Annotated in this window: 421 protein-coding genes, 4 tRNA genes and 15 pseudogenes (2 of these 440 only partly in view); 203 read left to right on the top strand and 237 right to left on the bottom strand. The window is 41.4% G+C overall.

Going from position 1 to position 461,373, the window contains the following annotated elements; genetic code table 11:
- Both D1367_RS26250 and D1367_RS26245 read left to right on the top strand, forming a co-directional pair.
- On the top strand, positions 1 to 266 hold the 3' portion of the coding sequence (locus D1367_RS26250; RefSeq protein WP_118169518.1) for a DUF6883 domain-containing protein. 82 nt of this gene lie to the left of the window's left edge; only the last 266 of its 348 coding nucleotides appear in the window; its start codon lies beyond the left edge, outside the window; the stop codon is at positions 264 to 266.
- Positions 263 to 487 (top strand): DUF4926 domain-containing protein, encoded by a 225-nt coding sequence (locus tag D1367_RS26245; protein WP_118169516.1) that lies wholly within the window; start codon positions 263 to 265, stop codon positions 485 to 487. The genes D1367_RS26250 and D1367_RS26245 overlap by 4 nt, the downstream gene beginning before the upstream one ends.
- Before the next feature lie 84 nt (positions 488 to 571).
- Here D1367_RS26245 and D1367_RS26240 read toward each other — a convergent pair whose 3' ends face one another.
- The 6 genes from D1367_RS26240 to D1367_RS26215 form a co-directional block, all read right to left on the bottom strand.
- Entirely contained in the window at positions 572 to 808 is a 237-nt protein-coding gene (locus tag D1367_RS26240) for a hypothetical protein (protein WP_118169514.1), read from the bottom strand.
- Positions 809 to 844: 36 nt separating this feature from the next.
- Positions 845 to 1,396 (bottom strand): hypothetical protein, encoded by a 552-nt coding sequence (locus D1367_RS26235; protein WP_118169512.1) that lies wholly within the window; start codon positions 1,394 to 1,396, stop codon positions 845 to 847.
- Positions 1,393 to 1,944 carry a restriction endonuclease gene (locus D1367_RS26230; RefSeq protein WP_118169511.1) on the bottom strand — a complete coding sequence of 184 codons (552 nt, stop codon included), beginning with the start codon at positions 1,942 to 1,944 and terminating at the stop codon, positions 1,393 to 1,395. Before D1367_RS26230 ends, D1367_RS26235 begins: the two co-directional genes overlap by 4 nt.
- Positions 1,945 to 2,059: 115 nt before the next feature.
- Positions 2,060 to 3,388, bottom strand: a complete 1,329-nt coding sequence (locus D1367_RS26225) for a GIY-YIG nuclease family protein (protein WP_228674738.1) — start codon at positions 3,386 to 3,388, stop codon at positions 2,060 to 2,062.
- A 149-nt stretch (positions 3,389 to 3,537) separates the two neighbouring features.
- The gene (locus D1367_RS26220; RefSeq protein WP_118169507.1) at positions 3,538 to 3,852 is read right to left on the bottom strand and encodes a hypothetical protein; all 315 of its coding nucleotides are present in this window, start codon (positions 3,850 to 3,852) and stop codon (positions 3,538 to 3,540) included.
- 264 nt (positions 3,853 to 4,116) lie between these two features.
- Complete coding sequence (locus D1367_RS26215; protein WP_118169505.1) at positions 4,117 to 6,330, bottom strand: phosphoketolase family protein; 2,214 nt, start codon at positions 6,328 to 6,330, stop codon at positions 4,117 to 4,119.
- A gap of 483 nt (positions 6,331 to 6,813) precedes the next feature.
- On the opposite strand from D1367_RS26215, the gene D1367_RS26210 reads away from it, so the two are divergent.
- The 11 genes from D1367_RS26210 to D1367_RS32445 all read left to right on the top strand — a co-directional run bounded on the left by D1367_RS26210 (position 6,814) and on the right by D1367_RS32445 (position 20,606).
- Positions 6,814 to 8,196, top strand: coding sequence for a cytochrome P450 (locus tag D1367_RS26210; RefSeq protein ID WP_118169503.1), 1,383 nt, complete (start codon positions 6,814 to 6,816; stop codon positions 8,194 to 8,196).
- A gap of 451 nt (positions 8,197 to 8,647) precedes the next feature.
- A complete protein-coding gene (locus D1367_RS26205; protein ID WP_118169501.1) occupies positions 8,648 to 9,403 on the top strand; it encodes an LmeA family phospholipid-binding protein in 756 nt (251 codons plus the stop codon).
- A gap of 104 nt (positions 9,404 to 9,507) precedes the next feature.
- Positions 9,508 to 11,202, top strand: a complete 1,695-nt coding sequence (crtO, locus tag D1367_RS26200) for a beta-carotene ketolase CrtO (protein ID WP_118169499.1) — start codon at positions 9,508 to 9,510, stop codon at positions 11,200 to 11,202.
- A gap of 438 nt (positions 11,203 to 11,640) precedes the next feature.
- Positions 11,641 to 12,522, top strand: a complete 882-nt coding sequence (locus tag D1367_RS26195) for an EboA family metabolite traffic protein (protein ID WP_118169498.1) — start codon at positions 11,641 to 11,643, stop codon at positions 12,520 to 12,522.
- Between the two features lie 194 nt (positions 12,523 to 12,716).
- Positions 12,717 to 13,625: a TatD family hydrolase gene (locus D1367_RS26190; RefSeq protein ID WP_118171661.1), complete on the top strand. Its 909-nt coding sequence runs from the start codon at positions 12,717 to 12,719 to the stop codon at positions 13,623 to 13,625.
- 117 nt (positions 13,626 to 13,742) lie between these two features.
- The gene (eboC, locus tag D1367_RS26185; RefSeq protein ID WP_323808663.1) at positions 13,743 to 14,675 is read left to right on the top strand and encodes a UbiA-like protein EboC; all 933 of its coding nucleotides are present in this window, start codon (positions 13,743 to 13,745) and stop codon (positions 14,673 to 14,675) included.
- A gap of 349 nt (positions 14,676 to 15,024) precedes the next feature.
- Positions 15,025 to 16,251, top strand: a complete 1,227-nt coding sequence (gene eboE, locus D1367_RS26180) for a metabolite traffic protein EboE (protein WP_118169496.1) — start codon at positions 15,025 to 15,027, stop codon at positions 16,249 to 16,251.
- Between the two features lie 14 nt (positions 16,252 to 16,265).
- Positions 16,266 to 17,651 (top strand): alkaline phosphatase family protein, encoded by a 1,386-nt coding sequence (locus D1367_RS26175; protein ID WP_118169494.1) that lies wholly within the window; start codon positions 16,266 to 16,268, stop codon positions 17,649 to 17,651.
- A gap of 346 nt (positions 17,652 to 17,997) precedes the next feature.
- Positions 17,998 to 19,491: a catalase gene (locus D1367_RS26170; RefSeq protein WP_118169492.1), complete on the top strand. Its 1,494-nt coding sequence runs from the start codon at positions 17,998 to 18,000 to the stop codon at positions 19,489 to 19,491.
- Positions 19,492 to 19,793: 302 nt separating this feature from the next.
- Entirely contained in the window at positions 19,794 to 20,006 is a 213-nt protein-coding gene (locus D1367_RS26165) for a hypothetical protein (RefSeq protein ID WP_118169490.1), read from the top strand.
- A gap of 207 nt (positions 20,007 to 20,213) precedes the next feature.
- Complete coding sequence (locus D1367_RS32445; RefSeq protein WP_118169488.1) at positions 20,214 to 20,606, top strand: hypothetical protein; 393 nt, start codon at positions 20,214 to 20,216, stop codon at positions 20,604 to 20,606.
- 701 nt (positions 20,607 to 21,307) lie between these two features.
- Here D1367_RS32445 and D1367_RS26155 read toward each other — a convergent pair.
- A complete protein-coding gene (locus D1367_RS26155) occupies positions 21,308 to 21,742 on the bottom strand; it encodes a hypothetical protein (RefSeq protein WP_118169486.1) in 435 nt (144 codons plus the stop codon).
- Positions 21,743 to 22,102: 360 nt separating this feature from the next.
- Here D1367_RS26155 and psbQ point away from each other — a divergent pair, with 360 nt between their 5' ends.
- From psbQ to hemJ, 5 genes are all read left to right on the top strand, one after another.
- Positions 22,103 to 22,558, top strand: a complete 456-nt coding sequence (psbQ, locus tag D1367_RS26150; protein WP_118169484.1) for a photosystem II protein PsbQ — start codon at positions 22,103 to 22,105, stop codon at positions 22,556 to 22,558.
- A gap of 232 nt (positions 22,559 to 22,790) precedes the next feature.
- Positions 22,791 to 23,900, top strand: a complete 1,110-nt coding sequence (locus D1367_RS26145) for an NAD(P)/FAD-dependent oxidoreductase (RefSeq protein WP_118169482.1) — start codon at positions 22,791 to 22,793, stop codon at positions 23,898 to 23,900.
- A 160-nt stretch (positions 23,901 to 24,060) separates the two neighbouring features.
- A complete protein-coding gene (locus tag D1367_RS26140; protein ID WP_118169480.1) occupies positions 24,061 to 24,912 on the top strand; it encodes an alpha/beta fold hydrolase in 852 nt (283 codons plus the stop codon).
- A 10-nt stretch (positions 24,913 to 24,922) separates the two neighbouring features.
- Positions 24,923 to 25,120, top strand: coding sequence for a hypothetical protein (locus tag D1367_RS31315; RefSeq protein WP_181984965.1), 198 nt, complete (start codon positions 24,923 to 24,925; stop codon positions 25,118 to 25,120).
- The gene (gene hemJ / locus D1367_RS26130; protein ID WP_118169476.1) at positions 25,101 to 25,682 is read left to right on the top strand and encodes a protoporphyrinogen oxidase HemJ; all 582 of its coding nucleotides are present in this window, start codon (positions 25,101 to 25,103) and stop codon (positions 25,680 to 25,682) included. Before D1367_RS31315 ends, hemJ begins: the two co-directional genes overlap by 20 nt.
- Before the next feature lie 579 nt (positions 25,683 to 26,261).
- On the opposite strand, the gene D1367_RS26125 is transcribed toward hemJ, so the two are convergent.
- The gene (locus D1367_RS26125; RefSeq protein WP_118169474.1) at positions 26,262 to 27,170 is read right to left on the bottom strand and encodes a peptidoglycan-binding protein; all 909 of its coding nucleotides are present in this window, start codon (positions 27,168 to 27,170) and stop codon (positions 26,262 to 26,264) included.
- A gap of 426 nt (positions 27,171 to 27,596) precedes the next feature.
- Between D1367_RS26125 and D1367_RS26120 the strand changes: the two genes are divergently transcribed.
- Positions 27,597 to 28,205: a hypothetical protein gene (locus tag D1367_RS26120; protein ID WP_118169472.1), complete on the top strand. Its 609-nt coding sequence runs from the start codon at positions 27,597 to 27,599 to the stop codon at positions 28,203 to 28,205.
- A gap of 91 nt (positions 28,206 to 28,296) precedes the next feature.
- Here D1367_RS26120 and D1367_RS32950 read toward each other — a convergent pair whose 3' ends face one another.
- The 7 genes from D1367_RS32950 to D1367_RS26090 all read right to left on the bottom strand — a co-directional run bounded on the left by D1367_RS32950 (position 28,297) and on the right by D1367_RS26090 (position 34,841).
- Entirely contained in the window at positions 28,297 to 28,419 is a 123-nt protein-coding gene (locus D1367_RS32950) for a hypothetical protein (protein ID WP_267255605.1), read from the bottom strand.
- A 182-nt stretch (positions 28,420 to 28,601) separates the two neighbouring features.
- On the bottom strand, positions 28,602 to 29,513 hold the full coding sequence (locus tag D1367_RS26115) for an MBL fold metallo-hydrolase (RefSeq protein WP_118169470.1): 912 nt from the start codon (positions 29,511 to 29,513) through the stop codon (positions 28,602 to 28,604).
- 11 nt (positions 29,514 to 29,524) lie between these two features.
- Entirely contained in the window at positions 29,525 to 29,908 is a 384-nt protein-coding gene (gene panD, locus D1367_RS26110; RefSeq protein ID WP_118169468.1) for an aspartate 1-decarboxylase, read from the bottom strand.
- A 161-nt stretch (positions 29,909 to 30,069) separates the two neighbouring features.
- Entirely contained in the window at positions 30,070 to 30,582 is a 513-nt protein-coding gene (locus tag D1367_RS26105) for an inorganic diphosphatase (protein WP_118169466.1), read from the bottom strand.
- A gap of 480 nt (positions 30,583 to 31,062) precedes the next feature.
- Entirely contained in the window at positions 31,063 to 31,248 is a 186-nt protein-coding gene (locus D1367_RS26100) for a TLTLP motif-containing protein (protein ID WP_118169464.1), read from the bottom strand.
- Between the two features lie 1,465 nt (positions 31,249 to 32,713).
- Positions 32,714 to 33,685 carry an Npun_F2552 family protein gene (locus D1367_RS26095; protein WP_118169462.1) on the bottom strand — a complete coding sequence of 324 codons (972 nt, stop codon included), beginning with the start codon at positions 33,683 to 33,685 and terminating at the stop codon, positions 32,714 to 32,716.
- 73 nt (positions 33,686 to 33,758) lie between these two features.
- Positions 33,759 to 34,841: a DNA polymerase III subunit delta gene (locus D1367_RS26090; RefSeq protein WP_118169460.1), complete on the bottom strand. Its 1,083-nt coding sequence runs from the start codon at positions 34,839 to 34,841 to the stop codon at positions 33,759 to 33,761.
- A gap of 191 nt (positions 34,842 to 35,032) precedes the next feature.
- Between D1367_RS26090 and D1367_RS26085 the strand changes: the two genes are divergently transcribed.
- Complete coding sequence (locus D1367_RS26085) at positions 35,033 to 37,780, top strand: cation-translocating P-type ATPase (RefSeq protein WP_118169458.1); 2,748 nt, start codon at positions 35,033 to 35,035, stop codon at positions 37,778 to 37,780.
- A gap of 289 nt (positions 37,781 to 38,069) precedes the next feature.
- Here D1367_RS26085 and D1367_RS26080 read toward each other — a convergent pair whose 3' ends face one another.
- Positions 38,070 to 39,506, bottom strand: coding sequence for an aspartate ammonia-lyase (locus tag D1367_RS26080; RefSeq protein ID WP_118169456.1), 1,437 nt, complete (start codon positions 39,504 to 39,506; stop codon positions 38,070 to 38,072).
- A 192-nt stretch (positions 39,507 to 39,698) separates the two neighbouring features.
- Between D1367_RS26080 and pgsA the strand changes: the two genes are divergently transcribed.
- Positions 39,699 to 40,241 (top strand): CDP-diacylglycerol--glycerol-3-phosphate 3-phosphatidyltransferase, encoded by a 543-nt coding sequence (gene pgsA, locus D1367_RS26075; RefSeq protein ID WP_118169454.1) that lies wholly within the window; start codon positions 39,699 to 39,701, stop codon positions 40,239 to 40,241.
- On the opposite strand, the gene D1367_RS30210 is transcribed toward pgsA, so the two are convergent.
- Positions 40,238 to 40,471, bottom strand: coding sequence for a hypothetical protein (locus D1367_RS30210; protein ID WP_147337397.1), 234 nt, complete (start codon positions 40,469 to 40,471; stop codon positions 40,238 to 40,240). The genes pgsA and D1367_RS30210 overlap by 4 nt on opposite strands.
- An 86-nt stretch (positions 40,472 to 40,557) precedes the next feature.
- On the opposite strand from D1367_RS30210, the gene D1367_RS26070 reads away from it, so the two are divergent.
- A complete protein-coding gene (locus D1367_RS26070) occupies positions 40,558 to 41,472 on the top strand; it encodes a S66 peptidase family protein (RefSeq protein ID WP_118169452.1) in 915 nt (304 codons plus the stop codon).
- 46 nt (positions 41,473 to 41,518) lie between these two features.
- Here D1367_RS26070 and D1367_RS26065 read toward each other — a convergent pair whose 3' ends face one another.
- Both D1367_RS26065 and D1367_RS26060 read right to left on the bottom strand, forming a co-directional pair.
- A complete protein-coding gene (locus tag D1367_RS26065) occupies positions 41,519 to 42,229 on the bottom strand; it encodes a class I SAM-dependent methyltransferase (RefSeq protein WP_118169450.1) in 711 nt (236 codons plus the stop codon).
- Positions 42,230 to 42,282: 53 nt separating this feature from the next.
- Entirely contained in the window at positions 42,283 to 43,350 is a 1,068-nt protein-coding gene (locus tag D1367_RS26060) for a glycosyltransferase family 4 protein (RefSeq protein ID WP_118169448.1), read from the bottom strand.
- A gap of 169 nt (positions 43,351 to 43,519) precedes the next feature.
- Here D1367_RS26060 and D1367_RS26055 point away from each other — a divergent pair, with 169 nt between their 5' ends.
- The 3 genes from D1367_RS26055 to D1367_RS26045 all read left to right on the top strand — a co-directional run bounded on the left by D1367_RS26055 (position 43,520) and on the right by D1367_RS26045 (position 47,592).
- Positions 43,520 to 44,488 carry a glycosyltransferase gene (locus tag D1367_RS26055; protein WP_118169447.1) on the top strand — a complete coding sequence of 323 codons (969 nt, stop codon included), beginning with the start codon at positions 43,520 to 43,522 and terminating at the stop codon, positions 44,486 to 44,488.
- 72 nt (positions 44,489 to 44,560) lie between these two features.
- Positions 44,561 to 46,024, top strand: coding sequence for a class I SAM-dependent methyltransferase (locus D1367_RS26050; RefSeq protein WP_118169445.1), 1,464 nt, complete (start codon positions 44,561 to 44,563; stop codon positions 46,022 to 46,024).
- A gap of 248 nt (positions 46,025 to 46,272) precedes the next feature.
- On the top strand, positions 46,273 to 47,592 hold the full coding sequence (locus D1367_RS26045; RefSeq protein ID WP_118169443.1) for an ABC transporter substrate-binding protein: 1,320 nt from the start codon (positions 46,273 to 46,275) through the stop codon (positions 47,590 to 47,592).
- 87 nt (positions 47,593 to 47,679) lie between these two features.
- Here the strand turns inward: D1367_RS26045 and D1367_RS26040 are convergent, their stop codons facing one another.
- The gene (locus tag D1367_RS26040; protein WP_118169441.1) at positions 47,680 to 48,426 is read right to left on the bottom strand and encodes a hypothetical protein; all 747 of its coding nucleotides are present in this window, start codon (positions 48,424 to 48,426) and stop codon (positions 47,680 to 47,682) included.
- A 700-nt stretch (positions 48,427 to 49,126) separates the two neighbouring features.
- Here D1367_RS26040 and hemE point away from each other — a divergent pair.
- Both hemE and D1367_RS26030 read left to right on the top strand, forming a co-directional pair.
- Positions 49,127 to 50,188 (top strand): uroporphyrinogen decarboxylase, encoded by a 1,062-nt coding sequence (hemE, locus tag D1367_RS26035; RefSeq protein WP_118169439.1) that lies wholly within the window; start codon positions 49,127 to 49,129, stop codon positions 50,186 to 50,188.
- A gap of 234 nt (positions 50,189 to 50,422) precedes the next feature.
- Complete coding sequence (locus D1367_RS26030; protein ID WP_118169437.1) at positions 50,423 to 51,400, top strand: NAD-dependent epimerase/dehydratase family protein; 978 nt, start codon at positions 50,423 to 50,425, stop codon at positions 51,398 to 51,400.
- A gap of 59 nt (positions 51,401 to 51,459) precedes the next feature.
- On the opposite strand, the gene D1367_RS26025 is transcribed toward D1367_RS26030, so the two are convergent.
- On the bottom strand, positions 51,460 to 51,705 hold the full coding sequence (locus D1367_RS26025) for a helix-turn-helix domain-containing protein (RefSeq protein WP_118169435.1): 246 nt from the start codon (positions 51,703 to 51,705) through the stop codon (positions 51,460 to 51,462).
- Between the two features lie 81 nt (positions 51,706 to 51,786).
- Here D1367_RS26025 and D1367_RS26020 point away from each other — a divergent pair, with 81 nt between their 5' ends.
- Positions 51,787 to 52,566, top strand: coding sequence for a DNA methyltransferase (locus tag D1367_RS26020; RefSeq protein WP_118169433.1), 780 nt, complete (start codon positions 51,787 to 51,789; stop codon positions 52,564 to 52,566).
- Here the strand turns inward: D1367_RS26020 and D1367_RS26015 are convergent.
- Positions 52,550 to 53,206: a restriction endonuclease gene (locus D1367_RS26015; RefSeq protein ID WP_118169431.1), complete on the bottom strand. Its 657-nt coding sequence runs from the start codon at positions 53,204 to 53,206 to the stop codon at positions 52,550 to 52,552. The two genes, D1367_RS26020 and D1367_RS26015, sit on opposite strands and share 17 nt — an antisense overlap.
- A 121-nt stretch (positions 53,207 to 53,327) precedes the next feature.
- On the opposite strand from D1367_RS26015, the gene D1367_RS26010 reads away from it, so the two are divergent.
- Positions 53,328 to 54,926, top strand: coding sequence for a B12-binding domain-containing radical SAM protein (locus D1367_RS26010; protein ID WP_118169428.1), 1,599 nt, complete (start codon positions 53,328 to 53,330; stop codon positions 54,924 to 54,926).
- Between the two features lie 208 nt (positions 54,927 to 55,134).
- Here D1367_RS26010 and D1367_RS26005 read toward each other — a convergent pair whose 3' ends face one another.
- Together D1367_RS26005 and D1367_RS25995 are read right to left on the bottom strand one after the other, a co-directional pair.
- A complete protein-coding gene (locus D1367_RS26005) occupies positions 55,135 to 56,403 on the bottom strand; it encodes a tetratricopeptide repeat protein (RefSeq protein WP_118169426.1) in 1,269 nt (422 codons plus the stop codon).
- Between the two features lie 617 nt (positions 56,404 to 57,020).
- Positions 57,021 to 57,689 (bottom strand): 2OG-Fe dioxygenase family protein, encoded by a 669-nt coding sequence (locus D1367_RS25995; protein WP_118169424.1) that lies wholly within the window; start codon positions 57,687 to 57,689, stop codon positions 57,021 to 57,023.
- A 242-nt stretch (positions 57,690 to 57,931) separates the two neighbouring features.
- Here D1367_RS25995 and sfsA point away from each other — a divergent pair, with 242 nt between their 5' ends.
- Positions 57,932 to 58,657 carry a DNA/RNA nuclease SfsA gene (sfsA, locus tag D1367_RS25990; protein ID WP_118169422.1) on the top strand — a complete coding sequence of 242 codons (726 nt, stop codon included), beginning with the start codon at positions 57,932 to 57,934 and terminating at the stop codon, positions 58,655 to 58,657.
- A 310-nt stretch (positions 58,658 to 58,967) separates the two neighbouring features.
- Here sfsA and D1367_RS25985 read toward each other — a convergent pair whose 3' ends face one another.
- On the bottom strand, positions 58,968 to 59,369 hold the full coding sequence (locus D1367_RS25985) for a fasciclin domain-containing protein (RefSeq protein WP_118169420.1): 402 nt from the start codon (positions 59,367 to 59,369) through the stop codon (positions 58,968 to 58,970).
- A gap of 606 nt (positions 59,370 to 59,975) precedes the next feature.
- On the opposite strand from D1367_RS25985, the gene D1367_RS25975 reads away from it, so the two are divergent.
- Complete coding sequence (locus tag D1367_RS25975; protein WP_118169417.1) at positions 59,976 to 60,386, top strand: 2TM domain-containing protein; 411 nt, start codon at positions 59,976 to 59,978, stop codon at positions 60,384 to 60,386.
- Positions 60,387 to 60,914: 528 nt separating this feature from the next.
- Here the strand turns inward: D1367_RS25975 and D1367_RS25970 are convergent.
- On the bottom strand, positions 60,915 to 61,223 hold the full coding sequence (locus D1367_RS25970) for a TIGR03792 family protein (RefSeq protein ID WP_118169415.1): 309 nt from the start codon (positions 61,221 to 61,223) through the stop codon (positions 60,915 to 60,917).
- A gap of 136 nt (positions 61,224 to 61,359) precedes the next feature.
- Between D1367_RS25970 and D1367_RS25965 the strand changes: the two genes are divergently transcribed.
- Both D1367_RS25965 and D1367_RS25960 read left to right on the top strand, forming a co-directional pair.
- The gene (locus D1367_RS25965; RefSeq protein ID WP_109011445.1) at positions 61,360 to 61,683 is read left to right on the top strand and encodes a phasin family protein; all 324 of its coding nucleotides are present in this window, start codon (positions 61,360 to 61,362) and stop codon (positions 61,681 to 61,683) included.
- Between the two features lie 78 nt (positions 61,684 to 61,761).
- Entirely contained in the window at positions 61,762 to 62,283 is a 522-nt protein-coding gene (locus D1367_RS25960; protein ID WP_181984964.1) for an FKBP-type peptidyl-prolyl cis-trans isomerase, read from the top strand.
- Positions 62,284 to 62,489: 206 nt separating this feature from the next.
- Here D1367_RS25960 and dnaB read toward each other — a convergent pair.
- The 3 genes and pseudogenes from dnaB to gloB form a co-directional block, all read right to left on the bottom strand.
- Positions 62,490 to 63,867 (bottom strand): annotated as a pseudogene (dnaB, locus tag D1367_RS25955) (replicative DNA helicase).
- 160 nt (positions 63,868 to 64,027) lie between these two features.
- On the bottom strand, positions 64,028 to 64,486 hold the full coding sequence (gene rplI / locus D1367_RS25950) for a 50S ribosomal protein L9 (protein ID WP_118169411.1): 459 nt from the start codon (positions 64,484 to 64,486) through the stop codon (positions 64,028 to 64,030).
- 220 nt (positions 64,487 to 64,706) lie between these two features.
- Positions 64,707 to 65,480 (bottom strand): hydroxyacylglutathione hydrolase, encoded by a 774-nt coding sequence (gene gloB / locus D1367_RS25945; protein WP_118169409.1) that lies wholly within the window; start codon positions 65,478 to 65,480, stop codon positions 64,707 to 64,709.
- 402 nt (positions 65,481 to 65,882) lie between these two features.
- On the opposite strand from gloB, the gene D1367_RS25940 reads away from it, so the two are divergent.
- The 8 genes from D1367_RS25940 (at position 65,883) to D1367_RS25905 (ending at position 75,642) form a co-directional block, all read left to right on the top strand.
- Positions 65,883 to 66,725 (top strand): hypothetical protein, encoded by an 843-nt coding sequence (locus tag D1367_RS25940; protein ID WP_118169407.1) that lies wholly within the window; start codon positions 65,883 to 65,885, stop codon positions 66,723 to 66,725.
- Positions 66,726 to 66,742: 17 nt separating this feature from the next.
- The gene (locus D1367_RS25935) at positions 66,743 to 67,906 is read left to right on the top strand and encodes a glycosyltransferase family 4 protein (RefSeq protein WP_181984963.1); all 1,164 of its coding nucleotides are present in this window, start codon (positions 66,743 to 66,745) and stop codon (positions 67,904 to 67,906) included.
- A gap of 230 nt (positions 67,907 to 68,136) precedes the next feature.
- Entirely contained in the window at positions 68,137 to 70,458 is a 2,322-nt protein-coding gene (locus D1367_RS25930) for an ABC transporter ATP-binding protein (RefSeq protein WP_118169403.1), read from the top strand.
- A gap of 4 nt (positions 70,459 to 70,462) precedes the next feature.
- A complete protein-coding gene (locus D1367_RS25925) occupies positions 70,463 to 71,674 on the top strand; it encodes a glycosyltransferase family 4 protein (RefSeq protein WP_118171659.1) in 1,212 nt (403 codons plus the stop codon).
- 76 nt (positions 71,675 to 71,750) lie between these two features.
- The gene (locus D1367_RS25920; protein WP_118169401.1) at positions 71,751 to 72,710 is read left to right on the top strand and encodes a glycosyltransferase family 10 domain-containing protein; all 960 of its coding nucleotides are present in this window, start codon (positions 71,751 to 71,753) and stop codon (positions 72,708 to 72,710) included.
- A 3-nt stretch (positions 72,711 to 72,713) separates the two neighbouring features.
- Entirely contained in the window at positions 72,714 to 73,694 is a 981-nt protein-coding gene (locus D1367_RS25915; RefSeq protein WP_118169399.1) for an Npun_R2821/Npun_R2822 family protein, read from the top strand.
- Positions 73,695 to 73,697: 3 nt separating this feature from the next.
- Positions 73,698 to 74,588, top strand: coding sequence for an Npun_R2821/Npun_R2822 family protein (locus D1367_RS25910; protein ID WP_118169397.1), 891 nt, complete (start codon positions 73,698 to 73,700; stop codon positions 74,586 to 74,588).
- Positions 74,589 to 74,604: 16 nt separating this feature from the next.
- Positions 74,605 to 75,642, top strand: coding sequence for an Npun_R2821/Npun_R2822 family protein (locus D1367_RS25905; protein WP_118169395.1), 1,038 nt, complete (start codon positions 74,605 to 74,607; stop codon positions 75,640 to 75,642).
- Positions 75,643 to 75,660: 18 nt separating this feature from the next.
- Here D1367_RS25905 and D1367_RS25900 read toward each other — a convergent pair whose 3' ends face one another.
- The 5 genes from D1367_RS25900 to D1367_RS25880 form a co-directional block, all read right to left on the bottom strand.
- A complete protein-coding gene (locus tag D1367_RS25900; protein WP_118169393.1) occupies positions 75,661 to 76,341 on the bottom strand; it encodes a DUF1919 domain-containing protein in 681 nt (226 codons plus the stop codon).
- Positions 76,342 to 76,507: 166 nt separating this feature from the next.
- Entirely contained in the window at positions 76,508 to 77,392 is an 885-nt protein-coding gene (locus D1367_RS25895; RefSeq protein WP_118169391.1) for a hypothetical protein, read from the bottom strand.
- A 619-nt stretch (positions 77,393 to 78,011) separates the two neighbouring features.
- The gene (locus D1367_RS25890) at positions 78,012 to 78,386 is read right to left on the bottom strand and encodes a hypothetical protein (protein ID WP_118169389.1); all 375 of its coding nucleotides are present in this window, start codon (positions 78,384 to 78,386) and stop codon (positions 78,012 to 78,014) included.
- A gap of 29 nt (positions 78,387 to 78,415) precedes the next feature.
- Positions 78,416 to 80,140, bottom strand: coding sequence for an ABC1 kinase family protein (locus D1367_RS25885; protein WP_118169386.1), 1,725 nt, complete (start codon positions 80,138 to 80,140; stop codon positions 78,416 to 78,418).
- Positions 80,141 to 81,374: 1,234 nt separating this feature from the next.
- Positions 81,375 to 84,038 (bottom strand): M1 family metallopeptidase, encoded by a 2,664-nt coding sequence (locus D1367_RS25880; protein WP_118169384.1) that lies wholly within the window; start codon positions 84,036 to 84,038, stop codon positions 81,375 to 81,377.
- Between the two features lie 663 nt (positions 84,039 to 84,701).
- Here D1367_RS25880 and D1367_RS25875 point away from each other — a divergent pair.
- The 4 genes from D1367_RS25875 to D1367_RS25860 all read left to right on the top strand — a co-directional run bounded on the left by D1367_RS25875 (position 84,702) and on the right by D1367_RS25860 (position 89,020).
- A complete protein-coding gene (locus tag D1367_RS25875; RefSeq protein ID WP_118169382.1) occupies positions 84,702 to 86,369 on the top strand; it encodes a DUF3352 domain-containing protein in 1,668 nt (555 codons plus the stop codon).
- A gap of 148 nt (positions 86,370 to 86,517) precedes the next feature.
- Entirely contained in the window at positions 86,518 to 87,441 is a 924-nt protein-coding gene (locus D1367_RS25870; protein WP_118169380.1) for a class I SAM-dependent methyltransferase, read from the top strand.
- A complete protein-coding gene (locus D1367_RS25865) occupies positions 87,434 to 88,429 on the top strand; it encodes a PrsW family intramembrane metalloprotease (RefSeq protein ID WP_118169378.1) in 996 nt (331 codons plus the stop codon). The genes D1367_RS25870 and D1367_RS25865 overlap by 8 nt, the downstream gene beginning before the upstream one ends.
- A gap of 33 nt (positions 88,430 to 88,462) precedes the next feature.
- Positions 88,463 to 89,020, top strand: a complete 558-nt coding sequence (locus D1367_RS25860) for a Uma2 family endonuclease (protein WP_118169376.1) — start codon at positions 88,463 to 88,465, stop codon at positions 89,018 to 89,020.
- Positions 89,021 to 89,174: 154 nt separating this feature from the next.
- On the opposite strand, the gene D1367_RS25855 is transcribed toward D1367_RS25860, so the two are convergent.
- From D1367_RS25855 to psbD, 6 genes are all read right to left on the bottom strand, one after another.
- The gene (locus D1367_RS25855; protein WP_118169374.1) at positions 89,175 to 90,047 is read right to left on the bottom strand and encodes a 6-carboxytetrahydropterin synthase; all 873 of its coding nucleotides are present in this window, start codon (positions 90,045 to 90,047) and stop codon (positions 89,175 to 89,177) included.
- Between the two features lie 142 nt (positions 90,048 to 90,189).
- Positions 90,190 to 90,891, bottom strand: coding sequence for a J domain-containing protein (locus D1367_RS25850; RefSeq protein WP_118169372.1), 702 nt, complete (start codon positions 90,889 to 90,891; stop codon positions 90,190 to 90,192).
- 15 nt (positions 90,892 to 90,906) lie between these two features.
- Positions 90,907 to 91,869: a cysteine synthase A gene (cysK, locus tag D1367_RS25845; RefSeq protein WP_118169370.1), complete on the bottom strand. Its 963-nt coding sequence runs from the start codon at positions 91,867 to 91,869 to the stop codon at positions 90,907 to 90,909.
- Between the two features lie 675 nt (positions 91,870 to 92,544).
- Positions 92,545 to 94,299 (bottom strand): iron uptake porin, encoded by a 1,755-nt coding sequence (locus D1367_RS25840; protein ID WP_118169369.1) that lies wholly within the window; start codon positions 94,297 to 94,299, stop codon positions 92,545 to 92,547.
- A 761-nt stretch (positions 94,300 to 95,060) separates the two neighbouring features.
- Positions 95,061 to 95,342 (bottom strand): 4a-hydroxytetrahydrobiopterin dehydratase, encoded by a 282-nt coding sequence (locus D1367_RS25835; protein ID WP_118169367.1) that lies wholly within the window; start codon positions 95,340 to 95,342, stop codon positions 95,061 to 95,063.
- A gap of 698 nt (positions 95,343 to 96,040) precedes the next feature.
- Positions 96,041 to 97,096: a photosystem II D2 protein (photosystem q(a) protein) gene (psbD, locus tag D1367_RS25830; RefSeq protein ID WP_118167756.1), complete on the bottom strand. Its 1,056-nt coding sequence runs from the start codon at positions 97,094 to 97,096 to the stop codon at positions 96,041 to 96,043.
- A 379-nt stretch (positions 97,097 to 97,475) separates the two neighbouring features.
- Between psbD and D1367_RS25825 the strand changes: the two genes are divergently transcribed.
- From D1367_RS25825 to D1367_RS25800, 6 genes are all read left to right on the top strand, one after another.
- Positions 97,476 to 97,748 carry a UPF0367 protein family gene (locus D1367_RS25825; protein WP_012410874.1) on the top strand — a complete coding sequence of 91 codons (273 nt, stop codon included), beginning with the start codon at positions 97,476 to 97,478 and terminating at the stop codon, positions 97,746 to 97,748.
- 13 nt (positions 97,749 to 97,761) lie between these two features.
- Positions 97,762 to 98,439 carry an energy-coupling factor ABC transporter ATP-binding protein gene (locus tag D1367_RS25820; protein ID WP_118169366.1) on the top strand — a complete coding sequence of 226 codons (678 nt, stop codon included), beginning with the start codon at positions 97,762 to 97,764 and terminating at the stop codon, positions 98,437 to 98,439.
- A gap of 324 nt (positions 98,440 to 98,763) precedes the next feature.
- Complete coding sequence (locus D1367_RS25815) at positions 98,764 to 99,315, top strand: NYN domain-containing protein (protein WP_118169364.1); 552 nt, start codon at positions 98,764 to 98,766, stop codon at positions 99,313 to 99,315.
- 143 nt (positions 99,316 to 99,458) lie between these two features.
- Positions 99,459 to 99,530 (top strand) — tRNA-Asn (locus tag D1367_RS25810).
- Between the two features lie 24 nt (positions 99,531 to 99,554).
- Positions 99,555 to 100,730, top strand: a complete 1,176-nt coding sequence (locus D1367_RS25805; protein WP_220450982.1) for an aminotransferase class V-fold PLP-dependent enzyme — start codon at positions 99,555 to 99,557, stop codon at positions 100,728 to 100,730.
- A gap of 86 nt (positions 100,731 to 100,816) precedes the next feature.
- Positions 100,817 to 100,999 carry a hypothetical protein gene (locus D1367_RS25800; protein ID WP_118169360.1) on the top strand — a complete coding sequence of 61 codons (183 nt, stop codon included), beginning with the start codon at positions 100,817 to 100,819 and terminating at the stop codon, positions 100,997 to 100,999.
- A gap of 367 nt (positions 101,000 to 101,366) precedes the next feature.
- Here D1367_RS25800 and D1367_RS25795 read toward each other — a convergent pair whose 3' ends face one another.
- Together D1367_RS25795 and D1367_RS25790 are read right to left on the bottom strand one after the other, a co-directional pair.
- A complete protein-coding gene (locus D1367_RS25795; RefSeq protein WP_118169359.1) occupies positions 101,367 to 102,206 on the bottom strand; it encodes a M56 family metallopeptidase in 840 nt (279 codons plus the stop codon).
- Positions 102,206 to 102,625, bottom strand: coding sequence for a BlaI/MecI/CopY family transcriptional regulator (locus D1367_RS25790; protein WP_118169357.1), 420 nt, complete (start codon positions 102,623 to 102,625; stop codon positions 102,206 to 102,208). Before D1367_RS25790 ends, D1367_RS25795 begins: the two co-directional genes overlap by 1 nt.
- Before the next feature lie 779 nt (positions 102,626 to 103,404).
- Between D1367_RS25790 and D1367_RS25785 the strand changes: the two genes are divergently transcribed.
- Positions 103,405 to 104,139 carry a 2-phosphosulfolactate phosphatase family protein gene (locus D1367_RS25785; RefSeq protein ID WP_118169355.1) on the top strand — a complete coding sequence of 245 codons (735 nt, stop codon included), beginning with the start codon at positions 103,405 to 103,407 and terminating at the stop codon, positions 104,137 to 104,139.
- Between the two features lie 31 nt (positions 104,140 to 104,170).
- Here D1367_RS25785 and rfbD read toward each other — a convergent pair whose 3' ends face one another.
- The 21 genes from rfbD to D1367_RS25675 form a co-directional block, all read right to left on the bottom strand.
- The gene (gene rfbD, locus D1367_RS25780) at positions 104,171 to 105,091 is read right to left on the bottom strand and encodes a dTDP-4-dehydrorhamnose reductase (protein WP_118169353.1); all 921 of its coding nucleotides are present in this window, start codon (positions 105,089 to 105,091) and stop codon (positions 104,171 to 104,173) included.
- Positions 105,092 to 105,241: 150 nt separating this feature from the next.
- On the bottom strand, positions 105,242 to 105,787 hold the full coding sequence (rfbC, locus tag D1367_RS25775; RefSeq protein WP_118169351.1) for a dTDP-4-dehydrorhamnose 3,5-epimerase: 546 nt from the start codon (positions 105,785 to 105,787) through the stop codon (positions 105,242 to 105,244).
- A 116-nt stretch (positions 105,788 to 105,903) separates the two neighbouring features.
- Positions 105,904 to 106,980 (bottom strand): glucose-1-phosphate thymidylyltransferase, encoded by a 1,077-nt coding sequence (locus D1367_RS25770; RefSeq protein ID WP_118169349.1) that lies wholly within the window; start codon positions 106,978 to 106,980, stop codon positions 105,904 to 105,906.
- 98 nt (positions 106,981 to 107,078) lie between these two features.
- Entirely contained in the window at positions 107,079 to 108,152 is a 1,074-nt protein-coding gene (locus D1367_RS25765) for a glycosyltransferase family 4 protein (protein ID WP_118169347.1), read from the bottom strand.
- A gap of 162 nt (positions 108,153 to 108,314) precedes the next feature.
- The gene (asnB, locus tag D1367_RS25760) at positions 108,315 to 110,249 is read right to left on the bottom strand and encodes an asparagine synthase (glutamine-hydrolyzing) (protein ID WP_118169345.1); all 1,935 of its coding nucleotides are present in this window, start codon (positions 110,247 to 110,249) and stop codon (positions 108,315 to 108,317) included.
- 73 nt (positions 110,250 to 110,322) lie between these two features.
- Positions 110,323 to 111,510, bottom strand: a complete 1,188-nt coding sequence (locus tag D1367_RS25755; RefSeq protein ID WP_118169343.1) for a glycosyltransferase — start codon at positions 111,508 to 111,510, stop codon at positions 110,323 to 110,325.
- Between the two features lie 195 nt (positions 111,511 to 111,705).
- Entirely contained in the window at positions 111,706 to 112,575 is an 870-nt protein-coding gene (locus tag D1367_RS25750) for a class I SAM-dependent methyltransferase (protein ID WP_118169341.1), read from the bottom strand.
- Between the two features lie 210 nt (positions 112,576 to 112,785).
- Positions 112,786 to 113,907, bottom strand: a complete 1,122-nt coding sequence (gene wecB / locus D1367_RS25745) for a non-hydrolyzing UDP-N-acetylglucosamine 2-epimerase (RefSeq protein ID WP_244944964.1) — start codon at positions 113,905 to 113,907, stop codon at positions 112,786 to 112,788.
- A gap of 4 nt (positions 113,908 to 113,911) precedes the next feature.
- Complete coding sequence (locus D1367_RS25740; protein WP_118169337.1) at positions 113,912 to 114,922, bottom strand: polysaccharide biosynthesis protein; 1,011 nt, start codon at positions 114,920 to 114,922, stop codon at positions 113,912 to 113,914.
- A gap of 18 nt (positions 114,923 to 114,940) precedes the next feature.
- A complete protein-coding gene (locus D1367_RS25735; protein WP_118169335.1) occupies positions 114,941 to 115,798 on the bottom strand; it encodes a dTDP-4-dehydrorhamnose reductase family protein in 858 nt (285 codons plus the stop codon).
- A gap of 55 nt (positions 115,799 to 115,853) precedes the next feature.
- Positions 115,854 to 117,449 carry a class I SAM-dependent methyltransferase gene (locus D1367_RS25730; RefSeq protein WP_118169333.1) on the bottom strand — a complete coding sequence of 532 codons (1,596 nt, stop codon included), beginning with the start codon at positions 117,447 to 117,449 and terminating at the stop codon, positions 115,854 to 115,856.
- Between the two features lie 73 nt (positions 117,450 to 117,522).
- Positions 117,523 to 118,842 (bottom strand): ABC transporter ATP-binding protein, encoded by a 1,320-nt coding sequence (locus D1367_RS25725; RefSeq protein WP_118169331.1) that lies wholly within the window; start codon positions 118,840 to 118,842, stop codon positions 117,523 to 117,525.
- Between the two features lie 3 nt (positions 118,843 to 118,845).
- Entirely contained in the window at positions 118,846 to 119,631 is a 786-nt protein-coding gene (locus D1367_RS25720) for an ABC transporter permease (protein ID WP_118169329.1), read from the bottom strand.
- A gap of 20 nt (positions 119,632 to 119,651) precedes the next feature.
- Complete coding sequence (locus D1367_RS25715; protein WP_181984962.1) at positions 119,652 to 121,073, bottom strand: glycosyltransferase family 4 protein; 1,422 nt, start codon at positions 121,071 to 121,073, stop codon at positions 119,652 to 119,654.
- Between the two features lie 7 nt (positions 121,074 to 121,080).
- Positions 121,081 to 122,328, bottom strand: a complete 1,248-nt coding sequence (locus D1367_RS25710; protein WP_118169325.1) for a glycosyltransferase — start codon at positions 122,326 to 122,328, stop codon at positions 121,081 to 121,083.
- Positions 122,329 to 122,334: 6 nt separating this feature from the next.
- Complete coding sequence (locus tag D1367_RS25705) at positions 122,335 to 124,053, bottom strand: glycosyltransferase (protein ID WP_118169323.1); 1,719 nt, start codon at positions 124,051 to 124,053, stop codon at positions 122,335 to 122,337.
- Between the two features lie 481 nt (positions 124,054 to 124,534).
- The gene (locus D1367_RS25695; protein WP_118164787.1) at positions 124,535 to 125,773 is read right to left on the bottom strand and encodes an RNA-guided endonuclease InsQ/TnpB family protein; all 1,239 of its coding nucleotides are present in this window, start codon (positions 125,771 to 125,773) and stop codon (positions 124,535 to 124,537) included.
- An 80-nt stretch (positions 125,774 to 125,853) separates the two neighbouring features.
- A complete protein-coding gene (locus D1367_RS25690; protein WP_118169319.1) occupies positions 125,854 to 126,936 on the bottom strand; it encodes a DegT/DnrJ/EryC1/StrS family aminotransferase in 1,083 nt (360 codons plus the stop codon).
- Positions 126,933 to 127,514 (bottom strand): acyltransferase, encoded by a 582-nt coding sequence (locus D1367_RS25685; protein WP_118169317.1) that lies wholly within the window; start codon positions 127,512 to 127,514, stop codon positions 126,933 to 126,935. Before D1367_RS25685 ends, D1367_RS25690 begins: the two co-directional genes overlap by 4 nt.
- Positions 127,507 to 128,466, bottom strand: a complete 960-nt coding sequence (locus tag D1367_RS25680; RefSeq protein ID WP_228674744.1) for a Gfo/Idh/MocA family protein — start codon at positions 128,464 to 128,466, stop codon at positions 127,507 to 127,509. The genes D1367_RS25685 and D1367_RS25680 overlap by 8 nt, the downstream gene beginning before the upstream one ends.
- A 16-nt stretch (positions 128,467 to 128,482) precedes the next feature.
- Positions 128,483 to 129,811 carry a nucleotide sugar dehydrogenase gene (locus D1367_RS25675; RefSeq protein WP_118169312.1) on the bottom strand — a complete coding sequence of 443 codons (1,329 nt, stop codon included), beginning with the start codon at positions 129,809 to 129,811 and terminating at the stop codon, positions 128,483 to 128,485.
- 312 nt (positions 129,812 to 130,123) lie between these two features.
- On the opposite strand from D1367_RS25675, the gene D1367_RS25670 reads away from it, so the two are divergent.
- Positions 130,124 to 131,239 carry a GumK N-terminal domain-containing glycosyltransferase gene (locus D1367_RS25670; RefSeq protein WP_118169310.1) on the top strand — a complete coding sequence of 372 codons (1,116 nt, stop codon included), beginning with the start codon at positions 130,124 to 130,126 and terminating at the stop codon, positions 131,237 to 131,239.
- Between the two features lie 29 nt (positions 131,240 to 131,268).
- Here the strand turns inward: D1367_RS25670 and D1367_RS25665 are convergent, their stop codons facing one another.
- The 3 genes from D1367_RS25665 to D1367_RS25655 are packed head-to-tail and all read right to left on the bottom strand — an operon-like array spanning position 131,269 to position 133,521.
- Complete coding sequence (locus D1367_RS25665; protein WP_118169308.1) at positions 131,269 to 131,943, bottom strand: Uma2 family endonuclease; 675 nt, start codon at positions 131,941 to 131,943, stop codon at positions 131,269 to 131,271.
- Positions 131,944 to 131,955: 12 nt separating this feature from the next.
- The gene (locus D1367_RS25660; RefSeq protein WP_118169305.1) at positions 131,956 to 132,774 is read right to left on the bottom strand and encodes a Uma2 family endonuclease; all 819 of its coding nucleotides are present in this window, start codon (positions 132,772 to 132,774) and stop codon (positions 131,956 to 131,958) included.
- A gap of 18 nt (positions 132,775 to 132,792) precedes the next feature.
- Positions 132,793 to 133,521, bottom strand: a complete 729-nt coding sequence (locus tag D1367_RS25655; RefSeq protein WP_118169303.1) for a Uma2 family endonuclease — start codon at positions 133,519 to 133,521, stop codon at positions 132,793 to 132,795.
- Between the two features lie 414 nt (positions 133,522 to 133,935).
- On the opposite strand from D1367_RS25655, the gene petP reads away from it, so the two are divergent.
- From petP to D1367_RS25635, 4 genes are all read left to right on the top strand, one after another.
- The gene (petP, locus tag D1367_RS25650; RefSeq protein WP_118169301.1) at positions 133,936 to 134,127 is read left to right on the top strand and encodes a cytochrome b6f subunit PetP; all 192 of its coding nucleotides are present in this window, start codon (positions 133,936 to 133,938) and stop codon (positions 134,125 to 134,127) included.
- Between the two features lie 120 nt (positions 134,128 to 134,247).
- Complete coding sequence (locus D1367_RS25645) at positions 134,248 to 135,348, top strand: Get3/ArsA fold putative tail anchor-mediating ATPase NosAFP (RefSeq protein ID WP_118169299.1); 1,101 nt, start codon at positions 134,248 to 134,250, stop codon at positions 135,346 to 135,348.
- Positions 135,349 to 135,487: 139 nt separating this feature from the next.
- Positions 135,488 to 136,558, top strand: a complete 1,071-nt coding sequence (gene chlG / locus D1367_RS25640; protein WP_118169297.1) for a chlorophyll synthase ChlG — start codon at positions 135,488 to 135,490, stop codon at positions 136,556 to 136,558.
- 83 nt (positions 136,559 to 136,641) lie between these two features.
- A complete protein-coding gene (locus tag D1367_RS25635; RefSeq protein WP_118169295.1) occupies positions 136,642 to 136,929 on the top strand; it encodes a hypothetical protein in 288 nt (95 codons plus the stop codon).
- A gap of 67 nt (positions 136,930 to 136,996) precedes the next feature.
- Here the strand turns inward: D1367_RS25635 and D1367_RS25630 are convergent, their stop codons facing one another.
- The 5 genes from D1367_RS25630 to D1367_RS25615 all read right to left on the bottom strand — a co-directional run bounded on the left by D1367_RS25630 (position 136,997) and on the right by D1367_RS25615 (position 141,319).
- Positions 136,997 to 137,953: an MDR/zinc-dependent alcohol dehydrogenase-like family protein gene (locus D1367_RS25630; protein WP_118169293.1), complete on the bottom strand. Its 957-nt coding sequence runs from the start codon at positions 137,951 to 137,953 to the stop codon at positions 136,997 to 136,999.
- A gap of 106 nt (positions 137,954 to 138,059) precedes the next feature.
- Positions 138,060 to 138,635: a hypothetical protein gene (locus D1367_RS25625; RefSeq protein WP_118169291.1), complete on the bottom strand. Its 576-nt coding sequence runs from the start codon at positions 138,633 to 138,635 to the stop codon at positions 138,060 to 138,062.
- 210 nt (positions 138,636 to 138,845) lie between these two features.
- Positions 138,846 to 139,652 (bottom strand): inositol monophosphatase family protein, encoded by an 807-nt coding sequence (locus tag D1367_RS25620; RefSeq protein ID WP_118169289.1) that lies wholly within the window; start codon positions 139,650 to 139,652, stop codon positions 138,846 to 138,848.
- Between the two features lie 30 nt (positions 139,653 to 139,682).
- Positions 139,683 to 139,844: a hypothetical protein gene (locus tag D1367_RS31310; RefSeq protein ID WP_181984961.1), complete on the bottom strand. Its 162-nt coding sequence runs from the start codon at positions 139,842 to 139,844 to the stop codon at positions 139,683 to 139,685.
- A 41-nt stretch (positions 139,845 to 139,885) separates the two neighbouring features.
- Positions 139,886 to 141,319, bottom strand: coding sequence for a BCD family MFS transporter (locus tag D1367_RS25615; RefSeq protein WP_118169287.1), 1,434 nt, complete (start codon positions 141,317 to 141,319; stop codon positions 139,886 to 139,888).
- 166 nt (positions 141,320 to 141,485) lie between these two features.
- On the opposite strand from D1367_RS25615, the pseudogene D1367_RS25610 reads away from it, so the two are divergent.
- The 3 genes and pseudogenes from D1367_RS25610 to D1367_RS25600 form a co-directional block, all read left to right on the top strand.
- Positions 141,486 to 142,337, top strand: a pseudogene (locus D1367_RS25610) (RNA-guided endonuclease InsQ/TnpB family protein); the annotation flags it as partial.
- Positions 142,252 to 143,064, top strand: coding sequence for an Rpn family recombination-promoting nuclease/putative transposase (locus tag D1367_RS25605; RefSeq protein WP_228674745.1), 813 nt, complete (start codon positions 142,252 to 142,254; stop codon positions 143,062 to 143,064). The pseudogene D1367_RS25610 and the gene D1367_RS25605, both read left to right, overlap by 86 nt.
- An 18-nt stretch (positions 143,065 to 143,082) precedes the next feature.
- Positions 143,083 to 143,319 (top strand): hypothetical protein, encoded by a 237-nt coding sequence (locus D1367_RS25600; RefSeq protein WP_118169285.1) that lies wholly within the window; start codon positions 143,083 to 143,085, stop codon positions 143,317 to 143,319.
- A 128-nt stretch (positions 143,320 to 143,447) separates the two neighbouring features.
- Here D1367_RS25600 and D1367_RS25595 read toward each other — a convergent pair whose 3' ends face one another.
- Positions 143,448 to 144,059 (bottom strand): hypothetical protein, encoded by a 612-nt coding sequence (locus tag D1367_RS25595; protein WP_118169283.1) that lies wholly within the window; start codon positions 144,057 to 144,059, stop codon positions 143,448 to 143,450.
- A 775-nt stretch (positions 144,060 to 144,834) separates the two neighbouring features.
- Between D1367_RS25595 and D1367_RS25590 the strand changes: the two genes are divergently transcribed.
- Positions 144,835 to 145,059, top strand: a complete 225-nt coding sequence (locus D1367_RS25590) for a hypothetical protein (protein ID WP_100901136.1) — start codon at positions 144,835 to 144,837, stop codon at positions 145,057 to 145,059.
- Positions 145,060 to 145,401: 342 nt separating this feature from the next.
- Positions 145,402 to 146,350 (top strand): annotated as a pseudogene (locus D1367_RS25585) (aldo/keto reductase).
- A 10-nt stretch (positions 146,351 to 146,360) separates the two neighbouring features.
- Here D1367_RS25585 and D1367_RS25580 read toward each other — a convergent pair.
- The 3 genes from D1367_RS25580 to rimO form a co-directional block, all read right to left on the bottom strand.
- Positions 146,361 to 146,939: a Uma2 family endonuclease gene (locus tag D1367_RS25580; protein WP_118169282.1), complete on the bottom strand. Its 579-nt coding sequence runs from the start codon at positions 146,937 to 146,939 to the stop codon at positions 146,361 to 146,363.
- 327 nt (positions 146,940 to 147,266) lie between these two features.
- The gene (locus D1367_RS25575; RefSeq protein WP_118169280.1) at positions 147,267 to 148,799 is read right to left on the bottom strand and encodes a DEAD/DEAH box helicase; all 1,533 of its coding nucleotides are present in this window, start codon (positions 148,797 to 148,799) and stop codon (positions 147,267 to 147,269) included.
- A 263-nt stretch (positions 148,800 to 149,062) separates the two neighbouring features.
- Complete coding sequence (gene rimO, locus D1367_RS25570; RefSeq protein WP_118169277.1) at positions 149,063 to 150,382, bottom strand: 30S ribosomal protein S12 methylthiotransferase RimO; 1,320 nt, start codon at positions 150,380 to 150,382, stop codon at positions 149,063 to 149,065.
- Positions 150,383 to 151,053: 671 nt separating this feature from the next.
- On the opposite strand from rimO, the gene btpA reads away from it, so the two are divergent.
- From btpA to D1367_RS31305, 4 genes are all read left to right on the top strand, one after another.
- Positions 151,054 to 151,902: a photosystem I biogenesis protein BtpA gene (btpA, locus tag D1367_RS25565; RefSeq protein WP_118169275.1), complete on the top strand. Its 849-nt coding sequence runs from the start codon at positions 151,054 to 151,056 to the stop codon at positions 151,900 to 151,902.
- Positions 151,903 to 152,067: 165 nt separating this feature from the next.
- Entirely contained in the window at positions 152,068 to 153,051 is a 984-nt protein-coding gene (locus D1367_RS25560; protein WP_118169273.1) for a vitamin K epoxide reductase family protein, read from the top strand.
- A gap of 562 nt (positions 153,052 to 153,613) precedes the next feature.
- Positions 153,614 to 155,812, top strand: coding sequence for a CHASE2 domain-containing protein (locus D1367_RS25555; RefSeq protein WP_118169271.1), 2,199 nt, complete (start codon positions 153,614 to 153,616; stop codon positions 155,810 to 155,812).
- A gap of 1,033 nt (positions 155,813 to 156,845) precedes the next feature.
- Positions 156,846 to 157,082 (top strand): hypothetical protein, encoded by a 237-nt coding sequence (locus D1367_RS31305; protein ID WP_152589043.1) that lies wholly within the window; start codon positions 156,846 to 156,848, stop codon positions 157,080 to 157,082.
- Between the two features lie 167 nt (positions 157,083 to 157,249).
- Here D1367_RS31305 and nadB read toward each other — a convergent pair whose 3' ends face one another.
- From nadB to D1367_RS25540, 3 genes are all read right to left on the bottom strand, one after another.
- The gene (gene nadB, locus D1367_RS25550) at positions 157,250 to 158,926 is read right to left on the bottom strand and encodes an L-aspartate oxidase (RefSeq protein WP_118169269.1); all 1,677 of its coding nucleotides are present in this window, start codon (positions 158,924 to 158,926) and stop codon (positions 157,250 to 157,252) included.
- Between the two features lie 307 nt (positions 158,927 to 159,233).
- A complete protein-coding gene (gene psbU, locus D1367_RS25545) occupies positions 159,234 to 159,662 on the bottom strand; it encodes a photosystem II complex extrinsic protein PsbU (RefSeq protein ID WP_118169267.1) in 429 nt (142 codons plus the stop codon).
- 559 nt (positions 159,663 to 160,221) lie between these two features.
- Positions 160,222 to 161,001, bottom strand: coding sequence for a DUF3120 domain-containing protein (locus D1367_RS25540; protein WP_181984960.1), 780 nt, complete (start codon positions 160,999 to 161,001; stop codon positions 160,222 to 160,224).
- Between the two features lie 196 nt (positions 161,002 to 161,197).
- Here D1367_RS25540 and D1367_RS25535 point away from each other — a divergent pair, with 196 nt between their 5' ends.
- The 3 genes from D1367_RS25535 (at position 161,198) to D1367_RS25525 (ending at position 166,541) form a co-directional block, all read left to right on the top strand.
- Positions 161,198 to 162,160, top strand: coding sequence for an undecaprenyl-diphosphate phosphatase (locus D1367_RS25535; protein WP_118169266.1), 963 nt, complete (start codon positions 161,198 to 161,200; stop codon positions 162,158 to 162,160).
- 111 nt (positions 162,161 to 162,271) lie between these two features.
- Positions 162,272 to 163,612: a TIGR03279 family radical SAM protein gene (locus tag D1367_RS25530; RefSeq protein WP_118171657.1), complete on the top strand. Its 1,341-nt coding sequence runs from the start codon at positions 162,272 to 162,274 to the stop codon at positions 163,610 to 163,612.
- Positions 163,613 to 163,709: 97 nt separating this feature from the next.
- Positions 163,710 to 166,541, top strand: coding sequence for a family 10 glycosylhydrolase (locus D1367_RS25525; RefSeq protein ID WP_118169264.1), 2,832 nt, complete (start codon positions 163,710 to 163,712; stop codon positions 166,539 to 166,541).
- A 30-nt stretch (positions 166,542 to 166,571) separates the two neighbouring features.
- Here D1367_RS25525 and D1367_RS25520 read toward each other — a convergent pair whose 3' ends face one another.
- A complete protein-coding gene (locus D1367_RS25520) occupies positions 166,572 to 168,101 on the bottom strand; it encodes an RNA-guided endonuclease InsQ/TnpB family protein (protein WP_118169262.1) in 1,530 nt (509 codons plus the stop codon).
- A 74-nt stretch (positions 168,102 to 168,175) separates the two neighbouring features.
- Here D1367_RS25520 and tnpA (D1367_RS25515) point away from each other — a divergent pair, with 74 nt between their 5' ends.
- Positions 168,176 to 168,580, top strand: a complete 405-nt coding sequence (gene tnpA / locus D1367_RS25515) for an IS200/IS605 family transposase (RefSeq protein WP_118167711.1) — start codon at positions 168,176 to 168,178, stop codon at positions 168,578 to 168,580.
- A gap of 628 nt (positions 168,581 to 169,208) precedes the next feature.
- A complete protein-coding gene (locus D1367_RS25510; protein WP_118169260.1) occupies positions 169,209 to 170,405 on the top strand; it encodes an EAL domain-containing response regulator in 1,197 nt (398 codons plus the stop codon).
- A gap of 244 nt (positions 170,406 to 170,649) precedes the next feature.
- Here the strand turns inward: D1367_RS25510 and D1367_RS25505 are convergent.
- Positions 170,650 to 171,411, bottom strand: a pseudogene (locus D1367_RS25505) (RNA-guided endonuclease InsQ/TnpB family protein); the annotation flags it as partial.
- A 229-nt stretch (positions 171,412 to 171,640) separates the two neighbouring features.
- Between D1367_RS25505 and D1367_RS25500 the strand changes: the two are divergent.
- The 3 genes from D1367_RS25500 to D1367_RS32945 all read left to right on the top strand — a co-directional run bounded on the left by D1367_RS25500 (position 171,641) and on the right by D1367_RS32945 (position 173,852).
- Entirely contained in the window at positions 171,641 to 172,987 is a 1,347-nt protein-coding gene (locus tag D1367_RS25500) for a PQQ-dependent sugar dehydrogenase (protein ID WP_118169258.1), read from the top strand.
- A gap of 227 nt (positions 172,988 to 173,214) precedes the next feature.
- On the top strand, positions 173,215 to 173,607 hold the full coding sequence (locus D1367_RS25495) for a phosphomannose isomerase type II C-terminal cupin domain (protein ID WP_118171656.1): 393 nt from the start codon (positions 173,215 to 173,217) through the stop codon (positions 173,605 to 173,607).
- 119 nt (positions 173,608 to 173,726) lie between these two features.
- Entirely contained in the window at positions 173,727 to 173,852 is a 126-nt protein-coding gene (locus D1367_RS32945; protein WP_267255609.1) for a hypothetical protein, read from the top strand.
- Between the two features lie 164 nt (positions 173,853 to 174,016).
- On the opposite strand, the gene D1367_RS25490 is transcribed toward D1367_RS32945, so the two are convergent.
- The 5 genes from D1367_RS25490 to D1367_RS25470 form a co-directional block, all read right to left on the bottom strand.
- Positions 174,017 to 174,775: a HEAT repeat domain-containing protein gene (locus tag D1367_RS25490; protein ID WP_118169256.1), complete on the bottom strand. Its 759-nt coding sequence runs from the start codon at positions 174,773 to 174,775 to the stop codon at positions 174,017 to 174,019.
- 271 nt (positions 174,776 to 175,046) lie between these two features.
- Positions 175,047 to 175,598, bottom strand: a complete 552-nt coding sequence (locus D1367_RS25485; protein WP_225892414.1) for a GNAT family N-acetyltransferase — start codon at positions 175,596 to 175,598, stop codon at positions 175,047 to 175,049.
- 21 nt (positions 175,599 to 175,619) lie between these two features.
- Positions 175,620 to 175,808: a hypothetical protein gene (locus tag D1367_RS25480; protein WP_118169254.1), complete on the bottom strand. Its 189-nt coding sequence runs from the start codon at positions 175,806 to 175,808 to the stop codon at positions 175,620 to 175,622.
- Between the two features lie 164 nt (positions 175,809 to 175,972).
- Positions 175,973 to 176,380, bottom strand: coding sequence for an ABC transporter permease (locus D1367_RS25475; protein WP_118169251.1), 408 nt, complete (start codon positions 176,378 to 176,380; stop codon positions 175,973 to 175,975).
- The gene (locus D1367_RS25470) at positions 176,365 to 177,879 is read right to left on the bottom strand and encodes an AmpG family muropeptide MFS transporter (RefSeq protein WP_118169249.1); all 1,515 of its coding nucleotides are present in this window, start codon (positions 177,877 to 177,879) and stop codon (positions 176,365 to 176,367) included. The genes D1367_RS25475 and D1367_RS25470 overlap by 16 nt, the downstream gene beginning before the upstream one ends.
- A 387-nt stretch (positions 177,880 to 178,266) precedes the next feature.
- Between D1367_RS25470 and D1367_RS31905 the strand changes: the two genes are divergently transcribed.
- Positions 178,267 to 178,434: a hypothetical protein gene (locus D1367_RS31905; protein ID WP_220450981.1), complete on the top strand. Its 168-nt coding sequence runs from the start codon at positions 178,267 to 178,269 to the stop codon at positions 178,432 to 178,434.
- Here D1367_RS31905 and D1367_RS25465 read toward each other — a convergent pair.
- The 6 genes from D1367_RS25465 to dndC form a co-directional block, all read right to left on the bottom strand.
- Positions 178,431 to 179,888, bottom strand: coding sequence for a DNA phosphorothioation-associated putative methyltransferase (locus D1367_RS25465; protein ID WP_118169247.1), 1,458 nt, complete (start codon positions 179,886 to 179,888; stop codon positions 178,431 to 178,433). The genes D1367_RS31905 and D1367_RS25465 overlap by 4 nt on opposite strands.
- Before the next feature lie 51 nt (positions 179,889 to 179,939).
- Positions 179,940 to 180,326, bottom strand: coding sequence for a DNA sulfur modification protein DndE (dndE, locus tag D1367_RS25460; protein WP_094345020.1), 387 nt, complete (start codon positions 180,324 to 180,326; stop codon positions 179,940 to 179,942).
- Between the two features lie 147 nt (positions 180,327 to 180,473).
- Complete coding sequence (locus D1367_RS25455; RefSeq protein ID WP_225892415.1) at positions 180,474 to 180,704, bottom strand: type II toxin-antitoxin system PemK/MazF family toxin; 231 nt, start codon at positions 180,702 to 180,704, stop codon at positions 180,474 to 180,476.
- Between the two features lie 132 nt (positions 180,705 to 180,836).
- On the bottom strand, positions 180,837 to 182,825 hold the full coding sequence (gene dndD / locus D1367_RS25450; protein ID WP_118169245.1) for a DNA sulfur modification protein DndD: 1,989 nt from the start codon (positions 182,823 to 182,825) through the stop codon (positions 180,837 to 180,839).
- Positions 182,826 to 183,018: 193 nt separating this feature from the next.
- Complete coding sequence (locus D1367_RS25445; RefSeq protein ID WP_118169243.1) at positions 183,019 to 183,639, bottom strand: Uma2 family endonuclease; 621 nt, start codon at positions 183,637 to 183,639, stop codon at positions 183,019 to 183,021.
- Between the two features lie 74 nt (positions 183,640 to 183,713).
- The gene (dndC, locus tag D1367_RS25440) at positions 183,714 to 185,363 is read right to left on the bottom strand and encodes a DNA phosphorothioation system sulfurtransferase DndC (RefSeq protein WP_118169241.1); all 1,650 of its coding nucleotides are present in this window, start codon (positions 185,361 to 185,363) and stop codon (positions 183,714 to 183,716) included.
- Positions 185,364 to 185,544: 181 nt separating this feature from the next.
- Here dndC and D1367_RS25435 point away from each other — a divergent pair, with 181 nt between their 5' ends.
- The gene (locus D1367_RS25435; RefSeq protein WP_118169239.1) at positions 185,545 to 187,143 is read left to right on the top strand and encodes a DGQHR domain-containing protein; all 1,599 of its coding nucleotides are present in this window, start codon (positions 185,545 to 185,547) and stop codon (positions 187,141 to 187,143) included.
- Here D1367_RS25435 and D1367_RS25430 read toward each other — a convergent pair whose 3' ends face one another.
- From D1367_RS25430 to argF, 9 genes are all read right to left on the bottom strand, one after another.
- Positions 187,144 to 188,085 carry an HNH endonuclease gene (locus D1367_RS25430; RefSeq protein ID WP_118171654.1) on the bottom strand — a complete coding sequence of 314 codons (942 nt, stop codon included), beginning with the start codon at positions 188,083 to 188,085 and terminating at the stop codon, positions 187,144 to 187,146.
- A 40-nt stretch (positions 188,086 to 188,125) separates the two neighbouring features.
- Positions 188,126 to 188,596 (bottom strand): DNA phosphorothioation-associated protein 4, encoded by a 471-nt coding sequence (locus D1367_RS25425; RefSeq protein WP_118169238.1) that lies wholly within the window; start codon positions 188,594 to 188,596, stop codon positions 188,126 to 188,128.
- A 93-nt stretch (positions 188,597 to 188,689) separates the two neighbouring features.
- A complete protein-coding gene (locus D1367_RS25420) occupies positions 188,690 to 189,241 on the bottom strand; it encodes a Uma2 family endonuclease (protein WP_118169236.1) in 552 nt (183 codons plus the stop codon).
- 35 nt (positions 189,242 to 189,276) lie between these two features.
- Entirely contained in the window at positions 189,277 to 189,846 is a 570-nt protein-coding gene (locus tag D1367_RS25415) for a Uma2 family endonuclease (RefSeq protein WP_118169234.1), read from the bottom strand.
- A 73-nt stretch (positions 189,847 to 189,919) separates the two neighbouring features.
- Positions 189,920 to 191,992: an AAA family ATPase gene (locus D1367_RS25410; RefSeq protein WP_118169232.1), complete on the bottom strand. Its 2,073-nt coding sequence runs from the start codon at positions 191,990 to 191,992 to the stop codon at positions 189,920 to 189,922.
- Positions 191,989 to 192,162, bottom strand: a complete 174-nt coding sequence (locus D1367_RS31300; protein WP_181984959.1) for a hypothetical protein — start codon at positions 192,160 to 192,162, stop codon at positions 191,989 to 191,991. Before D1367_RS31300 ends, D1367_RS25410 begins: the two co-directional genes overlap by 4 nt.
- A gap of 286 nt (positions 192,163 to 192,448) precedes the next feature.
- Positions 192,449 to 193,930 carry a DNA phosphorothioation system restriction enzyme gene (locus D1367_RS25405; protein WP_118169230.1) on the bottom strand — a complete coding sequence of 494 codons (1,482 nt, stop codon included), beginning with the start codon at positions 193,928 to 193,930 and terminating at the stop codon, positions 192,449 to 192,451.
- 85 nt (positions 193,931 to 194,015) lie between these two features.
- The gene (gene lexA / locus D1367_RS25400; protein ID WP_118169228.1) at positions 194,016 to 194,621 is read right to left on the bottom strand and encodes a transcriptional repressor LexA; all 606 of its coding nucleotides are present in this window, start codon (positions 194,619 to 194,621) and stop codon (positions 194,016 to 194,018) included.
- Positions 194,622 to 194,873: 252 nt separating this feature from the next.
- Positions 194,874 to 195,794: an ornithine carbamoyltransferase gene (gene argF / locus D1367_RS25395; protein WP_118169226.1), complete on the bottom strand. Its 921-nt coding sequence runs from the start codon at positions 195,792 to 195,794 to the stop codon at positions 194,874 to 194,876.
- Positions 195,795 to 195,844: 50 nt separating this feature from the next.
- Between argF and D1367_RS31295 the strand changes: the two genes are divergently transcribed.
- On the top strand, positions 195,845 to 196,033 hold the full coding sequence (locus tag D1367_RS31295) for a hypothetical protein (protein WP_118169224.1): 189 nt from the start codon (positions 195,845 to 195,847) through the stop codon (positions 196,031 to 196,033).
- 130 nt (positions 196,034 to 196,163) lie between these two features.
- Positions 196,164 to 196,235: transfer RNA gene (locus tag D1367_RS25385), tRNA-Thr, on the top strand.
- Positions 196,236 to 196,439: 204 nt separating this feature from the next.
- Here the strand turns inward: D1367_RS25385 and D1367_RS25375 are convergent.
- On the bottom strand, positions 196,440 to 197,336 hold the full coding sequence (locus D1367_RS25375; RefSeq protein ID WP_118169222.1) for a DUF4351 domain-containing protein: 897 nt from the start codon (positions 197,334 to 197,336) through the stop codon (positions 196,440 to 196,442).
- Between the two features lie 38 nt (positions 197,337 to 197,374).
- Between D1367_RS25375 and D1367_RS25370 the strand changes: the two genes are divergently transcribed.
- Positions 197,375 to 197,548: a hypothetical protein gene (locus tag D1367_RS25370; protein ID WP_228674746.1), complete on the top strand. Its 174-nt coding sequence runs from the start codon at positions 197,375 to 197,377 to the stop codon at positions 197,546 to 197,548.
- Between the two features lie 79 nt (positions 197,549 to 197,627).
- On the opposite strand, the gene pyrE is transcribed toward D1367_RS25370, so the two are convergent.
- A complete protein-coding gene (pyrE, locus tag D1367_RS25365) occupies positions 197,628 to 198,251 on the bottom strand; it encodes an orotate phosphoribosyltransferase (protein ID WP_118169220.1) in 624 nt (207 codons plus the stop codon).
- 100 nt (positions 198,252 to 198,351) lie between these two features.
- Between pyrE and D1367_RS25360 the strand changes: the two genes are divergently transcribed.
- A complete protein-coding gene (locus D1367_RS25360) occupies positions 198,352 to 198,786 on the top strand; it encodes a hypothetical protein (protein ID WP_118169218.1) in 435 nt (144 codons plus the stop codon).
- Positions 198,787 to 198,889: 103 nt separating this feature from the next.
- Here the strand turns inward: D1367_RS25360 and D1367_RS25355 are convergent.
- Positions 198,890 to 198,962, bottom strand: a tRNA-Ile gene (locus tag D1367_RS25355).
- Between the two features lie 294 nt (positions 198,963 to 199,256).
- Between D1367_RS25355 and D1367_RS25350 the strand changes: the two genes are divergently transcribed.
- Together D1367_RS25350 and D1367_RS25345 are read left to right on the top strand one after the other, a co-directional pair.
- Positions 199,257 to 199,958, top strand: a complete 702-nt coding sequence (locus D1367_RS25350; protein WP_118169216.1) for a hypothetical protein — start codon at positions 199,257 to 199,259, stop codon at positions 199,956 to 199,958.
- Between the two features lie 94 nt (positions 199,959 to 200,052).
- A complete protein-coding gene (locus tag D1367_RS25345) occupies positions 200,053 to 201,447 on the top strand; it encodes a hemolysin family protein (RefSeq protein WP_181984958.1) in 1,395 nt (464 codons plus the stop codon).
- Between the two features lie 215 nt (positions 201,448 to 201,662).
- On the opposite strand, the gene queC is transcribed toward D1367_RS25345, so the two are convergent.
- Positions 201,663 to 202,340, bottom strand: coding sequence for a 7-cyano-7-deazaguanine synthase QueC (gene queC, locus D1367_RS25340; RefSeq protein ID WP_118169215.1), 678 nt, complete (start codon positions 202,338 to 202,340; stop codon positions 201,663 to 201,665).
- Between the two features lie 705 nt (positions 202,341 to 203,045).
- Between queC and D1367_RS25335 the strand changes: the two genes are divergently transcribed.
- The 7 genes and pseudogenes from D1367_RS25335 to D1367_RS25305 all read left to right on the top strand — a co-directional run bounded on the left by D1367_RS25335 (position 203,046) and on the right by D1367_RS25305 (position 209,023).
- Positions 203,046 to 204,128 carry a Gfo/Idh/MocA family protein gene (locus D1367_RS25335; protein WP_118169213.1) on the top strand — a complete coding sequence of 361 codons (1,083 nt, stop codon included), beginning with the start codon at positions 203,046 to 203,048 and terminating at the stop codon, positions 204,126 to 204,128.
- A 469-nt stretch (positions 204,129 to 204,597) separates the two neighbouring features.
- The gene (locus D1367_RS25330) at positions 204,598 to 205,221 is read left to right on the top strand and encodes a DedA family protein (protein ID WP_118169211.1); all 624 of its coding nucleotides are present in this window, start codon (positions 204,598 to 204,600) and stop codon (positions 205,219 to 205,221) included.
- A gap of 239 nt (positions 205,222 to 205,460) precedes the next feature.
- Positions 205,461 to 206,615, top strand: a complete 1,155-nt coding sequence (fcmB, locus tag D1367_RS25325) for a filament morphology actin-like protein FcmB (protein WP_118169209.1) — start codon at positions 205,461 to 205,463, stop codon at positions 206,613 to 206,615.
- 5 nt (positions 206,616 to 206,620) lie between these two features.
- Positions 206,621 to 207,101: pseudogene (gene fcmC, locus D1367_RS25320) on the top strand (filament morphology membrane protein FcmC).
- 183 nt (positions 207,102 to 207,284) lie between these two features.
- Positions 207,285 to 207,923 (top strand): Uma2 family endonuclease, encoded by a 639-nt coding sequence (locus D1367_RS25315; protein WP_118169207.1) that lies wholly within the window; start codon positions 207,285 to 207,287, stop codon positions 207,921 to 207,923.
- 86 nt (positions 207,924 to 208,009) lie between these two features.
- Positions 208,010 to 208,777 carry a Uma2 family endonuclease gene (locus D1367_RS25310; RefSeq protein WP_118169205.1) on the top strand — a complete coding sequence of 256 codons (768 nt, stop codon included), beginning with the start codon at positions 208,010 to 208,012 and terminating at the stop codon, positions 208,775 to 208,777.
- A 57-nt stretch (positions 208,778 to 208,834) separates the two neighbouring features.
- Positions 208,835 to 209,023: a type II toxin-antitoxin system HicB family antitoxin gene (locus D1367_RS25305; RefSeq protein WP_118169203.1), complete on the top strand. Its 189-nt coding sequence runs from the start codon at positions 208,835 to 208,837 to the stop codon at positions 209,021 to 209,023.
- A 147-nt stretch (positions 209,024 to 209,170) separates the two neighbouring features.
- On the opposite strand, the gene D1367_RS25300 is transcribed toward D1367_RS25305, so the two are convergent.
- The 9 genes from D1367_RS25300 to D1367_RS25255 all read right to left on the bottom strand — a co-directional run bounded on the left by D1367_RS25300 (position 209,171) and on the right by D1367_RS25255 (position 225,414).
- On the bottom strand, positions 209,171 to 211,678 hold the full coding sequence (locus D1367_RS25300) for a caspase, EACC1-associated type (RefSeq protein WP_118169201.1): 2,508 nt from the start codon (positions 211,676 to 211,678) through the stop codon (positions 209,171 to 209,173).
- Positions 211,679 to 211,708: 30 nt separating this feature from the next.
- Positions 211,709 to 212,086, bottom strand: a complete 378-nt coding sequence (locus D1367_RS25295) for a hypothetical protein (protein WP_118169199.1) — start codon at positions 212,084 to 212,086, stop codon at positions 211,709 to 211,711.
- 214 nt (positions 212,087 to 212,300) lie between these two features.
- Positions 212,301 to 213,986 carry a dihydroxy-acid dehydratase gene (gene ilvD / locus D1367_RS25290; RefSeq protein ID WP_118169197.1) on the bottom strand — a complete coding sequence of 562 codons (1,686 nt, stop codon included), beginning with the start codon at positions 213,984 to 213,986 and terminating at the stop codon, positions 212,301 to 212,303.
- 507 nt (positions 213,987 to 214,493) lie between these two features.
- Positions 214,494 to 215,186 (bottom strand): calcium-binding protein, encoded by a 693-nt coding sequence (locus tag D1367_RS32940; RefSeq protein ID WP_118169193.1) that lies wholly within the window; start codon positions 215,184 to 215,186, stop codon positions 214,494 to 214,496.
- Positions 215,187 to 216,107: 921 nt separating this feature from the next.
- Positions 216,108 to 217,901 (bottom strand): calcium-binding protein, encoded by a 1,794-nt coding sequence (locus D1367_RS25270; RefSeq protein ID WP_118169189.1) that lies wholly within the window; start codon positions 217,899 to 217,901, stop codon positions 216,108 to 216,110.
- Positions 217,902 to 218,822: 921 nt separating this feature from the next.
- Positions 218,823 to 219,494, bottom strand: coding sequence for a calcium-binding protein (locus tag D1367_RS25265; RefSeq protein ID WP_118169187.1), 672 nt, complete (start codon positions 219,492 to 219,494; stop codon positions 218,823 to 218,825).
- A gap of 1,280 nt (positions 219,495 to 220,774) precedes the next feature.
- A complete protein-coding gene (locus D1367_RS25260; RefSeq protein WP_118169185.1) occupies positions 220,775 to 221,641 on the bottom strand; it encodes a calcium-binding protein in 867 nt (288 codons plus the stop codon).
- A 149-nt stretch (positions 221,642 to 221,790) separates the two neighbouring features.
- Positions 221,791 to 221,952 (bottom strand): hypothetical protein, encoded by a 162-nt coding sequence (locus D1367_RS31290; protein WP_181984957.1) that lies wholly within the window; start codon positions 221,950 to 221,952, stop codon positions 221,791 to 221,793.
- A 342-nt stretch (positions 221,953 to 222,294) separates the two neighbouring features.
- Positions 222,295 to 225,414, bottom strand: coding sequence for an MFS transporter (locus tag D1367_RS25255; RefSeq protein ID WP_118169183.1), 3,120 nt, complete (start codon positions 225,412 to 225,414; stop codon positions 222,295 to 222,297).
- A 719-nt stretch (positions 225,415 to 226,133) separates the two neighbouring features.
- On the opposite strand from D1367_RS25255, the gene D1367_RS25250 reads away from it, so the two are divergent.
- The 4 genes from D1367_RS25250 to D1367_RS25235 all read left to right on the top strand — a co-directional run bounded on the left by D1367_RS25250 (position 226,134) and on the right by D1367_RS25235 (position 229,528).
- Positions 226,134 to 227,414 carry a histidine kinase gene (locus D1367_RS25250; RefSeq protein ID WP_118169180.1) on the top strand — a complete coding sequence of 427 codons (1,281 nt, stop codon included), beginning with the start codon at positions 226,134 to 226,136 and terminating at the stop codon, positions 227,412 to 227,414.
- 152 nt (positions 227,415 to 227,566) lie between these two features.
- Positions 227,567 to 228,025 carry a BON domain-containing protein gene (locus tag D1367_RS25245; RefSeq protein WP_118169178.1) on the top strand — a complete coding sequence of 153 codons (459 nt, stop codon included), beginning with the start codon at positions 227,567 to 227,569 and terminating at the stop codon, positions 228,023 to 228,025.
- Positions 228,026 to 228,209: 184 nt separating this feature from the next.
- Positions 228,210 to 228,647 (top strand): CAAD domain-containing protein, encoded by a 438-nt coding sequence (locus D1367_RS25240; protein WP_118169175.1) that lies wholly within the window; start codon positions 228,210 to 228,212, stop codon positions 228,645 to 228,647.
- 470 nt (positions 228,648 to 229,117) lie between these two features.
- Complete coding sequence (locus D1367_RS25235; protein ID WP_118169173.1) at positions 229,118 to 229,528, top strand: hypothetical protein; 411 nt, start codon at positions 229,118 to 229,120, stop codon at positions 229,526 to 229,528.
- A 316-nt stretch (positions 229,529 to 229,844) separates the two neighbouring features.
- Here the strand turns inward: D1367_RS25235 and D1367_RS25230 are convergent.
- Both D1367_RS25230 and D1367_RS25225 read right to left on the bottom strand, forming a co-directional pair.
- Positions 229,845 to 231,396, bottom strand: a pseudogene (locus D1367_RS25230) (metallophosphoesterase family protein).
- A gap of 89 nt (positions 231,397 to 231,485) precedes the next feature.
- Positions 231,486 to 232,457, bottom strand: coding sequence for a YegS/Rv2252/BmrU family lipid kinase (locus tag D1367_RS25225; protein WP_118169171.1), 972 nt, complete (start codon positions 232,455 to 232,457; stop codon positions 231,486 to 231,488).
- Positions 232,458 to 232,639: 182 nt separating this feature from the next.
- On the opposite strand from D1367_RS25225, the gene D1367_RS25220 reads away from it, so the two are divergent.
- Complete coding sequence (locus D1367_RS25220) at positions 232,640 to 233,062, top strand: lysozyme inhibitor LprI family protein (protein WP_118169169.1); 423 nt, start codon at positions 232,640 to 232,642, stop codon at positions 233,060 to 233,062.
- A gap of 161 nt (positions 233,063 to 233,223) precedes the next feature.
- Here the strand turns inward: D1367_RS25220 and D1367_RS25215 are convergent, their stop codons facing one another.
- Together D1367_RS25215 and D1367_RS25210 are read right to left on the bottom strand one after the other, a co-directional pair.
- Positions 233,224 to 233,457 carry a Uma2 family endonuclease gene (locus tag D1367_RS25215; RefSeq protein WP_118169167.1) on the bottom strand — a complete coding sequence of 78 codons (234 nt, stop codon included), beginning with the start codon at positions 233,455 to 233,457 and terminating at the stop codon, positions 233,224 to 233,226.
- 93 nt (positions 233,458 to 233,550) lie between these two features.
- Positions 233,551 to 234,954: an IS200/IS605 family accessory protein TnpB-related protein gene (locus D1367_RS25210; RefSeq protein WP_118169165.1), complete on the bottom strand. Its 1,404-nt coding sequence runs from the start codon at positions 234,952 to 234,954 to the stop codon at positions 233,551 to 233,553.
- Between the two features lie 78 nt (positions 234,955 to 235,032).
- Here D1367_RS25210 and tnpA (D1367_RS25205) point away from each other — a divergent pair, with 78 nt between their 5' ends.
- From tnpA (D1367_RS25205) to D1367_RS25175, 8 genes are all read left to right on the top strand, one after another.
- Positions 235,033 to 235,458 carry an IS200/IS605 family transposase gene (gene tnpA, locus D1367_RS25205; protein WP_118169163.1) on the top strand — a complete coding sequence of 142 codons (426 nt, stop codon included), beginning with the start codon at positions 235,033 to 235,035 and terminating at the stop codon, positions 235,456 to 235,458.
- A 319-nt stretch (positions 235,459 to 235,777) separates the two neighbouring features.
- Positions 235,778 to 236,749: a hydroxymethylbilane synthase gene (hemC, locus tag D1367_RS25200; RefSeq protein WP_118169161.1), complete on the top strand. Its 972-nt coding sequence runs from the start codon at positions 235,778 to 235,780 to the stop codon at positions 236,747 to 236,749.
- Positions 236,750 to 236,863: 114 nt separating this feature from the next.
- Entirely contained in the window at positions 236,864 to 238,303 is a 1,440-nt protein-coding gene (glgA, locus tag D1367_RS25195; protein WP_118169159.1) for a glycogen synthase GlgA, read from the top strand.
- A gap of 686 nt (positions 238,304 to 238,989) precedes the next feature.
- Positions 238,990 to 240,189: an acyltransferase family protein gene (locus D1367_RS25190; RefSeq protein WP_118169157.1), complete on the top strand. Its 1,200-nt coding sequence runs from the start codon at positions 238,990 to 238,992 to the stop codon at positions 240,187 to 240,189.
- Positions 240,190 to 240,420: 231 nt separating this feature from the next.
- Complete coding sequence (locus D1367_RS31285) at positions 240,421 to 240,567, top strand: hypothetical protein (RefSeq protein WP_181984956.1); 147 nt, start codon at positions 240,421 to 240,423, stop codon at positions 240,565 to 240,567.
- A 99-nt stretch (positions 240,568 to 240,666) separates the two neighbouring features.
- Entirely contained in the window at positions 240,667 to 241,281 is a 615-nt protein-coding gene (locus D1367_RS25185; RefSeq protein ID WP_118171652.1) for a phycobiliprotein lyase, read from the top strand.
- On the top strand, positions 241,282 to 241,836 hold the full coding sequence (locus D1367_RS25180) for a hypothetical protein (RefSeq protein WP_118169155.1): 555 nt from the start codon (positions 241,282 to 241,284) through the stop codon (positions 241,834 to 241,836).
- Between the two features lie 437 nt (positions 241,837 to 242,273).
- The gene (locus tag D1367_RS25175; RefSeq protein WP_118169153.1) at positions 242,274 to 243,041 is read left to right on the top strand and encodes a phycobilisome rod-core linker polypeptide; all 768 of its coding nucleotides are present in this window, start codon (positions 242,274 to 242,276) and stop codon (positions 243,039 to 243,041) included.
- A gap of 152 nt (positions 243,042 to 243,193) precedes the next feature.
- On the opposite strand, the gene D1367_RS25170 is transcribed toward D1367_RS25175, so the two are convergent.
- Complete coding sequence (locus D1367_RS25170) at positions 243,194 to 244,114, bottom strand: RluA family pseudouridine synthase (RefSeq protein ID WP_118171651.1); 921 nt, start codon at positions 244,112 to 244,114, stop codon at positions 243,194 to 243,196.
- Positions 244,115 to 244,360: 246 nt separating this feature from the next.
- Positions 244,361 to 245,011 carry a Uma2 family endonuclease gene (locus D1367_RS25165; RefSeq protein WP_118169151.1) on the bottom strand — a complete coding sequence of 217 codons (651 nt, stop codon included), beginning with the start codon at positions 245,009 to 245,011 and terminating at the stop codon, positions 244,361 to 244,363.
- 302 nt (positions 245,012 to 245,313) lie between these two features.
- Between D1367_RS25165 and D1367_RS25160 the strand changes: the two genes are divergently transcribed.
- Entirely contained in the window at positions 245,314 to 245,736 is a 423-nt protein-coding gene (locus tag D1367_RS25160; protein ID WP_118169149.1) for a helix-turn-helix domain-containing protein, read from the top strand.
- A pseudogene (locus tag D1367_RS25155) lies at positions 245,733 to 246,263 on the top strand (IS630 family transposase); the annotation flags it as partial. The gene D1367_RS25160 and the pseudogene D1367_RS25155, both read left to right, overlap by 4 nt.
- A gap of 60 nt (positions 246,264 to 246,323) precedes the next feature.
- Here D1367_RS25155 and D1367_RS25150 read toward each other — a convergent pair.
- Together D1367_RS25150 and D1367_RS25145 are read right to left on the bottom strand one after the other, a co-directional pair.
- A pseudogene (locus D1367_RS25150) lies at positions 246,324 to 246,674 on the bottom strand (DUF952 domain-containing protein).
- Entirely contained in the window at positions 246,671 to 247,033 is a 363-nt protein-coding gene (locus D1367_RS25145) for a KGK domain-containing protein (protein ID WP_118169145.1), read from the bottom strand. The pseudogene D1367_RS25150 and the gene D1367_RS25145 overlap by 4 nt, the downstream one beginning before the upstream one ends.
- A gap of 335 nt (positions 247,034 to 247,368) precedes the next feature.
- On the opposite strand from D1367_RS25145, the gene D1367_RS25140 reads away from it, so the two are divergent.
- Positions 247,369 to 247,902, top strand: coding sequence for a DUF4352 domain-containing protein (locus D1367_RS25140; RefSeq protein WP_118169144.1), 534 nt, complete (start codon positions 247,369 to 247,371; stop codon positions 247,900 to 247,902).
- Positions 247,903 to 247,991: 89 nt separating this feature from the next.
- Here the strand turns inward: D1367_RS25140 and D1367_RS25135 are convergent, their stop codons facing one another.
- On the bottom strand, positions 247,992 to 249,506 hold the full coding sequence (locus D1367_RS25135; protein ID WP_118169142.1) for a thioredoxin-like domain-containing protein: 1,515 nt from the start codon (positions 249,504 to 249,506) through the stop codon (positions 247,992 to 247,994).
- Positions 249,507 to 250,040: 534 nt separating this feature from the next.
- Here D1367_RS25135 and D1367_RS25130 point away from each other — a divergent pair.
- On the top strand, positions 250,041 to 250,229 hold the full coding sequence (locus D1367_RS25130; RefSeq protein WP_118169140.1) for a hypothetical protein: 189 nt from the start codon (positions 250,041 to 250,043) through the stop codon (positions 250,227 to 250,229).
- Positions 250,230 to 250,328: 99 nt separating this feature from the next.
- Here D1367_RS25130 and D1367_RS25125 read toward each other — a convergent pair whose 3' ends face one another.
- Complete coding sequence (locus tag D1367_RS25125) at positions 250,329 to 250,916, bottom strand: RICIN domain-containing protein (protein ID WP_118169138.1); 588 nt, start codon at positions 250,914 to 250,916, stop codon at positions 250,329 to 250,331.
- Between the two features lie 498 nt (positions 250,917 to 251,414).
- Here D1367_RS25125 and glsA point away from each other — a divergent pair, with 498 nt between their 5' ends.
- Complete coding sequence (gene glsA / locus D1367_RS25120; protein WP_118169136.1) at positions 251,415 to 252,329, top strand: glutaminase A; 915 nt, start codon at positions 251,415 to 251,417, stop codon at positions 252,327 to 252,329.
- Here glsA and D1367_RS25115 read toward each other — a convergent pair.
- The gene (locus D1367_RS25115; RefSeq protein WP_244944963.1) at positions 252,306 to 253,295 is read right to left on the bottom strand and encodes an ATP-binding protein; all 990 of its coding nucleotides are present in this window, start codon (positions 253,293 to 253,295) and stop codon (positions 252,306 to 252,308) included. The two genes, glsA and D1367_RS25115, sit on opposite strands and share 24 nt — an antisense overlap.
- 147 nt (positions 253,296 to 253,442) lie before the next feature.
- Positions 253,443 to 255,071, bottom strand: a complete 1,629-nt coding sequence (locus tag D1367_RS25110; RefSeq protein WP_118169134.1) for a hypothetical protein — start codon at positions 255,069 to 255,071, stop codon at positions 253,443 to 253,445.
- A gap of 543 nt (positions 255,072 to 255,614) precedes the next feature.
- Between D1367_RS25110 and psaA the strand changes: the two genes are divergently transcribed.
- Positions 255,615 to 257,873, top strand: coding sequence for a photosystem I core protein PsaA (gene psaA / locus D1367_RS25105; protein WP_118169132.1), 2,259 nt, complete (start codon positions 255,615 to 255,617; stop codon positions 257,871 to 257,873).
- Between the two features lie 145 nt (positions 257,874 to 258,018).
- Positions 258,019 to 260,244 carry a photosystem I core protein PsaB gene (psaB, locus tag D1367_RS25100; protein ID WP_118169130.1) on the top strand — a complete coding sequence of 742 codons (2,226 nt, stop codon included), beginning with the start codon at positions 258,019 to 258,021 and terminating at the stop codon, positions 260,242 to 260,244.
- Between the two features lie 115 nt (positions 260,245 to 260,359).
- Here psaB and D1367_RS25095 read toward each other — a convergent pair whose 3' ends face one another.
- Positions 260,360 to 261,892 (bottom strand): hypothetical protein, encoded by a 1,533-nt coding sequence (locus tag D1367_RS25095; protein ID WP_118169128.1) that lies wholly within the window; start codon positions 261,890 to 261,892, stop codon positions 260,360 to 260,362.
- 207 nt (positions 261,893 to 262,099) lie between these two features.
- Here D1367_RS25095 and D1367_RS25090 point away from each other — a divergent pair, with 207 nt between their 5' ends.
- From D1367_RS25090 to D1367_RS25065, 6 genes and pseudogenes are all read left to right on the top strand, one after another.
- Positions 262,100 to 262,411, top strand: a complete 312-nt coding sequence (locus D1367_RS25090; protein ID WP_118169126.1) for a hypothetical protein — start codon at positions 262,100 to 262,102, stop codon at positions 262,409 to 262,411.
- Positions 262,405 to 262,878, top strand: a complete 474-nt coding sequence (locus tag D1367_RS25085; RefSeq protein ID WP_118169124.1) for a DUF7689 domain-containing protein — start codon at positions 262,405 to 262,407, stop codon at positions 262,876 to 262,878. The genes D1367_RS25090 and D1367_RS25085 overlap by 7 nt, the downstream gene beginning before the upstream one ends.
- Positions 262,879 to 263,114: 236 nt before the next feature.
- Positions 263,115 to 263,321 carry a hypothetical protein gene (locus D1367_RS31900; RefSeq protein WP_118169122.1) on the top strand — a complete coding sequence of 69 codons (207 nt, stop codon included), beginning with the start codon at positions 263,115 to 263,117 and terminating at the stop codon, positions 263,319 to 263,321.
- Positions 263,322 to 263,391: 70 nt separating this feature from the next.
- Positions 263,392 to 263,622, top strand: a complete 231-nt coding sequence (locus tag D1367_RS25075) for a DUF433 domain-containing protein (protein ID WP_118169120.1) — start codon at positions 263,392 to 263,394, stop codon at positions 263,620 to 263,622.
- 5 nt (positions 263,623 to 263,627) lie between these two features.
- Positions 263,628 to 263,987: a DUF5615 family PIN-like protein gene (locus D1367_RS25070; RefSeq protein ID WP_181984955.1), complete on the top strand. Its 360-nt coding sequence runs from the start codon at positions 263,628 to 263,630 to the stop codon at positions 263,985 to 263,987.
- A gap of 76 nt (positions 263,988 to 264,063) precedes the next feature.
- Positions 264,064 to 264,414, top strand: a pseudogene (locus D1367_RS25065) (DNA methyltransferase); the annotation flags it as partial.
- A 68-nt stretch (positions 264,415 to 264,482) separates the two neighbouring features.
- Here the strand turns inward: D1367_RS25065 and D1367_RS25060 are convergent.
- Positions 264,483 to 264,695 (bottom strand): hypothetical protein, encoded by a 213-nt coding sequence (locus D1367_RS25060; protein WP_100899890.1) that lies wholly within the window; start codon positions 264,693 to 264,695, stop codon positions 264,483 to 264,485.
- Positions 264,696 to 265,286: 591 nt separating this feature from the next.
- Here D1367_RS25060 and D1367_RS25055 point away from each other — a divergent pair.
- Positions 265,287 to 266,342, top strand: coding sequence for an SGNH/GDSL hydrolase family protein (locus D1367_RS25055; protein ID WP_118169116.1), 1,056 nt, complete (start codon positions 265,287 to 265,289; stop codon positions 266,340 to 266,342).
- Between the two features lie 59 nt (positions 266,343 to 266,401).
- On the opposite strand, the gene larE is transcribed toward D1367_RS25055, so the two are convergent.
- Positions 266,402 to 267,226, bottom strand: coding sequence for an ATP-dependent sacrificial sulfur transferase LarE (larE, locus tag D1367_RS25050; protein WP_118169114.1), 825 nt, complete (start codon positions 267,224 to 267,226; stop codon positions 266,402 to 266,404).
- Between the two features lie 137 nt (positions 267,227 to 267,363).
- Entirely contained in the window at positions 267,364 to 269,181 is a 1,818-nt protein-coding gene (gene hrmK / locus D1367_RS25045; RefSeq protein WP_118169112.1) for a hybrid histidine kinase/response regulator HrmK, read from the bottom strand.
- Between the two features lie 205 nt (positions 269,182 to 269,386).
- On the opposite strand from hrmK, the gene D1367_RS25040 reads away from it, so the two are divergent.
- Positions 269,387 to 270,253, top strand: coding sequence for a branched-chain amino acid ABC transporter permease (locus tag D1367_RS25040; RefSeq protein ID WP_118169110.1), 867 nt, complete (start codon positions 269,387 to 269,389; stop codon positions 270,251 to 270,253).
- A gap of 20 nt (positions 270,254 to 270,273) precedes the next feature.
- On the opposite strand, the gene psaX is transcribed toward D1367_RS25040, so the two are convergent.
- Positions 270,274 to 270,411: a photosystem I protein PsaX gene (psaX, locus tag D1367_RS25035; protein ID WP_118169108.1), complete on the bottom strand. Its 138-nt coding sequence runs from the start codon at positions 270,409 to 270,411 to the stop codon at positions 270,274 to 270,276.
- 183 nt (positions 270,412 to 270,594) lie between these two features.
- Positions 270,595 to 271,531: pseudogene (gene lipA / locus D1367_RS25030) on the bottom strand (lipoyl synthase).
- 105 nt (positions 271,532 to 271,636) lie between these two features.
- Here lipA and D1367_RS31280 point away from each other — a divergent pair.
- The 7 genes from D1367_RS31280 to D1367_RS24995 all read left to right on the top strand — a co-directional run bounded on the left by D1367_RS31280 (position 271,637) and on the right by D1367_RS24995 (position 279,330).
- The gene (locus D1367_RS31280; RefSeq protein ID WP_181984954.1) at positions 271,637 to 271,840 is read left to right on the top strand and encodes a hypothetical protein; all 204 of its coding nucleotides are present in this window, start codon (positions 271,637 to 271,639) and stop codon (positions 271,838 to 271,840) included.
- 186 nt (positions 271,841 to 272,026) lie between these two features.
- Entirely contained in the window at positions 272,027 to 272,680 is a 654-nt protein-coding gene (locus tag D1367_RS25025; RefSeq protein WP_118171650.1) for a response regulator, read from the top strand.
- 965 nt (positions 272,681 to 273,645) lie between these two features.
- Positions 273,646 to 274,965: a hybrid sensor histidine kinase/response regulator gene (locus tag D1367_RS25015; protein WP_118169105.1), complete on the top strand. Its 1,320-nt coding sequence runs from the start codon at positions 273,646 to 273,648 to the stop codon at positions 274,963 to 274,965.
- Between the two features lie 38 nt (positions 274,966 to 275,003).
- The gene (locus tag D1367_RS25010; RefSeq protein WP_118169102.1) at positions 275,004 to 276,155 is read left to right on the top strand and encodes an FIST signal transduction protein; all 1,152 of its coding nucleotides are present in this window, start codon (positions 275,004 to 275,006) and stop codon (positions 276,153 to 276,155) included.
- A 6-nt stretch (positions 276,156 to 276,161) separates the two neighbouring features.
- Positions 276,162 to 277,205: a sensor histidine kinase gene (locus tag D1367_RS25005; RefSeq protein ID WP_118169100.1), complete on the top strand. Its 1,044-nt coding sequence runs from the start codon at positions 276,162 to 276,164 to the stop codon at positions 277,203 to 277,205.
- Between the two features lie 121 nt (positions 277,206 to 277,326).
- The gene (locus D1367_RS25000) at positions 277,327 to 277,869 is read left to right on the top strand and encodes a methanogen output domain 1-containing protein (RefSeq protein WP_118169098.1); all 543 of its coding nucleotides are present in this window, start codon (positions 277,327 to 277,329) and stop codon (positions 277,867 to 277,869) included.
- 84 nt (positions 277,870 to 277,953) lie between these two features.
- Positions 277,954 to 279,330 carry an ATP-binding protein gene (locus D1367_RS24995; RefSeq protein ID WP_118169096.1) on the top strand — a complete coding sequence of 459 codons (1,377 nt, stop codon included), beginning with the start codon at positions 277,954 to 277,956 and terminating at the stop codon, positions 279,328 to 279,330.
- Positions 279,331 to 279,929: 599 nt separating this feature from the next.
- On the opposite strand, the gene D1367_RS24990 is transcribed toward D1367_RS24995, so the two are convergent.
- From D1367_RS24990 to D1367_RS24975, 5 genes are all read right to left on the bottom strand, one after another.
- Positions 279,930 to 281,534 carry an NAD(P)H-quinone oxidoreductase subunit N gene (locus D1367_RS24990; protein WP_118169094.1) on the bottom strand — a complete coding sequence of 535 codons (1,605 nt, stop codon included), beginning with the start codon at positions 281,532 to 281,534 and terminating at the stop codon, positions 279,930 to 279,932.
- A gap of 447 nt (positions 281,535 to 281,981) precedes the next feature.
- A complete protein-coding gene (locus D1367_RS24985) occupies positions 281,982 to 282,254 on the bottom strand; it encodes a hypothetical protein (protein WP_118169092.1) in 273 nt (90 codons plus the stop codon).
- Positions 282,251 to 282,409: a hypothetical protein gene (locus D1367_RS31895; protein ID WP_220450979.1), complete on the bottom strand. Its 159-nt coding sequence runs from the start codon at positions 282,407 to 282,409 to the stop codon at positions 282,251 to 282,253. Before D1367_RS31895 ends, D1367_RS24985 begins: the two co-directional genes overlap by 4 nt.
- A gap of 61 nt (positions 282,410 to 282,470) precedes the next feature.
- Positions 282,471 to 283,532, bottom strand: coding sequence for a WD40 repeat domain-containing protein (locus D1367_RS24980; RefSeq protein ID WP_118169090.1), 1,062 nt, complete (start codon positions 283,530 to 283,532; stop codon positions 282,471 to 282,473).
- Between the two features lie 93 nt (positions 283,533 to 283,625).
- Positions 283,626 to 284,597 carry a CobW family GTP-binding protein gene (locus D1367_RS24975; RefSeq protein WP_118169088.1) on the bottom strand — a complete coding sequence of 324 codons (972 nt, stop codon included), beginning with the start codon at positions 284,595 to 284,597 and terminating at the stop codon, positions 283,626 to 283,628.
- Between the two features lie 249 nt (positions 284,598 to 284,846).
- On the opposite strand from D1367_RS24975, the gene D1367_RS32935 reads away from it, so the two are divergent.
- Complete coding sequence (locus tag D1367_RS32935; RefSeq protein ID WP_267255611.1) at positions 284,847 to 284,981, top strand: hypothetical protein; 135 nt, start codon at positions 284,847 to 284,849, stop codon at positions 284,979 to 284,981.
- Between the two features lie 54 nt (positions 284,982 to 285,035).
- Positions 285,036 to 285,977 (top strand): all3515 family Zur-repressed PEP-CTERM protein, encoded by a 942-nt coding sequence (locus tag D1367_RS24970; RefSeq protein ID WP_118169085.1) that lies wholly within the window; start codon positions 285,036 to 285,038, stop codon positions 285,975 to 285,977.
- A 1-nt stretch (position 285,978) separates the two neighbouring features.
- Here D1367_RS24970 and D1367_RS24965 read toward each other — a convergent pair whose 3' ends face one another.
- The 3 genes from D1367_RS24965 to D1367_RS24955 all read right to left on the bottom strand — a co-directional run bounded on the left by D1367_RS24965 (position 285,979) and on the right by D1367_RS24955 (position 289,071).
- Positions 285,979 to 287,196 (bottom strand): RNA-guided endonuclease InsQ/TnpB family protein, encoded by a 1,218-nt coding sequence (locus D1367_RS24965; RefSeq protein ID WP_118169083.1) that lies wholly within the window; start codon positions 287,194 to 287,196, stop codon positions 285,979 to 285,981.
- A gap of 382 nt (positions 287,197 to 287,578) precedes the next feature.
- Positions 287,579 to 288,541, bottom strand: a complete 963-nt coding sequence (locus D1367_RS24960) for an alpha/beta fold hydrolase (RefSeq protein WP_118171649.1) — start codon at positions 288,539 to 288,541, stop codon at positions 287,579 to 287,581.
- A 95-nt stretch (positions 288,542 to 288,636) separates the two neighbouring features.
- On the bottom strand, positions 288,637 to 289,071 hold the full coding sequence (locus tag D1367_RS24955) for a SufE family protein (RefSeq protein ID WP_118169080.1): 435 nt from the start codon (positions 289,069 to 289,071) through the stop codon (positions 288,637 to 288,639).
- Positions 289,072 to 289,842: 771 nt separating this feature from the next.
- On the opposite strand from D1367_RS24955, the gene D1367_RS31275 reads away from it, so the two are divergent.
- Positions 289,843 to 290,010, top strand: coding sequence for a hypothetical protein (locus D1367_RS31275; protein WP_181984953.1), 168 nt, complete (start codon positions 289,843 to 289,845; stop codon positions 290,008 to 290,010).
- Positions 290,011 to 290,166: 156 nt separating this feature from the next.
- On the opposite strand, the gene D1367_RS24950 is transcribed toward D1367_RS31275, so the two are convergent.
- The 3 genes from D1367_RS24950 to prfC all read right to left on the bottom strand — a co-directional run bounded on the left by D1367_RS24950 (position 290,167) and on the right by prfC (position 295,378).
- Positions 290,167 to 290,673 carry an RNA recognition motif domain-containing protein gene (locus D1367_RS24950; protein WP_118169077.1) on the bottom strand — a complete coding sequence of 169 codons (507 nt, stop codon included), beginning with the start codon at positions 290,671 to 290,673 and terminating at the stop codon, positions 290,167 to 290,169.
- Between the two features lie 691 nt (positions 290,674 to 291,364).
- Positions 291,365 to 293,641, bottom strand: a complete 2,277-nt coding sequence (locus D1367_RS24945; RefSeq protein ID WP_118169074.1) for a M48 family metalloprotease — start codon at positions 293,639 to 293,641, stop codon at positions 291,365 to 291,367.
- 108 nt (positions 293,642 to 293,749) lie between these two features.
- On the bottom strand, positions 293,750 to 295,378 hold the full coding sequence (gene prfC, locus D1367_RS24940; RefSeq protein WP_118169072.1) for a peptide chain release factor 3: 1,629 nt from the start codon (positions 295,376 to 295,378) through the stop codon (positions 293,750 to 293,752).
- 121 nt (positions 295,379 to 295,499) lie between these two features.
- Here prfC and D1367_RS24935 point away from each other — a divergent pair, with 121 nt between their 5' ends.
- The gene (locus D1367_RS24935) at positions 295,500 to 295,859 is read left to right on the top strand and encodes a DUF4870 domain-containing protein (RefSeq protein ID WP_118169069.1); all 360 of its coding nucleotides are present in this window, start codon (positions 295,500 to 295,502) and stop codon (positions 295,857 to 295,859) included.
- A gap of 376 nt (positions 295,860 to 296,235) precedes the next feature.
- A complete protein-coding gene (hemB, locus tag D1367_RS24930; RefSeq protein ID WP_118169067.1) occupies positions 296,236 to 297,216 on the top strand; it encodes a porphobilinogen synthase in 981 nt (326 codons plus the stop codon).
- A gap of 206 nt (positions 297,217 to 297,422) precedes the next feature.
- On the opposite strand, the gene D1367_RS24925 is transcribed toward hemB, so the two are convergent.
- The 8 genes and pseudogenes from D1367_RS24925 to D1367_RS24885 all read right to left on the bottom strand — a co-directional run bounded on the left by D1367_RS24925 (position 297,423) and on the right by D1367_RS24885 (position 300,519).
- Positions 297,423 to 297,623 (bottom strand): type II toxin-antitoxin system HicA family toxin, encoded by a 201-nt coding sequence (locus D1367_RS24925; protein WP_244944962.1) that lies wholly within the window; start codon positions 297,621 to 297,623, stop codon positions 297,423 to 297,425.
- A 173-nt stretch (positions 297,624 to 297,796) separates the two neighbouring features.
- Entirely contained in the window at positions 297,797 to 298,024 is a 228-nt protein-coding gene (locus tag D1367_RS24920; RefSeq protein WP_118169063.1) for a type II toxin-antitoxin system HicB family antitoxin, read from the bottom strand.
- Positions 298,025 to 298,165: 141 nt separating this feature from the next.
- Positions 298,166 to 298,762 (bottom strand): hypothetical protein, encoded by a 597-nt coding sequence (locus D1367_RS24915; RefSeq protein ID WP_118169061.1) that lies wholly within the window; start codon positions 298,760 to 298,762, stop codon positions 298,166 to 298,168.
- Between the two features lie 31 nt (positions 298,763 to 298,793).
- A pseudogene (locus tag D1367_RS32420) lies at positions 298,794 to 299,213 on the bottom strand (putative toxin-antitoxin system toxin component, PIN family).
- A complete protein-coding gene (locus D1367_RS24900; RefSeq protein ID WP_118169057.1) occupies positions 299,210 to 299,479 on the bottom strand; it encodes a hypothetical protein in 270 nt (89 codons plus the stop codon). Before D1367_RS24900 ends, D1367_RS32420 begins: the two are co-directional and overlap by 4 nt.
- A 236-nt stretch (positions 299,480 to 299,715) precedes the next feature.
- Positions 299,716 to 299,811: a type II toxin-antitoxin system RelE family toxin gene (locus D1367_RS33385; protein WP_410477561.1), complete on the bottom strand. Its 96-nt coding sequence runs from the start codon at positions 299,809 to 299,811 to the stop codon at positions 299,716 to 299,718.
- On the bottom strand, positions 299,808 to 300,026 hold the full coding sequence (locus tag D1367_RS24890) for a hypothetical protein (RefSeq protein WP_118169055.1): 219 nt from the start codon (positions 300,024 to 300,026) through the stop codon (positions 299,808 to 299,810). The genes D1367_RS33385 and D1367_RS24890 overlap by 4 nt, the downstream gene beginning before the upstream one ends.
- Positions 300,027 to 300,342: 316 nt before the next feature.
- Positions 300,343 to 300,519 carry a type II toxin-antitoxin system HicB family antitoxin gene (locus D1367_RS24885; protein WP_228674749.1) on the bottom strand — a complete coding sequence of 59 codons (177 nt, stop codon included), beginning with the start codon at positions 300,517 to 300,519 and terminating at the stop codon, positions 300,343 to 300,345.
- 113 nt (positions 300,520 to 300,632) lie between these two features.
- Here D1367_RS24885 and D1367_RS31890 point away from each other — a divergent pair, with 113 nt between their 5' ends.
- The 5 genes from D1367_RS31890 (at position 300,633) to D1367_RS24870 (ending at position 306,500) form a co-directional block, all read left to right on the top strand.
- Positions 300,633 to 300,812, top strand: a complete 180-nt coding sequence (locus D1367_RS31890; protein ID WP_220450978.1) for a hypothetical protein — start codon at positions 300,633 to 300,635, stop codon at positions 300,810 to 300,812.
- Between the two features lie 95 nt (positions 300,813 to 300,907).
- Positions 300,908 to 301,207, top strand: coding sequence for a hypothetical protein (locus D1367_RS24880; RefSeq protein WP_118169053.1), 300 nt, complete (start codon positions 300,908 to 300,910; stop codon positions 301,205 to 301,207).
- Positions 301,208 to 301,648: 441 nt separating this feature from the next.
- Positions 301,649 to 303,610, top strand: coding sequence for a tetratricopeptide repeat protein (locus D1367_RS33135; protein WP_338042136.1), 1,962 nt, complete (start codon positions 301,649 to 301,651; stop codon positions 303,608 to 303,610).
- A gap of 100 nt (positions 303,611 to 303,710) precedes the next feature.
- On the top strand, positions 303,711 to 305,339 hold the full coding sequence (locus D1367_RS33130; protein ID WP_181984952.1) for a CHAT domain-containing protein: 1,629 nt from the start codon (positions 303,711 to 303,713) through the stop codon (positions 305,337 to 305,339).
- 177 nt (positions 305,340 to 305,516) lie between these two features.
- Positions 305,517 to 306,500: a trypsin-like serine peptidase gene (locus D1367_RS24870; RefSeq protein WP_118169051.1), complete on the top strand. Its 984-nt coding sequence runs from the start codon at positions 305,517 to 305,519 to the stop codon at positions 306,498 to 306,500.
- A gap of 365 nt (positions 306,501 to 306,865) precedes the next feature.
- Here D1367_RS24870 and D1367_RS24860 read toward each other — a convergent pair whose 3' ends face one another.
- Both D1367_RS24860 and D1367_RS33380 read right to left on the bottom strand, forming a co-directional pair.
- Positions 306,866 to 307,078, bottom strand: a complete 213-nt coding sequence (locus D1367_RS24860) for a DUF6887 family protein (protein ID WP_118169047.1) — start codon at positions 307,076 to 307,078, stop codon at positions 306,866 to 306,868.
- A complete protein-coding gene (locus tag D1367_RS33380) occupies positions 307,075 to 307,191 on the bottom strand; it encodes a DUF6888 family protein (protein WP_410477562.1) in 117 nt (38 codons plus the stop codon). The genes D1367_RS24860 and D1367_RS33380 overlap by 4 nt, the downstream gene beginning before the upstream one ends.
- A gap of 229 nt (positions 307,192 to 307,420) precedes the next feature.
- On the opposite strand from D1367_RS33380, the gene D1367_RS24855 reads away from it, so the two are divergent.
- The 5 genes from D1367_RS24855 to D1367_RS24835 all read left to right on the top strand — a co-directional run bounded on the left by D1367_RS24855 (position 307,421) and on the right by D1367_RS24835 (position 312,081).
- On the top strand, positions 307,421 to 308,404 hold the full coding sequence (locus tag D1367_RS24855; protein WP_100899866.1) for an alpha-ketoacid dehydrogenase subunit beta: 984 nt from the start codon (positions 307,421 to 307,423) through the stop codon (positions 308,402 to 308,404).
- 203 nt (positions 308,405 to 308,607) lie between these two features.
- The gene (gene secD, locus D1367_RS24850) at positions 308,608 to 310,017 is read left to right on the top strand and encodes a protein translocase subunit SecD (protein WP_118169045.1); all 1,410 of its coding nucleotides are present in this window, start codon (positions 308,608 to 308,610) and stop codon (positions 310,015 to 310,017) included.
- Positions 310,014 to 310,997 carry a protein translocase subunit SecF gene (secF, locus tag D1367_RS24845; RefSeq protein WP_118169043.1) on the top strand — a complete coding sequence of 328 codons (984 nt, stop codon included), beginning with the start codon at positions 310,014 to 310,016 and terminating at the stop codon, positions 310,995 to 310,997. The genes secD and secF overlap by 4 nt, the downstream gene beginning before the upstream one ends.
- Positions 310,998 to 311,139: 142 nt before the next feature.
- The gene (locus D1367_RS24840) at positions 311,140 to 311,532 is read left to right on the top strand and encodes a hypothetical protein (protein WP_118169041.1); all 393 of its coding nucleotides are present in this window, start codon (positions 311,140 to 311,142) and stop codon (positions 311,530 to 311,532) included.
- A 78-nt stretch (positions 311,533 to 311,610) separates the two neighbouring features.
- A complete protein-coding gene (locus D1367_RS24835) occupies positions 311,611 to 312,081 on the top strand; it encodes a GNAT family N-acetyltransferase (protein ID WP_118169039.1) in 471 nt (156 codons plus the stop codon).
- Here D1367_RS24835 and D1367_RS24830 read toward each other — a convergent pair.
- From D1367_RS24830 to D1367_RS24805, 6 genes are all read right to left on the bottom strand, one after another.
- Complete coding sequence (locus tag D1367_RS24830) at positions 312,044 to 312,982, bottom strand: sensor histidine kinase (RefSeq protein WP_118169038.1); 939 nt, start codon at positions 312,980 to 312,982, stop codon at positions 312,044 to 312,046. The genes D1367_RS24835 and D1367_RS24830 overlap by 38 nt on opposite strands.
- A 104-nt stretch (positions 312,983 to 313,086) precedes the next feature.
- Positions 313,087 to 313,680, bottom strand: a complete 594-nt coding sequence (locus tag D1367_RS24825; RefSeq protein ID WP_118169035.1) for an L-threonylcarbamoyladenylate synthase — start codon at positions 313,678 to 313,680, stop codon at positions 313,087 to 313,089.
- Positions 313,681 to 313,842: 162 nt separating this feature from the next.
- Positions 313,843 to 314,730, bottom strand: coding sequence for a peptide chain release factor N(5)-glutamine methyltransferase (prmC, locus tag D1367_RS24820; protein ID WP_118169033.1), 888 nt, complete (start codon positions 314,728 to 314,730; stop codon positions 313,843 to 313,845).
- Positions 314,731 to 314,755: 25 nt separating this feature from the next.
- On the bottom strand, positions 314,756 to 315,577 hold the full coding sequence (locus tag D1367_RS24815) for a Tic22 family protein (protein WP_181984951.1): 822 nt from the start codon (positions 315,575 to 315,577) through the stop codon (positions 314,756 to 314,758).
- 600 nt (positions 315,578 to 316,177) lie between these two features.
- Positions 316,178 to 316,251, bottom strand: a tRNA-Pro gene (locus tag D1367_RS24810).
- Between the two features lie 296 nt (positions 316,252 to 316,547).
- Complete coding sequence (locus tag D1367_RS24805) at positions 316,548 to 317,099, bottom strand: GNAT family N-acetyltransferase (protein ID WP_118169029.1); 552 nt, start codon at positions 317,097 to 317,099, stop codon at positions 316,548 to 316,550.
- Between the two features lie 570 nt (positions 317,100 to 317,669).
- On the opposite strand from D1367_RS24805, the gene D1367_RS24800 reads away from it, so the two are divergent.
- A complete protein-coding gene (locus tag D1367_RS24800; RefSeq protein ID WP_100899857.1) occupies positions 317,670 to 318,389 on the top strand; it encodes a hypothetical protein in 720 nt (239 codons plus the stop codon).
- A 264-nt stretch (positions 318,390 to 318,653) separates the two neighbouring features.
- The gene (locus D1367_RS24795) at positions 318,654 to 319,562 is read left to right on the top strand and encodes an alpha/beta fold hydrolase (RefSeq protein WP_118169026.1); all 909 of its coding nucleotides are present in this window, start codon (positions 318,654 to 318,656) and stop codon (positions 319,560 to 319,562) included.
- A gap of 223 nt (positions 319,563 to 319,785) precedes the next feature.
- Here D1367_RS24795 and tsaD read toward each other — a convergent pair whose 3' ends face one another.
- Positions 319,786 to 320,835: a tRNA (adenosine(37)-N6)-threonylcarbamoyltransferase complex transferase subunit TsaD gene (tsaD, locus tag D1367_RS24790; RefSeq protein ID WP_118169024.1), complete on the bottom strand. Its 1,050-nt coding sequence runs from the start codon at positions 320,833 to 320,835 to the stop codon at positions 319,786 to 319,788.
- A 335-nt stretch (positions 320,836 to 321,170) separates the two neighbouring features.
- Here tsaD and D1367_RS24785 point away from each other — a divergent pair, with 335 nt between their 5' ends.
- The 3 genes from D1367_RS24785 to D1367_RS24775 all read left to right on the top strand — a co-directional run bounded on the left by D1367_RS24785 (position 321,171) and on the right by D1367_RS24775 (position 322,644).
- Entirely contained in the window at positions 321,171 to 321,665 is a 495-nt protein-coding gene (locus tag D1367_RS24785; RefSeq protein ID WP_118169022.1) for a Photosystem I reaction center subunit III, read from the top strand.
- Positions 321,666 to 321,699: 34 nt separating this feature from the next.
- A complete protein-coding gene (gene psaJ / locus D1367_RS24780) occupies positions 321,700 to 321,849 on the top strand; it encodes a photosystem I reaction center subunit IX (RefSeq protein ID WP_118169020.1) in 150 nt (49 codons plus the stop codon).
- Between the two features lie 273 nt (positions 321,850 to 322,122).
- Positions 322,123 to 322,644, top strand: a complete 522-nt coding sequence (locus D1367_RS24775; protein WP_118169018.1) for a photosystem I reaction center protein subunit XI — start codon at positions 322,123 to 322,125, stop codon at positions 322,642 to 322,644.
- A gap of 114 nt (positions 322,645 to 322,758) precedes the next feature.
- Here D1367_RS24775 and gmk read toward each other — a convergent pair whose 3' ends face one another.
- The 6 genes from gmk to tyrS form a co-directional block, all read right to left on the bottom strand.
- Complete coding sequence (gene gmk, locus D1367_RS24770; protein WP_118169016.1) at positions 322,759 to 323,358, bottom strand: guanylate kinase; 600 nt, start codon at positions 323,356 to 323,358, stop codon at positions 322,759 to 322,761.
- 169 nt (positions 323,359 to 323,527) lie between these two features.
- Positions 323,528 to 323,794: an extracellular matrix/biofilm regulator RemA gene (gene remA, locus D1367_RS24760; RefSeq protein ID WP_012410221.1), complete on the bottom strand. Its 267-nt coding sequence runs from the start codon at positions 323,792 to 323,794 to the stop codon at positions 323,528 to 323,530.
- Between the two features lie 722 nt (positions 323,795 to 324,516).
- A complete protein-coding gene (locus D1367_RS24755; protein WP_225892422.1) occupies positions 324,517 to 324,966 on the bottom strand; it encodes a DUF29 domain-containing protein in 450 nt (149 codons plus the stop codon).
- A gap of 307 nt (positions 324,967 to 325,273) precedes the next feature.
- Positions 325,274 to 325,948: a hypothetical protein gene (locus D1367_RS24750; protein ID WP_118169013.1), complete on the bottom strand. Its 675-nt coding sequence runs from the start codon at positions 325,946 to 325,948 to the stop codon at positions 325,274 to 325,276.
- Complete coding sequence (gene pyrF, locus D1367_RS24745) at positions 325,945 to 326,676, bottom strand: orotidine-5'-phosphate decarboxylase (RefSeq protein ID WP_118169011.1); 732 nt, start codon at positions 326,674 to 326,676, stop codon at positions 325,945 to 325,947. Before pyrF ends, D1367_RS24750 begins: the two co-directional genes overlap by 4 nt.
- Positions 326,677 to 326,697: 21 nt before the next feature.
- Positions 326,698 to 327,885 carry a tyrosine--tRNA ligase gene (gene tyrS / locus D1367_RS24740; protein WP_181985215.1) on the bottom strand — a complete coding sequence of 396 codons (1,188 nt, stop codon included), beginning with the start codon at positions 327,883 to 327,885 and terminating at the stop codon, positions 326,698 to 326,700.
- Positions 327,886 to 328,058: 173 nt separating this feature from the next.
- Between tyrS and D1367_RS24735 the strand changes: the two genes are divergently transcribed.
- Positions 328,059 to 329,984: a transglycosylase domain-containing protein gene (locus D1367_RS24735; RefSeq protein ID WP_118169009.1), complete on the top strand. Its 1,926-nt coding sequence runs from the start codon at positions 328,059 to 328,061 to the stop codon at positions 329,982 to 329,984.
- A gap of 131 nt (positions 329,985 to 330,115) precedes the next feature.
- Here the strand turns inward: D1367_RS24735 and D1367_RS24730 are convergent, their stop codons facing one another.
- Both D1367_RS24730 and D1367_RS24725 read right to left on the bottom strand, forming a co-directional pair.
- Positions 330,116 to 330,439 (bottom strand): DUF1825 family protein, encoded by a 324-nt coding sequence (locus tag D1367_RS24730; protein WP_118169007.1) that lies wholly within the window; start codon positions 330,437 to 330,439, stop codon positions 330,116 to 330,118.
- Positions 330,440 to 330,576: 137 nt separating this feature from the next.
- Positions 330,577 to 331,497, bottom strand: a complete 921-nt coding sequence (locus D1367_RS24725; RefSeq protein WP_118169005.1) for a J domain-containing protein — start codon at positions 331,495 to 331,497, stop codon at positions 330,577 to 330,579.
- Positions 331,498 to 331,686: 189 nt separating this feature from the next.
- On the opposite strand from D1367_RS24725, the gene D1367_RS24720 reads away from it, so the two are divergent.
- Together D1367_RS24720 and D1367_RS24715 are read left to right on the top strand one after the other, a co-directional pair.
- Positions 331,687 to 332,061, top strand: a complete 375-nt coding sequence (locus D1367_RS24720) for an NINE protein (RefSeq protein WP_118169004.1) — start codon at positions 331,687 to 331,689, stop codon at positions 332,059 to 332,061.
- 13 nt (positions 332,062 to 332,074) lie between these two features.
- Complete coding sequence (locus D1367_RS24715) at positions 332,075 to 332,608, top strand: ComEA family DNA-binding protein (RefSeq protein WP_118169002.1); 534 nt, start codon at positions 332,075 to 332,077, stop codon at positions 332,606 to 332,608.
- A gap of 109 nt (positions 332,609 to 332,717) precedes the next feature.
- Here the strand turns inward: D1367_RS24715 and D1367_RS32930 are convergent, their stop codons facing one another.
- Both D1367_RS32930 and lepB read right to left on the bottom strand, forming a co-directional pair.
- Positions 332,718 to 332,840 (bottom strand): hypothetical protein, encoded by a 123-nt coding sequence (locus tag D1367_RS32930; protein ID WP_267255612.1) that lies wholly within the window; start codon positions 332,838 to 332,840, stop codon positions 332,718 to 332,720.
- Positions 332,841 to 333,019: 179 nt separating this feature from the next.
- Positions 333,020 to 333,592, bottom strand: coding sequence for a signal peptidase I (lepB, locus tag D1367_RS24710; protein ID WP_118169000.1), 573 nt, complete (start codon positions 333,590 to 333,592; stop codon positions 333,020 to 333,022).
- Positions 333,593 to 335,104: 1,512 nt separating this feature from the next.
- On the opposite strand from lepB, the gene D1367_RS24705 reads away from it, so the two are divergent.
- Positions 335,105 to 336,019, top strand: coding sequence for a polysaccharide deacetylase family protein (locus D1367_RS24705; RefSeq protein ID WP_118168998.1), 915 nt, complete (start codon positions 335,105 to 335,107; stop codon positions 336,017 to 336,019).
- Between the two features lie 117 nt (positions 336,020 to 336,136).
- Here D1367_RS24705 and D1367_RS24700 read toward each other — a convergent pair whose 3' ends face one another.
- On the bottom strand, positions 336,137 to 336,880 hold the full coding sequence (locus tag D1367_RS24700; RefSeq protein ID WP_220450977.1) for a class I SAM-dependent methyltransferase: 744 nt from the start codon (positions 336,878 to 336,880) through the stop codon (positions 336,137 to 336,139).
- A gap of 565 nt (positions 336,881 to 337,445) precedes the next feature.
- Positions 337,446 to 342,140, bottom strand: a complete 4,695-nt coding sequence (locus D1367_RS24695) for a glutamate synthase-related protein (protein ID WP_118168996.1) — start codon at positions 342,138 to 342,140, stop codon at positions 337,446 to 337,448.
- A gap of 991 nt (positions 342,141 to 343,131) precedes the next feature.
- Here D1367_RS24695 and D1367_RS24690 point away from each other — a divergent pair.
- The 9 genes from D1367_RS24690 (at position 343,132) to D1367_RS24645 (ending at position 353,197) form a co-directional block, all read left to right on the top strand.
- Positions 343,132 to 345,174, top strand: a complete 2,043-nt coding sequence (locus D1367_RS24690) for a phosphodiester glycosidase family protein (protein ID WP_118171644.1) — start codon at positions 343,132 to 343,134, stop codon at positions 345,172 to 345,174.
- Between the two features lie 420 nt (positions 345,175 to 345,594).
- A complete protein-coding gene (locus D1367_RS24685; RefSeq protein ID WP_118168994.1) occupies positions 345,595 to 346,014 on the top strand; it encodes a cupin domain-containing protein in 420 nt (139 codons plus the stop codon).
- A 419-nt stretch (positions 346,015 to 346,433) separates the two neighbouring features.
- Positions 346,434 to 346,763 carry a HesB/IscA family protein gene (locus tag D1367_RS24675; protein ID WP_118168990.1) on the top strand — a complete coding sequence of 110 codons (330 nt, stop codon included), beginning with the start codon at positions 346,434 to 346,436 and terminating at the stop codon, positions 346,761 to 346,763.
- 148 nt (positions 346,764 to 346,911) lie between these two features.
- Entirely contained in the window at positions 346,912 to 347,295 is a 384-nt protein-coding gene (gene rpsL / locus D1367_RS24670) for a 30S ribosomal protein S12 (protein WP_045868172.1), read from the top strand.
- A 552-nt stretch (positions 347,296 to 347,847) separates the two neighbouring features.
- On the top strand, positions 347,848 to 348,318 hold the full coding sequence (rpsG, locus tag D1367_RS24665; RefSeq protein ID WP_069070112.1) for a 30S ribosomal protein S7: 471 nt from the start codon (positions 347,848 to 347,850) through the stop codon (positions 348,316 to 348,318).
- A gap of 137 nt (positions 348,319 to 348,455) precedes the next feature.
- Positions 348,456 to 350,534 carry an elongation factor G gene (gene fusA / locus D1367_RS24660; protein ID WP_118168988.1) on the top strand — a complete coding sequence of 693 codons (2,079 nt, stop codon included), beginning with the start codon at positions 348,456 to 348,458 and terminating at the stop codon, positions 350,532 to 350,534.
- Positions 350,535 to 350,557: 23 nt separating this feature from the next.
- Positions 350,558 to 351,787 carry an elongation factor Tu gene (tuf, locus tag D1367_RS24655; protein ID WP_118168986.1) on the top strand — a complete coding sequence of 410 codons (1,230 nt, stop codon included), beginning with the start codon at positions 350,558 to 350,560 and terminating at the stop codon, positions 351,785 to 351,787.
- Positions 351,788 to 352,026: 239 nt separating this feature from the next.
- On the top strand, positions 352,027 to 352,344 hold the full coding sequence (gene rpsJ, locus D1367_RS24650; RefSeq protein ID WP_017320518.1) for a 30S ribosomal protein S10: 318 nt from the start codon (positions 352,027 to 352,029) through the stop codon (positions 352,342 to 352,344).
- 205 nt (positions 352,345 to 352,549) lie between these two features.
- Complete coding sequence (locus D1367_RS24645; RefSeq protein ID WP_118168985.1) at positions 352,550 to 353,197, top strand: LON peptidase substrate-binding domain-containing protein; 648 nt, start codon at positions 352,550 to 352,552, stop codon at positions 353,195 to 353,197.
- 174 nt (positions 353,198 to 353,371) lie between these two features.
- On the opposite strand, the gene D1367_RS32415 is transcribed toward D1367_RS24645, so the two are convergent.
- Together D1367_RS32415 and D1367_RS32410 are read right to left on the bottom strand one after the other, a co-directional pair.
- Positions 353,372 to 353,623 carry an ACT domain-containing protein gene (locus tag D1367_RS32415; RefSeq protein WP_244945032.1) on the bottom strand — a complete coding sequence of 84 codons (252 nt, stop codon included), beginning with the start codon at positions 353,621 to 353,623 and terminating at the stop codon, positions 353,372 to 353,374.
- 123 nt (positions 353,624 to 353,746) lie between these two features.
- Positions 353,747 to 354,251, bottom strand: a pseudogene (locus D1367_RS32410) (prephenate dehydratase domain-containing protein); the annotation flags it as partial.
- A 524-nt stretch (positions 354,252 to 354,775) separates the two neighbouring features.
- On the opposite strand from D1367_RS32410, the gene D1367_RS24635 reads away from it, so the two are divergent.
- Positions 354,776 to 355,363, top strand: a complete 588-nt coding sequence (locus D1367_RS24635) for a DUF1997 domain-containing protein (protein WP_118168982.1) — start codon at positions 354,776 to 354,778, stop codon at positions 355,361 to 355,363.
- 8 nt (positions 355,364 to 355,371) lie between these two features.
- On the opposite strand, the gene D1367_RS24630 is transcribed toward D1367_RS24635, so the two are convergent.
- The 4 genes from D1367_RS24630 to D1367_RS24615 form a co-directional block, all read right to left on the bottom strand.
- Positions 355,372 to 356,028 (bottom strand): ribonuclease HII, encoded by a 657-nt coding sequence (locus D1367_RS24630; RefSeq protein ID WP_118168980.1) that lies wholly within the window; start codon positions 356,026 to 356,028, stop codon positions 355,372 to 355,374.
- 8 nt (positions 356,029 to 356,036) lie between these two features.
- Positions 356,037 to 358,193, bottom strand: coding sequence for a ribonuclease E (gene rne / locus D1367_RS24625; protein WP_118168978.1), 2,157 nt, complete (start codon positions 358,191 to 358,193; stop codon positions 356,037 to 356,039).
- 855 nt (positions 358,194 to 359,048) lie between these two features.
- Positions 359,049 to 361,778: a TIGR03936 family radical SAM-associated protein gene (locus tag D1367_RS24620; protein ID WP_118168976.1), complete on the bottom strand. Its 2,730-nt coding sequence runs from the start codon at positions 361,776 to 361,778 to the stop codon at positions 359,049 to 359,051.
- Positions 361,779 to 361,926: 148 nt separating this feature from the next.
- Positions 361,927 to 362,256 (bottom strand): STAS domain-containing protein, encoded by a 330-nt coding sequence (locus tag D1367_RS24615; protein ID WP_118168974.1) that lies wholly within the window; start codon positions 362,254 to 362,256, stop codon positions 361,927 to 361,929.
- A gap of 459 nt (positions 362,257 to 362,715) precedes the next feature.
- Between D1367_RS24615 and D1367_RS24610 the strand changes: the two genes are divergently transcribed.
- Positions 362,716 to 362,916: a hypothetical protein gene (locus tag D1367_RS24610; protein ID WP_118168972.1), complete on the top strand. Its 201-nt coding sequence runs from the start codon at positions 362,716 to 362,718 to the stop codon at positions 362,914 to 362,916.
- 428 nt (positions 362,917 to 363,344) lie between these two features.
- Here D1367_RS24610 and D1367_RS24605 read toward each other — a convergent pair whose 3' ends face one another.
- A complete protein-coding gene (locus D1367_RS24605) occupies positions 363,345 to 363,689 on the bottom strand; it encodes a hypothetical protein (protein WP_181985214.1) in 345 nt (114 codons plus the stop codon).
- Between the two features lie 300 nt (positions 363,690 to 363,989).
- On the opposite strand from D1367_RS24605, the gene clpS reads away from it, so the two are divergent.
- The 3 genes from clpS to D1367_RS24590 all read left to right on the top strand — a co-directional run bounded on the left by clpS (position 363,990) and on the right by D1367_RS24590 (position 365,831).
- Entirely contained in the window at positions 363,990 to 364,271 is a 282-nt protein-coding gene (clpS, locus tag D1367_RS24600; RefSeq protein ID WP_100899825.1) for an ATP-dependent Clp protease adapter ClpS, read from the top strand.
- 96 nt (positions 364,272 to 364,367) lie between these two features.
- A complete protein-coding gene (locus D1367_RS24595) occupies positions 364,368 to 365,201 on the top strand; it encodes a CPBP family intramembrane glutamic endopeptidase (RefSeq protein ID WP_118168970.1) in 834 nt (277 codons plus the stop codon).
- A gap of 336 nt (positions 365,202 to 365,537) precedes the next feature.
- A complete protein-coding gene (locus D1367_RS24590; protein ID WP_118168968.1) occupies positions 365,538 to 365,831 on the top strand; it encodes a hypothetical protein in 294 nt (97 codons plus the stop codon).
- A gap of 210 nt (positions 365,832 to 366,041) precedes the next feature.
- Here D1367_RS24590 and D1367_RS24580 read toward each other — a convergent pair whose 3' ends face one another.
- The 6 genes from D1367_RS24580 to D1367_RS24550 form a co-directional block, all read right to left on the bottom strand.
- A complete protein-coding gene (locus tag D1367_RS24580; RefSeq protein WP_118168965.1) occupies positions 366,042 to 366,470 on the bottom strand; it encodes a type II toxin-antitoxin system VapC family toxin in 429 nt (142 codons plus the stop codon).
- The gene (locus D1367_RS24575) at positions 366,470 to 366,703 is read right to left on the bottom strand and encodes a hypothetical protein (protein ID WP_118168963.1); all 234 of its coding nucleotides are present in this window, start codon (positions 366,701 to 366,703) and stop codon (positions 366,470 to 366,472) included. Before D1367_RS24575 ends, D1367_RS24580 begins: the two co-directional genes overlap by 1 nt.
- A gap of 123 nt (positions 366,704 to 366,826) precedes the next feature.
- Positions 366,827 to 367,024, bottom strand: a complete 198-nt coding sequence (locus tag D1367_RS24570; protein ID WP_118168960.1) for a hypothetical protein — start codon at positions 367,022 to 367,024, stop codon at positions 366,827 to 366,829.
- A gap of 181 nt (positions 367,025 to 367,205) precedes the next feature.
- Positions 367,206 to 367,844: a pentapeptide repeat-containing protein gene (locus tag D1367_RS24560; protein WP_118168958.1), complete on the bottom strand. Its 639-nt coding sequence runs from the start codon at positions 367,842 to 367,844 to the stop codon at positions 367,206 to 367,208.
- Positions 367,841 to 369,226, bottom strand: a complete 1,386-nt coding sequence (locus tag D1367_RS24555; protein WP_118168956.1) for a DICT sensory domain-containing protein — start codon at positions 369,224 to 369,226, stop codon at positions 367,841 to 367,843. The genes D1367_RS24560 and D1367_RS24555 overlap by 4 nt, the downstream gene beginning before the upstream one ends.
- Before the next feature lie 222 nt (positions 369,227 to 369,448).
- A complete protein-coding gene (locus tag D1367_RS24550) occupies positions 369,449 to 371,041 on the bottom strand; it encodes a photosystem II high light acclimation radical SAM protein (protein ID WP_118168954.1) in 1,593 nt (530 codons plus the stop codon).
- A 573-nt stretch (positions 371,042 to 371,614) separates the two neighbouring features.
- Between D1367_RS24550 and D1367_RS24545 the strand changes: the two genes are divergently transcribed.
- The 4 genes from D1367_RS24545 (at position 371,615) to D1367_RS24530 (ending at position 374,257) form a co-directional block, all read left to right on the top strand.
- Positions 371,615 to 371,995: a DUF1830 domain-containing protein gene (locus tag D1367_RS24545; RefSeq protein WP_118168952.1), complete on the top strand. Its 381-nt coding sequence runs from the start codon at positions 371,615 to 371,617 to the stop codon at positions 371,993 to 371,995.
- Between the two features lie 168 nt (positions 371,996 to 372,163).
- Positions 372,164 to 372,625, top strand: coding sequence for a DUF4079 domain-containing protein (locus D1367_RS24540; protein WP_118168950.1), 462 nt, complete (start codon positions 372,164 to 372,166; stop codon positions 372,623 to 372,625).
- Between the two features lie 223 nt (positions 372,626 to 372,848).
- Positions 372,849 to 373,415, top strand: a complete 567-nt coding sequence (locus D1367_RS24535; protein WP_118168948.1) for a hypothetical protein — start codon at positions 372,849 to 372,851, stop codon at positions 373,413 to 373,415.
- A 68-nt stretch (positions 373,416 to 373,483) separates the two neighbouring features.
- Positions 373,484 to 374,257 (top strand): ABC transporter ATP-binding protein, encoded by a 774-nt coding sequence (locus tag D1367_RS24530; RefSeq protein WP_118171642.1) that lies wholly within the window; start codon positions 373,484 to 373,486, stop codon positions 374,255 to 374,257.
- A gap of 154 nt (positions 374,258 to 374,411) precedes the next feature.
- On the opposite strand, the gene D1367_RS24525 is transcribed toward D1367_RS24530, so the two are convergent.
- On the bottom strand, positions 374,412 to 375,179 hold the full coding sequence (locus D1367_RS24525; RefSeq protein ID WP_118168946.1) for a response regulator transcription factor: 768 nt from the start codon (positions 375,177 to 375,179) through the stop codon (positions 374,412 to 374,414).
- Positions 375,180 to 375,768: 589 nt separating this feature from the next.
- Here D1367_RS24525 and D1367_RS24520 point away from each other — a divergent pair.
- Positions 375,769 to 376,017 (top strand): DUF6761 family protein, encoded by a 249-nt coding sequence (locus tag D1367_RS24520; protein WP_118168945.1) that lies wholly within the window; start codon positions 375,769 to 375,771, stop codon positions 376,015 to 376,017.
- Positions 376,018 to 376,518: 501 nt separating this feature from the next.
- On the opposite strand, the gene grxD is transcribed toward D1367_RS24520, so the two are convergent.
- The 3 genes from grxD to D1367_RS24505 all read right to left on the bottom strand — a co-directional run bounded on the left by grxD (position 376,519) and on the right by D1367_RS24505 (position 378,003).
- Positions 376,519 to 376,842, bottom strand: coding sequence for a Grx4 family monothiol glutaredoxin (gene grxD, locus D1367_RS24515; protein WP_118168943.1), 324 nt, complete (start codon positions 376,840 to 376,842; stop codon positions 376,519 to 376,521).
- Between the two features lie 89 nt (positions 376,843 to 376,931).
- The gene (locus D1367_RS24510) at positions 376,932 to 377,189 is read right to left on the bottom strand and encodes a BolA family protein (RefSeq protein WP_100899811.1); all 258 of its coding nucleotides are present in this window, start codon (positions 377,187 to 377,189) and stop codon (positions 376,932 to 376,934) included.
- A 211-nt stretch (positions 377,190 to 377,400) separates the two neighbouring features.
- Entirely contained in the window at positions 377,401 to 378,003 is a 603-nt protein-coding gene (locus tag D1367_RS24505; RefSeq protein WP_118168941.1) for a hypothetical protein, read from the bottom strand.
- 413 nt (positions 378,004 to 378,416) lie between these two features.
- Between D1367_RS24505 and D1367_RS24500 the strand changes: the two genes are divergently transcribed.
- The gene (locus D1367_RS24500) at positions 378,417 to 379,139 is read left to right on the top strand and encodes a tail fiber domain-containing protein (protein WP_118168938.1); all 723 of its coding nucleotides are present in this window, start codon (positions 378,417 to 378,419) and stop codon (positions 379,137 to 379,139) included.
- A 32-nt stretch (positions 379,140 to 379,171) separates the two neighbouring features.
- On the opposite strand, the gene D1367_RS24495 is transcribed toward D1367_RS24500, so the two are convergent.
- From D1367_RS24495 to D1367_RS24480, 4 genes are all read right to left on the bottom strand, one after another.
- Positions 379,172 to 379,930, bottom strand: a complete 759-nt coding sequence (locus D1367_RS24495; protein ID WP_181984950.1) for a lysophospholipid acyltransferase family protein — start codon at positions 379,928 to 379,930, stop codon at positions 379,172 to 379,174.
- 113 nt (positions 379,931 to 380,043) lie between these two features.
- A complete protein-coding gene (gene tadA / locus D1367_RS24490) occupies positions 380,044 to 380,529 on the bottom strand; it encodes a tRNA adenosine(34) deaminase TadA (RefSeq protein WP_118168934.1) in 486 nt (161 codons plus the stop codon).
- A gap of 675 nt (positions 380,530 to 381,204) precedes the next feature.
- The gene (gene grxC / locus D1367_RS24485) at positions 381,205 to 381,519 is read right to left on the bottom strand and encodes a glutaredoxin 3 (RefSeq protein ID WP_099102680.1); all 315 of its coding nucleotides are present in this window, start codon (positions 381,517 to 381,519) and stop codon (positions 381,205 to 381,207) included.
- A 56-nt stretch (positions 381,520 to 381,575) separates the two neighbouring features.
- Positions 381,576 to 382,148 (bottom strand): DUF981 family protein, encoded by a 573-nt coding sequence (locus D1367_RS24480; protein ID WP_118168932.1) that lies wholly within the window; start codon positions 382,146 to 382,148, stop codon positions 381,576 to 381,578.
- A 412-nt stretch (positions 382,149 to 382,560) separates the two neighbouring features.
- On the opposite strand from D1367_RS24480, the gene D1367_RS31260 reads away from it, so the two are divergent.
- Complete coding sequence (locus D1367_RS31260; protein WP_181984949.1) at positions 382,561 to 382,857, top strand: hypothetical protein; 297 nt, start codon at positions 382,561 to 382,563, stop codon at positions 382,855 to 382,857.
- Between the two features lie 215 nt (positions 382,858 to 383,072).
- Here the strand turns inward: D1367_RS31260 and D1367_RS24465 are convergent, their stop codons facing one another.
- On the bottom strand, positions 383,073 to 383,324 hold the full coding sequence (locus D1367_RS24465) for a DUF981 family protein (RefSeq protein ID WP_118168929.1): 252 nt from the start codon (positions 383,322 to 383,324) through the stop codon (positions 383,073 to 383,075).
- Positions 383,325 to 383,790: 466 nt separating this feature from the next.
- On the opposite strand from D1367_RS24465, the gene glpX reads away from it, so the two are divergent.
- Complete coding sequence (gene glpX, locus D1367_RS24460; protein WP_118168927.1) at positions 383,791 to 384,828, top strand: class II fructose-bisphosphatase; 1,038 nt, start codon at positions 383,791 to 383,793, stop codon at positions 384,826 to 384,828.
- Positions 384,829 to 385,236: 408 nt separating this feature from the next.
- A complete protein-coding gene (locus D1367_RS24455; RefSeq protein ID WP_118168925.1) occupies positions 385,237 to 386,523 on the top strand; it encodes a glutamyl-tRNA reductase in 1,287 nt (428 codons plus the stop codon).
- Between the two features lie 466 nt (positions 386,524 to 386,989).
- Here D1367_RS24455 and D1367_RS24450 read toward each other — a convergent pair whose 3' ends face one another.
- Positions 386,990 to 387,703 (bottom strand): Uma2 family endonuclease, encoded by a 714-nt coding sequence (locus tag D1367_RS24450; RefSeq protein ID WP_118168923.1) that lies wholly within the window; start codon positions 387,701 to 387,703, stop codon positions 386,990 to 386,992.
- 155 nt (positions 387,704 to 387,858) lie between these two features.
- On the opposite strand from D1367_RS24450, the gene D1367_RS24445 reads away from it, so the two are divergent.
- A complete protein-coding gene (locus D1367_RS24445) occupies positions 387,859 to 388,449 on the top strand; it encodes a Uma2 family endonuclease (protein WP_118168921.1) in 591 nt (196 codons plus the stop codon).
- Between the two features lie 36 nt (positions 388,450 to 388,485).
- On the opposite strand, the gene D1367_RS24440 is transcribed toward D1367_RS24445, so the two are convergent.
- The 8 genes and pseudogenes from D1367_RS24440 to D1367_RS24405 all read right to left on the bottom strand — a co-directional run bounded on the left by D1367_RS24440 (position 388,486) and on the right by D1367_RS24405 (position 395,303).
- A complete protein-coding gene (locus tag D1367_RS24440; RefSeq protein WP_118168919.1) occupies positions 388,486 to 390,471 on the bottom strand; it encodes a sensor histidine kinase in 1,986 nt (661 codons plus the stop codon).
- Between the two features lie 358 nt (positions 390,472 to 390,829).
- The gene (locus D1367_RS24435; RefSeq protein WP_118168917.1) at positions 390,830 to 391,699 is read right to left on the bottom strand and encodes a substrate-binding domain-containing protein; all 870 of its coding nucleotides are present in this window, start codon (positions 391,697 to 391,699) and stop codon (positions 390,830 to 390,832) included.
- Positions 391,700 to 392,171: 472 nt separating this feature from the next.
- Positions 392,172 to 392,747: a Uma2 family endonuclease gene (locus D1367_RS24430; protein WP_118168915.1), complete on the bottom strand. Its 576-nt coding sequence runs from the start codon at positions 392,745 to 392,747 to the stop codon at positions 392,172 to 392,174.
- A 53-nt stretch (positions 392,748 to 392,800) separates the two neighbouring features.
- Positions 392,801 to 392,939, bottom strand: a pseudogene (locus tag D1367_RS24425) (ABC transporter ATP-binding protein C-terminal domain-containing protein); the annotation flags it as partial.
- Complete coding sequence (locus tag D1367_RS24420) at positions 392,935 to 393,159, bottom strand: type II toxin-antitoxin system HicB family antitoxin (protein WP_118168913.1); 225 nt, start codon at positions 393,157 to 393,159, stop codon at positions 392,935 to 392,937. The pseudogene D1367_RS24425 and the gene D1367_RS24420, both read right to left, overlap by 5 nt.
- The gene (locus D1367_RS24415; protein WP_118168911.1) at positions 393,156 to 393,386 is read right to left on the bottom strand and encodes a type II toxin-antitoxin system HicA family toxin; all 231 of its coding nucleotides are present in this window, start codon (positions 393,384 to 393,386) and stop codon (positions 393,156 to 393,158) included. The genes D1367_RS24420 and D1367_RS24415 overlap by 4 nt, the downstream gene beginning before the upstream one ends.
- Before the next feature lie 11 nt (positions 393,387 to 393,397).
- Positions 393,398 to 394,180 (bottom strand): ABC transporter ATP-binding protein, encoded by a 783-nt coding sequence (locus tag D1367_RS24410; RefSeq protein ID WP_118168909.1) that lies wholly within the window; start codon positions 394,178 to 394,180, stop codon positions 393,398 to 393,400.
- Positions 394,170 to 395,303, bottom strand: a complete 1,134-nt coding sequence (locus tag D1367_RS24405; protein WP_118168907.1) for a branched-chain amino acid ABC transporter permease — start codon at positions 395,301 to 395,303, stop codon at positions 394,170 to 394,172. The genes D1367_RS24410 and D1367_RS24405 overlap by 11 nt, the downstream gene beginning before the upstream one ends.
- 807 nt (positions 395,304 to 396,110) lie before the next feature.
- Here D1367_RS24405 and D1367_RS24400 point away from each other — a divergent pair.
- The 3 genes from D1367_RS24400 to D1367_RS24390 all read left to right on the top strand — a co-directional run bounded on the left by D1367_RS24400 (position 396,111) and on the right by D1367_RS24390 (position 398,316).
- Positions 396,111 to 396,308 carry a hypothetical protein gene (locus D1367_RS24400; RefSeq protein WP_118168905.1) on the top strand — a complete coding sequence of 66 codons (198 nt, stop codon included), beginning with the start codon at positions 396,111 to 396,113 and terminating at the stop codon, positions 396,306 to 396,308.
- Between the two features lie 52 nt (positions 396,309 to 396,360).
- Positions 396,361 to 396,618 (top strand): cytotoxic translational repressor of toxin-antitoxin stability system, encoded by a 258-nt coding sequence (locus D1367_RS24395; RefSeq protein WP_118168903.1) that lies wholly within the window; start codon positions 396,361 to 396,363, stop codon positions 396,616 to 396,618.
- Positions 396,619 to 396,729: 111 nt separating this feature from the next.
- Complete coding sequence (locus D1367_RS24390) at positions 396,730 to 398,316, top strand: glucose-6-phosphate isomerase (protein ID WP_118168901.1); 1,587 nt, start codon at positions 396,730 to 396,732, stop codon at positions 398,314 to 398,316.
- Positions 398,317 to 399,121: 805 nt separating this feature from the next.
- Here the strand turns inward: D1367_RS24390 and D1367_RS24385 are convergent.
- Entirely contained in the window at positions 399,122 to 399,784 is a 663-nt protein-coding gene (locus tag D1367_RS24385) for a Nif11-like leader peptide family natural product precursor (protein WP_118168899.1), read from the bottom strand.
- 481 nt (positions 399,785 to 400,265) lie between these two features.
- On the opposite strand from D1367_RS24385, the gene D1367_RS24380 reads away from it, so the two are divergent.
- From D1367_RS24380 to D1367_RS24370, 3 genes are all read left to right on the top strand, one after another.
- A complete protein-coding gene (locus tag D1367_RS24380) occupies positions 400,266 to 400,583 on the top strand; it encodes a hypothetical protein (protein WP_118168897.1) in 318 nt (105 codons plus the stop codon).
- Positions 400,580 to 400,942, top strand: coding sequence for an aspartyl protease (locus tag D1367_RS24375; protein WP_118168895.1), 363 nt, complete (start codon positions 400,580 to 400,582; stop codon positions 400,940 to 400,942). The genes D1367_RS24380 and D1367_RS24375 overlap by 4 nt, the downstream gene beginning before the upstream one ends.
- Positions 400,943 to 401,448: 506 nt before the next feature.
- Positions 401,449 to 401,706, top strand: a complete 258-nt coding sequence (locus D1367_RS24370; RefSeq protein WP_118168893.1) for a ribbon-helix-helix domain-containing protein — start codon at positions 401,449 to 401,451, stop codon at positions 401,704 to 401,706.
- Here the strand turns inward: D1367_RS24370 and D1367_RS24365 are convergent.
- Genes D1367_RS24365 through D1367_RS24355 form a run of 3 tightly spaced genes read right to left on the bottom strand, consistent with a single transcriptional unit; the run spans position 401,692 to position 405,931 of the window.
- Entirely contained in the window at positions 401,692 to 403,248 is a 1,557-nt protein-coding gene (locus tag D1367_RS24365; protein ID WP_118168891.1) for a DUF1802 family protein, read from the bottom strand. The two genes, D1367_RS24370 and D1367_RS24365, sit on opposite strands and share 15 nt — an antisense overlap.
- Positions 403,241 to 405,208, bottom strand: coding sequence for an ATP-binding protein (locus D1367_RS24360; protein ID WP_118168889.1), 1,968 nt, complete (start codon positions 405,206 to 405,208; stop codon positions 403,241 to 403,243). Before D1367_RS24360 ends, D1367_RS24365 begins: the two co-directional genes overlap by 8 nt.
- A gap of 48 nt (positions 405,209 to 405,256) precedes the next feature.
- Positions 405,257 to 405,931 carry a hypothetical protein gene (locus D1367_RS24355; RefSeq protein WP_118168887.1) on the bottom strand — a complete coding sequence of 225 codons (675 nt, stop codon included), beginning with the start codon at positions 405,929 to 405,931 and terminating at the stop codon, positions 405,257 to 405,259.
- Positions 405,932 to 406,269: 338 nt separating this feature from the next.
- Here D1367_RS24355 and D1367_RS24350 point away from each other — a divergent pair, with 338 nt between their 5' ends.
- Both D1367_RS24350 and D1367_RS24345 read left to right on the top strand, forming a co-directional pair.
- Positions 406,270 to 406,749, top strand: coding sequence for a hypothetical protein (locus tag D1367_RS24350; protein ID WP_118168885.1), 480 nt, complete (start codon positions 406,270 to 406,272; stop codon positions 406,747 to 406,749).
- 94 nt (positions 406,750 to 406,843) lie between these two features.
- On the top strand, positions 406,844 to 407,173 hold the full coding sequence (locus D1367_RS24345; RefSeq protein WP_118168884.1) for a translation initiation factor: 330 nt from the start codon (positions 406,844 to 406,846) through the stop codon (positions 407,171 to 407,173).
- A 221-nt stretch (positions 407,174 to 407,394) separates the two neighbouring features.
- Here the strand turns inward: D1367_RS24345 and mdh are convergent, their stop codons facing one another.
- The 5 genes from mdh to D1367_RS24320 form a co-directional block, all read right to left on the bottom strand.
- On the bottom strand, positions 407,395 to 408,372 hold the full coding sequence (mdh, locus tag D1367_RS24340; protein ID WP_118171641.1) for a malate dehydrogenase: 978 nt from the start codon (positions 408,370 to 408,372) through the stop codon (positions 407,395 to 407,397).
- A 111-nt stretch (positions 408,373 to 408,483) separates the two neighbouring features.
- Positions 408,484 to 408,699 carry an NAD(P)H-quinone oxidoreductase subunit O gene (gene ndhO / locus D1367_RS24335; RefSeq protein ID WP_118168882.1) on the bottom strand — a complete coding sequence of 72 codons (216 nt, stop codon included), beginning with the start codon at positions 408,697 to 408,699 and terminating at the stop codon, positions 408,484 to 408,486.
- A gap of 199 nt (positions 408,700 to 408,898) precedes the next feature.
- Positions 408,899 to 409,804 (bottom strand): DNA-formamidopyrimidine glycosylase, encoded by a 906-nt coding sequence (locus tag D1367_RS24330; protein ID WP_118168880.1) that lies wholly within the window; start codon positions 409,802 to 409,804, stop codon positions 408,899 to 408,901.
- Between the two features lie 250 nt (positions 409,805 to 410,054).
- Positions 410,055 to 410,270, bottom strand: coding sequence for a photosystem I reaction center subunit IV (locus D1367_RS24325; RefSeq protein ID WP_094349537.1), 216 nt, complete (start codon positions 410,268 to 410,270; stop codon positions 410,055 to 410,057).
- 314 nt (positions 410,271 to 410,584) lie between these two features.
- Positions 410,585 to 411,169, bottom strand: coding sequence for a PAP/fibrillin family protein (locus tag D1367_RS24320; protein WP_118168878.1), 585 nt, complete (start codon positions 411,167 to 411,169; stop codon positions 410,585 to 410,587).
- Positions 411,170 to 411,411: 242 nt separating this feature from the next.
- On the opposite strand from D1367_RS24320, the gene D1367_RS24315 reads away from it, so the two are divergent.
- Positions 411,412 to 411,648, top strand: a complete 237-nt coding sequence (locus D1367_RS24315) for a DUF3134 domain-containing protein (protein ID WP_118168876.1) — start codon at positions 411,412 to 411,414, stop codon at positions 411,646 to 411,648.
- 216 nt (positions 411,649 to 411,864) lie between these two features.
- Positions 411,865 to 412,968: a phospho-N-acetylmuramoyl-pentapeptide-transferase gene (gene mraY / locus D1367_RS24310; RefSeq protein WP_118168874.1), complete on the top strand. Its 1,104-nt coding sequence runs from the start codon at positions 411,865 to 411,867 to the stop codon at positions 412,966 to 412,968.
- Positions 412,969 to 413,315: 347 nt separating this feature from the next.
- Here the strand turns inward: mraY and D1367_RS24305 are convergent, their stop codons facing one another.
- The 3 genes from D1367_RS24305 to psb28 form a co-directional block, all read right to left on the bottom strand.
- Positions 413,316 to 415,067, bottom strand: coding sequence for a diguanylate cyclase domain-containing protein (locus tag D1367_RS24305; RefSeq protein WP_118168872.1), 1,752 nt, complete (start codon positions 415,065 to 415,067; stop codon positions 413,316 to 413,318).
- A gap of 273 nt (positions 415,068 to 415,340) precedes the next feature.
- A complete protein-coding gene (locus D1367_RS24300; protein WP_118168870.1) occupies positions 415,341 to 415,844 on the bottom strand; it encodes a MogA/MoaB family molybdenum cofactor biosynthesis protein in 504 nt (167 codons plus the stop codon).
- Positions 415,845 to 415,921: 77 nt separating this feature from the next.
- Complete coding sequence (gene psb28, locus D1367_RS24295) at positions 415,922 to 416,263, bottom strand: photosystem II reaction center protein Psb28 (protein WP_118168868.1); 342 nt, start codon at positions 416,261 to 416,263, stop codon at positions 415,922 to 415,924.
- A gap of 229 nt (positions 416,264 to 416,492) precedes the next feature.
- On the opposite strand from psb28, the pseudogene D1367_RS32405 reads away from it, so the two are divergent.
- Both D1367_RS32405 and D1367_RS24280 read left to right on the top strand, forming a co-directional pair.
- A pseudogene (locus tag D1367_RS32405) lies at positions 416,493 to 416,576 on the top strand (Rpn family recombination-promoting nuclease/putative transposase); the annotation flags it as partial.
- Positions 416,577 to 416,716: 140 nt separating this feature from the next.
- Complete coding sequence (locus D1367_RS24280) at positions 416,717 to 416,911, top strand: hypothetical protein (RefSeq protein WP_118168866.1); 195 nt, start codon at positions 416,717 to 416,719, stop codon at positions 416,909 to 416,911.
- Between the two features lie 214 nt (positions 416,912 to 417,125).
- Here the strand turns inward: D1367_RS24280 and D1367_RS24275 are convergent, their stop codons facing one another.
- Positions 417,126 to 418,238 (bottom strand): CobW family GTP-binding protein, encoded by a 1,113-nt coding sequence (locus D1367_RS24275; RefSeq protein WP_118168865.1) that lies wholly within the window; start codon positions 418,236 to 418,238, stop codon positions 417,126 to 417,128.
- A 270-nt stretch (positions 418,239 to 418,508) separates the two neighbouring features.
- Here D1367_RS24275 and cysS point away from each other — a divergent pair, with 270 nt between their 5' ends.
- From cysS to D1367_RS24260, 3 genes are all read left to right on the top strand, one after another.
- On the top strand, positions 418,509 to 419,975 hold the full coding sequence (gene cysS / locus D1367_RS24270; RefSeq protein WP_118168862.1) for a cysteine--tRNA ligase: 1,467 nt from the start codon (positions 418,509 to 418,511) through the stop codon (positions 419,973 to 419,975).
- A gap of 116 nt (positions 419,976 to 420,091) precedes the next feature.
- Positions 420,092 to 421,531, top strand: coding sequence for a TldD/PmbA family protein (locus D1367_RS24265; protein ID WP_118168860.1), 1,440 nt, complete (start codon positions 420,092 to 420,094; stop codon positions 421,529 to 421,531).
- Between the two features lie 169 nt (positions 421,532 to 421,700).
- Positions 421,701 to 423,047 (top strand): TldD/PmbA family protein, encoded by a 1,347-nt coding sequence (locus D1367_RS24260; protein ID WP_118168858.1) that lies wholly within the window; start codon positions 421,701 to 421,703, stop codon positions 423,045 to 423,047.
- Positions 423,048 to 423,307: 260 nt separating this feature from the next.
- Here the strand turns inward: D1367_RS24260 and D1367_RS24255 are convergent, their stop codons facing one another.
- From D1367_RS24255 to D1367_RS32925, 3 genes are all read right to left on the bottom strand, one after another.
- Positions 423,308 to 423,976 (bottom strand): DivIVA domain-containing protein, encoded by a 669-nt coding sequence (locus D1367_RS24255; RefSeq protein WP_118168856.1) that lies wholly within the window; start codon positions 423,974 to 423,976, stop codon positions 423,308 to 423,310.
- Entirely contained in the window at positions 423,886 to 424,437 is a 552-nt protein-coding gene (gene coaD, locus D1367_RS24250) for a pantetheine-phosphate adenylyltransferase (protein ID WP_118168854.1), read from the bottom strand. The genes D1367_RS24255 and coaD overlap by 91 nt, the downstream gene beginning before the upstream one ends.
- A 192-nt stretch (positions 424,438 to 424,629) precedes the next feature.
- Positions 424,630 to 424,758 carry a hypothetical protein gene (locus D1367_RS32925; protein ID WP_267255614.1) on the bottom strand — a complete coding sequence of 43 codons (129 nt, stop codon included), beginning with the start codon at positions 424,756 to 424,758 and terminating at the stop codon, positions 424,630 to 424,632.
- A 271-nt stretch (positions 424,759 to 425,029) separates the two neighbouring features.
- Here D1367_RS32925 and lgt point away from each other — a divergent pair, with 271 nt between their 5' ends.
- The 5 genes from lgt (at position 425,030) to D1367_RS24225 (ending at position 430,075) form a co-directional block, all read left to right on the top strand.
- On the top strand, positions 425,030 to 425,905 hold the full coding sequence (gene lgt / locus D1367_RS24245) for a prolipoprotein diacylglyceryl transferase (protein ID WP_118168852.1): 876 nt from the start codon (positions 425,030 to 425,032) through the stop codon (positions 425,903 to 425,905).
- Positions 425,906 to 426,582: 677 nt separating this feature from the next.
- A complete protein-coding gene (gene cobM / locus D1367_RS24240) occupies positions 426,583 to 427,374 on the top strand; it encodes a precorrin-4 C(11)-methyltransferase (protein ID WP_118168850.1) in 792 nt (263 codons plus the stop codon).
- Positions 427,375 to 427,583: 209 nt separating this feature from the next.
- Complete coding sequence (locus tag D1367_RS24235) at positions 427,584 to 427,937, top strand: phenylpyruvate tautomerase MIF-related protein (protein WP_118168848.1); 354 nt, start codon at positions 427,584 to 427,586, stop codon at positions 427,935 to 427,937.
- A gap of 78 nt (positions 427,938 to 428,015) precedes the next feature.
- Positions 428,016 to 429,110 carry a dual-specificity RNA methyltransferase RlmN gene (rlmN, locus tag D1367_RS24230; RefSeq protein WP_118168846.1) on the top strand — a complete coding sequence of 365 codons (1,095 nt, stop codon included), beginning with the start codon at positions 428,016 to 428,018 and terminating at the stop codon, positions 429,108 to 429,110.
- A 494-nt stretch (positions 429,111 to 429,604) separates the two neighbouring features.
- Positions 429,605 to 430,075: a hypothetical protein gene (locus D1367_RS24225; RefSeq protein WP_118168844.1), complete on the top strand. Its 471-nt coding sequence runs from the start codon at positions 429,605 to 429,607 to the stop codon at positions 430,073 to 430,075.
- A 77-nt stretch (positions 430,076 to 430,152) separates the two neighbouring features.
- On the opposite strand, the gene D1367_RS24220 is transcribed toward D1367_RS24225, so the two are convergent.
- The 5 genes from D1367_RS24220 to D1367_RS24200 form a co-directional block, all read right to left on the bottom strand.
- On the bottom strand, positions 430,153 to 430,332 hold the full coding sequence (locus tag D1367_RS24220) for a replication restart DNA helicase PriA (protein ID WP_118168842.1): 180 nt from the start codon (positions 430,330 to 430,332) through the stop codon (positions 430,153 to 430,155).
- 666 nt (positions 430,333 to 430,998) lie between these two features.
- Positions 430,999 to 431,454 carry a hypothetical protein gene (locus tag D1367_RS24215; RefSeq protein WP_118168840.1) on the bottom strand — a complete coding sequence of 152 codons (456 nt, stop codon included), beginning with the start codon at positions 431,452 to 431,454 and terminating at the stop codon, positions 430,999 to 431,001.
- 165 nt (positions 431,455 to 431,619) lie between these two features.
- Entirely contained in the window at positions 431,620 to 432,000 is a 381-nt protein-coding gene (locus tag D1367_RS24210) for a hypothetical protein (RefSeq protein WP_118168838.1), read from the bottom strand.
- A 129-nt stretch (positions 432,001 to 432,129) separates the two neighbouring features.
- Positions 432,130 to 432,510 carry a hypothetical protein gene (locus D1367_RS24205; RefSeq protein ID WP_118168836.1) on the bottom strand — a complete coding sequence of 127 codons (381 nt, stop codon included), beginning with the start codon at positions 432,508 to 432,510 and terminating at the stop codon, positions 432,130 to 432,132.
- A 20-nt stretch (positions 432,511 to 432,530) separates the two neighbouring features.
- Entirely contained in the window at positions 432,531 to 433,148 is a 618-nt protein-coding gene (locus tag D1367_RS24200; protein WP_118168834.1) for a hypothetical protein, read from the bottom strand.
- Positions 433,149 to 433,854: 706 nt separating this feature from the next.
- Here D1367_RS24200 and D1367_RS24190 point away from each other — a divergent pair.
- The gene (locus tag D1367_RS24190; RefSeq protein ID WP_228674753.1) at positions 433,855 to 434,253 is read left to right on the top strand and encodes a helix-turn-helix domain-containing protein; all 399 of its coding nucleotides are present in this window, start codon (positions 433,855 to 433,857) and stop codon (positions 434,251 to 434,253) included.
- A gap of 599 nt (positions 434,254 to 434,852) precedes the next feature.
- Here the strand turns inward: D1367_RS24190 and uvrC are convergent.
- Together uvrC and D1367_RS24175 are read right to left on the bottom strand one after the other, a co-directional pair.
- Complete coding sequence (gene uvrC, locus D1367_RS24185) at positions 434,853 to 436,730, bottom strand: excinuclease ABC subunit UvrC (RefSeq protein WP_118171640.1); 1,878 nt, start codon at positions 436,728 to 436,730, stop codon at positions 434,853 to 434,855.
- A 340-nt stretch (positions 436,731 to 437,070) separates the two neighbouring features.
- Positions 437,071 to 438,400 (bottom strand): annotated as a pseudogene (locus tag D1367_RS24175) (RNA-guided endonuclease InsQ/TnpB family protein).
- 85 nt (positions 438,401 to 438,485) lie between these two features.
- On the opposite strand from D1367_RS24175, the gene tnpA (D1367_RS24170) reads away from it, so the two are divergent.
- Complete coding sequence (tnpA, locus tag D1367_RS24170) at positions 438,486 to 438,893, top strand: IS200/IS605 family transposase (protein WP_118168828.1); 408 nt, start codon at positions 438,486 to 438,488, stop codon at positions 438,891 to 438,893.
- Positions 438,894 to 438,985: 92 nt separating this feature from the next.
- On the opposite strand, the gene D1367_RS24165 is transcribed toward tnpA (D1367_RS24170), so the two are convergent.
- From D1367_RS24165 to D1367_RS24135, 6 genes are all read right to left on the bottom strand, one after another.
- Complete coding sequence (locus D1367_RS24165; RefSeq protein ID WP_228674754.1) at positions 438,986 to 439,906, bottom strand: NF038130 family PEP-CTERM protein; 921 nt, start codon at positions 439,904 to 439,906, stop codon at positions 438,986 to 438,988.
- A gap of 482 nt (positions 439,907 to 440,388) precedes the next feature.
- The gene (locus D1367_RS24160) at positions 440,389 to 441,690 is read right to left on the bottom strand and encodes an LL-diaminopimelate aminotransferase (RefSeq protein ID WP_118171639.1); all 1,302 of its coding nucleotides are present in this window, start codon (positions 441,688 to 441,690) and stop codon (positions 440,389 to 440,391) included.
- Between the two features lie 179 nt (positions 441,691 to 441,869).
- Positions 441,870 to 442,205 carry a thioredoxin family protein gene (locus tag D1367_RS24150; RefSeq protein ID WP_118168824.1) on the bottom strand — a complete coding sequence of 112 codons (336 nt, stop codon included), beginning with the start codon at positions 442,203 to 442,205 and terminating at the stop codon, positions 441,870 to 441,872.
- Between the two features lie 174 nt (positions 442,206 to 442,379).
- Entirely contained in the window at positions 442,380 to 443,162 is a 783-nt protein-coding gene (locus D1367_RS24145; protein ID WP_118168822.1) for a PspA/IM30 family protein, read from the bottom strand.
- Between the two features lie 161 nt (positions 443,163 to 443,323).
- On the bottom strand, positions 443,324 to 444,073 hold the full coding sequence (locus tag D1367_RS24140; protein ID WP_118168820.1) for a PspA/IM30 family protein: 750 nt from the start codon (positions 444,071 to 444,073) through the stop codon (positions 443,324 to 443,326).
- 57 nt (positions 444,074 to 444,130) lie between these two features.
- Positions 444,131 to 445,468, bottom strand: coding sequence for a hypothetical protein (locus D1367_RS24135; RefSeq protein WP_118168818.1), 1,338 nt, complete (start codon positions 445,466 to 445,468; stop codon positions 444,131 to 444,133).
- A gap of 244 nt (positions 445,469 to 445,712) precedes the next feature.
- Between D1367_RS24135 and D1367_RS24130 the strand changes: the two genes are divergently transcribed.
- Positions 445,713 to 446,252: a DciA family protein gene (locus D1367_RS24130; RefSeq protein ID WP_118168816.1), complete on the top strand. Its 540-nt coding sequence runs from the start codon at positions 445,713 to 445,715 to the stop codon at positions 446,250 to 446,252.
- Positions 446,253 to 446,700: 448 nt separating this feature from the next.
- Complete coding sequence (locus tag D1367_RS24125; protein WP_118168814.1) at positions 446,701 to 447,012, top strand: hypothetical protein; 312 nt, start codon at positions 446,701 to 446,703, stop codon at positions 447,010 to 447,012.
- Positions 447,013 to 447,142: 130 nt separating this feature from the next.
- On the opposite strand, the gene menB is transcribed toward D1367_RS24125, so the two are convergent.
- Entirely contained in the window at positions 447,143 to 447,976 is an 834-nt protein-coding gene (gene menB, locus D1367_RS24120) for a 1,4-dihydroxy-2-naphthoyl-CoA synthase (protein WP_109011247.1), read from the bottom strand.
- 140 nt (positions 447,977 to 448,116) lie between these two features.
- Between menB and D1367_RS24115 the strand changes: the two genes are divergently transcribed.
- From D1367_RS24115 to D1367_RS24105, 3 genes are all read left to right on the top strand, one after another.
- Positions 448,117 to 448,941, top strand: a complete 825-nt coding sequence (locus D1367_RS24115; protein ID WP_118168812.1) for a DUF2887 domain-containing protein — start codon at positions 448,117 to 448,119, stop codon at positions 448,939 to 448,941.
- A 39-nt stretch (positions 448,942 to 448,980) separates the two neighbouring features.
- Entirely contained in the window at positions 448,981 to 449,064 is an 84-nt protein-coding gene (locus tag D1367_RS33375; protein WP_118171638.1) for a DUF4351 domain-containing protein, read from the top strand.
- Between the two features lie 145 nt (positions 449,065 to 449,209).
- Positions 449,210 to 450,895, top strand: a complete 1,686-nt coding sequence (locus D1367_RS24105) for an RNA-directed DNA polymerase (RefSeq protein WP_118168810.1) — start codon at positions 449,210 to 449,212, stop codon at positions 450,893 to 450,895.
- Between the two features lie 209 nt (positions 450,896 to 451,104).
- On the opposite strand, the gene menD is transcribed toward D1367_RS24105, so the two are convergent.
- Complete coding sequence (gene menD, locus D1367_RS24100) at positions 451,105 to 452,883, bottom strand: 2-succinyl-5-enolpyruvyl-6-hydroxy-3-cyclohexene-1-carboxylic-acid synthase (RefSeq protein ID WP_118168808.1); 1,779 nt, start codon at positions 452,881 to 452,883, stop codon at positions 451,105 to 451,107.
- 175 nt (positions 452,884 to 453,058) lie between these two features.
- On the opposite strand from menD, the gene folB reads away from it, so the two are divergent.
- From folB to D1367_RS24085, 3 genes are all read left to right on the top strand, one after another.
- Positions 453,059 to 453,427, top strand: a complete 369-nt coding sequence (gene folB / locus D1367_RS24095) for a dihydroneopterin aldolase (RefSeq protein ID WP_118168806.1) — start codon at positions 453,059 to 453,061, stop codon at positions 453,425 to 453,427.
- 1,231 nt (positions 453,428 to 454,658) lie between these two features.
- Positions 454,659 to 455,942: a GGDEF domain-containing response regulator gene (locus D1367_RS24090; protein WP_118168804.1), complete on the top strand. Its 1,284-nt coding sequence runs from the start codon at positions 454,659 to 454,661 to the stop codon at positions 455,940 to 455,942.
- Between the two features lie 270 nt (positions 455,943 to 456,212).
- On the top strand, positions 456,213 to 456,773 hold the full coding sequence (locus D1367_RS24085; RefSeq protein WP_118168802.1) for a sugar O-acetyltransferase: 561 nt from the start codon (positions 456,213 to 456,215) through the stop codon (positions 456,771 to 456,773).
- Positions 456,774 to 456,776: 3 nt separating this feature from the next.
- Here the strand turns inward: D1367_RS24085 and D1367_RS24080 are convergent, their stop codons facing one another.
- From D1367_RS24080 to D1367_RS24075, 3 genes are all read right to left on the bottom strand, one after another.
- Complete coding sequence (locus tag D1367_RS24080) at positions 456,777 to 457,157, bottom strand: calcium-binding protein (protein WP_118168800.1); 381 nt, start codon at positions 457,155 to 457,157, stop codon at positions 456,777 to 456,779.
- A 426-nt stretch (positions 457,158 to 457,583) separates the two neighbouring features.
- Complete coding sequence (locus D1367_RS31255) at positions 457,584 to 457,751, bottom strand: hypothetical protein (RefSeq protein ID WP_181984948.1); 168 nt, start codon at positions 457,749 to 457,751, stop codon at positions 457,584 to 457,586.
- A 106-nt stretch (positions 457,752 to 457,857) separates the two neighbouring features.
- Positions 457,858 to 458,841, bottom strand: a complete 984-nt coding sequence (locus D1367_RS24075; RefSeq protein WP_118168798.1) for a DUF1517 domain-containing protein — start codon at positions 458,839 to 458,841, stop codon at positions 457,858 to 457,860.
- Positions 458,842 to 459,679: 838 nt separating this feature from the next.
- Here D1367_RS24075 and D1367_RS24070 point away from each other — a divergent pair.
- Positions 459,680 to 460,897: a glycosyltransferase family 4 protein gene (locus D1367_RS24070; protein ID WP_118168796.1), complete on the top strand. Its 1,218-nt coding sequence runs from the start codon at positions 459,680 to 459,682 to the stop codon at positions 460,895 to 460,897.
- Between the two features lie 421 nt (positions 460,898 to 461,318).
- Here D1367_RS24070 and D1367_RS24065 read toward each other — a convergent pair whose 3' ends face one another.
- Positions 461,319 to 461,373: the end of a hypothetical protein gene (locus D1367_RS24065; RefSeq protein WP_118168794.1), read on the bottom strand. 341 nt of this gene lie beyond the right edge of the window; the window shows 55 of its 396 coding nt (coding positions 342-396); the start codon falls outside the window, past its right edge; its stop codon occupies positions 461,319 to 461,321.

Genomic DNA, 461,373 nt, shown 5'->3' with positions numbered 1-461,373 from the left:
GACGCAGCAAGGAAAAGTTTTTCACTGCGTTTGGTTTTTCAGTAGAGGATTGGGAAACTTTTGCTAAAGCATTACTAAATCATGTTGCTAATAACGATGTTACAAAGATTGAAGATTCACCATTTGGAACTCGATATGCTGTAGAAGGTACACTGCTTTCACCGGATGGTAGAAACCCCGTGATTCGTTCGGCTTGGTTTATTGAAACAGGGGAAACTATTCCTAAATTTGTTACTTCATACCCACTGAAACGGAGAGAAGAATGATTCAAGAACTTGATAGGGTTATTCTGACTAGTGATATACCAGAATATAGTTTAGAAGAGGGTGATATAGGTACAGTTGTTTTAGTACATCAGGGTGGCAAAGGATATGAGGTTGAATTTGTCACATTAGATGGGGAAACTGTGGCAATTGTTTCACTCTACAGCATACAAGTACGTCCAATCGGTAAAAGAGAAATTGCGCGATCGCGGCTGATAATCTAATTTATAATGGCATACAGCCAAATAATATTTTAAAATTTATTAGTTAATACCAGAGGCTAGAAAAAATGAGCATTGAGGAAAATATTATTGCTCATATATTTCTTCTCGATTAAATTGGTAATCTGGAGGAAGTCGGAAAGAGTAGTTATTAACTTTTTCTAAAAATTGATAGATTTTGGATTCTCCATCATTAATTATTTGAGTAGATTGAGTTGGTTCCAAAATCACAATTTGTATGGTTTTACCTTCTAATTCGGGGCTAAGTTTTTCACTCAGAACTAGTTCGCCATTAGTGCAGGTTGCTTGGATAATTTTGAGCATAAAATTACTGAAGATGAGAATTGACTATATTGATGGCTAATTAATTGCTACAGAAGACGTAATTAACGATGATAAGAAAGTAATTATTTCTTGGATTAATGGATGTTGTTGTAGTATTCTAATTTCTTCATCATTTATATTGCTAAATATCCTAGCGTTTATTTGTTGATTATTACCAAATACTGTCTCTAAAAACTCTTTAGGTTTACTTTGAGATAACTGCCATTCTAAATCATTAAAATGGCGTTGTGCTATTTTCTCAATTAATGATTTATTTTGGAGAAATACAATTTCTAATTGGGGAACTCCCAGAAATACTTGAAAGGGAATTCCAGATGATACTTGCCTTAAGACATAATTAATTAAATCACGTTTTTCAAATATTTGAGATTCGTTATCTGTGTCTGCATCTAAGACAAGAGCAACAGGTGTTTTACGAGTAGCAAGAAGTGAAGTACCTAAAGAACGCGCTCTGTAAGAACTTTCACCTGCGATAAATTTGATATCTTCACTCAGATGTTTTGGCAGTAATTTCTGTAAAATTTCTACATCTTTATTACTTTCTGTGATCATGTATGCTAATGTCATGAAAAAATCTCCGTTGTAATGTCGTGATTAGGGATACCTTTATGAACACAAACACGATATTTTTTAACTAGGAATTTACATATACATTTATTTGCTAGTGAATACTCAATTTCTTCTCCTCCCCACAAGAGAATAGTTTGAGGAGCAACAAACCCAGTTAAAATTACGGCGGCTTCTGTAAATCCAGTGCGACTAAATACGCTACCAATTGCTGTTGCTGGTCTTCGTAGTAGTTGATTTCGTAGCTTTGCTATGGGTTCAATATTAACTTCTTCAGTTGTATCTTTACATTCTATCAGGCAGGCTAGGCTGTCTGTATATACCACTCCGTCAATTTGTTGTACTATTTTATCTTGAATTTTTACAGTATTAGGCCAAGCTACCTCCGCACCATCAAGCTGGAATGCGCGTAAAATTACATATTCTAATGCTTTACCTGCATCCCAAAAATTTGAAGTATTTCTTGCTTTAATTTCTGACCATAAAATTATTAAATTATCCCAGTCATAACTAATAATTCTTGCTTGATATTCTGCATCTGTGGTCATGATTTCATTTTGGAAGATTTAACAGGTCATTGCTTGCTGTAATTAATCGCCTAAAAAATCAATCTTAGAAGTAGGGGATATGAATCATTATATTGTTGGGTTCTCTCAACTAAACCTACTGATTATTATTGGTTTGAAGCAGCGAAGATATAGAATTAGATTGTAGCCATACAAATAGTTTTATACTTCCTCTATCATAATCAGTTGATTTATACTCACCCTTTAAAATTTGTTCTAGAACTTGACTATTAAACCTTGATTTGTTTTTCATTAGGTATTCAAACATAGCTAGTGGAAATAGCACACTCTCAACTTCTACATCATCTTCACTAAACCTAATCATCTCAAATCTAAATTTATAACCAGACCATCTGATAGTAGGCAGTCTATCAACTGAATTTTTGGTATTTTCTATTATACAATCGTACTGACGACTAGGATTTTTATGATTGTGCATTATCCACCAGTAAACATTGTGTCTAACAAAGTGCTTTCCATTGTCGTTAGTACATACTTCTATTTCTATATCATCCACATACACAAACTGACGAGTCATTACTCTAACTTCACCTTCAGCCATTTGTTCTAATTCCTCCCAAGGTTCAACTTCAACTGTATTTTTATAATTACTATTTAAAGGTTGATTTCTATAAATATTTTCTACTGGAATAGGATCATCTTCTAATGCTTCTAAACCTGATGTATTCTCATCATTTTCTTCTTTTTTATCTAAAATTAATTCTAGCTGTTCCCTACTAAATGCCATAAGTTCTATTCCAGCTAGAGTCCGACGGGTTGAATGTTCCATGAAGTAAACTAAACTATCAAATGGAGATAAATTTATTCTTAACCCGTTGTATTCAGTCTCCCAGAAACCGAATTTACCGGAAGATTTAGAATAAGTTTTGTATTCTTTCCACTTTAGCGAGCTAGCCTTTTTGTTAATGTTTTTTAATGCAGTTCTAATACTTCCAGAGAATCCTTTCATACCATAAACAGGATATACTAAATATATTGTTGGTGGTTCTCGATCTGATATTGGATCAAAGCCAACTATCATAACATTGAACTTGCCTAGCTGCTGAAGACTTTGCTGTAAAGCAGTTTCGGATGGAGTTATTTTTCTAATTGGTACTACTACTTTAGACCAATTAAGGGGTGGTTTGTATAACTTGATAAACTCATTTTCGAGATTTGATAGATTTTCTATATCACTACTACAAGTCAACCAACTAATACTAAGAGTATTTTTACGATTAAATCTTTTTAGTTGATTAAATCTATGATGTGCTTTCCATCTTTCAACTAAATTAATAGTTCTACCTATATAAATAATCTGACCTTTACTGTCAAATACAAAGTAGATAGCTACACAATTAGGAAGACGGTCTTTGTCAACTAAATAAACTGATGGTAATTCAGATATTTTGATGTTTTCTAGCAAAATTAGACACCCATAGATAAAAGATATATATTTTGAATTAATTATACTTTATATAAACATCAAAACCTATCTAATAAAAACCGCAAATCTACGCAATCAAACGCCAAATTATCCACATTTCACTGCGTACATCTGCGGTTTGAAAATCCTTAATCAACTAACCCGATCGCACTTTTCCTCAAGTCTCCAAATTCCCCACGCTTCCAGATAAAAATATCACCCTTCGTCCTACCTACAAAAATCAAGTTTTGCGACTTGTAAACTAGGTTTCTGACTCGTAAAGTAACTTTTGCGACTTGAAAACCAGCTTTTGCGACTTGAAAACCAGCTTTTGCGACTTGAAAACCAGCTTTTGTGACTTGAAAAGCAGCTTTTGCGACTTGAAAACCAGCTTTTGTGACTTGAAAAGCAGCTTTTGCGACTTGAAAACCAGCTTTTGCAACTTCAAAACCAGCTTTTGTCAAAGGATTTCAGCAAATCTACTCCTATTTTTCCTGTCTGCTAGGTTCTCTTCAATAAAAAAACGCAAATATACGCATTCCGACGCAATTTTCAGCGTTTATATACGTATAAATGCGATAAAAGTGGAAACAATTTTAGCTTTAGGGACTTCCAAATAAAAAAATACTCAACTACTTCTTGTGGGGCGGGCATCTTGCCCGCCCGCATAGAAAGGCGGGCAAGATGCCCGCCCCACAATATTGGGTAATTTATTTGTTGGAAGTCCCTTAATGCACTAACGCGATCGCCCTCTTTGTCAACGCTTCAGCAGTCAATCCATTAAACGCCATCAACTCGCCAGCACTGGCTGTAGTTTCGCCACGTTTCCAAGCAAAGGTATCGCGCTTGGCTGTACTCCGTAACAGAATTGGTTCCAGCATCCCCGCAGCACCACCAGTAACAGCAATTAACGCATCACCATCAAATAATTCGGCAAATTTCGCATCATCCAAGAAACCGCCTTCAGGTTCAGAACAAGTATCCCATGCGGTATCATGGCTACGGTACAATTGCCGAGGATTGATCACAGAAACTATCTTTGCACCAATACCTTCAGTTTCCAAAAAAGCTGCTGCTTCAAATACTGGCATTAATGTCATATCACCAATCACAGCAAATACAACTTGCTTATCACCAGCAACTTCATGCAATAGCACAGCACCATCGCGCAACCCTTGACGAGTTTGTTCTAAAGTTGTGCGAATTGGTAACGGCGATTTACTAGCTGTAATCACAATTCCTTTATTCTTAGTTTTCAATGCCCACTCATAACAGGCTTGAATACTATTAGCATCAGGCGGAAATAATGGGAAAACATTTCCATTTCGCATCAACGAAGCAAAGTAAGCTTCAATTTCTGGACGTTGGTGAGTCCAACCGTTACGCCCTTGCTCTAATGCCCCGGCTGTGAATAAAGTAATAGTCGAGGGAGTTTTACGGCGCAATTCTGCCATTGATTGGGTTACAGTTTGCCAAATTGGTAATCCGTTGATGGCAAAAGATTCGTAAGAACACCACAAAGTTCTCGCACCCATTAACGCCAAACCCGCAGCTAAACCGGCACAAGCATCTTCACTCAATGGTTCATAAACTTGTCCATTTGGTGCTTGGTTATATAAATCGTCGGTTGTGGGGTGAATAATCTTTAATGCTTGATTGATGTTGGCAATTCCTGATGCTTCGTTACCATCAGCGTTGGTGACGAGGAAATTATGATCTTTATTTCCAACTATTCCTACCAATCGTCCCATCGCAGTTGTGGAAACTTTTGGTTCACCACCAACTGCATATTCTTCTAAAGGTAATTCGCCTAATTCTGGTAATGGAAATTCAAATTCTGTCACCACAGTTTTTGCTGCTGGGCCACCACCGGCGCGTTCTGCATTTGTTCTAACTAATTGCCAAGCTTCCGCAGATAAAGCACGGGTTTGCAATGCACTAACAATATGGGTTGCATCCAGCGTATCTTTAGGATACAGGTTGTGAGATTTTGCACCCCGCGCGTGAACTCCTGCACCTTTGAGTTGTTTAATAATGAAGACGGTAAGTTTACCACCCAATGCAAAACGCGCTGCTTTATCTACACCCGAAAGTACTGCTTGCGTAAATTCTAGGCGTTTCTCAAAGGAAAAGGCGGTACTATCAACGTAATCCCCTGACTGGTTTTTATCGTCGAAATCCTTAGCATCCACTAACACCACTTCATCAAAACCGTTACCTTGCCAATATGCTTGCATCTGTTCATTGGTTTTTAAAGAAACCATGCTGTGATGTTCTTGGCTGTAACCGTTCCACACCAACACCGGTAAGAAGTTGGTGACAGCAGGATAAGCTGTATGGAAATGTGCGATCGCACTTACAATATAAGGCTCACCCAATCCACCATCCCCAACTGTAAAGGGGAACAACTTATCTTTGTGCAACAGTGCAGCTGCCATTGCAAAGTGTTGCCCTTGTCCCAAAGGCCCCGCAGGTGCGAGAATACCAGGGATGTAACCAGAAAGGTGTCCTAAAAGTCCGTGCTTTTCTCGGAAGCGATCGCGCAATTGTTGAACTGTAAATATTCCCATATCCTCTAGCGATCGATCCAAGAACATGGCACTATAAAATCCGGGGGCGTGGTGTCCGACTTCGGTAATAATGTTCTTGTATCCCAGCATGACAAGAGAGGCGTAAGCTTCTGCTTGGCTGGCGAATCCACCGGGATGCCCAGAAGCTTTACTAGCGGTAACTTGTAAAGTTAGATAGCGTAAGGCATCAGCAGCAAGTAAAGTTTGATATACAGCATTCGGTTCTGTGGGAGATGCGATCGCTATTTTGCCCGATTCTATAGCAGGTGTTGCACCATAAGTTTCAAAATCTGGTAAAGCTTCACCAAAATATTGAATTCCTTCAGAAAAATCGGGAAGCGCTGAAGATGCCTTTGGGGAAATTGCAGTCATGCTGAGTACCTTGTGACGATTAGATGAAACTGTCTGACTTTTCACGGTATCTGGGGAACCTCACTTCTATTTCTCTCATCCTTTAAGGAGAGAGACTTTGAATTTTTCCCCTTAGAGCGACGAGTTGGGGGTTAGGGGGTTAGGTTTTTCGTCGGCTTTTCCAGATGACATGAAAATTCAGGTGAAACTGTAGATGCTTGTTGAATTTAACAAAAATTTTACATCTTCGAGGTTGTAACAGTTTATTGCTTTTTTGCAACGTTAGAATAAGTAATTTAAATGGTCACGCAACCAAAATTTCACTTAGGGACTTCCAAGTAAAAAAATATTCCATTGCTATTGTTCACTGTTGACCGTTGACGGTTCACGAGTTTTCAGTCAACAGTCAACAGTCAACAGTCAACGACTTGAATGTGGAATAATTTATTTTTTGGAGTTCCCTTAGTTTAAGTAGCAAAAAAATATTAAGCAGTAAAAAAACTTATGAAGTTACCAAATGGCCCGCAAATCCCAGCAGTTTTACAGATGGTACGCTGGATTACCAATCCCATGTCATTTATGGAAGCTTGCGCCAAAAGGTATGGGGAGACTTTTACTATGAGGTTAGAAAAAAATTCTCCTCCTTTGGTAATTGTCAGCAACCCTGAAGCGCTACAACAAATTTTGACAAATGATACCAAAGAATTTGAAGCGCCTGGTGATCTGAATGGGGTGTTTGAATCTTTGCTGGGTAAGCATTCTGTCATTACCATTAGTGGCGCAGAACACCAGCGCCAACGCCAGTTGTTAATGCCTCCTTTTCACGGCGAAAGAATGCGAAACTATAGCCAGGTAATTAACGATGTTACCCAAAAAGTTATCAGCCAATACCAAATAGGCAAACCCTTTAATATTCGGTCTGCTACTCAAGCTATTACGCTGCGGGTGATTATGCAAGCTGTGTTTGGGCTACATGAAGGGACTCGCGCCGAAAAACTACAGCAATTTTTGGGTGAGGTTTTAGAAAAAGGCAGTTCTCGCTTACTTGTGGCTTTGCTTTATTTTCCAGTTTTGCAAAGAGATTTTGGCCCAATTAACTTTTGGGGAAAACAGATGCGCCGTCAACAAGAATCTGACGAACTCATCTATGAAGAAATTCGGGAACGTCGAGAACAAGCAGATTCATCACGCACGGATATTCTCAGTTTACTCATGGCTGCTACGGATGAAGCAGGGGAACCTATGACTGATGAAGAATTGCGCGATGAATTGATGACTCTATTAGTCGCCGGACACGAAACCACGGCTACAGCTTTAGCATGGGCATTATACTGGATTCATAAATTACCATCAGTGCGCCAAAAGCTACTAGAAGAATTAGATAGTTTGGGCGATAATCCAGACCCCAGTATCATTTTCAAGTTACCCTATCTCAATGCTGTTTGCTCTGAGACTTTACGCATTTATCCAGTAGGTATAATCACCTTTCCTAGAGTAGTAAGAACGCCTTTATCCTTGTCCGGTTATGAACTAGAACCGGGTACAGTAGTACTTGGTTCTATTTATTTAACCCACCACCGAGAAGATATTTATCCAGAACCTAAGCAGTTTAAGCCAGAACGCTTTTTAGAAAGACAATTTTCAGCTTATGAATATTTGCCCTTTGGTGGTGGCGCAAGGCGTTGTATTGGTTTAGCATTTGCCCAGTTGGAAATGAAGCTAGCGATCGCTAAAATCCTGTCTAGCCTCGAATTACAACTAGTTGATAATGGTGAAGTGCGACCTAAACGCCGTGGTTTGGTCACAGGGCCAGATCGTCCTATTGAGATGGTTGTCACGAGTCAACGTCAGGTGAAGTCTCCCATTTTACAGACAACCACTGTTTGATGCTGAGGAGTTTGATGGTTGCGTTCAGCAAATTTTCAAAAGACTTAACCCCGAACCTCTTTGCTAACTGACTTTTCACGGTATCTGGAAAACCTCACTTCTATTTCTCTCATCCTTTAAGGAGAGAGACTTTGAATTTTCCCCCTTCCCGCTACGTGTTGGGGGTTAGGGGGTTAAGTCAATCGTTAGCTTTTCCACATCTTTTAGAAGATAGGTTTAGAGAGAGGTCAAAATATATTGCATAAAAAGGAGCGATCGCTATATATATTTAGATATATTTTAAACCTAATGGATAATTAACTAAAAGCCTTTGCATTTGGTACTTAACGATCGCAGTCCTGTTTACAAATTACTTTAATCTACAACTTATCATATACCTCAATATAGATTTATTCTTTAGAACTAGCCTTTACAGTGAAGAGTAAGAGGACATTGAGGAGATTATTAATTCATGCCTGATGATCATCGATTTGAAGAAAAATTTATATCCCAGGAAGCTGAAAGAAGAATATCTGAAAAGCTAGATGACGCAGAAAAAATTGAAATAGATGTACAAACCGATCTATTGAAAATAGTTCAGGGACAGGTGGATGGAGTTTCGGTTGCTGGTCTTGGATTAGTGATCCAAGAAGGCATTCGGGTACAGGAAATCAAACTGCAAACAGATACTATTGACATCAATCCCTTAAGCGCTCTTTTTGGTCAAATAGAACTCAATCAGCCAGTAAATGCCATAGGTCGCATTGTAGTTACAGAAGTAGATATTAACCACGCCTTGACCTCAAACTTTGTTCGCAGCTGGATGCAAAAGTTTGAGTTGAATGTAGATGGCGAGATTGTAAGTTTTGAACCACAAAAAATTCAAGTATTTTTACCTGGTGAAGGCAAAATAGAATGTAGAGGAAAAGTGCTGTTAAAGGAAATGGGAAATACTCGTCCTTTTGCTTACACTGCGCTGCTTCGTCCACGGACTAGTTCACAACCCGCAATGCTGGAGAGTTTTAACTGCACTGAGGGAGAGGGTATTTCAATAGAATTAGTTACAGCTTTAATGCAGAAAGCCAAAGAACTGATGAATCTACCCTATTTAAAATGGGAGGATATGGCGTTTTCTATTAAAGATATAAAAGTAGAAACTGGTAGCTTAGTGCTTCTGGTAGAAACTCAAATGAAGCAAATACCATCATTAGAAATATTATCTCCTTAGCAGTATTGGCAGTAGTTAAAGATAATTTTTGCTACTGAAGGATGATGTAAAAGTAGTAAAATGTTTCTAGAATTTGGAAAGCTACTTATTTCTAAATTTCAACTATGCAAGAGTATGATGTTGTGCTAATCGGTGCTGGACACAATGGGTTAGTTTGTGCAGCTTATTTGCTGAAAGCTGGTTATAGCGTCCTGTTACTAGAAAAGCGTTCTGTTCCAGGTGGTGCAGCAACAACTGAAGAATGTTTACCACAAGAGGCTCCTGGATTTAAATTTAACTTGTGTGCTATTGACCATGAATTTATTCACTTGGGCCCAGTAGTTGAAGAATTAGAACTAGAAAAATACGGCTTGCATTATTTGGAATGCGATCCAGTTGTTTTCTGTCCTCATCCTGATGGGAAGTATTTCTTAGCACATAAATCGCTAGAAAAAACTTGTGCAGAAATCGCTCGTTATAGTGAACGTGATGCTAAAAAATACGCAGAATTTGTAGATTATTGGCAACGTGCGATCGGTGCAATGGTTCCGATGTTTAATGCACCGCCCAAGTCAATTATAGATATCGTGGGCAACTACGATATCAAAAAATTAAAAGATTTATTTTCGATGATTGGTTCCCCAAACAAAACGCTGGACTTTATTCGCACCATGTTAACCAGCGCTGAGGATTTACTTAACGAGTGGTTTGATGAGGAATTTCTGAAAGCGCCATTAGCAAGACTAGCAGCAGAACTTGGTGCGCCGCCATCGCAAAAAACCCTTGCCATTGGTGCAATTATGATGGCAATGCGTCACAACCCTGGAATGGCCAGACCACGCGGCGGAACTGGCGCACTTGTGAAAGCTTTAGTGAATTTAGTCACTAGTAAAGGTGGCGTTATTCTCACAGATCAGCACGTAGAAAAAGTTTTAATTGATGATGGAAAAGCTGTTGGTGTGCGAGTAGCTGGTGGCAAAGAATATCGCGCTAAATACGGGGTTATTTCTAATATTGATGCCAAGCGGTTATTTTTACAAATGACTGATAAAAGTGATATCGATGGAGCCGATCCTGAGTTATGGGAAAGATTAGAACGCCGCATCGTTAACAATAACGAAACTATCCTCAAGATAGACTTAGCTTTAGACGAACCACTGCGCTTTCCATACCACGCCCACAAAGACGAATATCTCGTTGGTTCTATCTTAATTGCCGATTCTGTGGCTCATGTAGAACAGGCTCATAGTAAATGCACCTTGGGAGAGATTCCTGATGCTGATCCATCAATGTATGTGGTGATGCCTAGTTATTTAGACCCCACATTAGCACCCCCAGGTAAGCATACTGTATGGATTGAATTTTTTGCCCCTTATCAAATAGCCGGTGCAGAAGGCACTGGTTTAAAAGGTACTGGTTGGACAGATGAATTGAAAAACAAAGTTGCAGATAGGGTGATTGATAAATTGGCAGACTATGCACCCAATGTCAAGAATGCAACGATCGCCCGTCGTGTAGAAAGTCCAGCAGAACTAGGAGAAAGATTAGGTGCATACAAAGGGAATTATTACCATATTGACATGACTTTAGATCAGATGATATTTTTCCGTCCCTTGCCAGAAATAGCAAACTACAAAACGCCAATTGAGAATCTATTTTTGACTGGTGCAGGAACTCACCCAGGTGGTTCGATTTCGGGAATGCCGGGACGCAATTGTGCGCGTGTATTTTTGCAGGCAAAGCATCCCATTAGTCAAACTTTGAAGGATGCGCGGGATTCGATTAAGTCAACTGTCGAGTCGGTGTTTGGAATTAATTAAGCGTTAGACATAGGAGAATCTAGAGACGTAGCATTGCTACGTCTTTACAAAGGTTCTAGATAAGGCATATTTAATTTCACTCCTATGTCTGTTGCACAGATAAAGTATATTATCACCAAAGCATACATCTGTTTTTGACTTTTGCAAAAACAGATGTATGCCTTCAGGCGATATTTATATCATGTCCGCTTGATTGCTTATTAAACATGCATTTAAAGGAAAATTAATGCAAACCGTCAGAAAATTTGAGGCTTTATCTAATCGAAATAGTATCTTTACAATATCTTGTTTAAAGTCGGGAGATTTTTATAGATTCAGTGAAGTTATGATCTTGGTACTATATTATCTAGCTGCTTGAATCACAAAGCATCAAGTTTAGTGCTAGATTTTATACTTGGTTGTCACAAAAAAGTTGGGCAACTTTTCCTGAAATTCATCATGAATAAAGTAAACAAGTTACTGCATCACTGGCTGTTAAAGTCTGTTTCAGAGAAAGCTTTTGCTTGGCTGGAACAGAAACAGGCACAGATTGCTAGCGGCGCTGCTGAGAGAGTGTTTTTTACGGCTTTTAGTGCTGTGCCGCGTTATCTAGGTAAACAGGATTTGCAGCTAACATTCGATGACTTGGAAGCAGCACAGGATGTGATTCCCGGTTGGTATCCCGATCATTGGAGTGTAGATCAAGCAGGTCGTACACTCTTGCTTCTAGCTTTGCCCTATGATGATGCTGAGGGCTATGTGCGATCGCTTGATAAATTCTTCTCCACTGCCGATATGGGGGAGTTAGTAGTCCTTTATCAAAGTTTGCCGTTATTACCACATCCAGAGTTACATCGCCATCGCGCTGCTGAGGGAATTCGCAGCAATATGAGTAATGTATTCCAAGCGATCGCACTACGAAACCCTTATCCAGCAGATTATTTAGATAATGCTGCTTGGAATCAGATGGTGCTGAAGGCTGTGTTTGTCGGCAGTCCGTTGCATCTAATTTGGGGACTCGATCGGCGTGCTAATCCAGAATTAGCGAGGATGTTGGCAGACTATGCTCATGAACGTTGGGCAGCTAAACGCTCAGTTACGCCAGAACTTTGGCGGACTGTAGGGCGGTTTGCGGATAGTGCAATCATCACAGATTTAGAAAAAGTACTGGCTAATGGGGATATACACGAGCAAGAAGCAGCAGCGTTAGCTTGTGCTGAGTCTCCTTTACCCCAAGCACAAGCATTACTTTCTCGCTACCCAGATTTACAGTCATCCATTCAAAAAGGTAATCTGACTTGGAATAGTTTTAGCCGCGATGGCCTTTTTGTTTACAAATAAAAGGGAGTGGGGATGAGGGAGATGAGAGAGATGAGGGGGAACAAGGAAAATAACCAATTCCCAATTACCACTTGCCCTGAACGAAGCCGTTCGCGTAGCGTCTCCCAGAGAAGGGATGCCCACTTGCCCTGAGCGAAGCCGTTCGCGTAGCGTCTCCCAGAGAAGGGATGCCCACTTGCCCAATCATTACAACTATGATGTTTATCGATCCTCACATTCACATGTGTTCGCGCACTACTTACGATTACTTAGTAATGCGGGAATATGGCATTGTTGCCGTTATTGAACCAGCTTTTTGGTTAGGACAACCGCGAACGAACGCTGGCACATTTAAAGACTATTTCAGTAGTCTTGTGGGCTGGGAACGGTTTCGTGCTAGTCAGTTTGGCATCCAACATTACTGCACTATTGGCCTAAATCCGAAAGAAGCTAACAATGAGGCACTAGCAGAAGAAGTTATAGAACTGCTACCACTTTATGCTTGTAAAGAGGGAGTTGTTGCCATTGGTGAAATTGGCTACGACGACATGACAGAAGCAGAAGATAAGTACTTTTGTCAACAGTTAGCATTAGCCAAAGAACTCGATATGTTGGTGCTAATTCATACGCCTCATCGCAATAAAAAGGCGGGTGCTAGTCGGAGTATGGATCGCTGTATTGAATACGGCTTAGATCCTTCACAAGTAATTATTGACCACAACAACGAGGAAACCGTTGAGGAAGTATTAGCACGGGGTTTTTGGGCAGCTTTTACAATTTATCCACAGACGAAGATGGGTAACGCTAGGATGGTTGAAGTTGTCCGTAAGTATGGACGCGATCGCATCATTGTAGATAGCAGCGCTGATTGGGGTATTAGCGATCCTTTGGCAGTCCCAAAAACGGCTCAGTTGATGTTAGACAGGGGTATTCCTGAAGAACATGTGCGAGCAGTTTGTTATGAAAACGCCCTAGCTGCTTACAGTCAAACTGGGCAGATGCAAGCATCAGACTGGCTTAATCCACAATCTGTTGATCAACGTCAGTTGTTCAATGGCAATTCTGTGTTGCGGGGACAAGAACCAGGAATCAAATCAGTTTCAGATTATGTGTTGATTGAGTAGAAAATTGCTAGAGACGCGATTAATCGCGTCTGTATTGGAGAGTGGGGAGCATAAATATCTGATTCATCTATAATATGCGGTTTGTTTTGAGAAATTATTAGGCACGGAGGCAGATAAGTGAATGTTGCAAGCTTAAATTTTCAAAGCTGGCGGGGTTATCTAGAATTGATGCGTCCGGCTAATATTGTTACTGCTTGGGCGGATATTCTTGTTGGTTTTGCCGCTTCTGGCTCTGGAATTATTTTTGCTCAATTAATCAATGGAGAAGCAAGTTTTACCATACTAATTCCATTAGCTTGGTTGTTATTAGCTACAACTGGTTTATACGGCGGCGGTATAGTTTTTAATGATGTTTTTGATGCTGAATTAGATGCAAAAGAGCGACCAAATAGAGCAATTCCCAGTGGTCGCGTATCTCGTCAAAATGCTACTTTATTGGGGAGTATACTGTTTACGATCGGGATTATCGCTGCTTTTCAAGTATCGTTGTTGAGTGGTGCGATCGCTATTTTTATTACTCTTTCATGCCTTTTATATGACTCACTCGCCAAACATCATCCTTTTTTTGGCCCTTTAAATATGGGTTTATGTCGTGGCAGTAACTTATTATTAGGCGTAAGTGCTGTACCTACAATAGTAGAAGAACGTTGGTATTTAGCCCTGATTCCTATTTTTTACATTGCTGCTATCACCGCAATTAGTCAGGGTGAAGTTCACGGAGGTAAGAAGATTACAGGAGTCCTTGCATTACTGCTGATTGCAATAGTTTTGACGGCAGTTTTAGCTTTAGGATTATTAGGAGAGTATAAAGCGATCGCAGCACTACCATTTGGTATTTTGTTAGCTATCAGAGTCTTGCCTAATTTTATCAAAGCTGCGCGTGAACCAATAGCCGAAAATATCCGAAATGCCGTGAAAATAGGCGTGTTATCTCTAATAGTTTTAGATGCAACAGTTGCATCTGGATTTGCTGGTTTGTATTACGGTTTATTCGTTTTAATTTTGCTACCATTCTCGATGAAGTTAGCAAAAGCATTTGCTGTTACTTAAAATTGAATCTATACACCAAGTAATCCTATAAATCGGTTGTAGGGGCGCATAGATGTGCATAGGTGTCAACTTAACGAGAAAGCCAGTCTAAAACAAGCTTTTACATTCTCTCGTTCCCAGTCTCCGACTGGGAATGCCATCTTAGAGGCTCCGCCTCTCTCACTTGCGGTAGAGCCGCTATGATGAACATTTCCAGCCAGAGGCTGGAAACGAGATTTGAAAGGAGTTTTACCTTAAGTTGACACAAATGATAGATGTGCGCCCTTACCCATGAGTATGCGGCAGGTATTTTGTGAAATAGTATAAGCCAAAGAAAATGGATTACATATACAAGGGATAAAGCTAGAAAATGAAAATTACAAAAGACAGCAACTTTCACTTAACTTATTGCAGCAATATTCACCCTGGCGAAAGTTGGCTAGAGGTTTTCGCCAATTTGGAAAAATATGTTCTCAATCTCAAATCACGTTTATCGCCAAAAGAAGCTTTTGGTATTGGTTTAAGATTAGCAGATGCAGCTGCTAAAGAACTGTTACAAAATAATAACTTGGCTCAATTCCAAGCGTGGCTTACTCAAGAAGATTTATATGTTTTTACTTTAAATGGATTCCCTTATGGCGGATTCCATCGACAGGTGGTAAAAGATCAAGTTTATGCACCAGATTGGTCTACACAAGAACGGGTAAATTATACATTAAACTTGGTGCAAATTTTAGCTACTTTGTTACCAGAAGGATTGGATGGCGGAATTTCTACGTTGCCATTATCTTATAAACCTTGGTGGCAAAAAGATCAAGCAACTTTCGAGACAGTTTTAAAAGAGAGTTGTTTAAACATAGCGTCAGTAGTTGTAGAAATGATTCGCATCTGCGAAGAAACAGGAAAAATATTACATATTGATTTAGAACCTGAGCCTGATGGTTTAATTGAAAATACCTCAGAATTAATTGATTTTTATCAAAATTTGTTGTTGCCAATTGGCGGTAATTACTTATCAGAAAAGTTAAATATTGAGCAGAGTTTAGCAGAAAACAAATTGCTAGAACACGTTCGGATTTGCTATGATACCTGTCATTTTTCTGTTGAATATGAGGAACCACAATCTGTATTTGGGCGTTTGCACTCAGCAGGGATTAAAATTGGCAAAATTCAAATCAGCGCCGCGATTAAAGTAAAAATCCCTGCTGATGTTGAAAAACGTAGCTTGATAGTTGAACGCTTACGTCCATTTGCTGAATCTACTTATCTTCACCAAGTAATAGAACGTCGCAGTGATGGTACACTCCATCATTATCCTGACTTAATAACTGCATTACCACATTTAGAACAATCTCTAGCCCAAGAGTGGCGTACTCACTTCCATGTCCCAATTTTTATTCATGATTATCAAATTTTGCAGTCTACCCAAGATGACATTGCTACCGTTTTACATTTACTCAAAACAAACAATGCTTGCTCACATTTAGAAATTGAGACTTACACTTGGGATGTATTACCAGCAGCAATGAAGATAGATTTGCTGACTTCTATTCAACGAGAATATGAGTGGGTATTAAAAGAATTTACGGCAAATTAAAAGGATATTAATTTATGCAGAAAACGGTTGTTCTAAATGTTGTCGGATTAACGCCCAGTTTAATAGGAGAAAACACACCATTTTTATCTTCTTGGGTTGCCAAAGGGCAAGTAGTCCCGATCGCAACAGTTTTACCTGCTGTAACTTGTTCTGTTCAAGCTACTTATTTAACAGGAAAATTGCCTGATGAACATGGAATTGTCGCTAATGGTTGGTACTTCCGCGATGAATGTGAAGTGAAATTTTGGCGACAATCTAATAAACTAGTGCAATCTCCTAAACTTTGGGAAATAGCTAAATCAATTGATCCAAACTTCACTTGTGCCAACCTTTTTTGGTGGTACAACATGTATTCTTCAGTAGATTATGCCATTACGCCGCGCCCGATGTATCCCGCAGATGGGAGAAAGTTACCTGATATTTATACCCATCCTAGTGATGTGCGATCGCAAATTCAATCTGATTTAGGAAACTTCCCTCTGTTCGATTTTTGGGGGCCAAAAACTACCATTAGTTCTAGTCAATGGATTGCCAATTCAGCAAAATGGATTGAGGAACGTTACAGCCCTACATTATCACTAGTTTATTTACCACATTTAGATTACTGTCTGCAAAAATTTGGTTATGATGCAAAACACATCCAAGCTGATTTGCGAGAAATTGATGCTGTTTGTGGCGATTTAATTGAATATTTTCAAGCACGTAATACTCAGGTAATTATTCTTTCTGAGTATGGCATTACCCCAGTTTCCAAAGCTGTAGATATCAATCGTGTATTACGGGAAAACGGTTTGATTGCTGTGCGGGAAGAATTAGGGCGAGAACTGCTAGATTTTGGTGCTAGCATTGCTTTTGCTGTTGCCGATCATCAAATTGCTCATGTCTATGTGAACGATCCGGCGTACATCCCGAAAGTGCGATCGCTTTTAGAAGCGACTGAAGGCGTAGCACAGGTATTGGATGACGAAGATAAACAAGCCTACCACCTTAATCATCCTAGATCGGGAGAGTTAGTTGCGATCGCCGCGCCTGACGCTTGGTTTACCTATTATTATTGGCTCGATGACGCAAAAGCGCCTGATTTTGCTAGAACTGTAGATATCCACCGCAAACCTGGTTACGATCCTGTAGAACTTTTCCTTGATCCGCAGATTAGATTTCCTCAAGGAAAAATTGCTCTCAAGTTACTTAAGAAACAACTGGGTTTTCGCTACTTAATGGACGTAATTCCTTTGGATGCTTCTCTAGTACGTGGCTCTCACGGTAATATCACCACTTCTGTTGCTGAAGGGCCTCTATTTATCACTCATCAAACCCATCTAGTTAATGAACATCAAATTGAGGCGACAGATGTTTGCTCGTTGATTCTCAAACACTTACAGCAGATTGCAAGTTGGTGAGGTACAGATAATTGTAGGGGCATGGCACTGCCATGCCCCTACGGATGTACCTCATTTACCTGAAATACGCTATCTAGCTTGCATATTCAAAATTAATATAACTATTGTGGGGTGGGCAACATGAGCGCCCTAATTATGGAAGGTTAAATGTGGAACAGCTTATGAACACTTAACATCCTAAAAATACAAAATAATTTTGTTGAAATTCATAGTCATATCGAGTATGCTTTATATGTAAACTCATTATGACTATGAATTAATTGGCTCTATCAGTGGGCAAGCATCTATCTACCAACAAAAATTTACCTTTTCAGTTCCAGTAACTTCACAGAGAGCTTCTTTACCCATGACTGAACCCCAAAACTTGACAACTGCTGACGGTATTCCAGTTAGCGATAACCAGAACTCACTTACAGCTGGATCGCGTGGGCCTGTATTAATTCAAGATTTCCACCTCTTAGAAAAGCTGGCTCATTTCAACAGAGAACGTATTCCTGAAAGAGTTGTTCACGCTAAAGGTGCGGCGGCTCATGGTACTTTCACGGTTACCAATGACATCACCCGCTACAGTAAGGCCAAACTTTTTTCTGAAATTGGCAAAAAAACAGAAGTTCTCCTGCGCTTTTCGACAGTCGGAGGAGAAAAGGGTTCAGCAGATGCCGAGCGTGACCCTAGAGGTTTTGCCATCAAATTCTACACTGAAGAGGGCAACTGGGATATTGTAGGCAACAATACGCCTATTTTCTTCATCCGCGACCCTTTGAAGTTTCCTGATTTTATCCATACCCAAAAGCGCAATCCCCAAACCAATTGCAAAGACCAGAATGCAAAGTGGGATTTTTGGTCACTCAGTCCAGAATCGCTTCACCAGGTGACGATCCTGTTTTCAGACAGGGGAATACCCAAAACCTATCGAAACATGGACGGCTTTGGTAGCCATACTTTCAGTTTAATTAATGCTGAAGGCGATCGCGTTTGGTGTAAATTTCACTTTAAGACTCTGCAAGGGCATCAAACCTTGACGGAGGAAGAATCGGCTAAGATTAAGGGCGAAGATCCCGATCATGCGACTCACGATCTGTTTGAAGCGATCGCTAAAAAAGACTATCCTAAGTGGCGGATGTGTATTCAGGTGATGACTGAGGAGCAAGCGGCAAAACATCCAGATAATCCTTTTGACTTGACCAAAGTTTGGAAGCACTCAGAATATCCTTTAATTGAAGTCGGGATATTAGAGCTAAATCGGAACCCTGAGAATTATTTTGCCGAAGTAGAGCAAGCTGCTTTTAGCCCTAGTGCTGTGGTTCCGGGCGTTAGTTTCTCTCCAGATAAAATGCTGCAAGCTCGGATATTTTCTTACCCAGATGCTCAACGTTATCGCTTGGGTGGTAACTATCAGCAACTACCCGTTAACCAGCCCAAATGTCCAGTGATGCATTATCAGCGAGATGGCTTTATGGCATCGGGGAACAACGGCGGTAGCGTTCCTAACTATGAACCGAATAGTGCTGAGGGTACGCCCAAAGAAAATCCAGCTTATGCAGAACCACCTAGTCATTTGGGCGATGTCACAGTAGATCGTTACAGTCATCGTGAAGGAAACGACGATTACACCCAAGCTGGTGATCTGTATCGGTTAATGACTCCTGAACAGCAAGAGCGGCTGGCTAAAAATATTGTCGGTAGTCTAAGTCAAGCAAGAGAAGACATCCAAATGCGTCAACTTTGCCACTTCTTCCGGGCAGATGTTTCTTATGGTAGTCGTGTAGCTGAAGGGTTAGGCATTTCAATTGATCCCTCAATATTTTCTCATAATGCTCAACCTGTAGGTAACTGGTAGCCTTATCCAATTTTGTGGGGTGGGCATCTTGCCATTGGTGTCAACTTAAGCTAAAAAGCTTATTCCACAGGCGTTTTACCCCCCTTAATCCCCCCTTGGAAAGGGGGGAGACCGAAAATCCAGTTCCCTCCCCTTTCCAAGGGGAGGGTTAGGGTGGGGTAACGCAGATCGTGATGGGAAGCCAGAGAACTGAATATGACGTTTTGACAAGGGTTTCACGTTAAGTTGACACCAATGACATCTTGTCTGCCCTAAAGCAAATTCATTTGATTAACTTACAAAATAAATCGAGGTAATTACAGATGAAATTAACAGCAACAGAAAAAGGCTTATTAATCCCTAAAGAACTATTAGGAGAAAACCAAGAGTTTGAGATTATTCAAGAAAATGGAAAAATTATTATTACTAGCATCAAACAAACATCTTCTATTTGGGATTTAGGTTCAAATCCTGTGGAATGTGATGTAAAAGATGGTGCTATTAACCGCGATCGCTATCTCTATAATCTTAGATAATCATTTTTATCAAGCTAGATTTCAAATTTAACTATCATAAATTAAGTATAAATAACTAAAGATATATTTACTATTTTATTCTGAATTTAATAATGTCTGACAAAGTAGAGTCAAAACTACTTGCAGTTAGATCCCTAATTTTTCAAATAAATCGAGGATCTGGAATTGCTGTAGCTGAATAATGGAAAGGAGTTCAAAGACTCATTAATGGAGCTAAAAGACTCTTTAATGGAGTTCAGAGGCTCTTTAATGGAGCTAAAAGGCTCATTAATGGAGCTAAAAGACTCTTTAATGGAGTTCAAAGACTCATTAATGGAGCTAAAAGACTCTTTAATGGAGTTCAAAGGCTCATTAATGGAGCTAAAAGACTCTTTAATGGAGTTCAGAGGCTCTTTAATGGAGTTCAAAGACTCATTAATGGAGTTCAGAGGCTCATTAAGTAGAGAAACAAAAATATTTACAGTTATTGCGATCGCACCCTTCGCAAAGCATACAGCGCTTCCGGCTATTATGCAATACAGCTTTTCTCCTTGCCCTCTCCTATCAAAGCTTTCAGATTTGAGGATGTACCTCATAGCTGCCGGAAGTGCTGTATCGTAGAGAAGTAGTTATAAGGGTTGCGATCGCTTCATTTTGCTTACCTGCATTTGAAATGACATTGTGTAATTAATTATCTTGTCTACTTATTAGACTGGGATTTGAATCCCAGGCTGGTAATGCAGCCGGTGCAGATTACCTAAATTACTGAAACCAACGCCAGACAAAAGCAACCATTCTCCTGAATCAAGGCTGACGATTCCGCCGCAAGTCTTCCAGATTTTTACGAATGGTTATTGTATTGGGATGATTTGCCCCCAACTCCCTTAAAAAGGGGGCTTTTATCATTCCCCCCTTTTTAAGGGGGGTTAGGGGGCAATACTGCTCGGTTAAGCCTCTTTTGGGCATTATAGACAACGATAGTTCAAGGGTTTCAGCCCACTTTCTTTCCTTAACCGAGCAGTATTGGGTTAGGGGGGATCCATTCGTGACAGGTTAAGACAAAATTCGTTTTGTCAATAGTAGTTACGCTAAAAATTGAAACTGTAGTTAGGTATCAAATCTCATCTTCTACGGACTTTATCGGGTAAGAATGAGTGATGCTTTTTAAGACGACGCGTAGGCGCAGCCCGCCGTAGGCATCGCTAGCCCAAAAATTGTGTTTTTCTACCCTGTTTTTGGCAATATTTTAAGTATTATTACTCATTGACAAATTTTTGATGACCTTAACCTGTCAAGAATGGGGGGATCTAGGTTTCAGGTTTTCAATGCGTAAGTCCTGGTTTATTAAAAACTTCTAAAATGTGTCGGCAAATCTGTTTGAGCTTATCCTCGATTTCGCCAGAAGGCGAAGATGCGCCGACAACACTCCAGTTTTCTACCGTAGAAAGTCGCCACGCTTCACCGCGATGATCGAAGCCAGCTACTTCCACGCCGATCGCCCGCCGGGAATTATTGATGGGATCTTGATAAAATCGGATTTGAATTAAAATACTCCGACTTCGCCAAGATTTGCTGATACCAGGAAAGTGAAAGCCAATATCTATAGAATCTGGATCGACTAACTCCCTGGTTTCCGGGTCATTCTTCCAGGGTTTGAGATCAGATTTGGCATCAGGAAACTCGAATTTGAACAAATTAACCACCGTAGCAATGTTGCTGGCGAGTTCAAGGTTCGTTGCCTGTTCAGCTGCATTCACTAAAAAACACTCCTATATCGCGTCGGCATCTTCGGGGATGTGAAGACAGAAAAACCGCTAAAAGGCTTATCTTATCGGTGTTTCAGCTTATCAAGACCTTTGAGATTTAGCAACTCTAAATCATATTTCCCTAACAATCCTGGTTACTAGACAGATACCAAAAATAGGTTCTTGTTGGGACTGGCTAACACCTATTAAGTAATTGTACTTAAAAAATCCTGAAAAGCAGATGAAACTCTGCCGTTTGGAAAAAATATCAAGATTTTCTGCAAAATCCCTGGCAGATAAGAACGATAAATTACGCTAGCGATCTAAAATGACACTGTTAATCGGCAAAAAAACAGTAATCAAGTTCAATGTATGGTGCGTCAACGCTCGATTTTTTCATTTTTCCTAGTATTATTGGCCACATTCCTAATTAGTTGTGGCGGCCCTGGTGTTGCGGTAGCACCTCCGACTTATACAGCAACGCAACTTGAAAGAATTCAGGCTTATGTTCCTGAAATTCAGGCTGTGCGCGATCGCTCAGAAGAATTGACAACCCTGATTAAAAAAGGTGATTGGATTAATGTGCGTAATTTTATACATGGCCCGATAACGGAAGCAAAGCTGAATCTGACTTATGTAACTCCCAACCTTCTACCCAAAGACCAACCCACAGCACGTCAAATAACGCAAGATTTTTTTAAAGACCTGGTTAAACTTGATAAAGCTACTAGTGCTGGCAAACCTCAACCTGCCTTGACTAGCTCTGAAGCTGCTTTTGCAGATATTGACAAATTCCTCAATCTGCTTCCTAAGAAAGAAGAGGGTTAAAAGTAGAGACGCGATTAATCGCGTCTGTACAGTAGAGACGCGATTAATCGCGTCTCTACAAGAGGTAAGAGTTAGGAGTTAGGAGTTAGGAGTTAAGAGTTAGCAGTTAAGAGTTAAGAGTTAAGAATTTAAAATTTTTAACTTCTCACTTCTAACTCCTAATTTCTCAAATTTTTAACTGCTAACTCCTAACTTCTAACTTCCTCCTAACTTCTCATTTAAAGCACAAGTCATGAATGTAGTTATTATCGGTTGTGGTGTGGTTGGGGCTGCGATCGCATACCAACTGAGTCTAGTAAAAGGGCTAAAAATCACAGTTTGCGATCGGCAAGCACCAGCCCAAGCTTCTACGGGCGCTGCACTTGGCGTTTTAATGGGCGCAATCAGCCAAAAAATTAAGGGCAAAGCTTGGCAGATGCGGGAAACTAGCATCCAACGCTATGAAACTTTGATTCCTGAACTAGAAGCTGTAACAGGTCGCAAAATCCCCTTTAATCGCCAGGGAATTCTCAGTCTTGGTTTGGAAGAGGAGAATTTAGCAGCATGGGAAAAACTTGTAGAAGTTCGCCACTCTCAAGGCTGGCATTTAGAAATATGGGATACGGCTAAACTCAAAAATATCTGTCCTCAAGTTGATTGCGAAACAATAACTGGCGCTGTCTATTCTCCTCAAGATCGTCAACTTGATCCAACTGCTCTCACATTAGCTTTAGTTGAGGCTGCCCAACAAAACGGTGTAACCTTCAAATTTGGTGTCGCTGTTTTGGATGCCCAAACCTCACCACCTGATTCTTCCCCCCAATTTTGCGTTCAACTTGAGACTACAGAAGGAAAAATAGCCGCAGATTGGTTTGTAGTCGCAGCAGGGTTAGGTTCAACACCACTGACAGCAAAATTAAATCAAATAATTGATATCCGCCCCGTGCTAGGGCAAGCATTGCAAATGCATGTAGGGCATCCGTTGGGTAATCCAGACTTCCAGCCAGCGATAACGGGTAACGATGTGCATATTGTTCCTGTGGGTGGTGGAGATTATTGGGTGGGTGCAACAGTGGAATTTCCCAACAATGGCCATGAGATACCGCCAAATCAAGAACTGCTGGAATCAGTTAGAAAACAAGCGATCGCATTTTGTCCAGAATTAGCCACAGCAACCATTCGCCGCACCTGGTCGGGTTTACGTCCCCGTCCTGAAGGTCGTCCAGCCCCAGTTATTGGTAAGTTACCAGGGTTTAGTAATGTCCTCCTAGCTACCGGACACTATCGCAACGGCGTTTTACTAGCACCCGCTACAGCTTATGCGATTCGTGAGATGATTATTTCTCAAGGAATAGGGGGATGAGGGAGCAGGGGGAGCAGGGGGAGCAGGGGAGGCAGGGGGAGCAGGGGAGGCAGGGGGAGCAGGGGAGGCAGGGGGAGAAAGAATAACTAATGACGAATGACCAATGACCAATGACAAATGACAAATGACAAATGACAAATGCCCAATATAGGAAAATAGCGTGTCAATAACAGAACATAAAATCAATGTAGATTCACTGGAATGGTTTTATCGGGAATCTTTACCAATCGGCAGAAGTGACTTAGCGCCTGTGTTGTTGCTACACGGCTTAGTTTCACAAAGTTATAGCTGGCGTAATATTATACCTGCTTTGGCGAATCAGGGGACAAGAGCGATCGCTCCAGATTGGATTGGTTACGGCAATTCTTTAAAACCAGAAAAACGAGATTTTGCTTACACTCCTGATGCTTTTATTACAGCTTTAGAAGGATTTGTTAAAGCGCTAGAACTTGAACACTTTTCTCTAGTTGTCCAAGGATTTTTAGGTTCTGTAGGATTACAATATGCCTTGCGTCATCCAGAACAAATTGCCAATTTAGTTATTTTAAATACACCAATTTCAACTGCTGCCAGATTACCCTGGAAAATTAAACAAATGGGTTTACCTTTGGCAGGTGAGGTCATGACCCAAGACCCGCTTTTGGTTGACCGAACGCTAGAAGGTGGAAGCCGTTATCGCATAGGGGATAAGGAATTAGATATTTATCGAAAACCATTCTTGAAAAGTTCTTCATCTGGGCGGAGTCTCTTATCAAGTATTCGCAATTTACAGCTTGATTCAGCAATGAAAGAAATTGAATCTGGCTTTAAAGAATGGCAACAGCCAATTCTGATTCAATGGGGTATGATTGACCCTTGGTTACCCGTAGACATTGCCGAAAACTTTGCCAATTCCGTACCAAATACCGAATTAATAAAACTTAACAATGTCGGGCATTATCCTCAAGAACACTACCACGAAGCGATTTTAGAAGACCTTTTACCCTTTGTGCGTCGTAAAGATGCTCATTGACAATATACTTTTGGCAAAAATCGATATTATAAAAATGAAACCACAGATAAATACCGATGATTTATCTGTGGGAAAGAAATTAATTCTGGATTTTTGCCAGACTTATAATGTTATTTCAGCCTGCATTTGTGAACTTTTTATTACCATTAAAAATGGCTCACAACCACAAGTAAAGGAGATTAGTATTCATGGCTTATTCATGGTTTAAAGCCTTTCATATTGTCGGATTTGTAGTTTGGTTCGCTGGTTTGTTCTACTTAGTTCGTCTTTTTATCTATCACGTTGAAGCCAACCTTGAACCCGAACCAGCGCAAACGATACTGAAAAATCAGTATCAAATTATGGAAAAGCGTCTCTACTATATCATCACTAACCCAGGAATGTACGTGACGATCGCAATGGCTATCGGTTTATTAACCACTGAACCGGACGTTTTAAAAGAGGGTTGGTTGCATATAAAACTGCTGTTTGTGGCTATTTTAATTGGTTATCATCATTACTGCGCTCGGCTGATGAAAAAGTTAGCAGTAGATGAGTGTGGCTGGAGTGGTCAGCAATTACGTGCTCTAAATGAAGCACCCACAGTTATGTTAGTAGCGATCGTGTTGCTGGCTGTGTTTAAGAATAATCTACCTACAGATATCGCTGCTTGGGCTATTTTTGGCATGATTATTTTGATGGCAGTCACTATTCAACTTTACGCCAAAAAACGCAGGCAGGATAAAGAGAAGTTAACTGCACAAATAGGACAACCACAAGAACAAAGTTAGACAAAGTAGGGTAGCACAGATGTCAAACTAATTCATAATTGATAATTTATAATTCATAATTGAAAGACGCTCGCGGACTCGCTATCAGTGGGAGCAAGAAATGCTCCACGCTCTTTAAGACCACGCTCATTAAAAATGAGCGTGGGTGGCTCTGTCCCATTTTAAAATTTATGAACTTGTACTGAGCGTCTTGCCCTGAGCGACTTGTGCCGAGCGACTTGTGCCGAGCGACTTGTGCCGAGCGACTTGTGCCGAGCGAAGCCGAGGTAAGCCGAGGTAAGCCGAGGTAAGCCGAGGTAAGCCGAGGTAAGCCGAAGGGAGCCGAAGTATTATGAATTATGAATTAATAATTATTTGGTCATTGGTGTCAAATTAACGTAAAAACCAGTCCAGACAGAGCTTTAAAAGATTGCCTCGTCAAGAGTCTCCGACTGGGAATGCCTACTAAGAGGCTCCGCCTCAAGACTTGCGGTAGAGCCGCAATTGAAGAGCATTTCCAGCCTCTGGCTGGAAACGAGGTTTTAAAGGAGTTTTAGCTGAAGTTGACACCAATGCACAGATGTACGTCCCTACTATTACTCATCCTGGAAAAGTTTTCAGTAAATCATCCCCAGGAATCACGGCAGTGTAAAAAGTATATTTGCGATTAGCGACATAACGGCGGTCTTGTTTAATAATCGCCATAAACTCTCTATGTCCCTCACGAGTCCGTCCCACTAAACAACCCGCGCTAGCAAGGCGAATATCATTCCGGGAATAATCAAAGCCGTAGTGTTGATTCACATAAAAATCATCACCTGTATCAAGTTTGTCGCCAGTCCGTTTAAAATCTTGGTTGAAATCTCTACAAACAGTTATATCTCCAACTTGCACTAATGCTTCGTGAGGCTCTGCTGTGCCGTGAGTACCAACAGCCCAAGCTTTGTATTGTCCAAACTGAATCCTAGCTGCTCCTTTGCGATTCATCGGATTATAAGTGTAGTACTTCCCTGGTTCTGTAGTAGCTTCCCAGTGATCTACGATTTTGGGAACGCCGTTTACTACTTCAATGACAATGCGGCGATCGTTAAATTGATTGGGTGTATCACTGTTGAGAGTCCAGTCTGCATCTATACCCTCTACATAAACAATGTTGTATTCTTTTGGATTGCTAAATACCTGATAATCTTTGGATTGCATATATTTTACAATCTTACTAGCGATGTCATTGCCTAGTTTTAAGGGGGGTTTAGGAAGATCATCTATTTTGGTTTCAATTAGTTTTTTGGCTGTGACTGCTCCTAAAAAGCCATTCTCTTCAAGCTTTGTTAATTCTTGAAATTTTTTGAGAGATATCACAGAAACAGGGCCAAATTTACCATCGGCTGGAGGTTCCAGCAAACCTAAGCCGATTAACAGTATCTGAATCTGACGAGCCAAGTCTGCATCCTCAGCGATCGCCTCAAATCCCCATTTCTCATCTTTTCCCAAGAAATCTTGTAGTTTCATGATGCACCTACCTTAATTTACTTACTTCTAAGTATAAACATCATTTTCAACATTGATGTTGTTATGAACAATACTCTAAAACAAAATTTATTGTGATAATTTTTACTATTAATTTATGATTAAGCACCCCAAATATTCATGATTTATACTGGAATAAGAATGTATTTATTTGCAATGCTAAATACATTGCTAAGTAATAATACGTATAATACCTCAAAAGTATAAATCCAGAACAAGCTTGTTTATAGAGCAATACGCTTGGGTTAATACCGATGATTTGTGAGGTTGCCTAGTTAGAACAAATTGTCTTAATCTGATATATATTGAATAAATTAACTTTTGTATAAAAACTTTCCAAAAATAGAAAGGTGAGCTAGTTTCGTCATAACTAGAAAAATCAAGGTTATTCTTAGGTGTTTAATAAAAATGGCAAATAAAATACTACTCAGCCTTCAAGATTTAAAACCAGAATATCAAAAGCTTTGGAATAGTTGCCAAATTAGACCAGATAAACTGAGCAGTACTCAAAATATAGTTGCGAAAATCAGTGCAAATCGCCCTCGTTACGAAGCATTAGTGCAAAAAATTAATGTGCCTTGGTACTTTGTTGCAGTCATCCATAATATGGAATGTTCCCTTAACTTCAGCAAACATTTGCACAACGGCGACTCGCTAAAAAAACGTACTGTCAACGAACCATCTGGTAGACCACTAGCTGACCCTATCAACGGCTGGGAGGTAGGATACACTTGGGAAGAAAGCGCGATTGATGCTTTGACAATCAAAGAATTCAACCGAGTAAAAGATTGGAGTTTGCCAGCACAACTTTGGCAGCTAGAGAGATACAACGGCGTTGGTTATAGACAGTACCATCCAGAAGTTCTCACGCCTTACCTGTGGTCAGGGACTAACAACTACAACAAAGGCAAGTATGTAGCAGATGGCAAATGGGATGCTAATGCTGTTTCTGCCCAAATTGGTGCGGCAGCTTTGTTAAAAGTTTTGATAAAGGAAGCAAATCTGAATATTCAATAAAACGTGGCGAACAACACATGATCGCACACCGTTGAGATGAATAAGACTGAGAATATCTTAGACATATTCTGTAACTTCCCAGGTAGGAAAGTCAGGGATATTCCCATGAGGGAAGAAAGAAGAAAGAGATATATAAGGGAACTCCAAAAAATAAATTATTCCACATTAAAGTCGTTGACTGTTGACTGTTGACTGAAAACTCGTGAACCGTCAACGGTCAACAGTCAACAATAGCAATGGAATATTTTTTTACTTGGAAGTCCCTAATTTTCACAAATGATTTAGGACTGCTAAGTAGAGCAGCGTGAATAATTCAAGGTTTGTAATGAGGACTTTAGTCCTTTTATGAGGGCTGAAGCCCTCACTACGAAGTAATCTTTTGTATCAAAATGCGATCTACTTAGTCATATCACCAACGGCTAATACTAGACCTTCGTGGGCTATTATGGCTTGAGGAAAGGCAGATTTAACATCGACTTGAACCTGGTCAAGAAAATCATCATGGTCATCTGGGTGATGATGAGAAATGGCTAGCCGTTTAACGCCAGCATTCAGAGCCGCATTCACCGCAGCTTGCCAGAGTAAATCAGCTGAATCATGGTTGTGAGATGTAGGCGGAGTGTAAGTAGCATTGGCAATCAGCAAGTCAACGCCTTGAATGAACTGTAAAATCCGCTCTCGCTCCACTTGATCGGCATTCTGGTGCAAATCCGTGATGTAAGCAACACTATATTCTTGCCAAGTGACTCGGTAGCCAACTGACCTCTGAGTTTGATTAATTAATGCAGTTGTAATGGTGACATCATCTAGCTTCACGTCACTTTCTGGAGTCAAATTGTAAAACTGCAATTCCGACTGCATTACCTGTAAAGGGTAAGGAAAGTGTGGCTGGAGCATCTGATCGTACAGACATTGTTTGATTGAGGCTCCATTTGATGCAGCTGTGCCGTAAATATGGAAGCAATTTTCCCCAATAAATGCTGGAGCAAAAAAGGGAAACCCTTGAATTCTGTTTGATTGGCAGTTGGAAAAAAATAAATGGGCTTCTAATGGCTGTTGCAGTTCTTGCCAAGTTTTACCCAGTACACGTAAGCCAGTACCGCCATCAAAAATCAAGCGTTTCCCAGCTACATGCATTTCTACACAAGCGGTATTACCACCATAACGATTGGTATTGCTACTTGGAGTGGGAATCAAACCTCTTACACCCCAAAATTGCACGATAAATTCACCTGCTGGGCTACTTGGCAGGGTAGATGATTTTTCTCTTATGTAGCTCTGGGAATCCGACAACTCAAAATTTGACATTTTCCTTGAAATTAGACCTTACTGAGCAGGTCATCGTAGCGCCGCACTTCCAACAGCCTGTTTTTTTCGTCCACAATGACTACCGTAGGAGAGTAACTTTTTAACTCTTCTAGAGTGAACTGCCCGTAAGTCATTATAATCAAGCGATCGCCAATAATGCCTAGACGTGCCGCACCCCCATTTAGCTCAATTATTCCTGAATGGGCTGGAGCGGGGATCGCATAAGTAATAAAGCGCTGACCATTAGCATTATTAACTACTTGCACCTGCTCATAAGGTAAGATGCCAGCTTTTTCCAAAAGCATCTCATCGATGCTGATACTACCCACGTAGTTGATATTCGCCCCCGTGAGGGTGCAGTTATGAATTTTTGCCAAAAGGAGAGTGCGCTGCATTTGAGTTTGGGTTGGTGGCAGATTTTATAATCTGTAACAAGGAAAAGTTATTAAAGTGAGGAGTGAGGAGTTAGGAGTGAGAAGTGAGGAATAAAAATTTATAACTCTTAACTCTTAACTCTTAACTCCTAACTCCTAACTCTTAACTCCTAACTCTTTTATTATCCTCTATAAGCTTTGACGGATTTTTCTACTATTGCTGCAACCTTGTCCACATCTTGCCAACCGAGAATTTCAGTCACCTTTTTTTCCAAATTTTTATAACTACGGAAAAATTCAGCAATTTCATCTAAGCGGTGTGGTGCTAAGTCATTCAGGGATTTGACCTGAGTGTAGCGCGGATCTTTGTCAGGAACACAAAGGATTTTCTCATCGCGATCGCCACCGTCAATCATCTCCAAGAAGCCAATGGGTCGTGCGGCAATCACACAGCCTGGAAAGGTTGGCTCGTCAATTATGACCATACCATCCAGGGGATCGCCATCATCAGCCAAAGTATTGGGTACAAAGCCGTAGTCATAAGGATATTGTACCGAGGAATAAAGTACTCGGTCTAGAGCAAAAGCTTCTAGTTCCTTATCATATTCATATTTATTTTTACTTCCGCCAGTAATTTCAATCAGAACGTTGATTAAACCAGGTTTCGGTTGGGCAGGAATACGAGATAAGTCCACAAAAAACTCCTCTGATAACAATGAATCATGGGGGCACTCAGTCAGTTTCGCTCCCCGTGTAGAATTTTAGGGCAATATGGATCTCTTCCCAAGAGATTGGGCATTGAAAAGAGTCAGAGGGGCGGGGTGCTGCTTTTGCTGAGGTGAAAGAGCTAATTTTTTTCTCCCCCTTGCCTCCCCTGCCTCCCCTGCTCCCTCATCCTCCTCATCTCTGCCACTCTTATTGAAATGGAAAAAGCGTTACGAAGTTACTTCGCAACGCTTTTTCCAAGACGGTATTATTCTTTCCCGCCCTTGATTGCTGTTGGAGGGATTTATTTGTGCCCGTACTCTATCAAGACAACTGAAATCTGGAGTCACACAATACAGATTTCAGCTTATTCCTGATGAACTACATCCAAATCTAGAGAGATTTTCTCAAAATCAGTTTTCTCCTTTTTTGTAGCTTTAGTACTGGTTAAATGCTACTAGAAAGCTTTATCAATCTTGACTTCCTTTGAAATTTTGAACCAAGGGTTGCTGGTTGATTTGAACATTAGTTGAAGAATAGTGGGCGATGACAAACACGGGTAGGGTGAGAGTCAATAGAGCGATCGCAGTTCCCACAATGTCTGCCAAACGTTGGGAATATGTGTCGGTATTGGCAGACTGGCTATTTGAATTCATACAAAATTGAAGTTCTTCGTAATGCTGTGTAGGTCTACTGTCTTATCGAGAGTCTTAATGCTATGTTAGCTATTTTTCAACTGTAGAATGTGTATAATCATACAATTTAAACCAGTTCTATAACTGTCATAATAGCCTTTTTATACATGGAGTTCTTAATACAAAGTTACAAGAAAACAAATCATGTTTTATTTTGTAATTAATATTTTCAGATGTTTCCCTGTAGGGTGTAATGGTTCGCATACGCAAAGCCAACTTTGACAGCATCATAAATTACATTTTTTCGCTGTTTCAAGATTAATTAGCAAAACATATTTGTCCGATACTTCATGAGTATAACATCTTAAAATCCCTTTGATAAGGTCATTTTACTGGAATTGCTAATTTGTGATACAGAATACAAAACAGCAATTGCACTGAGAAATATTCAGTACTTTTGATTGTTATACAGTAGTTATACACAAAAATATTTGATGCTAGACAAGAAATGGATAGGAATAATTTTTATAACTAAGGATAGCTACCGAATAAATACACATGCATCAACTGCGTGTGCAGCATGGATTCAGTGATACTACTAAACAAATATTTTATAATTAAAATTTTAAAACATAGGTAATATCACAGCAATTTTGTCAATCTATATATAGGTAGATTAAAAAATATTTTAGAAGGTGGCGTAGAGGTGTAGGAGTTATCGCCAAACTTTGCTCATATCTGAACAAAATACCCAATCCCAATTTATCGGCGGATTTAGGGGGATCTAGAACTTTTGATACCGACAAGAGGGCTTTTCAAACAACTTCTAAACTCCCCATTCCCAAAACCTTGGTTTGGCGTTGCTTTCCCGCCCTGCAATAAATTGATTGCTCATAGCTAAAGTGCGTTGAAACGCACTGAAATTAAAGAAATCAAAATGGATTTGGACTGATGGTTTAGACTCCCTATTAATTTGCCAACAGTCTCATTCCATTCGCCAAGGCAGGCGTGTTTTTGCACTCATTGAGATGCTCCCTTTTCTCCCCTTGTCTCCCTCATTTCTCTCGTACAGTGGGCGCGGAAATAAATATACCATTTTCTTATGGCGCAAAAGCTTGGAATATAATCCTTTTGACTTTTGACTTCCTCGTAGAGGTTGACCAAATAATTATTAATTCATAATTCATAATTCATAAATTTTGAAATGGGTACAGAGCCAATACTGCTCGGTTAAGAAAATTTGTAGGTTGGATTGAACTTTAGTGTTACCCAACAAAGCCTCGATAATGTTGGGTTTCGTTCCTCAACCCAACCTACATTGGAGTTATTTTTTAGGCTTAACCGAACAGTATTGGGTACAGCAGCCCCCACGCTCATTTTTAAATCAGTGGTCAAAAAGACAGTGGAGAGTTCAGAGCTAACACTGATTTAAATTATGAATTATTAATTATCAATTATGAATTAGTTTGACTTCCGGCCTGCGGTACTACTCCCTTCCATAAACACTCATTGGTTCCTTGATAAATCGGGTGTAAAGATGCTTAAAGGTAGATTTAATTACGCGGGGCATACCAAAATCGATGGGCATTAACTTGTCGGGTAGCCGCCAATCTTGTATTTTTAATAAGTCAGGATTTAAATGCGGAAACTCTATGGCAGCTAGTTCTGGACAAACTCCTAGCCTTTGGGAAGCTGCAACTGTGGGCACTTGTTCGGGAGGAACATTCAGGATTTCTATCATTGCCCGATCTAAGGCAAATATATCTGATGCGGCTGCTAAAATTCCCAATTGGCGAGGTTCACCATTACTGGGGCCATTTCCTTCATGACCGATGATGCCATCTAATATGGTTAAGTTAGGGTTAATTGCCCTGGCAGTTTCTACTAACATTTCACCAAATCTGTTCGCATCTTTTCCTGCTTCCATGTGCCACCAAGCTTTCATTTTGCCGGGGACGCAACCAAATAAGTTTTTTACGCCCAGTGTTAATGTCAACTGCATGTGTGATTTCACTTTAGGTAGGTTAATCACTACGTCTGCTTCCATTGCTTCTTTAGACAGTCGCAGATGGTTAAAATTGTCACTGATGGTTTGGTAACGCTGACCATGAAAATCGATGATGGGAAGATTGAGTTCTTCTAAAATCGGCAGATAGCCGTTTGCTATTGCTACGCCCTTGGCACTACCAAAAGCAGGACTATCACCCAAAAATGGCTTACCACCAACCTCAATTACCATCTGGGCGACTTGATAAACTAGTTCGGCACGGGTGATACACTCTTTACCAGGACGCGACCCTGTAAGTAGATTTGGTTTAAGTAAAACGCGATCGCCTTTTTTCACAAAGGCTGCCATTCCTCCAAAAGGTTCCAGCAGCGTAACTAAGGATTCCCGTAAAGCCTCTCGTTCGTAGGATGTAGCCCGAATAAGACTGACAGATGATTTTTGAGTCTGCATGGATAATAAATTACCAGTAATGAAGATATTTTTCTATCTTCCTATTTATACCAATTCTCTAAAATCTCGCGTACTAGCTTAACCTCTGCCGTAACCACAAAGCCAATAAAGGTAACGCTATTTGATAACCCTGTTCAGCACTATAAATTAAACCTTTGTTCTGTAATCCAGTCAGCGATCCCTGAAGGCTACCACCTCTTGAAAGACCATGTTTTTGAATATATTCTTTACTTTGTGGTTTATCTGTAGGATCTAAAGCCAAAGATTCTAAAAGATGCACCTGATTGGCTGGCAATAACATGAGTAAAGATTCAAAAACTAAAGACAAGTCTTTGAGCAATCCTTCTATTGCCTGCTGCACTGCTGCTTCACTAATTAACCCATCAGGATAAGAAAAAGTTTGCAGGCGGCGAATTATTGCCATTGCGTCGCCAATATGTCCTTGAACAGCCTCTAAAAATAATTGCAGTGCTTGGGAGCGAGAATCAAATTTCATTCCTTGTATATTCAATATCTCCCTAGCCCACAATGCCAAAACATCATTAGCTAAGGGGGCTAACTGTATAGTTTCTAGCGGATAGTTTGTCTCATCTGGATGATGGCTGATCTGGGCTATGGTTGCTACTAAAACGTAGCTGACATGAGTTTGTACATTGATTTCTCGTCTGAATGTGGCTTCCCACAAACCATTACGATCCCAAGAGCGAATGTGCGGAAAACTCTGCAAAATCAGCACTACCCGCTTATTTAAACCAATAGCCATAATTTGGAGCAAATTGAGCAAAATTTCAAATGCTTGCCATAACTGCTTTTGGTTTAGGGAACGCAATGACTTAAGTTTGCCTTCTGGATGAAAGACAAAAAACTCATTACCAAAGTTGCTTACCCAGTCTTGAATTTGTGCTGCTTCCCAGTTTTGGCTAATTGTCTCTGTTAGCAGGAGGATAAATCGCTCTCCATCTGTAGCGCGGATACAATCTATCTCCAAGACGATCGCACCAACTTCTTGAGCAGCCCCTCGCACTAAAGTTCGTCGCCCACTACCAGGTACGCCAGTAATTAGCAAATCTCCATCTTGGGCTAGTACTTCGACAATTCGCTGAAATTCTAGCGATCGCCCAACCAATTGTAAAGGAGTAGACAAATCCAAATTCACCTAGTTTTTGCCCTTGGTTTTTTGCCCTTGGTTTTAATCCCCACTTAACGGCAAGCATACTCACTTCCATGACTACTGAGCAAGCATTGAAAGTAATTATGATAATAGTTAATTCTTATTAGTGCTTATTTTAATTTGACACTTATTTTTAGTGCTAAAACTTATTTAGCACTAAATCAGAGGAAGTAAGTATGGTACAGGCAGAATCTCCTATTGCATCCCAAGAAAAGCAATTCACCGTTTGGCATACTTTGGAAATTTCTGAAACGATCGCCCGCTTGGATAGTGATGCTGAGAATGGTTTGAGTAGTGCAGTAGCCAAACACTTATTGTCTGAAGTGGGAGCAAACGAACTCACAGGCAAGAAAAGCAAACCTTGGTGGTTAAAATTTTTACTGCAATTTAACCAACCACTGCTGATTATTTTGTTGTGTGCGGGTTTAGTAAAGGCGCTAAGTGGCAGCTTGGTGAATGCTGGTGTTATTTGGGGAGTGACTACAACCAACGCCATCATTGGATTTATTCAAGAATCGAAAGCCGAAAGTGCGATCGCTGCTCTCGCCAAAGCAATTACCACAGAAGCAACCGTCATCCGTGATGGTCAAAAATTACGCATTGCTTCTGGTGAGTTAGTGCCTGGAGATATTGTTCTGTTAACTTCTGGTGATAAAGTCCCAGCAGATTTACGGTTAATTAATGTTAAAAACTTACAAGTAGATGAATCTGCCCTGACTGGTGAATCTCTAGCAGTAGAGAAAAATACGCAAATTATTAAGCCAGATGCTGCTTTAGCCGAACGTCAAAACATGGCTTATGCAGGTGGCTTTGTTACCTTTGGGCAAGGTACTGGTGTTGTAGTTGCCACAGGAAATACTACAGAAACAGGGCGTATTTCCCAGTTAATGGAGCAACACACCGATATTTCGACACCATTAACTAGAAAATTCGATAAATTTAGCCAAAATTGGCTGTATATGGTGTTAGGATTAGCAGCCCTCTGCTTCGTGGTGGGATTAAGCTTTCGAGGTTTTCAAGAAGCTTTAGAAGCAGCAGTCGCTTTAACAGTTAGCGCGATTCCTGAAGGATTACCAGCAGTAGTGACAGTTACCTTAGCCATAGGTGTTTCCCGGATGGCGCGACGCAACGCCATTATCCGCAAATTACCAGCCGTTGAAACCTTGGGAAGTGCAACTGTTATTTGCTCTGATAAAACTGGGACTTTGACAGAAAACCAGATGACAGTACAGGCAATTTATGCCGGGGGATATCAATATACTCTCACTGGTATCGGTTACACACCAGAAGGCGAAATCCTGATAGATGACAAACCCGTGAACCTCAACAGCCATAAAGGTTTACAAGAATGTTTAATCGCAGGCTTGTTGTGTAACGATTCCCATTTAGAAAAGAAGAATGGCAGGTGGGTAGTAATGGGAGATCCCACAGAAGGGGCATTAATTGCATCAGCAAATAAAGCAGGTTTTAGTCAGTCTACCCTACTTAAGCAAATGCTAAAGGTAGATGCGATTCCCTTTGAATCAGACTTTCAATACATGGCGACTTTGCACGCCACACCCCAAGGCAAGACTATTTATGTCAAGGGTTCAGTTGAGGCAATTATTCAGCGTTGCACTCTGATGTTGAACACTGATGGACAATCCCGCCCCTTAGATTGTGTAGAAACATTACGGCAAAGCAGCATCGAGCGGGAAGTCAATATTATGGCACGGCAAGGCTTGCGGGTATTAGCTTTAGCGAAAAAAGTAGTACCCGATGGGCAAAATACACTAGATCATCCAGATATTGATACCGGGTTAATTTTCATCGGCTTGCAGGGAATGATCGATCCGCCGCGTGAGAGTGCCATTAAAGCAGTCCAAGCCTGTCAGGAAGCGGGAATTGAGGTCAAAATGATCACTGGGGATCATGCTATCACAGCCCAGGCGATCGCTTATCGTATGGGCATCAACAAAAATGGCTCAGTTCTGGCTTTCACAGGTGCAGAACTAGCAAAAATGGATAAAACAGAACTTGCCGAAGTTGCCCAAGAAGGTGTAGTCTTTGCCCGTGTCGCCCCAGAACAAAAGCTACGTTTAGTCGAAGCTTTGCAATCAAAAGGTGAAATCGTTGCCATGACAGGAGATGGTGTCAACGATGCACCAGCCTTGAAACAAGCAGATATTGGGATTGCGATGGGTGGTGCTGGTACAGAAGTTGCCAAAGAAGCCGCAGATATGCTGCTTACCGATGATAATTTTGCCTCCATTGAAGCTGCTATAGAAGAGGGACGGGCAGTTTATAAAAATCTGCTCAAAGCAATTTGCTTTATTTTGCCTGTCAATGGTGGTGAATCAATGACAATTTTAATTAGCACATTGCTAGCCAGAGATTTACCAATTTTATCTTTACAAGTTCTGTGGCTAAATATGCTCAATTCCATTACTATGACAGTGCCTTTAGCCTTTGAGCCAAAAGCGCAAAACGTCATGCAGCAAGCGCCTCGTCATCCTAATGAACCGTTAATTTCAGGAAGTCGGTTACAACGAATTTTAGCAATTTCTCTATTTAATTGGATTGTCATATTCGGAGTATTTGAATATATCCGCCAAACTACAGGTAATATCGATTTAGCGAGAACAATGGCGATTAACGCTCTCATTGCGGGACGGATATTCTATTTATTGAGTATTAGTCAATTAATCCCGAATTTGATTGCCAAGATGGACGGCACAATTAAAGAGAACGTTGATATTCCTGCTATTGGCTTTGGGATTTTAGGAGCAATTATTTTGCAAATTATTTTTGCTCATGTGCCATTAATTAATGAAGTTTTTGAAACAGCACCATTAAGCTTGCAGCAGTGGTTATTTTGTTTAGCAGTTGGTTCACCAATGATTTTGTGGGCTACAGTAGTAAATCGTTTTGATCCGCCAAATTAGGCAATTTCCGTTAATAAATCTACCGCCGCAGTTGGTTTCGACTTCGCTCAACCAACCTAACAGATCGAGAGTTGAGCGTTCGCGTAGCGTCTCGCAGAGAAGTCGAAACTCGTCAACCTGGGTATATTCCAATACGGTTCAGTTAAGGCTAAAACTCTGTTACCAAAGTAATTTTTTTAACGAACCGCCAAGGCGCAGAGAACGCAGAGTCATGAGAGATTTTTTGCTCAGTTACTTATTTTTCTCTCTGTGTACTCTGCGCCTCTGTGGTTTGTTAAAAAAATTGACACTAATCAATCTGCTTTGATTCTCGACTCAGAGGTAAGATAGCACTCATCTGTTCTAGATTTAACACTGTGGCTAATTCTGCCTCATTCATCAATCCGCGTTCTAAAACAATCTGCCGTAAAGATTTACCAGTTTCTAAAGATTCTCTGGCGACAGCTGCGGCATTTAAATAACCGATGTGGGTATTTAGTGCGGTTACTAAAGCTAAACTACCTTCGGCATAAGCTAAACAACGTTCCTGGTTTGCTGTGATTCCTTCAATGCAACGTTCTGTAAGGACAGCGATGGTATTGCCGAGAATTTCGATACTGTGAATCAAGTTATAAGCAATCAACGGCATCATCACATTTAATTCTAATTGTCCGGCTTGTGCGGCTAATGCGATCGCACTATCGTAACCCATCACCTGAAAACACACCATTGATGTCATCTCTGCCATCACGGGGTTATATTTCCCTGGCATAATCGAGGAACCGGGTTGCACTGGGGGAAGTTGAATTTCTTTCAAACCAGTTTTTGGCCCCGAATCCATCAGCCGCAAATCATGAGATATTTTGACTAAATCCTGCGCTAAGTTGCGTAAAGCACCAGAAACATTTACAAATGGGGCCATACTTTGCATGGCTGCCATCAGATGGGGCGCAGGTTCTAAAGGAGTATCAATCAATTCTGAAAGAACTTCTACCACACGGGCGCGATACAAAGGATGAGTATTTAAACCCGTTCCGGCTGCACTACCTCCCAAACCCAGCACCATCAAATCACCAGAGGCGGTATAAATCCGGTTTTGATGTTCTGTGAAGATTTGCGCCCAAGCCCGAAAATTCTCACCCAAGCGCACGGGTACAGCGTCTTGTAAGTGCGTTCTACCAGATTTGACGATATCTTGAAATTCTACAGCTTTGTTTTCTAAGGATGCGATCGCCTTCTCTAAAGCTGGGTGTAATGTCTTGGATAATGCCAATAATCCACCAATCCGAATTGCGGTAGGAATCACATCATTGGTAGACTGCCCATAATTAACGTGATCGTTAGGACTAACACGTTTATAATTGCCCTTTTCTTCACCAAGAATTTCTAAGGCGCGATTTGCCAAAACTTCGTTGATATTCATGTGGTGGGATGTTCCAGCACCCGCCTGATAAACATCGACGACAAATTGATCCCGGAACTTTCCAGCCAGGATTTCATCAGTTGCTTGCACAATCGCCTGACTAATATCTTGGGGAATGCAATTTAGTTCCCCATTGACAATTGCTGTAGCTTTTTTAATAATTAATCCAGCATCTACGTAAGTAGCTAAAGGCTTTATGCCGCTAATGGGGAAGTTTTCGATAGCCCGAAGCGTTTGAATGCCGTAATAAAAGCTACCAGCAATTTGGCGATCGCCCATCGAATCGCGTTCGATGCGGAATTGAGAGTCTGTGTGTTCAGTCATAGTATTCTTTTAAGAGAGCTACAGAAAACAGATTTTCCCATGCAGCTACACCCAGATACACTAATCTGCATAGATTTTGCATATTTGCTTGACTGCTTGTTGCTTTACACTCGTTAATTTTGAAGTTTGATTTATGAATTACGAATTACGAATTACGTTAGCGAAGCGGGGCGAAGCCCATTACGAATTATTATGACCATACCCAACTGGATTACCTTCTCTCGCCTATTGGGGATACCATTTCTGCTTTACGGCTTATATAATCCCACACCTCAAGCTCAGTGGATATGTTTGGCGATCTTTCTCGTTGCTGCATTGACTGATTGGCTAGACGGCTATTTGGCGCGGAAACTCAACCAAATTAGTGAATTGGGTAAGTTTCTTGATCCCTTGGTGGATAAACTTCTGGTACTTGCGGCGTTGCTGGTTTTTATTGAACTAGGAAAAGTGCCAGCTTGGGGAGTGTTTTTGATTTTAGCGCGGGAATTAGCGATCGCTGGTTGGCGGGTGAATCAAACGACGATTACGGGGGCGAATATTTGGGGTAAACTCAAAACTGTTAGTCAAATAGTTGCGATCGCACTTTTGATTGCGCCTCTGGGTGAAGCGTGGCAAACTCCGTCTGTGATTGCCTTTTGGGTTTCTGTGGCCCTAACTTTAATCTCTGGGGGTATTTATCTCTTGCCGCAAAATCCAACTAAAGAAAATCCACAATTAGATACAAAGCGAACCTAAAATAAAACCACTGTGGCGATCGCTTTCAAAAATGATTCAATAAAATTTGATCGGAGTTCTAAGGCTATATAGCGGTTTTCGTTTCCGTGAGGTATACCCGTAAGGGCACGGCAGTGCCGTGCCCCTACACCTTGCGATATAATGCTGTACCGCATCTGAATGGGAACCGCTATAGTCTTTATTCTTAACCCCTTGTACAGACGCGATTCATCGCGTCTCTTGCGATTCATCGCGTCTCTTGCGATTCATCGCGTCTCTTGCGATTCATCGCGTCTCTTGCGATTCATCGCGTCTCTCCTCACCCCTAACTTTTTTCATGCCAGCCAAAATCTTACCACCGCCCTTAAAACCTGGAGACTTACTGAGAGTAATTGCCCCTAGTGGTGCTTTGCGAGAATTTGAGGCATTTGAACGGGGTATAGAAATTTGGCGATCGCGCGGTTATCGAGTACAAATCACTCCTCAGGTAGATGACAAATGGGGTTATCTAGCTAGTAAAGACGAAACCCGCCGTCACCAACTAGCGGCAGCATGGCAAGATCCTGATTGTCGTGGTATTCTCTGTACCAGAGGCGGTTTTGGCAGCACTCGCATTTTAGAAGATTGGAATTGGTCAAACTCAGGGCTTCCAAAGTGGCTTATAGGCTTTTCTGATATCACAGCTTTATTATGGAGCCTTTATACAGCAGGAATTTCCGGGGTTCACGGCCCTGTAATGACAACTTTGGCAGATGAGCCGGATTGGTCAATTGAGCGATTATTCGACTCGGTAGAAGGTCGTCCTCTCGCCCCTATCAAAGGTTGCGGTTGGGGTGGCGGTGTAGTTAATGGCACTTTGCTACCAGGTAATCTCACAGTGGCTACTCACCTTTTGGGTACACCAATTCTGCCACATCTGGATGGTGTAATTCTGGCGTTGGAAGATATTACAGAAGCACCTTATCGCATCGATAGAATGCTGACACAGTGGCGTTTGAGTGGTGCTTTGTCTCAAGTCTGCGGTATTGCTTTGGGCGGTTTTACTCGCTGTGAAGCGCCGCCAACTGTGCCTAGTTTTAGTGTAGAAGAAGTATTGCGCGATCGCTTGGGTGATTTGGGAATTCCGATTGTCTCTGATTTACCTTTTGGTCATGATAGCCCGAATGCAGCGTTACCAGTGGGTATAGAAGTAATTTTAGATGGGGATGCGGGAATATTAGCGATACCTAGTTTGGCAAGCTACGCGCCATAAGATTTTCGCAAATATTCCATCATCTAGATTAGTCTCAAAGATTAATTTACTTCTGTATTACGACTAAATAATCCCGATCCGAATAAAAGTTTTTTCCATCTGGACTGGACTCTTTAATCACTTTAAATTGCGATTTTTCTATTAACAACTTAATTGCATCTGGTGAAGTGGGCTGATACAATACTTCATCATTATTATATGCAGCAAACCTTGCCCAACCATTCGGTGTAGTTATATTAGTGGTATGAATAAAAGCTCTTCCGCCTGACTTGAGAGTTTTATAAATACTGTTTAAGTATTTCCAAATTGTTAGTAAATCTAAATGTACAAATACATCGAAGGAATAGACAAAATCAAATTTGTCGCTAAACTCAGGTTCAAATTGACAATTTTTTATTAAATGAAACTCTATCTGAGGATCTTTACTAAGCGCTGCTTCAGCGTTTTTTAGCATCTCTTCTGCTACGTCGAAACAGTATAATTTTTTTACCTTTTCAACTACTTTTGCGGCAATCCTACCACCACCAACACCTATTTCTGCCACTGTGCTGTCTTGATCAATAAATGGTGTAATATATTCATTCACAATATCGACTGCATCTTCTACAGTGGCCCATTCATCACCTAAATAATTGATGTAATTATCTCTTTCATCATCTGTAATCTTTTGATTACCTAGAACAACTTGAGATTTATCCCATTTTTTGGCGTAATTATTCCAGAATTCTTGATTAATTTCAACGTTTGATGGCTGCATTGGTAGCTCCTGTTATAGCGGTAATATCTAACTTGAACAAGATTAGTACTATATCAGTTTCTCAGAATTTTTTGAAACCACTCTTCGGTGCGATCGCCCATAGCTTCTAAAGAGTATAAAGTTTCTGCTTGGTGACGACAAGCTTGGCGGTCAATTTCATCCAAATGCTTAATCGCTTCTACTAAACCTTCAACATTATCAGGCTCCACCAAAAAACCAGTTTTGCCTTCCTGGACAATTTCTATTAAACCACCCCGACGATAACTAATCAAAGGCACACCACAAGCAAGCGCCTCTATTGCTACATTTCCAAATGCTTCTATCCAACGAGGAGTTACTAAAAGTGCTTGGCATTTACCTAGCTCCTTTTGTAGCTCAACCGTTGGTAAAAATCCTACATATTCGATGGGAGCATTAGGGTATTCTTGGCAAATTTTATCCCAGTAAGATACATCCTGTTTAAACCCAAATATTTTCAGCGTAATACCAATGATTTCTGCTGCTGCTACTGCATCTTCTAGACCTTTTTCAGGAGCTATTCTACCTACCCACGCCAAGCTCTGAGTTGGTTTTGGGCAAAATTGATAAATAGATAAATCCAAACCGTTTAGCAGACAAATACACCGTTCTGCAAAGGTGAAAGTAGCTGCCTGTGTTTGGCTATGAACACCGATAGTATTCGGAAAATTGATTGCTACTTGTTCAATAATCTGATCCATTGCATCTGTCAAAGAACCCATGCTGATCAGATGTGCGATCGCACAGTTAAAAAATGGTGTTAAATATAGTGGTAGCCAATCATAAGCAAAGTTGACAATCAAATCATAATCTGCTTGCACTTGGCGAGCATAATCCCACATATTCGCCAGAACAGAATTTTTATGCAGCACAATTGGATCGCTACGACTTTGATTTTGCGCTGGAATCTGTATTAGTTCTCCGGGAATTTCTTTAATCGGTAAGGAATTGCTAATAGACCCTTGCGGTGCAACAATTTCTAATTTATGTCCTCGCCGCAGCATCTCTGTAGCAATATTAGATAGCGTTAACTCTACTCCGCCTCCCAATCCTGAACCTATAGCACCCATTGGGGTAGACATAAATAATAATTTATGGTACATTTTCGTCGTTAATGTATTTTAATAAACATCATTTTCTTATCTAAATAACGTACTTAAATCAAATAAACATATCCTATTATATAATTGATGTTTACCTATTCTGAGTTGTAAACAATGAGACTAAATATACTATAGTGAAGCAATCATTTCTAAAAAAATAGGTTTTTATATGAAAATAGCTTTAGTTGCTGGGGGATATATTCCTGCACCTCCCTTATCCAATTCTATCTTGACTCTGATGCAAGAGTATAAATATTTTTTAGATAATCTTGGATATGAAGTAGATATTTTTAACGATAAGAATGTTAATGAAGTTATAGATAAAATCAATAAGAATAATTATGATTTTGTGCATTTACACGCTTATCAATTTGTTAGTCAATTTAATCAAAGCCTAAAACAAAAGTATTGTTTTAGCTGTCATAATGGTTATTTTCTTAAAAAAGACAAATGGGAGGAAGATTTTAAACAAGGATTTCAACATTACTTAAATGCACCTGGGATAATTGCTCTTTCTCATCCGACAAAAGATGTTTTTCTGCAAGCAGGCTATTCTGGATACATATCAACGCAAGTAAACGGTATTGATACTCAAAAATTCGATTTTAAAGACCAAGGAAATAATAAAGCTATTTGTTTAGGTTGGATTCAACCAAGAAAACAGCAGAAATTATTGGCAGAAATAATCAATGGAAAAATCGCAATAGATTTTGTTGGCCCTTTAGACGATCCTGATTTTGTAGAAGGAAGCACAACAAAATATTTAGGCGTATGGAGTTTAAAAGACGTTTATTCACATCTGACAAATTATAGTTGTTTAGTTTTAATTAGTGATGGAGAAGTTGCACCGCTCGTAGTACTAGAAGCGATGGCCGCAGGTTTATCTGTAGTTGTTTCGGAATCTGCTAGCGCTAACTTACACTCCAAAGATTTTATTAGAGTTTTGCCAGATGATATATTAACCAATGCTACTGCCGAAAACCAAAAAATTGTTTGTGATACAATTACTGATTTGATTGATAAAAATAGATTTTTACGCCAAGAAATTGTAGAATATGTTAGGGGAAATTTTGATTTTAGTCAGATTATCAAAACATATATTCAGATAATTGATGAATTTATTAAGTTTTACTATTAGTAGTAGACTGTCAATCAGCAGATGCATCTGCATTTTAGAACAAAAATTAGGAGATTTCAGGAAAAAGGAATTATGAATACAGAAACGATAGAGTTTATTGAAAGATCGTTGTTAGTAGATGGAGATTATGTTTCAGTTGGCTTTGAAATTATCAAGCCAGATAAATGTTTTACCAACATGATTGCAGAAGATACTAATGTTTCGGATTGGCCTTATTTAAGACGCGAAATTCCCCATAACTGGTATGTAGACCAAAGAGAAACGTATGTAGGATTTCTCAGTCGAGATGAAGCTCACATTCTTTATAATACTGCCCTAAAATTTAGAGGTAAAAAAGCTTTAGAAATTGGCTGTTGGTATGGTTGGTCTGCTTGTCACTTAGCTTTAGCAGGAGTAGAGTTAGATGTAATTGACCCCCTGCTAGAAAAAGAAGATATGTATGAGAGTGTGACTAATTCTTTGCAATCTGCGGGTGTCCTTGATAAAGTTAATTTAGTAAGCGGTTATAGTCCTCAAAAAGTAGAAGAATTAGCAGAAAAATTACAGCGTAAGTGGTCGTTGTTTTTCATTGATGGTTCTCATGAAGCTCCGTGTCCACTCAGTGATGCAATGATTTGCGAACAATTTGCAGAAGCAGATGCTCTAATTTTATTTCATGATTTGAATGCTCCTGATGTTGCCCAAGGCTTGGATTACTTAAAGCAAAATGGGTGGAACACAATGATCTATCAAACTATGCAAATTATGGGGGTTGCTTGGCGCGGAAATATTGAGCCAGTGAAACATCAGCCCGATCCAGATATTAACTGGAGTTTACCAGAGCATTTAACAAACTATTATGTGAGTGAATTATCAACAGATTCAGTAAATGAATTTCTGGAAATTATTACTGCTATCCGTCCCTACACTTTATTGGGTGAAGCACGTTTATTTTCACTCTACTCTTTGGCAAAGGAAATTTGTCTACAAGATATTCCCGGAAACTTTGTTGAATGTGGAAGTTGTAAAGGGGGAGCAGCTGCGCTTTTAGCATTCGTAATCAAGCACTACAGCCTTCGCCCACGTCTACTTTATGCTTGTGATACTTTTGAAGGAATGCCTGAACCGATAGAAATTGATCTACACAACGGGATAGCCGCAAATGATACGGGGTTTGGAGTTGGCACTTTAAAAGCTCCAATTGCAGAAAATATACAGTTGATTTGTGAATTGTTAAACGTTAAAGATATTGTTGTACCTGTTAAGGGTTTATTTGCTCAAACATTGCCTCAATATAAATCAGAGATAGGTAGTATTGCTTTGCTACATGCCGATGGCGATTGGTATGAATCAACAATGGATATCTTCAATACCCTTTATGACAGTGTTACTCCTAATGGGATGATTCAGGTGGATGATTATGGTCATTGGGATGGTTGTCGAAAAGCCTTACATGACTTTGAGGGTTTGAGAGGGGAGCAATTTAACCTTCATCGAATTGACTATACGGCGGTGTGGTTTAAGAAAGGTGAAGTGATAGATACTCAACAAATATAAGAAGATTTTAAAAGTGGTGGCTGATGTATCAAAAACTTTAGATACACTCCTAAATTCTCTTTAAAATGAGGATTTTGAGAAGGTTATTGCTGACTGAAAAGGAGGTATCTTGATACATATATAGCGGTTCCCATTCAAATGAGCTACAAAATTCTATCGCCAGGTGTAGGGGCACGGCAGTGCCTACGAGTGTACGTCACTAGGCCGGGAAACGCTATAGATTTTCCAAAGATCCTCTAAAAATTGGCATGAAAGTTACCCTTTTTCAATTCCAAATTCCAGCTTTTTACCGCAATTTGACCAACTCTCCTTGGCGGCTTTCGCTAATAGGAATAATTCTGAGTATATTTTTCATATTCTTATATGGTTGTCAGGGGACAGTCCAGAAGAATGAGAGAGTAATTCATCTGAATTTATGGCAATCAATCAATCCCCCTGTTAATCGGGATGTGTTTGATAAACTAGTAGATAAATTTAATCAGACTCATACTGATATACAGGTAGAATCTATCTTTATCGGTCAACCCCAACTGCCAAAAATATTAACAGCAGTTGTGGGCAATACATCTCCAGATATTCTGTCATTCGATCCTCAATTGACCGGTCAGTTTATGGAACTAGGGGCAATTCGTCCTTTAGATAAATGGCTGGAGAAATTTCCATTAAAGTCAGAAATTAGCCCCAACTTATGGGAGGAATTAAAATTAGATGGTCATCTTTGGTCAATTCCACTCTCCACTAGCAATGTAGGCATTTTTTACCGACCTAAACTTTTCCAAGCTGCGGGAATTACGCAAATTCCTAAGACTTGGGAAGAGTTGAGGGAAGTTGCCAAAAAATTGACCATAGACCGGAATGGCGACAATCGACCCGAACAGTACGGAATGCTATTGCCTTTAGGGAAAGGAGAATGGACTGTATTTACTTGGTTCCCCTTTTTATTGAGCGCTGGCGGAGAAATTGTTACCAATAACCATCCAAATTTGACGAATCCAGGTGCGATCGCAGCCTTACAATTTTGGCAGGATATATTAAAAGATGGTTCAGCAACCCTTTCTTCGCCAGAGCGAGGTTATGAAGAAGATGCTTTTATTGCGGGTCGCGTTGCAATGCAGATCACAGGCCCTTGGACTTATATCATGAAGTCTAATGTTGACTTTAACGTATTCCCCATACCTGCAAGTGTCAAACCTGCTACGGTAACAGGCACTGGAAATATGTATTTGATGAAGACTACACCAAAAAGAGAGCAAGCAGCACTCAAATTTTTGGAGTATGTTTTAAGTGAAGAATTCCAAACAGAATGGAGTATAGGGACGGGTTTTTTACCAGTTAACGTTAAATCTGCCCAAAGTCAGGCTTATCAAGAAATTCTCCAGCAGAAACCTGTCTTAAAAGTCTTTATTGACCAAATGCCCGTATCCGGTTCTCGACCAATCATTCCTGGCTATAGTCGTTTGTCTGACAGTTTAGGTCGAGCCATCGAAGCCACGATGCTAGGGGCATCTCCAGAAACAGCACTCAAACAAGCTCAAGCAAATATCGATTCAATTTGGGATTCTCCATAATCTAGATGAAACCTAAAATCCTAACTAAGCCTTCCTTTTCACTTAGCCTTGCAAAAACTAGGTTTCAAACCCGATGCTTAATTATGATTAACCAGAAATTCCACTTTGGCGATGTGAATTTCTTTTCAATGTACACAAGCCAATTGCTGGTATAGCTCCCAAAATCACTGCTGTAAGTCCTTGCTCACTCCAATATAATATGGGAGTACGGTAGGTTTCTGGAATTAAATTTTGCATAATAAAAAGTAACCAAACCAAAATAGTGATTAAGAAGAAAGAGATTGAGGGTAAAAAATTCCACCACCAAATGTCTGCTGTGTATCGCCTCAATACTAGCCATTGGCTAATACCCAGCCAAATACCAGAAATAATATATGCGATCGCAGACAGAAATCCAAAAATAAAAGTCTGCTCAGGAGATATTTCATTTAACGATATGGCAATACTTGAAAGATAGTTAATCCAGGCTGTAGAAACGCCGTTAGCAATCAACCAACCTACACTAGTAGCAAATATCCATTGCCAACCCGATAAATATCGATAAAGGACAAAGGCTTGATCGGCAGCAAAAATCACAGCAAACATAACATTACTGAGACTTCTAACCAAGATGCCCCATGTTTGTGGTTGGATTGCAATGCTAGGTGAGCTTTGGAGAATAATTTTCTCTAAGGCGATACTGGCAATGCCACCCACAACCCATCCAATCAGGGTCATTAAGGTAAACTGGATAAAGAACCTCTGTCGCTGCGATCGCGGAATCAAAAATTTTCCTGGGTTAGGATCATTATTAGCAGATGCAACATCATCGGGACTGTTAGAGTCAGTTTGCATAGTTAGGGGAGTAGGGGGAGTAGGGAGAGTAGGGAGATAGGGGAGCAGGGGGAGAATAACTAATGCCCTGTTTGCCCAATCCTCAATTAAATATTGATTCTTGTTTTACCCTATTTCTCAATCGCCAGTCCCTATTTTCCATTCCCCACTCGCCACTCGCTACTCGCTACTTCCCCAAGGCAAAAATATTATGTCAATAATAGCAGTCTATTAAAGGATGAGAGAAATAGAAGTGAGGTTTTCCAGATAAGAGTGAAAAGTCAGGCCCATCATAGACATTGCTTTGAGTCTCGGAAACTAAAGCAAACGAGAAATGGTGATTTTTTTTGTTGGTTCTTAACCTTGGTTGCGATCAAAACTAATTTAACTAGAGCGGCGTAAATAATTAAAGGTTCGTAGTGAACGCGAGTGCGTCTCGAAGAGAGGACTTTAGTCCTCAAATAAGGACTAAAGTCCTCACTACGAACTAATTTCAATATTTTTTACATTACTTAACTTAGTTTGATTCATGCAGTTTTCTTATAGCGCTTACTGGCATTAATACTGTAGTCAAAGCAACCGATCGCTTATATGCAATAATCAAAATATTATAAAATATTACTATTATGCCCTGCTATTCACCTTTTCCTGAAAAACTGCTGGAAAAGCGTAATCCCAGAATGATAAGCTGAACAGTGGCATAAATAGGATGAAGTAATAAATGGGTGTTTATTCAACGACTCCTCATCTCTTACGGGCTGCTCGTGGTGAAGTAGTAGATCGTCCCCCTGTATGGATGATGCGACAAGCGGGACGGTATATGAAAGCATATCGAGACTTAAGAGAGAAGTATCCTTCGTTTCGCGATCGCTCCGAAATTCCAGATGTAGCAATTGAAGTTTCCTTGCAACCGTGGAGAGCCTTCCAACCAGACGGAGTAATTTTATTTTCTGATATTGTCACCCCATTACCTGGTTTGGGCATTGACATGGATATTGCCGAAGGTAAAGGGCCAATCATTCACTCGCCCCTCCGCACTCAAGAACAAATCGAACTTCTGCATCCTTTAGAACCAGAAGCAGCTCTACCATTCATCAAGACAATCTTACAAGCACTGCGTTCGGAAGTAGGCGATAAATCAACAGTGTTGGGCTTTGTAGGTGCGCCGTGGACATTAGCAGCTTATGCAGTCGAAGGAAAAGGTTCTAAAACCTACTCCATCATCAAAAATATGGCATTTTCCGATCCGACGATATTGCATCAATTGTTAGCTAAATTAGCAGATGCGATCGCCATCTATGCCCGCTACCAAATTGACTCTGGCGCTCAAGTTGTGCAAATGTTCGATTCTTGGGCGGGTCAATTGAGTCCTCAAGATTATGACACCTTTGCTCTCCCCTATCAACAGCGAGTTTTCCAGCAGGTTAAGCAAACCCACCCCGATACACCTTTGATTTTACTAGTTAGTGGTAGTGCCGGTGTGTTGGAAAGAATGGCACAATCTGGCGCTGATATAGTCAGTGTAGACTGGGCTGTAGATATGGCAGACGCACGAGCCAGATTGGGTAAGCAAGTCAAAGTTCAAGGAAATCTTGACCCAGGCGTGCTATTCGGCTCTAAAGAATTTATCCGCGATCGCATTCTTGATACCGTTCGCAAAGCTGGTAATTGGGGTCACATTCTCAATCTCGGTCATGGTGTCCTCCCAGAAACTCCCGAAGAAAATGTCGCTTTCTTCTTTGAAACCGCAAAGGAATTGAATCTTGCAGGAGTTAAGGGTTAGAAGTTATGAGTTATGAGTTATGAGTTAGGAGTTATAAACTATTCAGTTGCGAGGTGCAGAGTTATTTTTTTATTCTTAACTCCTCACTCCTCACTCCTAACTTTATTAAACTCCTCACTCCTAACTTTATTAAACTCCTCACTCCTAACTTTATTATTCATGGCTTCTGATTGGGAACTTTTAACTTAATTCTTAACTCCTAACTCCTAACTCCTAACTTATTAAAATCTTAGTATGAGCCAGAAACGGATTTTAGTGACTGGTGCAAGTGGTTGTGTAGGTCACTATTTAACAGAAGCCTTAATTAAGGAAACAGATCACGAACTGTATCTACTAGTTAGGAACCCAAGCAAACTGCAAGTTGATACTAAAGCCCGTTCAGGTATCAACGTTTTACAAGGTGATATGCAAAATATTCGCCAATTTGCCGATTTGCTATCTACAATTGATACGGCAGTACTCACAGCCACAGCTTGGGGTGGTGATGAGACATTTGATATTAATGTCGTCAAAACTATAGAGTTGCTGGAACTGCTAGATCCAGAACGTTGCCAGCAGGTGATTTACTTTTCGACAGCTAGCGTTTTGGATCGGTACAATCAACCATTGAAAGAAGCCGGGGAAATTGGGACAGATTATATCCGTTCTAAATATGAGTGCTTAGAGAAAAAAGAAAAATTAGCGATCGCACCCAAAATTACCACAGTATTTCCCACTGTAGTATTGGGCGGTGATGCGAATAAACCCTATTCTGCTGTCACATCTGGGATTCCAGAAGTTACAAAATATATTAATATAATTCGCTTTTTAGAAGCAGATGGCAGTTTTCACTTTATCCACGCACGAGATATTGCCACTGTCGTCCGATATTTAATTGATCATCCTCCCGAAAACGATCAACCACGTCGGCTTGTTTTAGGTCAAGCACCATTAACTGCTAATCAAGCAGTGAGACAAGTTTGTGCATATTTGGGCAAAAAGATTTACTTTCGGATTCCCATATCTTTAGCATTGGCTAATTTAATTATTATTCTGTTCCGCATTCAGATGGCCGCTTGGGATCGGTTTTGCATGAACTATCGCCATTTTACTTATGAAAAATTCATCAATCCCCATAGCTTCGGCTTGCCAAATTATTGTGTAACCATGAGTGATGTTTTAAAAATTAGTGGCGTTAAGGCTAGCTCTGACAAACTGCAAGAATTATTGTAGCCCTTTCGAGTACTTTTCCCAGACACTTAATAATTACCTGGAAGTATTCAACCTACAGGTTAGTTCTCTTTTGCTTCAATTTGAATAATGTCTTCTAAGCTTGCAGGATAACCATGAGAATGGAGACTGCTAAGAATTTTTTCTAATACCTCCAAGCTTGGGCGACGCGTACCATTTGCTATGGCGTAGACCATTTGGGGGCTTACTCCATCAACCCACTTGCCCAAGACGTAAGAAGTTATTCCAACAGAATCCAAATATTGTTTTAACGTAATCGTAATTTTTATAGTTTTTTTTTCCTGCACTGCTGGATACCTTGACTTTTTACTCTACTTCAGGTAGAGTATTTAATATGAATAAACTTAAGTGTTTAAAAAAAATCCCTAATGGAGCAGTTACCATTATCAGAACAAAAACCTTGCCGTGTCCAGGGTGGTGAGGCAACGACAGATGTCATTGTATCTTCTTACATTACTGGGAATGCGGAAGTTTTTGCAAACATAATGAAATTACATGTTCCGAAAAATTCTATTGTTGCTGATGTTACTTATGGCAAAGGTGTTTTTTGGCAACAGGTTCCAGTAAATGAGTATCGGATACTGTTTTCAGATATTGATGCGAAAGTACAAATAGACCCCATTCATGAAGTTCAAGTTAAGACACAAATAGATAGTAGGATGCTTCCATTTCAAGATAATTATCTTGATTGTATGGTATTTGACCCACCTTATATGGAAGGTCTATTTCGCTCCTCAGTTAGACAATTAGCAGGGTCAGGAACACACTCAGCTTTTAGAAATCACTACTCTAATGGTAAGGCCATAGAACATGCAGATGACCAACCAAAGTGGCATGATGCTGTTGTAGATTTGTATCTTAAAACTGGTCTAGAAGCATATAGAGTAATGAAACCTAAAGGTATTTTTATAGTTAAGTGCCAGGACGAAGTAAGTGCTAACAAACAGCGATTAACCCATGTAGAGATTATTACAGCTTATGAATCTTTAGGCTTTTACACAAAAGATTTGTTTGTAGTCATGCGAGCCAACCAACCTGGTGTTAGCAGACTAAAAACTCAAGTACATGCAAGGAAAAATCATTCTTACTTCTTAGTCTTTCAGAAAATGAAAACTCGCATTTCTAATGTAGTTACTCTTCGGCAATAAAAGGTAACTTACCTTTTTCTTCAACAATAACAAATTCTTTAGGCTCATTGCTTTGCTCTTCTATTATTTTGTCTAAAAGACTAAATATGTTATCTGTAAATATACCTTTAGGAGGCCATGTAACTTTAACTGTTGTTGCTAACAAATATTGCCGTTGTGCTTCTGTGTATTTTCTCCAGTTAGTTCGAGGTAAATCTTTGTTTTTAGCAAAAACAAAATGCCACTTATCCTCGAATGTAAAGCAATTTACTGCTAATATATCAAACTCGCCTACAACAAGATTAGTTGTCTCAAGCTTCGATCCATCTGGCAATGTTACTGTTCTTCGGTCACTGGCATCAACTTGGGATACTCCTTCAAAAGTTCCATCATTTAAAACTTTATTACGAGCAGTTTGAAGAGATTTAGCTTCAATTTTAAACTCATGACCTTTATATGTGATGCGGAGGTCGCCCTTTTTCTTTCGGTCATGATCATCGTCTTTAACCAAGCTTGCTATAGTCCCAGCATTTTGAAGGATATTACGCAGCTTAATTTCAGCTACATAACCAAATACCATTCCGCGTAGGCTACCATTTTCAAGAATAGCTTGACTAAGCTCGTCAACGGTAATACTCCAACGTTCTAAAATGTTATACATACATATAGCTTATAAAAAATGTAACCTTATGTGTATTAAAATAACCTTTTTAATAAAAAGTCAATAGCTCTTAATTTTCGTTAGAGTGGGATAACAATCAAAGTGTGAGGATTGATACTACATGCGAATCTTGTTAGTGTATCCAATATTTCCCAAAACCTTTTGGTCTTATGAAAAAATCTTGGAGTTAGTCGATCGCAAGGTTTTATTACCACCTCTGGGTTTAGTAACAGTAGCGGCGATTCTGCCCCAAGAATGGGAATTCAAGCTAGTCGATCGCAACATTCGCGCAGCAACAGAAGCAGAATGGGCATGGGCAGATGTGGTAATTCTCTCTGCGATGATTGTCCAGAAACAAGATTTACTTGACCAAATCCAGGAAGCAAAAAAACGTGGCAAGCTAGTTGCAGTTGGCGGCCCCTACCCCACCTCTGTACCTCACGAAGTTGAAAATGTTGGCGCAGATTTTCTGATTCTGGATGAAGGGGAAATCACTCTCCCCATGTTTATTGAGGCAATTCAACGGGGAGACACATCTGGGACTTTCCGCGCCACAGAAAAACCTGATGTCACAAGCACACCAATACCCCGCTTTGATTTATTAGAATTGAATGCTTATGACATGATGTCGGTGCAGTTTTCGCGTGGGTGTCCCTTCCAGTGCGAATTTTGCGACATTATTGTTCTTTACGGACGCAAACCGCGCACCAAAACCCCAGCCCAATTGCTAGCGGAGTTAGATTACCTCTACGAATTGGGTTGGCGGCGGGGTGTGTTCATGGTGGATGACAACTTTATTGGCAACAAACGAAATGTGAAATTGTTGCTGAAAGAGTTGAAAGTCTGGATGGCAGAACACAAGTATCCCTTCCGATTTGACACTGAAGCTTCAATTGACTTGGCACAAGACGCAGAAATGTTGGAGTTGATGGTTGAGTGCGGTTTCTCGGCGGTGTTTTTGGGAATCGAAACGCCGGATGAGGATAGTTTGCAAATGACTAAGAAGTTTCAAAATACTCGCAGTTCTCTAACTGAGGCAGTGGAAACCATCATCAAAGCCGGATTGCGCCCAATGGCTGGGTTTATTATTGGCTTTGATGGCGAAAAAGCAGGCGCAGGCGATCGCATTGTTCGCTTTGCAGAACAAGCAGCGATTCCCTCTACTACCTTTGCCATGTTACAAGCGTTACCTAATACCGCGCTTTGGCATCGCCTGAAAAAAGAAGGACGACTGCGGGAAAATCAAGATGGCAACATCAACCAAACAACATTGATGAACTTCCTCCCCACCCGTCCTCTAGAAGAACTGGCACGAGAATATATTGAAGCATTTTGTACTTTATACGACCCAGTACAGTATTTGGATCGTACCTATCGCTGCTTCTTGATGATGGGTTTGCCAAGTTGGAAAGCGCCAGCGAAAATGCCGGAGTGGGTGGTTGTAAAAGCACTGTTGATTGTAATTTGGCGACAAGGCATCAAACGGGAAACCCGTTGGAAGTTCTGGCACCATTTGTTCAGCATTCTCAAGCGTAACCCTGGAGTTATTGAGCATTACATCTCTGCTTGCGCCCACAACGAGCATTTTCTAGAATATCGCCAAATTGTGCGCGATCAAATTGAAAGTCAGCTAGCTGAATATTTGGCACAAGGTGCAGAAACGCCTTATGTGCTAGTGAAGGAAAAAGCAGAGGAAAAAGCTGAAGCGGTAGTCAGTTAGTTTCATTGGAAAATAACAAGTGATATGATGTCCGCTTGATTATTTATAAGACATCTCCGAAAAAGAATGTAGAGACGTAGCACTGCTACGTCTCTACAAGTGGTCTGGGTAACGCATATTTAATTTCTGGAGATGTCTATAGCTTTTCCTGATCAAATGAGGTACATCATAGTCCCCTGTCGATATGGTTAATTTGGCGGACATGATATTATCTACCGCGATCGCGTTCTAAATCATCAATCACTTTTTCCAAATACCACTCGTCTGACATCCCAGGATGGTAATCTTGCTTCTGCTGAATTAATCTTTCGGCAATTTCCCAATATCCGCCAACCATTCGCAAAAGTCGCTGACGTAGTAGGTTATATTTTTGCTTTTTTGACTCTGGACTAAATTTTTGAATTTTTTCTAAACTACTTAATACTTGTTGATAATTTCCCCAGTCTTCTTGTTCACAAAAAATACTCGCCGCCCGTTGATAATCTTCTAAGGCATTTTGCATTTCTTCTGTGCAAGTATAGGCAATGCCGCGATTGTAGTAAGCTTGAGCATCATTCTTGTTTATTTGCAGCGCTTGGGTGTAATCTTGAATTGCACCGAGATAATTACCCGTTGCCCGATAGGCATTGCCTCTGGCAATATAGACTAAGGGATCTTGGGGTTGCATCTGGAGTGCTTGGTTGAGGTCTGCGATCGCACCTTGATGATCGCCCAATATAGAACGGGCTTTACCTCGGTTACGATAGACAATAGCATCTTGAAAATTTAATCGCAATGCTTGATTAAAATCTGCGATCGCTTCTCGATAATTCCCCATTTTACAACGCACAACCCCACGACAGCAGTAAGCTTGGGCATCTTGTGGATCGGCTTTTAATACCCAGTTTAAATCAGCTAGTGCCTCTTGCGTATCTCCCTTTTCAGCTTTTTCTAATAATTGCGTAAAATATTCATTTGTGGATAAAATAGGCGCATTTGGAGAACGTGATTGCTGTACAACAGGTAATTCTTGAGGTTGTAGCTGTTTAATTTCTTCCAGACACAGACGACAATTGTCTTTATCCTGTTGTTCTAGATATAACCCAGCAGCTTTTTTAAAATTAGCGATCGCATCTTCAATATAACCCTGTTTGCGTCGCACTATCCCCCGCAGATAATAAGCAGAAGCATAGTTAAGATTGAGACGAATAGCGCGTTCAACATCGTCTAGCGCCCCCGGTAAATTTTTCAGCGCCACCCTAGCCAATCCACGACAATAATATGCCTGTACACTCTCAGGATTCAGCTTTAGGGCTTCAGTATAATCTGAAACAGCCTTAAGGATTGATCCTGAGTCATAATATGCCAAACCCCGTTGCAAGTAAGCTTCAGCAAAATAAGGTGTCAGTTGTAAAGCATGGTTAAATTCCTCAATTGCTCCAGCGTAGTCTTTTCGCCTAGCCTTTTCCAATCCTCTATTGTAAAATTCGTCATTCATGGCATTTGTTTGGTTGATTCAGTTAGTTAAATTCCAGCACGCTTATTTGTAGCCTCACCTATACACTCACCTTTACTATTTTAAGTATTCAGCGTGCTTTTGTTTCTCGTGTATTAAAAAATGTATCAATAAAAATCTGTGGTTACTCTGGATTTATGCTTTTGGTTTGTGAAGATGTCGGACTAGCTATAGCAGTCCTAAATCAGTCGTGAACAATAAGATCCCCGACTTCTCAAAGAAGTCGGGGATCTTAGTCTCTCAATTTTCATAACTCATTTAGGATTGCTATAACAGGACTAACAAGCAAACATATAATATTACAAATTCATTATAGGAATCCGGTTTGAATTTTGAAAACATACTGAGACTTAAATGCATATCCAGCAAGGATTTCTCTCTAAAACCCGTTCAGAAATCAAATAGGAGTCCTATATTATATTCAGCAGTTTGTGAATGTTAACTGGATATTGCGATCCAAGGTGATATAAATATAGCAAAAATTGCAGCTTTATTAATTACTATTGATTATTTCCAATTACAAATAAAAAAGCTGGGGAAATGACTACATTCAATTCCCCATATCTCTTAGATTGTAAAATATTTACAGTTAACTAGAATTATTCTGAAAGTAAGCTAGGAGAAGTCAGTACAAAAACATCAAAGCTTCCTTGAGCGTCAGTTTTTGGTTTTATGGGATTCGCAAAATGGAAAAATTCATGGTCATTAACCAATAATAGTTCCCCCGGATTTAGAACTTTGCTAAACACAGGTTTTTCTCTTTTTGCAGTATATAAATGTGTTTCTCCACCTTGAATATTATCTCTATCTACTGAAAATATGCCAATAAAATCAGTACCATCTTGATGGATACCTTCAGGGGCTGGATTAGCAAAATTATCTGGCGTACAAATAATTCTAATTTGATGAACTCCGATTTCAGCTTCAGGATGAAGTTTACAAGAATCGCTAAATGCTAAAACAAGATTTCTAAAAATATCAAGTTTTATGAGTGCATCATCTAATTCTGCAAACTCTCTTTTTATGTCGCCCACTAATGGATTATACTTTTTACTTTGAAAGAAATAGCCATGAGGTAATTTGATTAACTGATTTCCAGAAACTGTGAACCGAGATAATCTTCTCTGACGATAGTTGCCTTTGATATAAGGGTCAATAGGCATATTACTAAAAAATGGCTTGAAACCTTCTACATTTATCGAATTTACCTTTCTTAGAGTAAACAGAAAAGCATATTCTAATTCCGTTGATGACCACACTTCTTGCATAGGATTTACCCCCTTGCACGTTGGAATTCTCCCGGATTTTTTTTATGGGAGGCTTACAATACTTAGTATATGCTACTTTATATTACTATGTTGTCAATTTAACTACAAAAATTCGCATTTTATGATATGTGCATTTACTCAATTTCTATTATGGGGCAGAGTAGCTGCTGAAAAGATTTGCTGTTGAGAGGTAGGTGGGTAAGGAATCGACGTATATTTACTAGCAGCAACAAGGTTTTATAATGATAGATTGGCTTTACCGTTACCCACCTTTATATCCAGGTATTCTGCTAAAACGCTACAAGCGGTTTTTTGCTGACGTTCAACTTACTTCTGGCGAAATAGTGACAGCACATTGTCCAAATACAGGGCCAATGACTGGAGTATCAACTCCCCAAAGTGCTGTACAGCTTTCCAAAAGTGATAATCTTAACCGCAAATTGGCTTACACTTTAGAACTAATTCAGGTACATGACAACGAGCCGACTTGGGTAGGCATAAATACTTTCTTGCCCAATCGGGTGGTAAAGCTAGCTTTGGCGAAATATCTTTTCCCAGAATTGGGCGGCTATAGCCAAATTAAGGGTGAGGTGGTTTATGGGCTAGATAAAAAAAGTCGAGTAGATTTTTTCTTAACGGGAAGTGATGAGGAACGCCCGATTTATTTAGAAGTGAAAAATACAACTTTGTCTGAGGGGAGACTAGCCTTATTTCCCGACACGGAGACTACAAGAGGACAAAAGCATTTGCGAGAACTAATGGCGCTGCTACCTCTAACTCGTGCGGTGATGCTTTACTTTATCAATCGTAGTGATTGTACCGAGTTTTCCCCTGGCGATCGCACAGATCCTGTATATGGTAAATTATTACGGGATGCGATCGCTCAAGGTTTAGAAGTCTTACCTTGCCGTTTTGATATTTCCCCCGAAGGTATCCGTTATTTGGGTTTGGCGAAACTAAAAATTTGATTCTAAGGAACTTCCAAATAAAAAAATGTTCCAAAACTGACGCAACCTCTTCTCTCTGTGTTCTTTGTGCGGCAGTTGCTTCAAGTCTGGGAACCCGCCCAACGCACTGCCTTGTCTCTGTGGTTCGTTTATTTGGATAATTTATTTCTTGGAAGTCCCTAAATGAAACAACAAATCCACCTAGATACTGTCTAGATGGATTTATTGGTAGTTGGTGTTTAGCTAAAAAACATTCAACCAGACTGTAATAGAGAAACGACTACAGGTAGTCGCCGCCCCAGAAATAGCAATTAGCTATTCTGACGTTTGCTTATGCAGGAATCAAAACTGTATCAATTACGTGGATGACACCGTTATCAGCAGCAACATCTGCTGTTGCAACAGTTGCATCATTGATTTTAACGCCATTAGAAGCGTCAATTTTTACATCTGAACCTTCAACTGTTGTAGCTGACTTCAGTTTAACTACATCAGCAGCTAGTACCTTGCCTGAGACTACATGATAGGTCAAGATTTTGGTGAGCTTGGGAATATCTTTCAGTAATGCATCTACTGTACCTGCTGGAAGCTTATTAAACGCTTCATCAGTGGGTGCGAAGACAGTAAATGGCCCGGGGCCTTTCAGTGTATCTACTAGACCAGCTGCTTGGATTGCTGCAACTAGTGTGTTGAAAGAACCATTATTAGCGGCGGTATCAACTATATTGGCCATGTGCTTTACCTAGTTCTGTGTAATCTGTTACAAATCTAAACTATTTGTTTAATAAAATCTATCTATCGTTAGACGTATGTAAAATAAAATTTCTTATTGATATCATAAAAGTTTGTATATATATTTTTTTATACAAGTACAGAATTAGATGTACATTGTCTGGACGGATGACTTATGGGCACTCCTGGATGCATCGCTCCTTTTTCTATACAACGGTAGGAGGTACACCCGTAGGGAACATGCCGTGCCCCTCACCTTGCGATATAATTTTGTACCGCATCTGAGTGGGAACCACTATATACAATCTCAATAGAAAAAGTATGTCAAGATAATTAATAATTAGTAATTCATAATTAATATCAATATTTTCTGACAGTACTAGCATTCAACTTTCAGATAATGTTTGCTTAATGTCATAAAAGCAATATAGAGGTATTGACAAATACAGTAGCTCTAAATTGATTGTGAGAAAATAATAACTGTGTAAATTTAACTAAGTAATGGCTGCAAAATGTGGAGGCATTCGCTAACTGAATTGAACGAAACCTCTCAAAAACTTCGTGAAATCAAAGGCGCATTTACACACCAACTTATAAGGTAATTAAAATGACTTACGATTCAGAAGATGTGCAAAAAATCCTTCAAATAGCACTCGCTCGAAAACAGGAAGGTGGATTTTCACGAGAACAGCTTATAGAAATGGCATCTGACTTAGGTATCTCTTCTGATATTTTGGAAGCAACTGAAAACAAGTGGTTAGCTCAAGAAGAAGAGGAACGTTTGCGACGCACATTTAATACTTTCCGACGCAGAGCCTTTAAGGCACATTTGGTTAGCTTCGTAGCGGTGAATTCATTCCTTATTCTTTTGAATTTAATAACTAGTCCTAGTTATTTTTGGGCTATCTTCCCAGTATTAGGATGGGGGTTAGGACTATTTTTTCATTGGTGGAGTGTTTATCAAAGCAAATCAGAGGATTACGAGATAGCCTTTCAGAATTGGCGTGCAAAAATCTAACTCCTCCCTACTTTGAAGAATGGAGATGTCAAGAAGATGCTTTAAGTTTTAAAAGCAATGGGTTTATCTAACCTCTAACTCATTTTATGACGGGAATCCGATTTGATTTTTCAAAAGCCAAGCTGACTGAAAGCTTGCCAAATCAAGTTTTGGTTCTCAGTATACTTTGCAAAACTCAAATAGAATCGGTGGGATTCCCGCCGATCTAGTTATTGGTACTAAGTAGAGCGGCGTAAATAATTAAAGGTTCGTAGTGAGGACTTTAGTCCTCTCTTCTCTTCTCTTCTCTTCTCTTCGAGAGGCTACGCGAACACTACGAACTAATTTCAATATTTTTTACATTACTTAACTTCCTTTTATTTATTCTTGCCTACTTACTTAATGACTAATGACCTAATGACTTGAATTGCCGTGAAATAATTAAGTTGGATTCATATAATTTTTGGGGCGAATCGCTTCACTAGTAACTGTGGCGGAAGCTTGCCAGTTGTTAAACCCCAACTCTTGGAGTAGAGAGTAATTTTTCACCTAGAAATGGGGAAATTTCCGTACTTGATACTTTGCTGATTTCACTACTGGATAAGATTCTCTCAGTGCTGGGATGAATTTATCTTTAATAGTCTGCAAATCTGCTTGGGGTATGGCTTTCCACTGCTCTAGTGTTGCCCAACAAATGATGAAGATAATTTCTGTGTGGTCATTGAGGCTGATCCAAACCTGTTTAGCGAGAAATCTAGGATATTCAGCCAGGGCTATTGTCCAAATTTGTGCGTCCTTCTGGATAAAATTTTCTCTTAAATTCGGGGCAACCTTAAACTTGAGTCGTTCTATAAGCACACCCTGCGATCTCTGTGTTTGCTAATTTGCCAAAATAGAGATGTAGGCTAGAATAACCACGCTTTTAGCATAGCTTGATTGCCTATACTCAGGAGCAAGGATCGGCTGGTTTAAAATAATTTAAGAGGAAAGGAGTATGGAAAGCAACAACTGGTTGCAACAGCTTATGATGGTGGGCCTTGGCACAACGTCTTTAGTAGCAGAAAAACTGCGCCAAGTCAGCGATGATTTAGTTAAAGACGGTAAGCTCAATCCTGAGCAAGCCAAGGCAGTTATAGATGATATTGCCCAGCAGTTAAAGTCGGAGCAGGGAAACTTTGATGTTCAAATGCAACGGCAAATGCGAAATATGATGCAAGATTTGGGGGTAGCTCGCCAGTCGGAAGTGGACGAACTGCGCGGTAGAATTGATCGTTTAGAGCGTCAATTGCGCGATTTAGAAAATAAGCTTTGGCGTTAAGATGTCCTTTCTGATTTAAACTAATTGTGTCCTGTTGGTAATGTTTTTGCCAGGATACCTAAGTAAGGAGAACTGATTTTGAAACCAATTTTCCTCAGCGTGGCGTTCATGCTGGCGTGTGTTGTGCTGTTGATTGTGGGGCAAGTAAGCAGTAAACAGAATACTGCCATTGCTGCCCAGATAACCCAAACGCCGCCAGTGTCCACAACTGTAACTGAAAATAATCCTCTAATTGCGAGCAATACTATGTCTGATGCTAATGCCGTAACCACTCCCTCTGGATTAAAGTATGTCGAGTTAAAAGAGGGGACTGGGGCGACTCCTCAACCAGGACAAACGGTTGAAGTTCACTATGTCGGCACTTTAGAAGATGGTACTAAGTTTGATAGTTCACGCGATCGCGGCCAACCCTTCAGCTTTAAAATTGGCGTTGGACAGGTAATCAAAGGTTGGGACGAAGGACTTAGCACCATGAAAGTAGGTGGTCTTCGTAAGTTAATCATCCCATCTGAGTTAGGTTATGGCGCTCGTGGCGCTGGTGGCGTGATTCCACCCAATGCAACTCTAATTTTTGAAGTGGAATTGCTGGGAGTTAAGTAGAAACTAGGGCATTGGGGTGCTGAGTTAGGAGTTAGGAGTTAGGAATTCTCTCCTCTGCTCCCCTTTCCCTAGTCCCCAGTCCCTAATTCAATAATTATTAAGCTGTTCCACATTTAAATTGCATAAGCTGGGCGGGCAAGATGCCCACCCCACAAGAGTTATATTTAATTAGATTATGCAAATTAGATGTTTTTTAGCTTATCTAGCTAAATTTTTAAATTTTGAAACTTTGTAAACTGTGGATTAAATAAAAGTTTCGCAGTACCTGTAGGCCCGTTGCGATGTTTAGCTATAATTACTTCTGCAATGCCGCGATCGGGAGTATCGGGAGAGTAGTACTCGTCGCGGTACAACATTATTACTAAATCGGCATCTTGTTCGATCGAACCCGATTCTCTCAAATCTGACAACATCGGACGCTTGTTAGTGCGTGCTTCCACCCCTCGACTCAACTGAGATAGGGCAATAACTGGTACAGATAATTCCCGCGCTAAACCTTTGAGTTGACGCGTAATTTTTGATAATTCTTGAACGCGATTATCGCCTGCTCCTTCCATTAATTGCAAGTAATCTATTACAATCAAACCCAGTGTTCCTTGCTCTGCTTGCAGTCTTCTTGCCTGACTACGCATTTGTGTAACTGTAATATTCGGCGTGTCGTCAATATAAATCGGCATCTCCGAAAGGATACCAATAGCACGGCTTAAAGGTTCCCACTGTGTTTGGCTCAGGCGTCCAGTCCGCAGATAACTACTTTCAATTTGCGCTTCGCTAGCTAATAACCGTTGCGTCAGTTGCTCTTTGGACATTTCCAAACTGAAAATAGAAACTGGTAGTTTCTTCCGCTCGTCAATGTTATCACGCTTGATAATAATTTCGTAATTGGCAATATATTGTGCAATATTCATCGAAAAGCTTGTCTTTCCCATTGCAGGCCTAGCAGCGACAATAATCAAATCAGAACGCTGAAAGCCGCCGGTCATGGCATCTAAATCGTAAAATCCGCAGGGAATACCAGGTAAGGCGATGCCTTGATTTCGATCCTCAATATCCTGAAAATTATTAATTAGAGTGTCACTTATGTGAACTAAACCCGATTGGGGACGCTCTTGAGTAACGGCAAAGACTTTCTGTTCTGCCTGATCTAAAACTGTTGGTAATTCGGTTTCTGTCTCGTAACCAAGATGTACAATTTCATTGCCAGCTTTAATTAACTGTCGCCGCAGGTATTTTTCCATCACCAATCCTGCTAAGGCGTCGATGTTCACGGCTGACACTGTACGATCTACCAGAGTTGCTAATTTATTTCTACCGCCTATACGGGCAAGCATTTCGTGGTCAGTCAGCCAACTTGTGACTGAGAGCAAATCTGTGGGTTTACCTTGGGTATGGAGCCTCACAGCTGCCTGATAAATATCTTTGTGAGCGCTAATGTAAAAAGCTTCTGGAAGGAGGCGATCGCTAACTCGACTAATCGCTTCTGGATCTAGTAAAATACCCCCCAAAATCGCTTCTTCCGCCTCAATATTTTGTGGTGGGAGGCGAATCGCTACCATCGCCTTGAAAATTCAGTGCTTCAGCCATAAACGATTTTAGTTTTGAAATTTTGCTAGAGACGCGATTAATCGCGTCTGTCAGGAATAGAGACGCGATTAATCGCGTCTGTACAAGGGAGACGCGATTAATCGCGTCTGTACAAGATTTAGCGTGCTTTCCCTGCTCCCTCTGCTCCCTGTGCTGTCTCTTAGCTAGCGACGACTTGAATATCGACTTGTGCCGCTACTTCCAAATACAGCTTGATTTCGGCTTGATAAGTACCAAGGTGGTTAATATCCGGGATCGTAACTCCACGCCGATCGATTTCTTGACCGGTGGCTGCCTTGATTGCATCTACAACATCTTGAGTGGTGATAGTACCGAAAATTGCTTCGTTTTCACCAACTGGCTTGGCAATTGTCAAGCTGCCAACTTTTTCCAAAGATTCTTTTTGCTCAAGAGCTTGTTGTCTGAGTTCTAATTGCCGTTGACGCTCTTGCTCACGACGGCGTTCTACTTGCCTGAGAATACCAGGAGTGGCATTGGTTGCCAATTTTTGGGGAATCAGATAATTACGAGCGTAGCCAGGAGCTACTTCCACTAAATCGCCAGATTTTCCTAGCTTACTGATATCCTGATTTAAAACTAACTGTACGCGTTTCGCCATCGTTTTTCCTGTAAAATCTGATTAATTTGGGTTTGGGTAAGATAGCTCACAATGTTCAGTGCTGTATTCCAAGCTTCTTTGCCTATACCCTAAAGCTTACAGATCGTAGCGAAAGGAAGGGTGCGATCGCAACTATTAGCGAAAATTGAATGAATTAGGGAATGGGGAGCAGGGGAGGCAGGGGAAGAATAATTAATGACAAATGACAAATGACAAATGACTAAAAATTATTTCTCATTTCCCGTATCCGCGCAAAAGTTTGGACTCCATCGCTACTCTTAACGGTTGATTGTAATGATTGCTGATCCCAACGTAAAAAGGGATTGGTTCGCTTCTCTACTCCCAGCAGCGAGGGGATGGTGGCTTCTCCTCGACTACGGTAAGCTTTTACTTCATTGAAGCGTTTTTGTAAGTCGGCATTGTCGCCATCCACAGTTAGGGCAAATTGCAGATTTTTCAAGGTGTATTCGTGGGCACACCAGATGCGTGTATCATCGGGTAGAGAGCGCAGTTTGCTTAAAGAGTCTACCATTTGGCTGGGTGTTCCTTCAAACAAGCGACCGCAACCACCAGAAAATAAGGTATCGCCGCAAAATAATTCGCCTGTCTCACCAGCGTTTTCCGGGGGAAAGTAGTAAACGATGTGAGCGCGGGTATGTCCGGGAACGAAAATAACTTCAGCTATGCGATCTGCAAACTCGACGCGATCGCCTTGTTGCAAAAACACCTGCTGTCCGGGAATTCTACCACGATCCTCCGCTCCTCCATAAATTATCAGTTGGGGGAATTGTTCTATTAGTTGCTTATTACCACCCACATGATCGTTATGGTGGTGCGTGTTAAAAATTGCTACTAACTCAGCTTTTAATTCTGCCAGCTTCTTTAATACTGGTTGAGACTCGGCTGGATCGACAACAGCCGCGATATTTTGTTTCTCGTCATGTAACAAGAATATGTAGTTGTCTGAGAGTGCTTCCAGACGGATTACCTGCATTACCTCTGCCTCCCTTACAACATAAATGTTTGGTATTGAGTAGCAATCCTACATTCAAGTGAATCATAGTGCTACCTCCATAAGCTACATTAAGTATTTATACTTGGTTTATTCTCGCTATAGTGCAATACTAACCATGATATTATACAACCGTGCTGACAAAGTAATTATACTTAAGCTAAGTAAACTTCAGATGAATTTATCAGTAAAATTTCTCTGGAAATACTTACAAATACGAAGTTAAATTTATTATATTATTTTTTGACTTAAAAATAATAAATCGTCAAGTTAATCTTTTGCCTATCTCTACTCTATTGAATTTGAATATAACTAAAAATAGAGGAATTTTTCTGAAATCAGACATATCTAATTTTCCAAGTAAAAACAATTACCATTTTATTTATGTCAACACAAACTAAAGGATTTATTACAATTTTAACTGGACTCTACTCTTTTCAAGATTGTATTCATTTTTTAGCGGCGGTTAGAAAATTTCATCAAGAGCCGATCATTATTTTAATTGACCAAGTTCCAATAGTTCTTTATCCCTTGCTCAAGGCGTTCAAAAATGTAATTTTAAAGCCAGCGCCTGCAAATGAAAATACTGTTTTAGCATCACGACAAGCAAAGTTAGCTTTATATGCGGCTTCTGAGTTTGATAAAACGATTTACCTAGATTCTGATATTTGTTTACTTTCCGATATCAATGATGTATTTGAGTATTTAGATGAATATGAGTTTTTACTAACCGAAGATGTGCAACCTTCTATTCTTAAAGCTACAAATTTATTACGTGGTAAACAAGAAGACCTTTTGCCAAATGTTTTGCCAATTCTGCAATCTGTAGGATTACCATTACAAGCAGATAGTGTGCAGTATAATGGCGGTTTTATGGCTTTTCGGAAAACAGAAGTAACCAAGATATTTTTTGAAGAATTTCAACGTTATTTTGAAATTGTCAAAAATAACCAAGATAAATTGCTCCTAAAAGATCAAGGAGCTTTTGCTTCTGCGATCGCATCTGTACGCCCTCATAAAAAAATCCTACCACCTACCTATAATTACCTCAGCAAGTGGCAGGATGCTTATAATATTCAGGATCAAATTAAAGTTCTTCACTGTACCTATCCTTATCGACCTCAATATGCTAAAAATATTACTCGTTCCTTATATACAAGGGTTTTTGACAGATTCGCTCAAGTATTTTTACCGAATCAAGTTACAAATCCTTGGCGCATTAAATAAAAATAATTATTAAAATAGTGAAAAAATTTTCCAAAATATCGCTGTTGGTTTCCGATTTATCAAGTGCAGCTATTTTGCGTGCATACTTGATAGCAACAGCCCTAAAAAGTTTAGAATATGAAGTTGAAATTCTGGGTTTTTCATTTGGAAATAACTTATATCGAAATTTACCATCCCAATTAAACGTTTATAATTTACCAGGCAAAAATTTTCCAGAGTTATTTGGAGAAATCAGCAAAATTTTACCAAAAATTAATGGAGATATAATTTATGCTATAAAACCACAAATAGCGAGTTTTGGAGTTGCCCTACTAAAGAAAATATTTAGCCAAAAACCGTTAATTTTAGACATAGATGATTGGGAACTCAGTTGGTACGGTGGCGATGACTGGAATTATAGTCCCACACCGAAACAATTAGCTAGGGAATTGTTGAAAGCAGACGGCGCACTCAGGAATCCTTATCATCCTTTGTACGTAAAATGGATGGAAGGTTTAGTAGGTCAGGCTGATGCTGTGACGGTGCATACTAAATTTTTGCAGCAGCGTTTTGGCGGTACATTTGTCCCCAATGGTAAGGATACTTCTTTATTTGATCCGGCTCGATATGATGCTGAGTCCAGCAGAAATCGTTATGGTTTATCTGAATATCGTATTTTAATGTTTCCTGGTGCGCCAAGACCCTATAAAGGTCTAGAAGATGTTCTTATAGCACTCGATAAAATTAATCAGCCAGACTTAAGACTAGTGATTGTAGGTGGCAGTCCTTATGATGATTATGATCAGCAACTTCAACAAAAATGGGGACGCTGGATTATCAAATTACCAAAGTATCCAGCTGATGTGATGCCTGATTTGGTAGCGGCGGCTCACATTGTAGTCGTCCCCCAGCGAGATACCCCAGAAACTCGCGCTCAATTTCCCCTAAAGTTGACAGATGGAATGGCAATGGCTAAACCTATATTATCAACACGAGTTGGAGATATTCCCCAAATTTTAGGTGATACTGGTTATTTAGTTGAGCCTGCTTGCCCTGAACAGATTGCCGAACAGATTCAACTGATTTTTCAGAATTTAGAGTCAGCAAGCCAGCGAGGTATCAAGGCAAGAGAAAGATGTGTGGAACACTATAGCATAGAGGCTATGGCTTCTGTACTCAAGTCGGTAATTACTCGGTTATGAATATTAATAGGCCATTAGGCATTGAAAAAGAGATTTTCATTCCCTTATGTGCCAAATTGATTCTAGATTCTATCTGGCAAAATATCACGATTGCTGCTGTTGTAGGTTTAACTGTGTTTTCACGGAGTTGAGAGATGAAGATTATTTAGTTTGACTTGTTTGATGATTAGCTAATCTAGCAAGTAATTTGTGAATTATATTATTAAGTGAAAGTGGCATAAAAATACCCAATGTCTACCAGAAAACTACTACTAAGATTCGCTAAACCCTATCCAGGTTTGATTTTACTGACAATATTGTTAGGATTTTCTGGAGCCTTATTTAATGGAATCAGCACAACTTTAATTGTGCCAGTGATTTTAAAAATTGTGGGACAAGAAGTAGATTTAACGACTGCCCCTCCCATCCTAAAAAGGTTGATAACTCCCTTTGATAATACGCCAGAATCTTACCGGATAGTAGTAATGGCCGGGGCGATTATATTCACAATTTTTTTAAAAAACTTAGCTACTTATGCCGGCGCATTAGCATCGAGTTCTTTAAGCCGAAAGCTGACATCGGATATGCGAGAAACCGGGTTAAAGCTATTACTAGAAATTGATATAGATTATTATGCAAAGACAAAAGTTGGTGATTTAATCAACCGTCTTGGTGGAGAAATTGGTCGGGCTGCAAGTGCCATAGGTAGTACAGTCAGGATGCTTATCCTGGGAATCACAATTTTAGTTTTTGTCGGTTTATTGCTATCGATATCTTGGCAGTTAACAATTGCTGCTACGATTTTGCTGTCGTTGGTGACGTTAATAAATCAGTATGCCATTTCCCGGTCTAGAACTTTTGGAAAACAGCTTAGTGAGATGTCTAGAGCATATTCAATCTCTGTGCTGGAGACTTTAAACGGAATCCGACTGGTAAAGGCGACGGGAAATGAAGAAAAAGAATATCGAAGGATCAAAAAATTAATTCGCGATCGCGAGTTAGCAGATTTCCAATCTCAGGTTAATTCGGAAGCGATTACACCTCTGAATGAGGTGATGGGTATTACAGCTTTACTGTTGATTGTACTTTTGAGCAAAACCTTCTTTGCTGGCCAGATTTCTTCTCTTTCCACCGTCCTTTTAACATATTTATTAGTGCTGCTGCGAGTGCTGCCATTAATTTCTCAGTTAAATAGTGTTCGCAGCAACTTTGCCAGTACCGCCGCTAGTGTAGATGTGACGAATGAGTTTTTAAGCCTTGATGATAAGCCGTTCATGGATCAGGGTAAGCTTCCCTATACAAAATTACTTGAGGGCGTGTCTTTTAATTCTCTTTGCTTTACCTACCCTGGTCATGAAAAGTTGGTACTCAAAGATGTAAATTTATTTTTACCCCGTGGCACGACCTTAGCATTAGTAGGCAGTTCTGGTGCTGGTAAATCCACTTTAGCAGACCTTTTGCCCAGATTTTATGACCCAATATCTGGCAGTATTAGCATTGACGGGACTGATTTGCGGGAGTTCGATGTTGTATCCCTGCGAAAGCGAATGGGGATTGTCAGTCAAGATACCTTTCTTTTTAATGACTCGGTGAAGAATAACATCGCTTATGGGCGAGAAGAGGCTACTGAGGATGAAATTCTGACAGCAGCCAAGCGGGCAAATGCTTATGAATTTATTAGCAAATTGCCTCAAGGATTTGACACCTTGATTGGCGATCGCGGCGTCATGTTATCTGGTGGACAAAGGCAAAGATTAGCGATCGCCCGTGCCCTCCTGCAAAATCCAGATATTCTGATTTTAGATGAAGCCACCAGCGCTTTAGATACCGTTTCCGAACGCTTAGTACAATCTGCACTTGATGATTTGAGTCGCGATCGCACAACCCTTGTAATTGCTCACCGCCTTTCCACAGTCCAAAAAGCCGATCAAATTGCCGTATTAGATCAAGGACAGGTGGTAGAAGTGGGAACCCATGAAGAATTGTTACAAAAAGGTGGTTACTACTCGCGTTTGTACTCAATGCAATTTAGCGATCGCCCTAACAAAAACTTGATTCAGACAAAAATTCTTAAGGCAATGCGCCTAAACTCAAAGAAATTTGTTGAACATCCTGAAACCACTACTAAACACAAGCAAAGCTTGCTCCGCATCTCTCACGAAATTCGGACGCAGATGAACTCGATGATTGGCTTACTCCGCTTATTACTTGATGATCTGGTAGATAATTCCAAAGAACGGCAGGAATTAATTGAAGACTCTTACAAATCAGCTTTGAGACTTCTCAACACTATAGATGTTTTTGAAGATGTTATTAACTTGCAACACAAGGGGCAAATCATCTCAATTCCTGAGCAAAGTCAAGATATTATTAGTAGCTATTATCAAGCCTTTAATCATGTCTCAATTGAGTTTAGGACTTCTCTTAACTTTATACTTAACACTCTGCGATTTTTAACTGATAATTGGGTATCTACCACAGAAGAACAAAATAGATTAATTACTGAAGGTTATCAATCTGCTATATATCTGCTCGAAAATTTAGAAAAATTTGAGAATAGTATTAATGTCTAAAATTATGAATAATCCTGCTTTAAAAAAACACTATACTTTTTTCATTGGTGAAGAGTTGCCGCAGCCAGAGGCTCACCTAGTGCAGTCTACAAATGCCGCTAACGGCGCTGCCAACTTAGGATACTCAACAGTTTTGGTATATCTTGAAAAAGGAGCAAAAGCTATTAATCCAGTTAATTTAGCTCGTCCTTTTCAACCGAGAAAAACACCAACAGAACTTATTAAATATTACAACCTCCATGATAAGTTAAAAGTTGCCCCCTTACCGATGCCTTGGCCGATTGACCATTTTCGGAGCAAATTTACTGATTCTAACACCATTGCCAGCAAGTATTATTTACCATTTCACATACTTCCAACTACTAAACTTGTCCACAGTCGCAACTGGAATTTTGTCAAAGCTGCCATCAAAAATGGCGTTCCGGCAATTTATGAACACCACCACCACGAAGACAAACCATTTGAGCCAGAAATTGTTACAAATCCGCTATTGCAAATTGCTGTCACAGTTGTAGACACCATCCGCGAAAGCATGATTAAAAATGGAATGCCACCAGAAAAAGTGATTAAACTGCACAATGGTTTTAATCGCTTATTTATGGAGAGACAACCCGAAAAAGCCGCAGAATGGCGTCAAAAATTATTACAAGACGAAAGCCAGAAATTGGTGGTTTATGCGGGAGCTTTACAGGAATTTAAAGGTATTAATGTATTAATTGATGTGGCTAATAAAATGCCTAATGTGCAATTTGTTTGTGCAGGTGGCAAGCCAAAAGATATCGAAGATTATCAGCAATTGGTAAAAGACAAACAGGTTAATAATATTAAATTTTTGGGTTATATATTACATAATGATTTAGCATCTTTGCTACAAGCAGCCGATGTTTTAGCTCACCCTCATTGTTCGGGAAAAGCGGCAACTTTCACATCACCCTTAAAGCTATTTGACTACTTCGCCTCTGGGACTCCCATTGTAGCAACAGAAATTCCATCATTAGTTGAATTTCAAGATACTCAAGCAATCGCTGCTTGGTGTGAGCCAGATAACTCCAGCAAATTTGCCGAATGTCTAAAGCGGGTTTTAGAAACTCATCCCCGAAAAATAGAAGGTTACCCACATAGTATCAATTTTGTCAAGCAGTTCTCTTGGGAAAATAGAGCGGCAAAAATCCTTAGTTATGTTGATGAATCTCTGTTACCGCAACTTGTTGTATAAGGAAACATCGAGGATATTAAGCAAAATGACTAATGACTAATGACTAATGACTAATGACTAATGACTAATAACTAAAATGACTATCAAAACTGTAGGTATGATTAGCAGCTATCGAGGTTTAGAAACTAGAGCCGATTGGCTGTGGCAACAAACCCCGAATCAATTTGGAGTTTGGGGCAATATACAAATGCAGGCATTGGCAGCGAAACCAGATTTTCTGCTGATGTATCAATTTGATTTTCCCCAAGCATCGCCACAAAAATCTTGGTTAGATAGTTTTCGTAAACAGCGACAACAATCAATAGTAAATATTGATTCTTTACTGCGTGGTGTGAGTAAAGAGCGAATTATTTATTTACTAAGAGAACCGCCTTTAGATGAAATTGTAGAAATCACTAATCATAATTACCAACAAGCTCAAAAGTATTGCGGCTACGTTTCTGGCCCAGATGATTTTGCCCCCACTCCTGACTATATGCCTGCTATTTGGTATCACTCAAATTCATTTCAAGATTTAAATGAAATGCCACCTCCCGAAAAGGTTGCTCCATGTAGTTGGATTACTTCAGGAATTAGCCGCACTGTCAACCATCGCCAGCGTCTAGACTTTTTGCAGTCCCTACAATCTAGTGGCATGAAATTTGATTTGTATGGGCGTAACTTACCACAATGGGCTAACAAATCGGGAGAACTAGGTAACAAATGGTATGGCATGGCACCATACTATTACAATTTGGCAATTGAAAATTATGCTGATAATAATTGGTATGTGAGTGAGAAACTTTGGGATAGTTTACTTGCCTGGTGTCTACCAATTTACTATGGCGGCCCGGCTGCTGATAAATTATTGCCACCGGGTAGTTTTTTACGGTTGCCCAGTTTAGATGAAAAAGGCATTGCCTACATCCAAGAAGTGACAGCCACTCCTGATGCTTGGTATGCTGCTAAAGATGCGATCGCAGAAGCACGTCAAATCATCTTACACAAATTAAACCTGCTTAACTGGTTATCAAACTTTGTTGATCAACACTCATAAATTATGAATGGTATTTGTACCCTTGGCAATGATTATGTTTTCGATCAACTGGTGGCTTTGCTCAACAGTATTGATGTTATCTTGGGGTCAGAAACTCCTGTTTGTATTTATCCTTTCGACGATCAGACACAGCGAATCGCTGATGAAATAGCTAAACGCCCTAATGTATTTCTTTACGATAATCAAGAATCAATCAATCGCTGGGATCAATTTATGCTCTCAGCAGCACCAGAACGATTGAATCGTAGTAAATTCCGTTTGTATGGCGCTCACCGTCGTTTTTGTGCTTTTGATGGGCCATTTGATAAGTTTATCTATTTAGATGCAGACACGTTGGTGATGAACTCTCTCGCGGCGGTGTTTGAAAAGTTAGATAGTTATGATTTTGTTGTTTACGATTTTCAATTTAAAGATGTTAGTAAAATATACAATGTTAATTCTCCCAAATTACTAAAAATTTTCCAGCAAAAGCGCATTGATTCCGAAATATTTTGCTCCGGCTTCTATGGCTCAAAGCAGGGCGTATTTAATTCAGAACAAAGAGATTTGCTGATATCTTATTTACAAAATGGTGAAGCAGAAATTTTGTATGAAGGGGCTGGTGAACAACCACTGATCAACTACATGGTAATGAGGTCTAATCTTTCTATTTATAACTTTGCTCAACAATTACCAGATAATCAAAAAACTGGATGTTCTGCCACCTCTAAGCACTTTGAGGAACGAGAGCATATTCTCTATGACAAAGGCAATCGACTAACTTACATTCATTACATTGGTATTCCTCCTAATATCAATCAAGCCGTCTGCGCTGGAGAAAATATTGAGTTCCCCTATCGAGATTTATTTCTCTATTATCGCTACTTACACGAACCAGAAAAACGTCCAGTCTTTACAAATCCTCCTAAAAATTCTCATGACTCTCCAACACCAAATTTACTTACAAGAGCTTTGCGAAAATTTAAGTTAATTAAACAAGGATAATTTATGAGTAGGGGAATTTATATTGTTGCCAATGACCGGGTTATCGATAATGCGATCGCTTTACTCAATAGCATTCGTTACTATGACCCAGAAGTTACCGTTTATCTCATACCTTTTAATGAAAATTATCACAAGGTAGCAGAGCAGCTTGCTAGCTTACATCAAGTGCAAATTTTTCCAGATTTAGAACTTATTGATAAATTTACCAAACGCATCGGAGAAATTTTTGATCGAGATTTTCTTGCTTTACCCAATAAAATGCGTAAACTAGTGGCGTGGTTTGGCCCTTTAGATGAGTTTATTTATATTGATACGGATATTGTCGTTTTTGAAAAAATTGCCGACAATTTAGACAAACTTTCAGAAGTCGATTTCTTCTGTTGTGATTATCATCATGCTAATGAAAAGCTGCGAAATATCTTTTCTCCATTTGTGAAAGAGCAGCAAATTTTTTCAGATGCCCAATTTCAAGACGTTTTCAATAGCGGTTTTTGGGCTTCGAGAAAAGGAACTATTACCGAACAACAGATGGATGAAGCTTTGCATGAATGTGCTGCACATCGAGAATATTTCGATTTTTCTGAAGGAGTTACAGACCAACCCATTTTAAATTATCTTGTTCTCAAACTAATTGCCAAGCGTGGAAATCTTGTCAGAATTCCTGGAGGCGGGCCTGGTAGTTGGGCAGGTTCGCCAAATTTTCAACAGCAAGACTACGCACTCTACGACAGAGGACAACGACTAAAATATCTCCACTGGGCTGGTACGCGGATGAAAATTGGTAGTCCATATTGGCAATTGTGGGAACACTATCGCTATCTCCATGAGGGTAAATTCGCCTTCATCTCCAAACTGACTCGCCGTTTATTTCCCTTTGTTTCTGCCCGCACTTAATATTAGGAGTATCCCAATGATTGATGGCATTTACATCCTAGCGAATGATGTTGTTTATGACCAACTAGTTGCGTTGCTCAACAGTATAGAAGCTAATGCTGGTAGTAAAATTCCTATTTGTATACTTCCATATAATCAGCAATTAGACAAAGTAAAGGCAGAGCTTGCATCTAGAGATAATGTCACCTTATTTGAAGACTCTGATTCCATAGCCTATTGGGATAACTTTGCTACTCAGATATGGAAAAATTATCCTAGAGCGCAAAAAACTTGGCGAGAGTGGGGCTTCCCAGAACTCTATGAGCTACCTATGCACCGCAAATTTTGTGCTGTGGATGGCCCCTTTGATAGATTTATTTATTTTGATGCAGATACCTTGTTAATGCGGCCGATAGATTATGTATATGAAAAATTAGATACTTATGATTGGGTAGTCAATGATTTTCAATATAAGTCTGAATTAAAATTTATTTTTGATGGCTCTCCAGAGCAGATGGAGCAAATTTTCAATTCAGAAAACTTGCAGGCTAAAGTATTTTGTGCTGGTTGGTTTGCCACTAAGAAAAATATTTTTTCTCCAGCTATAAGAGCTGACTTACTCAAAAAATTAACAGCAGGTGAAGCAGATGTTATGGCTTTTTTAGCACCTGACCAATCTTTATTTAACTACATGGTTTTGAGAAGTGGAATTTCCTATTATAACTTTGCCTGCTATGACTGCGAACAGGCAACTGGGAATCATTGGAGTTCTCAATTTGATGTGGTAGATAATATCCTCTACGACCAAGGGCGGAGATTGACATATCTGCACTATATGAGTATAAGTTCATCAAAGTTTACTCAACTTTGCGCTGGTGAAGACGTTAATATTCCATATCGAGATGTGTTTTTACATTATCGCTATTTAAAATCACCTGAAGAACGTCCTCAAAGCTTTACCCGCCCAAGCCAGCTAATGCTTCTTCAAAAGTATACTAGGAGTTTTATTCAGCAAAGAGTCAATAATATTAAGCTAAATTACCGGAATTTAAAGGATAGGATTAATGGTTACTAATAACATATAGCAAAGTTGTTAAATTAGCTTATTTATTAGCCTTTGCACAGGTGAAAATTGTCCACCTTCTTTGTTAAGCCAACCAGCAAGATCAAAATGCTTTCTGGAAATGTCATACATAGTTGCTCCATTTATCACATAATTTTTAACAAATACGGTAGATTTGAGGTGAGAATATTCTTTGCCAGTGAGACAGATTTTATGAGGAAAGTCTAACTTGTCGAACTCTTCTATAAGCTGCTCATCGCATAAGTCTTTATCACCTGCAAATTTAATAAAAAGATTATCCCAATTTATTCTTTTTACCCGTCTATTCCATTTTTCCTGTGCTTGTGCCTCACTCGCTTCGTGAAAAAAATGAATTTCTACATCGTCTTTTAATAAACCAATCGGAAAAAATCGTTTTTCTAGTTCTTCATTAACTGAATGATAACGAGAAACACTAGTCCAAGTAAGAGGAGATTCAATATACTCCTTGATATTTTTGATAAGTTTAATATAACAGGGAGCAAACAGGCGTATCCCAACAAAAGGGGTTGTGTACTCTAATCCTAAATCTTTGTAGACTTCTCCACCCCAACAATCATTAGAAATAATTGTAAAATTCTTATCTTTGATACGCAAATACATGAGTTTGCGATTTAAGACTTTTCTCGTTTTTCGGGTTCGATTCTTAAAACTTTCTACTAAGTTTGTCATATTACAATTTTTAGTAAGCTCGAACAGATTTTTTTAGAAGTAGGACTTACGCAATAACTCTCTAAAACTCTTATTCCTTTGTGTCCTTTGCGTCCTTCTCCCAAGGGGAAACGCTGCGTGAATGCGGTTCGTTTTTTCATGATTTTGCGTAAGTCCTGACAAGGTTCTATCGGTAATAAAAATTAAAATTACTCAATGTCGCAAGTCTTAAACACAACGAACGATAGTAATAGCCGATAAATTTATTTAGTTTACGTGCCAGCTTTTGGAAAATTGAATTTTGGCGGTACTCAATGGCTTCATGCTGTTGAAAATATATTAGAGTTGTATCTGGATTTGCTTGTCCCTTTTTGATTTTCTGGCGTTCTACCCAATCTTTGAAATAGACAATACCATCCATAGCATCCCATCGAACTGGTAATCCAGCCTTAGCAGCAGCTAATCCTATTGCATAACCCTCAGCACCATAAAAACCATTTAACTCACAGTAAAGTGCAATGGTTTCCCAATGCTTGAGAAATTCGATTTCCCGTCCATCTTGCCTTGTCACTACAAATAACATTTCCATCACAAACTGGATATTAGTATCTTCTAAATCCAGGTCTAGCTTTTGTGCTAGCTTGCTAAGAATAGTCAAATCTCTAGCTCTATTTGCCTTGTAAGCATCATTTACGGAATTAATATATGCGTGATTATGTTGGACAATACTGGTACAGCTTCTTGCTGTTATGCCAGGAAGCCATTTCATGTCTGGTTGTAACTTATCTAATATTCTGATATCTGCATCAATAAATATACAAGTATTAAACAGTGATATTGCTTTGGCAATTACAAACCTTTTATCGTGGTAACAACCAATGCTCTGTTGTTCATGTTTAAATGCTAAAACATTAGAATATTTTTGAAATTCTTGTGGCTTATCTGTTAATACGATTAAGTATATTCCCGGCGAATGTTTTTCAATATCTTCAGCTAATAGGAAAGCATGAGAGCGATATCTTTTACCCAAAGCTAAAGTACAAAAACAAACTTCTGGTTTTTCTTGTTGCATAAGGTTTTATTTTAAAATAAAATTTGACTGACAACTAATATCAAAAATACGTTTAGAGACAGCAGAATTTACAGCCTGTTCCGATTTAAATTAAATACTATATTTACATATATAATGTGGATACTGACTACTGTAATAGTACTTATTTTTCTCTGATTACTAAATCCCATGCAAGCCCTAGCAGATGTGAAGACGTGATTAATCGCATCTCGACAAAGCTTTGACAAATCATCATACTCAAAATATAAATGCTCACCATCGCTGGTGAGCATTTAGGTTGATTTGTATATTATAGGACTTACGCATTGACAGGAAAGCCGAAATGATAGGTATGCTTTTCAAGGCTTTTAACCAGATTTTTCAACTATACTTTTTGCGATCGCGGCTAACAAAGGATAGTTTGTAAATGCCTGAAACAACCTATTTACGTTAATACATAAGATGATTCATTTGTACAGTGCGTAAGTCCTATATTTAGTGAAGTGTCTTATATCTCAATACAGTTCTGTTAATAAGAATCTTACAGCTATTTTCAGGTATTTAGACTATGACTGAGACGGGTAGTAGGGAGTAGTGTAGTTCGATTGCTTGAAAGGCGCTATTACCATATTGTTTTAAATTATGGCATAGAATCTAAATCTAAAGATTGCATACCTTCGCGTTCTATAAAGGTCATCATACTTCCCAACTGCAACCAAACTAATAAACACGTAAAGAGACTAATTGGTAGACCGACTCCTAAAGCCAAGGAGGACGGAAAGCCAAATATCTCCAAGCCTGAAGACAAAAATAGACAAGTACCGCCAGTTATACCGATAAATGGTACAAGTAATTGTTTCAGTGAGGAACGCGGTTTAGTATTTTCTGTGCGCTCGCTTGGCCATTTCTGCACAATTACTTTCAAAGTGCCAGATAATGCCAAACCAGATGTTAATGCTGCCAGAAAGCCAACAAGTAATAGAAAATAAGGCGGTTGCAGAGGAAAATAGTACATGAAAACTCCTGATTTATATTAAAGATTTTTTAGTTGTTGTTTGTTGACTGATTCCCAGCAAAAGACGCAAGGAATGTAGCTTTTGGCAAAATAGCAGCTGCGCCTTCCCTAGATAAGTCTGTTAAAATGCCGATCGCTACATTTAATAAACGATCCGGTTTTAAGTCATCTTTAACTAGGTTCCACAGGCGTTGAACATCTTCGGTGTGGAGGCGGTCATCTTCGGTGAGAGCAAGCACCAGCTGTCTCCGCAAAAATTTGCCTTCTTCCGAAATTAAAAATTGGAACCCCATCTGGGCTGTGGGCAAGACATCAAAGTTGTTATCAGTCCGAGCGATCGCAATTAAATTCTCTAATCGCTGCCACTGAAATTTACCATCTTTAAATAACACATTCAATAATCGTCGCCGTAATTCCGGCGATTCCCCTGTTAGCAAGCGCCGTGCTATATAGGGATAACCCACCTCAACAATTTTGAAATCTGGGTTGAGGCTTAGAGCAATACCTTCTTGAGTCACCAAAGAACGAATAATCAAAGCAAACTTCGCCGGGACTCGGAAAGGATATTCATACATCAGTTCCGAAAATTCATCGGTAATAGTTTTGAAGTTAAAATCCTTGACATTTTTACCAATAGCGTTTCCCAGCACCGCTTCTAATGCTGGTACAATCGGGCAAATATTAGTGTCTGGAGTCAGAAATCCTAATTTGACAAAATCTTCGGCTAAGTCGGTGTAGTCTTTATTCACCAAATGTACTAGTGCATCCACCAGTGTTTCTTTGGTGGTTTCCTCCAACTGATCCATCATGCCGAAGTCAATATAAGCCATCCGACCATCGGGTACAGCAAACAAATTGCCGGGATGAGGATCAGCATGAAAGAAGCCGTGTTCTAAAAGCTGTTGCAATCCCGAAGTAACGCCAATTTGGATAATTGCTTCTGGATCTAAACCTGCTTCCCGGATGCGTTTAGTATCTGTCAACTTGAAGCCGTCAATCCATTCCAGGGTTAAAACGTGGGTATTGGTATAACGCCAGTAAATTCCTGGAACTCTAACTTGCGGGTCGTTGCGGAAGTTGCTGGCAAATTTCTCGGCGTTGCGGCCTTCATTTATATAGTCGATTTCCTCAAATAGCTTCGTGCCAAACTCATCCACGATTAAAGTTAGGTCGTGACCGAGATTGAGAGGTAACCAGGGAGCTAACCAACTCGCAGCCCACCGCAATAGATAAAGGTCGCGGGTGAGAGTCGGGCGTAAGTTGGGGCGTTGCACCTTCACTGCGACTTCTTCGCCACTAATTAGACGACCACGGTATACTTGACCCAAGCTAGCTGCTGCGACTGGGTTAGGTGACAGTTCGCTAAAGCTTTCGTGAATGGGACAGTCTAGTTCAGTTTCGATAATTTTGTAAGCGATCGCATTATCGAAAGGTGGTAACTGATCTTGTAATTTGATCAGTTCTTCTAGAAAATCCTTACGGATTAGGTCAGGCCTGGTAGAGAGGGCTTGACCAACTTTGATAAAAGTCGGGCCGAGGCGGGTGAGCAGTTCTCGCAACTGAATAGCTCGTTTACCCTTGTTCTGCTCAACTTTATCTTGCCATTCGTCCCACTTGAGACTGAGGATAAATCCCGCAAAAGAGGAGATAATTCTCAGGAGTCGCCCCCATGCTAGCCAGGGACGGTAACTATAGTAGCGAGCGATCGCCTCTGGATTATAGAGTGTTAGCAGAGCAGGTTGATACTGACCCACGCCTTTATTTGCCTCTTCAACTGAAAAATTTACAATGATTGTTTTTCTCCTAACCCACAAGTTAGTTGCAAGTTCAGGATAGCGGTAGCCTTTTATCTAAAACAACTAGAACTCTACCCTTTTGGGATACTGTTCGCGGTGATTTTAGCTTATGTTACTACCTAAAGATTTGTTTATCTTTTTCTTAATTATACTTTATAAAACTACAACTACTTCTCCAACTTTTAGATGATTTTATTTTTTCTTAACCATTATTTATAAAAATATAAATATCTACCTGTGTCTGATTATGCAAATTTAAAGAAACTGCGATCGTAAGTAACTTTATTTACTAATAGTTATATGAAGTAGTAGTACTATTACTGTCTTGGATTTAATCTTCATTACCATTCCCGCCTCGGAATAAACTCCTCTTGCTTATAGCTAAAGTCTTCTCAAGAGGACTAAATACAAAATTTTCAGCCATGTAGAAGGCTATCTTATAGCGCAATACAGTTCAGTTAAGCCCAAAAACCTTGGTAAAGACGCGAAATTTCGCGTCTCTACAGGTCTAAAATTAGTACCAAAAATCCTTAACTGAACCGTATTGTCTTATAGCGGTTCTGAGTTCTGAGTTGAGTAGGTATAGAACCTCACCCCCAACACCCTTTAAGAGCAAGCACCTCGCTTGCTCTGATTACCTCATTTGATTAGGAAAAGCTATATATAAAAGGGAAAATTTCAGTCCACTTAAGTGGACTTTAGCTATCAGCCCAGAACTTAAGTTCTGGGCGGGATATCGGATGAGCGCGATACTTTGACTGTTACAAAAATGTGGGTAACGACAATAGTTTATTTCCGCCGTGCTGTACTAGTGCTCTGTCTCATTAATTCTGATTGATTAGTTTGTTACCAAAACCCTGTAAAGACGCGTTAGCGTAGCGGGACGAAGTACAATTTCGCGTCTCTACAACCCAGCAAAATTAATGGGACAGACTACTAGTGCTCTGTCTCATTAATTCTGATTGATTAGTTTGTTACCAAAACCCTGTAAAGACGCGAAATTTCGCGTCTCTACAACCCAGCAAAATTAATGGGAGAGACTACTAGTCCTAGAATTGTATAGTTAGGTGGAAGAATCAATCCCCAACTCATAACATAATTATCATTTATAATTGCTATAAATTTGGTAATTGGTAGTGATTTTGTCACACTTACCAATTACCAATTAGCTACTTTTAACCATCGTGCAATGCTATTTAGATTTGGCCTCCAAGTTTTCTAAACGGCTTCTCAATTCCTGATTTTGTTGTTTGAGTTGGTCGAAATCTTCACGCAATTGACGTAAGGTTTTTTCTGTACCAATATTCTTTTGCACTTTAGAAATTTCTTCTTCAGCATAGCGACGTACACGCCCATCGGCTGTTTGTTCAGCTAGCGATCGCAAAATCCCCACTGCTTTGGGTGTTTCCATTTGTCCTAATGCTGCGGCTACCGCCACTTGCGTTAAAAAGAAGGTTTCTTTGGCTAGTTCTGTTAATTTTTCTAAAATCCGTTCCAAATTAACCGGACTTTGACCTACAGAAATCTTTCCTAAAGCGCGAATTGTGGCTAAACGTAGGGGTTGTGGTACACCTAGTTTGGTATATTCGATTAGCAGATTTAAAGCTGCTTCTGAGGTTTTGAATTCAGCTAAACCAGCGATCGCACCACTCCGTACTACTTCATTCCAACCCGCCTTTTCTTCTAAAATGCCTTTGAGTTGCTTTAATACCTTATCTTCCTTGGGTTTTTCTTCCAAGTTTGCAGAAGCGATCGCCCCGATCACACGAGAAGCTGCTGCTTCTACGTAATAGCTAGGATCGCCCTTTTGTACTAACCCTCTTACAACTTTATAGCTTTCAGCAGTTTTAATTTGAGCAAGTGCTTCCACTACAGATCGGCGCACGTAAGCATTTTTATCTTTTAACCCAACAACTAAGCCATCAAAGGCTTGGTCTAAATTGATTTTGGCTAGTTGTTTCGCGGCTTCCACACGCACACCCCACAATGGGTCATTTTTGAGCGCCGCAGATAGTGCAATGGTAGCTTCTAACCCGCCTTTTTTCGCCAAACCTGCTGCTGCGTAAATACGTGAAATCGGGTCTGGATCAAATTCTAACTGTGCTTTTAACTCTGATATTGGATACTCCAAACTTACTGTTTTAAGATAATTATTTCCAACATCAAAGCTGATAAATTGAGGCTTATTTTCTAGGGGAAAGTAGAAGCTTTGTTCACGTTCATTTACCCGCACTACAAAAGTTTTGAGTTGTGAGTTATTAATTATGAGTCTGGAATTATTTTTAACTCCTAACTCCTCACTCCTAACTCCTAACTCCTCATTCTTAACTTCTTCTTCTTGGGTATAGCCAAAACCAATAGGTATTTTTAAATCAAACAAATCCTTACTGCCATTTTTACCTTCATCAGCTTGGGTTTGAGTGACTGTAATTTTTGCTAATTTAGCGTCCCCATCCCAAAAGTAAGCTACTTTAAAATCGGGATGACCACCACGAAAAACGTATTGGTCAAACAGAAACAAAAGATTACGTCCAGTTGCCTTTTCGATCGCCCTGAGTAAGTCTACTGTTTCTACAGTTTTGTGGGCATTATCTTGAACAAATGTTTGAATTGCCTGCCAAAACAACTCATCTCCCAATTGGGCCCGAATCATGTGATAAACACAAGACCCTTTTTCGTAAATGTGGCGATCGTAAAGCTCAATAGCTTCCCGGTAAACATGTGTTACCATCGGGCGACGATAACGGCTGCTATCTTCACTTAAATAACGACGAGCTTCTAATAAACGATAGTAAGCTGCTTCTTCGAGACTATATTCCTCTTCTGTCCACATCACCTCAGAATAGGAAGCCATCCCTTCTTTGATCCAAGCATGAGACCAATGCTTAATTACCACCAAATCACCAAACCACTGGTGCGCCAGTTCGTGGACAACTAAACTTTCGGTATTGCGGTTATCTAAAGCGGCGCGTTCATCCAGCAAGCATCTATCTGTTAACAGTGTTGTGGAGGTGTTTTCCATCCCGCCAAAGATGAAGTCATCGACGCAAACCTGGGCGTATTTTGGGAAAGGATATGGATAGCCATACTTTTGGCTCAAAAATTCGATCATGCGGGGAGTTTTGCCCATGCTGCGTTTAGCATCTTCCTCCCGTCCCTTTTCTACGTAGTAGGTAACTGGTTTACCGTTCCACTCATCCTGAATTTCGGCAAAGTCACCTACTGCCAAAGTCATTAAGTAGGTAGGATGAACTTGTTGCTGTGACCAATGGTAGATTTTGTAATCACCATCTTCTGTGGTGTTAATTAGTTCGCCGTTGGAAATCGCCACCAGAGGGTTGGGGACACGAACGCGAATTTCGGAAGTAGACAATTGTCCTGGGTAGTCAAAGCAGGGGAACCAAAAGCGAGAGTCTTCGTCTTCTCCTTGAGTCCAAACTTGAGTTGGCTTGTTTGGGTAGTGCTTGTCTGGTTGAATAAAGTAAAGACCGCGCTGTGGTTTTGCCACTGAATAGGCGATCGCAATTAGCAAGCGTTTACCAATTTGAGTCGCCTCAGCAAGTTGGATAGAAAGCTGTTCCCCGTCGTAGTCAAAATTTTGTGGTACCTCGTCCACTTGCACAGACTCGATATTCAGGTTGACAGCATCCAAAGTCAAACGGTCAATGCCATTACGGATTGGTAAAAGGCGAATGCTACAATTGCCCTGATAGGAAAGCTTTGGGATATCCAAGCTGAGATCGAGAAAAATATGCTCTACCTGTCCGGGGCGATCGGGGTTGTAGTGTGGTCTTGCTCCCGGTAACTCAAAAGGTTTGTGTACGTTATTATCTGTATCAAAATAAAACTTCGACATTGATCCTTACTGACCTTGTAATCCTGAAAAGTCTGGCTTGGCTGGATGTTGTTAAGTAAAATAGCGGTGTCTAAATATATTTCCCAAATCAACAGGGCATGATGGAGGTGAGAATTCCCTTTTGGGATTGGGGGATTAAAATTAATCTCACCTGAATTTCCAAAAGTCGGCTGGCGATCCTTGGACTTTTTTCCATATCCCTCCCGCATTTACTTTTACTGATGTTTTGCACTTTTTTGTCATCGAGTCAAGAGTCTCTTGCACCTCGATAAATTTTTATTAAGTACAAACACTCCTAATTATTCTTATATAGGACTCCGATTCGATTTTTGAAAACATACTGAACTGAGACTGAAAAGCCCGTTAATCAGGGTTTTATCTAAAATTTTGCTTACAAATCAGACAGGAGTCCTATAACTTAGGATAGCTTGCCTCTGTTGAGGAGGCTATTTTGTTTGAAATGAACAGCATATCATTTGCCGATTCGCTCCCCATCTCGTGGAAGTATTTTTTAGAGTAGTTATTTTAGACTGCTAGCTTATAGGACTACTAATTTTATCAGTAAATACCGATCAATGAGCGGAAATTATTAATAAATCCGAAAACTCTACAGTGACACTTGTATAAATCTCGGTGACAATCTGAGCAAAAGAGGATAACAAAATGCCTGAAAGTAAATCCAAGTTTCTCATTGCTGCTGTTGGTGCTGCTGTAGTTGTAGCAGGAAGTATCGCGGCTTACACGTATTTTAAAGCCCCATCAGGAGGTAGCTCAGACGCTCTAGGCAGCGCTAAACTAGTACCTTCAACAGCATTGATGGCAACTTATATTACTACTGACTCTCAAGCCTGGGCAAAGTTACAGCAGTTTGGCACTCCAGAAGCACAAAAATTAGTAGCAAAAGGTCTGGAAAATTTCAATAAGCAAGTTTTCAGTGACAGCAACGTTTCTTATGAAAAAGACATAAAGCCTTGGGCTGGTGGTGTAATGATTGCTGTATTACCACCTAATCAGGGGAAACCGGCGCAGTTGAAAGCACCTAATGCGCCAATCAATATACAGCAGGAATCAAATATCTTGATAATAGTGGGAATCACAGACAAACTCAGTGCCTTGAATTTTGCTAACAAATTAAAGTCACAAAAAGGACTAAAATTTCAGGAATCTGACTATAAAGGTCAAAAAATTATAGAAACTACAGAAAATAGCAAGCCGACATATAGCGTAGTTTTAAATAATAGTCACTTAGTATTAGCGCCCGAAAAACAAGCTGTAGAAAAAGCAATTGACACCTTTAAAGGAGAGTCTTCTTTTGCCAGTAAAGAAGGTGCAAGCAGCATCCTCAATAAAGGAGTGGATGTCAAAAACAGCCTCGCCCAAATTTATGTACCAGACTATGCCGGCATGGTACAGCAATTAGCAGCCGGAAGCCCGCAGGCAAAGCAGTTACCTCCCCAAGCGCTGGCGCAACTCAAGCAGATAAAATCAGTGGTGGCGGGTGTTGGTGTTGATGATGCGGGAGTGCGGGTAAAAGCGATCGCTAATTTAGATCCGCAATTAAATAAATTTCAGTATCAATCAAGTCCAGGAAATATAGTTGGGCAATTTCCCACTGGTACTTTTGCTCTGATTAGTGGAAATGGTATCAGCCGTGGCTGGGAAACACTAGTAGAAGAGTCAAAAAATTATCCAGAAATGAAACAAGGTCTTGAACAGGTGCGAGGACAACTGAAATTTTTCAATATTGACCTGGATAAGGATATTTTTGGCTGGATGAATGGAGAATTTGCCTTTGGTGCGATTCCATCTAATCAAGGGGTGCTAGCAAATGTTGGTTTTGGGGGTGCTTTAGTATTTGATACTAGCGATCGCAAAACTGCTGAAGCCACCTTAACGAAATTGGATACCCTTGCCAAAACCCAACAAATCGAAATTGCCAACAGAAATATCGGTGGGAAAGACGTAACGGAATGGCAAATCCCCAGACAGGGAGCTTTATTGTCACATGGTTGGCTCGATCAAGATACTGTATTTGTAGCTCTTGGTGGCCCAGTTGCTGAAGCGATTAGCGATCGCAAAAATCCATCTCTTGACAATAGCGATACCTTCAAAGCCGTTACGGGTTCTTTGCAAAAGCCCAACGGCGGCTATTTCTACCTGGATATGGACAAAACTCAAACTGTGCCCTTGCTCAAGAGTTTAATCTCATCTGACGCCAATGCTATCACCATCTTGAGTTCCATTCGTGGTCTTGGTTTTACCGCTAATAGCCCTGATAAATCTATCAGTGAATTGGAGATGTTGTTAGCTCTCAAGCCTATTGCAAAATAGGGAATGGGGCATGGGGCATTGGGCATTGGTTATTGTTATTCCTCATCCCCCACTCCCCCATTCCCCAAAATGTTTTTCAATTTGCATCTAGACTCGCCTCCAGTAACTATGTCATAAGTAGAAAAGGCTGTTAAATGCAAACTAATTTATGACCGTTGCCGTAAATACTACTCCTGGCTTCGCTTCCCGCTTGGTAAATGGCGTACTGGCAATCAAACCTTTAGCCAACCTAGCCAAGCACCAAGCTAGACAAATGATGATTAAACGTGCCGAAAGAATTGGCGTGCCTTGGACGCAAGAAGTCAAAACTCTACAAGCGCGTGATTGGAAGGCTGATTTAGCTCAAGTAGAAAATCCTCAGCTTTCCTACCCCGATTACTACGTCACCTCATTCCATGCTTACGAAACCGGAAATCTCAGTTGGCAAGCCGCTTTTGAGGTAGAACCTGCTGCTTACGCTGTCCACGCTAAGATTTTGCAGGGCGCTGAAGAAGCCCAAGGCGATCCCATGCTGCGCCAAAGTTACCACAATATCCTGAAAAGTCAAATTCCCAATGAGCCGCAAGACATCTTAGATGTAGGGTGTAGTGTTGGCTTGAGCAGTTTTGCCCTACAAGCAGTTTATCCCCATGCCAAAATTACAGGCTTAGACTTATCTCCCTACTTCTTAGCCGTTGCCAATTACCGCGCTGGGCAACGTCAAGCTAAAATAAACTGGCTTCATGCCCAAGCGGAATCTACCGGGCTACCTGATGCCTCTTTTGATTTAGTTTCCATTTTCCTGATGTGCCACGAATTACCCCAATCGCCAACCCGACAGATTTTAGCTGAAATGCGGCGCTTGCTGCGTCCGGGTGGCTACTTGGCAATCATGGATATGAATCCAAAATCTGAAGTTTACCAAAAAATGCCAGCCTACATTTTGACTTTGCTCAAAAGTACAGAACCGTATTTAGATGAATATTTCGGTTTGGACATTGAGCAAGCTATTGTTGAGGCAGGTTTCCAAACTCCCACAATCACTAATAATACCCACCGTCACCGCACAGCGATCGCTCAGGTGAGTGGTTGATTTTTCTCTACTGCTTTGGGCAGCAATACCACCTTTGCTGCTGCTAGGCTACTACTACTGTAGAGTGCCATTTGCCCCACCTTTGTTAAAGTTGCTGATGTTCTTTATCATCGGTGCAATATCTGGTATCTTAGCCCTTAGTCTCGAATGGATTTTTGAAATTGTAGTCAACAGGGTTGTAGACTGGCATCAGATCAAGCTATGTCTGCCGACAAGTCGTTGCGCCTCAACACTCCCTGGAATAGCGTTGCGGCAGCTTTTGGAAGTAGGCCCAATTGAAGAAGGCTGCAAGTTTGTAGCAGTTGTTGTCCCAATCTACTATTTACAACGCAAGTATCGATTATTTGCATCTACCGTTTTCCTCTTCACCATAGCCGTTGCCCTTGGATTCACTGCCGAAGAGAATTGGATTTACCTTTTCTACGATACAGCATCAATTCTAGACCGTACTATCGGTATGCCAGTCCACGCCATGTTCTCTGCACCTTGGGGATATGCTTTAGGAATCTATATTTCCTCTAACACTCGGTTAAATCGAGACAAAAAGTTTATTTTTAGGGCTTGGCTAAATTCTGTAATCTGTCATGCCCTAGTTAATGTCTTATCAAGTGCTTGGCGTTACTCACTACCTTTAGGTTTCCTGAGTTATGGTTTATTCCCGTTTCTCTTGTGGATGTTTTGGCGACTAGAACAATTACTGCGAAAAGTCCAAGGCAAACCCGCCATTACTCTGATTTCAGGCCATACACCGCAACATCGTTACTGGCAGAGGAGTTTAGCGCTGTTTGCCCTCGTAATGGGTGGAAATGCTATTTTTGGGCTGTTTCTCTTAGCCAGGATTCTTAGTCCCTTGAGTCCGTCAAAGCTTTTTGATGCTGATATTTTGTGGTTTATAATTAGTCGCTTTTCACTAAATCTCTTTTTCGGAGTTTTAGCTTGGGGCATTTATCGGTATTTGCGACATTCCGCTCGTCGTCGGTATTTTTAAAATATGATGAAAGAAAAATGCTAGGGGGTTTCTATGCAAACAACTCCAGTGCGTTGGACGACTGCTGATTTAGAACTATTTGCTGGCGATCGCAGAAATCGCTATGAGATTATTGATGGAGAACTATTTGTGACCAAATCACCTAGTTGGGATCATCAATCAAGTTGTGGCAATATTGTTACAGTTCTTAACAATTGGTCAGATGAAACTGATTTAGGTAAAGCTGCGATCGCACCTGGAATTATTTTCTCAGATTCTGACAATGTGATCCCTGATGTGGTATGGGCAAGTCATGAACGCTTAAAAAACTTATTAGATGAAGCTGGACACCTCACGGGCGCACCGGAGTTAGTTGTAGAGGTTTTATCCCCCGGCGAAAAAAACGAGAAACGCGACAAAGAAACAAAGCTAAAGCTGTACTCGGTGCAAGGGGTTCAAGAATATTGGATTTGCGATTCTATACAGAAGAAAGTTGAGGTTTATCGCCGTGAACAGGCTGCATTAAAGTTAGCAGCTACTTTATTTAGTCAAGATGAGTTAACAAGTCCTTTGCTACCTGGTTTCAAGTGCTTAGTTAGTAAACTTTTTTAGCTGGGCATTGGGCACTTGTACTGAGCGGCGTCGAAGTATGGGGCATTGGGGAGATGAGTGAGACAAGGAGATAAACAAAACTCCTAACTCTTGTACAGACGCGATTAATCGCGTCTCTACTTTTAACTCCTAACTCCTAACTCCTAACTTCTAACTAAACGCTTGCCAATACTGGCTGATTCGCGGCTGCGCTGACTGAATTTGATTCAGACTCAGTACAATAGATTTCGCAGGAGTTGTTGGGACTTTCAATCAGTTTCACTTTGTAAAGTTTAGCTCCCAATTCTTGAATAGGCGATCGCAGTAAATTACTAATATAAAGTGCGATATTCTCAGCAGTGGGCACAACTTCAGCAAAGTAAGAAATGTCTTTGTTTAAAAAGGTATGATCGAATGGCTCAACCACATAATCTTCTATTACTTGGTTCAAAGCCCCTAAATCAACAATCATGCCAGTCCGTGGGTCAATTTCCCCTTTCACAGTGACTTCTAAATGATAGTTGTGTCCGTGACCGTGAGGACGAGCGCACTTACCATAAATTTCAGTATTTTCTTCGTTACTGAGGTTAGGATGAGCTAGCCGATGGGCGGCGCTAAAGTGAGTACTGATAGTGAGGTAGGCTTCCATTTCGTTTCCCGTATAATCTGCCCAAAGTTCAGGATGTTCAAATAACTGTACACGGACTAAAGGCAAGTGTGGTGCTAGTCGCTGCCAAATAATCCGTGCAATATTCTCAGTGGTAGGCAGAGTTTGTTGAAATTCTGCCCACGCATCGTTGAGATAAGAGAAGTCCAATTGACTAGTAACTTCCCGTTTAATTACGTGTTTCACATCAGACAAGTTCAGCACCATGCCATATTCATCTAATTCCCCGGCTAGGGAAATAAATAAGACATAATTATGCCCGTGTCCAGGAAATCTAGAGCAAGCACCAAATTTCTCAATATTCTCAGCTTCACTCAGTTCTGGCAACCAATAACGATGACTTGCCGAAAACTGGGCGCGGCGGTTAACAATACATTGCATGAGTACACTATGAGCAGAATTTAAAATTTCTTAATCTTTCTCTGCTTCCAGCATAAACTAATTCTTAAGTTATGTGTCATTTGTCATTTGTCATTAATCCTTTGCCATCCGGTCAAATCGATCAATGCACCATGCCAAATGACTATGTAACAGATGCTTGTGCCTCACAGTGCAATCTTGTAGCTATACGAAATAGTTCATGACCCGTGTGTAAATAACGCTCATCGTAGTTCAAAGGAAAATAACCTAATTCATCGAGTCCATCTCCTACTTGATCGAGGCTGTAGTAGAGGTGAGCGGCTGTTCTTGCTAAACTACGGGGATTCGGTAGGGAGCGAAAAGTAATTTGTGCCTGCTTGAGGTCATCTCGACAGGCTTTTAAATATTCTTGAAATTCATCTAACAACTCATCATCAAAAGGATCAGCAGCTAATTGCTCCATTTGTTCTTCTAACGAATAGAGAATAGTACAAAGCAAGCGATTTACTGGTTGGTAAACTTGGCGTAGCCATTCCTCAACTTGCTCGTCAACATCGCGTCCAGTTTTTCGTGTTGTCTGGTAATGCTTTTGTGCTGATGCTGTACGCTGTTGGCGATCGCTATTTAATTTTTGAGAGTCATCTTGCAGTTGTTGGTCATAATCACGGCGATTTTGGTTGTCGCCTAAGACTTCATAAGCTGCATTGATGCGGATTATCTGCTCTTGATCGGCACTTTCCTGATTAGTGTCAGGATGAAATAACTTAACCAAGCGGCGATAGGCTTGCTTAATCTCCGCTTGGCTTGCACTTGGACTAACTTTGAGAGTTTCGTAATGGTTAGAAACGTGCTTAGAATTGACCATTAATTCAATTTATCGTTAGCTGATGCTAGCGGCTAACCTTGTTTCCAGGTCTTGGAACAACGGTGTACTCAAATACCTCTCACCAAAACTGGGCTGAATCATCACAATTAAACGTCCCTTATTTTCTTGACGTTGGGCGACGCGAATTGCTGCACATAAAGCTGCTCCACTGGAAATACCAGATAGTAGCCCTTCTTCTTTCGCCAACCGCCGACTATAAGCGATCGCTTCTTCATCGGTGACGGTAATCACTTCATCAATCAATTTTATCTTAAGAACTTGGGGAATAAACCCAGCCCCAATTCCTTGAATTTTGTGTGCCCCTGGCCGTCCCCCAGATAAAACTGGGCTATTGGCTGGTTCAACTGCGATCGCCTTAAAACTAGGCTTGCGTGCTTTAATCACTTCTGCTACACCAGCGATCGTACCACCTGTACCCACCCCTGCAACGATCATATCTACTTGTCCATCGGTATCTTCCCAAATTTCAATAGCTGTAGTTTCCTGATGCACTTTTGCATTAGCTGGATTGCGGAACTGCTGCAACATATAAGTATTTGGCATCGTATTAACCATTTGTTGCGCCCGCCCAATTGCCCCACTCATGCCTTCCATCCCTGGCGTTAGTTCCAGTTCTGCTCCATAAGCCCGCAACATTGCCCGTCGCTCCGCACTCATTGTCTCTGGCATTGTCAAAATTAACCGATAACCTTTAGCTGCTGCTACCATTGCCAAGGCAATCCCTGTGTTTCCAGAGGTAGGTTCTACCAATATTGTCTTCCCAGGAGTAATCAGTCCCTCTGCTTCGGCGGCGTTAATCATACTCACCCCAATCCGATCTTTGACTGATGCCGATGGGTTCATACTTTCCAGTTTCACCACAATTTTTGCAACACATCCTTCTGTTTGGGGAATGCGGTTCAACTGCACCAGGGGTGTACGACCAACCAGTTCTGTAATATTATGAGCAATTCGCATAATTTAGCCCTTAGTTATTAGTCAAAAGTCATTTGCCATTAGTCAATAGTCATTGGTAAGTCCAGTCCTGTTCGGCTTTGTTGTTCCCGTAAGATTTTTTATTCAATCCAAAATTCCTCTTGAAAAGTTCTGTTCGCCAGAAAGCGACGCTTAGACTTTCCCCAAAATCTAAAACTGGCAGAGTTAGAAGTTTTTAATTCTTATACCAATTCACGAAAATCTTGATACATATAGATTTCTTGTAGGGGCAAGTCTTTGCCCATACGTGTCAACTTAACGTAAAAGTCATGTTCCGCAAGGAACTGAAGTTCCTTGCTAATAGCAAAAGTCTTCTATCTATGACTAAATATATACCCAAAAATTTTAGTCTACTTAAGTAGACTTTAGCTAAAAGCCAAAGAACTTTAGTTCCAGGCGGGTGAGTCAGCCAACAGTTAAGCTATTTCTAGGCTTTTGTTGACACCAATGGGCAATGCCATTGCCCCTACCAGAGTATTTGTATCATTATTAAAGTGAAATGGTATTAACTCAGAACTTTTAACTCATCACTCCTAACTTTTCTAGTATACTCCGGTTAATTACTGGTGTATATTTATTGTTGCTAGCGAAAACAAAAAGCCCCGCCTGATGGCGGGGATAAATAGAGTTCAAAATTGTCGGTGAATAGTCAACACTCTAGAAGCTGAAAGTTGTTCTGAGCGTACCGATAATTGCATCGTCGTTAGCGCTATTTTGACCAGGAGAGGTCAACCAAATTACACCAGGGGTAACAGAGATGTTATCCGACACGCGATACTTGTAGAAGCCTTCAAATTGATAAGGTACATCATTACCAGCAGCAACACCTAACCGGTTAAAGGAATAGGGCTGTGCACCAGCAAAGAAACCTAGAACGTTACCCTGTTTACCAAAATCAGCTAAAGCAACACCAGCGCCGTATGACCAAGCTTCATAATCATCATCAATACCACCGCCTGTGACATCGTGGTAAGAGACGAAGCCACTAACTGACAGCTTGTTGCTGGGTCTAAAGGCAGCCGACACACCATAGGAGTTGCTGGAACCTGCATTTCGTAAAGTGTTAGATTGTTCAGTACCTACTGCAAAAGATCTTGCTCCCAAAGCAGTATTTGTATTTACGTTTGATGCAGTACCTGAGTCGAATAAATTGCCACCTGCGCCATTATATGCGTGAACATAGGTCGCAGCTAAAGCCACGCGATCGCCAACACTAAAGTTTAACTGTCCAAGAGCTGCATAGTCGCCGTTAGTCAGACCTGAACTAAGAGCAGGATTATTAGCTTCCGATGCTAAGTAACCCGCAGTTATTGAACTATTTCCCAGAATGCCGCCACCTTGACCAAGAGGTAGATTCAGCGCTATACCTGCACCGCCACCAATACGATAAATGGGACTTTCAGAAGCAAAGGCAGACAAAGCACCATTCCCACCGTCAGTTTGGTCGAAAAAGTAAGGGTTGTTAACAGCAGCATAATGGCTGTGTCGTCCACCACTTGCCGCAAGATAAACTTGGGCTGGGCCTATGGGAGCTTCATAGGTTAAACGATCTATACTGACACTGTTGTTACCAGTACCAGCACCAACTTGAAATGTTTGTGTGCCTTCAGCACTATTACCAACACCACCGTTGATACCAACACCACCGTTACCTACTAGTGAAAAGGCTTGTGCATTACCGGCTGCGAGACGGGTGTGCAAAATGTCTCTACCAGTGAAGCTGGTTTGTAAGTCTAAACGGACTCTGTTTTGGAAGACAGTATTATTAGCATCGCCAGTGTTACCGCCAAAGGCATCACTAACAGCAAAAATAGCTTCACCGACTAGTTTGGTAGTAGTGGAGAACTGATTAGCTTCCAATTCAGCAGTCCGCGCTTCTAGGGAATCTACGCGACCGCGTAGGGTTGCCAATTCTGCCGAAAATTCTTCTTGTAACCGTTGTAAGGTAGCTAAATCTTGTTTAGTAACTAAGTCAGCTGTTGCTGTGGCAATCAATTCGTTAACCCGATCCAAACAGGCGTTCAAACCAGCAGCAAATTCATAACGAGTCAAAGCACGATTACCGCGATAAGTAGCATTTGGGTAACCTGCAATACAACCATAGCGCTCAACCAAGGACTGCAATGCTTGGAATGCCCAGTCGGTGGGTTGTACGTCGGAAAATTGAGAAACAGATGTTACTTGAGACTGAGAGTTATTTTGGTTGCCTTCGTTGCTGTAGCGATTAACTTGATCAATGGTTGTTTGAGCCAATATTTCTGGCTGTTGGGTAACTTCAGTTACACCTGCTTGTGCGGCTGGTGATACAACAGTTGTTTTGTTTGGGGCCGCAATTGCTGTTGCGGAAACTAACAATGTTGCTCCCAAAACTGCTGGGCTAACCACTAAGGATTTCCACAATATATTAGACATCTTCTCTACTCCTCACACCTTGTTTAGATAATTGGTTTCGTTGCACCTAATTCTCACAAATGCGACATCTCATTGAAACCTGTGGATGAGGCATAGTTGCCACTACTACAATTTTAGTTTTTGCAAAGCTAATAAACGATTAACTTAGGGTTAAAAACTTATCTGATTAACTTATGCAAAAACATATCTCCATATCCTAACATTATAAAACATTGGATCTAGATGGCAAGATTCGAGCGATCGCCTTAAGAACTGTCACACATAATTATCTAAATATCTAAGCAGAGAGTAGGCTTTAGGGCATTCGCTCGCTACCTACGTAGGCTAAACTGCTCCAATCTGAGATACTTAGCAGATTCTCAGTAAAAATCCCTTCTTGCACTTAGCTATACTAAAATTCGCACAGCAATTAAAACACACTGACTCAGCTACACTAATGTAGGCAAAGCTTTCATGCAGCGTAATTTATCTGCTATTGCGATCGCAAACACTAGTTGAGGAATGAAGGTTTTGAAACCCGCCAGTTCCAAAGCAAAACCCGTAGTTCTATTCTTAAAGCTTGCTACGCGTTGCGTCTGCCATCATGGTAAATTTAAGTTTCCTAGTGCAAGATTTCAGAAGAAATCACTTAAAAACGTCAATTAAATAAAATGCAAAATTTCATCCTCTATCTAGCTTCCCTCTCCAATCTATCGGAGAGGGATTGAGGGTAAGATAAGCCAAAGACATAAGTTGTATGTATGTTATTTAATTTTTATTCCTTAGTTAATTTGGGAAATCGCCTGCGCCACATCAAAGTCAGCCTGCGTCAGCCCACCTGCATCATGTGTTGTGAGTCTAATCTTCACTTTGTTGTAGGAAATCTCTATATCTGGATGATGTCCTGCCGATTCAGCCGGCTCCACCAGCTTATTCACAAACTCAATTGCTTGGATAAAATCCTTGAATGTGCGGGTAATCTCCAAGTTGGAGCCTTCAACAGTCCAACCTGACAGAACCTTTGCACTTTCTTGAATTTCTGCCTCAGTGAGTAGTTGTGCCATATCAAAAAATTCCTAGTTGTATTATTTGGGCCACATATATTTCATTAGATAAAATCCCTTTTATTCTCCATAGAGAAAGGATGCGAGGATCAACTAGAGCATAATGCGTGTGTGTATATTTAAATCAGACTTAATGAATAGACCGAACCCAAGGTTTGATGCAAGATATTTTTATTTTTAATCAAAGTTAAAAAAGTTACCCACAAAAAACTATCCGCTCTGAGTTAGATCAGATAATCTATCTCAGAGCGGTCTAGCGGGTCTTCAGGTTGCAACCAGACTGCCGGAAGGAACTCCGAGCTTGCCTAGCTAGTTGAGCTAACTTAGTATCTCAAAGATAACTAAGGCTAACTTTTAGAGAACAGCCCCGGCACACAGCCGGCTAACTGCAACCTGATGACCCATGCATTTACTACTTTCTATCATGGGCATCACCTCCTTGTTGCCTAAGCGGTCTTAGTCTCAAAAGGGCAGAGCATTTGCTCCGGGCTTATAACCTTCATCTAAGATAACACATAAATTTAGAGATATTAACGATATACAAAAAATAAAAAAATCCCCCACCAAAAGGCGGGAGATGACTGGAGAATGGGAAATATTGACACTTTATTAGCTTATGCCAAAGAGATTATTTAATCTGGTTAGTGTCAAAGTTCGGTAACCACAACCCTGATTTAAGTCGTGGTCAGCTTTCAATATTAGAGAGCGTTACCGCGAGGTAGAACTTCCTCAGGGAATACAAATTGTTCGTGGGGTTGATCTTGAGGAGCCATCCAAGCGCGGATACCCTCATTCAGCAAAATGTTTTTGGTATAGAAGGTTTCAAATTCAGGGTCTTCCGCCGCCCGCAATTCTTGGGAGACGAAATCATAAGCCCGTAGGTTGAGTGCTAAACCGACGATGCCGACGGCACTCATCCATAAGCCTGTGACTGGCACGAACAACATGAAGAAGTGCAACCAGCGTTTGTTTGAAAAGGCAATACCGAAAATCTGTGACCAGAAACGGTTTGCCGTCACCATTGAGTAGGTTTCTTCAGACTGGGTTGGATTGAAGGCGCGGAAGGTGTTAGCACCATCACCGTCTTCAAACAAGGTATTTTCGACTGTGGCACCGTGAATGGCGCACAACAAAGCACCACCCAATACACCAGCAACACCCATCATGTGGAAGGGGTTGAGTGTCCAGTTGTGGAAGCCTTGGAGGAATAGTAGAAAGCGGAAAATTGCCGCTACGCCAAAGCTGGGTGCAAAGAACCAGCTTGATTGTCCCAAAGGATACATCAAAAAGACGCTGACGAATACTGCGATGGGAGCAGAGAAGGCGAGAGCGTTGTAAGGACGGATACCTACTAGACGGGCAATTTCAAATTGGCGTAACATGAAGCCAATCAAGCCAAAGGCTCCATGCAGAGCCACGAATGGCCACAAGCCACCCAGTTGAAACCAACGGGTGAGGTTGCCTTGGGCTTCTGGCCCCCACAACAGCAATAGGGAATGTCCCATGCTGTCGGCGGGGGTGGATACTGCCACTGTTAGGAAGTTACAGCCTTCTAGGTAGGACGAGGCTAACCCGTGAGTGTACCAAGAGCTGACGAAGGTGGTACCGGTCAGCCAACCGCCTAGTGCTAGGAAGGCGCAGGGGAACAATAGTATCCCTGACCAACCTACGAATACGAAGCGATCGCGCTTGAGCCAGTCGTCTAAAACGTCAAACCACCCTCTACTAGGGGCGCGTCCAACTGCGATGGTCATTAGAGCAAATCTCCAAATGTTTATAAGTACAGGTTGTATCTGTATTATAGATGGCTATATATAAAAGCCTTCCATAAGCAGAAAGTTAACCGGGTTGTTAACCAAGTTTACAATTTTTTACACACCTTTAATCATATTAGGTGTAAATCGTTAATTTTTCTAGGGGTTTTGTAATAAAAATTAATTTTTGTTTCAGATGAGGTGGGAGGTGAGAGTTAGGAGTTGAGAGTTAGGAGTTAGGAGTTAGGAGGTGGGAGCAAGGGAGAAGAGTTTTCCCCCCTGCCCCCTGCACCCCGCCCCTCTGCCTCTTATGCCCATTTCCCTAGAATCAGTCAGCTGACGCTAAAATGAGTCCACAGTTAAATTTGATTATTGCTAAATGTTTACCATCGATTTAAGCATCAGAAACACTGCTTTCCCTATCTCTGTACAACGTAAGTCAGCAGAGGATGCTGAGGCTGTCTATCAGCTGATTTTGGCAGCAATCCGCTCTGGTAACCCTGACATTGTGGAACTCAAGTGCGAGGGCAAGACAGAGAAAAAAATTGCTGTCCGCGCTAGTGAAATTTCTGGGGTGCAGATTGTTCAGAAAGATGGTACAACCCCTGGTGGTGGTAGGCCACCTGGCTTTTTCGCTGTAGCTGCTGAGTAACCAAGGTTGACAAATGGCTCAAGTGGGCATTGAGGTTAAGGATTTAAATTTCAATTGGCCTAATGGAGAGAAAGTTATCAAATCTTGCTCTTTAGAAGTACCCAAGGGCGAGTTTTGGATGCTCTTGGGTACAAATGGCAGCGGGAAATCAACGTTACTTAGGCTGCTGGCGGGGCTATTAGCTCCTGAGTCTGGGGAAATTCGAGTTTTGCATCCCGTTGGCTTTGTCTTCCAAAATCCGGATCATCAATTGGTGATGCCAACGGTTGGTGCTGATGTAGCTTTTGGATTGGTGGAAGAAAAGTTACCACCTGCTGCTACTAGAGCAAGGGTTGAGGAGGCGCTAGGAGCAGTGAATTTGCTTACTCTCCTACGACGCCCTATCTATGCACTTTCTGGAGGACAGAAACAGCGAGTAGCGATCGCTGGTGCGATCGCCCGTCGCTGTGAAGTCTTATTATTAGATGAACCTACTGCCTTACTAGATCCAGATAGCCAGTTGGATTTAGTTGCTGGTGTGCGCCGCCTTGTCAAAAGTCGAGGTATTACAGCGCTTTGGGTGACACATCGATTAGACGAGTTAAATTACTGTGATGGCGCTTTCTTGCTTGAAAAAGGCTCTCTGGTAGATAGGGGTGAACCTCAACGCCTCAAACAACGTCTAATGGAGGTACACAGCGAAGCCTCTTAATTTAGTGCTGTTAACGGATAGCTATGGTTGAGCCAGTGCTGAGTAAAGTAAAAAGTACTCAGGCTTTCATACCTGTACATACTCTGCCCTTTATTAGGTAGTCTTTTAACTCAGCACTCTTCGTTTTTATTACTACTGAAAAAGAACTGCAACGCGCCTTTTAAATAAAGGCGCGTTTTAAGTTTGTCCGTGTGTCTTAGGTTTTAGTTTTGTTAGGCTGCCATATTTTTTATTCTGTGTAGCATAGTGTTACATACTATGCATCAATTATTATAAAACTTATGAATGAATTTTGTTAACTCTAGAAAATTGTGATTAAAAACCATGCCCCGTTCCTTACTCCAAGCCGTTTTGTTAGTGGACGGCTACAATATAATAGGCGCTTGGCCTTGCCTTAAAAAAACGCGTGATAGCGTTGGACTAGAGGCCGCACGGGGCGAACTTGTGGAAGCGATGACTGGTTATAGTGCGTTTCAAGGTTACACAACTCAGATAGTTTTTGATGCCCAATATCAGAATTGCTCTAGTAATAAAGAAATTATTACTGAGCTTTTGTCTGTTTATTACACTGATTTTGGGCAAACAGCAGATACTTATATTGAAAAATCCTGCGCTTCTTTTCGCCACCAAATAGCCCAATCTTTGATTTCTCGTGTGATTGTTGCTACATCAGATCGGGCACAGCAGTTGATGATACAAGGGTATGGGGCTGAATGGTTGTCGGCACAGCAACTCTGTGGTGAAGTGGAGGCTACCGTTTGCCGGATGCGACAAAAGTATCATCCGCGCAAACAATCTAAGAGTAGGTTTTTAGCTAATGCCATTGATGCTAAGTCCCGGCAGCGTCTGGCTGAATTACGAATGGGATTACAGTAGATATTTAGTATTTAAAAGTCTCTGCTTAAGCTGGTGAATGGATTTTGGCTGCAAAAATTATTTAAATTAAGCATATAAAAAAATATTGGCGAAAGTACTTGCCAAATACTATTTTTAGCTCTAAGATTATAAATCGTGGGTGGTCCTCAGTAGCTCAGTGGTAGAGCGATCGACTGTTAATCGATTGGTCGCTGGTTCGAATCCGGCCTGGGGAGTTTATAAATTTTAGATTTTAAATTTTGGATTCTAGATTATCGGTCAGAGGTTTATGGTCGCTTGACTCGGCTGTGACGTTTCTGAATCATGGATCTTTTGGTGCTTGTCCAAAACAAGTGCTGGAGTTTCAACAAAAACTGCGATCGCAGCTAGAACATGAACCCTTACGCTTTTTTGGTAGGGAGTGGGAACCCCTGCTAGACGATGCCAGAATTAAGCTAGCGGCGTTTGTGGGTGCTGACGTCCAAGATTTGGTATTTGTCCCCAATGCGACGACTGGCGTTAATTCAGTGTTAAGATCGCTGACGTTTTCACCAGAGGATGAAATACTTACAACCAACCACGAATATAATGCTTGCCGCAATGCACTTGATTTTATTGCTAGTCGCACTGGTGCGCGGGTGGTAGTAGCAAAAATTCCTTTCCCCATTGACTCGCCACAGCAAGTAATCGCAGCAGTAATTGAGCGAGTTTCACCAAAAACCCGATTAGCACTTTTGGATCATGTTACCAGCCAGACAGGGTTAATCTTCCCGATTCAAGAGTTGGTGAGGGAGTTGCAACAACGGGGTGTAGATACATTGGTAGATGGGGCACATGCGCCTGGAATGATTTCTCTCGATTTGCGGGAGATTGGCGCAACTTATTACACCGGGAATTGTCATAAATGGCTGTGTGCGCCCAAAGGGACAGCATTTTTGTATGTGCGACGAGATAAACAGTTAGAAATTCGTCCTCTGACAATTAGCCACGGGACAAATTCGCCACGGACTGATAAAAGCCGCTTTCAGTTGGAATTTGACTGGACAGGTACAGACGATCCTACAGCTTATATGTCTGTACCAGAAGCGATCGCTTTTATGGGTTCGTTGCTACCTGGTGGATGGACTGAATTGAGACAGCAAAATCATCAGCTAGTGTTGCAGGGAAGACGGCTACTTTGTGAAGCGCTGGAAGTACAGCCGCCTTGTCCAGAGGAGATGATTGGTTCAATGGCGGTTGTGCCATTGCCTGCGATTTTGGAAAACCGCGATTTCATGTCTATACATGATGAGTTGTTTGATAAGTTTGGTATTCAAGTGCAGGTGATGCCGTGGCAGGAAAAACCTCGGCTGTTGGTAAGGATTTCGGCACAGATTTACAATACTTTAGAGCAGTATGAGTATTTGGCAAGGGTGCTAAAGGGGTTGTGCTGTTAATCTAGATGCCACGTTTAAGGCAAGAGACGCGATGAATCGCCGTCTGTACAAAAGACCGATTTGTAGAGACGGCGTATCGCGTCTTTGTGATATTTATCGATCCTTTTGTGGCTGCGGGGATGATTGAAGATCCCAGGCTGTTTGTCGGTTGTAAAGATGAATTATACGCGATCGCATCTCGGATGATAGACGATCAGCCTACAAGTCGTGCTGTACTAAGCTGTTACGCATTTAACTTGAACATTTACATGAAGGCTGATGACCGATGACTGATGACTGATAACCGTTAACCGTCAACAGCTAACAGTTAACAGTTAACGACCGTAAAGAGTGTTTATAGAATTTAGGCGCACATCAGCTTAGTACTGTTAAGCGTCTACTCACTTTCTCAGAAGCTGTGGTTAAAAACATCACTACTTTTTTTTACAAACACTACGAGTTTCGTTACCAACACTACGAGTTTCGTTACCAACGCTACAAGTTTCGTTACAAACACTACGAGTTTTGTTAGTAACACTACGATTTTCGTTACAAACAAGATGATTTTTGTTACAAACACAATGATTTTGTTACAAACATCATAATTTTCGTTACAAACATCACAATTTAGTGCTGTAGTAGCTTATTTAATTCAACTTAACTATGAAATATCACAGTCAGTAAAGGTAAAAACGCCAACAGAAAGCCATGCCAGGATTGCAATTGAGCTTCTGGGGTTGCTTCTGGTGGTGCTAATAAAGCTTCTACTCTTTGTTCTAAGCGCTCTACACCAGAGGAGCCTAATGCAGCACAGCAAATTTCCGATGATACTAGGCTGGTACTAACTACTAATAAAAGTGATTCTGCTAGCACCAGAGGGTCTACTTGCAATGCTGCATAACCATCGGCACGTAGTTCGCGCAAAGCTAACAATTCTTCCCACAAAGGCTCTGTATTCGGCAACCATGCTGTGCAAGAACGCACCCAACCCAGCCAGAAAAACCAGAATGTATCCCTATAATAATGATGCCCTTGCTCATGGGCTAAGACGCTTTCTAAATGAGCAGGTGAGAGAGTTTGCACTAATCCTTGACTAACCACTAGTTCTGGTTGCCAAAAACCGATTTGACCTGCAAACAACGCGCCTGTTTGCAGCAGTCTGGCTCGTCTATCGCCAACATTCACTAAAGGACAGTTACGGGCAGATTCTACAGACTGCCAACCCTGAAAGGCAAGTTTAATGCATAAAATGGCAAAAAATGCCAAATAAATTAATGCTAGTAAATAGCTAATTGAGCCTGTATACATTCCGCCCATTTGTCCTTGAGGCCCCATGAACAGCACAGCGATCGCTGTCATGAAAATTAGCAAGGGTGGGAAGAGGAACAAAAATAGCGATCGCCTCCACCGCAAACTCCAACTACCTTGGGGTTGATTCCAAGCGGATCTTAACCACCAGGCAACTGCCAAAGAATTCAAAATCATTATTAGATGCATCATTTTTCCTCCCTGGCTTGGCGTGCAGATTGAATGCGTTTGGCGATCGCTGCTATTTGCTCACTGGCTGCTTCATCTAAGCTATCGGCAAAGGCTGCGATAACATCGGGGTTCCCCACTGCTAAAAATCGCTGTAACTGCTCGTGAGCTTTGATCACATCTGATTGCTGTTTACTCAGCATTGGCCGCCAATAGAATGCCCGCTCTTTCTTATCGCAGGCTAGCCAACCTTTATCAGTGAGGCGACGTAAAACGGTGGTGACAGAAGTATACGCTAATTCGCGGTTGGGATCGGCAAGGATGCGATCGTGTACATCCTTGACTGTGGCTGAACCAAGTTCCCAGATGATATTTAAAATTTCTGCTTCCAACGGGCCTAAAGATAGTTGTTTAGGGCGGTAGTCGGGTAAAGGTGCCATAGCGATTTTGATGGGGAATGGGGAGTGGGGAATGAGTGAATATATCCGTTTTTTAGGGCTGTGACCTTGAAGCTGTAACTTTTTCCCCATTTAGCTAAAACTTCAGTTGCCCCATACTCACTTTTAGGAGTGTGGGATGAATGCGCGGGAGTGGGGAGAGGTAGTAATTAATGTTTTTTGGCGTAGCCAGAACAATTAATTACTATGTCGAACCATGACCCATATTCATTATATTTCTTAAGGCAAATACTTGTATTGAGCGTAGCCGAAATACCGCAATCAATGGTATTATAGGTAAGTACAGACAAAGCCGAAAATGCTGGCTGTACACTGAACCTAGACAATCTAGAATATGGGGTTCCATTCAAGAATAGACATTTTTGTGTCGTCTCCGTGAATGGGTAAAATTCTAGCGGTTAAGGCAAGAACATACTTTTTGGTACTTGTTCAAAGTCTGCGGAGGGGCATCTCGTGGACTCAAAACAAAGCTCAGTTAATGTCCGACGGGATACCGGGAGTCACTGAGAAGCCTACACTGTATGCTTGCATCAGTGTAGGAGTATGTCACATTACAAGATAGTGCAGCAGTCTGAAAGTCTATTAGCAAAAAATGGGCTTTTTGAGTATTTATTCTCCACTCCCATTTATCTATTAAATGATATACATTGTGCTTTGTGATGGTAAAAAATTCTCTGGGAAGAATTGAGATTATAGTTATTGACACCAACTAGGTAGAATGTTAGTTGCGACAGTAGTATTAAACTAGGTGTATCCAGCGCGTGAAGCTATTTGTATACCACACTCCTGAATTGACTCCAACAGGTAAAGCGCCAGAATGTGCGATCGCAGTCGATGTCTTGCGAGCCACTAGCACAATTGCGACAGTTTTGGCAGCTGGAGGCGAAGCTGTACAAGTATTCAGCGATTTAGATCAGTTAATTGAAGTTAGCGAAAAATGGCCTTCTGAAAAACGTCTGCGGGCTGGAGAACGCGGTGGCGCGAAAGTAGCTGGCTTTGAGTTGGGTAACTCTCCCCTCGACTGCACACCAGAATTAGTCGAAGGGCGTCGCTTGTTTATCAGTACCACCAATGGCACTCGTGCCTTACAACGGGTACAAGATTCCCCAAATCTATTAGCAGCAGCCTTAATTAACCGGGCGGCGGTGGTGCAATTTCTTTTAGAAAAGCAACCTGAGACAGTGTGGATTGTCGGTTCTGGTTGGGAAGGCAGTTTTTCTTTAGAGGATACAGTTTGTGCAGGTGCGATCGCTCATAGTCTTTTACAGCAAACCACGTTGTCACCAGAAGAATTAGCTGGTAACGATGAAGTAATAAGTGCGATCGCTCTTTACTCTCAATGGCAAGATAACTTATTGGGATTACTTCACCAAGCGAGTCATGGCCAACGATTGTTGCGTCTTGACTGTCACGAAGATTTAAAATATTGTTCCCAAACTGATATTTTAGATGTTTTGCCCATACAACATGAAACGGGAGTTTTGAAAAGGGGATAGGGACTGGGGACTGGGGACTAGGGACTAGGGATTAAGGAAGAGTTTTCCCAATCCCCAATCCCCAATCCCCAGTACCCAATACCCAATCTTTAAGCATTTGCCGGAGTCTTTGTCGCCAATGGGGCGGATGTGTTTCTAAAATTGCTGAGATTTTTTCACAAGCAAGGACAGAATAGGCAGGGCGACGGGCTGGTGTGGGATATTCGGCGGTTGTAATGGGGACAATACGTTCAACTTTCAAAGGGAAGCCTAGCTGTTGGGCTTCTTCAAAAATGGCGACGGCAAAGTCATACCAGCTAGCAACGCCGCTATTAGTGTAGTGATAACTACCGCTAATTTCTGAGGTTAACTGGGGAATTATTTGGGCTATAACCGTGGCTATATCTTGCGCCCAAGTCGGGCTACCAATTTGATCGGCGACGACACGGATTTCTTGGCGTTCTGCACCTAGTCGCAGCATGGTTTTGACAAAGTTACTTTTGCCAAAGGTTCCATAAACCCAAGCAGTACGGAGGATGAGGTGATGGGCGCAAGTTTCCCGAATTGCTTCTTCTCCAGCAAGTTTGGTTTTACCATAAACACTCAAGGGATTAGTCGCATCGGTTTCCTGGTAAGGGCGATAGCGATTACCATCAAAAACATAATCGGTCGAAATATGAATTAGAAAAGATCCTAATTTTTGGCTTTCTTGAGCAATAATTAGGGGTGCGATCGCATTAATAGCGCTAGCAAGTTCGGGTTCGCTTTCTGCTTTGTCTACAGCAGTGTAAGCAGCCGCGTTAATGATGATTTGCGGCTGTTTTGATCTGATAACGTTGCGGAGGGTATCGGGTTGGGCAAGGTCTACTGTTGGGCGTTCTACTGAGATAAGATTGCCGTAGTAGGGGAGTATTTTTTGCAGTTCCTTACCCACTTGACCGTTGCTACCAATCAGCAAAATTGATTTAGTCATTTGTCATTTGTCATTTGTCATTTGTCCAAGAGAAGCCATGTTAAAGAGTGAGCGTGGTTTGAATTAGTCCGATGAAAGACAGAGTTTTTCCGCCCACCATAAAAGTAAGCTTAGGGTATCACAAGAGACGGGGTATGTACCAATGACTACTTAATCAAATACTTCCGCAGTTCTCAAAGGTTTTCCGGCTTGGTCTTTAGCTGATAAAATCGGTGGCGTACTCAAAGGCCAATCTATAGCTAAGTCTGGATCGTTCCATAGAATTGTGCGATCGCCTTGGGGTGCGTAGTAATCTGTAGTTTTGTAGAGAACTTCAGCTATTTCTGAAAGCACGAGAAAGCCGTGAGCAAAACCTGGTGGTATCCACAGTAGGCGTTTGTTTTTAGCACTGAGTTCATGACCTACCCATGTACCGAAGGTAGTCGAACTTTTTCTAATATCTACGGCTACGTCAAAGATAGTACCAACAATAGCCCGGACAAGTTTACCTTGGGGTTGTTGGATTTGGTAGTGCAATCCCCGCAGAACGTTTTGTTTAGAGTAGGAGTGGTTATCTTGGACGAAGTTGGCAACAATACCAGTCTCTTGAGCAAATTTTTGATGGTTGTAGGCTTCAAAAAAGAACCCGCGATCGTCCTCAAATACTTGGGGTTCAAGTTGTATAACTTCGGGAATTTTGGTATGTACAATGCTCATCAATATTATTTCTAGTAAACCGCCACAGTGTTAATTGTGAGAGTAATTTAATCCTTGTATTTTACAGCTAGCAGCTAAAACTTCAACCGTGGCTTTTCTTGTTTTTAAGAAGTAAATCACGTTAGTTCAATTTGACAGTCATCGCCAATTAGAAATCGTAAGGCTTTGGGGCGACGGGGTGCAAGAGTCAATTGTGCCCGTTGTCCAATCACGCTATCAATAATGCGCTGATGGATTCCGGCAATCTTAGCACCTTCTAAAATGACACTGTGTTCTAAATCGGTATCAATGAGTGTGGCATTGTTGGCAATACTACTATAAGGGCCAATAAAGCAGTTTTCTAAATGACAATTGCTACCAATGACTACTGGGCCCCGAATTGTGCAGTTAATTACTTTAGATTTTGCACCGATTTGGACTCGCCCAATAATCTGACTTTGGGCATCGACTTCGCCAAGAACTGATGCTGTAAGATAGGTGTCGAGAATCAATCGGTTAGCTTCTAATAAGTCATCTTTTTTACCAGTATCTAACCACCAACCTTGGAGATTGTAGGATAAAACTTGTTTTTCCTGATTAATTAGGTATTGAATAGCATCAGTAATCTCCAGTTCGCCTCTGGCGGAAGGTTGGATATTTGCGATCGCATCAAAGATGACTTGAGAAAAGAAATAAACCCCTACCAATGCCAAATTTGAAGGAGGAACTTTGGGTTTTTCAATTAACTGTAATACTCTTCCTGTTTCATCAACCTCAGCCACACCAAAGGCGCTAGGATTTGCAACCGAACGCAAGAGAATCAGAGCATCTGGCTGTTGCTGGCTAAATTGTTGCAGAAAGTAACGTAACTCACCTAGCTGAATGAGGTTATCGCCCAAGTACATGACAAAGGGAGAATCTCCTAAAAACGGACGGGCGATTTGGACGGCGTGAGCAAGTCCAAGTGGCTGGTTTTGTATGATGTAGGTGATGTTTGCTCCAAAGCATTCTCCATTTCCAGTTTTTCCTTGGACTTCTGCTCCAGTTTCTGGGCTGATGATAATGCCAATATCAGTAATACCAGCAGCAACCATTTCTTCAATGCCATACCACAAAACAGGTTTATTAGCAACTGGTACAAGTTGTTTTGCTCCGCTATAGGTGAGGGGGCGTAGGCGTGTACCTTTTCCGCCAGAGAGAATTAGTGCTTTCATCAGGATTGAGGATTAATTGTGAGTCATTAGTCAAGATAGTCTGAAATCTTGACAATATCCAAAATCCTTGCATCTAAATTCTAGTGTTAGTTTATCTTTTATAAGTAATGGGATAAAACTTCACTAGTTGCTTTTCCTGTTTTTTCCCAACTGAATTCTTGAGAGTGAGTGATACCTTGGCTAGAAAGGCGCGATCGCAACCCAAAATCAGTTGCAATCGCCTGCATCGCCTCTGTAATTTCTGCTGTATTGTAGGGATTGATCAGAATCGCTGCATCGCCAGCCACTTCTGGTAGGGAGGAGAGATTGGAGGTAATGACGGGGGTACCACAAGCCATTGCTTCGAGGACTGGTAAACCAAAGCCCTCCCAGAGACTGGGAAAAACGAGAGCGATCGCTTGATTGATGATTTTTGGCAATTCGCTATATGGTACATAATCGAGGAACTTTACTTGATTAGTTATACCTAGTTCTGCAACTTGCGCTTTTAAGGTTGGGGTATAACGCGAATCAATTGGTCCGACTAACCATAGTTCGTAGTCTTTGCAGTTAGGTAACGCAGCAAAAGAACTGATGAGTCGCTGAAGATTTTTATAGGGGTTTTGGCGACCAATGTAGAGAAAGTAGTTGCGGGTGGAGAGATTGAGAAAACGGAAGTGAGTGCGATCGTGGGCGAGGGAGATGGGGCTAATTTTGCTGGCTGGAATTTGGTAAAAATCAGTAATGTCCTTAGCCGTGGACTGAGAATTACAGATGATGTGTAGTGCTTGGTTAAGAACTTGGGGAATATAGTAACGGTGGTAGGGTACCAGCGGTGAGAAACGTTTGGGAAAGCGCAACGGGATAAAGTCGTGAACCATGACGATACTACGACAGTTAGTATAAAGGGGCGCTTCCGGGAGCGGGGAAAATAACAGATGGGATTTTAGCTGTCTATAGATTTGTGGAAGTTGAAGTTGAGTCCAGACAAGGCGTTTTAAATGACCTTTTGCCCCTTGTTCTGCGGTTTGGTTAGGGGGAACTGGGTAGCAGTTATAACCAGGAATATTCTGAAAGACTAGAAGTGTGGGATAAAGTTGTTGTAAGTGAGGTAAGAGGTTGAGAGCGTAGGTAGTGATCCCAGTGGGTCGAGTTAAGAGAAATGAGAAATTAATTAGTAAGTGATTTTGCACGTTCTAAGTTTATTTCCAGATCGAGTCTTTTATAAGTAACTGAACAATCTTTTAGATAGATTGCTAAATGATGGAGAACTCATTATTAAGTGGGGACGAAAGATAAAAAATAAGAGAAATGCTATTTGTGCAATTTAAAAGCGCGACAGCTTACTCGCATTTTCAGTCATCAAAAGTCACGCTAAAGCGTTCTGCCCAGCGAATTAAGTTCACCCAGCGCCAGATGCGGAAATCAAAGGCCGACCGTCCGTCTAATACTGCTTGAAATTCTTCTTTAACCTGTTGTAAATTCAATGCAGGAATCTGAGTTGCCATTTCACTGTTTAGCACTGCTTCCACCCAAGGACGTAAAGTTTTTAGCCAGTGTTGCTCAGGTGTGGCAAAACCAATTTTATCTTTACGGTCTAAGATAGCATCTGGGACTATACCCCGCATTGCTTGGCGGAAAATTGCTTTAGAGGTGCCATCCCTAGCAATAATAAATTCTTCTGGTAAGGACAAAACAAAATTAATCAAAGCAGGTGTGAGAAAGGGAACCCGACTTTCAATTGAGTGTCCCATAGAATTACGGTCTTCATACCGCAGAAGCATTGGTAGGCTGGTTTCGGTCAAGGCATGGTACAATTCTGACCGCAACATTTCTTCACCATGTTTGCCTTGATAGAGTTTGGGAACCAGTCCATGTCGGTTAAACCAGTCACTATTCAACCAGCTAGGTTTCACGTCTTTATTTACTAACTGTCTCAATGATGCTTGGATACTCGGCGGTAAGAGTAATCCGACAGCCCGTAGTAGCAGCTTTTTTTGACTAGTTCCCGGTAGCTTTATTGATTGTTGCAAAAACTGGTTGGCAGATCCCCATTCCCCCTGACGCAGTAGAGAAGCCAGTCGTGCAGCTAAGTATGGACGGTAGCCGCCCAAGAGTTCATCGGCTCCCTGTCCGTCCAGCATCACCTTAATGCCAGCAGTTTTTGCTAGTTGGAACACGCGATACTGAGCATAAATACTAGTACTACCAAAGGGTTCATCTTGCAAATCAATAAGTCTATTGAGGTCGCTTATCAATTCTTCAGGAGATGCCTGTACTTTATGTCCTACCACGGCCGCCGCTTCTGCCACTGTATCCACCCATTTTTCTTCGCAGAGGACTGGATCTGAGGCAATATAGCTAAATGTATGCAGTTGTAGTTGTTCTCCTTGTAGATGTCGCATCGCCATGACAATGGCAGAAGAATCTATACCACCAGAAAGTGCCGCCCCTACGGGTACATCGCTTCGCAGATGCAAACTGACGCTTTCTAAGAATAAGTGACGCAGGTGTTCTGTAGCTTCTGCAAATGTAATATCTAAATGTTGGTTTAACTCAAACTGCCAGTAGCGCTCAATTTTGGGTTTTTGGGGTTTGTCCAGAGAAATTTTCAGGAAATGGGATGAAGGTAGTTGCTTGATATCAGCGAATAGGGTTTCACTGCCGTAATCAGTCAGTCCAGAATGTAGGTAGTCATATAGTCGTTGGGGATTAACACGGCGCTTGACACCAGGTAGTTTGAGCAGTGACTTGATTTCCGAAGCAAAAGCTAATCCATTTTGGTAGTAGGTGTAATAGAGGGGCTTAATTCCGAAAAAGTCGCGGGCTAAGAATAAGGTATGTTCCCAAGTGTCAAGGATGGCAAAGGCAAACATCCCTACTAATTTATTTAAAGCTTTGACACCCCATTGGGCGTAGGCTGCTAATAATACTTCTGTATCGGAATGGGAACGAAATTCATGCCCTAAAGCTTTTAACTGGGTTTGCAGTTCGAGATAGTTGTAAATTTCGCCATTGAATACAATGTAATACCGTCCATCAGGTGTTCCCATTGGTTGCCAGCCAGCAGGACTAAGATCCAAAATAGACAGGCGACGATGTAATAGGCAAATCCGGCTATTCTCTACAGCTTCAGGATTTCGGGAGATTTGAACAGGTGCAGATAAAGACCATCCTAAGAATCCTAAGTCATCAGGACCGCGATCGCTCAAAGAATTACTGAGTGATTTTAAGATATTTAAATCAATCCCTGAGCCGTCAAATAACAATAATCCTGCAATTCCACACATCCTAAATTATTCACTTATCTATTAATTAATATTGTCGGTTCTACCTCTGCCCGTAAGTACTGAATAAGCTCAATTACTTCCTGAGAACTTGGTCGTATAAATGACAAAGTTTTTTAACCACTGAGGTTCGAGAAAATCTGGTTTCAAAATCTAGTCGAATAGCGATTGGGTCAAAGCCTGACCAATTGAGATACATCCAATTCATTGTCTCAGCAAGTTCTTCAACGTTGCCAATTTCTACGAGCCTGCCATTATTCTTATTAACAATGAATTCAGCCCCCCCACAACGCGTAGCAATAACAGGTTTACCGCTTGCGATCGCTTCGGCATAAACAATGCCAAATGTCTCATGCAGCGAAGGCATAACATAAGTATGACATTCCTGAAATAATCGAGGAGCCATATTACGACTAACCAGACCAAGCCAATGAACATGATCCGAGACTCCAAGGCGATCGGCTAATGCCATATAGATAGAGCGCATAGGACCATCGCCACCGATCCTAATCTCTACCTTATTTGAAGGCGGATTCCAGTGAGCTAACGCATATAAAAGATGATCGATACCCTTTTGGTTGGTAAGCGTACATAGTGTGAAGAAAATAAAGCGGTCAGACGACAGACTAGCAAGGTTAAACCGACGTTCATCAATCATATTCGGTACTATCATGGGCCGAGGCAAACCAAACCCCTCTATGCAATCAGCTAGGGAAGGGCTGACTGCAATTGATGCAGAGGCATTTGAAAATGCAGCAATAATTTCAGGAATAGGCATCCCTGACTTGAGAAGCGAAGGGAATGGAAAGGGCCCCATATGTTCAGTTAGAACATACGGAACCCCAAATTCTTTTTTCAGAATTGATGCAATATAACCGGCGGGATAGCTCACATGAGCGTGAATCAAATCGATTTTTCCGTAATGCTCAGTTGCAAGCTGAAAATTTCTGCGGTTTACATCTACTAAACGATTGATGCTGCTGAAAAAGAAGCGATTCCAAGTCAGTGTGGGATTAAAAACCTCGACAACTCCATCAGATTCACGAATTTGATCATTTTTTTGGGCAAGTCTCCAACTCAAAGCCCTTATCCAACGATCTGGACGCCGCAATGGAAGATTTCCGTCATCATGTCCCCATGTACTCACAATTACCCTAATGTTAGATGCAAGAGAGGCAATTGCTACTGCTTGTTCTTTAGTAAAAATACCTGCAATAGGTTGCGTAGTATTTGGATACCAGGAAGGGATGATGAAGAGATTCATTTGTCTGCTAAAAAATATAAATCCACTACAAATATTTGCCTTAATTACGAATAAAAAACAAGCTTGTTCAGTGGAAGCACCAATGTTTAACAGGATATATAAAGGGCATTTATCGAGACTATCGGCACATTTTCGGTAAAATGTACTTCAATGTAAGATTTCCGGTTCAGGAACTCTCTATTATCTGTGCAATCATCAACAATATTTCCTGTAAATTAAGAACTTGCCACTACACCCATTTCCCCTTTGCTTAATTAATGCGTCGAGCTTGAGAATTATCGGTCGAGATAACCGGGACAATAAATCTGAGCAATATACCGTTTTAGCCAATATCTTCCAAAAAAACTCTCTAGTCTTAAAGCCGATGTATGTAGATGCTTCAATAGGAGAGTTAGTCAACCAGCTGGCACCAGGAAAAACAGCCAATCGCTCAAACCCTTCCTTGATCAGGATTTTATCAAATTCTGTGATATATCTACTTAAGGAATTATCCTCAGAGGATATGGGGCGATCGCTCCAAGGTGAATAAGAATAAACTATTGCAGGTTCATAGAGAACTAACACACCTCCCTCACGTACACTAGTTGCAGAAAACCTTAACCCGTTATTGAATGCCTCAGCATTTGTCAGATGCAAAAGCACCATTAAAGACAACACTATGTCAAACTGCTGTGCAAACTTGCCCACAGAAACAGAGGCAAGATCAAGCTGTTCGGCAAATACATTTGGATAACGATTGACAACAAAATCAAGGGTCTCAACAGAAATATCCGCAGCCGTAAATTGAAGATTTAATCCGCACTCCGAAAAAAAATCTCGCACAGCAGTGATCCAAAACCCAGTACCAACTCCAACCTCAAGAATTTTTAGTTCATTCTCATGTTGAAGATTTAGCTCAATAAGAATTTTTACAAAAGATTTTAACTCACTCTCATACTTGATCTTATTAAACTCCTCACTCAAACTAGGCCAACCTACAGACTGTAACCTGCCCCCAAAATCGGCGTGAAGACGCAACCAGTAGTCTTTGTTTAAATATGAATTGTTAATTTTTTTATTAATCATGTATAGTTCGTCGCCACCTCACACAACACTCAGTCTATAGGTCAGTTACTTGATTCAATTACCTGGCAAGATCATCATGTAACCAATCTTTATCGTGAATTAAAGGATTTAAGACCCCTACATCTATATGTAGCACCCATTTCAGTCGGGGTTTAAATCCCCGTCTGAAATGTCTTTAATTTTGAATTTTGAATTTTGAATTTTGAATTGTTAATCATCAGGTTTAGACCAAACAACACGATTGATGTAGTCAACGTAACTCAAAACAATTCGTACAATCTGCTTCGATACATGGAAATTGTTATAATCAGCTACGGATAAAATTGGCTTTGCAGATTCGGAAAATTGTGTAGTCACTACCCTCACAGCGTCTAAGACGCTATTACGTTTAAGTCCACTCATCACAAGCACACCAGCATCCATTCCTTCAGGACGCTCGTGTGTGTTCCGAATCGTGATTGCCGGCAAATTGAGCAATGAGGTTTCTTCAGTAATCGTGCCACTGTCGGACAAAACACAAAATGCCTGCATTTGCAACTGTATATAGTCCAGAAAACCAAACGGATTACTGAAAAGAATCCGATCGCTAAAAGCTGTATAGTCAAGATCCTCTAAACGCTTACGGGTACGAGGATGGGTTGAAACAATCACTGGAAATTCATATTCTGTAACCAAGGCATTTAACGTATCTAGAAGATCAGCCAAAACTTTAGGAGAATCGACATTTTCTTCACGGTGAGCGCTGATCAAAAAATACTTTCGAGGTTCCAATCCCAACCGCATCAAGACATCAGATTGATGAATCTTGGGCAAATAATAATCAAGCACCTCCGGCATATGAGATCCGGTTTTAAAGACCGTATCGGGACGAATTCCTTCGGCTAGAAGATAACGTCGCGCGTGTTCTGTGAGAACCATGTTCACGTCGGAGAGATGGTCTAATACTTTTCTATTTAACTCTTCCGGCACTCTTTGATCAAAACAACGATTCCCTGCTTCCATATGAAAAACAGGGATTTTTCGGCGCTTGGCAGACAAAACGGCCAAACAGGAATTTGTATCTCCGTAAAGCATGACGGCATCAGGAGATTCCTTCTCTAAAATTTCATCAGCTTTAGCAATTACCTGTGCAATGGTCTGCGCCGCATTAGCGCCGGCAACTTCGAGAAAATAGTCAGGCTTACGAATTTCTAAGTCATCAAAAAAAACCTGATTTAGTTCATAATCATAATTCTGTCCAGTATGCACCAAAATGTGCTGAGTGTATTTATCTAATTCGGCAATCACTCGGCTCATCTTGATGAGTTCTGGTCGTGTACCGACGATGGTCATCACCTTAAGCATTGATCTGCTCCTGGATGAAGTCAAGTTTCAAAAGCAGTTGTTTGACTCCTTCAACCTCAAGGCGCTCGGTGTTGTGGGAGGTGTAGTCAGACAGCTTGGCAATTTCTGGCTCACCTTCTGTAAAGTACATATTGTAATTTAGATCGCGGTTGTCAGCAGGAATGCGGAAATATTGTCCTATATCCTCGGCTTTCGCCATTTCTTCACGAGACACCAAGGACTCATACAATTTTTCGCCATGACGAGTACCAATAACGCGAATCGAGCTATTTACCTGGAATATCTCCTTTAAAGCCAAAGCCAGCACTTCCACAGTTGATGCGGGAGCTTTATGTACAAAAATATCGCCCTGTTTTCCATGTTTAAAGGCATAAAGTACCAGATCAACAGAATCCTGCAAAGACATCAAGAAGCGTGTCATTGATGGGTCAGTTATGGTGATTGCTTTCCCTTCCTTCAATTGGCTGACAAACAGAGGAATTACTGAACCGCGAGAAGCCATCACATTACCGTAGCGTGTAGCACAGAGGACGGTTTCCCTTGGTGCAAGAACCCGCGCCTTGGCGACCATAAGCTTTTCCATTATTGCTTTGGACAGACCCATTGCGTTGATGGGATATACGGCTTTATCTGTACTCAACAGCACCACACGTTCTATACCATTGGCAATGGCGGCATTCATGACATTCTCAGCGCCTAGTACATTAGTACGTATAGCTTCCATTGGGTAAAATTCGCAAGAAGGCACCTGTTTCAAGGCTGCTGCATGAAAAACATAGTTCACGCCCTTCATGGCATCTTGAATACTGTCGTAGTTTCGCACATCACCAATATAAAATTTCAGCTTGGGATTGCCAAAAAAAATCCGCATATCCTCCTGCTTCTTCTCATCTCGGCTGAATATCCGAATTTCCTGCACATCAGTTTCTAGAAACTGCTTCAGCACTGCATTACCAAATGAGCCTGTACCGCCGGTAATCATCAGCACTTTATCTTTAAACATATTTCCTACCTGAATAAATTATTTGAACTCATACATTCGTGTGATCAAATCTTCCCATTGTGGGGCCACATAACCCGTAGCCTCATAAAACTTCTGAGCATTCAGAGAACGGTCAATTACAAAGCTATCATCAGGCACAATTTCTATTTTTTTGTCGTACACTTCGGCTACGAACTTCAGTAATTGGTACTTGTCGATTGGCTTTGCCGCTACATGATATAAACCGTGCAAATTCGGGCGTGGCAAAACAAAATCATGGATCACTCGTGCTAACTCAACTGTTGGCAGTCCTGAAAATATAGCACGAGTAAAACCCTTCACCTGATTTTTCTGTGATATAAACCAGCCAATAAGACTTCGACTCCCAGACAGTTCATGTCCAATTATTGAAGTACGGAGTGTGATCGTGTGGGTATAATTTACCTCTCCTAACAACTTAGAACGACCATAGAGATCCTTGCCATCGGGAAAGTCAGTCTCAAGATAATTACCCTTCTCACCAGAGAAAACGCAATCGGTACTAATATGAATTAAGCGAGCGCCGACAACGGAGCAGAGAGCCGCAAGCCGATGGGGTAGTAAGGTATTGAGGGGTACTGCCAAAAGTGGATCGTTAGCTTCAGCAAGTTGTTTCACCAAACCAACGCAATTTATTACTATCTGGGGGCGCACCTTTGCAAATACTTTGACCAACAAATCGTGATTCTCCACGTCAACCCCAGTAATAATGTTTTCGGTGGTTGTTGCATCAAAGAAGCGGTAAGCACTCTCGCTACGCGCAGTACCAACTACATCATAACCAGTACCGCTGTTTAAGAACGTTCGGAATACGGCATTGCCTAACATTCCAGTAACGCCAATGACCAAAACTTTCATATTTTGCCATCTATCAATATGATTTCCAGTAACTTATTATGATGTATGCAAACGTCTACCTAATAAAAAACTTTCCAAAATTTATCATACTTGTTCTTCCTTTTCTCAAAACTCTAACTACCAGGTGTTCAGAAATTTTCTGCAATTGATTTTGTGTATCGACTAATTGATTTTGTGTATTGACTAATTGATTTTGTGTATCGACTAATTGATTTTGTGTATTGACTAAAATAGCTTTAGTCTCCATCAACTCTACTCTGACTTTTTCCAACTCAACCTCAGATGGCAAAAGTTTGCGAATATCCGAAATTGATTGCGGAATTGGGGTGGGCTTACCAAAAAAATTCTTAATTGCAAAAAACGCACCGTATTCTTTACTAAGTAATTGATTTCTGAAATCTACCTTATGGAATGTTTCACAAATATGAAAATCCCACCCTGCTCCAAAATCCTCCGGTACCCAACCAGAAAGATGTTCTTGCACTGACGCACCTCCTAAACCCCATCCATCTTTCTCTCCTTCATGAACTGTCTGAGGCATAAAACCCAAAGGAGTGAACACAATGATCTGCTTTCTGGCAACCCGTTCTGCGTGTACTAGTACACTTACGCCATCATCTTTTGTAAGATGCTCAATAACATCCAGTAAAAAAACTGTATCAACAGAATTGGCAGCAAAACTGCTCATTAAATTTTGAGATGTCCCAGATATTACAAACACGCTTCCATCATTTGCAAATCTATTGGTTAAAATCTGAACATACTCATCAAAAGGCTCTAATAAAATATGAAATTTTGGTCGGAAATAATTCATTGGGACAATCCCTGGCCCAATATCCAACACAACATCTACGTGTTGAATGGCGTTCTCTACCGCTAATAGTAAGTCTGTAGGATTTTTGTAATTAAAGTAACGATTCTCCGACTGAATAACAGAATCCTCAGAACGAGCTAACATCTCGCTTTTTACATATTCTATACTTACCGGCTGGATCGGAAAATCAAACATTTCACTGACACGCGCCAAGCCTTTGCGACTGGCCACACAAAGGATCATATTTGCATCAGAGGGTTTGGTTGCAGTGTCGTATATAGTACCGTCAAGTCCCTCGTAAAATAATTCGTAGTTTTCATAACCCTGAAACGCATCTTCTTTAATGCCAACGATAACATGATGCTGATTTCCAGATTTCTCATTGTACGGTACATCAATAATTAAACGTTGATCATAATTTGAGTTTTTTGTCAAATTAAGTCCGTTTGGTATGTGTTCAAGCACACCTCTTGATGTTATGTAACTAAATGGTTGATTTTGCGCTAAGTATTCTGCTGCATCTGCCACCACAAAATCAATATTTCTGGCTCCATAGTTTTCCTGAGCAAATGATTTGCAAGCATAAGATACATCTATTCCAGTTACCTGCTTTACACCTGGTATTTTAGAAAAGATGAAACAACCATATCCACAACCAAAGCCGACATCCAAAACATTAATTTCATTGACATCACTTTTATCAAGATCCATCTTAATAATTTTAGTAAAGAAATTATAGGAGCTAAAATGTCGAATCACCTCATCATCGTTGTGAGTGACAAAAGGAATTAATCTTTCACCCTCATTATAAATAACATCTAAAATATCAGTATTCATGACGAACCTCACAATAGAGTAAAAAAATCTTGTAGTGATAACTATAAGAACATAAATAGCTTAATTTAAAAACCTAGTCTAGCAAATAAACACTATCAAATAAAGGTTCTATCATTACACCACGATAGTCCAATCTCTCAACCGCAAATTGCAACGCATCATAAACCCAGTGCAATTGTCTATAGTTGTTCACATCACCTTCAGCAATTGCCAAATCAGTAGTGTAATTACCATTTGCTATTTTTGGCAAGTTAAACTCAAAGACAACCGCATAAACCCGATCCGCCAATATATTGAGTGGCAGTTTACAATCAAGGGAATTCAGCCCCAAAATATACTGACCAAGCTTATCTTTCACGATAAAACCAACTACAGCATTTGGCAATTCCTTTAGCGATCGCACGTAAACAACCAATCGGCACAACTCATTACCTGTAAACATTACAGAATCACTTTCATCTATCTTCTCAAACGATGCGTCTAGAATTTCGGCTTCACGTGTTCCAATACAATCATATTTTTCAAATAACCCTGCTTTCAGATTAGATAATAAATCAATTTTAATTTTTGTCTTGCCTAAGATATGATGGGGTGCTTGTACAAGATTTGATGTATGTTGATCAACTTTAACTTCTGGTATATTTTCAATATAAGTTCGTCCAAAAGCTTCATTAGCTGCACCAACATATCTGTCGCAAACTTCTTTGGCATCTCCATACTCTCTTATCCGTCCGCCTTCAAGCCATAATGCTTTAGTGCAGATTTTTTTTACCGATGATGGATCGTGACTGACAAATAAAACAGTACCTTGAGTACAAAACTCAGTTAGACTTCGCATACATTTCTGCTGGAATAAAATGTCACCAACTGCCAACGCCTCATCAATAATGAGAATATCTGGAGCATGAATGATATTGATGGCAAAAGCCAAGCGAACAAACATACCACTCGAATAGGTCTTTACTGGTTGATCTATAAACTCACCAATATCAGCAAAATTGATGATCTGATCAATAGCATCTTTTGTGATCTTGTTTCCAGAATTCAATGTTGTAGCTAAAAAGTCTACATTTTCTCGCCCAGTCAATTCTGGATTAAATCCCGCTCCCAATTCGAGAAGTGCAGAGACACGCCCATTTATTTCTACCGTTCCGCTAGTTGGAGTTAACACACCAGCCAGAATCTGTAAAAGGGTTGACTTACCAGCACCATTCATTCCTATAATGCCAAGATGTTCAGTCGGTTGGAGATCAAAACTGATGTCCTGGAGTGCAAAAAACGAAGAATGCCAAGTACGCCACGGCAGTAGTAATTCTTTGAGCCGATCAGCAGGTTTAGAATATAGACGGTAAGATTTATTCAGATTCCGAACAGCAATTATAGGAGCAGACATAAGTTAGAGTACATCAGCAAAGTGAGGACGAACACGCTGGAAGAAAAGCATACCGAAGAACAAAATAAATAGTGCAGTGATCCAGAATATTACGGTTTCTACCGGGCGCTGCCAAAAAGGTAATCCATTGAATAGGCTATCGCGGTATCCAGTAATAATATACGCGAATGGGCTGTAGAGGAGAAAACCGAATTTTGAATTGGCGATTAAGTCTGCTCTCCAGAATATCGGCGTAGCCCAGAATAGTGCTTGTAAAATAACTCCCATAACGCTGCCAATATCTCTGGTAAACACCTGAGCAGCTGAAGTGAGATAATTTATTCCCAGCGTCAGGATCGTTGCACAGAGAAAGTAGTATGGCAATTGCAGCCAATAAGCGAAGGAGCCGACACCTTGCACCGCCATTAAAAGCATAAGAATCAGCATCAACAGAATATGGATTGGCATAGCGGAGACGACCTTCACCATTACTAGTAGGCGCAATGGAAAACGGATTTTTGTAACCAAATGAGAGTTTTCTACGATAGCATTGATTCCTGTGGACAGGATTTCCAGGACAAAGAACCAAGCCAACATCCCAGAAATTAGCCAGTTAACGTAGGACGCATTCCCCACAGCGCCCCCAGCTTTTAATCCATAAATCGTCACAACATAGATGAGACCAGTAGTTATCAAAGGAGAAATAATTGCCCATGCACTACCTAGTAGAGTTCCAAGATAACGTTTTCTGATGTCCATTCTGGACATCCTAAACAAAAGTAAAATATCGGAGTGCGGAATGCTGGGCATAACTAATGAATGTGAGTGTCTTATTTGATTAAGCTTGCCATTTTACGCAGAATTTTGCGTAAATACATAGGGCATATAGATTTAACCAAGCGCCAGAGTCTCAGAATATAAGGATTTTTTATGAATTTAGCAGCTATTTTTGTAGAAAAAACAGATTTTTCCATAGCTTTAGCAGCTAATATTGCGGAGAAAACATATTTCTCCATCAAAGCCCGTTGTGCTGGATTTTGGATTGCTTGCGAATGATAGATGGGAATCACTGCGTCTTGAGACCAAGACTTCAATGGGGACTTTAGCAGGGTTAGTCTAAGATTGTCCCGAAGTTGGGCATATTGGGCCAAGTCTTCAGAAATTTTTTGTACAGCAGTATCTAAGTTATTGATATCAAACAAAGTAAAGGGAATTTCTGGGTATTCTTCTAGAAGAAAATGAGATGCCCCGCATTGATCGGATGCGGCTACTGGACATCCAGAAAAAAGCGCTTCTGTGATTGCCAAACCGAAAGAGTCATAGCGCGACGGAAATATACAGTAATTTGGTTGGGAAAAAACCTGTTCAATCACTTGATCGCGACTTAACGAACCGTGATAAAAAATTTCAACTCCAAGGCTCTGAGCTAGGGAAAGAACTCGATCTGACCAAGTACGCCCAGCCTCTTCCCCGTCAGGTCCACACAGGCGAATACTACCATACAAATTCTTAGGTAAACGGGACACAATTTGCAAAAAGATATCAGCACCCTTTTGTCGATCAAGGCGTGCAGGATACCAGATATCGGGGAGATTGTCTGCTGATTGCTCCAGGGTTTTCGGAGTACAGATGGAGTCAAGTACATTGTGAATATCGTAATACAGAAGGGGATAGGAAGTTAGCTGTTCGGTATTCTGAAAGCTAAATTTGGAGATTTCGTAGCGGATATCTGCCCCTTCCAGGCAACCTTGTTCCATTGCCAGCAGCGATTTAACAATGGCTTGCGATCGCTCTCGCTCCCAAGAAAAATCTATGGCTTTGTGTGCCCATCCATGAATGCTCAACACGTATGTACTACATCGAACCTCATTATACTGGAACATCGCTGTAAGGAATAGCAGCACAGATCTAAAACTTGGCACATCGACAACATCGAAGGTTCGACCCGCGACACTGTAGGCCATGTTTGCTGCCTCATCCGCAATCCCATAGATGATTTCGGGAGTAATACAAGGAAACTGTTCAGGCATGACGTTGAGAAGATATGGCAAACGCTTGTCACATTTATAAGGAATGGGAAAAGCATTGGTGGGCAACACTAGATCCTGATTGGGCTCAGACTGCTCTAAATTAGAATTTCGTGTGAAGAAATGAAAGCGAACGCCAGGATTACGCTCAACGAGCTTACGATAGTAAGTTTGCCCACCACCGGCAGTGGAAAAGAAATCAAAATCTGCAATTAGAACATCCATGATATGTTTACCACAACTTAGCTCTGGAATGCTTATCGATAGCCTGAGCATAAATCGACATTATCCTGGTAGCATACCGATCAAAATCATAATTCTGCTCCGCTAATTCTCTGGCTCTGAAGCCCATTAACTCTCGTTTTTGTGAATCACGAATTAGGGAGTAGATCGCCTCAGCTAATTTCTGGCTATCACCCCGTTCTACTGCGATGCCTCCTTCAGGTGCAAAACAAACTTCTGGTAAAGGCGTTCCAGAGAAAACTACTGACGGCACACCACAAGCTGCGGCTTCTATCGCCATCATGCCAAAGCTCTCAGCCATAGAAGGCATAAGGTGTATGTCAGTGGCACGAAAAAAATCGACCATTGCCGCATCACCATCGATTTCTCCTAGTTCCGTGATCTGAAACTTATCTGCCAGAGATGATAGTAAGCTTTTTGCCTGACAGGTTAATACATGAACTGCTGCATTAGCAGGCAATAGCTCTAATGCTTTAATAGAATACTCAAGTCCCTTATAGGGCCCTTGGAGGGACCGCAGACTGATAACAATCTGATCCGTAGGAATACCAAGTTTTGCTTTGGCTTCAGCTTTGTTCCCTGGTGAGAAGAGATTCAAGTCCAATCCAAAAGGTATGTGATGTACTGGAAATCTACTCAGTAATGGAGACTGCTCAACCAAGCTTTGCATCCATTGGCTAGCGACTATCAGATGTAGCTGGGAGTATTTATAAGCAAAGTTTTTAAGTTTGTAATTAAGCCATGCTCGATCTTTGCGTATGGCGAATGGATAATCAAGGTGTGGGCAAGGATGACAGCCAGTTTTCCAACCCTTACAATCGAAGGGATGGACACAATGCCCTGTAATTGCCCAAGGGTCGTGTAAAGACCACACTGTGGGCTTTAGTCTAGTCAGCCAAGGAAAAGCCAGATAGCTGAAGAATTCATTATGGATAATGTGGTAATGGACTACATCTGCCGCTTTGAATGCCGGATTAAAAGGCAAAAGGAAAGATTGGGGATACAGTACGTTATGAATGCTGATGGCCCTCTCTACTCGATGTACTAACCGAGCGAAGAACTCTGCTGGGAAGCGCCACGGGTGTGGAACAATATTGACGGAGGAATCGTTAAGAGACTGTTTAATTCCCACTGCCTGAACGGCATTGTGTCCGCAACTACGCAACCACGGAATTAAAGCACCTCCATTAAAACGATACCCTACAGTATCTTTGTAATTAACCTGCACAATTTTCATTGACCATTAGTTCAGTTGCCACAATCCCAAGCACTTATCGCTAAATAAACCATCGAACTCAGTACATCCTTCATTGATGTACCGCTCCGGTTTAGGGAGATTGTAAGGGGGCTTTTCTAGATTAAGTGGTCGCCAGATATCTCCTTCATAGAGATCAGTGTTGCTGTCTCGTTCAGTGAATGTGGTTGTGAGTAACCACTTTGCTCCACTGTTACGAAACTGTTCAAGGGCAGCTAACCCGTCAATAAAGTTGAGGTGAACCAAACAATCTCGACAGAGGATCAGATCAGCCTTTGGTAGTAAGCTACTAATAATATTTAGGTATTCAAATTTGCAATTTTCTTTGCCGTAGGCTTTGTTATTTTTATCAATAATAGTCTGAACTATATCGCCACCAGTGTAGTAGACCTCAGCTAGATTCACATGGCGCATCCAGTGCCAGTCTCCACACGGCACATCAAGAAGATGTTGTACCCCTAGCTCATCTAATAATTGGGGGATTTTCTCGCGGATAATGCGAGTCTGAAAGAGCGTAGATCCCTCACCAGAGCGTGACTCTGTTCCCGCAAATCCGTTGTTTTCGTAGATTTTGTTAAAATCCAGCGAAGCAAGCCGTAGCTCCTCCTCCTTTTGGATAGTCTGCTGAGTGGAGACTGGGGTATTTTGCAGGCGATCGCGCAAGCTCCGAAGTTTGTCCCAAGCCTTTGGAGGAAGCCACCGACGCGCCAATACTTTCAGGTTGTTCTCAGCATAGGGTGCAGTTGAATGCTGATCTGTCTGGACAGCTTGCTGTTCGCAAGCAATAGCATAGTCTTTGATAGTTAGTTCATGAAGCGCCTGCCATAACGCTTCTGGTTCTGCTCGCCGCGCTTCGCAATAAATCAACTGCTTGGCAACTACCAGCACGCCATTCGCAAAGTGGCGATCGCGCATCTGACGGCCCAATGCCATAAATGCGTCAACGCTCTCCTCCCATGTAAAGTTGTTATGCATATACTCCTCAGATAACAACGGGATGTGTTCTTCAAAAAAACGCTCGACTTCTTTTAGGTGTCCAAGAGTCAAACAACCTTGTTCTGGGTGCGATCGCGCCTTTAGAAGTATCTCTGGTAGTTCTACAAACGGATGCCTCAACCCAATTTTTACCAATAAGTCGTAGTCTTGCGTAGTTGGCAAGTCTTCCCGGAAACCGCCACTCTCAAGATATAATGCCTTGGATGCCAAGATAGTGCAGCAATGAAGCCACTGTCCCAGTATCAGTTGATAAGCAGCTCGACTGGGTGCAAATTCAGGCGGTTGGGGAGCATCGTATAGATGTTTTCCCTCAGGATTCATGATCGAATAGCGACAGAATACCACAGCATTAGCATCAGGTAGCGAAAGGAGCTTTTCCATTTCTCTCGCTACTTTGTCTGGAAGGTAAACATCATCATGAGAAAGCCAACAGAAGTATTCACCTTTGGCTTCTTTTAATGCCAGATTTAAAGCCGAGGCGACTCCACCATTAAACTTGGAAAAATATCGAATGCGATCGCCATAGGAGTGGGCAATTTCTTCAGTTGCCCCCCCATCCTGTGAACCATCATTGACAACTAATACCTCAAAGTTAGGGTATGTTTGCGCCAAAGCACTGTCAATGGCATCACGCATGTAATTTGCTCCGTTGTAGACGGGGATAGCAACGGATACTAAAGGGTACATATCTTCCACTCTTATTTCTTTCATTCTCTTTATTAAAAGTAAAAAGGCATACCCGCATATTTTTGCCTATTTAGCTTTGTTCGTTCGCATAAGCACATAAAAATAGTAACCATTTAGTGAGTATTCTATATTTTCCTGGATGTTGTAACAAAATTAGTTGAAAGTTTTATGATAGCCAGAACACAGCAATTTGTGGTATAGTATTGCATGTGTTAATAATCAACCGTGTAGCTAGGCGATTACGCCCGTACTACCAATAACTATAAATTTTTTACTGCTAATATCCATCGTTTGTGAGCTCATTCATCAAAAATTACCTACGATTCAGCGATCGCCGCTCTCAGCGCCTTGGTAATTTCAGTTATCTTGTGATCTGCTAGTTCCGGCCAAATCGGCAAACTCAACACCTCGGTGCCTAGCTCATAGCTGATGGGGTTAGCTGGGTACTTACCCGCATAGACTGGTAGGCGATCTTGAGGAACTGGGTATTGACATCCTCCCCACCCTACTTCGTTGAGGGTGGGGATTCCAAAGATCGCTCTCTGGGTTTCCTCTTTCCACGAGTTGACTTGCTTGAAGGAGTTTCCTCACTCAAGTATTGGTCAGTCTCTCCAGAGGCGTTAGTTCCGACGTGACCTGCCGTACTCAATCCTTTTTCTAATATGTTCCGCGCTGCGTTCCAATCCCTGTCTTGGGTATGCCCACAATGAGGACAAACATGAGTTCTGGTTAAGAACGTCTTTTTGACAACCTCGCCACAGTTAGAGCAATTCTGACTGGTGTAGTGAGGTGGAACGGCAACCGTGACCACACCAAACACCTTACCGAAATACTCAACCCAATCACGAAACAACGACCACGAAGCATCACTAATAGACTTAGCCAAGGGGTGATTTTTCACCATATTCCGCACCATCAAATCTTCATACGCCACAAGGTCGTTAGACCTCACCACGCACCTTGCTGTCTTAACGGCAAAGTCTTTACGCTGGCGACTTACTTTGAGGTGTTTCCGTGCAAGTTTATTTCTAAACTTAATTCTGTTTTGAGAACCTTTTTTAGTCTTAGACATCCGGCGTTGCAACCGCCTCAAAGACTTCTCACTCTTGCGAAGATGTCTAGGATTGGGGACTGTCTCTCCGTTACTATCGGTGTAGAAATGGTTCAGTCCAACATCAATACCAATAGTTTTTCCTGTTGGTTCTCGTCTTTCAACTCGCTCTTGGTCAATGCAAAATTGGCAATAATAGCCATCTGCACGACGTACAACCCGCACCCTTTTAAACTGTTTAAGCTGGTAGAAATGCAGGTCACGAGTTCCCCAGAGTTTAAAGGTTCCTGCCTTAAATCCATCCGAGAAAGTGATATACCTGCGGTCATCAGAAAGTTTCCATCCACAGGTTTTGTACTCAACAGAACCATGCGTTTGTTCTTTCTTAAACTTTGGAAATCCCTTTTTCCCTGGTTTACCTTTTTTGCAGTTATCAAAGAACCGAGCGATTGCAGACCACGCCCTTTCAGCACTGGCTTGTCTTGCCATTGAGTTCAGCTTGTCAACCCAAGGAAACTCAATACTGGCTGCAAGTACAGCGCAAAATTTATTTAGGTCATAGCGTCCAATGCCCTTATTGTCCATCCAGTATCTCAGGCAGCTATTACGCACAAAACGAGCAGTACGAATCGCTTCATCAAGCGCTCGATACTGCTCGTTTTGTCCTTCAAGTTTTGCCTCAAATACGATCATTTATGTCTATTCTTGCTACATAAATAGTAGATCATGATTGTCAAAAACTCAACTACCTTCTTCCCTAATTTCGCTTACGCTCAATTTTGGTCAGAAGGTGTTTCGTTTTTGACCGCTTTACATCCACGAACTACGAAGCGTTGAGGCAGGGGTATTACAGCGATTTGATAAATCATTGAGCCAATACCTTGTGCAGTTAAATATTGATGCACCCGATCGCGCTTTCCATCTAAAATCCTAATTGTATACTGATGAAACACATGACCATCAGCGAGTTCTGGTGTGACTACACCCGTGACATCTGCTAAGAGTTGGTTGTAGGTTTTGGCAACTAAGCGTCTACCTTCATTCCATTGATCAATATGAGGCAACTTTACACGTAAAATTGCTGCTTGCAGCGTATCCAGACGTGAATTATAACCCAAAACCTCATTATGATACTTCTTCTTCGCCCCATGTACCCGTAGCATTCGAGCCATTTCTGCTACTTGATCGTCATCAGTAACAATTAGTCCTCCATCCCCATAAGCTCCCAAATTTTTAGAGGGAAAGAAGGAATAGGCTCCCACGTTACCAATTGTGCCTGTTTGTTTTCCAGTAATTGTCGTGCGAGTGCTATTTTGACATTTGTCGTTACAAGCAGAACAAGTGCCGTAGTAGCGTGCGCCAAATGACTGAGCGCAGTCTTCAATTATTTTCAAATTATGCCCTTGAGCAATATCCACGATCGCAGCCATAGCCGCTGGGTTCCCGTAAAGGTGAACGGGCATAATTGCTTTGGTATTGGGCGTAATTTTTGCTATTATTGCCTCTGGATCAATATTGAAACTATCTGGATTAACATCGGCAAATATTGGTGTCGCCCCCACATTACTAATTGATTCAGCAGTGGCAAAGAAGCTAAAGGGAGTTGTAATTACCTCATCCCCTGCACCAATTCCCAAAGCTTTTAAGCCAATCACTAAAGCATCAGTACCAGAGTTAACAGCGATCGCATGGCGTGTCCCCAAATACGCAGCTACTTCTTGCTCAAATAGCTTAACATCTGGCCCCATAATAAACTGACCAGACTCTAAAACACGAGAAATCGCCACCTGAATCTCTGCTTTGATACTGTCGTACTGGGGTTTTAGATCGAGGACGGGAATATTAGTTTGGCTCATGAAACCCTTATAACCTCTGTTTCTGATATTTTTTGATATTTAGTTCCTGTGGAGTCGATGGCATAGGCATCAGCATCAAACTCTAGCACATCGCCGTAGGCACTCATCCAACCAATAATTTTTGCTGGGATTCCGGCGGCGATCGCGTATGATGGTATATCTTTTGTCACTACAGCACCAGCGGCGACGAAGGCATATTCGTTCAAGGTTATACCACAAACGATGGTCGCATTTGCCCCAATACTAGTTCCCCGTTTCACCAAAGTTCTCAGGTAATCATTGCTGGTATTGCGCGGAAACTCACACCTGGGTGTTTTGACATTAGTAAAGACCATGCTTGGCCCACAAAAAACGTAGTCTTCCAGAATCACTCCCTCATAAAGGGAGACATTATTTTGAATTTTGCAGTAATCGCCAACGACTACGTGATTAGAAACCAAAACATTCTGTCCGAAGACGCAGTTTTCACCAATTTTAGCTTTGCCCAAGATGTGGCAAAAGTGCCAAATTTTTGTATCTTCACCAATTTGGGCACCTTCATCCACATAACTAGATTCATGCACAAAATAGTTAGCCATGTAAGAACTTTTGCGCCTCCTCTAAAATTTCTACAACTGCTACTCCATTCCAGCCATCAGAATTGGGTTTTTGACGAGTTTTCACACAATTTAAGAAGTGCTGGCACTCTATTTTTAGAGGTTCAGATGCCGCTACTTCGACTATTTCGCTCCCGTCGTCGTGATGGTTTAAATCTTGGTCGATATATTTGTGGTGGATTGTTACCGTTTGTTGGATTTCATCGTAAACCAGCATTTGCTTTTGGGCAATAACTACCGTAGTGCGCTGCGTGAATGGCCAGTACCAAGAACAATTAATCTGAGCAGATTGACCACTTTGGAAGCGGAGGTCAACTTCTACATGATCTGCAATCCCTGGTTGCAAAATAGCATTTCCCTGAGCGTGTACTTTTTGCAATTGCGGGTTTCCTAACAAATCTAGTACTACCGAAACATCATGAGGAGCAAAAGACCACCAAACATTTTCTTGTGTGCGTACCTTGCCTAGTTTCAACCTTTGCGTAGCGACGTGTAGCACCTTTCCCGCCTTGCCACTGGCTAGATAGTCCCGCATCCAAGCGATCGCAGGTTGATACAATAATAAATGACCCACCATCAGAATCCGCCCTTGTTTGTCTGCATATTCGGCAAGCGTTCGGGCTTCATTAGTTAAGAGCGTCATCGGCTTTTCGACAAACACATCCTTACCTGCTGCTAAGGCTGCCATTGCTAATTGATAATGGGTTGGTGCAGGAGTTGCCAATACTATCGCCGGGACATCAGTTTCTAGGGCTACTTGGAAGTCACTATAAGTAACTGTATCTGGGTAGGTTGTGGCGATCGCTTCTCGCAGACCTGGATGGGCTTCAGCGACCCCAGCTAATGCCCCTAAATTGTGGAAATTACGCACTAGGTTTTTGCCCCAGTTTCCAGCGCCGACCACTATTACTTTTTTGTTTATATAATCTGTCACCACTTAATCTTTCTCTCTACAAGAGAGTTACTTTGTCACTGGCGCAATTTAGATGTCGAGTCACACCCCGTGTATCTAGAACTGCTTGAGATTTTTGGACTAAATTAACATAATCAATTTGACTATGTTCTGTGGCAATAATTACCAAATCGGCGGCGGCGATTATTTCGTCCGTTAGTTCTAAGCTAGAAAATGTCTGTCCTCGGACTTCTATTTGCGGTACGTAGGGGTCATGGTAAGTAACCGTCATTTTATCTTCCAGTAGATAATTAATTACCATAATTGCGGGTGATTCTCGCCAGTCTTCAATATCTTTTTTATAAGCAGCACCGATCACCAATACTCTAGCTCTGGCTGGGGCAATACCTAAATTATTCAGGCATCTGCGGGCTTTTTCTCGGACGAACACGGGCATGGAACGATTGATTTCCCCAGCTAAGGCAATAAAATGGGTGTTGAAATTGACTTCCTTTGCTTTCCATTCTAAGTAATGGGGGTCAATGGGGATGCAGTGACCGCCTACTCCTGGACCAGGATAGAAAGGCATAATTCCAAAAGGTTTGGTATTAGCAGCATCTAGGACTTCCCAAACATTCAAGTCGATGCGATCGCACAATAGCGCTAATTCATTTACTAAAGCAATATTGACAGCCCGAAAGGTATTCTCAAACACCTTCACTAGCTCGGCAGCTTTGGCACTACTAACAGGTACTACATGCTCAACAGTTTGCTCGTAGAATAACTTGGCAACTTCGAGTGAATATGTATCTGATGCTCCTACTACCTTGCTAGTATTTTTGGTAGTGTAACGCTGATTTCCCGGATCTACCCGCTCCGGTGAATGGGCGAGAAAGAAATCTCGTCCTTGCTGTAAACCACTAACCTCCTCTAGTAAAGGTCGCATAACTTCGTCTGTGGTTCCTGGATAAGTGGTAGATTCTAGGGTGATTAACTGCCCTGTTCTCAAGTGTTTAGCAATGGCATGGGTGACATTTTCGATGTAGCTCAAGTTAGGTGTTAAATTCTTGGTCAACGGCGTTGGGACGCAAATCACGATTACATCCATTTCCGCTACCCGGTCAAAATTTAAAACCGCTTGCAGCTTACCACTGCTGACAACTTGTTTTAATTCTTCATCTTTAATATCTGTGATGTAATTGTCAGCTATGTTAACTTGTTCAGCTCTTTTAGGATTTTGTTCAATTCCCAGTACTTGATAACCAACTTTGGCTTTTTCAACAGCAAATGGTAGACCCACATATCCCAGTCCGACAACACCAACAATGGCAGTATGCGCCCTAATTTTTTGTTGTAACTTAATCAAAGTTTGAGGTTCGTTAATCATTACTCTACGGATAAATCTATTTAATTATTCAGTTTTTACAAAATCTGACTTGCTCTGTATCATGAGTCTTTTTCGGTCAAGAGTCAGTAGCTAGAAGGGATTTGAGTGCGAGTGTGGATGTGAGAGAAAAAGTTAAATCCCTTTTTTAAACTCCATTGCTTTGTCGGTAGGGTTATCCTGATTCCTGAAAGCGGACAATGACAATAATGTTGATTGATATTTTTGTTGCAACACAAGGCTTTTTCAGCAGAAATTAAATTTACTAGTGTATTAGTTTAGCAGGCTTGGCACACTTATAATATTTATCTAGTTATGAAGCGTGTAGTTTTGATTACTGGACATTATTGGAACTCTAAACGGAAAGCTGGTTTTCACTGGTTGGCTGATGCTCTTTGGCGTCAAGGTTGGGAAGTCGTGTTTTTAACAGCAGCCCTAAGTTGGCTATCGGTGATTCGTAGAGACTATCGCCTAGCGTACCCCGTGCTGCAAGAAGCAAACCAACTCCAGGAAGTGCAGAAAAAAATGTGGAGCTACGTCTGGTTTACACCTTGGCATCCAGCTAACCTGCGCTGGGATTTCCTCAACTATCTTAGTCGCAGATGGTTCCGTCTCTACGGTCAGCTTCCTTTGGGACCAGTAGAATCGATGATCTCTCAGGCTGACCTCTTCATCTTCGAGAGTACCCCTGCTCTACTTCTATTTGAAACATGCAAACGGCTCAATCCCAGCGCCCAGTTTATCTACCGAGTGTCAGACGATTTGCGATTATTACGCAATCATCCGGTTGTTTTAGACACAGAAAAACGGGTGGCTCCTCAATTTGATTTAGTCAGTGTCCCTAGTCAACACATTTACCGTATTTTTGCAGGACTACCCAACCTAGAATTGCATCTACACGGTATTCGCAAAGACCTTTTTGTATGGGATTATCCAACGCCTTATCAACCCTCAGTGTACCCAAATATTGTTTTTGTGGGAAACTCTCATTTTGACCGCAACTTCCTAGAGCAAGCCAGCCAATTATTCCCTGATTGGCAATTTCATATTATCGGCCCTATACCCCATTTACCTCAGAGAAAAAACATCACTGCCTACGGTGAGTTGCCTTTTGAAGTGACAATCCCTTATCTCAAATATGCAGATATAGCTCTTCATACACTTTCCTACAGTCCTGGTGCAGAGAGTTTTAGTGATAGTCTCAAAGTCATTCAGTATACTTACTGCAAATTGCCAATTATTGCTCCAACCTACTTGTCGTCTTCTCGTCCTCATGTTTTTTACTATCAACCTGGAGATGCTAGCAGCATTCACAATGCCTTGATTGCCGCACAAACCTATGATCGCTCCCAGATCCAAACTGATAAAATCTATTCTTGGGACGAATTAGTATGTCGCTGGCTACAAGTTACGGACAAAAACTCAACTTGATGTGTCACGGATTTGGTAAAATTTTATACTTAACTAAAATTATCTGGATCGACTCCCTGCGATCGCAAATACTCTGCAAGTCTATCAGCCCGTTGGCGTTCTTGTTCCGCTCTTTGGCGTTCTTGTTGTAATTGTTCAGCTAACTCCGTCGGTGTGAGTAATTTGTCCCCCGTATCTAGACGATAAAATCCTAAAACTTCCCCCTCCAGTACCACTCTTAATCCTAGAGGTTGAGATATACCATCCGTAATTAACTGGTAAGTGTCACCATCTAACCTATATCCCCTTAACTTTTCTTCAATCCATTCCCCCTTCGGGTCAAATAACCAATATTCTAAAATCCCTAATTGTTCATAGAGATTTTTCTTTTGCTCTTGGTCTTGTTTTTGAGTTCCTTGAGAAGTCATTTCAAATACCACCTGGGGAACTTGACCTTCCTCCCAAACTTTATAACTATCCCGACCCCCAGGCGGCACATCAAAAATTACCATCACATCTGGTGCAACTCTTAATTTGGGAAAACCTTGAGCATAGTAGAGAAATTGGTCTGCTAAAACTGTGGCTTGCCTGCCTGCTAGGTATTGTTTAATTACTTCTAGGGTGGTGAGAATTGCGTAGAGATGTAGGTAGGATTCTGCCAATGGTTCACCGTCGGAACTGGGATATTCGATGTTGGGATTGACTATTTTGATGGTTGTAGTCATGGCTACCTTTTACTAGGGTAGGTTATTTGGATCAATTCCTTGCGATCGCAAATACTCTGCCAATCGCTCTGCTCGTTGATATTCTTGTTCAGCCCGTTGATATTCTTGTTCAGCCCGTTGATACTCTTGTTCAGCCCGTTGACGTTCTTGTTCAGCCCGTTGACGTTCTTGTTCAGCTTTTTCTGGTCGCGTTGGTACCCAACCTGCTGCATTATACCAACGCAACCACAAACCTGTTGTCTGCTGATAAGAACCTTGCCAAAGACCCAATCCTAGTTCTAACTCTTCCAGCCATAAGCGGTTCTCTGGTAAAGATATTGCCTCGTAGCGAGTGCCTATGAGTTGAAAGGCACGCAAACGATTTTCATAGCGATCGTAGACAACATAGTAGGGAACCCGCAAAATACGTTCATATACTTCCCACTTTGTTGGGGGTCGATTTATCTCGCGCAGTGTTTTTCCTAAGTCTTCTTGTTCTGTACCTGGTGAAAGTAATTCAACTATTAAAAATGGAACAACTCCCTCTTGCCAAATGACATAACTTAAGCGTAGGTCTTGCTGTTGGCTAGCACTAGGTAGTCCTAAAACCATGTACCAATCAGGACGCTTGTACCACAAAGTATGGCGGGGGTCGTAGTAAAGATTCAAGTCACTAGCAAGTAAAATTTCCTCAGATGGATAAGTCAGAGGCTGACAAGTTTCACTGAGCAAATCCGCCTGAATGCAGTGAAATTCATCTGGCAAACCTGATTCCCCTACTAATTCACTGGGTAAATCATACATCGTAGGCATGGTTTCTTGTGGCGGACGGGGTGGATCTGTTTGATACATGACTACTACCTTTGTTGCTTAACTCAAGCTATCTGGATTAACTCCTAACGATCGCAAACGTTCAGCTAACTGTTGCGATCGCAGCCGTTCTTGTTCCAACTGTAATTGTGCCTCCGATGCTTGTTGCTGGGCAACAGATGCTTGTTGCTGGGCTGCAATAGCAGCTTCCTCTGGTGTTAGAACTAAATCACCATCGGGTGTAAAGTAGCGCAATTTACCTGCTTCTACGCCTAAATACAGCCTAAGCACATCGCTCCAACGCCATCCCCGCGCATTTGGTGTAATTTCCTGATACTTGTTGCCTACTAATTCAAAACCGGCAAATTCAAAATTCTCCGGCGAAAACCAAAAATATTCTGGTGTGTGAAATCGATTTTCATAGAGATTTTTCTTCAAATTTCGGTCAATATCAGCTGTACTTTCAGAAAGTAATTCAATAATCAAATCTGGATAACGACCATCTTCCTCCCAGACTACCCAGGAACTGCGCGATCGCTTTTCGGTGTCTTTGACCAAAAAAAAGTCTGGGCCGCGAAAATCTCGATTTCGCAACTGCTGACGGCTAAAATAGATTGTTAAATTCGCACCGATAAAGAAATCATTAGAGTCACGCCACAGCCACTCAAGGGAAGTTACTAGCAGCAGTAGCTGCATATAGTGCAATGAAGTTTCCATCTCCGGCTCATCACTTAACAACCGAGTTGCATCGGGCATTTGTTGTTCTAGCTGTTGCGCTGTGACAAACATTATCGTTGTACCTGTTTGGTTGTTGATTTAATTTTAAGCTGTTAGGTCAGAAGTTAGGAGTTTGGAGTTTGGAGTTAGAAGTTAGGAGTTAGGAGTTAGAGGTTAGGAGTTAGAAGTTAGGAGTTAGGAGTTATTCTTCCTCATCCCGCTCATCCTCCTCCTGACAATTCAGGTCATGTGTGGAAAAGCTCTAACGATTAACCTAACCCCCTAACCCCCAACTCGTCGCTCTAAGGGGGAAATTTCTATTTCTCTCTCCTACAACGAGAGAGAAATAGAAAAGAGGTTTTCCAGATAAGAGTGAAAAGTCAGATCCTCCTCATCCCCCATCTCCCTCATCTCCCCTGAATTTGTGAGAGCAGAGTCACAGATTCCGCTACACTGAGACTTGGTTTATCTCAATTGTAATTAGGCATGGAAATCGGACAAAAGGTTAAAGTCTTTCGTTTGCGCGATCGCGTCTCTGCCCCTGTTGTAAAAAAACTAGGGCAAGTAGGTATCATCCAAGGCTACAAAGTCACCGATGGTGCTGGAATCGGTGTAGTGGTGCTGTTTGACGACAACACTTCCACTTGGTTTTTTGAAGATGAAATCAAACCTGTGTAGTTGTCAAGAACTCAGATCCAAGTTTTTCTTGGCATCTGAAATTTATTGCACAGGCTGAGATTCTTTATTGAGTGCTAAGTTGGAGTTGAAAAGCTCGGCGGTGAAAATAGGAATCAAGTAATGGCTCTAATATTGACATTTTTGGGCAAAGGCGGCACCGCTCGTACCAAAATTGCGATCGCCGCCGCCAAATTATTGGCAAGTCAAGGCAAGCGTGTACTACTAGCAGGACAAGCAGAACCAACACTGTCAATTCTGCTGGGTACTCCCATTGCTGCTGATCCGCAGGAAATCGCTCCCAATTTGCAAGTAGTCCAGTTTCAAGCATCTGTACTACTAGAACGCAACTGGGACGAAGTGAAGAAACTTGAGGCGCAATATCTCCGCACGCCCATATTCAAAGAGGTTTTTGGTCAAGAACTGGTAGTATTACCAGGCATGGACAATGCTCTGGCCCTGAATGCTATCCGCGAATATGATGCTAGTGGCAAATATGATGCGATCGTCTACGATGGCACGGGTGACTCTTTAACGTTGCGGATGTTAGGTTTGCCAGAATCTCTCAGTTGGTATATCCGGCGATTTCGGCAATTGTTTGTCAACTCTGATTTGGGGAAGACAATTACTGAATCACCCTTGATTCAACCGCTAATTAGCAGCTTTTTCAATATCAACTGGACAGCAGATAACTTTGCAGCGCCCACTAACCAAGTTAATAATTTCTTAGAAAAGGGGAGAGCCGCTCTTGCTGATCCTAAGCGTCTCGCTGCTTTCTTAGTGACCACAGGAGATCCTATTGAGGTAGCAAATGCTCGTTATTTGTGGGGTAGTGCCCAACAAATTGGTTTAACTGTTGGTGGTGTTCTGCTTGTTTCTACTGAGACAAATGTTAACATATCGGAGGAATTTATTCCCCTACTTGTGAGCGTTATTCCCGACTCGCCAACAGGTGAGTGGCAACCACTGATAGATGCCCTACCCAACTTTGAAGCACAAGCTCTACAGGCTCCCAAACCAATTGAAATAGACATCCACAATCGTCAAGTACGCCTATTCTTGCCAGGTTTTGACAAAAAGCAAGTCAAACTCACCCAATATGGGCCAGAAGTCACGGTAGAAGCAGGAGATCAGCGACGGAATATTCCCTTACCTCCGGCTCTCAGTGGCAAACCCGTTACTGGAGCAAAGTTTCAAAATAATTATTTGATAATTTCGTTTTAATTTAGTTAGGAGTAGGAACAAAGTTAGGAGTTAAGAGTGAGGAGTTAGGAATAAAAATAATAATTCATAACTCCTAACTCCTAACTAATAATTCATAACTTCTAACTCCTAACTCCTCACTCTAAAAAAAATACGCTTTATGTCAGAATCAACTCCCATTACCCCAGACCCTAACCCATCTGAGGCATTAGACTCAGTGGCAAATAATCCCAGCGAAAAAGCGATGGCTTTGCCAACGCCAGGGGCGAACGCATCTGCCGATCGCAGTGCAAAAACTAGGCAACTGCTGGGGATGAAAGGTGCAGCATCTGGGGAAACTTCAATTTGGAAAATTCGTTTGCAGCTAATGAAGCCGATTACCTGGATTCCCCTAATTTGGGGCGTAGTCTGTGGTGCGGCTTCTTCTGGTAACTATACTTGGACACTGGAAAATGTGTTGAAGGTAGCAACCTGTATGCTGCTGGCTGGGCCATTAATGACAGGTTATACCCAAATCCTCAATGATTACTACGATCGCGAAATCGATGCCATCAATGAACCCTATCGCCCGATTCCCTCTGGGGCAATTCCCCTACCCCAGGTAATTATTCAGATTTGGGTATTACTGATTGCTGGCTATGGTTTGGCATTTGCGCTAGATGTGTGGTCTGGTCATGAATTCCCGACAATTACAGCGATCGCGATCATCGGTTCTTTCATCGCCTACATTTATTCTGCACCCCCTCTGAAACTCAAACAAAATGGTTGGCTAGGTAGCTACGCTTTGGGTGCAAGCTATATCACCCTACCTTGGTCTACAGGACACGCTTTGTTTGGTGAACTCAATTCCACAATCGTGATTTTGACAATGTTCTACAGCTTGGCTGGATTGGGTATTGCCATTGTTAATGATTTTAAGAGTGTAGAAGGCGATCGCCAGCTAGGATTAAATTCACTACCTGTAATGTTTGGCATCAATACTGCGGCATGGATTTGTGTAGTAACGATTGATGTCTTTCAAGGATTTATTGCAGCTTATCTCGTCAGCATCCATGAGAATTTGTATGCCACAATACTAATACTCTTAATCATTCCGCAAATCACATTACAGGATATGTATTTCCTGCGTGATCCTGTGAAGAATGATGTTAAGTACCAAGCCAGCGCCCAACCCTTCCTTGTTCTAGGAATGCTCGTCACTGGTTTAGCGCTGGGTCATGCTGGCATTTGAATTATACTTCTATAGCGAGAAGTTAATAAGTAGGAGTTAGGAGTTAATATACTTCTAGCTCCTAATTTATATCAGCAAATGCCGTGTTAGAATTGTTATCTTTCCTCATTCATGGGATTCAACCTTTATTAGTCCCGATTTGCTTTGTCGTTGCTTGGACTGTAACTATTCTCGCTGTTTTGAGTCTCTGGACGGCGGCGCGAGATAGTGTGGCTACAGCCAAGCAAATGCATCAAATTCCCTGTAGTGGTTGCCAATTTTTTACCGACAATTACCGTCTTAAATGTACTGTACGCCCATCTATTGCCAATACAGAAGAAGCAATCGATTGTCGTGACTATCAACCGAAGACGAATCCTTATCTGTATTAGGGCGATGAGAAAGAATAACTCCAAACTCCAAACTCCAAACTCCTAACTCCTAACTCCTAACTCCTAACTATTGACCAATCTCTAACAATATCTTCAAAACACCGCGCCTTTGAGCGTGTTCAAAAGCCGCAAGCCCTTCAATGAGGGGGTATGAAGCCTGAATGAGAGGTTGCACGTCAACTTTTCCTGTGGCTAGCAAGTGGAGGGCTGGGACAAAGGGGCCACAACGGGAGCCGATGAGAGTTATTTCATCCACTACTAATGAAGAAGCATCCAGGCTGAGGTTGCCAGCATAAGTACTTTTAAGCACTAATGTACCACGGGGACGTAGGGCGCGGCGGGCGATCGCAAATCCTTCTGGGTTCCCAGTACATTCTACTGAGATATCGAAATATCTATCTGTAACAGCATCGGCTAGACTCGTTTTTATCCCCCGTGCCTCTAAGTTAGCAAGTTTATCTTGATGACGCCCCACAGCTAAGAGTTCACAGCCAGTTAGGGCAAGTGTCTGGGCTACTAACTGCCCTAGTTTGCCATCTCCAACCACTAGCACCCGATCATTTGGATGCAATGACACTTGCTGCTGAATTTCTAAAGCTGCTGCTATAGGTTCAGTAAATGTTGCTACTTCTGTTGGCACATTATCAGGTACTAAATGTAAGTTCTCTATGGGCAAACAGAGATATTCACCAAAGGCTCCATTGCGGTTGACAATACCTAGAACTGTGCGATTTTCGCAGTGAGTTGGTTGTCCACTGCGACAAAACCGACAATGCCCACAAACAGCGTTAATTTCTCCAACTACGCGTTGATTAACTAGGTGTTCTGGCCCTTGTTCAACAACACCGACAAATTCATGCCCCAAAATACCAGTGTAAGGATAGTAGCCTCTAAGTAGTTCCAAGTCAGTGTTACAAATGCCCGCACGCAAGACGCGCACCAAGGCTTCTCCCTGTGGGGGTTCAGGAATGGTAATATCCGTGCGTAGTTGCAACTGGTTATTTTCGAGCCAAAGTCCTTTCATCTCTCTTCACCTTCTTTGCCGAGTTATGTTGTCATACCACTTTCAAAAATCTTTACAAAATAATAATTGGTTGTATCGGCGTACAAATGTGTGCTTCTAGCTACGCCTATGTCTCTGTAGTAGGTATTTCTTTAATAATATTAATTACATCAACTTTGCTTAACCAAGTAACCAGATCGTTTGAGTCAAGTGCTATTTCACTTCCTAAAGTTTTGATATAAAGAAGTCCGTCGCTAATAATTAAATCTCTAATTGGATACCATGAATCCCGTTTTCTAATCAGAAGTTCCAACGGAATCCCTAGTCTTGAAGTATACTTGCGATATTTCCACCAAGCTCGCCATAGAAGCACACATTTAGTACAGTGCATCTCATAGCCTTTGGGAACTTCGCAGTATTGATACTGATAGAAACCTCTACTATCCACTTCTCCTTTGAGGAGATAACTATATTCTGCTAATGCCTGATTTATCAATTCCCACTGGGATGATTTTGGAGAAATCGAGAATTCAGATAGTGGCTTAGATAGCTGAACGGTGGCAATCACACCTTCGGCTTTTGCTATCAGTTGGTTAGTTTTATAGACTGTTAGCGCTGTCAAAGCAGGATTTGACAACAAAACTTCTTTTTTATGAATAGAGTTTTGCACAAACTCTCGAATTAAATCTAGATTAGACAACATAAAATTATTTATACTAAATTAAGCAGTGTGATGGAAGCCACAACTGTACTTAAATTAGTTGCTACACTGTTATTGCAGTAAAAGCAGGATTATTACCAGCTTGATTTTTTTGTCTGACTAGGACTTTGTTAACTTGAATTTCGGCTATGTCGCCGATCGCTGGGCTGTTTAACAAAATTAGTGTTTTCAGATATGCAATAAATTATTATATTAAATTTTTACGCTTTCGAGAAAAGGTTGAAATACCGGAACTAATTCGGGACGACTGACAACCAAAGTGGGAAAAGAGCGATCGCTATAATCTTCTCCTGCTGACAACGGAAACGGTTCTGATTTCAGCGACGCCCATACCCCACCAGCAGCCTGAACAATTACCCAAGCCCCGGCTAAGTCCCAAACTTTTGGTGTCGCCTCAATCCCACCGAGAGTAGCCCCAGTAGCAACTGTCAAAAAGTTATAACTAGCCACACCCAACATGCGAATTTTGCAGGGAAAGCCGTTTTTGATAGCTGCGGTGCTGCGGGAACAGAGGTTAAAAAAGTGATTGTTGCTGGGACTATCTATACTAGTGTGGATGGGGTGGTGGTTGAGAAATGCTCCTGTTGGTGTTGCTAAACCAGATGAACCCGCCCAGAAACCATGAAAAGCTTGATTCAAAGTTGGTGCGTAAACATACCCAAAAATGGGCGTACCTCGATACAGTAAACCCAGAGATATTGTCCAGATGGGAATACCGCGTGTAAAGTTGGTTGTACCATCAAGAGGATCAATTACCCAGCACCACTCAGTACCGGGAAATGACTGATCGCTTTCTTCGCTCAAAATGCCGTAACCAGAGAAAGTAGAAGCGATCGCATCCCGAATTTCCTGATCTGCCCATTTATCTGCTTGCGTCACCAAACTACCATCAGCTTTTTGAGAAGCCTGTACTTTCCCAAAATCTTGCATTAGCTGTTTTCCCACCCTAGTAGTGGTAGTTTGAGCAAAATCAAGAATTGTTGTCCAAAAATCATTCATGGTTATTAGTCATTTGTCATTTGTCATTGGTCACTTGTACTGAGCGACTTGTGCCGAGCGACTTGTACTGAGCGAAGTCGAAGTAAGCCGAGGTAAGCCGAAGTATTTGTCACTTGTACTGAGCGACTTGTGCCGAGCGACTTGTACTGAGCGAAGTCGAAGTAAGCCGAGGTAAGCCGAAGTATTTGTCATTGGTCATTTCTCCTATACCAATGCCCTATGCCCTATACAGTTTAGTCTAAATCGCTTTCTAAAACTGAAGCGATCGCTTGCTTTGTACTTGTTTGAAATTCTGTAATATTCACCCGATTCAAAAACCAAATCGATAGCACCATTCCCACCGCTTCTAGGGCAAATACCAGTCCATAAGCTAACTCTAGGCTAGGTAGCAGCTTGCGTCCAATATCCAAAACTGTACCTCCGATTACCACCGCGATTCCTCTAGAGAGGGACTGCGCTAATCCCCATGCCCCAATAAACGTACCTGCGGCTTCTGCTGCGGTAAGATCCAACATTAAGCTAATTGCTGCCGTTGTTAAGAAACCTGTGGCTAAACCGAACAAAACCAAGCCTAATTTGAGAACTGCTGCATTAGCTGTGAATCCTGATATACCTAGCAATATTGCACAGAATGCTACCAACATACAGCCGAAACGTGCAGTTCTGCGCTTACCCAAACGCGGGACAATGTAAAAGCCCGTAACACCGTAGGCAATCAGTAGACCCGTTCCATAAAAAATATTTAATTTGGTACTTTCCGCTAGGGGCATTTTAAACACTTGACCCGCATAAGGTTCTAAAATCGGGTCTTGCATAAACAAACTGATAGTCATCACCAATAAAAAGGTGAAAAATATACCTGTTTGTGGGCTAGCTGTCAAGATTTTCCAAGCATTGCCTAGAGTAATGCTGTCTTCCCGGTTCACCAGTGTGGAACGGGTTAAGTATTGAGAGTACTTTTTTTCTACACCGAATGTTGCTGCGATCGCTAAACCAAATACAATTGCTGGGACGATAGTAAATAGCCTGTTGATGGCTGGCTGCAAGGTTTCTACAGTTGCTTCTGGGGTTAACTGTTTCAGTAAGCTGGCACTGATAATTGCGCCAACAATAATCCCCACCATTAGCATCGACCAAACCACACCGACTACTTTAGAACGGTTATCTTCTTCAGATATATCCACTAATAAAGCAGCAAAGGCAGTACCGCTAGCACAAATTCCTAGACCGTATACAGCGAAAACTAAAGCCAAAAGTGCTGTCCAGCCGATTGTTTGGGTTGTCCATACCCAAGTACCTGCACTATTTCCAGCAAGATTCATCTGCCACATTACTTGTACAGCTAAAAATGCTGCGATCGCAAATATTGCCGCGCCCACCCAAACATAAGCTGTGCGGTGATATCCCCATAAAGGTTTAGCATCGGAAATCTGGCCGAACCAGACACGGGAAGGAGCAACAAATAAAGGCAGTGCTAGAACTACTGATACTAGCGTCGCCGGAATTGCTATTTCTTGAATCATGACTCTGTTGAGTACGCCCAGAGTCAAAATAGACATCATGCTCAACCCCATCTGAAATAAACCCAGCCGGAACATGGTCAGCAGGTTTACCCTTGGCACAGATAAGGATTTAGTTTTGGTATCAAATACTTCACCGCTTGCCATAGCTACTTTCTCGTATGCTTTATAGGATTTAATCTCTCTATTTAAATAAAGATAAACCCTACCCGCTCAAAATCAGCGAACGAAAAATGGAAGTTGCGATTTCCCAAGCAGTTATACACCTCAATTAGGGTATGCTTCAGCCAAGTTAGGATTTATTTTTAGGGCTCGTAGATACATCACTTTTTCGGATGGTTTTCAAGCAGGAACTTTTAAACTTTGGGGAACTCGTGACCTGCATTTTTATCAGTTGAAGCAGTTTAAGCGCATTCGCGTTGTGCGTCGTGCAGATGGTTATTATTGCCAGTTTTGCATCGACCAAGATCGAATAGAAAAACGACAGCCAACTAATAAAACAGTTGGGTTAGATGTTGGTTTAAACTATTTCTTGACTGATAGTGATGGAAACCAAGTTGAGAATCCCAGGCATTTGAGAAAGTCGGAAAAATCGCTTAAACGATTGCAGCGTCGTTTCTCTAAAACCAAAAAAGGTTCTCAGAACCGGGTTAAATTTAGAAATAAATTAGCCCGTAAGCACCTCAAGGTAAATCGCCAGCGTAAAGACTTTGCTGTGAAATTGGCAAGGTGCGTAGTGATGTCTAACGACATTGTGGCGTATGAAGACTTGAAGGTACGGAATATGGTAAAAAATCATCATCTAGCGAAATCGATACATGAAGCAGCATGGATGCAGTTCCGCCAATGGGTTGAATATTTTGGCAAAGTGTTTGGTGTGGCAACTGTTGCAGTTCCACCCCATAATACTTCGCAAAATTGTTCTAATTGTGGTCAGGTTGTCAAAAAATCTCTTAGCACTAGAACTCATTCATGCAACAAGTGCGGAATGGTGTTAGACCGTGACCATAATGCTGCGCGAAACATACTTGAGATAGGACTCCGTACCGTGGGGCACACGGGAACGTTAACGTCTGTGGATGAGAACGACCTCTACTTGGGTGATGCAAATCCTCCAAGCAAGCCGACTCGTGGAAGCAGAAAACCTAAGAAGGCAACTTCTTAGAATCCCCGCCATTTTATGGCTGGGGTGGATGTCAACTCCAGAGGATGCAACATCTAGAGTGATCTTTTTTGCTGAAGTTCAATTCCAAAAAGATGAAGCCCTGTACCATCGGTTCTTTACCGAGTCGCTGATGTACCTGAACCGGAATCGTTCTCAGTACGATGACTGGTTCTGTGTGGTAATTTTTTCATCACGCTCTTTGGAACCAAGAGATCAAAAAACTCATCGAATATTTCTCAACAGCGACCAAGTGCAGCGAATCTATTTAGATGAGTTAGCCGCGACTAATCAGCAGTTAATAGGTATCAACTTGATGCAGTTGACTCTAGCATCGGATGAAGTGATGGCAGAGCAAGCAAAGCAATTGATTGAGCGGGTAAAATTAGAGGAAACGGACACACTGCCGAAAAACGAAATACTAGACATCATCACCACAATCGCCGTTTATAAGTTTTCAACCTTAAGTAGAGAGGAAGTTGAAGCTATGCTAGGACTCACTTTGGAGCAAACAAGGGTTTATCAAGAAGCGAAAGCCGAGGGTCGAGAAGAAGGTCGAGAAGAAGGTCGAGAAGAAGGTCGAGAAGAAGGTCGAGAAGAACGGGAAGCTGAAATGTTGAAACTTACCGTCCCTCTGTTACTAAAAACAGGGATGAGTGTGGAGCAGATTGCTCAACACCTCAATGTTGATATAAAAGCTGTCCAGATTGCTGCACAGTCAACCACATAGAATTAGGAAGTTAAAGCTATGCTGGGATTGACTTTGGAGCAAACAAGAGTTTATCAGGAAGCGAAAGCCGAGGGTCGAGAAGAAGGTCGAAAAGAAGGACGAGAAGAAGGACGAGAAGAAGGACGAGAAGAACGGAAAACTGAAATGTTGAAACTTACTGTGCCTCTGTTACTAAAAACAGGGATGAGTGTGGAGCAGATTGCTCAACATCTCAATGTTGATATAGAAGCTGTCCAGCTTGCCACACAACAATAGACATAGAATGGACATTCTATGTCTATTGTCATATTTTTTCAAAATGAGGAGAGCTTGATTAAAATCCTCAATTGCCCTTTTATGGTATCTAGAGCGATCGCACCAAAATGTGACAGATTAAGATATGCCTATTTGAGATTCAGAAGCTGAAGCAGATTTTGGAGCTTAAAATTCTTCCAACTCAGAGCTACTGAAGTTTCAATAGTTAAATTTCCTTGTTGAAGGTTAATCATCAAAGCAGAACCATTTTCAAGACTATGGAAAAGAGAATCTAAAAGCTGCAATTGAGTTCGAGGAAGAGTATAGTAAACCTTATTATTTTCAAGTCTAACCTCTTTTGGTAAAGCTCCATTGGGAAGCTTACTTCCCAGAAATCTTGTCCAAGCTGCAATGAGGTAACGGTAAACTATCGATTCAGTCTCAAACTGAGGCGGTTTCAATAAGCGAAGCTCCCCTTCAACCCAATCTTTATTAAGAGTTATTTTCTCAGGAGTAAAGTGTAATGTTACTTGAATTTTATTGTACTCTATTGTCGCAATAAGTCCCTCCTCAGAGTGTGGTTCTAAGCTTTTTAATTGTTCAACTCTAGATTCTGCTTGTTGACAGAGAAGTAAAACCATTTTTTTTGTCAAAGTCAATTGTTTAGCTTCTGAGCTAAACATAATGTATTCTTCTAGACTTCTTTTTAGGAATTGTCTAGACTCGTGAAACGTTGCTGTAACTTTGTTAAATACACCCATGTTTAGTTATTTAGAGAAGATAAAATTATTGGAAGCCGAACTGTCCAGATTGATAGACTTGATAGCACTTATAGGGATATTATGTCCATTGGAACAAAAAACCGGGATCAGCCATACTATGCAGCTATAGCTACAGCACCAACTCCAGCAGCAACTGTTGCAGCTTTTAGTACTTTTCCAACTGTTATCTTTTCAAGTCCAAACATAATGCTCTCCCAAAAATATTTAGGTTTTCATTTATAAGTATTCCCGTAAAATTCGGTTGAATTATCATGATCAGAATAAAAGTCAAAAAGCTTGAACAAAGACTGATAACAACATTGAGCAGGAACTAGCTAAGAAATAGCGATCGCCCTCCAGCATTAGTGAAAACACAGTGATTGTACCAGTGAGTATGGAAATGTTTCAGGATATTTACTAGTAGTGTGTCAAGAAATAATTGACGGATAGATTAAGAGTAGAGACGGCGATTTATCCCGTCTCCCTAACCGTCAAAATCAATTTGACAGACCACTATGACCATAAGAAGTCTTTAATCTATCGATTGGTTTAATAAGCGATCCAGAAGTAATTCTTCGAGAAACTCTAACTATAGGTGCTTACTAGAATTATGGTATTGTGATGTAACTTTATCGGGCACAATCAAGGCACATAAAAATATCAATATTAAAATGTGGTTTTAACTACGCTATTCCATTGAATTAGTAAGATAAACTTGCTGTATGTATGTCATCAAACTACTTAGCTTCATCTAGTAATCAAAAAGGCATAAGCAATGAGTCAAGAACCAGTCAAAGTAATATTATGGGAAGAAAATCAAAAAGATTTTCTAAAAAAGTTCTATGATCTCCAATTTACTCCCAGAGTAGGAGAGGAAGTTTACCTAAAAAAAGAGAAATGGAAAGTAACCAGAGTTGAGCATGATGTAGAAATTAGTGAAATTAATGTCTATATGCAATTAATCAAAAAAGTCAAGCAGGAGAAACCATCTAATTCATAATTACAAGTAAATAAGCTAAAAAACATCTAATTTGCATAATCGAATTAAATATAACTCTTGTGGAGTGGGCATCTTGCCCGCCCAGCTTATGCAATTTAAATGTGGAAGAGCTTACACTCAACTATAGCAATCCTATTTGATTTGTGAGAATTGCAGCCCGGAGATCCCCGACTTCGTAAAAGTTGTCGGGAATCTTGTTTATGCGCGTTTGATTCAGGGTTTAAATCGCGATCGCACCGTGAAGATCCTGAAAAAGACTACATCAACTTCTCCACACCCAATCTTGCCTGTAACGATAGACTATAAAAGTAAAGAAATATAAATAAATTAAATTTTGCAACCGTGGAAAACATCACATTGGGGCAAAATGGCCCATCTGTTACACCCTTGTGCATCGGCACTTGGGCTTGGGGTGATAAACTATTTTGGAATTATGGCAGTGCCTACGGCCCAGAACAGTTACAAGAAGCCTTTACCGCAGCCTTAGAAGCTGGTATTACCTTCTTTGATACTGCCGAAATTTACGGAATGGGAAAGAGCGAGGAATTTTTGGGCCGATTTCTGCAACAGACACAACAACCTGTGCAAATCGCCACAAAATTTGGCCCCGTACCGTGGCGATTCACAGGCCAATCTGTCTCTGATGCTTTAACAGCCAGCCTCAAACGGCTACAACTTGAGCGGAATCGCCCTGTACCAAGTGCATTGGCCTTTTGCCTTCCTTTTAAGTCAACAAACTTTGATGAATGCTCTAGCGGATGAAGTGAAGCTCGGTAGAATTGCGGCAGTCGGTGTAAGTAATTACTCAGCAGAGCAAATGCGAGACGCGCATCAAATATTGGCGGCGCGGGGAGTGCCTTTGGCTGTGAACCAAGTGCGCTATTCTTTACTCAGTCGCCAAGTTGAAAGCAAAGGTATTATAGCAACTGCCCGTGAGTTGGGTGTGACTATTTTGGCTTATAGTCCTTTAGCACAGGGATTACTTACAGGTAAGTACAGTATTGATAGTACTGAAACCCCCACTGGTGCGAGAAAAGTAGACCCGCGATTTAACAAAGAAGGGTTGCAAAAAATTGCCCCAGTCATATCTTTGCTACGCAACTTCGGGGAAAAATACGATCGCACTCCTGCCCAAGTTGCTCTCAACTGGTTAATTGCTCAGGGTAACGTTATTCCCATTGCTGGGGTGAAGACAGCCGAACAAGTACGGCAGAATGCTGGTGCTTTAGGCTGGAGATTAAGCGACGATGAAATTGGAGAATTAGAAGAAGTTAGTCGTCCTTGGCTGTAGTATTTTTAAACTACTCAAACACAGGAGGCCAAATTTCTGACACTACTAGCTCCCAACCTGGTAATAAGTCTGGTAGTGTCAGTTTGTTATTATCCTGCAAAACTATTGGCTCTTGGTTGAGTCGATAAACTGTGAGCGTCAATTTGTCAGGATCAATCAGGATACCAACTGTACATCCAAGTTGTAGGAATAGCTGAATCTTTTCTACCAGTGGTTTGATGCGGTCTGACTTAGATTTTATCTCTACCATCAAATCAGGCACTAGTTCCACAAAGTCGCGCTTGCTTATTTTAAGTCTATCAGCACGAACAAAAGACACATCAGGAGCGCGAAGATTTCGTTTTTCGTTATCAGCTTCTTTCCCGTTTTCAGTTTCTAATGTCGGTAAAATAAAACCAGCGCTAGAACCAGTCACCCGTCCTAGCTTCTGTGGGCGTACCCAATTACCCAGTAATCTAATTAACTCAGCACCTATTTCCTCTGACTCATAATCTGATGGCCCCATAAGAAGTATATTTCCGTCTACTAACTCCATCTGCCATTCTGGATGCTCTGCTTGTAGTTGCTCTAAGTCTGGAATAGTGAACATAAGACCACGAAGAATGCATCTGTGAACTACTTGACTTTTCACGTTATGTGGAAAAGCCACAAAAAAACTAACCCCCTCTTCCGTACCAGGGGGGAAAATTCAAAGTCTCTCTCCTTTTAGGAGAGAGATTTAGAGAGAGGTTTTCCAGATACCGTGAAAAGTCAGTTAAATTTATCTTCCTACAAATTGGTAGAAAAAATCACCCAAAAAGCCAAAAAGTCAAGAGCCAAAGTCAAAATCTTGACTCCTAACTCTCAACTCTCCATTTTTAGATTTGGATTTTGGATTGAAGAAAAAATCTAAAATCCAAAATTAATTAACGCTTGACTAAGAAGCTGATTCTCTAGCTGTAGGTGAACCTATCTTTTTACTAGGAGATACAGAAGAATCCTGTCCACTTGTCCGCAGTTTTGGCTTGGGAGAAGAATGTCTTTCTTCACCATTGCTGCTATCTGATTTCCAGGCAGCACGGGGGCGATCGCTGGAAGAAGATTCACGACGTTTGCCGAGTCTTGGTTTGGGAGCGGAGGATTCCTCTTGGGGAATTTCCACATCTGAACTCAACCAAGCGGGACGAGTTTGATCGTAAGCAATTTGCAGTGCGGCGGCGGCGATCGCTTGAGCATCGTATTCTTCAATTAGTTCGCTGACAATCGGCAAGAATGAAGCCAAACGCTCACCTGTCAAAGCTTCCCGCACCTGTTCTTGCAATTTCAGAATGTGTTTTGCTTCAATCTGGGCGCGTGTAGGAATCGTCAGCACTTGCCAACTTTGACGGTTATGACGTTCAAATGTTTGCTGTTTGCGGCGCTCAAATGGTTGTACTAAAGAAATTGCTGTTCCTTCTTTACCAGCACGACCAGTACGACCAATACGGTGGACGTAGGTTTCTACGCTATCGGGTAAGTCGAAGTTGATTACATGGGAGAGTTGATCCACATCTAACCCTCGTGCTGCAATATCAGTTGCTACCACCCAACGAACTTGACGGTTACGGAATCTTACTAATAACCGTTCCCGCGCTTGTTGGGACAAGTCACCGTGGTATTCATCGACACTGTGACCAGCCCCTTGTAACTGACTGGTGAGTTCTGCGGCTGTGCGTCTGGTGCGGACAAAGATTAAAGCTGTTTCTGGATCTTCCATTTCCAGAATTGGCTGTAAAGCTTTGGCTTTTGTCCAGTGGCGGGGGATCAAGTAAGCTACTTGATTGATTTTGTTGGGAGCGGCTTTTGGCTGTTCAACGGTAACAGTTGCAGGCGATCGCAAGAACTTGTTCACCAACATCCGAATTGATGGTGGCATTGTTGCGGAGAATAAAGCTGTTTGGCGTTCTACGGGCGCTTGCGAGAGGATTTTTATCACATCGTCAATAAAGCCCATGCTCAACATTTCATCGGCTTCATCTAACACAAACCACTTTACTTGATCGAGCTTTAAACAGCCGCGATCGAGCAAATCGATCACCCGTCCGGGAGTGCCCACAACCATGTGAACGCCACGTTTGAGTTGTAACATTTGACGGTCAATTGATTGACCACCGTAGATTGCTAACACCCGCAATCCTTCATTGCCGATGAATTGGGCGATCGCATCGTGAACTTGCATTGCTAATTCACGAGTTGGTGTTAAAACTATGGCTTGTACGGCTCTTTGATTGATATCTAGCCGCTCTAAAATTGGCAGTGAAAATGCTGCCGTTTTGCCTGTTCCTGTTTGAGATTGACCTACCACATCACGACCGGCTAGCAATTGGGGAATTGCTTGCACTTGAATGTTAGTTGGTTCGGTAAAACCGATTTTTTCTAGTTCTTCGACACGTTCTTGAGAAATGCCTAATTCTTGAAATGAAAGAGTCATTAATTCGTCCTAAATTTTATCTAAGGATTTTTGGATTAGTCATTAGTCATTAGTTATTAGTCATTAGTCATTAGTCATTAGTCATTAGTGAGCTTAGGGCGGTAGCGATACCTCAAATCTTGGAGAGGCTATGCCAACAAGTCCGCCAGCGTTTCAGGTAAACCCTCATGAAAACTGCCATTAATGCAGTATTGACCTTAGTATAAGGATGAATTTGTAAGGGTCATTTAACAAAAGACAAAGGACAAAAGACAAATGACAACTTAGTTATTGACTACTTGACCATAGAGGTCGTATGTATCAGCGTGGTGAATCGCTATTGGCACGATGGTTCCTAATTTTGCCTGGCCTTTGACATATACCAGACCATCAACCTCTGGGGAAAATCTACCTGAACGACCTATTAGTTCACCACTTTCAGGATTTTCTTGCTCAATCAGGACATCGACTATTTTGCCTACTTCCTGTTGATTTTTCTTTTGAGAAATCGGTTGCTGGAGTTCCATCAGTTGGTATCGGCGATCGTCCATCACCTCTTGGGACAACTGATTTGGTAGCTTATAAGCTGGGGTTCCTTCCTCAGAGGAAAAGGTGAAGACGCCAACATGATCGAATTCATGTCGCCCAACGAACTCTAGTAGATGCTCAAAATGCTCGCTTGTTTCTCCTGGGAAACCAACAATAAATGTTGTCCGCAATACGGCTGTTGGTAGCGCCGTTTTGATGCGATCTATAATCCCATCATTTACCCGCCCTTGCCAAGGACGGTTCATGGCGCGGAGAATATCTGGATGAGAATGTTGCAAAGGCAAATCCAGATAAGGCAAGACGTTTGGTGTTTCTTGAATCGCCGCTATCACATCTGGGGTCAGTCCCGTGGGATAAGCGTAGTGCATTCTGATCCACGGTATATCTACTTTCCCCAAAGCGCGAAGTAATTCGGCTAATTTTGGCTGACCGTAAATATCCAAACCGTAATTAGTGGTGATTTGGGAAATTAAAATAATTTCCTTTACCCCTTGACTAACTAACTGCTCGGCTTCGGCGACTATAGATTCAATAGTACGCGATCGCTGGTTGCCTCGAAGATGAGGAATGATACAAAATGCACAACGATAATCACAACCTTCGGCAACCCGCAGGTAAGCTACGCCTTCGGTTGTAGTGCGATAGCGCGGTGTAGTTTCATCAGCGATGTAGGTTGGTTCGATACTAACCTGTTTAACCCGTTCGCCAAGTTCAACACGCTCAATTACATTTACAATTTTGTGATAATCACCTGTACCAACCACCGCTACTGCTTCCGGCAACTCTTCCAAAAGCTGTTCTTGGAAATGTTGCGCCATACAGCCAGTGATGACGATTTTTTTGTTTGCCTCTGCCAGTTCTACTAAAGTTCTGACAGATTCTTGTCGGGCTGCTTCAATAAAACTACAAGTATTAACAATAACGTAATCTGCTAACTCTTCATTTGTATCTACACCGTAGCCTGCTTCTACGAGCATTCCCAGCATGTGTTCTGTATCAATTCGGTTTTTCTCGCAGCCCAGGTGAGAAATGGCAATTGTTGGCTTGTCACCCATATTTTGAAAAAATCTTCATTTTTTTTCTTCCTGTAATCAAACATTCTGGCGCAAAATTAAGCTTTTTTGCTATCAGCATCCTCATGAAAACAGCACAGTGGCAAATATCCACTGTTAATAACTGTTTGTGTCATAACCCTATTAATAAATAAAAATAGAGGCCATGTTATGATATTCCTATCAATCTGTTCCCCAGGGTAAATTGAAGTGTCTTTGGGTACATTTGACACTTGTAATCTTTTTTAACAATTCGCCTATTGGTATTTTACATTACCACAGCGTGTGCGTTGTTAATCTACCCATCGGGAAGCCGCCCAAGGGGCTTGTTGTGAGAAGTCGCTACCCTCCGGGAAATCGACGAAAGCGACTACGCTAATAAAGCAGTAATGCTATCCTGGCGATTGGCAAGTCCTACGACTGGGCGCGGACAAGACGCCTAAACCACGGAAAGCTGCCTCGCGTCTAGTGAGTGGCAAACTCCTCTTGTAGCCAAGTTTTATCTTAACATATCTTATGGGAGGTTGGAGGCCAATTTCCATCTAAGGAAGGAGGCAATAAACCGACTATCATAAAGCACATTTGACTAGTTAATGAAAAGTCAAGAGTCAAGGGTCATACAGTCAATAGTCAAAACATTCTAGACTCTGGACTCCGTGAGGCGGATTAAAGACGTGGACTTATATCAATTATTTAAAACTCGCTCACCGATCATTGGCGTGGTTCACCTGCTACCACTGCCAACCTCACCTCGTTGGGGAGGTAGCCTAAAAGCGGTGATTGACCGCGCCGAACAAGAAGCTGCCGCCCTGGCAAGTGGAGGGGTTGACGGGCTGATTGTGGAGAATTTTTTCGACGCGCCGTTTACCAAAAACCAAGTCGATCCGGTGGTTGTGAGTGCCATGACCATTGTGGTGCAGAGGATACAAAATTTGGTGACTTTGCCTATAGGCTTAAATGTTTTGCGAAACGACGGCAAAAGTGCAATGGCGATCGCTAGCTGTGTACAGGCGCAATTCATCCGCGTTAACGTTCTCACGGGAGTGATGGCAACCGATCAAGGATTAATTGAGGGAGAAGCCCATCAATTACTCCGCTATCGACGGGAGTTAAGCTGTGATGTTAAAATCCTGGCCGATGTATTGGTGAAACACGCCCGTCCTTTGAGTTCTCCAAATCTCACAGTCGCCGTGAAAGACACCATTGAAAGGGGTTTAGCAGACGGAGTGATTTTATCTGGTTGGGCTACTGGTAGTCCGCCTAACTTAGAAGATTTGGAACTAGCTTGTGGTGCAGCAGCTGGCACGCCAGTGTTCATCGGTAGTGGGGCGAATTGGGAAAATATTGATACATTGATGCAAGCAGCAGATGGTGTCATAGTTTCCAGTTCCCTGAAACGTCACGGACGGATAGAGCAACCAATTGACCCAATTCGCGTCAGTCAATTTGTTGAAGCTGCGCGTCGCAATTGGAACTCCAAAAGTGAAAGTAAACCCGCAGAACAAGTAAAGTTACATTCTTAGGGAGTGGGGAAAGAGAGTTAGGAGTTAGAAGTTAGGAGTTAGGAGTTAGGAGTTATGAGTTTTAAATTAATTGTTCCTAATTCCTCATTCTTAACTCCTCATTCTTAACTCCTCACTCCTCACTCCTAACTCCTAACTTTTAACATTCCCCATCCTTTAATATTTATGATTCGCCGTCGTTCTACTCCTTGGATTCATAAATGGTCACGTCCATTGATTGCCGCGATCGCTGGATGTGGTGCCCTGATAACTGGTTATCTGACCATAGAAAAGTTAACAGGAGGCAGTGCAGCTTGTGTAGCACAGGCTGGTGTAAAGGGCTGTAATGATGTGCTTTCTAGCCCTTGGGCTACAGTTTTTGGTCAGCCATTAGCTTTGTTTGGGTTTTTGGCATACATCAGTATGGTGATATTTGCTTTGGCTCCTTTGATATTCAACTCAGGGGAAAAGAATAGCCGCAAAGAATTGGAAAATTGGACGTGGTTGCTGCTGCTGGCGGGTGCGATCGCAATGTCTGTCTTTAGCGGCTACTTAATGTACGTGCTAGCATCTGAAATCAAAGCTATTTGTCCTTACTGTATCGGTTCAGCTTTGTTCTCTGTGAGTCTTTTGGTACTGACGATTATCGGTCGGACTTGGGAGGATATAGGACAAATCTTCTTTACCGCCATTATTGTAGGAATGGTGACGCTGATTGGCACTTTAGGGCTTTATGCTGGCGTGAATCAATCAGATGTTACACCTGTAACTCCAGGACAACCCGCAAAAATTACCTTTACTCCTAAAGGAGAAGCTAACCCAGCCTTCGGTTGGAAAGTTACTACCACTTCTGGTGAGGCAGAAATCGCTTTAGCACGCCATCTGGCCAAGGTAGGCGCAAAGGAATACAGTGCTTACTGGTGTCCTCACTGCCATGAACAAAAGCTGCTTTTTGGTCAAGAAGCCGAAGAAATAATCAACAGTCAGGTTAAGGTAGAGTGCATTCCCGAAGGATTTAAAGCTCAACCCGAACTATGTAAAGCCGCAAAAATTGAAGGCTTCCCCACTTGGATTATCAATGGTAAAAGCTATAGCGGAGTCCAAAATTTAGAGGAACTAGCGAAAGTTTCTGGTTACACGGGCCCTCGTAACTTTAAGTATTTCAGGTAATCGACCTAACAGTACGGTATAGTTCACACCAAGTCAACTGCATGAATACAGCAAAGTCTGTTTCCAGTTGGCTTTTTTGTTTTTGGTAATAGATAATAAGTGGTGTCAATTTATAAGTAGAAATAGCTTAGGGACTTAAAATAAAAAAATATCCAACTATTTATTGTAGGATGGGCGTCTTGCCATTGGTGTAAACTGAAGCACCCCACATTTATACTTAATTTGTGCTGATAGCTACAAAAGTCCCAGTTGCTGTCTGGCCAAATAATTGGCCTCAATATATGTTAATACATCACAAGTACCACAATATCTTGAATAACCTTACTGAATTGAAAAAGTCTTAGAAACTCTATTTAAGTAGGTGGGCGCTAAAAAACACAACTAGATTAAGAAATGTAAATTGCTTAAAAGCTTATATTCAAAGCATTTACGCTGCTTTACATAAGTTTACGTAGTTAGGTTTAATTGTCCCTACTTACTTAGCTCATTCTTGAACTATGTTAATCCAATAGTTAATAGCTATAGGAAATAGAGAATATTTCTCCCCAATAGTGTAATGGGAATGAATCAGCAGCTAGGCAAGCGTTTTGTGAAGTTAATCTTTAAACTGAAACAATCGCTTAGTCGAGGACACAGAGAATTGATTACTGCCGCCAGTGTTGCAGTCTGCGTTCTGCTTTTGCACTCCATCGGATTATTACAATCTTTGGAGTTGGCAGCTTTGGATCAATTTTTTCGCTTACGTCCAAATGAACCGCCAGAAGAGCGTATTACTATCGTAGTGATTGATGAAGCCTATTTAAAGGAAGTAGGTTCGTGGCCGATTCCAGATGCGAATATTGCCCAGTTGTTAGAAAAATTGAACGTCCACAAACCCCGTGCTATTGGCTTAGATATCTACCGAGATTTGCCAGTAAAACCTGGTAATCAAGAACTTCGTAATGCTTATAAGTTAATGCCCAACTTGATTGGTATTGAGTTACTGGCAAATGACAAAAACGTTAATGTTTCACCTCCATTAGGGCTAAATAAGGATCAAGTGGGCTTTAACAATGTGCTGTACGATCTTGATGGGAAAGTCCGTCGCAGTTTGTTGTATTGGCACGTTAATAATCAGGTACACGAAAGTTTTGCTCTGAAGTTGGCTTTATTGTATTTAAAGTCAGAAAATATAACTCCCACTAAAGCAAAAAACAACCCTAAGTATTTGCAATTGGGTAAGACGGCATTTACTCGTTTTGAGGCTAATGATGGTGGCTATGTGCGAGCGGATGCTAGGGGCTACCAAATTTTGACTAATTTTCCCAAACCCAAGTGTCAAACTTCATCTAGAGAATTTTGTAGTTTTCGCCAGGTATCGATGAGAGATGTACTGGCAGATAAAGTCAAAGAAAACTTAATCAAAGATCGGATTATACTTATTGGCTCCACTGCACCCAGTTTACAGGATTTTGTATTTATTCCCTACTCCAGCAGTCTAATGGGTACGGCAAAGCCTATACCTGGTATTCAACTGCAAGCTTATTTTATTAGTGAGTTAATCTCAGCTGCTTTGCAAGGACGGCCTTTACTCAAGGTCTGGCCTGACTTGGTGGAAGACTTGTGGATTTTTATCTGGTCTTATCTGGGAACTGTGACGACATGGCGGATACGACACCCAACCAAGAGCTTTCTTAGCATTCTAGTTTCTTGCTTGGTATTGACCCTGAGTGCATATCTTGCTTTCTTGTATGGTTGGTGGATACCGCTAATTCCCTCACTGTTTAGCTTCGGCAGTTCAGCTATTTGGATGACCAGTCATATTGCCCACATTCAGGAAGAGTGGAAACGTTCTAAAGAATTTTTGCATCACGTAATCAACACGATTCCCGATCCAATTTTTGTGAAAAATGAACAACACCAGTGGATTGTTTTAAATGAGGCGTATTGTCGATTTATCGGTTATCCGAATAAGTTGTTAATCGAAAAGTCAGACTATGACTTTTTCCCTAAACATGAAGCCGATGTGTTTCGACAACACGATGATCTGGTGTTCAGGACTCAAAAACCCCAGGAACATGAAGAAGAATTTACCAATGCAGATGGTCAGACTCATCAAATTGCCACTAAGCGATCGCTTCATAAAGACTCAGCTGGCAATTTCTTTTTAGTTGGAGTCATCCGAGATATTACTGGGCGCAAGCTTATGGAAGAACAGTTAAAACTTACTGCTGCTGAACTATTTCGCTCTAACAAGGAACTAAAACTTAAAGAAGACCACTTGCGTCACTTAGCTTATCACGACCCCCTAACAGGTCTATCTAATCGCAAATTTTTTGCCGAACAACTTTGCGAATCGTTACATTGGGCGCAACATAACAACTTGTTGCTGGGACTGCTGTTTATTGATTTAGATGGCTTTAAGCAGATCAATGATACTCTGGGGCACGAGGCGGGCGATCGCTTGCTAATCACTATCGCCGGACGACTCAGCAACTCTTTACGCACTAGTGATACAGTTTCTCGTTTGGGTGGCGATGAATTTACTGTGATTTTACGGGCAATTCCTAATGTTCAAATAGCTGCTAAAATCGCTGCTAAAATTTTAACCAGTATTAGCAAGCCAGTTGTTTTGGACGGCTATGCAATCCGAGTCTCTGGCAGTATTGGGATTAGTGTCTATCCATACAACAGTGAAGACAGTGAGACTTTAATGAAACAAGCAGATGCAGCAATGTACCGTGCCAAGCGCCTGGGTAAAAATCGCTACGAATTTGCTTAATTAGTCAATAGTCAAGTCTCCAGGTTTTTTCTTTTTTGTCTTTTAAGGCTTTGAACGATTGAGAATGGCATCTTCATTTCCGCCACGCTGTACTAGTGGTCTGTCCCATTAGTTCTGATTGATTAGTTTGTTACCAAAACCCTGTAAAGACGCGTTAGCGTAGCGGGACGAAGTACAATTTCGCGTCTTTACAACCCCGCAAAATTAATGGGACAGACTACTAGTGCTCTGTCTCATTAATTCTGATTGATTAGTTTGTTACCAAAACCCTGTAAAGACGCGAAATTTCGCGTCTCTACAACCCCGCAAAATTAATGGGACAGACCACTACACATTTTTTATTTTTTTGCCAAAACCTACGCAGTATTGCCCGGGTATCTGAACACCACTAACCTCTCAAAACTTTTGGGACAGAACACTAGTAAGGCTTTTTACCTGAAGACTAAACCTAAGAACATAGGTAAGAAAGGTATTAGTCATCAGAGTTCACTAGCAAATAAATTAATTTTGTCAATATTTGGTATATATTTTTACAATACTAAAGCATACTGGTATTTATTCGGTTTATTACGGTGTTTCATAGTTCATAGTTTTGAAAATCCTTATAAAATAGTAGTTAACTTCATCCAACTTTATATATCTTTACTATAATTAAATTTTAAATATACATTTAACTAAGTATTACTGGACAATATTATGAACTATTAGCCAAAAAACGTCGTATCTATACTTAGAAGTATTAAGATATTATTAATGTATACTAGATTTATAAAAAATGCTTACAGGAATTGATCAATATATCTAACTTTTGACTGATGTAAAAAGAACACGTTAAGAATATTACTTAAGTAGATAAACTATTCACTAACAGCAGATAAAGCTTAATACACAAGAGTTAACCATAATTGATTGTACACCAACAACAACATTAAATTAATTTAGCAAAGTTGTTTTTTTACAGAAGCTAGTAAATATACGGTAGGAAATAAAAAAACGTTTTTTAAATGAAAAAAGAGTAAATTTACTGAAACCTATGAAGACTAACTTCCGAATCACTAAGTTTATGATATTCTGTATAGGCGCTTACATTTTAATACCGAAAATTGCAACCTCTACAGGTATGTTCAGTACTGCAAGCGCTAATGCTTTTGGCGCTACTAGCAGTAACACCTTAATTGCCCGCAAAGTCAATTCTGAAAATTTAAAAGACACGTATATCCCACCAAATTATGGTGGCCCCGACAGTCAGCATGGTAGCGGCACCCGCTAAGGGACTTCTAACTAAATAAAATATCCTATCGCGGTGTAGGCAGGGGGGCAGGGGGCAGAGGGAGGATTTAAGCCCAACACAAAACTTGCTTTTTTATTGAACCGGGGGAATTAAACCCACGGAACTTGTTAAAAGGCTTTCCTAGAAGCTTGTTCGGGAAACTTTAATCAAGATAATAGTGGAGATTTCCACCAATGATGTGTTTGTACAAGTGCGTGAACTTGCCAATTCGGGTCTGGCTGAGGATAATCTAAACGGTAATGTCCACCTCGGCTTTCGGTTCTAAAAGCAGCACTTTTAAGAATTAAATCAGCTACATCTAATAAATTGCGCGTTTCTGCCCAAAGTCTCAATTGCCGTTCAACATCTGGTATGTCAAAACTAGCTGGTTGGGCGGGACGTAAAGCAAGCAAGAATTGACTTAAAGGCAGGATAGCAAAATCTTGCTGCCAAGATTCAATAGTAGCGATCGCAGTTTCTAACTTTGATTTCTCCCGACAAATACCAGCACTTTCCCACACTAGACGTGGTAACTTCTCCCTGAGTGCTTCTAGCTGTGCTTGCTGGATATGCCACTCATTAGCATCAGCACTAAATTTCTGTAATGGTAATACTGGTGTTTCTGACGGCAGCCCAATATTTTCTAACTCAATTTGGCTCATCTGGGCGCCAAACACAATACATTCCAGCAGGGAATTACTGGCAAGGCGATTTGCCCCATGCACCCCGGTACTAGCGGTTTCACCCACCGCGTACAAACCGCGAATATTCGTGCGATTCATCAGATCCGCGACAATGCCACCCATCCAGTAATGGGCAGCAGGGGCCACAGGAATTGGTTCATGGAAGACATCAACTCCCCAATGCTGACAAACTTTGATGATGTTGGGAAAGCGGTGACGAATCTTGTCGGCAGGTATGGGGCGCATATCCAACCACACATGGGCAGTAGCTAAATCAACGGCGGTACGTTGTAAATGGCTGAAAATTGCTCTACTGACTACATCTCTGGGTGCGAGTTCACCCGCCGGGTGGTAGTCAAAGGCAAAACGCCGCCCTTCGTTATCGACAAGGTGTGCGCCCTCACCGCGTACAGCTTCGCTAATGAGAAAGCGATCGGCACCAGGTTTGGTGAGGGCTGTGGGGTGAAATTGCACAAATTCCAAATCGCGCAGGATCGCCCCAGCCCGATATGCGATCGCTACTCCATCACCCGTACTCACCGCCGGGTTAGTAGTTTGGGCAAATACCTGACCACCACCTCCAGTTGCCAAAACTACAGCACCAGCCCTTACCCATGTGATTTTCCCTTGATAAAACAGGCTGATTCCCTGAGTGCGATCGCTTTCGGGTTCAATCCACAAACTCAAAGCCAAAGCTTGCTGAATGACTTGAATATTTTGGCGACGTAATACTTGGGCTGCAAGGGTGGTGGTAACTTCCCTCCCTGTGGTGTCTGCGGCGTGGAGAACGCGGTTGCGAGAATGGGCAGCTTCTAAAGTTAAAGCCAAGGCTTGACCATGACGGTCAAAAGCAACTCCCAAGTCAACTAGAGATTGAATGCAGTTAGGGGCAAGTTGGGCGAGAAATTCTACGGCGGTGCGATCGCACAAACCTGCACCTGCCCGGATCGTATCTTCAATGTGTAGCGTGGGAGAATCTTCCGGGGCAACTGCTGCGGCAATACCACCTTGCGCCCAATCACTGGCGGATAAAGCGACAGTTTCTTTGGTAATCAAGCCGACTCGTAAGGAATCTGGTAGACACAGCGCTGTGTATAGTCCAGCAGCACCAGCGCCGACTACTAAGACATCAAATTGGCTAGGAATATCTATCTGAGACAAGGTAATGGGGGAGTTAGAAGTTAGAAGTGAGGAGTGAGGAGTTAGGAGTTAGAAAGTTAGGAGTGAGGAGTTAGGAGTGAGAAGCGAGAAGTTAGAAGTGAAGAGTGAGAAGCGAGAAGTTAGAAGTGAGGAGTGAGAAGCGAGAAGTTAAAAAGTCATAACTCCTAACTCATAACTCCTAACTCCTAACTCCTAACTCCTAACTCATAACTCATAACTCCTAACTCATAACTCATAACTCATATCATGTCCCACTCCCTAGAATCAGGAGTGGGCTGCTATTTGCTACATTAGCTGCAACGTGCAGTTATCTGTAGATGCCGTTGTTAAAGCGATCGTCTCCCTCGTTAAAGGCAGGTTCTAGTTCTGTCACGGTGAACTTATCTAAGTTGGCTTGCAGGGTTTCTTTCTGGCGATCGCTCAATCCTGGAAGATCCAATACATCCTCTACATTTTTGTAGGGAGCATTTGTGATGATTTTCTTAGCCAAGGTGGGATAAAGCCCTGGATACTGTTGAAAAGCTCGGACGTTGGTATTATTCAAATCAATTTTTTTACCAAATTCCGTTCCTAGCTTCGCATCTGCCCGATTCTGCCGCTCAATTGCCAGAATTGGGACTTGAGGAAATGCAAAACTGTTGAAACTAGCAGCTTGGGCTATCTGAGTTGTTCCCAACCATCCCCAGCAACTAAGTAACAAGCTAAACACTGTTAATAAACGCGCCAATCCTTTCACGATTTTCTACCTCTTTCCATCAAACAGAAATAAAAGTTTTAAGCTAACAGCAGTCATTAGTCATGAGTCATTAGTCACTTGTACTGAGCTTGTCCTGAGCGTAGCCGAAGGGCGTTGCCGAAGTATTAGTCAGAGCGCCAAGGACAGAGGACAAAGGACAAAGGACAAAACCTGATAGCTTAATCAACACAGCAGTCATCAGAAACTAATATACAGCGTATTAATATCCACAATATTTACCGTTACTGGGTTTGACTGTACTTTTGCCAAAAATTTTTATCGTGGTAACAGTGACTACATAGCTGCAATACGCTTCTATCCATGATCCTGAGCATTCCCAAATAGACGAAATCTTTTCGGGGTGGCTGATTCTAGCTCCCAACCAGATATGAAATCGTTCGATACCTAATACCGAAAACCCTAGCAAGATGAGTTGATAGTGATGAACTATTATGTAATATTTCTTAACCTATTAATCATCTATAGCATCATTTTTGATGTACCGTAGACTGGGCTGGAAAAAGTTTCGGTTTTGATACTACACAATTTTTAATATTTTTTAGGCTGCGATCGCAGCTAACAAAAATAGGCTGTCTACCAAAATTGTGCTTAAAACTGCGCCACTAAAGGCATACCAGTGTCTTTGCTTTCGGACTAAAGGCAAAATCCCAACTGTCAACAGAACTAAGGCGAGAAATATAGCCCAACTTTGTCCCCAAGGTGTTTGTACTTGCATCAGGGCATTTTGTAATATTTGCGGTGCTAAATCTGCATCTACTCTCATAATTTGCCGCCAATAGGGCATCAAGTCTGCTATATAGAAATATACGTCGGTTAAGACTGTACCTAGTAAAGAACCTAAATAAAACCAGTTACCGACTTTGCCCCAATTCTTCGCCAAACACCAGCAAGCAAAGGGTAATCCTATAGACTCTACTGGCAGATGCCATGCTGGTTCCCAACGTAACCAGCCCCAGTAAATCGCTCCTGCTAACCAACTCCAGCTAAATCCGAAGAGTAAATCTCCCCATACATAAGTTCCAGCCCGTGACATTAAGGTAAAACTTAGCCACACCCAAAATGCTGTCAGCGCTAAACTTAGACTTGGTAGCGATCGCACTATTGGCGCTTCTACAAATACTGGTACTGTTACTAAAAATACCGCCGCCCCAAACACTAACCAAGTTTGTCGGGCAGAAATATATAAGGGAAGAGAGGGAGAAAAGGAAAGTGTAGATTCCAATTCCCTGATACCCTTCTGCCCAGTAACAGTTAAATCTAACTCTGTATCAATAGAAGGGGTAGAAGCAGTGTAGGAGAACAGTGTATTATTAATCAAAGTTTTTAATATTTGTTACTAAACTTTATCTTATTTAAGATATCACATTTTAAAATCCCCCCCTGGGGCATTTCGATTTTATCTGAATTTTGCGAGTCAAGGAAAAATCGATGTTTTCTTTAACTCTTATCCTGGTAAGTTCTCCAGGTAGATGTTTTTGTAATTGGTTATAAAGAAAGCGATCGCAGGTAAACTAATGGCTTTATCAAAACGTCAATGGTTTGTAGTTCTAAGTGCAGTATCTGTCACATTCTCAGTGGTAGTATTTCCACTCAAAGTTCTAAGTACCCTACCGAATCAAGCAGAAAGTGGGGTGCAACAAATGAATATTTTGCAAGCTATTGTTTTAGGCTTCGTGCAAGGAATGACTGAATTTCTGCCCATTAGTAGCACAGCACATTTAAAAGTCGTGCCTGTGGCTATTGGTTGGGGTGATCCGGGGGTAGCTTTTACCGCGATCATTCAGCTTGGTAGTATTGCAGCCGTGCTGTGGTATTTTTGGGGAGATTTGACACGAATTTTCAAGGGAGCGACCAAAGCGATCGCCCTTCGAGATTATAATGATTACGACTTTCGTCTGTTCTTGGGAATTATTTTAGGAACGATACCGATAGTCTTCTTTGGACTTTTGATTAAGAACTTGATCCCAGACTTTGATAATTCACCCATCAGGAGTTTAGGGGCGATCGCAATTGCTTCCATAGTCATGTCGCTGTTGCTGGGGTTAGCCGAACAACTAGGTAAGCGTCAACGGGACTTTGAAAACTTGACGATGAGAGACGGCGTTTTGATGGGTTTCGCCCAAGCTTTGGCATTAATCCCTGGTGTTTCTCGTTCAGGTTCCACTCTCACAGGGGGGCTATTTATGGGATTACAACGGGAAACAGCAGCAAGATTTTCCTTTTTGCTAGGCATTCCCGCCATTACCCTAGCGGGGTTAGTCTCCTTAAAAGATGTTGTAGAAGCAGGATTAAGCAGTGCAGCAATAGTTCCCATCGTAGCGGGAGTGATTTCTGCCGCCATCTTCTCATATCTAGCGATCGCTGGGTTGCTGCGCTTCCTCAAAACCCAAAGCACCTGGGTATTTATTTGGTATCGATTGGTATTTGGGGTAGCAATCTTGGGTGCGATCGGTACAGGATTTTTGCAGAATAGTTAATAGTCATTAGTCATTAGTCATTTGTCACTGGTCATTAGTCATTAGTCATTTCTCCAAACTAAATGACTAATGCCCCATGCCCCATGCCCCATGCCCCATGCCCCATGCCCCATGAATACAATTCATCCTGCCCGAATTACCAAGGTTCTTCCAGACTCAATAGCCGCAGAGATTGGCTTTGAAGCTGGGGATGCGATCGTTGCTATCAATGGTACACGTCCCCGTGATTTAATTGATTATCAGTTTTTGTGTGCTGATGAAGTTTTGGAACTAGAAGTTTTAGATGCGACTGGTAAAACTCATAGCCTAGAAATCGAAAAAGATTACGATCAAGACTTGGGGCTAGAATTTGAAACTGCCCTATTTGATGGCTTAATTCAGTGCAACAATCGCTGTCCATTTTGCTTTATCGATCAACAACCACCAGGTAAGCGCACCAGCTTATATTTAAAAGATGACGATTACCGTCTAAGCTTTTTGTACGGTTCTTATCTTACCCTAACCAATTTGCCAGAAAGAGAATGGCAACGGATTGAGCAAATGCGCTTGTCTCCGTTGTATGTTTCTGTTCATGCTACCGAGGCCCAAGTAAGAATTCGACTGCTGAAAAATCCGCGCGCGGGACAAATCTTACAACAACTCAAGTGGTTTCAAGAAAGGCGACTACAAATTCATGCTCAAGTTGTTGTTTGTCCAGGTATAAATGATGGCAAACACCTGGAACAAACTCTCAAAGATTTAGCGTCCTTTCATACTGGTGAAGTGCCTGCGGTGGCATCGGTGGCAGTTGTGCCAGTTGGATTGACACGGTTTCGGCCTCCAGAAGATGAACTCATACCCGTAACTAGGGAAAAAGCAAAAGAAGTAATTTCCCAAGTGCAAATCCTCTCGCAGCAATTTCGCCAAAAATTCGGTTCTAGCGTTGTTTGGTTAGCCGATGAGTGGTTTTTGATTGCGGGTGAGGAATTACCCAGCGAATCTGAATACGAAGAATATCCCCAAATTGATAACGGAGTTGGTTCAATTCAATTATTTATCAAGCAATTTGCCACCGTTGCAGCAGAATTACTACCGCCAAAAGTATATCCTCAAAGAAAGTTCACTTGGATAGTAGGCAACGCCGTAGAAAAAGCATTTCAACCCATTTTGAAACGCTTAAATTGTGTTGAAGGTTTAGAAGTCAATATGCGTGCTTTATGTAGTGATTATTGGGGACAAACTATCAGTGTAACCGGATTACTAACTGGTCATGATTTGCTTTTAAATTTAGAAGGGCAAGATTTAGGTGATGGTATATTGCTACCGAATGTCATGTTAAAAAATGGTGAATCAGTATTTTTAGATGATATGAGTATTGAGGAATTAGCTGGGAAACTAAATACAAAAATTATTGCTGTAGGAGGAGTTGAAGATTTAATTAAAACATGCATTTTCAATGTTGCTCAAGTTTAGTTGTCAAAGTTAAGTTGTTTTTCGGAGGTAATTTATTGTTAAGCTGGATGATAAATAAGAAGTAATACCTCATAACTAATTCACTGGGGAGTCAATAGTGAAGAATCAGGAAATATACCATAAAAAGGCAAACTTACAAATAAAAAAAGCCGGATTCTTCATTTTAAGTTTTAACTTTTTAACTTTAAATAGTTTTAGTATTTTGCCAGTAACGGCGGCGGCTGAAGAACCTGTATTGAGCGTAGTGTATGGTCAGGAAAATGCAAATCAATGGAGAGGGATAACTGACCGCTTACAGACAATAGGGGCAAAATATTGTGTAATTTCCCTAGCTGATGTAAGGAGTGGGGCAGATTGGGGCGATCGCCGGGTATTATTTTTGCCAAATATCGAGACATTAACGCCAAGCCAAGCGATCGCTCTCGAAGAATGGATGAGTCAGGGAGGGCGTTTGATTGCCAGTGGCCCTGTAGGTAATCTGTCAGCGCCGGGAGTGCGCCAATTATTGCGATCGCTGTTGGGAGGTTATTGGGGATTCAGCCTCAGTGAGACAGCACAGATGAAACCCACAAAAACCAATATTTCAGAATGGGCAAATCAAACTGAACTCTTTGGCAAAGTCCGCGGCGGCGTTATGATTCCTAATGATATGGGCAGTGAATCTGCTGCTGTTTGGAATTCCAAAGATAATCCAGCCGCAGTATTAACAACTGAGCGTTCCACCTTTATGGGCTGGCGCTGGGGAACAGACACAGCAACAGAGGCCACGTTAGATAATGCCTGGTTAAAAGCTGCTCTCAATCACTATTTGACAGCACCACCGCCATCGAATCGCATGAAAAAAGTAGCGGGAGGTTCCCCAAATTGCTCGACAACGGTGGCAGCTGCGCCGAGGATGCAGGGGGAAACAATTCAAAATTCAAAATTCAAAATTCAAAATTACTCCCCCTCATCTCCCTCATCCCCCTCATCCGCCTTATCCCCTCCTCCTAAAACTGCCACTGCTCCCATACCTAAACCACTTCCTATAGTCAAACCCCCAAGTTCTGAAGAGGCTATTGACCAATTAGAACAAGCGGTGCGTCTGGATGTTGCACCCAACTCTAATGAGCCGATTGACAATAACCAAGCGATCGCTCTCCAGCAAGAGCTAGAAAATCTGATCGGTCGGGTGGAAAGCGCTAATTTAACAGTGTCAGCCGATGCAGCTAATGTTGGTGAAGTTACATCTGAAGACAAGCAGTCCTCTAGGCGTCAAGACACCTCCCAATCTCTCAAGGAGCAACCCACGCAATTAGCCTCAACTAAACTGGGGGCGCTAGGCATGAGTAAAGAGCAAGCCTTGGCACAGGTAAAGGTAATTGCCAAAAACTTCCCCTTATTGATTGCCCAAAAAAACTATGCTCTAGCTCGTCAGCAATGGTTGAAAGCTAAAACGACTTTGTGGCAGCAGTTTCCTGTTGATCAAAGAATAGCTCAACCAGAAATTCGGGCAGTTTGGTTAGATCGGGGGACAATTGTTCGTGCTGGTAGCAAGGCGCGACTAGCCCAGATTTTTGATCGCCTAGCTCAAGCTGGGATTAATACTGTCTTTTTTGAAACTGTTAATGCTAGCTACACGATTTATCCGAGCCAAGTTGCAAAAGAGCAAAACCCATTAATTCGTGGGTGGGATCCACTGGCAGATGCGGTGAAATTAGCCCATGAGCGCGACATGGAATTACACGCTTGGGTTTGGACTTTTGCTGCTGGTAACCAACGTCACAATGAAATTCTCAACTTAAATCCCGATTATCCAGGGCCAGTGCTGGCGGCTCATCCCGATTGGGCAAACTACGATAATCTTGGCAACATGATTCCCGTTGGTCAAACTAAGCCATTCTTCGATCCAGCTAACCCCCAAGTGCGGCAGTACTTACTCAAACTGTATGAGGAAATTGTCACTAAATATAACGTTGATGGTCTACAGTTAGACTACATTCGCTACCCTTTCCAAGACCCATCAGCAGGTCGAAGCTACGGCTATGGCAAAGCTGCAAGAGCGCAATTTCAGCAACTTACTGGTGTAGATCCAGTAAATATTTCCCCTAGTCAACCAGACTTGTGGCAAAAGTGGACGACATTTCGCACCCAGCAAGTTGATAGCTTTGTTGCCCAATTATCACAGCAGTTGAGACAAAAGCGACCGAATTTGATTTTATCGGTTGCAGTATTTCCTTTGCCTGAATTAGAGCGGATTCAGAAAATTCAACAAAACTGGGAGACTTGGGCAAGGCAGGGGGATGTAGATTTAATTGTTCCCATGACTTATGCTCTGGATACTTCTCGCTTCCAACGACTAGCCCAACCCTGGATCGCCTCTAAAAAATTGGGATCTACCTTGTTGGTACCGGGAATTCGCTTACTTTCTTTGCCAACAATTGGAGCATTGGATCAACTCCAGTTGGTAAGGGACTTGCCAGTTAGTGGTTATGCACTTTTTGCCGCAGAGAATTTTAATAACGATCTACAAAAACTCTTTAGTAGCACCCAAGGTAGGGTTCAATCGACAACACCCACTAAAACTGAACCTATTCCTCACCGTCAGCCTTTTCAAACTGCTGCCATTCGTTATATTGCGCTGCAACGCGAATGGAAATTTGTTTTCCAAAATGATCAACCACAAAGACCGACTCAGACAATATCAGATTTTAACAACCAGGCAGAAGTTCTACGCAGTGCTTTAAATCAGCTTGCCGCTTCCCCGAATCCTAGCAAGTTATTAGTGGCGAGAGCCTCTCTAACTCGTTTCCAGTCTCAATTTCGGGTATTGATGAGCCAAGAGCTTAAGTCAAATTCCTATCAAGTCAAAGTTTGGGAAAATCGGCTTGTAACTATAGAAAGGCTATTACGTTACGGTGAACGGCGGTTGCAGCTGCGTCCTTATTGACACTCCCCGCCCTAAAGGGAACGGGGATTCTTAATCGAACAACTGTAAAGACAACTGCTCGAATAATATCCGCTTTTCAGGAATAACACTTCGACTACGCTCAGTGCAAGCCTTAGATGTACGGTTCTTGCCCTGATCCCGTTTGCCACGAATGGCGGAATCATCTCTGACAAGCGTAACTTTTCGAGAGTCCCCCGATAGGTTTTTACGTCTTATACTGACGAATTCTAAATTAGCTCTATGCAAAATTGTACGAGATGCTTGAGTATCCGCATGATCAATATGTCCACAGCTTTCACAAATAAACTTCTCACCATCTCTGTTAGCCTTGCTTACGTGATGACAAACTGAACACTCTTGGGATGTGAACTTAGGATTAATTGCTAATACTGGCTTACCAGCTTTCAGTGCCAACCAAGCAATCTTAGAAAATAACTCCCCCCAACTAACATCTGATATAGAACGGTTCAATCCACGTTTTGCAGATTGTCCATTAGCCATGAACCGTCCCTTTTCTCTTTTGGGTTTGCATCGGGACTTCATGGCTTTGACATTTAGATCCTCTTGAACAATCGCCGCAGCAGTGCCAACAACTTTATTGGCTGCAAACCATTGATGATCATTCCGTTTGTCAGCAATTTTTTTATGCAGCTTGGCAACTATTATGCCAGCTTTTTTACGATTCTTAGAACCCTTAACTTTACGATTAATTCGGCGCTGCCTAATTCTTAATTGACGGCGAGTTTTCTTGTTAGTTCCAAACTTAGGATTTTCAACAAACGAACCATCAGTGAGAGAAATTAATTTATTAATCCCTACGTCAATACCTACTGCTGAGGGTACGGTTTTAATATCTGGGACTTCTGGTAACGCTTTTGGCTCTTTGAGCAATACACTCATATACCATCCGTCAGCTTCTTTAATTACTGTTACGGTTCTAATGTCAGCATCCGTTGGGATAGTGCGACTATCCAAATATCGCATACTCCCAATTCCAGGGAGGTAAACATGAGAGTAACAACGCTTTTTCTTAGATGTGCAGTTAACTGTTAACTTTGCTTGCCCTGGTTTAAATTGAAAGCTTTTGAAATTAGATGTTTTGCGAAACGCGGGGAATCCTCTCTTGTGCTGGAAAAATCCATTGTAAGCAGTATCTAGTTTAGCTAAATTGCCTTGCAAAACATCTGAATTAACCCGACCATACCATTCAGACTCAGCGCGTAATTCAGTTGTCCTCTTGCTTTGAATATCAGATGCGTTACCCCAAGCTAGACCATGTTTTTTGCTGCTTTTTGTTAATTCAGCAGACATTACCCCATGTTTCACAACAGGACAAGTCAAAGGACAATAAGAACCGTATTCAGACCGACTATTTAAATCACAAAATGCACCATATTGGTACATCACTTGTTCGTCTGACTTCTGATTATTCGTTTCAAAAGCACGCTGACGTTCTGCTAAACAATAATTCCTATGTTTGCGTAGAGTAACAAGCCACTCGGACATTAGGGCTTGTTGCCCAATATTCGGTTGTAGCTTGAACTTCCAGCGTATTTGCACGGGCTTGTTGTGTTGATATAGTTGATTGTATCAACATATAATCTACAATTAAAAACAAGTCAAGCCTCAATATTATGAAAAAAAGCTCTTACGAATATCGACATTACAATCACGCTGTTGGACTAAGCGTGATTCATTTAGTTTGGATACCTAAACGACGGAAGAAGGTACTTGTTGGGAAAATTAGGGATAGAATTTTTGAGATATTTTCAGAACTGGCTATTGAAAAAGACTGGAATATTCGCGCACTAGAAGTCGCACCAGACCACATTCATTTATTTGTAGAGATTCATCCAACTGATGCAATATTTCAAGTAGTCAAAGCATTCAAAGGACGTTCGTCAAATTACTTAAGAAAGGAGTTTCCAGAATTAAAGAAGTTACCATCACTCTGGACTAACAGTTATTTTTTCTCAACTGCTGGAAACGTTGCGGCTGATACTATAGAAAGATATATCAATGATCCTCATCATGGGTGAGAATATTGGAGGCGAATAAATTCGGCATTTGTCGGCTTTCCCCTTCGGTCTAAAGACGCGAAGCTCCCAGCCTTCCCGCTATCCCCTGGTGGATAGTACCTCCTGTGTAGAGGCAGAAGTATTATTTCTTGAGATTTAAAGACGATTTCACCCCATCTTCAACGGCTTCTTCCAAATTATCGAGTTACTGATAACAGAGGGTATCGTGCTAGAAGTTAACCAAACAGCACTCGACTTGGGAGAACTACAGCCACAAGATGTAGTTGAACGTCCATATTGTGAAATATAGTGGACGCTACTTTTCAACCAACAATATCTGCGATATTTACTCACCTCCAGCCCAGCAGTAATTTACACCTGCAAGAGTTATGCAGATTTTGGTAGTACATTTATTATTAGGTAAAATATAGCTATAGCAATCCGATTTGATTTCTGAATCACTTGTAGAGGTAAGGGACTGGGGATTGGGGACTGGGGACTGGGAAGAAAGAATAAAGGTGTACTGAGTTTTGTTCAAAAATCAAATATGAGTCCTATATAAATTTCAAATATTTGCCACAAATATATGGTGGCTTTGTACAAAAGTTTTTGTCATTTTTGCATAATCAAATATAAATTAAGGTAAAGTATGCCCAAAATTCTAATAATAGAAGATGAAGAAGCAGTTCGTGAAAACATTTTGGATCTGTTAGAAGCTGAGGATTTTGAAACCATTGCTGCGGCTAATGGCAGAATCGGGATACATTTGGCTATTTCTGAAGTTCCCGATTTAATTCTCTGTGATATGATGATGCCACAACTTGATGGTTATGGCGTACTAACAGCGTTACGTCAAGATCCATCAACGGCAACAGTTCCCTTTATTTTTCTTACTGCAAAATCAGCAAAGTCTGATTTCCGCCAAGGTATGAATATGGGTGCTGATGACTATATAACTAAGCCTTTCACTCGTGCTGAGTTATTAAGTGCCATCATGAATAGATTGGAAAAGCACGCTACTTTAAAAAGGTATTTATCTCCTCAAACTGTAATTAACAAATTGTCTCCAAAGATGCAGCTATTAGAAATTAGCTTACATCGAGCTATCAAACAACATGATTTTGAGGAATTTAAAATTTATTATCAACCAATAGTCGATATTGCTTCTGGAAAAATAGTAGCGGCTGAAAGTTTATTGCGTTGGCAAAGTCCAGAACTTGGGCTGGTTTACCCAACAGAATTTATTCCGTTAGCTGAGTCTACAGGTTTAATTGTTCCGCTTGGCAAATGGGTATTAAAAAAGGTGTGTAAACAAATAAAAAGCTGGCGTGATGTTGGAATTTATCCCCTAATTCTTGCTGTGAATGTGTCAGCAATTGAATTTAATCAGCCAGGTTTGATTGAGAAAATAGTCAAATTTATAGATATTAATGGTTTGGAACCACATTACTTAGAGTTAGAACTCACTGAAAGTATGATTATGCAAGATGTAAATAGTGCGATCGCTACTATGAACCAATTGCGATCGTTGGGTGTAAAAATTGCGCTCGATGATTTTGGTACGGGCTACTCTTCTTTAATTTATCTGAAAAATTTTCCAATTAACACATTAAAAATAGACCGCTACTTTATCCATAATGTTGCTAATGATCCACAAAAATCAGCCATTACTAAGGCATTAATTCAAATGGCTCACAATCTCAATTTACATGTAGTTGCTGAAGGTGTAGAAACAGAAGCAGAACTGGATTTTTTACGCCAACACAACTGTAATTCTATGCAAGGCTTTTTATTCAGTCGTCCATTGCCAGCAGCAGAATTTGAAAAATTTTTATTGACTAATTAATGCTTATATATAGCGGTTCCCATTCAAATGAGGTACAAAATTATATCGCAAGGTGTAGGGGCACGGCACTGCCGTGCCCCTACGAGTGTACGTCACGCTTGCCGGGAAACGCTATATATAGATGAATATTGGGAATTAGGAATGGGGGAGTAAATGATTTTCTGCTATATAAACACTAGACAAGTCTAGACATTTATTTCTTACTTCAACGGGAGCATGGGAGCGGTTATCCCTCGGTAAGCTTTCAAGGTTTAGCCAACCTTGATAAATTAATTGCTGCGTTTAGATCGCGATCTAGTATAAAATTACAACTTTGACAGTTATAAATTCTTTCTTTTAGTGGCATATCTTGGATATGACCACAATTAGAACAAGTTTTAGAAGAGGGATACCAACGATCAGCAATTATTATTTCACAACCAAACTTTTTAGCTTTATATTCTAGTTGTCTTCTCAACTCACCAAATCCACAATCTGATATTACTTGGGCTAACTTATGATTTTTAACCATATTAGCCACAGCAAGGTCTTCAATAACTACTTTCGCGTGGTTTTTGCAAAGATAAGTAGTTATTTTATGAAGAGTATCAATTCTGAGATTGGCTACCTTAGCGTGATGTTTAGCTAACTTTAATTTGGCTTTATGCTTATTTTCAGAAACATTTACTTTTCTAGAAAAATTTCTAGATAATCTTCTCAGTTTTTCTAGATTAGTTTTGTAGTGTTTTGGGTTAGGAAAGACTTTACCAGTAGAGAGTGTAGCCAGTTCTTTAACACCTAAATCAACTCCCACGATCTCGTGTTGTTTAATCGTCGATTCGTATTCTTGTTCAGAAGCGAAAGCAATAAACCAACTATCAGCAGTCCTAGATATAGTGATTGATTTACAAGTCGTATGAGGTAAACCTTCATAAGTTCTTACCCATCCAATTGTCGGTAGCTTTATTGACTTCCCACCAACAGGAATAGGTTTTCCACCAGCATCAATAGTAAAAGAATCGTGGTGTCCCTTCTTTTTAAAGTTTGGATATCCACCTTTTTTACTAAAGAATCTAGAGAAAGAATCACTTTGTCAATATAAGTGTAGGTTTGTCAATATTATTGGCAACTTAGGACAAGCCCATTAGCCAGTACCTGAATAAGGTAAGTAAGTTAGAAAAATCGGACTTTAGACTGGCGACAATTATTAAGTCTCAAGTCTAAAGTAAGAAAATTGTGTCATAGTGTCTACTGCCATGAAAGTCTTTGCGCGTTTCTTGCTGCCAGTTTTTTTATTGACCTTGGTAGCAGGCTGTAACCAGACTCGCGCTTCCTCAGATAATCCCACACCACAAAAACCTGTACCTTCTGCTCAACTTACACAGAATCCTACACAGCCAAAAAATATTGTCCGAACTGAAGCACTTTCACCTAGTCCCATCCGCATCAATCTGAAGAATTTACCAGCACCCTTCGCAACAGAAAGTGCCTCTAAGCGACCTGAGGTTGTGCCTATTCCCCAAAATCCGGTGCTGCGTGTACCACCAGGCTTTAGGGTTAACGTCTTTGCAGAAAGTTTAGATGCTCCACGCTGGTTAGCTTTAACCCCCAGTGGTGATGTCTTGGTGACTGAAACCGGGCAAAACCGCATTCGTCTGTTACGTGATAGCAATGGTGATGGCGTAGCCGACGTTCAAGAAACCTTTGCTAGTAGGGACAACGGACTCAATAGACCTTTTGGTATGGCTTTTGCTGGTAATTCCTTTTTTCTGGGGAACACAGATGCTGTACTACGTTTTCCCTATACCAAAGGCCAAAATAAAATTACAGACAAGGCAGAAAAAATCGCCGACTTGCCTGCTCAAGGTTATAACAACCATTGGACGCGCAATGTTGTTGTCTCGCCCGATCGCAATAAATTATATGTTTCTGTTGGTTCAGGAACCAATGTCGATGAAGAACCTCTACCACGGGCTTCAGTACAGGTGATGAATTTAGATGGTTCCCAGCAGCAAACTTTTGCTTCCGGCTTGCGTAATCCTGTTGGTTTAGACTTTCATCCTGTCACTAAGGAACTTTACGCCACTATCAACGAACGCGATGGAATCGGTGATGAGTTGGTTCCAGATTATCTGACACGCGTTAAGCAGGGGGCATTTTACGGCTGGCCTTATGCTTATTTGACACCAAACAACTTAGATCCGCGCCAAAAGACAGATGGCAAAAGTAAACGCCCCGACTTAGCAGCCCGTACCCAAACGCCAGATGTGCTGTTCCAGGCGCACTCAGCAGCATTGGGTTTGCAGTTTTATGATGGGAAAACGTTTCCAGAAAAATACCGGAACGGTGCTTTTGTTGCTTTTCGTGGTTCTTGGAACCGCGATCGCGGCACTGGTTATAAAATTGTATTTGTTCCCTTCGATGCTAAAGGGCGATCGCTTGGCTACTACGAAGACTTTCTCACAGGATTTTTGCTAAATCCTTCTGTACCAACCACTTGGGGACGACCTGTAGGTTTACTCGTGTTACCAGATGGCAGTCTACTATTAACAGAAGAAGCCAATAATCGGATTTATCGGATTCAGTATACGGGGAGTAAATAATTCATAATTCATAATTCATAATTCATAATTAAGAAATTAAGGATAGAATCCATTACCAGGGGTCATAGGGCATAGCGAAACTCATTACGCTTGGGGAGAAAACGACCTCTATCTAATTGAGGCAACCTCATTAGACAAGTTGATTCGCTGAACCAAGAATCCCACCCCTTCAAGGGGTGGGAGTGTCAATTAAAAATACTCATAATTATCTGGTTGAAAAATTAGTTATGGCTCAGAATGACAATAATACTCAGTCAAATATCAACGAATTGTCTCCACATTCAGGTACACGATACTGGGGTGAAGTAGAGGTGATCGAGGAGGGAGAAACCTATAGAATTAGTCGTCTTGAAATTAAGCCCAGGCACGGAATTAAACCACAAATTCATTATCACCGCAATGAACATTGGGTTGTAGTCTCTGGTGTAGCCAAGGTAACTTGTGGCGATGCAGAAATATTACTGAATCGAAACGAATCAACTTATGTTCCCGCAGCAACTCTACATAAGGTAGAAAATCCTGGACAGATTCCGTTAATTATTCTGGAAATTCAAAATGGTGAATATTTGGGCGAAGATGATACGGAACGCCCCTATGATTTAAATTTGCTCAAACCGTAGCTGAAAGTTTGTAAGGGCTGAGTTAAGAGTTAGGAGTTGGGAGTTAGGAGTTAGGAGTTAGGATTCAAGTGATTAAGGGACTTCCAAGTAAAAAAATATTCCATTGCTATTGTTCACTGTTGACCGTTGACGGTTCACGAGTTTTCAGTCAACAGTCAACAGTCAACAGTCAACAGTCAACAGTCAACAGTCAACAGTCAACAGTCAACAGTCAACAGTCAACAGTCAACAGTCAACGACTTTAATGTGGAATAATTTATTTTTTGGAGTTCCCTAATACCCCATGCCCAATGCCCAGATTAAAACAATTCGCAATTCGCAATTCGCAATTACGTTTTGTGACGGGGATTTATACCCCGACACAAAACGCGCTGCCTGTCTTGCTGGGGACTTAAACCCCCAAAGTTCGTTAAAACCATCCTTCTTGTTCCAAGGTTTCAATCAGCTGTAAACCACGGGGATCACCCACTCCTAACAGTGAGGCTTTGGCGTCTGCCCGGACTCCTAAATCTTGGTCTTCAGCAAAGGCTTGAATTAAGGCGTCGATCGCTGTGGCATAAATTACATTAGAAGGCAGTTCGCGGCACAGTTGACCAATTGCCCAAGCACTGTTACTCCGCACTGCTGCTACGGGATCTTTGACTAAGGCTTCAATTAATGGTGGTATTGCCCCTATAACTGCTTCATAACCCACTTCTGCCATTTGTGCTAAGGCGCTAGCAGCCCACAAACGCACTGCGGAAATGTCACTTCTGAGGGCATCTGCTAGGGGCGGTAAAGAACGGCGATCGCGACAGTTTCCTAAAGCCCAAACAACGCCTTTACGCACATAGCCGTTCCAATCACTGTTTAGTTGAGCAATTAACGGATTCACTGCCTCTGAACTAGGATTGCGTCCGAGGCCATAGGCTGCACTCACCCGCACTAAGGGACAGGTATCACTTAACAGGCGAATCAGATGCGGGGTAGCACGCGCATCTTCTATATCACAAAAAGCACGCGCTGCTAACATTCTTTGCTGGGCCTGGGGATTTTCCAGCAGGGCTAGCATCACTTCTGGATCTGGTTTTGCCACAACTGATTCGGCAGTTAGCGGCTCTATTTTATCTAGGGGGCTTTCTAGCTCCTCCTCAATATCTAGTAGGCTTAGATCGTCTTCGTCATACATAATTTCATTTCAATCCCTTTGCGGGATTAACACATAATCCCCCGCGTCAATAAGTTAAAGCTTTATAAGTATTAGTTGCGTAATTATACACTTTCCTTTATAGGACTTACGCACACTCTACGAATTCTTGGCGTTCTTGGCGTCTTGGCGGTTCGATAAATTAAGCTTTTCGGCAATTTTTGCGTAAGTCCTGCTTTATTCTCGTTGAGTTTTATCCAAACGAGAAAATCCATAACTCAGAGGCTTAAGTATGTTATTGCTTTCCTATAATTTATTTTTCCGCACTCAGGAATTTTACCATCCACAGGGATTGGGTTTGATAACCTAACTGATTGTAAAGATTTAATGCGGGTTTGTTAGATTGAAACACTTGTAATCCAATCTGGCGATCGCCTCTTTGAATAGCCCAATTTTCCACATATTGCATTAAGGCTGTACCAATACCCCGTCGCCGATGTTCTGGTACAACGTAGAGGATAAAAATATGAGCATGACGATTACCTTGCACTTGATCTATGGCATTGCCCACCCAGAGGCAGGCTATGGGGGAATTGGGCATTGGGAATTGGGCATTGGGAATGGGGCAATAGTTCTGCCTCCCCTGCTCCCCCTGCTCCCTGCTCCCTGCTCCCTGCTCCTCTTCTTCTACCCACCACAAGGGGGTATTACTAGAAAAGTATTGTTTAACTGTTTGCTCTAGGTGGGAGAAATCCTCATTGGGAAAGAGATCCTCGTAAGTTCGCTGCATGAATTTAAGCAACAGCGATCGCTCCAAAGTAGAGCCACGGCGAATAATATATCCAGCTAGTAGTTGCTCAGACACTTATAAAGTTTATTGACTTAGCTAGCTCGCGTTGTGTGCTGCTGGTGGTAAATCACTTGGATTAGGTTGAAAACTTACCCCTACCTCTTCAATTGGTGCGGGTGCTGCCATATCGGAGGGTAAAAAGATCCGGGCGCTGACTGCCACTAGGGCAAATAAAAATACTAATACTGCAAGCAGTGGGGCGATGTATTGACGAAAAATAGCCATATTTTAATTGCAAGAAGCTAGGAACTTTTATGAGAACCTAGCTGAAGATTTGTGAAGTATTCTTGATTTATTTTAGCAATTTTCTGTGCATGGAAATGGGGACTAGGGAATGGGGCATTGTTATTCTTCTCCTGCTCCCCTGCTCCCTCATCTCCCTGCTTCCACTATTGGCGATCGCGCTCTAAGTCATCGAGTACTCTTTCGCAATACCAATTCTCCGGCATCCCAGGATAAGTCTCCTTTGCCTGTTCAATTAACCGTTCGGCTGCCGCAGTGTCACCGGATAATTTAGCGATTAGCCTGTTTTTGAGATAGCTATCAGATCCACCATCGTCTACCTGGTTTGGTATCCCTTGATTTATAGTTGATGGCCGGGACTGATCTCTCCGCAACTGCCAAAATAAAACGTAATAAAGTGTACCAAAAATTAAAATTAGGCTGAGTGTTCCAAAAAAAGTTAGGAGGTTAAATGGTAGATATCCTAGAACTAACTGTGAGAGAACATACCCAAGTAATAAACCAGTGAGTAAGAGAATAAATGTGCCGACAGCAATAACTACTTGATTCCCCATATATCCTCTTCTTCTTCCTCAAGTCCTGGTCTGGATACTGCCACTGGCTGAGGGTTCCAGGGGGCAACTAACGGTAAGAGTAGCAATCCAGGTAAGGCTGCTACTAGGGTTAGCAAGAAAAATGAGGGCCAGCCCGTGGCTTTAGCCCAATCTCCGGCAGGAGCTGAAAGAACGTCTCTACTAATAGCCATTAAGCTAGAGAATAAAGCAAACTGAGTAGTTGTAAAGCGGTGGTTACAAAGGTTCATTAAAAATGCAACTGTAGCAACTGTGACTAATCCAGCACTGAAGTTTTCGATGTTCACTGCCAACACTAAAAGCGAATAATCTTTGCCCGCAACCGCTAACGCATAATAACCCAAGTTACTAAATAATTGCAGTATGCCAAATATCCATAGACTGCGATTGAGGTTAATTCTAGTCAGAATGACGCCACCGACTAATACGCCGACTGTCGTCGCTAGAAAGCCCATTCCAGCTTGAATTGCCCCAATCTCAGTTTTAGTAAAACTGATTTCCCGCAAAAATAAATTCGCTGTGATTCCCACCAAAGAATCACCTAGCTTATAGAGGATGATAAAAACTAGGATGACGCTGGCTTGAGGAAGCCCAAATCGGTGAAAGAATTCCTTGAATGGTAGGAAAATTGCTTCTTGTAAATTTTGGGGCGGACTATCTTCTCTTACCTCACCTAATAAGTCTGTCGGTAATAACAAAGATGTGACTATCCAGGCTAATATCAAAGTTGCTAATAGCCAATAGAATACAGGTAGAGAGATAAAGCCGACAAATACACCTCCAATTAATCCAACTACTAACACAGTTATAAATAGCAGAAAAATGACATCTTTGAAAGATAGGGGTGCAGCTTTTTGTGTGTTGCCTTGGATCTTTGGTTCTGCTGGTGCCCATAAAGTTGTCAGTATACTCCCTGCCATTAAAGCTGCCATGAGTAAGTAAACACCATTCCAAGGGATATGATCTGCTAATACCAAAGCTAAGGAACTGGTAATAAACAGGGCTAAACGATAGCCTAGAACCCAAACTGATGCACCTGTTTTGGATTCTAAGGGATTTAAAATGTCCGTGCGGTAGGCATCACCGGCAATGTCTTGGGTGGAACTTAAAAAAGTGATGATCAGACAGTTGATTGCCAGTACTTGTAGTACTTGGTCATTTTGGGCAGGCTGTTGTAATGCTAGAAGTGCGATCGCTAATGCTAATCCCAGTTGCGTGATTACTAGCCAACCCCGCCTTCCTCCCAGAACTGGCGGTATAAATCTATCTAATAAAGGTGACCATAAGAATTTTAGGGAATAAGGTAAAGCCAGCAGACCAAATAAAGTAATTTTCCCTATATCAACTTTGGCATCTTGCATCCACAACTGCAACGTTCTACTTGTTAAAAACAACGGCAACCCAGATGCAAAACCTAGCAATAACAAAGCACCCATCTTACGACTTTGGACAGCTTGTCGCAGTGCTTGCATTTCTCTCATTGTTTAAACATTCCTTAACACCTTTGATTAATTTCACTTAAGAATGCATATTATCGGACGCAGCAAGCGCCTATCATGCAAATGCAGGAATTATAAAGCTGTGCGCTTCACGTAAAATTGGTATTAGGGACTTCCAAATAAAAAAATACTCAACTACTTATTGTGGGGTGGGCGACACGAGATCCCATATTACAAGGGCGGGCGAGACGCCCACCCCACAAGATTGGGTAATTTATTTGTTGGAAGTCCCTTAGCCAATTGCAGTTATATTGCCACACCTGCTATACCATCTCATGCATATACGCCAGTTTGCACCAAATATTCTTGGCTGATATGCTCATCAAGGGACTTCCAAGTAAAAAAATATTCCATTGCTATTGTTCACTGTTGACCGTTGACGGTTCACGAGTTTTTAGTCAACAGTCAACAGTCAACAGTCAACAGTCAACAGTCAACAGTCAACAGTCAACAGTCAACAGTCAACGACTTGAATGTGGAATAATTTATTTTTTGGAGTTCCCCAAGAATGCCCTAAAAGTCTTAGCGTTTCCTTAACTTTCGTGAATTGGATAAACCTGATGCCCCCTGATTTCTACTCTGTGTGCAGCAAGGCATTTTTCCCAACCTTCACGCGTACCAATGTCGCTTTTTTGGTTAAGCAGCCCTAATTCCTGTTCTTGTTGGCTGAGTTTAGCAAATTCTTCGTAGCGTGGGTAGTTGCTGGTAACAAATGTTTCCTTTCGGTGCAAAATCGGCGGATTTGACCTAGCTTCGTAGTCTCGATGAGTGACGAAAAGGGTTTTTAAATCAATACCGATGCTGGCTTTTAACGCCGGGTGGGGATCAGTATCGAATTCGGGGTAAGACAGATAGGATATTTGCGGCTTATCAGTGTGATATTTAATTAATGTGGCTTCATCGACACGCCCAATGGTACGGCTAGCGCAACCTTCACAAATTCGCAGCACGGGATCAAGTGCTGCTAGTGCGGAAACATGGACGTAAATAGCACCGCGTGTATGTTTACCAATTTTGCTTTTTTCACAAGCAGTTTGAATCACCCCAGGTTTACCTAAGCTGAAAAGTTTTTGATCGGCTACTTGACAAGCTTCTTCATAACTACTAAAAAAGGCTTTGATATCGTGGCGCATTTCTGGCGCTAGCTTTTGCCATGCAGGGCGTTTATCAAAGTGGGTGAGGGCGAGATAAACTTGGATATCAAGAGAACGACGATAAGCGATCGCATCCCATTCAGCCTCATCAGTAGCTTGCAAAACTACACCAAAGGCGCGGCGAAAGTTACCAAATTCGCTCAGTAATTCCTGTTCATTTTCCAATTCGCCTTTTACAGGTAATCTACCGCGCTTGGTAAAAAAAGCCATTAATGGTTGCAGCTGTTGTTGATAGTCTTCAAACCGCTTTATGGGGATGCGGACTCGCGGTGTAGAAGTCGCAGAAAAGAAGCGGATAGCTTTGTAGCTTTCTTTTTGGGCTTCATCTCGAAAAACAAAGTATACGCCTAGTGCGATGGGTACTGCATCGACATTTAGGACTTCATCAATATAAGTTTTGAGTTCTTGTTGTTCGTAATATTTCTGAAACGTATTGCGGCGCGTCACAATGCCATCATTGTAAGCAAGTTGGGTTTTGCTGGGAGCGTTAATGAGTATTTGAGCCGCGACAATTAAAACTTTCCCGGTGAGTTCCCAAGCTTGGATTAGGCTTTGACGGCGTTCCTCTGCGTCTTCGATGACGTTGAGGACATAACCCAGGTTAACCACATCGGCGGGGGTGCGTGGGATATCGGGATAATAGTAAGGATCCCAACCTGCACTGGTGTAACCTAAGTTTGCTACCCGTTGCACATCACCACCATAGCCGCAACCGTAATCAAAAAAAGTGGTGTCTTGATTGAGGATTGACCCTTCTATAGCCAATCGCACGGGGCGAGATATATCAGTGCGAGCGATCGCAGCTCTATGACGCTCAATTTCTAGCGCTTCAGGCATAATATTAGTTGTCAGTTAACGGTGAACAGTTAACAGTCAACTAATATCCTTTCAATTTTTAACCGCCAGTTCAATTAAATCTTCAATTTTCTTGATATTTGGATCGCCCGCTAAGTAACCAATACCGCGATGCAAATGTAAGCGGAATTGGGTGGCGAGGGTTTCTTTGTCGGTGGGATAACCGTCATTGTGACAGCGTTGCTTGAGGGCGAGAAGGAGTATATCAGACATTTCGCCACCAAAGACGCGCCAACTCATTTCGACGTTGCTATCTTGGGGGATTGGGACGGGGGAGGGTGTGGTTGATTCTGCGAGGGAACGACAAAACGCCCAACGGCATAGGATATTCCATTGGTCAATTTTAGTGCTGCGCTTAAGTTTGGTAAGTTGGTCTTTGGCTGTTTGAGAGAGTTTAATTCTTTCGATTGGTGATTCCATAATCTTCCTAAAAATTGAGGTAGTTTTCGCTCATAAACCCAAACAGTAGCGAACCGCAGTTTCAACTTCAAGCATTTTGGAGTCAGAAATTTTGCCAACTGGATCAGCAGGAAAACGATTTGGATTTAAAGAACGAATTTCAAAACATCAAAACACTGTTTCTATAAGCAATCCACTGTCACCTGGCGAGACTCGTATATTAGTTGGATAATCACGCTTAATATTTGTTCCTTTCGTACCGACAATTACAGTCACAACCAAAGGTAATTGATTGATAGCGTCTATAGATAACACTAAAACTGGTCTTGTTCCTGCCTGTTCTCGACCCAGCACCGGATTAAGATTGACAAAATAAATTTGTCTTCTCTCGATGCTCACAGTTTTTCTAAGCCATCCATTTCTGTAACACTAAATTCATTATTGATAGAGGTAATTTCTGTTCTTATATCTAAATCGCTAGCCATTGCAGCTAGTTGTTCATATTGTAAATATCCTTTTTAGACATATCTACTACCAAAAATATTGATTTTCTATCACTGTTGTTTGGCGCGTTGAGGAGTCGTATTTGAGCAGGTATTCGCGGGCGATCGCTTCGTTTTCTCGCAGTGTTTCTACTTCTTTTTTGCCAATCTCAGTATCCGTAGATAACAAAATTACTTGATGGCTGGCGGATGGAAAGTAACGTTCAACTAAGTTGCTGCGGTGAGAGGAGTCTAGTCTACCTAGTGGCGTATCGATTGCTACTGGTAGGCGGTGTCCAGAGACTTTGGCTAAACCCCAGAGGAATGCGATCGCTAGTAGTTGTTTTTCACCAGCCGAGAGGCGATGTTTAGGGACTAGTTTACCATTGAAATCATACAACGAAAGCCCAAAAGTATTGGTATCAATGGCGATACGATGCACTAAATCTGATTTGTGCAGCAGATAAAGGAAGCAATTCTTAACTTCTTCCTCTAATTTATTCAGCTTTCTCAAGGTTAATTTTTCCCGAAAAATCTTGAGTGTTTCTTGAACTTTAGCCGCAGAGGTAATAATATGTTCGTTATTTTTATGTTTAATATTTTCTACAGTGTATTCACTTAATTCTTTTTTAGACTTGGCAATAATAGTTTCTAATTCAGCTAAACGGCGGCGAATTGTTTCGTAATTTGCTTTAGCTTCAACAACTTCATTTTGTGCCGCTTCTAATGCCTGACGCAGCTTTGTATAATCTTCTGGTGCTGCTGCTGTTTGCACTTGTCTTTCCAGCGTCAGGATTTCTTCTTCTTTATTTTTAATCAGAGCTAATTTTTCTTTTGCAGAAAGTTGAGAATTTTGCAAGTGATAAATGAGATTATCTAGCTGACTTAACGTTTCATCATCAGCTAATAGCCAAGGGGCTTCCATTTGAAGACTTTTTGCATATAGATTATCTACATCTTCGACTAGAAATGATTGAATTTTTTCAACTTGTGTTAAAGAAATTTCTACCTTACTTAGCCAACTGAGTAAACGCTGATCTCTCTCAATTAACAAATCTTTGGAAATTTGGATCTGTCGATGGCGAAATTCTTGTTCTCCCTGCGTTTGCACTTGACTAAGTAAATTGGGAATTAATGCTAAGGGTAAAACATCAGCAGCTAATTCACACATTAACTGACGCACTTCTTCAACTTCCGCAGTTTTCCCTTTCTGTTGTAGTTCTAGTTGATTGCGTTCTGCCGCAATTTTACCACCTTCAGAAATAAATTTATCAAAAGCTTCTTGCTGCTTTACTTCCAATTCTTCTAGCTGATTTTTGATATTTTCTAAATTCTGTTCAGTTTCTTGATAATCTTCTTGCTGTTGCGTCAATCTTTTTTCAATTTCTTCTAGATTCGCTAAATCTTTAGTATCAGCAAATTCTTTGCGTTTCCGGTTGACTAAAATATCTAAATCAACTGCTAAACGATCTGCTAACTCTAGCCCAAAAAGTCCACGAATAGCTTCAACAACAATCGGTGGTGGTATTTCCTGTTCTGCAAGTTCTTTAACCTGTTCACCATCAAAAAGAAATAAATTAGAAATTCCTAAAGGTAGGAGATTTTCTATATACTCATCCCAGATATTAACTAAAGCATCAGGCCAGGTATCACTGTCACCTAAAATACCTAATGTATCTTTACCGTCTTTAGGATTTTTTGTCCAACTACGGACAACACGGTATTTTATTGGCTTATCGTTTTCAATATGTTCAAAAAGTAATTCAATCCGGGTATCTAGAACTGGATCTATTTTGTTGTTAACACATTGATTGAGAAAATCGTTATAACTTAAATTACCACGGGTAGAACATTGGGCACGAGCGCCATAAAGGGCGAGACGAATGGCATCCATAAGGGTGGTTTTTCCGCCGCCATTCATCCCACCTAATAAGATAATTGGACGCGAGTTTTCCTCATCAGTTTTTGGATTAAGATTGATTACCTGTTTACCAGTGTAAGGGCCAAAGTTTTGTAGAACGAGTTCAAGAAATATCATTAGTTTTTAAGATTAACATGAGTTCGACGGCGATCGCAGAAGCAGAAAGTTTGTGATGAAAGGAATCAGATAAAATTAATTAGATGGTTTTGTCTGACGCATTGAGAAAAAATATTGTCTATGAAATATAGATAATACCATCACTAACTGTTAAGAAATGCGATCGCATCTGTCTCGGTGTTGGTAAGCGTGGCTAGATTTGCACACCTCCAGCTTGAAAAATCTGTTCGGCGGTTAAATTCAATTCTGGGAAAGTAGGAGAGACAATATGGGTATCGCCTCTAAATTGAGTAACTTGGTACTCACCATCGATTAATAGATAAATGGATATAGTAGGCAGTTTAGGATTACCAATAAACTTCCTGGCGCCATAAGCCGCATAATCTATGATCCAATATTCGGGAATACCTATAGCTTCATAATCAGCTAATTTTTTATAGTAATCATCCCGCCAATTAGTACTAACCACTTCAATAACTAAGGGAATAGATGTAGCTTGAGATACAGTTGATTCTTTTTTCCATAAAGTCTCATTCACTAAATTTGGTCGATTGATTATTAAGATATCTGGTGAATAAGCTGATTCACCTTCAAATGGCTTGACTAATACAGTTTTTGGAATGAAGTATTGAAGTTTTTGTCGCCCAATTTCGATAGATATATTTAGCGCCAAAAAACCAACAACATCCTCATTCTCTCCCACTGGTTGAGCCATTTCAACAATCACGCCATCATGTAATTCGTATCTTCCACCATCAGGCCGCCAAGCTGCAAAATCTTGAAAAGTTACTAATTTGTGTATGGCTTGAATCATAGAACCTCGCTTGTTTTAAGATAATCAAACTTTGTCAAGCCTTCTTTAAGTAGTTTGTTGACTCCCGTCTTCTATTATTCTAAAATTTCCTTTTTAAATTTCATACTTGCCCAAGTTACCTGCTCATCACTTTCACCTTCATCTACTTCATTGATTGCTGGAACATCGCCTAAAGTCATCTGCTTGACTTTTGCAACATCACCTTGACTAACTGCTTCGCTTAATTCGCGTTTCAAACGAGCATTTTTAATTGCATCTTCAGGGGAACGGGAACTCGTATTAAAACATTTTTCGAGGGTGTCGTATATTCCCACGCGACGAGTCTTTTTGCGATACTGGCGTTCTGTGTCTAACAATTTCGCCATGAGTTCCAGGTGCATCGCGTCACCCTCACAGATTTCTTCTAATACTATCCATTCATCACGGCCTAGTAGGCTATAGTCAGCACCAGGACGGGGGTCTTGAAATTCTTCGCCAGTCACTTCTTGATAAATCCGGGGTAAGCTATCATCAAATTCGTGTTTTTCTTCTAGCCAAATGCGGCGAATTTCGCTCATTTCTTCTAGAGTAATTAGGGTGATATCGCGCATATTTTCTGGCGCTGTCCGACGGGTTTTTGTTTGCGCTTCTAATAATCGTCTTAGCCAATGTTCCCGCCAATATTTAGTATAGGGGCCATGAATTGGTTCAATAGAAGTTTCACCATCTACATGACGTTCAAAAAGTTGAACTTCTCCCCAGATGCGACGGAAGTCTCTTTTATCGCGGTCATCTCTATTATCTAATTCATTGCGGATATCTAATAGAGGCTGCATCCATTCTTTTTCTTCATCATTTTGAATCATTGCCTCCATTGATTTATCCTTACTAACAATTGTGCAAACCCAACAGCCAAATCGAGAATCACCACAGCTAGCAGTAGAAGTATCAACAACTAAAGGACATTCATTATCTGCTGTAGCACCTCGATACATGGTGAACAAGTCTTTATTGCTATATTCCCAAGGATTTTGCCACTGATTTAAATAAATCCAAACTTCATCAGTACGCCAATCTTCGATAGGGCTATAAATTAAAGAATTAGGCAAGCTTGCACTATGGTAAAGCAGAGATGTCGGTGAACTTGTCTCAGAAACGAGGCGGTCTTTTAGGCTACCTGCTTGATGTTTCTCCATTGAGATAGCACGTTTGATACTTTCAGCCTTGCGCGTACCTAAAACAAGAATAACTTCCCCATTTACTCTAACCACATCACGGATAAAGTGATTAGAAGGATGAATTTTCAGACGGTCTGTACACCAACGAAATTTTCCTCGCGGCGTTGGATAACCTTTACCAATCAAGCTTACCCAGAATGTCTCTTTGATTTCTGGGTGTAATAAATGTGGCTCAATGGGCATTTTCTGTTCTTGAGCAGCAACTTTCATCCTTTCTAAGGATTTGCGTACCCAAACAGAGACTACAGGGTTTTCTACTAGTGTGTCAGTTGTAATAACATGAATAGTCTTTTTTCGCTTTTCAACTGGTAGTGCTGCGATCGCATTCCAGATAAGCTGTAAGGTAGCAGTACTATCTTTTCCGCCCGAATAGCCCACCACCCAAGGTATCTCATCTAAACAATACAATTCTTGAATTTCAGTCGTGAGAGCTTGGATATAGTCCACTAACTCTGCTACAGTACGTGTTTGCTGGTTTTTATTTTCTGCTTGTTGTGCTGTAGTCATTTCTCCTTCTCTATGGAAACACTGGCGTAATATTCGGGCAAATAGGGCGAAAGAAATTCGCGGCTACACAGACAAAACCCAGCGACCTGGGTTGAAGAAAAGTTTTTAAAAACTTTACTAGTAATATCCAAGTTTTTGGATAATTAAACGAGATAACCCTATTCTGTTTTTAAAATTTAACATGAAAGATAGTGCATCTGACCCAACGGCTGACATTGCTAGAGAGTACCTGGAACGAGAAAACAAGGAAAAACAGGTACTAGCTTTACTCCTAGAGAAGTTTTTAGGGAGAAAAGATCAGATTCTCGTTCAAAAAACCGAGATGGGTGGTACTGAGGCTTATGTTAGCTCTGTTACCTTGGAATGGTTCGCAGGTCGGGTTCACTTCGCCTCTGGCTTACCTCTGTTTCAAAAAAAGTATAATCCTGAGACTGATAATGTCGAAATTGACGCGGATAGTATTGATGAAATTCAGCAGCGTCCCCTTGATTGGTCACGTCAAGCGCCGCTAGTGCAGTATTTAGCGGCTCGACACAACCATAAGTTTCCGCCAGTGCTGGTAGTAATTAATCAACCGTGGGTGGATAATCCCAAAGCTGCTGAGTGGGATAGCGAAGGACGCGCCACAAAGTCTACTACTGATTTTATACCCTTAGATAAAGACGCTAAAGTAGGTCTGCTAAATATTTCTGAGGATGATGTAACCATTTATGCACTAGATGGTCAACACCGATTAATGGGTGTACAGGGGTTGATGGAGTTAATCAAAACTCGCAAACTCCAACGCTATAAAAAAGATAAAGGTGCTGATGACAGTTTTATTACAGTCAATGATTTGATAGAAAAATACCAAGTAGACCTTGCTTACTTGCAAAATTTACCCAAGGAAAAAATTGGTATTGAGTTCATCTGTGCGGTAGCGGCTGGGGAAACTCGCACCCAGGCGAGGCGAAGGGTAAGATCGATTTTTGTTCATGTTAATCTGATGGCTGCACCGTTGACTAAAGGTCAGCTAACACAGTTGAATGAAGATGATGGTTTTGCGATCGTTGCTAGAAAAATTGCAGTTACACATCCACTATTAGAACAACGACAAGAGCGCAATCCCCGTGTTAATTGGAATAGTGCAACAGTCGCTTCAAATTCTACAGTTTTGACGACTTTGCAAGCTCTGCAAGATATGTCTGAGCGCTATTTGGCTCAAAAGTTCCCTCACTGGAAACCCTTGGAGAAAGGTCTAATTCCCATGCGTCCAGAGGATGAAGAACTTGAGCAGGGAATTGAAGAATTTAGAAAGCTATTTGATTCTTTAGCTAGTCTTTCTAGTTATAAAATTTTAGAACACGAGGATACACCAGCTTTACGGCGCTTCAGCTTTGAGAAGGATGGAGGTGAAGGAAATATGCTTTTCCGTCCAGTTGCTCAAGTTGCATTAGCGCAAGCTTTGGGAATTTTAGTTTTTAAAAAAGGTTTTTCCTTAGCAGATATTTTTAAGAAACTGCGGAAGTTTGACCAGCAAGGCGGCTTTAGTGGTATGGAATATCCCCAATCTCTTTGGTATGGGATTTTGTATGACCCAAATAAAAAGCGAGTGCAGGTTGCTGGACGAGATTTGGCGGCGAAGTTATTAATTTACATCCTGGGTGGAATTCAGGAACAGATGGAACGTGCTGAACTTCGTAAAGCTTTGGCGGATGCTAGGACTGTGGAAAATCAAACAATAGGTTTTGATGGTAAGTTTGTTGAACCGAAAGCGGTAGGACTTCCACCGATTTTGTAATTATGCTTGAAATATATTTTGGCGATGCCATTGCAGCGCTTCCAGTTCTGGAAAATGTTGCTCTGTATTTGGTAGAAGTATTGTTTCACCATCAAAATCTTTCATAGGTTTAGCATGGGGAGATACTTCTTCCAAATCATTACTAACTATAATTTTGTATTGTTCATCTACAGCAAACCAACCCCTATCAAATGCCCAATGATGATTTTTACAAAGAGCTATTCCATTATGAATTCTACTGTCATAGAATTGTGAAAATGGCTTGATGTGTGCGCCATCTACAATGTTTTGATTTACTTTTTTAGTTACTTTTAGTCCACAAAAGGCACATCTGTAATCATAAATATGTATAATTGCTGTCCTAAAGAAAGCATTTCTAATCACTGCTCGTTTCAAGCCCCACCTGGGATTAGTCTCTAAATTTCCTGTTTCAATTATTTTTTCTATATCTACCGCGTCATCTTGAAAAGTTTGATTTATTTGTAAAATAGACTCTATATCATTTTCATTATCAGAAAAGAAAGCTGCCACAAGTGCGTCAATTAGTTCTTTTCTGCAAAATTCATCTTGCAAAAAGTTAAATAATTGACTGTCTAGATATGCATATTCAACAGCTTCTTTTAGTTTGTTAATTGTTTTTGGCTGTAACCCATTAAATTCAGGCTTAAATTTCAAGTACCAAAAGCCTTCATTTTGCAGATGAAAGAAAGGATAGTGTAAACCACCTTTGTAAGATGGAGAACCGATTACATTCCAATACCTCTCAAATGTTTGAACTAATTCGTCTGAAACTGGAATCTCATTAGTAGTAATGACACCTCGCGCAATTAAATCAATTACAGATAAAAGTAATATTGGTTTATATTGAGCATTACCACGCTTCCGGCTACTACTCACATTTAATTCTGCAAATCGTTGACAATAATATGTTATATTTTTCATATTTAATAACTTAATTAAGCAAGCATAAGCAAGCAAAAAATCAATTTAAGAATTTACTGAGGTCAAATTCTTCTTCTAGCTGTTCTTTTGTTCCTCTTTCAGAAATCAGAACTAATAGAATTCGTTCTGAATAGTCAACAGAACCACGTAACTCATTTTGTAAAATTTCTAGTCCTGCGTTAGCATACTCTTCAAATATTTGAGTACGTTTATCTTCATCTTGTTCCTCTCTAGATGAGAGTATGTTGATATCTTGAGTTTCATTAACTCCTAATAATTTAATGATTAGATCATATCCCAATGAAGCAAAATTTTCTTGGGGAATTGGAGATGGTTCTCTTTTTGTAGTTTCCCCCAAAGGAACGCGCTTTTTATTTTTAACGCCCAATGCTGCTGCAAACACCATTACTTCCACATAAGTTTGAAAAGGCCCAGTTGTGTCTTTTGATGCGACTAGAGATTTCACCAACTCAGCCTTATCTTTAGCAACCCTGATTCTGTTTGCAGCCATTGTTTTAATATTTACATTGTTGCTATTTTAACCGAAAGTCAAAAGCGATCGCACATCTTAACGCATTATTTTATACTAGTATGTGGGCGATCGCTAAACAAACAAATTATCCACTAACATAGTCCATCCTGGTATTGCGGGTTCAGCTTCAGCCACCTGCCCACGGCGATAAACTCGTGGTTCTTCAGGATTACTAGCACGATATACTCTAATAACTTCCTCTTTAAGTACATCTACGTCCCAAACTACCAGCGTACCAGCCGCAAAATAATCACGGCGTTTACTAGCAATATCTTTCTCAGCCTTATCACCATAATCATTTTCACTTCTTACCTCAGCAGCAAATATAGGCGCACCATTAAGAAACTTCCCACCTGTAGGTTTGCCAGTATAAAACGCAGCATCAGGACTTAAAGAACCGCGATTAGGGAGATTGACAATAAAACCGACATTATCAGGCAAAGCGTAACCACTTTTTGTTAGACGTTCATAATCCCGTAGACTTGCATAAATTTCACCACCTGCACGTCCTGGTAAAAATCCAGTTGGAGACATCAGCACTAATTTTCCATTGACAATTTCTGCTTTACAATTGTCGGGTAAGTGGTACAAATATTCAATAGTTGCTTCAGTTTTAATACTCATAAAACCCCTAATAATGAATCTAGAATACTCCTAATTTAAATAGGAAATTGAACATTCTCATAGACCAAAGATATTGGAAAGTGGAAATCAATGCTGCTTAAATGAACTTCATCCTCTACTTCATAAGGATGTAACTCCCAGAGTCCTCTATCATTTAATCGGAAGCAATCTAAACTAATTTTTTCAGCATCTATGAGGACGTATTCTTGCAAAGTTTGAATGCGACGATACCGCGTAAATTTTTTACCACGGTCGTAAGCTTCCGTACTTGGGGACAAAACTTCAACAATTAAACAAGGATATTGGAGAAACTGAATAGCTTGTTTATCTCGTTCATCGCAACTCACCACAACATCGGGATAATGAAAAGGCCCCTTTTCAGATACACCTACTTTCCCATCCGCCATATTCACACGACACCCACTTCCTCGCAGGTGACTTTTTAACGCTGAAGCTAAGTTTAAAGCAATATCATTATGGGGAAGAGTACCCCCAGTCATGGCGAAAACTTCACCATCAATATATTCATATTTAATTTCTTGGCGTTCTTCCCATTCCAGATATTCTTGGGGAGACATATAACTTCTGTCTGGACTCGCAACCATAACTTTATTCCTCTCTTTTTCTCAAATGTAACCAATAAAAAACCTTTGCGCCTCTGCGTCTCTGGGTGAGTAATTACCCATTCCGTTCAACTGCGATAATTTCCGTATATTCAAACTCGTTCGGACTTTGTTTCACCAAAGGATATCTTTCTTCACCCAACTCAATATAATCTTGTTCGCAATTAGGCTTAGAAGAATAATACGTAAGCACATATTCTCTACCAATTCTCTCTGTCATTTCTGCTTCTACTTCACCCCGCCACTGAGTCTTAGTAACTAAAACTATCAACTGATTCGCTAATTGGGGAATTGTCTTCGCAATGTGTCGCCGCGAATTTTCATCCAAACTACCGAAGGGTGAATCCATCACAATTGGAAAAGTACTACTATCAGGAATCATCATCATTTTCCGCTTCTCACTCCATTCGCGCACTTTGTCAATGATGCTGGCGATAAAGGATAAGCTGAGAATTTGATTCTCCCCCGTGGATGCTGCAACTGGTGCTTCTATACCTGTGGTATTTTCTACTAATGTTAGCTCATATTTTTCACTAATTTTAGGAATGTATGGAGTTACAGAAATATCCATGAATATTTCTTGTACTCGCTTTTCTAGTTGCAGGCGAAATTGTTGTTCTTGACGATTTCTAACTTCCGTTAACCGTTCAATTGCATCTTGAGTAGCGTTAATTCGTCGCTGTGCTAAAGTTTGCTTGTCTTCATTCAGCTTTTGCTTGGCGATTTGTTTGTTTAAACCTTCAATCTCAGTTGTGAGTTGAGTAATTTGTTGCTGATTTGCACCCTGTTCTCGATTCAATTCATCAATTTTACTTTCAATTTCATCTAGCCGTTTTTGTAAACTGCTAATTTCTTCATTAGCATCTTTTCGCAACCGTTCTTGAATATTGTCTAAATCGCCTTCAATTTGAGATATACTTTGCCTTAACTTATTGATTCTGGCTTGTTCTCTATCAACCTCTTCCCAAAAACCTATTGCTTGCTTATCAATTTCATCTACTTGTGCTATCATCCGAATTGCAGTTTCTTCCACCGCCGAGGAACCGGCTTTATTTAACCAAGTACTCACATGAGTATGAGAATGATTACCCGCCTGTAATTCTGCACCACAAATACAGCGCTGAGAATTGAGTAAATCACTGACAAATTCTCGTGAAATTCCTGATGTTAACTCGCCTCGCGCCTTCAAATCATTGATAATTCCTCGAAACTGGGATGTAGTTTCTGAGAGTAAAACGGTATAACCCCGTGCGGAAATAACTTTCTTCAGCGCTTGCTTCGTCTTTTTATATTCTTCTTGATTCGCCGTCTTCTGTAATTCTAAATCTTGCCATCTTTCTTGCAATTCTTTAGCGGCGCTCAGTTCTCGTAAACGATTACTTGTCTCTTTTTTAAAAGTTTGTTGATATTCTAATTCCTCTTTAATTTCAGTTTGTCGTTTGGTAACGCGTTCACGCTCTCGCTCTATCTTTTCTTGCTGTCGTAATAGTTGTTTAGTTTCGGAATTACCAATAGCTTTTAACTCATTTTCTAGAGTTTTTTTAGCATCTCCCAAATGTCTGATGGAACGGTTGATTACTTCTACACCCAAGAAAATTTTTGTCGCTTCAGCAATTTCAGCTTTTTTATCAGAACGGACTATTTCTTCAATTCGTTCGCCATCAAAGAAAAAATATTGATGTAAAGTAGCGGGTAAAATTTGATTAATTATATCCTCTGGTTGCTGAGTTGGTATATTCCATTTGCCATCATCCGCACCAACCCACATCGTTAATTGAGTTTTGCCAGCGTCAAAATCACCTTCGTTTTTATAACCCCGACAGGCGCGTTTAACTCGATAGCGTTTACCTTCATGTTCCCAGCCAATCTCTACCCAACATTCTACAGCTTGACCTTTTTGAGTTTCTGCGATCGCCCGCTTATTTACTAACTGTTCTATCGATGCAAAAGCTGCACTAAATTTATCATATAATACCCACGTAAAGGCATTCAGCAAGCTAGTTTTCCCAGAACCATTATTACCATGAATAATTGTCGTGTTTTGAGCATTTCCCCCAGCCAGGATTATCTCTGGTGTCGTACCATAAAAGGAGCGAAAGTTGCATAGCTTGATTGAAGTCAGCTTCATCGCACCTCTTCCTTAATAATGTCCAAAATATTATCATTTATATGAGTGTTAATCTTTTTATCTAGTCTGCCTTTTTCTAGCTTCCATACCCGCTCAATAATTTGCCGTACTTCCGGTGGAGCGCTGGTAATTGGCTCTTGAACATCATCGATATTCGTCTCTTGTGACATATCGGATTTTGAAATAAACTTTTTCTATATTTTAACTTTCTCTAGTGCTGGAATAGCCTCCATAAAGCCACTGTTTGCGTTATCTTTAAAATCCTAATTTTATTTGAAAAATGCTTTATTATTTAATTTTTTTCTGTTATTATTTATTTTAAGTAATCTAGATAATAATGGGATGTAAGTAACTTTAAAATTTTTACTTACATCCCATTATGATCTAATCCATACTTTTATTATTTCATACTTAATGATTCTTTTTTCAAAACTAAAAAAATTTTACAATTGCTCATCAAATATCTAATAAACCATATCGCTTTTGTAAATCAAGTAACTTCATTCTTGCAACCCCAGCGTTATCAGCTAAATCAGCAAACTCCACAAAGCGGCGCAATTCCTTTTTCAAAAGATTACGCTCAACTTCTATAGTTTCTCTATCTAAATCTGGTGGCAAAACAATCATGTCAAATATAGTGGCGCGTTCCTTAGCTGGATGAGGACGTAAAACTCGCCCCCGTCGCTGAATAAACTGGCGAGGATTACCAGAACTTGATAAAATCACCGCAGTTTTAATTGCTGGAATATCGACACCTTCATCTAAACAACGAATTGCGACTAAACCCTGCAACTCTCCGCTTTCAAATTGATGCCGTAATATTTCCCTTTCTTGTAAAGTTGTTTGAGCCGTATAGGTACTTACCTTGTACCCTAAATCTACACCCAGAATTTTAGCAACAGCTTTGAGTTGGCGTAGAGAAGAACGTTGTCCCGAATCTTGAGAACCATCACTACAATAAAAAAGTGTGTGAGTAGTTTCGCGGCGAGTTGCCATTAAATCCCGTAAAGCATTTAATTTATTTTCCGCCGCACCAATTAATCTTGCTCTTTGCATCAATAACGGCTTTAAATCTTCATTGTCTTCAAAATTTCCTGCTTGTCCATTTTCTCGTTCTCTATATAGTAGCGATCGCCCAATTCTTTTAGTTAACTTTAAATAGGCAATACTCTCTGCTTCAGTTAACTCCACCAGCACCGGATAATACAGATAATGTACCAAAGCACCTTGAGCGATCGCATCCCTCAAAGTAAACTCCGGTTGCAGAACTGGGCCAAAATAATCAAATAAAGATTGCGTACCAAAATCATCAAAATACCTCTCCGGTGTGGCAGATAAAGCTAGTCTCAACCCAACACTACGCGGTAAACTTTCTTCTAACTTAGGTGCGCCTAAATTATGCGCCTCATCCCCAATAATTAAAGTTTTGGCGGGAAAATATTTGAGTTGAGACTGAAACCCATCTCCAATTAAAGTAGAGTTCGTAGTAATCACCGTGACAAACCTTTGAGAACCAGAACGCAGATTATAAATCTGGGTAGAAAGTTGACTTTGCCAAGTGCGTAAATTCTCAAAGGCTAAGATGGGTTGCAAATTAAATTTTTCGCATTCTCGCGCCCATTGGGTGACGAGATGGCGATAGGGACACACTACCAACAGAACTTGTAAATTAATCTGTTGGTAGAGTTCACAGGCGATCGCAAGTGCAGTAATAGTTTTACCACTACCAGTAGCCATTTTCAGCGTCCCTCTGCCATTGTTGGTAAACCAGCTAGCGATCGCTTGTTGCTGATATTGCCGCAATTGCAGAGACACAGGCATCCTTGGGCATCCTGGTAATGGTTGCGGAGTGTAATAACTGCCCCTACTTTCCCTTGCAACTGGTAATTTCAAGCGGAAAGTGGGCAGTTGCTGCACTGAATTTTGCGTCAGGTACATATTCATTTAGTCATTAGTCATTAGTCATTGGTCATTGGTACTTATCTTTCCCAATCCCCATTCCCCACTCCCCACTCCCCATTACTCAGTTGTAACCACGCCAAACACCAATGAGTGAACCCTGCACCTGTACTTGCATAGCGTTGACTTCAATGGGATTGTACTTGGGATTTGCTGGTTTAAGGGTGACGCGATCGCCTTGGCGATAAAAACGTTTTAATGTTGTACCAAATCCATCAACTCTAGCGGCGACGATAGTACCATTTTTTAAATGATTAGGTTCTGCTACTGGACGCAGAAATACCACATCACCATCAGTAATTAAATCTTCAATCATGCTATCGCCAGCTACGCGCAAAGCGTAAGTTTGGGGAGGTAAGTCGAAATTAGAAAAGTCTAAATGATCTACAGCATCAGTAAACGGTTCTATTAAACCACCAGCAGCGATCGTGCCCAAAATTGGTACACCTTGCTTCACAGGACGCAAAATCCGAATCGTTCGTGCTTGTCCTTCAGTCCATTCTATATATCCCTTAGTGCGTAAATGTTCTAAACGACTTTGAATTGGTGCTGGTGACTTCAGGTTCATCGCTTGCATCATTTGCCGAATTGAAGGAGAATGCTGGTGCGATCGGATGTATTCTGTCAACCATTCGTAAAGTTCTTGTTGAGCTTCTGTTAGACGTTCCATAAAAAAGCGGGAAGTAATTATAAATGTCTCTAGAACATTAGTACTACAAAAAACTCCCCATAACAAGAGAAAAGTAAAAATATGAAAGGTAAAAGTAAGAATATTCTTTTTTCTTTTACCCTTTTATTTTGGATTTTTTACCAGTAAGTAGTCAGGAGTCAATCGCACACTCGCTATTTTGACTCCTGTACAGACGCGATTAATAGCGTCTCTACCTCTTGTACAGACGCGATTCATCGCGTCTCTCTTCTTTCATTCCGCCCCTAAAATACTCGCAAGCAAAGCTTTTTGAGCGTGCAGCCGATTTTCCGCCTGTTCCCAAACTCGTGATTGAGAACCTTCAATAACAGCTTCGGTAATTTCTTCACCACGATGGGCTGGTAAGCAGTGTAAAACAATTGCCTCTGGATCGCCAAGGCTTAATAGCTGCTCCGAAATTTGGTAAGGTTGGAAAATTGGCATCCGGTTGTCTGCTTCTGCTTCTTGTCCCATACTCGCCCAAACATCAGTGTAAAGTACATTAGAACCCTTGGCTGCTAATTCTGAATCATGAGTGACAAGGACTTCCGTTTTGTTATTAGCGATCGCTCTTGCTTGTTCTACAATTTTAGAATCTGGCTCATATCCGCTAGGGGTAGCAATTCTAACATTCATCCCCACCAAAGCACAGCCCAACATCAGAGAATTAGCCATATTATTCCCATCACCCACGTAGGTCAAAGTTAAGCCAGCCAGGGTGTTAAAGGTTTCTTGAATCGTCAATAAATCAGCTAATACCTGACAAGGATGTTCTGCATCGGTAAGCGCATTAATTACCGGAATCTTGGCATAGTGAGCAAAAGTTTCTAAATCTTGCTGTGCAAAAGTGCGAATTGCCAAAATATCCAGATATCGATCTAACACCCGCGCCGTATCCTGTAAAGGTTCCCCGCGACTAACTTGAGTGACATTAGGATTGAGATCGATTACCTGTCCACCCAGTTGGTACATCGCCACCGTAAAACTTACCCGCGTGCGAGTAGAAGCTTTGGAGAACAACAACCCCAAAACTTTATTACATTGCAACTTCAGTTGTTGTGATTTAAGTTGAGTTGCCAATTGCAGGAGTTCTTGAAGTTCAGTAGGACTGATGTCCGCTAGACTTAATAAATCTCGTCCGAGCAATGCTGCCATGCTTATAATCTGTAAAAAATAATTATATATTTCTGTTCCTTTATTCAGCCGTGTCAATAAAATACAGTTTTAGAACTGTACCAGATATTTTTGCGCCCAACCCAGGATTTGAGTTAGCTTTTGCCGTGCATATTAATTTACCAACTTTATTAGCGATCGGAATCACTAAAATTGCAACGCCAACTCAACCATCTAGGCGTACAAAAGCCGTGATATTGCCAAAATCTCTGGTCTTTTAGCCTAATTTAGGAACAGGGAGATATTTTTTAGCAATTAGAGCTAGACAAATAAATTGATTATGGTACAATAAGAAATTGTGGTTGCCATTTAAGAGCGATACCTACGTTAGGCTACGACTACGCCAGACTTGCCAGCATAGCACAGTGGTAGTGCATCCGACTTGTAATCGGAAGGTCGCGAGTTCAAATCCCGCTGCTGGCTTTAAGTATAGATAAGAATTGGATATGCGAATTTCAGCAATTGCCTTGAGCAATGATGCAGTTGTAGTGACGCGAAACTATCGGGATTTTTCTCAAGTACCTTCTTTAAAGATTGAGGATTGGTCACAACAAGATAAATGAAGTCTCTGTGCGTGCTATTTAAATAATAAAGAATTGGTGCGATCGCACCAACTCCTTACACTTTTTATCCTTGTTGTTGGTTTAACCAAGCTTCTAAATCAGCAACATTAGAAAAGTCTAGTAATGCTTCTCCTAGAGTTTCTAATTGTTCAACCGATAAACCTTTAATTCGCTCGATTAATGATTCATTAATTTCCCCAACACGGCGATTGAGCAGACGTATAATTAAATGTTGTTCTCCTTCCTGTCTTCCCTCTTGTTTGGCTTGTTCCCTATCTCTTTGATAAAGTGGTTCTAATCGCATAACTAACTCCCTATCATCTGCTTCTAATTCTTGATTTACTCTCAAGTTTTCGCGCAAGTTGTAAACTAATTCCAGGGTTGCTTTTTGGTATGGATGATTTAATGGTAACCCTTGCAACTCGATAATTGCCTGTGACTGTACGCTTCCCCTACCCAAAAGCCTCAACCATAATGTTTCCGGTATCTGTGGTAATTGATGTATCGCTACAATTGCTGTCCGCAAGGCATCTGGGAGAAAATGCACTCCTGATAACCAACTGTCTTTTTCAAGAGTTCCAAAGCTAGACAATCTAGTTTCAGATACTGTTGGAGTAAGAACCCACAATTTGGGAATTTCTGAGTCCTGAAGTTTGATTTTATTGGCTTTAGCTTCTCGGCGTAAAAGAGCTTTGACTTCTAATAATTTGAGAATACAGTCGCATATTTCATCGCTAGAAGCTGGATTGCGGAATGGTTCTATGAGTGCAGGATTTTCAGCAAATCTTCCTAGTAAACCCAGTATTTGTAAATTAGAGCTTTGCTGTTTGTCAGGAGTGAAGAAAACATCTATTTCTTTAATCTCTCCTGAGACTTTTTCTGAGGAATTGACTTCTCCGTAATCTTTTAGCAATTCCTCAAGATAGTCTTTGGCAAATTTGTCATGTATGAAACGTGTCATTCAATTAGTTCTCTAGTTATTTAAATTATCAAAAGTCGGTGCAATGCGCGATCGCACCATCTCACGTTCTGCAAGCAATGAATCTTGGAGAAAATATAATTGAGGGAGCGTTAAGAATTGGTATTGGGAAATTTACAACTAAAGAAGAAATCGAAAAAGTATCTTCTGCGATCGCCAGTGCAGTAAAGGCTATTTTCAGCCTAAAATCATAAAACCCTTATTAGGGCTTTAAGAGTAATATTTTCAATCACATAAAGTTGTCAAATTGTCAAATAATTTGGCAAGCGACACTTATGAATTCGCAAGTTGTCGGTAGCGTTCCTGAACTTCCTGAATCGAAAACAAAGTTTCAAACTTCAACCCAGCCGACTGGTACAACTCACCTCCGCCTTGCTGTCGGTCTACCAGTGAAATTATTTGATTTACGGTATAACCTGCATCTTTAAGACGCTCAACTGCTTTTAAAGCCGATTGCCCAGTTGTAACGACATCTTCCAAAACTACTACTTTTGCACCTTCAGGTAAAGTGGGGCCTTCTATATAAGCTTTCGTCCCATAACCCTTGGCTTCCTTGCGAATAATCAGTGCTGGTATAGGGCGGTTTTCATAAACAGAAACTATACTCACTGCTGTCACCATTGGATCAGCCCCCATCGTTAAACCACCTACAGCCTGAGTATCTACAGGTAGTAAAGGAAACAGCAATCGTCCGACTGCCAAAGCTCCTTGAGGGTGAAGTGTTACCTGCATCTTATTGACATAATAAGAGCTACGCAGCCCAGAAGCGAGAACAAAATCACCTTCTTGATAAGCAAGTTGAGAAAATAAATCTAGTAGCTTGTGGCGCAAAATAGTCAAATCAGCAGTGGTTGCCCAAATATCAGAGTGGGTAAGAGTTTCAGTAGGATACGTCATTACAAAACATTAAAAGTTGTGCTACACCAAAGGTTGAACTCATCAGAGTTCTGAAGTTAAGCATAAATTAAGATTGCCCAAAAATTGAGGAGTTAGGAACGTGGGTATAAAATTTAAAGCCTTTGGTGGTTTATTGGTACTGCTTGCTGCTGGTATTGCTTTTCCCTCTGTTGCATCTGCCCAAACGGAAACCCCCAAAACTGAAACTACGAGTGATGCATTTGAGCGAGCTTATTTTCGTCACGATCGCAATTTTTACGAAAATGGTAGCCTCAAGCGGCAACTAGACTCACTTCTAGGAGGTGGTTACGGTTTCGGTGGTTCCTTCCCAGAAAATGAAATTGCCCGCGATGCTCAGTTGCTTAACACTTTATATCATGATGTCCTGACTCAACAAGTTGGCAACGATCCATATATTCGCACTCCTGATTTACCAAATCCTTACGACACATCGCTAATGATGTCTCCTCGTTTGAATAGCAACAAACTCAAAGTGGGAACTGAATTCAAGTTTGAAACTTTACCACCTCGGTAATATTGGGGAGTAGGGAGTAGGGAGTGGGGAGTAGGGAAAAAATAATTAATGCCCCATGCCCCATGCCTTTTATCCCTCTATTACTGCTTTTGGATCATTCTAGTGCGCCCTGCTGGAATCGAACCAGCCTGAAGACGAATTATGAGTTCGTTGCCTCCCCAATCGGCCAAAGGCGCTTGTTTTGTTGGGTTTCGGGTTCATAAGAGTTAATTATTTCAACTCTTAGGTCAACCTGATTTGCTAATTTTAGACTGAGGAAAATACCTCATCCACTGAATTTAACCAATTGCGTAATTATAGCACACATTTACACCTGTGAATACTCGACAATAGCTTATCAGATTTTTATACTACATAATTTAATCATAAAATAGTGCAGACTAATATTGATTAAGTTCCTTTAAGGATTGAGGTCAAAAGCTTCACTATTCTTAAATAGACCAGCATTCTATTGTGATAGCTTGTCAGCGATGAAAATAAATTCTACTGTACTTCTTACTTTGGTTTTGTTAATCCTGATGATGGGAGCAGGTTCTGTGAGCGCCCTTTTGGGGTTTGAACTAGGTAGTTCAGCACTAAAAGGCGTTACTACACCAGATGGGCGTCCGACAACCAAATTTGCCAGTAATAAAGCAAATAGCTCCCAACAGGGAGGGCTAGTGCTATTAAAAGAGGACGAAATTCTGAAAATTGTCAAAGCGCGAATTGAGGGTAAGACCAAGGCTGCTAAATCGGAAAAGCTAGAGGACGATGATGAAGAAACCAATAGCAGCAAGCAGAAGCCAGAGGAAAAACCCCCAGCAGTGGTTGAAGAAAAACTCCAGCCAGGTTTTCCAGTTACTGCCCTCAGTGAGGGCGTAACCATGTCTGTGCAATCTGTCCGCTACTCTGGTGGTGATTTGCTACTGAAAGTGAAAATGCAGAACAAAGGTAAAGATTCTGTCCGCTTCCTGTATAGTTTTTTAGATGTTACTGATGATAAAGGACGAACCCTGAGTGCTAGTACAGAGGGTTTACCAACAGAATTGCCTGCAAATGGGCCAGCATTTACAGGTACAGTGAGCATTCCCACAGCTTTACTTGATGATGTCAAGAAAATATCACTTGCTCTTACTGATTATCCCGCTCAAGAATTGAAGCTAGAGGCATTGAATATTCCTGTAGAAAGGTAGATTGGGACTGGGGACTGGGGACTGGTGACTGGGGACTGGGGGCTGAATTCTTCCCAATACCCAATCCCCGATACCCAATCCCCAATCCCCTTAAATGGAGGGCGTGAGTTTTACACGAGCTTTGGTGGTGATTGGTTTTCCTAATTTAATTTGGACAGATGTGGCGCTACGGTTATTGTCAGTGCTACTGCTGATTGCCATAAATGCCTTTTTTGTGACGGCGGAATTTTCGATGGTGAGCGTGCGGCGATCGCGTATTCACCAGCTAGTTAAGGCTGGGGATGTTCCAGCGATCGCAGTCGAGATGCTACAACGTAGTATTGACCGACTACTATCTACTACTCAGTTAGGTATTACCCTCTCTAGTTTGGCATTGGGATGGATTGGCGAAAGTACGATTGTGGTGCTGGTTAATGCATGGTTAAAATCCTGGCCTCTACCCAGTAGTATGACTACCTTCCTGGCGCATTCTCTATCAATTCCCATTGCCTTTTTCTTGATTGCCTATTTGCAAATTGTGATCGGAGAATTATGTCCTAAATCCTTAGCCATGCTGTACTCAGAACAGCTAGCTAGGTTTTTGGGGCCTTCGGTAAAAGCGATCGTGCGTTTTTTCGGCCCCTTTATCTGGATTCTCAACCAATCAACTCGTTTTTTATTGCGGATTTTTGGCATCCAATACACAGGTCAAGGCTGGAGGCCACCTGTGACTCCCGAAGAATTGCAACTGATTATCTCTACAGAATGGGGGTCTACTGGTTTACAGCGTGCGGAACGAGAATTGCTCAATAATGTCTTTGAGTTTGGGGATGTCATGGTTCAAGATGTGATGATCCCCCGCACCAGTATTATCGCACTGCCAAAAGATGCTACCTTCCAGACATTACTCAGAGAAATGGCTGCTACTGGTTACTCTCGTTATCCCGTGATTGGTGAATCTTTAGACGATATTCGCGGCATTGTTTATTTTAAAGATTTGGCACAACCTTTAGCTATAGGAAAGCTCAGTTTAGAGACACAAATCCAACCTTGGATGCGTCCCGCCCGATTTGTTCCCGAACACACACCCTTGAGTGAACTTTTGCCCATGATGCAGCAAGAGAAACCAGCTATGGTCATGGTAGTGAATGAATTTGGCTCTACTGTGGGACTAGTGACAATCAAAGATGTCATAGCCGAAATCATTGGCGACGCGAGTGAACCTGAAAGCAACGACGACTTGCTGATTCAGATGTTAGATGAGCATAAATTTTTAGTCCAGGCACAAATCAACCTCGAAGACCTCAACGAAGTTTTGCATCTCGATTTGCCCTTGACAAGAGAATATCAGACACTAGGGGGCTTTTTGCTGTATCAGTTACAGAAAATTCCGGCCATTGGCGAAACCTTCCGTTATCAAAATCTCGAATTCACAGTGGTATCAATTGTTGGCCCACGCCTGCATCAAATTGAACTGCAACGGTTGCAAGAGTTAGGAGTTGAGAGTTAGGAGTTAGGAGTTGAGAGTTAGGAGTTAGGAGTTATGAATTTTAACTCAATACGCTTGGGTTAAGGGTTTTTGGTATGTAGAGACGTTGCATTGCAACGTCTCTACAAAAGATTTGGGGCATAACTGAACTGTATTGGATTTTAACTCCAAACTCCTAACTCCTAACTCCTAACTCCTAACTCCAAACTCTAAACTCCTAACTCCTAACTCCTAACTCAAAAAGCATACTCCACTGGATCAACAAGTCCCAATTCGGCAAAAGCTGCTAGCCGCAAGCGACAAGAATCACACACACCACAGGCGACATCTTCACCGGCATAGCAAGACCAAGTTAGTTCCCAAGGAACTCCCAATTGGTTCCCCAGTTGGATGATTTCAGTTTTTTTCAGGTTGATCAGGGGTGCAACAATCTTAATTGGTTGTCCCTCACGCCCTTGTTTGGTTCCCAGGCGAAAAACTTCCTGCATTGCCTGGATATAGTCGGGGCGACAGTCAGGATATCCTGAGTAATCTAAGGCATTGACACCGATATAGACACGTTCAGCTGCGATCGCTTCGGCTAAACCAAGAGCAAAGCTTAAAAATATGGTATTACGAGCCGGAACATAAGTTACAGGAATATTTTGAGACATTTCACCCTGCGATCGCTCTTGGGGTAAATCAATGGCATCATCGGTAAGTGCTGAACCACCCCATTGTCGTAAATCAAAATTAATTATCTGATGTTTTGCGATCGCAACTTTTTGAGCAACACTGAGGGCTGACTGTAACTCTCGTCGGTGTCGCTGCTGGTAATCAAAGGAAATAGCATGACATTCACAGCCATCAGCCTTAGCTTTGTATAGAATTGTGGAAGAGTCTAATCCCCCAGATAACAGAATTACAGCTTTCATCTCAGTTGCAAATTTGGGATTTTAAATCGCTAAATTAGACCTCAACATTTCTGGTCAGGAAGCAATGCTAAAGCAACTCCTGAACCTTGTCAGTGATGGTAAACAACGCCCCACCTTAGATATTCCAAAGAAACAATCTACACTAGTTTCTCTCAAAAAGCGATGCGATGTCTTCTCTACCAGACCCTACGGGTAGTTTGCTTCTTTGCAGGATTATTTGCCTACAACGGTGCTGCAAATAATCATACAAAAATCTTTTCAATTAATCAGTGCCGATAATTTCCGATAGCATGTTTCTTTCAAAAAGCATACATGTTACTTTTTCATGACTTTGTAATTTTAGTAGTATCAATTAGATATTGATCCCGGTAACTAATTACCTAAATGCACCAATTAAGTTAAGTAGGAGCAGAGTTAGGCGAACCTGAGAAATTTGAAGAATTTACACTTAAGGCTTACTTAATGTTTTAAAGTTAATAAAAAGACACATATTTATTGTAAAAAGTGCAAAATCCAAAACAAACCCGAACTATCTATACAAAAGATATTTGGATTACGGGAACCGATCATAAACTTTGAAATTCTTCATAAACATAGGCTCTATGTTACCATCTGGATGGTTTTAGACGGATCGTAACTGGCTTTCGAGTATAAACGCCAACGGCCGTAGCGTCTCTAAATTTGGTGGTTGAGGAGAGAATAATAGTGCAAGATAGCATGTCAGTGGCAGAACCGAATCTATATACACAGCGTAACCAGCCACGACCGATCCGCATAGGCGTGATTGGAGTGGGTAACATGGGACAACATCACGCTCGCGTGCTGAGTTCAATGAAAGATGTTGAACTAGTCGGAGTCGCAGATATTAATGTTGAGCGAGGGCTAGAAACTGCCAGCAACTACAAGGTGCGTTTTTTTGAAGATTACTGTGATTTGCTACCCCTTGTAGAAGCAGTTTGTGTAGCTGTTCCCACCCGTCTGCACTATGCCGTGGGCATCAACTGTCTGTTAGCGGGAATTCATGTTTTGATTGAAAAACCGATCGCAGCCAGTATTTCTGAGGCAGAGTCTTTAGTAAATGCCGCAGCTGAGTCTGGGTGTATCCTGCAAGTGGGTCATATTGAGCGTTTCAATCCAGCTTTTAAAGAACTAAGCCAAGTGCTTAAAACTGAAGAATTGCTGGCGCTAGAAGCCCATAGAATGAGTCCTTACTCAGATCGGGCAAACGATGTTTCGGTTGTGCTGGATTTAATGATCCATGACATCGACCTACTTCTAGAATTAGCTGCTTCCCCAGTCACAAAATTGACTGCTAGCGGTACTCGCGCCTTGGACTCTGGTTATTTAGATTACGTAACTGCCACCTTGGGGTTTGCCAATGGTATTGTTGCTACTCTGACCGCCAGTAAAGTTACCCACCGAAAAATTCGCCGGATTGTCGCCCATTGCAAAAATTCATTCACTGAGGCAGATTTTCTCAAGAATGAAATTTTGATTCACCGACAAACGACTGCCAATTCTCTCACCGACCACCGACAGGTACTTTACAGGCAAGATGGTGTAATTGAAAAAGTCTACACCAGCAATATTCAACCCTTAAGTGCAGAATTAGAGCATTTTGTCAACTGTGTACATGGGGGCAATCAACCCTCAGTAGGTGGTGAACAAGCTCTCAAAGCCCTGAGATTGGCAAGTTTGATTGAGCAGATGGCGCTGGAAGATCGAGTTTTGAATCCATTAGAGTGGCAATCGGAATCAAGAGTACAATCATTGACCCCGACAGCCTAGAAGAAGGGATGAGGGGGATGAGGGGGACAAGGTAAAATTTTCTCCCTGCTCTCCCACAGGCGCAACCTCACAACCTCAGAAGAAAACCCCCTTAGTATGTTTTTAAATTTTCCATCAAATCTTTAGATCCTCCCTAGTCCTTTTAAAAAACCGACTAAGGGGGATCTAAAAAATTAGAAAATAAAATCTGGTGGTTGGTTTCATTAATTTTTTCAGGTTCGTAGTGAGCGATTTATCGCTCAATTTCAAGGGCTAAAGAGACGCGAAATTTCGCGTCTCTACAACCCTTCAAAATTTTTGAGACAGACTACTAGCTTCTACTTCTCTTACTCTGTTTATTCATTTCGATGCCAAGTTTTTGTGCAGCCGAATTACCTTGACTTTAGCAAGCGGGGATAGTTAGCTTTTTTAAAAGCTAAAGCGGAATCTTAGTAACAAGACTAGTACAACAATTTCAGGAATTGACTCAATGCTTGAATGGATAACTAATACTATCAACTATTTTGGTTATTGGGGAATCGCCCTACTAATGTTCCTAGAGAACCTTTTTCCCCCGATTCCTTCAGAATTGATCATGCCACTGGCTGGATTTACAGCAAGTCCATATCAACCAGGGGGGGCAAAGCTGAATATCATTGGTGTGTTTTTCGCAGGACTTTTGGGTTCTGTATTGGGCGCACTTATTTGGTATTATCCAGGTAAGTTTTTGGGCGAAACTCGTTTGAAAGCTTGGGCTGACAAGTATGGCAAATGGCTGGCTATATCCAGTAAAGATATCACCAAGGCCAAAGAGTGGTTTGACCGACGAGGTAGAACAGCAGTATTAATTGGTCGTCTTGTGCCAGGAATCCGCACCTTGATTTCTGTTCCCGCAGGTATCAGCAATATGCCTTTGCTGCCATTCTTGTTTTACACAACAGTAGGTAGCGCGGCTTGGGTGGGTTTGTTAACATTCTCAGGATATGCTTTGGGTAGTCAGTATGAACTTGTGGACAAGTACCTTGCTCCTGTGTCCAAAATCGTACTTGGCGGTTTGGTTCTAGCATTTGTTTTCTGGATATTCAAGCGCCAGTTAAGACGCACTAGAAGATGAAACACGAAGGCTTTTGGTTTGAAAGCAGTAAAAGCAGGGGTTACATCTGGCCAAAATTCGCCTACACTATGCCAAATAATACTAGACGTGCGTTGGCATGAGCTTATCGCAGGTATCGCCCGAATAATTTTTGGCGTATTTCTAGCTACACTTGACGCAACCTAGAATTTCTGGTTGCTCGCATTTTTGTAAGATGAGCATGACAACTTTTTACAGTTAAGTTTGAACTAGGAGCTTTCATGACAGACCAACCTTCCGCCGCTACCCCCATCAATGCTGCTGCTATACCGATGAATAGAGTGTCAGCATCGACTCCCATCAATGCTGTTAATAATGTTCCTCCCAAGACAGGCGGTGTTCCGGGGAAAACTATTCTCAGCGTTGATTTAGGCAGAACTTCCACAAAAACTTGTGTGAGTCGTGAACCCAGTAATGTGGTGTTCGTACCTGCCAACGTCAAGCAGATGTCAATTGAACAAGTACGCGGTGGTGTTTTTGAAGCCAGGGCTACTGACCCCTTAATGGATTTGTGGCTGGAGTATCAAGGAAATGGATATGCTGTTGGTCAACTGGCAGCCGATTTTGGGGCGAATCTAGGAGTTGGCCAATCTAAGGTAGAGTCTGCACTGGTAAAAGTGTTAGCAAGTGCTGGCTACTTCAAACTTAGAGACGATATCTCGGTCGTACTAGGTCTGCCTTTTCTTTCCTTAGAGCAATTTGAAAAAGAAAAAGCCCAGTTGATTAGCCAAGTAGGCGGGCCTCATGTGTTGAACTTCCGAGGCGAATCTATTTCGCTGAATGTCAGTAAGGTATGGGTAATGCCAGAAGGCTACGGTAGCTTGCTGTGGTCTGAAGCTCAACCGAAGAAAAGTCCTAACAGTCCCGATTTTACAAAAATATCGGTGGCGATCGTTGATATTGGACATCAAACCGTCGATCTTTTGATGGTAGATAACTTCCGTTTTGCTAGAGGTGCTTCTAAGAGCGAAGACTTCGGTATGAACAAGTTTTATGAATTGGTATCCGCCGAAATCGAGGGAGCAGATAGTCAATCTCTAGCTCTGATTTCCGCCGTGAACAAACCCAGAGGTGAACGCTATTACCGTCCTAAAGGCGCTAGCAAGCCCACCAACCTAGACGATTTTCTTCCCAACCTCACGGAGATGTTTTCACGGGAAATCTGTAGCCGTGTGCTAGCCTGGTTGCCAGAACGTGTCACCGATGTGATTCTGACTGGCGGGGGTGGTGAGTTCTTCTGGGACGACGTTCAACGTCTGCTCAAAGAGGCAAAGATTAATGCTCATTTAGCAGCACCTTCTAGGCAGGCGAATGCTTTGGGGCAGTATATTTATGGAGAGGCACAATTATCCTCCAATCGCGCTGCTAGGGCATAAAGCTGATGTTCCAATGGTCAAAAAAGGTAGTTAAATCCGTCACGTTCAACCCAGAGCTTGCTGATGAAAGCTTGTTAGCGCAAGTAGAAAGTTATTTGGACAAACAACCAGACAAGACTTTCAGCGACCTCTGTAAAGAAGCCTTATGGCAATCTTTATGTGTACCGGAACCTGTACAACCTGCTCGACAAACAGCAGCAACAACACCGATTGAACAGCAAATTGGTGAACTGCAACGTCAAGTGGCTGGACTTGAGGAACGTTTTTTTGCCAAGGGATTCTAATCGTTTGGAGGCGATGGAACACCATCTACTGCAACTTTCTCAACAAGTTGCACAATTGGCGCTCATTGTCAATGATCGATCGTTCATTCAGTCTCCAACTCAATTAGAAGTAGTAAATAATACTTCTTATACTGTTGCTACCCCTCCTCAAGAGGTTGACCCCGTAATCAGTCGCCTTAGTCAGTTTCTCGATGATTTTTAAGAAAAAATCACGTTTGTGAGCAGTTTTTGCTCCTTTTAACAATCCTTAATAATATTATCTGTTAAGGATTGTTAATGTTTATATAGAAAATATTAGGATTATTCAGATTTGTGTAGATGAAGCGAGATTTGTAAATTAAATCTGCTGTATATAACAGCTAGTACATCAACTCTCCGAGGCGATATGCTTTTAAAACTCCAACAAATTATTGTAAAACCTGGTCAACAAATGTTACTCCAAGATATTAGTTGGCAGCAGTTAGAAAATATTTTAGAAGAGATGGGAGAAAGGCGTGCTGCACGTATTTCTTATAGTCATGGCTGGTTAGAAATTATGGTTCCTCTACCAGAACACGAAAAAGATAAAGAATATATTGGTGAGTTAGTAAGAGTTTTATTAGACAAACTTCAAATTGATTTTGAGCCTTTTGGTTCCACAACTCTTAAAAATGAGCGATCGCAGCAAGCAGTAGAACCAGATACAAGTTTTTATATTCAAAATCAAGCTGCTGTAATTGGAAAAAATCGTATAGATTTAAATATAGATCCACCACCAGATTTAGCTATCGAAATTGATATTACTTCTCGGACTCGATTTGAGAATTATCAAATTTTGGGAGTTCCTGAACTTTGGCGACATACACAACAAGGTTTAGAAATTTTCTTGCTAAAAGAAGGGAAATATATAAAATCTGAATCTAGTCCTAATTTCCCTAATATCCCAATTGTTGAATTAGTTAATGAATATGTTCAGCAGTGTTTAACAATTGGGAGAAGTCAAGCTATGCGTAATTTTCGAGATTGGGTCAAAAATAATTTATAACCGTTTGTAATCTGTACGCCTTACTTCAGCAAGCTCTCGGCAGATTATGATAGAAATCTAAGGCTTTCTGAGAAAGGCGATCGCTCATGACTACTGAGACAAATCCAGCAGCCATTGTGGACTGGGAACCCCCCACCCCACCTACAGATTTAATTTTTGATGATGGTGAACCCTTGGAATCAAATCGCCACCGCATTGCTATGAATGTCCTGATTCGGTCATTGCAACAAGCTTGGGCTGACCGGAATGATTTTTTTACTGGTGGCAGTATGTTTATTTATTACAGCAGCGCCCAAGTACGTAACCAGGATTTCCGTGGCCCCGATTTCTTTGCTGTCTTGAATGTGGACGGGACTAATTCTCGTCAAGGTTGGGTAGTGTGGGAAGAAAACGGTCGTTATCCTGATGTGATTGTAGAATTAATGTCACCATCTACAGCCAACATAGATAAGACTGTTAAGAAAGACCTTTACGAACAAACTTTTCATACTTCAGATTATTTTGTCTATGACCCCTTTGATCCTAATTCTTTGCAGGGGTGGCATTTAGATCATGATCAGCAATATCAATCTTTGACACCAAATGAGCGTGGTTGGCTATGGTGTCAAAAGTTAAGTTTATGGTTGGGAACCTATGAAGGAACAATAGACAGAGAAACGGCGGTATGGTTGCGGTTTTATGATGTAGCTGGGAGTTTGGTTTTGTTACCAGACGAAGCTGCTGCGGCACAAGCACAAGCCGCAGTTGCAGAAGCAGAAGCGGCTGCTGCTGTACGAGAAGAAGCAGCGGCTGCACAGGTGGCTCGTTTAGCGGCTAGATTGAGAGAATTGGGGGAAAATCCAGATTTGTTATGAGAGATTTTGGCTTTTTTGATTTGTTTGGAATACAGTTTTGAGTTGTAGGAGGAATAGATGAAGAGACAAGTTATTATCTATCCAGGAAAAGATGGTTATTGGGTAGCTGAATGTCCTAGCTTACCTGCTTGTATCAGTCAAGGAAAAACGAAAACAGAAACTATTGGCAATATTAAGGAAGCTGTTAAATTATATATTGAAGTATTAAAAGAAGAAGGTCGGCTGATTCTAATCGACTTATTGTAAATTAAAAACTGGGTGCGATCGCTATTTTGAAATATCAAAATTAGTCAGGGCGATCGCTATTTTGAAATATCACAATAAGTAAGTGCGATCGCTATTTTGAAATATCAGAATGAGTCAGGGCGATCGCTATTAGGTAAAGCTGCAAAATTAAGGTTGAATCGGTACAAATTCATATTTATCAGTACCAGGTATTTGTTGAACTTTGACTAAGAAGATGGAATTATTGGTGCGATCGCCTGACTGTGAAAACTGAATATTTCCCGTTGCACCATCAATTGAAAAACTCGGACTGTGCAGCGCTTTTTGCAGTCCTTCACGGGTGTTACTTTGCTGCAAACCTTTAGCGATCGCTGTAGTTGCATCATAAGTGGTCGCTGTTCGCCAATTTACAGGCCCGCCCCAAAGCGTCTGCGCTTTTTTTGGAAAGGAATGATTAGAAAATGCTATAGGATGCCAAGGTACAGGGATTATTATGCCATTAATAGCTTTCCCTTCCTTTAATACTTCGTTCGTAAGCAGTGTGGGACTACCAAATATGTTCAACTGCCCTTGATTAGCTTGTGCTATCGCTAGACCTTGCTTTATTCTTTCTATGTAGATAGCTAATACTAAGCCATTAGCGCCACTGCGGATAGCTTCAGAAATGACTGCATTAGAGTTAAAATTGCTGGTAGAAATATTGCAATCTGTGGGATTGATATTACCATTAGCAGCCTTTATCGCTTTGACAAACTTATCCTTAAACAACAGATTATCTAATGATTGCGGATCAACACAGAAAAGAAAATTAGTTTTGCCTGCTGTATTGATGGCATAATCCGAAACTTTATCTGCTATGGAGCTAACACTAGGAGCAGTACGGAAAATATAGTTGCCAACATTAGAGAGATTTGGGGCATAACTAGTGGGAGTTATCATCACTAACCCGTCTCTTTGATACACTGGGGCTGCGGAAAGGGAAGCATTACTAGCATTATGTCCCACAACAGCTAAGATGCTGGCATCTCTGCCAAAGCGAGTGGCAAGCTGTACAGCTTCACTTGGATCATTATCATCATTAGCGATCGCTACCTCTAAAGCTTTGCCATTAATACCACCACTGCTATTTACTTCATCTTGAGCTTGAGCCACACCGCGTAGGATCTCTTTTGCTACGTTTGGATTTGTACCAATGGGTACGCTCACAGCAATTTTGAGCTTATCTTCTTTCTGACGAGCTTTAGCATTGTTCAAATAAATCAATGCTTCTGGGTCACTAAGATTAGCTTTGCGATATAAATTTAACTTCTCAATAGCAGTTTGACATTCCCCCTCTAAAAATGCTTTAACTCCAGCTTCTTTAGCTGGGTTTGTATCTTGTCTTAATAAAACTTCTTCACCCAAGCTAATTCTGTCATTCAAACTATACGTCTTTTTAGCACAGGTAGGGTTAGGTGGAGATAGATTTTTCTGGAGAAGAAAGTATACTAAAGTACCGCCAACAAATACTCCGATTACCCCTATAATGCAAGCTACTATATAGTATTTAACATTGCTATTTTGAGGATCCGAATCATCATTAGTAACTACCAAAGGTGTAGTCAAGGGCTGTTCGGCAATGATCGGAGCTTCAATTAAGGCTATATCTTCATCTCTGAGTCCTAACGCTTGCTGAAGACGTTTTAAATCAGCGCGAGTTTTATCGCTGGAAGGAAACTTATGTTTAATCTCCTTGCGTAACGCTTCTTCATATTTATGTAAATTTTCTTTGTAATCTTGATAAGGTTTTAAAACCTCAGCCTCTTTAGCAGCAGCTTCATCAGGTGTTAGTCCTAATATTTTTTGTTGCCTATCTAAAGCAATACGACCAATATCAGAAATTTCACCATCTCTTACCCAATATTCAACATCTTTACCATATTTGAGTTTAGGCTCATCAATGGGTGCTTTAGCAAGCTTAATTTTATAGCCTTCTTTAATAGCATATATTTCTGGTTTCATCGCCGGAGTGCTTCCTTGCACCTTCTTGGCAGCATACTCATGCAATTCATCAACTGAAATCAAACCATCTTCATCTCGGTCTGCTGCACCAGTTTCTAGCCCTTCAACTATATAACGGGTGTAAGTTGAAGTTTCTGCTCCTAGCTGTACAAAAGAAAATTGGGTTGAGGTACTAGATGTCAGAACAGCCCGCCCTTCTCCACCCAATTGGTTTTTGACATCCACAAACCCGTCATCTTTCGCTGCCATATCCTCGGCAAAGGCACCACTAAAACAGCAATCAAGAATTACTACCTCGCGTCTAGAGCGACTATCACTCATAAACTTATGCACAAAGCTAGCTGGTACTGCGGTTGATTCAAAAAGTTTACCTTGTGGATTTTTGTGAGTATTACGTGCTGCAAAGTGAAGCTTACCACTCTCATCTTTAATGCCATGTCCAGAGAAAAATAACAGCAAAAGATCATCTCTTTGACGATTATCAAATAAGGTTTGGATGGCTACCCCCATCTCATGTTGTTGAGGGTTTATCAGTATTTTTACCTCGTTAAAATCCCCAATTTCTGGATCTTCCAAAACTTGCTGCATTGCCTCAACATCTTTTATTGTCGCTGGCAATGGGTCAAGACCAGAATCATACTCGCTAACTCCGATTAGCAGCGCTATTTTTGCCATCTCGCTATTTTTCCTTACTGCTGAAATTTCTTAGTTGCCTGCGATAAACTTTTGAGCTTGTTCAATGGCGGCATTTAACTCTTTCTGACTGCTAGCTTTTACCTTAAGTTTTTTACCGTTAGCTTCAACTTCCAATTCAATAGTTTTGTTGCCCAAGCGATCGCCCAAATATCCTAACAATTTCTTAAAATTGGCAAGGCTTACCTCAGCCTGCAACACTCCCAGCAGAAAACCTCCAAACGCCATTGCTCCTGGAGGAATTTCTGTAACTGCCACAAGTTCAGCACTTTCTACATCTAAATCTCTAATTTCTCGCAGCAGATTCCGCGTTTCCCGTTCTAGCTCATCTGCATCTAAGTCTGGATTAGAAAGAGCGATCGTTAACTTGACGTTAGATTCAGAACTCATTTTGTACCCTTTTCAGTTCTAAGCAGTTGACTGTCAACTATATTGCCGTGATTTCTCTATTGAGATCATATTTTCTCTGTAAATGTCCTGAAATTTCATCAAGATTTTTACGAAAACTCATAAAATTTAGGTAAAAATTACTAGAAATCAAAAAGACGTAGCACTGCTACGTCAAAACAATTCTTTTTCGGAGATGTCTATTACGTCAGGTTAACTAAAACAAATCTAAATCTGTCACAGCACCAATACTGCTAGAAGATACCAATTTGGCATATTTCGCTAACACGCCTTTAGTGTAGCGCGGAGCCGGAGGTTGCCAATTGGCACGACGACGGGCTAATTCTTCTTCGGATATATTCAACTGCAACAAACGAGCGGGTGCATCAATAGTAATACTATCGCCTTCTTCTACAAGAGCGATCGCACCACCAACGGCTGCTTCTGGTGCAACATGGCCAACCACCATGCCGTAAGTACCGCCAGAAAAACGTCCGTCGGTAATTAATCCTACAGCATCACCCAAACCAGCACCGATAATTGCTGAGGTGGGAGCCAACATTTCGCGCATCCCAGGCCCGCCCTTAGGCCCTTCGTAGCGGATGACTAGAATATCACCAGCTTGAATCTTACCCGCCAAAATTGCAGCTAAAGAAGCTTCTTCCGATTCAAACACCCGTGCAGGGCCGGTAATCACTGGTTTTTTAACACCAGTAATTTTAGCGACAGCCCCTTCTGTTGCCAAATTACCTCTGAGGATGGCTAAATGTCCTTGAGGATACATCGGGTTGTTCCAAGTCCGAATCACATCTTGATTGGCGGATGGTTCTTCTGGTATATCTGCTAATATCTCTGCGATCGTTTGACCAGTGATGGTGAGACTATCACCATGTAGTAAATCATGCACAAGTAGCATTTTCATGACTTGGGGAATGCCACCAGCTTTGTGCAAATCTGTAGCTACATATTTACCGCTTGGTTTTAAATCACACAAAACAGGAACGCGGGCGCGGATGGTTTCAAAGTCGTCTATGGTTAACTCTACATCAGCAGCGCGGGCGATCGCTAAGAAATGCAACACTGCATTGGTTGAACCACCCACCGCCATAATTACAGAAATGGCATTCTCTATAGATTTGCGGGTGATAATTTGGCGGGGTAAGATTTGTTTCCGAATAGCTTCGACTAACGCATAAGCCGATTTTTCGGTACTGTCGGCTTTTTCGGCATCTTCAGCTGCCATTGTCGAAGAATAGGGCAAACTCATTCCCAGCGCTTCAAATGCTGAAGACATGGTGTTAGCTGTGAACATTCCCCCGCAGGAACCAGCGCCAGGACAAGCGCGACTTTCGACTTCTAATAATTCTTTTTCGTCAATTTTTCCAGCACTGTATTGACCAACAGCTTCAAAAGAACTGACTACGGTTAAATCGCGTCCGTTGTAGTGACCGGGTTTAATAGTGCCACCGTAAACAAATATTGCAGGGATATTCATCCTGGCGATCGCCAGCATTGCCCCTGGCATATTTTTATCACAACCGCCAATTGCTAGCACACCATCCATACTTTGTCCAGTACAGGCGGTTTCAATGGAATCGGCGATGACTTCCCGCGACACTAGGGAATATTTCATCCCTTCAGTTCCCATCGAAATCCCATCGCTGATGGTAATTGTGCCAAACATTTGTGGCATTGCTCCGGCGGTTTTAACGGCAACTTCTGCCCTTTGTGCCAGTTGATTTATCCCCATATTACAGGGAGTGATCGTGCTGTAACCGTTGGCAATACCCACAATGGCTTTATTGAAATCTTCATCTTTAAAACCAACTGCCCGCAGCATAGCTCGATTAGGCGATCGCTGCACCCCTTGCGTCACAATTTGGCTTCTTAAATTCTCCGACATAGTTACATCATCCTCTAACTTGCATGTATAAGTATAATAGGTAGCAAGTTTTGACATGTCCAATATATATTTATGAATATTTGAGACTTATAAAATATCAAAACTATGGAACTGCGACACCTGCGCTACTTCATTGCTGTAGCTGAGTAACTACACTTTAGTAAAGTCGCAGACCGACTTCACATCGCTCAATCGCCCTAAGAGGCAGTTTTATTTGATTCGTGAAAAATATAAAATTTGAAAACGTAGACTCGCAGAGGCTTGCCGCAGGCTACCGCAAAGTATTGGCTTTGGGCGCAAAGGGAAGAAACAAGAAAGAGATATATAATAATACCATCCTTGACAGTTTAAAGCCGAGTGCATTTTGTCACAGTTGGCGCATGTTTGGCTTTGCACCTGAATTCTTCAACATTAGACTTTTTGCGTAAATAAAGAATCACACCCCATTTCTAAGAGCGATCGCTTAGGAATGGGGTGTTACACAATTTTGCAAAAAGTCTTATTAAATTAAAGGATAATGTCGCTTGCCACTAGTTGTGGTGATCCTTCAAGCTGAATCTCGAAATTAGCCGATAGATTATTAGTGTTAGCTTGGAGAATACCTCCTGAATAACGAACCTGACCAACTGCAAAGAATGCGCTACTGCCAATGTAAGTAAAGGCTTGGTTGCCCGCTATATTGGAGTTGGCGTCGATGGTAGAAAGATCGATGCGATCGCCTATAAAGATACCGTTTCCAACAAAGTCCTTGATAATGTCCCGTAAAACACCAGGTTGACTCTCAGAAACTGAGTCGAAATCGAAAACATCGTTGTCAAAAACATCGTTGCCAGCACCCCCATACAGAGTATCAGTCCCAGCACCCCCATTGAGGGTATCGTTGCCATAAACGCCAAAAAGGGCATCGTTGCCGTCTAACCCTGCGAGGTAATCGTTGCCACCAACGCCAAAAAAATCATCCCCTGTGAGGACATCGCCGTTAAGACCGCCAAAGAGGGCATCGTTGCCAGCACCCCCATTGATGATATAAGTGCTGTTGAAATAAACACCGCCAATAATGTCGTCACCGTTAAATCCGTTGATATAAACGGAATCGACTCTAAGTAAAGGAAAACCAAATTGATAATCATATACATCACGTCCATTATTGTCATTTAGAATGTCAGGCCCATTAGTACCGTTGAAAGTTAAAATTGCCATTAGTGAGTTTCTCCTGAACTTAGAGGGTAAAAAAATTACCTCATCACTTCCCCATCAGAAAACGGCGTTGCTGATTAAAAGTATGAATTTCCTTTCCCCCAAAGGCGCAAAGGAAACAGTTTCAAACATTGAATTTTTGAATTTCACACTTTCATTCAGCAACGCCGAGAAAACAAGGTGGAGAAATAACGAGTGGAAAGAGATAACTGAACCACACCTGATTAGAACAGGTGTTTGCTGTGAAGTCTGAAAAGTTGAGAAGATTTGAGAAACACTGGATGTATTGATGATGTTGGCATCAAAATTGTGCCAAGAGTCATTGTTATATACTGACTTTTCACGCTATGTGGAAAAGCCAACGATAGTTCTGACTGTATTCAGAATTACAAGATTATAATATAACCCTCCAGCCTACTTTTTTATATCTATAAGAAAGAATAATTAGCAATATTTTTTTCCTCTCGCCAAAAGCAAATCTGAAACCTATATTTAGAAAGAGTTAGTGTTGCCTATTAAGATTTGTTTGAGGGGTTCTGTAGTTATGTATAACCAAGTAATTGCCAGTAAGTTCAAAGCCTTGTATCATCGTAAAAGTTGCAATTGTATTACCTGATTTTCTCATGTATACGTGGCGCACCTTAATAAGCATTAGTAATTTTATATTTCTCAGATGTGCTTGTGTTAACTCTTGCATAAATACAAAATTACACCCCACTCCTAATAGCGATCGCTTAGGAGTGGGGTGTTAGCTACTTTTGCAAAAAGTCTATAAAACAATACAATTCAGTTAACGCTAAAAACCTTAAACTATGTAGGTTGGGTTGAGGAACGAAACCCAACATTTCCGGGGCTTTGTTGGGTTGCGCTTTGCTTAACCCAACCTACAATTTTTCACAAAGCCAAGCGTATTGGTCTATAAAATTAAACTATAATGTCGCTTGCCACTAGTTGTGGTGATCCTGTAAGCTGAATCTCAAACTCAGGAGACTGATTCCCAGCAGTGTTACCTTGAAGAACACCTGCTGCATAACGAATCTGACCAACTGCGGAGAATGCCCTAGTCCCAATGAAAGTAAAGGCTTGGTTGCCGATTATATTGGAGTTGGCATCGATGGTAGATAGATCGATGCGATCGCCCGGTAAGTTACCGTTTCCAACAAAGTCAGCGATCGCATCCCGTAAAACACCAGGTTGACTCTCAAGAACTGAGTTAAACTTGAAAACATCGTTACCTGCTCCTCCAGTGAGGCGATCAGTCCCAGTACCGCCAGTGAGGATATCGTTGCCACGACCACCGTTAATAGTATCGTTGCCACTACCGCCGTCAATAGTATCGTTGCCAGTACCGCCAGCGTTAATAGTATCGTTGCCACTACCGGATTTAATAATATAGTTGATATTGTTGTCAAAACTACTGGTAAAGATACTGCCGTTTTTATCACTGGCCCCACTAGAAGAAAAAGAGCCAGTTGGAGAACGTCCGTCACTTGTGCCACTTGGCATTATACTGGAACTGTTATTATCACTGTCACTGTTATCGTCAGTAGCAGAAAAGATAATGTCGCTTACCACTAGTTGTGGCGCTCCTACAAGCTGAATCTCAAAGTCAGCCGACAGATTCCGATCAATATTAGCTTGGAGAATACCTCCTGAATAACGAACCTGACCGGGTGCGGAGAATGCGCTAGCCCCAATGAAAGTGAAGGCTTGGTTGCCCTCGAAGGTAGATAGATCGATTTGATCACCTGGCGAGTTGCCATTTCCAACGAAGTCAGCGATCGCATCCCGTAAAACACCAGGTTGACTCTCAGAAACTGAGTTGAACTTAAAAACATCATTACCTAATCCTCCAGTGAGGAGATCAGTGCCAGTATCGCCAATGAGGCGATCGTTGCCAGTACCGCCGTTAATCGTATCGTTGCCTGCTGCGCCAATAAGACTATCGTTGCCAAATCCGCCATTAACCGTATTGTTGTTGTTATTGAGTCTAAATCCGCCAAATCCGCCGTTAATCGTATCGTTGCCCGCTCCGCCAATCAGGCTGTCGTTGCCGTCTCCACCGTCAATCAAATCGTCGCCGTCTCCACCGTCAATCAAATCGTCGCCGTTTCCACCGTCAATCGTATCGTTGCCTTTCTCGCCGTCAATCGTATCGTTACCTAATCCGCCAATAAGACTATCGTTGCCTAATCCGCCATTAACCGTATTGTTGTTGTTGTTGAGTCTAAATCCGCCAAATCCGCCGTCAATCGTATCGTTGCCCGCTCCGCCAATCAGGCTGTCGTTGCCGTCTCCACCGTCAATCAAATCGTCGCCGTCTCCACCGTCAATCAAATCGTCGCCGTCTCTACCGTCAATCGTATCGTTGCCTTTCTCGCCGTTAATTGTATCGTTGCCTGCTGCGCCAATAAGACTATCGTTGCCTAATCCGCCATTAATCGTATTGTTGTTGTTGTTGAGTCTAAATCCGCCAAATCCGCCGTCAATCGTATCGTTGCCCGCTCCGCCAATCAGGCTGTCGTTGCCGTCTCCACCGTCAATCAAATCGTCGTTGTTTCCGCCATTAATTGTATCGTTGTTACTACCACCCTTAATCGTATCGTTGCCATCAAATCCGTTGATGATATCAGCATTAAGGATATTAGGGAAATTAAAAAAAGAATCAACTACACCGGACAGATTATCAGGGCGATTAGTACCGTTAATGTTTGCCATTAATGAGCGTCTCCTAAAATTACAAGGTAAAAAAATTACCTCGTCACTTCCCCATCTGAAAATGCCGTTGCTAATTAAATGAATTTATTTTCTTCCAAAGGTGGAAAGGAAATAGTTTCAAATTTAATTTTTGAATTTCACACTTTTATTCAGCAACGCCGAGAAAACAAGGTGGAGAAATAACGGGCGGGAAGATATAATTGAACTAGACCTGATTGGAATAGGTCTTTGCTGTTAAGTCTGAAGATTTGAAAAGCACTGGATATAGTGATGATATTGGTATCAAAATTGTGCGAATATTTACAGCACAATTCAGAATTGAGAAGGAAAAGACGCTTTATACCTGAATAACAGATTTAGCTTGTGTACCTTAGCAATTTTAAATCTGCTGTATGTTATATGTTTGTGTCTTATATCTTCACAGGTTCCACTAGTAGGCTGCTAGGTAACAAGCAGATTCTTTTCTACGAAATTGCATAGATTGTAGGACATTTTTACTGTATTCAGAATAGCAAGAGTATTATACTACCTTGAAGGATAAATCTTTCTATCTATAAGAAATAATAAGTAAATTTATTTTATAATTCTCGGCAAAACCTATCTGAAACGAACTGTATAAAGTTAAAGACGAGTGCATTTTGTCAATTCATCTAAATATAGAAATCAATTTGCATAATAATCACTATAAAAAGAAGAGGCAAGTTAAGCTTACCTCTCCCTAGGACTGTTAAATTATTAGAATTCTACCTGGTGTTTTATTTTCCAGGCAGGTCTATTAAAACAATTCGCAATTCGCAATGACGCTCCTACGTCGCTAACGCTGCGCTAACGCAATTACGTTTTGTGTCGGGGTCTAAATCCCCGTCACAAAACGCGCTGCTTGATAGAAGCAGGGGACTTAAACCCCTACCAATTGTTAAATTAAAGGTTAATGTCGCTTGCCAGTACTTGTGGTGCGCCTGTCAGCCCAATCTCAAACTCAGCTGACAGATCCCTATCAGTGTTAGCTTGAAGAATGCCTCCTGAATAACGAACCTGACTAGCTGCGGTAAATGCACCAGATCCAATGAAAGTAAAGGCTTGGTTGCCCCCTACAGTGGAGTTAGCATCAATGGTAGATAGATCGATCTGATCACCCGCAAAGATACTGTTTCCAACGAAGTCAGTGATAACATCCCGTAACAAACCAGCAGGACTATCTGAAACTGAGTTGAAATCGAAAATATCGTTACCAGCACCGCCAGTGAGAGAATCAGTCCCAGCACCGCCAGTGAGGATATCGCTGCCAGCATTGCCGTTGAGGACATCGTTGCCAGCATTGCCGTTGAGGACATCGTTGCCAGCATTGCCGTTGAGGACATCGTTGCCAGCATTGCCGTTGAGGGTGTCGCTACCAGCACCCCCATTTAGAATATCGCTGCCAGCATTGCCGTTAAGGATATCGCTGCCACCGCGCCCGTTTAGAATATCGTTGCCAGCATTACCATTTAGAATATCGCTGCCAGCACCCCCATTTAAGGCAGGGCGGAAGATAAGCGGGGAACCGTTGACGGTATTGTTGTCATTGAAAATGGTACCGTTGATAATTGCCATGAGTTAGTTTCTCCTGAATTTAGAGGGTAAAAAAATAACCGCGTCACTTCCCCATCAGAAAACGTGTTGCTGATTAAGAGTATGAATTTGGTTTCCCCCAAAGGCGCAAGGAAACAGTTTCAAGCATTTAATTTTGAATTTCACACTTTTATCCAGCAACGCCGAGAAAACAAGGCAACGAAATAGGGGAGCATCCCAATTTTGCACAAAGGTGTAAGTCAAAAGCGAATGAAGCGATAGCGTAATGAAGCAATCGCAAGATATGGGATTGCTTCACTCCACTACGTTGCGCTCGCAATGACAATTCATAATGTGGGTTTGATATAACTTACACATTTGGGATGCTCCCAGAAATAGTGAGTGGGAAGAGATAGCTGAACCACACCTAATTGCAACAGGTGTTTGCTGTTAAGCCTGAAGATTTGAGAAGATTTGAAAAACACTGGATTGATTGATGATGTTGGCATCAAAATTGTGCCAATAGTGATGTTATATTCTTGTACCTGATGTTTTCACTGGTTCTAGTAGTAGGCTGCTAGGAAAAAAGCAGATTTACTCCTACGAAATTGCATAGGTTTTAGAACATCTTGATTTTTTTCAGAATCACAAGACTATGATATTACCCTCAACGCTACTTTTTTCTATCTATAAGAAAGAGTAATTAGGCTTCTTTTATTACTTTCTCCGCAAAAAAATCTTAAACCTTTGTTCAGACAGGGTTGGTTTTACTTATTGAGATTTTTAGGGTGATTTTTATAGTTATCTATGAGGAAGTAATTGCCAATAAGTAAAAGCTTAGGTTTTTAAATTTGCTTCTGTTACTAATTAAGGAAATTACCAATCTTAAGCATGAAGCCAATATGACTACTTTTTTGCTAAGATATGTTTTATTGGTATTTAACTATGCTTAATTATAGCAATACCATCCTTGGCAGGTTAAACAGGAACATATTTTGTCAATTTGCCTAAATACAGAAATAAATTAGCCTAATAATCACTATAAAACGAAGAGGCAAGTTAAGCTTACCTCTCCGCACGACTGTTAAATTATTAGAGTTCTGCCTCGTGCCTGATTTTCAAGGCAGGTCTATTAAAACAATTCGCAATTCGCAATTCGCAATTCGCAATTCGCAATTCGCAATTCGCAATTCGCAATGACGCTCCTACGTCGCTAACGCTGCGCTAACGCAATTACGTTTTGTGACGGGGATTTAGATTTAGGCATTCAATTCGCGTTGCTTGATAGAAGCAGGGGACTTAAACCCCTACCACTTGTTAAATTAAAGGTTAATGTCGCTTGCCAGTACTTGTGGTGCGCCTGCCAGTCGAATCTCAAACTCAGCCGATAGATCCCCATCAGTGCTAGCTTGGAGAATACCTCCTGAATAACGAACCTGACCGGCTGCGGTGAATACGCCAGATCCAATGAAAGTGAAGGTTTGGTTGCCTCCTATAGTAGAGTTGGCGTCGATGTTAGATAGATCGATTACATCACCGGACAAGTTACCGTTGCCAAAAAAGTCAGTGATAACATCACGTCCAAATCCAGCAGGACTATCTGAAACTGAGTTGTACTGGAAACGATCATTACTTGATCCTCCAGTGAGAACATCAGCCCCACTACCGCCAACGATGCGATCGTTGCCAGCACCACCGATAAGGGTATCGTTGCCATTACCACCGCCAAGGACATCGTTGCCAGCACCACCGTTAATGATATCGTTACCATTACCGCCAACGAGGCTATCGTTGCCATTATCACCGCTTAGGTTATCGTTGCCATCACCGCCGACAAGAGTATCGTTACCATCGTTACCAAAGAGGCGATCATCGCCACCAGCACCGGTAAGGACATCGTTGCCAGTACCGCCAACGATACTATCCCTACCACCACCACCAGTAATGACATCGTTGCCAGTACCACCGAGAAGGGTATCATTGCCACCACCACCGGTAATGACATCGTTGCCACCACCGCCATCGATGCGATCGTTGCCCCTACCACCAAGAAGGACATCAGTGCCACTAGTGCCGTTAATGACCTTGTTACCACTACCGCCATTGACTTGGATAGTGTTGTTAGGAAGTTTGACGGTAATATCGTTGATGTTGGGAATAAGGTTAGAGAGATCGGGAATGGATACCATAAATTAGCTTCTCCTGAGTTTAAAGGGTAAAAATTACCTCGTCACTCCACCATCACTAAACGGTGTTGCTGATTAAGAGTATGAATTTCCTTTACCCCAAAGGCGCAAAGGAAAGAGTTTCAAATATTAAATTTTTGAATTTCACACTTTTATTCAGCAATGCCGAGAAAATAAGGTGATAAATAACGAGTGGTAAGAGATAACTGAACCATATCATCTGATTGGAACAGGTCTTTAACTGTTAAGTCCAAAGATTTTAGAAGCACTGCATATATTGATGATTTTGGCATCAAGATTGTACCAAGGGTCATTTCTATATCCTTGTGCTTTATGTATTCATTGGTTATAAGTACTAGGCTGCTAGGGAACAAGCAGGTTTTCTAGTAGAGAATCGCATAGCTTTTACGATATTCACAATCACAAGATTATGATATTACCCTCAAGGCTACTTTTTTCTATCTATAAGAAATAATAATTAATCCTCTTTTGTTCCTCTTGCCCAAAAAAAATCTGAAACCTTTGCTTAGATAGGGTTTTGTAATATATGTAGGAAGAATAAAGTCATGATAGTACTCTGGGGGTAGTTTGTTTTATTTATAAAAAAAAGTGGCATTACATTAATTACCACTTTTTTTATAAATTTATGATGAATTTTAACGAGGTAGAGGTAACCCTGTAACGGCTACTGCTCCCGCGATCGCACTGGCTGCGAGGGAAGTTAATGCTGTGCCAAATAACCACCATGCAGCATTTGCAACGGTTTTTTTAGTTTCTTGGGCTTGCTTTTTAGTTTGCTCTTGGATCGCTTTCAGGCGTTTTTTTGTTTCTTGTTGGATGCGTTCGGCTCGTTGTAGTACGCCATCTCGCGCCGCTTCTATTTGGTCGATAATCCTGTTAGCGTCCTGTTGAGAAATGTCTTCACGAGAACTTAATACAGCAATTAAAGTGTCACGATCAAATTGACTGAGGCGATCGCGCAATGCTTCAAATCCAGCTTGGGGATCGTCGAATACTTTTGCAAAGTCTTGCTTAATCCCTTCATAGTTAAGTTCGGAACGATCCAGGGAGTTGAGATAGTTACGAACTTTAGCAAAAACTCCATCTAGCACCGATTGCACCCTTTGCTGGATTTGCTGGAATTGTTCAACAATGGAGGTGCGAACCGACTCAATTTGATCCACAATCCGGTTAGCTTCTTCTTCTGAGATATCTTCCCGTTGGGATAACAGCGCCACAATTGTGGAACGGTCAAATTTAGAGGCGCGATCGCTTAAACTTCCAATTCCAGCGCGGGGAGAAGATAGCAGCAATTGCAAATCACGTTTTATTGCTTCTGGGTTGAGTTCTTCTTTGTTCGTGTTACGCAGATATTCTTCCAGATTGGCTTCAAAATCTAAAGCTTGTTGAGCAGTACGCTTGGCTAAACGTCGTGGCGCTCTCACAATATTAGCGATCGCATCTTGTGCTTGATCAATTATCTGATTAACTTGCTCTTGGCTCAAGTCTCCCCGTTGACTCACGAGTTTAACCAAGGTTTCTCGATCAACATGAGATAAGCGATCGCGCAGTGCTAAGGCTCCGGCTTTGGGATCATCGAGTAATTTTTCCAGATCCTTCCTGATCCCTTCGGGATCGAGTTCTTCTAAGTTGGTATTGCGGAGATATTCAGCGATCGCTTTTGTGGTTTTTTCGTACTGTTCTTTCGCTTGCTGCGGAACTTGCAAAATATTATCTCGGACTGCTTCAATCTGATCGAGAGTTTGGTTTATCTGTTCTTCGCTCAAATCTTGACGCTGATTGAGCAATTGTACTAGTGTATCCCGGTCAAATTGCGATAAGCGCGATCGTAAAAGGCTAATTCCAGCTTGGGGATCGTCTAGTAAAATTCTAAACTCACGTTTGATACTTTCGGGATTTAGTTCGTCCTTGTTAGTATTCCGCAAATAATCTTCAACTCTTTGGCGCAGTTCATCGGCTTTGGCTTTTGCTTGTTCTTGCAATTCTCTAGCACGATTTAAGAAATTATCGCGGTTGCTTTCGAGTTGACTAACAATATTATTAGCTTCCTCTTCGCTAATATCTTGACGCTGTTGGAGCAATTGTACATAAGTATCGCGGTCGAATTGCCCGAAGCGATTACTTAAATCTTCAAACCCAGCTTCTGGATCTTCCACCAACTTCTTAAAGTCTCGTTCAATACCTTCAGGGTTGAGTTCTTCTTTCCCCGTTGAACGCAGATAATCTTCTATGCGGGTGCGGAAATCTTGCCCTTGTTCTCGCCCTTGAGCCTGTTTTACAGTTTCTAAAACTTCCGAGCGATCGCTTTCCATTTGTTCGGAAATTTCTTTCACCCTAGCTTCACTGATATCACCTCGCTGCTTCAGCAAGTTGGCAAAATATTCAAGATTGATTTCTTCCAACTCCCGTCTTACAGTTGTCGGATCTGCATTAACGTCATAGATGACTTCTTTAAATTCATCTTTTAGGGTAATGCGGTTAAAATGCCAAGGGAAAGAATTCAAGATGTAGTCTTCTAAATCTGCCTTAATTGTGTTTTCGGGTGATATTGGCAACCTTGCAGATACTTGCTCAGTTGCTTGCTCTCTAAGCTTTTGGAGTTGTTCTGTGATTTGATTGACATCGACATCTTGAACTTTTTCTTTCAGTTTTTGCAACTGATTAGTAATTTTGTTCACATCGATATTAGAAAGGTTGACTCGCTCCAAAACTGCTGGTGCAGCCGCACTCAAGCCATATCGAATAGCTTGCTTGATTACACCATTGCCATTTCCACCTCCGACTGTAACCAGTTGTTGAAGGCGTTCACCTAATTGCTCTGAATTCAATTCTTCGGGTGTTGCAGACTTAAGTAAATTAATTACTTGCTCTGTGGGATTTTTGCGATTCAAAGCTTGTTGCCAAGCACCTTGAAATTGATCGGCAATGCGATTGATATCTTCTTGAGATAAATCAGCGCGACTGCTAATTAAATCAACAAATGTTTGACGATTGATATTTTGCAATAAGTCGCTGTTTGCAACAGATTGCAAATCTGTATCTTTCAGAAGCTGGTCAAATTGATTACGAATTTCCTTGATATCTAGCTTTGGTAGTTCCAGAGAACCTAAAGAACTTTGGAGTGTATTTCTAATCTCTTCAGGATTAAAACCTGAAGTTAATTCCCGTCTGACTGCGGCTGTAATATCTTCAGCAGTAGAAATTAACTGTTGTTTTGCAGCATTAGCACCTATACCAGCAGTTGCTGTCCCCATCAGGGTTTGGAAACCAGAAGTGACAGTACTAGCGATAGAACCAATAAAAGAACCTACTGCTGATGAACCGAACCAAATTACTAGTGAGAAATAGGTAGCCCAGATAACTACACCGATGATTGCACCTAGAGATTCGCTTTCGATTAAGCTAAGTTTTACCGCTAAAAAACAAGCAATAAATAATGCAATGCTAACGGTTAGTAACGCCCAAGCACCAATTTTGGTCTGAACTGAACGAATTTTACTACCCAAACTTTCTGAATCATCATCAGAATCTGAGTCAATTTCCCAAGATGAAATTCCGACAGCGACTGAAAAGTTTGTCAATAATAATTGAAAGGCAAATGCCATGAGAACTCCAGCCAGCAATGCTACCAAGAATTTAGGGCCAGAAAAAAGAACTGAGGCTTCCTCTGGAGTTAGTGCTTCCTGAGCTATTATTGGCGCTAATCCCAAAGATAGCCAGTTCCATCCCCAACTAGTTAAAAGACCTTGAAACATAGTGTTTTCTCACTTGCAGTAAATTAAATAACCATTGATAAAATGGCTTATTTCTCAATTTACTTGTCTGTTAGATAAGCTGGCACTTTCTTAGGTAATAAGTTTGCTTGCCAAAAGTCGTATTTTAGAAAAAATACATATTTTTACTAAAACAAAAAATGTAAAGTTTGGTAATTTTATATTAAATTATTTGGAAAAATCCAATTAGCTTGGTATTAGTAAAATTTGCCACCTAAACTTTAAACTAATACATAGTTAAACCTCATCTATGTTGAAACATAGAGTTTTTTAAAAGATATATTTATGTAGGTTGGGTGGAGTGAAACGCAACCCAACATTACCACCAAATTTTATGTTGGGTTACGCTATCGCTGCACCCAACCTACAAAACTACGCTTCTCAAGGTAGACGTGGTTGATATGTTTTTATTAAAAATTACATTTAATAGATAGGTTTGTAACAAAAACTTAGATAATTATAAAACTAATCTTTTAAAGATTATTTGGATAAACAAAACAATCAATATCTAATTGAACTCAAGCATAATTTATTTAATTATTAAAATTTGTTGCTATCTTTAGATAAAAACACGTATGTCTAATGATAGAGATAAAAATTCTTCCAAGCGATTGATGAAATGTAAAGATAAACATGTATTAATAAGGTCATTAGGAACTATAAATTAGTGAATAATTGATTTTTGCTGAGGAGAAAGAATAATGGTTGTAGGTGTACATAAACGTGGTGTAGGTGTATTTTCTCATCGTCGAGATGTTGAACATGCCCTACATGAATTAAAAAAAGTTGGTTTTGACATGAACAGAGTCTCTGTCATCACCCAGGATGGAGACAGAGATGATATTTCTGGGGCTGAAGTACGCGATCGCGTTGGTGACAAATCTGACGATGGCGCTAGAGTCGGAGCAGCTACAGGCGGTGCTTTGGGCGGATTGACTGGCTTATTAGTCGGTCTTGGTACTTTGGCAATTCCTGGAATCGGGCCAATTATGCTGGCTGGAGCCGCAGCAACAACCTTAGCTACTACTCTCGCTGGCGCTGGTATTGGTGCAGTAGCTGGTAGTTTGCTTGGTGCATTAGTTGGTTTAGGAATTCCCGAAGAACGAGCCAGAGTTTACGACGAACGCGTGAGACGGGGACATTATTTAGTCATCATAGATGGCACAGATACAGAAATCGCCAGAGCAGAAGCAATTTTACATCAGGGTGGTGTGGAAGAGTTTGGCATTTATGAGAACCCAGATGCTAGAAATACAAATGCTGATTATGTAGCTCCAACATCTAATGTGGCTCATAGTGGTGTAGCCAAACGCGCGATTGGAGTCTTTTCTCATCGTCGAGATGCAGAAGCAGCAATTACAGAATTACGAGATGCAGGTTTTCCCTTAAGTAGAGTCTCCATCATCGCCAAGGATACAAACGGTCATGGGATCGCTGGTGTAGATGTAGATAAAAATGTCGGTACAGGTAATAAAGCAGACGATGGTGTAAAAGCTGGAGCAGCTACAGGCGGAGTTTTAGGCGGCTTGACTGGCTTATTAGTTGGTCTTGGAACTTTAGCAATTCCTGGAATCGGGCCTGTGATTGCAGGTGGTGCAGCAGCGACGGCTATAGCATCAACATTGGCTGGGGGTGCAATTGGTGCAGCAGCTGGGGGTATTGTTGGCGGACTCGTTGGCTTGGGAATTCCTGAAGACAGGGCGCGAGTTTATAGCGATCGCTTCCAAAAAGGCGACTACTTGGTAATTATCGATGGTACCGAAGCTGAAATCCGCGAAGCTGAAGCGATTCTCAGACGTCGCGGTATTGAAGAATTTGCTATCTATGATGGCAGTGATTTAGGTGAACATCGCCCAGGTTTAGACCGAGTAACGCATCACGACACAGCAGTAGTGAATAGCGATCGCACCAATTATTCAACAGACCTTCATGGAGACGATCCTGCTGTAGTCATTATTGACCGTCGTGATGAAATACTCTAACCCCAGGTAGTTGTCACTTACACTAATTTCCTTTAATTTAAAGGAGCAAGAACATAAAAACTTTGCTCCTCATTTAAGAAACTTGCTCCTTACTTCTGCCGTGAATATCCACAAACTCGACAAGTTTCACTTTCCGATTGAGAATTAAATCTATGCAAAAGCTAACTCCCTTCTTAATTAGTTCACTTTTAATTTTTGGTGTTGCAGCTTGTGATAACGCTTCTAAAACAACTGTGTCTGCACCCGATCCTAATGAATCACCAACCGCACCAACCGCACAAACAACACAAGCTGCTCAACAAGACGCTCAAAGTGAAGTTCGCAGAAGACAACTTAATTCTGATATCCGTGCCCGTGAAGAGCGCAATAATGTCACTGGAGGCGATACAGACAGAGCTTCAGGTGACCTAGCAAGTCAAGTTCGCTCTAAGTTGGAGGCAAACATACCTAAAGGCCAACTAACAGTTAATGCCACAGACGATGGAACTGTTACTGTTGGAGGAACTGTAAACAATGAGCAAGAGTTGGCTAAGATTGAACCTTTATCTAAAGAAATTAAAGGTGTCAAAACTGTAGTTGTTAAAGCAACTGTTACTCCACCAAAAAGCTAAAGCAGCTAACAAGAAATTCACCTGAGTAGGTGGGCAAAAATAAATTGAGATGCTCCTACTCCGTCTTAGTAGTCAGTTATACTTATTACTGACTACTAAAAATTGACAACTGACGATCTGAATAATTATATTTATTGATGCTCACAGTTATACAACCTCTTTGTACTTACGGAAAATATAAATTATGGAAACCGCCGAACAACACCAACGTGAATCGATCAATGCTTCCTTATCACAAGGCACGCTAGCAATTGAAGGTACAGATACTACAAACTTGCCCAAGTTACCACCAGCCCGTGAACCGGAATCTCAATGGCAGCAAATTAGCAGACAAGTTTCTCAATTTTTGGAGCAATTACCCGAATATGTAGGTAGCTTTTTTAATAACTATAAGCAGCCTCTAACAACAGTTGGTTTGATTTTAGCGGCGATTGTTACAGCCAAGATAGTACTAGCAGTACTGGATGCAATCAATGATATTCCATTACTATCACCACTCTTTGAGTTAGTTGGAATCAGTTATGCCACTTGGTTTATTTCCCGTTATCTACTGAAGGCTTCAACTCGGCAAGAATTAGCCGATGAAATTCAATCACTGAAAAACCAGTTTGTGGGCGAATAAATTTATTAACCATTAAACTAGTAAACTGTGGCGTAAGTAGAGAGACGCGAAATTTCGCGTCTCTACAGGGTTTTGGTAACAAACTAATCAATCAGAATTAATGAAACAGACTACTAGTCTGTATCGTTCGCTAATTACATATATACAATCTAAATGTTCACATTCCCGACTTGTCTAAGAAGTCGGGAATTTTGTAACTATCCTATTTCGGATACAAAACGCAGTAGGGACACAATAATATTCATTGCTGTCAGTGTCAACTTCAGCTAAAATGCCTGTTTTATATGATGAACGGAAATTATATGTATTGAGCCGGACTTCAGATTAGTCTTTTGGATACATCAAAAGATAGAGAACATAACATTATATTTAATTTTAAATCACTTCTAAAGATAGTAGAACAAAGATGAAAAACAACCTAATCTAGGCTTTGAGGTTATTTAATAGATTCTTTAACGAGGACATAAATTATGGCTAATAATGAAGCAGTTAAGAGAGATATAGATTCATCTGATAGAGCTGAAGTAGATACATACGATCGCGGTATTATCCCAGCTGAAACAGCTGCTCGAATGGAAAGAGAAGGAAATACGTACAAAACACTCCCTACAGAAGAAAGGGAGGCAGATGCAGCTACCAATGACCAAACCGATCCAGACAGTATACGCACTACTGACGGATATACCGTGGACAAAGAAGGTTTGTTAAACAACTATGCAGTTGAACCGGAAATGTACTACGAAGAACCGGGTGATGCACGCAAACAAGCAGCAGAAGAAAAGGCAGCACGTATTGAAGAACTCGGAGAAGTTAATCAGGACGAGGAAGGGAAGTTGACCGAAAATAGTGACACACGCGGTAGAGGCCCAGGAATAATTTAATTACGACTATCCTTTTTGCTGGGTGTAATTATAGCGGTTCCCATTCAGATGCGGTACAACATTGTATTGCAAGGTGTAAGGGCACGGCACTGCCGTGCCCCTACGGGCGTACCTCACGTAAACGAAAACCGCTATACACCTAAGAAGGTTAAATAAGTGTTTTGTAGAGACGCAATAATTGCGTCTCTACTTATATTTATGGGCTATCGCAAAAGTTTTGATAGGTTTGTAGTAAGCACAAAGCGTGCTTGAATATTTGAGGACTAAAGTCCTCACTACAAACATATTTACCCCGCAAAATTAATGCGATAAACTACTAGATAATCAACGGCTCAAGTTCACGATCGCGCCATTGCCGCTGATACCATTCGGAAACCAAGGGACGGACAATAAACTTAGGATGACCTTCGCCTTTAACGTCAATGCGTAAACCTGAGCAAGGTCGCCGCTTCTGAGAACCTTGACCATTGCGACCAATGAAGAGATGCGAATCGCGCCACTAATCTATTTTCCTCCATCAAATCTGCTCCCTCAATCCTCTGGCGTCGCAAACTAAAGCCGCTACCGCCACAAACAATCCAGTGGATATGAGAATCAGCGTGTCCTGTATCCATTGTCTCCAGGTGTTCCAAGCAGTGCGCGTGACCGTTTAATACCAAATCGACCAAAGGACGCCCTTGTGTTAGGGAACCTATTTCTTTAGCTACCGCATCCAGCACACCACGGAGGCGATCGCGAATTATCAAAGTTTGTGCTTGCTGCCACTTTGTCGCTTCAGTTACATAAGGTGGATGATGGAAATAAATCACCCTTCCCCGAACTTCAGAGTTATTCCAAGATTCAATTAATTTTTGCTTAAGCCAGTCTAGTTGTTCAATGTCAGTCAGCGTTGTTTTATCAGCAGCTAATTGCTTGTCGATATCAACAATAATTTCTTCAATTTGTGACAGATTGGCGTGGTAGTCGTCTAATTGATCGGCTTCGCTGGGGTTTTCTGGACGAAGCTTGGCTGAGGTTTCAATGATTTGCTGCTTTTCTTGCTCCAAATCTTCACGACGTTTTTCTAAGAATCTGCGATCGGCATCGCCTTCTTTGGTTTTAGGTAGAGGCGGTGGATCGTTAAATGTATTTGAATCTAAGGCAAAGAAATCAATACTGCTATAGCGAAAAGTGTAGTAGCGATTGGGAAGCCGGGTAAAATGCCCAGGTTCATAGCTTAGACAATCACCTGTATCTGTCTTTGCAGTGTAGTACTTATCTAAGTGGCTGCCTAACTCTCCTGGAAGCTGAAATGCCTGAAGATAGTCCAGAAATGCTCGTGCGTAGGCTTCACCCGTTCCTGAACCATGCAAGCCTACATCTAGGTCTAAGCGCGATCGCAACAGGCGACGAATGGGTAATGTTGTCAGAGAGGCCAAGCTCAATAGAATCGGCAAGTTATAGTAATCGTGATTACCTGGTACAGGTAAAATGGGCAGTTTAAAAATCATCTGGTCATAAGCAATCTTTTGGGGATGCTCTCCCCCCAAGAGAAATTCTTGGTAAGGCTGGATGAAATTCTGCTGATAGTATTCACTCGATCCCACTAAATAGATCACATCCCCGGTATGCAGCATAAAACGGCATTCGCTGTGATGGGGCAACATAAGTTCAGCCACCTTTCGCTGAGGATTGTGCCCTCGGTGCTTGCCGGAACCACTATCACCTACAACTAAAAATGAGAACTCAGAATTGTCTGTTTGGCCATCCTCCAACACCAGCCGAGTTTGATCGATGTTCCGTTCCACAATTAACGGATCTTGCCATCGTACCCGTTGATTCATTTTACGGATTTTGTTAGCGATCGCTGGATCAGATACAAGTTTCAATGCAACCTACTCCTGAATGTTTTACAAGAGGTGATGAGGGGGATGAGGGGGATATCATTTCCCCTGCTCCCTCATCTTCCCCTGCTCCCTCACTCCTCTACCGTATCTTTCATCTCAATAGTCAGATTAGGGAGTCCCTCTAGTTTTTCGGTAGGCTCAACTTCTTCTACTAATGGCACAAAAATGTTCAGACCTGCTGGTACACACTTAATTTCTACAGGAGTTGTGCCCACTATTTCACCATCTAGAACAACCTTTTGTGGTGGCTCAGTTGTAATTTTAAATTCTTTGGCTCGCAGGAAGCCAATATCATTTCGCTCGACAGCGTTACCCGTAGAAGCCGTTTGGAATAGATGAAATGTAGCTGCGATCGCTCCTGCTTTGTTAACTGGAGCTACAATCGTTAAATCTAGTAAGCCATCATCATAAATCAGACCTGCTGGGCCTTGAGCCAAGACTGAAGTAGGAGGCGCGGCATTTGCTACTGTGACTGCACAGGCACTAGTTTTAATTATCCTGTCTTCTGTTTCAATTTCAACATCAAAGTTTTTTAAATTTCTCAGTTGCTGAATTCCAGCGAAAACGTAGGCCATCATGCCAAAGCGATTCTTGGCATCTCTGTCTGCCAATTCTACAGTTTCAGCTTCAAAGCCAATACCTGCCAAAAGTACCATTGGTCGATCGTTGCAATAGGCTACGTCTACATGGCGGGTTCCTCCCTGCAAAATTGTCTCGCACGCACCTGCGATCGTGTCAGGAATTCCTAAAGCTGTAGCAAAAGCGTTTGCTGTTCCTCTAGAAATGATGCCAAATGCAATATCAGTACCCACTACAGCCGCCGCCGCCGCCGAGAGAGTGCCATCTCCCCCCGAAGCAATGATTGCATCTACTCCCCTCGCTACTGCTGCATAAGCCAGTTCGTCAGCGTCGATTTCTTCAGTTGTGAGATAAATATCTAGGTCAATTTCTGGCTCTAATATTGCCCGAATTTCTGCCAGTTCTATATCTGGGTCACCCTGACCCGCAACTGGATTAAAAATGAGGCAGGCGGTACGATTCATAAAATATAAAGGCTAAACTTAGATCACTAAAATACCAAATTATTTCTAGCATTCTCGTGAAATTTCCGCTTCCTTCTGGCGGCTGGTTTTCCTTTTGTAAGAAGTCTTTTGCGTTGGAACATACCAATGCTGACGCGTATTTAAGTATCTTTTGTCTTTATTGAAACAATAAAAATTTTGCCATGCGTCAATTATTACTAGTTTTAGCAAGTATGCTAACTCTCAGCAGTTTAAATACTCCCACCGTGACAATAGCAGGCACAACGCCTGATTTACGGGAAATACGCTTAGTACAAAGAGTCAACTGCAATAATGCTCAAACTCAAACAGCAATTAATGAATGCGCCAAGTTATCTTATCAAAGGGCAGATAAAAAACTGAATCGAGCCTATCAACAATTGCTACCTACTTTAGAAACGTCTAGAAAACAGAAATTGATTGCTGCACAACTTGCATGGCTCAAGTTTCGAGATACCAATTGTGAGTTTGAGAGAAGCAGATATGATGGAGGAAGTATTGCCCCTAGCATTTATTTTGGTTGTCTAGAAAATATTACAAAAGTACGTACCCAAGAATTACAGGAATATCTTAAATCTGACCCTTAAAAAGTCAAATAAAACCCAATACGAGAGTCATTAATCATTAGTCCAATAAAAATCACGCCCACAAAAGGCGTGGTTTGAATTAGTCTGATATTAATGAGATAATTTAAACCTTCGACTGAGCGATCGCAAACCTCTTACGCCAAAGCCCCGACTGAAGTTGCTCACTCTGCTTTCATATTTAACCAGCCAAATAGCTGTTCTACTGTCAATTTTAAATCAACACCATCTAGAACGTCATTAATTCCATCAATCAACTTAGCCTGAAGTCGGGAGTGGCGGGTTTTCGGCATTGGTTTTAAGATAATCTCACCATCAATATAAAGGCTTGCAGGCTTTGTTTCTGGTAACTTCAAAAATTCCTCTAGGGTTAGAGATGCAGATTTTGCAACACTCAATAATTTCTGCTACTCCGAAAGTCCTACATTCAGTTTATAGTAGTTTTGAACGCACCCCATCTAAATCAGAGATTATAGATGGGGATTCTTTCGCTAAGAAGCTATAAGACTTCTCAACGTTCCCAGAGTTACTGGCGTTCTCAGTGTGTCGTTAGAACTTTTGCTTACGAACACTCTAGAAAAAGTTTTATCACCTGTGATTAGGCAATACCAATATCTAGCACCAATATTATAAGCTGCGGATAGATCCGCGTTATAAAGCTTGCCTGTCGTAAATTTGGCTAGAGAATAATTGTTTTTATCACGCTTAACTTTACCGCTTCCGTCCATTGCATAGGCACTGGTATATTTGGGATTAATAGCTTGAACTTGTCCCCCTAACTCAGCCCATCTATCTGTGATTATCTCAACGATTTTGGCATGACACCACAGATGAAATTTCTGTTTTAGTAGAGAACCCTTCTTACCAGCTTTCGCCTTCCAACCAGACAAGCTCTCAATCACAATTACTTTGACATTATGATTTTTCGCCAAATCAACAATACTTCTAGCAACGTAACGTGAGATTTCTAAATTAATATGTGAGGACTTGCGATAAAGTCCCTTACAGAATCCTTTCTCAGGTTTAGTTTTAGTAATATTTTGAGTCTGTTTAGACTTTTTGGCAATCATCATTCGGCGTTGATTACGACGGTCTATGTCTCTAGCGGGATTAATGAATTTCCTAGCCTTTACAGTACCGTTCTTTCCTACTACCGAAGCTGTTGCCGCATTATTAATGCCTAAATCAACACTAACTACATAATCAGAATCCTCCCGATTAATTTTGTCAATTTTTACTGGCATTGATAGTTGGCATTTGTTTTTGTTTACCACTAATGCAGGTGAACAAATTTCATTGCCATCTGTTAAATGTCGATTCAACCCGTGACGTTTTACCTTAATTCCACTAAGCCATACCCAATCAGTTCCACTCCAAACCTTAATATCAACTGTTTGGTAGTTCAGGTTATAGCGAATCTGTTGACCTTTATACAAGGCTGGATAGGTATGAACAAAAGCAGTTAGACGTGGTGGTTTTGCATCCCGTCTTGATCTAATCCCACGTTGCCAATCCCTATAACGAGTTTGAAAACTTGAGACAATTCCAATAGCATCCGCAATCGCAGCCCGTCTTAAATAACTGGGAAACTTACGATGCGATGGATGAGTTTTAATGATTGATTGAAAATATTTATGCTTTGGGTTGGGGTTATCTGCTGTTTTGTGAATCATTTTCTCAACAGCATTTACCCTATCCTTTGCCGTTAAATCAGACAGGTTAAGCCATTGAGCATTTACTATTATTACCAATGGTAAAAGGTATTTACGATACTCCTCAATCGTTAAAAGCATTTGATCTTTCTCAGATTTTAGAGTTACTAAATCCCAAACATCAGTTCTAATTAGTTCTGGCGGTTTTTTAGATTTATGCCGCTTAGTTTTTTTCTTACTCATGACTTCAGCCTCGACCTTGACTTAGGTCATAGTATCAGATACCATTTATAGTTGTCAACTTAGCTCTTTGATTAGTTAATGGAAAAGAAACAGGCATTAAAAACCCGCAGTAACAGTGCATTCAGACTTATTTACCACTTGGTTCTAGTAACTAAATTTCGGAGAACGTCAATAAATTCTGAGATGCTGGATAGAATAAATATCATTATCAAAGAACTTTTAACCAAGTGGGAGTGTGAGTTAATCGAATTTGGTGGAGAGGCTGATCATATTCACACACTGCTCGAAACTCACCCGTCTGTTGACCTATCAAAATTAGTGAACAATATTAAAACAGTTACATCTCGTCGATTACGTTCTGAGTATAGTGAGCATTTATCTAAGTTTTACTGGGGAACTAAACCACAATTTTGGTCTAGTTCTTACGCAATTATCAGTGTTGGCGCACAAGCACCATTATCACGGCTAATCGAGTATGTACAGAATCAAGAAAAACCGGAATAGCTGTTGCTGCGCTTTTTATATTGGTTTCGCTTACCCCACCTAAAATGTAAATATTTTTATAGTATTTTTAGGTGGGGACTGCGCTCAACATTTTTGTTCAATCCATGCACCGTGTATTTTCATTGTCTTAGAGTAATAAATATAGTGGATCGTACCGTAATAATGCTGTATTAAATAGAATTCTTTGAGATTCCTGTAACAAACTTTAGGTAAAGAATTGTAATCCAAAATCCAAAATCCAAAATTCAAAATTGGTATCAGTCCCTGACTACGGTAGTCTAGATGAGAGTGAATTTATCGCCGTTTGATATATTGTTTTATGACTTCAGTTGTTTCTAGTCCCCCACGCACTATTCGGATTGGTTCACGCAAAAGCCAACTTGCTCTGGTTCAAACCTACTGGGTACAAGAGCAACTCCAGAAAGCCTTTCCTGATATCACTTTTGAAGTCCACACCATGTCTACCCAAGGCGATAAAATCTTGGATGTAGCATTAGCTAAGATTGGCGATAAAGGACTTTTTACTAAAGAACTTGAAGTTGGAATGCTCAATCAGGAGATTGACTTTGCCGTTCATTCTCTCAAGGATCTGCCAACTCACTTACCTGAAGGGTTAACACTGGCAGCAATTACTGAACGGGAAAATCCAGCAGATGCATTAGTGGTGCATGAAAAGCACAAAGATAAACAAATTGATACATTGCCAGAAGGTGCGGTAATTGGTACATCTTCGCTGCGGCGGTTAGCACAGTTACGCCATCACTTCCCGCACTTTAGTTTTAAGGATGTCCGGGGAAACTTGATTACACGGTTGGCAAAACTGGATGCAGGCGAATACGATGCTTTGATTTTGGCAGCAGCAGGGTTAGAGAGATTGGGAATGGGCGATCGCGTTCATCAAATTCTCCCCAAAGAAATCTCCCTTCACGCTGTAGGACAAGGTGCTTTGGGGATAGAATGCCGTGCTGATGATAGTGAAGTGCTATCTCTACTCAAAGCGATCGAACATCCCGAAACACGCGATCGCTGTCTCGCGGAACGATCTTTTTTACGCTCTTTAGAGGGCGGCTGTCAAGTACCTATTGGTGTAAATACAGAAATATCTGGTGAGAATTTGACATTAACAGGGATCGTCGCCAGTGTAGATGGTCAAAAGTTCGTAAAAGATACCGTCACTGGAATTGCCAATAATGCTGAAGCGCTAGGCATAGAACTAGCAGAACTATTGCGGCAACAAGGAGCGCAAGAAATTTTATCAGAAATTTTTGCGGTGATTCAACGCGGTTCTTAAACAATTGGGCAAGCCGATGTGATTAGATAAGAATTGATCGCGGTTGCACAAAAGATGTGCCAGACGCGACAAGAGTTAATTTGACAATATAGACTCAGGGAAGCAAAAATTACCATGCGGATTCTATTTGTTGCAGCAGAGGCAGCACCCATTGCCAAAGTAGGAGGAATGGGTGATGTTGTCGGGGCATTACCCAAATTTCTGAGAGAAATGGGGCATGATGTGCGGATATTTTTGCCTTACTATGGCTTCCTGCCAGACAAAATGGAAATTCCTAAAGAACCCATCTGGCGGGGATCTGCCATGTTCCAGGAATTTGCTGTTTATGAAAGCGTTCTGCCTGGTACTGATGTTCCCTTGTACTTATTTGGACATCCCGCCTTCCTACCCCGCCGGATTTATTCTGGAGATGATGAAGACTGGCGGTTTACCTTTTTTGCTAATGGTGCAGCCGAGTTTGCCTGGAATTACTGGAAACCGGAAATTATCCATTGTCACGATTGGCATACGGGGATGATTCCCGTGTGGATGCACCAAGATCCTGATATCACCACAGTCTTTACCATTCATAATCTGGCTTATCAAGGGCCGTGGCGTTGGTATTTAGAAAAAATTACTTGGTGTCCTTGGTATATGCAAGGACACAACACAATGGCGGCGGCGGTGCAATTTGCCAATAAGGTAAATACAGTTTCGCCCACTTATGCCGAGCAAATCAAGACACCTACTTACGGTGAAACATTAGAAGGTTTGCTGTCTTTTATTAGCGGTAAATTATCTGGGATTATCAACGGTATTGATACTGAAGTTTATAACCCAGAAAATGACAAATACATTGCCCAAACCTTTACTGCTGATACTTTAGAGAAACGCAAAGCCAACAAAATTGCTTTGCAAGAAGAAGTAGGATTAGAAGTCAACTCCAAAGCCTTTTTAATTGGGATTGTGACCCGATTAGTGGAACAAAAAGGCATTGACTTGATATTGCAAATCCTCGATCGCTTCCTTTCTTATACAGATGCACAGTTTGTGCTGTTAGGGACAGGCGATCGCTACTATGAAACTCAGATGTGGCAATTAGCATCCCGCTTTCCCGGACGCATGGCAACTTATTTACTGTATAACGATGCCCTCTCTCGCCGCATCTACGCTGGTACTGACGCTTTCTTGATGCCTAGTCGTTTTGAACCATGCGGTATCAGCCAAATGATGTCTTTACGCTACGGTTCTGTGCCCATTGTCCGCCGCACAGGTGGATTAGTTGACACCGTAAGCCATCACGACCCCGAAAATGCAGCAGGCACCGGTTATTGCTTTGACCGCTATGAACCGCTAGACCTTTTCACCTGTATGATCCGGGCTTGGGAAGGCTTCCGTTTTAAACCACAATGGCAAGAACTACAAAAGCGGGGCATGAGTGAAGACTTTAGTTGGTATCAATCTGCCAAAGAGTACGTGAAGTTGTACAGGTCAATTTACGGTTTGCCAGAAGAAGAGGAGACACCACAACCAGAGTTAGTCTTAAACGAAGCGATCGCTAATAGCAAGTCATAAACTCTGTAGGGGCATACAGATGTATCATACGTGCCAACTCTAATTTTTTAGACTCATGATAGCATTGTTCAGATTAGCCTGATATCTGAAGATGCTAATCATGAGTTTTTTTGTTTCTGAAACAATTTTTTTAGTAATACCAATTTGAAAAAAGAATCCGACAAATAGACCATTTGTAGAGACGCGATTCATCGCGTCTTTACCCAAGGATGTGTTGCAATCATTAATTGAATTGGTATAAGTATTTAATATTAGTTTTTTCCTTTCACCAGATAAAAATCTGAACCCTTTGTTGTGGTTAGTTCTTTTAAATATAGGGATAGCTTGAACTGAACCAAGTTCAACCCAAACTACAAATAGTTTATTTTTTCAGATTAATCAAAGAGCGCTGTTTAATTATGCTTACCTACTTAATTGCGTAGTCTGTGAGATTCCTGAGCTTTTCTTAAGGAATCTCATCTTTCTTATTTTATTTTGATGAATATTGGATAAACTTAAAAAAAATTTTTTGTAAAGTTATAAGTATTCATATATAGATAATTGTATATTATTTGTTGTATTGAGCTACCAATTCTCCTCTTTATATTCTCCCTTGTTTTAAAGCTTTTACTAGGAAAATATCGATTGCTGTATATAACACAGTTAATAACTTTAGAAAATGAATTAGCCTTTGTTGGATTACCAAAATGCTAGCAAAAAAAACTCAGACGCAGCCTATTTATAATATTCCTTCAATCAGGAATTATCGATGGTCAACTCATCTTGATTTTTTAAGAGGTTTAGCTTCTTTATTAGTTTTCATCGGTCATACAAGAATTCTATTATTTATAGAATATTCAGAAATTATTAATCCTAATTTTTTGATAAAAAGGTTAAATTCATTAACAGTATTGGGTCATCAATCTGTAATGATTTTTTTTGTGTTGAGTGGATTTTTTATTTCAGCTAGTGTAATCAGGAGAATTAAACAAAAGCAATGGTCTTGGGTTAATTATTTAGTAGATCGTTTAACACGCTTATATATAGTATTAATTCCTGCTTTATTGCTCTCTTCTGTTTGGGATTATCTCGGTATAAAAATATTTGGTACTGGACAAGACAGCTTTTATGGAGAAAAGTTTCACAACGGTCATTTAGCAACTTATAAAATTTTGGAAAATTTCACATTTCAAAATGCTTTGGGAACTCTAGTTTTTTTGCAAACAATTTTTGTAGATTTATTTGGTTCAAATAAAGCAGTTTGGAGTTTAGCCTATGAATTTTGGTACTATATACTTTTTCCTGCAATCATCCTATTCTTTTGTGTTAAATCCTTAAAAGCCCGTATTTTATACGCTTTATTGGCTTCAGGGATATTATTAATGGTTGGTTCGGAAATTAGAATTTATTTTCTGGTTTGGCTTATGGGAGCATTAGTTAGTATATCTCATCCTTCTAAATATCTTAATAACAAGAAGCTACTAAATTTACTCACTATTTTGTCTATACTAATCTTGGGCATTGCCTTAATGATTGAACGTTTTATTGGTCGAGAGATAGGAGATTTTTTCATAGGAAGTTCTACTGCTGTCATGATATATCTTCTAGTTAATAGTCGTAGTCAAATAAGACAAGAAGGAGCATACGAAAAATTTTCTAAAGGTTTAGCAGGATGTTCATACACTCTTTATCTTGTCCACATGCCGATCCTGTGCTTTATCAGAGCATGTGTAATTGGCGATCGCCCTTGGCAACCAGATATTTTTCACGTATTCTTGGCGCTTATTATAGTTGTATTTGTATTTTTATATGCGGTTGTCATCGCACATTTTACTGAGGCAAAAACAGACAAGTTTAGAAATCTAATCATGTCTTGGATAAACAATAGACGTTTAAATCAAGCTTAACTGTATTAATCCAATATTTTGGTAAATTTGCTTGCATTGGGATGCTCCCTCCCGATCGACGTCTCTACAACAATATAATTACTCATCGCTTTCGCCTTAATTAAACAGTCACCATCTTTAGCACAATACGTTTCAGTTAAGGTTAGCACTCTTTGTCAAAGCCGTTTTTTTAACGAACCACAGAGGCGCAGAGGACACAGAGAGAAAAAAAAATTACTTAACTAAACTGTATTGATTGTTAGCACACATTTCCTGTTGAAGGTAATTTTGCCACGGAGTAAGCCAGCATTTAAAAGCACCCGTAATCATGGCAACCAAAAGGCCAGAGATACAGGACAACAGACAGTGAATCAATCAGGTGTTGAAGCTGACCACTAATCGTTGTAATGTTTAGAATGTTTATATACCAAAAACTTTAAAAAGAAAAAACTCGCAAAACATCATCCGCAGGAGTAATAAGTAGGAGTCAGAAGATTGATAGACGCAATGGACTTTTTTCAGTTAAGTGCTGGTAAGTGGCGATCGCAACGTGCAACTCATCACTTACCCTTCAAGCGCTCAGAAACAGGAGAATCGGATATACAGGTAGAAACTCTGGATGCCAATCATCCCGAAATCATTGAACTATGCCAGTATCATCAGATTGACCCCAGTCTTTCAGTAGGTGGATCACGCGTACGTTGGCTGGGCACAATGGCTTGGGATAGAGAAAATGAGGAGAACCATGAAGGGAAAACCATATTTGCGATCGTGCCTGATGGCGATAACCCAAGAGCTGGTAAATTACTCCGTGAAAGAGGCTATGCCGAAATTATGCCTGTAGTCGGTCTTTTTCACATGGATGATGAAGATGGGCTAGTGTTGACAACCGAATACGAAACAATGAGTTCCATTGAGAGATTCTGGTTCGCCAGCCCAAATATGCGAATGCGAACCAGTACAGTGAAACGCTTTGGTGGCTTTAGCACTGCATCATTTTGTACTGAAACCCGTATTGAAACTTCTGTTGAGGTTTCTAGTACAGAAGAAGTAACAGAAATTGGGTCGGATGTTCTGGAAAAAAGACAGTTTTATTCAGTTTTGGGCTGGTGAATGATTCTCAAGCAGACCGATGCTTTTACTCGTGGCCGAGATTATCTGCATTTGGTACGGGGCTTTGCCCTAGAACCTGGTATGGTGGATGTGTTCGATAACGTGCGCGATCGCATCCCCATTTGTACTTGGATCGGCGATAATATTAACACCGTTAACGCTCAGATCAATGCCTATCTAGAGCTTTGTCATGAGTGCTTTCATCCCCAAGAGCGTCGCCACATCCAAATTTTTGCAGTACCCATAGCTCAATCCTTCGGCATCGACGGGCTGTGCAACATTCTCACAAACCCAATCACTATTCTGGTAGATGTCGGTCGAGTTGCACCTAGAGACTGGTTTGGTGTAGTTATCCATGAATATGCCCATGCCCATGTAGCAGACTTTGGTCACAATCAGCAGTTTGCTAGCATCCTATCTCATCTATGTTTAGGACTGGGATTGGAACCACCTTACTGGGAGGGAGGGATGGAAGCAACTTTACGTAGTTGGCCTTACTGTAAGTCAACCATAGATCCCCTGGAATTTTGGGTAGGTCAAGGGAGTAGGGAGTAGGGGGAGTAGGGGGAGTGGGGGGAGTCGGGGGACAGGAGATGAGAACTTGCAACAAGTCTTTCCCCTTGTCCTTAATTTTTCATTCCCCACTCCCCATTCCCCACTCCCCATTCCCCATTCCCCATTCCCCACTCCCCATTAATTTCTTTTGCTATATGTTAAAAATTATTGCTTTATTTCAAAAAGGTGAAACTGAATCTTCTAATCTGAAGTATGTGAACAAAGTTTTTTAGGTAGTTATTAGGTTGAAAGCCGCACTTCCTTTATAGATTAGCTATGGGTTGAATCCAACAAGCTAATCCTTGTTTTTTGGAATAGTTAAATCCCCTTAGTTAAGTTTCGTGAAATTTTATCAGATTCTGAAGTTCTGATACAACTACTCCCTTAATATATGATTTAAAGTTGTTAACTTTAATTAAGAATATGGAGGCTTTAGAGTGGCAATTCCTCTGTTAACATACGACCCTTCAAGTCAAAACCAGCGTGTAGCTGCATACGAAGTACCGGGTGATGAACAGCCCAGGATTTTTAGTACAGACAATTTGCTTTCTCCGTCAGATTTAGATGTTCTGATCGAAGCAGCATATCGTCAAATTTTCTTTCATGCCTTTGCTGCCGATCGCGAAACATATTTAGAGTCTCAACTACGTAATGGACAAATTACAGTCCGGGACTTTATTCGTGGGTTGGTGCTTTCTAATACCTTTAAGAAAAGCTTCTATGACCTCAACAATAATTATCGCTTTGTTGAGCAAGTAATCCAGCGCGTTCTAGGACGCGACCCATACAGTGAGCGGGAAAAAATTGCCTGGTCAATTGTAGTCGCTACCAAGGGTATTAGAGGGTTTATTGATGAAGTCCTCAACACTGAAGAGTACCTGAGCAATTTTGGAGACTCCACAGTGCCTTATCAACGCCGTCGGATACTGCCATCTCAATCTGCGGGTGAGTTGCCATTCAACATCAAATCTCCGCGATACGAAGCTTACCATCGTACCAAACTGGGTTTCCCCCAAATCATTTGGCAAGTCGAAGTACGCAGATTCCTTCCACAAGAACGAAAGCCCAAGGCAGGCGATCCAGCTCTATTCTTGTCAATGGCACAAAGTGTCAATGCAACTGGCAATCCTCCACAAAGGATCTCGTCATTCAACATCGATATCGAAAAGTCTGTACCTTATCGGCAACTGGCAGGAATTAAATAACGATTTTTGTTCGACAGCTGAGTAGTACATCCATTTGATCATTTTATAGCGTGCATAAGTCTTGGGTTAGTTAGGAGTTTCATTTAGGTAGAACTAGTGGAACAGACTCTATCCCATGTCTGATGCACGCTAGTTGTTAAAGGGAATTGGGCTTAAAGTGTAGTTCGTCTTTTTAGCATCTCCAAAAGTTTTGTAAAGTGGCTGGGAGGATTTGCTGTCACCTCAATCAACTCTCCAGATATGGGATGCTGCAATTTTAGTCGCCAAGCGTGCAGTGCTTGACCGGGCAAATTTACCCCCACTGAATGACCAGAACTATAAACTGGGTCGCCGACAATGGGATGACCCATTTTGGCGCTGTGGACGCGAATTTGATGGGTGCGTCCAGTTTCTAGTTGGAAGTGGATTAAGGTGAAGTTACCGAGGCGTTCTAATACTTGCCAATGAGTAACGGCGACTCGTCCGCCTTGTTCGACAGGCATAATCGCCATTTTTTTGCGGTCTTGTGGATGGCGACCAATGGGCAAGTCAATTCTGCCACTTTCAACTTTTGGCGCACCGTAAACCACGCCCAAGTATTCTCTGCGTGCGGTTTTAGCTTTGAGTTGTGCTTGTAAGTGATGATGGGCAACTTCTGTTTTAGCGATCGCGATCGCCCCCGTTGTATCCTTATCCAATCGATGGACGATTCCCGGACGCTGGACTCCGCCGATTCCTGGTAAATTGGGGCAGTGTGCCAATAGAGCATTTACCAAAGTGCCATCTGGATGACCGGGTGCAGGATGGACAACTAAGCCTGCGGGTTTGTTGAGAATGAGTAGCTGGTCGTCTTCGTAGAGGATATCTAAGGGGATATCTTCTGCAAGGAGTTCTAAAGGTTGCGCTTCTGGTATTTCCAGAGTGATGCGATCGCCTAACTTGACATTGATCTTCTTAGATGTGCAAACTTTATCATTAAGTTGGACATTACCTTGTTCGATTAACTGTTGGATGCGGGAACGGGATAAGTCTGGTAATTCTTGGGAAAGGTAACGGTCAAGGCGATCGTTGCCTTTAGTGTTGACGCAATGCATCGTATCCTTGAAGGGAAGTAAGCTAGACGCTGCACCTTCTAGTAGAGTTGACAAGCGATCGCTATTTTCTTGGATTTGTAAATTAAATTCGGTCACAATTGCTCTAGATTATTAATTCCCCGTTCTTTAAGTAAAGCGCGGAATGCTTGAAAAGGGCGGTTATAAATCGCGTCTACCCAGGCAAAACCTTGATTTTACCTTAGTCCACAGAGGCGGACGAGAGTTTATGTATCTGCAAATTCTGCTTTAGCTGTCTTGTATTTGTTCTCTTACCGATTGTCGAAACGTTCTAAGTGCTGAACTCATTCCTGTGGTTCGCGCCATTTCCACAAATCGGGGAATGAGTTCTGTGATAGAAAAAGTGGGAAATGTGGGGCTAATGAGAGACTTCACATATTGCTCACCTTGCAGCAAGCTAATTTCTAGGTTTTTGCTTTCATATCGCCAAATTTCAGGTACTTTCAACGCTTGATATGCACTAATTTGAGTTTTAGAGGTGACATCAATTTCAATTGCCAAATCAGGAGGAGGATCAACAGTTAGGTCGATCCTATCTTTCCCAATCATTAGCTTATAGTTTTGAATATAAAAACAATCATCGGGTTCAATACCTGCACTTGTATCTTTTCGCTTAAAGGTAGTTGAACCTAAAGACTCCCAATTCAGATCGAGTTCATCTAGCAAAGCTTTCACCAAGTCTCCGATAATTACCTTAGATCGCTCATGTTCTGGTAATGGAGCCATAATTTCTAACGTTCCTTGGCTGTATGCTACTCGACTTCTGCGATGTTCTCCTAACTCGTTGAGAATTGCTTCAAATACTTGCCAACTAACATCTTCCAGGATTATTCTCTGTCCTGGTGGAACTCGAATTTGTTTGAGTTGAAGAGTAACCATAGAATGTTAGTTGTTAAATAATTTCATTTTTACTCAAATTTGACATCAGCGAAAAGGGAATTTTCCCGAATTGGATGTAGCAAACGCCCGAAGGGACTTCCAAATAAAAAAATATTCAATTATTGATTGTGGGGTGGGCAACATGAGCGCCATATAAACTGGGCGCTCATGTTGCCCACCCCACAAGATTGGATAATTTATTTCTTGGAGTTCCCTAACCAAAAAGCGATCGCTTACAGCAGTTTTCAGGTAATTGAACCACAAATTACTGTACTCTGGATCTGGAGTGATTGTTTAATTAGATGCCAGTATCTTACTCAGGGGATTTGCGTCGTCGCGTGATTAAAGCTTGGGAAGCTAAGGAAGGCTCTCAACGCCAGTTGGCGGAAAGATTTAAGGTTAGCTTGTCGTTTGTGCGAAACCTACTGCGCCATTATCGTCAAAGTGGACAAATTGAAGCAAAACAACGTGGGGGATACCAAAAACCAACTATTCAGGATGAACATCTAAGCACGATCAAGTCTTGGGTGGAAGAGAAAAATGATTTGTTGCTCTCAGAGTTATGCGATCGCTTCGCTAAAGATATAGGAATTAGGATCAGCATTTCGACAATGCATCGTGCAGTAGAAAAATTAGACTTACGCTGTAAAAAAAAAGTCTCTATGCAAGTGAGCAGGATACTCCACGAGTACAGGAATTACGGCATGACTATCGCCGTTGGTTAGATAAAATTGACGTGCGAAACTTAGTATTTGTCGATGAAGCCGGATTGAATTTATCAATGTCACGCTTGTTTGCTAGAGCAGTAGATGGCGAACGAGCAATTGGTAGCATTCCAGGAACAAAGGGTGGAAACGTTTCCTTAATTGGTGCTTTGAACCTCGATGGACTGGTTGCAGCGATGACTGTGCCAGGAAGCACAAATACTGAGGTTTTTCTCACATATATAACTCAGGTCTTAGCTCCTCAATTATGGAAAGGGGCGATTGTGGTTATGGATAATCTGAGGGTTCATCACGCAGAACGTGTAAAAATTGCCATCGAGTCTGTTGGTGCAAAAGTCAAGTTTTTGCCCCCCTATTCTCCTGATTTATCCCCCATAGAACTTTGTTGGTCGAAATTGAAGCAATTTCTCCGTTCCCGTGAAGCCCGCACACTGGAATTACTCGATCAAGCTATGGCTGACGCTGTAAATTATATTACCGAAGATGATGCCTTCGGTTGGTTCAACCACTGTGGTCTATTTACATGAAAATTGCTGTAAATTCTCTCCATCTCTCCTCCTCCGTGTCCTCCGCGCCTCTGCGGTTCGTTATTCTAAATCAATAACTTCTTGCGGCAACTCAAATAAACCATCTTCCCCAGCTTCAAAATCAATCACCTGATACACAGCATCAATATTTAATTCACCATAAATATGAGGAAATAATTCACCTATTTCAGCAGGCTCATAGCGAATTTAAGCTTGGACTTTTTCAGAATCAATAAAAAGTATTACCAATTCTTTTTGGTTATCAAAAAATCTCTTTGCAACCTTGAGTATTTGCGTTGATTTTGAACAATGTAAAAAACCTTCACTCTCTAACGAATCAGCGCGATATCTATCGAGATTTTTTGCTTGTTCCCATTGTTGACATTTGGTAATGTGGAGAATAGTATTCATGTTGCTTCTGCTTGTATCATTTTACGAATATCATCTAAAGGCGATTCAGGTTCATTAGGATTATCAGGATAAAATTCTAACACTACAGTAATGTTCAGTTTGCCAGCTTCCCTCTGCATGAATGGAGAAATGATTTCTGTAGATGCTTTTATTCTGAGTTTTCCTGCTTGCCAGCCTGTAGAGCCAACTCTGAAAACTTGACAGTTTATGCCTTCGCTAGAAGATTGCCATGTGATATCTTCAACTGGAAAATTGACTTCGTTTATGCACAGCCTTTTAAAAAGTCCTGAAACTGAGAACTGATTATGATGTTCCGTTAATTTAGTATGAAATTTTTGACTAAAATTTTCAGATATCAATTATTTGAATCTGCTAACAATATATGTATCTTTATTAAATAACAAAACATCAGCATCAAAGTCTAATATTTGGCATATCTTGTTCATAATAATCCTAGCAGTAAATATAATTTGGTAAGTGTCCGCATGGTAATTTAAACTAATCAACTATTTTGATCCGCAATTATTAACATCAATTCAGTGATAATACTGGTATTTAAGCCGCTAAAGATAAGCGCTCTACAACATCTTTATGAAATTTTATCATTTGTTAACGTTGATCAATTTTTGGGAATTATAATAACAAACCTCTCAAAAGCCTTAAACAGGTTTGGATATACAACCAGAGTGCAACCATGAATAAATTTAAATACTTATCTATTGCAGCATTGTTACTTAGCATTTCTGCCTGTACACCTTCGCAACAAGCCAAATTAGAGCCTTCGTCATCTCAAGTAAATGCCGCCGATACTACTAACATTGAACCAGTTTCAAAAGCAGTCAACGGCAAAGTTAATCGCAAAGGTTGGGAAGTTAGCATCACAGGTGTTAAATATGCAGGACAGAAAATTCAAGGAAATTACAGGACATACGAAGCAGCTGAAGTTTGGACGGTGGTTTCTGTAACCGTTAAAAACACAAGTGGCAAAAGACAACGAGAGGATGATGCATGGTTCCTTATTGGATTATCGAAATTAGTTGACTCAAAAGGCAACAAATATGATATTAAAGAGATGGAGTTCAAATATGATACTAATTTGCTAAGTAAACCTTTCTCTCAAGGTGAAGCTCGTTCTGTAGATTTCCTGTTTGACACTCCTAAAGGTATCAAGGCAGATAAATTTTTAATTTCCGATAAGAATCTCGAATCCATCCCTTTCAAACTTTAATCAGCAATAGCACTATTTAATTTGTTCTCTTTTATATCTCATGCAAAGGCGCAAAATTTTTCTTTGCACCTTTGCGTAAGATAATCTTTTTATAAATTCGGCGGAATACATACATCTGGCGCACATAAACCAAGAAACTCTAGCGTTGTCACCTCAAAGGTATCCAAATCTACGCAACGAATAGCATGGTTATTAGTATCAGCAATATATAAATGTGAACTCAAAACACTCAATCCCGAAGGTTCAAAAAACCGAGTGTTCTTACCCTGGCCATTTTGTAAGCCACTAGTACCATCTCCTAAAACTGTTTGACAATTTCCACTCGGACTAACTAATTTAATTTTATGGTTATAGGTATCTGCCACCCAGAGAAAATTCTCGGCGTATTCTACTCCTAAACAGTGCTGCAAACGAACATCTTCACCTTGTGCGTCTACATCACCAAAACCAAATAAACCCCCACTACCGCAAACAGTTCGCACTTGATACGGTTCTACAATTCCCACACCGCGAATTGAGCTAACTTCACTGTCAGCAATATATAATTCATTCCCATCTGTGCTAATACCGCTAGGTTGAGCAAAGGCACATTCGGTAAGTGAACCATCAATGCAAGCTTCTGCACCAGTACCAGCATAAGTTTTGATAATGCCAGTTTCTAAATCCATTTGCCAAATTTGATGGGGCCCAGCCATTGCAATAAACAAGGTATTTCCCACTTTGACTAAATCCCAAGGTGAATTCAGCGCAGTTTCTAAACCAGCACCGCCATTAGGATGGATATTGCGGCTTTGTTCACCTGTTCCTGCGATCGCTTCCACCACTTGATGCTTTAAATCTACTCGCCGCAGGGTATGATTTTCTGTATCAGCAACATAAAGAATTTCATTTTCCGCATCAAAAGCCATTCCCTGTGGTGCAAAAAATTGCGCTTCGTTAAAAGCACCATCAGTTAAGCCAGATTTTCCAGTACCAATCAAGTGTAAAATTTCCCCATCAAAGCTACTCATAATCAAGCGATGATGTCCAGAGTCAGCGATGAATAAACCCGTTGGAGTAGCTAGAACTTTACCAGGAAATGCTAAGGGTGTGATTAATGGTTGGCGCTGTTTTTCTAAAGTCAAGCTGATTTCTTGAAAATTAATTGTGCCTTTGTCTTGGTGTTGCTGAATTACCTTTTGAATTAACTCGTCTAAAGTGTCACGATTTCCTTCACCAGAAATCTGACCAATCACGTAACCTTCTGGATCAATAATTATTAAGGTAGGCCAAGCACGTACAGCATACTCTTCCCAAAGTCGAAAATTGCTGTCAACTATAACTGGGTGTTCAACGTCGTAGCGCAGGATAGCTTGGCGGATATTTTCTGTTTCTTTTTCGTTGTCAAATTTGGCGGAGTGAACGCCGATAACAGTAAGGCTATCTTTATATTTTTGTTCTAAATATTTCAGGTTTGGCAAAATATGCAGACAATTAATGCAACAGTATGTCCAAAAGTCTAAGATTACGACTCTACCCTTGAGTTGTTTAAGAGATAAGGGTTTTTCGGTGTTGAGCCAAAAGTAATTTTGCGGTAATTCTGGCGCTCTGACACGAGGAATCATAAAGTATACTTTGCTCTTAGAGGATGTTTATAATAATTTTCTGAAATAGGCTGATGAAAAATAATGAATATATTACCATCTGACTTTTCACGGTATCTCGAAAACCTCTCTCTAAATCTCTCTCCTAAAAGGAGAGAGACTTTGAATTTTCCCCCTTCCCGCGTCGGGAAGGGGGTTAGGGGGTTAGGTTTTTCGTGGATTAAAATTTGGAAATTGTGATTTCAGACGTAGGTTGGGTTGAGGAACGAAACCCAACATTATCAAGACTTTGTTGGGTTGCGCTACGCTTAACCCAACCTACAATTCTTTTTAAGTGAACTGTATTGAGATATATTACCGTGTGTTGCTAGTAGAGGCTTAAGTAGAACGGCGTAAATAATTCAATGTTTGTAGTAAGGACTTTAGTCCTAAGAAAAGGGCTAAAGCCCTTACTACGAGCCAAATTTTTCTAACTTTATATTAGAAAACACATAGTTTGATTTATTCTCACCGACTTACTTAGACAAAACCAAATCTAACTTTACAGGAGCAAAGATGAAAACAATTGAAGAATTAAAGACTCGTATTAAGGAACTCAGTAAACAAGCTGTTAAACTCAGACAAAAAGCATCTGAAGTGTATTTAACTAACCAAGAGCAAGCCAAACAGTTTAGGCAACAGGCAAGAGAAGCTAGCAAGCGCTGCCAAGTATTGATACAAGAGTTAAAACGCCAACAAGTTTAAAGTTAAAAACTGGCTAGTCTTGAGAACTACCAGTTTTTAACTTTCAGGAACCGCATAAATTAAAAATATTTTTATTGTTGCACCCCACCCCTTAATCTATTAAAAACTTGGTTGCCACCGCCACCTCTGATCAGAGCTTTGACCGGAACCGCTAAATCCAGATATTTGGCATTCATTAAGTAGCAATGGCGCACCATTAACTATGCCAGGATCTCCAGATACATCAATGCATTTGTCGGATAATCCATTTCTGAGAAATCCTGCACCAATGTATTCCCACCTCTGATCTGTGGTTCTAAAGCCACTGGTAGTTCCAGATAGTTCGCAATCAGAAAGTATCAATCGCGTACCATCAGCTGTGCCAGGCTCTCCCTCTACATTAATGCATCTATTGGATAATTTATTTCTGATAAATCCCCCACGAATAAATTCCCATTTCTGATCTGTGATTCTACCGGAACTGCTAAATCCAGATAGTTCGCAATTAGCAAGTATCAATGGCGTACCATTCGCTGTGCCAGGATCTCCACTTACATCAAGGCACCTGTTTGATAGTTCATTTATTATAAACATTCCGCCTACTTGTGCAATAGCATTTTGATTTTCTAGAACACAAGTTGCTCCCCATAACAGCGAGCCAACGAAGCCAACTGCGATCGCTGTACACTTTTTTGAATTAGGTTTCACAAGTTTTTCCCCTTGAGCGTTAAATTGATTTTTTTTTACAATGCTTTTGTTCTGGCAGATCAACTTACGCCATGTGCAACTTATACTCAAAACTAACCCCTCAACCCTTGTAAGGAATGAGGAGAACTACAGCAGATTTCAAGTTTATGAGCTAAAAAAATACTCCACCCGCGCACTCGCGCATCCTCCCCAATACATCGGGGAGGGTTGGGTAAGTATTGGTATCAACTTAAGCTGAAATCTTCTGACTTCAGAATAAATTCTGAGGCGGGCTAGATGAGAATGAAATAGCCCTGTCAGAATATTAAGTTGCACATTGCGTAAATTTAATATTCCTAAGCTTGTTCCGATTGAACTTGATATTATCTTTTAATATCAATAACTTTCAAAAAGATTTCGCAGCTTATAGATGTTTCTCCGCTATGACGAAGCCTTGACAAGCCTCATGCTACACTGTTGATTACTGTTTAATACATGAGCTTTTAGAAAATTTACATTTTGAAAAGACTTGACAAACTAAGTACTGAAAATTTATCAGCTTGGGTACAACAGGCTCAAACCCAGGCTGAACGAGGACGAGTTATCGATCGCATTCCGCAATTAGCTAAAGCTGATCCTGCTTGGTTTGCAGTTCATATCTGCTGTGAATCAGGAAAAACTTTCAACTTTGGGGATACAGCTTGTGTTTTCCCACTAATGAGCGTTATTAAAACGTTTTCCTTACTTTATCTGCTAGAAAATTTTGGTGCAGAAACGGTTTTTGGGTGGGTTGGGGTGGAACCATCAGATGCACCCTTCAATTCTTTAGAACAACTAATTAGCGATCGCGGATACCCCCGTAACCCCATGATTAATAGTGGGGCAATTACCCTCTCTGATAAATTACCAGGAAAGGACGCTAATCAACGCACTTTGTTATTTTGTCAATGGCTCAACCAATTAGCAGATTGCCAACTATCTTTAGATGAGGTAATGCTGGCTTCAGTGCGATTAACCCGATCAACAACAAATGTTGCGATCGCAAACTATCTCGCCGAAACAAATCATCTAAAAAATCTGGAAACAGCACTTGACACTTACGAGCAAATATGCTGTATATCTGGGCGAGTTGAAGATTTAGCCCTGTTAGGAAAACTCTTAGCTTTTGATAATGGCTGTATATTACCACAAAACCGCCGAATTGTCAACGCTGTAATGTCAACTTGTGGGTTATATGAAGCTTCTGCCCAGTTTGCAGTCAGAGTTGGTTTACCGATGAAATCAGGGATTGGTGGTGGACTGGTAGCAATAGTACCAGCAGAGGGAGCGATCGCTTGCTACAGTCCCATGTTGGATAATATCGGAAATCCGGTAATGGGGCTTGCCTTTGTTGAGGCTTTATCGCAAAAGTTAGGGTTGAGCATTTTCGGGTAAATGCTGCTTTTGAATCGGAAGAGAAATGATAAATTCTGTACCACTACCCACCTCAGATTTACACATTAGTTGTCCTCCGTGTTTCTCGACTACAATCTGATAACTAATCGAAAGTCCCATACCAGTGCCAACACCTCTGGCTTTAGTAGTAAAGAACGTCTCAAAAATTCTTTCTTGAACATCAGAGGGAATCCCAGAACCATTATCAGCAATGCGAACAACTACCCAGTTTTTATCTTTAAGTTCAGTAGCGATCGCAATTCGTGGTTTGTCTTGAGGATTGTGCTGTTCCTCCAATGCATCAAGTGCATTGTTGATAATATTCATAAACACTTGATAAAGCGAACTAGAAAAACCTTCAATACTAGGAATCTCACCGTACAAGCGCTCAATCTTAATGCCTTTTCTGATTCGGTTATTGAGGATGAGTAGCGTACTATCCAGGCATTTATGGAGATTAACTTGATGCGCTTTTGCTTCATCCAGGCGAGAGAAGTTTTTCAAGCTTAAGACAATTTGTTGCACGCGAGTAGCACCAAATTTCATCGACTGCAAAAGTTTAGGTAAATCTTCTTCTAGAAATTCTGCATCAATTTCTGTAGCGTAAGTTTGCACCGCTAGAGGTGGATTAGGCACTTCTTGGCGATAGGTTTTTAGCAATGCTAATAAATCGTCTACATATTGAATAGCAGGATCTAAATTCCCATAGATAAAATTCACCGGATTATTAATTTCATGGGCAATACCAGCTACCATTTGTCCTAAGCTAGACATTTTCTCACTTTGAAGCAATTGGGCTTCTTGCATTTGCTGTTGACGAAAAGCTGCCGCCTGCTGTTCTTCCAGTAGGCATTTAACTCTATCTAAAACTTGGTTAAATGCAATAGCAAGTATCCCAATTTCATCTGTCGTCATCACAGGTGCTTGCAAGTCAAAGTTAGATTCTTTAGTGACTCGCTGCGCCATATTCGTCAGCACTTCGACTGGATGAGTAATGGTTCGACTCGTGAATAGTCTACTTAAGTAGACTTTAGCTATTAGCCTGGAACTTTAGTTCCAGGCGGGTGAAGTCAAGCCTTGAGTTATCAGTTTTTCGCTCCCGATATAAACGAGTTATTTTATTTTTCGTTTTTCCGGTAACGGTGTTGATTCAGGAATTGGCGTTACCTCTGGTTTAATTTCTGCTGATGGCACAGTTGTTTCAGGTGCAGGAGACTCGATAATCTCTGGCAGCGTTGATGGCAAACTAGGAGATGGCGCAACTGGCACTTCTGGGGTGGGGACTTTACCAGCCCGACGCTTGAAAAATCCACCAAATCTATATTTTGTTGACTGAGGGACAACTTTTTCGGGTAACGGCGTTGATTCAGGAGTTGGTGTTACCTCTGCCTGTGGTGGTGTTGGCGCAATTATTTCTGGTGCTGGAGACTCAATAATCTCTGGTAGCGTAGGTGGCAAACTAGGAGATGGCGTAACTGGTGCTTCTGGGTTGAGAACTTTACCAACCCGACGGTTGAAAAATCCGTCCAATCTAGGTTTTGTTGTTTGAGGCACAACTTTTTCAGGTAACGGACTTGATTCAGGTGTTGGTGTTACCTCTGGCTGTGGTTCTGGTATCGGGGACAAAGTGGGAGATGGTACAGCCGTTGGAACTTCCAATTTTGGTTGCTCAGGCTGTGTTTTGGATTCTTGTGGAATTTCAGTTTCGGGAATCGGCTGTTTTTCTACCTTCGGTTGTATTTCGGGTGTTTTTTCAGCGGACGGGGTAGGTGTGAATCTATAATTTGGATCTACAATGCCACGTACCTCATCTGCTGTAACTTCTCCTCTAACAATTCTCGATAAAGTGTCTTTACCCTTTGGCTGGTAGTCAATTAATCTAACTGTAGTATTGAAGGCATTTTTGACAGTATTTCCTTGATTATCGAGAAATTCTAGTTTTACCCAGTTTTTTCCGGGACGGAAGCCTTTAAGGTAAACTGCTTGCCAGCGATCGAAAATAAAGCTTTCACCATTAATTGTGGAGCGGATGCGCCAATCACTGAATTGATCGTTAGGGTTTTCTTTGCCAACGAGGTGCAGGGGCGCGTTAGTTAAGTAAAAGTCCAGTAATATTGGTTCTGCTCCGTAGCTACTTTGAGGGCGGCTGTAAGTTAGCAGGGGTAACTTGGGATCTGGATTATTGTCGTCGGTTTTGGTGAAGACGTGAAATGTTGTTTGGGCATAAGCGCCTTCATTCTTAAAGCTTTCATGCCAAGGACGAGAGGCAAAGACACGCAGGGTATGAGTACCTGGAGACAAGTCTGGCAAAACCAAGGGCTGATTCAAGTCGTAAACAGGGATATAAGGTTGGTTATCCAGAATTACGTGTAGATGGGGCCCCAGTTGTAATTGTGAGTCCTTAAATATTGGTAAATCCTTAACCTGAAAACTGGCTGTGGCTTTGTTGTCTTGGAGAACTTCATCAGCTTTTGGAGTAACAATTGTCACTTGTGGCTGATAAACTTCCAAACTTGTCCGCAGTTCTTGGATAACAGATGGTGGGGAAACTTCCGAAAATTGCTTTGAAATTTGAGAAATCTGTGGAGGGTTTTCTCTATAGTCAGTAGATACTTCTTGACTACTCACTTTCTCGCCACAACTGGTCAAGCTTAATACCAGTGCCAATGTCATTACCCACCTGAAAATCGGGAACCTCTCAGGGAGGAGCTTCTCTAACACCCTTTTCTGCCACGAGTTCATGCGTTGCACCCAGTGAAAGTTCTTCGACAATTTACAGATTATTTTGGCTCAAAATGTCCATCTGGAACTATATCCCAAAAGGTGAAATCTGCCTCACATCCCATAATTTCTCTTGTGTATCTCAGGAAATTTTAAAATAAGTCATATTCTTTACAGCTTTTTACTTACGACAATGGAAATATGACACAAATGTTCATGAGTAATAGCAGCCAAAGCTGGAACATCGGCTCATACAGCCAAACCATAAAATTTGCAAATTGTTATTCTTTGTAAATTAAATGGCTAATCTATTGACTTTTGGACAAAGGCTTTGAAGTTAAAAGGCAGTTAAGGCAGGAATTCCAGCAATATTTCAGCAAGTTTGAATTATTGTTAAAATATCTCCAACTATCTCCAACAAAGTACAAGTTAAGACTCTATAATTCAACGAGAAACAACAATCCACATCGGTCTTCATCGCGGCTTCAGCAAAATGGAATTTGCGGTAATGGTTAACTTTGTGGTATTCATGATTCCTCATTCCTTATCTAGAGAGGAGGTCGAATGACAATAAGTCCTCCGGAGCGAGAGGAAAAAAAGGCAAGAGTAATCGTCGATAATGACCCAGTTCCAACCTCATTCGAGAAATGGGCGCAACCTGGACACTTCGACAGATCCTTAGCCAGAGGCCCCAAAACCACCACATGGATTTGGAACCTGCACGCACTCGCCCATGATTTTGATACACATACAAGCGATTTAGAAGATATATCCCGCAAGATATTCTCAGCCCACTTCGGCCACTTAGCCGTAATAATGGTTTGGTTGAGCGGGATGATCTTCCACGGCGCGAAGTTTTCTAACTACGAAGCTTGGTTAAGCGACCCGTTGAACGTTAGACCAAGCGCTCAGGTTGTTTGGCCCATTGTTGGACAAGACATTTTAAACGGTGATGTTGGCGGTGGTTTCCACGGTATTCAAATCACCTCTGGTTTGTTCCAAGTATGGCGTGGTTGGGGGATTACAAACTCCTTCCAACTTTACGTGACTGCGATCGGTGGCTTGGTATTAGCAGCCTTATTACTATTTGCTGGCTGGTTCCATTACCACAAACGCGCTCCCAAACTGGAATGGTTCCAGAATGTGGAGTCAATGCTGAATCACCACTTGCAAATCTTGCTAGGTTGTGGTTCCTTGGGATGGGCAGGTCACATAATCCACGTATCCGCACCGACTAACAAGCTTTTGGATGCAGGCGTTGCTCTTAAAGACATACCCTTGCCCCACGAGTTCATCTTGAACAAAGACTTGTTGACCGAGCTGTATCCCAGCTTTGCTGCTGGTTTAGCACCTTTCTTCACCTTGAACTGGGGTCAGTATGCTGACTTCCTTACCTTCAAGGGCGGTCTAAACCCAGTAACAGGCGGCTTGTGGATGACTGATATTGCTCATCACCACTTAGCGATCGCAGTTCTCTTTATCATTGCTGGTCACCAGTACCGTACCAACTGGGGTATTGGTCACAGCATTAAAGAGATCCTGGAAAACCATAAAGGCCCTTTCACTGGTGAAGGTCACAAAGGTCTCTACGAAAACCTGACCACATCCTGGCACGCTCAATTGGCTACTAACCTGGCCTTCTTGGGTTCGCTGACCATCATCATCGCGCATCACATGTATGCGATGCCTCCATATCCATATTTGGCAACTGATTATGCTACACAGTTGTGCATTTTCACCCACCACATGTGGATTGGTGCATTCTGTATAGTCGGCGGTGCGGCTCACGCTGCCATATTCATGGTGCGGGATTACGATCCAGTTGTGAACCAAAACAACTTGTTAGATCGGGTGATTCGTCACCGTGATGCGATTATTTCTCACCTTAACTGGGTGTGTATCTTCCTCGGCTTCCATAGCTTTGGACTTTACATTCACAACGATACAATGCGTGCCTTGGGACGTCCCCAAGACATGTTCTCTGATACGGCAATACAGTTGCAGCCAGTATTTGCCCAGTGGGTACAAAATATCCACACCCTAGCTCCTGGTGGCACTGCTCCCAATGCGCTAGAACCCGTTAGCTATGCTTTCGGCGGTGGGATTTTGGCTGTAGGCGGTAAAGTAGCGATGATGCCCATTGCTTTGGGTACGGCGGACTTCTTAATCCACCATATTCACGCATTCCAAATCCACGTTACTGTCCTAATTCTGCTCAAAGGTGTACTGTTTGCCCGTAGCTCTCGTCTGATTCCAGACAAAGCAAACCTGGGCTTCCGCTTCCCTTGCGATGGTCCTGGTCGTGGCGGTACTTGTCAAGTATCTGGTTGGGATCATGTGTTCCTCGGACTTTTCTGGATGTACAACACAATATCCATTGCAATTTTCCACTTCAGCTGGAAGATGCAATCAGATGTCTGGGGAACCGTAGATGCAGATGGTGTTGTGACTCACATCACCGGTGGTAACTTTGCCCAAAGCGCCATCACCATCAACGGTTGGTTGCGAGATTTCTTGTGGGCGCAAGCTACGCAAGTCATCAATTCCTATGGCAGTGCGCTATCTGCTTATGGACTCATGTTCTTAGGCGCTCACTTTGTTTGGGCATTCAGCTTGATGTTCCTGTTCAGTGGTCGCGGCTACTGGCAAGAACTTATTGAGTCCATTGTTTGGGCGCATAACAAACTGAAGGTAGCACCAGCAATTCAGCCTCGCGCTCTGAGCATTATTCAGGGTCGGGCTGTAGGGGTAGCTCACTACCTCTTGGGAGGAATTGCCACAACCTGGGCGTTCTTCCATGCACACATCCTTTCAGTAGGGTAGCAATCAGCAGAATTGAGTTATGAGTTATGAGTGCTGAGTGCTGAGTTTAAGAAGTAATTTTTATACTCCTAACTCCTAACTTCTAACTCCTAACTCCTGCAAAGCTGATACTTGATGGCTAAAGGTCAGAGGATTTATTAAACCTATGGCGACGAAATTTCCGAAATTTAGCCAGGATCTCGCACAGGACCCGACGACTCGTCGGATATGGTATGCGATCGCTACAGGCAACGATTTTGAAACCCATGATGGCATGACGGAAGAAAATCTTTACCAAAAGATTTTCGCAACTCACTTCGGTCACTTGGCAATCATCTTCCTGTGGGCATCCAGCCTCCTGTTCCACGTAGCCTGGCAAGGTAACTTTGAACAGTGGATTAAAGATCCCCTTCACATCCGTCCCATCGCCCATGCGATTTGGGATCCCCACTTTGGTAAACCAGCGATCGAAGCTTTTACCCAAGCGGGCGCTAGTAATCCGGTAAACATTACCTACTCTGGTCTTTACCATTGGTGGTATACCATCGGTATGCGGAATAACGGCGAACTGTACAACGGTTCAGTTTTCTTGCTGTTATTCGCTGCTGTAATGTTGTTTGCTGGTTGGCTGCACTTGCAACCCAAGTACCGTCCAAGCTTGGCATGGTTTAAGAGCGCTGAACATCGCCTAAACCACCACTTAGCAGGTTTGTTTGGTGTTAGTTCCTTGGCGTGGGCTGGTCACTTAATTCACGTTGCTGTCCCCGAAGCTCGCGGTCAGCACGTAGGTTGGGATAACTTCTTAAATACCCCACCCCACCCAGCAGGTTTAACACCATTCTTTACAGGCAACTGGGGTGTTTACTCTCAAAACCCTGACACTCCTGGACATATCTTCGGGACATCGCAAGGTGCAGGAACTGCAATTCTGAGTTTCTTGGGTGGTTTCCATCCCCAGACAGAAGCTTTGTGGCTGACTGACATAGCTCATCACCACCTAGCGATCGCAGTTCTATTCATCGTTGCTGGTCACATGTACCGGACAAACTTTGGGATTGGTCACAGTCTCAAAGAAGCCTTGAATGCCAAGAATTTCTTCGGTATTCCAGTTGAAGGGCCGTTTAACCTACCTCACCAAGGTATCTACGACACCTACAACAACTCCCTGCACTTCCAATTGGGATGGCACTTAGCAGCGTTAGGTGTTGTTACTTCCCTGGTAGCGCAGCACATGTACTCCATGCCTTCCTACGCATTTATTGCGAAGGACTACACAACACAGGCAGCGTTGTACACGCATCACCAGTATATTGCTGGATTCCTGATGCTTGGTGCTTTTGCCCACGGAGCAATATTCTGGGTACGTGATTACGACCCAGAACAAAACAAAGGCAACGTCCTTGAGCGCGTATTGAAGCACAAAGAAGCGATTATCTCCCACCTTAGCTGGGTATCCCTTTTCTTAGGCTTCCACACCCTCAGCTTGTACGTCCACAACGATGTAGTAGTTGCTTTCGGTACTCCTGAAAAGCAAATCCTGATTGAGCCAGTGTTTGCCCAGTTTGTTCAAGCTGCTAACGGTAAAGTACTGTACGGTTTAGATACTTTGTTATCTAACCCAGATAGTATTGCTTACACAGCATGGCCCAACTACGCTAACGTCTGGTTACCAGGCTGGTTAGATGCCATTAATGCTGGTACTAACTCCTTGTTCTTGACAATTGGCCCTGGCGACTTCTTGGTACACCATGCGATCGCTTTGGGTCTGCACACCACCACCTTGATCTTGGTCAAAGGTGCTTTGGATGCCCGTGGTTCTAAGCTGATGCCCGATAAAAAGGACTTCGGCTATGCCTTCCCTTGCGACGGCCCCGGTCGTGGCGGTACTTGCGACATCTCAGCATGGGATTCCTTCTACCTCGCTACATTCTGGATGCTCAACACCCTTGGTTGGGTTACGTTCTACTGGCATTGGAAACATCTAGGTATTTGGCAAGGCAACGTAGCTCAGTTCAATGAGAACTCTACATATCTCATGGGCTGGTTCCGCGATTACCTCTGGGCGAACTCTGCTCAGTTGATTAACGGTTACAACCCGTATGGCGTGAATAACCTGTCTGTCTGGGCTTGGATGTTCTTATTTGGACACCTAGTTTGGGCTACTGGCTTCATGTTCTTAATCTCCTGGAGAGGTTACTGGCAAGAGTTGATTGAAACCCTTGTTTGGGCACACGAACGCACTCCTCTAGCTAACTTGGTTCGCTGGAAAGACAAGCCCGTTGCTCTGTCTATTGTTCAAGGTCGTGTAGTTGGTCTAGCTCACTTCACTGTTGGCTACATCGTTACTTACGCCGCATTCTTGATTGCTTCTACTGCTGGTAAGTTCGGTTAACTAGGCTGCTAGTTTTGTAGATAAGTAATAAAAATCCCCTGCCGCAAGGTGGGGGATTTTATTATTGGGCGAGCAAGATTGCACACTCTTGTATTTTTCTTCGATCTCATATAAATTAATCTTCTACCTGCGTACTGATGACAGCATAATTAGTTTTATAAATAGATAACTTTTCTTGAGCTTTCTTATAAACAAAAGTATCTTTTGGAATACTTTCTAATAGCTTGATTGCTGCTTCCCATTTAAATTTTGCTTGTTTCCAAACTTTTGGCATATGAGGAGGATTCTGAACCATTAAAGACGCTTCAATCGCTACCTTTTGGGAAGATTCAAAATTTTCTGTTGCTTTCTTCTCATTTAATATCCTTGTACTAATAGATTGATTATTAATACGATAAGTAGATATTTGTTTTTTTACTTCTTCAGAAACAGATGTGCCTTCAGGAATTTTCTCTAATAATGAAATTGCTTCTTGCCATTTAATTTGTGCTTTTTTCCAAACTTCTGGAGAATGAGGAGGATTTTGAACCATTAAAGACGCTTCCATACCAATTTTTTGTGCCGCTTGAACATTAATTATTGGATTTTCTTTCTGATTATTATTTAATATAATTTGCTGAATTTGTGGTAATTTATCTCTGCTGATGACATCAAAAAAATACAGCAATATTGTACTAAATACACTTACAAGTATTAATGATTTGAAAATATATTTTTTGTTTAGTTGATGTGTAGCTAGTTCTTGATTAGGATTGGATTGAAGAGTATTCTTATCTTTATAATCTTGTTTTCTGTTTCGATCATTTTCTAAGCGATGCAAAACTTCTTCAGCCTGATATCTTATAGTATTACTATTTAAAATTAGCTCTCCAATTTTTGCTTTTATATATTCACATTTATCTATAACATCTCCTAGTGATTCAAATTGACCAGTACTAAATATAATTAATCCATGCTCATCATCTAACCATTCTAAAGCAAAGCCAGAGTTACCATAAAAATTAGATAAGCCAATTATAATTTTATAAATATCCTCACTATTTTTTAGTGTATTATAAATGTCATTTATCCTTTGTTGTAATGTGACTAGATCATCTTGAGATTGAGTAATTTGATGGATTTGCTGTTTTAGCAAATCCCCATTGTTAAGCGATAAATTTATCTTTATTTTCTCATCAATTTTTTGTAACTCGTTGTTTATACTTTCCTTATAAAGATGATTATTGATTTTAGTTAAAATTACAGAGTCATGTAAAATATGTTCAGCTATTTCTTGAAGATTATTTACCCATCCAATCCACTCATATATTTTTTCCTGTAAATCACTTAAATTTATTTCGGTTTCTGTATCTCCGAATTTTTCTGAAAGCAATCCTGCACCACCAGTAATGACTGCATCTAGTAAAAAACCACCAGGAATAAAAAAGCTTGCCACTGTTCCTAAAAATGGTAACGCTCCCATTGCTACATTTTTGATTTTTTCAAATCCTAATTCCGACTCAATTTCTTCTTGAATATCGTTTAACTTTGCTAAAATATTATCTAGTCTTAATATTTCATTTTTAATTTGATTTCGATTGCCAAGATTAAAATTCAGTTCATCAATAATATTTGGTAGGTCACTCAATAGCTTTTCTAACTCACTCATGAAATCATCCTTTGATTTTGGATCAAATTAAAGTATGATGTATAGTCTATTTCTCATCACATACTTAGTTATAATGGCTGAACAACTTGGTAAAGTGACAAGTTAAGTTTACAAATTTTAATAAATGAATTGTCATGCTATCCAAAAGAGCGATGTCTACGACGGGTTACGCCTACACCTAAAATTAACTTAGTTATAAGCAGCAATATGGAAGAACTGCAAATCTCAGAAATAGAAGCTACCTTTACAGCTCTTGTTAAGCAATGGCGTGAAGAAACTTTTGGGATATCATCTACTAACCAAATGTCGATGCACCCTGCATATCAGCAAATTATCGGCATGGGAAAACCTGTAATCCCACTTTTACTTAAGGAACTGGAAAAAAAATCTGGACACTGGTTTTGGGCATTAAAATCCATCAGCAGAGAAGATCCGGTTCCTCAAGAATATAGGGGAAAAGTAAAGGAAATGACTAAAGCTTGGTTGGAGTGGGGTAAGCAAAGAGGCTACAGGTGGTAGGTAATAACGCTTGGGTTAAGTTTGTCAGAGAAAAAATTGAGCGTGATTATCCTAACCTCACTGTCTATGGATATAAACTTACCAGTCCAGATACAATTGATTACAACTGTGTTGCTTGGGCAGCAGAGGATGATGAAACATGGTGGTGGCCAGATATTCAAAATCAATTTTATTGGCCATTGAGTATTTCCAGAGAAGAAACTATAGAGGCTTTTCAACAGGCATTTGAAACACTTGGTTATGAAGTTTGTCAAGGTGATGCTTTAGAAGAGGGATTTCAAAAAATAGCGATATATACTAATTCCAATAAAGTACCAACTCACGTTGCTAGACAACTACCTACTGGTAAATGGACAAGTAAGCTTGGATCGCTTGAAGATATAGAGCATAATAATTTGCAAGGGCTAACTGGAAATCCTGGTTATGGTGAGGTAGGCTGTATTATAAAAAAAACCATTCCAGTGTAGAAAATATTTAGCACAATCTAATTACCAGGCTAATTAAAAGTGCGTATTTTACCGCCGTAGGCATCCCCTAAAATAAATTTTTAGCTCTGAGTAGTCATAATTATGAAAGATTCGCATAATAAGCTGATGTGCAGCTAAATTGTATAATGCAAAAACGTAAAATTATTGTAGTGCGGGCATCTTGCCCGCATCGCATATACAAATTAAATACGCAACAGCTTATCCTATAACTTAAAATGAACATTAAACTCGTAGAATCTCTCATACAAGTTATCCTCTCTCTCTCTGATGAAGATCGCTCCCTTTTGGAAGAAAAACTATTTTTCGATTCATCAGAGCCTTCAACTCGTGATTTAATGCTACTTGCTCAGAGTAGAGGAGCCTTTAACTTTCTTGAAAATGAACCAGACATATACTCACTAAAAGATGGAGAACCTATCTAAAAAGAAAGCGATGTCTACGACCGGCTACGCCTACGCCTAAAATTAAACTTAATTACAAGCACTCAAAACCATGACAAACTGGCAAGAACGCATTACTCAAAACCCAAATGTATGTCACGGTAAACCGTGTATCAAAGGAACACGCATTATGGTGTCAGTCATCCTTGATAACTTTGCTGAGGGACTGACATTTGAGGAAATTATTCAAGAGTATCCACCACTGGCTTTAGAAGATATCAGAGCAGCTATTGCTTATGCAGCCCAATTAACCAGGGAAGAGGAATTGTTGCCATTGCGATGAATAAAATGACAGTAAAACTCGACGAGAACATGGCACAAACCCACGTCGAGTTTTTGCAACAAGCTGGTTACAACGCTGACCGTGTGACTGATGAAGGATTGTCTGGTGCTGATGATGAAATTGTTTGGGAGCAAGTTTGTGCTGAGGAACGATTTTTTATCACCCTTGATTTAGATTTCTCTGATATTCGCCGCTTTCCACCAGGCACTCATCCTGGTATCCTACTATTGCGATCGCGTAACCGTAGCCGTCAGGCAGTACTAGAAATATTGTCTCGTGTTGTGCAAGAGCAACCATTAGAAACCCTGAAAGGTTGTCTTGTAGTAGCAGACGACATACAAACGCGAATCCGGCGATCGCAGTGATAGCATAGATACAAAGTTAATATACTATCTGCGTTACTTTGCGCTTCCCTCTGTGTCCCTCTGCGTTAAAAAATATAATGGCTATAAGGCTAAAATACGTCCTAGTGGACATGATATTTCGGATAAATTCCAAAAGGATAACCAAGGTGCAATTCCGCCAAATCTACTAGAAATTGCTAATACTGAATCGAATAGTGCTTATTTACGAAGCTGTAAAGCAGCAGAAATTAGACCCCATTCAGCACATTTTCCTCAAGGGTTCGCCGAGTTCTTCATCAAATTTTTAACTGATGAAGCTGATATGATTTTAAATCCATTTGCAGGTTCTAACACAAGCGGGTTTGTGGCACAGACTCTGCAACGCCGATGGATATCTTTTGAAATTAACGAGGATTATGTAATAGGAAGTCGTTATCGTTTTACATAATAATCACATTAAGTAAATAGCCAGGACTAAAGAGTTAAAATATATAACTCATAACTGATAACTACCACTTAAATTTCTCCATTCACCTGCATTTGATGAACTTGATCCGCTAACTCTTGACGGCCTTGATCATCTAGTTTATCAATCGCTAACATTCCCATAAGAATAACTTCTTTCAGGGTCAAACGTGTCGAATGTGCCTGTTTTTGCACAATCTCTTTAATAATGGGACTCACACCAATCGCTGTACTAGCTCTAGCCACGGAATAAAAGGAAAACACTAATGATTAAGCCTAAATCTTACCACTTACCATGAACTTATTTTGTATAGTTAAAACTTAATTTAAATGTGTTTCAACTCATACTTCCATAAGTAAACATTAATTTGAAATTAGAGGATGTTTTAAAAGTGATTTGTTGTAATTTTAAGCACTTGTTGATCCCCCCTAACCCCCCTTAAAAAAGGGGGAAGAATCAAAGTCCCCCAATTTATCGGGGGATTTAGGGGGATCTAAAAGGTTTTGTTACTGACCAGAGGACTTTTTAAACATCCTCTTAGGTATGTATAGAATAAGTTCTAAGTCCAGGGCACGTACACACTTGCAATATTTGTGGTAACTGAGTTATAAAAAATAGTCTGCTTGTGAAAATAGGGCTTTCAGTATAAATATCCTTAAAAATAAAATTTGTATACCACCGGGAAAACCGTAATTTAAAGAGATCGTGAATTGTCAAATATAATCTCGTTAACACGCTTTACAGAACTATACAGTTTAAATAAGAATAATAACTTAACCGAAGTAAAATTTTCCTGAATACAGGTAACTAATGCTGTGAGATGGAAAAGCAGTGAGTAGAGGAGAGACAAAGCGATGAGGGATCCTTATCTGTTGGCAGCAGGCTTGTTAACAGTATTAGCAATACCAGCATTGGCTCTTCCACATTTGTCGATTGTCCTGCCAGAAAATTCTAGATCCCTGTGGGATTTAAAACAGGGATCTCAGGGAATAGTCAGTACAAAAATTATCAATAGCGTTGATATCTCCTTACCAGAACTCAGCAGCCAAGCGTTCCAACCCCTAAAAAGTTTGCAGCCAACAGCAGGTGAGAAAAACATTAAGAGCTTATCAGAAGTCAGTGGTCAGGGATTACCAGATCCAACAGAGTCATCACTCAACCCCAACGCCCAACCAGCTGGTCTTTCACTGACATCTGGGAATCAACTTTACTACCAAAGATTAGCGGCTCTAAAAACAGGTCAGATTTATACACGCGTAAATAGTGATAGTTTGCAATCATTGTGGGAGTCGATCAAGAAACGTCAATTAACTTATGATGACTGGAAAAGTTTATTAGCTTTAGAAGCGAGAGCGATCGCTCAAGGTCAAGGTGCAAATCATCTAAGTATCTTAGTTGGTGATTCTTTGAGTATGTGGTTTCCTAGAGAAAAACTGCCTGCTGGGAAATTGTGGCTGAATCAAGGCATATCTGGAGATACTTCTAGCGGCGTTTTAAAAAGATTGGGGGCATTTTCGGCAACCCGACCAGATGTAATTTATGTCATGGCTGGGATTAACGACTTACGCAAAGGCGCTAGTGATGACACAATTTTGCGTAATTATCGCCGGATTATCCGTCGCTTGCGGCAGACTCACCCAAAAGCTCAAATCATTGTCCAGTCAATTTTGCCTACTCGCCTAGCAAAAATTTCCAATAGCCGCATTCGTCACATCAACATACAACTAACCCTGATTGCCAAACAACAAGGCGCTAATTATCTAAATATTTATAGCTGGTTTACAGATATGGAAGGCAATTTACGCCCAGAGTTGACCACAGATGGGTTGCACCTGTCTCAAGAGGGTTATGATGTGTGGCGATCGGCACTACAGCAGATAGAATACAAGCTAACTCAGGGTGAGAAATGAGCGATCGCTTTGCGAAGACTTGGAGCGATCGCATCACCATAAGTTATTATTAAACGTCTTCAGATGCTCAAGGCTTCCCGATTCAAAACCTGATTTAACTTCCCACTGCGATAACCTTCTAAATCCAGGGTTACGTAAAGAAATCCGAAACCTTGAAATGCAGAAACTACTTTCTGTAAATCCGTAGTTAAGACAAACTCTTTAATTTGTTCTGATGCCAATTCAATGCGTGCTGTATCTCCTTCTGATCGCACGCGCAAATTTTGCCAACCCAGCTTTCTTAAGAAAATTTCGGCTCTACCAACTCGTTGTAACTTAGCTACAGTAATCTCTTCACCGTAAGGAAACCGGGAACTCAAACAAGGTTGAGCAGGTTTATCCCACCAAGGTAAACCGAGTTGTTGCGAAAGTTGTCTAACTTCAACTTTGGTGACACCCACTTCTGCTAAAGGCGATCGCGCCCCTCTCTCTTTCGCCGCCTGAATTCCTGGGCGATAATCATGCAAATCATCGGCATTTACCCCATCCACCACGTAGGGATAACCCAACTGTAAAGCTAAAGGTTTGAGAGTATCGTGCAATTCACTTTTGCAAAAATAACAGCGATTAACCGGGTTAGAGGTGTAATTGGGATTTTCCATCTCGTGAGTCTGGACGATTTTATGCCCAATCCCAATAGTAGCGGCTTGAATTTTGGCATCTTCCAACTCTTCTGGTAACAGCGAAGGAGAAACAGCCGTCACAGCCAAAGCGCGATCGCCCAACGCATCATAAGCAATTTTGGCAACCAAAGTACTATCAACGCCCCCAGAGTAGGCAATCAACGCCTGCTCCATTTCTTGAAATAAGGCTTTTAATTGCTCAAATTTTTCTGTTAGCATCATTTCCCAATCCTGCCCAAACCTTATAGCACCCTGCAAATTCTATTCTAGTAAAACAGCAGCAGTGACAAGAGAAAAAATCAGCAGAAAGTCAATCAACAGCCGCAAAATCAAGCAACACCGTCTGAACAAATTTCGCTTTAGGTTGGCGGTTTGCTATATTTAGCTATCAGACTGGCTAAAAGTGGTAAATCAATTGGTTTAGAAATATAGTCATTTACTCCAGATGCTAGACAAGTTTCGCGATCGCCTTTCATTGCCATTGCTGTTTGAACAATTACCGGAATCGTCCGATATTGCTGATTATCTCGTAGCTGTTGTACTAACTTAAGACCATTTCCATCTGCCAGATGAACATCCATCAAAATCAACACTGGGTCTAATTGTGCTAAAGCTTCCCACATCTCGGCAGCATTCTTAACCCAAGTAACCTGATATCCCAATTTACGCAGATAAATTTGCATCAAATTAGCGTTGGGTAAGTCATTTTCTACTAGCAAAATATCTACAGAAGAACTAGGGATGAAAGGCAAAGGAGATGAGGAGTATTTTGCTCCCTCTGCCTCCCCTGCTCCCCCCACCTCCCCTGCCTCTTGCCTAAAGGGAAGTACAAGGGTAAAACGGGAACCGCAATTTACTTCAGATTCCAGTTTCACAGAACCACCGTGAATTTGGGCGAGTTTTCGAGTCACTGCTAAACCCAAACCAGTACCTTCACCACCAGCGACAGCCTTGGCAATTTGGAAATAGGGTTCAAACAGTTGAGCTTGGTCTTCTTGGGAAATGCCAGTACCAGTATCCCAAACTGTAAAATACACAAATAGACCTTTGGGAACAACCTCTAAGCCAACACTGCCTTTGCTGGTGAATTTGAGGGCATTGAAGAGTAAATTCAACAGCATTTGCTTGAGTCGCAACGGGTCAGCTACTAGGGTTGTAATATCGGGGTCAAGTTTTAGACGGAGTTTCAAACCCTTATTAGCGGCTTTCTCTTTCACCAGTGCGAAAACATTGCTACACAGCAGTGGCACATCAATTGTTTCCCACTGCACTTCCATCTGATTTGCTTCAATTTTAGAGAGATCCAAAATATCATTAATCAAAGTTAGCAAGTGCTTGCCGCTAGACCGAATGATATTTAAATACTCTTGCTGGCGTTCTTGAGTTGGTTCAAATCCTGGGGTTAAAAGGAAGTCGGTAAACCCAATAATAGAACTAAGCGGTGTGCGAATTTCGTGGCTAGTGTTTGCCAAAAACTGATTTTTAAGTTGATTGCTGCGCTGCAATTCTTGATTAGAGTTACTTAACTCTTGATACCGTTGCTGCCAAGATAGAATGTGTCTAAGTTGTATCAATGCTGTAGTACAATGCTTGGCAGACCTTGCCATCAATTGCGATCTGAGTTGAGAAAATGATTCTATGAGCCACTCACGATCTGAGTTTAGGGGTGCTGCGGCGATAATTAGCCAGCCTATGACGTTGCCAGAATCATCAGCTAACCGCCAAGCGCTCGGTGGTTGTTGATTCTCAAGCTGCTGCAAATCTTCAAGTTCTATCACCTCTTGCAATCTCAACAGCAGCTTTTTTTCTGCTGTCAGCAATTCTAAAAATAAAGGTTGTGAGTTTGGGGATAGAGAAGACGAAACATAGCAAACTGTGGCAATTGCTTGTGGTTCAAACAAAGCGATGCCTACAGCACAATCTGTAAGCGCCAAATTACTGCTGTTGACAGCACTGTTAATTTCGTTAACCACAGTTTGGAGAATTTCTGCTTCTGCGGCTCCTGCCTGGGGGACAGTTTTACAAGCAGAAAGCAGGCAATCATTAAGGCGACTTTGCAACTGGTTCAAGCTGCTCTCCAGCCACAACTTGGCGCGAAGTTGCTCAATTGTTGTCAAAGGTTTTGGCCTTGCATCTATCTGTGAGTTGTGGTCTGGTAAGCTTGAGTACTGCTGCATGGTCAACTAGACCGTTAAACTAGTTTAGCTTCGCATCAGAATCCGAAAAGGATTCTATGTATATTAACTGACAATTCTTTTTTATTTATAAACCATAACTTATGTTGTTATAAACCATAACTTATGATGTTAAATTTAGCCGCTATTCTAAAAAAATTATTATATAAACCACTGACCTAAAATTTTTTAAAGCAACTTAAGGCTTATGGATACACAATTTGCCCAACTAATCGTTAATGGGATTGCGGTGGGGAGCATTATTGCTCTAGCGGCAGTTGGACTAACTCTTACTTACGGAATTTTACGGCTATCTAACTTTGCTCATGGTGATTTTCTCACTCTAGGAGCCTATCTAACCTGGCTGATAAACACTATTGGAGTCAATATTTGGCTGTCGATGATCCTGGGGGCGGGGGGAACTGTAGCAGCCATGCTGTTATCGGAAAAGTTACTGTGGTCAAAAATGCGCTCTATCCGTGCTACTTCCACTACGCTGATTATAATTTCTATCGGACTTGCCTTATTTCTTCGCAACGGCATTATTTTTATCTGGGGTGGCAAGAACCAAAATTATAATTTACCTGTTACGCCAGCTTTAGATATTTTGGGTTTAAAGGTGCCGCAAAATCAATTATTAGTATTGGGGTTGGCGGTGCTAGCAATTTTGGCGCTGCATTACCTGCTGCAAAATACCAAAATTGGTAAAGCGATGCGAGCAGTTGCTGACGATTTGGACTTAGCCAGGGTTTCAGGTATTAATGTTGATCGAGTGATTTTATGGACTTGGGTAATTGCTGGTAGTCTTACGTCCTTGGGCGGCAGTATGTATGGGTTGATTACAGCCGTGCGCCCGAATATGGGATGGTTTTTGATTTTACCATTATTTGCCTCAGTAATTCTTGGTGGGATTGGCAACCCTTACGGTGCGATCGCAGCAGCTTTTATCATTGGCATCGTCCAGGAAATCAGCACCCCTTGGCTGGGTTCACAGTATAAACAGGGTGTAGCACTGTTAATCATGATTTTGGTGCTGCTCATTCGTCCCAAAGGTTTATTCAAAGGAACGATTTGAGCAGCACCACCCACTTCTAACTACTCAATAATGTGGAAATAGTAGGCTGCTACCAGAAAATTGATAGCTAACAATAACAGTGCCCAGCCTGTGCGATAGGCGTAGGGAGGTTTAGCTCCACTATCGGCAACTGGTAAATCTTTGCTTTTAGCAGTCATAATGCGATTCTCCTAATGTCAGGACTTTTTAAGAAATACCAAACTGGTGTACCAAATATTCAAATTCTTTAAGAATATTTGTGTGAAGTTAAGAATTGGGGAATGGGGAGTGGGGAATGGGGAGTGGGGACTGGGTATGGGGCATTGGTTATTTCTTCCCCTGCCTCATCCCCCTCATCCCCCTCATCCCCCGACTCCCGACTCCCCACTCCCCACTCCCTCCTCTCCAGCATGATAGGAACTGCGAACCAGAGGCCCAGAACGAACATGGTTGAATCCCATTTCCCATGCTAATCTGCCGAGTTGCTCAAATTCCTCTGGAGTCCAATATTTTTGGACTGGCAGATGTTCTAAAGAAGGACGCATATACTGCCCAATAGTCAAGCGAATCGCACCCCACATCCCTTAGATCAGCCATTGCTTCAACGACTTCATCAAGTGTTTCTCCGTGTCCCAGCATCAAACCTGATTTGGTGGGAATTGTCGAATCGATTTCTTTGACCATAGCTAGTACTGAGAGGGAGCGATCGTATTTGGCTCCTCGGCGCACTGGCCCGGTTAACCGTTTCACTGTCTCAATATTGTGATTAAAACAAGCTGGTTTGGCTTTTACAATCATGGCAATTCGCTGGCGTTGACCTGATTCCCCAACACCAGCACCACCCCATAAATCGGGAGTCAGCACTTCAATTTGAGTCTCTGGGTTCAACTGGCGGATAGTTGCGATCGTCTCCACAAAATGCCCTGCGCCCTGATCGGGCAAGTCATCACGGGCTACAGAGGTCAGCACCACATAACGCAATCCTAAAAGCTGCACCGCCTGGGCTACCTTTTGGGGTTCTTCTAAATCAAGAGGCATCGGTGCATGACCTTTATCTACTTGACAGAAAGCACAAGAGCGTGTGCAGGTAGGCCCCATTAGTAAGAAAGTTGCAGTTTTTTGGGCATAGCACTCCCCCCGATTGGGACAGCGCCCTTCTTCGCAAATTGTGTGAATTTGGCGCTGCTTAATAATGCGTTGTACGGTAGAGATTTCACTGGCTTTGCCAATAGGACGACGTAACCAGCTAGGCATTGCCGTAATTTCAGACTTTAGTTCGGCTCGTTGTGATGAAATCATAGACATCTAAGCAAGATACGGATATAGATGGTCTGTTAATTAACAAATGATAGATAAGCTGATATGCGTCTAAATTATATAAACATTCTTTATAATCGTTGACAGTTGACGGTTGTCGGTCATCAGTCAACCGTCAACAGTCATCAGGTAAAGGTTATCGGTCATCAGTCAACCGTCAACAGTCATCAGGTAAATGTACAACGTTATTTGCGTAACAGCTTAAGAATAGACGCGCGGATGCTCTCACCGATGCACTATCTCTCGGTGTCACCATGTCCCTTATGCCCTAGAACAGAGCTAAAGCCTTAAATATAACGATGACACAAATTGAAAATAGCACAAGCAAAAGTTTTGCTAAACACCTCTAGCAATGTCATTTATACCGAAATATACTATCCCCCAATTGCTAAAAATTTTGTATATAGTGGGGGAATTCTCAATGACAATCGGCAAAGCCGCTATTTACACTTAAAGTTTCTGTTAGAGCAAACAGTCGTGGCAAGCAACAAAATTTTAGTTATCGATGACACTACAGTTGTCAGGGTAAAAGTACGAGAAATGTTGCCTCCGGGCAATTTTGAGGTACTGGAAGCAAAAGACGGTTTAGAAGGACTAAATTTCATTCTTCAAGAAAAACTCAGCCTGATTATGCTGGATTTCCTGTTGCCTAAAATGAGTGGCTGGGAGGTTTTCCAGAAAGTCCAAGCCGATCCGGAATTAAGGAAAATTCCTTTGGTGATCATGTCTGGCCGCAAAGAAGAGGTGACTGAGAAAATCACAGAACCCTTTGAATACTTTGAATTTCTGGGTAAGCCTTTTGATCAGAAGCAACTAATTAACGCAATTAAGTTAGCTATGACCAAGGCGAAACTGCCACGCCCAGAACTAGTGCCAGTAGGAGCAGGAGTCGCTGTCAAAAATGGCACAGTTGCAACTTCTAGTGTAGCCACTGCTACGGTAGCAGCCCCTAGCGTCGCAAATACTGCGATGCCTACGGCGGCAAGCAACGCAACTCCAACTACCAGGGAAGCCTCCAACGCAGAAATTAATGCATTGAATGAGAAAATTGTCAAAATGCAAGCTGAAATCGATGGCTTGAAGAAACAGCTAACTCAGGTTGTGACCTTTATTAAACAAAAAATCAAGTAGCATTTGTACTCATTATTATTATCGCAGCCAAAGCGGGTAAAAATAGTTAGTACAAAAATACTTATGTTGACAAATCATCGTTGACCACAAAATTCAAAAGCAGGAAAAAATAACTAGCAATTATCTGCACCTCTATAAATTTTGAATTTTGAATTTCCCGAACGCGAATTTATGTTAAGCGGAGTCGAAACACAGCGTCTTCGCAAAAGAAGAGGTTGACAGTCTAGAAAAGCAGCCAAATACCCACTAAACCTGCCGCAGTTTGCTCTTAATCGAAAGAGAACGGCAGGCTTTTTTCTTAATATCCTGCGATCCGTAAATAGACCATGCTGTATGGGCACAGCGCATTGCTCATTGGTGTCAATTTAACGTGAAAGCCAGTCTAAAACAACCTTGTAGAGATTATTTCTTACCTCGCACCTCGTTCCCAGTCTCCGACTGGGAATGCCATCCTAGCGGCTCTCTCTGCCGCCTCTGTTACTGGCGGCAGAGCCGCTAGGAGCAGCATTTCCCGACTCTGGCTGAAAACGAGGTTTTAAAACAATACGGTTCAGTTAAAGCCAAAAACCTTGATACACGTAGGTTGGGTTGAGGAACGAAACCCAACATTTGGCGGGTTTGTTGGGTTTCGCTGTCGCTCAACCCAACCTACAATTTTCCTTAACTGAACCGTATTGGGTTTTAAAAGAGTTTTTGCTTAAGTTGACACCAATGAGCAATGCTGTGCGCTTACAAAAAATGGAGTTTTTAAACTTATCCATATTTGGGATTTATTGTCAATTCGCCTCCGTGGTCGCATAGAGGAATTTAGTCTGAGAATGTTGCTGTTCTCAGAGTTTTTGGGAACTATAGGATTATTAGGCTAGAAATTTGTCAGTCAGTCTGCCAATAAAACAAAGGTAACTTAGCTGCGATCGCCGGGCCAATAGTGAATAATTAACAAGGAGTTAAATTAATTTAAAGACATGAATTACAAAACTGATATAAAAACCTTTGATTTACCAGAAGATAGTTTAATTTTAGTGGTAGATGATACTACTACAAATTTAGAAATTGTATTTAACATATTAACTAACATAGGTTTTAAAGTTATTACAGAAAATAATGGAGAAAGTGCAATTAAGCAAGTTGAATCTAGACCCCCTGATTTGATTCTATTAGATGTAATGATGCCGGGAATAGATGGGTTTGAAACCTGTAAAAGGCTGAAATACAACTCCGATACTTGTGATATTCCAGTAATTTTTATGACGGCGAATTCTGATACTGAGAGTAAGGTAAAAGGTCTAAATATCGGGGCAGTTGATTACATCACTAAGCCCTTTCATGAAGAAGAATTATTAGCTAGAATTAAAACCCATATTCAATTACGAAATCTCACAAAAACTTTAGAAAAACGAGTTGCAGAAAGGACAGCAGCCTTGTCTAGGGCATTAAAAGACTTACAAGAGTCTCAAGTTCAGCTTGTACAGACAGAAAAAATGTCTGCCCTTGGTCAATTAGTAGCAGGAGTTGCTCATGAAATTAATAATCCAGTTGGTTTCATTCATGGCAATCTCGGACACGCTTCAGCATATTTCCAAGACATGAGCAAGATCATTAACCTCTATCAGCAGCATTATCCTAATCCGGTTCCAGAAATTCAAAAAGAAATTGCAGCGATAGATTTGAAGTATATGCTTGCCGATCTACCTAATTTAATTTCCTCAATGAAAGAGGGTGTTCAGCGCATTCGCAACATTAGTACTAGTCTGAGAACCTTTTCTCGCGCAGATAGCTCGATAAAAGTTTATTGCAACATTCATGATGGCATTGACAGCACAATCATGATTCTCAAACATCGCTTAAAAGCATCCGAAGATCGTCCCGATATTCAGGTAATTAGAGATTACGGTAATTTGCCAGAAATAGAATGCTTTATCGGACAACTAAATCAGGTATTTATGAATTTATTAGCTAACGCTATTGATGCTTTAGAGGAGTCTAATGTAGGGCACACCTATATTGAAATTGAAGCAAATCCCAATCAAGTTTTGATTCAAACTAGCCTCACTGAAAACAAAAAACATATTTTGATTCGGATTAAAGATAATGGCGTGGGAATGTCACCTGATGTTCAACAAAAAATCTTTGACCATTTATTCACCACCAAACCTGTGGGTCAAGGCACAGGATTAGGGTTATCAATTGCTCGTCAAATTGTTGTCGAGAAACACGGAGGAACTCTGGAAGTAAATTCAGCACCAGAACAAGGTTCAGAGTTCATCATTAAGCTTCCCGTTTGAAAATCATAGCAAAAATAATTCTCCATATAGATAAATTTATGTTTAAGGCAGTAGTCGGTCACAGTAACGATCCAGATTCTCTATCAGCAGTTGAAGAAGTTATTCAGCAATGTGTAAGTTTTCTTGCAGGAGATATACCAAAAGCTGGAATTCTTTTTGCTGCAATTGACTTTGAACATTCGCTGATTTTGCAGCAAATTCATCAGGCTTTTTCGGGGATTGAGTTAATTGGTGGAACAACAGATGGAGAAATTTCTTCAGTCTTAGAGTTTCAGCAAGACTCAATCACCTTGATGTTATTTTGCTCAGACGAAGTTGAAATTTATGCAGGAGTTGGACGCAAAGTTTCAGACGATCCAATTACTGCAACTAAACAAGCTGTGGAGGAAGCCAAAGCAAAAAGTACCGCAGATCCAAAGCTATGTTTAACTCATCCAGAGAGCCTCACAACTAGTGGTGTGTCTATATTAAATGGCTTAAAACTAGCTCTTGGACAAGATATGCCAATATTTGGTGGTTTAGCAGGCGATCAGTCAAGATATCAAAATACATATCAATTTTTTCAAACAGAAGTATTAAGTGATTCTGTACCAATTCTAATTTTTTCCGGCACAATATTGTTTTCCCACGCTGTTGCAAGTGGTTGGCATCCCATCGGTCAAACAAGCAAAGTAACTAAAGTAGATAAGAACATTCTCTATGAAATAGATGGTAAGCCAGCTTTAGATTTTTATCATCATTATCTAGGTTTGCTTCCTCCTTCAATGGAATATCCGCTAGCAGTGTTTGATCAAAATGGAGAAAATTTTTATATCAGAGCGCCTATTAGTTACAATCAAGAATCTGGTAGCATAACCTTTTTTGGAGATATTCCCGATCAAGCAGTTATTCAAATTTCCGAAGCAGCTTATGAAGATATTTTGGCAGCTTCCAAAGCATCATTTATGAATGCTTTGGATAATTATCCAGGTACAGAACCAAGTGCTGTGTTGTTCTTTTCATGTGTAGCTCGTCGGCAAATACTTGGTACAAGGGCACAAGAAGAGTACCAGAATACGAAACTTTGTCTGACTGGCTATTTACCTGCCTGTGGATTTTATTCTTATGGAGAAATTGCTCCTATAGCTCGAACTAACCAGACGCAATTTCACAATGAAACTTTTGTAACTTTAATTTTGGGAAATCGGTAGAATCTAATGGAAATTGGGGATTATCAACGAGAAATTAAGGAACTAAAAAAAGCCAAGAGAATTATCCAAAAACAATTGGAGCGTTCTGAATCAGACCGGATAAAACTTGAAGATATAAATAAAAAAAAAGAATCTTTGCTGAGGACAGTAATTGAGGAATTAAAGGAATATCAAAATAGCTTAGAAGAAAGAAGCCAGGAGTTAGAAATGATGCTTCTTAATCTTCAGATAATGCAGAATAAGATGTCTAGTTTGGGAAATCTTGTTGCAGATGTAGCTCATGAAATTAACAACCCAGTTAGCTTTATAGCAGGTAATCTGACTCCGGCTCAAGAGTATATTGAGAATTTGTTACATCTGATAAACCTTTATCAGCAGACCTATCCCAAAGCATCTCAGCAAATTCAAAAAACAATCGAAGTCATTGAACTTGAATATATCCGCGAGGATTTACCTAAACTAATTTCATCGATGAAAGAAGGCACAGATCGTATTTGTAGCATTAGCGATAGCTTGCGAATTTTTTCTAGAGCAGATACAGAGCAAAAACTTCTTTTTAACATTCATGAAGGTATTGATAGCACTCTTATGATTCTCAAGCACCGTTTGAAAGCTAATAAGATTCGTCCTGATATTCAAGTAGTTAAAGATTACGGCGAATTTCCTTTAATAAAATGTTTTCCAGGACAACTGAATCAGGTATTTATGAATTTATTGGCAAATGCTATTGATGCTGTAGAAGAGTCTAACTCTGGACTGAGTTTTGATAAAATCAAGGCAAATCCCAATCAAATTACAATTCATACTGCCCTAATTGAAGATATAAATCACGTATTGATTCGGATTCAAGATAATGGTGTAGGAATATCGGCTGATGTCCAGCAAAAAATGTTTGAGCATTTATTCACAACCAAACCTGTGGGAAAAGGGACAGGATTAGGATTATCAATCGCCTATCAAATAATTATCCAAAAACATAGAGGAACTTTTAAAGTGAATTCTGTGTTAGGGGAAGGTTCTGAGTTTATAATCACCATTCCAATTTATTAAAATAGCAAATATACCAATTATTTATGAAAAATAGCAAACTATAAAGAGATTAAGCAGTTACTTTAGATGTATTTTGGGGAACTCTAGAACTGTAGTTCCTTTCATTGTGTCTTCAAAATTTATGACTAATGCACTTAACCACTCAATGGCTACGCTTAATCTTTCTTTAGAACGGGATATATTTTTACGTACATTAATCAGAGAATTATCTGGTACTTTGCAGGACGTAGTTGGGTTAGAAGAAGCTTCTGGATTTATTAGTGTAGTTGGTGAAAGGATGGCTAGGCAGCTAAACCAAGATTACAAATCTGCTCTGGAAGTCTCAAATCTTTCGCGTCAGCAGGTAGCTGATGTCTTGATTGATTTAAAAAGACGAATCCAAGGCGATTTTTATGTCATTGAGCAGGATGATGAAAAAATTATCTTTGGCAACCGTGTCTGCCCATTTGCGGAAAAAGTGGTTAATCGCCCTGCCATGTGTATGATGACTTCAAACGTTTTTGGAACGATCGCAGCTAATAATCTGGGATATGCGAAAGTAGAATTGCAAGAAACCATAGCACAGGGTGCTTCTGGATGTAAAGTTATTATTTACTTAAAACTTACAGAAGAGGCAGAAGATGCAGAAGGCCGAGAATACTTTAGGGGACTAGAATCTGTGTAAAGCCTTCACCACCAAACCAACCCCAAGATACAAGCTTGAGTGCAGATATGTAAAGTAGAGTCGAACCCTGAAATTGAAAGCCCCATGACTCCTGAACAATTTATTGAATTTGCTAGAGTTTTACCAGAATCTTTACTCCTAGTAAGTAGTGATGGTCAGTTGTTGGCTACCAATCAACCAGCAGCAGATATGCTGGGGTTACGGCGTCAGCAAATGCGGCAAAAAACGCTCTTTGAATTTGTAACTGAGTCTGCTAATGATGTTGTAAAGTACCTGCAAGCTTGTTCAAGTAGCAGGGCAATGGTTATTGGCTCCTTGACTTTACGAAAGAATGATGGACAAACCTTAATATGTCGTAGCCAAGGAGCCGTTATTCAACCTTGGTCTCCTGAATCTTCAGCTTTAATTCTCTTACGCTTGGAAAATAGAACTTTAGCCACCGGTAATTTCATTATTTTGAACCAAAAAATTGATGAATTAGCAAAAGAAGTTCAGAGACGTAAACAGGCAGAGGAAGCGCTCAAGAAAATGAATCAAGAGCTAGAAATTCGAGTTGAGGAACGTACAGCTGCTTTACAAGAAACACTAAATGAACTAAAACTTACCCAAACTCAGCTTATCCAAGCTGAGAAAATGTCTAGTTTAGGACAGATGGTCGCTGGTATTGCCCATGAAATTAATAACCCCGTCAGTTTTATTCATGGAAACCTTCACCACGCCCATGAATACACTCAAGATTTACTAAAATTGGTGCAAATTTATCAACATCTTTGTCCAAATACTCCTCCAGAAATCCAAGAGCATATAGAAGAAATAGACTTAGATTTTCTGATTCAAGACATAACTCAACTCTTCCACTCAATGCAAGTAGGAACAGAGCGCATTCAGGAAATTGTTAAATCCCTACGTAATTTTTCGAGACTTGATGAAGCAGAACTTAAGCAAGTCAATATCCATGAAGGAATTGATAATACTTTAATGATTTTGGAACATCGGCTGCAAGCTAGGCATGAGTACCCAGAAATCAAAATCATCAAAAAATATAGTCAATTACCCAATGTAACTTGCTATCCTGGTCAACTTAACCAAGTGTTTATGAATATTATTGTTAATGCGATCGATGCGCTGGAAGCATCGGCTGTCAATGGTCAGTGGTCAGAAGTCAATCCACAAGCTACGAATAATCCCCAAATTGAAATTAAAACTGAGGTAATCGATGAAAAATGGATAATGGTTAGTATTGCTGATAACGGTTTGGGGATAAATGAAGAATTTCACTCAAAGCTTTTTGATCCGTTTTTTACCACTAAAGATGTGGGTAAAGGTACTGGACTAGGATTATTTATAAGCTATCAAATTATAGTTGAAAAACATCAGGGACAAATTAGCTGTTTTTCTGTTCCAAAAAAAGGTGCAGAATTTATAATTAGGATACCTGTAGCTCAATCTCATGAAATTTAATTACTAATTTAGTATTTTTTGCAAAAATCAATATAATCACTATCTATTATTAATATAGCAATCCTAAATAATTAGTTAGCAACAAGATTATGATTACAACTATTTCAATACAGTTCGGTTAGCTTGTTTACCCTGCGAAGATCCCCCCAACCCCCCGATCAATTGGGGGACTAATTTCCTCCTTTACCCCCAATTGATCGGGGGTCGCTACAGGCGGGGGGATCTTATCCGAACCGGATTCACAAGTATTTAATCCAATACAGTTCAGTTAAGCAATTTTTTCCTTCTCTTTCTTCTCTCTGCGTCCTCTGCGTCTTGGCGGTTCGTTAAAAAATTGACTTGGATAACACAATACTGTTCAGTTAAGGCTAAAACCTTTTGGCAGAGTCAAGTTTTTTAACGAACCACAGAGGCGCAGAGGACACTGAGAGAATAAATAAATGCTTAACTGAACTGTATTGTTGGATAACAGAGTTTTAGCCTTAACTGAACCAGATTCACAAGTATTTAATCAGGCTTTATTAAAAAATATAACAAACGCCTGTGTGCTAATGAGCAAACAGGCGTTTCTTTAAATACAAAGTTTGGTTGAGACTCGGTTAAATCTTAGCGGTAGAATCAACTGAGGGTTGAGACTGACTAACCGCATCTAACTTCGGTAAAAGCAGTGGATTTTCTGCTTTTACATTAGTGTTGATTGTTGCTTGCAAAATGGGGGTATTGGAGATAGAATTGTTCGCCAATGTAAACAGTGGATTTGACAATATCCCTGCTATGGAAGTGGCAATTAATGTTACCACCAACCCGACCTGCAAAGGTCTTAGCCCAGGCAAATCCCAACGCACTTGGGGATAATTCTTCACCGAGTCGGACATTTCATGGGGTTCTTTGACTACCATCATCTTAACTACGCGAATGTAGTAGTAGATGGAGACGACGGTGGTAACTAAGCCCAGCAAGACTAACCAATAAAGACCTGCTTGCCAACCAGCCCAGAATAAGTAAATCTTGCCGAAAAACCCAGCTAATGGTGGAATACCACCCAAGGAAAGCAGGGAGATACTCAACCCCAGTGTTAAGAGTGGGTCTTTTTGATATAAACCAGAGTACTCAGCAATCTGGTCGGTTCCCGTCCGCAGTGAGAACAGGATGATGCAGGTAAAGCCGCACAGGTTCATGAACAGGTAAACCAGTAGGTAAAATATCATACTGGCATAGCCCGCCTGTGTACCAGCAATCAAGCCAATCATCACAAACCCAGCTTGGGCAATGGATGAATAAGCTAGCATCCGTTTCATACTGGTTTGGGCTAGGGCGACTACGTTACCCAAGATCATACTCAGAACGGCCAGAGCAGTGAAGACAAACCTCCACTCTTCAGCAACAAGGGGGAAGGCTGTTGTCAGCAAGCGGATGGCTAGGGCAAACCCAGCTGCTTTGGAACCGACAGATAAAAAGGCGATGACTGGGGTGGGAGCGCCTTCGTAAACGTCTGGTGTCCACTGGTGGAAGGGTGCGGCGGAGATTTTGAAGCCAATACCTGCGATCGCAAAAACCAGCGCAATCACTAAACCTAAAGATTGACCGACTTTAGCTGTGGCAATGCCAGTAGCGATCGCACTTAGTTCAGTTTGTCCTCCAGATAGTCCATACAGCAGTGATACACCGTACAAAAATACTGCTGTACTGGAAGCGCCAATTAACAAGTATTTCAGCGCCGCTTCATTGGAGCGGGGGTCACGCTTGGTATAACCTGTTAACAAGTAAGAGGAAATACTCAGGGTTTCTAGGGAGATGAAAATCATCACCAACTCACTAGCCCCGGATAAAAACATGCCTCCCAAAGTAGCACTCAGCAAAATAGCGATGAATTCAGCTAAAGGAGTGCCGCTTTGCTCAACGTAGCGAATTGACATCAGTATAGTGGCGATCGCAGACAAGGCGATAATACCGCGAAAGACGATACTCAGGTCATCACCGTTAAAGCTACCGGTAAAACCGATGGGATTAGGAGCGTCCCATTGAAAATATAGGGCGACAATCGAAGTAAATAAACCTGCGATCGCTAGATATCCAATCCAGCGTGCGGATGTACGCCCCAAAATCAAATCAACAATCAAAACCCCCAAGAGGGTGAGAATAACAATCCCCTCTGGCAAAATCGTTCCAGCGTTTAGCTGGGATGCAATATTAGCAAAATCCATGAGATGTATAGGTTTTGGGGATTAGACATTAAGGCTAACTCTACGTTCACTCTAGCAAGTTTTCTAATCCCCAGACTAGCTCTTTTAACAAGAGCTTAACAGCTTGGGTGCAGATGGCGATCGCACCAATTTCACTGGCTTACCAGCAGCTTTCTCAGTATCGAGGAATTTACCTAACAGCTTTCGTACCTCGTTTTTCACGCGTCACCAAATAATTCGTAATTAAAAATGGTAAAAGTTGTTACTGATAGTAATTAAGAATTACTTATTATCAATTACGAATTATTTTAACCTTTAGTGAATACCTTGATTACATAAATAATTATGGCGCAGTCAGTGCGATCGCTAACAGCGTGCCGTAGGCGATCGCCACGGACAAAAAGCTCATAAAATTAATAAGGGCACAGCATTGCTGTGCCCCTACAATATTCATAATTCCTAAGTTTATTAAAAACCTACTGATGGCAGCTTGCCTTGTAGCGACTGAAATTTAGACTGAACACAGTTTGCACAATTGCAACCAAGTTGATCAATAATCGGATTAGATGTTTGAATCAAGTGTGGTGTTGCCAGATCGGGAATTTGTTGTGTCGATACTACTGTCATAATTTGGGTAGCATAAGCAGATTTGAGGCTGGATGCGTGTGCTGGATTGACTACCAGCAGCATGGATACCAAAAATGCGGGACAGGCAAGTAAAATCAGTTTGACTATGTTCATAATTTACACAAAGATACCTTTGCTGATACAGCATAGCTAATAACTTGATCACTTTCAACTTTAGGGAACTCCAAAAAATAAATTATTCCACATTCAAGTCGTTGACTGTTGACTGTTGACTGTTGACTGAAAACTCGTGAACCGTCAACGGTCAACAGTGAACAATAGCAATGGAATATTTTTTTACTTGGAAGTCCCTTAATTACTGAGTATTGCTTAACTACGCCCAAATCCTTGACCCCGCAAAACCTTTGACCATACAACGAATTCGCCCTGTTCACCGCCTGCGGCGAGTAACTTACCTTGGGGATGCCAAGCTAGGGTGGAAAATCCTGCTGAGACACCTGTGATAATTTGGGATACTTCCTTGGCTTTGTTCCACAAACATAACCAGCCGTCAGCAGCAGCAGAAGCTAGAAGGAAGCTTTTAGGTGCAAAGGCGATCGCATTGATCACACCCACATGATTTGTTAATACTCGTGCTTCCCAACCTAATGAATCATCCTCTAGTTTTTCCCACACCACGATACCTTCAACGCTGGAAGATGCCAGTATTGGCGCACCCAGTTTGGTGGTAGCTTCTGACCATGCCAATTGGCGAATTTTACCAGGGAAGCCACGCATTACCCAAGGGTCGGGGTTGTTCCATTCCAAAACGGTGACACTACGATCCATATTGCCAGAAGCAAGGTATTTGCCATCGGGCGACCAAGCCATAGCTACACTGACAGTAGACATATCTAAGCTGTATGGTTCTTCATCCCAGTTTTGACTATGCCAAATCTTCACTCCCTTGTAACCACTAATAGCTAAGTATTGTCCGTCAATGCGCCAATCTATACCCAATACTGAAGAGTTGTCGAAATTCAGCGTTACAACAATTTCACGAGTATCTGCATCCCAAACTTGGACGTAACGCCCCAAACTAAAAGCTAGTTGGTTACTGGTGTAATTCCAAGCTAGCTTGTCAACCCATGCGGGGGCATTTGACAAGGTGGCAATTAATTCAGTATTCTGCCAAATTTTTACTTGTCCATCCTGTCCGCCAACAGCTAAAAATTTTCCATCTGGGGAAAAGGCCAGACAGTCTACTGATTTACCGTTACCAGTTTGTAAACTTGTAAGTTCGCGATCATTCCACAAAACTACTTCACCGGCGGCGGAAGTTGCTGCTAAAGTTTTACCTTGTGGCGACCAAGCGATCGCAGTTACATAATCTGAAAGTGTCCCCGAATAGTGTTGTTCAAATTCCTTAGATTTGCTGGTTGTGATGTTCATATTTGTAAAGGGGAGTAGGGAATGGGGAATGGGGAATGGGGAATAGAGAATGGGAAATTCCCTACTCCCTACTCCCTACTCCCCACTCCCTATTTAAGCTAGACAAGCGAGAAAATCTTGCTTGAGTTGGGCTGCATCAAGGTTACGACCGATGAATACTAGTTCGTTTTTGGGGGTTTCGCTTGGTTTCCAGGGGCGATCGGGTTTGCCATCAAATATCATGTGGACTCCTTGGAATACAAATCGATTATCTTCTCCAGCAATATTTAAAATGCCTTTCATCCGAAAAATATCTGGCCCTTGGGTACGTAGTAACTCCGAAAGCCAAGCGTTTAATTTTTCTCCATCGACTGCACCACCTTCTACTAAAGCCACAGAAAAGACAGTTTCATCGTGTACGTGGGCATCTTCGCCTAAGAAATCTGGATCAATTTCTAATGCGCGTTCTAAATCAAAAGCTTTTACACCTAATAAAGCATCCATTCCGAGTTCAGAATTTTGGGTACGGTAGATTTTTGCGATCGCATTCATCGCCCGAATCCGTTTTTCTAATTCATCCAACTCTTCTGGTGCTACCAAATCTGTTTTATTAAGTAAAATTACATCGGCAAAGGCAATCTGTTCTTGGGCTTCGTCTGCATCCCAGTGCTGCCAAATATGCTTGGCATCTACCACTGTCACCACCGCATCTAGAGACAGTTGGCTTTGTAAATCTTCATCAACAAAAAATGTCTGAATCACTGGTGCTGGATCGGCTAATCCAGTTGTTTCAATTACTAAATGGTCAAATTTATCGCGCCGCTTCATCAAATTGCCAATGATCCGAATTAAATCGCCGCGCACTGTACAACAGATACAGCCATTATTCATTTCAAAAATTTCTTCATCTGCATCGATAATCAATTGATTATCAATACCCACTTCCCCAAATTCATTGACAATCACAGCAACTTTTTTGCCGTGTTCGTAGGTGAGGATGTGATTGAGTAGAGTCGTTTTACCTGCTCCCAAATAGCCTGTAAGAACAGTAACGGGAACTGAATTGTTGATTACGTCAGCCACCATACTCTAAATTCCTTTTGTCTCACCTTATGGATAATCATTTTCGCCCATGATAAATCTTTTTATATTTTTGTGCGAACTTGCTGTTATTTTGAGTTTCAGCAACCCCTAATTACATAAATTAATTAAAAAACATTTTATTTTTAGGCATCTGCAATAAGTAGTAAATATTCATAAGTTGGCGTAGTTGCTAGGAACATTGCATATAAGGGACTTCCAAGTAAAAAAATATTCCATTGCTATTGTTCACTGTTGACCGTTGACGGTTCACGAGTTTTCAGTCAACAGTCAACAGTCAACAGTCAACGACTTGAATGTGGAATAATTTATTTTTTGGAGTTCCCTAAGCCAACCCACCCTGCGGGAAGTTGCGGGTTAGTACCTTGACAATCGCATTAAGACAATGATAATCATTATTGCATATAAAGATGGAGAAGCGTAGTGGTTTCAAATACTAGCTGCTTAAAAAAGCAAGTAACTCAAGCAGGGCAAGCATCTGCGTCTATTGCAATCAGCTTTTTAGTTGTTGCACCACTGGTTTTATCTACCGCTTTAGCGCCAGTACAAGCAGATGATACTCATAATCATTCAGAAGAAACAGGTTTTTACATTGGGTTAGATGGTTTGGAGGCTCTCTCTACAGGGACATACGCAGGATTGGAAAACCCCAACTACAATCGTTTGACCCTTTTGTTTGCACACAGGAATGAAGACACGCCGGAATCTAGCCATTTCCACGGCATTGGTACTTATAGCTACTCTGGTTCTTTAGATAACCTAACTATTAACCCAACCAATACAAATAACCGAATTCCTGAGTCTTACTCAGAACAATCGCCGCTAACATTATTACCTGGTACAGGATTTTATACTGGTCGCTTGATTAGTACTCCAACAGACAAGGAATATAGCAATCTCACAATAGAACCTATAGCGTCTCTCAAAACTTCAAAAGAATTAGACAACCAGTATTTGTTCAATAGCTCTAATGGTCGTTGGCAGTCATCTCTTGAGGGTGCAAATATTGGTTTACAATTAGCCTCAATTAGCAATGGATTGAATATTGGTGATTCAGCAGGCGTTGATATTGTCAAGTCAGTAGGCGATATATACACAATCGGCAGTGGTGATAATTTTTCGTTCACTCCTACTTTTTGGACTGATGCTGCTGCACCACTGGGAACTTATTCTGCATCATTCCAATTAGTGGATTTAGGCACTGATAATCACCGTATTCCCTTTAAGGAGTCTGGCACTTTCAATTTTGATTTTGAAGTCAAGGCAGTGCCTGAGTCATCAACTGTTCTTGGTCTTGGTATAGTCGGTTTACTGGCACTTTCTCTTTCTCGCTTGCAAAAACTTACTCGTAGTAGCTTGAAGTGAACTACCCACACTTCTCCTGACGGAGTAAGTGTGGGCTTCCGGTTTCATCGACAACAGCCTTTCCACTTTTCAGTTTATTGGTCTTATATCGCCTCGACTCGGCAAGAACGGGGTTCCCTCCGTCCATAGATAATATCCGAATACCTTCTGTTCTGATGTTCTGGCTGGCATTCCCGTCCCTGTCGTGATGAGATTTACACTTCGGGCAATCCCACTCTCTGATATCTAGCGGCAACTCATCAACAACATGACCACAACATGAACAAGTTTTTGAACTGGGGAAAAATCTTCCAATCTCTACAAGTTGTCCATCAGTCGCTTCCAACTTGTAATCAATGAAGTTAACAAACATCCCCCAACCTACGTCGGATATACTTTTTGATAGCTTCCGGTTTCGTATCATTCCCTTGACGTTGAGGTTTTCAACAACAATAATTTTGCTTTCATTAACCAACTTTCTGCTGAGTTTATGCAGAAAATCTTGGCGGGAATTTGATACTCGTTCGTGAACCTTCGCTACTAGTTTTTTGTGTTTGTGTCTTGCTTTACTCCCTTTAACTTTACGGGCAAATTTTTTCTGCTTCCGGGCTAGATTTTTTTCGTGGCGCTTCAGGTGTTTAGGGTTGGAATATTTGGTAACTTCCTCTCCATCATGGACAATTGCAAAGTCCTTTAACCCCAGGTCAATACCAATGATTTTATCTCCACCCAATTTATGATCACTGCATTCACCCTCAACCAATATTGAGGCAAAGTACTTATCAGTAGCGGTTTTGCTGATGGTGACAGTTTTAATTATTCCCGAAACTTTTCTGTGAAAGACTGCCTTCACTTCACCAATTTTAGGAATCTTTAACTTCTCACCTACAACAGTGACACTTTGCGGATACTGAATAGACTGCCTATCAAATTTTGATTTAAACTTGGGAAATTTAGTCCGTCCTTCAAAAAAGTTTTTGTAAGCTTTGTCTAGATTAATAGCTACGCACTGCAAAACTGACGAATAGCAATCTTGCTTTAACCAAGGGTACTTCACTTTCAATTGAGGTAGTAAACCCTTGTATTCACTCATCTTTAATGATTTTCCAGTTTCTTCATAGTGTTGAACGCAAGCATTAAGTGCATAGTTCCAATACCACCTTGCACAACCAAACGATCTGGCTAGAATTTCTTGCTGTTCGGTTGTTGGGTATAACCTGACCTTAACTGCTTTCAACACTTTTGATCACCTCCTTGTCATCTGATAATATCATAGATGTAGGTAATGCGTGGGCACAGAATGAAAACAGAATGGTTCAAAATGCGAATGAGTGAACGCAGATTGAATAAGTTACGGCTATATGCGACGATAAAGGATACGACAATGACTCACGTTGTTGAAGAATTGATTGACTCGTTAAAAATCCCAGAGAGAGGCAATTCGTCATCGACCAACATTGCTGATTAAACTGCGTTTAATGTCGCTTGTCGGTCAATTCCTTATTGCCCAGAATTCATCCCACACCTCCCTAACGGGTAGGATGTGGGGCTTCTTCTGCTTCAAGCTAATTTTAATCTCGCACCAAGGTGCAAAACGATTCTTTGCGTCTTGGTGCGACGATTTAATTTTCTGAGGAGAACAAAAAATCTTGAACTGCTTCTAAAACAACTGCTGGGTATTCTTCATGCAGTCCCAGAGAACCAGGTATGACAACGCTTCTCACTCCTGGTAAGGCTACCAAAGCGTTCATTTCTTCTCGTGATTTGGGGGGGCTGGATTCCCCAATTACTACCATGAGCGGTACGGTTAAAGACTGCACAAGTTCCAGAAAATCAGATTGTTCGTGTACAGCATCGAGATTACCAGTTACAAAAGCAGCAGATGCAAATCGCGCTCCTGGTTGTTGAGTTATTTGCCATTTCTTCTCGATGAAACTGGGTGTAATTTTAGCCGCGTCAGTAAATACATGACGGCGATACATCAAACTTAAGAAGGATGGGGTAGTGTTGAGTTTATAGAGAGCTTGACCAAGTATAGGCGATCGCACCAATTCTCTCACCATACCAGCTATTTGCTGACTTGCCCCCATTGTCGGCAAAGGCCCACGCCAAGTAGGAGCTAACAATAAAATTTTCGAGAAAGCAGCTTGTTGTTTCACAGCTAATTGTAAAACATAGCTAGCAGCATGACCAGCCGCGATCGCAGTAATGGGAGTATTAAAAACTTGTACTGAGCCTGTCCTGAGCGTAGCCGAAGGGCGGCGTCGAAGTACAGCTTTGACAAAATCTTCCAGAAATTGCTGATATATTTCTGGACGATAATTCAAACTAGGGCGAGAAGATTCTCCAAATCCAGGCCAATCTATGGCTACAACTTGAAAATTGGGAGCTAGTAACTTAGCAAGTTCGCCTACTTCCAAACGGGTCGAAACACTGCTGAAAGATGGTAGTAGCAATAGCGGTGAACCTTTACCGAGGGTTTCATAAACAACGCGTAATTGCTGATTTTCCCAATTCCAGAGATATTCTTGAACCACTCCACCAAAGCCAGTAGCAGCAGAGGTAGATAATAAATTTGTTGACATAAGACTAAATTTTGGTATTTGTACCTTATTTGTCATTTGTCAATTGTCCTTTGTCATTAGTCATTTGTCCTTTGCTAATGACCAATGACTAATGACTAATGACCAATTTTACATTCCAATGCTTTTTTTTGCATGGTTTTAAAAATATTGTAAAATCCATTAGCACGGGAAGGTGTGAGGCTAACATTTAAACCTGTTTCTTGAATAAAATCTGGAGTTAGTTGGACAATCTCAGTTGGCGTTAGTCCCTGCAATCCTTCAACCAGAAGCCCGACTAATCCTTTGGTTAACTGAGAATCGGAATCGCCCTGAAACACAACTTTACCGTCATCCAATGCTGCGGTGATATAAACTTGAGACACGCAACCAGGAACTTTATTTTCGGGTAATTTACCAGCTTCTGGGAACTCATTGAGCTTCTGAGCATACCAGATTAGCTGTTCGTAGCGTCGCTTCGGTTCGGAAGCGCGTTGAAAGCGCTGGACAATTTTAGCGAGCGCAGGTGGCAAAGAATCTAGAGTTGAGGACATAACAGAAGCTGCAAATGATCGGTATCACTTTGAGTGTAGATTATCTTTAGAGCGATCGCGCCGACCGTTCACCTTGGCATATCAACTAGCCATAACATGTCAAATCTAGATAATTACTGCGTAGGCGCAGCCCAACCTAGACATCGCATCCCCATCGTCCAGGTTTTTCAATGCCTCTAATCACAAAAACTTAATTTTATTCTAAGTAGAAAACTATATCACTCTGTAGCATATTCTCCGCGTGCCTCTGCGCTTACCTTTGCGTCCCTCTGCGTTTAAATTTCAACCCTCGATTCTCCACGATTCGACAACGTAATACCTACTGCGAGTTGCGCCTACGTAATTACAAAATTAGCTGCAATTAGCTTTTAACTAAGCAGCTAGGTAATAATCAACAAGTGAAGTACCCCTTTTTGCTTGGCTGAAAAAGGAGCTTCCAATTTCAGAAAAACAATGACGGTCTTATTCGTCTCTTGGGTTTCCCGTCTCATCCGCCAATGCCTCCACTAGTCATCTAGCTTTTGGTCTTACACAGCGTCCACAGGCAGCCCCCCATCTACCACAGGGAGTTTGATTTTTTGTTTCGCACAACACCGCTTGGATTTACGACAATAGTCAACCAGCTAACAGCGTTCCTTCCCTGATTTACCGATTTATCGCACGTCTTGGCTCGTACACCTACTTTGAAGTTAGCCTGTCTGTTCAATACGGTCAGGAGGTCATGAACCATTTCTATATTACCATAGATATGTCTATATTGTGGACATATTTATGAAAACAAAGGAAGTACATATCCGTATATCAGAAAGGCGTTTCAACAAACTAAAAAACCATGCCACATTGAAGGAAAAAACAGTGACTCAAATCATTGAAGATTACATCGACCGATTACCCAACACTCAGATTGATGACTCCTTGAACATCCCTTGCACTGAATAACCTGCGGTTATTACCGTTTAGGGATGTCTTCGCGGCCATCCGCTCACAATCCCCACAGAGATGAGTACATTGAAGGTGGGGACTTCCGCGACACGTTAAAAATTAAAAATCAAAAAAAATTCTGATTTTTAATTTTTAATTTCTCTCCCTTAAGGATTAATTCGTAGTTTGTGCAGCTAACATCTGCTTCAGCTTTTCTAATTCCGAAGCCCAACGAGGATCTGGACGAATAGCGTCTGAATCGGTAGTTGTGGTGTTGTTTTCACGAGAACCGCCGCCGCCACCTGAGCCACGACGAGGCTTCTTAGAGCTTTTCTCGCGGCGGCTACCTTCTCTAGTAGGCATAGGAGTGGGGGTACTACTAGCAGCCGTAACTGGTTTGGGAGCTTGCTCCTCGCCCTCATCACCTTTTGTCCGAGGTAATGCTTTCTCTAGCTTAATGGGAGTGTCTTTGAACATCTGACCATTATATTTTTCAATAATTTCGTCAGCTTGTTCGTCGTTGTTGACTGTTAGAAAACCGAAACCACGGCATTTGCCAGTTTTACGGTCTTTAATTAATTTAGTAGTTACAGCATCACCTTCTGCTGCAAAAACTGCTTGCAGATCCTGACGATCTATTTCTTCTTTAGGCAAATTACCTATATATAGGCGAATGGACATGAACTATACCTCCAGAGTTAAATGAACATGGCAAGGCAAGAAAACAATCACTTGGCTTTGGCTTTTAATTAAATAGATGCTATTGACCAAGACTGCCATCAACCAATTTTTTTGATCGGAACTGTCAACCTATACAACAATACAGTTTTTCGTCGGGATCAAGCTTGTTTAATCTAAAGGCCCACACTATGGTGAGCTAATAACACCTTAATTCTAAGAATTGTAAATTTAATAGCCTATTGCCTGCTAAAGTACACGCTTTCTTCCATGCCTTTTTTCGCAGAATCAAATACCATTCCTTACATTACCACGGTATTTTCTACGTAGCTAGTTTAGCGCATACTTTTCCGACGTTAGTATTACTGTATCGTAACATAAAACACATTTTTTTATTCAACCGAGCATATTTTGAAACAAAAACCAGCCACTGGCTGGTTTAATTCCTGCTGTGTTGGGAGGATAAAAAGTATAGAGCGGGGGGAAAAGCATCCGAATTCACAACTAAGCTGTAGTGCTGAGTTATGTCGCCTGCTATTGTTTGTGTAAATAAATGTAACACTTTGAAAGAAAACCTGCAACTTTTGTTTACATTCCGATTTGTCCTTTGTCCTTTGTCCTTTGTCCTTTGTCCTTTGCTAATGACTAATGACTAATGACCAATGACCAATGACCAATGACCAATGACCAATGACTAACTAGTGAGAAAAATGTATGCGCCCCAAGCTTGTGCTGCAACTGCTAAAAAAGTAGACCAAATGGGATGAGCGCTATGAATGGTTTTACCACTTTGAGTTTCCAGGGTTTGGATATCGATCCAAGGTGTTGCTCCTCGGCGGAACCAACCTGTGACGATAATTTGCCTACCAATTAGATCCTGGTGATTAACTGGCTGTCCTAACCAAGAAACATGGTGTAATTTCACTAAACCTGCGCTGGATTGGAGGATTAAATCTTGCGCTAGGGAGTTGCTAGTGCCTTGACGACCTAATAATTTACCCACAAGACGCACGCTGATGCTATCAATTGGTAAGGCTGAAGGATCAGCTAACAGGTTAGGTAGATAATCGTCAGTTTGCACAGTGGCAGGTTTAATATCGGGGAAGAAAGAATTAATCCGCATCACTGTACCGATGCTAAAGCCAATCAGAAGGCAGCCTGTAATGAAAGACCAATCTTCATATATCCACTTTAGATTTAAAAACTTGAGTGTGAATGCTAGTTGCCAGGTTAGCCAGACTAAAGCTGCAAACAGAACCCCTAGAGGAATTCCCAACCAGGGAGCGATTTGTAATAAGAAAGACTGACGCTTAACTTTTGATGGAACGCTTGCAAAATGTAGTTCAGTGTCTAGATGCCAGTGACGGGCTATTTGGCACAGGCGTTCGATGCGATCGCCCATCAATGGATGACTATTATTAATTGTAAACCATCGGCGATAGGGATTGGCTGTATCCCACTTCAAAAATGATTCAAAAGATAAATTACTGGCAATAGTGCCTAAAGAAAGGCTCTGTTGGTGGCTGACTGGTGTCAAGAGATTTAAGCTTTCTAGTTGCCAACTTGTCTCTTCCTCTTTTTGGATATCAGCTGCAATGCCGATGGCAATTTTGAGTAAAGCGCGAATCAGGGCATTGGGATTACCAGTAATTTCAGAGGCGACGCGATCGCTATAATAAAGCCGCAACCGCGACAACCATAATGCAGTCCCAGTCAGCAAACACCAAACTCCATAAACAATGCTAGCCAGAATTGTCACCGGATAGCGCCAAATCCCTGATATTTTGTCTCCCCAGTTCGACACTTGCTGATATAGCCTATGAATTGGTAGTGTCACCAGGAGTAACAAAGACATCACAGCAAAATCCCAGTGAGCAATATGCCCTAGCTGCGTGGCGTAAATAATGGCGATTTCATCATCTGCTAGTTGCTCTAATAACCCCTGACTGACAACAATCCTGGCATTACGTGGTAAACTACCATAAGTCAGGATAATTGGTGCAGCCATTGGTAAAATCCGCAGTTTGGGTAACGGCCAGTGCCTCTGTTGGCAACAACGTTGTAGCACCCGAACAGCTTCGCGGCTATGGGCATTCAATACATCTTTGGGAAATTCTCGCTGACCATACAACTTTGCCAGTAGCTGATCCAGCAACCAAGGTGATACTCCGAGCAAAATCACCAATACTATTAACAAGAATGTAGTAGGGTCGCGGTATAAAGGCTGCAATGGCTCCAGATAAGGTAGTTTAACTAAAGTCTGGTTGATGAATCCCATTGCTAACTTGAGCATTTCTCGCATCACCCAAAACAGAGCGATGAATGTTCCTGCTGTCAGCAGTCGCAAAGGGATTAATTTCGGTTTGCGTAGGGGTTGCCATGCTCTGGCGCGTTGTGCTTGTCGCCAATAAATAACGCCGAATAATTTAGCTTGGGTGCGGGTAACAGAACCCATGAAGCCACTTAAGGGCACAGATCCTGCTGCTGGCAGTGGTGTAGCTACTGTAGCTTTGAGTTTAGCTAGTGGCACCATCGGCGGGGTATCGTTGCTCTTTGTTTCTATTACTTGATCTTTTGGTTCCTCTAATGTCGGAGTTTCTGGGGGAGTAACTGGGGAAGAATCTGGCGTTGAATTTGGGGTTGAATTATCAAAAGCAACAAATCCAGTTTCGACATTTTTTGCTTCTTGATCGCGTTTTTGACGTTTTGTCAGGTGTTCGAGTGCGCGTTTTGCCCACTCTTGAACTTGCGGATTGTTACTCTCAATGAGATTCTGAGAAATAGCGATCGCTTTGGAGGCTTCTCCAATCCGTGCATAAGCCATCACTAAACCAACCTGGGCTTGTAAGCTAGCAGTACCATTACTTTGGCTGCTAGCAATAGGTTCTAGTTGAGCGATCGCTGTTTGGTAATTTCCCTGCTTGAGGGCAATTAAACCAGCCTCCAAAGACGGTTTGGCATGTGAAGGCATACAAATTCTGGCACTCCAATCTCTTCTAAGTGATCCACGTTTGGGCAAAAGCGCGAACCTCGGATGCCGTGGAACTCAACCGCGCCCAAGTTTTGCTTGTCAAGTGAATTATTCCTCCACTGGTTGTTGACTAGAAAATACTGGAGCGATCGCGCTTAATTTTAACTCTGGATGGTCGCCTAATAATTGTTGACAATTCCATTCGTTGCGGAATAGCAACACTGGGCGTCCCATACTATCTTTAACTGTAGTGGTATTGAATATTCGTCCCACTTTTTCTAATGCTTCCCAACCACCCTCAACCCAACGGGCGACACTGTAGGGCAATAAGTCTAATATGGTTTCTACACCATACTCATTTTGTAAGCGAAATTGTACCACCTCGAATTGCAACTGACCCACCGCCGCCAAAATTGGATCGCGCTTGGCTTCATCAGTTGAATACATAATTTGTACAGCACCTTCTTCGCGCAATTCCGCAACGCCTTTTTGGAATTGTTTAGACTTCGAGGGGTTGGGATTCCTCAGAGATGCAAACAGTTCCGGCGAGAAATACGGAATCCCCTCATATTCGAGCTTTTGTCCCGTGTAAATTGTATCCCCGATCGCAAAAACACCAGGATTATTCAAACCGATCACATCGCCAGGATAAGCCACATCAATCGATTCTCGCTCTTGGGCAAAGAGTTTTTGCGGGCGAGACAGACGGATGATTTTACCAATGCGGGCGTGATTCACCATCATATCTTTTTCAAACTTACCAGTGCAGACCCGGATAAATGCAACGCGATCGCGGTGTTTTGGATCCATGTTCGCTTGCAGTTTGAAGACAAACCCCGAAAATTCCGGGTATGTAGGGGGAACTTCGCCAACACTGCTGTAGTGAGAACCGGGTTTCAGGGCATAGTCGAGGAAGTACTTGAGGAATAACTCTACACCAAAGTTAGTCATGGCGCTACCAAAGAACACAGGCGTCATTTTGCCTTCGTGTACCAGCTGCAAATCTAACTCTGGCCCAACTCCATCTAAAAGTTCTAAATCATTTTTTAGTTGGTAGTAGAGACTTTGTTCTAGCTGGTCTTCTATTCTTGGATCAGTTAATTCGACTATCGTATCACGGGCTTCTCGGCTGCCGTGGGCGCTGCGTTCAAACAGGTGAATTTGTTGCTTGTGTCGGTCAAAAACCCCTTTAAAGCGATCGCCCATCCCAATCGGCCAGTTTACCGCATAGGTTTGCAATCCCAATTCTTGCTCAATTTCATCCAAAAGTTCCAGAGGTTCTCTTCCTGGGCGATCGAGCTTGTTGATAAATGTAAAAATTGGGATACCCCGCAACTTACACACTTCAAACAATTTGCGAGTTTGGGGTTCCAAACCTTTTGCCGCATCAATCAGCATCACTGCATTATCGGCGGCGGCAAGGGTGCGATAAGTATCTTCACTGAAATCTTGGTGTCCGGGAGTGTCTAATAAATTTATCTGACAGTGCCGATATTCAAATTGCAACACCGTGGAAGTAATAGAAATACCCCGTTGTTGCTCCATCGCCATCCAGTCAGAGGTAGCCTTACGCTGTGCCCGTCGCGCCTTAACCGCTCCAGCTTCGTGAATTGCACCTCCGTACAGGAGGAGTTTTTCTGTTAGTGTAGTTTTACCTGCATCAGGGTGAGAAATAATCGCAAAATTGCGGCGAAGTTCAACTGCTTGAACAAGTTCAGACTGAAGTTCAGTAGACATAAATGTATTTGTTTGTTAGTTAGCTTAATTTTTTTTGATGGTAAGTCTTTTAATCTTAAGACAACGATGCTCGTGATAGGGTCGTAATATAATCAACAATTTGACTAAATAGGAGAAAGCAATGTACGACACAGATAAGCGAAAGCTTTTATCCGCCTTGTCTCATGGAGCCATTTTTCTCAGTACGACATTGGTATCTGTCGGTATACCTATCGCCATCCTCTTTGTATCTGATGATCCTGTTGTTAAAGAAAACGCCAAAGAATCCATTAATTTCCACTTCAACGTCTGGCTTTATGGAGGAATTCTGGGAGCGCTGTTTTTTCTATTCGGTTGGTTAGTGTTACCTCTATTATTGCTGGGGCCACTAGCCGGTCTGGGATATCTATTGCACTGGGGATTAACAATTTGGGCGCTCATCGGAGTTTTCAGCAATCCTGATATACCCTTCCGTTACCCCTATATTTTCCGAGTTTTTTAATCAGGATTGGGGCATTGGGTATGGGGCATTAATTAGTAGCAAATTCTCTGCGTGCCTCTGCGTTTACCTCTGCGCCACTACCCTGCGGGAAGGCGAAGCGCCTATGCGTTTAAATTTCACCCCTCAATTCTCCAGGATTTTTGAGAGGGTTTTACTATTTTGAATTTTGAATTGCTTACTATGTTGTTTTTTTTCCAGCCCGTCGGATAGATGCAACCAAGCTGTAGAATACAAAATTGCCCCACAACTTGATTAAGAGTAGGGCAAGGGACAGTTAAGCACTGTTTGTAGTCTGTCTGACGGCAGGAAAATTTTAGCCTGCTTTTGTGACGCTTTATTTTGTGTCCATTTGCGTTGTTTTTCTTGATAAAATTTTATGTTTCCTACACATCGCCCCCGTCGTTTGCGTACTCATCCTCAACTGCGCCGGATGGTTCGTGAAACTGTTTTAACAACAAGCGATTTAATCTACCCATTATTTGCTGTACCGGGTGAGGGAATCGCTAACGAAGTAAAATCGATGCCCGGAGTCTACCAACTTTCGGTAGATAAAATTGTTGAAGAAGCAAAAGAAGTTTATGACTTAGGAATTCCTTCGATTATTTTATTTGGGATTCCGGCTGATAAAGATGTAGATGCCACTGGCGCTTGGCATGATTGCGGTATCGTCCAAAAAGCGGCGACGGCGGTAAAAGCAGCTGTACCAGATTTGATTGTAATTGCTGATACTTGTTTGTGTGAGTATACTAGCCACGGTCATTGTGGTTATTTACAAGTTGGTGATTTAACAGGACGAGTTTTAAATGATCCAACTCTGGAATTGTTGAAGAAAACAGCAGTTTCTCAAGCAAAAGCCGGTGCCGATATCATTGCGCCTTCTGGGATGATGGATGGGTTTGTGCAGGCAATTCGTGTAGGTTTGGATGAAGCCGGATTTCAAGATACGCCGATTTTGTCTTATGCTGCTAAGTATGCTTCGGGTTATTATGGCCCGTTTCGGGATGCAGCAGACTCCACACCGCAGTTTGGAGACAGAAGAACTTACCAAATGGATCCAGGTAACGCCCGCGAAGCGATTAAAGAGATTGACTTGGATATCGCTGAAGGTGCTGATATGCTCATGGTTAAGCCAGCCTTGGCATACATGGATATTATCTGGCGGGTGAAGGAAGCAAGTAACTTACCTGTTGCAGCTTACAATGTTTCTGGTGAGTATGCGATGGTGAAAGCTGCGTCTCTCAATGGTTGGATTGATGAGGAGCGGGTGGTTATGGAAACTTTAACTGGGTTTAAACGGGCTGGTGCAGACTTGATTTTGACTTATCATGCCAAAGATGCAGCGCGATGGTTAAAGTAGGCTAGGCATATTGAATACTAATTTAGTGGGAAATCTCACGCAGAAGCGCGAAGACGCAGAGTTGTGTTTTGGTGTTTGGGCGTGAGATTCTTTTAGGACTTACGCAAGAGTTAAGGAATAACGAACCTTATTAGGCGCAGAGGACACGGAGAAATAGGAGTTCGAGAGATATTTTGGGTTTGGCTGGTGCGAAATTCAAACAAAGTTTAACTAATCGGCATTATACTTGTCATACATGTATTGCAAGGATGATAAAAGTTATCAAATAAAACACGAGGTAATCCTGACTGACGAATAATAGATCGTAAAGTACCGATGCGTAACTCTTCGTAATTAGGAATAGGAACAGTAATTGTTGAATCTTCGGTTTGTATCTGCATCATAATGTGACTACCACGCTGGCGCACTTGTACAAAGCCGTTCTCTTCCAGAATGCGGCAGACTTCTCTAGCAGAAAGAACACGCAGTTTATACCAATTATTTATGAAGATGCACAGAATATTAAACGAACCGCCAAGTACGCCAAGAGCGCCAAGAATAGAGAGTTACTTATTTAGTGCAGCTTCACATTAAATTGGTATTAGCCAATATTTACCTCTAGGCGTGTAACAAAAACTTCTGTGTGCAACCTTTCCTGAATTTCAGAAGGATCTGCTGTCTCAAAAAATAATTCTAATGCCTCAATAAGGTTATTCCGTGCCTCTTCAATTGTGTCACCTTGGCTGGCGATATCGAGTTCGGGACAGAGCGATACATAGCCATCATTTTCGCGCTCAATGATAGCAGTGAATTGTATTGTTTGCTTCATTTTTGTTTTTAGTGGAGTAGATATATCAATCTTGATAGTAAGTTACTTTAGACAGTATATTGTCAAAAGCCTTTTGAGCGGGTGTTTTAGGGATGCGATGTCTACGACGGGCTACGCCTACGCTACTTAATTATAATTTTTTCACCGGACACCACTAGCTAAGATTCCTAAAATTTTATTGACATCTTTAAGATAATATTCACTTAAGTCTATCTGGATAGATTGCCCTTCTAATTTTAAAAATTGCCAAATACTTCCAGTGGTGACAGTTCCATAAATTATCAAATTTTCATTACCTGCTCGTTCGTTAAATATTCTTGCTGCTAACATTTCGGCTACACATTGTCCTAAACCAGCAGGAATATTTTCTTTTTTAGCTTCCACAATAATAATAACTGGTGCAGTGATAATTAGTCTTTCTGGAGAACGGGTAATTAGAAAATCACAGATTCCATTTAAACCTTGTGCAAGATCAACATTGAATTCAACACCAGAGAACAAATTTATTTGGTCATTTAATTGTCGTCTCAATTCTAATAATATGGGAGAAATAATCATCTCAGAGCGAGCTTTTTCACTATTGCTGGCAATAGCTATAGGTGAATTATATTGAAGAATTTCTTTTAATAAACTACTGGATTCTATCTCAGATATATTAGCAAAAATATCAGTTTGCTCAATAGTATTTATTTGAAAATTCTGTTTGACTTTCTCTAAAGTAAAATCACTATATGACATAGAAGACACATTCAGACAACAACGCTAAAACTTAATCTAAGAAATAACGACTTAAAAAATCTTGCGGAGTCAAAATTGGGATTTCGTTAAATTCTATCAACACCAATAAATCTAAATCACCAGTAACAATTGCTTCAGCATTTGCCGCAACAGCCGCAGCCAGAACTATAGTATCTTTTGGATCGCGTAATTGAGGAGCATCTACAGAGATAGTTGGACAATCATTTCATAAACCCTTGACTACAGAAATCAAATTTTCAACCGTATAACCTCTTGGTTGTAGTCGTAGTTGAAATTTATCACGTTTTAAAGTTGTTTCTAGTTCTAATAATAAAAATTCAGAAGCAAATATATTAATTTGTTGATTTCTTGCTAAACGCAAGGTTTTACCAGGAACACCTCCCCACAACAAGGCTGAAATCCAAACATTGACATCAAGGATAACTCTCATGGATTAGACCATAACTGCTGTCTGACATCCTTAACAATTTCACTAATTTCTTCTAGCGTGGGTTGATTTGGATCGGGTTCTAATTGTTCAAGACTTTGTAAAAAATCATCTAAATCTACATTTTGCTGAGTAATTTTTTCTAAAACAATACAATTTCCCTTAATAGTTACTCGGTATTGATCACCCGGTTGAAGTTGATATTGAATTTCTGGTGGGAGATTAATTTGCTTTTCGTCAGTTATTCTGATAATTGGATCTGTCTCCATAAATTTACTCCGTTATTAGATTAAATAAATCTCCATATAGATACTTGATACTCAGTACAAGGCTTTCTGTACTTAATTAGTTGTAGATATCTCGGCGATGTCCAACCTTGTGAATTGTGAGCAGATGCGCTTCTGTATTAATAGATAATTCGATAGTCACCTATTCTAAGTTTAAACAGACCACTGAGGTCAGCGCTGAGAGCTTGGGGACTTACATCATCGAAATTCTCGGATAACTAATCAACTTTACGCAAGATGCGTTCCTGGATAGTTGATGCAAGTGCTTCTAAATTGGTAATAGCTTCTTTCGTGAATTCAACGCTGTAACTCATTCCCACTGCAAACCAAGTTTTTTTGCTATTTCCTTAGCCGGAATTCCACCTTCTCCTGCTTGAGTACGCTGTAGAGAGTCAAGTAGTTGCTGCTTCACTTCTGGCTTTACTTGTTTACCTTCATCGGGGTCAATCAGTAGAGATTGAATGGTTTCAGCAACAGTTTCCTGGATTAGTAGCTTGAGTTCTTCAATAGTCAAATCTTTGACTTGCATGGGGTTGATAAATAGTAACTGTTTACCTTACTATAGCAATACTAAGGGACTTCCAAGTAAAAAAATATTCCATTGCTATTGTTCACTGTTGACCGTTGACGGTTCACAAGTTTTCAGTCAACAGTCAACAGTCAACAGTCAACGACTTTAATGTGGAATAATTTATTTTTTGGAGTTCCCTAAATGATTCGTAAGAGACAAGTCTGTATAAATCAAATCCGTATCTGTTGCAGTGAAACGTGGCAGTTTAGGCAACTTTTACCTCTAAGGTCATTGTGAATATTTCCTTGTTATGAAGCGCCTGTTTTTCTAAATTTTACAAGGTTTCTATATAAAGCTGAACTGCTTCTTTAATATTTGCCTGTACTTCTTCTAGGGAATCACCTTGAGATTGACAACCAGGTAGTTCTGGGCAATAAGCATAATATCCATGTTCATCTTTTTCGATAACGATGCTAACTTTATACGACATATCAAAGTTACGTTTGCTCATTCAATAACTATTATCACCTCTGATCCCTCTCATCTCCCCACCTCTGGCTCTACTGTATACACACAAGTAGGGGACTTCCAAGTAAAAAAATATTCCATTGCTATTGTTCACTGTTGACCGTTGACGGTTCACGAGTTTTCAGTCAACAGTCAACAGTCAACAGTCAACGACTTGAATGTGGAATAATTTATTTTTTGCAGTTCCCTAGAAAAATGTTTGATTTTCATGGAAAAATACAGCAAAGAGGTACCGCAGCTACGCCCGCCCTAAACATCGCATTCACAAAACTTTAGTTAATTTCACGTAGATTAATTTGATATTTCCGGTAGTAAATCAATTCATAAGCTCGTTACAACAATTGTTGTAATGACTTAAACGTTTCTTATACATGGAAGAGCAATTGTTGCAAAGCATTAAGTATTTGTTGCAACTGCTTATATGTTTGCAAGAAATGCTTAAACGTTTCTTATACATGGAAGAGCAATTGTTGCAAAGCATTAAGTATTTGTTGCAACTGCTTATATGTTTGCAAGAAATGCTTAAGCGTTTCTTATACATGGAAGAACAATTGTTGCAAAGTATCAAGGATTTCTTGCAACTGCTTCTAAATTTGCAAGAAATGCTTAAGCGTTTTTTATATAGGTCAGAGCATTTCTTGCAAACGTTTAAATTTTTACAGATAAAATAGAGTGCATTACGGCTTTAACCTAACGCATCGTCCTATTTAGTGATGCATTAGGGACTGACAAATAAAAAAAACATCCAAATTTTCTTGTGGGGTGGGCGACACGAGAGCCTCTGACCAAGGGCGGACAAAATGTCTACCTCACAAGTAGTAGTAATTTATTTCTTGGTAATCCCTTAGACGCTCATATCAAGATTTTTGGGTAATTCGATGACTTGTGTGTACACCGTAGCCTCCCGTTAGGAAGCGTGAGAACGAGAAAATCAGGGTTTGCCGAGTGAGTTCGTTGCAAAAACAGAAACCAGAATCGTAAACTTTGACCGCACCCATAAAATCAACATAAAGTTTCAGCAATATCCCTGACGACAATTAAATAATTTACTAATATGCGGGATTGGTTCCGGCAGGAATAGGGCTGTCAATAATCACAGATTGAGGCTAAAAATGATGGGGAGTGCAAAGTCTCAGTGGGTTTTCTGGTGCTTGCTACCAAGATTTACCCGTTACAGTTTAACTTTATTGCTGAGTGCGGTAATGCTTGCTGATGCTGTGGGGGCGACACCGAGAAACCGAGGGTTGCAGATAGCACAACAGCCAGAAACTGCTCAACAAGATGCAACTCGCGCTGCTGCGGAACGGATTTTTCAAGAGGGGATGCAGCTTTATCAAAAAGGGACAGGAGAATCACTGCGACAGGCGATTGGCAAATGGCAAGAAGCGCTGAAGCTTTGGCAACAAGTTGATGATAAACGCTGGGAAGCCAACATTCTCCTTGGCATTGGCAAAGTCTACTCCGATTTAGGAGAAAATCAAGAAGCGCTCAAATACTACAACCAAGCTTTACCCATATACCGTGCAGTGGAGGACAAGGGAGGGGAAGCCACCACCCTCAACAATATTGGCTTAGTCTACGACGATTTAGGAGAAAAGCAAGAAGCGCTCAAATACTACAACCAAGCTTTAACCATATTCCGTGCAGTGGAGGATAAGCGAGGGGAAGCCACCACCCTCAACAATATTGGCGGTGTCTACTCCGATTTAGGGGAAAAGCAAGAAGCTCTCAAATACTACAACCAAGCTTTAACCATATTCCGTGCAGTGGAGGATAAGGGAGGGGAAGCCACCACCCTCAATAATATTGGCAGTGTCTACAAATATTTAGGAGAAAAGCAAGAAGCGCTCAAATACTACAACCAAGCTTTACGCATACTCCGTGCAGTGGAGGATAAGCGAGGGGAAGCTAACACCCTCAACAATATTGGCAGTGTCTACAAAGATTTAGGAGAAAAGCAAGAAGCGCTCAAATACTACAACCAAGCTTTACCCATACGCCGTGCAGTAGAGGACAGGGGAGGGGAAGCCACCACCCTCAACAATATTGGCAGTGTCTACCACTCATTAGGGGAAAAGCAAGAAGCGCTCAAATACTACAACCAAGCTTTACCCATATACCGTGCAGTGAGTGACAGGGGAGGGGAAGCCACCACCCTCCACAATATTGGCAGTGTCTACCACTCATTAGGGGAAAAGCAAGAAGCGCTCAAATACTACAACCAAGCTTTACCCATACGCCGTGCAGTGGAAGACAGGGAAGGGGAAGCCACCACCCTCAACAATATTGGCGGTGTCTACTCCGATTTAGGAGAAAAGCAAGAAGCGCTCAAATACTACAACCAAGCTTTACCCATACGCCGTGCAGTAGAGGACAGGGGAGGGGAAGCCACCACCCTCAACAATATTGGCGGTGTCTACTCCGATTTAGGAGAAAAGCAAGAAGCACTCAAATACTACAACCAAGCTTTACCCATATTTCGTGCAGTGAGTGACAGGGGAGGGGAAGCCAAGACCCTCAACAATATTGGCTTAGTCTACGACGATTTAGGAGAAAAGCAAAAAGCGCTCAAATACTACAACCAAGCTTTACCCATATACCGTGTAGTAGAGGACAGAGGAGGGGAAGCCACCACCCTCAGCAATATTGGCTTAGTCTACAACGATTTAGGAGAAAAGCAAGAAGCTCTCAAATACTACAACCAAGCTTTACCTATATTCCGTGCAGTGGAGGACAGGGGAGGGGAAGCCAACACTCTCAACAATATTGGCGCTGTCTACTCCGATTTAGGAGAAAAGCAAGAAGCGCTCAAATACTACAACCAAGCTTTACCCATATACCGTGCAGTGGGGGACAAGCGAGGGAAAGCCGCCATTCTCAACAATATTGGCGCTGTCTACTCCGATTTAGGAGAAAAGCAAGAAGCGCTCAAATACTTCAACCAAGCTTTACCCATAATTCGTGCAGTGGGAAATAGGGAAGGGGAAGCCGCCACCCTCTCTAACATGGCTGTACTAGAACGCGAATCGCGCCAATCTCCAACAAGCCCAAACACATATTCAAGCAGTTATTGAAATCGTTGAAGATTTACGCACCAAAATTGACAGTCAAGAACTGCGTACTTCCTTTTTTGCCACGGTACAGAGTTATTACAAGTTCTACATCGACTTGCTGATGCAGTTGCACAAAAAAGACCCATCTAAAGGATACGACGCTTTGGCACTGCATATTAGTGAGCGATCTCGTGCCAGGGGTTTGGTAGAATTGTTAACCCAAGCTAACGTAGATATCCGTAAAGATATTGACCCCAAACTCTTGGCACAAGAACGCCGTTTAACCCTGCTACTTGATGCCAGAGACAAGCAGTTATCAGAACTATTGAGTAAAAAAGAATCTCCAGCCCAACTGGTAGCAACCACAAAACAACAAATCCAAGACTTACTAAAGCAACAGCAAGATTTAAAGACCAACATCCGCGCTAATAACTTTGAGTATGCCGCACTAAAGTATCCTCAACCGCTCACTTTGCCCCAAATTCAACAACAATTAGATCAAGATTCTCTACTATTGCAGTATTCTTTAGGTGAAGAACGCAGCTATTTGTGGGTAGTTACGCCCAATTCTCTCAAGAGTTATGAACTTGCTAACTCCGAAAAGATAAACAAGGCGGCAAAAAATTTAAACCAACTGTTAAAACGTCCACTCATCGCTGGCGCATCCCCAGAGGAACAAGCCCAAGCTGTGACGGATACTACTAAAGCTGCTCAAGAACTCAGCCAACTCATCGTTGCGCCTGTAGCTGGCCAGTTGGGGCAAAAACGCTTGGTGATTGTGCCTGATGGGATTTTACATCAGATTCCATTTGCGGTGTTGAGTGACCTAACCCCCCAGCCCCCTCAAGGGAAGGGGGAGCAAGATCAACTCAAACTCCCCTCTCCGCTTCCCAAAGGGGTTGGGGGAGAGGTCAATTATCAACCTTTGTTGGTGAATCATGAAATCATCAATCTGCCTTCTGTCACCAGTCTGGCGACCCAAAGACAGCAACTCAAAGGGCGGAAAATGGCACCCAAAACTATAGCTGTCCTCGCTGACCCAGTATTCAGCGCCAATGATAAACGAGTTACTGAAAAAGCAACGAAAACTTACTCTTCCACAGATATTGAGCTAGAACGTTCCGCTCTCGAACGGTCTTTGAAAAACATTAATCGTAGTGGTTTAGATAGACTTCCAGGTACGCGCCAAGAGGCTGAGGCGGTTCTAAAAATGGTGTCACCTTCTGAGAGTTTCCAGGCTTTTGATTTTGATGCTAACTACAATTTCGCAACTAGCAAACAACTCAATCAATATCGTCTGCTGCTGTTTGCCACTCACGGCATTTTCGATGACATCAACCCGGAATTATCAGGAATAGTCACATCGTTGGTAGACAAACAAGGTAAAGCCCAAAAAGGTTTCTTGCGCCTCAACGATATTTTTAACCTTGACCTTCCCGCAGAGTTAATAGTATTAAGTGCCTGTGAAAGTGGTGTGGGTCAAGAAGTAAAAGGAGAAGGATTAGTGGGGTTGACAAGAGGATTAATGTATGCAGGTTCTCCAAGGGTGATTGTTTCTTTATGGAAAGTCAATGACCAAGCCACATCATTATTAATGCAGGAGTTGTACAAACAAATTTTGCAACAAGATAAATCGCCTGCTGTTGCTCTGAGGGAAGCCCAATTGAAATTATGGCAACAGAAAGATTGGCAAAATCCCCGTTATTGGGCTGCTTTTAGTCTGCAAGGGGAATGGCGGAATAATTACTAAGAGACTTCCAAATAAAAAACATCCCAAATTTTCTTGTGAGATGGGCTTCTAGCCCGTCCGATAAACTGGGCAGACAAGATGTCCACCCCACAAGATTGAATAATTTATTTGTTGGAGTTTCGTAATTCGTAATTAATGAAGAATTGGCAAGTATCAATTAATTAAGGAGTTTGAACCATGACTAAAAAGCCTATCTACAAGCAAACTTTGGCTTTGTTTTTCGCTCTTTTTATCGCTGGAATGTTGGGTTTTACTACCTTGGGTGGTTGGGTATCTGTGCAAGCGAAAGAACAGACGCAAACGGCAGAAAGTAAGCCACCAAAATTTACCAAATTTGAAGATGCAAATCAATTGCAACTGTCAGGAGATGGCAAACCTTTTAAACCTTCTGGGCTTAACCAATCTGAAAAACCCTATGAAAAAGATCGAGCTATTATTGACTGGGATGACCGTATTCCGATGATTAGTAGAGAATATCCTTGGTCAACCATTGGGCGGGTGCAAGGAACAACATCTGATGCTAGAAGCTATCATTGCACGGGAACTTTAATTTATGAAAATCTGGTTTTAACAAATTCTCACTGCGTGATTGACCCCAAAACTCAGCAATTAAGTAAAAAAATTCTGTTTCTGCCAAACCTCATTAATGGTGTTGTACCAAGTAAAAACGATATAGCCTTCGTAGAGCAAGTTATTTATGGTACAGACTTCACTACTAATGACAGGATCAAAAATCAAATTAATGACTGGGCTGTTATGAAAATTAATAAGCCTCTCGGTCGGAAGTATGGTTATTTAGGATGGGATTCTCTACCTTCTTCAACTTTGATCAAAAACAAGAAAAAATTCTTTTTTGTCGGCTATTCTGGTGACTTCCCTAACACTGAGAAAAAAGGCTATGAGTTTCTCTCTGCTGGTCGAGGGATGACTGCAAGTTTCCAGGAAGGATGTAGTATTGTCCAGGAGCAGCAAGAAGTACTACTGCATGATTGTGACACTAAAGGTGGTTCTTCTGGTGGCCCAATCATCGGTTTAGTTGGAGGTGAGCCATATATTATGGCCTTGAATAATGCTGAAATTACGGACGCTGCAACAAATCGAGGGATAATCAATCTGGCGGTGAAAATTGATTTCTTGGATCGTTTGTTTGCGAAAAATTAATTATTAGTTATTGGTGTAGATAATTGGTTTTTGAAGAAGAAGACGCGATAAATCGCGTCTCTACATGAGGGTTTTGTTGGTATATGTTAATTAGACCTCTTGCACAAATGTAAAACTTGCCCTCATCCCCCAACCCCTTCTCCCAATTTTGGGAGAAGGGGAGCCAATTTCAAAGTCCCTCTCCCAAGATTGGGAGAGGGATTTAGGGAGAGGGTTTTTGATTTATGCAAGAGGTCTATTGTATTGGGTAATGACTGCGCTTCACTCACCATACAAAACCATAAATTTAATGCCCAGATACCGGACTGATCATCACAAGTCCGGTATCTATGTTCATAAGCTTCGTTTGTTTTGTTGGAGAAGGTTTAAGCTTGCTTTCGTAGTCTTTCTAAGTTCTGTTGATGCAACTCTGGGAAGTTTTTTAAATCATCTATTGACTGGGGTGCAGGAAAGATTACAGCGTCTTCAGAGGTGAATCTATCTAAATAAGTTTGAAAAGCTTGATCATCTTCTCTATGCTCAAAAATATATTGACGCAATTGGACACGGGGCATTGTCATAAAATCTGGCTTACTCATACATATCTCCACTTCCCGTCTAGGTAAATTATAATTTCATTTTCTTCACCAGCGATAATTACAAGATTTTTTGTTCGTTCATCGATTCGCACCAAAAACACAGGTAAATACATTAATGTATTTTATACATAAATTTTACGTATTATTGCATAAATAAATCAGCCGATTTGCCCAAGTGGGAGGCGATCGCTCATAAAACCGATAAAATCTAAATTAAATAGCTTTGGTATAGTTATGGCGGTTCGTTTAAACAATCCAATCTCTAACTAGTGCGATCGCTCACCGTATTTGCGACAGCAGCACGATAAAATTCTAAAACCATAATCGTACAAAAAGGTCTAAATGGCAGAAACACTATTCTTCAACGCCCTACGGGAAGCCATTGATGAAGAAATGGCGCGTGATTCCAGCGTATTCGTTCTCGGTGAAGATGTCGGACACTACGGCGGTTCCTATAAAGTTACCAAAGACCTGTACCAAAAATATGGGGAACTCCGCATTTTAGACACCCCTATCGCTGAAAATAGCTTTACTGGGATGGCAGTGGGAGCCGCGATGACTGGGTTACGTCCCATCATTGAAGGTATGAATATGGGCTTTTTACTGCTTGCCTTCAACCAAATATCCAACAACGCTGGGATGCTGCGCTATACTTCTGGCGGTAACTTTAAAATTCCGATGGTCATTCGTGGCCCTGGCGGTGTGGGACGCCAGCTAGGCGCAGAACATTCCCAACGACTAGAAACTTACTTTCAAGCTGTGCCAGGGTTGAAGATTGTAGCCTGCTCTACACCAAGAAACGCTAAAGGATTACTGAAATCCGCTATCCGCGATGATAACCCCGTGTTGTTCTTTGAACACGTCCTGCTTTACAACTTGAAAGAAGATTTACCAGAAGAAGAATATTTGCTACCCCTAGATAAAGCAGAAATTGTACGTGAGGGTAAAGATGTAACCATTATTACTTACTCGCGGATGCGGCATCATGTGCTGCAAGCAGTAAAAACTCTTGAAAAACAAGGATATGATCCAGAAGTTATCGATTTAATATCTCTCAAACCATTAGATTTTGATACAATTGGTGCATCAGTACGTAAAACCCATAAAGTTATTGTTGTGGAAGAATCCATGCGAACTGCGGGTATTGGAGCAGAAGTCATCGCCTCAATAAACGATCGCTTATTCGATGAATTAGATGCGCCAGTACTGCGCCTGTCTTCCCAAGATATCCCCACACCTTACAACGGCAATCTGGAACGACTAACAATCATCCAACCAGAGCAAATAGTGGAAGCTGTGGAAAAAATGGTAGCGTTGCGAGTTTAAAAGTTAGGAGTTAAAAGTTAGGAGTGAGGAGTTAAGAATTTAATATTGAATTTACAACTCCCAACTCCCAACTCCCAACTCCCAACTCCCAACTCCCAACTCCCAACTTCCAACTCCCAACTCCTAACTCCTAACTCCTAACTCCCAATTCATAACTCCTCAAAAGAGCGCTATTATAGCCTTTGTCAGTTGCGAGTTATGGTATGCAAAGACAGCGATCGCTATTAATTTTGATTTTAGTCCTGATAATCGCCGCTTTTACGGTGATTGCGACAATTCCGATACCTCTGGGACTAGACTTGCGGGGAGGTTCACAGCTAACAATTCAGGTGAAACCATCAGCAGAAATTCCTAAAATCACCGAACGAGAATTGGAAGGTGTGAAGAAAGTTGTCGAAGGCCGGATTAATGGTTTGGGTGTTTCTGAGCCAGTAATCCAAACAGTCGGCACAGATAAAATATTGGTACAATTGCCAGGGGTAAATAATCCAGAGCAAGCTGAACGGGTGCTAGGAGGGACGGCGCAGTTAGAATTTCGTACCCAAAAGCCGAATACAGAAACCCAACTGCTTGCTTTCCAAGCATCTAGAGCCGAATTGAAAGCCAAGCAAGAAGAATTGAGAAAAAGTACTGACAAAGCAGCAATAGTTAAGAATCAAGAAGATTTACAAAAAAGTAATCAAGCGATCGCTGAATTGTTTGAAAGCACCAATCCACCGCTAATTGGCAAATACCTCAAGGATGCTTATGGTGAACCCACTCAAGGTAACAACTGGAATGTTGCCATTCGCTTCGATCAACAGGGTGGTCAACTGTTTGCCAATTTGACGAAAAATCTTGCTGGTACTGGGCGGAGCATTGGTGTTTTTCTGGACAATGAACTGATTAGCGCTCCTACGGTGGGTATAGAATTTGCTGCCGCAGGTATTAGTGGTGGCTCCGCCGTAATTACAGGCCGGTTTACCGCACAAGAAGCTAATGACTTGGGTGTACAGTTACGTGGTGGCGCATTACCTGTACCAGTAGAAATTGCTGAAATTCGCACTGTTGGGGCAACCTTGGGTAAAGACAGTATTACTAGTAGTATCTACGCTGGTATAGGTGGTCTGACTTTAGTATTAACATTTATGGTAGTGTATTATAGATTACCAGGGCTGATTGCCGATATCGCACTTTTGATCTACGCCCTGCTAACCTGGGCTACCTTTGCTTTGTTGGGTGTCACCCTAACCTTGCCAGGAATTGCTGGTTTTATTCTCAGTATTGGGATGGCGGTTGATGCAAATGTGTTAATTTTCGAGCGGACGCGGGAAGAATTGCAAGCAGGCAAAAGCCTGTATCGTTCTATAGAATCTGGCTTTTACCGCGCCTTTTCGAGTATTTTAGACGGCAACGTGACTACTGTCATTGCTTGTGCTGCACTATTCTGGCTAGGGGCTGGTTTGGTGAAAGGCTTCGCCCTAACGTTAGCGTTGGGCGTAGCAGTGAGTATGTTTACAGCAATTACTTGTACTCGCACCTTAATGTTTTTAGCATATACAATTCCCGCGCTTAAGAAACCAGAACTTTTCTGTCCGAACCTGCCAACAAATCAGGCAGAGGTGGCTCAATGAAACTAAGTATTAACAAATCGCGATCGCTTTGGTGGGCTATTTCTAGTGCCATCATTCTTGCTGGTATCATCTCAATGGTGATTTCTTGGCAAAACCCGAACATCAAAGCACCCCTACGTCCCAGCTTGGATTTTATCGGTGGTACACGATTGCAGTTTGAACGCGATTGTACCAAACCCGGTAACTGCGACCAGCCAATTGATATCAATGTTGTTCGGGAAGTAGCTAAAGCGCAGGGATTGGGTGATAGTAGCATCCAAATTGTCGCTGACAGAGGCACAGGTGCAGAAAATGGGATATTAATTCGCACAAAAAACTTGCTTCCCGAACAGCGTAGCAACTTACAAAATGCCTTAAGCGAAAAAGTCGGTACTTTTGACGAGCAAAAAAACCAATTTGATAGTGTTGGCCCTACTCTGGGGCAAGAATTATTTACTTCTGGTGTGATCGCTCTGATAGTTTCCTTTGCAGGCATTATTGTTTATTTGACCTTCCGGTTCCAGTTGGATTATGCATTGTTTGCGATCGTTGCTCTATTACATGATGTATTCATCACGGCAGGGATTTTTTCGATTTTTGGTTTAGTATTGGGTACTGAAGTAGATAGCCTGTTCATCGTTGCTCTACTGACAATTACAGGTTTCTCAGTTAACGATACAGTGGTGATTTACGATCGCATCCGGGAAACCCTCAAGACGAATCCTAACGGAGCGATCGCTGACATTGTAGATGATGCAGTTAACCAAACTTTAGGACGGTCAATCAACACAACCTTTACTACAATGCTGTCATTGTTTGCCATCTTTCTGTTTGGCGGCGAAACTCTGAAAAACTTTGCCTTAGCTCTAATTATTGGCTTTACAGCGGGGGCTTATTCAAGTATTTTCATTGCCAGTACTCTTCTAACTTTGTGGCGAGAGCGCAACGGTCAAAGTGTGGTAGTCAGTGGTGAGTCGATTGATACATCTGCTGGTAACTAATCATTGGGCACTTGTACTGAGCGGCGTCGAAGTATTGGGCACTTGTACTGAGCGGCGTCGAAGTATTGGGCATTGGTTAATAACCAATAGTTATTCTTCCCCTGCTCCCTCATCTTCCTCATCCCCCACCTTCCCACAGCCTATGGATAAATCCGAACAATCGTCAATAACTGACCCATCCTTTATTGAACAAGTACAAAGGCTACACAAACTTACACTATATGGCAGATGGCTGTTTGTCGCTTTTTTGTGGCTCACCATTGCACCTGTTAGTTTGTGGGGTCTACGTACAGAAATTTCTCTGTGGAAACAATATTTTACCTGGGTAGCGGTGCGATATGGACTTTTCTACCATCCACTGTCTACCTTCGGTTTAGCATTTTGCGTTGGGATGACTGCTGCTGTTTTAGTTTGGCAAAGTCGGAATATCTTATTTGGAATACCACAACCGGAAAAACAGCGTTTAGAAAAACAAGTTTATCAGATACGTCAGCAGGGGCCAAGTCATCCTCTGTGGAAGTGGGTTTGTCAATAATTACATATACACGTACAGCAATTTTTAGCAAAATATGGCTTAAATATAAAAAGATACTGCCAAAGGTGGATGCCATACATGAACGAGTCTCAGATTCAATTTAGCGATTGCAAGTCTGAAATTGACCTTTCCCAACTTCAAGAACTGTTAAACGTTTCAGCTTTCTGGGCAAAGGGACGCAGTATTGAAGATTTAGGTATAGCCATTGCCAATAGTGAACCAGTGATTTCTGTCTCGGATAGCGATCGACTCATTGGCTTTGCTAGAGCAACATCTGATGGCATATATCGCGCCACAATTTGGGATGTTGTGATTCATCCAGAGTATCAAAGTAGTGGGTTGGGAAGCAAGTTAGTAGAAACCGTTTTGAGTCATCCCTGCATGAGGCGGGTTGAGCGCGTTTACCTGATGACTACTCACCAGCAGGGTTTCTACGAAAAGATTGGTTTCCAGCCTAACACCACCACTACGATGGTGTTACACAACTTACCTAACCTTGCTTTCGTTCCTGCTACAGAAGTTCAGCTTCAGGAATCACTAGGGGGATAGAGATTTGTAGTCTGGTAATCTCCTGATGTAGTTCCTTGCCAATGGTCGAAGGCAAAATTTCTAACTTTCCTCTCATAACTTCCATTAAAGTCTGATTGATTAATAGTCTCATTCCTGGGGAAAGAGCAGCCTTTTGATCAATTTGGATCTGCTGCTCATCACATTTGAGCAAATCAATCGGCTCGCTTGATGGTATAGCATGAGTTGGAACATCCAGCCAAATGGTTACAAAATTATTTGTAGGTAAGATATTGCTAGAAATACAAATACTGCCTTCTTCCATTTGAGTAATGGCAGTGTCTACTAAACTGATCAATATTTGGCGGAGCCAGAGATAATCTGCTAAAACATAAATTTCTGGATCGGCTGGTAACAATTGCAAGGGAAAATTGCGATTAGCCGCCAGCATATAAGTTAATTTATGAACCTCTTCCAAAATTTGCGCTAACGGTGTGGGCTGAATATCTAATTTATTAGTACCGTGTTCAGTTCTGGCAACGCTGAGAATTTCATCTATCAGCTTGAGTAGCTTCAGCGTTCGTTCGTGAGCTTGGCCAATAAATTCTCGTTCTTCAGCCGGATCTTCGCATAAATCTGACAAAATTAATTGATGCAAGCCAATCAAGCCATTGAGAGGCGATCGCAATTCATGGGTAGTCCGCGCCAAAAAACCACCTTTAAACTGGCTCATTTCCCTTGCCATAAGGTATGCTAGCTGCGTTTGCTGTAGCTGTTGCGATATTGATGGCATCTCCTGTTGATCTAATGGCGCTACTGGAGATGAGCTAGATGAAACATTAGGCGATGCCTGCTTTGGGCGTAGCCATCGCCCAAATAACTGACGGAAACTCATACCTAGTGCTATTCCTGCTCCTAGATATATCCAGTTGCTCCAATTCATAATCTGGCAATTATTAACTTGTTAATTGATCACAACAGCGCAAACTAAAGTTCCAAATTTCTCTGTTGTTAAAACCAGCAAGACAATATTATAGCGACCTATATTTAGTTATCGCTGGAAATATCTAACTTTATTGCACCTTGCCGCAAAATCTGCCAATTTATTCCTGTCCATTTAGCAACGGTGGAAGGTACACCCACCCCTGGTATTTCACCCTGGTATTCTAGAGTCAGAACCTTGGGAAACTGAACTTCAATTTCTGCCATCGTTTGCAAAGGCGGCTGACCAGAAAAATTGGCGCTAGTAGTAGCAAGGGGGCCTGTTTGCGCCAAAATAGTTTGAGCGATCGCACTGTTTGGGACTCGAATCCCAATTGTCGTTGGATCAGTAGGGTTCATAACTTTTGGTACGCGATCGCTTGCTGGTAAAACTAACGTCAGCCCTCCTGGCCAATATTTATCTGCTAGTTCTTGCCAAACTTTATACTCGTTCTCATCACCTTTAACATACGTCCATAAATCTTCAGCATTAGCAGCCATCAAAATTAAAGGTTTGTCTTGACTGCGTTGTTTCGCCGCAAAAATTAATGCTGCTTTTTCTGGTATCGCTGCAAGCGCAGGAACAGTATCCGTAGGAAAACTCACCAAAAGCCCAGCGCGTGCGCCAGCTATGATATTTGTTAAAGAAACTTGTGTCATATTTACTAAGTTAAGAGTGAGGAATTGTCATACCTCATAACTCATAACTCCAAACTCCTAACTCCTAACTCCAAACTCCAAACTCCAAACTCCTAACTCCTAACTCCTAACTCCTAACTCCTAACTCCTAACTCCTAACTCCTAACTCCTAACTCCTAACTCCTAACTTTTGTAAGCTACGGCAAAGCGTTCAATTCCAGCTAAATCAGCGTGAATTTGAATTTTACAATAGCTACCTTGATTTTGCAAAAGTTCTCGCACTGCATCCGCCTGCCCTGCCATCATCTCAATTAACCACACGCCACCAGGTTGCAAATAACTAGGGGAGATTTCAATCAAATGGCGAATGCAATCTAAGCCATCACCCCCACCATCCAAAGCTAAATGCGGTTCATGGTTAACTACTTCTGGTTGCAGAGTAGGTAAGGTACTGGTGGGTATGTAAGGGGGATTGGACACCATACCACTGAACTGACCTTTTAAAAATGTCAGTGGCTCCCACCAGGAACCTTGATAAAATTGAATCCGGTCAGCAAAACCTAAATTATGGGCGTTGGTTTGGGCGATCGCCAAAGCTTCTAAACTGTAATCAACTGCATAAATTGTTGCATTTTGCAAGACATCTGCTAATCCCAGTGCGATCGCTCCACTCCCAGTGCCTAAATCAGCCCAGTTTCCTGATGCATCACTAGCAGATGCTAAAGCTAAATCAATTAATAATTCTGTCTCTGGTCTGGGAATCAAAACCGCACTTGACACTGCGATTTGAAACTTACGCCAAGGTGTAACTCCGGCAATATACTGCACTGGTAAGCGGTCATTTAATCGCCTCTGCCACAAACGATCTAATTCTTCTAGAGGCAATTGCAGCTGAATTTCGGGCCAGTTTTTAAAGGACTCCAAACGCAGTGCCAAGCGGTCTAACCCAGCAACTTCGAGCAGCAGCCAATCTACCTCAGCTGGTGAGATATCAGTAGCGATCGCTGCTTGGAGAGCAGTATTGCGCCACTGCCAAAGTTGTAAACCAGATATCAGATGTTTCTCCCCCATGCCTCAACCTTGGAGTGCATAACCGTTATTTTTTTGGAGTGGCGGGTGCAGCAGCAGGCTTGGCAGCTGGAGATTGATTCGGTGCAAGCGAGCGAATAAAATTGATCGACTCCCGTGATGGATAGAGAACAATTTTATTTATACTAGGGTCGGTACTGCTATTGAGAGCTTCCATAACACCGTACAAATCCACCACTTGAATTTCAGTGTTGTTTGCTTCCTTTGGTACGGCTTTTTTAAATTCGTCTAACAAAGCTGTTGCTTGCTCTTTCTCAAAAAAGAAAGGGATATACCGCTCTTTGCCGTTGGGGACGGGAATCGTTAAATAGCTATTATCTTTCTTAAATTTGGGTACAAATAAGGGAATACCATTAAATTGCTCCCCTTTTTTACCATTTTGATTCAGCATACTTGTTGCCGAAGCTACCTGTGCTTGGGTCGGCACTAAAGTATAAATTACAGAGTCTGATTTCTTTTTGCTTTCTTGAACTATTTTATAGTAGTCTGCCAAGGACAAAGGTCTTACCTGTAGGGTGCTTGCCAACTGGGGGTTTTCTTTTTTGAGCCGATTGTCAAGGAATTTTTGAGCATCTTGCTTGCTAATAAAAAATCCCACTTGCGAGATTGGCTTGGATTCGTTGTTCCTCGAAAGTACTACAAATTCGCCTTTAGGATTGGTGAGCGTGAATACAGGTACTTCTTGGAGCTTTTTCACTACCTGATCTTGTGGCAATGCGATCGCCTGTTGATTGCCTATTCCTGGTAGATTGCCGATTCCTGAAAGCCCTGTTAAAAATACAGTGCCAGCTATACCCAATGTTGCGCCCAAGCGAATAAATGATTTCATGATTGCTCCTTGCATTAATAGTCCAATTAATTAAACAAATGGTTGGATGTTGCACAGCACCAACTAGCTTTAGTTATATAGCAATCTATTTCAATTGTAAAAAATTCATTGTGCGCGTTCAAGTTGGGTGTTAACCCTCAACGGTCAAAATCCAATATTCCGCAACTATTTAGGGTTGCTATAGTAGCGTTTTGAAAAATCGACTGTGCTTAAGTTGTCTTTTTCTCGATTTCGTTTTGTTATTCACGACGAAATGCTGTAGATGCCTATTATCTGTCTTCTCAGACAATCAAAACTCTCTCTGTCTCTCGACCTTGGAGATGATAAATGCCATTTTCTCGGCTTTCTCTAATATCGGGTGACGTTATTACTTAATCAATCGTTCCATCGCGTTTGCTTTAATATCTTCTCAAATCTATACAAGGCTTAGTGCCAGGAATATCTTACTGCTTAAAAACTAAAATTGCCTGTTAGGCTTCAACACTAATTGAACACTATAACAGGCAATTTGTTTTTATCGGTAAAAATTTATAATTTAATCGCAAATTTCAGCAAGATAACTCTAGTCAATCGCCTCATCTGTTAAATGTATTACTCAAATCGGGATGACAGGATTTGAACCTGCGGCATCCTGCTCCCAAAGCAGGCGCGCTACCAAGCTGCGCTACATCCCGTTTCGACTTATCTGCTTTTTGTGGTTTGGTTTTATCCTATCAAAGCGATCGCGCCTTACCAAAAGCATTAAGGTAACTATATCATATCAGACCGCTTATGCCTAATCTTTTTTATCTTTTGCCAAACACAAGATAGATTACATTGTTTCACTGATAAAGATTTTTTGCCGACTTAGTTTTACAAGATATATACTTGCTCCTTCGTCGGCTGAAAAAAGCAAAACCACATCAAAATAATAGATTTTCACCATTTGACCTGATTTTCTTGATAAATCGGGTTTTATTTTGATAGAGCGTTAGTGAGGATACCAGAACATGCCTTTAATGCCTTCTGGATCAGCCATAAACCCCATAGTCCGGTAGAAATCTACAACATGGGGGTCGGCGAAGAGAGTGACATTACTAATTTCTTCACTCCTAAGTTTTTTGAGAACGTATTTCATCAGTGCCTTGCCCAGTCCTTGACTTTGAAAGTCTGGGTGAACCACGACATCCCAAATAGTGGCATTAAACGCGTGATCTGAGGTAGCACGGGCAAAACCAATGAGCCGCTTTTGGTTTCCTCTCACCTGCCACATTGAGGCGACAAGAAAACTATGCTCAATAGCTTTTTTCACTTTTCTTAGAGGACGACGCGACCAACCAACTGCATCACAGAGTTCTTCTAGCTCATACAGGTCAATATCTCGTTCCGTACTGAAGACGATGCGAGTCTCCTTTGAAGAAGCTTCGCTAAGGCTGCTGGGGTTGGAATTGCCCGCAGCATCCGCTCTATGTTCTTCAAAGGAGTTTGTCCTACTTGCCGCTACAGATTCAGGAGTACTAAACCAAGTTTTCCAAAAACCCATGCCAACGTGGTTCGGGTAGTATAACTGAATTGGTTTCCACTCTCAGGAGTGTTGATTTACGTCTAACATAGCTAGCCCCATTTACTACCCTTTACACTCAAATTTTTTCGGTTGTTTTCGGGATTTGCAATGGTAACAGCCAGTTAGGGCGTTTTTCACACCAATCATTTTCAACTTTAGCATTTTGTTGTAAAGGCTAGGAGAAATTCACCAAAAGGGTAAAGATATAAATAATTCAAAATTAAAAATGGAAAAACTTAATCCTGGCAATTGCTCGTATAGAGCTTAAATGCAAGTTAGCTTAGGGGTGAATTGTATATAAGAGATTGAATATTAGGACTTACGCAGTGAAAACCTGAAACCTCGTTCGCGTAGCGTGCGCGAAGCGCACTCCCCCCTAACCCCCCGAATTTATCGGGGGGATCTGAAAGAGCCAACTTGTTAAGGGGGTTGGGGGATATATTCTGCGTAAATCCTAAGTATTTAAGAAAATTCTTCCCCAATTCCCAGTCCCCAACATCCAGCCCCTAGTCCCCAAGTGATGAAAGCAAGCGAGTCTTACCCTTAACAATGGCTTCTGGTTTAAAATCTTCGACACTGGAACTCCTAAAACGTTTTAACCGAGCGTTTCCCCAGTTTTATGAGCAATTCGTCAGCAGTGAGATTCAACTGCAAAATTTGCGGCTAGCCTACCGTCTCTATAAAACTAGACGCGCTGTTATTGAGCTGAAACCTGAAGGTAGCAAAAGCGCCCTGCATTTTGCTTACCGCAACCAGTCTTTTCTTCTCAGCGATATTTTTGGTGTATTAGCAGCTTATGGGTTGACTATTCACGGTCTGAGTCTATACGGTCAGATCCGTCCGCCAATGTTAGTTTTTATCAAACTGTTGGTATCTCGTGGTAGTAAAGCCTTGACCGAGAAAACCGCAGAAAATGTCTGTCGTGCTATTCGTGAAGCTTTAGGAGGTCGGTTTGAGGTAGAAGAGATGCTGGCAGTAGAATTCAATCTTGATACTGGCTTAGAGCAGGTACAAACTGAGTTCTATGTCGATCCGGTCTTTCATCTCCCTGCCTTAATGATTGAAGCCGATAATCAACCAGGATTATTTTACAAAGTGATGTACGCCATCTGGCAGGAAGACCTGCTGGTAGTCAATGCAAATTTACTGGTTTGGCGCGGACGTACACGGCTAATTCTCTACTTGTTGGGGCCGAATGAAAGCCTGATTCCTGAATATCTGGGTCACAAAATTGCTGAAGGGGTGCGACAGAGGTTGTTAGATAAATGAAAAAGTTATGAAAAAAGTTAGGAGTTATGAGTTATGAGTTATGAGTTAAAAATTAACAAGTTCCGCGGGTTTAAGTCCCCCGGTTCTGTAACCGATAAGTTTTGTATTGGGGTTAAAATCTCCATTACAAAACTTAATTACGAATTACGAATTACGAATTACGAATTATTTTAATAACTCCTAACTCCTCACTCCTAACTCCTAACTCCTAACTCTTCGCACTCCGTATTTAGTCGCACCCGCCCTTCGAGGTACGATATAAGTATGGCAACTATCGAAATCTTGGGCGTTCCACACGCATACGAGCTAACGGCTCCCACTTCCTGCCCCCACGCTTTAGTATTTATCCACGGTTGGCTCAATAGCCGTGGATATTGGCAACCTGTGATTTCCCGCCTATCAGATGATTTGCAGTGCCTTTCCTATGATTTGCGGGGTTTTGGTGAATCTCAGTCCCAGGTAAAAACCGATTTTAGTCGGGCAGAAACGTCTTTGAGCCTAACGCCCATCTCCAGTAGTGCGCTTGGCTCAACAATTGATTCTCTTTATACTCCGGCTGCGTATGCTCAGGATTTAGCAATTCTCCTGAAACAGCTAAATATTAACAGTGCTTGGCTCATTGGTCACTCTTTGGGAGGTACGATCGCTCTTTGGGGAGCAGATCAAATACCTGAGTGTGTTAAGGGAGTTATCTGTATCAACGCTGGCGGCGGTATTTACCTCAAAGAAGCCTTTGAGCAGTTTCGCTCGGCGGGTCAGAAATTTTTGCAAGTCCGCCCGCGCTGGCTGTCCCAAATACCTTTGATTGATTTGCTGTTTACCAGAGCCAGTGTGGCACATCCTTTGGAGCGCTATTGGGCACGTCAGAGGCTGATTGATTTCGTTGTGGCTGACCCGGAAGCAGCTCTGGGAAGTCTGTTAGACTCTACAACCGAAGAAGAAATCAATCGTTTACCTGAGCTAGTATCCCAATTGAAGCAGCCAGTTTATTTTTTGGCTGGTGCCGAAGATAAGGTTATGGAACCCAAGTATGTGCGCCATTTAGCTAGCTTTCACAGACTGTTTCAATATTGTGGTGACAATGTTCTGGAAATTCCTGATTGCGGACACCTGGCTATGTTGGAACAGCCGGATGCAGTGGCTGCTCACATCCGGTCAATAATTAGGAGTTAGGAGTTAGGAGTTAGGAGTTTGGAGTTAGGAGTTAGGAGTTTGGAGTTTGGAGTTAGGAGTTTGGAGTTTGGAGTTAGGAGTTAGGAGTTAGGAGTTTGGAGTTTGGAGTTAGGAGTTTGGAGTTAGGAGTTAGGAGTTAGGAGTTAGGAGTTTGGAGTTAGGAGTTAGGAGTTAGGAGTTTGGAGTTAGGAGTCAAGTAACTCCCTCATTTTCCTCATGCTCCTCACGACTCAGGTTGATACAACTTCATCACCTGGGTAAGGGCTAACCTAGACTCAACGCCTAGTGTGAGGGGGGATGTATGACCACGAGATAGATGTTCGGCGGCGGCACAGCCAATCATGGCGGCGTTATCGGTACAGAATTTTAGAGGTGGGAATAGGACGCGTAGGTTATGTTCAACGGCGGCGGCTTGGAGGTTTTTTCTCAAGCCGCTATTGGCTGCTACACCGCCACCAATTGCAATTGTGTCTAGACCATAGTCTAGGGCACAGGCGATCGCTCTTTTAGTTAGCGATCGCGCGACGGTTTCCTGAAAGCTAGCTGCTACATCTGCCACTGGTACTTGTCCACCATCTTTCTCTAACTGCTGCACTAAACGCAATACAGCCGTTTTTAACCCGCTAAAACTCGCATCATAACGATGGAATCCCCCACCAGGTAAAGAAACTTTCCCTTCTGGTAGAGCAAAGGCTTGGGGATTCCCCTGTTGCGCCAACTTGTCAATTATTGGGCCACCCGGATAACCCAACTTTAACAATCGCGCCACTTTATCAAAAGCTTCACCCGCAGCATCATCACGAGTTTGTCCCAGTGTTTCGTATCTACCACAATCTTTGACAAAAATCAAGCTTGTATGTCCGCCAGAAACTAATAAACTCAAGAAAGGGGGGTTTAAACTTGGTTCGCTCAAATAAGTTGCGTAAATGTGACCTTCGAGGTGATGAACTCCCAAAAATGGTTTGTTGTGTACCATCGCTAGGGTTTTGGCAGCAGTTAACCCCACCAACAGCGCTCCTACGAGTCCAGGGGCAGAAGTGGCGGCTATTGCGTCAATTTTCTCCCAGTCTAGTTGGGCTTGCTCTAAGGCTTGAGCGATCGCAACATTTATCGTTTCCAAGTGTTCACGAGACGCTACTTCCGGCACTACCCCGCCATACTGCTGATGGACTGGAATTTGTGAGGCTACAATACTACTGCAAACTTTACGATTGTTCACAATTGCGACTGCTGTTTCATCACAACTGGTTTCTATTGCTAAAACGGTTGTCATTGGGAGTGGGGAGTAGGGAGTAGGGAGTAAGGAGTTATGAGTCCTGAGTTTTTAGTAGCACAAACAAAATCTTGCTTGTTTACTACCGTACAATGAAAATTATTATACTCAGCACTCCATAACTACCCTACTACAATCAATTATTATCCTCAGCATTCCCCACTCCCCATTCCTCACTCATCTTGGTTGAGAAGCTTTAACTTTTATTTACTTAAACTTTACTCGGTTCCCACCCAAGAGTATGATGACTTCCTAGTTATGCAAATAAACAACTGTACAAGCCGCTTCGTTTTGTACAAAGAACTTTTTGTTTTGTAATAAAAGGAAACAACTCTATGCGACGATTGTTTGCTTTGATGTTAGCGATTTGTCTTTGGTTCAATTTTGCCCCCCCAGCACAAGCTTTAGGGGCTAATTTGACACCGTGCAAGGATAATCCCGCTTTTCAACAGCTAGCTGCTAATGCCCGTAATACCACCGCCGATCCCGAATCTGGAAGAAAGCGGTTTGAACGTTATTCTCAGGAGCTGTGCGGCCCTGAGGGTTACCCCCACTTAATTGTTGATGGCCGTCTAGATCATGCTGGTGACTTTTTGATCCCCAGCATTCTGTTTCTATATATTGCTGGTTGGATTGGCTGGGTAGGTCGTGCCTATCTGCAAGCGGTCAAAAAAGAGCCGAACACTGAACTAAAAGAAGTCCAAATCGATCTTGGTTTGGCACTACCCATAATAGCGTCAGGCTTTACTTGGCCAGTAGCAGCACTCCAAGAGTTTCTCTCTGGAAACTTAACAGCCAAGGATACAGAAATCCCCATTTCCCCACGCTAAATCAGCTTAACTAATTGTTTTGGAGACTAAATTCATGGCAGACAATAACAACCAATCAGCCTATTTGGTTAAGTTTCTTACTACAGCGCCAGTGGCAGCTACGATATGGCTGTTCATCACAGCAGGTATCTTAATTGAATTCAACCGCTTCTTCCCAGACCTACTTTTCCACCCACTGCCATAAGTGGAAAATGGAATTTAGCACAGTTGAATGTCTTGTGTTTTGCCTAGAATTATGTAGTTGATGTATTCAGCTTAGTTAGGCAGAATTATCACCAAAATAGGCAGCACAAAGAGTTTTTTGAAACTCGCGATCCTGTTTACAGTTCGCGAGTTTCACACTTTTAAAACTAGCTAAATTAATTTTTCTAAACTTCTTAGCCAAAAGACATCTTTAGCTACAATTATTATTAATATAAAAATGCCACCATTTTAAATTTAGAGGCGAACATAAAATATGGCACAAGCAGTAGATGCATCAAAGAATCTCCCCAGCGATCCGAGAAATGGGGAAGTTGTTTTCCCTGCATTTCGCGATCCGCAACTGGGCAATCTAGAAACCCCAGTAAATGCTTTTCCCTTAATCAAATGGTTCATTAATAACTTACCTGCCTATCGCCCAGGACTCGCTCCTGCCAGACGCGGTTTAGAAGTTGGCATGGCTCATGGTTACTGGATATTTGGCCCTTTTGCCAAATTGGGCCCACTGCGGGACACAGCTAACGCTAACTTGGCTGGTTTACTAGCAGCCATTGGCTTGGTTGTTGTTCTTACCGGTGCCCTATCTCTGTATGCTAATAGCAATCCACCCAAAGCACTTCCTAGCGTTACCGTACCTAACCCTCCGGTAGATGCTTTTAATTCTAAAGAAAGCTGGAACAACTTCGCCAGTTCTTTCTTAATTGGTGGTATTGGTGGTGCAGTAGTTGCTTACTTTTTGACTAGCAATCTGGGAGTAATTCAAGGTTTATTTGGTTAATTTACAAATGAGGAGTTAGGAGTTAGGAGTTAGGAGTTTAAATTCATAACTCCTGTACAGACGCGATTAATCGCGTCTCTCCAAACAGACGCGATTAATCGCGTCTCTCCAAACTTATTGAAACAAAACCGTTTCAATGTCATTTAAAGCAGTTTCAAAATCGTCATTAATGATTTGAATATCAAATTCATCGGCGGCTTGAATTTCTTCCTGGGCGCGGACTAGACGACGGGCGATCGCTTCTTCAGAATCTTGGGCGCGATCGCGTATCCGTTTCTCTAATTCATCAAAAGAAGGCGGTAAAATAAAAATGCTGAAGGCACTGGGGAAGGAAGCACGAATTTGTCTTGCTCCTTTTAGCTCAATTTCTAGCACGACTAACTTGCCAAAATGAATTTGGTTAAGTACAGCTTCACGGGGAGTGCCATAATAGTTCCCAGCAAATTCTGCCCATTCCAAAAATTCACCTTCAGCAAGTAATTGTTCAAACTTACTGCGGCTGATAAAGTAATAATCTTTGCCATCGATTTCTCCTGGACGGGGAGAACGAGTCGTCACAGATACGGAATAATAAAGTTCTGGATGACGTTTTAGGAGCGATCGCATTAAAGTGCCTTTACCGACCCCACTGGGGCCAGTTAAGACAATCAACCTGCCTAAATGTAAGCGTTCTTCGGTAGTAGCAATACTCTGGATGGGTAAAACTGGCATCATCCCCTCAATCTGTGAATCAATCAATAGATATTATTCATTAGTCTTGTGTTCCTGGCCAAATCCACTAGTGACTAAAGAATTTGTAGCAAGGGTGACAGAAAACTTGTCTAATTCACATGGTACTACCGATACGGTGGAAATAAAAGTGAGATTGTTAATCTACTCTTAATCAATTATCTACAGTTTGATGATCGCGGGAAATCACAAAGCGATTCGCTACCGTTTCCGGCTGAATCGCTGACAGAATTACATGGCTGGAATCGGTGATAATTACAGCCCTAGTCCGCCGACCGTAAGTTGCATCAATCAGTTGACCCCTGTCCCGTGCATCGGTAATAATCCGCTTAATCGGGGCAGACTCTGGACTGACAATGGCAACTACTCGATTGGCAGACACGATGTTACCAAAACCGATATTGATTAACTGAATCTCCATAAAAAAATAACGCCAAATGCGGTTTGAGAAGCTTAAAGTAAACTTATTTACATGTTATCGCCAAAAAACGGGAGTCACAACGATTAAATTCAAGCTAGCCTTCGTTTTTAAATAATGCCTGCTTTTTTTTCGCTATTTATCAGCTATTTTTCCTCAAAATCTTCCCATAGATACAGGCGCAATTACACTGATACAAGCTAGCACCGCAAGGCGGAAGTCAAACTAATTCATAATTGATAATTAATAATTCATAATTTAAATCAGTGGGAGCAAGAAATGCTCCACTGTCTTTTTGACCACTGATTTAAAAATGAGCGTGGGCGGCTCTGTACCCATTTTAAAATTTATGAATTATGAATTATGAATTATGAATTAATAATTATTTGGTCAAAAGTAAAAAAATTGTATTCTATAGCAATCCTAAATCATTCCTGAAAAATTAGATCCCCGACTTCTCAAAGAAGTCGGGGATCTGGACATCGCGCATTTTCATAACTCCTGCAAGGATTGCTATAAGCTATTGCGCCATAAGAAAATGGTATGTTTATTTCCGCACCCGTTGTACTAGTACACTGTGCTGGAAGTTTGCCTACCTTTAATAAAGGGCTATATCGTGCAAGAGTATTTTAAAGTAATAAATAGCTCTACAAGCTTTTATTAATAGAGCTTTTGAGTTTATTCATCAAAAATTTTTTGCTTATTTTTCTGACTTATACACCTTCTCAATAAATAAATGGTGGTAAATAATCCACATCTAAAATTTGCTCAATGCTATAAGGGCAAGTTTGTGGAAAACAATTCAAACCACTTTTCTTTTTTGCTTGTCGTAGCGCATCAATGTAGACTTCTTCAAGTACCGTGAGCAGATAGTTGTAGAGGTTTTTAGATTTGGTTAATTTCCTGAGTTCCACCCGAAAATTATCAATTTCCACTTCCCAATGATTTTTACATTCAGGAAGACTCCAATGTTGATATAAAAGCAAATGCTTGAGAAGTTGCAGTAGATAACTTTCGAGCTTGTGTTTCTGTTCATTACCCAATCTTTCAATCTCCTCAATCAAATGATCCCAATCAAGATGCTCTAAATCTCGTTCTTGCAATTGTTTCAACGTAGTTTCTAACCACAAGTGATAATCCTGTTCATAAATAATTTGAGTGAGTATTTTAGACATTATTTAATATTCTCCTAATTTACGAAGATTTAGAATTAGGTTTTATTGACCGAATAATTCGTAATTCGTAATTAATAAATTCACTTGTTTCAAGCCCTCCGAAGTTTGGAGCCGAGGAAACCTGCTATCCAACTTCTCTCCGACTTTAGTTAGGGACTTCCAAATAAAAAAATACTCAACTACTTCTTGTGGGGTGGGCGACACCAGCGCCCGTATCCAAAGGCGGGCAAGATGCCCACCCTACAAAATTGGGTAATTTATTTGTTGGAAGTCCCTTATGTGGTAATTACGAATTACGAATTATTAATTACGAATTATTCTGACGTACACTTCCAGCTTGACAATCGCGTAACCAAGTTTTAACTCCTTGGGCAACAGTGCCATTACTACTATCGCGTGGCGGAGATAGTGGGTGCTGTCCTGAATAGGAACCAGTTTGAGAAAACATCATCACTAAACGCCAACCAATTTTAGTTTTAGTCAACAATAGCCAGTGGAATTCCTGCAATTCTACCGCTTTCTTTCCTATGTACTGCCGCTCTAAGGTAGTAAAGAAAACTTGCTCAACTCCTGATGCAGAACTTTTAGAAGCGTCTGCACTATATTCTTCAAGGTTAAGGGGCAGAGGAATAAACTCAGGTCTTCCTGCCACTAATATATAACTGTAAACATCACTGCTTCTGCTGAGGCGGCGGGCGCGTTGACTAGCGCGATTAGTATAACTAGGTAAATCTTGCAGTAGCTGTATAGTTAATGTTTCTAAATTTTGCTCAGAACACAAAGACTTCGCCCCACCGTTGACATTTTCCTTTTCTGCGATCGCAGAGGGTTTAGGGGTGAGGTTTATCGAGAACGCTGGTAAAGCTTGGCTATTTGATACTAAAACCCAGAAGCCATAAGCTAAAAGCCAACTATAATTTTTCTTTTTGAGCGCTACACCCTGCACCCGATCCCCCGGCTTCTTACTGACTTTTAGCTTCATCCCACCGTGGTTAACTCCTCAGAAATCCTCTTCCAGGCTAACTCCGGCTCAGTAGCAGTAGTAATGGGACGCCCAATCACGAGATAATTTGCGCCAGCAGTAATTGCTTGTGCTGGGGTGAGCGATCGCTTTTGATCGCCAATATCAGCCCAAGTTGGCCTAACCCCCGGACAAACTAGCAAAAAGTCATCTCCACAAGTTTGTCGTAGTTGTGCCACCTCTTGAGGCGAACAAACTGCCCCATCCAAACCAGATTCCTGAGCCAGCAGGGCCATTTCTAGAGCATATTCTGGCAATTCTAGGGGTATTTTTAAATCAAACGCCAGTTGTCTAGCAGAAATGCTCGTTAGCAGTGTAATCGCAATTAACTTTGGTGGTTGTACACCTGCTTTTGTAGCTCCTTCCTGTGCCGCCTCAGTTGCGGCTTTCAGGGCATCTCTACCAGCAGTAGCATGAATTGTCAGTAAATCCACTCCGTATGTAGCTGCACTCCGGCAAGCACCAGCAACGGTATTGGGGATATCATCAAACTTTAAATCCAAGAAAATGCGCTTTTGCCGAGACTTTAGCACTTCTAGAATTTTCGGGCCAGTGCTGGTAAACAACTCTAAGCCGACTTTCCACCAAAGCACTTGCGGGAGTTGATCTATAAGAGCGATCGCACTTTGTTCATCCGCCACATCCAAAGCCACAATAACTCGTTTTTCTACCTGTTCCCTATTCCCCATTCCCTACTCCCCACTCCCCATTTAAGGCACTAATCGGACAAACTTATTTTTCCCAACTTGTAAAACCTTACCTTGTAATTCAGCAACAGAAGCAAAAGTAGTATCAACATCGGTAATGCGATCGCCATCTAAGCGCACTCCACCTTCTTGAATTTTTCGCTTACCTTCACCCGTACTTTTGCATAAACCAGTGACATTGAGAATATACGCTAACTTAGTGGGATGCGATACCTCAGCTAGAGAGAATTCTGGAACTGCACCTTCCATTCCACCGCTTTGGGCGGCAACTTTTGCCTCTTGGGCTGCTTGTTCACCGTGGTACTGTTTGACAACTTCATAAGCTAAAAGTGTCTGGCGATCGCGGGGATTTTCTGGCAGTTGATCCAAAGGTAAATCTGTCAGCAGTTCAAAATACTCCTTCAGCAGATTATCTGGAACTCCTTGTAACTTCTGATATTTTTGCCCCGGATGTTCTGACAAACCAATATAATTACCCAAAGACTTGGACATTTTTTGCACCCCATCCGTGCCAATCAAAATCGGCATTAGCATCCCAAACTGGGGTTTTTGACCAAAATGGCGTTGCAAATCTCTGCCTACAGCAATGTTAAATTTTTGATCAGTCCCTCCCAATTCCACATCTGCCTCAACGGCAACGGAATCAAAACCTTGCATTAAGGGGTACAGGAACTCATGGATAAAAATTGGATTCTCTTTTTTATAGCGATCGGCAAATCCTTCTTTCGCTAACATCTGCCCCACCGTCATCGTCGAGAGTAACTCCAAAATTTTCTCTAAGTTGAGCTTAGAGAGCCATTCTGAGTTATAACGTACCTCTAATCTTCCTGGTGTGTCAAAATCCAAGATAGGGCGTACTTGATCGAGATAAGTCTGAGCATTTTGGGCTACATCTGCTTCTGTAAGCTGACGACGCACTTCAGATTTACCTGTTGGATCGCCAATACGTGCGGTAAAATCGCCAATAATCAGAACTGCTATATGGCCTGCATCTTGAAACCCTCGCAGTTTCCGTACTGGTATGCTATGACCAAGATGAATATCAGTACCTGTAGGGTCAATACCCAATTTGATCCTCAAAGGTTGGTTTGTAGTTACCAAGCGCTTTTCTAGAGTTTCACTGTTAACATCAGTTGGTTGTGGGAAAACTTCTACCACACCACGACGCAGCCAAGCAAAATCTGGCGTCATACTAGAAAATCCACTGTTAGCTATGTTTTGCACATTAGAAGTTAAGTTGGTTATAAACACTTGCAATTTATCCGCTTTCTCATCTGCCAAACTACTATAATTGCAAAAAATTAACCGCCTTGCTCCGTCCAATCAATTACAGTTAAATTTACAAGTGAGGAAGTGAAATCGCCGTGTCGTCTTCTAGGACTTTTGAAGATAAACAGCCACAACGTCGGGCTTCATCAGGTTTTGAGTTTTTGAAAGGAGTCGGTCAGGTAACTGGCGGTACTCTCCTCTCAATGACCATGCTGGCAAGTTCCATTGTAGCCGGAGGACTGGTTGGTTTAGCCATTAGTTTCCGCAATTTGCCAGATGTCAGACAGCTACGTAACTTCTTTCCCTCAGAAACAACTTACATCTATGACGTTAAGGGTAAACTTTTAACCAGTATCCACGGGGAAGCCAACCGGGAAGTTGTGCCCCTGGATAGAATTTCCCCGAATTTAAAACGGGCAGTATTAGCAAGTGAAGATAGCCACTTCTACGATCACCACGGTATCAACCCTACTGGTGTTGGCCGTGCTGTAGTAGTTAACGCTGTAGCAGGTGGAGTCAAAGAGGGTGGCTCTACTGTTACTATGCAATTGGTAAAAAACCTATTTTTATCTCGCAAGCGTGCCTTTACCCGTAAGTTAGCAGAGGCTGTGCTAGCAATCCGGTTAGAGCAAATTCTCACTAAAGACCAAATTTTAGAAATGTACCTCAATCAAGTTTATTGGGGTCATAACAATTATGGTGTACAAACGGCAGCCCGCAGTTACTTTAATAAGTCAGCAGAATATTTAACCTTGGGTGAGTCAGCAATGATGGCGGGTTTGATCCAAGCACCAGAAGAATTCAGCCCGTTTGCCAGCACTAAACTGGCAAAACAGAAACAAAAAGAAGTGCTGGGACGGATGCTGGAGTTGAACTGGATCAATCAGTCAGAGTACGACAGTGCCCTCAAGCAAGAAATCAAATATGGTAAAATCAAATCCTTTCAAGGTAGTGCCCTACCTTATGTAACCAATACCGTAGCGCAGGAGTTGGCTAAAAAGTTTGGGCGTGAGACACTGCTTAAAGGCGGGATGCGGGTACAAACTACAGTTGATGCCAATTTCCAAATGATGGCAGAGGAAACTGTCAGCAAGTGGCATAAATCACTGCTAGGTCAGGGATTATCTAAGAATCAAATCGCCTTGGTAGCAATTGACCCCCGGACGCATTTTATCAAAGCACTGGTGGGTGGTGTAGATCCTAAGACCAGTGAATTCAATCGTGCAACTCAATCTCAACGTCAGCCTGGATCTTCCTTTAAACCGTTTGTATACTATACTGCTTTTGCCACTGGTAAGTATGGGCCAGACTCAACGGTGGTAGATGCCCCAGTCAGTTATCGAGATGGTGACGGTTGGTACTTTCCCAGAAATTATGATGGGGGTTTTAGCGGAGCTATGCCAATCCGCACAGCTTTAGCCCAGTCACGTAACATTCCTGTGATCAAAATTGGTAAGGCTGTGGGCATGAATAGAGTCATAGAAACCTGCCGCACCTTGGGCATTATGAGTCCGATGGAACCTGTTAGCTCTCTGCCTCTAGGTGCAATTGGTGTTACTCCCCTGGAAATGGCTAGTGCCTATGCAACCTTTGCTAATTATGGCTGGCAATCTCCACCCACTGTAATTGCCCGTGTCACCGATAGTAGTGGTAACGTGTTATTAGATAACACCCCTAAACCACAGCGAGTTCTCGATCCTTGGGCCTCAGCAGCAATTATCGATGTGATGCGAACGGTAGTTACTAATGGTACTGGTAAAGGTGCTGCCATAGATCGTCCAAGCGCTGGGAAGACGGGTACAACTTCCTCAGAAAAGGATATCTGGTATGTTGGCACTGTGCCACAACTAACAACTGCTGTGTGGGTGGGAAGGGACGACAACAGACAATTAGCTAGTCGGGCGACGGGTGGCGGTATGGTTGCTCCCATCTGGAAAGATTTTATGGAGAAGGCACTTAAGAACACACCAGTAGAAAACTTTAAGCCACCTTCCCAGTTTTCTCGGCCTAAGTCAAATTAAAGTTAGGAGTGATAAGTTATGAGTTATGAGTTTATTGAGAACTCCTAACTCCAAACTCCTAACTCCAAACTCCAAACTCCAAACTCCTAACTCCTAACTCCTAACTCCTAACTCCAAACTCCTAACTTTTTTTAAGCTGGTTTTTCTAGTTCGGCTTTCATCCGTTCTAAAGTGACGTGCATTTGGTCAAACATTTGTTGCGGGGTGACACCGAACTGACCTAATTGTGTTTTCAGTTGTTCTACTGTCATTTGTGCCATGAAATCTTCTGATAGCTCGAAGCGCTTCATAAAGATGCGATACCGATCCATCATGGCTTCCATTTTGTCAATAAATAGCTTTTTGCCATCGCGGTCAAATTTGCCGTAGTTATTACCAAGCTTGACTAGTGCTTGATAATCCTCAAACAGCTGTTTTGCTTCTTGCTGAATTATCTCAGAATCGAAGAATCCCATATTGCTTATATTAAACTGAGTATCCAGACTCAGCAGCTTAATAGTTTTACTTCTATTATTATTTTAGTCTAGGAGAGTAATCTAGTGACGAAGCTTCGGTTTTAGTACGGTTTGTTACCGAAATTTCAACACTTGACTTAAGAACCTTTGCCTTGTGTAAAGTGACTAAATAAAGCCGCAATACTCATAGCTTTAGCCGTTGATTTCGGATTGGCGTTTTCACCCGCTTCAATTTTCAGTTCAGGAGCGTATTTCAAAGCTAATGAATTTTGCGGGTTAAGTTTTAATGCTTGACGAATGTAAACCCTGGCCATCCCGGTAAACTTCTGTTTTAGATGTACCAAACCTAATAAGGCATAATAGTCGCTGCTATTTGGCTCTAACTTGATGGCATCACGCAGTTCTTGCACGGCTTGAGGCCATTTGGCTTGGCTAACGTATTGATTAGCTCGCTCGTAGTGCCGTTGAGCGTAGCCTGTCAAATCTGGTTTGACATTAGTTTTTTCATTTAATAACAATTCAACTGGCTTGACTTCTACCTTAGGAATGGTGGGAACAGCTTCTTGCGCCATGAACATGTTTGGTTTATGCAACCGTAAGTATACTAAATTCAGTGTACTAATTTGTTGCGTCACCTGATAAAACTTATCTAATAATTTATATTGATCTTCTGCATAGTAGGCGATCGCTTCTTCGTAAAACAATTCTGCTTGGGGTGTAGACATTTCCATAATTTTCTGAACTACGGCACTTTGAGAAGACAAAGGCTTCTGCTCTAAAGCTTTTGCTTGTGATTGCAGCATAGCGATCGCAGCATAGCGCTTATCTCGATGTTTCAGTTGTTCATAAGCTGGATTGATTAAATGGCTAAATATTGCCGTTGCTAATTCTTGGTCTGGATTGCAGTTTTTGGTATGGCGATCGGCATGTAGCAGCTTCGCTAAAGTGTGATAGCGTTTAAAAATCTGGCGATCGTCAGCAATTACAGAAATTCCTAATACAGCGTAAGGATCACAAAGCTGTTGAAGCGATTTTGGCGGGAGGAAGGTCTGTGACATAGTAGTAATTAAGCTGTTAAAAACTTAAAATTAGCATCAAAGCTCAATGCATAGTCATGTGAAACTTACTCAACTTTCTGCAAATACTAAATTATGTCTGGGATTTCCCATCTAAAAATCTGAAGGGCAAGGCAAGATAGTTGACTGTCTGATTGTCCAAACTGTGGTATTGGTATATTTATTAGAAATATGTTGACTAAGCGCAAAAGTCGAAGTGTTGCAGCTGTTTTAGCTTTTTCTGGCACGCTGACAATTTCAGGATTACATAAATTCTATCTGGGACAGCCGTTGTGGGGTGTTTTGTATGTGTTGCTTTCCTGGACGCCGATCCCCAAGGTAGCTAGTGCCATTGAGGGAGTTTGGTATTTAGCCCAAGATGAAGAAGTTTTTGATCGTAATTTTAATCTCGGCAAGTCAGCAACAAGAAACTCACAAAAGGCGAGTAATCAGGTAGGAGCGATCGCTGAGGCAATGCGAGAATTGGATGCTTTGCGCCAGGATGGGCTAATTTCAGAGTATGAATTTGAGCAAAAGCGCCGCCAATTGCTAGACCAGATTTCTTGAGGTAAGCGACAACATGAATAACTGGCTACCTTTGAACCCCAGGCTGCAAAAACTCCGCGCCAAGCTCCTCAACGATCCCTACTATCGCTTACAATCTGGGGAAGAAATTCAGCTAGCGGCTAAATTAGGTATTCGCATTGATGCTAATCAAGCGACTGTAGATGATTGGTTACGCTTACCAGGTTTGTCAATTCACCAAGCGCGATCGCTTGTAGAACTTTCGCATTCGGGTGTTAAATTTTACTGTATTGAAGATATCGCTGCGGCTTTGGCTATACCAGCGCCGCGCCTGGAGCCATTAAAGCCTCTGCTGAATTTTATTTATTATGACCACGAATCTTTAGAAAGTCCTACGCATTTAGTCAACCCCAATACAGCAACAGTTGAAAATTTAGCCAAAATTCCATTTATAGATTTGTCTCTAGCGCAAGCAGTGGTGCAAAATCGGCAATCAGCCGGGCCTTACCGTAACCTGGCTGATTTCCAACGGCGGTTAGAGTTAACTGGTGATGCGATCGCTCAACTGATGTATTATTTAAGGTTTTAAGTTAGAAGTTTTAAAATATAGAGCTTTTCGTTTGTATGCAATATATTTTGACCTCACTTCCATTCCTCTCTTCTAAGAGGAGAGAGGCTTTGAATCTTACTCCCCAACGCTACAAGGGTTGGGGCAATACGGTTCGCTTAAAGAAAGAGACGCGATAAATCGCCGTCAAGACAAAGGACTGATTATTGTAAAGACGGCGATTTATCGCGTCTTTATGATCTATAACTTTCATTAAAAAACCTTATCCGAACTATATTGAGGGTTGGGGTTGGGGTTGGGGGTTAGGTCTATATAACTCCAAACTCCAAACTCCAAACTCCTAACTCCAAACTCCTAACTCCTAACTCCTAACTCCTAACTCCTAACTCCTAACTCCTAACTCCTAACTCCTAACTCCTAACTCCTAACTATTTAAATAAACCCAATGCGATCAAGAGGCCAAAAGCGAAACGCTGCTCGACCAATGACATTTTCTCTGGGTAAAAAGCCCCAATAACGAGAGTCATTGCTATCGTTGCGGTTATCTCCCATGACAAAAAACTCATCTTCTGGAACTTTCACTGGCCGATATGGCTGATTTGGCGGTTCAGCGATGTAGTCTTCCGCCAAAGGTTGACCATTGAGATAGACTTTGCCCGAAGCAACACTAACTACCTCACCAGGCTGGCCAATAACCCGCTTGATAAAGGCTTGGTCTTTGGGATATCCTCGACGTTGTAGTTCTGCGGGTGGCTGAAAAACAATAATATCCCCAGTTATGGGAGGGTGAAAATGGTAGGATATTTTTTCAACTACCAAGCGATCGCCTGTATGTAAGGTAGGCAGCATCGAATCAGAAGGTATATAGCGGGGTTCGGCGATAAAAGTCCTGATTAGAAATGCCAAACACAATGCGATCGCAATTAAAATCAGATTTTCTTGCCAACTACGCCATCCTTTTAAGGACGCACGCTCTTCTTTTGCATCACTTTCGTGAGGAATCATAAAAGTTTCTAGCCAGTTTAAGAAGTGGAACAAATACCTTGATTATTTTGACTCAAAAGGTATACTAATAAACAAGCTGGATTCTGCATAAATCCATACTAGATATTAAATAATACAATTATCGCATCTACCAAAGATAAGCAAAATTACTGTAAATTAACTATGACCTGTCTAAGGCAATATAAGCTGCTGATTAGAATTTTTAGATAAATAATTAAAAATCTTAATTCTAATTGCTGCAATTATAAGGCAAGTTATGAGATGATTTTCATTTTTGCTTCTTACTGCTAAAAAAGCAGTTACCGATTGGTAGAGCGATACAGCCAGTCGGTTTTTTCTTGGAGCAGAAAATTGGTCGTTGAGTAGCAAAACAATTTAGGGACTTCCAATAAATAAATTACCCAATCTTGTGGGGTGGGCGACACGAGCGCCCGTAGCCCAAGGCTCTGCTTTTTAGCCCACTCCACGTATATTTCAAAAATCTCGCGTATTCTGAATTTTACGTCAACTGATTCTACTGAATTTTTATTTTTGTATAGATATATACTACAAAACTACTATTTTAAAAGTTTGGCCATAAAGATGTGAATGAATTGCGTAATTTTACTGTGACAGTATATACTAGATTGCACTATTAATAATATATATATCTCCCCTACTATCAAGAAGAAGATTAACAGACAAAAAGCTAGTAGTAATTTAGGCTTAAGTATCAGCATCAAAAACAGAGTTAAGCTGCTGATAAAATCATTTATGCTGAATGATTTAAAGTATCTAGATTAACGAACAAATGCCCCTTGGCAATGAGAAACTATATTTAATCAATTTTCGTCTGTCTATTTCATAGAAAGTTCAAGCCAACATTCTGTAAGTTAAAAATTTAACTTTTTCTTAAAAAGGAAGGAATGGCAGCAGGCAGTAAGATATATCTTATCAAGAATAAAGCTAATAGTTTATTAGACTCTTTTCTGAAAGATACCCCGCCCCTTGTAAGTAGTTTTGTATATTAGTTAAATAATTTACTCAGCTACAAATTATACAGCTTTCCTGTCAGAAAGTCTTGCTATAAAAACTTCAGCCCACAAAAAATGCAAATTGTAGGCGTGACAGTTGATCTGCATCTTATTTGCAAAATTATAAAACTTAAAAGGATAATGCTGCCTTAGCGGTGAAAAGTAAAAGACAGAAACTAATTCAGAACTCCGATAAAAAAGATTTTGAGGTGTCATTAATTATTCGATTGCGCTCATCCCTGAGAGCTAGCGGTAAGAATGTGGAAGTTCAGACCTCGCCTTTTATAACAAGTATTGTATAAGCGATCGCCCAAATCTAGAGCATCTAGATTTCAGTTAAAGCTGTATAGTCTGTCTTCTCGATTGTGAATTTTCGTTATTCCCGATTCCAATTTTCAGGATTACCAGAAAGCAGCTGGTATCTAAGATATCTAAAAAAATGTGCTATAACGTACCGTCATAACGTGGTTGATGGTTCGATCTTTGAAGGAGCTATGAGGTGGAAAACAATAAGTCGTTTCTGTGGCCAGAAGGAATATTAATTGCACTGCTTGCCTTATGTGGTGTTTTTAGCCTTGCTTTCATGATGCTTTTAAGGCCAAATCCTTCGGAGGCTCAGAGTAGACAAAGTATAAATGTCAAGGATGTAACTGCAAACGTAGGAACTCAGCAGCGCATTGAGAAATTAAAGGCGGCGATGCTTACAAGTTGGCAGCAACAAGCACAAACAAAAGGGTTATCCTACGCTATACCATCACGTTTTCAAGGGGCAATAGTTAAAGCGGCAAAACTCACTAAGGAGCAGAAAGTAATTGCTCTCACCTTTGATGATGGCCCTTGGCCCCAGACCACAGAACAAGTGCTAGATATTCTAAAATCAAATAATATCAAAGGGACGTTTTTTGTCGTTGGGCAGAACCTAAAAAATTATCCAGAATTAGGAAAGCAAATTGTAGCTCAAGGTCACGTCATTGCCAACCATACTTGGCATCACTGGTATCACTTCTTTAACTCACAAGCTGCTGCTTTTGAAATTGACCGCACAACAGACCTCATTTATCAAGTTACAGGTGCTAAAACAAATCTCTTCCGACCGCCTGGTGGCATCCTGCATAATGGATTAGCTGCTTATGCTAAAGGCAAAAAATATACTGTGGTGATGTGGTCTGCTGACTCCACAGACTACAAGTTGCCATCTGTACCAAAGTTGATCAATAACGTGATTAAAGATTCAAAACCTGGTGGTATTGTGCTAATGCATGATGGTGGTGGTAACCGTTCTAGAACTGTGCAAGCTTTACCAGAAATTATTAGCAACTTTAGAAAGCAAGGTTATCGCTTTGTGACTATTCCAGAGCTTTTAGAAATGGAAGATGCAGACCAAAAGTTGATTGCTAATAAAAACAAAAAGTAATAATTATTAATTATAGTTAATTAAGTCGGCGAGGAAAATTTATAAGTATGTAATGAAAAATTAATCTGAGCAATTGGAGTTAAATTTTCCACGTCGTGTACTTCAATGAAATGGCGTTTAACCCAGCGATGGAGAGGCAATAACTGTCCAAGTTGCCATATATGTTCCAGCGTATTTATTGGAATAGTCAGTAGTGCTATTGGGAACAAACCAGTCAGGAGTTGTCTTCTGCTGTCGAACCTTTTTATCCAAGCCAATTTGTAGGGAAATATTTTCGTAAACAATTTTTGCCTTTACAGCTTCCAGCAATTTTTCTAGCACGTTTTGTAGCCATTCTGCCCGAACATAAAGATTATGGGATGGATGGTCACCATAAGCAAAAGGTACAATAAGTACCAAATATCCTTTGTCGCTTATTAGTTTGTCTAAACAGAATTGAACGAGTTCTTGATCGTCCTTTTGTTCTAGTGTTTCCTTATCGACATTGTGAAAGAGCAAGCCTGCTAGGACGACGGCATCAAATTTTTGATTTTCTGAAGCCAATTCTGGTAGTGCTATCGATAAATCTTTGGCAGCAAACTTTTTATTGGGGTATAGGTTTGAACAATATTGAATTGCAGCTTCACTGTGATCGATGCCAAGGTAGTCACATCGCTCAGATAGATATTTGTTCAAAGCCGCATTTCCACATCCTAAATCTAACAAAGAGAATGAACGTTGCTTGAATACCTCATCAAGATACCAAACTGATGGTGTGTATCGGGTAGCATTTTCAGGAGATTCAAAGTATGAATAATAATCATCTTGAAAACGTTCTTCTTCAGAAGTTTTGCGATTGGGAGCTTGTTCTTCTATAAGCATTTTTATAGACAAATCCTACTTGTTAGTAAACATTTATATGGAAGTCTACCAGCATTTAGAGAATGCCTTCTATACCCAATTAGGTAGATTTCAGAACAGTGTTGATCTCGACTTGATAGCACCTGAGTTCGACGGAAAAAAATGCCCGAAAACATTATAAATAAAGCTTTTCATTGAAAAACGTACTCGGACTTTGTTCTCAACAAATCTACCATAATGAGAATAAACACTATATTCTCAATAAATGGCTTTGATTATCAATAAATGTGGAAAAGCGCCTAGCTCATTTGGTCTGAAAGCTTATCAGACAATCTTTTCACGCTAATTTCTTATATCGAACTCAGGCTTATAGCGGTTCTCGTTTACGTGAGGTACACCCGTAGGGGCACGGCATGCCGTGCCCCTACTTAGAGGATGTTTGAAAAGTGTCGTATAGCACATCAAATTCTGACAAAATTCAGGCGGCTGCTTTGGGCATTCAAAAGGGTTTTCGCAGAGTACTTGTTTGTGCTGCTTCTTTGACGGGAGAATGCCTTAAGGCAGAGGATGAGAACGGTTACAGTTACTAATGACTAGTCACTAAACTGAACTCAGTTGTTTTTTCAGGATTAGCTTCAGGACTATCAGCTTCAGAAGGCGGAACCAACTGCCAGAATTTCGGCAAAAATTCTTGCCAGTTTTCCAGAATTTTCTTCGCCTTTGGTGAACCAGTGCGTTCCGCATGAGTTTTGATTAACTCTTGCAATTGCTTTGCACCTGCTTCTGTAATCACCCGTTGGATTTTGACAATTTCCGGGTTGACTAACTCACGAAATGAGTCGTTTTCATCTAAGAAGTACGCCAGTCCACCAGTCATTCCGGCTGCTACGTTACGTCCTACTTTACCGAGGACGACAATCACACCACCAGTCATGTATTCACAGCAGTGATCCCCAGCGCCTTCAATCACTGCTATGCCTTTGGAATTTCTTACAGCAAAGCGCTCTCCTGCTAAACCGTTGGCAAATAACACGCCACCAGTAGCACCATAGAGGCAGGTATTGCCAACTATCACGTTTTGTGATGCGTTATAGGTAGCATCAGCTGGAGGTTTGATAATGATTTCACCACCATGCATCCCTTTGCCTACGTAGTCGTTTGCCTCTCCTTGTAGGGTCAGAATTATACCAGGGAGGTTGAATGCACCAAAGCTTTGCCCAACACTACCTGTGAAATTGAGATTAATTTGTCCTTCAAAGTCGCTGTCACCATATTGAGAAGCGATCGCTCCTGCTAATCTTGTGCCTACTGTTCTGTCAGTATTGACAATAGGGTAAGTCTTGGTAACAGTGGACTGATCCCGAATGGCAGTCTGAATTTCGGCATCAGCAAGCATCTCGTCATCCAAAACCACGCCGTTGCTGTGGACTTCTTCATGCAGCAACCAACTACGATTGTCTCTGGTATCTGGTAGCTTCAGTAAACAGTCCAGATTCAGCGATCGCGTTTTGGTGAGTTTTGCTTCTGGGCGCAGTTTCAACAAATCTGCACGTCCAATGATTTCTGACAAAGAACGGTAGCCTAGTCGTGCTAACAAACTACGCACTTCTTCGGCGATGAAGTAAAAGAAGTTAACAACCTGTTCCGGTATTCCCGTAAACCGCTTGCGGAGTTCTTCTTTTTGAGTAGCAACACCCACAGGGCAGGTGTTCATGTGGCAAACTCGCGCCATGACACAGCCTTCAGCAATCATGGCAATAGAGCCGAAACCGAATTCTTCACCGCCCATCAATGCACCTATTACCACATCCCAGCCACTTTTCAGACCGCCATCTACGCGCAAAATCACGCGATCGCGCAGGCTATTTTCGATCAAGACGCGATGCACTTCACTTAAACCCAGTTCCCACGGTGAACCAGCATGTTTAATCGAACTTAGTGGCGATGCACCTGTACCACCATCATGTCCAGAAATCTGGATAATATCAGCGTTTGCCTTGGCTACACCAGCTGCGATCGTGCCAATGCCAACTTCTGCAACTAGTTTTACCGACACCTTGGCTTTGGGATTAATTTGGTGCAGGTCAAAAATCAGTTGCGCTAAGTCTTCAATCGAATATATATCGTGGTGCGGTGGTGGTGAAATCAGCGTCACACCTGGCTTCGAGCGCCTTAACATCGCAATGTATTGGCTCACTTTCGGCCCTGGTAGCTGTCCACCTTCCCCAGGTTTAGCACCTTGGGCAATTTTGATTTCAATTTGTTTGGCGTTGACTAGGTACGCTGGCGTAACCCCAAAGCGTCCCGATGCAACTTGCTTGATGGCACTATAGGCTTGATCACCATTCCGCAATCCTTTTAAATGAGGTAAGGTTGGCGAGTGACCAGACTCGTCTACATCATCTAAAACTGTATAGCGCACTGGGTCTTCGCCGCCTTCTCCAGAATTTGATTTACCGCCAATGCGATTCATGGCGATCGCTAAAGTTTCATGAGCTTCTCTTGACAAAGCGCCTAAAGACATGCCACCAGTGCAGAAACGCTTGACAATTTCAGTTACCGACTCTACTTCTTCTAGAGAAATTGGGGTGCGATCGCCTTGGAAGTCTAGCAAGTCACGCAAGGCTGTTACTGGCCTACCTTGAAGATGCTTCTTGTAAACTTCGTAGTGGTCGTAATTTTTGCCATCTAAAGCCTTATGCAGCGCCTTAACCATTTCTGGGCTATTCATGTGGTACTCGCCGCCAGGACGGTACTGCACAAAGCCCAGGTTTTGTAACTTATTAGCCGTCACTTCTGGGAAAGCTTTGCAGTGGAAGGAAAGCACTTCATCAGCTAGTTCGCTAACACTCAAACCACCGATGCGGGAAGTCGTACCCCGGAATCCTAGTTCGATTAAATCTCCACCGATGCCAATAGCTTCAAATATTTGGGCTGCTTGATAGCTGGAGAGCAGAGAAATTCCCATCTTGGAGAGAATTTTTAGCAAACCTGACTCTACTGCTTTGCGATAGTTTCCTAAAGCTTGTTCTAAGGTGAGGGTAGGAATTTTTTCTACACCCATTAACTTTTGAGTTTTGGGATCAGACCACCAATCACGCACCGTATCCAAAGCCATATACGGGCAAACTGCACCAGCACCGTAGCCAATGAGACAAGCAAAGTGATGAGTACTCCAGCATTGGGCAGTATTGACAATCAGGGATGTTTTCATTCGCAGCCCTTCCCGAATCAGGTGATGATGCACAGCACCCACTGCTAACAGGGGAGGAATGTATGTATCTTCTGGGCTAATACCGTCATTTGCCTTATCGCTTAAGATTAAAATCCTTGCACCTGCGCGGACTGATTCAGCTGCTTGTGCTTGTAAAGATTGGACTGCGGCCTTTAATCCTTCAGGGCCGGTAGCGATCGCAAATCGGGTTGACAACTCAGCCGTGGCAAATCCTGACAGCTTAATTGCCTCTAACTCATCATCGGTTAACACTGGCGATTCCAGCTTCAATCTCCGAGCATATTCGGCTTTAGGTTCTAATAAGTTACCCCGTTCACCCAGTTCTACTTTCAGAGACATCACTAGCTTTTCCCGCAGGGGATCGATCGCTGGGTTCGTCACCTGAGCAAAACGCTGTTTGAAATAGTCATAAAGCAGGTGGGGTTTTGTTGACAGCACTGCTAAAGGAATATCATCCCCCATGCAGAAAGTCGGCTCTGAACCGGCGATCGCCATTGGATGAATCACCATTTCCACATCTTCTGTGGTGTAGCCAAAGGCAGTTTGCAGCTGAAGCAATGTTTGCTTGTCAATTTTGTCAGTTGTATTATGCCCGTTACCATTCTCAGCAGCCAGATGTCCATTTCCATTCACATGTGCCGACTGACTACTGACAATTTGTTTGAGTTCTTGACGGTACTGTTGCAGCCATTCACCATAAGGGTGCTGCTTGGCAATGCGTTGCTTAATCTCCCAATTTTTCAGGACTTCATGATTTACTAAATCCACGGCAATCATTTGTCCTGGGCCAAGTCTACCTTTCTCGACAATATCGGCTTCTGGAAAGTCAACTACACCAGCTTCGGAAGCTACGACAATGTAATCATCCTTAGTAATCACGTAGCGAGCTGGTCTTAAGCCATTACGATCTAGAGTTGCACCAACTTTTTTGCCATCACTAAATACTAAAAGTGCTGGTCCGTCCCACGCTTCTTGCAAACCACTGTAATATTCGTAGAAATCAACAATTTCTGGAGAGTCACGTAAAGAAGGCTGATTTTGGTAAGCCTCTGGAACCATAATCATTAAAGCTTCCAAAGGGCTGCGTCCAGAACACACCAGTAATTCAAAAACGTTGTCTAGGGTAGCTGAGTCGCTGTTATCAATATGAACTAATGGCTTGAGTTCCTTGATGCGATCGCTCCATACAGGATGATCCAGACTAGCTTCTCGTGCCATCATCCAGTTGATGTTACCCAACAAAGTATTGATTTCGCCGTTGTGACCCAAAAGCCGCATCGGTTGAGCTAGGGGCCACTTGGGCATTGTGTTGGTACTAAAGCGGCGGTGATAGACAGCAAAGGCGCTTTTGTAAGCTGGATTTTTTAAATCGTCATAAAAGTTGCCCAAGACAGCAGAACGCACCATGCCTTTATAGACAATTGTGCGGCTTGACAACGAGCAGATATAAAATTCTTCTGAGACGTTGGTTGCAACTTTACTAATTCGGCGGCGGGTAATGTACAACTGCCGTTCTAATTCATCGCCGCTTTTGTCAACAGAAGCTAACAAAACTTGTTCAATCTGGGGTTGATTTTCTCTTGCTTGTACCCCAAGTAAATCAGGTTGCACTGGCACAACTCGCCAACCAAGTACAGTGAATTTTTCTTCAGCAGCCACTTGCTCAACTGTCGTCCTAGCTTTTTGTGCTGCTTCCTGGTCTTGTGGTAGAAATATCATTCCCACACCTATATTATTGGTGGATGGAAATTCCTTTCCACTTTCGGCAAAGTCTTGTTGGAACAACTCCCAAGGGATAGCTGTCAATACTCCAGCACCATCACCAGAATCTTGATCGGCGCTACAACCTCCCCGGTGTTCTAAGCAGGTTAAAGCAGCTAAGGCTTTTTCGACTATTTCGTGGCTGGTATGATTTTGGCGATGAGCAATAAAACCTACACCACAGGCATCTCGTTCCTCTACTAACCACTTTTGCCCCTGATAGGTATCTCTTGAGTTGATATTCGCTGTGATTTGTTGGTCTTGATTCATCGGTTTATTATTCATACCCTGTTCCTGAAGTATTGAGTTACCAATTTTGCCACTACGTTAGGGGAAAAAATTTCTAAATTCAGCGATGGAAAAATATACAAGCACCGAAATTTAGGGAAAAAAAATTTTAACTTCGGTTTTACTTTGTTAGTTCACCCGTGTTAAAATTTTGCGTACTTTTTATGTATTTATGCGGTATTAGACAAGTTACCTCCGCCAAGACATCATTTTTGCCCTGACAGTTTCTTTTTTATATTCTGAAGCTAAGTATTTTTTCAATTTTTTTTTCCAGATGCACGCTAGCTACTCATGGAGCCTATTTCGGCTCACCTGAAACAAAACTAAAACTGAACGCTGCACTATTTTTTAAAGCCAAAGTCCAGATAATTCGTAATTGATCGTGACGATCAATAACTCACTCTAAGCAGTCGCTTTGCGTTTCTTAGAGAAGCTATGTTAAAGGCTTTACGCTACGCTACCTTAATTCGTGGTTGCAATCAGTGAGGGGTTCTACCCTCCATTGTCTTGTTAACCATTGAATTAAAAATCGAGTCTGAGCTGGTGTACCCTTTTAATTACGAATTAGTAATTATTTGGTTATCCTGATCCAGCAATAAAATCAGCGTATTACAATATATACCCATTTGACAATTCCCAAATATCTTTGTTGTCTAGAGTTTTGCCGCTTACCAGTTGGCACATGTATTACTATTAACTAGACCTTACTGAATTAGCAACATTCAGTCAGGATCAAATATCTTAATCCAGTTTTGATAATCAAAACTACCGTGTATAGTGTGGTTAGAATTAGTGCCAGTTAAAACACTTGATTGCAGTGGCTTTAGCGTCTAAATAAATTGATTGGGTTTAAAAGAGATAACTAGCCAATATATAGAATAGCATATTTTTTCAAAAAAAACTCATGTTTTTTTTATATTTCCAAATAATTAGTTAGTTTATACATTGGCTGATAGTTTTCAAAAAAACCTAGTAAATTATGGTAAAAATGCCGAATTATTGCCAATCAGGGAATGGCGATCGCAAAGCCCGCCGTAGGCATCGCAGATTTTTCCGGGCTACTGTGTCACCAATATTTTTAATAACACTATGCTTAACTACTACCTGTACTACTAACGCCAAATCAATACCAGAGCTGATCTCACAGTTACCTACACCTGCTTTAACAGGCGTAGTATCCTCTGGTAATCAAATTTCCCTGAATGGTCGTACTCTACCAGGAACTTGGTTCCAGCGACCTGAAAAAGCTGGTCGGATTACAACTCATCTGAGTGATGGGGCATTTAGGCAATTAATTGGAGTAAATTTTTTAAACAGTAGTAACTCAGCAAGGCAACCAATACAGTGGTTTTCATCGGTGACAAAGCCACTGGTTTTATCCACCAAGTTACTAGGAGCCTATCGCTATCTGGATATTACTAATTTTGCTCAAACATCTGGATGGGAAATCCGAACCAATGGCAACATTTTGGTGATTGCTACCCCAAAAGCACAAATTACAAATATTGTTCAGAGCCAGGAACCTCCAGAGGCGAGTGCCCCTTTGCAACAGGCTCGGATTCTTATCAATTTAGATCATCCAACTCCCTGGCAAGTTGCACAAGGGTCAATTATTAAAAAAATTGAAACTCCATCCCTCGATCCAGACATACCAACCCCAAAATCCACTGTACCGCCAAATAGAGAGTGGACAATTACCCTGGATGGAATAGCCGATCCCCTTTTGATAGAACGCTATACCCCCCAGCCACCAGCAGCACCAGCAGCACCACCAACATTGCTGCCAAACTTGCTTAAACAATTATTACCAGTTACACCAACACAACCAATACCACCAGCACCAGCACCAGCCCCTGAACCACTAATTCAACAAGTGCAGGTGGTGAAAAACCAAACCATAATTAGTCTGAGCGTTCCCTTTGGTCTATCGCCTCAAGTTAGTACTGTCGCTAACCCCAATCGCCTGATTATCGATATTCGACCCGATCCCCTAGAAGAACGAGATATTACTTGGGCCCCAGGATTGCGCTGGCGACAGCATTATGTCAACTTAGGCACAGAACGCTTCCCTGTGGTTTGGTTAGAAGTTAATCCTCGTAAATTTGGGCTAACGCTGAAACCTATGTGGGCTAGTCCTGATGGGCTTGCGGGTACTGCTCCCTTAATTCAAACAGCACAACGTTACTTAGCGGTAGCTGGAATTAACGGTGGTTATTTTAACCGCAATAATAAATTGCCCTTGGGTGCGATTCGTCGGGATGGTCAGTGGTTATCAGGCCCCATTCTCAACCGGGGTGCGATCGCTTGGAATGATTCAGGTCAATTTTACTTCGGTCGTCTCACCTTAGAAGAAACTTTAACTACGGCAAATGACCAACGCCTACCAATTCTGTTCCTCAATAGTGGCTACGTCCAAAGTGGCATTGCTCGTTACACCCCAGCTTGGGGATCAACTTACACGCCCTTGACGGATAACGAAATTATTTTAGTGGTACAGAAAGACCAAATTACTCAACAGTTACCAGGCGGCAAAGTTGGTGAGACGGCCGTTCCCATTCCCCAGGATGGCTACCTACTAACCTTACGCGCCAACGCTGCTAGTGCTGCCTCACAGCTACCTATTGGTACCGCAGTAAGTATTTTTAGTGCCACTACGCCCACTAATTTTAGTCGTTATCCGCATATTATCGGAGCCGGTCCGCTATTAGTCCAAAATCGTCAAATTGTCGTTGATGCCAAAGGCGAAAAATTCAGCAATGCCTTTATTGCCGAAAAGGCTATTCGTAGCGGTATTTGCACAACAGCAACAGGCACATTGATGATTACTGCGACACATAATCGTGCCGGCGGATATGGCCCTAATTTGGCAGAACATGCCCAATTGCTGCAACAGATGGGCTGTGTGGATGCCCTAAATTTGGACGGAGGTAGTTCTACCAGCCTTTACTTAGGAGGACAACTACTCGATCGCTCGCCTAGTACAGCTGCTCGTGTTCATAATGGAATTGGTATTTTCCTGAAACCACGATAATCAGGGAGTAGAGAATGGGGAGTCAGGAGTGGGGGACAAGGGAGATGAGGGAGATGAGGGAGATTAGGGGATAACTCCTAACTCCTAACTCCTAACTCCTAACTCCTAACTCCTAACTCCTAACTCCTAACTCCTAACTCCTAACTCCTAACTCCTAACTCCTAACTCCTAACTCCTAACTCCTAACTCCTAACTCCTAACTCATTTTTTAAAGATTTGAACAAGCTGTAATTTTGCTTGATGAAGACTTGGTGTAGATGCAAGAGTTTTAGGAGTGATGATTTACACTGTCACGTTTGATTTTGCTATCTTTATCAAGGTGCGACAAAATTGCTGATTTCCAACGTTGCAAGATAGCGCCAGATTTTTTATCAATAGTAAGAGTATCAACGGTTTGTTATGTCTCCAAATGAGGTAACTATGGCTCGATATCAAGAAACTACACAGACTGAGACTCTACACTTACCTTCAATTATCACATCCAAAGGCGTTGCTGCAACTGAGTTACGTCCTTGGGGTGCTTTTACAGTTTTGGAAGAAGGGCGCGGATACAAAATCAAGCGCATTGAAGTTAAGCCCGGACACCGCCTCAGTTTACAAATGCACCACCACCGCAGTGAACATTGGATTGTCGTATCTGGTACAGCTAGGGTAACTTGTGGCGAGAGAGAAGTTCTACTGAGCAATAATGAGTCAACTTATGTACCCCAATGTACATCTCATCGTTTAGAGAATCCTGGTGTGATCCCCTTGGTGTTGATTGAAGTGCAAAATGGCGAATACTTGGGAGAAGATGATATTATTCGCTACCAAGATGACTATGCCCGTACCAAAGATTAAAGCTCTAATCTAAAAACTGAATACCCCCCTTCTATTACTCTCGTTAAATAAAAATCATAACCCTTGATTTTTAAGGGTTTGATAAATTTACGACGGGTAGGTTGGGTTGAGGGACGAAACCCAACACGAAAAATCCTTGGTTTTGTTGGGGTTTCACGAATGTTCAACCCAACCGACATTTTTTTCTTTCCTCAGAGTCATAAAAGAGCGATACATTTTTGTGCAAACCGTCTTTGGGAACCACTGCACCCCAGAAGTCCCTACCTAGTTAAGGTGGGGACGAAAGCATGTTGTGCTATAAATGTAGTAATAGCGATCGCGCTCATAGCTTTCGATAAATTGGAATTTTCAAAAAGCTAAGATTAACCCATCTGTCTGTAAAATGAAGATGGGGTCTTCAATTGTAAAAAACGAGTTCCATGATTCATCTGAGTCAAGCAGCCGCGAGTGAGATTGGGCGAATCAAGTCCAAGCAGCAGCCAAATGTCTTATTTCGATTGGCAGTAAAACCAGGTGGTTGTTCTGGATTCTTTTATGAAATGTCCTTCGATGAAGCAATAAAAGTTGGCGACCAGGTTTTCGACTTGGATGAGCTTCAAGTAGTCATAGATGCCGCCAGCTTAAATTACCTCAACGGTTTGAGGGTGGATTATTCAGAAGACTTAATGGGTGGTGGTTTTCGCTTTCAGAATCCCCAGGCGATCGCAACCTGTGGCTGTGGTAATTCATTCTCCACAACTAGTCAATAGTCCAAAATTTAGCGATCGTTTGCCAATAACAAAGGAAAAATGACCAAGTAATTAAGGAAAAATTACAATTGACATAAACCCGTAAAAAACGATATAATTAGGATTTGTTAAAACTTAGACATATAAGCAGCTTTACGCGCTGTAACTCATGCCAACAATACAGCAGCTAATACGTAACGAGCGCGAACAAGCGCGTCAGAAAACCAAGTCCCCGGCTCTGAAACAATGCCCCCAACGTCGGGGAGTTTGTACCAGAGTATACACGACCACACCAAAAAAGCCTAACTCAGCTCTACGTAAAGTAGCGAGAGTCAGACTTACCTCTGGATTTGAAGTCACAGCTTATATTCCAGGTATTGGTCACAACTTACAAGAACACTCAGTTGTGATGATTCGTGGCGGTCGGGTTAAGGATCTACCAGGCGTGAGATACCACATTATCCGTGGCACTCTAGATACAGCCGGAGTCAAAGACCGCAAACAAGGGCGTTCCAAGTATGGAACCAAACGTCCGAAAGCAGCGAAAAAATAGGATTAGGCGATTAATCGCATCCAATACGATTAATCGCCTACCTTAGAAGTGCCTAAGGACAAAAAACTATCAGGGTCTGTGTTCTAAGAGTAGTTATGAAAGCTGCTCAAGTCTGTTTAAAGAAAATCAAGCAAGCTACACCTACACTAAGCGAGCAAGTGTAGAAGTTCAGAAGAGAACGCTGTAACCCACAGCAAAATTCTAATCTGGACATTAAAGTTTAGAATGTTGTCCCCTTAAGTATTTAGTTGCAGCTAGCAAGTCAATGAATTTTAAATTTTAGACTTCGACCAAGCTAAATCGAGCGATTTACAATTTTGGATTGGTCGAACCCACAAGGGGATGAGGCTTACAGACTTTTGATTTTTTCCAATCCTTGTGGTCGGAACATCTACCAAAAACTCTAATCCAAAATTGGCAGTCAATAAGTCAGCCTTGCTGCAACAGTCGAAAACAAAATTCAGAAAGTCTGAGGGTTGAGTTCCACAGCTTTTAGTTTCCGGTGTCTGATAGCATATAATTTCGTTGCCAATTCCGAATTAAAGGTGAAGTATGTCTCGTCGTGGTGTTATTCAAAGGCGCCCAGTTCCGTCTGACTCTGTATATAACAGTCGCCTTGTGAGCATGATTATCAGGCGGATCATGCGTCATGGCAAGAAATCACTTGCCGCACGGATTGTTTATGATGCATTAAAAACTATTGAAGAACGCACTGGTGCTGGTGCTTTAGAAACCTTTGAAAGAGCAGTGCGAAATGCCACGCCTTTAGTAGAAGTAAAGGCTCGGCGAGTTGGTGGAGCAACCTACCAAGTACCAATGGAAGTGCGTACAGAACGCGGCACTACCCTAGCACTGCGTTGGTTAGTGCAATATTCCCGCTCCAGGCCAGGCCGGACAATGGCAAGCAAACTGGCAAATGAATTAATGGATGCTGCCAACGAAACTGGCAATGCGATTCGGAAACGTGAAGAAACGCACCGGATGGCGGAAGCTAACAAAGCATTCGCCCACTATCGTTACTAACTAGAAAAGCGATATATCGCTCTCTAGAAGCGGTATATCGTGGATTTACAAAAAAAGACGGTTTTCCCTAAAAGTATAGAATCTTAACAAAGAGTAATATACAAGATATCATGAGGCAAAAACTATAGGAGGTAGCTGTGGCACGCACGATCCCGCTAGAGAAAGTACGCAACATTGGTATTGCGGCGCATATAGATGCGGGCAAAACAACAACAACAGAGAGAATATTATTTTACTCTGGGATAATTCATAAAATTGGCGAAGTTCATGAAGGAACTGCCGTCACAGACTGGATGGAGCAGGAGCGGGAGCGGGGAATTACCATTACTGCTGCTGCTATCAGTACCAGTTGGAAAGATCATCAAATAAACATTATCGATACTCCGGGTCACGTAGACTTCACAATTGAAGTTGAGCGTTCCATGCGCGTGTTGGATGGTGTAATCGCAGTATTTTGTTCTGTGGGCGGCGTGCAACCGCAGTCGGAGACAGTGTGGCGGCAAGCAGAACGCTACAAAGTTCCTCGGATCGCCTTTATCAACAAAATGGATCGCACCGGAGCGAACTTTTATAAAGTTCACGAGCAAATCCGCGATCGCCTGCGGGCGAATGCGATCGCCATTCAATTACCAATTGGTAGCGAAAATGACTTCCGAGGTATCGTTGACCTAGTAGGGCAACGTGCGTATATTTACGCCAATGACCAAGGTACTGATATCCAGGAAACCGCTATCCCGGAAGAATTGCAAGCGCAGGTAGACGAATTCCGTACCAAGCTCATAGAAGCAGCGGCGGAAACCGATGATGCTCTGATGGCTAAGTACTTTGAGGGCGAAGAACTAACAGAAGAGGAAGTTCGGACTGCCCTGCGTAAAGGCACAATTGCGGGAACGATTGTACCAGTACTTTGTGGTTCAGCATTCAAAAACAAAGGCGTGCAGTTGATGCTGGATGCCGTTGTAGATTACCTGCCAGCGCCAAGTGAAGTACCGCCAATTCAAGGCTTACTGCCCAATGGCGATAGTGTTGAGCGGCGGGCTGATGACGACGAACCCCTAGCGGCTCTGGCATTCAAGATTATGGCTGACCCTTACGGTCGCCTGACATTTGTTCGCGTTTATTCTGGTGTCCTGAAAAAAGGCAGCTACGTTCTCAACGCTAGTAAGAATAAAAAAGAACGGATTTCCCGCTTAGTTCTAATGAAGGCAGATGATCGGCAAGATGTCGATGAACTGCGAGCGGGTGATTTAGGAGCAGCTCTGGGATTGAAAGACACCTTGACAGGTGACACCCTCTGTGATGATGGATCACCAGTAATCCTGGAATCCCTATTCATTCCTGAGCCTGTGATCTCGGTGGCGGTTGAACCCAAAACCAAGAACGACATGGACAAACTGTCCAAGGCTCTGCAATCTCTCTCAGAAGAAGACCCCACCTTCCGTGTCCGCGTCGATCCCGAAACAAACCAGACCGTAATCGCGGGAATGGGAGAGCTACACCTAGAAATTCTAGTAGACCGGATGTTACGAGAATTCAAGGTGGAAGCGAATGTAGGTGCGCCACAAGTAGCTTACCGAGAAACAATTCGGAAAGCTGTGAACAAAGTTGAGGGCAAATTCATCCGCCAAAGTGGTGGTAAAGGTCAATACGGTCACGTTGTGATCAATTTGGAGCCTGGAGAACCCGGTACTGGCTTTGAATTCGTTTCCAAAATTGCTGGCGGTACAGTACCTAAAGAGTATGTTGGCCCCGCAGAACAAGGAATGAAAGAAAGCTGCGAATCCGGTGTTCTAGCTGGATATCCGTTGATTGACGTTAAAGCGACGCTAATTGATGGGTCATACCACGATGTAGACTCTTCAGAAATGGCTTTCAAAATCGCCGGCTCAATGGCGATGAAAGAGGCTGTGCTGAAAGCTTCACCTGTCATCTTAGAGCCTATGATGAAAGTTGAAGTTGAAGTTCCTGAAGACTATATGGGGAACGTCATTGGCGACCTCAACACCCGCCGAGGGCAGATTGAAAGCCAAAGCACCGAAAAGGGACTCGCTAAGGTAACATCTAAAGTTCCATTGGCGAGTATGTTTGGCTACGCCACTGATATCCGGTCAAAAACGCAAGGTCGGGGTACCTTCACGATGGAGTTCAGCCACTACGAAGAGGTGCCTCGCAGCGTAGCTGAAACTATCATTGCAAAAAGCAAAGGGAACGCTTAGTTAAAATAAGGAAATGAGCATTCATGGCACGCGCAAAGTTTGAAAGGAATAAACCCCACATTAATATCGGTACAGTTGGCCACGTTGACCACGGTAAAACTACCTTGACAGCAGCCATCACCCTGACATTGGCAGCTCTTGGTCAAGCTGTAGCTAAGGGCTACGACCAAATTGATAATGCCCCAGAAGAAAAGGCACGGGGTATTACCATCAATACTGCTCACGTAGAGTATGAAACCGAAAGTCGGCACTATGCTCACGTAGACTGTCCAGGACACGCTGACTATGTGAAGAACATGATCACCGGTGCTGCCCAAATGGACGGAGGTATCCTCGTAGTTGCTGCTACCGATGGCCCTATGCCCCAAACCCGCGAACACATCCTGTTGGCAAAACAGGTAGGTGTTCCCAGTCTGGTTGTTTTCTTGAACAAAGAAGATTTGATGGATGACCCAGAACTCTTGGAACTAGTAGAACTAGAACTTAGAGAACTGCTTTCAAGCTACGATTTCCCTGGCGATGATATCCCCATTATCAAAGGCTCTGGTCTGCAAGCTCTGGAAGCAATGACTAAGAATCCCAAGACCAAACGCGGTGAAAATCCGTGGGTAGACAAAATCTACGAATTGATGGATGCTGTAGATTCTTACATCCCCACTCCTGAGCGGGATGTTGATAAACCCTTCCTGATGGCTGTAGAAGACGTGTTCTCAATTACAGGTCGTGGTACTGTCGCCACCGGTCGGATTGAGCGGGGTGTAGTCAAAGTTGGCGATAACGTTGAACTAGTGGGTATCAGAGATACTCGCGCCACTACCGTAACTGGTATTGAGATGTTCAAGAAGAGTCTCGACCAAGGTATGGCTGGAGATAACGCTGGCGTGCTACTCCGGGGTATCCAGAAGGCTGATATTGAACGGGGTATGGTCATCGCCAAACCTGGTTCGATTAAACCTCACAATGAATTTGAAGGTGAGGTTTATGTCTTAACAGAAAAAGAAGGTGGTCGTAAGACTCCATTTTTCGCTGGCTACCGTCCCCAGTTCTATGTGCGGACAACTGATGTAACTGGTACCATCAAAGCCTACACCTCCGATGAAGGCAAAGAAGTAGAAATGGTGATGCCAGGCGATCGCATCAAAATGACAGTAGAATTGATCAACGCGATCGCTATTGAACAAGGAATGCGCTTCGCTATCCGCGAAGGTGGTCGCACCATCGGTGCTGGTGTCGTCTCCAAAATTATCAAGTAGCACCTTTTCGCTCATAAAAAAGGAGCAGAGATGGTCTTTATTGTGCCTCTCTGCTCCTTTCTCTTCCTTTTTAATTAAAGGGGGAGTAGGGAGTAGGGAGTAGGGAGTAGGGAATAGAGAGTAGGAAGTAGGAAGAAGTCAAGCCATTTTGTCTCCCTTAACCCCCACTCACTCACTACCCCCCACTCCCCACTCCCCACTCCCCACTCACTAATTACGCAGAACCTGGAAAATTAAAGATGGCAACTCTACAGCAGCAGAAAATTAGAATTCGCTTACAAGCTTTTGACCGACGCTTATTAGACACATCTTGCGAGAAGATTGTAGATACAGCTAACCGCACCAATGCTACAGCCGTAGGCCCAATTCCTTTACCAACAAAACGCCGGATCTATTGTGTGCTGCGATCGCCTCACGTAGATAAAGATTCACGGGAACACTTTGAAACCCGTACTCATCGCCGGATTATTGATATTTACCAGCCCTCTTCTAAGACTATAGATGCCCTGATGAAATTGGATCTACCATCAGGTGTAGATATCGAAGTCAAACTTTAATTTAGTCATTAGTCATTAGTCATTAGTCATTAGTCATTAGCAAAAGACAAAAGACAAATGATATTAGTATGAATTTTTACATTGCCCTGAAGAAATATATCTCAGGGCTTTTATTTAGCTAGGAAACAAATGATAGAATGTAGATAAAGTACGGGAAAAGCAGAGAAAAATAAATTTTAAAGATTAAGTTTATACCAAGGTAACAATGACATCATCTTCTAAAATTGCAGTTCGTGAACTACCTCTGTTCCCGTTACCCGAAGTAGTTCTGTTTCCTACCAGACCATTGCCCCTGCACATCTTTGAATTTCGCTACCGAATCATGATGAACACGATTTTGGAAAGCGATCGCAGGTTCGGTGTTTTGATGGTCGATCCTGTTAAAGGTACAATTGCAAACACTGGTTGCTGTGCCGAAATCGTTCATCACCAACGGCTGCCAGATGATCGCATCAAGATGTTGACTTTAGGGCAGCAAAGATTTCGGGTATTAGAGTATGTTCGTGAAAAGCCATATATGGTTGGCTTAGTTGAGTGGATTGAAGACCAAGCACCGGCTAAAGATTTGCGACCTTTATCAACTGAGGTAGAACAACTACTGCGAGATGTTGTACGTCTATCAGCCAAATTAACCGAACAAAATATCGAACTGCCAGAAGATTTGCCTGACCTACCAACAGAGTTATCTTATTGGGTAGCGAGTAATCTTTATGGTGTCGCCGGAGAGCAGCAGTTATTGCTAGAAATGCAAGATACTGCAACTCGTCTTGAGCGGGAAGCGGAAATTTTAACCTCTACTCGGAATCACTTGGCAGCTCGCGCTGTTCTCAAAGACACATTTAGTGAAAAGTGAGGAGTTAGGAGTTAGGAGTTAGGAGTTAGGAGTTAGGAGTTAGGAAGAAATAATAAAAAATAAAAAATAAAAGATTGGCAACTTATAATTTATATTCCCTACCTGATAATTAATAACTGATAATTCTTAACTCCTAACTCCTGTACAGACGCGATTAATCGCGTCTCTCCCAACTTATAAAGTAACAGCGCTGATGGGTAAAACATTGTAAGCGCCAAGAATTTTTAAAATTTCTGTGTGCATAGTTAATTCTGCTAAAGCAGATTGCATTTGTGCTTCCTTGGCATCCGCTTCTAAATCCATGAAAAACAAGTATTCGCCTAGCGATCGCTTCGTCGGACGAGATTCAATCCGGCTGAGGTTAATTCCTCGTTGAGCAAATATTTGCAAAGGTTTGAGCAATGCTCCGGGTGTGTTGGCAGGCATACTAAAAGCCAGTGATGTATGACTGGTAGGCACTTTGGATGCCTCATATTTAGCGATCGCTTCACCCTGACTTACTACCCAAAAACGAGTACAGTTTTCTGGATAGTCGTTGATGGCACTAGCAAGGATCGGCAGGTTGTAGAGTTGAGCTGCTCTACTAGAAGCGATTCGCACCCGTTGTTGTCTCTTGCTCCAATCGCTGTAATGCCTCGGTTGTAGAATTGCTAGGAATAATCTGTACAGTCGGGAGAAACCGCCCTAACCATCCCTGACATTGTGCCAAAGCTTGCGGGTGAGAGTAAACAGTTTTAATTTTATCTAAGCTAGACGCGCAAGAAATTAACGTATGGACAATAGGTAATACTAAGGCTAGCTGAATTTGCAAACTGTCCAACTGCCACAGTGTATCTAGTGTCATAGTCACACTCCCTTCAATAGAATTTTCCACTGGCACAACAGCCATCTGGGCTTGACCATCAGCAACGGCGTGCAGTGATTGGGCGATGGTGGGATAGGGACATAGGCTAGCTTCAACTCCCGTACTTTTAGTTAGCCAGTTGGCATAAAAAACAGTTGCTTGTTCTGTATAAGTGCCGGGAGGGCCTAAATGTGCGATCGATAAAGTCATACCTTTAGCCTTGAGTTGCGAGTTTAATCGGTAAACAGAGATTATAATATTTTGGTCTTAGCTAATATATCCAAAATCTACTCTTACTAGACACTGTTATCTCTAAAATTTACGCACTAAACGAATAGAGCGAAACATGTATCCAAGAAAACAATTTATAGAAAACAGCACTTCTACCAGATAGATTTCCTGTAGAGACGACGATTTATCGCGTCTCCCTAACCGTCAAAATGAATTTGACAGACCAGTAGTTTTTTTTGCTAAATTTCTCTAGAGATTTAAAAGCAATTATATTGGTTTCTGACCATAGAAGGATGCATATTATTGTTTTTATGTCAATAAGTAAATTAGAGTCTATATTTCTTGAACTAAAGATAGTAATGAGCCTACCAACTTTTTGCTAATCATGTATAGCTGATAAGCAACAATCATTTTTATGGTCAATAAATTTTATAGTTTTCTAATAATCAGATTTAATTTATTAAAAAATATTAAAATTAAGAAACAGATATTTTTATCCGCTCATGGCTACCCGGTTTACTGCCTCCCAATCGGTTGAAATCGCTGTTCCAGAGCAGCCTATTCCCATTCAGCACTACTTGCGCCAGCCTCAACGTCTAGTTAGGGCTTTGGCTGACAACAGTAGAATTGACCAGCTTTCTGAGGAAGTATTTCGCTTGAAAATGCGTCCGTTAACTTTTATGTCATTGAGTATTCAACCTACTGTAGACATGAGAGTTTGGGCAGAATCAAATGGAATAATTTATTTGCGATCGCTAGGCTGTGAAATCCTGGGCTTCGAGTATATTAACCAGCGTTTTGCTCTCAATTTAAAAGGACATTTGTCTCCCAAAGAGTTAAGCACTGGCACTCGCCTGCAAGGAAGGGCTGATTTAGAAGTGTTGGTGGATTTGCCACCGCCATTTTCTTTCACTCCCAAGCCAATTTTAGAAACTACTGGCAATGCTTTGCTCAAAAGTGTGCTGTTATCAGTCAAGCAACGGTTATTAAATCAACTTTTGGCGGATTATCGTTACTGGGTAATATCACAAACCAAAGATAGAGGACTTAGCGGTAACAGTACTGAATTGCCAATCCTGAATGCTGAGTAATTATTTAATCACTCAACGTTCAGTATTTTGATTTGGCAAGGACGAAAAGATTGACGATGTAGGGGCGAGGGCCCATATTGTTGCAGAGCCAGCAAATGCTGCTGGCTACCATAACCCTTGTTACACTCCAGGCTGTACATAGGGTATTTTAATGCTAGACGTAGTACTAAATCGTCACGCCAAACCTTGGCAACAATACTAGCAGAGGCAATGGCAAGCGATCGCTCGTCCCCCTTAATTATTGTTTGTTGCGGCAATAGCAAGTCTTTGATCAACTGATTACCATCAACCAGGCAGAGTGCAGGCTGTACTTTTAACTTCAGTACAGCCCGCTTCATTGCTAACAGCGTCGCTTGCAAAATATTTATCTTGTCAATTTCGGCAGTAGAAGCAAACCCAATTTTCCAGTCTATAGCTAGCCCACAAATCTGCTGCGCTAGCTGAGTTCTACGAGAACTAGATAACTTTTTACTGTCTTTGATTTTAGCTGCCATCAGTATTGGCAAAGCATGATCTGGTAATATCACTGCTGCTGCCACCACAGGGCCAAATAGAGCGCCTCGCCCTACTTCATCCACACCTGCAACCAACCCTGGAATCCCTGACAAGGTAGAAAACTCCAGCCAATTGGATTGTTCCAAGGGCGTTGGCGACATTTCTACCATAAAGCAAATTAATTATCCTCGATCGCTGAGGAACGACGGCGACGGCGACGGCTAGCAGTGGCGGCGCTGTTGGCATCATTTTCATCTTCGTTGGCGGAAGCTTTCGCAGACAAGCTACCCGTTGGGCTAGCAGTCAACTCAGATGGTTCAATTGTCTCTTGTATCAAAGGTTTTGGTTCTGGCTCAATAACTTTTGGTATTGGTATCTTGCTTGGGATTATTTCAGGTGTTGCTTTTTGAACAATAGTTGCTGAGGTTGATTCAGTTGGAGTTGTTGGCTGTTGACCGGGCTGAATCACGTTAATAATCACAGACTTGGTATTTTTAACCTCTTGGTCTAACTTCACTAAGGGAGATATTCCCATCAAGGCAAAGATATCCTGTTCCTGGAGGCTCATTTCTACAGTTCTAATCTCCGGTGGTTCTACCACTGGTTTGACTGGCTCTGGCTTGATAATTTTAGCGCGTTCTACAGTCCGATCTATAGTCCGATCTATAGTGCGATCTACTACAGTGCGCTCTACTCTTTCACTCCAACCTGGTTTACCAAGGGTGGGTGAGGGAATCTCTGGTGCAACTCCTAGTTCTGGTTCAACATCAAGGTCTAAGTCTGGCTCGTTGACAAAAGCTAGTGGATTGGCTACAACCCTAGCTTCATCTTTCCCGTTTAACCCATTGATAGCAATTCGACTGCGGCGAGTGCGGGTACGACGCTTATTATCATTAAGGTCTTGATAACTAGGATGATTGATCAGATTTAGATTACCCGATTCTAGGTCGCCGTCAAATGCTTCTGAAAATCCATCATAGGTTTCTCGTGGTTCTGGGATGCGGGCAGATGGCTGACGTGGTTCTCGGTGAGGCAGGGATACAAAACGCTCACGTTCACGCTCTGGTGTTTCTGCTGGTATTGGTAATCGGTTTTCGATTTCTCCAGGCAGACGCACTGTATGTCCTAAACCGCCACAGGTGGGGCAAGTTTCGCCAAACAATTCGTATATGTTTTGACCTTGGCGTTTGCGGGTTAGTTCTACTAAACCTAATTCGGTTAATTGAGCAATCTGCGGACGAGCTTTGTCTGCTTTGAGTGCTTTATTGAAGTGTTCGAGAACTTGCAGTTGATCGCGTCGTGATTCCATATCAATAAAATCAACAACGATCACTCCGGCGATATTCCGTAGACGCAACTGGCGAGCAATTTCTGTTGCAGCTTCGCAGTTTGTCCACAAAACTGTTTCTCTAGCTGTTGCCGATCGCGTGAAGGAACCTGAGTTAACATCAATTACGGTTAATGCCTCTGTCGGCTCAATGATGATGTAGCCTCCAGAAGGTAGGTCTACTCTCGGTTTCAGGGCTTCTCTAATGGCGGCAGTGATGCGGAAGTACTCTAAAATTGGAGAGCGATCGCGGTGATGGTCAATTAACAATCCCTGCGGTGTTTGACCTCCGCTCCAGTTCTGTAAGTACTGTTTGACGCGCTTCAAACCAGTACTGGAATCTACGACAATCCGATTTACATCCGCGCCGTACATATCTCGCAATACGCGCTGAATGAAGTCATCATCCCGGTTGAGTAGTGCTGGGGCACGGGTGGAATGCGCTTCCTGCTGAATGGCTTCCCATTGCTTTTGCAGCAATTCCAAATCTTCCATAATCGCTTCTTCGGGTTTGCCTTCTGCTTCTGTACGCACAAGCAAACCCATTCCCGCCGGTTTGACCAAAATCGCCAGTGCCCGCAAGCGGTTGCGCTCACTTTCACTTTTAATCCGTCGGGATAAATTTACACCTCTACCATAAGGCATCAATACTACGTAGCGTCCAGGTAAGGTAATATTACCCGTCAGCCGGGGGCCTTTTGTCCCCGTTGGCTCTTTCATTACTTGCACCAAAACTTTCTGCTGTGGTGCTAGTAGTTCTGTAATTGCTGCTGCGGTACGCTTTAGCTTTAATGGCCCTAAGTCGGTGACGTGAATAAAACCGTTGCGCTCTGGGTCGCCAATATTGACAAAAGCCGCATCTATCCCAGGCAATACGTTTTCTACTACTCCTAAGTAGATATCACCTATTTGGTGATGACCCGTAGCAACAACTAGTTCTTGTATTTGATCTTCAGAAAAGACAGCAGCAATTTGGTGCTGCTCCGCGATGATAATTTGTTTTGGCATTCAATTTCCTCAAAATTGGCAGCACCAATAGGTCTGGAGGTTTGTTATACCTTTGTTGCCCCTGCAACCCTCAAAAGGTGCTACTGATAATAAAAATCGCAAACCTGAGCTTCTAAATTAAATAGCTATTGGCGCTCTTAAGAGCATTATTACGGGGGATTATTCCAGAACGGCTGCATGTTTAAGCAATTAAATCAACCATTCGTGGTTGATTTGTGATGCAATACCCTCACTAAAGAGAGTTCTGAGTTTAAAAGTTCTGAATCCTGAGTAAGTTTTTAACTCAGGAAGCTTTATTTGAGAGTAACCTACTGATGTCGTTAAGAAAAAGAAACTATTTCTATTTTCCATTCCCCGGATTTCTCCTTAGGGTTATACTCAGCAACGCCAGCTGCTATCCTACTTTAAGCCGCGCTTTACGCGTCTCGTGAACGTCTGCAAATTCGGCTTAACCGAGAACAGTTGTTTAACCTACGGTAACGCTAAAGGCGAACAACTCTAGAAAAGTAGCTCACTAGCTCTTTGGCACTACTGGGGATTAAACATTCAGCAGCTGTTTAAAAAGCATGGATTTAGAGAACCTAAGCGAGCCTGCTGTTAGTTACTGATTCACAAGGTAGCTATAGAGAGAGTGTGTGTTCTTTAATCTGCCTCAGTTTGTCTGGGATAAAATCCTAGAATTTGCACTCTAAATATCTTTGCTTTCGCCCCCTGAACACCAGGGTAGTGAACCAGCTAAATTCAATGCAGCGCCAGAAAATTTCTCTTCACCCCATTCTAACGCAACCTTGCTAAAAATCAATTCCAACGATATAGCCACGTTAGGACAACTACTAGCAAGCTGCCCTACAGGGATTATACCCCTAAAATTAGCCGATTGCGGTGGATGTGCAGGAGTTGGAATTCTCCATTAGCCACCATCCCTAGCATAAACAGGATTTGTTCAGGACGCAATAGAAAACCATCTTGGCGATAGCTACCTACATAACGGATAACAGATATAGATTCTGCAATGCCTTTGTGGGTTTCTACTAATTCCAGTTCAAATAAGCGATCGCGCAGATTTATTAACTGGCTCTTGCCTGACTTTGTTGTATGCTCGTACCACAGTTCGTCTTTTGCTTTGATGGTATCAATCCATTCTTGCCATTGTATAGGTGTTACTTCTTCGCCGAGTGCTGCTACGGTAATTAAATATTCTGCTGTTTCTAGCAGTTGAGTCGCTGCCGGAGTTTTTAAATCTATCTGCTCCACATCATATATAGGTATGTCTGTGGGCATTTCCCGAACCAACTTTTCTCGAAAAGTATCAACTGCCACTGGTACAGTTAACTCAAAATCTGCAATTTCACCACTACTAGTAGCTCCTAGAGCCAAAGCAGTTGCTACAGAAATTCGCGGCATTGGATGAAATCCACCAGTGAAAGCGATTGGTAAACCTGCTCGCCGCACAACTCGGTCAAACAGACGGATTAAATCTAGGTGGCTTACCAAAGCCATATTACCCTGTTTCCCAAACCAAACTCGCAATCTTTGTACCTTCGTTGTGTTGGGGACAAACTCGCCAGCGAACTTCGGGATAGCAGGTGATTCAATTACAACGTTATGGCCAAAGTCGGTTCCACATACGCCACAGTGGGAACAACCTTCAAAAGAGCAATCGGGTACAATTGCAGCTTCTAAGGCGCGTTGCAAGTCTTCTTTGAGCCACTTTTTGTCAATTCCAGTATCAATATGATCCCAAGGGAGGGGAGTATCGAGGGAGTGGGGAATGGGGAGTGGGGAGTTAGGAGTTAGGAGTGAGGAGTTAGGAGTTGAGAATTGGGCATTTTCCGATCTATTCTGATCTTGTGCGTGAGACAAATTCCATTCGCCATTTTCTATTTGGCGGTATTTCCAGTCTAGATCGGCCCCAGCGATCGCATCTCCCCAAGCGCTAAAAGCCTGATCTAAATTTTCATACCAGGAATCCATACCAGCACCCAATTCCCAGGCACGCTGAACTACTTTGCTCAAATTGCGATCGCCTCGTCCCACAAAATCTTCCATTGCCGAAATGCGAACATCGGTAAAATTTACCTTCACTCCCTTTATTCGGCGGAATTCTTGCCGCAACAGGTTTTGTTTGCGTTTAAATTCAGTGGTAGAAACTGAGTGCCATTGGAATGGCGTATGGGGCTTGGGTGTAAAGTTAGAAATCGTCAGGTTAAAGTTTAGAGGTTTTCTGCCCTTGCCTCGACATTCTCGCTGTAGCCAGCTGACTGTTTCGGCAATGCCCAAAACATCAACATCCGTCTCACCCGGCAAGCCAATCATAAAATACAACTTGATTTTATCCCAGCCTTGCTCCCAAGCAGTTTTCACCCCCCGCAACAATTCTTCATTAGTCAAACCCTTATTCACGATGTCTCGCATTCGCTGAGTTCCAGCTTCGGGAGCAAAAGTCAGTCCACCTTGCCGCGTACCCCCAAGGATATTGGCAATATTTTCATCAAATCTGTCTACCCGTTGGCTTGGTAGAGTCAGAGAAATGTTTTCATTTTTTAACCGATTTTTGATTTCCATTCCCACTGCTGGCAGGGACAAATAATCAGAACAACTCAGAGATAATAGGGAAAACTCATTGTAACCAGTTGCTCGCATCCCTTGTTCAATTGCTTCTACAACCTTATCGGGTTCTACATCCCGTGCTGGCCGAGTTAGCATTCCTGGTTGACAGAAGCGACAGCCACGAGTGCAACCACGCCTAATCTCAATGGTCAAGCGGTCATGCACCGTTTCCACGTAGGGAACTAACCCAATGGAATACGCGGGTATGGGAGTTGCAACCCGTCGCAAAATTCGTTTTGGTACGTCTGGGCGACGAGGATAAACTGAGCCATCCTCTGCCATGTCGTAAAACTGAGGGACATATACGCCTGGTATCTGTGCCAAATCCAGTAACAGATGTTCCCGACTCAATCCTGCTTGTTTGCCTTCTTCCAATACCAAGCCAATTTCTGGCAGCAGTTCTTCTCCATCTCCAAGGGCGATAAAGTCGAAGAAGTCGGCATAAGGCTCAGGATTAGATGTTGCTGTTTGTCCACCAGCAAAAATTAGGGGAAAAGGAGATGAGGAGGATGAGGGTGGTATTGCTTCCTCATCTTCCGTTACTTCCTCATCTCCCCTAACTTTCTTCTGCCGTTCTCGCCACGTCTTGGGAATTCCAGCTAAATCCAACATTTCTAGGATATTAGTTGCACCCAGTTCGTAACTGAGGCTAAAACCTAAAATGTCGAATTCTGTGAGCGATCGCTTTGACTCTACAGCAAACAATGGCGTATTAGTTTCGCGTAGTTTGGCTGCCAGGTCTTTTCCTGGGAGGTAGGCGCGATCGCACAATTGACGCGGTTGGGCATTCAAAATGTTATAGAGAATGATGTGCCCTAAATTGGATGCACCGACTTCATATACTTCTGGGTAAGTTAATATCCAGCGTATTGCTGCCGTATCCCAATCTTTGTGTACTGCTAAACGCTCATTACCCAGGTAACGCCCTGGTTTTAAAATATCCGATGTTATTAATTTTTCAACTGCAACAGCCACTGTGCTATCTTCTAGCTACCTTAATTACAGCTACTCAGACCCAACATTAGCATTGAATTAGGTTTTATAACCGAGTTTACCGTTGCAACTTATAACTCCTTTACATAAAGTCCACTTCATACCCGAACCTTTGTGCTTTTACATAAAGTTATGTTGCAGCCAATTCAACTTCACCATCCAATATTTCAAACACCCTATCGAGTTGCGTTAGTTCAAAAATAATTCTAATTGACGGAGCAACAGCGCCAAGTTGGAAACCCCTTCCTAAACTAAGAGCCAGCTTGTGTATAGATAACAATGCCATCAACCCCGCGCTGTCTAACGATTCTACTGCTGCAAGGTCTACTACCAAGATGGAAATACCATTTTGTGCTAACGCTGTGGTCATATCTCGTTCGAATTCCAAGGCGTTTGTAGCATTCAAAAAACCTTGGGGGCGAATAACTGCAATCTTCGGATAGTTCAGCACTGCCTGCATAGTTACATCCTATTGAGAATTATTAAAGCGTCAAGCTAAGAATTATTTGAACATAAACTCTATTTTGTTGCATCGACCATACGTCTTACTTCTCTTTGCTGAATCTTTATTGCTTTAGTATCTCTGTTTAAAGATTGTCATAATTTCGGGGTAAAATGTGCTTATATATACTTTTTTTTTATGCTAGTTCAAAAACAATCAACTATAGATAGCCGTAGGAACGACAAATCATCAGTAAGTATGCTGATAAAACTTGCTTGATCTATAACTGAAGCTAATTTAGCTAAGTCTTAACGGTAAGTTAAATTCCTCACCTTAGCGTTGCTGATGGCATACTACATCCTCATAGCGAATTATTTCTTTAACTAATTAAAATGTGATCTATATGACTATTAGATCACTATTTATGCTTAGGTAAATTTGGAATAATTAGTATCATATAAATCTAGGTTATTGCTTATGAAAACTAAGTACGCTATTCGTAAATTAGTAGAAAAGGCTCTTGACATCAAAAAATTAACTCCTGAGATTGAAAATGAAATCAACTCAGAATTGACGGAACTGGGTTACATTTCTGACGTTGATTACGAAGCTCTGGAATTATTAATGGCAGAGATGGATGCTGGTAGAATTCAGTTGGTTCCTAACTTGGGATATTAGAATAATTCGTAATTCGTAATGACGCTCGTTCGCGCAGCGTGCCGTAGGCAAGACTCGCTAACGCTGCGCTAACGTAATTCGTAATTTAGTTTTGTAACGAAATTTTATAAAAAGCTACAAAACTTGCTGATAATCTTAGCTTTCTTGACTTAAACCGCGTCTATTTTGAAACCTGTAGTTCTTCGGTGATGAAAAGGATTTCCCCTCATCCCCAACCTATCCCCCAGATTGGGATTCGGGGAGCCAGAATTTCAAAGTCCCTCTCCTATATCTGGGAGAGGGATTTAGGGTGAGGGCAAAAACTACGGTTCTCAACTTAGATGAGGTTTAGAACCGCCAGAATTAGTTAATGTTAATTGCTTTTGGGCATAAGGGAGAAGGGGAAGCTGGGGGAGAATAACTAATGACTAATGACCAATGACTAATGACTATTGGTATGCTTGCCAAAGTTGCTGAATAAACTGATTGAGTTGCTGCTTGGCAGCTGAGTCAGGTTCAGTTTTTGGTTCTTTTGCTAAAACTTGGCTCAAGAAGGTAATTACTTCTGTGTCTAATGCTGGCCGAAATAAATTGGCAGGCCAAAGCAAGTCAGATGAATCTCGCAAATCGGTAATTAGGGGCGATTCTTGAATCAAAGTAACCATTAATAAAGGACGCACCCAGCACAACTGGCGGGAAACTACAAATTGAATGACTTCTGCATACAGATTCCTGTCGCCATGCTCTAAAGACACAATTTGTCCTGGTTGAAGAAAATCTAGGCTAATGTCCATCATTATGCAGTTTAGGCGGGGGCAAGGATTATTTTGCAACTTCCTTAATTTTAAAAGTGAGAATGCGCTACTTTTAATGTTGCTTCTGTAACATTAGGGTAGCACTCTCAAGGCAACGATGTCTTAAGAGATATGCCTCACAAGTGGCTACGCGAAACTAATACGACCAATCTCTGACAGCAGAGGGTTTTATTAGCATAGTATCTGAACCGAAATACTATAGAATAGGTAAATAACTGTTAAGCGATCGCTACACAGACACTTTGTAGTAGTGAATCAACAAGAAAAGAGCAAAGAGCCGTGTCAGTTGAAACCATTGAAAAGCCTTCCACAACCCGTAAGCTCGCGCCTCGGTATCGCGTTTTGCTCCATAACGACGACTACAACTCAATGGAGCATGTTGTACAGTCATTAATAGCCACTGTACCTAGCCTTACCCAACCCCAAGCTGTGAGCATCATGATGGAAGCCCATACTAACGGGCTAGCTTTAGTCATTACTTGCGCCCTAGAACACGCTGAGTTCTATTGCGAAACATTGAAAAGTCATGGTTTAAGTAGCACGATTGAACCTGATGAATAGTCATTAGTCATTAGTCATTGATCACTAGTACTGAGCGTAGTCGAAGTATTGGTCATTAGTCAAAATATAGAGTGTTGGCTGGTGACTGACATTAGTATGAAAAAAAACCTTGTTCGTTTAGCTGAACGCCCTGCCCCTATTAGGCTGGGTGCTTTTATTTTGACTTTATTGTTGCTATGGTTGCCATTGGCTACACCAATATACTTACTAGTGCATGATTCAAACTTAGAAAGTATATTGACATTGGTATTGTTATATGGAGTATTTATTTTTCTTCTGAGATTATGGGGTAAATATGTCTACCAGCAGCCACAAATTCTGCGGCATTATGGCTTAGAATTCACGCGGCAAAACGGTGTAGATTTACTGCGTGGTTTGGCTATGGGGATAATTAATATTCTGATACTTTTTGGGGTAGAAAATTTATTAGGTTGGTTGGTGTGGCAACAACCAAAAGTTTTCTTGCTGAAAGTAATTTTAGAGGGTTTACTTGTTGGCTTAGGTATTGGATTTGCTGAGGAGTTGTTATTCCGAGGCTGGTTGTTAGATGAATTACAACGAGATTACAGTCCGCATGTGGCATTGTGGACAGATGCAACTGCGTTTGCTACATTGCACTTTATTAAACCCTTGGAGGCAATTATTCATACACTGCCGCAATTTCCAGCTTTAGTACTGCTGGGGTTAACGCAGGTATGGGGAAAGCGTTGGCGCAGGGGACGCTTGGGTTTTCCAATTGGTTTGCATGGTGGTTTAGTTTGGGGCTACTACATTATTAATGTTGGGGAATTAGTGAAATATTCGGGTCTTGTTCCTGATTGGGTAACTGGTGTGAATAATAATCCCCTACAAGGAGTGATGGGGGTGTTGTTAATGAGTGTACTAGCTTTGTGGATACGAGGAAGGACTGAGCGATCGCGTCATATATGAAAATAGAAATATTGATTGTCTCAGCTATTTGTTTATGAAAAATCAGCAGACAAATAGTGATTTTTGGATGCAGTGGGTACTAGCAAATGCTACTAGCTTCTTCTGTGTAGGTCTTCTTTACTTTTCGTTTATTTTTCCATTTATTTTTTTTACTTCATTAGTGCCTGGTCTAGCCCAATGGTTAATATTAAGAAAGCAAATTATTGGACTCAGCAGATGGTGGATATTAATTAATGTTATTGGTATTATCATATATGGATTCATAGGTGGAAAACTGCAAATTCACGGTAGATATAGTGATTTGTGTTATTATCTAAACACACATATTTCTAATATGTGTGCAGTATTCTCTTACTCATCAGTGGTTTTTTGGGGGGATTTATTACTGGAGTGCAACAGTGGTTCTTCTTAAGAAGATATGTTTCTTTATCTCACTTGCGGACAAGTTGGATATTAGCTAACACTCTCGGCTGGACTTTGGGTGGTTTTATAGGTAGTATTGCATTATTCAAAACTCTTTTTACTGTCTATTTTGTTATAGGATTACTTGCTTATGGATTATTATTTGGTATGCTGAACGGAGCTATTACAGGAGTGTTTTTAATTAAAATTATTAAAGAACAACAATAGGTCAATAACATAAGCAAAGTGATACTGAGTAAAGATTACTTAATATAACCGTCACCAAATGGTATTAACACTAGATAGTTGAATTTTGCTATCTCGACTAATCACTGGTACTCCCAGATATAAGGCAATACAGTTCAGTTAAGCCCAAAAACCTTGGTAAAGACGCGAAATTTCGCGTCTCTACAGGTCTAAAATTAGTACCAAAAATCCTTAACTGAACCGTATTGAGATATAAGGCTGTAGCAGCAATAATGCGATAGATAGTTGAATTTTGCTATCTCGACTAATCACTGGTACTCCCAGATATAAGGCTGTAGCAGCAATAATGCGATCGGGTAAATCTGGTACTTGTGAGCGATTCACTAAGCGCAAAGCTTCAGCTATGTGCCTATTAAAAGGAACTTCAAGCAGTACAGTATCAGTTGTGTCAACAGATGCAAGCAGGCGTTCAAGTGTTAGTGGAGAAATACGCCCTTTCTCACTCAAGTAGACAATTTCGGCTAGCGTAATCGAGGAGAAAGCAACTTGATCTCCAGAAGATGCTATTTGGGCTATAGTATTTTGGGCAGTTGTTGATAATCGTGAATCGCCAAAAATGTACCAAATTACTGCATGGGTGTCAGCTACAGCACGCAGCATCAAATATCCTCCCGTGGAAAACTAGCCCATTCTTCACTACGGGCTACATCAATTTCCTCTGTAGAAGGTGCGTTTCCTAAATCAGCACATAGTCCCCACAAGGATTGGCGGGGAAAGGTAGAGAGTTTATCTGTTAACTCGCGTTCTATATCAGGAGCAATTTGCTGGATCAAACGTACTTTGTCCACAGTTGAAAGCTGCTTTGCTAGTCTGATAACTTCTTTTAGGCTCACAAATTTTCACCTGCTTCATTTGCAAAAATTTTAACAATAGCTAAGAATACTGCAAAACGGTGAAGTAGTGAACTTCGGATGGGAATAAAAACGATCGCCATAATTCACCTTGCGCGATCGCACCTACGCCACATTTTTGACTGAGATAATTCCTTCACCACACCACTGGATCAGTAGCCATCTGTCAGAATCTTTATCTAGTACTGGCTTGAGACGGAAATTAAAAACCTCTTGCCATACCTCTACACCATACTGGGATACAAAATCTGCCTCCAGTTCTTTGAACTGTTCCCATTGCCGATTTGCGATCGCAGTCAACATAGGAATGTTTGTTCTGCCATTGCCTAATGACTTTGATGAGCCGCTTCAAGATATGAAAGAATATATGGAATGAATAGATTACTATTGGATACTCATGCTTTTATCTGGTTTGTCTCGAAAGCACATTGTCAATACATTATTCATCGTAATTTGTATAAATTAACTGTTCATGAACCCCTATTCAAAACCCAGCCTCCACAACTGTACCCACCAAACACGCTTTATTCAAATTAACGCCGCTTAAATTTGCACCTTCTAACTCTGCACAGAGTAAATTCGCTCCCGTCAAATTCGCCCCTGCCAAATTCGCCCCCCGCAAGTCGGCTTCTTCGAGGTTTGCTTCACTCAATAAAGCCCCCTGCAAATCGGCGCGACTCAAATCTGCACCTTTGAGATTTGCCCCAGTTAGGTTTGCACCGCGCAAGTCAGCACCGCGCAAATCAACGCCTTGTAAGTTGACATTCATCAAATTGGCACCACTCAAGAAAGCACCCACCAATGACACATCACTCAGTCTTGCTCCCATCAAGTTAGCGCCACGCAAATTGCTACCCCGCAAGTCAGCGCCTGTTAAATCTGCTTGCATCAGGTTTGCTCCCATCAAGTTCGCCCGCAAGTCAGTTTCTTGGAGATTGGCTCCCATCAAATTTGCCCCCTCCAAATGTCCACCTTCGAGCTTAGAACCAGCAAAATTAGTGCCGACAAGGGTAGCGCCAGCAAGATTAATCCGGCTTAAATCCAGTCGAGAGAGTTCCTCGTCTTCTAAATTTGCCCCTGGAAGTTGTTTGAGTTTTCCTAATTTAATGGCTTCAATATTCATGTAAAGTAACTACCAATCTCCTCACTGATCTTGCTGTGGCTATCCCATTGGGAATCAAGTATCCAGATGCCGGCGCTGAATTTGGGTGTCATCAAGGGTAAGTCAAGTCCCTGTTGTAAACCCATTACTAATAAAGCTAGGGTATCTACAAGTTTAGGGTCAAAGCGGATAGATTCTTGCTGTTTGCACTCATCTAAAGCTTGAGTAAATATCTGTTCTCGGCTTTGATTTGACGATTTTCGCTGATTGATTCGCCACTGAAAGTCTGCCAATAATGCCAAAATTCTCGACTCTAAGGGAATTTGATCTCCAGCTAAACCCGCTGGTTCGCCTGCACCGTTCCAATATTCAGTTTGGTGAGTAATAATTTGGGCAACTGCTCGTAGTCGTGGCATGGTTCGCAATACTTGCGCCCCTGGTATTAAAGGACAACTGGGGGCCTCTTCTTGGTAACGTGTGGGTATACCAGAAGTGAGGACACTTTCTGCATTTTGTAACGGATCTATGCGATGCAATAAAGCCGCTAGCCGCAATCTTTTAATCTGCCATGCGGGAAGATCCAAAAGCTGTCCGATCGCTTCAGCAAGAACTACCACTTCCGCAGCTGCCATTGGATTGTTGACATCTGCCATATCCATCAGTTGCGCCATTCGCAAAAAGGCTTGGATTTCGTTAGAAACCAAGTTGCGATCTAGGGTTTGTTTCTGAAGCGCTGTCGGGATGGATAAATTATCTTGCCCAGTCTGGAGATAATCTACTACACGGGAGACAACTGCACCTAAATTTTGGGATCTGTCCATTGACGGTACAATTTGTTCTTTATCGGCTGTGAGTTTTTGTGCCAGTTCTGGGTTGTATTTTCTGATGTGAGCGATCGCTATTTCTGCTGTATCTTGCACTAACTCTGGCTCAAATGTCCACAAGCCATAGAATTTGCGCTCTAAGTCTGATGTCGGTACTCCAGTGCTGCCATAATCAGCCTCTGATAATTCTTGACAAATTACCATCGCTGTGTATTTAGGCGATAAAATAATTAAATGCCACTCCTGAGCTACTGGATCAACTGAATCTAATGCCACTAAGTCTACATTGGGTAAAAGGCTTGTGGGATGTTCAGCAAAGCCAGATTCAGCAGCAGCCATAATCACAATTTCGGAGCTGCGCTGGGCGATATCTGCATATCGTTCAGCTTCTTCTAGATACCATTTACCCTGTTGGAAGGCTGAGATTACTAAGGGTGTACCGTCGTCGGTTAAGATATGGTCTTCAAGAGCATGACACAGGGCAACTAAGGTATTTTTGTAGTAAACACCGAATCGAATTGGCCTGGTGGTGTGGCGATGGGCTGTTTCTAGCTTTTGTAGAATTGAACCTTCTAACATGGGTTTGGGATTTTATGAAAACGAACCACAGAGGCGCAGAGGGCGCAGAGGAGGAGAGGGGGAGAAATTCAGAATTTGTGTTTTTTAGGGGAACTCCAAAAAATAAATTATTCCACATTCAAGTCGTTGACTGTTGACTGTTGACTGTTGACTGAAAACTCGTGAACCGTCAACGGTCAACAGTGAACAATAGCAATGGAATATTTTTTTACTTGGAAGTCACTAGGATACATTTGCTAACTGTTTTTCTTTCGTCTCTATTGGTGCTGTCAGTGCTGCTTCTAAGTCGGCACAACCCAGCTTTTCTTCTAAAATTTTCATGACTTCGCGTCCGAAATCATTGGGGTTTTGTTGCCAAGCTTGCAAGCAGACTTCGCCGAAGAATGAACCAAGGGGTTCGGGATTCCAAAGGAGTTTTTTGGCTGTCCACGGCATCAAGCTCATTGGATCATACCCTGGTTTGAGGATACCTTCTTTAAAAGCATATTCTTCTAAATGGGTATGGGGTTGTAGTCCAATAAAGAAGATGGCAGGTTCGACTTTATCAGCACCAAAAATCCGTTCTAGTTCTCGGTGGTAGGCGATGGTTTGGCGGATAGTTTCGGGACGTTCGTCAATGACGTTAAAGGAGTAGTTGACGGAAACTAAGTCGTTGAAACCAGCTGCTTTCAAATCGCGGCAGTTTTGCAAGACGGTTCGCAGGTTGTACCCCATCCGCATTTTCCGCACGAGTTCTTGAGAACCACTGGTAATACCAATTTCAAAATAGTTCATCCCAGTCTTCGCCATCAAGTCGCACAACTCTGGTGTCAAATTGTCGGCTCTGATATATGCTGCCCAGTGGATGTCTGTCATACCAGAATCGACGATTTTTTGCAATAGTTCTATGGCATCGTCGATAAATTTTCTGGCTGGGATGAATTGGGCATCGGTAAACCAGAAGTTGCGAATGCCGCGATCGTATAATTGGCGCATCTCAGCAACTACTTCATCTGCTGGGTTGATGCGTACTTGTTTCCCTTCGACAACAGTGTAAACACAATAACAGCAGTTATGAGGACAACCACGCTTAGTTTGTACGCCTATATAAAAGTCTTCTTCTTGCAGGTAAAAGTTAAATTCCGGCCAGATGCTTTCGATATAGTCGTAGTTACAAGCTGTTTTTTCTAGTGGAGTGGGTTGTTCGTGAATTAGCCTTTCCCGTGGTTGAGTTTCTCCCGCAACGTAACAGCGTTCATCTCGAAAATCTCTACCACCTAAAAGTTTTTCCAGCAGGGTTTCCCCTTCACCCACAGAAATAATTGTCCCTTGGGGTAAGCTTTTACCCAACTGTTCGTAAAATACACTAACTGCACCACCACCGACAACTACACGGGCATTAGAATTATATTTTTGGGCACGCTTTAAACCGCGTTTGATTAAGCCCTGATTCCGCCATAATTCTACATAGTAAGCGATGAAGATTCGCAAACCGCCCAATCCTCCGCGTAGTTTCAATAGAGGATTCTTCGCGTAGTAAAATTCAAAGGCGTTTTGTAGTGGGTTTCCACCGCGTCCACCAACTGGGGCATAAATTTGAATATCCCGCCAAGAGAATACTAGCAGTGTCGGTTTAAATTCATCGATACAGCGATCCAGAGCAGAACTGTAATCTAAAGGTGGCACTGTTCCCAAATCAAAGATACGCTGTTCAAGATCGGGAAACTGTTTGTGGACGTGATCGCTCAGGTAGACAACCCCAATGGGAAAGATAGGGTTACAAGGAAGGCGAACGTAAAGAATTCGATTTTCCATCATGGGTGTTTTGACTTCCATCTTGCCAATCTTTGGGGAAAGCGAGATAAATTCCAGTTTTAAAGGGTGTTTTTGTTTTGGCTGCTCTTAAATTTCTGACAATATTGCTTGACATTTGAGCAAATTATTGATAAGAGCAAAACTTTTGTTCACAGATGTAGGAATCAATAAAATTGCTTTCCATCGCAAACGCATGGCATCAAGAGAGGCTTTATGAAGACATTTTTCATATAGCTTTACGATAACATCGAGTTCATTGATTAAGCGATGATCCCAAGATTAAAAGCTTGGGATAGATGAAACACAAAAATACATTCTTGAACTAGGCTCAATCTCAGGGGATCTTCGCTATACCTACCTTAAAGAAGTTAAAGCTTTTTTGCCAGAGATTAAAAACTCAAAGATGTTGGTGTAGTGTAAAATTTCAGACAAAGCATAAATATTTACAAAATTTTGATAATCTGCTATATATCTTAAGGAAAAAATAATCTACAAATGTTCAGTTGGTAGTCGGAGCTACAGCAACTGGGGATCAGGCAATGTTACGCTTGGGTAGTGTAATGTAAAATTGTGGCGTAAAGCTCCTCAGCAGTTATGGCTCAAATATTAGATCCTCTACCACCTGAGCAATCGGGAAAAATTCTCTGCTGCTACATTAATGCCACGAGCAAAATACAGGTAGCTCGCATCTGCAATATTCCCAACTGGTATTTTGAAAGAGTTGTTTTCCCTGGACAACGTTTAGTGTTTGAAGCTCCGCGAAAAGGCCAAGTGGAGATTCATACAGGGATGATGGCAAGTGCAATTTTATCCGATAAGATTCCGTGCGATCGCCTAATGCTCGACGAACCCAGTGTTTTTGAGTTTGATACAGACTCATCAGATGAAAAAGACCTTATTAATACCAGGACTATCGTGCAGCAAATTAATACAAAAATCGGAGATACTACAAAACCCTTACAAATCGTTGGTTGACCATCAGTTGATTAAAAAAAAAATTTACTAAATTTAAGGGTTGCTAATTTAGCAATCCTTTTTGTTTATTATTTATTATTTATTATTTATTAGGAGTTAGGAGTTAAGAATTATCCCCTGATCTCCCTGATCTCCCTGATCTCCCCCATCTCATTTACAATCAATCTTATGAATCTGCCTTCATTTATTTGGTTGTGGAAAATAGCCGCCTGGTCAATGGGGTTATCCCTGCTGGCATATCTGATGTTAGCAATCACCGGCGTTTGGATGTTTCGGGCGAGAACTTCGGAGCAATTCCCTTTTATTACGCCATTTATGGGCGGAAATAAAGGGGTGCGATCGCTCCACTATACAATGGGCATCAGCATGGTAAGTTTAGTACTACTACTGCTAGTGATCGGCATTGTTGGAACTCTCGGTCACTTTGGCTCCTTGGGTCATTCATCACATTTAGTTGCTGGATTGATAGTAGTAGCATTAGTTTTACTATCTGCTTTCAGTGCGACGCAAATTAGTGCCGGACGACCTTGGGCTAGACCCTTACACGTCGGCGTAAATATTATTCTATTTATAGGATTTGCCTGGGTATCCCTTACTGGTTGGATTGTAGTGCAAAAATATTTACCCTAAAAAATTACGAACTTGTACTGAGCGTCTTGCCCGGAGCGACTTGTACTGAGTTTCGACTGCGCTCAACTAACTACCGCGTAGTCGAAGTAAGCCGTTGGCGCAGCCTCTCGTAGAGAAGGGAGCCGAAGTATTACGAATTATTTAAAGTGGCATAGCTTATATACGGCAGGCGAGGCAGGACATAGACCTACCGTACAATGAAGAAAAGCATTGTAATTGAGCCGTGACAGCAAACTCAGCCGATATTTCAGCTTCTATTTTTCGTCTGTCTCCTTTGATTCGGATGACGCTGCTGAGTCTATATATAGCACTCACAGTTCCATTACCCTTCTTATCGCAGGTAACAGCTGCACCAGTATCCCCAGGATTATTGTGGATAGGGATTAGCATCGGCTTCGTTGCCTTATATGCTGTATTGACTGAACGAGTAACGGTAGATGACCAGGGAATTCAGGTTACTTACCCCGCCTGGGTGCCTAGCTTTTTTCGTAAAGGCTGGTTTTTACCGTGGTCAGATGTGAAAGAATTAAAACCGCGCACCACTGGTCAAGGAGGAATAGTTTATTACTTTGTCAGCCAGGATGGGAAAGCTTATTTATTACCGATGCGTGTAGCTGGATTTGCCCGTTTCGTGCAAATTGTCCAAGCAAAGACGGGTATTGATACTACAGATGTTCGCCCTTTAGCGCAGCCGTGGATGTATTTGATTTTACTAGGATTCACACTGCTGTTACTATTGGTCGATGGCTGGGCGATCGCTACAGCTTTAACTACTAGACAATTAACTTAAAATTGGCATGGGATATTGGTTATTTCTTCCCCATCTCCCTACTCCCTATTCCCCACTCCCCACTCCCCTTGAACACAGCAAAAGCCACACTCAGGCTAGAGCAAATTAATCTGTTTACGAAGCTGAAAACCCAACTTCCAGGTAATCAGCAAGGATACCCTATATTGCAAGATATTTCCTTGGAAGTATTCCAGGGCGATCGCATTGCCATTGTAGGATCAGTAGGCGGTGGAAAAACTTCGTTATTACGCCTCCTCAACCGCCTCATTGAACCCACTAGTGGCAAAATCTATCTAGAAAACCAAGAATATCACCAAATTCCCGTCATCCAGCTACGCCAAATGCTTGTACTTGTATTGCAAGAATCAAAGCTGTTGGGGATGACAGTTGGGCAAGCCTTGGCTTATCCTTTAGTTTTGCGTGGTTTGTCCAAACAGACAATTGAGCAACGAGTCAGTCACTGGACAGAACAACTGCATATTCCCAGTGAATGGTTGGGGCGAACAGAGGTGCAACTTTCTGCCGGACAACGACAACTAGTAGCGATCGCTCGTGCCTTAGTGATCCAGCCTAAAATATTATTATTAGATGAGCCAACCTCTGCCCTTGATGCGGGTACTGCTTCTCATCTAATGCAAGTCTTAACCCAGTTGAGTCAAACTCATCAAACCACGATTTTGATGGTAAACCACCAGATGGAACTAGCCCAGATGTTTTGCACTCGGTTATTACATCTACAACAAGGTCATTTATTCGCAAATCAAAGAGTCTCTGAAATCAACTGGGTTGAATTACGAGAAAGCTTAATTCAAGCAGAAACTCAAGACGATTTTGGATTTTAAATTTTGGATTAGTCAATCGTCATTGGGCATTAAGAGTGCTGAGTGCTGAGTTAGGAGTTAAGAGTTAATAATTATCCCCTCATCTCCCGGTTGGTGAGCGAAGTCGAACCACATCCCCCACTCCCTACTCCCTATTCCCCACTCCCCACTCCCATCACACACTACTAAGTGTTGAACGTTGATTACTAAATCTTTCTCTAGCTAACTTTGTTGTTTGTGATTGTGAAATATTGGTATTCAAAATTTCCATGTTAAAACGGTATCCTACATTGCGGATAGTTTGAATCAAATTGGGTTGGCGAGGATCGAGTTCAACCTTTTTCCGCAGCGATAAAACGTGAGTATCAATGGTACGAGGGTTATCAATAGCGTCAGGCCAAGCACGGCGCAGCAATTCTGACCTACTCAGAGGCACTCCCCCAGCTTGTGCCAAAACGTACAGCAAACTGAATTCTTGGGGCGTTAAGTCGATGAACTCCCCTTGAAAGCGGACACGGCGCTGAACTAAATCGATTTGCAAAGTGCCATAATCCAAGTAAGCTGGTGCAGTAGGTGTGCGCTTCCGGCGAATTAGTGCCTCTACCCGTGCCAAAAACTCTTGCATCCCAAAAGGTTTGCTCAGATAATCATCTGCACCCGCCTTTAAGCCTGCGACAATATCACCTTCACCATTACGGGCAGATAGCATTAAGATTAGAGGCTGCTGCTGACGATGCAACCAACGACAAAACTCAATGCCATCACCATCAGGCAGGTCTGCATCCAAAACTACCAGTGTTGGTTGATGGCTTAAAAATACTTCCCTTGCTTGATAAATGCTGGCAGCTTGATGCACACGGTATTCCAGTTGTTGCAAGTGCCAACCCAACAACGACCTCAGATGGGGATTCCCCTCAATGATTTCTATACAAACCGAACCCACAGTGGCAAGACCCCTTAGCGTCGATGACTTTCAAAGTAACAAGCCCATCTATAAGGTTTTGTAGCCTTTGTTACTTCAATAGCTATTAACTTTACATTCCCTCATAAAAATAGTGGCAATATCTTTGAATTTATGCCTTGCCGAAGGCGATTAGAAATATTATTAAATTTTTATTAAATTTATCAAAAGTGTTGTTAGACTTATGAAAAGTTCGTTCTAGCTTAACATTCTGCTTTTAGATGGATATCATCTTGCCAAAAACTATAGCCTAAGCAGCTAGCTTTTACCACAACAATTTTGTAGCCTGATGATAAAAGTGGATTCGGATCTTGCATAAATTAGTTCCTACACCCACTAATATATCACCAATACAATTGGGCTGTTGAAGTATGAAAATCAAAAAAAAACTAATAGCAGATAACTAGAATCAATGTTTTCTGGAATAGGATTAGAGTAGCTTGTAGCTGCTAGGAGGGTACTGCCCAAAGTACATGTGTTGACTTTGAGTTAATGCCAAAGTGAAATTACAGTTCACTTTTGAGCGTAAATCATTTACAATTCTCATTCCAAAGAGTTTAATACAGCAGTTATGCTCCAAGACACACAAACCATCCGCTATTACCAAAGACTCACCGACGCCTTCGTCGAGTTATGGAATCGCGGTTATCGCACGGATGACATGCGGATGTATTTGGATGGATATCTAGCCGCACTAAGACATGGCAATATTCTTGAACCTATCCTGATTCATCGCTTAGAAGAGGAAGCCAGCCGCTACTTGTACGATGGATCAAATTTTGCAGTGCCACAACCACAGCCACAACACGATTACTACTAAGTACTATTTACTTAGTCGTTGAGTAGTAACCGTTAATTACCGCAGATAATCATAGCATATTATCTGTATTGGTCAACTGGTGCCGTGGTGTGAGATTTGGATATATCGCATTGTATTCGTAAAACGCATCCCCTCAGCCCTATATTGGTCTTGCCAATGCAACTGAGGGGATTGTTGACTAGCCTTGCAATCAATTCCAACACAGAGCAAGTATTTTTTTCATATTCATAAACCCATAAAAAAATCCTTGAAAGGGGAGATACTATTTCTCTGACCTTCCAAGGGCATTAAAACAAGTCGCAATTCGCAATTCGCAATTCGCAATTCGCAATTCGCAATTCGCAATTACGTTTTGTGACGGGGATTTAGACCCCGACACTTTCACGCGCTGCTTGATAGAAGCTCTTGACTTAAACCCCTACCACTTGTTAAAAATGGCAAATTGCCTTGATTGCGAAGCGCAAATCTAGCAACATACCTTCTGGTTTGCGTAAAGAAATATTACGAGGCTAAAGCTACCTCTACCTTTTGCTGCAATTCACCTTTTTGGTACAGTTCAATCAAAATGTCAGAACCGCCAACGAACTCACCATTGATATACACTTGGGGAATTGTCGGCCAGTTAGAGTATTCTTTAATTCCTTGACGGATTTCAGAATCTGATAGAACGTCAATTGTCTCGAAGGGAACTCCCAAGGTATTGAGAATCTGCACAACGTTGTTGGAGAAACCACATTGGGGCATTAACTTGTTTCCCTTCATGAAAACCATAATCTTGTTCTGTTGTAGCAAGTTATCAATTTTCTCTTTGAGTTCTGGCGTCATGGTATTTGTGTTTCCTATGTTACATTCAACGATGACGAGTGAGAAGTTAAAAATTCATAACTCCTAACTCCTAATTCCTAACTCTAGGTTTACGAAGCTGGTGTTGCTTGCCAAGATTCAGGAGTATATGTTTTTACTGCCAAGGCATGAATTGCTTCAGTTGACATAGCTTGCCCCAAAGCACCATAAACTAACTGGTGCTGTTGCACTAGTCCCTTACCTGCAAAGTGCGATGAAACTACTGTTACCTGATAGTGGTCACCGCCACCAGTCAAGTCTTGCACCTGAACCTGGGCGTCTGGCAGTTCCGCCTTGATCATTGCCTCAACCTGCTGCGGACTAATCATCGCTATTCCTGAAAAAACTTACTTTTCTATTATTAACAGATATGGAGCAATGGCTGTGCCAAGTTCAGGTTTTGGCAATGCTAGAGATAAACGCACCTCTGAGGTGGATTTTTGAGGACGATCGCTCAAAGCTACGGTAGATAATCCTATCCTAGCACTGGGATGTTCTCAAGCTGCTGCTCAGGGAGATGGGGGAGATGAGGGGAAAAACTTATTTTGGGGATGAGGAAGATGAAGCACCACCTTCTCTAGGATAGGGAGAATCAACAAAACCCAATTCAAATAACTGTTTATAGGCTTTCTTACCTAAATCTCGCGTCGGGTTTTGACTCTTAATTATTTGAATTAACAACGGTACAGCTAATTCTGGCTGATTTTGGGCGCGATGTACCAATGCTAGCTGAAAGGTGGCTTCATCTCGCTTTTGCGCTGTTACTAAAGCTTTTTGACGCTGAGAATCAGAAACTCTATTGTCAATTCCCGAAAAGCTAGAATTTAACTCTTGATAAAAATTAGATAGCTGATTATAAACCTGACGCGCTTCTTGGAGTTTTTTGGCAGCTAAGGGGTAGTTTTGAGCAGAAACGGCTTGCTCTGCATCTTTGACGAGGCGATCGCCACCTTCAATGCTCAAAAGGCTGTTACTTTGGGTTATGGGGCGCAGGTTATTGGGATCGTTGGGGTCAATGGGTTGTGGGCTAGTAGTACCTGGTAACTGTGATACCTGAGCATTCACAGGTGATAGCAGGCTGAGGACTGCTATGACTGATAAAAGAGTACGGCGCATCAAGGTAACAGCGACAGCAGTGTTCATGGGGTCAAGTAGTGCAACGACTATACAGAAAATTTATGGAAACTTCGGGTATCTTAACTCTGTTTTGGTCTTGGACAAAGCAAAGCTGCATCCTAAGTTTCTTTGATTTAGACTGAAAATCGGTTTAATAGAGTTCCCAACTGTCCGTCCTTACGGCTACCGACTTTCTTTTCTAATAATTATCTCAGGTTAGGAAGAGTTTTTAACCTACGGAGGTGGGTTTCTCGACTTTTATTTTTGAAAGCGGAGTATACCGCAGTTATTTTTTTAGTTTTTAGAGTTTAAAATAGCTTGATTTTTTTTGAAAAATCTGGATATATCTCAATAAATATTCTGATTAAGCCAGTATAGATTGATGTTAAATTACTGATGCTTGCAAAAGTTTAACTAGTGCAGGAGCTTAGAAGTAAAAAATGTCTAATAATCTTTCTCGTCGTCAAATTGCCGGACTCACTGGCGGTTTCGTTTTCGCAAATATAATTACTAGCTTAATTGCAAATGGTCGGGCACAAGCACAGCCATCTGGGACTTTTTTCAATAATCTTTTTGTGTCGGGAAGTGTTGGTATTGGAACAACAAGTCCGGGAACTCCTTCCTGGCCTTTGGCGATTCGAGGAAGAGGTGTCGGGGAAGAATTGATCAGTTTCGAGTCCCCAAACGGAACAACAAAGTGGCACATCAATCAAAACCTGGGTGGAAATAATCCCGGATTAAATTTTGTTGAGACAGGTGTAGCTGATGGGAGGTTGTTTATCCGACCTGGTGGCAACATTGGCATCGGGACAGTAAAGCCATCGGAGAAGTTGGAGGTTGTCGGTAACGTTAAGGCTTATTATTTTATAACGGCTTCATCGAGAGAATTAAAAGAGAATGTTGCCGAGCTTTCCAGTTCAGAAGCTTTTGAGACATTAGAAAACCTCAACCCCCTTAAGTTCAATTACAAAGCAGATAGCGACAAAAATCTGCATCTGGGATTTATCGCGGAAGATGTGCCTTCTTTAGTGGCAACGTCTGGCAGAAAAGGAGTGAGTTCAATGGATATTGTAACTCTACTAACTAAAGTAGTGAAAGAGCAGCAGACTACCATAGCAACATTAGTTGAGAAAGTAAAGATTTTAGAAGCTCGAAGCACTTAAAAGGGTAAAACTAGAGGGTACATTTAATGAGATCAAGAATTAGTAATTTCTGCAAATGCATGATTAGTAATTTTTGTTTCTTGATGGCTTAATTGTTGCAATGCCTTTGCTAAATCAGCTGTGATGCTTTTGGCATCTTGTTTTATACAGCCACTCATGTAATCCGCTACTTTGATTGGGGAGCCAATGTCAATACTCACATCTGTACCCCAATTTGGATAAGGTTGGCTGTAATTAATACCTATGGGTATAATTTTCACCCCCAGCCCCGAATGACTAGATTCAGCGCTCAAAGCAAGACGAGCAATTCCCGGCTTCAACTGGTGAACTTGGCCATCACGAAAAATGTTACCTTCTGGAAAGATAACCAGGGTTTTTTGCTGCTGAAGTAGCTCTACTCCATGTCGCAGTGTGCGGATTGACGGATGCTTAGAATTTACAGCAAACCCCCCCAAACGTCGGACAAACCAGCCTTGCAAACCTTGGCATTCATCAATAGTCACCATAAACCGCAGGTCTTGTTCTCTCCGACAATCAGAGGTAGCGTAGGGTACGACCAATGCATCCCAACGCGCCCGATGAGTAGGCGCGAAGATCACAGGCCCAGTTGTCGGGATATTTTTTTGTCCGGTTATGCTAATTTGCCCAAAGAATAATGGTAATAGGCAGTGACGACCTAATAAATATGCCAGAGGACTTAACCAAGGAGAAACCCTTGAGGTAGTACCAGCCACCTGATGATTTGCTGGTGTCTGCTGGCAGGTATCGGATGAAGAGTAAAATTCCATCATGACGGATGCAGCTGATTGACGGGTAAAAATTTAACGAAAAGTCTGATTAGTTACACCGTAAGTTCTCTTGCCTGACTTGTCTGGTACTAGATGGACAGTTTTACCTCTGTCCGTTAGTTTACTCTATGCCGCCTAGTAGCAAACCAAGCCTGTAATTGTTCACGACAAGCTGACTCTAGAACGCCTCCAATTACCTGTAAGCGGTGATTAGAAGCAGCACTATCGGGTATGTTAATAACTGTACGAATTGCGCCAGTTTTGGTATCGTCTACTCCATATACGAGTAGTCCTAGACGCGCTTGCACAATCGCACCTGCACACATTGGACAAGGTTCAAGAGTTACATAGAGGGTGCATTCATTAAGATGCCAATTTTGTAAAGTTGTTGCAGCTGTTTTGAGAGCGAGAATTTCCGCATGAGCGGTAGGGTCTTTGTCGCGCTCTTTTCTGTTTTCTCCTTGTGCTAGCAATTTGCCTGTTGAATCAATGATAACAGCACCTACAGGGACTTCACCTGCATCACCTGCTGCTTTTGCTAATTTTAGGGCAGAACTCATCCATTGTTGATGTATAAGATATTCTGTGTACTTAGTTAGCATATACTTATCAATATAAAAATTTTAAAATTCTGCTCGCCTTTGGACGGGCGAGACACCGATTCTACGAGGAAGAAAAAGTATATAGCCCGCAGATTATAGCGCTTCTGGGTTGAGTTCAATACAGACCTAACAAGAACAGCCCCTTCTCTTGTAGCGTTGGGGAGTAATACCAATTCAATTAATGATTGCAACACATCCTTGGGTAAAGACGCGATTCATCGCGTCTCTACAGATGGTCTATTTGTCGCATTCTTTTTTCAAATTTGTATAAGATTGTAAAGCTTTTTTCCTAAAAGAAAAGAGGTCAGGGTGTATTGCATACAAACGAGAAATGCTATAGAAGTCTTGTCATTACTTACATTTGACAATATCCGCTTCGTTGTTATCCCGCCTTGGAATAGAATTCCAAGGCTAATAGCTAAAGTCCTCTTAAGAGGACTAAACAAGAATTTCAGTCCACTTAAGTGGAATGCAAGCTATTAGCCTAGAACTTAAGTTCTAGGGGGGATGTGCGTCACTGCAATAAGCTGTTATGTATACAACTTGCACAATCAGGGCGGGCAAGATGCCCACCCCACAACCATGTTGAAAAAATATTAGTGCAAATTAAAGGCGCAACAGCTTACTTTAACTGTTACAAAAATGGGGGTAATGACAATGACTAAAAATCTCAGGCTAAATAGCGGCTTGGGCTAAAAGAGGATCGAGTTGACTTTGTGTATCTAGTTGATAAAGATCATCGCAGCCGCCAATGTGCTGGTTATTGATAAAAATTTGCGGTACAGTACGGCGACCGTTAGCACGTTCTGCCATTTTCGCTCTGGCTGCTTCGTCGCCGTCGATTTTATATTCGGTAAAATTTACACCTTTCCACCACAGCAGTATTTTGGCACGAATGCAGTAAGGGCAAGTTTGCCATGTGTAAAGTTCGACGTTGGCTTTGACTCGCTCTGGATGGCGATTTAAAAGGGGATTAAGAAAGTCCAGCATATTTTCTTAAGCAAGGTTTTAACTATTTCTCTAGCCTAGATCATTGCTGGCATTGATTACCGCATTGGAGCTGGAACCCATTTTTGAAAACCCTCTAAATGATTCCAGTAAGACAAATATCCAGTTAATGCCCAAATTAGAGCGGCTACTATCAGCACTGCTACGCCAATTCGTCGCCAGGTTCGATTGGTTTTCCAATAGAGGGTTGGCGCTGCAAAAATACCTCCTAAGCCGGTTAAAATAAAGCCGATTCCTGACAAAAGTGGTTGTTTTGTCATATTCAAGTTGATGATGCGGATACCTACTACGATCGCAACTGCACCAGCAAAGAAAGCGTAAACTGCTATTGTGAATAAATCCCAACCTTGAGCTAGTGCGATCGCAGCAGCCACAAACAAGATACCAAATAAGACACTTGTCTCACCGAAGGCAATGTTGAAGCTACCGATAACTGGCCAGGTGAAGCTCATGTGTAAACCAGTTGTTAAGGCGATCGCACCTGTAATTCCAAAACCGGGAATCCACGGTCTTTGATTAGAACTATCTATACCACGATACACATAGTCAGCCAGTAGAAATAAACCAGCTACCATATTGATCAACATGAGTGTGATGTAGTCGATAAACACGATTCACCTCAGTTAAGATTGACAAAGATTGTAGCTCACAAACATTGTGTATTTATCCCGTTCCCATGAGAGTAACGCATGAAGTAGGTGGGAAAAGTGTATTAAGTAGGATGTTTTATATGAACCCTTGATTATCGTGTCTCCAGCTTGATATATTTTGTATAAAAGCAAAAAGCAGTGAACAAAGCTCATGGTACTACGTCAATACTTCTCAAGGAAAATCAAAGTAACAAACCTGCAAGCTCCTCTATTCGAGGAACTATCAGACTCCGAAACCAGCAACGTAGTCGGGGGCTTCGCGGTAACTACGAAAATAACTATCCCAGACACTCAGATCAATCCTGTAATCGTTGCAATGCCGTAAATCCCATCGTTTGTCTTAATGACTAATTTTTTGATTACATTCCGTTAGGTGGTGGATCGGGAGGGACTTTATTATCTCACATCCCCACATCAAACCTACAACCTCGATTTGCTTGGACGAATTTCTGTACCACTTCTGCTAGTTCGGGGCGTTCCGATATCTGGCACTGCCCAATCGGCAATGCTAGTTGACCTGGTGAACATTTGCGCTTGCCCTTATGAACCTTATGACCAGCCAGCAGTTTACTACCCCAGTAGGCCTTGCTGGCTGTTTTTAATTTTGGTTTATACCTTAGTTAAAATAAAGCCGATTCCCGATAAAAGCGGTTGCTTGGTCAAATTCTAGTAAGGAATGCGAATAACTACTATAGCAATCCTTTTTGAGTTGTGAAAATCGAGAGGCTCAGATCCCCGACTTCTCAAAGAAGTCGGGGATCTTGTTGTTCACGAATGATTTAGGACTGCTATTTTGATCGCAACTACACCAGCAAAGAAGCCGTAAACTGCTATTGTCGATAAATCCCAACCTTGAGCAAGTGCGATGTCTACGACGGGCTACGCCTACGCAGCCGCCACAAACAAGATACCAAATAAGACACTTGTCTCACCGAAGGCAATATTGAAGCTGCCGATAACTGGCCAGGTGAAGGTCATGTGTAAACCAGTTGTTAAGGCGATCGCACCTGTAATTCCAAAACCGGGAATCCACGGTCTTTGATTAGAACTATCTATACCACGATACACATAGTCAGCCAGTAGAAATAAACCAGCTACCATATTGATCAACATTAGTGTGATGTAGTCGATAAACACGATTAACCTCTTAATGTCATTCTGGCTTGCTCTTCAGTTTTGAGGGAACTCACCAGCTTTTTTTCTTTATTATTTTATACCTAAAGATAGATATTGAAGGAAACCAATGTTCTAGATATACACTGGTACTCATTTGTGCCAGTTCAAAACTTAAGGGACTTCCAAGTAAAAAAATATTCCATTGCTATTGTTCACTGTTGACCGTTGACGGTTCACGAGTTTTCAGTCAACAGTCAACAGTCAACAGTCAACAGTCAACGACTTTAATGTGGAATAGTTTATTTTTTGGAGTTCCCTAATATTGGAATAGTTATGATCAAAAAACAATGTCACAAATGGCACTTTTTTTAACCAGTTAGCAGTAAAACTTAACTTTCTTCCAGGTGTATCCGCCCTTTGGTAGACTTAAAGACTGAAATAGCCAGATAAAGCGGCAGAAATTCAAGCAGTTGAGAGGGCAGACTCTGTGGAAAATACACTTGGGTTAGAGATTATTGAAGTAGTAGAGCAAGCCGCGATCGCTTCCTCGAAATGGATGGGGAAAGGCGAAAAAGACATTGCTGACCAAGTAGCAGTGGAAGCTATGCGGGAGCGGATGAATAAAATCTATATGCGGGGTCGCATTGTGATTGGGGAAGGCGAACGCGACAACGCACCTATGTTATACATCGGGGAAGAAGTTGGTATCTGTACCCAACCAAATGCCGAAGCTCTCTGTAACCCTGATGAACTAGTTGAAATTGATATCGCCGTTGACCCCTGTGAAGGTACGAACTTGGTAGCTTATGGACAACCTGGTTCGATGGCTGTGTTGGCAATTTCTGAAAAGGGTGGATTATTTGCTGCTCCTGACTTTTACATGAAGAAGTTAGCAGCACCTCCGGCGGCTAAGGGTAAGGTAGACATCAACAAGTCAGCAACCGAAAACCTGAAGATTCTCGCTGAGTGTTTAGACCGATCTATTGAAGAACTTGTAATTATAGTCATGAAGCGCGAACGCCACAACGATTTAATTAAAGAAATCCGTGAGGCTGGAGCGAGAGTCTCCCTAATTTCAGATGGTGATGTGGGTGCAGCTATTAGCTGCGGTTTTGCTGGAACTAATATCCACGCGCTGATGGGTATCGGTGCTGCTCCTGAAGGTGTAATATCGGCAGCTGCAATGCGTGCTTTAGGTGGACACTTCCAAGGTCAACTGATTTACGATCCAGCAGTAGTCAAAACAGGTCTGATTGGAGAAAGCAGAGAAGCCAACATCGATCGCTTAAAGTCTATGAATATCAATGACCCCGATAAGGTCTATGATGCTCATGAACTGGCATCTGGTCAAACTGTTCTGTTCGCTGCTTGCGGTATTACCGGTGGCAATCTCATGGAAGGTGTACGTTTCTTCCACGGCGGAGCCAGAACTCAAAGCTTGGTAATTTCTAACCAGTCGAAAACTGCTCGATTTGTTGATACAATTCACATGTTTGGTGAACCCAAGACTCTCCAACTGAACTAAATTTTAGGGAATGGGGAATGGTAAAAGTAGGGGCGAAGCATAAGGAAATAAATCTTTCTATAAAATGGGAAATAATCACCAAAATGCTTCAATCTTACAGTAGTTAGTAGCAGGGCTATTTCATTCTCATCTAGTCCGCCTCAGAATGAATTCTGAGTCTAATAGCTAAAGTCGTCTAAAGACGACTAAGACTCATGTTATAGTCCGTTTTAACGGACTTTAGCTAAAAGCCAAAGAACTTCAGTTCTGGGTGGTTTGTGTCTAGAACGAAATAGCCCTGAGTTAGTAGTGAGTAGTTAGTGATTGTTGGCTGGGGATAACTACCAACCAATAAACAAAAATTCCCCATTCCCTATTCTCACTCAATGCCCTATTATCAACTACCAACTAGTAACTACGATTTAGCAAATGAATATAGCAGTGGTGGGGTTAAGTCATAAAACAGCCCCTGTAGAAGTCCGGGAAAAACTGAGCATTCCAGAACCACAAATTGAAAGTGCGATCGCTCAACTGGCCAGCTATCCCCATATTGATGAAGTTGCAATTCTTAGCACTTGTAACCGCCTGGAAATTTACATTGTTACCAGTGAAGCAGACCAAGGTATCCGGGAAATAACCCAGTTTCTTGCGGAATACAGTAAATTACCCGTGCTTTCTCTGCGACAACATTTGTTTATGTTGCTCCATGATGATGCAGTGATGCACGTTATGCGGGTAGCAGGTGGTTTAGATAGTCTGGTACTCGGAGAAGGTCAAATTCTGGCTCAGGTGAAAACTACTCACAAACTGGGACAGCAATATAACGGTATAAAAACCATTTTAAATCGATTATTTAAACAAGCGCTGACTGCTGGTAAGCGGGTTCGGACTGAAACTAGTATTGGTACTGGTGCTGTCTCTATTAGTTCGGCAGCTGTAGAGTTAGCACAAATTAAAGTAGCAAATTTAGCAGCTTGCCGAGTGGTAATTTTGGGCGCTGGTAAAATGTCGCGGCTGCTGGTGCAACACCTAATTTCTAAAGGTGCTGTGCAAATTAGTATTGTAAATCGCTCACGCGATCGCGCCCAAGAATTAACAAAGCAGTTCCCTCAACAACCGATCAATATTCATCCTCTATCGGAAATGATGAGCGTAATTGCCGATAGCGATTTGGTGTTTACAAGTACTTCGGCAACAGAGCCAATCCTTGACCGTTCCAAATTGGAAATGGTTTTAGAAGTTCAGCGTTCTTTAATGTTATTTGATATTTCTGTGCCGCGTAATGTTCATGCGGATGTAAATGAATTGGAAAATGTGCAAGCGTTTAATGTGGATGATTTGAAGGCAGTAGTGGCGCAAAACTACGAAAGCCGTCGGAAGATTGCACAAGAAGCCGAAAGACTTTTAGAGGAAGAAGTAGAAGCCTTTGATATTTGGTGGCGCAGTCTGGAAACTGTGACTACTATTAGCTGTCTGCGAAATAAAGTTGAAACCATCCGCGAACAAGAGTTAGAAAAAGCTTTGTCGAGATTGGGTTCGGAATTTGCGGAAAAACATCAAGAAGTGATTGAAGCATTAACGCGGGGAATTGTCAATAAAATTTTACATGACCCGATGGTGCAATTGCGATCGCAGCAAGATGTGGAAGCTAGACGGCGCTGTATGCAAACTCTGCAAATGCTTTTCAACCTTGATGCAGAGGAACAATTTAGTTAAATTTAACAACAAAATCCCCGGCTTCTGTGAGAAGTCGGGGATCTGAATTTTTCGATTTTCACCGACAATCGGTGGGCGGAAGCCCCTGGCTTCAGACCTTGTAGTTACCCATATCTGACAATTTCCGCTTCGTTGCTATCCCGCCTCGGAATAGAATTCCAAGGCAATACTACTCGGTTAAGCATTTTGAACTCAGAATTTGGTTTGGGGAAAAGGTTACTGGGGTTGGGTTAAAGGTTTTTTCTTTCCCTTTTCCCCTTCCCCTTTTCCCCTTAACCGAGAAGTATTGAATTCCAAGGCTAATAGCTAAAGTCCTCTAAAGCGGACTGAGTAATTGATTTTAGTCCACTTGAGTGGACTTGGGCTATCAGCCTTGCACTTCAGTGCAGGGCGGAATGTGGGTAAGCACGACATTTGACTGTTACAAAAATGTGGGTAATGACAAGCCTTTAGGGCTGGAGTTCGCTTATAACAGCTGTTCTGGGTTAATTCCCCGTTCTTGTAGTAGTGTCAATAAATCTTGATATCGTTGGCGTTCTTCCTCTAGTTGTTGGAGAGCTATTTCTTTAGCTTGACGTTCTTGTTCAGCACGTTGACGTTCTTGTGTACGTACTTGGTCAAGCTCAACGGGTGTAAGAAACTTATATCCATCAAGGCGATATATTTCTAGGGTTTGGGGGGTGAGTTGAAAGCGGATTCCCAAACGGGGACTTATCCACCCATGAATCTGGTTAATTTCTTGTAACCAATCTTCTGAGCGCACAAACCCTGTTAGTTCATTTTGGTCTGGGTCGTAAATATAATATTCTTCAACTCCGTAGCGTTGATAAAATAGGAGTTTATGCGCCATTTCTTTAGTTGTATTACCAGGAGATAATATTTCAAATACCACCTGTGGCGGAATGTTTTCTTCTTCCCATTGCTTGTAAGAACCTCTATCTCCCTTGGGTCTACCAAACACTACCAAAGTATCAGGTGCTTGTTTGATGTTAGGGTTATCTGCAACTGGATACCAAAATAAATCTCCGGCGATGAATACATCTGATTGGGATGCAAATAAAATTTCTAAATTTTCTTTAATAGTTACTATCCAGCGAAATTGCTTGGTATTATCCGCCATTGGTTGTCCGTCGCTTTCGGGGTAGATGACCTCAGATGCGGTATTAGGAGTGATTACCATAATGCTATGCCTCCACTCTGGGATTTTCTCATAGTTTAGAACAGTTCACATAAAACTTGTAGCCGAGTAACTTTAGATAGCACTTTAAAATGGATAAATAAGATAATCAAAAATCTTAGCCGCACAATAACCGCACAATTATAGGTTGTATTTTTATGCAGTTAGAAACACAAAAACTCTATTACACACCTGAAGAGTATTTAGAAATTGAAGAAAAAGCAGAATATAAAAGCGAATACCGTGATGGAGAAATTGTACCGATGACGGGTGGCACTACAAATCATAATAAAATTTGTTTGAATTTAGCTGCATCCTTAAAAATTGCTTTAAGGCGTAAAAATTATGATGTTTATATTGGTGATGTACGTTTATGGATACCCCGTTATCGGCAGCATACATATCCTGATGTGATGGTGATTGAGGGACAACCTATTTATACAGAAACCAGCACAACAACGGTTATGAATCCGATGTTAATTGCTGAAGTTTTATCTAAATCGACTAAAAATTATGACCAAGGTGATAAGTTTCTTTATTATCGCTCTATTCCAGAATTCAAGGAATATATTTTAATTGACCAATATCAGTATCATGTGATGCAATATGTAAAAACTGCGGAAAATCAATGGTCATTTATTGAACTTGAACATGAATCTGCAATTTTATCACTGCAAACAGTTGATTTTAAAATTGAATTGCGCGACCTTTACGAGCAAGTCAATTTTATAGAAAATAACGAAGATTGAAAAAAGAAATTTTATAGAACTATTATGCAAAATCACCTATCGAATCGGGATTGTAATTACAAACTCTGCACCCTGTCCCGGTAATGAAATGCACTGTAACGAACCACCATGTTTTTCAGTAATGATTTGGTAGCTAATAGATAATCCCATACCAGTGCCTTTGCCAATAGGTTTAGTGGTGAAAAAGGGGTCAAAAAGACGTGACTGGATTGCTTCTGGAATCCCTGTACCATTATCAGCAATCTGAACAACGACATTTTCATTCACCTGGGCTGAAGAAATGCGAATTATCGGTTCTGGACAAAGCCCCTTTTGAAAAGCCTCTTCTAAAGCATCAATAGCATTTGCCAAGATGTTCATCAATACCTGATTTAATTGTCCTGCAAAACACTGAATTTTCGGGATGTCACTATACTCTTTAATCACTGTGATTGTAGGGCGAGTCTTTTCAGATTTGAGACGATGTTGTAAAATTAACAGAGTGCTGTCAATTCCTTCATGGATATCAGCCATTTTAAACTCGGCTTCATCCAAACGAGAGAAGATTCTTAAACTAAGGACAATTTCCCGAATCCGACTGGCTCCAATCTTCATGGAAGTCAACATTTTAGGCAAATCTTCTGTCAAATATTCAATATCAGCTTCTTCTTTAGCTTTTTGAATTTCTGTTTCTGGGTAGGGGTAATGTTTTTGATAAAGTTGAAGTAACCACAACAACTGTTTAGTATAATCATCAGTGTACTTAAGATTACCGTAAATAAAATTAACTGGATTGTTGATTTCATGAGCAATGCCAGCAACTAATTGCCCCAAAGAAGACATTTTTTCATTCTGGATTAATTGGGACTGAGTATGCCTGAGTTCTTGTAAAGTTTGCTTGAGAGTAATATTTTTTTGTCGTAGTGCTTGGGTTCGTTCTTCTATTTTTTCTTCTAATGTTTGGCTGTAAACCTCTAGCTTTTGATTTGTTTCATATTGTTCTACCAACAGTTGCTTTACCTGTTGAATTAACTGGTTAAAAGAAATGGCTAAGATTCCAACCTCGTCTTCAGTTGTTACGGGAGCTTGGAGATCAAAATTAGATTCTTGGATAACTCGTTGTGCTACCTGTGTGACAGCTTTTAAGGGACGAGTAATTGTTCGCGCAATTAAAAATCCAGTAACTGCTAAGATACTGCTTCCCAACAAAAACAAGAGTCCTAAATGCTCCCATAACTTATATTGAGCAACTTCTAACAACGATATGGAATACAACACTGTAGTTGTTAAAGACTGACTTGCTCCTGTCAATACAATGCTTTTGGCTAAATAACTTTTGTTATCAATAGTGATTCGTATAGCAGGCAAATTAGGAGGAGGAAATTGCCAAGTTCCACTTTTGGCTGCTAACAAAGTTGTCGCAATGACGCGATTTTGTCTCTGGATAATCAACTGTTTAGAGGAACCCGCAGCAATTTTTTGCAGTAGGATATCGTCTACTAAGTCACCAATGACGATTCCTCCCAAAAGTCCTGCTGATGATTTTATCCCATTTGTTACTACTTGTAGAACCTGTTGCTTACCTTCTACATCTACCAAGTCAACTAAATGCGCTCCTCTACTAGCAGTGCTGGTAATTACTTCGTCTAGAAAGTTGGCTTGACTTAACGAGTTGTTCCGTAAATCTATGAGGACATTTCCCTGAGTATCGACTACCTTAATCCAATCCAATTTTAAAATAGACTTAAGTGGTAGTAATATCTGCAAAAGCAATCCTTGATTACGCTGTTCAACAGCCTGATTGAGCATATCTCGATTAGCAATTAGCTCAATTTCAGTTTCTAGTGTTTGCTGTTTATACTGAAAATCCTGATAAACTCGTTCAGCAAAACTTTCAGTTTGTTGGCGAAAATTTTGATTCAAACTATCCGTAAACCAATTTCCTAGCACTACTAAACCCAGCATGAACACGCTAAGACAAACTGCAAGCAGCGGTAGAACAATTTTTTGGCTGAGTCTCAGCCCCCTGAAAAATCTCTGCATGGCACATTCAACAATAATTCGTAACGCTCTTTTATGACTCTGAGGAAAGAAAAAAATGTAGGTTGGGTTGAATATTCGTGTTACCCCAAGAAAACCAAGGATTTTTCGTGTTGGGTTTCGTCCCTCAACCCAACCTACCCGTAAATTTATCAAAGCCTAAAAAATCAAGGGTTATGATTTTTATTTAACGAGAGTAATAGAAGAGGGGTAATACTCGCTAAAGGCGAGAAGCAAGCTATGTAATTCGTAATTCGTAATTATGCTTTCTACGAGATGCTTTGCGTAGCTTGCTTACCCACAGAGGTACGCGGATTCGCTACTCCTGCGCTAACGTAATTCGTAATTACGAATTGTTAATTTAGTTGGCAGGAACAAAGCCATTATTTTTTAATAGTTTTTCACCTTCTAAGCTAAAGATAAAATCAATAAAACCCTGAGTAGATTCTGAAGGTGCTTTTTTCCAGAAAATACCTATGTGACGCACCATTGGGTATTGGCCACTCGTGAAGTTTTGCGCTTTGGGAACAACACCATTTATACTAAGATGATTGACAGGCAATTCATTGATAAGGGAAGAAGCCAAAGAAAAAGCGCCGATGGAATTAGGAGTATTTTGTAAGGTTTCCATTAATTCTCCCTCTTTATTCAAAATCACGGCTTTAGTTGTAGTCTTCTCTGCTCCCAAATAATATTTTCTCAATAATTTTTTCGCTGATTCATCTTCAGGTCTATCCAACAGTACAATGTTTGCATCGGCACCGCCTAATTCTCGCCAATTTTTGATGTCACCTTTGTAAATTGCTTTTAATTGCTTGGTTGAAAGGTTATTAACTCCTTTGACACTGTTGTGGGTGGCGACAAGTAACAAATCTTTTGCCAGTTCCCGATATTGAACTTCACCCTTATCATCTTCTGATTTGGGTTTGTGACTGCTACCGGCGATATCAATAATATCGTTTTTTAGGGCTGCGATCGCTCCTTCAGATTGGCTATTGGAGATAAACTCAATTTTGACAGTTTTATTTTGGGATTGATAAGCTTTTGCTAAAAGTTTTAAAACTGTTACAGTTGAACTGGAACTACCAATTTTGATAATCGTTTTGGCTTGAGAATCAGTTTGGCTAGTAACTTGATTGTCATTTGTTAGATCAGTCGATTTTACTGAGTTACAACTGCAAACCCCAAGAAGGACGATTCCGATAATTATTGAGTCAGCAAACTTTTTCATAAGTGAGTGTTGAAATATCAAAAATCCGATATCTGTTCTAAGCTTTCATAGCTTAATATTCCCAAATACTTATAAAATGTAACGGCAAACTTAAATTGCCGTGCCCCTACGGGTGTACCTCACGTAAACGAGAACCGCTATATTGTGTTCAATAATTAAAAAGGTCATCGCGTCTCAATAAGCTGTTGCGTATTTAATTTGTATATGCGATGCGCTCATGTTGCCCGCACTACAATAATTTTACGTTTTCGTGTTATACAATTTAGCTGCACATCAGCTTACTACGTAGGTTTTGCATAAAAAATAGAAATGTGTAGGTTGGGTTGAGGAACGAAACCCAAAATTTTCCTGGGTTTGTTGGGTAACGCATTGCCTCAACCCAACCTACGAATATTCAAAACCTACGCAGTATTGCATCCCGTCTTGGCGGTTCCAAGTGAGAATGCGGTTCAGTTGCTACCAAAGTCCTTCACTAAATTTGTGTTTCTTCCTCGGTAAAGATAGGAGGCCACAATTCAGTAACGGGCAATTCCCAACCGGGAAAAAGTTCTGGTATAGTTAAAATCTCGCCATTTTCTAAAACTGTAGGTTCGCCTGTAGAGCGATAAATTGTAACTGTCTCTTCATCAGGATCAATCAAAATACCGACGATCGCTCCTAATTCTATAAATTTCAGAATTTTAGCTGCTATAAGTTTTATTTTATCGTTCTGAGATTTAATTTCTACCACCAAGTCAGGGACAAGTTCTCCAAAGTAACGAGGACTTTGGAGAAGTCGGGAAGCACGAACAAAGGAAACATCGGGTGCTTTGAGGTTAGTATCTGGCATGATGAAACCGCCAGAGGAATCAAATACTCTTCCCCAGCGACGAGGATTTATCCAAGCAAAGAGAAAGGCGATGAGACGACTACTGATTTCGCTGGATACAATGTCTGACGGCCCCATTATTGAAATTTTCCCATTTTCGAGTTCCAGCTGGTAATCTAAACCTGCTTCAGTAAAAGCTGTTTGAACTTGCTCTAAATCTCTGACTGTCATCATTGACATAAAAAGCTCCCTATCCCTTTATGGGTAGAATATTCTAAATTCTGACTCCTGTTTTATTTGCCCAAATAAGCTTCTAAAACTTTGGGATTAGTTTGTAATTTCTGCTGGTGTACCGTCAGCCAAATTCTGTCCTTCAGCAAGTACCCAAACGCGATCGCACAAGGACATAATCACATCCATGTTGTGTTTAAGCCACTTTTAAAGACTTACCTAATGTTTGTGGTTCTGGTAAAGGCTGATCATCTTCTAAGTAAGATTCGATTAACATCTCTAAGACTTCCTGAGCATTTTTCAAAGCCTCCTCATAAGTGTCTCCATGAGTACAAGGCTGCATAATATCCGGGAAATCAGGTAATGAAACTACATAACATTCATCTTCATTTGACCATTGAATTAATATTGTATATTTCATGCTTCTGGTTCCTCCTTTTCCTCTGCTTCTATCTTATTTAATTCTTCTAGTGCTTCATTAACCTGCTTTTCTAAATATAGTTTAGCGTCACTACCATCTTTACCAGCAATGATAATAGCTTTAGATAATTTTGGATGTATCCATTTGCTATGACTTCCCTTTGCTGGTTTATAGGTAAACCCCGATCGCAGTAATAAACTTTTCAGTTCTTTAATTTTCTTGGGCATTTCATATAAGTTTATTTTCCCAAATAAGCTTCTAGAACTTTGGGATTAGTTTGAATTTCTGTGGGTGTCCCGTCAGCTAAATTCTGCCCTTCGGCAAGTACCCAAACGCGATCGCACAATGACATAATCACATCCATATTGTGTTCGATAATCAAAAAAGTCATGTTATCTTGACGGTTCCAAGTGATAATGCGATCGCAAATATCATCAATCAGTTTTGGATTCACACCAGCAGCCGGTTCATCCAACAAAATTAACTTGGGATTAGTCATCAACGCCCGCCCCATTTCCAGCAGTTTGCGTTGCCCACCAGACAAGCCACCAGCATAATCGTGTGCTTTTTTTGCCAAGCCCACTGATTCTAATAGAAACATTGCCCGTTCTTCGAGTTCCTTTTCTTCCTTAGCGACGATATGCGGTTGCAATTGCACTTGCCAAAAATTTTCACCCGTTTGTTTTTGCGCCGCCAGCAGCATATTTTCTAACACCGACAACCGCGAGAGAGTCCGTGCAACCTGAAAAGTGCGGATTACTCCCTGTTGGGCGATTTGATATGGTTGTAATTTGTGAATCGGTTCGCCGTCAAAAATGACTCGTCCCTTATCTGGGCGAATGAAGTTTGAGAGTAAGTTAAATAAAGTGGTTTTACCAGCACCATTGGGGCCAATCAAGCCCGTAATGCTGCCTTTAGCAACTTCGATTTTCGCCTCATTAACTGCTTTGATACCACCAAAGCTTTTAGAAAGTCCAGTGGCTGCCAAAAGTGGAAGTGGCGATGAATAGTCATTTACCAAGAGTAAGTTCCTCCTTTTTCCCTAAGATACCTTGAGGACGCCAAATCATCAGTACCATCAAAATTAGTCCGATTACCATGATCCGAAATGCACCCAAACGGGCTTCATCAAGGGGGACGATTCTGGGTAAGACTTCTCGCGTGAGTGCATCGTAAGCAAAGAAAATTACCGCACCTAAGATTGTGCCAACGTTATTACCAGAACCACCTAAAATCACCATAATCCAAGTGTCAAAGGTGATTTGAGGTTGAAAGTTATCAGGGTAAATAGCGCCCAGTTGCCAAGCGAAGAAAGCACCAGCGATACCTGCGATCGCACCCCCTAACATGAGAGATTGTAATTTATACCAAAAGACATTTTTTCCCAGCGCCTTGGGAATTTCTTCATCTTCACGGATGGCTTTGAGAATTCTACCCCAAGGCGATCGCACCAAAATTTCTAAGCGCCAGTATACAAATGCTAAAACCAACAGCAATACCAGCATTAAACCCGCTTTTGGGTTGTAATTATATAATCCAATTACCCCAGAAATATAAATCGCTGCTGCCAAAACAGCTAACACAATTCCTACACCCAAACGCGACGCAAATTCTTGTTTGTTAGTTGTCCTTTTAGCTAAATCAGTAGTCCGAGATATTTGGGTAGTACGAATCCATCGCCATAACGTAAAGAAAGTTATAGCAGCTAGCAGTGTTAAAATCCCAATCATTCCTAATCTGACAAACAAATTCGGCTCTGTGGATAGGGGTATAGAATAACTTTGCACACCAAACGCCCCAGAAATCCAGGTGTCACCCACAGGTAATTCCTGATTATTCACCACCAAACGAATTAATTCCCCTGTACCAATAGTGACAATTGACAGATAATCTTCTCGCAAGCGGAGAGTTGCAAAACCAATTACCAAACCTAACAAGGCGGCGACAATTGCGCCAGCTACTGCCGATATCAGTAGGGGTACGCCCTTTAAGCTTAACAATACGGTTGTATATGCTCCCAGAGTCATGAAAGCAATATGACCAAAGTTAATTAACCCCGTAAAGCCCCACTGTAAATTGAGTCCTAGTGCGAATAGAGCAAAAAGTGCTGTAGAAATTGCTAAGAAAATGAGATAGTCAACCATTTTAAGGAGTTAGGAGTTAGGAGTTAGGAGTTGGGAGTTGGGAGTTAGGAGTGAGGAGTTAGGAGTTGGGAGTTGGGAGTTGGGAGTTGGGAGTTAGGAGTTAGGAGTTGGGAGTTGGGAGTTAGGAATTTCTAACAAATAAATTATCCAATCTTGTAGGGTGGACATCTTGCACCTGCTCAATCTCCCGCCAAGAAATAAATTTCACAGGCTTTTAGCCTAAGTCCACTTAAGTAGACTCTCATGGATACCAGCTAGTAATCGAGTTTAGTCCTCTTGAGAGGACTTAAGGGAACTCCAAAAAATAAATTATTCCACATTCAAGTCGTTGACTGTTGACTGTTGACTGTTGACTGTTGACTGAAAACTCGTGAACCGTCAACGGTCAACAGTGAACAATAGCAATGGAATATTTTTTTATTTGGAAGTCCCTAAGTCGAGTTACAGCAGATTTCAGGTAAATGAAGTACATATAGCGGTTCTCGTTTACGTGAGGTACACCCGTAGGGGCACGGCACTGCCGTGCCCTTACACCTCGTGATAGAATGTTGTACCGCATCTGAATGGGAACCGCTATATATAAAACCCAAAACCTTGTAGAGACGAAGAAAAGCTACGTCTCTACGTGTATTCGATTAGAGCGCAATCTGCTGTAAAAGGCTCAACATTCGAGTTCAGAGGCTCAATTTTCGAGTTCCCAGAAACTTCTCTGCCCCTTGCGAATAAATTTTAGCGTAGCTTGAGCGGAGCTAATTTTATGGGAATACTATTTATTGTTGGTGTTTGCTGGTAGGGAATAATTGACGTATGAATTTGCTGCGACTGAGAATGCATCACTTAATCGAGCAGTTAGGTGATGACGATTTGCAAGACATTTGGGACGTTCTCGAAGCTTTACATTACGACTTTTATATGCTCAAAGCGATACAAGAAGTCAAGCGATCGCAGCAACCGTGGGATATCTTAACCCATGAAGAAGCGGTAAGACTGTTGATGTTTTTCTAATTCAGCAGCGCTTTCTTTTCTGGCCCCTCAAGTTTGGTTAAGGTAACGCCTAGTGAGTCTGGAAATGCGCTATGCAAGGTCTTTTTTGCTAGACCTGAAGAATTTAGAACCTGCCGCCTACGAGCAGGTGTATGATTTTGTCTTTATTGAGTTAGCCCAAAAGTGGCAGTTGAGCGATTTAAAAGAACTACGACAGCTTGATCGTGAAGGCATTTTTCACCGTTTTACCCTGGATAATTACCTGATTGGTATAGAAATCAGGGGTGAGATTGTGAAATTTCTGCGTGTCATCCCTATGCCAGATGTTTAAAGTCAAGAGTCAAGGGAACACTTAAAACTGTAAACTGTATAATGCTAGGCAGGGATCGCTATAACCTTACATTAAACTGGTTTTGAAAAACACTTTATTTGAGATTTCCCTATGGATGCTAGGGCACTTTGGCAAAGATACCAAAACTGGTTATATTTCCACGAGGGATTAGGACTTTACTTAGATGTGAGTCGAATGCGGTTCGATGATGCCTTTGTGGATTCGTTGCGGCCGAAGTTTGACAAGGCGTTTGCGGATATGGCTGAACTGGAGAAAGGTGCGATCGCAAATCCCGACGAGAATCGCATGGTTGGACACTACTGGCTGCGAAATCCTGATTTAGCGCCAGCTCCAGAACTTACACAAGAAATTGTCCAAACTTTAGAACAAATCGAAGCCTTTGCGGAAAAAGTCCAAACAGGTGCTATTCATCCTCCCAGAGCAAGCCGCTTTACGGATATTATCTCTATTGGCATTGGTGGTTCTGCTCTCGGCCCCCAATTCGTCGCGGAAGCTCTCGCTCCTGATTTCCCACCCCTGAAACTTCACTTTATCGATAATAACGATCCAGCAGGTATCGATCGCGTTATCAATCATCTACGAAATAGCCTCGCCAGCACTTTGGTTTTGGTAATCTCCAAATCTGGAGGAACGCCGGAACCTCGTAACGGCATGATTGAAGTTAAAAAAGCCTACGCCGGACACAATTTGGAATTTGCTCAATATGCGGTAGCAATTACCAGCGTTGACAGCAACCTCGATAAACTGGCCAAAGACGAAGGTTGGCTGGCCAGATTTCCCATGTATGACTGGGTAGGAGGACGCACCTCAGAAATGTCTGCTGTGGGGCTAGTACCAGCCGCATTGCAGGGCATTGATGTTCACGCCATCCTAGATGGCGCAAAAGAAATGGATGACGCTACCCGCGTCCCAGATGTGAAAAATAACCCAGCAGCGTTACTTGCTTTGTCTTGGTACTTTGCTGGTAACGGAAAGGGCGAAAAAGATATGGTTGTCCTACCTTACAAGGACAGCTTATTTTTATTCAGTCGCTATTTGCAACAGCTGGTGATGGAATCCTTGGGCAAGGAAAAAGACTTAGACGGCAATGTTGTCTATCAAGGTATCGCCGTTTATGGCAACAAAGGCTCAACAGATCAACACGCTTACGTTCAGCAGTTGCGTGAGGGTGTAGCGAATTTCTTTGCTACCTTCATCGAAGTGTTGGAAGATCGTCAGGGGCCATCTACTGAAATAGATCCAGGAGTTACATCAGGCGATTATCTTTCCGGTTTTCTCCAAGGAACCCGACAAGCGCTTTATGAAAATCACCGCGATTCGATTACAGTCACCATTCCCCAAGTTAACCCCCGAACTGTAGGGGCATTAATTGCTTTGTATGAACGTGCTGTTGGTTTATACGCTAGCTTAGTCAACGTCAACGCCTACCATCAACCAGGCGTAGAAGCTGGTAAAAAAGCAGCCGCCTCCATTCTAGATTTGCAAACACGAGTGTTAGCAGTGCTGCAAAAAGAAAAAGCTCCTATTTCTCTTGATGAACTCGCAGAGAAAGCAGGCGCATCAGAACAAGTTGAGGCAATTTACAAGATTTTGCGTCATATCCATGCCAATCAGCGAGGTGTGGTTTTGCAAGGTGATCTTCAGAAACCAGGCAGTTTAACCGTTTCTGCTAGCTGATAGCTCTAGTCTACATATCACATTTTTTCCCTAATTGTTGTATCAGCAACAATTTTTATTGTGAAGCATCCTAGATAGAGGTTTTATCTTCCATCTAGGATGCTTCACTATATAATTCGTAATTCATAATTCGTAATTCGTAATTCGTAATTCGTAATTCGTAATTCGTAATTAAACCACGTCTATCTTGAAACCTGTAGTTCTTCTCTGATGAAAAGGATTTGCCCTCATCCCCCAACCTATCCCCCATATCTGGGATTCGGGGAGCTAGAATTTCAAAGTCCCTCTCCCATATCTGGGAGAGGGATTTAGGGTGAGGGCGAAAACTAAGTAGTCAGACAGAATTAATTACACAATGTCATTGCGAATGGAGCGAAGCGGAATGAAGCAATCGCAAGGGCTGGGATTGCTTCGCTTCTCTACGAGACGCTGCGCGAACGCTCGCAATGACTGTAAATATTTTTGTCCGACTACCTATGGTTCTCAACTTAGATGAGGTTTAAGAGCATGTTTTAAAACGATATGCTTGGGTTAAGGCTTAACTCTTTGTCAAAGTCAATTTTTTTAACGTAGATGCAAAGCGGTGAAGCAGCGCGGTCTTCTCACATTGGGAGAGGCTTCCGCCAACGCAAAGCGTCTCCAAAAGTTGGGAGTTTGTTTCCCCATAAGCTACTGCACCAAGACAGAGGGCTTGCCCTCTGGCTACCGCAAAGAACGCAAAGGAAGAGAAGGAAAAAATGCTTAACTGAACGTATTGTCTTTTAAAAATCCTTTTAATTACGAATTACGAATTACGAATTACGAATTATGAATTACTACTTACCAAGAGGCGTTGATTAAAATAGCTCTTGGGTAGGAAACAGCGATCGAGTAAAAAAGGATTGTTGGTATCTCCAGATAATAAATTACCCGGCTTCTCTCGATGACAGAATGCTGGGACAATTCCCCAGTCTTCTGCTAGCCAAATCCAGTATCCTATTTCAATTCTGCCGTAGTTTGAACCTGTGAGAATCTCCCCAACACTATTGTTGATGGACACTAATTCTGACGATGATTTGATTTCAATTAACAACCAAGCTAACTCTTCTACAGAAAAGTAATAGTTATTTTCGGCTGCTATTTTGACGAACTGCTGCGGATCTTTAGCTATGAGCAATTCTTCTTTAAGAGATGGCATTTTTTGTGCCAAATCAAAAAGATCCCAAATCTGTCTTCTCGTCACAAGAAACCAGCCAAGTTCTTCTGCCGTCAAATTGTAACCATTGTCTGTTGCTAACTTCAGAAATGGCTCAAGGCTATCGGTTTCTGCTAGTTGACTTTTCAATTGGAAAGTTTGCTCTACTAACGACAAAAAATCAATAATCTTTTCCCATGTAACTTTGTCAAAACTTTTGTTAAGTTTTATTTTTTCTTTCCAATAAATGTATTTTTCTTCTTTAAGAAAGAAATTCCAAATTTGGTAATACATGGCTCATCTCCACCTAAGTTTAAAACTTGTTATGGGTTAGTTATTAATGAACACCAGTGTAGTCAGTATAATCTGTTCCTTCGACAGTACTAAATCTCTTACATCATGTAAATGAAGTTACATAGTGGCTAAGTATAAAATTTTTGTAAAGTTTATCACTATAAATAAAAGATACTGAAGAAAAAAGGAAGATAGCGATTGGGGAAGGCTGCGCGATCGCTGGTTATTACTTCTCATAAAATAAAATTAAGTCAAGAGATAGTATTAATTATTTATAAATGAATAAACCCCAAAACAACTCGTACTCTAGTTATTTTTAAACGTAGGCTTACCGCAGAGGCGCAGAGAACGCAGAGGTAAGAAAAGAGATATATTGTATTATTTTTAGTTAATAGGTAAATTACGGAGAAAGTAAAAGCGATCGCCTTTATCTTTCTGTCAAATAAAGTTAAGGCAGCATTAATAAATAGGGTTAATTACTATGACTGAATCAACTGCAAAACAACCTGCACGTAGAGGCAGAATTTTTCCAGAGCGTACTTTAACACCAGAAGAACTTGCTAGACGTAAAGCTGAAGATGAGTTATTTTATCGGCGTTGTAGGGAAATTTTTGAGCGTGTACGTCCCGATTTGATTAAGGAACACTACGGCTGGTATATTGCAGTGGAGCCAGATAGTGGTGATTACTTAATTGATGCAGATAGAATGCAAGCTCATAAAAAATCCCTTGAAAAATACTCAAATAGTAGACATTGTGTATTCTGTTTAAATGAAACGGGAACAACTGGCACAATATGATTAAGGGGGACTTTGGAGACAATGGGCAACTATTTTTTGAAATTGATTTGATTACATCTGATGGATTAGATTTGCCTGTAGATGCTATGTTGGATACTGGTTTTACAGGCTTTCTCGCTATTAACAAACAAGATTTAGAGGGTCTAGACTGGTTTTATATCGGTGAGGAATCTCTACGAACTGCTAAGGGAGAATCAAGATTTGATATTTATTTAGGCAAGTTGATATTAAACGAACAAGAGTATGAAATTAATGTTTATGTGGGCAATGAAATTACGGAAGTATTGTTAGGTTCAGAGTGGCTAAAAATTCTGCCGTTGGTGGTGAATTATCAGGCTGGTATATTAACTTTAGGATAACTGCGATCGCAGTTATAGCGGTTCCCATTCAGATGCGGTAGAACATTATATCGCGGGGTGTAGGGGCACGGCAGTGCCTATAGGTGTCAACTTAAGCTAAAAATAGCTTATCTGTTGGCTTCCACGCCCGCCTGGGAATAAATTCCAAGGCTCATAGCTAAAGTCTACTGAAGTAGACTAAAGATTTTTCGTATTATTTAGTCATCAATAGAAGACTTTCGCTATTATTCTTGGAACTTCAGTTCCTTGCGGGACATGGCTTTTACGTTAAGTTGACACCAATGGGCAGTGCCGTGCCCCTACGAGTGTACCTCACGTAAAGGAGAAGTGCTATATTTTTAAATGAACAGCAGATTACACAGATAAAGCATAGGTAAAAAATAAATTTATTATCTTTAGTTAATAAGTAAATCGCGGAGAAAGTAAAAGCGATCGCTATTCAATTAATCTAAATTTAAATGTTGTTAAAATAAGCTTAAAGCTGTCAATAAACTAGAATATAAATCATGAATATCCAAATTAAACCTGAACTAGAGCAAATTATCCAAGCACAAATTGCTACAGGTAGATATGCAAATCCTGAAGAAGTGATTAGTAAAGCATTGAAGTTGCTATTAGAGTGGGAAAAAGGTTATCAGCAGTGGGTGGAAGAAACACGCGAAAAAGTTGAAGTTGCTATTGAGCAACTGGATAGAGGGGAAGGTATTGATGGAGAAGTTGTAGTTGAACAATTGCGAGATAAACTATCTTTAGTTAATAGGTAAATCGCGGAGAAAGTAAAAGCGATCGCTATTCCAATCACTACCTTTAATTCGTCCTAAATAGCCTGTTAAGGGTGAAGAAAGTTCTATCAGTAAATCATGAACTGCTTCATCATTTAACCGGGGATTATGAGTAGCATTGTAATGAACACGAATTTCTGTAACTATGAAACTCTGATGTGTAGCTTTTGCAGTTTCGTTGTCTTGTTCAGAGAGTTCTTTGACGGCTGTGAGAATCTGCGATCGGAACTTAATCTCTTTTTCAGCTTTATCGATATATTCATCAATTTTATAGTCAATTTGCCCAGGTTCTAAATATTGTTTTAATTCGACTAAGTTAATAGCACCTGGATATTTTACTTTTAATTCAACGAGTTTTTGTAGAGTCATTACATTTATAATACTGATTTGAGATATCTGAGCAGATTCTTTCAGATTTTTAGTTGGTTGACCTGGGCCAATAATCAACCGCATAGCTTGAAGATAATTTTCTTTAAGATGCCTTTTACCAATCCTATCTAATTCTTCTACTGCACGATCAGGAATGCTTTTACCTGCTTTACATTCGCATACAAGAGGATAAGGTTGTGAGCAAAACAAGTCTAAGCCACCTGCACCACCTTTGTAGTCTTCTTCAACCTTGAATCCTAAAAAATCAAGGCTACGACGTGCGATGATTTCAAAGTCTGTACCAGCTTGGTAGTTGCTTTTACCCTCATCTTTTTCGATGCTGCGATCGCCCAATTTTGCAATATCATTTATCCAAGTTAAATTTGCATCGGGTTGCTTAATTAGCTTGTCACTACTCCAACCCAAAAATACTTTGATATCGTCGTCTAATTGTTTAGCTGCTGGTTGGCTAATGGTCAGGGATGCGATCGCACTCTGCAATTCTTCTAATTCAGGATGCAGCGCGGGTTCTAGCTTTTCTAATTGGCGTTTGCGTTCGGTGAAGGTGCGATCGTTTATTACTGGGTTGGCTTCAGAAACACCAATATTAGGTAAACCCACAAATTTACCTAATTTTTCTTGAATGTTCGCATTAGCTGTAACTTCACATAATTGAGGTAAATGATAAACTCGCAAGTAAGCCAAAAAAATATGCGGTTGTTTTTGTAATAGTGCCTCAAATACTTCTGGTTTCCATATTGTTAGCTGAGACAAAATATCTAAATTTTTAGTTTTATCAAGTATTTGGCAATGTTCACATCTAGCCCAAGCTTTAATTAAAGCTGTCTTATGAGATAAGAGGGATAATTTTAACTGTTCTTCATTTTTAAGTAAGCTTATTTGCTTAGGTTGTAATAAAATCCCTTGACTATTTAACTGTGTCAAAGCATTTTGAGCAATAGGCAAAAAGTTTGGGTGGTAGCATTGCTCAATTGAAAGCTGATTTGTGGAATAATCAAGGGGGTAAAGAGCGAATTTTTGCCCAGGATTAAGCAATTTACGAGGCATGGCTGCAATCATTCGCCCTTCTATTAAAGCTTCAATATCAGGAGCAGATAGACATAGAGCGTTATAAATCAAAACTGATTCATTCATGATTACTAAATAACTTGCTCAATTCATCAGAGTCATCTGCTTCACTTATATTTGAAGGATTAAGTAAATCATTTATTAGTTGGATATCTTCCTCCTCTTCATTAACGGTAGGCATATTACCAGATGGGTTACTTAAAATCTCTCTAAGTAATAGATTATCAACTGTAATGTTCTTCTTTAAAATGATATCTAAAATTTCTTCATCTGTTAGTTTATAAGCTAGCCGCTTTTGATAAACAGCTAAAATTGCTATCAATGGGCGAATTTGCTCCTCTATCAAATCGACGTGTTCTCCACCTCTTTTTAATACAAGCTCGTCAAGTAACTTATATGCAGATGAATTATTATTCATCTGTTTTATCTTAGATTGTGAACGAACTAAACAGCCACGAGTAAGATCATACTTTTCGTAGTCGATTAACCATTTTAATCCTGCGGTTAATGTAACTTGAGAAGACTGTATTACAGCTACACCGATTTTTAGTTTTTTCCCGTTTTCATTTCCGATAACTTTGAAATTTATATACTTTACATAGTATGTCTTGGGTTGGACATCATTTGTCACTTCTTCAATCATTACTCCTTCTAAAATCTTACCTTTCAAAGTTCCAAAACCAAAATAGATAGCATCAGCAATTAGCTCACTATTCTCTAGGTAATCTCCAATATCTGCTTCACTTTCCCTTTTCAATGCCAGTTCAAATCTATCAAATGGATCAGATGGAAGTGGTTCTTCATAAATCTTAAAGTTATCTGCACACCATCGTAGAGCTTCTCTTACACTTGGTTTACTTACTTTGCCATATTCCCTCAGCTTACTTTCTTCAAATGGGTAGAGTGGATGAGGAGGAATTAAATTTTTTGAACTGTAATACTCTTGCAGCCAAGCAGTAACTAATTCAACTATAGAATCGCCACTAACGTTTTTTAATTCCAGTGGTTTTCTTTGTGTATATTTTGAAATTCTGTCAGGTGTACCACCTGATAGAGAGTTTACTTGATCTCTCCATGTTTCGGATAACATTACTGTGAGAATAATAACACCTTGACTAAGTTCAGAGTTTTCGAGAGTATCATGGAGAATTTTAACAAAATTAGCGATTATGCTTGCTGTTGGCAACCCATCATCAGTAGAGTTGTTAATAACATCTATTTCGTCAAAACAAATGACGACAGGGTTATAGAAACTAACCAAATTCAAAATTTGCTGAATATTTCTGAGAGCTTCAGCTTCTCTATCTTGATTAGTTTTATTAGGATTAGGCAATCCCAACTCATCAGCATTAGATTTCGCTAACTCTTTACCAGATAACCATTGAATTGCAAAAGTTGCTTGAGTTTCTGAAAGCGTCCACAAAATAGCTCGTAGAATATAGGGATCTGCATTGGGTTTATTTTTGAGAACTTGTTTTTGCAGAGCATTCATTAAGTTTTTATTTTGAGCCAAACTATTTGCATAAACTTGGTCAAATTTTTTGACTAACTCTTCTGGAGTGGGAGAATTATCACTTCTACCTTCGTGTGCCATAGCGGTGGCTATTTCCTGCCACTGCATTACTTTTTGGCTACCAGTTTTACTCAGACTATTTGCCAAGGTTTGCTGGAATTGGTACTTAACTAAATTTAAGTCTGTATAATTATTACCGCCTGCATAGACGAATAAAGCACCACCTTTTTTTTCCAGATGATGACGAATGCGACTGAGAATGTGGGTTTTCCCAACCCCCTTTTGTGCAGTTATGGCAATTGAAGTCACTTTGTCTTGACTAGATTGGCTTGTTCGCACAAATTCAATTGCCTCAAAAACTTTATTAGAAGCATGGGCATTTAGAGTTGCGACATCAGGGAATCCTTTTCCCCAGACATCCTGTTCTTTAACAATGCCATCATTGGTAAACGGATTATGATTTTGAATGGCGGCATTGACAGCTTCTATGGAAGAAACGAAGGTATTTGTCATAGTGATTTGATATGGTGCGAGAAATTACAAAGAGTGCGGGCAATTTGATTAAATCAAGCGTTTGGCGTAAGAACGTAGTTCTGCACCAGGTATAGATATTGAATCTTCACGTTTATCAGGGGTAAAGTCTGGTACTTCTCCAGTCATCAGCTGCAAAATGTCATCAGCTTGCATTTCCAGTAGCCACTCACTGAATTCTGTACGACTCACTTGATCGCCTATTTCTCTCCTGATACGATAAATTGGTACGAGATCATCTAAGTTGTAGTTTTGGTTCAACTTGTCGTAGACTTCCAACGCCACCGACTTAAACTCGTCGTAAGATGCGATTCCTTTGGAAAGCTCCACGATCGCACCTTTCCCATTAACCAGTACATCTGCACCAGCCACCGCAACATCAATCTGACTAATCCACCTCACCAACGCATTCGCCGCCCAAGTACCGACAATCGTCCCTTCAAACTTAAACTCGCCACTTCTCAAACCCTCACCCAACACCTCTAAACCCTTGCCAGATGTCAGAGAATATCCCTTTGTGGAAATTGCGATCGCACCTTGATTCTGCAATTCTTCAAGTGAACCCTGATAATCTGCTACCTTCTGACTTTTTGATACAATTCGCTTAGTGAGTAGACCCTTCTTAACTTCCTGCTGCGTTCCTCCCAAATCCCACAAAGCCAAAAGGAGACGAGTTCTAGTTTGGGCTGTATTTTTTGATGTCATATTGAATATACTTTTTGGCAAAAATCATGATAGTAACTGTATCTTTTTAATTTATTTATCCCGAAAAACTAACCGAGAAATTGCTGAATATTTCCGCGTTTAGGCTAAATTGATGAATAAAAAATCAACAATATATTTCCTTCGGATGAATGCAGTTTCTCTCGAAGGCAGGATGGAATACTTGAGAAAATCGATCATCATAACAGTGAAACGCTGTAGCTGTGCAGTTGTAAATTAAGTGGTATATGTTCTTTCAATTCCAGGTGAAATAACAGGAATTCCAACTTTGTATTTGCAACAGCAAGGCTTTTAGTAAATACAGGTGATGACGAAATCCGATGAACACAGTATATAAAGAACGTAAAATAGTTTCGCGTCTATTTGCAGTGCTGCTTTCCGCATTGCTAACCGTACCCTTGCTGAGTAGCTGCGGAGGCGGTTCCAAAACTGCTACACCACCACCGGTTGATGATACCGTTGGTAGAACAGTGAGCGATCGCCAAACCGAAGCTAAGAAAGGATTGGGTACAGGGCAAAAAGTGGCAATTTTGGCAGGTGCTGCGGCACTTTATTACATGTACAACCAACATAAGAATGCTCCGAAAGAAGGAGCGCAAGGTAAGTACTATCTTTCTAAGAACGGGCGTGTATACTACCGCGATGCTGAAAATCGCGCTCATTGGGTAACTCCACCATCAGAAGGAATTCGAGTACCAGAATCTCAAGCACAACAATATCGGCAATTCCAAGGCTATAACGGCAACACTTCAGGTCGCGATCTAACTGGCATAAGTTCATCCGCAGCTCCAGCCCTCTAGATAGCGAAGCGTGTGTAAATAAGAAAGCGGGTTTCCCGGAGGATAACGCCTTTCGCGCACGTCGGAAACACAAACTTAAATCAGGAGACAGATTATGGTAGATGAATTTTTCCGAAAGGCGAAGGATCTCTTGTTGGGAAATAACGGCGATCAAGCTGAAGATGCTGAATACCGCGATCGCAATGTCCGTCCAGCCAGCGAAGATCCCTACGGCGACCCCGCAGATCCGGCATCTTACGGCAACGTGATTCCAGCCAGTCAAGACCCCTATGGCGACCCCGCAGATATCGCGTCTTATGGCAACGTTCGCCCAGCTAGCGAAGACCCTTACGGCGACCCCGCAGACCAAGGGGAGTTTGGTAACGTCCGTCCAGCTAGCGAAGACCCCTACGGCGACCCCGCAGATGAGGATTCCCGCCGCTAACGCGAAACCTAACCCCCTAGCCCCCTTCCCTACTAGGTAAGGGGGAGAATTCAAACTCGCATTTAACCTGAACTAAAGTTCAAGTTTTTCCCTCTCCGACTCGGAGAGGGACGGTTTTACGTAGTAAAACCAGGGAGAGGTTTCTTTATATAAGCATTAACGAATTACGAATTACGAATTACGAATTACGAATTACGAATTACGAATTACGAATTATTTGCTCACCCATTGTTACCCAAAATTTCCTGCGATCGCTCAATACTTTTACGCACAGATTGAGCCGAAATGTGCAAACCCTCTCTTTCGCGATCGCTGAGATTTAATTCCAAAATACTTTCAATTCCACCGCATCCCAACCGACAGGGAACACCAATCACAACATCTTCTAAACCGTATTCACCTTGCAGATACGCCGCCACAGGCAACAACCGCGACTGATTTAACAAAATCGATTCTACCATCACGCTAGTAGCCGATGCCGGAGCAAAAAAAGCACCACCCGTCTGCATCAATTCCACAATCTCTGCGCCACCGTTGCGAGTTCTTTCTACCAAGCGTTCAATTGTGGCTGCATCCAGCAATTCCGTGATGGGAATGCCGTTAACGGTAGCATAACGAGACAACGGAACCATTAAATCGCCGTGGCTACCCAAAACCATTGCTTTGACATCGGCAGGCAAAACCCCCAATTCTAGGGCAATGAAGGTTTCAAAACGGGCGGAATCTAACACACCAGCCATACCCATAATGCGATCGCGTGGTAAACCCGTTGCTTGCCAAGCCAAATAAGTCATCACATCCAACGGATTAGTGACGACAATAAAAATAGCATTAGGAGAATGAGCGATCGCATTCTTTGCCGCTTCCACCACAATCTTGGCATTAGTTTTCAGCAAATCATCCCGACTCATCCCTGGTTTGCGGGGAAGTCCGGCGGTAATTACCACAATTTGGGAACCAGATGTATCAGCATAATTGTTCGTGCCAATAATTTGACGATTATGTATTTCAATTCCCCTGGCTTCCATCAAATCCAGCGCCAAACCTTGAGGCATTCCCGCAATAATATCTAGTAAAATTACATCAGCCAGGTTTTTCTCCGCAACGCGTTGGGCTAAAGTACTGCCAACCCTACCTGCACCCACGATGGTGACACGAGGTAAATTACACACAATTGGGGAGTTAGGCGAAGAAGACATAATCATTCAAGAATTCACTTAACTGTTGACGGTTGACGGTTGACTGTTAACTGTTAACTGTTAACAGTTAACGTGAAATCCCATCCCCTTTTAGGGGTGGGATGAGCTTAATTATTTAAACTCTTCAAGCTGATCCACACGTAACCAAACATTTGGCGTTGGCACTTTCCCGAACTTAATCAGGGCATAATCACCTTTGATATCTACAATTTCGCCCTTGCTGTCAAACAAATAAGAAGGAAAGCGAGTATCACTGGCTTTTGCTTCCAGACTGTTTTCCAGTTTCTCGCGGATAGCGCGAACCATATCTCCTTTTTTGACTGCCATGAATTCCCCTCTCAAATTTCTAGATTAGACTTATCCGCATTTTAAAAGACTTCCGAGCTAAAAACTCCTAACTCTTGTACGATTAATCGCCTCTCTCCTGTACAGACGCGATTCATCGCCTCTCTCCTGTACAGACGCGATTCATCGCCTCTCTCTTGTACAGACGCGATTCATCGCCTCTCTCTTGTACAGACGCGATTCATCGCGTCTCTCCTGTTTGACACTGTGGGCAAAAGTGACTAGATCGCCCAGCTAACCTAATCCGCATAATTGGAGTATCACAAACTCGACAGGGTTTTCCAGCGCGGTTATAAACCCAGGCAACACCACCATAATTGCCATTGACACCCTTAACACTTAAGAAATTACTAAAAGTCGTACCGCCAGCCTCAATGCTGGTTTCTAAAACTTGAATTATCGCTGTTCGCAAACGCTCAATTTGCTTTAGCTGCAAATCTATACACAAAGTTTCAGGTAAAATTCCACTCTTAAACAGGGCTTCATCAGCATAAATGTTACCTAATCCCGCCACCACCGATTGATCAAGTAACGCAGTCTTAATCGGACGGCGGCGGTTTTGGAGTTTGCTTGCTAAATACTCGACAGTGAATTCCGGTGAAAATGGATCTGCTGCCAGTGTTGCCAAACCAGTCATAATACTTTCTACAGCAACACCAGGCGGAACCCACCACATTTTCCCGAAGGTACGCTGATCAACAAAGCGTAATTCCTGCTGTTCCCCAAAGAATAATCTAACCCGCGTGTGCTTATGTAATGGTTCATCTCGATGCACCCATAGTAGTTGACCGGTCATTCGCAGATGAACCCCTAGCCAGCCGGTTGATGAAGAGGAAGATGAGGAGGATGAGGGAGAAGTGGGGGAGAATTCGGCGAGGAGATATTTACCGCGACGATGCCAAGTAGCGATGGCTGCGCCAACCCCGGAGGGGTACGCATTCGTTTTAATTCCATCAACAAACTCACCAACAGAAAACGGGTAGGCGATGGTGCGATCGAGCAACACATCTCCACCCGTAATTTCTTGGTTAAGGGTCAATTGATTTAGGCCCCTTCGGACTGTTTCAACTTCAGGCAGTTCAGGCATTCAAACTGATTAAGCAAGCAATTTTGATGTACTTGGGCGTTGAATAAATAATGGATGGGGTAGTAACTTACACAGCCGTAATAGCTTGTATTACTACCCAAGAGAAACCGTAAATACCCGCAGGGCAGCTTCTCATAGATTAGGGTAGGCTTGGGTGAAAGATGAATGAACTGAAATTTTCAGACTTCATACTTCAGACTTCAGACTACCCTTCATCATCGCATCAAACAAGCCCCTTGTAGCTTTGCTGCTATTTTTTAGGTGCTTTAGCCTTTGGTGCTTCAACCTCGACTAATTCATCCTGGGCAAAGTTGTTGGTATTGATACCAGAGTAATTGACCTTTTCAAAGCGGACAATTACAGGGTATTTGATGCCGCTTTGGTCAATGGAAGCCACAGTTCCTAAATCCTGAAACCAGTAGGATTCAGGGCGGAGAATACGTACTTTAGAACCACGTTGAACCATGATTATTTTCCCTTTTAGTTATCAATTGCCAATCTAGAGGGCTAATTGATTTCACTCTACAACCTGAAGGTAGCAGCAAGAGTCTTTGTTAAGTTATTTGTCTGAATTGGGAGTAGGCAGTAGGGAGTAGGGAGTGGGGAGTGGGGAGTGGGAATTGGGATTGAATATTAATTATTCTTTCTCCCTCATCTCCCTCACCTCCCTTATCTCCCCCATTCCCTACTCCCCATTCCCCAAAAAACAGTATTATAACCTACTTGACAAGGCACACGTTATAGTGTACCTTCGTTCGCAAGCGTTTATTTTGTAGAAGCTTATGTTTTAGTTAAGACAAACACACTTCCCTCGTTACCTCTGCCAATCCGCAGATCGTTATCTATATAGGTGATATCTAACCAGCCTTGCTGTTTATCACTCTTGATTGCAAAATCAATTGCGGGAAATTTTCTACCTGCTTCAATTTGTTGGATAAAAGTTACCGGAGAATTGTATTCTATTAAACGTTGTAAGCCGATAATAGACCGCTCAAATTTTACTTGGACACGCCGACCTGAAACTGGCTCAAATTTAGCAGCAACGCTAACTAATCCTGACAAATAAGGTAAGCCATAAATCTCAGCTATGTTGTAAACACTGGCAGTATCCACCCGGATACACTGATAGATTTGACCCAGTTTGCACAAAGGTAGACCATCTAAGTTTAAAAGAGCCTTGCTGGTGGTGTATAGTAATCGCCAATTACCATCTAGCAAATTACTAGCTTCTACCGGATGGGGTGTAGGATTAAAATCTTCTAAATTGGCGATCGCAGCTAAGATAACCTGTTTCTGTAGCTCAGTCGCCAGTAGACCGCGATTTGTCCCAACGATCGCATCTATTAGAGCCGCTTTTTTGCTCATCGCCTGTCACCTCAAAAATCAGTCCTTTCCATCAGCATAAACAAGATATTCATGACCTATGTGTAAAGCCATAAAAATTACTACTAAATCGCTTGACATAAGCCTTATGCCTATTAAATAAAAAATTTCTATCTGAATGCGGATTTATCAATTAAAGCGTTGAAAAGATAACTAAATAAATCCGTGCCAAGTGATAGACTCTAAATGTCAACTTACGTAAACCTTTTCTTGTCCTCCTCGATATGTTGAACTCTCCATTACGTGAAGTACCCCGTAATCAGCGAGCTGATGTCATCCCCTTAAAACCAGAGTCCTCTTTGTTGGACTGGTTGCAAACCAACGACCGGATTATCGCGCGTGACGTTCACGAACCGGATTTTCAAAATGACGAAGTAGAAATAGACTCCCTAATGGGTATAGAAGATGGGATTGGCTACGACCTTGATGATGATGACGATATAGGAATCGCCGAGGATTAGCCTTTTCAGGCTAGTACCGTAAGGCGGAAGTCAAAAGTTACCCTTCGGCTTCGCTCAGGGTAAAAAAGTTAAAAGTCAAAAGTCAAAGAATCCGATTCGGCGCTTTTGCGCCATTTGAAATGGTATGTTTATTTCCGGTGTGCTGTGCTAAGGACTTGGTAGTATCCTTAGTTGCTGATATTGAATTTTATATGTGTGGAGTGAAGGGAAACTTTTGTGGACGCTAAACTATCTCCTGACCAAGGTTTAAATATTTCTGGAATCGCTCTAGCCTCTTTATTAACCGTAGGGCTAGCTACAACAGCATTTTTATTGGATTCGATGGCCAGTAGGCTACCCTGGCAAAGTATGTCATTAACCCTGCCACTACTTTTGTGTGCGTTGGGTTCAGGTGCCGTGGGCTATTGGGTAATACCCCTACTTCAAGCGCTCAAAACTGGACAAATAATTCGTGAAGATGGCCCCCAAGCCCATCTAAAAAAGGCAGGCACGCCAACAATGGGAGGTATATTTTTTATCCCTGTAGGTGTGATAATTGCCTGCATATTGTCTAACTTTGCTACAGACGTGCTTGCAGTTTCGGCTTTGACAATCAGCTATGGATTGATTGGCTGGCTCGATGATTGGCAAATTCTGCGCCGTAAATCAAATAAAGGTATATCTCCCCAAACGAAACTAGCTTTGCAAGTAGGTTTTGCGGCTGTGTTTTGTCTATGGCTGATGTTTAATCAACCTTCTAATATTACAAATATTGCTTTACCTTGGGTTAGCTTCACACTACCCTTAGGATTCCTCTTTTGGCCTTTAGCCGGTTTTGTACTAGTTGCAGAAAGTAATGCGACTAATTTAACAGATGGTATTGATGGCTTGGCAGCAGGAACAGTAGCGATCGCACTTTTGGCATTAGGTGCTTTAGTCGCCCCAACAGCACCAGGTTTGATGGTTTTCTGTGCTGCGTTAAGTGGTGGCTGCTTAGGTTTCTTAGCCCATAATCGTAACCCAGCCCGCGTTTTCATGGGAGATACTGGTTCTTTAGCACTGGGCGGCGCTTTAGCGGCTGTAGCCCTATTGACAAACACCCTAGTAGCTCTGTTCATTCTCAGTGGTATTTTCTTCGTAGAAACCCTTTCGGTGATGGCACAGGTAAGTTATTACAAAGCCACCAAAGGCCCCGATGGCAAAGGCAAGCGCCTCTTCAAAATGGCACCCTTACACCATCATTTAGAACTCACTGGCTGGTCAGAATTGCAAGTGGTTGGAGTATTTTATGTCATCGCTGCTATTTTGGCTGCCATTTGCTTGGCAATCGCTCCATTCTGAATCATGTTTTGAGAAAATAGTTCAATACAAAATGACAACTCCCACATCTCCAGGGAGTTGTTTTTTATCGAACAGAATTCATGAGTCAGGAGTCAGAATTCAGAATAGCTGAATTCTTCTTCAAGAATTATGAATTAGTACGCTTGGGTTAGCGCTAAAAACCTTGAAATGTGTAGGTTGGGGAGCCACAGCGCCCTTGCGGGTTTCCCCACTTGTTCGCTCTTAGCGTTCCCGCAGGGTAGCAAGTGGCGTTTGAGAAACGAAACCCAACATTTCGAGACTTTGTTGGGTTGCGCTTTGCTTAACCCAACCTACAATTTTCATAATTCTTGAAGAAGAATTATGAATTAATAATAACTGTTTACATATTCTATAACCCGATTCTTCCCTGTTCGCTTGGCCTCAAGCATCGCTTGATTTGCCCGATTCAGAAAATCCTTAACTGTAATCCCTGGTTCTGATACAGCTATTCCAAAAGAAGCGGTAATGCCTTCGAGAATGCGATCGCCGTCCCTCAATTGCATTTGTTGAACATCTATCCTAAGTTGTTCTACTCGCTTCCTAAGGTTTTCCAGTGTCATATTAGGCATCACAATCACAAATTCTTCACCACCCCATCTGCAAGCAATGTCAAAGGAGCGAATAGATTTTAATAGCAGTTTTGCTAATCCCTGGAGAACAATGTTGGCAGTCAAATGCCCATAGCGCGAGTTGTAAGATTTGAAGTTATCGATATCAAGGAAAACAACACTAACCGATTGCCCCGACCGTTCAGCCTCTGCTAGCCTCTGTTCCATCATGGTTTGCAAATAGTTTTGATTGAATAGTTGGGTCATTCCATCCCGCAAGCTATCATAGGTTAGACGTTGTTTTATCGATAGATTATTTAGTGCAATGGCTAAGGTTCTAGCAATAATCTCAGTAATTTGTTGAGCTTCTGGATTGATTTCTTCAGACGCATAGATATGTAAAATACCAATTACTTCGCCTTGTCCAAACAATGGAACACATAAATGTGTGCCGCTAACAGGCTCTTTTAAGTGATTGCATATTAGTCCTGAATTATGAGGCGATAAAAGGTTTAATTTTCCTCTCCGCAATGCCCAACATTCAGATAGGGAAAATATTTCTTTACTAGTTCTCTCATCTCCCCAAAAACTATTCATTTGAACATAATTCTTAGAATTAGCAATTATAAATATACAACCACTCATATTAGGAAACAGCTGAGAACAGGTTAAAGCGATCACTTTATATAACTCATCTTCAGACTCGCAGGAATAAAGCATATCCGCCATATCTGAGAGATATATAAGTTCTCGTTTTTTTGCTTCTAATTTCAGTGTTTTTTCTTCTAGCTGCCGATTTAGCTCGGTGAGCGATCGCTGTGCTTCTATAGATTCTGTAATATCGATACTAATGCCACCGATGCGGCAAGCGCCCGTTGCGCCATCGCTAAAAGGAAACTTAAACGATAGCCAGTAGCACGGCTGATCGCTACCAGGTATTTTAACCTCTTCAATCAGCTTTAAGGGGCGTAGAGTCTTCAAAACGATTTGATCGTTTTCCATAACCCGCCGTCCCTCTTCTGGATCTGCCAAGAATTCACTATCAGCTTTCCCCAACCATTCTTGTGAATCTACCGAAAATCTAGATTGTAGTTCCTGGTTATAATAAAGCACTCTAGATTGCTCATCTTTGATATAGGCACAAAACGGCCCCTGATCTAGAAATAGCCGTTGCATCTGCTGGCTGCGTTGAAGTTCGCGGCTATCTTCTTGAGATTTGGCGATCGCCTCTATAATTTGATAAGCGATTGGCATTAGGTAGAGTAAGGCACACAAGGAAACAAGCGCCATTAGATCAAGTACGCATAAGTGCAGCAGCGACACTGCCAGATGTGACTCAAAGATCGCCAGAAAGTGATGAAATCCGCAAAATAGTACGAATCCACCTGATAAGAAAAAGGCTAGCCAAAACTTATTCGGGATGGTTGCCTTAGTTTTGGCAAAGAAAACCCCTATTACTATGGGGATGCCAAAGTAGGAAAATGCAGTGATGCCGTGAGCAATTATGCAATTCCAGTAAATAGGCTCCATTGCTGATCTTATATTAAAATTTTATCCGTTTCACTATAATTCTTGATACCCTAAAAATGTAAGTATAAAAAGGATGATTTTAGTGACTTATGCCTTAGTTTTACAAAACTTTTTATAGTAACTATCTCAAACCTGCTCATTTTACCAAAGTCTTTGCGCTGTGGAGAGCCGATGGCTTTAGACATGGGGAAAATCGAAGTTATTAGTTATTAGTAGTTCTTCACAAACATTCGTGCTTTTTGATACTAATGACTAATGACCAATGACCAATGACTAATTACAAACTTGACTTACCAAGTGAGTCAGTTCGGGTAAAATCAATTTTTCCATCGCCAGCCGCACAGCATTGCTGGAACCAGGAAGCGAGAAAATTAATTTATCTTGATAAACACCAGCAACAGCGCGAGAAGCGATCGCCCGCGAACCAATTTCTTGATAACTTAAAAAACGGAATAACTCACCAAATCCCGGTAAGGTTTTCTCTAATAACTTTTCAATGGCATCATAAGTAGTATCTCTTGGTGCAATGCCTGTACCACCACTGAAAATTACAGCATTCAAATTTGAGCTTTTACCTAGATTTGCTATCTGCTCTTGAATTTGTGTTGGTTCATCTTTGATAATTGTGTAGGCTCCTACAGCATGGTTAGCAGCAAGGAGTAATTGCTGAATTAGCTGGCCACTTTTGTCTGTTTCAAAAGTGCGTGTATCGCTGACGGTAACTATGGCACAAGTTACCGTAATTTCAGGCGAGTCTGGGTGGGGTTGTGGCATTATAGCTTAGTCATGAACTTGTGATCTTGGATAATTGGGCATGACAACAATTACCGTGCCTATGCCCAATGCTCTATGCTCTATGCCTCATTTTTGCTCAGTCCCAGATCGTTTTCTTCAGCATACCGCTCCATAAAGCGCATGAAGCGCTCCCATTCTTGGGGAGATTTCATTATATAAAGTGCTTCTAATGCTTCCGGTTTCCCGTTGATAAATTTAGCTTTAACTTCACGGGTAATTATCTCTCCTTCTTGGTCAATCAGGTACATCCCGGTAATATCTTCGGTGCTACCTTGATCTAAAATCTTTGGATTCGTAAAAATAAACGTCGCTGTACCACTGTCACCAGTGCGCGATCGCGTCAAGCGCACCTCTGGAGTTACTTCTTCGTCAAGACCTCTAGAAAACTGGATTTTCGCCATGATGACTGAATTTAAACTTTTATGATGGTTAATTTAATATTCTCTCATCAATTAGAACACCACGGTCTAAAGGCTACTGTTATTCATCATTTTAGTGTATATACTTAAATTGCTTCTTTTTCAAGTAACAAAGTTACTAGGCCATAGTTTTCGATTGTAACTTGCATCATTGCACCAATTTTAGAGCGATGTCTACGACGGGCTAGCCTACAGGTGATAAAATCTTTTAATGTTCGATAACGTTTGTAAGTTCCTTGCTGAAACTTTCTCCAGTGACTTTGCCACTTGGCTGTTAGGAGAATCTATCACTCTCAGAGCTAATTTGTAAACTCAAGTAAAGTACTTGTCTTGTAGGCGTTTCAGGAATTTGAGCCAGTAATACATTTATTCGCTGAAACTCAGACCTAGTAATGATTTTAGTTTCCTTAAGATTTTCTTTATGAATCAGCTCTTATGCAGGAGTCAGTAACTTATCAAGCTATCCTTGCTGAAGGTTTAGCTGAAGGTCGTGCTGAAGAAGTGCGGCGTGTAGCGATGAATTTACTTAAAGAGGGAATGTCTATAGAGATAGTGTCCAAAGTCACGGGCTTAACTGTGGAGCAGGTACAGCAGTTGTCAAGCCAAGAAACTGGTAATGTAAGAGAGTGAGGAAGTGCGATGTCTACGATGGTCACTGAGCTTGCGTTGCCCTGAGCTTTGTCGAGGGGTCGAAGTACGGGCTACGCCTACGCTATTCTCTCATTTTCATTGTTCAAAATCGATGGCGGAGCCATTGGGAATGCATTCCCAGGTGGAACCTGGGAACGAGTATACGCGATGAATCGCGTCTCTCTTGTACAGACGCGATTCATCGCGTCTCTAATTATTTCCCAAAGCCTTTACCGCGAGAGGTTGAAGGTAGACAAATGCAGTTTTCGAGTTGAGTGATTAAAGCCTCACGATCCAAATTTTGGCCAATCAGCACGATTTGGTTTTTCAATTTACCTTTCCATTCATCATCATCCAAGGTAAAGCGTTTACCGCAAAGGTGGAAAATATGACGCTTTGGACTTTCATCAAACCACATAATCCCCTTCGCTCGGAAGATATTTGAGGGTATCTGGTTATCTAAGAAATACTGAAACTTCCTAATCGAAAAAGGTTTATCACTTTGGAAAGAGATGGAAGTAAAACCATCATTTTCTAAATGGTCAGAATGATGGTGATCGTGATGATCGTGGTCATGGTCGTGATGATCGTGACCGCATGTTGAGTGATCGTGATCATCATGGCCGTGATGTTCATGATCGTGATGGTCGTGTTCATCCACCACTGTGTCAAAATATTTATCAGACTCAAACAGACCAACACTCAGAATTAACGGAAGTGGTACTTGCGATCGCGTCGTGCGGAGAATTCTCGCTCCTTCCTTGACTTCGTTAATTTTTGTTTCTAACTCGTTCAAAGTGGCTTCATCAACCAAATCCGCCTTGTTCAGTACAATTACATCACCATAAGCAATCTGGCTGTATGCCGCCTGAGAGTTAAATAAATCTAGGCTGTAATTTGCCGCGTCTACTACGGTAATAATCGAATCTAAGCGAGTTAAATCTCGCAATTCTGTGCCTAAAAATGTTAAAGCTACTGGTAGCGGATCTGCCAATCCAGTTGTTTCCACTACTAGATAATCTAGATTTTCTTGGCGTTCTAAAACTTTGTAAACTGCATCTACCAAATCATTATTAATAGTGCAGCAAATACAACCATTATTTAGCTCCACCATGTTCTCACCAGTGGAAACAATTAGCTCGTTGTCGATGCCAATTTCGCCAAATTCATTTACGAGAACAGCGGTTTTTAAACCCTGTTGGTTGTTGAGGATATGATTGAGTAAAGTCGTCTTGCCACTACCGAGGAAACCCGTAATAATTGTTACTGGCATTCCTTGTTTGGGCGTATCCATTGCCGAAGATTCGGGTGTAACTGCTGATTGCATAGCGCTGTTATCAAATAGTCAAAAAATAGTAATGTAGCGCAGATAGTCCAGAAAACACTAGCGCCGCTAGGCGGAAGTCAAAAATCACCCTGAGCGCAGCCGAAGGGTAAAAAAGTCAAAAGTCAAAAACCCTTGATTTCTGGGCTTTTGAGATTTTGTCCAATAGTATGTTGATTTCCACCGTGACGTACTAGCATAGGGATGCTGGACTGTCATCCCAGCTGCTTTACCCTATTATTACGTATCTTCTTATTTCAGCATTACTCTGTTATGACCCTAACCCTTTACAATACCCTCACCCGTCGTCAAGAACCGTTTGAAACAGTTGAAGCAGGCAAGGTTAAGATGTATTACTGCGGCGTGACGGTATACGACTACTGCCATTTGGGTCATGCTAGAGCTTGCATCGTTTGGGACGTAGTGCGCCGATACCTCCAGTTTATCGGCTATGAAGTGCGATATATCCAAAATTTTACCGATATTGATGACAAGATTCTGAATCGCGCCTGTGTTGAACATTCATCAATGGAAGCTGTAGCCGATCGCTTTATCAAAGCATATTTTGAGGATATGGCGCGATTAGGAATCAAAGAAGCTGATGAATATCCCCGTGCTACCCATACGATGAATGGCATTCAACGGTTAATTCATGAGTTGGAAAATAAAGGTTTTGCCTACCCTGCTGACGGCGATGTGTATTATGAAGTGCGGCAGTTTGCTGAGTATGGCAAGCTTTCGGGACGCAAGTTAGAGGATATGCAAGCCGGGAAAAGCGATCGCGTCAATGTAGAAGATCCAGAATACCAGAAAAAGAAAGACCCCTTTGATTTTGCTTTATGGAAGGCAGCAAAACCAGGAGAACCAGCTTGGGAGTCACCTTGGGGCGCAGGTCGTCCGGGGTGGCATATAGAATGCTCGGCAATGGTACGCGATCGCTTGGGTGATACCATCGATATTCATGCTGGTGGTGCTGACTTAATTTTTCCCCACCACGAAAACGAAATTGCCCAATCTGAGGCTGTGACAGGAAAACCTCTGGCGCGTTACTGGTTACATAACGGTATGGTGAAGGTAGATGGTGAAAAAATGTCCAAATCTTTGGGTAATTTTACCACTATTCGAGAATTGCTGGATCGAGGAGTTGACCCGATGGCGGTGCGGTTGTTCGTACTGACCGCTCAATATCGCACACCAATTGATTTTACCGACGAAGCGATCGCCGGAGCAACCAATGGTTGGCACACCATTAAAGAAGGTTTACTCTTCGGCTACCAATACGGTAAAAAACTAGGTTGGGGAGTGGGGAGTGGGGAGTGGGGAGTGGGAACTGCCTCACTACTCCCTGAGATTGTTGAACGCTTTCAAGAAGTTGTAAATAACGACTTTAATTTTCCTGGTGGGTTAACAGTGCTGTTTGAATTAGCCAAAGAACTAATCCGTGAGGGAAATATTATTGTGCATGAAGGGAAAACCGAAACTTCCCCTGATGAGTTACAGCGTCAATGGCAAACTCTCGTCACATTAGCTGGAGTTTTAGGTTTAGAAGCCGAGATAGAAGCAGAACCTGACAAGAGTAATGGTTTAAGCGATGCGGAAATTGAAGCGAAAATTCAGCAAAGGCAAGAAGCACGGATTGCCAAAAATTTTGCCGAAAGCGATCGCATTCGTGACGAACTTCAAGCAGAAGGTATTACGCTAATTGATAGCCGTGATGGCACGCGCTGGCACCGGAATTAGAGGGGAGTGGAGAGTTAGGAGTTAGGAGTTAGGAGTTATAAAAATTCTTTCACCAATGCCCCATTCCCCATTCCCCATTCCCCATTCCCTATTCCCAATTCCCTATTCCTTAAATTATGTGGTCTGAACTTAAGAAAGCGATCGCTAGTTTCGACATTCCTGCTGATTGGATTGGTATTAGAGCCGTAAAGGAGACTTCTACTACCCGTTCAGTTCGTGACGGCTTACCCCAGGTAAATGGCAAATCCTTCACTGTCGGAGCCATGCTGGAAGTTTTGGTAAATGGCTGTCTGGGTTATGCAGCAACTAACTCTCTAGAACTGTCTTACCTACAACATGCTGCCGAAACAGCCTATAAACAAGCACTAGCAGCCAGTGAATGGTGGATACATCCCTTCGGTGAAAGTGAGCGCCCTAAAGTCGTTGGTGAATATAAATCTCCATATCTTGAGCCATTGGATGCTCTGAGTCCGGGAGAAATCAACGATTTACTGGTTCGGATTTGCCAAACCCTGAAAGTTGACGACAAGATTGTGCAAACCATAGCCAGTGCTAGCACAATTGAGAGGGAGTCTTGGTTTACTAGCAGCAACGGCTCAGAAGTCTATCAAAAAATCCTATCTATAGGCACTCATTATGGAGCCACCGCCCAAGATGGTGCGGTTGTACAGCAGCGCAGCAACAACGGCTCTCAGGCAAACTGTTACCAAGGCGGACTCGAACTATTAAAACAAGAAAATTTATGGCATCGGGTGCGACAAATTGGCGAACAAGCAGTAGAACTGTTGACAGCAGAAGAATGTCCAACCACTCGTACCAATTTAGTTTTAGCCCCAGACCAAATGATGCTGCAAATCCATGAAAGTGTCGGGCATCCCCTAGAAATTGACCGAATTTTGGGAGATGAGCGTAACTATGCTGGGGGCAGCTTCGTTAATAAAAGTGATTTTGGCAACCTAGTATATGGTTCGCCACTGATGAACATTACCTTTGATCCTACCGTACCTGGCGAATTTGCTAGCTATGGTTTTGATGATACGGGTGCTGTAGCAACAAAGGAATATTTAGTTAAAGAAGGAGTACTGCAACGGGGTTTAGGTAGTCTAGAGAGTCAAGCAAGAGCAGGTGTACCAGGAGTTGCCTGTGCCCGTGCTTCATCATGGAATCGACCTGCGATCGATCGCATGGCAAACTTAAATTTAGAGCCTTTAAATGGCAGTTTTGAAGACATTATTGCTGGGATAGAACACGGCGTTTACATGGAATCTAACCGTTCTTGGTCAATTGACGATCGCCGCTACAAATTCCAATTTGGTTGTGAGTACGCTAAATTAATTGAAAACGGTAAACTTACCAAAACCCTCCGTAATCCTAACTATCGCGCCACAACACCAGAGTTTTGGCATAGCTTAATCCAAGTAGGAGATGCCACAAATTGGCAAATGTATGGTACTCCTTATTGTGGTAAAGGAGAACCAAATCAGGCTATTTGGGTAGGACATGGTTCACCTGTTTGTGTATTTGCTAATGTCGAAGTTTTTGGTGGAGGAAGTTGAAAAAAGTTAGGAGTTGAAAAAAGTTAGGAGTTGAAAGTTATGAGTTAGGAGTTAAAAAATCTTAAACTCCTAACTCATAACTCCTAACTCCTAACTCCTAATTCCTAACTCCTAATTCCTAACTCCTAACTCCTAACTTTCCCCCCTTCTCTATTAATATTTAATATCTATGAAAATTGAGGAATTATCTGCGTTAGAAGTCAGCTTTAATCAACTGATTGAAACTCTACTGATTAAAAAATCTGAAAATGAACAATTCACCGTGAAACTTAGCAGTGAAAGAAGTCAATTTACTCGTTTCAATCATGCGAAAGTGCGGCAAACTGGTTGTGTTGCTGATGGTTGGCTCGAACTGACTTTGATGGCAGATCAGCGCAGCAGTGTTAGGCAATTCCCCTTTATTGGAAATTGGGATGTAGATTGGCAGTTAGCATATACTGCTTTGCAAGAACTACGCGACGAACTTATTCTACTACCCATCGATCCATATCTAGTTTTGCCATCAGGAAATAATACTAGCAGGGAAATACATTCTGGTAATTTATTGGCAGATGAGTTAGTAGTACCAACTGTGCTAAAACTAGTTGCTGAATTAGATTTTACTGGTATATATGCTGGAGGAATAGTAATTAAAGCGTATGGTGATTCCAACGGGCAAAAACACTGGTTTGCTACTGATTCTTTTACATTAGATTATTCTCTATTTTCCACCTCTGGACAAGCAGTTAAGGGTACATTTGCAGGGAGTAATTGGGATATATCTGCATATATAGCTAAAATTAGCGAAGCCAAACAACAACTTGAATTACTTTCTCGCCCAGCGAAAGAATTACCACGGGGACAATACAAAACTTATTTTGCACCTGCTGCTGTTGCAGATTTATTACTAATGCTTTCTTGGGGAGCAGTCAGCGAAGCTGATATCCAACAAGGAAACAGCGCTTTAGCTGCTTTATCGCGTCAAGAAAAAAAGCTTTCGCCAAGATTTAGTTTGAAAGAAAACTTTCAGAGAGGATTAGTGCCGCGATTTAATGAATTAGGAGAAATAGCAGCACTGGAGTTACCTATAATAGAAAAAGGACATTTGGTAAATAGTTTAGTGAATTCTCGGACTGCTAAGGAATATCAAAAAATTGCCAACGGTGCTAATGGTTCAGAGACTTTACGTGCGCCAGAAGTGACTACTGGAAATTTAGGATTTGAGCAGATTCTTCCGAGTTTAGATACCGGATTATATGTATCTAATTTGCATTACTTGAATTGGAGCGATCGCCACACTGGTAGAATCACAGGTATGACCCGTTATGCTTGTTTTTGGGTAGAAAACGGGGAAATTCTTGCCCCCATTGAAAACTTACGTTTTGACGAAAGTCTCTATCGCTTTTGGGGAGATAAGTTAGTAGATTTGACCAATTTTCAAGAATTCATTCCCGAAGTAGGTACTTATGAAAGCCGCCAACTAGGAGGTAGTTTAGTTCCCGGTATGCTGGTAGAAGATTTTACATATACTTTGTAATCCAGGGCTATTTCATTCTCATCTAGCCCACCTCATAATTTATTCTGAGGCTAATAGCACTCATTCGTCTAAAGACGACTAAAAAAGGCTTTTAGCCCACTTTAGTGGACTTAGGCTAAAAGCCTGTGAACTTTAGTTCTGGGCGGTTTATGTAAAGAAGTCCCAGTATAGAAAACCAAAAGTCTTTATTTATAAAAATTGTTGGGTTAAGCAATAGCGAAACCCAACTTATAATTTTTCCTCATTTCTCGTTAGAACCTTTATTTTTTCTTACCTGGAGGTGAATTGCGCTGAGTGAGGTTATCAATTTGCAATTGTTGCCGTCCATTGGTGATAATTCGCAACATTTGCTTGAGATCCTGCTCAATATTTTCCAAGATGCCATCAGCATAAGCATCAGCACCATCTTCAATATCTTGAGCCTGAGCGATCGCAGTTTGCCTCATAAGCTCTAACTCTTGCTGACAAGCATACCGTTTACGCTCAATTTCAGCGAGGGTTTCTTGCATTATTGCCTCACACTCTTGTTGCACTTGTCGCCGCAGTTGTTCAGCTTCTTGTTCGGCGTGTTGAATAATATCGCTTTCAGCTAAAATTTGCGCTCTTTTTGCTTGCGCGGCCTCAACAACCTGCTGTCCATACTCTTCCGCTTCCAGCAGAATTTCGTCCTTTTGGTTGAGGATAGCTGCTGCTTCTTGAAAAAGCGATGGTAAAGCCAGCCGGATGTAATCAAGCTGATCTAGCAGCTTTTCTTCATCTATGAGAGTGCGTCCTGTCAGAGGAATCCTGAGACTAGAGAGAACTATTTCCTCTAGGCGGTTGAGTTCCTCCTGAATATCTATGCTTCCCTCTCCACCGAGATACTCTTGAGGGGGGGGATTGCTTCCGTTGATATTGGGTTCGACATTGGAGAGTTCTGATTGTAGCATTGGTATATATCTAGGGCAATGTGTGGGGGAACGAGATGATCGATAGAGCCACCAAACCTTGCAATCTCTTTTACCACACTACTACTTAAAAAACTATATTCATTTGAGGTTGCGAGAAAAACTGTTTCTATTTGGGTAGAAAGAGTTTTATTAGTGTGAGCCATTTGCAGTTCCACTTCAAAATCTGACACAGCCCGTAAACCCCGGATCAAAACTTGTGCTTGTCGCATTTGAGCATAGTTGACGGTAAGACCATCAAAGCTGTCTACGTCTACATTAGGTAGATGTTGTGTAGAAAGACTGATCTGATTTAGCCGTTGCTCCACACTAAAAAGTGGCATTTTATTAGGGTTCCGCAGTACAGCGACAATTACCCGCTCAAAGAGCCGACTACCGCGGCCAATGAGGTCAAGGTGTCCCAAGGTGATGGGGTCGAAGCTACCAGGATAAATAGCAATCACAATTTTAGATATATCAAAGTTGTTTAGGTGATTATATCGAAGCTCTTTTGTGTAACTTACTCAAATTTACCATCTTGCGCTCTGAGTAAGGATGCTAAATTCAATTGTTTTGCTGGTACAAGTTATGCTCAACTAGGCGTTAGGAACTATAGCGGTGCAATATGGGAACTCCAAAAAATAAATTATTCCACATTAAAGTCGTTGACTGTTGACTGTTGACTGTTGACTGTTGACTGTTGACTGTTGACTGTTGACTGTTGACTGTTGACTGTTGACTGTTGACTGTTGACTGAAAACTCGTGAACCGTCGAACAATAGCAATGGAATATTTTTTTACTTGGAAGTCCCTATAGCCTGAAACTCACCCCGCCTTTGAGTCAAGCAAACACTCCCCTCTCCAAAGCATCGGAGAGGGGTTGGGGATAAGGTTGAACAAAACCGCTATAAACTCCTAAATATGGATGCTGGATTTCTATTTGTGTCCCCACGAAATTGGGGAGTATTTAAGTACAGTTCCAGCATTCAACACCCAAAAAACTCCGTACTTAGCAAAGTGCGCGGGTAGTTAACGAACTATTCTAGGTAATTTTTTATGGCACTGGATTTTTCCACCTTGCCCTTAGCGTTTCAATTCACTTCACCAGGCCCGATTCTGGTGAAATTAGGGCCACTCAGTATCCGTTGGTATGGCTTATTGATTGCCACAGCAGTGTTAATTGGCGTTATTCTTTCCCAGGAATTGGCAAAGCGTCGTAATGTTAATCCTGAGTTGTTAGGCGATTTATTCTTTTGGTTATTAATTGGGGCGATTCCTGGCGCACGACTATATTACGTTTTTTTTGAGTGGTCAAAATATGCCCCAACTCCAGGAAAAATCTTTGCTATCTGGGAAGGAGGTATTGCCATTCATGGAGCAATTCTTGGTGGCGTTTTGGCTGCGTTAATCTTTGCCAAAATCAAGCAGGTTTCTTTTTGGCAACTGGCAGATTTAGTAGCGCCTTCGCTGATTTTAGGGCAAGCGATCGGACGTTGGGGCAATTTCTTTAATTCTGAAGCTTTTGGCGATCCCACAAATTTACCCTGGAAGCTGTATATTCCCCCAGATCATCGTCCTCTAGAGTATGCTAGCTTCGATTACTTCCATCCCACTTTCCTTTATGAATCTCTGTGGGATTTAACGGTGTTTGCGCTATTAATAACTTTGTTTTTCCGGTCTTTGTCCGGTAAGCCACGTTTGAAGGTAGGCACACTGTTTCTAATTTACTGGCCAGCCTACAGCTTAGGACGCTTGTGGATAGAAGGTTTTCGCACTGATAGCTTGATGCTGGGGCCGTTACGGATAGCACAAGTAGTCAGTAGTCTAGGAATTTTATTTGGATTAGCTGGATTAGCTTGGCTTTACTTACTCAAACGCCCTTTACCCGATGTAGTTCCTACTCCGAAGGGAGATGAGGGGATGAGGGAGTAGGGGGAGCAGGGGAGGCAGGGGGAGCAGGGGAGAAAGAATAACTAATGCCCAATTCCCAATTTCCAATTCCCAAAAAATAAAAAATGCCCCAGAGTATTCTCTAGGGCTTAACCAGGGTGCATCTACCATTACTCTCTACTAGGGAAAAAGGGTGAATCCGGAAAGATACTGAGAAAATATCAAAAAAGTTTTTTGAGGGATTGCCGTGTGTTCTTGTGACATACTCCTATACCGATGCAAGCATACAGTGTAGGCTTCTCAGCAACTCCCGGTATCCCGTCGGATATTAACTGAGCTTTATTTTAATTCCACGAGATGCCCCTCCGCAGAATTGAACAATACAAACCGAAAAGTGTGGTCTTGGGGGTTTCCCCCATGAACAACTTTTCAAGACAAATGTTCATTACCCTTGTACTGTCAGAGTTTTACCTACCCACAGAAAGCGACTTCATTGAAGTCTAGTTACTGGGTAGAACCCCATACTCTGAGTTTTCAAGGTACAGTGTACAGGAAGCCGCTAGCTATTAATTTGATTAAACCTGCACCATTGAAGTGTATCATAAATTACGGCGAATTGTCGTAATTATGCTTATAAAAAATAGCGTTGAAACAAGGCTTAACGATAGGGATTTGGGACTTTTGAAAGAGTTTGCACAAAGCTTGGATATACCGAAAAAATGAGTTATGAAAAAACACTATATGCCATAGAACCATCTGTGTACATTGTGGGAGCAGGGCCTGGAGATCCTGATTTATTGACGGTGAAGGCGCAGAAACTACTGGCTGTTGCTGATGTGATTTTATTTGCTGATTCTTTAATACCTGAACAGATTTTAGAACTTTGCCGAAAAGATGCGGAGATCATTAGAACTGCCAATCAAACTTTAGAAGAGATTTTGCCGATCATGATAGATCGGGTGCGATCGCAACACAAATCTCTAGTCCGTCTCCATTCTGGCGATCCTAGTCTCTACAGCGCCATCCACGAGCAAATGCACCTCTTAGCAGAGGCAAATATTCCTTTTGAAGTCATCCCAGGTATCAGCGCCTTTCAAGCCGCAGCTGCCAAACTCAAAGTAGAGTTGACTGTCCCCGGTTTAGTCCAAACTATCATTTTGACTCGGATCAGTGGACGTACAGAAGTCCCCGCCACTGAGGAATTAACTACTCTCGCGGCACATCAGGCTAGCCTCTGCCTGTATTTGAGTGCGCGTCACGTCGAAAATGCCCAAGCTAAACTACTCGAACACTATCCAGCCGAAACCCCCATTGCAATTTGCTTTCGCATCGGATGGCCCGATGAAAAAATCAAGGTTGTTCCCCTGAATGAAATGGCAGACTGCACTCATAAAGAAGAACTAATTCGCACTACACTTTATATAATCAGTCCAGCCCTCTCGGCAAATAAAGGGCGATCGCGTTTATATCATCCCGAACATAGTCATCTATTCCGTTCATCTCATAACTAAAGGCTAGTGGTCTGTCAAATTTATTTTGACGGTTAGAGAGACGCGATAAATCGCCGTCTCTACAGGAAATTTATCCATCAATTATTTCTTGACACACTACTAGGGCATTGGGCATTGGTTATTCTCCTTGTCCCCCTCATCTCCCTATTGCCTCTGCGTTTCGATAAACTTAACAATGTGAATAAAATCCCAAATCCCAATTCGGTACTATGCCATTAATTAAAGTGCAAACTTCTGCAACTGCTCCTCAAAAAGCTGAAATTGAATCAATGCTTTTAAGCTTATCAGCCAAGTTAGCGAAACATTTGGGAAAACCAGAATCCTATGTCATGACTGCTTTTGAGTCAGAAATTCCCATGACTTTTGCAGGGAATACAGACCCGGTTTGCTATATTGAAATTAAGAGCATCGGCACAATGAAGCCAGACCAAACCGCAGCAATGAGTCAAGATTTTTGCCAGCAGATTAACCAAACTCTAGGTGTGCCGAAAAATCGCATTTACATAGAGTTTGCAGATGCTAAGGGTGCGATGTGGGGCTGGAACGGTACAACCTTTGGGTAATTTCCCTCTTTCTTTGGTCAAGACTAAGTTAATCTGGCAGGTGTAGGATAGAGATCCTACATCAACTCTTGATTTTTTATGTCTGCTACGCCTCTTGTATCTCAAGTTGAGTTACACAACCCAGTAAAATCAGAATTAATTCCCCCCCTTCTCGGCGCTTCTCTTGCGGATTTAACCACTTGGGTGCAGCAGCAGGGACAACCTGCTTACAGAGGAAAGCAGCTGCATGAATGGATCTATGACAAGGGAGTGCGATCGCTAGCTGATATTTCTGTCTTCTCCAAGCAATGGCGGAAGGAAGTAGCAGAAGTTCCCATTGGGCGCTCAACTTTACATTACCGCTCTGAGGCTCCCGATGGCACAGTCAAATTTCTTTTACGATTAGCAGACGATCAAATTATTGAAACTGTTGGCATCCCCACCTTTGCAGAAGCGGGAGATGGGCCAAAATCCCGTTTGACAGTTTGCGTCTCTACTCAGGTGGGTTGCCCAATGGCGTGTGATTTCTGCGCTACTGGTAAAGGAGGCTTCAAGCGGAACCTAGCACGCCATGAAATTGTTGATCAGGTGTTAACTGTGCAAGAAGATTTTCAGCAACGGGTTAGCAATGTCGTATTTATGGGACTAGGCGAACCGTTGTTGAATACTGAGAATGTCCTAGCAGCGCTGAAATGCCTGAATCAAGATGTCGGTATTGGGCAGCGATCGCTTACAGTTTCTACAGTGGGTATTCGCGATCGTATCCGTCAGTTCGCGCAAAACAATTTGCAAATCACTCTCGCTGTTAGTCTCCACGCCCCCAATCAAGCGCTGCGGGAAAAACTCATCCCCAGCGCCCGCGCCTATCCTCTAGAAGATTTGCTGACTGAATGTCGAGAATATGTGGAAATCACTGGACGCCGCGTTACCTTTGAATATGTTCTCCTCGCTGGTGTTAACGATTTACCAGAACATGCATTGGAACTTTCAAAATGCCTGCGAGGATTCCAAAGTCATGTGAATTTGATTCCCTACAACCCCATCCAAGAAGTAGACTACAAACGCCCCAACCGGGATCGCATTCAAGCATTTGTCAACGTCCTTAAGCAACAAAATACTGCTGTTAGTGTGCGTTATTCCCGTGGTTTAGAAGCTGATGCTGCTTGTGGACAATTGAGAGCAAGTAAGAATTAAACCTCTTGCAGTCAATTTTATAAATAAACATGGAACCGCAGATAAACCCAGATATATCTATCCTGAGAATTATCTCTGTTTATCTATGGTGTAAAACCGCTTTAAATCCTGTAGATGGATTACGGAAATCCGGCAAACCATGTAAAAAATATAAATGTATAATTTAATTAAGATGAATTGAATATCTAAAAAATGAGATTTTTATGCAAAATCAAGATAATGCACTAAATATAACCTTGATTTAAAAAGCTATTCTCAACGCATTGATATTTAGAGAACGTTATGGGCTACATCACACAAGAAAATTGTAGGTTGGGTTAAGCAAAGCGCAACCCAACAAAGTCCCTAAATCTTGGGTTTCGTTCCTCAACCCAACCTACACATTTCAAGGTTTTTGGTGCTAACACCAAGCGTATTGAATTATAAATAATGTTGACATTTTAAGGGTTTAGCGATCGCTCAACCCAACCTATAACAATTGAGGAAATAACTCTATGTTGAATCGCTTCTTAATGGTTAAAGCATGGCTACTATTGATTGTGCTTGCAAAAGCTTTATCGATTAATTCTCCTACCTATGCACAAATAATTCAGACAAATCCTCAGCAACCTGAGTCTTTTCAAGAAAGAATGAGACAACAACAAGAGCAGCAAAATCAGCGAACACAAGAGCAATTTAACGAAACATTACTTCGGCAACAGTTTCAGCAACCACAACTACAACAACAACAGAGACTACAACAGCAACAATTTACACAACAACGGCAAGAACTGATCCGCCAGCAACAACTGAGACTACAACAGCAACAATTTAGGCAACAATGGCAAGACTTTACACAACAGCAACAACTAAGAATACAACAGCAACAACTCAGACAAGATCAACAAATTAGACAACAGCAACAATTGAGATTACAAGAACAGATCCGACAGCAACAACTCCGGCAGCAAAAGAACAACCTGTAAAATGTTCAAAATTGTTGACAAGTAATTTTATTATTAGAAATTAGAGAAAATATTCTCTAATTTTTAATTTTTAATAACTAGCGTTGTGCATAAATACCTGGGGCGTAAGCCTCAATCACTTTGCCGGTGCGGGTGCAACTAATCATCAAATAATCACAACTAGAGCATTGTGTTCGAGTTAATTGACTATCAGAAATGTAATAGCGTTCTGCTTGGCTGCCGCAATTTGGGCAGTAAATTTTTTGTACTGTCTGCATTTTCAAACCCCTGGTTGTAACTATTTTTTATTTGAAAAAACTGCTAGTGAAACTAGCAAAAATTTTGATTTCAGCCAACTTAACAAACTTTATTAATATTGGCTGATTATTTTAAACAAAATTTCAGATTTGAAATATTTACGATATCTTTATATATTATCCTAACATTTAAGTGATTTTACCCTCCTACTTTAGATACATAAATTGTTTTTTAATTAAATACTGCTTAGAGATTTACTGATCCCTATTGCGAATGCCTTGAGAGAGACTTATTTATAGTCATTTCAGACAAATAGAAAAAAAGCCGTTCTTGTATTCAAAAATTAAACCCAAAAAAATACTGTATATTTAGTTACAAATTATTTATTTTAAGATTTAGTTAATATTTGCTGGCAAGATTTATGAGATTAAGAAGATTTTTAGCAACGGTTTAATGGTGAACCGTTACTGAGTACTATGAATCAGCGATCGCTAAATGTTTATACGGTTGATATTAGCGATCGCTCCTCTAAGTTTGTAGGTTAAAACACAATACAGTTCAGATAAGACCAAAACACTTGTAGAGACGGCGATTTATCGCGTCTTATAGAGACGGCGATTTATCGCGTCTTATAGAGACGGCGATTTATCGCGTCTCAAAACACCCAAAATTTTTGCCAGTAGCCCTTAACCCAAGCGTATTAGGTTAAAAGATGCTTTATTGATGAGGATATCGTTTTGAAATCTAAGTGTGAAACTCCAGTATGGATTGATATCTGATCTTTGAGATTCGTAATCAGTCAAATAAACATCTTGATTGTTCCACTGGTAAATCTTTTCATGTATTTGTCCATCAGGGGAATCAATATTGTTTTCATAAATCAAGATACCATCCCAGCCTAAAATGGAACGAACTTCATCATAAGACATGCCTGTAGATATAGAGTTATATAAATTTTCCCTGATTTCAGATGACAAATTTATCTGTTGAATCTGTATAGTTTCATTAGTATTTTGATTAAAGACTTTGAACATAGAGTTGATAAAGAAAGTAGGCATCTGAGTAATAGAAAAAACTCTATAGGAATAGAAAAACGCAATCCATGCCAATAAAGCAACAGCTAATAATATTGAATATTTCATAAAAAAAGAGTGGAATAATCACCCTACAATTTTCTCCAATAATATAAATTAGGGTAATATAGCGGTTATCGTTTACGTGAGGTACACCCGTAGGGGCACGGCACTGCCGTGCCCCTACACCTCGCGATATAATGTTGTACCGCATCTGAATGGGAACCACTATAACTAACGAATCCCTGCACTAGTTTCGTGAGTGCTGGTGTATGAATTCGTAATAGTATTGATCGTACCCCAGACTCTAGCTGTCGTCTCTTCATAAAAACTACCATTTAGTTCAGCACCAGCTTTCTGAACAGTAAAATCTTTAAAAACTTTTCCGACTTTACCATTGTTGTACTCGGTTTCAACCTTGCCATCAATGGAAATATTATTAGATGAAGAGTTGTAATCTTGGGTGCGAGTTGAATTGGTTATATTATCGATATTTAAATTAGTCTTTGTTCTGCTTTGCTGAATTGTCCACTGGTTCAAAACAAAAGTCTCACCGGCTAAAGTAGGGCTAGCAAACAAACTAGCAATAATAGCTAAACCGAGAACTTTTTTCATTACTTTGTCCTCATTATAAATTAGTTAGCTTTGTCAGAAAAACTAATCTTGCCAAAGTAACTAAAAGAAGTACTAGGGTGGATTAATCACCCTAGAATATTTTCAAATTCCATCAAGCACTATTAATAATTAACGAACACCTGCGCTGGTTTCGTGAGCATTAGTATATTCGTTAGTTCTAGTCTTAATAGTACCACCAAGCTTAGTCCAATTAGTTTCACTATATTTACCATATAGCTCACTACCTGCTGTATTATTGATAAATTTATCAAAGGAAATTTCTGTACCACTAGCAGGTGTGCTGATATCAATAGCACCATCGACGTAATCTTTTTCAGCCCAAGAATTATATTTTTCGTTACGTTGGGAAAAAGTCTTAGAATCAAGTTTTAAATCTGTGTTTGTTACAGTGTTACTCCAGGAATTTTCGTCACGCACAAATGTTTCACCAGCAAAAGCAGGGGTAGCCAAGAAGGTAGCAAGAATAGCCAAACCAAGAACTTTTTTCATGAGTTTATCCTCGTTGTGAATTAGTTGTCTTTTTCAGCCTCATTTTTAGGTAATTCTTGAGACTGGAACCTGGGAAGTTTGTTAGGCTCATTTGTATTATTTCTGTTTATAGCAACCCCTTTACAGACAGCAGAAATAGTAGGAAAGCTGTCGGGGCTTAGTTGGATACCAGCACTGATTAATTCAGCACAGGCACGAGCATTGATAATTTCTACATCATATTGAGTCTTACGAGAAATAGTTTCAGCCATTTGTTTGCAAGTACTCTCTAAGCTTCCACCCAAAGGGAAAACTATAGAAGCATTCATAGCATAAGAGGCATTGTTAGATAAACTAATCCCGTCATAGGAACTCAAAGAAGTTCCTAATATTAAAGATGGCCTCGGACACACAACATTAATTCCAGCTACTCCTTGAATCTTATAAGTAGCCGATTCACCCAGGTTGTAAACTCCTGTTTGATTAATTGCAGCAGAGTTGCGTTGTTGATTATCAAGAGTCTGCTCTTGATTAGGCTGAGATTGAGAATTAACAGAGTTAGTGACAGACTGTGCTTGGGCTTCGAGATTTATGCTAACTACTCCGAGTAGACATAATAAGGAATGGTTAGTAAATAGTCGTAGAGCTTTTTTAAACATTTGAAGTTTTTTAGATATTGCAAAGGAAGAGTGTTAAGAGTCATGGATTAAGTAACTTGGCAGAATAAAACCAAACTAAGAAAGATAAATTCAATAAAAATTGTCTTTCTTCTTGCCTCCTACCTCCTACCTCTTGCTTCCTGCCTTATCCCAACGACAAATTTTTACGCTGGTCTACTTGGTTTACTAATTGGGTGCTTTACCTCATTAAAACAAGTAGTATCTGCCACTTGATTTACTCTTTAAAGTGTGGATGTTTCTGAACTTTTGCTGTTCGTTATTCATCACGAATTAATATTCTCAACTATCGAGAAAAAGCGCGAGGGGGTTTTTGTGGGGTTAAGTGGGAAATTGGCAAAGATTAATATTCATAAAGCAAAGATAAAATTAACTCTAAATAAGAAGATAAGAAGTAAAAAATTTAAAGAAAAGATAATACAATTTTAAAGTCAAAATGAAGATTAAATAAACTCTTTGAAAAGTTATTCAATAGAAGCTGATTTTTTAAAGATAAAATAAACTTGCTCATAAATTAGTTAATACCTTGTATCATTACAAATACTTAGATAAACAATATTTTAAATTATCTCAAGTTGATAAATTTTATATGACCGAAAAAGCTCCCTTTGGGTGGGAGAAAGGGTTTAAACTCTTTAATTTCCGAGAATTAAGCATCTACATAAAATTCATCAGATTAGTTTGACGTATGAACATCCAAGAGTTATTAACTATTGCGGATAAAGTGGTATCGAAATCATCTGGCAGACACTTGACTGATTTACAAAGTGATTTGTTAAAAGCATCTTCTGAAAATCAGACATACGAACAGTTTGCCAACGATCGCGGCTACTGCCTCGATTATATAAAGAAGGATGTCGGGTCTACGTTATGGCAATTGCTATCTCAAGCATTAGGAGAGAAAGTTACAAAAAAGAACTTTCGGCAAGCGTTAGAGCGATATCAACAGGCTGAAAAATTTGTGACTTATGACGAAAAAGAAAAACAGCAATATTTTGGCATTTACCTGATGTTTTGGCTTTTTAAGGAAGCACAGAAAAACTCGACAACCTTTGAGAATCGATACTACAGCATAGATGCCGATTAAAAGGGAACAGGGAACAGGCAAGAGGGAACAGGGAAATCCCCATAATTAAAATTAGGGGATTTGTACAAGGACGTATTTTTTCTTGCGCTGCGCGTCCCCTTAAAAAATGTTTTTATTTTTTTTCATAAATAAATTTAGGGGCTTTAGACCCAAAATTCGGGCAGGTTTTCAAAGCTGTTCCCTGTTCCCTCTTAAGAGTTCCCTGCCCGAAGGGCTTGGTAATACTGGTGTCTTGGAGTTAAAACTAGCCCTTTCAACGTGACTCGTAAAATATCTTTTCTTCTCTCTGCGCTGCGCCAGTTGCTTCAAGTCGGGGAACCCGCCCAACGCACTGGCTTCTCTGTGCCTCTGCGGTTTGAAAGTAATTTCTAAACCATAGAGTGACAGATAAAAGAGGAATTATTGTCCAAAAATTTCACCACATTGAAAGCCCTAGAATTAAAACTTCACTCATTGAAAATTTCAACTACTTATGTAATATAGCGGTTCCCATTCAGATGCGGTACAACATTATACGCGAGGTGTAAGGGCACGGCAGTGCCGTGCCCCTACGGGTGTACCTCACGTAAACGAGAATGGCTATATGCTTTTCACCCATATCAAGAAGGATGAAAATAATCGTAAATTTCTTGAGCCAAACGCGGGCCGATTCCTGGAACCTCAGCAAGTTGTGTGGGTGCAGCTTGCCGAATATAATCAACTGAGCGAAAATGCCCTAGTAGCTGCTTTTGTCGATGATGTCCTAAACCAGGGATTTCATCTAAACGCGATCGCTTCAATTTATCACTACGTTGCTGACGATGAAAAGTCACTGCAAATCGGTGCGCTTCATCCCGCAACCGCCGCAACAATTGCACCCCTGCTTGTTCTGAATCAGTCGTTAAGGGTTTAGATTCTCCCGGTAAAAAAATCTCTTCTCGCTGCTTCGCCAGACTTACAACTCGCAAGTCTTCTAATAAATTCATCTCTTGCAAAACGGCGACAACTGATGATAATTGACCTTTACCACCATCAATCATGATTAAATCAGGCCAATCTGGATTACCCAAACGTGACAACTGTGGATCGTCACCATACTTACGGAACCGTCGCCCAATAACTTCAGCAAGACTAGCAAAATCATCTGAATGTCCCGCCGTCACCGTGGGATTTTTAATTTTGTAGTGGCGATAATGCTGTTTGGCGGGTAATCCGTCGATAAACACGACTTGCGAAGCTACTGCATTTGAGCCTTGAATATGGGAAATATCATAACCTTCGATGCGATGGGGTACATCTGGTAAATCGAGAATGGCGGCTAAATCTTGCATTGCTTGGTGATTGCGATCGCCTAATTTTTGCATTCTTTGCAATTCATACTGGGCATTTCGCTCTACCATCTCAATTAATTCTGCCTTAGTTTGCCGCAAAGGAGTCAAGATTGTGACTTTTTTCCCTTTGCGTTGAGTTAAGACATCCGCCAATATCTCGCTATCTGGTAAATCATTCTGTACCAAAATTTCTAAAGGTATTTCCACTGAGTCAGCAGTTTGGTAATGTTCCTCTAAAGCTCGTTGTAAAATAGCTCCCGGTTCTGCGTGAGCATCCGCCACAAATGCTAAACGTCCTACCAATTGTCCAGCGCGAATCTGGAATAGTTGAATGCAAGCGTATTCTTCGTTGGCTGCCAGTGCGATCGCATCCCGCGAAACTGTATCATCTGGTAAGGAAACTTTTTGATTAGCTGTCAGCGACTTTAACCCAGAAATTTGGTCACGAATCCGCGCTGCTGACTCAAAATTCAAGTTTTCAGCTGCTGCGTTCATCTGTTGAGTCAAAATCTCAATCAGTTCCTGAGTTCGCCCTTGGAAGACCATCGCTATTTTTTGCACAATTTTGCGATATTCTTCTGGTGAAATCATCTGTTGACAGACACCCGGACAACGCCCTAAATCATAATTTAAGCAAGGACGGTCTTTAAAAAGTGGTTGAGGGCGTTGTCGTTGTGGGAAAATCCGCTTGCACAGGCGGACAATTTCTCGTAATAAACCAGCATCAGTATAAGGGCCGTAAAATTTATCCTTTTCTTTGCCGAATTGACGTTTACGGGTAATAAAAATTCGCGGATAATCTTCTGACCAAGTGATGCAGAGATAGGGATATTTTTTATCATCTTTGAGCAGCACATTAAAGTATGGCTGGTGCTGCTTGATCAAATTCGCTTCTAGTGCTAACGCTTCGGCTTCGGTATCAGTGACAATGAATTCAATTTCTGTCACCAACTTCACCATCGTGGCGATGCGTTCACTCTTGTTGTAGCCATCCCGGAAATAAGAACGGACACGCGATCGCAACTTACGTGATTTACCTATATATATAATGCGATCGCTACTGTCCCGCATGAAATAAACCCCCGGTTCCGGTGGAATTTCGGCTAGACGATTTTCCAGTCGTTCTGGCTCTTTAACCAGTGGTAATATTTGAGTAGATATAGTCACAACCAAAATTAAGTAATCTTTCTCTATTTTAAGAAAAATTATTTTTTCGTGCCGATTTAACGAGTAATTATCAAGTAAATGTAAAGTAGCTAGGCTTTTAGTCTGCACATTAGGTTGGGTTTAACTTTAGTGTTACCCAACAAATTCTGATAAATGTTGGGTTTCGTTCCTCAACCCAACCTACGCAGTTTAAGGTTTTTGGCTCTAACCCAAGCGTATTGAAATATGAATCTTATTGCTGGAAGAAAGTATTCATAAAAAAAGGGAGCTAACAGCTCCCTTACTTATTTGTCTTATTTGTAGTTTTGAATCCACAATCTTAAATAGATGCTTTTATGAACTACCCACAGTTGGCTCCGCCTGAACTGTGGGTTTCTACATCCCTCAGTTCGTTTTTAGCGGAGATTTCTATAGATTTTTGACGCTTCAATGCCCCTAGTTGCTTCAAGATCACCTGCTGTTTTGCGGGTGCGTGAAGTAGAGCTAGACGACTCTGCGTCTGCGAGGCTAGTTCCTAACCCCGGTAGAGTACCTTTTGACCAGTAAAGCATAACTTCGGCTGCTGCAATATCCCTATCCTGCACGTATCCGCAACTACACTCATGCACTCGGATGTCGAGTGTTTTTTTGTGTTGATTTCCGCATTTGGGACAGGTTTGAGAAGGCTTTACAAGGCGGGTTGGAACCTCGATAAATACACCACCAATCTGTTCTACTTTGTATTTAATGGTGCTGCGTAGCATTCCAAATCCGACATCAAGTATCGACTTGTTTAGTCCAGCTTTCTGTTTTTTGCGTTTGCCTTTTTTTGCTTTAGCGGTCATGTTTTTGACCTCTAGTTTTTCAGTCGCTACCATGCTATTACTGCTGGTTATTTGTGTAGCAACTTGATGAACCCAATTTTGCCTTTGGTTAGCAACTTTGCGTTTTAGTTTACTAACTTTGATAGCAGCTTTTTTCCATCTTCTAGAAGCAAGTATTTTCTTCTTTCTATTGGGTTGGCGCTTCCTTCTTTTCTCCTTGGATGCTTTCTTGATTAGATGTTCTGCATTTCTCAAAAACTTAGGAGCCTCAACTTGTTGATGATTCTCGCCATCAGTAATTGATAACGCTGCATTACATCCTAAGTCAATACCAACAGCGCCAACAGGTAAAATCTCTGGTTTCAGAACTTGGTCTAAGACTTCAACCGTAATAGATGCGTACCACTTACCATTACGAAAAATGATAGTGCAAGTAGTTGGTTTGCCCCAATATTTAGCCTGCCCACGCATCTGAATACGTCCAATCTTAGACAAATTGAGATACCCATTCTCTCCATCCGATTCAACAGAGTAGCCAGTTTTAGCGGGATATGTCCACCCTGAATAATGCCTAATTGATTTGAATCTAGGACGTTTACCTAAACCTTTGAGCCAACGCTCAAAAGCAAAATCAACACGTTTTAATGTTGCTTGCAATGCCTGAGAATTAATTTCTTTATACTCAATCCAAACATCTTTGAACGCTGGTAAAGAGTTCTGCTGCTCCATGTAGTCAACAGAATGATTAAAGTTTTGATACTGATAAAATCTATTGTTAACAGCAGCGTTATACAGGTCTTTGTGTAACTTCCGGTGATATCTCAAAGACTGCTCTATCTGCTCATTTGGGTATAACCGAAAAGTCATTCGCCTGATCGCCACTTTTATTTTTACCTCCAAGAAATTAAAAAGCTATATCATTGATAATACAATCGAAGTGTAGGTTAGTCAAGTGGTTGTCAGGAAAGGTTCTCACTCTGTTTTCTCTGTTCACCTGCATTTTGTGTTTGTCACCAAATATCGACGCAAAGCAATAACCGCTCCAATGTTGGAACGGTTGCATGAGGTACTGGCAAATGTTTGCATAAAGACAAAATGCCGATTGATAGAATTTTCAGGAGAATCAGACCATGTTCACCTATTGGTAGATTTCCATCCTGATAATAATTTATCAGCGTTAGTGGGTAGTCTTAAGTCGGCTTCTAGTAGAATTATTCAAAAAGAATTCACGGAACATTTAGCAACTTTCTATAAAAAACCTGTTCTTTGGTCTAGTTCTTATTATGTTGCCTCAACTAGTGGCGCACCAATTGAAAAAGTAAGACAGTACATCAAATCTCAAGAAGTGCCTACAAATTGATTGGGGATTCGTCATACATCTGGTATTTGTTCAAGAAACGCAAGAAAATCAATTCCAGATGCAATCCTCATCCCCCGCTCCCTATCCCCACCTTATGAGTACATTGAAGGTGGGGACTTCCGCGACTCGTTAAATTTGCGTTGGCTAGCAAAAACACCAGCAACACCCAACAGACCAAGCATTACTGATGGTTCTGGGACTGCTGTAGGCAGCTTTTGTGACCAGGTATATTTTCCAGAGTAAGATTCCTTGTCATCGGAAGCTGTAATACCCGTGGCTATTGCATCAAAGCTATAAGCAAAGTAAGTTTGAACATCGTTACCAGTGCCGACAGTTACTTTGGCAATTTCACTCGCTTGTATACTAGTCATTTGAAGTGCTGCTCCTGTAAGCATTCCATCCCAAACTGAGTTGCCTGTGGCGTACCTATTTTGTAGCTTTATATCTAAACGTGGCTTAAGGTCTTTGTGTCCAATTATATCAAGTGTTAATTGACTAGTGCTGGCATCGTATGCAAAAGTGCCAATATTAGGATCTCCAGAACTGGGAAGACCAGTAGATAGCAGAGAACTCAATAAGCCAGCCTTGCTAATTGTTGTGCTTCCAACCGTAACTTTATCCCCGTTCACAGTGATACCGCGAGTACTGTGAGCCTGAAGGAAACCATCAAGCCATTGTGAACCAAATATCTTCCAATCATCTTTTGTAATACTGCTGACCGTGACACTTTTTCCATCTACCGTTGTAGTGAAGCCAACGTTAGAAGTTGGGTTTTCGTCACTAGACCAAAGCTCGACGTTAGAAGTGGGGTCGTTATCTGTCAAAGCTTTGATGGCAGCATCAGTACCACCTTGTGCATCCCCTTTAATAAAAGTAGCACTTGAGCCGCCAGTGTAAGTGTTAATTTCTTTTGTATTATTGAACTCAAAGGATAGAGCGTGTGCTGGGGCAGTTGCAAGAGCGCTTACACCAATAGCCATTGAGGCACCAATTAAAAGTTTCTGAAAAGTCATTTTCATTTTTTCAAGTCTCTATCAGTTTGGAAGTTAAGTTTTAAACTACTGCTGTTTCTAAGCTTGGGCTGTCTTGACTACAGGCTTTTGGCAATACGGCTGCTTAAAACGCGACCTGCATTGTTAGCCATCTTTGGTATCTCAGCGCACAAACCCAGTTTAAGAAACGGGGAGACCTGATTGGGTAAAGTTACTGCCGATTATCAATGAAAAGATGAAGAATATTTTGATATTTTCAAGCGTATAATTACTTATATTATCAAATAAAATAGTTTTTATAAATACAAGATGCTATTTTTGAGTTCAGTACAATACGGTGATTAGTAGGGACGCAAAAATGTGCATTAGTGTCAACTTAAGCCCAAAGTCTTTTCAAGCCTCGTTTCTAGGCAGAGGCTAGAAACGAGGTAATATCTCAAAGCATTCTCGCTTACCGCGTGTTCCATTCGTAGACTTTGCCGCCGTTTAGCTTGAGAAAAAATTTAACGAAGGAACTTAGCCATTCTTTCCACAGCAGTTTCTAACAAAGCTGGCTCATGCACCAAGGCAAAGCGGACATATCCTTCTCCAGATTTACCAAAGCCAGCACCTGGGGAAGCGGCTACACCAGTTTGTTTGACTAGTTGGGTACAAAATTCTATGGAGTTTTGACTCCAAGGTGAGGGCAATTTTGCCCAGATGTACATTGTGGCTTCGGGAGTAGCAACATTCCAGCCAATGCGGTGTAAAGCACTGATGAAAGCATCACGGCGCTGCTTGAAGATGGCGACAGCAGATTTTACCCCAACTTGAGGGCCAGTTAGGGCTGCGATCGCACCATTCAAAATTCCCCGATACTGATTAAAATCAACGGCGGCTTTTACCTGGCGTAAGGCGTTAATTAACTCGGCATTACCGATGGCGTAGCCAATGCGGAAGCCCCCCATATTGTAGGACTTGGAAAGGGTGAAAAATTCAATCGAGACGCTTTTCTCTGGATCGGCTTGGAGAATTGAAGGGACTAGGGATTTTGGACTTCGACTTCTCTCCGAGACGCTACGCGAACGCTCAGTCGAACGATTTTGGACTTCGACTTCGCTCAGTCGAACGATTTTGGATTTTGGATTAGGAGAAGAATCTGTCCAGTTCCCAGTTTCCTGAAATACTAAATCTACGTAGGGGAAATCGTGAACCAGGACGAGATTGTGTTGCTGACAGAAGGCGACAGCTTCTTGGAAGAATGATATTGGTGCGATCGCAGCAGTGGGATTGTGAGGATAACTTAGTACCATCATCCGCGACTGAGCCAAGACTGGGGCAGGAATATCAGCAAACACTGGTAAAAAATCGTTTTCTGCCCGTAGTGGCATCGGGTAGATTTGACCACTGGCTAGGTAGACTCCCCCTGCATGGGAGGGATAACCTGGATCGAGCAACAGGGCAAAATCTCCTGGATTGAGTATTGCTAGGGGTAAATGGGCTGTGCCTTCTTGAGAACCAATTAAAGGTAGTACCTCAGTTTGGGGATCGACTTTGATACCAAATTTTTGTTCGTACCAGTTGGCTGCGGCTTCCCGAAACCCAAGAGTTCCGTTAAACAACAGATAGCCGTGGGTACTGCGATCGCCAAGAGATTGGGCGATCGCCTCAATAACGTGTGCCTCGGCTGGTAAATCAGAAGACCCCAACGACAAATCAATTACCTCTCGTCCAGCTGCCAAAGCGATCGCCTTGGCTCTGTCCATATCAGCAAATACATTAGATTGCAGGGGTTGTAAACGCTTTGCAAATTGCATGTTAGTCATTTGTCCTTTGTCATTTGTCATTTGTCATTTGTCCTTTGTCCAATGACCAATACAACTCTTGGAGAGGCTGCGCCCTAAGCCTAGCTATGCCGCAGGCTTTACGGCAACGCTCAGTACAAGTTACTAATGACCAATGACCAATGACCAATGACCAATGACCAATGACCAATGACTAATGACTAATTACTATTTAAGTGCGTATCTAAGAGTTCGAGTAATTTATCCTTACCGATGACTCCCTCGGTCGATATCAAAACTTCCTGCCCTTGAAATAGTCTCAGAGCTGGTACACCTTCCACTTGATACTGCTTAACAGTGAGTGGGTTGGGGTCAATTTCCATTTTAACGACTTTGAGGCGATCGCTATATTTGGTAGCAGCTGAGTTAATCAGGGGCGACATCAATTGACAAGGGCCACACCAGGAAGCCCAAAAGTAAACTAATACAGGCTGTTCAGCTTTTAACACTTCTGTTTCAAACTCAGCATCAGTTATGGTGATTACAGCCTTACTCATTACAGTCTCCATCAGGTGGCGATCAAAGTTGGCACACACAATACTTTATCCCAAAGTCGTCAATAGTTTATAGTCAATAATTCATAGCTATTAGGAATGTTAACTATTGACTAATGACGTCAAATCCCACACCCAACAGGTGTGGGACTAGCTCAAATAAGTTTTCTACCAATTTTACAATTGATCCAATTGCTTGCGTAGAGAATCCAACTCGGCATCAACTACTTCATTAGATTTAGGATTAGGAGCAGTGGTTTCTTGTTGCGGTGGCAGTTGCGCTTGAGTTACTGGAGTAGCTGGTGGTAACATTTGTGCTTTCAAAGCTGCCAATTCATCATCAACATCGCTACCACCTTCCAACTGGGCAAATTGGGTTTCTAAATCTGCACCTGCTAACTCTCCTAGTGCCTGGGCCCGGGATTCTTGCATCAAGACTTTTTCTTCCATCCGCTCGAAGGCAGACATTGCGCTGCTGGTATTCATCCCACGCACCATGCCTTGAAGTTGCTCTTGGGCTTTGGCAGTGGTGATTCTAGCTTTGAGCATTTCTTTCTTGGTTTTAGCCTCAGAAATCTTGCTTTCCAGCTGGATTAAGTTGCGCTTGAGGGTTTCAACTTGAGTGCTTTGGGTATCCAAACTAGCTTTGAGGGCGGCGCTGGTGTCGGTATAAGTCTTTTTGCGCTCTAGAGCTTGTCGTGCTAGGTTTTCATCACCTTTTTGCAGCGCTAGTTGGGCATTGCGTTGCCACTTATTGATTTCATTTTGGGCATCATTATACTGTTTCTCACTGCGTTTTTGGGAGGCGATCGCCTGGGCTACTCCCTGACGCAGCTGTACCAAGTCTTCCTGCATTTCCAGGATGGCTTGTTCTAGCATTTTTTCGGGGTCTTCGGCTTTGTTAACCAGATCGTTAAGGTTAGAACTAACTACTCGTTTAATGCGATCGAATAATCCCATAACTTTGTTTTTCCTTGTTTGCTTTACGCTTTTTGTTGGACAGTTAGCTTTTTATTTTTTAATAGCTACCTATTTCAATGTAATCTTTCCGGTTTGAATCAGTACCTTCTAACAACTCTTAATTTTTAAGATATCTCCAAAGTGGGGTAATTAGCCGAACTTCAATCCTGAGTTTTAGGTAACTGCTGTTGGGGAGGCTGTATCTTCTGGCTCTCCTGGGTGAGGAGACTGTTGTGCTGTGTGTTTTCTGCCCCGTTTAAAACCTGCACCTTCATCGCTGCCAATTCGGCATCTACATTATTAGTAGATTCCAAGGAAGTAAATTGTGTTTCCAAGTCGTCGCTACCAAGTTGAGCTATTGCTTCTGATTGAGCTTCTATTTGCGAAACTTTTTCTTCCATGCGCTCAAAGGCATTCAGACTGCTGGTGGCAGAAACTCCGCCAAGCATTTCCTGGAGGCGATAAGACGCTTCGGCAGAACGGGCGCGAGCAATATACATATCTTTTTTTGTTTTCGCCTCGGAAATTTTTAACTCTAGCGATCGCATATCCTTTTTTAGCCTAGCGACTATCTCGTTTTGCTGCTCTATCTGGGAAAAGAGGGCTGTAGCGGTTTCTTTATAGGCTTGGCGCTTAGTCAAAGCAACACGAGCTAGAGGTTCGCTGCCTTGTTGCAGGGCCAATTGGGCGCGGCGATACCATTCTTCTGTTTGAGACTGGGCGGCTATTGCCTGCCGTTCGGTGCGTTTTTGGGTAGCGATCGCTTGTGCTACACCAGAACGCAACCGCACCAAATTTTCCTGCATTTCTAGGACAGTTTGCTCCAGAATCTTTTCTGGATCTTCTGCACCACCGATCAAACTATTGAGATTAGCTCGAATCACCCGCAGGATACGCTTGATTAATTCCATGTCGGCTCTCCATTCACGAAACCCAATAATATTTAAGGTATCGTAGATTTTTGCAACTTATGGCTGCTGAACCCGTGCCTTGATTCCCCTTGCCTGTAACAATTCCAGATGTTGTTGTACTTGCTCTTTAGTCTTAAAAGCACCCAAATAAACTAATTCTTTGTTGGGTGATAGATAAGCATCGGGAATTACTTGCCGTGCTGAGGCTAAAGCTGCGTCTTTATTATCTATAACTACATGATAGAACCCATCTGTTGATGGTTTCATTTCTGCATCCGGCTTGGGTGAGGTATTTACCGTTGAAGTGGGAGGCAAATTCAGGGGAGGCAAGGGCTGTACTGTCGGTACTGGTGCTACAAGCGGATTTGTCGGTTTTAGGGCTGTGTTGGGGTCAAGCAATGGCGCTTGAGGATTTGCTCTTTTTTCGGGAACGACTGGATTAGGCACTACTGCGAGGGTTGGTTGGACTTTGGGTTTTAAGCCAACTACATCATTGGCGTCTCTCACCTCAGGAAATTCTTCAGCAGCTAGATTGGGATACTTGGGTATAGATGTGCTTGGTGGCTGGATCTGAGGTTGGACAGTACTTCCGACTTCCTGAGTATTTTCTGGTGCGGGAGACGAGTTCCCATTAAACAACTTGCCTAAATTCCATTGTGGTAAGCTTTTGGGATTGAACACTACATAACCCAAGGTAAGACTCGCTACCAATAGCAGCAACATCGAACCGATACCCAAAGGTGATAGTAGACTATCGCTAGAATTACTTGGTTTCTTGGTTTCTGGTTGTTCTTCTGTTAGACTTCGCAGCAGTGCTTCACTAGATTCCAAATAGTCATCTGGGTGCTTAGGGGTGTCATCTGTCTGCAAGAGATTTTGGCTCTTAGTATCCTTAACTATTGCTGGCACGATGCTGCTACTAAAGTTGGGCGGCGGCGGCGGAAGGTGAGTTTGTGTAGCAGAATCTGAGGTGGAGGGCACATTGAGATTATTTAGTTCTTCAATTTTTGCCATAGCTGACGCTGGGTTCTTTTGAGGATTCACAGCTAGAGAAGATGTCGGTGGTATATCAATTTTTGCCGTAGCTGGCGCTGGGGTTCCCTGATGATTCACGGGTACAGATGCAGGCGGCAGGTTCGTTTTAATTTCCGTTACTGATGACTGAGTTGTGCCCAATCTTGTAGGGATGGCAGTTAACGGCTGGGGTTGACTGCTCATGTAACTTGCAACACGGTGCTGCTTTGATGCCACCAAACCAGTTCGGGTGCGTCGGTATCGAGCTAACTCTTGATCTAGCGGCACTTCTAAACTCGCTAGCGCTGCTGCTAGTGCTGGTTTCAACCCAGGTGTTTTAGACGATTGAGTACCGGAATCATTCAGGGGGTTTTGAGTCATTGCCTCTGTACCTCAAACGTAAATTGCTGGAATTAACTTTAGATATATTTGTGACAATAGTAGCGAAAATTATTTAAATAGATAGATTGGGAATTGGGCATGGGGCATTGGGCAGTTATCAGTTGTCAGTTATCAGTTAAGAAAATCGTCTGTGATAACTGTTCACTGATAACTGTTCACTGATTTGAGTCTCCCTCATCTCCCCCACTCCCCACTCCCCACTCCCCACTCAGCACTTTGAATGATGTCGTTGAAATCAATTAATGATATTTTAGGCATTCTAGAAAAGCAGGCTAAATGGCAAGAGCAACCATTTCAACGCCTGCTCAAGTTTTGGCCAGAAGTTGTTGGGCCAGTGGTTGCCGCAAATACTCGACCATTGTCGATTCAGCGAGATGTTTTGTCGGTAGCAACTTCTAGTGCTGCTTGGGCGCAAAACCTGACTTTTGGTCGCTCGTCTCTGCTTTTAAAGTTGAATAAAAACTTACCAACACCTCTGGTTGATATTCGCTTCTCTACTGCTAACTGGAAGAATCCATCGGTGGAGAGAAAACAGCAACAAACGGTTTCGCCCCATGAGCATCCCAGTTATCTTGGTGATGAGATTAGCCACCCTGATGTTACACCCACCAAGGATGTAAATGCTGCTTTTGGAAATTGGACGAAGATTATGCGATCGCGATCGCATGGCTTACCCCTTTGTCCCCAGTGTCAATCTCCCACCCCACCCGGCGAACTCCAGCGCTGGGAAGTCTGTTCTGTCTGTGCTGCTAAACAGTTTTAAATTGAAAGCAAAATAGTTTAGCGATTATTCTTTGAGCAGAATTTATCCTCTACTAACTTGCTGCTTTACATAAAATATATTTTTGATCCTTGAGAAAAAATATATTTTACTGCTAAAGTATGCCTAACGTGGTATAAAAAGCAGACTATTTATCTGAAATTATATGCCTTAAGCTATCCTTAAGGAGGAACTTAAAAGGCTAGATAAATCAAAAGCTTTGGTTTTAGTCTTGATCCCTAATAATTTTTAGCCAAAATCCATAGGCAACCACTCTAGGCATTATTGAAAAATATAACAAGAATATAAAAATATCCTAAAGTTTATTTTTTCGTCGGGATCGCTGAAAGCTATAGAAAATAATGACTTTTTGGCTTTTCTCTATCTTTATATATAGAAGCAGAATATAAGGATGAAATTCAGCCGGAAACGGCACTAAAGATGAATCCAAATGAAACCCATTAAATTTTTAGCATCTGCCTGTAAATATTGCCGTCATTACCAGCCAGAGGGTCGCCGTGGTGGAACGTGTCAGCAATTGGGAGCGCCAGTTCAAGCAACTTGGAAGGCTTGCTCTTTGGCGCTTCCACCTTTTGCACCTTCTTGGGAAACCTTGGAAGATGCTTGGGGTTTACCAGATGCAGCTCCAGTTTTAACATCTTGTCAATCTTTAGCCTCAGATTTAGGCAATGCTGTTGCCCCTGTAGAAGAAATAGCTGCCTCTATATCTGAACAGGTAAAGGCTAAAGCAGTCGTTATTTAGTCATTCATTATTACTGAACTGATTTTGTAGTTTGCTTAAGATAAGATTTTTTTTTAAATTTTTAGTGCTGTAAAAGTTGATATCTACAAAAATCGCACCTCGATAAAGGGTGCGATTTTTGCAATTAATTTTAAGGTAACCAAGGAAAAGAGCGAAAATCTGGTGGGCGCTTTTCGAGAAAGGCTTGTTTGCCCTCAGACCCTTCTTCTGTCATGTAATAAAGTAGGGTGGCATTACCAGCAAGTTCTTGTAAACCAGCTTGTCCATCACAATCAGCGTTAAAGGCGGCTTTGAGACACCGAATTGCGATCGGACTTTTTTCTAAAATCTCCTGTGCCCATTGAATACCTTCTGCTTCTAGTTGTTCCACTGGGACGACACAATTAATTAAGCCCATTTCTAGCGCTTGTTGTGCATCATATTGACGGCAGAGAAACCAAATTTCTCTAGCTTTTTTTTGTCCGACAACGCGGGCGAGATAGCTAGCTCCAAAACCACCGTCGAAACTGCCGACTTTCGGGCCAGTCTGTCCGAAAATGGCGTTATCGGCGGCAATGGTAAGGTCGCAAATCAAGTGTAGGACATGTCCACCACCGATCGCATATCCAGCTACTAAAGCAATCACCACTTTCGGCATGGAACGAATCAGGCGTTGTAAGTCCAGGACATTCAAGCGAGGGATACCAGTATCATCCACATAACCTGCATGTCCCCGCACACTTTGATCGCCACCAGAACAGAAGGCATATTTACCATCAGTATGTGGCCCATAGCCAGTAAATAGGACGACACCAATAGTAGTATCTTCACGAGCATTACAGAAAGCGTCGTACAGTTCAAAAACTGTTTCAGGACGGAAAGCATTGCGTTTATGAGGACGGTTGATGGTGATTTTTGCAATGCCATCAGTTTTTTGATACAGAATATCTTCGTAGGTTTTGGCAGTTTGCCAGTTAATTTGCATTGGTATGGAGTGCGCTGTTGCTTCAAGAATTTTATCGCGGACGTAGGGACATGCGATACCTACGGTGGGCTACGCCTACGCTAAAATTGCTGTCTCAAGCCTTTACAATTTGGTAATTGTCTGGGTCTTGAGGAATAAAAATGCGACGTGACACCATTTTCTACAAATTATTTAAGCAATTTCCCGGTTTGCTGTTTGAATTAGTAGATGAACCACCGCCAGAAGCCCAAAACTACCAGTTTGAATCGGTTGAGGTGAAAGAAACGGCGTTTCGGATTGATGGAGTATTTTTACCTCCGGCGAATGCAGTTTCCAAAACCGTCTTTTTTGCTGAAGTCCAGTTTCAAAAGGATGAAGACCTGTATCACCGCTTCTTTAGCGAATTGTTTTTGTTTCTCTACCGCAACTCTATTCGTTACGATGACTGGTTTGGGGTCATAATTTTTGCTTCTCGCAGTCTGGAACCTTCTTCTTCTTCGATTCACCGCGCTTTGTTAGAAAGTGGTCAAATCAAGCGGGTTTATCTGGATGAGTTGGGGGATTTGCGAGAACAACCTTTGGGATTGGGTTTGATGTTGCTGACAAATGTTACTTCTGAAACTGAAGCAGTGGAAGGGGCGCGGTTTTTGTTGGAGCAAGCACAGCAACAATCGGAGCAAGCGATAATTGATTTAATCACGACGATTATTTTCTACAAGTTTTCTAAGCTTAGTCGAGAGGAGATTGCAACGATGTTGGGACTGAATTTGGAAGAACCACGGGCGATTCGGGAAGCGAAGGAAGAAGGAGAAAGAAAGGTCATTTTACGACAGTTAAACCGACTTGTGGGTGCAATTCCTGATGCGCTTCTGTCTCAGATTCAAGGGTTATCGGTGGAACAGTTGGAAGCTTTAGGTGATGCTTTACTGGATTTCTCTACTCTTGCTGATTTGGAAAGGTGGTTACAACATCAACAAAGCGGGTAAGTTTCACGTAGGGGAGAAGGGCGATCGCTCCTCCTCCGACTGTTAAAACGACTATTTGATAAAATTGCTGAGGAACTTTTAGCCAAAATTCAGGCATTATCGCTGGAACAGTTGGAAGCTTGAGCTTTGGCGATGTAAAGATTTTGTAACTATAAAGAAAGAGTTTCAGCCTCTAAGAGCCTTAGCTTTTTATTCCTATCTCTAGTTAATAATGCTGTAATTTATGTGCTATAACATACTTTTATTTAAGATTTAAAACTATAGTGCAATGATACAAACCAATTCTCCTCTTATTCAAACCGAAGATTTTATCAGAAGCGGTTTCTTTCCTAAAGAGTTAGTGCCAGCATTTACAACAGAAGGACTTGCAACTAATTTAGATAAAATTAATAGCATTGTTCAAGAAACACCAAAAAAGTCTTCTAGTAAATGCTCTTATTATTCATTTCCTAAAAGTAAATACTCCCGCCGTAATTTAGCAATTCCAAATCCTTTCCATCAAATTATTTTATGTAATACATTATCTGATAATTGGCAAGAGGTGAGGGAATCTATTGAAACTTCTTTTCTATATAAACCATTATTATTTTGCTGTAAGAAAAGAAGTGAACATTCCTCAGATACAGAATCTTTTCCAGGCATGGAATCTTCTCTTAGTAGTGATTCAACTCTTGAACGGGCTGTATCTGCCAATTACAAAGATTTGCTAGATTGGCGGGTTATTCATTCAGTAGGTTATTCTTATTGTCTTCACGCTGACATTTCAAGGTTTTATTCTACTATTTATACTCATAGTATTCCGTGGGCTATTCATGGAAAAGATATCTCTAAAATCAATAGAAGTGAGTCTCTAATAGGAAACAAAATTGATCGTTGCGTTCGTAATACACAAGATCAACAGACCTTAGGTATTCCTATTGGAACTGATTCATCATTGATCATAGCAGAAATTATTGGTTCTGCCATCGATAAAAAACTTAAACAAGTAATACCTTTTATTTTTGATGGATTTCGTTATATGGATGATTATTATTTATATTTCAACTCTCTTTCAGATGCAGAGTTTGCACTTTCTCAAATACACAAAATCCTTCAAGAGTTTGAATTAGAAAATAATTCCGAAAAAACTTTTATTGTTGAACTTCCCGAATCTATTGAGCCAATTTGGGTGTCAGAGATGAGAAGATATCCTATTAGTGATGGAAATATAGTAGAACAGCATAGTGATATCATAACTTACTTCAGTAAAGTATTTGAATATTCAAAGTTATTTCCAGAGGACTTTGTAATTAAATATGCTCTTCGCAAAATCAGTAAAACTTGTATACAACCTGATAATTGGAATCTCTATGAATCATTCATATTACAATCAATTATGGTTGCACCCAATGCATTAGTTGTAGCCACAGAAATACTACTTAGCTATTCGATGTTAGGATATAAATTAAATAAAGAAAAAATATCTTTTACAATTAATTCGCTAATTTGTAAACATAGTAATCTAAATCATAGTCATGAGGTTTCATGGGCATTATGGTTAAGTAAGACACTAAATATACCAATTGAAGGAAAAACAGTTCAAGCAATTTCTGACTTAGAGGATTCTGTTGTAGCTATTGTTGCTTTAGATTTATATCAAAATTATGATGTTATTAAAGATAAAGTAGATTTTAAAAAATGGCAAAGTATAGTAAGACATGATCTAACTGACAAGAATTTATATTCTAAAAACTGGCTTTTATGTTATGAGGCAAATATCAAAGGATATTTTCCCAAAATCGACCAGAATTATATTGCAGAAGACGCTTTTTTTTATGCTTTAAAAGATAATAATGTCAGTTTCTACGATAATACGAAGCAAGTTCAAAACTTAATACAATACATCATTAATCCCTATGATTTTGATGATGAAATTAATCCTATAACAGATGATAGTAGTTGGATGCTTTACTAAATAATCAATATTTATTATTTGAAAACTTAAAACTGATGCTCCCTATTCAGCACTGTTTATTGATTTTTGCTTAAAGCCATGATCAAGTAATACTGGTGAACAGCATTATTATTGGAAAAAATTATGGTAAAGCATCTTTAAGTTTGATACCATAAACGGTTCTTACTTTTTACCTAAATGCTATATTTTAGCAAAATCCATTGGGTTAATTAAATTATAAAATCTGCGGCAAACTGCCGTAAATTCTCCTGTCGCCAGTTAGCGTCTGTCTTTCGATTTGTCCGCAACTCTAAAACCCGCATACCCGTGGTTGTTAGTGGGTTTAATCTTTGCTGCAAATGCTCCCAAGAAGTAATCAATTCATGCGGCACATTATAAGTAGCGCACAACTGAGCAAAATCAATATCCTGGGGAGTGCCAAAAAACTCTTCAAATGGCGGATCAAATTTGGCAATGGGTAACATTTCAAAAATGCCACCGCCATTGTTATTGATTAACACAATCGTCAAATGTCCGACAAATTTATTGCGGATTAAAAAACCATTTGTGTCATGCAACAACGCTAAATCTCCCGTTAACATCACACTACTTTGCTGACGATGGGCAATTCCTAAAGCTGTGGATAATGTGCCATCAATGCCATTTGCACCCCGGTTAAAATGCGATCGCACTCCTAAATTATTCGGTTTCCAGAAATATTCCACATCCCGCACAGGCATACTATTGGCAATAAATAGAGGCGTTCCCGGCGGTAAAATCTGAGAAATTAACCAAGCTGCTTTACTCTCAATGATTTCATCTATTTTCCCCATCGTCTCATCAACAGCTAACCTGACTTTCGTTTCCACATCACACCATTGCTGCAAATAGTCTGAGGAGAAGGATAAATTTATCTCCTCTGCTTTTATATCTTCTACAGATATCCGTAAATGCGTCGTCCTCCCATGCAAAGGATCGAGGTTTTGGTCGCTCTTGTCAATTACCCAGCGTCGCGGTTGGGTTGCATCTATCCAGCTACGCAATTCTTTACTTGTAGGCATTTCACCCACTTGAATAACCATTTCGGGCGCTAACTGCTTTGCTAGTTGCTGATTTCGCAAAATCAGGTCATAAGTGGAAATTAAATAAGGGTTGAGTTCGGCATAATTTCTGACTGGGGAAAGTCCCTCAGCTAGCACAGGCCATTTGAGAGTTTGGGAAAGGTGCGCGATCGCTCTACAATATTCCTGTGGTTGCGACGGTTGGGCAACACCTGCGATGATGATACCGCGATCGCATTCTTTCCATTGTTGGGGAATAGGCAATGGGGAACTTGTACTGAGCGCAGTCGAAGTATGGGGAATAGAGAATGGGTTTGCTATTCCTGCGAAAAAGTCTTCTGGATGAAACTGTGATTGTAAATAACTCAAGTCAATTCCATCAGGAAGAGGCGCTAAAGGATCGCGAAAGGGAATATTCAAATGTACTGGCCCCTTTGCAGGAGTTTGCGCCCTTTCCCAGCTATGAATTACCGTTTGTCGCAGATAAGCTAGCATTCCCAGATCAGCAGAGGGTAAGGCTAACTCTGTTTGCCAATTTGGGTAGTTTCCATATAATCTCAATTGATCTACAGTTTGCCCAGAGTGACAATCTCGCAATTCTGGGGGTCTATCGGTGGTTAATATCAACAGTGGAACGCCACTATATGAGGCTTCAATGACTGCTGAATAAAAATTTGCTCCTGCTGTACCAGAAGTGCAAACTAGTACTACAGGGCGACTGGTTGCTTTAGCTTGTCCCAAAGCAAAAAAGGCGGCGGAACGTTCATCGAGAATGGAAATCGCTTCAATATCGGGTGCTTGTTGAGCAAAGGCGATCGCTAAGGGTGTAGAGCGCGATCCCGGACAAATAATAGCACAAGTCAATCCCAACCGCTTTAGCGTCTCTGTTAAAATATAAGCCCAAAGTTGATTAACATTTTTATAAGCGATCGGCATTAAATCAAACATACTATAAAACAATCTTAAATTTTAGATTTTATCTAGGGATCAATTTAAAATCCATCTGGGATTTGACAAATGCAAAGATGGAACCCAACATCGCCACGCGAGTTTGTGGTCAGGAAAATCCCCAAGCAAACTTGCTCAAGTTTCTACAAAATGCACAATTTGCTCTCAAACATTTATGGACTGCATTCATTTAACGGGAATTCGCTGCTATGGCTACACTGGGTATCTACCAGAAGAACAGGTGCTAGGACAATGGTTTGAGGTAGATGTGAGGTTATGGTTGGATATCTCCACAGCGGCCAAGACTGACGCGATCGAAGACACTTTAGATTATCGCAGCGTCATTAGCTTGATACAACATCTGCTGAAAACGTCTAAATTTGCTTTAATAGAGAAATTGGTAACAACGATCGCAGATTCTATTCTCCAAGAGTGCGATCGGGTAACAAAAGTCCAAGTCATTCTGAGCAAACCTGCTGCACCTATTCCAGACTTTGGTGGCAAAATTAGCATTGAACTGACTAAAAGTAAGCCCAATCTCTAAAGCACAGAAGGTGTTCTTTTCTCAATATCTATTCTTGAGGACTAAATACACCCAAAAATCTTTATAGCGGTTCTCGTTTACGTGAGGTACACCCGTAGGGGCACGGCACTGCCGTGCCCTTACACCTCGCGATATAATCTTGTACCGCATCTGCATGGGAACTGTAGTCTACTTCAGTAGACTTTAGCTATTAACCAAAGAACTTTAGTTCCAGGCGGCTGAGTCAAGCCGAAAGTTTTGCTATTTCTAGTTTAAATGGACACCAATGCACAGATGTGCGCCTCTACGAGTATATACGTTTATCTGTGGTTAAGCTGTTACGCAAATAACATTGTACATTTACCTGATGACTGTTGACCGTTGACTGATGACTGATGACTGATGACCGTCAACTGTCAATCGTCAACTGATATCTTGCAGCATTCTCGATTAGCACCATCGCCCGCCCAGAAATAAATTTCTGGGCTGACAGCTAAAGTCCACTAAGCGTGGACTTTAGCTATTAGCCTCAGAATTCATTCTGAGGCGGTTGTTGGGACTGGTGCAAGATTTCACTCAACCGTTAACAATTATAAAGAATGTTTATATAATTTAGACGCATATCAGCTTAATTATTTTTTCTGTACCCTTTCTGTGCGGTAACTGCTATAAATAGTTATAAATAATACCATTTCACTCACCATTGAAAATTTCACACAGTTTATGACGGGAATTTAGACCCCGACTGAGACAAAACTCTTTGTAGACAAAGCGGTATTAAACTTTTTAATTCCAGATAATGATTAATTTTTAGTAATATTATAGTGAGTGGATACCATTATATTAAATAAAACACACCATATTATTTTCACTTACATAGAAGTCCTATATTGTGATTGAATGAATTTTTATTCATTGATTAATTTTTACATCAATACTATACTTGATATTTATTTTCTTAAGAAAAATTATTACATATTTCTGAAAATCATTTTTTGATTGCTAGTAATTACATGGTAATTTATATTATGGTTAATAACTTGATATTAACCGTATAGAATAATCAGAATTAGCTTTGACAAGTACAGAAATTATTGGAGGTTAATAACATGATGTTATTGGCTGGTGACTCAGTATTTATATCAAGCAAGAAGACAGAATAGTTAGAAATTGTTTATGATAAAATAATGAACTTTATATGATTTGATACTCAGAACAAAAATCTGAACCTTAGAAAACAGGTTATTGTAATATGTTCGCCCGCAAAATCCTAGTTGTTGAGGATGAAAAAATCCTAGCCTCAAATATTAGAAATAGTTTACAGAAATTAGGCTATTCAGTTTCAGAAATAACTAAGTCTGGTGAAGAGGTAATAAAAAAGGTAGCAGAAACTCATCCGCACTTAGTATTAATTGATAGCTGCCTAGTTGGAGAAATTAACGGTGTACATGTAGCAGATATTATTCAGAATGATTTCCATGTGCCTGTAGTATATTTAACAGATTGTTCTGAATATAAAACAGTGCCAAAAAATCAGAGAAATGAGCCTTTTAGTTACATAGTCAAACCATTTATTGAAAGTGATTTACATTTGGCAATTGAAATGGCTCTGTACAAACATCAGATCAAAAAGATATTATACGAAGAAAAACAGAGGCTGATGGCAATTATTAACAGCATGGGTTGTGCAGTGATTGTGACTTATGCAAATGGTTGTATTCAGATGATGAATCCCAGAGCAGAACTAATCACTGGCTGGAAGGAAAGTGAAGCGTTTGGAAAAGATTTAGTAGAAGTTGTTAATTTAGTTGACAAAGATGTAGGAGAAAGAATTGAAAATTTAGCGACAGATGTAATCGAAGCAGGTGAAGTTTTAAATTTCCCAGAAAACTGTACACTGATTACCAAAGATGGCAAAGAAATATCCATTGGTGATAATGTTGCACCCATCCGCGATCAAAATGGCAATATTACTGGCGCGGTTTTAGTTTTTCAAGACATCACCAAACGCAAGCAGACAGAGGCGCAATTGATGCGTAATGCGTTTTATGATGGGCTGACAGAATTACCGAATCGGGTTTTATTTTTAGATCGGCTCAGACAAACAATTGAACGTAGCAAACGCAGAAACGATTATTATTTTGCAGTTTTATTTTTAGATTTAGATGGCTTCAAGGAGATTAACGATCGCTTTGGGCATGGAATAGGGGATGATTTTTTAGTAGCGATCGCTAGACGTTTAGAGTCGTGCTTACGCGGTGGCGATACTGTAGCACGATTTGGTGGCGATGAATTTACATTACTTTTGGAGGATATTAAAGATATTACCGACGCTACCAATGTTGCTAAACGGATTCAAGACTCCTTACGATTGCCAGTTAACCTGAATGGATATCAGTTATCTACTACAGCTAGCATTGGTATTACTTGGAATTTTAGTAATTATGAGGAGCCTGCAACTCTACTACGGGATGCTGATATTGCTATGTACCGAGCTAAAAGGCAGGGAAAGGCTACTTATGCCATATTTAGTTAATTACTAGTGCTCTGTCTCATTAATTCTGATTGATTAGTTTGTTACCAAAACCCTGTAAAGACGCGAAATTTCGCGTCTCTACAACCCCGCAAAATTAATGGGACAGACTACTAGTACAGCGCGGCATAAATAACCGACCCATTCAAAATCAATGAAACGCTTACATTGTATTGATTTTGACTTTTGACTTTTGACTTTTGACTTCCGCCTTGCGGTACTAGCCGCTACTAAGGTGTATCCTAGACAATCGAGAAGCTACATAAGTTGGTCATGGAAAAAACCGAAAAACAGAAAATGCTTGCAGGCGAATTATATCTGGCGGAAGATCCAGAATTGGCTGCCGAAAGTAAGCGAGCTAGTCGTCTGTTGCGAAGTTACAATTCTACAACCGAAGAACAGCAAGAGCAACGGCAGCAAATTTTGCAAGAATTATTTGGAAGGATCGGTGACAAAGTATTAATTGTGCCACCTTTCCACTGTGACTATGGCAGTAATATTTTTGCTGGCGACAGATTGTATATGAACTATGGCTGTGTAATTTTAGACTGCAATACAGTTCATATTGGTGAAAATGTCTTGTGCGCTCCTTATGTGCAAATTTATACTGCTTATCACCCGACGGATCCAGAAATTCGTCTTTCTGGGAGAGAATTAGCTGCCCCAATTAACATTGGTAATAATGTCTGGATTGGTGGCGGTGCAATTATTTGTCCAGGTGTAACCATTGGTGATAACACAACCATTGGTGCTGGCAGTGTAGTTGTCAAAGATATACCTGAGAATGTTGTCGCTGCTGGCAATCCCTGCCGCGTCATTCGATATTTATCTTAAAATTTAAAATTTATATCCTCTAGCAACCCAATAGAGCCAGTCTGCGATCGCTTCTTCAGTTTCGCTATCAGCATCAATTGCTATTATTTCAGATAACTTTGCAGAATATACATCATCATCTTTACCATTAATGTAAGCCACTTCTACAAGCATATCTTTTAAGCACTCATCATCTGGGGCCATTCCCAGCACTTCCACTGGTTTCTCCTCGGTAGAACCTGATTTGCGTCCCTTCTTAGTCCATTTAGCCATAAAGGGAAAATTCAGAGTCTCTTCGAGGTAATAGTACCAACCCATTGCCCGATCTTCTTTATCTTCAGCATCTACAATAATCTCTGTTTTAATGCGATGCTCTCGGTTTTCGTCGGCTTCAACACTAGGCATAAGATAACGCTCTACGTATAATGCATTTTGATAATATTACCAAAGTCTTGGCTAAGAATAATTTTTCTAAAATATATAAGTATGTAGGACTTAGGCATCAGAGATACCCCAACACCCTTAAAAAGGCGGCTTTTAGGGTTCTTTCCTTTTTAGGAGGGATCTGGTTTCAGTTTTCAGTGCGTAAGTCCTGCTATATCTAAGTTATACAAAAAACCGCTTGTCATTGACAAACGGTTTTCTAGTTATTGCCCTCAAAGGGTATAGCAATTCACGAAAATCCTGATACATATAGATTTCTCGTAGGGGCAAGGCGCAATGCCCGTAGGTGTCAACTTAAGCCCAAACCCTTTTAAAACTCTCGTTTCCAGCCTAGAGGCTGGAAATGCTATTCTATTGGGCTGCTGCCGCAAGTCTTGAGGCGGAGCCTCAAGGACGGGCATTCCCAGCCAGAGGCTGGGAACGAGGCAATCTCTCAAAGCTTTGTTTTCGTTCAGAATTCAATTCTGTTAGGGGATAGCTAAGGTTTAGCCCATTCTGGCGACTGACTCCTGAATTCTGTTTGTTAAGGGACTTCCAAGTAAAAAAATATTCCATTGCTATTGTTCACTGTTGACCGTTGATGGTTCACGAGTTTTCAGTCAACAGTCAACAGTCAACAGTCAACGACTTTAATGTGGAATAATTTATTTTTTGGAGTTCCCTAAACAAGTCTCAAATCAGGATAATTGGCTAGTACATCATCAGATGTCAGGGTATCATTTTCAGCTTGCGGAGTCCAAAGAACTTCAATTGCCAGAAGTTTCTCACTGGGGATACTACCAATTTGCCGCAAAGCTTGACGCAAATCATCAGCACTGTTAATCGCTGTGGGGATTTCAAACTTACCTAATGTCGCCGCCAGCAAGGTGACGATAATGTATTCACCAGGGCCTTCGGTAAATAGGCGGGTGGGGTTGTCGAGTTCACCAGCCGGAGGTAAAGCATCTTTGGCAAGGGCTGCTTTTAGCTGGTTGTTGACGTTAGAAATAGTTTCTTCGCTAAACTTGCTGCGTTCTGCCAGTGACAGGCGATTAAACTGACTTTCAGCTGAATTTAAACTAGCTTGTTGAGTGCCACCACCTGCATATACAAAGTATTCGGGATGGCGGAGTAAAGCTAGGCTGGCTTCTTGGAGAACTTCTGCTCTCCCCTCTGGAGTGTTAGTATCAGCAGTTTCAGCAATGTGGTTGAGTTCATTTTGCAATTCACGGGCTTGAGCTAACAAACCTACTTGCAAACGAGTCACAGAAACCGGAGAGTTACTGGTGTAATCTGCTTCACCAGTTTCACCGCCAGAGACGCGGCGGAAAGTTTGCAATATAAAATTAGCGATCGCAAAGAAGATTAAGATGCTAAATAGACCACCAAATCCTCCGCCAATACCCCAGAAAGGAAGTAGGAAGGGAAAGCCAAAACCACCACCAAAACCACCACCAGGATAATATCCGCCTCCGCCAGGAGGTGCATAAGTGCGGGGTGTATAGGTGCGGCTAGAAGGTACTCTAAAGGAGCCACCACCGATTCGACCCCCACTGCGGGCCGCTAATGCTCCATCGGCGTGGCTAAGAATCAAAGTTAACACTAGTCCTAGCGCTAAGAAGCTTTTTAACAGTGGTTTGATGGTTTGTTGTAGTTTTTTACGCATAATACTATCGCTTGGAAAACTGAATTATTTATGATTTCTCCCCATGCTGGTAGGAGTGTTGCGGTATGTCGCTAAGGCCAGCCTGTAAAAGCTTGCTTTGTAGCATTCACGTAGCATAGCCTTTTAAAGGCTACATATTCAATTTACCGCGTCTTCTGTTGGGTAGGCAGCGATCGCAGGGGGGATTTCTCGACTGGGGAACCGTACCTTAAGATATGTTCACAATTATAGAAACTATTGTTGCTAGGTTTTGGACTAGCACTTTACATAGCTTTATAAGGCTTTCCTCGTTCCCAGGCTGCGCCTGGGAATGCATTCATTGAGTCAGAGACTCAATTTCTAACTGGAAGCAGCAACCCCTAATCAGGCATTCACAGGCTCCGCCTGGGAACAAGATAAACAAGGAATAATGGTAAATCGAGCTTTTTTCGACTTATGTGTACACCGTAGCCTTAAAGGAAGAGAGAAATAGAAGAGAGGTTTCCCGGATAAGAGTGAAAAGTTCAGAACAGCCTAGAGGATTCAGGATATTCTATTGAACTTAGCTAGATTTCCTAATTTTCGCAATAGTTGTTTACTGATCAATTTAGTTACATACAAGTCTTAGCTTTTATTTATTGTTCATCATGCACATAAATTCTCAAGTAGTGAGAAATTTGGAGCAAAAATAAAATCAACACAATAAAAAAACAATCTTTCTGGCTAATCTTGTAAAATCGGCTGCAAATTTGTCTACCACATTCGTTTTAAAAGAAATAAAATAAGAATTAAGGCTTTGAAAATAATCCTAATTGTAAATAAATTAAAAATTATTTGAAGTAAAGTTATCAGCTTTATTATGGAACATATTTCTCAACTAACAGCCGAAATCAGAGACAAAGCTGCATACCCAGATATCCTAGTCATATCCCGGATTTTCCTGCCGAAAGAAGCTGTAATTGGGGAATATATTTACAATCGCTGTCTCCAAGATCCAGAACGAGTAATTGTGCTGGCGGCTAGTTGCTCAGGAGACAAAGTATTTGATCAAGGTCAACAGTTTCCCGTGTATCGCTGGTTTTATCCTAGATATTGGGGTAGTGGCTTTGTGGAAAGTATCGTGAAGCCTTGGGTAAATATCGTCTGCTCATTTGTCTTAGCAATCAAACTCTATTTTCGCTATCACTACCGTTATATAGAGTGGGGCCACGGCTATGATTTCCCTTCGCTGTTGCTATTGAGTTATTTATTACCTATTCGCTATTTTATCTATCTGCACGGCAATGATTTTCATTGTACTTTACACAATCCAGTGCTGCGATCGCTATTTAGATTAACACTTCATAGAGCCGAAGGCATTGTTTGTAACAGTTCTTATACAAGAGACTACCTCAGAACTGCTTTCCGATTAGATACTCCTACCCACATCATTAACCCAGTAATTAGACCAGAAAAATTTGGTAATAATGTAGCAAGCCCCAGTAGCCTTGATGATTTACGTGTTCGTGTGCGTCAGGCGTACAACATTCCCGATTCAGCAATAGTTATTCTCTCCATCGGCAGGCTAGTAAAACATAAAGGTTTCGACCAAATAATTGATAACATCCCACTATTGCTAACTTTTGGGGTCGATGTCCACTATATAATCTGTGGTCAAGGGTCAAGCGAATCTAAACTGAAATCTCTGGCGCATCGTTTGCGGGTAGATAAGCGCATCCACTTTGCCGGATATGTGCCTGAGCGAGAATTAGCTGGTTATTATGCTGCTTGCGACATATTTGCCATGCTGACTTTATTGGATACTAAAGCTAATAGCATGGAAGGTTTTGGTATGGTTTATTTAGAAGCAAGTTACTTCGGTAAGCCGATAATTGCCCCTCGCTTAGGCGGTGTTCTAGACACAGTTCAGCATGAAGAGAATGGAATACTGGTTAATCCCAATTCTGGTTATGAAGTGTTTCAAGCTTTCAATCGGTTGTGTAAAGATCAGCAACTACGTGAGCAACTTGGCCGCAAAGGTAAAGAATTAGCCAAGGGTCGAACCCTTCATAGATCCCTTTACAAATCAGAGGGATAAACGCGATTTTGTAAGATGAATTCACCTTGAGCGAATGCTAAAAACTAATGTCACTGAAGTACATATAGGGGGTAGGAGGCGAGGTTTGCTCATGCGTGTCAACTTAAGTTACAAATAGCTTATCTGAAAGCTTCCCCACCCGCCTTGAACTAAAGTTCTTTGGCTTTTAGCTAAAGTCTACTCAAGTAGACTAAAGATTTTTGTCTATATTTAGTCATCTTCAGATGACTTTCGCTATTATTCTTGGAACTTCAGTTCCTTGCGGGACATGGCTTTTAGGTTAATTTGACACCAATGAGCTTTGCTCGCCTGCTCACACAGCCCTGAGGAGAATGGGAAACGCTGCGCGTAGCTTGCTTCCCCACAGGGGTACAAGTGGTGAAACCGCAAGGGCGCAGTGGCTCCCTAAGCTACACCAATTTTAGAATTCAGGACTTAATGGCGCGCTGGCAAGAGCGATAATTCCACTAGTATTA

The organism is Nostoc sphaeroides (genome assembly GCF_003443655.1).
Lineage (GTDB): Bacteria > Cyanobacteriota > Cyanobacteriia > Cyanobacteriales > Nostocaceae > Nostoc > Nostoc sphaeroides.
Note: the sequence above shows the minus strand (reverse complement) of the source record. Positions and strands in the feature narration are given on the sequence as shown.

Bases quoted from the DNA above. Each gene is read 5' to 3' on its own strand.
- D1367_RS26245 (WP_118169516.1), top strand. From the start codon at position 263: ATGATTCAAGAACTTGATAGGGTTATTCTGACTAGTGATATACCAGAA.
- D1367_RS26240 (WP_118169514.1), bottom strand. From the start codon at position 808: ATGCTCAAAATTATCCAAGCAACCTGCACTAATGGCGAACTAGTTCTG.
- D1367_RS26235 (WP_118169512.1), bottom strand. From the start codon at position 1,396: ATGACATTAGCATACATGATCACAGAAAGTAATAAAGATGTAGAAATT.
- D1367_RS26230 (WP_118169511.1), bottom strand. From the start codon at position 1,944: ATGACCACAGATGCAGAATATCAAGCAAGAATTATTAGTTATGACTGG.
- D1367_RS26215 (WP_118169505.1), bottom strand. From the start codon at position 6,330: ATGACTGCAATTTCCCCAAAGGCATCTTCAGCGCTTCCCGATTTTTCT.
- D1367_RS26210 (WP_118169503.1), top strand. From the start codon at position 6,814: ATGAAGTTACCAAATGGCCCGCAAATCCCAGCAGTTTTACAGATGGTA.
- D1367_RS26205 (WP_118169501.1), top strand. From the start codon at position 8,648: ATGCCTGATGATCATCGATTTGAAGAAAAATTTATATCCCAGGAAGCT.
- crtO (WP_118169499.1), top strand. From the start codon at position 9,508: ATGCAAGAGTATGATGTTGTGCTAATCGGTGCTGGACACAATGGGTTA.
- D1367_RS26195 (WP_118169498.1), top strand. From the start codon at position 11,641: ATGAATAAAGTAAACAAGTTACTGCATCACTGGCTGTTAAAGTCTGTT.
- D1367_RS26190 (WP_118171661.1), top strand. From the start codon at position 12,717: ATGATGTTTATCGATCCTCACATTCACATGTGTTCGCGCACTACTTAC.
- eboE (WP_118169496.1), top strand. From the start codon at position 15,025: ATGAAAATTACAAAAGACAGCAACTTTCACTTAACTTATTGCAGCAAT.
- D1367_RS26175 (WP_118169494.1), top strand. From the start codon at position 16,266: ATGCAGAAAACGGTTGTTCTAAATGTTGTCGGATTAACGCCCAGTTTA.
- D1367_RS26170 (WP_118169492.1), top strand. From the start codon at position 17,998: ATGACTGAACCCCAAAACTTGACAACTGCTGACGGTATTCCAGTTAGC.
- D1367_RS26165 (WP_118169490.1), top strand. From the start codon at position 19,794: ATGAAATTAACAGCAACAGAAAAAGGCTTATTAATCCCTAAAGAACTA.
- D1367_RS32445 (WP_118169488.1), top strand. From the start codon at position 20,214: ATGGAGCTAAAAGACTCTTTAATGGAGTTCAGAGGCTCTTTAATGGAG.
- psbQ (WP_118169484.1), top strand. From the start codon at position 22,103: ATGGTGCGTCAACGCTCGATTTTTTCATTTTTCCTAGTATTATTGGCC.
- D1367_RS26145 (WP_118169482.1), top strand. From the start codon at position 22,791: ATGAATGTAGTTATTATCGGTTGTGGTGTGGTTGGGGCTGCGATCGCA.
- hemJ (WP_118169476.1), top strand. From the start codon at position 25,101: ATGGCTTATTCATGGTTTAAAGCCTTTCATATTGTCGGATTTGTAGTT.
- D1367_RS26125 (WP_118169474.1), bottom strand. From the start codon at position 27,170: ATGAAACTACAAGATTTCTTGGGAAAAGATGAGAAATGGGGATTTGAG.
- D1367_RS26120 (WP_118169472.1), top strand. From the start codon at position 27,597: ATGGCAAATAAAATACTACTCAGCCTTCAAGATTTAAAACCAGAATAT.
- D1367_RS26115 (WP_118169470.1), bottom strand. From the start codon at position 29,513: ATGTCAAATTTTGAGTTGTCGGATTCCCAGAGCTACATAAGAGAAAAA.
- panD (WP_118169468.1), bottom strand. From the start codon at position 29,908: ATGCAGCGCACTCTCCTTTTGGCAAAAATTCATAACTGCACCCTCACG.
- D1367_RS26100 (WP_118169464.1), bottom strand. From the start codon at position 31,248: ATGAATTCAAATAGCCAGTCTGCCAATACCGACACATATTCCCAACGT.
- D1367_RS26095 (WP_118169462.1), bottom strand. From the start codon at position 33,685: ATGCAGACTCAAAAATCATCTGTCAGTCTTATTCGGGCTACATCCTAC.
- D1367_RS26085 (WP_118169458.1), top strand. From the start codon at position 35,033: ATGGTACAGGCAGAATCTCCTATTGCATCCCAAGAAAAGCAATTCACC.
- D1367_RS26080 (WP_118169456.1), bottom strand. From the start codon at position 39,506: ATGACTGAACACACAGACTCTCAATTCCGCATCGAACGCGATTCGATG.
- pgsA (WP_118169454.1), top strand. From the start codon at position 39,699: ATGACCATACCCAACTGGATTACCTTCTCTCGCCTATTGGGGATACCA.
- D1367_RS30210 (WP_147337397.1), bottom strand. From the start codon at position 40,471: ATGAATCGCAAGAGACGCGATGAATCGCGTCTGTACAAGGGGTTAAGA.
- D1367_RS26070 (WP_118169452.1), top strand. From the start codon at position 40,558: ATGCCAGCCAAAATCTTACCACCGCCCTTAAAACCTGGAGACTTACTG.
- D1367_RS26065 (WP_118169450.1), bottom strand. From the start codon at position 42,229: ATGCAGCCATCAAACGTTGAAATTAATCAAGAATTCTGGAATAATTAC.
- D1367_RS26060 (WP_118169448.1), bottom strand. From the start codon at position 43,350: ATGTACCATAAATTATTATTTATGTCTACCCCAATGGGTGCTATAGGT.
- D1367_RS26055 (WP_118169447.1), top strand. From the start codon at position 43,520: ATGAAAATAGCTTTAGTTGCTGGGGGATATATTCCTGCACCTCCCTTA.
- D1367_RS26050 (WP_118169445.1), top strand. From the start codon at position 44,561: ATGAATACAGAAACGATAGAGTTTATTGAAAGATCGTTGTTAGTAGAT.
- D1367_RS26045 (WP_118169443.1), top strand. From the start codon at position 46,273: ATGAAAGTTACCCTTTTTCAATTCCAAATTCCAGCTTTTTACCGCAAT.
- D1367_RS26040 (WP_118169441.1), bottom strand. From the start codon at position 48,426: ATGCAAACTGACTCTAACAGTCCCGATGATGTTGCATCTGCTAATAAT.
- hemE (WP_118169439.1), top strand. From the start codon at position 49,127: ATGGGTGTTTATTCAACGACTCCTCATCTCTTACGGGCTGCTCGTGGT.
- D1367_RS26030 (WP_118169437.1), top strand. From the start codon at position 50,423: ATGAGCCAGAAACGGATTTTAGTGACTGGTGCAAGTGGTTGTGTAGGT.
- D1367_RS26020 (WP_118169433.1), top strand. From the start codon at position 51,787: ATGGAGCAGTTACCATTATCAGAACAAAAACCTTGCCGTGTCCAGGGT.
- D1367_RS26015 (WP_118169431.1), bottom strand. From the start codon at position 53,206: ATGTATAACATTTTAGAACGTTGGAGTATTACCGTTGACGAGCTTAGT.
- D1367_RS26010 (WP_118169428.1), top strand. From the start codon at position 53,328: ATGCGAATCTTGTTAGTGTATCCAATATTTCCCAAAACCTTTTGGTCT.
- D1367_RS26005 (WP_118169426.1), bottom strand. From the start codon at position 56,403: ATGAATGACGAATTTTACAATAGAGGATTGGAAAAGGCTAGGCGAAAA.
- D1367_RS25995 (WP_118169424.1), bottom strand. From the start codon at position 57,689: ATGCAAGAAGTGTGGTCATCAACGGAATTAGAATATGCTTTTCTGTTT.
- sfsA (WP_118169422.1), top strand. From the start codon at position 57,932: ATGATAGATTGGCTTTACCGTTACCCACCTTTATATCCAGGTATTCTG.
- D1367_RS25985 (WP_118169420.1), bottom strand. From the start codon at position 59,369: ATGGCCAATATAGTTGATACCGCCGCTAATAATGGTTCTTTCAACACA.
- D1367_RS25975 (WP_118169417.1), top strand. From the start codon at position 59,976: ATGACTTACGATTCAGAAGATGTGCAAAAAATCCTTCAAATAGCACTC.
- D1367_RS25965 (WP_109011445.1), top strand. From the start codon at position 61,360: ATGGAAAGCAACAACTGGTTGCAACAGCTTATGATGGTGGGCCTTGGC.
- rplI (WP_118169411.1), bottom strand. From the start codon at position 64,486: ATGGCGAAACGCGTACAGTTAGTTTTAAATCAGGATATCAGTAAGCTA.
- gloB (WP_118169409.1), bottom strand. From the start codon at position 65,480: ATGCAGGTAATCCGTCTGGAAGCACTCTCAGACAACTACATATTCTTG.
- D1367_RS25940 (WP_118169407.1), top strand. From the start codon at position 65,883: ATGTCAACACAAACTAAAGGATTTATTACAATTTTAACTGGACTCTAC.
- D1367_RS25930 (WP_118169403.1), top strand. From the start codon at position 68,137: ATGTCTACCAGAAAACTACTACTAAGATTCGCTAAACCCTATCCAGGT.
- D1367_RS25925 (WP_118171659.1), top strand. From the start codon at position 70,463: ATGAATAATCCTGCTTTAAAAAAACACTATACTTTTTTCATTGGTGAA.
- D1367_RS25920 (WP_118169401.1), top strand. From the start codon at position 71,751: ATGACTATCAAAACTGTAGGTATGATTAGCAGCTATCGAGGTTTAGAA.
- D1367_RS25915 (WP_118169399.1), top strand. From the start codon at position 72,714: ATGAATGGTATTTGTACCCTTGGCAATGATTATGTTTTCGATCAACTG.
- D1367_RS25910 (WP_118169397.1), top strand. From the start codon at position 73,698: ATGAGTAGGGGAATTTATATTGTTGCCAATGACCGGGTTATCGATAAT.
- D1367_RS25905 (WP_118169395.1), top strand. From the start codon at position 74,605: ATGATTGATGGCATTTACATCCTAGCGAATGATGTTGTTTATGACCAA.
- D1367_RS25900 (WP_118169393.1), bottom strand. From the start codon at position 76,341: ATGACAAACTTAGTAGAAAGTTTTAAGAATCGAACCCGAAAAACGAGA.
- D1367_RS25895 (WP_118169391.1), bottom strand. From the start codon at position 77,392: ATGCAACAAGAAAAACCAGAAGTTTGTTTTTGTACTTTAGCTTTGGGT.
- D1367_RS25890 (WP_118169389.1), bottom strand. From the start codon at position 78,386: ATGTACTATTTTCCTCTGCAACCGCCTTATTTTCTATTACTTGTTGGC.
- D1367_RS25880 (WP_118169384.1), bottom strand. From the start codon at position 84,038: ATGTCGAAGTTTTATTTTGATACAGATAATAACGTACACAAACCTTTT.
- D1367_RS25875 (WP_118169382.1), top strand. From the start codon at position 84,702: ATGCCTGAAAGTAAATCCAAGTTTCTCATTGCTGCTGTTGGTGCTGCT.
- D1367_RS25870 (WP_118169380.1), top strand. From the start codon at position 86,518: ATGACCGTTGCCGTAAATACTACTCCTGGCTTCGCTTCCCGCTTGGTA.
- D1367_RS25860 (WP_118169376.1), top strand. From the start codon at position 88,463: ATGCAAACAACTCCAGTGCGTTGGACGACTGCTGATTTAGAACTATTT.
- D1367_RS25855 (WP_118169374.1), bottom strand. From the start codon at position 90,047: ATGCAATGTATTGTTAACCGCCGCGCCCAGTTTTCGGCAAGTCATCGT.
- D1367_RS25850 (WP_118169372.1), bottom strand. From the start codon at position 90,891: ATGGTCAATTCTAAGCACGTTTCTAACCATTACGAAACTCTCAAAGTT.
- cysK (WP_118169370.1), bottom strand. From the start codon at position 91,869: ATGCGAATTGCTCATAATATTACAGAACTGGTTGGTCGTACACCCCTG.
- D1367_RS25840 (WP_118169369.1), bottom strand. From the start codon at position 94,299: ATGTCTAATATATTGTGGAAATCCTTAGTGGTTAGCCCAGCAGTTTTG.
- D1367_RS25835 (WP_118169367.1), bottom strand. From the start codon at position 95,342: ATGGCACAACTACTCACTGAGGCAGAAATTCAAGAAAGTGCAAAGGTT.
- psbD (WP_118167756.1), bottom strand. From the start codon at position 97,096: ATGACCATCGCAGTTGGACGCGCCCCTAGTAGAGGGTGGTTTGACGTT.
- D1367_RS25825 (WP_012410874.1), top strand. From the start codon at position 97,476: ATGTTTACCATCGATTTAAGCATCAGAAACACTGCTTTCCCTATCTCT.
- D1367_RS25820 (WP_118169366.1), top strand. From the start codon at position 97,762: ATGGCTCAAGTGGGCATTGAGGTTAAGGATTTAAATTTCAATTGGCCT.
- D1367_RS25815 (WP_118169364.1), top strand. From the start codon at position 98,764: ATGCCCCGTTCCTTACTCCAAGCCGTTTTGTTAGTGGACGGCTACAAT.
- D1367_RS25795 (WP_118169359.1), bottom strand. From the start codon at position 102,206: ATGCATCTAATAATGATTTTGAATTCTTTGGCAGTTGCCTGGTGGTTA.
- D1367_RS25790 (WP_118169357.1), bottom strand. From the start codon at position 102,625: ATGGCACCTTTACCCGACTACCGCCCTAAACAACTATCTTTAGGCCCG.
- rfbD (WP_118169353.1), bottom strand. From the start codon at position 105,091: ATGACTAAATCAATTTTGCTGATTGGTAGCAACGGTCAAGTGGGTAAG.
- rfbC (WP_118169351.1), bottom strand. From the start codon at position 105,787: ATGAGCATTGTACATACCAAAATTCCCGAAGTTATACAACTTGAACCC.
- D1367_RS25770 (WP_118169349.1), bottom strand. From the start codon at position 106,980: ATGAAAGCACTAATTCTCTCTGGCGGAAAAGGTACACGCCTACGCCCC.
- asnB (WP_118169345.1), bottom strand. From the start codon at position 110,249: ATGTGTGGAATTGCAGGATTATTGTTATTTGACGGCTCAGGGATTGAT.
- D1367_RS25755 (WP_118169343.1), bottom strand. From the start codon at position 111,510: ATGAATCTCTTCATCATCCCTTCCTGGTATCCAAATACTACGCAACCT.
- D1367_RS25750 (WP_118169341.1), bottom strand. From the start codon at position 112,575: ATGATTAATAAAAAAATTAACAATTCATATTTAAACAAAGACTACTGG.
- wecB (WP_244944964.1), bottom strand. From the start codon at position 113,907: ATGACCATCGTCGGTACACGACCAGAACTCATCAAGATGAGCCGAGTG.
- D1367_RS25740 (WP_118169337.1), bottom strand. From the start codon at position 114,922: ATGTTTAAAGATAAAGTGCTGATGATTACCGGCGGTACAGGCTCATTT.
- D1367_RS25735 (WP_118169335.1), bottom strand. From the start codon at position 115,798: ATGAAAGTTTTGGTCATTGGCGTTACTGGAATGTTAGGCAATGCCGTA.
- D1367_RS25730 (WP_118169333.1), bottom strand. From the start codon at position 117,449: ATGAATACTGATATTTTAGATGTTATTTATAATGAGGGTGAAAGATTA.
- D1367_RS25725 (WP_118169331.1), bottom strand. From the start codon at position 118,842: ATGTCTGCTCCTATAATTGCTGTTCGGAATCTGAATAAATCTTACCGT.
- D1367_RS25720 (WP_118169329.1), bottom strand. From the start codon at position 119,631: ATGCCCAGCATTCCGCACTCCGATATTTTACTTTTGTTTAGGATGTCC.
- D1367_RS25715 (WP_181984962.1), bottom strand. From the start codon at position 121,073: ATGGATGTTCTAATTGCAGATTTTGATTTCTTTTCCACTGCCGGTGGT.
- D1367_RS25710 (WP_118169325.1), bottom strand. From the start codon at position 122,328: ATGAAAATTGTGCAGGTTAATTACAAAGATACTGTAGGGTATCGTTTT.
- D1367_RS25705 (WP_118169323.1), bottom strand. From the start codon at position 124,053: ATGAAAGAAATAAGAGTGGAAGATATGTACCCTTTAGTATCCGTTGCT.
- D1367_RS25695 (WP_118164787.1), bottom strand. From the start codon at position 125,773: ATGATCGTATTTGAGGCAAAACTTGAAGGACAAAACGAGCAGTATCGA.
- D1367_RS25690 (WP_118169319.1), bottom strand. From the start codon at position 126,936: ATGAGCCAAACTAATATTCCCGTCCTCGATCTAAAACCCCAGTACGAC.
- D1367_RS25685 (WP_118169317.1), bottom strand. From the start codon at position 127,514: ATGGCTAACTATTTTGTGCATGAATCTAGTTATGTGGATGAAGGTGCC.
- D1367_RS25675 (WP_118169312.1), bottom strand. From the start codon at position 129,811: ATGATTAACGAACCTCAAACTTTGATTAAGTTACAACAAAAAATTAGG.
- D1367_RS25670 (WP_118169310.1), top strand. From the start codon at position 130,124: ATGAAGCGTGTAGTTTTGATTACTGGACATTATTGGAACTCTAAACGG.
- D1367_RS25665 (WP_118169308.1), bottom strand. From the start codon at position 131,943: ATGACTACAACCATCAAAATAGTCAATCCCAACATCGAATATCCCAGT.
- D1367_RS25660 (WP_118169305.1), bottom strand. From the start codon at position 132,774: ATGTATCAAACAGATCCACCCCGTCCGCCACAAGAAACCATGCCTACG.
- D1367_RS25655 (WP_118169303.1), bottom strand. From the start codon at position 133,521: ATGTTTGTCACAGCGCAACAGCTAGAACAACAAATGCCCGATGCAACT.
- petP (WP_118169301.1), top strand. From the start codon at position 133,936: ATGGAAATCGGACAAAAGGTTAAAGTCTTTCGTTTGCGCGATCGCGTC.
- D1367_RS25645 (WP_118169299.1), top strand. From the start codon at position 134,248: ATGGCTCTAATATTGACATTTTTGGGCAAAGGCGGCACCGCTCGTACC.
- chlG (WP_118169297.1), top strand. From the start codon at position 135,488: ATGTCAGAATCAACTCCCATTACCCCAGACCCTAACCCATCTGAGGCA.
- D1367_RS25630 (WP_118169293.1), bottom strand. From the start codon at position 137,953: ATGAAAGGACTTTGGCTCGAAAATAACCAGTTGCAACTACGCACGGAT.
- D1367_RS25625 (WP_118169291.1), bottom strand. From the start codon at position 138,635: ATGTTGTCTAATCTAGATTTAATTCGAGAGTTTGTGCAAAACTCTATT.
- D1367_RS25620 (WP_118169289.1), bottom strand. From the start codon at position 139,652: ATGAATGATTTTTGGACAACAATTCTTGATTTTGCTCAAACTACCACT.
- D1367_RS31310 (WP_181984961.1), bottom strand. From the start codon at position 139,844: ATGACAAATACTTCGGCTTACCTCGGCTTACTTCGACTTCGCTCAGTA.
- D1367_RS25615 (WP_118169287.1), bottom strand. From the start codon at position 141,319: ATGGCAAGCGGTGAAGTATTTGATACCAAAACTAAATCCTTATCTGTG.
- D1367_RS25605 (WP_228674745.1), top strand. From the start codon at position 142,252: ATGAGAACGACCTCTACTTGGGTGATGCAAATCCTCCAAGCAAGCCGA.
- D1367_RS25600 (WP_118169285.1), top strand. From the start codon at position 143,083: ATGCTGGGATTGACTTTGGAGCAAACAAGAGTTTATCAGGAAGCGAAA.
- D1367_RS25595 (WP_118169283.1), bottom strand. From the start codon at position 144,059: ATGGGTGTATTTAACAAAGTTACAGCAACGTTTCACGAGTCTAGACAA.
- D1367_RS25590 (WP_100901136.1), top strand. From the start codon at position 144,835: ATGAGTCAAGAACCAGTCAAAGTAATATTATGGGAAGAAAATCAAAAA.
- D1367_RS25580 (WP_118169282.1), bottom strand. From the start codon at position 146,939: ATGTTCACTATTCCAGACTTAGAGCAACTACAAGCAGAGCATCCAGAA.
- D1367_RS25575 (WP_118169280.1), bottom strand. From the start codon at position 148,799: ATGACTCTTTCATTTCAAGAATTAGGCATTTCTCAAGAACGTGTCGAA.
- rimO (WP_118169277.1), bottom strand. From the start codon at position 150,382: ATGGGTGACAAGCCAACAATTGCCATTTCTCACCTGGGCTGCGAGAAA.
- D1367_RS25560 (WP_118169273.1), top strand. From the start codon at position 152,068: ATGATTCGCCGTCGTTCTACTCCTTGGATTCATAAATGGTCACGTCCA.
- D1367_RS25555 (WP_118169271.1), top strand. From the start codon at position 153,614: ATGAATCAGCAGCTAGGCAAGCGTTTTGTGAAGTTAATCTTTAAACTG.
- D1367_RS31305 (WP_152589043.1), top strand. From the start codon at position 156,846: ATGAAGACTAACTTCCGAATCACTAAGTTTATGATATTCTGTATAGGC.
- D1367_RS25535 (WP_118169266.1), top strand. From the start codon at position 161,198: ATGGCTTTATCAAAACGTCAATGGTTTGTAGTTCTAAGTGCAGTATCT.
- D1367_RS25530 (WP_118171657.1), top strand. From the start codon at position 162,272: ATGAATACAATTCATCCTGCCCGAATTACCAAGGTTCTTCCAGACTCA.
- tnpA (WP_118167711.1), top strand. From the start codon at position 168,176: ATGAAAAAAAGCTCTTACGAATATCGACATTACAATCACGCTGTTGGA.
- D1367_RS25510 (WP_118169260.1), top strand. From the start codon at position 169,209: ATGCCCAAAATTCTAATAATAGAAGATGAAGAAGCAGTTCGTGAAAAC.
- D1367_RS25500 (WP_118169258.1), top strand. From the start codon at position 171,641: ATGAAAGTCTTTGCGCGTTTCTTGCTGCCAGTTTTTTTATTGACCTTG.
- D1367_RS25495 (WP_118171656.1), top strand. From the start codon at position 173,215: ATGGCTCAGAATGACAATAATACTCAGTCAAATATCAACGAATTGTCT.
- D1367_RS25490 (WP_118169256.1), bottom strand. From the start codon at position 174,775: ATGTATGACGAAGACGATCTAAGCCTACTAGATATTGAGGAGGAGCTA.
- D1367_RS25480 (WP_118169254.1), bottom strand. From the start codon at position 175,808: ATGGCTATTTTTCGTCAATACATCGCCCCACTGCTTGCAGTATTAGTA.
- D1367_RS25475 (WP_118169251.1), bottom strand. From the start codon at position 176,380: ATGGGGAATCAAGTAGTTATTGCTGTCGGCACATTTATTCTCTTACTC.
- D1367_RS25470 (WP_118169249.1), bottom strand. From the start codon at position 177,879: ATGAGAGAAATGCAAGCACTGCGACAAGCTGTCCAAAGTCGTAAGATG.
- D1367_RS25465 (WP_118169247.1), bottom strand. From the start codon at position 179,888: ATGCCTGAAGCGCTAGAAATTGAGCGTCATAGAGCTGCGATCGCTCGC.
- dndE (WP_094345020.1), bottom strand. From the start codon at position 180,326: ATGGAATCACCAATCGAAAGAATTAAACTCTCTCAAACAGCCAAAGAC.
- dndD (WP_118169245.1), bottom strand. From the start codon at position 182,825: ATGATATTTCTTGAACTCGTTCTACAAAACTTTGGCCCTTACACTGGT.
- D1367_RS25445 (WP_118169243.1), bottom strand. From the start codon at position 183,639: ATGATTCAAGCCATACACAAATTAGTAACTTTTCAAGATTTTGCAGCT.
- dndC (WP_118169241.1), bottom strand. From the start codon at position 185,363: ATGACTACAGCACAACAAGCAGAAAATAAAAACCAGCAAACACGTACT.
- D1367_RS25435 (WP_118169239.1), top strand. From the start codon at position 185,545: ATGAAAGATAGTGCATCTGACCCAACGGCTGACATTGCTAGAGAGTAC.
- D1367_RS25430 (WP_118171654.1), bottom strand. From the start codon at position 188,085: ATGAAAAATATAACATATTATTGTCAACGATTTGCAGAATTAAATGTG.
- D1367_RS25425 (WP_118169238.1), bottom strand. From the start codon at position 188,596: ATGGCTGCAAACAGAATCAGGGTTGCTAAAGATAAGGCTGAGTTGGTG.
- D1367_RS25420 (WP_118169236.1), bottom strand. From the start codon at position 189,241: ATGAGTATTAAAACTGAAGCAACTATTGAATATTTGTACCACTTACCC.
- D1367_RS25415 (WP_118169234.1), bottom strand. From the start codon at position 189,846: ATGGTTGCGAGTCCAGACAGAAGTTATATGTCTCCCCAAGAATATCTG.
- D1367_RS25410 (WP_118169232.1), bottom strand. From the start codon at position 191,992: ATGAAGCTGACTTCAATCAAGCTATGCAACTTTCGCTCCTTTTATGGT.
- D1367_RS31300 (WP_181984959.1), bottom strand. From the start codon at position 192,162: ATGTCACAAGAGACGAATATCGATGATGTTCAAGAGCCAATTACCAGC.
- D1367_RS25405 (WP_118169230.1), bottom strand. From the start codon at position 193,930: ATGTACCTGACGCAAAATTCAGTGCAGCAACTGCCCACTTTCCGCTTG.
- lexA (WP_118169228.1), bottom strand. From the start codon at position 194,621: ATGGAACGTCTAACAGAAGCTCAACAAGAACTTTACGAATGGTTGACA.
- argF (WP_118169226.1), bottom strand. From the start codon at position 195,794: ATGGCAGCATTGCTCGGACGAGATTTATTAAGTCTAGCGGACATCAGT.
- D1367_RS25375 (WP_118169222.1), bottom strand. From the start codon at position 197,336: ATGACACGTTTCATACATGACAAATTTGCCAAAGACTATCTTGAGGAA.
- pyrE (WP_118169220.1), bottom strand. From the start codon at position 198,251: ATGACGTATCCTACTGAAACTCTTACCCACTCTGATATTTGGGCAACC.
- D1367_RS25350 (WP_118169216.1), top strand. From the start codon at position 199,257: ATGAAAATAAATTCTACTGTACTTCTTACTTTGGTTTTGTTAATCCTG.
- D1367_RS25345 (WP_181984958.1), top strand. From the start codon at position 200,053: ATGGAGGGCGTGAGTTTTACACGAGCTTTGGTGGTGATTGGTTTTCCT.
- queC (WP_118169215.1), bottom strand. From the start codon at position 202,340: ATGAAAGCTGTAATTCTGTTATCTGGGGGATTAGACTCTTCCACAATT.
- D1367_RS25330 (WP_118169211.1), top strand. From the start codon at position 204,598: ATGCTTGAATGGATAACTAATACTATCAACTATTTTGGTTATTGGGGA.
- fcmB (WP_118169209.1), top strand. From the start codon at position 205,461: ATGACAGACCAACCTTCCGCCGCTACCCCCATCAATGCTGCTGCTATA.
- D1367_RS25315 (WP_118169207.1), top strand. From the start codon at position 207,285: ATGCTTTTAAAACTCCAACAAATTATTGTAAAACCTGGTCAACAAATG.
- D1367_RS25310 (WP_118169205.1), top strand. From the start codon at position 208,010: ATGACTACTGAGACAAATCCAGCAGCCATTGTGGACTGGGAACCCCCC.
- D1367_RS25305 (WP_118169203.1), top strand. From the start codon at position 208,835: ATGAAGAGACAAGTTATTATCTATCCAGGAAAAGATGGTTATTGGGTA.
- D1367_RS25300 (WP_118169201.1), bottom strand. From the start codon at position 211,678: ATGGCAAAAATAGCGCTGCTAATCGGAGTTAGCGAGTATGATTCTGGT.
- D1367_RS25295 (WP_118169199.1), bottom strand. From the start codon at position 212,086: ATGAGTTCTGAATCTAACGTCAAGTTAACGATCGCTCTTTCTAATCCA.
- ilvD (WP_118169197.1), bottom strand. From the start codon at position 213,986: ATGTCGGAGAATTTAAGAAGCCAAATTGTGACGCAAGGGGTGCAGCGA.
- D1367_RS32940 (WP_118169193.1), bottom strand. From the start codon at position 215,186: ATGGCAATTTTAACTTTCAACGGTACTAATGGGCCTGACATTCTAAAT.
- D1367_RS25270 (WP_118169189.1), bottom strand. From the start codon at position 217,901: ATGGCAAACATTAACGGTACTAATCGCCCTGATAATCTGTCCGGTGTA.
- D1367_RS25265 (WP_118169187.1), bottom strand. From the start codon at position 219,494: ATGGCAATTATCAACGGTACCATTTTCAATGACAACAATACCGTCAAC.
- D1367_RS25260 (WP_118169185.1), bottom strand. From the start codon at position 221,641: ATGGTATCCATTCCCGATCTCTCTAACCTTATTCCCAACATCAACGAT.
- D1367_RS31290 (WP_181984957.1), bottom strand. From the start codon at position 221,952: ATGACCCTTGGTACAATCTTGATGCCAAAATCATCAATATATGCAGTG.
- D1367_RS25255 (WP_118169183.1), bottom strand. From the start codon at position 225,414: ATGTTTCAAGGTCTTTTAACTAGTTGGGGATGGAACTGGCTATCTTTG.
- D1367_RS25250 (WP_118169180.1), top strand. From the start codon at position 226,134: ATGGTTGTAGGTGTACATAAACGTGGTGTAGGTGTATTTTCTCATCGT.
- D1367_RS25245 (WP_118169178.1), top strand. From the start codon at position 227,567: ATGCAAAAGCTAACTCCCTTCTTAATTAGTTCACTTTTAATTTTTGGT.
- D1367_RS25240 (WP_118169175.1), top strand. From the start codon at position 228,210: ATGGAAACCGCCGAACAACACCAACGTGAATCGATCAATGCTTCCTTA.
- D1367_RS25235 (WP_118169173.1), top strand. From the start codon at position 229,118: ATGGCTAATAATGAAGCAGTTAAGAGAGATATAGATTCATCTGATAGA.
- D1367_RS25225 (WP_118169171.1), bottom strand. From the start codon at position 232,457: ATGAATCGTACCGCCTGCCTCATTTTTAATCCAGTTGCGGGTCAGGGT.
- D1367_RS25220 (WP_118169169.1), top strand. From the start codon at position 232,640: ATGCGTCAATTATTACTAGTTTTAGCAAGTATGCTAACTCTCAGCAGT.
- D1367_RS25210 (WP_118169165.1), bottom strand. From the start codon at position 234,954: ATGAGTAAGAAAAAAACTAAGCGGCATAAATCTAAAAAACCGCCAGAA.
- tnpA (WP_118169163.1), top strand. From the start codon at position 235,033: ATGGAAAAGAAACAGGCATTAAAAACCCGCAGTAACAGTGCATTCAGA.
- hemC (WP_118169161.1), top strand. From the start codon at position 235,778: ATGACTTCAGTTGTTTCTAGTCCCCCACGCACTATTCGGATTGGTTCA.
- glgA (WP_118169159.1), top strand. From the start codon at position 236,864: ATGCGGATTCTATTTGTTGCAGCAGAGGCAGCACCCATTGCCAAAGTA.
- D1367_RS25190 (WP_118169157.1), top strand. From the start codon at position 238,990: ATGCTAGCAAAAAAAACTCAGACGCAGCCTATTTATAATATTCCTTCA.
- D1367_RS25180 (WP_118169155.1), top strand. From the start codon at position 241,282: ATGATTCTCAAGCAGACCGATGCTTTTACTCGTGGCCGAGATTATCTG.
- D1367_RS25170 (WP_118171651.1), bottom strand. From the start codon at position 244,114: ATGCATTGCGTCAACACTAAAGGCAACGATCGCCTTGACCGTTACCTT.
- D1367_RS25165 (WP_118169151.1), bottom strand. From the start codon at position 245,011: ATGGTTACTCTTCAACTCAAACAAATTCGAGTTCCACCAGGACAGAGA.
- D1367_RS25160 (WP_118169149.1), top strand. From the start codon at position 245,314: ATGCCAGTATCTTACTCAGGGGATTTGCGTCGTCGCGTGATTAAAGCT.
- D1367_RS25140 (WP_118169144.1), top strand. From the start codon at position 247,369: ATGAATAAATTTAAATACTTATCTATTGCAGCATTGTTACTTAGCATT.
- D1367_RS25135 (WP_118169142.1), bottom strand. From the start codon at position 249,506: ATGATTCCTCGTGTCAGAGCGCCAGAATTACCGCAAAATTACTTTTGG.
- D1367_RS25130 (WP_118169140.1), top strand. From the start codon at position 250,041: ATGAAAACAATTGAAGAATTAAAGACTCGTATTAAGGAACTCAGTAAA.
- D1367_RS25115 (WP_244944963.1), bottom strand. From the start codon at position 253,295: ATGGCGCAGCGAGTCACTAAAGAATCTAACTTTGACTTGCAAGCACCT.
- D1367_RS25110 (WP_118169134.1), bottom strand. From the start codon at position 255,071: ATGAACTCGTGGCAGAAAAGGGTGTTAGAGAAGCTCCTCCCTGAGAGG.
- psaA (WP_118169132.1), top strand. From the start codon at position 255,615: ATGACAATAAGTCCTCCGGAGCGAGAGGAAAAAAAGGCAAGAGTAATC.
- psaB (WP_118169130.1), top strand. From the start codon at position 258,019: ATGGCGACGAAATTTCCGAAATTTAGCCAGGATCTCGCACAGGACCCG.
- D1367_RS25095 (WP_118169128.1), bottom strand. From the start codon at position 261,892: ATGAGTGAGTTAGAAAAGCTATTGAGTGACCTACCAAATATTATTGAT.
- D1367_RS25090 (WP_118169126.1), top strand. From the start codon at position 262,100: ATGGAAGAACTGCAAATCTCAGAAATAGAAGCTACCTTTACAGCTCTT.
- D1367_RS31900 (WP_118169122.1), top strand. From the start codon at position 263,115: ATGAACATTAAACTCGTAGAATCTCTCATACAAGTTATCCTCTCTCTC.
- D1367_RS25075 (WP_118169120.1), top strand. From the start codon at position 263,392: ATGACAAACTGGCAAGAACGCATTACTCAAAACCCAAATGTATGTCAC.
- D1367_RS25070 (WP_181984955.1), top strand. From the start codon at position 263,628: ATGACAGTAAAACTCGACGAGAACATGGCACAAACCCACGTCGAGTTT.
- D1367_RS25055 (WP_118169116.1), top strand. From the start codon at position 265,287: ATGAGGGATCCTTATCTGTTGGCAGCAGGCTTGTTAACAGTATTAGCA.
- larE (WP_118169114.1), bottom strand. From the start codon at position 267,226: ATGATGCTAACAGAAAAATTTGAGCAATTAAAAGCCTTATTTCAAGAA.
- hrmK (WP_118169112.1), bottom strand. From the start codon at position 269,181: ATGCAGCAGTACTCAAGCTTACCAGACCACAACTCACAGATAGATGCA.
- D1367_RS25040 (WP_118169110.1), top strand. From the start codon at position 269,387: ATGGATACACAATTTGCCCAACTAATCGTTAATGGGATTGCGGTGGGG.
- psaX (WP_118169108.1), bottom strand. From the start codon at position 270,411: ATGACTGCTAAAAGCAAAGATTTACCAGTTGCCGATAGTGGAGCTAAA.
- D1367_RS25015 (WP_118169105.1), top strand. From the start codon at position 273,646: ATGAATTACAAAACTGATATAAAAACCTTTGATTTACCAGAAGATAGT.
- D1367_RS25010 (WP_118169102.1), top strand. From the start codon at position 275,004: ATGTTTAAGGCAGTAGTCGGTCACAGTAACGATCCAGATTCTCTATCA.
- D1367_RS25005 (WP_118169100.1), top strand. From the start codon at position 276,162: ATGGAAATTGGGGATTATCAACGAGAAATTAAGGAACTAAAAAAAGCC.
- D1367_RS25000 (WP_118169098.1), top strand. From the start codon at position 277,327: ATGACTAATGCACTTAACCACTCAATGGCTACGCTTAATCTTTCTTTA.
- D1367_RS24995 (WP_118169096.1), top strand. From the start codon at position 277,954: ATGACTCCTGAACAATTTATTGAATTTGCTAGAGTTTTACCAGAATCT.
- D1367_RS24990 (WP_118169094.1), bottom strand. From the start codon at position 281,534: ATGGATTTTGCTAATATTGCATCCCAGCTAAACGCTGGAACGATTTTG.
- D1367_RS24985 (WP_118169092.1), bottom strand. From the start codon at position 282,254: ATGAACATAGTCAAACTGATTTTACTTGCCTGTCCCGCATTTTTGGTA.
- D1367_RS24980 (WP_118169090.1), bottom strand. From the start codon at position 283,532: ATGAACATCACAACCAGCAAATCTAAGGAATTTGAACAACACTATTCG.
- D1367_RS24975 (WP_118169088.1), bottom strand. From the start codon at position 284,597: ATGGTGGCTGACGTAATCAACAATTCAGTTCCCGTTACTGTTCTTACA.
- D1367_RS24960 (WP_118171649.1), bottom strand. From the start codon at position 288,541: ATGTCAACAAATTTATTATCTACCTCTGCTGCTACTGGCTTTGGTGGA.
- D1367_RS24955 (WP_118169080.1), bottom strand. From the start codon at position 289,071: ATGTCCTCAACTCTAGATTCTTTGCCACCTGCGCTCGCTAAAATTGTC.
- D1367_RS31275 (WP_181984953.1), top strand. From the start codon at position 289,843: ATGAAAACAAAGGAAGTACATATCCGTATATCAGAAAGGCGTTTCAAC.
- D1367_RS24950 (WP_118169077.1), bottom strand. From the start codon at position 290,673: ATGTCCATTCGCCTATATATAGGTAATTTGCCTAAAGAAGAAATAGAT.
- D1367_RS24945 (WP_118169074.1), bottom strand. From the start codon at position 293,641: ATGCCTTCACATGCCAAACCGTCTTTGGAGGCTGGTTTAATTGCCCTC.
- prfC (WP_118169072.1), bottom strand. From the start codon at position 295,378: ATGTCTACTGAACTTCAGTCTGAACTTGTTCAAGCAGTTGAACTTCGC.
- D1367_RS24935 (WP_118169069.1), top strand. From the start codon at position 295,500: ATGTACGACACAGATAAGCGAAAGCTTTTATCCGCCTTGTCTCATGGA.
- hemB (WP_118169067.1), top strand. From the start codon at position 296,236: ATGTTTCCTACACATCGCCCCCGTCGTTTGCGTACTCATCCTCAACTG.
- D1367_RS24920 (WP_118169063.1), bottom strand. From the start codon at position 298,024: ATGAAGCAAACAATACAATTCACTGCTATCATTGAGCGCGAAAATGAT.
- D1367_RS24915 (WP_118169061.1), bottom strand. From the start codon at position 298,762: ATGTCATATAGTGATTTTACTTTAGAGAAAGTCAAACAGAATTTTCAA.
- D1367_RS24900 (WP_118169057.1), bottom strand. From the start codon at position 299,479: ATGGAGACAGATCCAATTATCAGAATAACTGACGAAAAGCAAATTAAT.
- D1367_RS33385 (WP_410477561.1), bottom strand. From the start codon at position 299,811: ATGAGTTACAGCGTTGAATTCACGAAAGAAGCTATTACCAATTTAGAA.
- D1367_RS24890 (WP_118169055.1), bottom strand. From the start codon at position 300,026: ATGCAAGTCAAAGATTTGACTATTGAAGAACTCAAGCTACTAATCCAG.
- D1367_RS24885 (WP_228674749.1), bottom strand. From the start codon at position 300,519: ATGAGCAAACGTAACTTTGATATGTCGTATAAAGTTAGCATCGTTATC.
- D1367_RS24880 (WP_118169053.1), top strand. From the start codon at position 300,908: ATGGAAGAGCAATTGTTGCAAAGCATTAAGTATTTGTTGCAACTGCTT.
- D1367_RS33135 (WP_338042136.1), top strand. From the start codon at position 301,649: ATGATGGGGAGTGCAAAGTCTCAGTGGGTTTTCTGGTGCTTGCTACCA.
- D1367_RS33130 (WP_181984952.1), top strand. From the start codon at position 303,711: ATGCAGTTGCACAAAAAAGACCCATCTAAAGGATACGACGCTTTGGCA.
- D1367_RS24870 (WP_118169051.1), top strand. From the start codon at position 305,517: ATGACTAAAAAGCCTATCTACAAGCAAACTTTGGCTTTGTTTTTCGCT.
- D1367_RS24860 (WP_118169047.1), bottom strand. From the start codon at position 307,078: ATGAGTAAGCCAGATTTTATGACAATGCCCCGTGTCCAATTGCGTCAA.
- D1367_RS33380 (WP_410477562.1), bottom strand. From the start codon at position 307,191: ATGTATTTACCTGTGTTTTTGGTGCGAATCGATGAACGAACAAAAAAT.
- D1367_RS24855 (WP_100899866.1), top strand. From the start codon at position 307,421: ATGGCAGAAACACTATTCTTCAACGCCCTACGGGAAGCCATTGATGAA.
- secD (WP_118169045.1), top strand. From the start codon at position 308,608: ATGCAAAGACAGCGATCGCTATTAATTTTGATTTTAGTCCTGATAATC.
- secF (WP_118169043.1), top strand. From the start codon at position 310,014: ATGAAACTAAGTATTAACAAATCGCGATCGCTTTGGTGGGCTATTTCT.
- D1367_RS24840 (WP_118169041.1), top strand. From the start codon at position 311,140: ATGGATAAATCCGAACAATCGTCAATAACTGACCCATCCTTTATTGAA.
- D1367_RS24835 (WP_118169039.1), top strand. From the start codon at position 311,611: ATGAACGAGTCTCAGATTCAATTTAGCGATTGCAAGTCTGAAATTGAC.
- D1367_RS24830 (WP_118169038.1), bottom strand. From the start codon at position 312,982: ATGAATTGGAGCAACTGGATATATCTAGGAGCAGGAATAGCACTAGGT.
- D1367_RS24825 (WP_118169035.1), bottom strand. From the start codon at position 313,680: ATGACACAAGTTTCTTTAACAAATATCATAGCTGGCGCACGCGCTGGG.
- prmC (WP_118169033.1), bottom strand. From the start codon at position 314,730: ATGGGGGAGAAACATCTGATATCTGGTTTACAACTTTGGCAGTGGCGC.
- D1367_RS24815 (WP_181984951.1), bottom strand. From the start codon at position 315,577: ATGAAATCATTTATTCGCTTGGGCGCAACATTGGGTATAGCTGGCACT.
- D1367_RS24805 (WP_118169029.1), bottom strand. From the start codon at position 317,099: ATGGGTTTTTGGAAAACTTGGTTTAGTACTCCTGAATCTGTAGCGGCA.
- D1367_RS24800 (WP_100899857.1), top strand. From the start codon at position 317,670: ATGGCTTCTGGTTTAAAATCTTCGACACTGGAACTCCTAAAACGTTTT.
- D1367_RS24795 (WP_118169026.1), top strand. From the start codon at position 318,654: ATGGCAACTATCGAAATCTTGGGCGTTCCACACGCATACGAGCTAACG.
- tsaD (WP_118169024.1), bottom strand. From the start codon at position 320,835: ATGACAACCGTTTTAGCAATAGAAACCAGTTGTGATGAAACAGCAGTC.
- D1367_RS24785 (WP_118169022.1), top strand. From the start codon at position 321,171: ATGCGACGATTGTTTGCTTTGATGTTAGCGATTTGTCTTTGGTTCAAT.
- psaJ (WP_118169020.1), top strand. From the start codon at position 321,700: ATGGCAGACAATAACAACCAATCAGCCTATTTGGTTAAGTTTCTTACT.
- D1367_RS24775 (WP_118169018.1), top strand. From the start codon at position 322,123: ATGGCACAAGCAGTAGATGCATCAAAGAATCTCCCCAGCGATCCGAGA.
- gmk (WP_118169016.1), bottom strand. From the start codon at position 323,358: ATGATGCCAGTTTTACCCATCCAGAGTATTGCTACTACCGAAGAACGC.
- remA (WP_012410221.1), bottom strand. From the start codon at position 323,794: ATGGAGATTCAGTTAATCAATATCGGTTTTGGTAACATCGTGTCTGCC.
- D1367_RS24755 (WP_225892422.1), bottom strand. From the start codon at position 324,966: ATGTCTAAAATACTCACTCAAATTATTTATGAACAGGATTATCACTTG.
- D1367_RS24750 (WP_118169013.1), bottom strand. From the start codon at position 325,948: ATGAAGCTAAAAGTCAGTAAGAAGCCGGGGGATCGGGTGCAGGGTGTA.
- pyrF (WP_118169011.1), bottom strand. From the start codon at position 326,676: ATGGGGAATAGGGAACAGGTAGAAAAACGAGTTATTGTGGCTTTGGAT.
- tyrS (WP_181985215.1), bottom strand. From the start codon at position 327,885: ATGACGCCAGATTTTGCTTGGCTGCGTCGTGGTGTGGTAGAAGTTTTC.
- D1367_RS24730 (WP_118169007.1), bottom strand. From the start codon at position 330,439: ATGGGATTCTTCGATTCTGAGATAATTCAGCAAGAAGCAAAACAGCTG.
- D1367_RS24725 (WP_118169005.1), bottom strand. From the start codon at position 331,497: ATGTCACAGACCTTCCTCCCGCCAAAATCGCTTCAACAGCTTTGTGAT.
- D1367_RS24720 (WP_118169004.1), top strand. From the start codon at position 331,687: ATGTTGACTAAGCGCAAAAGTCGAAGTGTTGCAGCTGTTTTAGCTTTT.
- D1367_RS24715 (WP_118169002.1), top strand. From the start codon at position 332,075: ATGAATAACTGGCTACCTTTGAACCCCAGGCTGCAAAAACTCCGCGCC.
- D1367_RS32930 (WP_267255612.1), bottom strand. From the start codon at position 332,840: ATGAAAGTTATAGATCATAAAGACGCGATAAATCGCCGTCTTTACAAT.
- lepB (WP_118169000.1), bottom strand. From the start codon at position 333,592: ATGATTCCTCACGAAAGTGATGCAAAAGAAGAGCGTGCGTCCTTAAAA.
- D1367_RS24700 (WP_220450977.1), bottom strand. From the start codon at position 336,880: ATGCTTATAGAAGAACAAGCTCCCAATCGCAAAACTTCTGAAGAAGAA.
- D1367_RS24695 (WP_118168996.1), bottom strand. From the start codon at position 342,140: ATGAATAATAAACCGATGAATCAAGACCAACAAATCACAGCGAATATC.
- D1367_RS24690 (WP_118171644.1), top strand. From the start codon at position 343,132: ATGCCGAATTATTGCCAATCAGGGAATGGCGATCGCAAAGCCCGCCGT.
- D1367_RS24685 (WP_118168994.1), top strand. From the start codon at position 345,595: ATGGCTCGATATCAAGAAACTACACAGACTGAGACTCTACACTTACCT.
- D1367_RS24675 (WP_118168990.1), top strand. From the start codon at position 346,434: ATGATTCATCTGAGTCAAGCAGCCGCGAGTGAGATTGGGCGAATCAAG.
- rpsL (WP_045868172.1), top strand. From the start codon at position 346,912: ATGCCAACAATACAGCAGCTAATACGTAACGAGCGCGAACAAGCGCGT.
- rpsG (WP_069070112.1), top strand. From the start codon at position 347,848: ATGTCTCGTCGTGGTGTTATTCAAAGGCGCCCAGTTCCGTCTGACTCT.
- tuf (WP_118168986.1), top strand. From the start codon at position 350,558: ATGGCACGCGCAAAGTTTGAAAGGAATAAACCCCACATTAATATCGGT.
- rpsJ (WP_017320518.1), top strand. From the start codon at position 352,027: ATGGCAACTCTACAGCAGCAGAAAATTAGAATTCGCTTACAAGCTTTT.
- D1367_RS24645 (WP_118168985.1), top strand. From the start codon at position 352,550: ATGACATCATCTTCTAAAATTGCAGTTCGTGAACTACCTCTGTTCCCG.
- D1367_RS32415 (WP_244945032.1), bottom strand. From the start codon at position 353,623: ATGCCTGCCAACACACCCGGAGCATTGCTCAAACCTTTGCAAATATTT.
- D1367_RS24635 (WP_118168982.1), top strand. From the start codon at position 354,776: ATGGCTACCCGGTTTACTGCCTCCCAATCGGTTGAAATCGCTGTTCCA.
- D1367_RS24630 (WP_118168980.1), bottom strand. From the start codon at position 356,028: ATGGTAGAAATGTCGCCAACGCCCTTGGAACAATCCAATTGGCTGGAG.
- rne (WP_118168978.1), bottom strand. From the start codon at position 358,193: ATGCCAAAACAAATTATCATCGCGGAGCAGCACCAAATTGCTGCTGTC.
- D1367_RS24615 (WP_118168974.1), bottom strand. From the start codon at position 362,256: ATGCAGGCAGTGCTGAACTATCCGAAGATTGCAGTTATTCGCCCCCAA.
- D1367_RS24610 (WP_118168972.1), top strand. From the start codon at position 362,716: ATGAAAACTAAGTACGCTATTCGTAAATTAGTAGAAAAGGCTCTTGAC.
- D1367_RS24605 (WP_181985214.1), bottom strand. From the start codon at position 363,689: ATGGACATTAGCCTAGATTTTCTTCAACCAGGACAAATTGTGTCTTTA.
- D1367_RS24595 (WP_118168970.1), top strand. From the start codon at position 364,368: ATGAAAAAAAACCTTGTTCGTTTAGCTGAACGCCCTGCCCCTATTAGG.
- D1367_RS24580 (WP_118168965.1), bottom strand. From the start codon at position 366,470: ATGCTGCGTGCTGTAGCTGACACCCATGCAGTAATTTGGTACATTTTT.
- D1367_RS24570 (WP_118168960.1), bottom strand. From the start codon at position 367,024: ATGTTGACTGCGATCGCAAATCGGCAATGGGAACAGTTCAAAGAACTG.
- D1367_RS24560 (WP_118168958.1), bottom strand. From the start codon at position 367,844: ATGAATATTGAAGCCATTAAATTAGGAAAACTCAAACAACTTCCAGGG.
- D1367_RS24555 (WP_118168956.1), bottom strand. From the start codon at position 369,226: ATGTTAGAAGGTTCAATTCTACAAAAGCTAGAAACAGCCCATCGCCAC.
- D1367_RS24550 (WP_118168954.1), bottom strand. From the start codon at position 371,041: ATGGAAGTCAAAACACCCATGATGGAAAATCGAATTCTTTACGTTCGC.
- D1367_RS24545 (WP_118168952.1), top strand. From the start codon at position 371,615: ATGGCTCAAATATTAGATCCTCTACCACCTGAGCAATCGGGAAAAATT.
- D1367_RS24540 (WP_118168950.1), top strand. From the start codon at position 372,164: ATGAATCTGCCTTCATTTATTTGGTTGTGGAAAATAGCCGCCTGGTCA.
- D1367_RS24520 (WP_118168945.1), top strand. From the start codon at position 375,769: ATGCTCCAAGACACACAAACCATCCGCTATTACCAAAGACTCACCGAC.
- grxD (WP_118168943.1), bottom strand. From the start codon at position 376,842: ATGACGCCAGAACTCAAAGAGAAAATTGATAACTTGCTACAACAGAAC.
- D1367_RS24510 (WP_100899811.1), bottom strand. From the start codon at position 377,189: ATGATTAGTCCGCAGCAGGTTGAGGCAATGATCAAGGCGGAACTGCCA.
- D1367_RS24505 (WP_118168941.1), bottom strand. From the start codon at position 378,003: ATGAACACTGCTGTCGCTGTTACCTTGATGCGCCGTACTCTTTTATCA.
- D1367_RS24500 (WP_118168938.1), top strand. From the start codon at position 378,417: ATGTCTAATAATCTTTCTCGTCGTCAAATTGCCGGACTCACTGGCGGT.
- D1367_RS24495 (WP_181984950.1), bottom strand. From the start codon at position 379,930: ATGATGGAATTTTACTCTTCATCCGATACCTGCCAGCAGACACCAGCA.
- tadA (WP_118168934.1), bottom strand. From the start codon at position 380,529: ATGCTAACTAAGTACACAGAATATCTTATACATCAACAATGGATGAGT.
- grxC (WP_099102680.1), bottom strand. From the start codon at position 381,519: ATGCTGGACTTTCTTAATCCCCTTTTAAATCGCCATCCAGAGCGAGTC.
- D1367_RS24455 (WP_118168925.1), top strand. From the start codon at position 385,237: ATGAATATAGCAGTGGTGGGGTTAAGTCATAAAACAGCCCCTGTAGAA.
- D1367_RS24450 (WP_118168923.1), bottom strand. From the start codon at position 387,703: ATGGTAATCACTCCTAATACCGCATCTGAGGTCATCTACCCCGAAAGC.
- D1367_RS24445 (WP_118168921.1), top strand. From the start codon at position 387,859: ATGCAGTTAGAAACACAAAAACTCTATTACACACCTGAAGAGTATTTA.
- D1367_RS24440 (WP_118168919.1), bottom strand. From the start codon at position 390,471: ATGCAGAGATTTTTCAGGGGGCTGAGACTCAGCCAAAAAATTGTTCTA.
- D1367_RS24435 (WP_118168917.1), bottom strand. From the start codon at position 391,699: ATGAAAAAGTTTGCTGACTCAATAATTATCGGAATCGTCCTTCTTGGG.
- D1367_RS24430 (WP_118168915.1), bottom strand. From the start codon at position 392,747: ATGTCAATGATGACAGTCAGAGATTTAGAGCAAGTTCAAACAGCTTTT.
- D1367_RS24420 (WP_118168913.1), bottom strand. From the start codon at position 393,159: ATGAAATATACAATATTAATTCAATGGTCAAATGAAGATGAATGTTAT.
- D1367_RS24415 (WP_118168911.1), bottom strand. From the start codon at position 393,386: ATGCCCAAGAAAATTAAAGAACTGAAAAGTTTATTACTGCGATCGGGG.
- D1367_RS24405 (WP_118168907.1), bottom strand. From the start codon at position 395,303: ATGGTTGACTATCTCATTTTCTTAGCAATTTCTACAGCACTTTTTGCT.
- D1367_RS24400 (WP_118168905.1), top strand. From the start codon at position 396,111: ATGAATTTGCTGCGACTGAGAATGCATCACTTAATCGAGCAGTTAGGT.
- D1367_RS24390 (WP_118168901.1), top strand. From the start codon at position 396,730: ATGGATGCTAGGGCACTTTGGCAAAGATACCAAAACTGGTTATATTTC.
- D1367_RS24385 (WP_118168899.1), bottom strand. From the start codon at position 399,784: ATGTATTACCAAATTTGGAATTTCTTTCTTAAAGAAGAAAAATACATT.
- D1367_RS24380 (WP_118168897.1), top strand. From the start codon at position 400,266: ATGACTGAATCAACTGCAAAACAACCTGCACGTAGAGGCAGAATTTTT.
- D1367_RS24375 (WP_118168895.1), top strand. From the start codon at position 400,580: ATGATTAAGGGGGACTTTGGAGACAATGGGCAACTATTTTTTGAAATT.
- D1367_RS24370 (WP_118168893.1), top strand. From the start codon at position 401,449: ATGAATATCCAAATTAAACCTGAACTAGAGCAAATTATCCAAGCACAA.
- D1367_RS24365 (WP_118168891.1), bottom strand. From the start codon at position 403,248: ATGAATGAATCAGTTTTGATTTATAACGCTCTATGTCTATCTGCTCCT.
- D1367_RS24360 (WP_118168889.1), bottom strand. From the start codon at position 405,208: ATGACAAATACCTTCGTTTCTTCCATAGAAGCTGTCAATGCCGCCATT.
- D1367_RS24355 (WP_118168887.1), bottom strand. From the start codon at position 405,931: ATGACATCAAAAAATACAGCCCAAACTAGAACTCGTCTCCTTTTGGCT.
- D1367_RS24350 (WP_118168885.1), top strand. From the start codon at position 406,270: ATGAACACAGTATATAAAGAACGTAAAATAGTTTCGCGTCTATTTGCA.
- D1367_RS24345 (WP_118168884.1), top strand. From the start codon at position 406,844: ATGGTAGATGAATTTTTCCGAAAGGCGAAGGATCTCTTGTTGGGAAAT.
- mdh (WP_118171641.1), bottom strand. From the start codon at position 408,372: ATGTCTTCTTCGCCTAACTCCCCAATTGTGTGTAATTTACCTCGTGTC.
- ndhO (WP_118168882.1), bottom strand. From the start codon at position 408,699: ATGGCAGTCAAAAAAGGAGATATGGTTCGCGCTATCCGCGAGAAACTG.
- D1367_RS24330 (WP_118168880.1), bottom strand. From the start codon at position 409,804: ATGCCTGAACTGCCTGAAGTTGAAACAGTCCGAAGGGGCCTAAATCAA.
- D1367_RS24325 (WP_094349537.1), bottom strand. From the start codon at position 410,270: ATGGTTCAACGTGGTTCTAAAGTACGTATTCTCCGCCCTGAATCCTAC.
- D1367_RS24320 (WP_118168878.1), bottom strand. From the start codon at position 411,169: ATGAGCAAAAAAGCGGCTCTAATAGATGCGATCGTTGGGACAAATCGC.
- D1367_RS24315 (WP_118168876.1), top strand. From the start codon at position 411,412: ATGTTGAACTCTCCATTACGTGAAGTACCCCGTAATCAGCGAGCTGAT.
- D1367_RS24305 (WP_118168872.1), bottom strand. From the start codon at position 415,067: ATGGAGCCTATTTACTGGAATTGCATAATTGCTCACGGCATCACTGCA.
- psb28 (WP_118168868.1), bottom strand. From the start codon at position 416,263: ATGGCGAAAATCCAGTTTTCTAGAGGTCTTGACGAAGAAGTAACTCCA.
- D1367_RS24280 (WP_118168866.1), top strand. From the start codon at position 416,717: ATGCAGGAGTCAGTAACTTATCAAGCTATCCTTGCTGAAGGTTTAGCT.
- D1367_RS24275 (WP_118168865.1), bottom strand. From the start codon at position 418,238: ATGCAATCAGCAGTTACACCCGAATCTTCGGCAATGGATACGCCCAAA.
- cysS (WP_118168862.1), top strand. From the start codon at position 418,509: ATGACCCTAACCCTTTACAATACCCTCACCCGTCGTCAAGAACCGTTT.
- D1367_RS24265 (WP_118168860.1), top strand. From the start codon at position 420,092: ATGTGGTCTGAACTTAAGAAAGCGATCGCTAGTTTCGACATTCCTGCT.
- D1367_RS24260 (WP_118168858.1), top strand. From the start codon at position 421,701: ATGAAAATTGAGGAATTATCTGCGTTAGAAGTCAGCTTTAATCAACTG.
- D1367_RS24255 (WP_118168856.1), bottom strand. From the start codon at position 423,976: ATGCTACAATCAGAACTCTCCAATGTCGAACCCAATATCAACGGAAGC.
- lgt (WP_118168852.1), top strand. From the start codon at position 425,030: ATGGCACTGGATTTTTCCACCTTGCCCTTAGCGTTTCAATTCACTTCA.
- cobM (WP_118168850.1), top strand. From the start codon at position 426,583: ATGAGTTATGAAAAAACACTATATGCCATAGAACCATCTGTGTACATT.
- D1367_RS24235 (WP_118168848.1), top strand. From the start codon at position 427,584: ATGCCATTAATTAAAGTGCAAACTTCTGCAACTGCTCCTCAAAAAGCT.
- rlmN (WP_118168846.1), top strand. From the start codon at position 428,016: ATGTCTGCTACGCCTCTTGTATCTCAAGTTGAGTTACACAACCCAGTA.
- D1367_RS24225 (WP_118168844.1), top strand. From the start codon at position 429,605: ATGTTGAATCGCTTCTTAATGGTTAAAGCATGGCTACTATTGATTGTG.
- D1367_RS24220 (WP_118168842.1), bottom strand. From the start codon at position 430,332: ATGCAGACAGTACAAAAAATTTACTGCCCAAATTGCGGCAGCCAAGCA.
- D1367_RS24215 (WP_118168840.1), bottom strand. From the start codon at position 431,454: ATGAAATATTCAATATTATTAGCTGTTGCTTTATTGGCATGGATTGCG.
- D1367_RS24210 (WP_118168838.1), bottom strand. From the start codon at position 432,000: ATGAAAAAAGTTCTCGGTTTAGCTATTATTGCTAGTTTGTTTGCTAGC.
- D1367_RS24205 (WP_118168836.1), bottom strand. From the start codon at position 432,510: ATGAAAAAAGTTCTTGGTTTGGCTATTCTTGCTACCTTCTTGGCTACC.
- D1367_RS24200 (WP_118168834.1), bottom strand. From the start codon at position 433,148: ATGTTTAAAAAAGCTCTACGACTATTTACTAACCATTCCTTATTATGT.
- D1367_RS24190 (WP_228674753.1), top strand. From the start codon at position 433,855: ATGAACATCCAAGAGTTATTAACTATTGCGGATAAAGTGGTATCGAAA.
- D1367_RS24165 (WP_228674754.1), bottom strand. From the start codon at position 439,906: ATGACTTTTCAGAAACTTTTAATTGGTGCCTCAATGGCTATTGGTGTA.
- D1367_RS24160 (WP_118171639.1), bottom strand. From the start codon at position 441,690: ATGACTAACATGCAATTTGCAAAGCGTTTACAACCCCTGCAATCTAAT.
- D1367_RS24150 (WP_118168824.1), bottom strand. From the start codon at position 442,205: ATGAGTAAGGCTGTAATCACCATAACTGATGCTGAGTTTGAAACAGAA.
- D1367_RS24145 (WP_118168822.1), bottom strand. From the start codon at position 443,162: ATGGGATTATTCGATCGCATTAAACGAGTAGTTAGTTCTAACCTTAAC.
- D1367_RS24140 (WP_118168820.1), bottom strand. From the start codon at position 444,073: ATGGAATTAATCAAGCGTATCCTGCGGGTGATTCGAGCTAATCTCAAT.
- D1367_RS24135 (WP_118168818.1), bottom strand. From the start codon at position 445,468: ATGACTCAAAACCCCCTGAATGATTCCGGTACTCAATCGTCTAAAACA.
- D1367_RS24130 (WP_118168816.1), top strand. From the start codon at position 445,713: ATGTCGTTGAAATCAATTAATGATATTTTAGGCATTCTAGAAAAGCAG.
- D1367_RS24125 (WP_118168814.1), top strand. From the start codon at position 446,701: ATGAAACCCATTAAATTTTTAGCATCTGCCTGTAAATATTGCCGTCAT.
- menB (WP_109011247.1), bottom strand. From the start codon at position 447,976: ATGCAAATTAACTGGCAAACTGCCAAAACCTACGAAGATATTCTGTAT.
- D1367_RS24115 (WP_118168812.1), top strand. From the start codon at position 448,117: ATGCGACGTGACACCATTTTCTACAAATTATTTAAGCAATTTCCCGGT.
- D1367_RS24105 (WP_118168810.1), top strand. From the start codon at position 449,210: ATGATACAAACCAATTCTCCTCTTATTCAAACCGAAGATTTTATCAGA.
- menD (WP_118168808.1), bottom strand. From the start codon at position 452,883: ATGTTTGATTTAATGCCGATCGCTTATAAAAATGTTAATCAACTTTGG.
- folB (WP_118168806.1), top strand. From the start codon at position 453,059: ATGGACTGCATTCATTTAACGGGAATTCGCTGCTATGGCTACACTGGG.
- D1367_RS24090 (WP_118168804.1), top strand. From the start codon at position 454,659: ATGTTCGCCCGCAAAATCCTAGTTGTTGAGGATGAAAAAATCCTAGCC.
- D1367_RS24085 (WP_118168802.1), top strand. From the start codon at position 456,213: ATGGAAAAAACCGAAAAACAGAAAATGCTTGCAGGCGAATTATATCTG.
- D1367_RS24080 (WP_118168800.1), bottom strand. From the start codon at position 457,157: ATGCCTAGTGTTGAAGCCGACGAAAACCGAGAGCATCGCATTAAAACA.
- D1367_RS31255 (WP_181984948.1), bottom strand. From the start codon at position 457,751: ATGGAATATTTTTTTACTTGGAAGTCCCTTAACAAACAGAATTCAGGA.
- D1367_RS24075 (WP_118168798.1), bottom strand. From the start codon at position 458,841: ATGCGTAAAAAACTACAACAAACCATCAAACCACTGTTAAAAAGCTTC.
- D1367_RS24070 (WP_118168796.1), top strand. From the start codon at position 459,680: ATGGAACATATTTCTCAACTAACAGCCGAAATCAGAGACAAAGCTGCA.